Origin of the sequence: Pseudomonas idahonensis, assembly GCF_037903935.1 — a bacterium.
GTDB classification, from domain to species: domain Bacteria; phylum Pseudomonadota; class Gammaproteobacteria; order Pseudomonadales; family Pseudomonadaceae; genus Aquipseudomonas; species Aquipseudomonas danubii.
The window spans coordinates 4,744,847-5,197,093 of sequence record NZ_CP149586.1 but is presented as its reverse complement, the minus strand read 5'-3'; the positions used below and the strand labels follow the sequence as shown (position 1 = coordinate 5,197,093).

419 protein-coding genes, 8 tRNA genes, 6 pseudogenes and 2 riboswitches (1 of these 435 running past the window's edge) are annotated in these 452,247 nt (G+C 61.1%); of the genes and pseudogenes, 246 read left to right on the top strand and 187 right to left on the bottom strand.

The window, feature by feature from the left end; translation table 11 throughout:
- The 5 genes from WIN67_RS23400 to WIN67_RS23380 form a co-directional block, all read left to right on the top strand.
- A protein-coding gene (locus WIN67_RS23400) for a carbohydrate ABC transporter permease (protein WP_102860601.1) crosses the window boundary here: on the top strand, positions 1 to 702 show its 3' portion. 207 nt of this gene lie to the left of the window's left edge; the window shows 702 of its 909 coding nt (coding positions 208-909); its start codon lies off the left edge, out of view; its stop codon occupies positions 700 to 702.
- Positions 695 to 1,540 (top strand): carbohydrate ABC transporter permease, encoded by an 846-nt coding sequence (locus WIN67_RS23395; protein ID WP_102880657.1) that lies wholly within the window; start codon positions 695 to 697, stop codon positions 1,538 to 1,540. The genes WIN67_RS23400 and WIN67_RS23395 overlap by 8 nt, the downstream gene beginning before the upstream one ends.
- Positions 1,541 to 1,543: 3 nt before the next feature.
- On the top strand, positions 1,544 to 2,704 hold the full coding sequence (locus tag WIN67_RS23390) for an ABC transporter ATP-binding protein (protein WP_339070096.1): 1,161 nt from the start codon (positions 1,544 to 1,546) through the stop codon (positions 2,702 to 2,704).
- An 88-nt stretch (positions 2,705 to 2,792) separates the two neighbouring features.
- Positions 2,793 to 4,142: a carbohydrate porin gene (locus WIN67_RS23385; protein WP_339070095.1), complete on the top strand. Its 1,350-nt coding sequence runs from the start codon at positions 2,793 to 2,795 to the stop codon at positions 4,140 to 4,142.
- Between the two features lie 130 nt (positions 4,143 to 4,272).
- Positions 4,273 to 5,127 (top strand): D-hexose-6-phosphate mutarotase, encoded by an 855-nt coding sequence (locus WIN67_RS23380; RefSeq protein ID WP_253128355.1) that lies wholly within the window; start codon positions 4,273 to 4,275, stop codon positions 5,125 to 5,127.
- A gap of 13 nt (positions 5,128 to 5,140) precedes the next feature.
- Here the strand turns inward: WIN67_RS23380 and WIN67_RS23375 are convergent, their stop codons facing one another.
- On the bottom strand, positions 5,141 to 6,001 hold the full coding sequence (locus WIN67_RS23375) for a MurR/RpiR family transcriptional regulator (RefSeq protein WP_170001736.1): 861 nt from the start codon (positions 5,999 to 6,001) through the stop codon (positions 5,141 to 5,143).
- A 226-nt stretch (positions 6,002 to 6,227) separates the two neighbouring features.
- On the opposite strand from WIN67_RS23375, the gene zwf reads away from it, so the two are divergent.
- From zwf to WIN67_RS23360, 3 genes are read left to right on the top strand one after another with little or no spacing between them, the layout of a single operon-like run.
- Positions 6,228 to 7,697, top strand: coding sequence for a glucose-6-phosphate dehydrogenase (gene zwf / locus WIN67_RS23370; protein ID WP_016963039.1), 1,470 nt, complete (start codon positions 6,228 to 6,230; stop codon positions 7,695 to 7,697).
- Positions 7,684 to 8,397 carry a 6-phosphogluconolactonase gene (pgl, locus tag WIN67_RS23365; RefSeq protein ID WP_267268781.1) on the top strand — a complete coding sequence of 238 codons (714 nt, stop codon included), beginning with the start codon at positions 7,684 to 7,686 and terminating at the stop codon, positions 8,395 to 8,397. The genes zwf and pgl overlap by 14 nt, the downstream gene beginning before the upstream one ends.
- A gap of 17 nt (positions 8,398 to 8,414) precedes the next feature.
- Entirely contained in the window at positions 8,415 to 9,080 is a 666-nt protein-coding gene (locus WIN67_RS23360; RefSeq protein WP_273906824.1) for a bifunctional 4-hydroxy-2-oxoglutarate aldolase/2-dehydro-3-deoxy-phosphogluconate aldolase, read from the top strand.
- 114 nt (positions 9,081 to 9,194) lie between these two features.
- Here the strand turns inward: WIN67_RS23360 and WIN67_RS23355 are convergent, their stop codons facing one another.
- The gene (locus tag WIN67_RS23355) at positions 9,195 to 10,385 is read right to left on the bottom strand and encodes an aminotransferase class V-fold PLP-dependent enzyme (protein ID WP_339070094.1); all 1,191 of its coding nucleotides are present in this window, start codon (positions 10,383 to 10,385) and stop codon (positions 9,195 to 9,197) included.
- Between the two features lie 13 nt (positions 10,386 to 10,398).
- A complete protein-coding gene (locus tag WIN67_RS23350) occupies positions 10,399 to 10,635 on the bottom strand; it encodes a DUF3820 family protein (protein ID WP_025126856.1) in 237 nt (78 codons plus the stop codon).
- Between the two features lie 229 nt (positions 10,636 to 10,864).
- Between WIN67_RS23350 and WIN67_RS23345 the strand changes: the two genes are divergently transcribed.
- The 4 genes from WIN67_RS23345 to WIN67_RS23330 all read left to right on the top strand — a co-directional run bounded on the left by WIN67_RS23345 (position 10,865) and on the right by WIN67_RS23330 (position 14,547).
- Entirely contained in the window at positions 10,865 to 11,332 is a 468-nt protein-coding gene (locus WIN67_RS23345) for a ferritin-like domain-containing protein (RefSeq protein ID WP_102860610.1), read from the top strand.
- 156 nt (positions 11,333 to 11,488) lie between these two features.
- Positions 11,489 to 13,477: an FUSC family protein gene (locus WIN67_RS23340; RefSeq protein ID WP_339070093.1), complete on the top strand. Its 1,989-nt coding sequence runs from the start codon at positions 11,489 to 11,491 to the stop codon at positions 13,475 to 13,477.
- Positions 13,464 to 13,670, top strand: a complete 207-nt coding sequence (locus tag WIN67_RS23335; protein WP_102860611.1) for a DUF1656 domain-containing protein — start codon at positions 13,464 to 13,466, stop codon at positions 13,668 to 13,670. The genes WIN67_RS23340 and WIN67_RS23335 overlap by 14 nt, the downstream gene beginning before the upstream one ends.
- Before the next feature lie 10 nt (positions 13,671 to 13,680).
- Positions 13,681 to 14,547: an HlyD family secretion protein gene (locus WIN67_RS23330; RefSeq protein ID WP_102880649.1), complete on the top strand. Its 867-nt coding sequence runs from the start codon at positions 13,681 to 13,683 to the stop codon at positions 14,545 to 14,547.
- A gap of 81 nt (positions 14,548 to 14,628) precedes the next feature.
- Here the strand turns inward: WIN67_RS23330 and WIN67_RS23325 are convergent, their stop codons facing one another.
- A complete protein-coding gene (locus WIN67_RS23325) occupies positions 14,629 to 15,099 on the bottom strand; it encodes a MaoC family dehydratase (protein WP_011062855.1) in 471 nt (156 codons plus the stop codon).
- A 50-nt stretch (positions 15,100 to 15,149) separates the two neighbouring features.
- Entirely contained in the window at positions 15,150 to 16,094 is a 945-nt protein-coding gene (locus WIN67_RS23320) for an alpha/beta hydrolase (RefSeq protein WP_110594823.1), read from the bottom strand.
- A 213-nt stretch (positions 16,095 to 16,307) separates the two neighbouring features.
- Between WIN67_RS23320 and fadD2 the strand changes: the two genes are divergently transcribed.
- Positions 16,308 to 17,996 (top strand): long-chain-fatty-acid--CoA ligase FadD2, encoded by a 1,689-nt coding sequence (gene fadD2, locus WIN67_RS23315; protein ID WP_339070092.1) that lies wholly within the window; start codon positions 16,308 to 16,310, stop codon positions 17,994 to 17,996.
- A 339-nt stretch (positions 17,997 to 18,335) separates the two neighbouring features.
- Entirely contained in the window at positions 18,336 to 20,024 is a 1,689-nt protein-coding gene (gene fadD1, locus WIN67_RS23310) for a long-chain-fatty-acid--CoA ligase FadD1 (RefSeq protein ID WP_253084650.1), read from the top strand.
- A 67-nt stretch (positions 20,025 to 20,091) separates the two neighbouring features.
- Here fadD1 and WIN67_RS23305 read toward each other — a convergent pair whose 3' ends face one another.
- Entirely contained in the window at positions 20,092 to 20,469 is a 378-nt protein-coding gene (locus tag WIN67_RS23305) for a hypothetical protein (RefSeq protein WP_110594821.1), read from the bottom strand.
- A gap of 213 nt (positions 20,470 to 20,682) precedes the next feature.
- On the opposite strand from WIN67_RS23305, the gene WIN67_RS23300 reads away from it, so the two are divergent.
- The 3 genes from WIN67_RS23300 to def all read left to right on the top strand — a co-directional run bounded on the left by WIN67_RS23300 (position 20,683) and on the right by def (position 22,549).
- The gene (locus tag WIN67_RS23300) at positions 20,683 to 20,874 is read left to right on the top strand and encodes a CsbD family protein (RefSeq protein WP_110594819.1); all 192 of its coding nucleotides are present in this window, start codon (positions 20,683 to 20,685) and stop codon (positions 20,872 to 20,874) included.
- 188 nt (positions 20,875 to 21,062) lie between these two features.
- Positions 21,063 to 22,007, top strand: coding sequence for a YihY/virulence factor BrkB family protein (locus WIN67_RS23295; protein WP_102860618.1), 945 nt, complete (start codon positions 21,063 to 21,065; stop codon positions 22,005 to 22,007).
- 2 nt (positions 22,008 to 22,009) lie between these two features.
- Positions 22,010 to 22,549 carry a peptide deformylase gene (def, locus tag WIN67_RS23290; protein ID WP_102860619.1) on the top strand — a complete coding sequence of 180 codons (540 nt, stop codon included), beginning with the start codon at positions 22,010 to 22,012 and terminating at the stop codon, positions 22,547 to 22,549.
- Between the two features lie 152 nt (positions 22,550 to 22,701).
- Here the strand turns inward: def and WIN67_RS23285 are convergent, their stop codons facing one another.
- Together WIN67_RS23285 and gstA are read right to left on the bottom strand one after the other, a co-directional pair.
- Complete coding sequence (locus WIN67_RS23285; RefSeq protein ID WP_339070091.1) at positions 22,702 to 23,127, bottom strand: GNAT family N-acetyltransferase; 426 nt, start codon at positions 23,125 to 23,127, stop codon at positions 22,702 to 22,704.
- Between the two features lie 323 nt (positions 23,128 to 23,450).
- Entirely contained in the window at positions 23,451 to 24,053 is a 603-nt protein-coding gene (gene gstA / locus WIN67_RS23280) for a glutathione transferase GstA (protein WP_102880644.1), read from the bottom strand.
- Positions 24,054 to 24,150: 97 nt separating this feature from the next.
- On the opposite strand from gstA, the gene WIN67_RS23275 reads away from it, so the two are divergent.
- The 3 genes and pseudogenes from WIN67_RS23275 (at position 24,151) to WIN67_RS31195 (ending at position 26,855) form a co-directional block, all read left to right on the top strand.
- On the top strand, positions 24,151 to 25,011 hold the full coding sequence (locus WIN67_RS23275; RefSeq protein WP_339070090.1) for a LysR family transcriptional regulator: 861 nt from the start codon (positions 24,151 to 24,153) through the stop codon (positions 25,009 to 25,011).
- A gap of 527 nt (positions 25,012 to 25,538) precedes the next feature.
- A pseudogene (locus WIN67_RS31200) lies at positions 25,539 to 26,315 on the top strand (PAS domain-containing protein); the annotation flags it as partial.
- 3 nt (positions 26,316 to 26,318) lie between these two features.
- The gene (locus WIN67_RS31195) at positions 26,319 to 26,855 is read left to right on the top strand and encodes a methyl-accepting chemotaxis protein (RefSeq protein ID WP_258010334.1); all 537 of its coding nucleotides are present in this window, start codon (positions 26,319 to 26,321) and stop codon (positions 26,853 to 26,855) included.
- A 63-nt stretch (positions 26,856 to 26,918) separates the two neighbouring features.
- Here the strand turns inward: WIN67_RS31195 and WIN67_RS23265 are convergent, their stop codons facing one another.
- The 4 genes from WIN67_RS23265 to WIN67_RS23250 all read right to left on the bottom strand — a co-directional run bounded on the left by WIN67_RS23265 (position 26,919) and on the right by WIN67_RS23250 (position 29,549).
- The gene (locus WIN67_RS23265; RefSeq protein WP_339070089.1) at positions 26,919 to 27,425 is read right to left on the bottom strand and encodes a hypothetical protein; all 507 of its coding nucleotides are present in this window, start codon (positions 27,423 to 27,425) and stop codon (positions 26,919 to 26,921) included.
- A gap of 183 nt (positions 27,426 to 27,608) precedes the next feature.
- Positions 27,609 to 28,352, bottom strand: coding sequence for an NAD-dependent epimerase/dehydratase family protein (locus tag WIN67_RS23260; protein ID WP_102860625.1), 744 nt, complete (start codon positions 28,350 to 28,352; stop codon positions 27,609 to 27,611).
- A gap of 32 nt (positions 28,353 to 28,384) precedes the next feature.
- On the bottom strand, positions 28,385 to 29,017 hold the full coding sequence (locus WIN67_RS23255) for a glutathione S-transferase family protein (protein ID WP_110594812.1): 633 nt from the start codon (positions 29,015 to 29,017) through the stop codon (positions 28,385 to 28,387).
- A 100-nt stretch (positions 29,018 to 29,117) separates the two neighbouring features.
- Complete coding sequence (locus WIN67_RS23250; protein WP_102860627.1) at positions 29,118 to 29,549, bottom strand: PACE efflux transporter; 432 nt, start codon at positions 29,547 to 29,549, stop codon at positions 29,118 to 29,120.
- Positions 29,550 to 29,672: 123 nt separating this feature from the next.
- On the opposite strand from WIN67_RS23250, the gene WIN67_RS23245 reads away from it, so the two are divergent.
- Positions 29,673 to 30,590 carry a LysR family transcriptional regulator gene (locus WIN67_RS23245; protein ID WP_110594811.1) on the top strand — a complete coding sequence of 306 codons (918 nt, stop codon included), beginning with the start codon at positions 29,673 to 29,675 and terminating at the stop codon, positions 30,588 to 30,590.
- On the opposite strand, the gene WIN67_RS23240 is transcribed toward WIN67_RS23245, so the two are convergent.
- Positions 30,587 to 31,516, bottom strand: a complete 930-nt coding sequence (locus WIN67_RS23240; RefSeq protein ID WP_273906833.1) for a LysR family transcriptional regulator — start codon at positions 31,514 to 31,516, stop codon at positions 30,587 to 30,589. The two genes, WIN67_RS23245 and WIN67_RS23240, sit on opposite strands and share 4 nt — an antisense overlap.
- A 66-nt stretch (positions 31,517 to 31,582) precedes the next feature.
- On the opposite strand from WIN67_RS23240, the gene WIN67_RS23235 reads away from it, so the two are divergent.
- Complete coding sequence (locus WIN67_RS23235; protein ID WP_102880637.1) at positions 31,583 to 32,203, top strand: LysE family transporter; 621 nt, start codon at positions 31,583 to 31,585, stop codon at positions 32,201 to 32,203.
- Positions 32,204 to 32,209: 6 nt separating this feature from the next.
- Here WIN67_RS23235 and WIN67_RS23230 read toward each other — a convergent pair whose 3' ends face one another.
- Positions 32,210 to 33,241 (bottom strand): LacI family DNA-binding transcriptional regulator, encoded by a 1,032-nt coding sequence (locus tag WIN67_RS23230; protein ID WP_102880636.1) that lies wholly within the window; start codon positions 33,239 to 33,241, stop codon positions 32,210 to 32,212.
- Positions 33,242 to 33,456: 215 nt separating this feature from the next.
- Here WIN67_RS23230 and WIN67_RS23225 point away from each other — a divergent pair, with 215 nt between their 5' ends.
- Together WIN67_RS23225 and WIN67_RS23220 are read left to right on the top strand one after the other, a co-directional pair.
- Entirely contained in the window at positions 33,457 to 33,990 is a 534-nt protein-coding gene (locus WIN67_RS23225; RefSeq protein WP_102860632.1) for a gluconokinase, read from the top strand.
- 84 nt (positions 33,991 to 34,074) lie between these two features.
- Entirely contained in the window at positions 34,075 to 35,427 is a 1,353-nt protein-coding gene (locus tag WIN67_RS23220) for a GntP family permease (protein ID WP_047305702.1), read from the top strand.
- A gap of 176 nt (positions 35,428 to 35,603) precedes the next feature.
- On the opposite strand, the gene alaC is transcribed toward WIN67_RS23220, so the two are convergent.
- Positions 35,604 to 36,815 carry an alanine transaminase gene (gene alaC, locus WIN67_RS23215; RefSeq protein WP_102880635.1) on the bottom strand — a complete coding sequence of 404 codons (1,212 nt, stop codon included), beginning with the start codon at positions 36,813 to 36,815 and terminating at the stop codon, positions 35,604 to 35,606.
- A 279-nt stretch (positions 36,816 to 37,094) separates the two neighbouring features.
- On the opposite strand from alaC, the gene WIN67_RS23210 reads away from it, so the two are divergent.
- The 9 genes from WIN67_RS23210 (at position 37,095) to WIN67_RS23170 (ending at position 46,762) form a co-directional block, all read left to right on the top strand.
- Complete coding sequence (locus WIN67_RS23210; RefSeq protein ID WP_110594805.1) at positions 37,095 to 37,757, top strand: LysE family translocator; 663 nt, start codon at positions 37,095 to 37,097, stop codon at positions 37,755 to 37,757.
- A 69-nt stretch (positions 37,758 to 37,826) separates the two neighbouring features.
- Positions 37,827 to 38,315 (top strand): GyrI-like domain-containing protein, encoded by a 489-nt coding sequence (locus WIN67_RS23205; protein ID WP_102860634.1) that lies wholly within the window; start codon positions 37,827 to 37,829, stop codon positions 38,313 to 38,315.
- Positions 38,316 to 38,568: 253 nt separating this feature from the next.
- Positions 38,569 to 38,667 (top strand): K(+)-transporting ATPase subunit F, encoded by a 99-nt coding sequence (gene kdpF, locus WIN67_RS23200; RefSeq protein ID WP_016968152.1) that lies wholly within the window; start codon positions 38,569 to 38,571, stop codon positions 38,665 to 38,667.
- Complete coding sequence (locus WIN67_RS23195) at positions 38,651 to 38,821, top strand: hypothetical protein (protein ID WP_162884082.1); 171 nt, start codon at positions 38,651 to 38,653, stop codon at positions 38,819 to 38,821. Before kdpF (WIN67_RS23200) ends, WIN67_RS23195 begins: the two co-directional genes overlap by 17 nt.
- A 13-nt stretch (positions 38,822 to 38,834) precedes the next feature.
- Positions 38,835 to 40,541 (top strand): potassium-transporting ATPase subunit KdpA, encoded by a 1,707-nt coding sequence (gene kdpA, locus WIN67_RS23190; protein WP_110594803.1) that lies wholly within the window; start codon positions 38,835 to 38,837, stop codon positions 40,539 to 40,541.
- A 9-nt stretch (positions 40,542 to 40,550) separates the two neighbouring features.
- Complete coding sequence (kdpC, locus tag WIN67_RS23185) at positions 40,551 to 41,234, top strand: K(+)-transporting ATPase subunit C (RefSeq protein WP_110651434.1); 684 nt, start codon at positions 40,551 to 40,553, stop codon at positions 41,232 to 41,234.
- A gap of 12 nt (positions 41,235 to 41,246) precedes the next feature.
- Positions 41,247 to 43,319, top strand: coding sequence for a potassium-transporting ATPase subunit KdpB (kdpB, locus tag WIN67_RS23180; protein ID WP_102880630.1), 2,073 nt, complete (start codon positions 41,247 to 41,249; stop codon positions 43,317 to 43,319).
- 60 nt (positions 43,320 to 43,379) lie between these two features.
- Entirely contained in the window at positions 43,380 to 46,073 is a 2,694-nt protein-coding gene (locus WIN67_RS23175) for a sensor histidine kinase (protein WP_102880629.1), read from the top strand.
- Positions 46,070 to 46,762, top strand: coding sequence for a response regulator (locus WIN67_RS23170; protein WP_102860639.1), 693 nt, complete (start codon positions 46,070 to 46,072; stop codon positions 46,760 to 46,762). Before WIN67_RS23175 ends, WIN67_RS23170 begins: the two co-directional genes overlap by 4 nt.
- Here WIN67_RS23170 and WIN67_RS23165 read toward each other — a convergent pair.
- The gene (locus tag WIN67_RS23165) at positions 46,741 to 46,893 is read right to left on the bottom strand and encodes a hypothetical protein (protein ID WP_162884081.1); all 153 of its coding nucleotides are present in this window, start codon (positions 46,891 to 46,893) and stop codon (positions 46,741 to 46,743) included. The two genes, WIN67_RS23170 and WIN67_RS23165, sit on opposite strands and share 22 nt — an antisense overlap.
- Positions 46,894 to 47,114: 221 nt before the next feature.
- Here WIN67_RS23165 and WIN67_RS23160 point away from each other — a divergent pair, with 221 nt between their 5' ends.
- On the top strand, positions 47,115 to 47,612 hold the full coding sequence (locus WIN67_RS23160) for a GNAT family N-acetyltransferase (RefSeq protein ID WP_102860640.1): 498 nt from the start codon (positions 47,115 to 47,117) through the stop codon (positions 47,610 to 47,612).
- 94 nt (positions 47,613 to 47,706) lie between these two features.
- Here the strand turns inward: WIN67_RS23160 and WIN67_RS23155 are convergent, their stop codons facing one another.
- A complete protein-coding gene (locus WIN67_RS23155) occupies positions 47,707 to 48,192 on the bottom strand; it encodes a GNAT family N-acetyltransferase (protein ID WP_102880627.1) in 486 nt (161 codons plus the stop codon).
- Positions 48,193 to 48,375: 183 nt separating this feature from the next.
- Here WIN67_RS23155 and WIN67_RS23150 point away from each other — a divergent pair, with 183 nt between their 5' ends.
- The 4 genes from WIN67_RS23150 to WIN67_RS23135 all read left to right on the top strand — a co-directional run bounded on the left by WIN67_RS23150 (position 48,376) and on the right by WIN67_RS23135 (position 50,996).
- On the top strand, positions 48,376 to 48,810 hold the full coding sequence (locus tag WIN67_RS23150) for a YybH family protein (RefSeq protein WP_102880626.1): 435 nt from the start codon (positions 48,376 to 48,378) through the stop codon (positions 48,808 to 48,810).
- Positions 48,811 to 48,877: 67 nt separating this feature from the next.
- A complete protein-coding gene (locus tag WIN67_RS23145) occupies positions 48,878 to 49,222 on the top strand; it encodes a YciI family protein (protein ID WP_102860643.1) in 345 nt (114 codons plus the stop codon).
- A 26-nt stretch (positions 49,223 to 49,248) separates the two neighbouring features.
- A complete protein-coding gene (locus WIN67_RS23140) occupies positions 49,249 to 49,740 on the top strand; it encodes an SRPBCC family protein (RefSeq protein ID WP_102880625.1) in 492 nt (163 codons plus the stop codon).
- The gene (locus WIN67_RS23135) at positions 49,740 to 50,996 is read left to right on the top strand and encodes an RNA polymerase sigma factor (protein WP_102880624.1); all 1,257 of its coding nucleotides are present in this window, start codon (positions 49,740 to 49,742) and stop codon (positions 50,994 to 50,996) included. Before WIN67_RS23140 ends, WIN67_RS23135 begins: the two co-directional genes overlap by 1 nt.
- Before the next feature lie 42 nt (positions 50,997 to 51,038).
- Here the strand turns inward: WIN67_RS23135 and WIN67_RS23130 are convergent, their stop codons facing one another.
- The gene (locus tag WIN67_RS23130; protein WP_102880623.1) at positions 51,039 to 51,893 is read right to left on the bottom strand and encodes a LysR family transcriptional regulator; all 855 of its coding nucleotides are present in this window, start codon (positions 51,891 to 51,893) and stop codon (positions 51,039 to 51,041) included.
- A gap of 89 nt (positions 51,894 to 51,982) precedes the next feature.
- On the opposite strand from WIN67_RS23130, the gene WIN67_RS23125 reads away from it, so the two are divergent.
- The 5 genes from WIN67_RS23125 to WIN67_RS23105 all read left to right on the top strand — a co-directional run bounded on the left by WIN67_RS23125 (position 51,983) and on the right by WIN67_RS23105 (position 56,088).
- Positions 51,983 to 52,417: a multidrug/biocide efflux PACE transporter gene (locus tag WIN67_RS23125; protein WP_102880622.1), complete on the top strand. Its 435-nt coding sequence runs from the start codon at positions 51,983 to 51,985 to the stop codon at positions 52,415 to 52,417.
- Between the two features lie 183 nt (positions 52,418 to 52,600).
- Entirely contained in the window at positions 52,601 to 53,209 is a 609-nt protein-coding gene (locus WIN67_RS23120; RefSeq protein WP_102860648.1) for a paraquat-inducible protein A, read from the top strand.
- On the top strand, positions 53,209 to 53,823 hold the full coding sequence (locus WIN67_RS23115; protein ID WP_110651437.1) for a paraquat-inducible protein A: 615 nt from the start codon (positions 53,209 to 53,211) through the stop codon (positions 53,821 to 53,823). Before WIN67_RS23120 ends, WIN67_RS23115 begins: the two co-directional genes overlap by 1 nt.
- Positions 53,816 to 55,507, top strand: a complete 1,692-nt coding sequence (locus WIN67_RS23110) for an intermembrane transport protein PqiB (protein WP_102860650.1) — start codon at positions 53,816 to 53,818, stop codon at positions 55,505 to 55,507. The genes WIN67_RS23115 and WIN67_RS23110 overlap by 8 nt, the downstream gene beginning before the upstream one ends.
- Positions 55,504 to 56,088, top strand: a complete 585-nt coding sequence (locus WIN67_RS23105) for a PqiC family protein (protein WP_339070088.1) — start codon at positions 55,504 to 55,506, stop codon at positions 56,086 to 56,088. Before WIN67_RS23110 ends, WIN67_RS23105 begins: the two co-directional genes overlap by 4 nt.
- A gap of 247 nt (positions 56,089 to 56,335) precedes the next feature.
- Here WIN67_RS23105 and WIN67_RS23100 read toward each other — a convergent pair whose 3' ends face one another.
- Positions 56,336 to 57,253 (bottom strand): LysR family transcriptional regulator, encoded by a 918-nt coding sequence (locus WIN67_RS23100; protein ID WP_102860652.1) that lies wholly within the window; start codon positions 57,251 to 57,253, stop codon positions 56,336 to 56,338.
- A 211-nt stretch (positions 57,254 to 57,464) separates the two neighbouring features.
- Here WIN67_RS23100 and WIN67_RS23095 point away from each other — a divergent pair, with 211 nt between their 5' ends.
- From WIN67_RS23095 to WIN67_RS23070, 6 genes are all read left to right on the top strand, one after another.
- Entirely contained in the window at positions 57,465 to 58,223 is a 759-nt protein-coding gene (locus WIN67_RS23095) for a 5-oxoprolinase subunit PxpA (RefSeq protein WP_102860653.1), read from the top strand.
- Between the two features lie 94 nt (positions 58,224 to 58,317).
- Positions 58,318 to 58,560 (top strand): acetyl-CoA carboxylase, encoded by a 243-nt coding sequence (locus WIN67_RS23090; RefSeq protein ID WP_102880618.1) that lies wholly within the window; start codon positions 58,318 to 58,320, stop codon positions 58,558 to 58,560.
- Between the two features lie 10 nt (positions 58,561 to 58,570).
- Positions 58,571 to 59,944, top strand: a complete 1,374-nt coding sequence (locus WIN67_RS23085) for an acetyl-CoA carboxylase biotin carboxylase subunit (protein WP_272753663.1) — start codon at positions 58,571 to 58,573, stop codon at positions 59,942 to 59,944.
- Positions 59,941 to 60,813, top strand: a complete 873-nt coding sequence (locus tag WIN67_RS23080) for an allophanate hydrolase subunit 1 (protein WP_339070087.1) — start codon at positions 59,941 to 59,943, stop codon at positions 60,811 to 60,813. The genes WIN67_RS23085 and WIN67_RS23080 overlap by 4 nt, the downstream gene beginning before the upstream one ends.
- A complete protein-coding gene (locus WIN67_RS23075; protein WP_339070086.1) occupies positions 60,810 to 61,784 on the top strand; it encodes a biotin-dependent carboxyltransferase family protein in 975 nt (324 codons plus the stop codon). The genes WIN67_RS23080 and WIN67_RS23075 overlap by 4 nt, the downstream gene beginning before the upstream one ends.
- 111 nt (positions 61,785 to 61,895) lie before the next feature.
- Entirely contained in the window at positions 61,896 to 63,218 is a 1,323-nt protein-coding gene (locus WIN67_RS23070; protein ID WP_170001728.1) for a purine-cytosine permease family protein, read from the top strand.
- Between the two features lie 21 nt (positions 63,219 to 63,239).
- Here WIN67_RS23070 and WIN67_RS23065 read toward each other — a convergent pair whose 3' ends face one another.
- Together WIN67_RS23065 and WIN67_RS23060 are read right to left on the bottom strand one after the other, a co-directional pair.
- Complete coding sequence (locus tag WIN67_RS23065) at positions 63,240 to 64,850, bottom strand: inorganic phosphate transporter (protein WP_339071739.1); 1,611 nt, start codon at positions 64,848 to 64,850, stop codon at positions 63,240 to 63,242.
- Between the two features lie 137 nt (positions 64,851 to 64,987).
- Entirely contained in the window at positions 64,988 to 66,010 is a 1,023-nt protein-coding gene (locus WIN67_RS23060; protein WP_102880613.1) for a transporter, read from the bottom strand.
- A 170-nt stretch (positions 66,011 to 66,180) separates the two neighbouring features.
- Here WIN67_RS23060 and WIN67_RS31190 point away from each other — a divergent pair.
- Together WIN67_RS31190 and WIN67_RS31185 are read left to right on the top strand one after the other, a co-directional pair.
- Positions 66,181 to 66,975 (top strand): annotated as a pseudogene (locus WIN67_RS31190) (methyl-accepting chemotaxis protein); the annotation flags it as partial.
- 165 nt (positions 66,976 to 67,140) lie between these two features.
- Complete coding sequence (locus tag WIN67_RS31185) at positions 67,141 to 67,908, top strand: methyl-accepting chemotaxis protein (protein ID WP_372820561.1); 768 nt, start codon at positions 67,141 to 67,143, stop codon at positions 67,906 to 67,908.
- Between the two features lie 82 nt (positions 67,909 to 67,990).
- On the opposite strand, the gene WIN67_RS23050 is transcribed toward WIN67_RS31185, so the two are convergent.
- On the bottom strand, positions 67,991 to 68,308 hold the full coding sequence (locus WIN67_RS23050) for a PepSY domain-containing protein (RefSeq protein ID WP_025126917.1): 318 nt from the start codon (positions 68,306 to 68,308) through the stop codon (positions 67,991 to 67,993).
- A gap of 155 nt (positions 68,309 to 68,463) precedes the next feature.
- Between WIN67_RS23050 and WIN67_RS23045 the strand changes: the two genes are divergently transcribed.
- Positions 68,464 to 69,375, top strand: a complete 912-nt coding sequence (locus WIN67_RS23045; protein ID WP_110594784.1) for a sterol desaturase family protein — start codon at positions 68,464 to 68,466, stop codon at positions 69,373 to 69,375.
- Here WIN67_RS23045 and WIN67_RS23040 read toward each other — a convergent pair.
- Entirely contained in the window at positions 69,353 to 70,033 is a 681-nt protein-coding gene (locus WIN67_RS23040; RefSeq protein WP_306407826.1) for a helix-turn-helix domain-containing protein, read from the bottom strand. The two genes, WIN67_RS23045 and WIN67_RS23040, sit on opposite strands and share 23 nt — an antisense overlap.
- Positions 70,034 to 71,161 (bottom strand): glycerophosphodiester phosphodiesterase, encoded by a 1,128-nt coding sequence (locus WIN67_RS23035; RefSeq protein ID WP_102880609.1) that lies wholly within the window; start codon positions 71,159 to 71,161, stop codon positions 70,034 to 70,036.
- Positions 71,162 to 71,406: 245 nt separating this feature from the next.
- On the opposite strand from WIN67_RS23035, the gene WIN67_RS23030 reads away from it, so the two are divergent.
- Positions 71,407 to 71,742, top strand: coding sequence for a DUF2025 family protein (locus WIN67_RS23030; RefSeq protein WP_102880608.1), 336 nt, complete (start codon positions 71,407 to 71,409; stop codon positions 71,740 to 71,742).
- A 46-nt stretch (positions 71,743 to 71,788) separates the two neighbouring features.
- Here WIN67_RS23030 and WIN67_RS23025 read toward each other — a convergent pair whose 3' ends face one another.
- Positions 71,789 to 72,112 (bottom strand): antibiotic biosynthesis monooxygenase family protein, encoded by a 324-nt coding sequence (locus WIN67_RS23025; RefSeq protein ID WP_110594782.1) that lies wholly within the window; start codon positions 72,110 to 72,112, stop codon positions 71,789 to 71,791.
- Complete coding sequence (locus WIN67_RS23020) at positions 72,109 to 72,828, bottom strand: CTP synthase C-terminal region-related (seleno)protein (RefSeq protein ID WP_339070085.1); 720 nt, start codon at positions 72,826 to 72,828, stop codon at positions 72,109 to 72,111. The genes WIN67_RS23025 and WIN67_RS23020 overlap by 4 nt, the downstream gene beginning before the upstream one ends.
- A gap of 41 nt (positions 72,829 to 72,869) precedes the next feature.
- Between WIN67_RS23020 and WIN67_RS23015 the strand changes: the two genes are divergently transcribed.
- Positions 72,870 to 73,784, top strand: a complete 915-nt coding sequence (locus WIN67_RS23015) for a LysR family transcriptional regulator (RefSeq protein WP_170001956.1) — start codon at positions 72,870 to 72,872, stop codon at positions 73,782 to 73,784.
- A gap of 7 nt (positions 73,785 to 73,791) precedes the next feature.
- Here the strand turns inward: WIN67_RS23015 and WIN67_RS23010 are convergent, their stop codons facing one another.
- The 5 genes and pseudogenes from WIN67_RS23010 to WIN67_RS22995 form a co-directional block, all read right to left on the bottom strand.
- Positions 73,792 to 74,331: a DUF1003 domain-containing protein gene (locus WIN67_RS23010; protein ID WP_110594778.1), complete on the bottom strand. Its 540-nt coding sequence runs from the start codon at positions 74,329 to 74,331 to the stop codon at positions 73,792 to 73,794.
- A gap of 88 nt (positions 74,332 to 74,419) precedes the next feature.
- A pseudogene (locus tag WIN67_RS31180) lies at positions 74,420 to 74,860 on the bottom strand (methyl-accepting chemotaxis protein); the annotation flags it as partial.
- A 105-nt stretch (positions 74,861 to 74,965) separates the two neighbouring features.
- Positions 74,966 to 75,739, bottom strand: a pseudogene (locus WIN67_RS31175) (PAS domain-containing protein); the annotation flags it as partial.
- Positions 75,740 to 76,096: 357 nt separating this feature from the next.
- On the bottom strand, positions 76,097 to 77,167 hold the full coding sequence (locus WIN67_RS23000; RefSeq protein ID WP_339070084.1) for a diguanylate cyclase: 1,071 nt from the start codon (positions 77,165 to 77,167) through the stop codon (positions 76,097 to 76,099).
- 172 nt (positions 77,168 to 77,339) lie between these two features.
- Complete coding sequence (locus WIN67_RS22995) at positions 77,340 to 77,948, bottom strand: TetR/AcrR family transcriptional regulator (protein ID WP_102860671.1); 609 nt, start codon at positions 77,946 to 77,948, stop codon at positions 77,340 to 77,342.
- A 203-nt stretch (positions 77,949 to 78,151) separates the two neighbouring features.
- On the opposite strand from WIN67_RS22995, the gene WIN67_RS22990 reads away from it, so the two are divergent.
- Positions 78,152 to 79,210: an MBL fold metallo-hydrolase gene (locus WIN67_RS22990; RefSeq protein WP_267268765.1), complete on the top strand. Its 1,059-nt coding sequence runs from the start codon at positions 78,152 to 78,154 to the stop codon at positions 79,208 to 79,210.
- An 88-nt stretch (positions 79,211 to 79,298) separates the two neighbouring features.
- The gene (locus tag WIN67_RS22985) at positions 79,299 to 79,856 is read left to right on the top strand and encodes an AAA family ATPase (protein ID WP_339070083.1); all 558 of its coding nucleotides are present in this window, start codon (positions 79,299 to 79,301) and stop codon (positions 79,854 to 79,856) included.
- Here the strand turns inward: WIN67_RS22985 and WIN67_RS22980 are convergent.
- On the bottom strand, positions 79,838 to 80,155 hold the full coding sequence (locus WIN67_RS22980; RefSeq protein ID WP_102860674.1) for a transcriptional regulator: 318 nt from the start codon (positions 80,153 to 80,155) through the stop codon (positions 79,838 to 79,840). The genes WIN67_RS22985 and WIN67_RS22980 overlap by 19 nt on opposite strands.
- 106 nt (positions 80,156 to 80,261) lie before the next feature.
- On the bottom strand, positions 80,262 to 81,053 hold the full coding sequence (locus tag WIN67_RS22975; protein WP_110651450.1) for an AraC family transcriptional regulator: 792 nt from the start codon (positions 81,051 to 81,053) through the stop codon (positions 80,262 to 80,264).
- A gap of 113 nt (positions 81,054 to 81,166) precedes the next feature.
- On the opposite strand from WIN67_RS22975, the gene WIN67_RS22970 reads away from it, so the two are divergent.
- On the top strand, positions 81,167 to 81,985 hold the full coding sequence (locus WIN67_RS22970; RefSeq protein WP_339070082.1) for a sulfite exporter TauE/SafE family protein: 819 nt from the start codon (positions 81,167 to 81,169) through the stop codon (positions 81,983 to 81,985).
- 229 nt (positions 81,986 to 82,214) lie between these two features.
- Here WIN67_RS22970 and WIN67_RS22965 read toward each other — a convergent pair whose 3' ends face one another.
- From WIN67_RS22965 to WIN67_RS22955, 3 genes are all read right to left on the bottom strand, one after another.
- Entirely contained in the window at positions 82,215 to 83,195 is a 981-nt protein-coding gene (locus WIN67_RS22965) for a hypothetical protein (RefSeq protein ID WP_265073606.1), read from the bottom strand.
- Between the two features lie 169 nt (positions 83,196 to 83,364).
- Entirely contained in the window at positions 83,365 to 84,612 is a 1,248-nt protein-coding gene (locus tag WIN67_RS22960; protein WP_011062780.1) for a ribonucleotide-diphosphate reductase subunit beta, read from the bottom strand.
- Between the two features lie 751 nt (positions 84,613 to 85,363).
- Positions 85,364 to 85,627, bottom strand: a complete 264-nt coding sequence (locus WIN67_RS22955) for a DUF2790 domain-containing protein (protein WP_016968107.1) — start codon at positions 85,625 to 85,627, stop codon at positions 85,364 to 85,366.
- Positions 85,628 to 86,038: 411 nt separating this feature from the next.
- Between WIN67_RS22955 and acs the strand changes: the two genes are divergently transcribed.
- From acs to astE, 14 genes are all read left to right on the top strand, one after another.
- The gene (acs, locus tag WIN67_RS22950; protein WP_016968106.1) at positions 86,039 to 87,994 is read left to right on the top strand and encodes an acetate--CoA ligase; all 1,956 of its coding nucleotides are present in this window, start codon (positions 86,039 to 86,041) and stop codon (positions 87,992 to 87,994) included.
- A 613-nt stretch (positions 87,995 to 88,607) separates the two neighbouring features.
- Positions 88,608 to 89,384, top strand: a complete 777-nt coding sequence (locus WIN67_RS22945) for an ABC transporter substrate-binding protein (protein WP_102860678.1) — start codon at positions 88,608 to 88,610, stop codon at positions 89,382 to 89,384.
- A gap of 92 nt (positions 89,385 to 89,476) precedes the next feature.
- The gene (locus WIN67_RS22940) at positions 89,477 to 90,166 is read left to right on the top strand and encodes an ABC transporter permease (protein WP_016968104.1); all 690 of its coding nucleotides are present in this window, start codon (positions 89,477 to 89,479) and stop codon (positions 90,164 to 90,166) included.
- Entirely contained in the window at positions 90,163 to 90,861 is a 699-nt protein-coding gene (locus WIN67_RS22935; protein ID WP_102860679.1) for an ABC transporter permease, read from the top strand. The genes WIN67_RS22940 and WIN67_RS22935 overlap by 4 nt, the downstream gene beginning before the upstream one ends.
- 1 nt (position 90,862) lies before the next feature.
- A complete protein-coding gene (locus WIN67_RS22930) occupies positions 90,863 to 91,975 on the top strand; it encodes a succinylglutamate desuccinylase/aspartoacylase family protein (protein ID WP_110594762.1) in 1,113 nt (370 codons plus the stop codon).
- Between the two features lie 23 nt (positions 91,976 to 91,998).
- On the top strand, positions 91,999 to 92,763 hold the full coding sequence (locus WIN67_RS22925; protein ID WP_011062773.1) for an ABC transporter ATP-binding protein: 765 nt from the start codon (positions 91,999 to 92,001) through the stop codon (positions 92,761 to 92,763).
- Between the two features lie 112 nt (positions 92,764 to 92,875).
- Positions 92,876 to 93,856, top strand: coding sequence for a transcriptional regulator ArgR (argR, locus tag WIN67_RS22920; RefSeq protein WP_102860681.1), 981 nt, complete (start codon positions 92,876 to 92,878; stop codon positions 93,854 to 93,856).
- A gap of 387 nt (positions 93,857 to 94,243) precedes the next feature.
- Positions 94,244 to 95,464: an aspartate aminotransferase family protein gene (locus tag WIN67_RS22915; protein ID WP_102880594.1), complete on the top strand. Its 1,221-nt coding sequence runs from the start codon at positions 94,244 to 94,246 to the stop codon at positions 95,462 to 95,464.
- A 132-nt stretch (positions 95,465 to 95,596) separates the two neighbouring features.
- Complete coding sequence (gene aruF, locus WIN67_RS22910) at positions 95,597 to 96,616, top strand: arginine/ornithine succinyltransferase subunit alpha (RefSeq protein WP_102860683.1); 1,020 nt, start codon at positions 95,597 to 95,599, stop codon at positions 96,614 to 96,616.
- A gap of 85 nt (positions 96,617 to 96,701) precedes the next feature.
- A complete protein-coding gene (gene astA / locus WIN67_RS22905) occupies positions 96,702 to 97,727 on the top strand; it encodes an arginine N-succinyltransferase (RefSeq protein ID WP_016968175.1) in 1,026 nt (341 codons plus the stop codon).
- Positions 97,724 to 99,193 (top strand): succinylglutamate-semialdehyde dehydrogenase, encoded by a 1,470-nt coding sequence (gene astD / locus WIN67_RS22900; RefSeq protein ID WP_253084741.1) that lies wholly within the window; start codon positions 97,724 to 97,726, stop codon positions 99,191 to 99,193. Before astA ends, astD begins: the two co-directional genes overlap by 4 nt.
- A 142-nt stretch (positions 99,194 to 99,335) precedes the next feature.
- A complete protein-coding gene (gene astB / locus WIN67_RS22895) occupies positions 99,336 to 100,682 on the top strand; it encodes an N-succinylarginine dihydrolase (protein WP_339070081.1) in 1,347 nt (448 codons plus the stop codon).
- A 57-nt stretch (positions 100,683 to 100,739) separates the two neighbouring features.
- Entirely contained in the window at positions 100,740 to 101,027 is a 288-nt protein-coding gene (locus WIN67_RS22890; protein WP_102860686.1) for a topoisomerase II, read from the top strand.
- A gap of 12 nt (positions 101,028 to 101,039) precedes the next feature.
- Positions 101,040 to 102,050, top strand: coding sequence for a succinylglutamate desuccinylase (gene astE, locus WIN67_RS22885; protein ID WP_273924076.1), 1,011 nt, complete (start codon positions 101,040 to 101,042; stop codon positions 102,048 to 102,050).
- A 63-nt stretch (positions 102,051 to 102,113) separates the two neighbouring features.
- On the opposite strand, the gene WIN67_RS22880 is transcribed toward astE, so the two are convergent.
- Positions 102,114 to 102,623: a 6,7-dimethyl-8-ribityllumazine synthase gene (locus tag WIN67_RS22880; protein ID WP_102880592.1), complete on the bottom strand. Its 510-nt coding sequence runs from the start codon at positions 102,621 to 102,623 to the stop codon at positions 102,114 to 102,116.
- A gap of 121 nt (positions 102,624 to 102,744) precedes the next feature.
- A riboswitch (FMN riboswitch) is annotated at positions 102,745 to 102,915 on the bottom strand.
- Positions 102,916 to 103,136: 221 nt separating this feature from the next.
- Between WIN67_RS22880 and ltaE the strand changes: the two genes are divergently transcribed.
- The 8 genes from ltaE to mgtE all read left to right on the top strand — a co-directional run bounded on the left by ltaE (position 103,137) and on the right by mgtE (position 110,962).
- Entirely contained in the window at positions 103,137 to 104,141 is a 1,005-nt protein-coding gene (gene ltaE / locus WIN67_RS22875; protein ID WP_339070080.1) for a low-specificity L-threonine aldolase, read from the top strand.
- A 146-nt stretch (positions 104,142 to 104,287) separates the two neighbouring features.
- Positions 104,288 to 106,912: an alanine--tRNA ligase gene (gene alaS / locus WIN67_RS22870; RefSeq protein ID WP_339070079.1), complete on the top strand. Its 2,625-nt coding sequence runs from the start codon at positions 104,288 to 104,290 to the stop codon at positions 106,910 to 106,912.
- 97 nt (positions 106,913 to 107,009) lie between these two features.
- A complete protein-coding gene (locus WIN67_RS22865; protein ID WP_102860691.1) occupies positions 107,010 to 108,251 on the top strand; it encodes an aspartate kinase in 1,242 nt (413 codons plus the stop codon).
- A 188-nt stretch (positions 108,252 to 108,439) separates the two neighbouring features.
- On the top strand, positions 108,440 to 108,628 hold the full coding sequence (csrA, locus tag WIN67_RS22860) for a carbon storage regulator CsrA (RefSeq protein WP_002554426.1): 189 nt from the start codon (positions 108,440 to 108,442) through the stop codon (positions 108,626 to 108,628).
- 62 nt (positions 108,629 to 108,690) lie between these two features.
- A tRNA-Ser gene (locus WIN67_RS22855) sits at positions 108,691 to 108,781 on the top strand.
- 107 nt (positions 108,782 to 108,888) lie between these two features.
- Positions 108,889 to 108,965 (top strand) — tRNA-Arg (locus WIN67_RS22850).
- Positions 108,966 to 109,037: 72 nt separating this feature from the next.
- Positions 109,038 to 109,114 (top strand) — tRNA-Arg (locus WIN67_RS22845).
- 405 nt (positions 109,115 to 109,519) lie between these two features.
- Positions 109,520 to 110,962: a magnesium transporter gene (gene mgtE, locus WIN67_RS22840; protein WP_102860692.1), complete on the top strand. Its 1,443-nt coding sequence runs from the start codon at positions 109,520 to 109,522 to the stop codon at positions 110,960 to 110,962.
- Between the two features lie 111 nt (positions 110,963 to 111,073).
- Here the strand turns inward: mgtE and WIN67_RS22835 are convergent, their stop codons facing one another.
- On the bottom strand, positions 111,074 to 111,400 hold the full coding sequence (locus tag WIN67_RS22835; RefSeq protein ID WP_016968184.1) for an Arc family DNA-binding protein: 327 nt from the start codon (positions 111,398 to 111,400) through the stop codon (positions 111,074 to 111,076).
- A gap of 378 nt (positions 111,401 to 111,778) precedes the next feature.
- Here WIN67_RS22835 and phnN point away from each other — a divergent pair, with 378 nt between their 5' ends.
- Positions 111,779 to 112,360, top strand: coding sequence for a phosphonate metabolism protein/1,5-bisphosphokinase (PRPP-forming) PhnN (phnN, locus tag WIN67_RS22830; protein ID WP_306395920.1), 582 nt, complete (start codon positions 111,779 to 111,781; stop codon positions 112,358 to 112,360).
- Here phnN and WIN67_RS22825 read toward each other — a convergent pair.
- A complete protein-coding gene (locus WIN67_RS22825; protein ID WP_102860694.1) occupies positions 112,335 to 112,514 on the bottom strand; it encodes a PA3371 family protein in 180 nt (59 codons plus the stop codon). The two genes, phnN and WIN67_RS22825, sit on opposite strands and share 26 nt — an antisense overlap.
- Before the next feature lie 23 nt (positions 112,515 to 112,537).
- A complete protein-coding gene (locus WIN67_RS22820) occupies positions 112,538 to 112,777 on the bottom strand; it encodes a hypothetical protein (protein WP_306399698.1) in 240 nt (79 codons plus the stop codon).
- 295 nt (positions 112,778 to 113,072) lie between these two features.
- Between WIN67_RS22820 and WIN67_RS22815 the strand changes: the two genes are divergently transcribed.
- A tRNA-Arg gene (locus WIN67_RS22815) sits at positions 113,073 to 113,149 on the top strand.
- A gap of 13 nt (positions 113,150 to 113,162) precedes the next feature.
- On the opposite strand, the gene WIN67_RS22810 is transcribed toward WIN67_RS22815, so the two are convergent.
- From WIN67_RS22810 to WIN67_RS22800, 3 genes are read right to left on the bottom strand one after another with little or no spacing between them, the layout of a single operon-like run.
- On the bottom strand, positions 113,163 to 113,822 hold the full coding sequence (locus WIN67_RS22810) for a DUF1266 domain-containing protein (protein ID WP_110594752.1): 660 nt from the start codon (positions 113,820 to 113,822) through the stop codon (positions 113,163 to 113,165).
- A gap of 7 nt (positions 113,823 to 113,829) precedes the next feature.
- Positions 113,830 to 115,071 (bottom strand): hypothetical protein, encoded by a 1,242-nt coding sequence (locus WIN67_RS22805; protein WP_339070078.1) that lies wholly within the window; start codon positions 115,069 to 115,071, stop codon positions 113,830 to 113,832.
- The gene (locus WIN67_RS22800; RefSeq protein ID WP_339070077.1) at positions 115,062 to 117,389 is read right to left on the bottom strand and encodes a hypothetical protein; all 2,328 of its coding nucleotides are present in this window, start codon (positions 117,387 to 117,389) and stop codon (positions 115,062 to 115,064) included. The genes WIN67_RS22805 and WIN67_RS22800 overlap by 10 nt, the downstream gene beginning before the upstream one ends.
- 527 nt (positions 117,390 to 117,916) lie before the next feature.
- On the opposite strand from WIN67_RS22800, the gene WIN67_RS22795 reads away from it, so the two are divergent.
- The 4 genes from WIN67_RS22795 to WIN67_RS22780 all read left to right on the top strand — a co-directional run bounded on the left by WIN67_RS22795 (position 117,917) and on the right by WIN67_RS22780 (position 123,237).
- A complete protein-coding gene (locus WIN67_RS22795; RefSeq protein WP_102860699.1) occupies positions 117,917 to 119,521 on the top strand; it encodes a tetratricopeptide repeat-containing response regulator in 1,605 nt (534 codons plus the stop codon).
- On the top strand, positions 119,518 to 120,207 hold the full coding sequence (locus WIN67_RS22790; protein WP_306407835.1) for a sensor histidine kinase: 690 nt from the start codon (positions 119,518 to 119,520) through the stop codon (positions 120,205 to 120,207). The genes WIN67_RS22795 and WIN67_RS22790 overlap by 4 nt, the downstream gene beginning before the upstream one ends.
- 344 nt (positions 120,208 to 120,551) lie before the next feature.
- The gene (locus WIN67_RS22785; RefSeq protein ID WP_180988437.1) at positions 120,552 to 121,793 is read left to right on the top strand and encodes a glutamine synthetase family protein; all 1,242 of its coding nucleotides are present in this window, start codon (positions 120,552 to 120,554) and stop codon (positions 121,791 to 121,793) included.
- A 73-nt stretch (positions 121,794 to 121,866) separates the two neighbouring features.
- Positions 121,867 to 123,237 (top strand): MFS transporter, encoded by a 1,371-nt coding sequence (locus WIN67_RS22780; protein ID WP_102880584.1) that lies wholly within the window; start codon positions 121,867 to 121,869, stop codon positions 123,235 to 123,237.
- A gap of 57 nt (positions 123,238 to 123,294) precedes the next feature.
- Here the strand turns inward: WIN67_RS22780 and WIN67_RS22775 are convergent, their stop codons facing one another.
- The 4 genes from WIN67_RS22775 to flgA all read right to left on the bottom strand — a co-directional run bounded on the left by WIN67_RS22775 (position 123,295) and on the right by flgA (position 125,884).
- Complete coding sequence (locus WIN67_RS22775) at positions 123,295 to 124,041, bottom strand: flagellar brake protein (protein ID WP_102860703.1); 747 nt, start codon at positions 124,039 to 124,041, stop codon at positions 123,295 to 123,297.
- 96 nt (positions 124,042 to 124,137) lie between these two features.
- Positions 124,138 to 124,605 carry a flagella synthesis protein FlgN gene (locus WIN67_RS22770; RefSeq protein WP_102860704.1) on the bottom strand — a complete coding sequence of 156 codons (468 nt, stop codon included), beginning with the start codon at positions 124,603 to 124,605 and terminating at the stop codon, positions 124,138 to 124,140.
- Between the two features lie 48 nt (positions 124,606 to 124,653).
- Entirely contained in the window at positions 124,654 to 124,971 is a 318-nt protein-coding gene (flgM, locus tag WIN67_RS22765; protein WP_102880583.1) for a flagellar biosynthesis anti-sigma factor FlgM, read from the bottom strand.
- Positions 124,972 to 125,122: 151 nt separating this feature from the next.
- A complete protein-coding gene (flgA, locus tag WIN67_RS22760; protein ID WP_110651462.1) occupies positions 125,123 to 125,884 on the bottom strand; it encodes a flagellar basal body P-ring formation chaperone FlgA in 762 nt (253 codons plus the stop codon).
- A gap of 75 nt (positions 125,885 to 125,959) precedes the next feature.
- Here flgA and WIN67_RS22755 point away from each other — a divergent pair, with 75 nt between their 5' ends.
- The 6 genes from WIN67_RS22755 (at position 125,960) to flgE (ending at position 130,993) form a co-directional block, all read left to right on the top strand.
- A complete protein-coding gene (locus tag WIN67_RS22755) occupies positions 125,960 to 126,892 on the top strand; it encodes a chemotaxis protein CheV (protein WP_102860707.1) in 933 nt (310 codons plus the stop codon).
- Positions 126,893 to 126,936: 44 nt separating this feature from the next.
- Positions 126,937 to 127,764 carry a protein-glutamate O-methyltransferase CheR gene (cheR, locus tag WIN67_RS22750; RefSeq protein ID WP_011062744.1) on the top strand — a complete coding sequence of 276 codons (828 nt, stop codon included), beginning with the start codon at positions 126,937 to 126,939 and terminating at the stop codon, positions 127,762 to 127,764.
- A gap of 254 nt (positions 127,765 to 128,018) precedes the next feature.
- Positions 128,019 to 128,426 (top strand): flagellar basal body rod protein FlgB, encoded by a 408-nt coding sequence (gene flgB / locus WIN67_RS22745; protein ID WP_102860708.1) that lies wholly within the window; start codon positions 128,019 to 128,021, stop codon positions 128,424 to 128,426.
- Positions 128,427 to 128,429: 3 nt separating this feature from the next.
- The gene (gene flgC, locus WIN67_RS22740) at positions 128,430 to 128,873 is read left to right on the top strand and encodes a flagellar basal body rod protein FlgC (protein ID WP_102860709.1); all 444 of its coding nucleotides are present in this window, start codon (positions 128,430 to 128,432) and stop codon (positions 128,871 to 128,873) included.
- A gap of 15 nt (positions 128,874 to 128,888) precedes the next feature.
- A complete protein-coding gene (gene flgD, locus WIN67_RS22735) occupies positions 128,889 to 129,620 on the top strand; it encodes a flagellar hook assembly protein FlgD (RefSeq protein WP_102860710.1) in 732 nt (243 codons plus the stop codon).
- Positions 129,621 to 129,649: 29 nt separating this feature from the next.
- On the top strand, positions 129,650 to 130,993 hold the full coding sequence (gene flgE / locus WIN67_RS22730) for a flagellar hook protein FlgE (RefSeq protein ID WP_110594738.1): 1,344 nt from the start codon (positions 129,650 to 129,652) through the stop codon (positions 130,991 to 130,993).
- Positions 130,994 to 131,331: 338 nt separating this feature from the next.
- On the opposite strand, the gene WIN67_RS22725 is transcribed toward flgE, so the two are convergent.
- On the bottom strand, positions 131,332 to 134,226 hold the full coding sequence (locus WIN67_RS22725) for a ribonucleoside-diphosphate reductase subunit alpha (RefSeq protein ID WP_102860712.1): 2,895 nt from the start codon (positions 134,224 to 134,226) through the stop codon (positions 131,332 to 131,334).
- 757 nt (positions 134,227 to 134,983) lie between these two features.
- Here WIN67_RS22725 and WIN67_RS22720 point away from each other — a divergent pair.
- Both WIN67_RS22720 and WIN67_RS22715 read left to right on the top strand, forming a co-directional pair.
- Positions 134,984 to 135,706 carry a response regulator gene (locus tag WIN67_RS22720; RefSeq protein WP_102880580.1) on the top strand — a complete coding sequence of 241 codons (723 nt, stop codon included), beginning with the start codon at positions 134,984 to 134,986 and terminating at the stop codon, positions 135,704 to 135,706.
- Positions 135,703 to 137,313, top strand: a complete 1,611-nt coding sequence (locus WIN67_RS22715; RefSeq protein ID WP_110594736.1) for an ATP-binding protein — start codon at positions 135,703 to 135,705, stop codon at positions 137,311 to 137,313. The genes WIN67_RS22720 and WIN67_RS22715 overlap by 4 nt, the downstream gene beginning before the upstream one ends.
- On the opposite strand, the gene WIN67_RS22710 is transcribed toward WIN67_RS22715, so the two are convergent.
- Positions 137,282 to 138,052 (bottom strand): 4'-phosphopantetheinyl transferase family protein, encoded by a 771-nt coding sequence (locus WIN67_RS22710; protein WP_300242699.1) that lies wholly within the window; start codon positions 138,050 to 138,052, stop codon positions 137,282 to 137,284. The two genes, WIN67_RS22715 and WIN67_RS22710, sit on opposite strands and share 32 nt — an antisense overlap.
- A gap of 221 nt (positions 138,053 to 138,273) precedes the next feature.
- Here WIN67_RS22710 and WIN67_RS22705 point away from each other — a divergent pair, with 221 nt between their 5' ends.
- The 3 genes from WIN67_RS22705 (at position 138,274) to WIN67_RS22695 (ending at position 141,016) form a co-directional block, all read left to right on the top strand.
- A complete protein-coding gene (locus WIN67_RS22705; RefSeq protein ID WP_102860716.1) occupies positions 138,274 to 138,876 on the top strand; it encodes a hypothetical protein in 603 nt (200 codons plus the stop codon).
- Between the two features lie 119 nt (positions 138,877 to 138,995).
- Positions 138,996 to 139,673 carry a response regulator gene (locus tag WIN67_RS22700; RefSeq protein WP_102880577.1) on the top strand — a complete coding sequence of 226 codons (678 nt, stop codon included), beginning with the start codon at positions 138,996 to 138,998 and terminating at the stop codon, positions 139,671 to 139,673.
- On the top strand, positions 139,670 to 141,016 hold the full coding sequence (locus tag WIN67_RS22695) for an ATP-binding protein (protein WP_102880576.1): 1,347 nt from the start codon (positions 139,670 to 139,672) through the stop codon (positions 141,014 to 141,016). The genes WIN67_RS22700 and WIN67_RS22695 overlap by 4 nt, the downstream gene beginning before the upstream one ends.
- Positions 141,017 to 141,028: 12 nt before the next feature.
- Here the strand turns inward: WIN67_RS22695 and WIN67_RS22690 are convergent, their stop codons facing one another.
- Positions 141,029 to 142,027 (bottom strand): AraC family transcriptional regulator, encoded by a 999-nt coding sequence (locus tag WIN67_RS22690; RefSeq protein WP_339070076.1) that lies wholly within the window; start codon positions 142,025 to 142,027, stop codon positions 141,029 to 141,031.
- 333 nt (positions 142,028 to 142,360) lie between these two features.
- On the opposite strand from WIN67_RS22690, the gene WIN67_RS22685 reads away from it, so the two are divergent.
- Positions 142,361 to 143,692 carry a dicarboxylate/amino acid:cation symporter gene (locus WIN67_RS22685; RefSeq protein ID WP_102880574.1) on the top strand — a complete coding sequence of 444 codons (1,332 nt, stop codon included), beginning with the start codon at positions 142,361 to 142,363 and terminating at the stop codon, positions 143,690 to 143,692.
- 147 nt (positions 143,693 to 143,839) lie between these two features.
- Positions 143,840 to 145,021 (top strand): CaiB/BaiF CoA-transferase family protein, encoded by a 1,182-nt coding sequence (locus WIN67_RS22680; RefSeq protein WP_339070075.1) that lies wholly within the window; start codon positions 143,840 to 143,842, stop codon positions 145,019 to 145,021.
- A gap of 33 nt (positions 145,022 to 145,054) precedes the next feature.
- On the opposite strand, the gene WIN67_RS22675 is transcribed toward WIN67_RS22680, so the two are convergent.
- Both WIN67_RS22675 and WIN67_RS22670 read right to left on the bottom strand, forming a co-directional pair.
- Positions 145,055 to 145,549, bottom strand: coding sequence for a SprT family zinc-dependent metalloprotease (locus WIN67_RS22675; RefSeq protein ID WP_102880572.1), 495 nt, complete (start codon positions 145,547 to 145,549; stop codon positions 145,055 to 145,057).
- 149 nt (positions 145,550 to 145,698) lie between these two features.
- Positions 145,699 to 146,301 (bottom strand): Yip1 family protein, encoded by a 603-nt coding sequence (locus WIN67_RS22670; protein ID WP_102860723.1) that lies wholly within the window; start codon positions 146,299 to 146,301, stop codon positions 145,699 to 145,701.
- A gap of 293 nt (positions 146,302 to 146,594) precedes the next feature.
- Between WIN67_RS22670 and ttcA the strand changes: the two genes are divergently transcribed.
- Complete coding sequence (ttcA, locus tag WIN67_RS22665) at positions 146,595 to 147,419, top strand: tRNA 2-thiocytidine(32) synthetase TtcA (protein WP_110594728.1); 825 nt, start codon at positions 146,595 to 146,597, stop codon at positions 147,417 to 147,419.
- Positions 147,420 to 147,479: 60 nt separating this feature from the next.
- On the opposite strand, the gene WIN67_RS22660 is transcribed toward ttcA, so the two are convergent.
- The 7 genes from WIN67_RS22660 to arsC form a co-directional block, all read right to left on the bottom strand.
- Positions 147,480 to 149,015 (bottom strand): ArnT family glycosyltransferase, encoded by a 1,536-nt coding sequence (locus WIN67_RS22660; RefSeq protein ID WP_339070074.1) that lies wholly within the window; start codon positions 149,013 to 149,015, stop codon positions 147,480 to 147,482.
- A gap of 103 nt (positions 149,016 to 149,118) precedes the next feature.
- On the bottom strand, positions 149,119 to 150,870 hold the full coding sequence (arnT, locus tag WIN67_RS22655; protein ID WP_339070073.1) for a lipid IV(A) 4-amino-4-deoxy-L-arabinosyltransferase: 1,752 nt from the start codon (positions 150,868 to 150,870) through the stop codon (positions 149,119 to 149,121).
- A 243-nt stretch (positions 150,871 to 151,113) separates the two neighbouring features.
- The gene (locus WIN67_RS22650) at positions 151,114 to 151,779 is read right to left on the bottom strand and encodes a histidine phosphatase family protein (RefSeq protein WP_339070072.1); all 666 of its coding nucleotides are present in this window, start codon (positions 151,777 to 151,779) and stop codon (positions 151,114 to 151,116) included.
- A 433-nt stretch (positions 151,780 to 152,212) separates the two neighbouring features.
- Positions 152,213 to 152,884 carry a DNA-3-methyladenine glycosylase I gene (locus WIN67_RS22645; protein WP_102880567.1) on the bottom strand — a complete coding sequence of 224 codons (672 nt, stop codon included), beginning with the start codon at positions 152,882 to 152,884 and terminating at the stop codon, positions 152,213 to 152,215.
- A gap of 125 nt (positions 152,885 to 153,009) precedes the next feature.
- Positions 153,010 to 153,432, bottom strand: a complete 423-nt coding sequence (locus WIN67_RS22640) for a DUF2069 domain-containing protein (protein ID WP_110594719.1) — start codon at positions 153,430 to 153,432, stop codon at positions 153,010 to 153,012.
- Positions 153,425 to 154,030: an NAD(P)H:quinone oxidoreductase gene (wrbA, locus tag WIN67_RS22635; protein ID WP_102860730.1), complete on the bottom strand. Its 606-nt coding sequence runs from the start codon at positions 154,028 to 154,030 to the stop codon at positions 153,425 to 153,427. Before wrbA ends, WIN67_RS22640 begins: the two co-directional genes overlap by 8 nt.
- The gene (arsC, locus tag WIN67_RS22630) at positions 154,027 to 154,380 is read right to left on the bottom strand and encodes an arsenate reductase (glutaredoxin) (RefSeq protein ID WP_265073592.1); all 354 of its coding nucleotides are present in this window, start codon (positions 154,378 to 154,380) and stop codon (positions 154,027 to 154,029) included. The genes wrbA and arsC overlap by 4 nt, the downstream gene beginning before the upstream one ends.
- A 139-nt stretch (positions 154,381 to 154,519) precedes the next feature.
- Between arsC and WIN67_RS22625 the strand changes: the two genes are divergently transcribed.
- Positions 154,520 to 154,984 carry a TlpA disulfide reductase family protein gene (locus WIN67_RS22625; RefSeq protein ID WP_102880564.1) on the top strand — a complete coding sequence of 155 codons (465 nt, stop codon included), beginning with the start codon at positions 154,520 to 154,522 and terminating at the stop codon, positions 154,982 to 154,984.
- A 71-nt stretch (positions 154,985 to 155,055) separates the two neighbouring features.
- Here WIN67_RS22625 and WIN67_RS22620 read toward each other — a convergent pair whose 3' ends face one another.
- The 4 genes from WIN67_RS22620 to WIN67_RS22605 all read right to left on the bottom strand — a co-directional run bounded on the left by WIN67_RS22620 (position 155,056) and on the right by WIN67_RS22605 (position 159,791).
- On the bottom strand, positions 155,056 to 155,460 hold the full coding sequence (locus tag WIN67_RS22620) for an META domain-containing protein (protein ID WP_102860733.1): 405 nt from the start codon (positions 155,458 to 155,460) through the stop codon (positions 155,056 to 155,058).
- Positions 155,457 to 155,894: a hypothetical protein gene (locus WIN67_RS22615; protein ID WP_221811223.1), complete on the bottom strand. Its 438-nt coding sequence runs from the start codon at positions 155,892 to 155,894 to the stop codon at positions 155,457 to 155,459. The genes WIN67_RS22620 and WIN67_RS22615 overlap by 4 nt, the downstream gene beginning before the upstream one ends.
- A gap of 90 nt (positions 155,895 to 155,984) precedes the next feature.
- Positions 155,985 to 156,974 (bottom strand): 2-hydroxyacid dehydrogenase, encoded by a 990-nt coding sequence (locus WIN67_RS22610; RefSeq protein WP_339070071.1) that lies wholly within the window; start codon positions 156,972 to 156,974, stop codon positions 155,985 to 155,987.
- A gap of 63 nt (positions 156,975 to 157,037) precedes the next feature.
- Positions 157,038 to 159,791, bottom strand: coding sequence for a response regulator (locus WIN67_RS22605; protein WP_339070070.1), 2,754 nt, complete (start codon positions 159,789 to 159,791; stop codon positions 157,038 to 157,040).
- 218 nt (positions 159,792 to 160,009) lie between these two features.
- Here WIN67_RS22605 and WIN67_RS22600 point away from each other — a divergent pair, with 218 nt between their 5' ends.
- From WIN67_RS22600 to WIN67_RS22570, 7 genes are all read left to right on the top strand, one after another.
- Positions 160,010 to 160,732 (top strand): response regulator transcription factor, encoded by a 723-nt coding sequence (locus WIN67_RS22600; RefSeq protein WP_221811226.1) that lies wholly within the window; start codon positions 160,010 to 160,012, stop codon positions 160,730 to 160,732.
- Complete coding sequence (locus WIN67_RS22595; protein WP_272753627.1) at positions 160,719 to 162,074, top strand: sensor histidine kinase; 1,356 nt, start codon at positions 160,719 to 160,721, stop codon at positions 162,072 to 162,074. Before WIN67_RS22600 ends, WIN67_RS22595 begins: the two co-directional genes overlap by 14 nt.
- Positions 162,075 to 162,190: 116 nt before the next feature.
- Positions 162,191 to 163,093 (top strand): cysteine synthase CysM, encoded by a 903-nt coding sequence (cysM, locus tag WIN67_RS22590; protein ID WP_102880559.1) that lies wholly within the window; start codon positions 162,191 to 162,193, stop codon positions 163,091 to 163,093.
- A complete protein-coding gene (gene rlmD / locus WIN67_RS22585) occupies positions 163,093 to 164,445 on the top strand; it encodes a 23S rRNA (uracil(1939)-C(5))-methyltransferase RlmD (protein ID WP_213665813.1) in 1,353 nt (450 codons plus the stop codon). The genes cysM and rlmD overlap by 1 nt, the downstream gene beginning before the upstream one ends.
- A gap of 122 nt (positions 164,446 to 164,567) precedes the next feature.
- Complete coding sequence (gene relA / locus WIN67_RS22580) at positions 164,568 to 166,811, top strand: GTP diphosphokinase (RefSeq protein WP_102880557.1); 2,244 nt, start codon at positions 164,568 to 164,570, stop codon at positions 166,809 to 166,811.
- Positions 166,812 to 166,835: 24 nt separating this feature from the next.
- Entirely contained in the window at positions 166,836 to 167,669 is an 834-nt protein-coding gene (mazG, locus tag WIN67_RS22575; RefSeq protein WP_102880990.1) for a nucleoside triphosphate pyrophosphohydrolase, read from the top strand.
- A gap of 26 nt (positions 167,670 to 167,695) precedes the next feature.
- Complete coding sequence (locus tag WIN67_RS22570; protein ID WP_060840548.1) at positions 167,696 to 168,235, top strand: DUF2058 domain-containing protein; 540 nt, start codon at positions 167,696 to 167,698, stop codon at positions 168,233 to 168,235.
- A 102-nt stretch (positions 168,236 to 168,337) separates the two neighbouring features.
- Here WIN67_RS22570 and WIN67_RS22565 read toward each other — a convergent pair whose 3' ends face one another.
- The 4 genes from WIN67_RS22565 to purM form a co-directional block, all read right to left on the bottom strand.
- A complete protein-coding gene (locus tag WIN67_RS22565; protein WP_011062706.1) occupies positions 168,338 to 168,526 on the bottom strand; it encodes a hypothetical protein in 189 nt (62 codons plus the stop codon).
- Between the two features lie 284 nt (positions 168,527 to 168,810).
- Entirely contained in the window at positions 168,811 to 169,524 is a 714-nt protein-coding gene (locus WIN67_RS22560) for a DUF3108 domain-containing protein (RefSeq protein ID WP_102860742.1), read from the bottom strand.
- Positions 169,525 to 169,532: 8 nt separating this feature from the next.
- The gene (gene purN / locus WIN67_RS22555) at positions 169,533 to 170,183 is read right to left on the bottom strand and encodes a phosphoribosylglycinamide formyltransferase (protein ID WP_339071737.1); all 651 of its coding nucleotides are present in this window, start codon (positions 170,181 to 170,183) and stop codon (positions 169,533 to 169,535) included.
- An 11-nt stretch (positions 170,184 to 170,194) separates the two neighbouring features.
- On the bottom strand, positions 170,195 to 171,253 hold the full coding sequence (gene purM / locus WIN67_RS22550; RefSeq protein ID WP_102860743.1) for a phosphoribosylformylglycinamidine cyclo-ligase: 1,059 nt from the start codon (positions 171,251 to 171,253) through the stop codon (positions 170,195 to 170,197).
- Between the two features lie 369 nt (positions 171,254 to 171,622).
- Between purM and WIN67_RS22545 the strand changes: the two genes are divergently transcribed.
- From WIN67_RS22545 to WIN67_RS22520, 6 genes are all read left to right on the top strand, one after another.
- A complete protein-coding gene (locus tag WIN67_RS22545; RefSeq protein WP_339070069.1) occupies positions 171,623 to 172,672 on the top strand; it encodes a DUF2066 domain-containing protein in 1,050 nt (349 codons plus the stop codon).
- Positions 172,673 to 172,710: 38 nt separating this feature from the next.
- Positions 172,711 to 173,784 carry an AI-2E family transporter gene (locus WIN67_RS22540; protein ID WP_339070068.1) on the top strand — a complete coding sequence of 358 codons (1,074 nt, stop codon included), beginning with the start codon at positions 172,711 to 172,713 and terminating at the stop codon, positions 173,782 to 173,784.
- A 228-nt stretch (positions 173,785 to 174,012) separates the two neighbouring features.
- Positions 174,013 to 174,717, top strand: a complete 705-nt coding sequence (gene hda, locus WIN67_RS22535) for a DnaA regulatory inactivator Hda (RefSeq protein ID WP_007898944.1) — start codon at positions 174,013 to 174,015, stop codon at positions 174,715 to 174,717.
- 223 nt (positions 174,718 to 174,940) lie between these two features.
- Complete coding sequence (locus tag WIN67_RS22530) at positions 174,941 to 175,561, top strand: C40 family peptidase (protein WP_102860746.1); 621 nt, start codon at positions 174,941 to 174,943, stop codon at positions 175,559 to 175,561.
- Positions 175,562 to 175,725: 164 nt separating this feature from the next.
- Positions 175,726 to 176,259 (top strand): C40 family peptidase, encoded by a 534-nt coding sequence (locus tag WIN67_RS22525; protein WP_092311761.1) that lies wholly within the window; start codon positions 175,726 to 175,728, stop codon positions 176,257 to 176,259.
- Between the two features lie 22 nt (positions 176,260 to 176,281).
- Positions 176,282 to 176,944, top strand: a complete 663-nt coding sequence (locus WIN67_RS22520) for a class I SAM-dependent methyltransferase (RefSeq protein ID WP_267268729.1) — start codon at positions 176,282 to 176,284, stop codon at positions 176,942 to 176,944.
- Between the two features lie 2 nt (positions 176,945 to 176,946).
- On the opposite strand, the gene WIN67_RS22515 is transcribed toward WIN67_RS22520, so the two are convergent.
- Together WIN67_RS22515 and WIN67_RS22510 are read right to left on the bottom strand one after the other, a co-directional pair.
- Positions 176,947 to 178,266, bottom strand: coding sequence for a PQQ-dependent sugar dehydrogenase (locus tag WIN67_RS22515; protein ID WP_102880554.1), 1,320 nt, complete (start codon positions 178,264 to 178,266; stop codon positions 176,947 to 176,949).
- Positions 178,267 to 178,336: 70 nt separating this feature from the next.
- Positions 178,337 to 178,918 (bottom strand): hypothetical protein, encoded by a 582-nt coding sequence (locus WIN67_RS22510; RefSeq protein ID WP_102880553.1) that lies wholly within the window; start codon positions 178,916 to 178,918, stop codon positions 178,337 to 178,339.
- A gap of 170 nt (positions 178,919 to 179,088) precedes the next feature.
- Positions 179,089 to 179,321: riboswitch (cobalamin riboswitch) on the top strand.
- An 80-nt stretch (positions 179,322 to 179,401) separates the two neighbouring features.
- Between WIN67_RS22510 and cobO the strand changes: the two genes are divergently transcribed.
- The 14 genes from cobO to WIN67_RS22440 all read left to right on the top strand — a co-directional run bounded on the left by cobO (position 179,402) and on the right by WIN67_RS22440 (position 190,715).
- A complete protein-coding gene (gene cobO / locus WIN67_RS22505; RefSeq protein ID WP_339070067.1) occupies positions 179,402 to 180,013 on the top strand; it encodes a cob(I)yrinic acid a,c-diamide adenosyltransferase in 612 nt (203 codons plus the stop codon).
- Positions 180,014 to 180,023: 10 nt separating this feature from the next.
- Positions 180,024 to 181,364 carry a cobyrinate a,c-diamide synthase gene (locus WIN67_RS22500; protein ID WP_339070066.1) on the top strand — a complete coding sequence of 447 codons (1,341 nt, stop codon included), beginning with the start codon at positions 180,024 to 180,026 and terminating at the stop codon, positions 181,362 to 181,364.
- Positions 181,357 to 182,007, top strand: coding sequence for a 5,6-dimethylbenzimidazole synthase (bluB, locus tag WIN67_RS22495; RefSeq protein WP_102880550.1), 651 nt, complete (start codon positions 181,357 to 181,359; stop codon positions 182,005 to 182,007). The genes WIN67_RS22500 and bluB overlap by 8 nt, the downstream gene beginning before the upstream one ends.
- Positions 182,004 to 182,912, top strand: coding sequence for an adenosylcobinamide-phosphate synthase CbiB (gene cbiB / locus WIN67_RS22490; protein ID WP_110594693.1), 909 nt, complete (start codon positions 182,004 to 182,006; stop codon positions 182,910 to 182,912). Before bluB ends, cbiB begins: the two co-directional genes overlap by 4 nt.
- Entirely contained in the window at positions 182,905 to 183,897 is a 993-nt protein-coding gene (gene cobD, locus WIN67_RS22485; protein ID WP_306395874.1) for a threonine-phosphate decarboxylase CobD, read from the top strand. The genes cbiB and cobD overlap by 8 nt, the downstream gene beginning before the upstream one ends.
- The gene (locus tag WIN67_RS22480) at positions 183,894 to 185,345 is read left to right on the top strand and encodes a cobyric acid synthase (protein WP_110594690.1); all 1,452 of its coding nucleotides are present in this window, start codon (positions 183,894 to 183,896) and stop codon (positions 185,343 to 185,345) included. The genes cobD and WIN67_RS22480 overlap by 4 nt, the downstream gene beginning before the upstream one ends.
- A gap of 35 nt (positions 185,346 to 185,380) precedes the next feature.
- Positions 185,381 to 185,902 carry a bifunctional adenosylcobinamide kinase/adenosylcobinamide-phosphate guanylyltransferase gene (cobU, locus tag WIN67_RS22475; RefSeq protein WP_102880546.1) on the top strand — a complete coding sequence of 174 codons (522 nt, stop codon included), beginning with the start codon at positions 185,381 to 185,383 and terminating at the stop codon, positions 185,900 to 185,902.
- Positions 185,899 to 186,954 carry a nicotinate-nucleotide--dimethylbenzimidazole phosphoribosyltransferase gene (gene cobT / locus WIN67_RS22470; RefSeq protein WP_110594688.1) on the top strand — a complete coding sequence of 352 codons (1,056 nt, stop codon included), beginning with the start codon at positions 185,899 to 185,901 and terminating at the stop codon, positions 186,952 to 186,954. Before cobU ends, cobT begins: the two co-directional genes overlap by 4 nt.
- Positions 186,951 to 187,526 carry a histidine phosphatase family protein gene (locus WIN67_RS22465; protein WP_339070065.1) on the top strand — a complete coding sequence of 192 codons (576 nt, stop codon included), beginning with the start codon at positions 186,951 to 186,953 and terminating at the stop codon, positions 187,524 to 187,526. The genes cobT and WIN67_RS22465 overlap by 4 nt, the downstream gene beginning before the upstream one ends.
- A 1-nt stretch (position 187,527) precedes the next feature.
- Complete coding sequence (locus tag WIN67_RS22460; RefSeq protein ID WP_102880543.1) at positions 187,528 to 188,259, top strand: adenosylcobinamide-GDP ribazoletransferase; 732 nt, start codon at positions 187,528 to 187,530, stop codon at positions 188,257 to 188,259.
- 70 nt (positions 188,260 to 188,329) lie between these two features.
- Positions 188,330 to 188,734, top strand: a complete 405-nt coding sequence (locus WIN67_RS22455; RefSeq protein ID WP_102880542.1) for a MarR family winged helix-turn-helix transcriptional regulator — start codon at positions 188,330 to 188,332, stop codon at positions 188,732 to 188,734.
- Between the two features lie 52 nt (positions 188,735 to 188,786).
- Positions 188,787 to 189,989: an MFS transporter gene (locus WIN67_RS22450; RefSeq protein WP_110594684.1), complete on the top strand. Its 1,203-nt coding sequence runs from the start codon at positions 188,787 to 188,789 to the stop codon at positions 189,987 to 189,989.
- Positions 189,986 to 190,108 carry a hypothetical protein gene (locus WIN67_RS22445; protein ID WP_258010341.1) on the top strand — a complete coding sequence of 41 codons (123 nt, stop codon included), beginning with the start codon at positions 189,986 to 189,988 and terminating at the stop codon, positions 190,106 to 190,108. The genes WIN67_RS22450 and WIN67_RS22445 overlap by 4 nt, the downstream gene beginning before the upstream one ends.
- 55 nt (positions 190,109 to 190,163) lie before the next feature.
- The gene (locus WIN67_RS22440) at positions 190,164 to 190,715 is read left to right on the top strand and encodes a glutathione peroxidase (protein ID WP_339070064.1); all 552 of its coding nucleotides are present in this window, start codon (positions 190,164 to 190,166) and stop codon (positions 190,713 to 190,715) included.
- Positions 190,716 to 190,803: 88 nt separating this feature from the next.
- Here WIN67_RS22440 and WIN67_RS22435 read toward each other — a convergent pair whose 3' ends face one another.
- The 3 genes from WIN67_RS22435 to WIN67_RS22425 form a co-directional block, all read right to left on the bottom strand.
- Positions 190,804 to 192,090, bottom strand: coding sequence for an OmpP1/FadL family transporter (locus tag WIN67_RS22435; RefSeq protein WP_102880539.1), 1,287 nt, complete (start codon positions 192,088 to 192,090; stop codon positions 190,804 to 190,806).
- 144 nt (positions 192,091 to 192,234) lie between these two features.
- Positions 192,235 to 192,717 carry a hypothetical protein gene (locus WIN67_RS22430; RefSeq protein WP_110651482.1) on the bottom strand — a complete coding sequence of 161 codons (483 nt, stop codon included), beginning with the start codon at positions 192,715 to 192,717 and terminating at the stop codon, positions 192,235 to 192,237.
- A 271-nt stretch (positions 192,718 to 192,988) separates the two neighbouring features.
- Positions 192,989 to 193,213, bottom strand: a complete 225-nt coding sequence (locus WIN67_RS22425; RefSeq protein WP_025127035.1) for a hypothetical protein — start codon at positions 193,211 to 193,213, stop codon at positions 192,989 to 192,991.
- Positions 193,214 to 194,093: 880 nt separating this feature from the next.
- Here WIN67_RS22425 and WIN67_RS22420 point away from each other — a divergent pair.
- Complete coding sequence (locus tag WIN67_RS22420; protein WP_102880537.1) at positions 194,094 to 194,417, top strand: sel1 repeat family protein; 324 nt, start codon at positions 194,094 to 194,096, stop codon at positions 194,415 to 194,417.
- A gap of 176 nt (positions 194,418 to 194,593) precedes the next feature.
- Positions 194,594 to 195,961: a DNA recombination protein RmuC gene (gene rmuC / locus WIN67_RS22415; RefSeq protein WP_339071736.1), complete on the top strand. Its 1,368-nt coding sequence runs from the start codon at positions 194,594 to 194,596 to the stop codon at positions 195,959 to 195,961.
- 12 nt (positions 195,962 to 195,973) lie between these two features.
- Here the strand turns inward: rmuC and WIN67_RS22410 are convergent, their stop codons facing one another.
- On the bottom strand, positions 195,974 to 199,447 hold the full coding sequence (locus tag WIN67_RS22410) for a hybrid sensor histidine kinase/response regulator (RefSeq protein WP_102860768.1): 3,474 nt from the start codon (positions 199,445 to 199,447) through the stop codon (positions 195,974 to 195,976).
- 133 nt (positions 199,448 to 199,580) lie between these two features.
- Positions 199,581 to 199,730, bottom strand: coding sequence for a hypothetical protein (locus tag WIN67_RS22405; protein WP_306399735.1), 150 nt, complete (start codon positions 199,728 to 199,730; stop codon positions 199,581 to 199,583).
- Positions 199,731 to 200,002: 272 nt separating this feature from the next.
- Between WIN67_RS22405 and WIN67_RS22400 the strand changes: the two genes are divergently transcribed.
- From WIN67_RS22400 to WIN67_RS22390, 3 genes are all read left to right on the top strand, one after another.
- Positions 200,003 to 200,314, top strand: a complete 312-nt coding sequence (locus WIN67_RS22400) for a cupin (protein ID WP_339070063.1) — start codon at positions 200,003 to 200,005, stop codon at positions 200,312 to 200,314.
- Positions 200,315 to 200,420: 106 nt separating this feature from the next.
- Entirely contained in the window at positions 200,421 to 201,572 is a 1,152-nt protein-coding gene (locus WIN67_RS22395) for a TDT family transporter (RefSeq protein ID WP_339070062.1), read from the top strand.
- Positions 201,573 to 201,655: 83 nt separating this feature from the next.
- Positions 201,656 to 203,530 (top strand): MFS transporter, encoded by a 1,875-nt coding sequence (locus tag WIN67_RS22390; RefSeq protein WP_110594679.1) that lies wholly within the window; start codon positions 201,656 to 201,658, stop codon positions 203,528 to 203,530.
- Between the two features lie 63 nt (positions 203,531 to 203,593).
- Here WIN67_RS22390 and sugE read toward each other — a convergent pair whose 3' ends face one another.
- The 3 genes from sugE to rdgC all read right to left on the bottom strand — a co-directional run bounded on the left by sugE (position 203,594) and on the right by rdgC (position 205,990).
- On the bottom strand, positions 203,594 to 203,911 hold the full coding sequence (gene sugE, locus WIN67_RS22385; protein WP_016967450.1) for a quaternary ammonium compound efflux SMR transporter SugE: 318 nt from the start codon (positions 203,909 to 203,911) through the stop codon (positions 203,594 to 203,596).
- A gap of 106 nt (positions 203,912 to 204,017) precedes the next feature.
- Positions 204,018 to 204,995: a bile acid:sodium symporter family protein gene (locus WIN67_RS22380; protein ID WP_110651486.1), complete on the bottom strand. Its 978-nt coding sequence runs from the start codon at positions 204,993 to 204,995 to the stop codon at positions 204,018 to 204,020.
- A 74-nt stretch (positions 204,996 to 205,069) separates the two neighbouring features.
- Complete coding sequence (gene rdgC, locus WIN67_RS22375) at positions 205,070 to 205,990, bottom strand: recombination-associated protein RdgC (protein WP_339070061.1); 921 nt, start codon at positions 205,988 to 205,990, stop codon at positions 205,070 to 205,072.
- 160 nt (positions 205,991 to 206,150) lie between these two features.
- On the opposite strand from rdgC, the gene WIN67_RS22370 reads away from it, so the two are divergent.
- From WIN67_RS22370 to WIN67_RS22355, 4 genes are all read left to right on the top strand, one after another.
- Positions 206,151 to 206,226 (top strand) — tRNA-Val (locus WIN67_RS22370).
- 19 nt (positions 206,227 to 206,245) lie between these two features.
- Positions 206,246 to 206,322, top strand: a tRNA-Asp gene (locus WIN67_RS22365).
- A 187-nt stretch (positions 206,323 to 206,509) separates the two neighbouring features.
- A tRNA-Val gene (locus WIN67_RS22360) sits at positions 206,510 to 206,585 on the top strand.
- 19 nt (positions 206,586 to 206,604) lie between these two features.
- A tRNA-Asp gene (locus WIN67_RS22355) sits at positions 206,605 to 206,681 on the top strand.
- A gap of 140 nt (positions 206,682 to 206,821) precedes the next feature.
- Here WIN67_RS22355 and WIN67_RS22350 read toward each other — a convergent pair.
- Complete coding sequence (locus WIN67_RS22350; RefSeq protein ID WP_123394154.1) at positions 206,822 to 207,991, bottom strand: catalase family protein; 1,170 nt, start codon at positions 207,989 to 207,991, stop codon at positions 206,822 to 206,824.
- Positions 207,988 to 209,796, bottom strand: coding sequence for a di-heme-cytochrome C peroxidase (locus WIN67_RS22345; RefSeq protein ID WP_339070060.1), 1,809 nt, complete (start codon positions 209,794 to 209,796; stop codon positions 207,988 to 207,990). The genes WIN67_RS22350 and WIN67_RS22345 overlap by 4 nt, the downstream gene beginning before the upstream one ends.
- Positions 209,797 to 210,063: 267 nt before the next feature.
- On the opposite strand from WIN67_RS22345, the gene WIN67_RS22340 reads away from it, so the two are divergent.
- The 5 genes from WIN67_RS22340 to WIN67_RS22320 all read left to right on the top strand — a co-directional run bounded on the left by WIN67_RS22340 (position 210,064) and on the right by WIN67_RS22320 (position 212,771).
- Positions 210,064 to 210,777: an FKBP-type peptidyl-prolyl cis-trans isomerase gene (locus WIN67_RS22340; protein ID WP_102860775.1), complete on the top strand. Its 714-nt coding sequence runs from the start codon at positions 210,064 to 210,066 to the stop codon at positions 210,775 to 210,777.
- A 291-nt stretch (positions 210,778 to 211,068) separates the two neighbouring features.
- Entirely contained in the window at positions 211,069 to 211,524 is a 456-nt protein-coding gene (locus WIN67_RS22335) for a YkvA family protein (RefSeq protein WP_102880528.1), read from the top strand.
- A 114-nt stretch (positions 211,525 to 211,638) separates the two neighbouring features.
- Positions 211,639 to 211,980: a helix-turn-helix domain-containing protein gene (locus WIN67_RS22330; RefSeq protein WP_102860777.1), complete on the top strand. Its 342-nt coding sequence runs from the start codon at positions 211,639 to 211,641 to the stop codon at positions 211,978 to 211,980.
- On the top strand, positions 211,977 to 212,348 hold the full coding sequence (locus WIN67_RS22325) for a hypothetical protein (RefSeq protein WP_003179080.1): 372 nt from the start codon (positions 211,977 to 211,979) through the stop codon (positions 212,346 to 212,348). The genes WIN67_RS22330 and WIN67_RS22325 overlap by 4 nt, the downstream gene beginning before the upstream one ends.
- Positions 212,349 to 212,771: a sel1 repeat family protein gene (locus WIN67_RS22320; RefSeq protein ID WP_110594670.1), complete on the top strand. Its 423-nt coding sequence runs from the start codon at positions 212,349 to 212,351 to the stop codon at positions 212,769 to 212,771. It abuts the gene before it with no gap.
- On the opposite strand, the gene WIN67_RS22315 is transcribed toward WIN67_RS22320, so the two are convergent.
- A complete protein-coding gene (locus WIN67_RS22315) occupies positions 212,716 to 214,548 on the bottom strand; it encodes a bifunctional diguanylate cyclase/phosphodiesterase (protein WP_110594668.1) in 1,833 nt (610 codons plus the stop codon). The two genes, WIN67_RS22320 and WIN67_RS22315, sit on opposite strands and share 56 nt — an antisense overlap.
- Positions 214,549 to 214,683: 135 nt before the next feature.
- Entirely contained in the window at positions 214,684 to 216,768 is a 2,085-nt protein-coding gene (locus WIN67_RS22310) for a carboxy terminal-processing peptidase (protein ID WP_170001897.1), read from the bottom strand.
- A 138-nt stretch (positions 216,769 to 216,906) separates the two neighbouring features.
- Here WIN67_RS22310 and WIN67_RS22305 point away from each other — a divergent pair, with 138 nt between their 5' ends.
- On the top strand, positions 216,907 to 217,869 hold the full coding sequence (locus WIN67_RS22305) for a zinc-binding dehydrogenase (protein WP_300242816.1): 963 nt from the start codon (positions 216,907 to 216,909) through the stop codon (positions 217,867 to 217,869).
- Positions 217,870 to 217,991: 122 nt separating this feature from the next.
- Here the strand turns inward: WIN67_RS22305 and WIN67_RS22300 are convergent, their stop codons facing one another.
- The 6 genes from WIN67_RS22300 to WIN67_RS22275 form a co-directional block, all read right to left on the bottom strand.
- Positions 217,992 to 218,645 (bottom strand): HAD family hydrolase, encoded by a 654-nt coding sequence (locus WIN67_RS22300; RefSeq protein WP_123394158.1) that lies wholly within the window; start codon positions 218,643 to 218,645, stop codon positions 217,992 to 217,994.
- Between the two features lie 40 nt (positions 218,646 to 218,685).
- Complete coding sequence (locus WIN67_RS22295) at positions 218,686 to 219,675, bottom strand: ABC transporter ATP-binding protein (RefSeq protein WP_110651490.1); 990 nt, start codon at positions 219,673 to 219,675, stop codon at positions 218,686 to 218,688.
- Positions 219,672 to 220,472 carry an ABC transporter permease gene (locus WIN67_RS22290; protein ID WP_102860784.1) on the bottom strand — a complete coding sequence of 267 codons (801 nt, stop codon included), beginning with the start codon at positions 220,470 to 220,472 and terminating at the stop codon, positions 219,672 to 219,674. Before WIN67_RS22290 ends, WIN67_RS22295 begins: the two co-directional genes overlap by 4 nt.
- Positions 220,459 to 221,304: an ABC transporter permease gene (locus tag WIN67_RS22285; RefSeq protein WP_102880521.1), complete on the bottom strand. Its 846-nt coding sequence runs from the start codon at positions 221,302 to 221,304 to the stop codon at positions 220,459 to 220,461. Before WIN67_RS22285 ends, WIN67_RS22290 begins: the two co-directional genes overlap by 14 nt.
- Positions 221,301 to 222,107: an alkaline phosphatase family protein gene (locus tag WIN67_RS22280; protein ID WP_253084719.1), complete on the bottom strand. Its 807-nt coding sequence runs from the start codon at positions 222,105 to 222,107 to the stop codon at positions 221,301 to 221,303. Before WIN67_RS22280 ends, WIN67_RS22285 begins: the two co-directional genes overlap by 4 nt.
- A gap of 136 nt (positions 222,108 to 222,243) precedes the next feature.
- Positions 222,244 to 223,311, bottom strand: coding sequence for an ABC transporter substrate-binding protein (locus WIN67_RS22275; RefSeq protein ID WP_102860787.1), 1,068 nt, complete (start codon positions 223,309 to 223,311; stop codon positions 222,244 to 222,246).
- 363 nt (positions 223,312 to 223,674) lie between these two features.
- Between WIN67_RS22275 and WIN67_RS22270 the strand changes: the two genes are divergently transcribed.
- Positions 223,675 to 224,388, top strand: a complete 714-nt coding sequence (locus tag WIN67_RS22270) for a UTRA domain-containing protein (RefSeq protein ID WP_102860788.1) — start codon at positions 223,675 to 223,677, stop codon at positions 224,386 to 224,388.
- 39 nt (positions 224,389 to 224,427) lie between these two features.
- On the opposite strand, the gene WIN67_RS22265 is transcribed toward WIN67_RS22270, so the two are convergent.
- From WIN67_RS22265 to minC, 7 genes are all read right to left on the bottom strand, one after another.
- A complete protein-coding gene (locus WIN67_RS22265; protein WP_110594660.1) occupies positions 224,428 to 226,584 on the bottom strand; it encodes a mechanosensitive ion channel family protein in 2,157 nt (718 codons plus the stop codon).
- Positions 226,585 to 226,663: 79 nt separating this feature from the next.
- Positions 226,664 to 226,870, bottom strand: a complete 207-nt coding sequence (locus WIN67_RS22260; RefSeq protein ID WP_102880518.1) for a hypothetical protein — start codon at positions 226,868 to 226,870, stop codon at positions 226,664 to 226,666.
- Positions 226,871 to 226,953: 83 nt separating this feature from the next.
- On the bottom strand, positions 226,954 to 228,243 hold the full coding sequence (locus tag WIN67_RS22255; protein WP_077934615.1) for a M18 family aminopeptidase: 1,290 nt from the start codon (positions 228,241 to 228,243) through the stop codon (positions 226,954 to 226,956).
- Positions 228,244 to 228,383: 140 nt separating this feature from the next.
- Positions 228,384 to 229,019, bottom strand: coding sequence for an RluA family pseudouridine synthase (locus WIN67_RS22250; RefSeq protein ID WP_102860792.1), 636 nt, complete (start codon positions 229,017 to 229,019; stop codon positions 228,384 to 228,386).
- 92 nt (positions 229,020 to 229,111) lie between these two features.
- On the bottom strand, positions 229,112 to 229,366 hold the full coding sequence (gene minE / locus WIN67_RS22245; protein ID WP_007898843.1) for a cell division topological specificity factor MinE: 255 nt from the start codon (positions 229,364 to 229,366) through the stop codon (positions 229,112 to 229,114).
- A complete protein-coding gene (gene minD, locus WIN67_RS22240) occupies positions 229,366 to 230,178 on the bottom strand; it encodes a septum site-determining protein MinD (RefSeq protein WP_011062650.1) in 813 nt (270 codons plus the stop codon). Before minD ends, minE begins: the two co-directional genes overlap by 1 nt.
- A gap of 200 nt (positions 230,179 to 230,378) precedes the next feature.
- Positions 230,379 to 231,116, bottom strand: a complete 738-nt coding sequence (gene minC / locus WIN67_RS22235) for a septum site-determining protein MinC (RefSeq protein ID WP_102860793.1) — start codon at positions 231,114 to 231,116, stop codon at positions 230,379 to 230,381.
- A gap of 122 nt (positions 231,117 to 231,238) precedes the next feature.
- On the opposite strand from minC, the gene WIN67_RS22230 reads away from it, so the two are divergent.
- Both WIN67_RS22230 and WIN67_RS22225 read left to right on the top strand, forming a co-directional pair.
- Positions 231,239 to 232,171 (top strand): lipid A biosynthesis lauroyl acyltransferase, encoded by a 933-nt coding sequence (locus WIN67_RS22230; RefSeq protein WP_102880516.1) that lies wholly within the window; start codon positions 231,239 to 231,241, stop codon positions 232,169 to 232,171.
- 50 nt (positions 232,172 to 232,221) lie between these two features.
- Positions 232,222 to 233,379 (top strand): patatin-like phospholipase family protein, encoded by a 1,158-nt coding sequence (locus WIN67_RS22225; protein WP_102880515.1) that lies wholly within the window; start codon positions 232,222 to 232,224, stop codon positions 233,377 to 233,379.
- A 44-nt stretch (positions 233,380 to 233,423) separates the two neighbouring features.
- On the opposite strand, the gene denD is transcribed toward WIN67_RS22225, so the two are convergent.
- Together denD and WIN67_RS22215 are read right to left on the bottom strand one after the other, a co-directional pair.
- The gene (gene denD, locus WIN67_RS22220; RefSeq protein ID WP_339070059.1) at positions 233,424 to 234,398 is read right to left on the bottom strand and encodes a D-erythronate dehydrogenase; all 975 of its coding nucleotides are present in this window, start codon (positions 234,396 to 234,398) and stop codon (positions 233,424 to 233,426) included.
- A gap of 16 nt (positions 234,399 to 234,414) precedes the next feature.
- A complete protein-coding gene (locus WIN67_RS22215; RefSeq protein ID WP_102860797.1) occupies positions 234,415 to 235,725 on the bottom strand; it encodes an MFS transporter in 1,311 nt (436 codons plus the stop codon).
- 167 nt (positions 235,726 to 235,892) lie between these two features.
- On the opposite strand from WIN67_RS22215, the gene WIN67_RS22210 reads away from it, so the two are divergent.
- Positions 235,893 to 236,672, top strand: coding sequence for a FadR/GntR family transcriptional regulator (locus WIN67_RS22210; RefSeq protein WP_253084724.1), 780 nt, complete (start codon positions 235,893 to 235,895; stop codon positions 236,670 to 236,672).
- A gap of 78 nt (positions 236,673 to 236,750) precedes the next feature.
- On the opposite strand, the gene WIN67_RS22205 is transcribed toward WIN67_RS22210, so the two are convergent.
- The 7 genes from WIN67_RS22205 to puuE all read right to left on the bottom strand — a co-directional run bounded on the left by WIN67_RS22205 (position 236,751) and on the right by puuE (position 244,203).
- A complete protein-coding gene (locus tag WIN67_RS22205) occupies positions 236,751 to 237,536 on the bottom strand; it encodes an outer membrane protein OmpK (protein ID WP_102880513.1) in 786 nt (261 codons plus the stop codon).
- Between the two features lie 635 nt (positions 237,537 to 238,171).
- A complete protein-coding gene (locus tag WIN67_RS22200) occupies positions 238,172 to 239,530 on the bottom strand; it encodes a nucleobase:cation symporter-2 family protein (protein WP_102860799.1) in 1,359 nt (452 codons plus the stop codon).
- A gap of 172 nt (positions 239,531 to 239,702) precedes the next feature.
- Positions 239,703 to 241,016, bottom strand: a complete 1,314-nt coding sequence (locus WIN67_RS22195; protein ID WP_110594654.1) for a urate hydroxylase PuuD — start codon at positions 241,014 to 241,016, stop codon at positions 239,703 to 239,705.
- Positions 241,017 to 241,067: 51 nt separating this feature from the next.
- Positions 241,068 to 241,571, bottom strand: coding sequence for an ureidoglycolate lyase (locus WIN67_RS22190; protein ID WP_102880511.1), 504 nt, complete (start codon positions 241,569 to 241,571; stop codon positions 241,068 to 241,070).
- A gap of 97 nt (positions 241,572 to 241,668) precedes the next feature.
- Complete coding sequence (gene alc, locus WIN67_RS22185; RefSeq protein WP_102880510.1) at positions 241,669 to 242,664, bottom strand: allantoicase; 996 nt, start codon at positions 242,662 to 242,664, stop codon at positions 241,669 to 241,671.
- A gap of 100 nt (positions 242,665 to 242,764) precedes the next feature.
- Positions 242,765 to 243,280: a 2-oxo-4-hydroxy-4-carboxy-5-ureidoimidazoline decarboxylase gene (gene uraD, locus WIN67_RS22180; protein ID WP_102860803.1), complete on the bottom strand. Its 516-nt coding sequence runs from the start codon at positions 243,278 to 243,280 to the stop codon at positions 242,765 to 242,767.
- A complete protein-coding gene (gene puuE / locus WIN67_RS22175) occupies positions 243,277 to 244,203 on the bottom strand; it encodes an allantoinase PuuE (protein ID WP_339070058.1) in 927 nt (308 codons plus the stop codon). The genes uraD and puuE overlap by 4 nt, the downstream gene beginning before the upstream one ends.
- Before the next feature lie 425 nt (positions 244,204 to 244,628).
- Between puuE and uraH the strand changes: the two genes are divergently transcribed.
- Entirely contained in the window at positions 244,629 to 244,982 is a 354-nt protein-coding gene (gene uraH, locus WIN67_RS22170; RefSeq protein WP_110594648.1) for a hydroxyisourate hydrolase, read from the top strand.
- A 146-nt stretch (positions 244,983 to 245,128) separates the two neighbouring features.
- Here the strand turns inward: uraH and WIN67_RS22165 are convergent, their stop codons facing one another.
- From WIN67_RS22165 to WIN67_RS22155, 3 genes are all read right to left on the bottom strand, one after another.
- Positions 245,129 to 245,755, bottom strand: coding sequence for a LysE family translocator (locus WIN67_RS22165; protein ID WP_123394162.1), 627 nt, complete (start codon positions 245,753 to 245,755; stop codon positions 245,129 to 245,131).
- 63 nt (positions 245,756 to 245,818) lie between these two features.
- On the bottom strand, positions 245,819 to 247,168 hold the full coding sequence (locus tag WIN67_RS22160) for an NCS2 family permease (protein WP_339070057.1): 1,350 nt from the start codon (positions 247,166 to 247,168) through the stop codon (positions 245,819 to 245,821).
- A 292-nt stretch (positions 247,169 to 247,460) separates the two neighbouring features.
- Complete coding sequence (locus tag WIN67_RS22155; protein ID WP_296412769.1) at positions 247,461 to 247,904, bottom strand: MarR family transcriptional regulator; 444 nt, start codon at positions 247,902 to 247,904, stop codon at positions 247,461 to 247,463.
- 82 nt (positions 247,905 to 247,986) lie between these two features.
- On the opposite strand from WIN67_RS22155, the gene WIN67_RS22150 reads away from it, so the two are divergent.
- Both WIN67_RS22150 and WIN67_RS22145 read left to right on the top strand, forming a co-directional pair.
- Positions 247,987 to 249,153, top strand: coding sequence for a PLP-dependent aminotransferase family protein (locus WIN67_RS22150; protein WP_339070056.1), 1,167 nt, complete (start codon positions 247,987 to 247,989; stop codon positions 249,151 to 249,153).
- Positions 249,154 to 249,163: 10 nt separating this feature from the next.
- The gene (locus WIN67_RS22145; RefSeq protein WP_102860810.1) at positions 249,164 to 249,766 is read left to right on the top strand and encodes a glutathione S-transferase family protein; all 603 of its coding nucleotides are present in this window, start codon (positions 249,164 to 249,166) and stop codon (positions 249,764 to 249,766) included.
- 55 nt (positions 249,767 to 249,821) lie between these two features.
- Here the strand turns inward: WIN67_RS22145 and WIN67_RS22140 are convergent, their stop codons facing one another.
- The 5 genes from WIN67_RS22140 to WIN67_RS22120 all read right to left on the bottom strand — a co-directional run bounded on the left by WIN67_RS22140 (position 249,822) and on the right by WIN67_RS22120 (position 252,590).
- The gene (locus WIN67_RS22140; RefSeq protein ID WP_102860811.1) at positions 249,822 to 250,193 is read right to left on the bottom strand and encodes a glutathione S-transferase N-terminal domain-containing protein; all 372 of its coding nucleotides are present in this window, start codon (positions 250,191 to 250,193) and stop codon (positions 249,822 to 249,824) included.
- Positions 250,194 to 250,294: 101 nt separating this feature from the next.
- A complete protein-coding gene (gene folE / locus WIN67_RS22135; protein WP_011062625.1) occupies positions 250,295 to 250,840 on the bottom strand; it encodes a GTP cyclohydrolase I FolE in 546 nt (181 codons plus the stop codon).
- 77 nt (positions 250,841 to 250,917) lie between these two features.
- Entirely contained in the window at positions 250,918 to 251,475 is a 558-nt protein-coding gene (locus WIN67_RS22130) for a Smr/MutS family protein (RefSeq protein WP_102880503.1), read from the bottom strand.
- A 74-nt stretch (positions 251,476 to 251,549) separates the two neighbouring features.
- Positions 251,550 to 251,870 carry a hypothetical protein gene (locus WIN67_RS22125; RefSeq protein ID WP_102880502.1) on the bottom strand — a complete coding sequence of 107 codons (321 nt, stop codon included), beginning with the start codon at positions 251,868 to 251,870 and terminating at the stop codon, positions 251,550 to 251,552.
- A gap of 129 nt (positions 251,871 to 251,999) precedes the next feature.
- Positions 252,000 to 252,590 (bottom strand): cysteine hydrolase family protein, encoded by a 591-nt coding sequence (locus WIN67_RS22120; RefSeq protein WP_265073572.1) that lies wholly within the window; start codon positions 252,588 to 252,590, stop codon positions 252,000 to 252,002.
- Positions 252,591 to 252,830: 240 nt separating this feature from the next.
- On the opposite strand from WIN67_RS22120, the gene prmB reads away from it, so the two are divergent.
- A complete protein-coding gene (gene prmB / locus WIN67_RS22115) occupies positions 252,831 to 253,739 on the top strand; it encodes a 50S ribosomal protein L3 N(5)-glutamine methyltransferase (protein WP_102860813.1) in 909 nt (302 codons plus the stop codon).
- A 52-nt stretch (positions 253,740 to 253,791) separates the two neighbouring features.
- Here the strand turns inward: prmB and WIN67_RS22110 are convergent, their stop codons facing one another.
- Together WIN67_RS22110 and WIN67_RS22105 are read right to left on the bottom strand one after the other, a co-directional pair.
- The gene (locus WIN67_RS22110) at positions 253,792 to 254,583 is read right to left on the bottom strand and encodes a hypothetical protein (RefSeq protein WP_102880501.1); all 792 of its coding nucleotides are present in this window, start codon (positions 254,581 to 254,583) and stop codon (positions 253,792 to 253,794) included.
- 98 nt (positions 254,584 to 254,681) lie between these two features.
- Positions 254,682 to 255,635 (bottom strand): alpha/beta hydrolase, encoded by a 954-nt coding sequence (locus tag WIN67_RS22105; protein ID WP_339070055.1) that lies wholly within the window; start codon positions 255,633 to 255,635, stop codon positions 254,682 to 254,684.
- A gap of 142 nt (positions 255,636 to 255,777) precedes the next feature.
- On the opposite strand from WIN67_RS22105, the gene aroC reads away from it, so the two are divergent.
- From aroC to WIN67_RS22090, 3 genes are read left to right on the top strand one after another with little or no spacing between them, the layout of a single operon-like run.
- On the top strand, positions 255,778 to 256,869 hold the full coding sequence (gene aroC / locus WIN67_RS22100) for a chorismate synthase (protein WP_110594636.1): 1,092 nt from the start codon (positions 255,778 to 255,780) through the stop codon (positions 256,867 to 256,869).
- A 28-nt stretch (positions 256,870 to 256,897) separates the two neighbouring features.
- The gene (locus WIN67_RS22095; RefSeq protein ID WP_339070054.1) at positions 256,898 to 258,055 is read left to right on the top strand and encodes an MFS transporter; all 1,158 of its coding nucleotides are present in this window, start codon (positions 256,898 to 256,900) and stop codon (positions 258,053 to 258,055) included.
- Entirely contained in the window at positions 258,052 to 258,597 is a 546-nt protein-coding gene (locus tag WIN67_RS22090; RefSeq protein WP_339070053.1) for an acireductone dioxygenase, read from the top strand. The genes WIN67_RS22095 and WIN67_RS22090 overlap by 4 nt, the downstream gene beginning before the upstream one ends.
- A gap of 71 nt (positions 258,598 to 258,668) precedes the next feature.
- On the opposite strand, the gene WIN67_RS22085 is transcribed toward WIN67_RS22090, so the two are convergent.
- Positions 258,669 to 258,947: a DUF3509 domain-containing protein gene (locus WIN67_RS22085; RefSeq protein WP_019093389.1), complete on the bottom strand. Its 279-nt coding sequence runs from the start codon at positions 258,945 to 258,947 to the stop codon at positions 258,669 to 258,671.
- Positions 258,948 to 259,625: 678 nt separating this feature from the next.
- Here WIN67_RS22085 and WIN67_RS22080 point away from each other — a divergent pair.
- The 9 genes from WIN67_RS22080 (at position 259,626) to WIN67_RS22040 (ending at position 270,850) form a co-directional block, all read left to right on the top strand.
- Positions 259,626 to 261,464 carry a long-chain-acyl-CoA synthetase gene (locus tag WIN67_RS22080; protein ID WP_102880497.1) on the top strand — a complete coding sequence of 613 codons (1,839 nt, stop codon included), beginning with the start codon at positions 259,626 to 259,628 and terminating at the stop codon, positions 261,462 to 261,464.
- A 97-nt stretch (positions 261,465 to 261,561) separates the two neighbouring features.
- Positions 261,562 to 262,080 carry an ankyrin repeat domain-containing protein gene (locus WIN67_RS22075; RefSeq protein WP_102880496.1) on the top strand — a complete coding sequence of 173 codons (519 nt, stop codon included), beginning with the start codon at positions 261,562 to 261,564 and terminating at the stop codon, positions 262,078 to 262,080.
- A 115-nt stretch (positions 262,081 to 262,195) separates the two neighbouring features.
- Positions 262,196 to 262,726, top strand: a complete 531-nt coding sequence (locus WIN67_RS22070; protein WP_339070052.1) for a hypothetical protein — start codon at positions 262,196 to 262,198, stop codon at positions 262,724 to 262,726.
- 84 nt (positions 262,727 to 262,810) lie between these two features.
- A complete protein-coding gene (locus WIN67_RS22065; RefSeq protein ID WP_102860821.1) occupies positions 262,811 to 263,002 on the top strand; it encodes a PLDc N-terminal domain-containing protein in 192 nt (63 codons plus the stop codon).
- Positions 263,003 to 263,341: 339 nt separating this feature from the next.
- Positions 263,342 to 265,429 (top strand): LTA synthase family protein, encoded by a 2,088-nt coding sequence (locus WIN67_RS22060; protein ID WP_102880495.1) that lies wholly within the window; start codon positions 263,342 to 263,344, stop codon positions 265,427 to 265,429.
- 356 nt (positions 265,430 to 265,785) lie between these two features.
- Positions 265,786 to 266,328 (top strand): fimbrial protein, encoded by a 543-nt coding sequence (locus WIN67_RS22055; RefSeq protein WP_339070051.1) that lies wholly within the window; start codon positions 265,786 to 265,788, stop codon positions 266,326 to 266,328.
- A gap of 55 nt (positions 266,329 to 266,383) precedes the next feature.
- The gene (locus WIN67_RS22050; protein WP_218567115.1) at positions 266,384 to 267,124 is read left to right on the top strand and encodes a fimbria/pilus periplasmic chaperone; all 741 of its coding nucleotides are present in this window, start codon (positions 266,384 to 266,386) and stop codon (positions 267,122 to 267,124) included.
- A gap of 113 nt (positions 267,125 to 267,237) precedes the next feature.
- Positions 267,238 to 269,874 carry a fimbria/pilus outer membrane usher protein gene (locus tag WIN67_RS22045; protein ID WP_339070050.1) on the top strand — a complete coding sequence of 879 codons (2,637 nt, stop codon included), beginning with the start codon at positions 267,238 to 267,240 and terminating at the stop codon, positions 269,872 to 269,874.
- Positions 269,875 to 269,977: 103 nt separating this feature from the next.
- Positions 269,978 to 270,850, top strand: a complete 873-nt coding sequence (locus WIN67_RS22040) for a fimbrial protein (RefSeq protein ID WP_339070049.1) — start codon at positions 269,978 to 269,980, stop codon at positions 270,848 to 270,850.
- A gap of 135 nt (positions 270,851 to 270,985) precedes the next feature.
- Here WIN67_RS22040 and WIN67_RS22035 read toward each other — a convergent pair whose 3' ends face one another.
- A complete protein-coding gene (locus WIN67_RS22035) occupies positions 270,986 to 271,138 on the bottom strand; it encodes a DUF3309 family protein (RefSeq protein WP_007945780.1) in 153 nt (50 codons plus the stop codon).
- 304 nt (positions 271,139 to 271,442) lie between these two features.
- On the opposite strand from WIN67_RS22035, the gene WIN67_RS22030 reads away from it, so the two are divergent.
- Entirely contained in the window at positions 271,443 to 272,258 is an 816-nt protein-coding gene (locus WIN67_RS22030; protein ID WP_102880491.1) for an SDR family oxidoreductase, read from the top strand.
- A 64-nt stretch (positions 272,259 to 272,322) separates the two neighbouring features.
- On the top strand, positions 272,323 to 272,655 hold the full coding sequence (locus WIN67_RS22025; protein ID WP_016964115.1) for a YnfA family protein: 333 nt from the start codon (positions 272,323 to 272,325) through the stop codon (positions 272,653 to 272,655).
- A gap of 35 nt (positions 272,656 to 272,690) precedes the next feature.
- Here the strand turns inward: WIN67_RS22025 and WIN67_RS22020 are convergent, their stop codons facing one another.
- From WIN67_RS22020 to mnmC, 5 genes are all read right to left on the bottom strand, one after another.
- Positions 272,691 to 272,918, bottom strand: a complete 228-nt coding sequence (locus tag WIN67_RS22020) for a YheU family protein (protein WP_025127101.1) — start codon at positions 272,916 to 272,918, stop codon at positions 272,691 to 272,693.
- Between the two features lie 86 nt (positions 272,919 to 273,004).
- Complete coding sequence (locus tag WIN67_RS22015) at positions 273,005 to 274,189, bottom strand: osmoprotectant NAGGN system M42 family peptidase (RefSeq protein WP_102880490.1); 1,185 nt, start codon at positions 274,187 to 274,189, stop codon at positions 273,005 to 273,007.
- Between the two features lie 124 nt (positions 274,190 to 274,313).
- Entirely contained in the window at positions 274,314 to 276,059 is a 1,746-nt protein-coding gene (ngg, locus tag WIN67_RS22010; RefSeq protein ID WP_339070048.1) for an N-acetylglutaminylglutamine synthetase, read from the bottom strand.
- 3 nt (positions 276,060 to 276,062) lie between these two features.
- Positions 276,063 to 277,835, bottom strand: a complete 1,773-nt coding sequence (locus WIN67_RS22005; RefSeq protein WP_339070047.1) for an N-acetylglutaminylglutamine amidotransferase — start codon at positions 277,833 to 277,835, stop codon at positions 276,063 to 276,065.
- 203 nt (positions 277,836 to 278,038) lie between these two features.
- A complete protein-coding gene (mnmC, locus tag WIN67_RS22000) occupies positions 278,039 to 280,015 on the bottom strand; it encodes a bifunctional tRNA (5-methylaminomethyl-2-thiouridine)(34)-methyltransferase MnmD/FAD-dependent 5-carboxymethylaminomethyl-2-thiouridine(34) oxidoreductase MnmC (protein WP_339070046.1) in 1,977 nt (658 codons plus the stop codon).
- Positions 280,016 to 280,163: 148 nt separating this feature from the next.
- On the opposite strand from mnmC, the gene pap reads away from it, so the two are divergent.
- The 3 genes from pap to WIN67_RS21985 all read left to right on the top strand — a co-directional run bounded on the left by pap (position 280,164) and on the right by WIN67_RS21985 (position 284,097).
- Positions 280,164 to 281,687: a polyphosphate:AMP phosphotransferase gene (pap, locus tag WIN67_RS21995; RefSeq protein WP_110594618.1), complete on the top strand. Its 1,524-nt coding sequence runs from the start codon at positions 280,164 to 280,166 to the stop codon at positions 281,685 to 281,687.
- Positions 281,688 to 281,790: 103 nt separating this feature from the next.
- Positions 281,791 to 282,975 (top strand): thiolase family protein, encoded by a 1,185-nt coding sequence (locus WIN67_RS21990; RefSeq protein ID WP_339070045.1) that lies wholly within the window; start codon positions 281,791 to 281,793, stop codon positions 282,973 to 282,975.
- A gap of 162 nt (positions 282,976 to 283,137) precedes the next feature.
- On the top strand, positions 283,138 to 284,097 hold the full coding sequence (locus WIN67_RS21985; protein WP_339070044.1) for a DMT family transporter: 960 nt from the start codon (positions 283,138 to 283,140) through the stop codon (positions 284,095 to 284,097).
- Between the two features lie 72 nt (positions 284,098 to 284,169).
- Here the strand turns inward: WIN67_RS21985 and WIN67_RS21980 are convergent, their stop codons facing one another.
- Positions 284,170 to 285,564, bottom strand: a complete 1,395-nt coding sequence (locus tag WIN67_RS21980; protein ID WP_102860835.1) for a class II fumarate hydratase — start codon at positions 285,562 to 285,564, stop codon at positions 284,170 to 284,172.
- 193 nt (positions 285,565 to 285,757) lie between these two features.
- Here WIN67_RS21980 and WIN67_RS21975 point away from each other — a divergent pair, with 193 nt between their 5' ends.
- The 7 genes from WIN67_RS21975 (at position 285,758) to WIN67_RS21945 (ending at position 293,580) form a co-directional block, all read left to right on the top strand.
- Positions 285,758 to 286,273, top strand: coding sequence for a DUF2059 domain-containing protein (locus tag WIN67_RS21975; RefSeq protein WP_102860836.1), 516 nt, complete (start codon positions 285,758 to 285,760; stop codon positions 286,271 to 286,273).
- A gap of 12 nt (positions 286,274 to 286,285) precedes the next feature.
- Positions 286,286 to 286,585, top strand: a complete 300-nt coding sequence (locus WIN67_RS21970) for a BolA family protein (protein ID WP_102860837.1) — start codon at positions 286,286 to 286,288, stop codon at positions 286,583 to 286,585.
- A gap of 104 nt (positions 286,586 to 286,689) precedes the next feature.
- Positions 286,690 to 287,631, top strand: a complete 942-nt coding sequence (locus tag WIN67_RS21965) for a rhodanese-related sulfurtransferase (protein WP_102880484.1) — start codon at positions 286,690 to 286,692, stop codon at positions 287,629 to 287,631.
- 36 nt (positions 287,632 to 287,667) lie between these two features.
- Entirely contained in the window at positions 287,668 to 288,270 is a 603-nt protein-coding gene (locus WIN67_RS21960) for a DsbA family protein (protein ID WP_170003873.1), read from the top strand.
- Complete coding sequence (locus tag WIN67_RS21955; RefSeq protein ID WP_110594611.1) at positions 288,263 to 290,083, top strand: ABC transporter ATP-binding protein; 1,821 nt, start codon at positions 288,263 to 288,265, stop codon at positions 290,081 to 290,083. Before WIN67_RS21960 ends, WIN67_RS21955 begins: the two co-directional genes overlap by 8 nt.
- Positions 290,084 to 290,290: 207 nt before the next feature.
- Complete coding sequence (locus WIN67_RS21950) at positions 290,291 to 292,750, top strand: EAL domain-containing protein (protein ID WP_102880482.1); 2,460 nt, start codon at positions 290,291 to 290,293, stop codon at positions 292,748 to 292,750.
- Between the two features lie 77 nt (positions 292,751 to 292,827).
- Entirely contained in the window at positions 292,828 to 293,580 is a 753-nt protein-coding gene (locus tag WIN67_RS21945; RefSeq protein WP_222933806.1) for a TenA family transcriptional regulator, read from the top strand.
- A 100-nt stretch (positions 293,581 to 293,680) separates the two neighbouring features.
- Here the strand turns inward: WIN67_RS21945 and WIN67_RS21940 are convergent, their stop codons facing one another.
- The 5 genes from WIN67_RS21940 to WIN67_RS21920 all read right to left on the bottom strand — a co-directional run bounded on the left by WIN67_RS21940 (position 293,681) and on the right by WIN67_RS21920 (position 298,541).
- Entirely contained in the window at positions 293,681 to 294,607 is a 927-nt protein-coding gene (locus WIN67_RS21940) for a GGDEF domain-containing protein (RefSeq protein WP_265073566.1), read from the bottom strand.
- Between the two features lie 368 nt (positions 294,608 to 294,975).
- Positions 294,976 to 295,716, bottom strand: a complete 741-nt coding sequence (locus WIN67_RS21935; protein ID WP_102880480.1) for a YciK family oxidoreductase — start codon at positions 295,714 to 295,716, stop codon at positions 294,976 to 294,978.
- Positions 295,717 to 295,773: 57 nt separating this feature from the next.
- Positions 295,774 to 296,445, bottom strand: a complete 672-nt coding sequence (gene mupP / locus WIN67_RS21930) for an N-acetylmuramic acid 6-phosphate phosphatase MupP (RefSeq protein WP_102880479.1) — start codon at positions 296,443 to 296,445, stop codon at positions 295,774 to 295,776.
- 3 nt (positions 296,446 to 296,448) lie between these two features.
- Positions 296,449 to 297,147: a bifunctional 2-polyprenyl-6-hydroxyphenol methylase/3-demethylubiquinol 3-O-methyltransferase UbiG gene (gene ubiG / locus WIN67_RS21925; RefSeq protein ID WP_016964097.1), complete on the bottom strand. Its 699-nt coding sequence runs from the start codon at positions 297,145 to 297,147 to the stop codon at positions 296,449 to 296,451.
- 62 nt (positions 297,148 to 297,209) lie between these two features.
- Positions 297,210 to 298,541, bottom strand: a complete 1,332-nt coding sequence (locus WIN67_RS21920; protein WP_110594609.1) for a TRZ/ATZ family hydrolase — start codon at positions 298,539 to 298,541, stop codon at positions 297,210 to 297,212.
- Positions 298,542 to 298,649: 108 nt separating this feature from the next.
- Between WIN67_RS21920 and mtnA the strand changes: the two genes are divergently transcribed.
- From mtnA to WIN67_RS21845, 15 genes and pseudogenes are all read left to right on the top strand, one after another.
- Complete coding sequence (mtnA, locus tag WIN67_RS21915) at positions 298,650 to 299,726, top strand: S-methyl-5-thioribose-1-phosphate isomerase (protein WP_170003863.1); 1,077 nt, start codon at positions 298,650 to 298,652, stop codon at positions 299,724 to 299,726.
- 353 nt (positions 299,727 to 300,079) lie between these two features.
- Positions 300,080 to 302,749 (top strand): DNA gyrase subunit A, encoded by a 2,670-nt coding sequence (gyrA, locus tag WIN67_RS21910; RefSeq protein WP_102860848.1) that lies wholly within the window; start codon positions 300,080 to 300,082, stop codon positions 302,747 to 302,749.
- Between the two features lie 64 nt (positions 302,750 to 302,813).
- Positions 302,814 to 303,899, top strand: a complete 1,086-nt coding sequence (serC, locus tag WIN67_RS21905; RefSeq protein WP_102880987.1) for a 3-phosphoserine/phosphohydroxythreonine transaminase — start codon at positions 302,814 to 302,816, stop codon at positions 303,897 to 303,899.
- Positions 303,899 to 304,993: a prephenate dehydratase gene (gene pheA, locus WIN67_RS21900; protein ID WP_016964092.1), complete on the top strand. Its 1,095-nt coding sequence runs from the start codon at positions 303,899 to 303,901 to the stop codon at positions 304,991 to 304,993. Before serC ends, pheA begins: the two co-directional genes overlap by 1 nt.
- Positions 304,994 to 305,003: 10 nt before the next feature.
- Positions 305,004 to 306,116, top strand: a complete 1,113-nt coding sequence (gene hisC, locus WIN67_RS21895) for a histidinol-phosphate transaminase (RefSeq protein ID WP_110653110.1) — start codon at positions 305,004 to 305,006, stop codon at positions 306,114 to 306,116.
- 28 nt (positions 306,117 to 306,144) lie between these two features.
- Positions 306,145 to 308,352, top strand: a complete 2,208-nt coding sequence (locus tag WIN67_RS21890) for a bifunctional prephenate dehydrogenase/3-phosphoshikimate 1-carboxyvinyltransferase (protein ID WP_102880475.1) — start codon at positions 306,145 to 306,147, stop codon at positions 308,350 to 308,352.
- Positions 308,349 to 309,038, top strand: a complete 690-nt coding sequence (gene cmk / locus WIN67_RS21885) for a (d)CMP kinase (protein ID WP_011062580.1) — start codon at positions 308,349 to 308,351, stop codon at positions 309,036 to 309,038. The genes WIN67_RS21890 and cmk overlap by 4 nt, the downstream gene beginning before the upstream one ends.
- A gap of 122 nt (positions 309,039 to 309,160) precedes the next feature.
- The gene (gene rpsA, locus WIN67_RS21880) at positions 309,161 to 310,855 is read left to right on the top strand and encodes a 30S ribosomal protein S1 (RefSeq protein WP_007931318.1); all 1,695 of its coding nucleotides are present in this window, start codon (positions 309,161 to 309,163) and stop codon (positions 310,853 to 310,855) included.
- Positions 310,856 to 311,053: 198 nt separating this feature from the next.
- Positions 311,054 to 311,335 (top strand): hypothetical protein, encoded by a 282-nt coding sequence (locus WIN67_RS21875; RefSeq protein ID WP_339070043.1) that lies wholly within the window; start codon positions 311,054 to 311,056, stop codon positions 311,333 to 311,335.
- A 146-nt stretch (positions 311,336 to 311,481) separates the two neighbouring features.
- Entirely contained in the window at positions 311,482 to 311,778 is a 297-nt protein-coding gene (gene ihfB, locus WIN67_RS21870; protein ID WP_072442827.1) for an integration host factor subunit beta, read from the top strand.
- A gap of 327 nt (positions 311,779 to 312,105) precedes the next feature.
- Positions 312,106 to 313,068 carry a UDP-glucose 4-epimerase family protein gene (locus tag WIN67_RS21865; RefSeq protein ID WP_273924033.1) on the top strand — a complete coding sequence of 321 codons (963 nt, stop codon included), beginning with the start codon at positions 312,106 to 312,108 and terminating at the stop codon, positions 313,066 to 313,068.
- A gap of 104 nt (positions 313,069 to 313,172) precedes the next feature.
- A complete protein-coding gene (locus WIN67_RS21860; RefSeq protein WP_273924032.1) occupies positions 313,173 to 314,192 on the top strand; it encodes an MraY family glycosyltransferase in 1,020 nt (339 codons plus the stop codon).
- Between the two features lie 91 nt (positions 314,193 to 314,283).
- Positions 314,284 to 316,278 carry a polysaccharide biosynthesis protein gene (locus tag WIN67_RS21855; protein WP_422394635.1) on the top strand — a complete coding sequence of 665 codons (1,995 nt, stop codon included), beginning with the start codon at positions 314,284 to 314,286 and terminating at the stop codon, positions 316,276 to 316,278.
- Between the two features lie 111 nt (positions 316,279 to 316,389).
- Positions 316,390 to 316,719, top strand: a complete 330-nt coding sequence (locus tag WIN67_RS21850; protein WP_110653117.1) for a ComEA family DNA-binding protein — start codon at positions 316,390 to 316,392, stop codon at positions 316,717 to 316,719.
- A 172-nt stretch (positions 316,720 to 316,891) separates the two neighbouring features.
- Positions 316,892 to 317,332, top strand: a pseudogene (locus WIN67_RS21845) (SDR family NAD(P)-dependent oxidoreductase); the annotation flags it as partial.
- A 23-nt stretch (positions 317,333 to 317,355) separates the two neighbouring features.
- On the opposite strand, the gene WIN67_RS21840 reads toward WIN67_RS21845, so the two are convergent.
- The gene (locus WIN67_RS21840; protein ID WP_102880462.1) at positions 317,356 to 317,916 is read right to left on the bottom strand and encodes a TetR/AcrR family transcriptional regulator; all 561 of its coding nucleotides are present in this window, start codon (positions 317,914 to 317,916) and stop codon (positions 317,356 to 317,358) included.
- A 192-nt stretch (positions 317,917 to 318,108) separates the two neighbouring features.
- Here WIN67_RS21840 and WIN67_RS21835 point away from each other — a divergent pair, with 192 nt between their 5' ends.
- Complete coding sequence (locus WIN67_RS21835) at positions 318,109 to 318,762, top strand: GntR family transcriptional regulator (RefSeq protein WP_265073560.1); 654 nt, start codon at positions 318,109 to 318,111, stop codon at positions 318,760 to 318,762.
- Between the two features lie 16 nt (positions 318,763 to 318,778).
- Positions 318,779 to 319,630: an urea carboxylase-associated family protein gene (locus WIN67_RS21830; RefSeq protein WP_102880460.1), complete on the top strand. Its 852-nt coding sequence runs from the start codon at positions 318,779 to 318,781 to the stop codon at positions 319,628 to 319,630.
- 45 nt (positions 319,631 to 319,675) lie between these two features.
- Here the strand turns inward: WIN67_RS21830 and WIN67_RS21825 are convergent, their stop codons facing one another.
- Together WIN67_RS21825 and eat are read right to left on the bottom strand one after the other, a co-directional pair.
- Positions 319,676 to 319,843 carry a DUF2897 family protein gene (locus WIN67_RS21825; RefSeq protein WP_020796133.1) on the bottom strand — a complete coding sequence of 56 codons (168 nt, stop codon included), beginning with the start codon at positions 319,841 to 319,843 and terminating at the stop codon, positions 319,676 to 319,678.
- 132 nt (positions 319,844 to 319,975) lie between these two features.
- A complete protein-coding gene (gene eat / locus WIN67_RS21820; protein WP_102880459.1) occupies positions 319,976 to 321,340 on the bottom strand; it encodes an ethanolamine permease in 1,365 nt (454 codons plus the stop codon).
- A gap of 343 nt (positions 321,341 to 321,683) precedes the next feature.
- Here eat and kdpF (WIN67_RS21815) point away from each other — a divergent pair, with 343 nt between their 5' ends.
- The 6 genes from kdpF (WIN67_RS21815) to WIN67_RS21790 all read left to right on the top strand — a co-directional run bounded on the left by kdpF (WIN67_RS21815) (position 321,684) and on the right by WIN67_RS21790 (position 329,681).
- Complete coding sequence (gene kdpF / locus WIN67_RS21815) at positions 321,684 to 321,773, top strand: K(+)-transporting ATPase subunit F (protein ID WP_016964080.1); 90 nt, start codon at positions 321,684 to 321,686, stop codon at positions 321,771 to 321,773.
- Positions 321,774 to 321,784: 11 nt separating this feature from the next.
- Entirely contained in the window at positions 321,785 to 323,479 is a 1,695-nt protein-coding gene (kdpA, locus tag WIN67_RS21810; protein ID WP_102880458.1) for a potassium-transporting ATPase subunit KdpA, read from the top strand.
- 10 nt (positions 323,480 to 323,489) lie between these two features.
- On the top strand, positions 323,490 to 325,574 hold the full coding sequence (gene kdpB / locus WIN67_RS21805) for a potassium-transporting ATPase subunit KdpB (protein WP_102880457.1): 2,085 nt from the start codon (positions 323,490 to 323,492) through the stop codon (positions 325,572 to 325,574).
- A gap of 36 nt (positions 325,575 to 325,610) precedes the next feature.
- Positions 325,611 to 326,156, top strand: a complete 546-nt coding sequence (gene kdpC, locus WIN67_RS21800; protein WP_296414703.1) for a potassium-transporting ATPase subunit KdpC — start codon at positions 325,611 to 325,613, stop codon at positions 326,154 to 326,156.
- 74 nt (positions 326,157 to 326,230) lie between these two features.
- The gene (locus WIN67_RS21795) at positions 326,231 to 328,882 is read left to right on the top strand and encodes a sensor histidine kinase KdpD (protein WP_339070042.1); all 2,652 of its coding nucleotides are present in this window, start codon (positions 326,231 to 326,233) and stop codon (positions 328,880 to 328,882) included.
- A 103-nt stretch (positions 328,883 to 328,985) separates the two neighbouring features.
- Positions 328,986 to 329,681 (top strand): response regulator, encoded by a 696-nt coding sequence (locus WIN67_RS21790; protein WP_102860873.1) that lies wholly within the window; start codon positions 328,986 to 328,988, stop codon positions 329,679 to 329,681.
- Between the two features lie 29 nt (positions 329,682 to 329,710).
- Here WIN67_RS21790 and WIN67_RS21785 read toward each other — a convergent pair whose 3' ends face one another.
- Complete coding sequence (locus tag WIN67_RS21785; RefSeq protein ID WP_102880454.1) at positions 329,711 to 330,745, bottom strand: patatin-like phospholipase family protein; 1,035 nt, start codon at positions 330,743 to 330,745, stop codon at positions 329,711 to 329,713.
- A 221-nt stretch (positions 330,746 to 330,966) separates the two neighbouring features.
- Between WIN67_RS21785 and WIN67_RS21780 the strand changes: the two genes are divergently transcribed.
- From WIN67_RS21780 to WIN67_RS21770, 3 genes are all read left to right on the top strand, one after another.
- Positions 330,967 to 331,245, top strand: coding sequence for a hypothetical protein (locus WIN67_RS21780; protein ID WP_102860875.1), 279 nt, complete (start codon positions 330,967 to 330,969; stop codon positions 331,243 to 331,245).
- A 143-nt stretch (positions 331,246 to 331,388) separates the two neighbouring features.
- Positions 331,389 to 332,156, top strand: a complete 768-nt coding sequence (locus WIN67_RS21775) for a CHAD domain-containing protein (protein WP_110594589.1) — start codon at positions 331,389 to 331,391, stop codon at positions 332,154 to 332,156.
- Between the two features lie 109 nt (positions 332,157 to 332,265).
- Positions 332,266 to 333,063 (top strand): acyl-CoA thioesterase, encoded by a 798-nt coding sequence (locus WIN67_RS21770; protein WP_170003839.1) that lies wholly within the window; start codon positions 332,266 to 332,268, stop codon positions 333,061 to 333,063.
- 4 nt (positions 333,064 to 333,067) lie between these two features.
- On the opposite strand, the gene WIN67_RS21765 is transcribed toward WIN67_RS21770, so the two are convergent.
- From WIN67_RS21765 to WIN67_RS21755, 3 genes are all read right to left on the bottom strand, one after another.
- Positions 333,068 to 333,430: a terminase gene (locus WIN67_RS21765; protein WP_339070041.1), complete on the bottom strand. Its 363-nt coding sequence runs from the start codon at positions 333,428 to 333,430 to the stop codon at positions 333,068 to 333,070.
- A gap of 144 nt (positions 333,431 to 333,574) precedes the next feature.
- Positions 333,575 to 335,056 (bottom strand): methyl-accepting chemotaxis protein, encoded by a 1,482-nt coding sequence (locus tag WIN67_RS21760; RefSeq protein ID WP_102880451.1) that lies wholly within the window; start codon positions 335,054 to 335,056, stop codon positions 333,575 to 333,577.
- An 85-nt stretch (positions 335,057 to 335,141) separates the two neighbouring features.
- Entirely contained in the window at positions 335,142 to 335,948 is an 807-nt protein-coding gene (locus WIN67_RS21755; RefSeq protein ID WP_339070040.1) for a TatD family hydrolase, read from the bottom strand.
- Positions 335,949 to 336,183: 235 nt separating this feature from the next.
- On the opposite strand from WIN67_RS21755, the gene WIN67_RS21750 reads away from it, so the two are divergent.
- The 3 genes from WIN67_RS21750 (at position 336,184) to WIN67_RS21740 (ending at position 338,749) form a co-directional block, all read left to right on the top strand.
- Positions 336,184 to 337,605, top strand: coding sequence for a transglycosylase SLT domain-containing protein (locus WIN67_RS21750; RefSeq protein ID WP_250329431.1), 1,422 nt, complete (start codon positions 336,184 to 336,186; stop codon positions 337,603 to 337,605).
- A 102-nt stretch (positions 337,606 to 337,707) separates the two neighbouring features.
- Positions 337,708 to 338,142, top strand: coding sequence for a DoxX family protein (locus WIN67_RS21745; protein ID WP_102860881.1), 435 nt, complete (start codon positions 337,708 to 337,710; stop codon positions 338,140 to 338,142).
- A gap of 298 nt (positions 338,143 to 338,440) precedes the next feature.
- Entirely contained in the window at positions 338,441 to 338,749 is a 309-nt protein-coding gene (locus WIN67_RS21740; RefSeq protein WP_102860882.1) for a hypothetical protein, read from the top strand.
- Positions 338,750 to 338,893: 144 nt separating this feature from the next.
- Here WIN67_RS21740 and WIN67_RS21735 read toward each other — a convergent pair whose 3' ends face one another.
- Positions 338,894 to 339,523 carry a response regulator transcription factor gene (locus tag WIN67_RS21735; protein ID WP_102860883.1) on the bottom strand — a complete coding sequence of 210 codons (630 nt, stop codon included), beginning with the start codon at positions 339,521 to 339,523 and terminating at the stop codon, positions 338,894 to 338,896.
- 301 nt (positions 339,524 to 339,824) lie between these two features.
- Here WIN67_RS21735 and greB point away from each other — a divergent pair, with 301 nt between their 5' ends.
- Positions 339,825 to 340,298, top strand: a complete 474-nt coding sequence (greB, locus tag WIN67_RS21730; RefSeq protein WP_102860884.1) for a transcription elongation factor GreB — start codon at positions 339,825 to 339,827, stop codon at positions 340,296 to 340,298.
- Between the two features lie 33 nt (positions 340,299 to 340,331).
- Here the strand turns inward: greB and WIN67_RS21725 are convergent, their stop codons facing one another.
- Positions 340,332 to 342,836, bottom strand: coding sequence for an ABC transporter permease (locus WIN67_RS21725; protein ID WP_339070038.1), 2,505 nt, complete (start codon positions 342,834 to 342,836; stop codon positions 340,332 to 340,334).
- Positions 342,836 to 343,519, bottom strand: a complete 684-nt coding sequence (locus WIN67_RS21720; protein WP_102860886.1) for an ABC transporter ATP-binding protein — start codon at positions 343,517 to 343,519, stop codon at positions 342,836 to 342,838. The genes WIN67_RS21725 and WIN67_RS21720 overlap by 1 nt, the downstream gene beginning before the upstream one ends.
- Before the next feature lie 10 nt (positions 343,520 to 343,529).
- On the opposite strand from WIN67_RS21720, the gene WIN67_RS21715 reads away from it, so the two are divergent.
- The 3 genes from WIN67_RS21715 (at position 343,530) to WIN67_RS21705 (ending at position 345,594) form a co-directional block, all read left to right on the top strand.
- Entirely contained in the window at positions 343,530 to 344,135 is a 606-nt protein-coding gene (locus tag WIN67_RS21715) for an arylesterase (protein ID WP_339070037.1), read from the top strand.
- Between the two features lie 56 nt (positions 344,136 to 344,191).
- Positions 344,192 to 344,485 carry a hypothetical protein gene (locus WIN67_RS21710; RefSeq protein WP_007931378.1) on the top strand — a complete coding sequence of 98 codons (294 nt, stop codon included), beginning with the start codon at positions 344,192 to 344,194 and terminating at the stop codon, positions 344,483 to 344,485.
- Positions 344,486 to 344,619: 134 nt separating this feature from the next.
- Entirely contained in the window at positions 344,620 to 345,594 is a 975-nt protein-coding gene (locus WIN67_RS21705) for a L,D-transpeptidase family protein (RefSeq protein WP_268562170.1), read from the top strand.
- A 127-nt stretch (positions 345,595 to 345,721) separates the two neighbouring features.
- Here WIN67_RS21705 and oprI read toward each other — a convergent pair whose 3' ends face one another.
- Positions 345,722 to 345,973 (bottom strand): outer membrane lipoprotei OprI, encoded by a 252-nt coding sequence (oprI, locus tag WIN67_RS21700; RefSeq protein ID WP_003448337.1) that lies wholly within the window; start codon positions 345,971 to 345,973, stop codon positions 345,722 to 345,724.
- Positions 345,974 to 346,607: 634 nt separating this feature from the next.
- On the opposite strand from oprI, the gene WIN67_RS21695 reads away from it, so the two are divergent.
- Positions 346,608 to 346,889 carry a GNAT family N-acetyltransferase gene (locus tag WIN67_RS21695; protein ID WP_011062548.1) on the top strand — a complete coding sequence of 94 codons (282 nt, stop codon included), beginning with the start codon at positions 346,608 to 346,610 and terminating at the stop codon, positions 346,887 to 346,889.
- Positions 346,890 to 346,949: 60 nt separating this feature from the next.
- Here WIN67_RS21695 and WIN67_RS21690 read toward each other — a convergent pair whose 3' ends face one another.
- Both WIN67_RS21690 and WIN67_RS21685 read right to left on the bottom strand, forming a co-directional pair.
- Entirely contained in the window at positions 346,950 to 348,026 is a 1,077-nt protein-coding gene (locus WIN67_RS21690) for a 3-deoxy-7-phosphoheptulonate synthase (protein WP_016967428.1), read from the bottom strand.
- Positions 348,027 to 348,166: 140 nt separating this feature from the next.
- A complete protein-coding gene (locus WIN67_RS21685; RefSeq protein WP_102860889.1) occupies positions 348,167 to 348,601 on the bottom strand; it encodes a PilZ domain-containing protein in 435 nt (144 codons plus the stop codon).
- On the opposite strand from WIN67_RS21685, the gene WIN67_RS21680 reads away from it, so the two are divergent.
- The 5 genes from WIN67_RS21680 to cysB all read left to right on the top strand — a co-directional run bounded on the left by WIN67_RS21680 (position 348,600) and on the right by cysB (position 352,555).
- Positions 348,600 to 348,986, top strand: a complete 387-nt coding sequence (locus WIN67_RS21680; protein ID WP_102880446.1) for a thioredoxin — start codon at positions 348,600 to 348,602, stop codon at positions 348,984 to 348,986. The two genes, WIN67_RS21685 and WIN67_RS21680, sit on opposite strands and share 2 nt — an antisense overlap.
- The gene (locus tag WIN67_RS21675; protein ID WP_102880445.1) at positions 348,986 to 349,942 is read left to right on the top strand and encodes a putative 2-dehydropantoate 2-reductase; all 957 of its coding nucleotides are present in this window, start codon (positions 348,986 to 348,988) and stop codon (positions 349,940 to 349,942) included. The genes WIN67_RS21680 and WIN67_RS21675 overlap by 1 nt, the downstream gene beginning before the upstream one ends.
- 25 nt (positions 349,943 to 349,967) lie before the next feature.
- A complete protein-coding gene (locus WIN67_RS21670; protein ID WP_102860892.1) occupies positions 349,968 to 350,873 on the top strand; it encodes a 5'-nucleotidase in 906 nt (301 codons plus the stop codon).
- Positions 350,874 to 350,968: 95 nt separating this feature from the next.
- On the top strand, positions 350,969 to 351,469 hold the full coding sequence (locus WIN67_RS21665; RefSeq protein ID WP_102860893.1) for a universal stress protein: 501 nt from the start codon (positions 350,969 to 350,971) through the stop codon (positions 351,467 to 351,469).
- 111 nt (positions 351,470 to 351,580) lie between these two features.
- On the top strand, positions 351,581 to 352,555 hold the full coding sequence (cysB, locus tag WIN67_RS21660; protein ID WP_102860894.1) for an HTH-type transcriptional regulator CysB: 975 nt from the start codon (positions 351,581 to 351,583) through the stop codon (positions 352,553 to 352,555).
- A 6-nt stretch (positions 352,556 to 352,561) separates the two neighbouring features.
- Here cysB and WIN67_RS21655 read toward each other — a convergent pair whose 3' ends face one another.
- Together WIN67_RS21655 and WIN67_RS21650 are read right to left on the bottom strand one after the other, a co-directional pair.
- Entirely contained in the window at positions 352,562 to 353,044 is a 483-nt protein-coding gene (locus WIN67_RS21655; protein ID WP_306407881.1) for a GreA/GreB family elongation factor, read from the bottom strand.
- Positions 353,045 to 353,046: 2 nt separating this feature from the next.
- Positions 353,047 to 353,442 carry a hypothetical protein gene (locus WIN67_RS21650; RefSeq protein ID WP_265073555.1) on the bottom strand — a complete coding sequence of 132 codons (396 nt, stop codon included), beginning with the start codon at positions 353,440 to 353,442 and terminating at the stop codon, positions 353,047 to 353,049.
- 124 nt (positions 353,443 to 353,566) lie between these two features.
- Here WIN67_RS21650 and earP point away from each other — a divergent pair, with 124 nt between their 5' ends.
- A complete protein-coding gene (gene earP / locus WIN67_RS21645) occupies positions 353,567 to 354,700 on the top strand; it encodes an elongation factor P maturation arginine rhamnosyltransferase EarP (protein WP_306407882.1) in 1,134 nt (377 codons plus the stop codon).
- A 48-nt stretch (positions 354,701 to 354,748) separates the two neighbouring features.
- A complete protein-coding gene (locus WIN67_RS21640; RefSeq protein ID WP_007931398.1) occupies positions 354,749 to 355,321 on the top strand; it encodes an elongation factor P in 573 nt (190 codons plus the stop codon).
- 71 nt (positions 355,322 to 355,392) lie between these two features.
- Here the strand turns inward: WIN67_RS21640 and WIN67_RS21635 are convergent, their stop codons facing one another.
- The 3 genes from WIN67_RS21635 to WIN67_RS21625 all read right to left on the bottom strand — a co-directional run bounded on the left by WIN67_RS21635 (position 355,393) and on the right by WIN67_RS21625 (position 357,514).
- Complete coding sequence (locus tag WIN67_RS21635) at positions 355,393 to 355,812, bottom strand: organic hydroperoxide resistance protein (protein WP_102880441.1); 420 nt, start codon at positions 355,810 to 355,812, stop codon at positions 355,393 to 355,395.
- A 214-nt stretch (positions 355,813 to 356,026) separates the two neighbouring features.
- Positions 356,027 to 356,488, bottom strand: coding sequence for a MarR family winged helix-turn-helix transcriptional regulator (locus WIN67_RS21630; RefSeq protein WP_110594570.1), 462 nt, complete (start codon positions 356,486 to 356,488; stop codon positions 356,027 to 356,029).
- A gap of 75 nt (positions 356,489 to 356,563) precedes the next feature.
- Positions 356,564 to 357,514 (bottom strand): LysR family transcriptional regulator, encoded by a 951-nt coding sequence (locus WIN67_RS21625; RefSeq protein ID WP_213665767.1) that lies wholly within the window; start codon positions 357,512 to 357,514, stop codon positions 356,564 to 356,566.
- Between the two features lie 105 nt (positions 357,515 to 357,619).
- On the opposite strand from WIN67_RS21625, the gene WIN67_RS21620 reads away from it, so the two are divergent.
- Positions 357,620 to 358,369 (top strand): sulfite exporter TauE/SafE family protein, encoded by a 750-nt coding sequence (locus WIN67_RS21620; RefSeq protein WP_339070036.1) that lies wholly within the window; start codon positions 357,620 to 357,622, stop codon positions 358,367 to 358,369.
- Here the strand turns inward: WIN67_RS21620 and WIN67_RS21615 are convergent.
- Positions 358,359 to 359,213: a LysR substrate-binding domain-containing protein gene (locus tag WIN67_RS21615; protein WP_102880437.1), complete on the bottom strand. Its 855-nt coding sequence runs from the start codon at positions 359,211 to 359,213 to the stop codon at positions 358,359 to 358,361. The two genes, WIN67_RS21620 and WIN67_RS21615, sit on opposite strands and share 11 nt — an antisense overlap.
- A gap of 97 nt (positions 359,214 to 359,310) precedes the next feature.
- Here WIN67_RS21615 and WIN67_RS21610 point away from each other — a divergent pair, with 97 nt between their 5' ends.
- Together WIN67_RS21610 and WIN67_RS21605 are read left to right on the top strand one after the other, a co-directional pair.
- Positions 359,311 to 359,532: a DUF1127 domain-containing protein gene (locus WIN67_RS21610; protein WP_102861006.1), complete on the top strand. Its 222-nt coding sequence runs from the start codon at positions 359,311 to 359,313 to the stop codon at positions 359,530 to 359,532.
- Between the two features lie 65 nt (positions 359,533 to 359,597).
- Complete coding sequence (locus tag WIN67_RS21605; RefSeq protein WP_110653131.1) at positions 359,598 to 360,812, top strand: winged helix-turn-helix domain-containing protein; 1,215 nt, start codon at positions 359,598 to 359,600, stop codon at positions 360,810 to 360,812.
- A gap of 67 nt (positions 360,813 to 360,879) precedes the next feature.
- On the opposite strand, the gene WIN67_RS21600 is transcribed toward WIN67_RS21605, so the two are convergent.
- Positions 360,880 to 362,226, bottom strand: a complete 1,347-nt coding sequence (locus WIN67_RS21600; protein WP_102860904.1) for a class II 3-deoxy-7-phosphoheptulonate synthase — start codon at positions 362,224 to 362,226, stop codon at positions 360,880 to 360,882.
- A 160-nt stretch (positions 362,227 to 362,386) separates the two neighbouring features.
- Between WIN67_RS21600 and WIN67_RS21595 the strand changes: the two genes are divergently transcribed.
- The gene (locus WIN67_RS21595; RefSeq protein ID WP_102860905.1) at positions 362,387 to 363,142 is read left to right on the top strand and encodes a spermidine synthase; all 756 of its coding nucleotides are present in this window, start codon (positions 362,387 to 362,389) and stop codon (positions 363,140 to 363,142) included.
- Positions 363,143 to 363,194: 52 nt separating this feature from the next.
- Here the strand turns inward: WIN67_RS21595 and WIN67_RS21590 are convergent, their stop codons facing one another.
- Both WIN67_RS21590 and WIN67_RS21585 read right to left on the bottom strand, forming a co-directional pair.
- Entirely contained in the window at positions 363,195 to 363,986 is a 792-nt protein-coding gene (locus WIN67_RS21590) for a crotonase/enoyl-CoA hydratase family protein (RefSeq protein WP_102880435.1), read from the bottom strand.
- A 96-nt stretch (positions 363,987 to 364,082) separates the two neighbouring features.
- Positions 364,083 to 364,298, bottom strand: a complete 216-nt coding sequence (locus WIN67_RS21585) for a hypothetical protein (protein WP_162884077.1) — start codon at positions 364,296 to 364,298, stop codon at positions 364,083 to 364,085.
- Positions 364,299 to 364,374: 76 nt separating this feature from the next.
- Between WIN67_RS21585 and WIN67_RS21580 the strand changes: the two are divergent.
- Positions 364,375 to 366,082, top strand: a pseudogene (locus WIN67_RS21580) (DEAD/DEAH box helicase).
- Between the two features lie 138 nt (positions 366,083 to 366,220).
- Here the strand turns inward: WIN67_RS21580 and WIN67_RS21575 are convergent.
- Positions 366,221 to 366,988, bottom strand: a complete 768-nt coding sequence (locus WIN67_RS21575; RefSeq protein WP_102880434.1) for a DODA-type extradiol aromatic ring-opening family dioxygenase — start codon at positions 366,986 to 366,988, stop codon at positions 366,221 to 366,223.
- Between the two features lie 101 nt (positions 366,989 to 367,089).
- Here WIN67_RS21575 and WIN67_RS21570 point away from each other — a divergent pair, with 101 nt between their 5' ends.
- Positions 367,090 to 367,755, top strand: coding sequence for a thiopurine S-methyltransferase (locus WIN67_RS21570; protein ID WP_265073550.1), 666 nt, complete (start codon positions 367,090 to 367,092; stop codon positions 367,753 to 367,755).
- Between the two features lie 68 nt (positions 367,756 to 367,823).
- Here the strand turns inward: WIN67_RS21570 and htpX are convergent, their stop codons facing one another.
- Both htpX and WIN67_RS21560 read right to left on the bottom strand, forming a co-directional pair.
- On the bottom strand, positions 367,824 to 368,711 hold the full coding sequence (gene htpX / locus WIN67_RS21565; protein WP_102880432.1) for a protease HtpX: 888 nt from the start codon (positions 368,709 to 368,711) through the stop codon (positions 367,824 to 367,826).
- A gap of 304 nt (positions 368,712 to 369,015) precedes the next feature.
- Complete coding sequence (locus WIN67_RS21560; RefSeq protein WP_016965070.1) at positions 369,016 to 370,227, bottom strand: pyridoxal phosphate-dependent aminotransferase; 1,212 nt, start codon at positions 370,225 to 370,227, stop codon at positions 369,016 to 369,018.
- A 223-nt stretch (positions 370,228 to 370,450) separates the two neighbouring features.
- Between WIN67_RS21560 and msrB the strand changes: the two genes are divergently transcribed.
- The 3 genes from msrB (at position 370,451) to WIN67_RS21545 (ending at position 371,890) form a co-directional block, all read left to right on the top strand.
- A complete protein-coding gene (msrB, locus tag WIN67_RS21555; protein WP_102880431.1) occupies positions 370,451 to 370,843 on the top strand; it encodes a peptide-methionine (R)-S-oxide reductase MsrB in 393 nt (130 codons plus the stop codon).
- A 103-nt stretch (positions 370,844 to 370,946) separates the two neighbouring features.
- Complete coding sequence (locus WIN67_RS21550; RefSeq protein WP_102880430.1) at positions 370,947 to 371,432, top strand: glutathione peroxidase; 486 nt, start codon at positions 370,947 to 370,949, stop codon at positions 371,430 to 371,432.
- Positions 371,429 to 371,890 (top strand): MarR family winged helix-turn-helix transcriptional regulator, encoded by a 462-nt coding sequence (locus WIN67_RS21545; protein WP_102860911.1) that lies wholly within the window; start codon positions 371,429 to 371,431, stop codon positions 371,888 to 371,890. Before WIN67_RS21550 ends, WIN67_RS21545 begins: the two co-directional genes overlap by 4 nt.
- On the opposite strand, the gene WIN67_RS21540 is transcribed toward WIN67_RS21545, so the two are convergent.
- The gene (locus WIN67_RS21540; protein ID WP_102860912.1) at positions 371,874 to 374,195 is read right to left on the bottom strand and encodes a hybrid sensor histidine kinase/response regulator; all 2,322 of its coding nucleotides are present in this window, start codon (positions 374,193 to 374,195) and stop codon (positions 371,874 to 371,876) included. The genes WIN67_RS21545 and WIN67_RS21540 overlap by 17 nt on opposite strands.
- 165 nt (positions 374,196 to 374,360) lie before the next feature.
- Here WIN67_RS21540 and WIN67_RS21535 point away from each other — a divergent pair, with 165 nt between their 5' ends.
- Positions 374,361 to 375,251, top strand: coding sequence for an ATP-binding protein (locus WIN67_RS21535; protein ID WP_213665763.1), 891 nt, complete (start codon positions 374,361 to 374,363; stop codon positions 375,249 to 375,251).
- The gene (locus WIN67_RS21530; protein ID WP_016965076.1) at positions 375,248 to 375,730 is read left to right on the top strand and encodes a GAF domain-containing protein; all 483 of its coding nucleotides are present in this window, start codon (positions 375,248 to 375,250) and stop codon (positions 375,728 to 375,730) included. The genes WIN67_RS21535 and WIN67_RS21530 overlap by 4 nt, the downstream gene beginning before the upstream one ends.
- Positions 375,731 to 375,736: 6 nt before the next feature.
- Here WIN67_RS21530 and WIN67_RS21525 read toward each other — a convergent pair whose 3' ends face one another.
- From WIN67_RS21525 to WIN67_RS21480, 10 genes are all read right to left on the bottom strand, one after another.
- Positions 375,737 to 378,685: an HD domain-containing phosphohydrolase gene (locus tag WIN67_RS21525; RefSeq protein ID WP_339070035.1), complete on the bottom strand. Its 2,949-nt coding sequence runs from the start codon at positions 378,683 to 378,685 to the stop codon at positions 375,737 to 375,739.
- Positions 378,686 to 378,870: 185 nt separating this feature from the next.
- The gene (locus tag WIN67_RS21520; protein ID WP_339070034.1) at positions 378,871 to 380,595 is read right to left on the bottom strand and encodes a response regulator; all 1,725 of its coding nucleotides are present in this window, start codon (positions 380,593 to 380,595) and stop codon (positions 378,871 to 378,873) included.
- A gap of 43 nt (positions 380,596 to 380,638) precedes the next feature.
- Positions 380,639 to 381,265, bottom strand: a complete 627-nt coding sequence (locus tag WIN67_RS21515; RefSeq protein ID WP_102860916.1) for a response regulator transcription factor — start codon at positions 381,263 to 381,265, stop codon at positions 380,639 to 380,641.
- A gap of 250 nt (positions 381,266 to 381,515) precedes the next feature.
- Positions 381,516 to 386,474, bottom strand: coding sequence for a hemagglutinin repeat-containing protein (locus tag WIN67_RS21510; protein ID WP_339070033.1), 4,959 nt, complete (start codon positions 386,472 to 386,474; stop codon positions 381,516 to 381,518).
- Between the two features lie 101 nt (positions 386,475 to 386,575).
- Positions 386,576 to 388,300, bottom strand: coding sequence for a ShlB/FhaC/HecB family hemolysin secretion/activation protein (locus tag WIN67_RS21505; protein ID WP_422394634.1), 1,725 nt, complete (start codon positions 388,298 to 388,300; stop codon positions 386,576 to 386,578).
- A gap of 765 nt (positions 388,301 to 389,065) precedes the next feature.
- Entirely contained in the window at positions 389,066 to 390,397 is a 1,332-nt protein-coding gene (locus WIN67_RS21500) for a deoxyguanosinetriphosphate triphosphohydrolase (protein WP_102860919.1), read from the bottom strand.
- Between the two features lie 247 nt (positions 390,398 to 390,644).
- A complete protein-coding gene (locus tag WIN67_RS21495; protein ID WP_102880423.1) occupies positions 390,645 to 391,808 on the bottom strand; it encodes an EAL domain-containing protein in 1,164 nt (387 codons plus the stop codon).
- Positions 391,809 to 392,018: 210 nt separating this feature from the next.
- Positions 392,019 to 392,360: a hypothetical protein gene (locus WIN67_RS21490; protein WP_102860921.1), complete on the bottom strand. Its 342-nt coding sequence runs from the start codon at positions 392,358 to 392,360 to the stop codon at positions 392,019 to 392,021.
- Positions 392,357 to 392,746 (bottom strand): phage holin family protein, encoded by a 390-nt coding sequence (locus WIN67_RS21485; protein ID WP_102860922.1) that lies wholly within the window; start codon positions 392,744 to 392,746, stop codon positions 392,357 to 392,359. Before WIN67_RS21485 ends, WIN67_RS21490 begins: the two co-directional genes overlap by 4 nt.
- A gap of 1 nt (position 392,747) precedes the next feature.
- Positions 392,748 to 393,062 carry a DUF883 family protein gene (locus tag WIN67_RS21480; protein ID WP_011062506.1) on the bottom strand — a complete coding sequence of 105 codons (315 nt, stop codon included), beginning with the start codon at positions 393,060 to 393,062 and terminating at the stop codon, positions 392,748 to 392,750.
- Between the two features lie 333 nt (positions 393,063 to 393,395).
- Here WIN67_RS21480 and WIN67_RS21475 point away from each other — a divergent pair, with 333 nt between their 5' ends.
- Positions 393,396 to 394,604: an ammonium transporter gene (locus tag WIN67_RS21475; RefSeq protein WP_102880985.1), complete on the top strand. Its 1,209-nt coding sequence runs from the start codon at positions 393,396 to 393,398 to the stop codon at positions 394,602 to 394,604.
- Positions 394,605 to 394,654: 50 nt separating this feature from the next.
- On the opposite strand, the gene WIN67_RS21470 is transcribed toward WIN67_RS21475, so the two are convergent.
- A complete protein-coding gene (locus WIN67_RS21470; RefSeq protein ID WP_339070032.1) occupies positions 394,655 to 396,610 on the bottom strand; it encodes a monovalent cation:proton antiporter-2 (CPA2) family protein in 1,956 nt (651 codons plus the stop codon).
- Between the two features lie 300 nt (positions 396,611 to 396,910).
- Between WIN67_RS21470 and WIN67_RS21465 the strand changes: the two genes are divergently transcribed.
- From WIN67_RS21465 to WIN67_RS21450, 4 genes are all read left to right on the top strand, one after another.
- Positions 396,911 to 397,147, top strand: a complete 237-nt coding sequence (locus WIN67_RS21465; protein ID WP_102860924.1) for a glutaredoxin family protein — start codon at positions 396,911 to 396,913, stop codon at positions 397,145 to 397,147.
- A 111-nt stretch (positions 397,148 to 397,258) separates the two neighbouring features.
- Positions 397,259 to 397,705 carry a S24 family peptidase gene (locus tag WIN67_RS21460; protein WP_102860925.1) on the top strand — a complete coding sequence of 149 codons (447 nt, stop codon included), beginning with the start codon at positions 397,259 to 397,261 and terminating at the stop codon, positions 397,703 to 397,705.
- Positions 397,706 to 397,745: 40 nt separating this feature from the next.
- A complete protein-coding gene (locus tag WIN67_RS21455) occupies positions 397,746 to 398,066 on the top strand; it encodes a transcriptional regulator (protein ID WP_102860926.1) in 321 nt (106 codons plus the stop codon).
- 78 nt (positions 398,067 to 398,144) lie between these two features.
- Positions 398,145 to 399,035: a pseudouridine synthase gene (locus WIN67_RS21450; protein ID WP_339070031.1), complete on the top strand. Its 891-nt coding sequence runs from the start codon at positions 398,145 to 398,147 to the stop codon at positions 399,033 to 399,035.
- 72 nt (positions 399,036 to 399,107) lie between these two features.
- Here the strand turns inward: WIN67_RS21450 and WIN67_RS21445 are convergent, their stop codons facing one another.
- Positions 399,108 to 399,329: a YgdI/YgdR family lipoprotein gene (locus tag WIN67_RS21445; protein WP_102880419.1), complete on the bottom strand. Its 222-nt coding sequence runs from the start codon at positions 399,327 to 399,329 to the stop codon at positions 399,108 to 399,110.
- Between the two features lie 284 nt (positions 399,330 to 399,613).
- On the opposite strand from WIN67_RS21445, the gene moaB reads away from it, so the two are divergent.
- Together moaB and glp are read left to right on the top strand one after the other, a co-directional pair.
- A complete protein-coding gene (gene moaB, locus WIN67_RS21440; protein WP_102860929.1) occupies positions 399,614 to 400,153 on the top strand; it encodes a molybdenum cofactor biosynthesis protein B in 540 nt (179 codons plus the stop codon).
- On the top strand, positions 400,137 to 401,363 hold the full coding sequence (glp, locus tag WIN67_RS21435; RefSeq protein WP_339070030.1) for a gephyrin-like molybdotransferase Glp: 1,227 nt from the start codon (positions 400,137 to 400,139) through the stop codon (positions 401,361 to 401,363). The genes moaB and glp overlap by 17 nt, the downstream gene beginning before the upstream one ends.
- A 41-nt stretch (positions 401,364 to 401,404) precedes the next feature.
- On the opposite strand, the gene WIN67_RS21430 is transcribed toward glp, so the two are convergent.
- The 3 genes from WIN67_RS21430 to WIN67_RS21420 all read right to left on the bottom strand — a co-directional run bounded on the left by WIN67_RS21430 (position 401,405) and on the right by WIN67_RS21420 (position 403,548).
- Positions 401,405 to 401,659 (bottom strand): hypothetical protein, encoded by a 255-nt coding sequence (locus tag WIN67_RS21430; RefSeq protein ID WP_110653142.1) that lies wholly within the window; start codon positions 401,657 to 401,659, stop codon positions 401,405 to 401,407.
- Between the two features lie 245 nt (positions 401,660 to 401,904).
- Positions 401,905 to 403,362 carry a mannose-1-phosphate guanylyltransferase/mannose-6-phosphate isomerase gene (locus WIN67_RS21425; RefSeq protein ID WP_339070029.1) on the bottom strand — a complete coding sequence of 486 codons (1,458 nt, stop codon included), beginning with the start codon at positions 403,360 to 403,362 and terminating at the stop codon, positions 401,905 to 401,907.
- Complete coding sequence (locus WIN67_RS21420; protein WP_339070028.1) at positions 403,363 to 403,548, bottom strand: sugar transferase; 186 nt, start codon at positions 403,546 to 403,548, stop codon at positions 403,363 to 403,365.
- Positions 403,549 to 403,757: 209 nt separating this feature from the next.
- On the opposite strand from WIN67_RS21420, the gene yegS reads away from it, so the two are divergent.
- A complete protein-coding gene (gene yegS, locus WIN67_RS21415) occupies positions 403,758 to 404,657 on the top strand; it encodes a lipid kinase YegS (protein WP_102860933.1) in 900 nt (299 codons plus the stop codon).
- Between the two features lies 1 nt (position 404,658).
- Here yegS and WIN67_RS21410 read toward each other — a convergent pair whose 3' ends face one another.
- From WIN67_RS21410 to WIN67_RS21400, 3 genes are all read right to left on the bottom strand, one after another.
- Positions 404,659 to 405,318, bottom strand: a complete 660-nt coding sequence (locus WIN67_RS21410) for a response regulator transcription factor (RefSeq protein ID WP_339070027.1) — start codon at positions 405,316 to 405,318, stop codon at positions 404,659 to 404,661.
- Complete coding sequence (locus WIN67_RS21405) at positions 405,315 to 406,208, bottom strand: sensor histidine kinase (RefSeq protein ID WP_102880414.1); 894 nt, start codon at positions 406,206 to 406,208, stop codon at positions 405,315 to 405,317. Before WIN67_RS21405 ends, WIN67_RS21410 begins: the two co-directional genes overlap by 4 nt.
- 534 nt (positions 406,209 to 406,742) lie before the next feature.
- Positions 406,743 to 407,180: a hypothetical protein gene (locus WIN67_RS21400; RefSeq protein WP_102860936.1), complete on the bottom strand. Its 438-nt coding sequence runs from the start codon at positions 407,178 to 407,180 to the stop codon at positions 406,743 to 406,745.
- Positions 407,181 to 407,743: 563 nt separating this feature from the next.
- Here WIN67_RS21400 and WIN67_RS21395 point away from each other — a divergent pair.
- On the top strand, positions 407,744 to 408,679 hold the full coding sequence (locus tag WIN67_RS21395; protein WP_102860937.1) for a chemotaxis protein CheV: 936 nt from the start codon (positions 407,744 to 407,746) through the stop codon (positions 408,677 to 408,679).
- Between the two features lie 94 nt (positions 408,680 to 408,773).
- Positions 408,774 to 409,577, top strand: a complete 804-nt coding sequence (locus WIN67_RS21390) for an MOSC domain-containing protein (RefSeq protein ID WP_102880413.1) — start codon at positions 408,774 to 408,776, stop codon at positions 409,575 to 409,577.
- A gap of 81 nt (positions 409,578 to 409,658) precedes the next feature.
- Here WIN67_RS21390 and WIN67_RS21385 read toward each other — a convergent pair whose 3' ends face one another.
- From WIN67_RS21385 to WIN67_RS21350, 8 genes are all read right to left on the bottom strand, one after another.
- Positions 409,659 to 409,943 (bottom strand): pyrimidine/purine nucleoside phosphorylase, encoded by a 285-nt coding sequence (locus WIN67_RS21385; RefSeq protein ID WP_102860939.1) that lies wholly within the window; start codon positions 409,941 to 409,943, stop codon positions 409,659 to 409,661.
- Positions 409,944 to 410,017: 74 nt separating this feature from the next.
- Positions 410,018 to 410,557 (bottom strand): exonuclease domain-containing protein, encoded by a 540-nt coding sequence (locus WIN67_RS21380; protein ID WP_306399780.1) that lies wholly within the window; start codon positions 410,555 to 410,557, stop codon positions 410,018 to 410,020.
- 62 nt (positions 410,558 to 410,619) lie between these two features.
- A complete protein-coding gene (locus WIN67_RS21375) occupies positions 410,620 to 412,605 on the bottom strand; it encodes an acetyl/propionyl/methylcrotonyl-CoA carboxylase subunit alpha (RefSeq protein ID WP_339070026.1) in 1,986 nt (661 codons plus the stop codon).
- Between the two features lie 57 nt (positions 412,606 to 412,662).
- Positions 412,663 to 413,460 carry an enoyl-CoA hydratase/isomerase family protein gene (locus tag WIN67_RS21370; RefSeq protein WP_102880410.1) on the bottom strand — a complete coding sequence of 266 codons (798 nt, stop codon included), beginning with the start codon at positions 413,458 to 413,460 and terminating at the stop codon, positions 412,663 to 412,665.
- Positions 413,457 to 414,614: a citronellyl-CoA dehydrogenase gene (gene atuD / locus WIN67_RS21365; protein WP_110594536.1), complete on the bottom strand. Its 1,158-nt coding sequence runs from the start codon at positions 414,612 to 414,614 to the stop codon at positions 413,457 to 413,459. The genes WIN67_RS21370 and atuD overlap by 4 nt, the downstream gene beginning before the upstream one ends.
- Positions 414,615 to 414,655: 41 nt before the next feature.
- Entirely contained in the window at positions 414,656 to 416,272 is a 1,617-nt protein-coding gene (atuC, locus tag WIN67_RS21360; protein WP_102880408.1) for a geranyl-CoA carboxylase subunit beta, read from the bottom strand.
- Positions 416,273 to 416,275: 3 nt separating this feature from the next.
- Positions 416,276 to 417,145, bottom strand: a complete 870-nt coding sequence (locus tag WIN67_RS21355; RefSeq protein WP_102880407.1) for an SDR family oxidoreductase — start codon at positions 417,143 to 417,145, stop codon at positions 416,276 to 416,278.
- 10 nt (positions 417,146 to 417,155) lie between these two features.
- Complete coding sequence (locus WIN67_RS21350) at positions 417,156 to 418,946, bottom strand: acyclic terpene utilization AtuA family protein (protein WP_339070025.1); 1,791 nt, start codon at positions 418,944 to 418,946, stop codon at positions 417,156 to 417,158.
- 178 nt (positions 418,947 to 419,124) lie between these two features.
- Here WIN67_RS21350 and WIN67_RS21345 point away from each other — a divergent pair, with 178 nt between their 5' ends.
- The 3 genes from WIN67_RS21345 to WIN67_RS21335 all read left to right on the top strand — a co-directional run bounded on the left by WIN67_RS21345 (position 419,125) and on the right by WIN67_RS21335 (position 421,088).
- The gene (locus WIN67_RS21345) at positions 419,125 to 419,748 is read left to right on the top strand and encodes a TetR/AcrR family transcriptional regulator (protein WP_102880406.1); all 624 of its coding nucleotides are present in this window, start codon (positions 419,125 to 419,127) and stop codon (positions 419,746 to 419,748) included.
- Between the two features lie 96 nt (positions 419,749 to 419,844).
- On the top strand, positions 419,845 to 420,639 hold the full coding sequence (locus WIN67_RS21340) for a substrate-binding periplasmic protein (RefSeq protein ID WP_102880405.1): 795 nt from the start codon (positions 419,845 to 419,847) through the stop codon (positions 420,637 to 420,639).
- A gap of 95 nt (positions 420,640 to 420,734) precedes the next feature.
- Positions 420,735 to 421,088 carry a pyoverdine biosynthesis protein gene (locus tag WIN67_RS21335; RefSeq protein WP_110594528.1) on the top strand — a complete coding sequence of 118 codons (354 nt, stop codon included), beginning with the start codon at positions 420,735 to 420,737 and terminating at the stop codon, positions 421,086 to 421,088.
- A gap of 40 nt (positions 421,089 to 421,128) precedes the next feature.
- Here WIN67_RS21335 and WIN67_RS21330 read toward each other — a convergent pair whose 3' ends face one another.
- Entirely contained in the window at positions 421,129 to 421,677 is a 549-nt protein-coding gene (locus tag WIN67_RS21330; RefSeq protein WP_011062465.1) for an RNA polymerase factor sigma-70, read from the bottom strand.
- Positions 421,678 to 422,051: 374 nt separating this feature from the next.
- Here WIN67_RS21330 and WIN67_RS21325 point away from each other — a divergent pair, with 374 nt between their 5' ends.
- The 4 genes from WIN67_RS21325 (at position 422,052) to WIN67_RS21310 (ending at position 438,815) form a co-directional block, all read left to right on the top strand.
- Positions 422,052 to 435,068: a non-ribosomal peptide synthetase gene (locus WIN67_RS21325; RefSeq protein ID WP_339070024.1), complete on the top strand. Its 13,017-nt coding sequence runs from the start codon at positions 422,052 to 422,054 to the stop codon at positions 435,066 to 435,068.
- A 141-nt stretch (positions 435,069 to 435,209) separates the two neighbouring features.
- Positions 435,210 to 436,247: a hypothetical protein gene (locus WIN67_RS21320; protein WP_339070023.1), complete on the top strand. Its 1,038-nt coding sequence runs from the start codon at positions 435,210 to 435,212 to the stop codon at positions 436,245 to 436,247.
- Positions 436,248 to 436,366: 119 nt separating this feature from the next.
- On the top strand, positions 436,367 to 437,416 hold the full coding sequence (locus WIN67_RS21315; protein ID WP_339070022.1) for a hypothetical protein: 1,050 nt from the start codon (positions 436,367 to 436,369) through the stop codon (positions 437,414 to 437,416).
- Between the two features lie 1,042 nt (positions 437,417 to 438,458).
- Positions 438,459 to 438,815 (top strand): DUF6124 family protein, encoded by a 357-nt coding sequence (locus WIN67_RS21310; RefSeq protein ID WP_339070021.1) that lies wholly within the window; start codon positions 438,459 to 438,461, stop codon positions 438,813 to 438,815.
- 46 nt (positions 438,816 to 438,861) lie between these two features.
- Here WIN67_RS21310 and WIN67_RS21305 read toward each other — a convergent pair whose 3' ends face one another.
- The 5 genes from WIN67_RS21305 to WIN67_RS21285 form a co-directional block, all read right to left on the bottom strand.
- Positions 438,862 to 439,611: a molecular chaperone gene (locus WIN67_RS21305; RefSeq protein WP_339070020.1), complete on the bottom strand. Its 750-nt coding sequence runs from the start codon at positions 439,609 to 439,611 to the stop codon at positions 438,862 to 438,864.
- Entirely contained in the window at positions 439,601 to 440,950 is a 1,350-nt protein-coding gene (locus WIN67_RS21300) for a fimbrial protein (protein ID WP_339070019.1), read from the bottom strand. The genes WIN67_RS21305 and WIN67_RS21300 overlap by 11 nt, the downstream gene beginning before the upstream one ends.
- Before the next feature lie 11 nt (positions 440,951 to 440,961).
- Positions 440,962 to 443,553, bottom strand: coding sequence for a fimbria/pilus outer membrane usher protein (locus WIN67_RS21295; protein WP_339070018.1), 2,592 nt, complete (start codon positions 443,551 to 443,553; stop codon positions 440,962 to 440,964).
- A gap of 34 nt (positions 443,554 to 443,587) precedes the next feature.
- Entirely contained in the window at positions 443,588 to 444,349 is a 762-nt protein-coding gene (locus tag WIN67_RS21290) for a molecular chaperone (protein ID WP_339070017.1), read from the bottom strand.
- Positions 444,350 to 444,582: 233 nt separating this feature from the next.
- Positions 444,583 to 445,113, bottom strand: a complete 531-nt coding sequence (locus WIN67_RS21285) for a fimbrial protein (protein ID WP_339070016.1) — start codon at positions 445,111 to 445,113, stop codon at positions 444,583 to 444,585.
- Between the two features lie 466 nt (positions 445,114 to 445,579).
- On the opposite strand from WIN67_RS21285, the gene WIN67_RS21280 reads away from it, so the two are divergent.
- Positions 445,580 to 446,392 carry an alpha/beta fold hydrolase gene (locus WIN67_RS21280; RefSeq protein ID WP_339070015.1) on the top strand — a complete coding sequence of 271 codons (813 nt, stop codon included), beginning with the start codon at positions 445,580 to 445,582 and terminating at the stop codon, positions 446,390 to 446,392.
- A gap of 208 nt (positions 446,393 to 446,600) precedes the next feature.
- Here the strand turns inward: WIN67_RS21280 and dsbG are convergent, their stop codons facing one another.
- From dsbG to dsbD, 3 genes are read right to left on the bottom strand one after another with little or no spacing between them, the layout of a single operon-like run.
- Positions 446,601 to 447,368 carry a thiol:disulfide interchange protein DsbG gene (gene dsbG / locus WIN67_RS21275; protein ID WP_339070014.1) on the bottom strand — a complete coding sequence of 256 codons (768 nt, stop codon included), beginning with the start codon at positions 447,366 to 447,368 and terminating at the stop codon, positions 446,601 to 446,603.
- The gene (locus WIN67_RS21270; RefSeq protein ID WP_102880395.1) at positions 447,344 to 448,207 is read right to left on the bottom strand and encodes a TlpA disulfide reductase family protein; all 864 of its coding nucleotides are present in this window, start codon (positions 448,205 to 448,207) and stop codon (positions 447,344 to 447,346) included. Before WIN67_RS21270 ends, dsbG begins: the two co-directional genes overlap by 25 nt.
- Positions 448,207 to 449,952, bottom strand: coding sequence for a protein-disulfide reductase DsbD (dsbD, locus tag WIN67_RS21265; protein WP_306407900.1), 1,746 nt, complete (start codon positions 449,950 to 449,952; stop codon positions 448,207 to 448,209). The genes WIN67_RS21270 and dsbD overlap by 1 nt, the downstream gene beginning before the upstream one ends.
- A gap of 154 nt (positions 449,953 to 450,106) precedes the next feature.
- Between dsbD and WIN67_RS21260 the strand changes: the two genes are divergently transcribed.
- Together WIN67_RS21260 and WIN67_RS21255 are read left to right on the top strand one after the other, a co-directional pair.
- A complete protein-coding gene (locus WIN67_RS21260; protein ID WP_102880393.1) occupies positions 450,107 to 450,784 on the top strand; it encodes a response regulator in 678 nt (225 codons plus the stop codon).
- Positions 450,785 to 452,110, top strand: coding sequence for an ATP-binding protein (locus tag WIN67_RS21255; RefSeq protein ID WP_102880392.1), 1,326 nt, complete (start codon positions 450,785 to 450,787; stop codon positions 452,108 to 452,110).
- Positions 452,111 to 452,247: the final 137 nt, after the last annotated feature.

Sequence of the window (452,247 nt, the reverse complement as noted above, 5' to 3'; positions counted from 1 at the left end):
GACAACGACCGCTGGTGGGTGGCGAGCAAGAACCTCGCGCTCTTCGGCGGCATGTTCATTGCCATCAGCCTGGTGCTGGGGGTGTTCCTGGCGGTGCTGCTGGACCAGCGCATCCGCAAGGAAGGCTTCATCCGTACCGTGTACCTGTACCCCATGGCACTGTCGATGATCGTCACCGGTACTGCCTGGAAGTGGCTGCTCAACCCTGGCCTGGGCCTGGACAAGATGCTCCGCGACTGGGGCTGGGAAGGCTTTCGCCTGGACTGGCTGGTGGATCAGGACCGGGTGGTCTACTGCCTGGTGATCGCCGCCGTATGGCAGGCCTCGGGCTTTGTCATGGCGATGTTCCTCGCCGGTCTGCGCGGTGTTGACCAGTCGATCATCCGCGCCGCCCAGGTGGACGGCGCGAGCCTGCCGACCATCTACCTGCGGATCGTGCTGCCGAGCCTGCGGCCGGTGTTCTTCAGTGCCTTCATGATCCTCGCCCACATCGCCATCAAGAGCTTCGACCTGGTGGCGGCGATGACCGCGGGCGGCCCGGGCTACTCCTCCGACCTGCCGGCGATGTTCATGTACTCCTTCACCTTCAGCCGGGGCCAGATGGGCATCGGCTCGGCCAGCGCCATGCTGATGCTCGGTGCCGTGCTGACCATCCTGGTGCCGTACCTGTACTCCGAACTGCGAGGCAAGCGCCATGACTAACTCCCTCGCCAAGCCGACCCTGAACTTCAGTCGGATCGCCATCTACGCCACCTTGCTGCTGGCGGCGGCGGTGTATCTGATTCCCTTGGTGGTGATGCTGCTGACCAGCTTCAAGACCCCGGAAGACATCCGCACCGGCAACCTGCTGAGCTGGCCCCAGGTGGTGGACGGCATCGGCTGGATCAAAGCCTGGGACGCTGTGGGTGGCTACTTCTGGAACTCGGTGAAGATCACCGTGCCGGCGGTACTGATCTCCACCTTCATCGGTGCAATGAACGGCTACGTGCTGTCGATGTGGCGCTTTCGCGGCTCCCAGCTGTTCTTCGGCCTGCTGCTGTTCGGCTGCTTCCTGCCATTCCAGACCGTGCTGCTGCCGGCCTCGTTCACCCTTGGCAAGTTCGGCCTGGCCAACACCACCACCGGCCTGGTGCTGGTGCACGTGGTCTACGGCCTGGCCTTCACCACGCTGTTTTTCCGCAACTACTACGTGAGCATCCCCGATGCCCTGGTCAAGGCCGCGCGCCTGGATGGCGCCGGGTTCTTCACCATCTTCGGCAAGATCCTGCTGCCGATGTCGGTGCCGATCATCATGGTCTGCCTGATCTGGCAGTTCACCCAGATCTGGAATGATTTCCTGTTCGGCGTGGTGTTTGCCAGCGGCGATGCGCAACCGATCACCGTGGCCCTGAACAATCTGGTCAACACCAGCACCGGGGCCAAGGAATACAACGTTGATATGGCGGCGGCGATGATCGCCGGGCTGCCGACACTGCTGGTCTACATCTTCGCCGGCAAGTATTTCCTGCGCGGGCTGACGTCCGGCGCAGTCAAGGGGTAAAGCATGGCCACTCTCGAATTACGCAACGTCAACAAGACCTACGGTGCCGGCCTGCCGGACACCCTGAAGAACATCGAACTGAAGATCGACGACGGTGAGTTCCTGATCCTCGTCGGCCCGTCCGGCTGCGGCAAATCCACCCTGATGAACTGCATTGCAGGCCTTGAGAACATCAGCGGCGGGGCGATCCTGGTGGACGACGCCGACATCAGCGGCATGAGCCCCAAGGATCGTGACATCGCCATGGTGTTCCAGTCCTACGCGCTGTACCCGACCATGAGCGTGCGCGACAACATCGCCTTCGGCCTGAAGATCCGCAAGATGCCCACTGCCGAGATCGACGCGGAAGTGGCACGGGTGGCCAAGCTGCTGCAGATCGAGCACCTGCTGACCCGCAAGCCGGGCCAGCTCTCCGGCGGTCAGCAGCAGCGGGTGGCCATGGGCCGGGCGCTGGCGCGGCGGCCGAAGATCTACCTGTTCGACGAACCGCTGTCCAACCTCGACGCCAAGCTGCGGGTCGAGATGCGCACCGAAATGAAACTGATGCACCAGCGCCTCAAGACCACCACGGTCTACGTCACCCACGACCAGATCGAAGCCATGACCCTGGGCGACAAGGTCGCGGTGATGAAGGACGGGATCATCCAGCAGTTCGGCACCCCGAAGCAGATCTACAACGACCCGGCCAACCTGTTCGTGGCGAGTTTTATCGGATCGCCGCCGATGAACTTCATCCCCCTGCGCCTGCAACGCAAGGACGGCCGCCTGCTGGCGCTACTGGACAGTGGCCAGGCCCGTTGCGAGCTGCCTCTGGGCATGCAGGACGCGGGGCTCGAAGACCGCGAGGTGATCCTCGGCATTCGTCCGGAGCAGATTGCCCTGGCCGCCACCGAAGCCAATGGCTTGCCGACCTTGCGCGCCGAGGTCCAGGTGGTCGAGCCCACCGGGCCCGACACCCTGGTGTTCGTCACGCTCAATGGCACCAAGGTCTGCTGCCGTCTGGCTCCGGATCAGGCGCCCGATGCCGGGGAAACCCTGACCTTGCAGTTCGATCCGGCCCGGGTGCTGTTGTTCGATGCCCAGAGCGGCGAGCGCCTGGGAGCGGCCGGCGCGCCTGTGTCCGAGCCCCGTAGCGGCAACGTGGCGCAGTTCAAGGGGCGATGAATCCGTGGCGGATGGCCTGTCATCCGTCGCACCCGCTGTAAACCGCGTTGGATAAATCGTTAATAACAATAAAGACGAGGATGTAGGGATGAAAAAGCAACACAGCAATACCCGGCTGCTTTGCCAGTTGTCAGCGGCTGCGGCATTGGTCCTGTCCGCCAATGCCATGGCGGACGAGGCGTTCAGCGCCGACTCCAAGTGGATGACTGGCGACTGGGGTGGTGAGCGTACCAAGCTGATCGAGCAGGGGATCGACATCAAGGCCGACTACGTCGGGGAAATGGGCGCCAACCTGCATGGCGGCTACAACGACGACAAGACCGGGCGCTACAGCGATCAGTTCGGTCTCGGCGTGGCCTTCGATCTGCAGAAGCTGCTGGGCTGGGACAATACCCAGGCCAAGATTCAGCTGACCAACCGTAACGGCCAGAACATTTCCAACGATCGCATCGGCGACCCGCGTGCCGGCACCCTGAGTTCTTCCCAGGAGGTGTACGGTCGTGGCCATATGGTGCGTCTGACCCAGCTGTGGATTCAGCACCAGTTCCTCGACGGCAAGCTGGACGTCAAGGCCGGTTACTTCGGCGAAGGCGAAGACTTCAACACCTTCCCCTGCGAGTTCCAGAACCTGGCCTTCTGCGGCTCCCAGGTGGGCAACTGGGCCACCGGCATCTGGTACAACTGGCCGGTCAGCCAGGCGGCGCTGCGGGTCAAATACCACATCACCCCCGAGCTGTATGCGCAGATCGGCGCCTACAACCAGAACCCGTCGCAGCTGGAACACGGCAACGGCTTCAAGCTCAGCGGCAGCGGCACCAAGGGCACGGTATTGCCGGTGGAACTGGTCTGGTCGCCCAAGCTCAATAGCCTGCCGGGCGAGTACCGCGTGGGTTACTACAAGAGCACGGCCGATGCCAATGATGTGCGCAAGGACGTCAACGGTCTGGACGCCGCGGACACGGGCGATGCCTATCGCGTGCACAACAGCAAGCACGGCTACTGGTTCGTCGCTCAACAGCAGCTCACCACCCACAACGGTGATGCTTCCCGTGGTCTGAACATCGCCGCCAACGCCACCTTCCATGACAAGGACACCAACGTCGTCGACAACTACCAGTCGTTGATGTTCGTCTACAAGGGCCCGTTCGATGCGCGTCCGAAAGATGACGTGGGCATCGGTTTTGCGCGGATCCACGTCAACGACGATGTGCGCAAGAACGCCCAGCTGATCAACGAGGACAACGGCATCAGCAACTACGACAATGCGCTGTACATGCCGCTGCGCGACACCGAATACAACTACGAGATCAACTACGGTTTCCACGTGACCAACTGGCTGACCGTGCGCCCCAACCTGCAATACATCACCCATCCGGGCGGAGTGGATGAGGTGGATAACGCGTTGGTGGCCGGGCTGAAAATTCAGTCGGTGTTCTAGAGCTGTTGCGATAAGCTCCTCCTCCATGTGCGCATTTTGCGGATGGCCTGTGCCGTCCGCTTTTTTTTGTGGGGTAGGCGCAGCCCCCTTATGAATATCGAGACAGCAGTGATTTTCAGGACCGCGGCCCATGCATGAGCATCCGCTACAACGCTTTTTCAAATCCCTGCGCGAACGCCCGGTGTTCGCCTGGGAGCGCTATCAGATGCGCGATGTGCTGGTGATCGATCACCCGCTGTGCCAGGCAGTGTTCAGTCGCCAGGGCGCCCAGTTGCTGCACTTCCAGCCGGCCGGGCAGAAACCCTGGCTGTGGTGCGCCTCGAAGTGGCCGCAAGTGGGGGCGATCCGTGGCGGGGTGCCGGTGTGCTGGCCCTGGTACGGTCGCCATCCCAGCGAAAATGCCTGGCCGTCCCACGGTTGGGCGCGGCTGCTGGACTGGAAACTGCTGGACAGCAGTAGCGACGAGGACGGCGTGCGCCTGCACTGGCAATTGCAGTTGTGCGACTGGAAGGTCGACCTGCACGCGCACCTGGGCCAGAGCATGGACCTGCGCCTGAGCACCGAGCACCAAGACAGTGAACCCTGCCAGTTGAGCCAGGCTTTGCACGCCTACTGGCGTATTGGCGACGTCGGCGAGGTAGCGCTGTCTGGGCTTGATGGCGCCCAGGGTTACGACCAGTTGAATCGCCAGGTTTGTCAGCAGCAGGGCGAGTTGCGGGTCGAAGGCGGTTGCCAGCGGGTGTTCCAGCATGAAGGCGAATTGCAGCTCAAGGATCACGCCTGGCAGCGCGAACTGTGCATCGATACCGGTGACGACGCCGACACCGTGGTCTGGCATCCGGGCACCCGGCCGCTGCTGGGGGTGAGCTGGAATGAGGTGTCGCGGTTTGTCTGCGTCGAAGCGGCTGTCGGGGGCACCGACAGCCTGTGCCTGGCGCCGGGGGAGCAGGCGCACCTGAGCTTGCAGGCGCGGGCTGCGGGGTAGGTGCCGGCTGGCCTCAGTTGAACTCGTCGCCCACCGGGTAGCGGCTGGCGTTGAGGCTTTCCTTGATCTTGCGCAGGTGCGGCTGGAAGTCCACGCCACGGCGCAGGGTCATGCCGGTGGCCAGCACGTCGAGCACGGTGAGCTGGATGATCCGCGAGGTCATCGGCATGTAGATGTCGGTGTCTTCCGGCAGCGGGATGTTCAGGCTCAGGGTACTGGCCTTGGCCAGGGGCGAGTTTTCCGCGGTCAGCCCCAGCACCGAGGCACCGTTTTCCCGGGCAATGCGTGCCACTTCCACCAGTTCGCGGGTGCGGCCGGTGTAGGAAATGATCACGAACAACTCGCCGGTGTGGGCCACCGAGGCGATCATGCGCTGCATCAGCACGTCGGCGTGGGCGGTGACGGCCAGGTTGAAGCGGAAAAACTTGTGCAGCGCATCCATGGCCACCGGGGCCGAGGCACCGAGGCCGAAGAAGTGGATCTGCCGCGCCTGGATCAACAGGTCGACGGCCTTGCTGATCAGGTTCGGGTCCAGGGCCTGGCAGGCGCTGTCCAGGGAAGCGATGGCGCTGCCGAAGATCTTTTGCGTGTAGGCTTCGGGGTTGTCGTCGGCCTCCACCGCGCGGCTGACGTAGGCCGCGCCGCTGGCCAGGCTCTGGGCCAGTTGCAGCTTGAGTTCCGGGTAGCCGCTGACGCCGAAGGAGCGGCAGAAGCGATTGACCGTCGGCTCGCTGACCGAGGCGGCCTGGGCCAGGGCGGCGATGCTGAAGCGAGTCGCCTGCTGCGGGTTGAGCAGGATGACTTCGGCGACTTTACGTTCCGCTTTGTTCAGTTCTTCAAGGCGGTTCTGGATCTGCTCCAGAAGATTTCGCACTCGGTCCATTAAAGTTTCCTAGATCGGCTAGACAGGCGCCGCGGCAGAGCCGCGACAAGCGCCCGCAATGCGAAGTTGAGAGGAGGCCTATCCTACTGATGGCTCGGAACGACCACCACCTGGAATCTGTATTTTGTAAAAATGTTGTGTTTATTACTACATTTTTCCTTGAGTGATGCCTTGAAAAAAGGTATTTGTAGCTTAACTTGATAAAAGAACAAACATCATGCCTTCGATTACGGTTGAACCCTGCACCTTTGCCTTGTTCGGCGCGCTGGGCGATCTGGCGCTGCGTAAGCTGTTTCCTGCCTTGTACCAACTCGATGCCGCCGGTCTGTTGCACGACGATACGCGGATCCTGGCCCTGGCCCGTGAGCCGGGCAGCGAGCAGGAGCACCTGGCGAACATCGAAACCGAGCTGCGCAAGTACGTCGGCGACAAGGACATCGATGCCGAAGTTCTCAAGACCTTCCTGGCCCGCCTGAGCTACCTGCATGTGGATTTCCTGAAGGCCGAGGACTACGTGGCCCTGGCCGAGCGCGCCGGCAGCGAACAGCGGCTGATCGCCTATTTCGCCACTCCGGCCGCGGTGTATGGCGCGATCTGCGAGAACCTGTCGAAGGTCGGGCTCAACCAGCACACCCGCGTGGTCCTGGAAAAACCCATCGGTTCGGACCTGGATTCCTCGCGCAAGGTCAACGACGCGGTGGCCCAGTTCTTCCCGGAAAACCGCATCTACCGGATCGACCATTACCTGGGCAAGGAGACGGTGCAGAACCTGATCGCCCTGCGTTTCGCCAACAGCCTGTTCGAAACCCAGTGGAACCAGAACTATATCTCCCACGTGGAAATCACCGTGGCCGAGAAGGTCGGCATCGAAGGCCGCTGGGGTTACTTCGACAAGGCCGGCCAGCTGCGGGACATGATCCAGAACCACTTGCTGCAACTGCTGTGCCTAATCGCCATGGACCCGCCGGCCGACCTGTCCGCCGACAGCATCCGTGACGAGAAGGTCAAGGTGCTCAAGGCCCTGGCGCCCATCAGCCCGGAAGGCCTGACCACCCAGGTGGTGCGCGGCCAGTACATTGCCGGTCACAGCGAGGGCCAATCGGTTCCGGGTTACCTGGAAGAAGAAAACTCCAACACCCAGAGCGACACCGAAACCTTCGTCGCCCTGCGTGCCGATATCCGCAACTGGCGTTGGGCCGGGGTGCCGTTCTACCTGCGTACCGGCAAGCGCATGCCGCAGAAACTGTCGCAGATCGTCATCCACTTCAAAGAGCCGTCGCACTATATCTTCGCCCCCGAGCAGCGCCTGCAGATCAGCAACAAGCTGATCATTCGCCTGCAGCCGGATGAAGGCATCTCGTTGCGGGTGATGACCAAGGAACAAGGCCTGGACAAGGGCATGCAGCTACGCAGCGGTCCGTTGCAGCTGAATTTTTCCGATACCTATCGCAGTGCACGGATTCCCGATGCCTACGAGCGGTTGTTGCTGGAAGTGATGCGCGGCAATCAGAACCTGTTTGTCCGCAAAGATGAAATCGAAGCCGCGTGGAAGTGGTGTGACCAGTTGATCGCCGGCTGGAAAAAGTCCGGTGATGCGCCCAAGCCGTATGCGGCCGGGTCCTGGGGGCCGATGAGCTCTATTGCACTGATCACGCGGGACGGGAGGTCTTGGTATGGCGATATCTGATTTGCAACTGCCGGCGGGTGTAGCGGCCCACGAATTTCGCAGCCCGACCCTGTTGGCTGAGGGGCAGGCGCTGAGAGTGGCCGAGTTGCTGCGCGAGGCCATTGCCGCCCGCGGCAACGCGACCCTGGTGGTGTCCGGTGGCCGTAGCCCGGTGGCGTTTTTCCAGGCCCTGGTGAAGCAGGAACTGGATTGGTCCAAGGTGCTGATTACCCTGGCGGACGAGCGTTGGGTGCCGGTGGAACATGCCGACAGCAATGCCGGTCTGCTCAAGCGCTATCTGCTCCAGGGGCCGGTGGCCAAGGCCAGCTTTCTCAGCCTCTACAGCGCGGCGGCCAACCTGGAAGAAGCGGCCCAGCAGGCCGATCGTCTGTTGTCCGAGTTGCCGGGAATTGATGTGCTGGTGCTGGGCATGGGCGATGACGGTCATACCGCCTCGCTGTTCCCCAACAGCCCGAACCTGGCCGAGGCGCTTCGAGTCGATGGCAGCCGTCGCTGCTGGCCAATGCTGGCGCCGACTGTGCCCCATCAGCGCCTGAGCATGAGCCGGGCCTTACTGGCCTCGGCCCGCCATCAGCTGTTGTCGATTTCCGGTCAGTCCAAGCTGACCACCCTGAGTGCCGCACTGGCCGGTGACGCTGTTGCCGAAATGCCGATTCGCGCCTTCCTGCAAACCCCGTTAGAGATTTACTGGTGCCCATGAGCCAAGGATCAGCCGCTATGACAAACCTACCCCCGACCGTTTCCATGGCGGACAAAGTTGCCCTGATCGACAGCCTCTGTGCCAAGGCGCGGATTCTGCCGGTGATCACCATCGCCCGTGAGCAGGATGTGCTGCCACTGGCAGACGCCCTGGCGGCAGGTGGCCTGACGGCCCTGGAAGTGACCCTGCGTTCGCAGTTCGGCCTCAAGGCCATCCAGATCCTGCGCGAGCAGCGCCCGGAACTGGTGACCGGTGCCGGCACCGTGCTTGATCCGCACATGCTCACCGCGGCGGAAGCGGCAGGCTCGCAGTTCATCGTCACCCCGGGTATCACCCGTGACTTGTTGCAGGCCAGTGTCGCCAGTCCGATCCCGCTGTTGCCGGGGATCAGCAATGCTTCCGGGATCATGGAGGGTTATGCCCTGGGTTATCGTCGCTTCAAGCTGTTCCCGGCTGAAGTCAGCGGTGGCGTGGCGGCGATCAAGGCCCTGGGCGGTCCGTTCGGTGAGGTGAAATTCTGCCCGACTGGCGGCGTTGGCCCGGCCAATATCAAGAGCTACATGGCGTTGAAGAATGTGATGTGCGTGGGCGGTAGCTGGATGCTCGATCCCGAGTGGATCAAGAACGGCGACTGGGCGCGGATTCAAGAGTGCACGGCCGAGGCCCTGTCTCTGCTGGACTGAAATTTTTACCTGATTCGTTGGTGTGTTCTACGGCTTTACGGTGCGCTTGGTCGGTGCACCGTTTTTTTTTGCCTGGAGAAAAAGCCTCGCCCCTCGCTTGAAGAGAGGGAGGCGTCACTGGTTGGCCAATTCGCCAAGGGCCCCGATCAAGCACTGGATGTGCTCCAGAGGCGTCACCAGCCCCGGGGTGATGCGGATGCAGGGGCCAAAACCGGCGCCGGTGCGGGTTACGGCGAACAGGTTGTAGTCGCGCAGCAGACGCTCCACCAGGGCTTGCTGATCGGCGTGGCGGGTAAAGCGCAGGGCGCTGATGGCGCAGCACAGGCGCGGGTCTTTCGGGGTCAGGATTTCGATCCCTGGCGTCTCGCGCACGGCTTCGGTCCAGGTCGCGCGCAGGTAGTTCAGGCGTGCGCCCTTGGCCGCCGAACCGCCCATGGCTCGATGCTCCTCGAACACCAGGGGCAAGGTCATCAGTGCCGGGATGTTCGGTGTGCTGTAGGGCGTTCGGGCCCTGATGTCGTCGGTGGGGAAGTGGAACTCGCCCATGTCCGGGTCGATATCTTCCAGGCGTTCCGGGTGGATATAGATAAAGCCCAGGCTCAGCGGCGCGCCGATCCATTTGTGCAGGTTGAAACCAGCGAAGTCGATCCCCAGCTGGGGCAGGTCGAACTCGATCTGGCCCAGGGCGTGGGCGCCGTCGAGAATGATGTCGACTTGGTGTTCCCGGGCGGCGGCGGCAATGGCCTGGACTGGCATGACCAGTCCGCTGCGATGGGTGACATAGGTCAGCGGCATCAGCTTGAGTCGCGGGTAACGCTCGAACGCGCTTGTATAGGTGTCGACCAGGCTGTCAAAACTGGCAGGGTGCTGGTGTTCGATTTCTATCACCTCCACACCCCGGTGACGGGCCAGCCAGCGCATCGCGCTTTTCACCGTGTCGTACTCCAGGTCGCTGAGCAGCACCTGGTCGCCAGGTTGCAGGCGGTTGTAGTTGCGGATCAAGGATTGCAGGGCGTCGGAAGCACAGCGAGTCAGGGCCACGGCATTCTCCGGGGCCTCCAGCAGTGCTGCCAACTGGCCACGGATCTGCAGGGCCTCGATCTGTTCGAAGCGCTGGCGCACATGCACCGAGTTACTGCGGTTCACCCACTGGATATTGTGTTGGTACTCCTCGGCCACCTTGCGCGTCATGCGCCCGAAATAGCCGTTCTCCAGATTGATCGGCCCAGGATCGATGTCGAACTGCCGGGCGATTGCACGCCAATGGTCTTCGTCATGGGCAAGGGGTGCTGCAGTCCTTGGCATGGTGGGCTCTTTTTCAGTGACGGGGCTTGGGTTTGCCGTGTTTGGCGCGCAGCGGGTCGAGCAGATCGGACAGGCCGTTGTGATCGATCTCCTGCATCAGGGCCAGCAGGCCGCCGAGCTCGCCCTTGGGAAAGCCCTCGCGGGCGAACCAATTCAGGTAGGGGCCGGGCAGGTCGGCCAGGATGCGGCCCTTGTACTTGCCGAAGGGCATTTCCCGGGTGATCAGCAGTTCAAGTGTCTCGGGGGTCATGGCGCAACTTTCGTGTGATTCGAACGCCATGGAAAATACAGGCATTCTGCATGCAGGCCAAATGACAGATCATGCAAATAACGCGGATACAGATTTTCAGTTAAAAGATAACTTATTGAAAATTAAGCAAAAAATATAAATTCAAAGTCTGGCATGGCGGGTGCAACGGTTAATTCAGCAGTTAACTCAGCAGTTGACTCAACTCTCCCAACCCGCAAGGAACCAGAAAATGACTGACTTGAATAAAGAAGCAATTTCGGTGCTCAACAGCCTGATCGAGACCAGCAAGGATGGTCAGGAAGGGTTCAAGACCTGTGCAGAAGACATCAAGCACCCAGAACTCAAGGCGCTGTTCATCAAGCGCTCCACCGATTGCGCTACCGCCGCCGCCGAACTGCAGTCCGTGGTGCGCTCCATGGGTGGCGAACCGGAAACCTCCACCAGCGTCAGTGGCGATCTGCACCGTCGTTGGGTCGACCTCAAGTCACTGGTGACCGGCAAGGATGAGGAATCGGTGCTCAACGAGGCCGAGCGTGGCGAAGACCATGCCTTGAAGTCCTACAAGGAGGCGCTGGATAAAATCAGCAAGCACAACCTGGTGGGTATTCGTGATGTGGTAGAGCGCCAGTACCACGGCGTGCAACGCAATCACGATCAGGTCAAAGCCTTGCGCAACCAGGCCCGTGCCCGTTCGTAACGGTTAAAATCTGTCAAAAACGCCAGCCAGTCTGGCGTTTTTTTATGCCTGTGATTTAGTGCTGGACGGGAATTAGTTAGCTAGCTAATAATTAGCTCGCGCCCACTCGTGGCGATCCCGACTATGGTTATTCAGTCCTTCCGAGAGTCCTTGTTCGTGCCCATTACCTTGCAGGCCTTGCTTGCTCCCAGCCTTTCTGCCGTGCAGTTCGCGATCAAGACGCTGCTGGGTGGCGGCCTGGCGCTGTGGCTGGCGTTGCGTTGGGGCCTGGAGCAGCCGGCCTGGGCCCTGATGACCGCGTTCATCGTCGCTCAGCCGTTGTCCGGAATGGTTCTGCAAAAGGGGCTGGCCCGGCTGCTGGGGACCTTGGTTGGCACCCTTATGTCGGTGCTGTTCATGGGCCTGTTCGCCCAGACGCCCTGGTTGTTCCTGCTGGCCCTGGCCCTGTGGCTGGGGTTGTGCACCGCCAGTTCCACGCTGCTGCGCAGTGCCTGGTCCTATTCCTTCGTGCTGGCGGGCTACACCGTGGCGATCATCGCCTTGCCCGCCATCAGTCACCCGTTGACCGTGTTCGATCAGGCCGTGGCCCGTTGCACGGAAATCTCCCTGGGGATCATCTGCGCCACTGCCAGCAGTGCCCTGATCTGGCCGATGCGGGTAGAGCGGCAATTGGCGGATCAGGCCCGCAGCGCCTGGCACAGTGGCATGCAGGCGGCCCGCGCCACCCTGGCCGGCGATGCCCTGGCGCGCAAGGGCCTGCTGGAAATTCTCGGGCGCATCGTCGCCGTGGACTCTCAGCGCGAACACGCCTGGTTCGAGGGTCCATCGGGGCGCCAGCGGGCCCGGGCCATCAGTGGCCTGAGCCAGAAGCTGCTGATGCTGTTGCGGATCTCCCGTTCGGTACGGCGCCAGTGGAAACAGCTGGACGCCGACGAAGCCCGGCAACTGCAGCCCTGGATGGATCGGGTTCAGGAAGCCCTGGCGGTGGCCGACAAGGCTGGTCTGCAAGCGCTGCGTCCGCGCCTGCAGGAAGCGTCCCATGAGCTTCAGATCAGTCCGGCGCAGAGCTTTTGCCTGGCGCGTTTTGCGTTGTTGCTGGATACCGCCCTGGCGGCAACCCAGGCCCTGGACGCGGTGCAGGAGGGGCGGGCGCCGGTGGAGCAACCGGCAAACCTGACTCCCCATCGTGATCTGTCGCTGGCCCTGGTATTCGGTGCCCGCAGTGCCTTGGCGTTCCTCACGGTAGCCAGCTTCTGGCTGGCCACTGCCTGGCCTGCTGCCTCCGGGGCCATGCTCCTGACGTGTGTGGTCTGCAGCCTGTTCGCCAGCCGTGAGAACGGCGCGCAGATTGGCATGAGCTTCATGCGCGGAATCTTCCTGGCGATTCCGGCGGCGTTCCTGGTGGGGCAGATCCTCCTGCCTCAATGGAGCGGTTTTGCGATGTTGGCCATGGCCATGGGCGTGCCGCTGTTCTTCGGCGCCCTGGGCATGGCCAAGCCACAGATAGGCGCCACTGCCACTTCGTTCTGCCTGCATTTCATCGTGTTGATTTCGCCGATGAACCGCATGAGTTTCGATGTCGCCAGCTTCTTCAACAACGCCCAGGCCATGGTGCTGGGGGTGGGCGCCGCGGTACTGGCCTTCCATCTGCTGATTCTGCGTAACCCGGCCTGGCATGGCCGGCGCCTGCTGGCGGCGACCCTGAGTGATCTGGTGCGTTTGACCCGACGCAACCTGCGGGGCGCGGAAAGCTGGTTCGGCGGGCGCATGGCCGATCGCCTGCTGCAACTGGCCCGGCATTATCCGGAGCTGCCGGAGCAGGCCCGCAGTCGCTGGGACGATGGCCTGTTGGGCCTGGACGTCGGCGATGAACTGATGCACCTGCGCCTGAGCCTGGCGGTGGCCCAGGTGCCGGTGAGTGCGGCGCAGCGCGAGTATTTCGAGCAGTTGCAACGCATCCTTGAACAGGGCCCGGCCAGTCATCGCCAGGAAGCCCTGGTGGCGCCCAGTGCGGCCTTGCTTGACGCTTTGGACCAGCAGCCACCCAGTGACGCGTTGAAACTGGCCAAGGGGGCGGTGCTGCAATTGCAAAACAGCTGGCGCAGTTGGTGCCGGCAGCAGGAGGACAGTCATGGGGCTGCGTGAGTGGTCGTTGGGCGGGGTGCTGCTCAGCCCGTTTCTGATTTACGTGGTGCTGGCGCTGGTGGTCACCGGCGTGCTGCGAGTGCTGGTACGGGTCACCGGATTGGGGCGCTGGATCTGGCATGAAGCCCTGTTCGATTGTGCCCTGTACGTCTGTGTATTGACGGTGATCACTGTGGTCCTGGGACCTTTATAAGGAGTTGATTATGCGTACACCCGTACGTGTCGTATTTACCCTGTGCCTGGTGGCGGTGGCGATCTTCGCCGGTTATCACCTGTGGCAGTACTACATGCTGACGCCCTGGACCCGGGACGCGCGGATTCGCGCCGACGTGGTGATCGTGGCCCCGGACGTATCCGGCTGGGTACGCGAGCTCAAGGTGGCGGACAACCAGCCCGTGAAGGCCGGAGACTTGTTGCTGAGCATCGACCGCGACCGGTTCGAGGCGGCCCTGGAAAAGGCCCAGGCCGTGGTTCAGACCCGTCAGCAGCAATTGAGTCTGCGCGAGCACGAGGCCAGTCGCCGTGCGGCCCTGGGTCCCCAGGCCATCAGTGCCGAGCTGCGCGAGAACGCCCAGATCAATGCCGGCATAGCCCGGGGCGAACTGCGTCAGGCCCAGGCCGAGGCCAAGGTCGCGGAGCTCAACCTGGCCCGCAGTCAGGTGCGCGCGCCCCGTAACGGGCATATCACCAACCTGCGCCTGGCCGAGGGCAACTACGTCAATGCCGGGCAGCCAGTGATGGCGCTGATCGATGATTCGACGTTCTACGTCCAGGCTTATTTCGAGGAAACCAAGCTGCCGCGAATTCAGGTCGGCGACCGGGTTAAGGTCTGGCTGATGAGTGCCGGCGATGCCCTGCCGGGCCATGTGCAAAGCGTCAGCCGGGGGATCACCGACCGCAATGCCACCCCTGACGGGCAATTGCTGGCGGAGGTGGAGCCGACCTTCAACTGGGTTCGTCTGGCCCAGCGGATTCCGGTGCGGATCAAGCTGGACAAGGTGCCTGAAGGCATCAACCTGAGCGCCGGCATGACCGCCAGCGTGCAGGTCGAGGAGGGCAGTGGACGGTAGGAGACGGCTTGCTGGCGCAAGCCATGACGAGCAAAGCCTTCGCCGACAAGCCGGCTCCTGGAGGACTACGTGGGGCGCGGTTTAGCCAATGGTGATGGCCGGCAGGGTCGGCAGGGTCACGGTCTGTTGCTTGCGTGGGGCGAGAATCTCGGCTTCGCCGTCCACCACCAGCTCGTCGCGCTGGTTGAATACGCGAGTGGCGATGCGGACGCGGAATTTCGGCAGTTTTTCGAGGATTTCCAGGCGTACGGTCAGGGTGTCGCCAATCTTCACCGGCTTCTGGAAGCTCATCTGCTGGCCGATGTAGATGGTGCCCGGCCCAGGCAATTCGCAGGCCACGGCGGCGCTGATCAGGGCGCCGCTGAACATGCCGTGGGCAATGCGCTCCTTGAACATGGTGGCGGCGGCGAACTCGGGATCCAGGTGCACCGGGTTGTGATCGCCGGACATGGCGGCGAACAGCTGGATGTCACGCTCCTCGACGGTCTTGCTGTACTGGGCGGTCTGACCGACTTCCAGGGCTTCGTAAGGGGTGTTGGTAACCTGGGTCATGTTGCTGAAATCCTCTGACAGGTAAATGAGCGCACTGACCGCGCCGTCGCTTACTCCGACCGTGGAGGCCGGCGGTGTTGCAGCGCTTGGTCCAGCCAGGCCAGTACGTCGTGGGTCACTTGATCACGGTTGCTTTCGTTGAACAGCTCATGACGTGCCTGCGGGTAGATATTGAGTTGCAGGCACTGGCTGCCGGCCTCGCGCAATGCGTTGGCCAGATCCTTGAGACGCTTGCCATCGCTCACCGGATCACATTCTCCGCCCATGACCAACAACGGCAGGCCGGGATCGATCTGCGCCAGGTTGGAAATCTTGCTGATTTGCTGCAGGCCACCGAGCAGGTCGATCCACAGCTGGTTGGTGCAGCGATAGCCACACAGCGGGTCATTCACGTACTTGTCGACTTCGGCCGGGTCGCGGCTGAGCCAGTCGAAGGCAGTGCGATTGGGCTTGAAGGCCTTGTTGAAGGAGCCGAACGACAGCCACTCGATCAGTGCGCTGCGTCCCTGGCCGCCCTGGCGCCAGCGTTCGAACCGCGCGATCAGGCTGGCGGCGCGGTACAGGGCCACTGGCTGGAAGTTCGAGCCGCTGAGAATCGCCCCGTGGAGGCTGGCGCTGTGATGTTGCAGGTAGGCCTGGGCGATGTAGCTGCCCATGCTGTGGCCCAACAGCACGATGGGCGTGCCTGGGTGTTGCTGGCCGATGTGCTGGTTGAGGCTGGCCAGGTCGCCGACGACCTTGTTCCAGCCACCCTGGTCTGCATAGTGACCGAGGACCCCGTGTTCCGCGCTTTTACCGTGGCCGCGTTGATCCGGGGCATAGATTCCATAACCCTCGGCGCACAGGGCCTCGGCCAGGCGAGCATAACGCCCGCTGTGCTCGGCCATGCCGTGGGACAGCAGGATGAGTGCCTTGAGCGGGCGCTCGGGCAGCCACAGGTTGACGAAGAGGCGTTGGTGATCACTCGTGGTCAACCAGAACGTGTCGTGGGTCATGGCGATTCCTTTGCACGAAGACGCTGCACTTTATAGCGTATCGCCGCGTGTGCGTCTGATGCGCACGCCTGTTGGAAGCAAGATTCATAAAATTAATGACACACTTGCGCATATTTGCCTGATTCACCATAGCTGCTAACGTCCGAGGAGCCCCGCCGCTGACAGCGTTACAGAGGCGGTCCGGACCGTTCAGGTAATGAGAGGACAAGAATAATGCAACCTGATTTCTGGAATGATAAGCGCCCCGCCGGCGTCCCTAACGAGATTGACCTGGGGGCCTTCAAGTCGGTGATCGAGGTGTTTGAGCGTTCCTGCAAGAAATTTGCTGATCGCCCGGCCTTCAGCAATATGGGGGTGACCCTCACCTACGCCGAGCTGGAACGCTACAGCGCGGCCTTTGCCGGTTATCTGCAAAGCCATACCGATCTGGTTCCGGGGGATCGTATTGCGGTGCAGATGCCCAACGTTTTGCAGTACCCGATCGCGGTCTTCGGTGCGCTGCGGGCCGGTCTGGTGGTGGTCAACACCAATCCGCTGTACACCGCCAGGGAGATGCGTCATCAGTTCAAGGACTCAGGAGCCCGGGCCCTGGTCTACCTGAATGTCTTCGGGCAGAAGGTCCAGGAAGTTTTAGGGGATACCGATATCCAGTTCCTGATCGAGGCCAAGATGGGCGACCTGATGCCCACCGCCAAGGGCTGGTTGGTCAACCTGGTGGTGGACAAGGTCAAGAAGATGGTCCCGGCCTATCACCTGCCCCAGGCCATTTCCTTCAAGAGTGCCCTGCGCCTGGGGCGTGGCCAGGGGATCAAGCCGCTGCAGGTGGGGCTCGATGATGTTGCCGTGTTGCAGTACACCGGCGGTACCACCGGCCTGGCCAAGGGCGCGATGCTGACCCACGGCAACCTGGTGGCCAACATGCAGCAAGCCCGGGCCTGCCTCGGCCAGCACGGGCCCGACGGTCATAGCCAGTGGCGTGAAGGGCAGGAAGTGATGATCGCGCCGCTGCCGCTGTACCACATCTATGCCTTCACCGCGAACTGCATGTGCATGATGGTCACGGGCAACCACAACGTGCTGATCAGCAATCCGCGGGATATCGGCGCCTTTATCAAGGAACTGAAGAACTGGCGTTTTTCCGCCTTGCTGGGGCTCAACACGCTGTTCGTGGCCCTGATGGATCACCCGGAATTCAAGAACCTGGATTTTTCCAACCTCAAGCTGACCAACTCCGGGGGCACGGCCTTGGTCAAGGCCACGGCTGAGCGCTGGCAGAAACTCACCGGCTGCCGGATCACCGAAGGTTATGGCCTGACCGAAACCTCGCCGGTGGCCTGCACCAACCCTTATGGCGACCGCTCGCGGTTGGGTACGGTTGGTCTGCCAGTGCCGGGCACCACCTTGAAGGTCATCGATGACCAGGGCACCGAGCTGCCGCTGGGCGAGCGTGGCGAGCTGTGCATCAAGGGACCACAGATCATGAAGGGCTACTGGAACAAGCCGGAAGCCACGGCCGAAGTGCTGGATGCCGAGGGTTGGTTCAAGTCCGGCGATATTGCAGTGATCGATCCCGATGGTTTCGTGCGCATCGTTGATCGTAAGAAGGACATGATCATCGTCTCGGGTTTCAACGTTTACCCCAACGAGATCGAAGATGTGGTCATGGCTCACCCCAAGGTCGCCAACTGCGCGGTGATCGGGGTGCCGGACGAGCGTTCCGGCGAGGCGGTGAAGCTGTTTGTGGTGGCTCGTGAGGCGGGGGTCAGCCTTGAAGAGCTCAAGGCCTACTGCAAGGAGAATTTCACGGGGTACAAAGTGCCCAAGCACATCGTGCTGCGTGAGTCTCTGCCGATGACGCCTGTGGGCAAGATCCTGCGTCGCGAGCTGCGCGACATCGCCTGATCCCTGGCTTTTTCCATCGCGGGCAAGCCTGTTGGCTCAACGGGCTTGCCCGCGATGCATTCTGGGGGCGCAAAGCCCCGTGCCAGAGCGGAATTCAAGGTTGTAGAATTTTTACTCTAAAAATGACTATTAGAATGTCTTGAGTCATAAATGTGACTATTGAGGCCTTTTTTGGCTCTAGGCGGCCTTTTCCAAAGCTGCTACTCTCGGCGCGCTTTGTGACTTCTCGGCCTAAGTAAGAGCCAGACTCACCAACAATAGACACCAATAAAAAACACAGACAAATAATAATCGCATCAAATGCGGTGATGAATTCGCGTTGCTGAGGAGTGGGCTTCCATGATCGAAGACTTTTGGAAGGATAAGTACCCAGCTGGGATTGCTGCCGATATCAATCCTGACGAGTATCCGAATATTCAGGCGGTGTTGAAGCAGTCCTGCCAACGTTTTGCTAACAAACCGGCCTTTAGCAACCTCGGCAAGACAATCACTTACGGTGAACTGTACGAACTGTCTGGGGCCTTCGCCGCGTACCTGCAGCAGCATACCGATTTGCAGCCTGGCGATCGAATCGCCCTGCAGTTGCCCAACCTGTTGCAATACCCGATTGCGGTGTTCGGTGCTATTCGTGCCGGCCTGATCGTGGTCAACACCAACCCGCTGTACACCGCGCGGGAGATGGAGCACCAGTTCAACGACTCTGGAGCCAAGGCTCTGGTTTGCCTGGCCAACATGGCCCACCTGGCAGAGACCGTGGTCCCCAAAACCTCGGTCAAGCACGTGATCATCACCGAAGTGGCGGACCTTTTGCCCACCTTCAAGCGTGTGCTGATCAACAGTGTGGTCAAGTACGTGAAGAAGATGGTGCCGGCTTATCACTTGCCCCAGGCCGTCAAGTTCAATGAGGTGTTGAGCAAGGGCCACGGCCAGCCAGTACAGGAAGCCAACCCTGCCAGCGGCGACGTGGCGGTACTGCAATACACCGGCGGTACCACCGGCGTGGCCAAGGGGGCGATGCTGACCCATCGCAATCTGGTGGCCAACATGCTGCAGTGCAAGGCGCTGATGGGCTCCAACCTCAATGAAGGTTGCGAGATCCTCATCACTCCGCTGCCGCTGTACCACATCTATGCGTTCACCTTCCATTGCATGGCCATCATGCTCATGGGCAACCACAACATCCTGATCAGTAACCCGCGGGATCTGCCGGCGATGGTCAAGGAACTGTCGAAGTGGAAGTTCAGCGGTTTTGTCGGTCTCAACACCCTGTTCGTTGCCCTGTGCAACAACGAAGCGTTCCGCAAACTGGATTTTTCCGCGCTCAAAGTCACGCTGTCCGGGGGCATGGCCCTGCAACTGGCGGCCGCCGAGCGTTGGAAGTCGGTCACCAATTGCTCGATCTGTGAAGGCTACGGCATGACCGAGACCAGTCCGGTGGCCACGGTCAACCCGATCCAGAACATCCAGATCGGCACCATCGGCATTCCAGTGCCTTCGACCTTGTGTCGGGTGATCAACGACGCGGGCGACGAACTGCCCCTCGGGGAAGTGGGTGAACTGTGCGTGAAGGGCCCGCAGGTGATGAAGGGCTACTGGCAGCGTCAGGACGCTACTGACGAAGTCCTCAGCGACGGCTGGTTGAAGACCGGTGACATCGCCGTGATTCAGCCGGACGGCTATATCCGCATCGTCGACCGCAAGAAGGACATGATCCTGGTCTCGGGTTTCAACGTGTACCCCAACGAACTGGAAGACGTCCTGGCTTCCCTGCCGGGGGTCCTGCAGTGCGCAGCGATCGGCGTACCGGACGAGAAGTCTGGCGAGATCATCAAGATCTTCATCGTCGCCAAGCCAGGCGTGACCCTGACCAAGGAGCAGGTGATGGAACACATGCGCGCCAATGTCACCGGCTACAAGGTGCCCAAGGCCGTGGAGTTCCGCGATGCGCTGCCGACCACCAACGTTGGCAAGATCCTGCGCCGTGAACTGCGTGACGAAGAGTTGAAGAAGCTCGGCGTGAAGAAGTAAGCCGCAGCGTCCACAAAAAAGCCCCGCCAGTGCGGGGCTTTTTCATGGGTTCGTAACTTGTGCCGGCTTACTGCTGGAACTGGGCAAAGTTCACGCCGGTGCCGGCCGGGCGCACGTCCTTGAGGAAGGAGTCCTTGTCGGCACTCAACTCCAGGCTCAGGGCGGCCTTGCGCTTGCCTTCATTGCGGATCACCAGGCCTTCCATCTTTTCCCGCAGGAACACGGTCGGCACTTTCAGGTGCAGCAACTGGTTGGTGTCCGGGGTGTGCAGCAGCAGGTGCACCCATTCGTACTGACCAATGGCCAGACGGGTCACCAGGATATCGAACCACCAGATATTGCGATTGCGGTTCAGTTCCGCGAAATGGCAGTTGTTGACGCCCAGCACCGCACCGCCCAGTTCCTGGTTTCTACGGGCAATGGCCTGCTTTTTATCGAGTTTCATAACATTCCTACGGGGATTGGATCTTCAGTGCTTGGCCTGAACAGGTCGAGCATTCTCCCGGGTTGCCCGACAAACATAAAGGGCAACCTCGGGCCTGCGATGAAATGCCTGACGAAAAAATAATTGAAACTCTGCGCAACGGCCACGAGTCAACCTTGGGTAACGACGCAAATCCTCTTTGTTTGATCAATGAATGTTCTACGGAGAAATACCATGGGCAGCACAGCAGATAAGGCAAAAGGTCTGGCCAACGAAGCCATCGGCAACGTCAAGCAGGGTGTCGGCAAGGCCACCGACAACCCCAAACTGCAGGCAGAGGGCAAGTTGCAGGAGAAGAAAGGCGAAGCCCAGCAAGCCCTTGGCAAGACCAAGGATGCAGTGAAAAAGACCATCGACAAGGCCTGAGTACGAGGCCTTCGATGATGCACCGCAGCGGCCATCCTCGGATGGCCGTTTTCATGTGTGCGTTACCGTCGAGAACCCGTAATCAGCCCGTGCGAATGGTTGCGGTTCGCCAACTAGGCTAATTTGTTGTAGAAAACGCCCCCTGAGTCGCCATCGACTTCAACCTTTTTGCGGCGAAAGGAGACGCTATGATTTTTCCGGACCTCAAAGGTTTGCCCCTGCACCGTGTGCTGATCCGCACGGTCAATGAATTCATCGCGGACGAGATGTCCACCTATGCCTCGGCGCTGGCCTACCAGATGCTGTTCTCGCTGTTCCCCTTCATCCTGTTTCTCATTGCCCTGATCGGTTTCCTGCATCTGCCGGACTTCTTTACCTGGCTGCGCCTGCAATCGGAACTGGTGCTGCCGCCCCAGGCCCTGGAGCAGGTGAATCCGGTGATCGATCAATTGCAACAGTCCAAGGGCGGATTGCTCTCCGTGGGTATCGTCATCGCCCTGTGGACCGCCTCGGCGGGCGTGCGCCTGATGATGAGCGCAATGAACGCTGCCTACGATGTGGTCGAGGGCCGGCCGATCTGGAAGCGCTTTCCGCTGTCGGTGTTCTATACCGTGGGCATTGCCGGCATGCTCCTGGCCGCGGCAGCCCTGATGGTACTGGGGCCCCAGGTGATGACCTGGCTGGCTGGGCAGGTGGGCCTGGAAGAGTTCATCGTCACCCTGTGGACCATCCTGCGCTGGCCGGTGATCGTGCTGCTGATGATGGTGGCCGTGGCCCTGATGTACTACGTGATGCCCGATGTGAAGCAGAAGTTTCGCTTCATCACGCCGGGCTCGGTGCTGGCGGTGGTGGTCTGGATTGTCGCGTCCCTGGGTTTTGCCTACTACGTGAAAACCTTCGCTAACTACAACGCCATGTATGGCAGTATCGGCGCGATCATCGTGTTGCTGCTTTACTTCTACATCTCTGCTGCAGTGCTGTTGCTGGGGGCGGAGATGAACGCGGTGATCGAACACATGTCGGCCGAAGGCAAGGAACCTGGCGAAAAGGACTTTGACGGGCCCGGCGATAAACAACACGTATCGGGACTGGGCCGGGATCACTCGCGCCATCCGACCACTGACGAAGCCTGAACATGATCCGTGAAATCCTCAAAATGGGCGATGAACGCCTGCTGCGTATTGCGCCCCCGGTGGCGCCCGAGATGTTCGACAGCCCCGAGCTGTGGCAACTGATCGACGATATGTTCCAGACCATGGAAAGTGTCGGTGGCGTTGGCCTGGCAGCACCGCAGATCGGTGTCGATCTGCAACTGGTGATCTTCGGCTTCGAGCACAGCGAACGTTATCCGGAGGCGGAGGCAGTGCCTCAGACCATCCTCATCAACCCCTTGATCACGCCCTTGAGTCCGCAGCTGGAAGAGGGCTGGGAAGGTTGTCTCTCGGTGCCGGGGCTGCGGGGCGCGGTGCAGCGCTACCAGCATATTCGCTATGAAGGTTTCAGCCCCAAGGGCGAGCCTATCGTGCGTGTGGCCTCGGGCTTTCATGCCCGGGTGGTGCAGCATGAGTGCGATCACTTGATCGGGCGGCTGTACCCATCGCGGATCAGTGATTTCAGCAAGTTCGGTTTCACCGAGGTGCTGTTTCCCGACCTCGATCCCAACGCTGACGCGTAACGCCCAAGCCTAGGCTCTGTACGAAAAGATTTGAGACGAAGGTCAGGCAAGGCGAAAACGGTCGAGGAAGCGGAGTTTACGGGTTGTAAATGAGCATTCCGAGACCGTTTTCAACGCAGCATCACCGAGTATCAAGGCTTTTCGTACAGAGCCTAGGGACCCAGGCAAACGCTGTCGGTCCCCATGGCCAGCAGCGGCTTGCTGCGTTGATAGCGAGTCAGCCGTTCGGCCAGCGGCTGGGGTAATCGGGGCGCGGTGGAAAAACTCATGCGCTGATACAAAGTTTCCAGGTCCGGGTGACAGAACAGCCAGACTGGCCCTTCGACCTGCATCAGCGCCCGCTCCACCAACTGTCCGGCCAGCCCCTGGCCGCGGTGGTCGGGGGCAACGAACAAACCCGTTAGCCAATGCCCCTGGGCCACCGGGGTCAGGCTCATTCCGGCGACGATCCCCTCGTTCCTGGCCACCCAGAGCTGGCCTGCGGACGAGGCCCGCATGGGCGATTGGTGCTGGCGATAGAACTTGTTCAGCAAGGGGCGTGCGGCCTCGGCAAGGAGGCAGATCTGGAGGCTGGACATGGCTTTCCGGGATTGCAACAGGGAGCGGCGTATTATAAAGGAACCCCCGGCCGCTATAGGTGCTATACCTGAGTCCTATCCCGCAGCAGTGGAGTAAAGATCATGTCCAAAGGTATGAACGCCAAGAAAAATGCCAAGAAGAAACCGGCAAAGAGCGCAGACGAGAAGCGCGCCGAGAAAAAAGCCAAGAAAACCGAAGTGAACATCTTCGGCCATTGATCAATTTGACGAAGCCCGCAACGCGGGCTTCGTTTTATCCCTCCTAGAATGGCAGGCGCGGGTTCTGCCTGTTCAGCGCGATTTCTCCATTTACTGTTTCGAACCTACGCCAGCTCCACCGCCAATGCCTCCCGCACCGCCGGCCGCTGCTCGACCCGGGCCTGGAACTTCGCCAGTGCCGGCCAGGCTCCCAGATCGATGGCAAACAGCGCAGTCCAGCGCAGCACGGTGAACAGATAGGCATCGGCGATGCCGAACTGCCCGCCTTGCAGATAATCCTGGCGCTCCAGGGTCTGCTCCAACAGGGCAAAGCGTTTGAACAGCTTCTGCCGGAACACCTCCTTCACACTGTCATCGAGCCCTGGGTTGAACAGCCAACCCATGATCCCGTGAACTTCGCTGGTGATGAAGTTCAGGGTTTCCTGCAGCCTTACCCGTTGCCAGCTGCCATTGGCCGCCGCCAATCCGGCCTCGGGCTTGAGGTCTGCCAGGTATTGCAGGATCGCCGGGCCTTCGGTGAGCACTTCGCCGTTGTCCAGCTGCAGGGCGGCCACGTAGCCCTTGGGGTTGAGGGTGAGGAAATCCTGGCCGTCGGCGGTGCGCTTGCTGCGATTGTCGACGCGGATGGCGTCGAACGGCAGTTGCAGTTCCCGCAGCACGATATGGGAGGCCAGGGAGCAGGCTTGAGGGGCGTAGTAGAGTTTCATCGGCAGGTCTCTGGTTGATGTTCGAGCCAGTGTCGGGGCAGCACTGGCATGGGTAAAATTAATCTTTCAGAAAATGGCCATAAGGAAAGCTACTGCCATGATGAACCTGATGCATTGGCGCTTGCTGGTGGCAATCGCCGAGTGCGGCACCATCACCCGGGCCGCCGAACAGGTGGGCATGACCCAGTCCGGGGCCAGTCAGGCCTTGGCCCAGATGGAAGACATGCTGGGCGTGCAACTGTTCATCCGGGAAAGCCGCCAGGCTTTGCCCACGGCAATCGGTCTACAGGTGCTGGAGCAGGCGCGGGTGATGCTCGGAGCCCTGGCCCAGGTTCGCCGACAAGTGGACACGGCCCGGGGCATCCTCCAGGGCAGTTTGCGCCTGGCGGGCTTTCCCATGGTCCTGGCGAGCTTCCTGCCACCGGTGCTGCGACGTTTCAAGCAACTGCACCCGGGGATCGAGGTGGTGCAGCTGGAGGTCAGCGACGATGAGGTCGAAGCCCTGCTGGAGGCGCAACTGGTGGATCTGGGAGTGGTACTGAATCCGCCTCCCGAGCGTCGTTCGTGGTTGCTGGGTGTCGATTCGTGGGTGGCCGTGCTGCCCCAGGATCACCCCTGGCAGGCCCCGACCATCGAACTTGAAGCCTTGCTGGCGCAGCCTTTTATCCTGGCCACTGGCGGCTGCTCGGTGAATGCCCGCAGCCTGGCGCTTGAAGCTGGAGTGTCGTTGGCGGATGTGCGGATCGAAGTGCGCGAGTGGAAGAGCGCATTCAGCCTGGTGCGTGAACGTTTGGGGGTGACCCTGGTGCCCGAGAGCACCTTGCCTGAACAGCGCCAGGGATTGCGGGTGCTGCCTTTGAGTTGCGCGATCGAGCGCCAGTTCGCCCTGGTGGCGGCGCCGGGGCGGGAGTCGAACGGACTGGTTCAGGCCTTTGTGCAGATGCTCGCTCGGGCCTAGTCGGCGGGCGGTTCCTGGCGAGTCATGTTTATGCCTTGATTGAGACTTTTCGCGAAGGCTTGAGAGGCATTTACAAGTTGTGAAAACAGAATGACTGGTGACCTTGCATAGAGTCGGCGTCTGTCTATGCTTAATTGTGAAAAAGCGTATCGGTCGCTTTTTCAACCACTGTCTCGTGATGTTTCAGCCTTATAACGGCTGTTTGTGGAATGTTCATCCGGGCACGAAATTGACTTCATGAATAAAGACGAGAGTGCGCATTTAGAGGCACCGCAGGATCAGGAGTAATTAATTAGATGGAATTTCTTTTCTTTGTTAGGTCCGACCCGACAGCGGGTCATCAAGAAAAGGATGGCTTGATAAGAGCGTTGCAACATGGACTCTCCGATTAAACATCATTTGTCACCTGACACTTCCTTTCTCATATGGAGAGAGGCGCTTGCCCTGTTAATGGAACGTTGTGGTGGATCAGTTGAAAGACTAGAAACTTCCGTCAATCAAAAGACAGCGTTGAAGGTGATACAACCATGTTTAACCTACATCACAAGGCAGACCTTCTAGAGATCGAGCGCTTTAATTGTGCGTTGACCGAGGCCAATGCCAAGTTGGCGGCGATCAGCCATTCCATGGCGATGATCGAGTTCTCTCCCGATGGCATCGTGCTCGACGCCAACGAAAACTTTTGCAAGGCCATGGGCTATTCCGCGGAAGAAATACGCGGCAAGCATCACCGGATCTTCTGCGAGGAAGCGTTCTACCGCAGTGAGGAGTACGCCAAGTTGTGGCGTGATCTGGGCCGCGGTGAACCTGTCAGCGGCACCTTCCTGCGGCTGAACAAGCGCGGCCAGGAGATCTGGCTCGAAGCCAGCTACATGCCGGTGTTCGATGCCGAGCGTCAGGTCAAGAGTGTGATCAAGGTGGCTTCGGACATCTCCGAGCGCATCCATCTGGAACATGAAAACCAGAGTCTGTTGAACGCCATTGGCCGCTCCATGGCAATTATCGAATTCACCCCGGATGGCAAGGTAGTTGCCGCCAACGACAACTTCCTCAAGACCATGCAGTACTCCCTGAATGAAATACTCGGTCAGCACCACAGCATGTTCTGTCATCGCTCTGAAGCCGAGTCTGCCGAGTACAAGCAGTTCTGGGCCTCGTTGAACCGTGGTGAATACCATTCCCACCGTTTCGAGCGGGAAAACAAGTACGGCCAGACCGTGTTCCTCGAGGCTTCCTACAACCCGCTGTTCGACACCAAGGGGCGCTTGTACAAGGTGGTCAAGTTCGCCAGCGATATCACCCAGCAAGTGACCACTCTGCAATCTGCCGCCGAATCGGCCCACAGTACCTCGGTGCAGAATGATGCCTGCGCCCAGAAGGGCTCGGAGGTGGTGCAACAGACGGTGGGGATCATTCAGCAGATTTCCCACGACCTGAACGAAGCCGCCCGCAGCATTGATGCGGTCAGCAAACAATCGGAGATCATCGGCAGCATAGTCCAGACCATTCGCGGGATTGCCGACCAGACCAACCTGCTGGCGCTCAATGCAGCCATCGAGGCGGCCCGGGCCGGCGAGCATGGACGGGGGTTCGCGGTGGTGGCGGACGAGGTACGCAGCCTGGCGGCACGCACCAGCCAGGCGACGGTGGAGATCGTCGAGGTGGTGCGCAAGAACCACGACCTGTCCATGAGCGCGGTCACCAGCATGCAGTCGAGCCTGAGTCGTACTGGACTTGGGGTCGAGCTGGCCAATGAGGCGGGGGAGGTGATCCTGGAGATTCAGCAGGGCTCAAGGCATGTGGTGGATGCCATCAGCCAGTTCAATTCGACCTTGCAGCTGTAGCCGCGCTTTTGCTTCGGATACAAAAAAGGGTTCCCATGCAGGGAACCCTTTTTGTTGGCGCTGTTACAACGCAGCGAGGAACTTCTCGTCGATCGGCGTGGCGCTGTCCTTGGCCTCTTTCTCTTCCTTGGCCAACTGCATCTTGTCTTGCAGGCGCTGGGCGATTTCCTGGTTGATCGTCAGTTGCCGTTCAGGTGGCAGGTTCCTCAGGTCTTCTTCGGTCAGCCCCATATCCTTGAGGATGCTGTCGCGCAGACGCTGTTCGGGCGTCTTGCTCATGTAGTCCTTGAACTCGCTCAGGGCACCGGTTTCCGTGGCGCTGGTGGCCTGTGGAGTGCTGGTGGCAGGCGGCGTGGCCTGGAGCAGGACACGGGTCTTGGCGAACGCTGCATTGACGTTGTCGTCCACGGTATTGCCTTGCAGGCTGGACTGGGACGTCGGCACGGTCACGGAGTTCTGGGCCTGCTGCAGCATGCCGCTGTACAGCGCGCTGGCGGCAGCGGTGGTCGGGTCCATATCGGTGCGCGAGGTGGGCTGCACCGAAACGGATTTCTGGGCGTTGACCAACATGATCGGGAACCTGTGTGAGAGAACTAGGCTGAAGTTTTAGCAAGTTCCATGCCGATACTTTAGTCATTGAATATCAGGGGGTTAGGGCAATTGTTCTCGGCGGGTGGCCAGTAAGCGGACAAGTCTTGCCGCTTCCTGGCAATTGCCGCCCGCCTGTTTGCCGAGGGGGCGGCGATCAGCGTCTCAGTAAGTGATGGGAATGCCGAAATGCTCCTGGAAGGCATCGTCCACAGGCTCGTACCCCAGGACCTTGGTGGTTTCGCTGAGGTCCAGGCGCTTGAAGCGGTTGTTGGATATGCCATGGCCGATCAGGAACTGCACCCCGGGGGTTTCTACCGCTCGCTGCAGCAGTTGCACAGCGTCCCGAGGGCTGAGCCAGGCGCTCAGGTCGCGGGTGGTGGTCAGTTCGTGGTGTTGCGGGTCCTCGAACGCCCCGATGCGCAGGGCGATGCAGGACAGCCCGCGCCGGGCTGCATAAAAGGCACACAGGGCTTCGCCATAACATTTGCTCACACCGTAGAGGTTGGCCGGCATCACCGGCATGCCCGGGGTGATCTGCCGGTCCACCGGGTAGCCTTCGATGGTCTGGGCGCTGCTGGCGAACACCAGGCGCCGGCAACCGGCGTTCACTGCGGCCTCGAACAGGTAGGTGGTGGCGAGGATGTTGTTGGGCAGCAGTTCGTCGAAGCCGGCAGTGGCGTGGGGGATGCCGGCCAGGTGCACGATGACGTCGATCCCCGGCAGTAGGCGGCTGATGGCTTGCGGGTCATCAAGGTCCAGGCGCACGAAACGGTGGGGCGCCGGGATGTCGAAGTCCGGCTCGACGCGGTCGGTGAGGGTGAAGCGATGGCGCTCCTGGGAGCCCTGGAAAAACACTTTGCCGATCCTGCCGCAGGCGCCGGTCAGTAGTACGTTGAGTCCATCCATGTCGAATCTCCGGTGGGCTGAGAAGGGGCAGGCTAGGGCGTGCCGTTACGTCCATGCAGGACAAAGCCCGGACGTCGGCTGAGGCGTTCGTAGTAGGCGGCCACGGCGGGGAAGTCCGGGTGTTCCATCGGGGTCATCTTCCAGCGATTGACCGAGAGGCCAAGGACGATATCCGCCAGGCTGAAGTCTTCACCGAGAACATAGTTCCCGGTGCTCTCAAGCTGCCGTTCAAGGATCGCCATCTTGCCGTTCCAGGCCAACAGGCTGGCGCCGATGCGCCGGCTGTCCTGGCAATCCGGATGCTGGCGCACCAGGCCCATGAAGGCGTAGCTCCAGGCCGGATTGAGTTCGGTGGCCTGCCAGTCCATCCACTGTTCCACCAGGGCCCGGGCTCGCGGGGCGATGGGCAGCAGGCCGCTGCCGGGGTGCAGGTTGGCCAGGTAGCGGCAGATGCTGTTGGACTCCCACAGGGCCCCGGCATCATCGATCAGCACCGGGACCTGGGCGTTGGGGTTGAGGGCGAGGAATTCGGGACTGTGGGTCGACTGGAAGCCGCTGCCCCAATCTTCCTGCTGGTAGGAAAGGTCCAGCTCTTCACAGGTCCACAAGACTTTCCTGACGTTGATGGACGAGGCTTTACCGAGAATTCTGCAGGAGGTTCCCATGACGCTTCCTTGTTCGTGGCACAGGTTGGCCATGGGAATCTATCAGCGAGCCAGGTTCTCGGCGACGGCCAAATTGCCTCCAGGGGTGTTTTGCCCAGCTTCAGGCCGGATCGGGCAGGGCCGAAGCCGGCAGACCGAAGACCCGGTCGAACAGCCAGTTGAAGGCGAAGGTGTAGCAGGGGATGAACAGGATCAGCGCCAGGTCCAGGAGGAAGGCCTGCACCAGGCTGATGTTCATCCACCAGGCGATGAGCGGGATCAGGAACACGATCAGGGTCAACTGGAAGCCCACGGCATGGGCGATGCGCCGCTTGACGGTGCGGGTGCGCGACGGCTGGCGGCTTTCCCAGCGCTCGAACAGCGTGGTGTAGATGAAGTTCCAGGTCACCGCGATGCTGGTGATGACCACGGCCAGCGGCCCGGTGCTGCTGGGGGACGTGCCGGACAGCAGGGCCAGGCCGAGGGCCGAGAACGTCATGCCGAACACCTCGAACAGGGATACGTAGACCAGTTTGCGTTTCACGCCTTGCATGGAAATTCCTCGGTATTGAATGGCAATGGCCAGGGCTGGACTGGCGCAGGGCGCGAAAGGTAGCTTCAATAGCGATGACAGAAAAAGTCGGAAGCTTTCAGTTTTATTGATAGGTTGCCCCCCATGAATTTCTCCAGTGACAGCATCCAGTTGTTTCTCGCCGTGCTCGAGCGCGGTTCCTTTTCTGCGGCGGCCCGCTCCCTGGGCAAGGTGCCCTCGGCGGTCAGCATGGGTATTGCCAACCTTGAGGCTGAACTGGGTTACGCCCTGTTCGATCGCCGCCATCGCGAGCCGGTGCCGACGCCCCTGGCCCTGTCCCTGGCACCCCATGCGCGGTTGATCGCCGACCAGCTCAAGCAGTTGCAGGTGCACGCCATCGAGCTGTCCCTGGGCCTGGAGAGCAAGCTGTCGATCGCCGTGGTGGATGACATCGACAAGCAGCGAGTACTGGCTGCCATCAAGCTGATTGCCGAGCGCTATCCGCTGCTGGAGGTGGAGGTGCTCAGTGCCCCCCAGGATGATGTGCTGCAACTGCTGCACAGTGGGCGGGTGAGTGTGGGCGTGGCCTTTGCCGGCTTGAGCGTGAATGCCCTGGAGTATTTCCAGTACATCGGCAGCGAGCGGGTGATTGCCTGCATCTCGCCGCGACATCCGGTGTTTGTGGCCAGCGATGGCTCGTTGTACCTGGAGGAGCTGATCCGGTTTCGCCAGGTTGTGGTGGCCAGCCGCGACTTGCCCATCAGCGATACGCGGCCCTTGGTGGGCGAGTCGCTGTGGCGCACCGACAGCCTGGCCATGGCCCTGCACATGGTGGAAGCCGGCATCGGCTGGGGCAATTTCCCCTTGTCGGTGATCCAGCCGCTGCTGGCGGCAGGGCGCCTGCAGAGGCTGAAGTTCAAGAACCTCGACAACGGCTTGTCTTTGCCGGTGCATGCGGTGTGGCTGAAGAACCGGCCGCTGCAGAAGGGCGCCCTGGCCCTGGTGCAGTTGCTCAGTGGCGAAGATCCAGCGCTGGGGCCGCTGCCCGCCCCCGGGGTTTAGCCCAGGGCCTGTTCACGCAACCAGCGCAGCAAATGACCGGCCGCCGAAGCGTCGCTGATCGCCTGGGCGGATAACAGGTAATAGGCGCTGCCGTCGGCGACGAAGTCGAAAGGGGCGCAAAGCAATCCTCCAGCCAGATCATCGCGCACCAGTTGCCAGGGGGCGATGGCCAGCCCGAGTCCCGCCACCGCCGCTTGCAGGCTGAAGTAGAAATGCTCGAAGACTTGCTCCTGGAGAGGCGGGGGAGCAGGCAGCTGCCGCTGTTGCAGCCACTGCTCCCAGGCTTGCGGCCTGGTGGCGCTGTGCAGGCGCGGGGCGTGTTCCGCCAGGGTCGGCTGGCCGTTTGGCGAAGGGGTCCAGTCAGCCAGTTTGTCCGGCCGGCACACGGGGCCAATGGCTTCGTCGAACAGCCAGTGGGCCTGAGTTTCATCGCTCCAGGCGAAATCGTTGCGGCGGATCGCCAGGTCGATGCCGGCGTTGAACGAGAAAGGCCCGCCGCCGGCCAGCAACTGGATTGATATTTCCGGGTGAGCGGCCTGGAACGCCGGCAGGCGTGGAATCAGCCAGCGCATCAGCAGGGTCGGTTCGCAGGACAGCACCAGTGGCGCCTCGGGGTCCGGTGCCCGCAGGCGGCTGGCGGTGTTCTCGATCAGGTCCAGGGCCTGGGTCACGCTGTGCAGCAGTTCGGCTCCGGCCGGCGTCAGAAATACCCGGTGGCTGCGGCGTTCGAACAGCGCCGTGCCCAGGTCTTCTTCCAGGGCGCGCACGGCGCGGCTGATGGCGCCGTGGGTCAGGTGCAGGGCGGCGCCGGCCTGGGTGAAGCTTTCCAGGCGTGCCGCTGCTTCGAAGCAGCGCAAGGCGCCGAGGGGCGGCAGGCGTCGGCGCAATGTCTGTGAGTTTTTATCACTGAGAGTGTCAGTTTTCATCGTTGGCTGTCCCCGTGCCGATCCCCATACAGTAGCGCCTGATTCTATAACCAAGGCGTATGTAACGTGACTGAACTGTTAGTCGTAATCACCATTACCATTCTTGCTGTACTCAGCCCCGGAGCCGATTTTGCCTTGGTAACGCGCAATAGCCTGATGCTCTCGCGCCGCCACGGTGTGTTCACTGCCCTGGGTATCGGGCTCGGGGTTATGCTGCATATCGGCTACAGCCTGCTGGGGGTGGGGGTGCTGTTGCAGCAGTCGCTGCTGTGGTTCACCGCGCTGAAGATTGCCGGGGCGCTTTATCTGATCTATCTGGGGATCAAGCTGTTGCGCGGCTCGGACCAGGGGCCGCACGAGGAGGGGGCGGCGAATGTCGAGACTTCGTCATGGGCGGCTCTGCGCAGCGGCTTTCTGACCAATGCGCTGAACCCCAAGACGATGATTTTCGTTCTCAGCCTGTTTATGCAGGTGATCCAGCCGGGCACGGCATTGCCGGTGCAGATCGGCTACGGGGGGATCATTGTCCTGGCTCACGTGTTGTGGTTCGTGGCGGTGGCGCTGTTTTTCTCGGCACCGGCCATTGCCAGTCGATTGCTGGGGTACAAGCGCCGTATCGATCAGGTATTTGGTGTGGTGCTGGTGGGGTTCGGGCTGCTGCTCAGCGTGCTGAGCCTGCAGCCCTGAAACACCTCAGGTGCTTTCCCGCACCCGCAGCTCGAAGCCCATGTCCACCACGGGCTCGGCCACGCTATTGCCGGCCAGCAGGGTCAGCATCTGCTCGGCTGCACGGCGGCCGATGGCTTCCCTTGGGGTGCTGATACTGCTCAGGCGCGGCACCATGTGTTCCGAGGAGGGCAGGTCGTTGAAACCCAGCACCGCCACTTGCTCCGGAACCTTGATCCCGCAGCGCATGGCTTCCAGCAGTGCGCCCTGGGCCAGGTCGTCGTTGCCGAAGAAGATGGCGTCGACTTGTGGCTGGCTCTGCATCAGTTGCAGGAACAGTTCGCCGCCCAGGCCCACGGAGGATGGGCGTGGGGTCAGCAGTTCCAGATCGGGGTTGTATAGCCCGGCCTCTTGCAGGGCGCGACGGAAACCTTCGCCCCGCAGCAGAGTGCGTTGATCCAGTTGTGCGCCGACGTAGGCCAGGTGCTTGCGACCACGGGAAATCAGGTGCTGGGCGGCAGTCTCGCCCGCGTTCAACTGGGAGAAGCCCACGCAGTTGAGCCCGGCGCCGGGGTCCAGGTCCATCATGTAGACGCAGGGGATGTTGTTGGCCTCGATCATCCGCCGGGCGCTTTCGGTACGGTCAAAACCGGTCAGCAACAGACCCCGGGGCTGGTAGGTCATGTAGTTGCGCAGCAGGTTTTCTTCTTCGTCCCGGGAGTAGTGGTAGTTGCCGATCAGCACTTCGAAGCCCTTGGGCCGCAGGACCTGATGAATGGCTTCCAGGGTTTCGATGAACAGCAGGTTGGACAGCGACGGCACCAGCACCACCACCGACTGGCTCTGGGCCGAGGCCAGGGCACGGGCGGCGGAGTTGACCACGTAGTTCAGCTCCTGCGCGGCCTTCTGCACCTTTTCCACCAGCTCGGTGGCCACGCTGCTGACGCCGCGTAGGGCCCGGGAGGCGGTGATCGGACTGACGCCGGCCAGTCGCGCCACTTCGTTGAGGGTAGGGCGCCCCGTGGTACGGGAGCTTTTATCGTTTTTATGAGGGGTCATCAGACGGCTTGCCAAACAAAATTCAAGTCACTAAGGTAGCGCTGTCCTGAAACAGCTGCAATGCGTGAGCGAGGTGTGCCTGACCCTCACTCTTTGGTTTGGCGGACTATATACGCGGCAACCCACAAAAATGACAAGAAGGCGTCGGCAGACACTGTTTTTGTACTAGAACTAGAACTAGCGAAGGTAGCGCTGTCTGCGCGCTGAGGTGTTACATGAGTCAATCTATTACCGCCCTGGTCATCATGGGTGTTGCCGGCTGTGGCAAATCCAGCGTCAGCCAGGCGCTGTGCCAACGCAGCGGCGCCACGGCCATTGAAGGCGATACGTTCCACCCTGCCGCCAATATCGCCAAGATGAGCGCCGGCATTCCCCTCGACGACGACGACCGTGCCGGCTGGCTCGACAGCCTCTGCGATGAATTGCGTCGGACCCTGGCCGCCGGTCAGCGTCCGGTACTGACCTGCTCGGCCTTGAAGCGCAAATACCGTGAACGCCTGCGCGCAGCGACCCCCGGTCTGGGCTTTATCTTCCTCGAACTGACACCGGCAGTGGCCGCCGATCGCGTGGCACACCGGCCAGGGCATTTCATGCCTTCGACCCTGATCGACAGTCAGTTCGCCACCCTCGAATCCCCCGTGGGGGAGCCGCTCACCCTGGCCCTGGATGCCAGCACCCTGAGCGTCCAGCGCCTGGCCGAACTGGCCAACCAATGGTGGCTGGAGCATGGCCTTGAACCTTCACATTAAGTGCTGGCTCGAAATAGGTAGCGCTATCCCACTCGGCCCTTGTTTTTAACGCTTAAATAAAAACAACAAACCGGAGGCAATCCCATGTTTGGCATGTCCCAAGAGACCTATCTGCTGGTTGATGCAGTGGTCACTATCATCGGCCTGATCGTCTTGATCACCCGATTCAAGCTGCATCCCTTTATTGCTCTGACCATTGCCGCGGGGTTCCTCGGCCTGACCTCGGGCATGCCGGTAGACAAGATCATCAAGGCGTTCCAGGACGGTTTTGGTGGCGTGCTCGGTTTTGTCGGCATCATCCTGGCCCTGGGCACCATGCTCGGAAAAATGATGGCCGAGTCCGGCGGCGCCGATCAGATTGCCCAGACCCTGATCCGTTCGTTCGGCAAGGAGCGGGTGCAGTGGGCGATGATGTTCGCCGCGTTCCTGGTGGGCATCCCGCTGTTCTTCGAGATCGGCTTCGTGCTGCTGATCCCGCTGGTGTTCATCGTCGCCCGGCGCACCGGGGTGTCGCTGATCAAGATCGGCATTCCACTGCTGGCTGGCCTGTCGGCGGTGCACGGCCTGGTGCCGCCGCATCCGGGGCCGCTGCTGGCCATCGGCGTGTTTGGTGCCGACATTGGCAAGACCATTCTCTACGGCCTGATCGTTGCTCTGCCGACGGCCATCATTGCCGGTCCGATCTACGGCACCTTCATCGCCAAATACATCCCGGGTCACCCGTCCCAGGAACTGGTGGACCAGTTGGCCCGTGAAAACACCTCGCAGAACCTGCCCAGCTTCAGCGTGACCTTGCTGACCGTGCTGCTGCCGGTGTTCCTGATGCTGCTCAAGACCTTCGCCGACGTGGCGCTGCCGGACGGGCATTTCTTCCGCATCTGGATGGACATGATCGGCCACCCGATCAGTGCCTTGCTGCTGGCCCTGCTGCTGTCGCTCTACACCTTCGGCTACAAGCAGGGCATCGGCTCCAAGCAGATCCTCGGTCTGCTCGACGCCAGCCTGGCGCCTACCGCGGCGATCATCCTGATCATTGGTGCCGGCGGTGGTTTCAAGCAGATGCTGGTGACCAGCGGCGTGGGTGATGTGATCGGCCACATGGCGGTCAATGCGCAGATCTCGCCGATCCTCCTGGCCTGGCTGGTGGCGGCGGTGATTCGTATCGCCACCGGTTCGGCCACCGTGGCCACCATCACGGGCGCGGGCATCGTGGTGCCGGTGGTGGGGATGATCCCCGGGGTCAACCGCGAACTGCTGGTGCTGGCCACCGGTGCCGGCTCCTTGATCCTGTCTCACGTCAACGACGCGGGCTTCTGGCTGGTCAAGCAGTACTTCAACATGACCGTGGCCGAGACCTTCAAGACCTGGACGGCGATGGAAACCATCCTCTCGGTGGTGGGCCTGATCTTTATCCTGTTGTTGTCGTTGGTGGTTTAAACGGCGGGGTTGTGGGCAAAGGCCCGAAGGGCCTTTGCCCGGTGATCTACCGTCAGCCCTTGATAGGCTTCTGAATCGCCGCGAGTGCTACGCACTCGTTCGCAGCCTGCGGCAGCGGCTACAGTGCAGGCACAAAAAAACCGCATCGCTGCGGTTTTTTTGTGGCTGAAGGAGTCTCAGCTTTTCTGCACCAGGGCGTCGGCGCGGAACATCCCGCGAATGCCGCGCACCGCCTGGCGAATCCGGTCCTGGTTTTCGATCAGGGCGAAGCGCACATGATCGTCGCCGTATTCACCGAAACCCACCCCCGGCGACACGCAGACCTTGGCCTCGGCCAGCAGCTTCTTGGCGAATTCCAGGGAGCCCAGGTGCGCATAGGCTTCGGGAATCTTGGCCCAGACGTACATCGAGGCCTTGGGGTTCTCCACCATCCAGCCCAGCTCATGCAGGCCCTTGACCAGCACATTGCGCCGTTGCCGGTATTGCTCGGCAATGTCTTTCACGCACTGCTGGTCGCCTTCCAGGGCGGCAATCGCCGCCACTTGCAGCGGGGTGAAGGTGCCGTAGTCGTGGTAGCTCTTGATCCGCGCCAGGGCGTTGACCAGCTCCGGGTTGCCGACCATGAAGCCGATGCGCCAGCCGGCCATGTTGTAGCTCTTGGACAGGGTGAAGAACTCCACCGCGATGTCCTTGGCCCCGGGCACCTGCATGATCGACGGGGCTTTCCAGCCGTCGTAGACGATGTCGGCGTAGGCCAGGTCGTGGATCACCAGCACGTCGTACTGCTTGGCCAGGGCGATCACCCGCTCGAAGAAATCCAGCTCCACGCACTGCGCGGTGGGGTTGGAGGGGAAGCCCAGGATCATCATTTTCGGCTTGGGGATCGAACCGCGAATGGCCCGCTCCAGCTCGGCGAAGAAGTCCACTCCGGGCACCAGTGGCACCGAGCGCACCTGGGCGCCGGCGATCACCGCGCCGTAGATGTGGATCGGGTAGCTGGGGTTGGGCACCAGCACCGTATCGCCCTGGTCCAGGGTGGCCAGCATCAGGTGCGCCAGGCCTTCCTTGGAACCGATGGTGACGATGGCTTCGCTTTCCGGGTCGATATCGACCTCGTAGCGATCCTTGTACCAGCGGGAAATCGCCCGGCGCAGCCGTGGAATGCCTTTGGAGGTGGAGTAGCCGTGGGTGTCCTCACGCTGGGCAACGGTCACCAGCTTTTCGACGATGTGCGGCGGAGTCGCGCCGTCGGGGTTGCCCATGCTCAAGTCGATGATGTCTTCGCCGCGCCGACGCGCAGCCATCTTCAGCTCGGCAGTGATGTTGAAAACGTAAGGGGGGAGACGATCGATGCGCGCAAAGCGGCGCGGCGAACCTTGTTCGGCCATTGTTGCCTCGAAAAGACGTAAGCGCCCGGAACCGTCCGAGCGACGTTGGCCACTGCGGTGGCCTGCGGGGGCAGACGATAAAGGCGCTGGCGCGGGCTTGTCCAGAGCAGCGGAAAAATATTTTTGCGCTGCCGGCGGTTTGCTCGGCTGGCGGGTTTGCCGCTATAACGTGCACGCTTTTTGCCTGCAAGGACGGCGCCCGGCCTGTGCCTGATTCGTTCGGGCAGATCTGATGCCGCTCGGCAGCTCTTCGAACAACAGCGTCAAACAGGATGAATGATGGAGTTTACCAGCGGCTTTTTGCTGAGCCTTTCGCTGTGCCTGGACATCGGCGTGGCCAATATCGCGATGATCACCCTGGCCATGCAGCGCGGCTATTTCCAGGGCTTCTGCCTGGGCCTGGGGACTTGCGTGGGTGACCTGATCTACGCGCTATTGGCCCTGGCCGGGATGACCGTACTGTTGCAGTACGAAACTGTGCGTTGGGTGCTGTGGATCGGCGGTTCGGCGCTGCTGGTGTATTTCGCGGCAAAGATGATCTACGCCGCCATTCATCACAGTGCGCTGCTGGCCACGGCGGGGGAGGCGGACCGCGGTTCGCCGCGCAAGGAGTTCCTGCGCGGGATCTTCCTGGCCATGTCTTCCCCCAGCGCGATCCTCTGGTTTGCCGCCGTGGGGGGCACCCTGATTGCCCGATCCGGTGGCGGCACGATTGCCGATTCCGGGTTGTTCCTGGCCGGCTTCTTTTGCGCCGGGCTGGTCTGGACCATGGGCCTGTGCCTGGCCGCGACCCAGGGCGGCAAGTTGCTGGGCGACAAGCTGTTGCGCTACTCCTACCTGGCATCTGCGGCGATCTTCTGCTATTTCGCGGTGTACGTGATCCTATCCGGTTATCAGGAGTTCATCGTCGGCGCCGGGGTGGTCGACCTTCCGGCGCTCTGATCCTGGCCCTGGCGATTGGCTTCTATACTTGCTGCCGTACCCATCTTTTCTGCGGCAGGAGTGGCATTCATGGATGAGCAAAAACAGGGCGCAGGTCCAGAACCGCGCTTCGAAAGAGAGCGTTTTCTGCTGATCGCCGGCTTCAGCGAGCGGTTTACCCCTGGCGCCAGCCAGGACATCGGTCAGCTCTGGCAGCGCTTCATCCCCCACATCGGCAAGGTGCCGGGGCAAGTGGATGAGGTGACCTACGGCATCTGTTGCAACCCCGATGGCCAGGGTGGCTTCGAATACCTGGCCGGAGTCGAGATCAGCAAGCTCGACGATTTGCCCGAGCGCTATCGCTGGATCGAGGTGCAGCCGCAGAACTATGCGGTGTTCGAGCACGGTGGCTCCTTGCAGGAACTGCCACAGACCTTCAACTACATCTGGAAGACCTGGCTGCCCCAGTCCGGTCGCGAGGCGGCCGATGCCCCGGAATTCGAGCGCTACAGCGCCGATTTCAACCCCGATACCGGCAGCGGCGTGGTGGAGGTCTGGCTACCGCTGAAAAGTGAATGATCCCCTCGGGGGCGCTGGCCGGCCCCCGATTCCCCCGGCCTTGGCCGCAATCTATACGCCGTCTTAATACCGCCCCCCGCAATCAGTGTCCGACCTTGATACGCCCTCACCTAACCTGCGTGGCGCAGAGGAGAGCGGCGGACGGCTCGTTCCCGACTCCCTGCCGGTGCCCGTTGCCGGGTGCCTGACCGGTTGCGCCCCGGGCCGCTGTCTGCGGTTGCGGCGCCGCCTCAATGGATTAAGGGGAAAAGCCTTGCTGACACTGGAATTCATCTACGGCGCCAGCGGTTTTTGCGCCGTGCTGCTGTTTGTCTACCTGGGTTACGCGCTGATCCGTGCCGAGAAATTCTGATGACCGCACCCAACGCTATCCCGGCATTTTCATTCGCCCGTCCGGGCATTCTCGAGAAAGGAAACCAGCCATGTACGACCTGATCTTCGTGGGCCTGTCCCTGGGGTTCTTTGTACTGACGGCCCTGGTCATCGTCGCCATGGGCAAGATTTGAACGGAGCATCGACATGTTGAGTACTGTGCTGGAATACGCGGTGATCCTCGGGGTAATGACCGGGCTCGCCGTACTCATGGGCAAATGGCTGGCCCGGGTCTTCAGCGGCCGCGGCCACGCCTTGCCCGAGCGGGCCACCTACCGCCTGCTGGGGATCGACCCCGGCGAAACCATGGGCTGGGCCCGCTATGGCTCGGCGCTATTGCTGTCCAACGCGGCGATGATGCTCCTGGGCTACCTGGTGCTGCGCCTGCAAGCCGTCATGCCCCTCAACCCCCTGGGGTTGGCGGCGCAGACCCCGGACCTGGCGTTCAACACCACCGCGTCCTTTATCACCAACACCAACTGGCAGGCGTACTCAGGTGAAAGCAGCCTGTCGAACTTCAGCCAGATGGCGGTGATCACCTTCCTGATGTTCGTCGGCGCTACCGCCGGTGTTGTCGCCGCGGCCGGCTTCATTCGCGGCCTGAGCCGTTCCAGCTCGGCGGACATCGGCAACTACTGGGTCGACTTCACCCGCACCCTGTACCGGGTGATGCTGCCTTTGTGCCTGGTCATGGCCCTGGTCTATGTCTGGCAGGGCATGCCCCAGACCCTCAACTCCCAGGCCCTGGCCACCACCCTGGAAGGCGCCCAGCAGCAGTTGATCGTCGGCGCCGTGGCCAGCTTCGAGTCGATCAAGCACATCGGCACCAACGGTGGTGGCTTCTTCAGCATGAACGCCGCCCACCCGTTCGAGAACCCGACCCCGCTGACCAACGTCCTGCACATCCTCAGCATGTTGCTGATCCCTTCGGCGCTGACCTACGCCTTCGGCAGCATGCTGCTGCGTCGGCGTCAGGGCTGGGTGTTCTTCGGCACTTTCCTGGTGATGTTCGTCGGCTTCCTGGCCATTGTCTTCACTGCGGAGCAGGGCGGTAATCCGCTGCTGACCCAGGTCGGTGCCGACCAGCAACTGTCGGCAACCCAGAGTGGCGGCAACATGGAAGGCAAGGAACTGCGCTTCGGCATCGCCGACACCGCGCTGTTCGTCACCACCACCACGGGCGCCACCACCGGTTCGGTGAACGCCATGCATGACTCGCTGACTCCCATGGGCGGTTTCGTGCCCCTGGCGCAAATGATGCTCAACTGCGTGTTTGGCGGTGACGGCGTGGGCTTTATCAACCTGATCCAGTACGCCCTGCTGACGGTGTTCCTGGTGGGCATGATGATCGGCCGCAGCCCGGAATTCCTCGGCAAGAAGATCGAGGCCCGGGAGATCAAGCTGGTGATGCTCTCGGTGCTCGCGCACCCGATCTGCATCCTCGGTTTCACCGCCCTGGCAGCGTTGTGGCCGGACACCATGAACAGCCTCAACAACCTTGGCCCCCATGGTTTCAGCGAGGTGCTCTACGCCTACGCCTCGGGTACCGCCAACAACGGTTCGGCGTTTGCCGGGCTCAATGCCAACACGCCGTTCTTCAACACCACCATCGGTCTGGCGATGCTCATGGGGCGTTTCTTCACCATGCTGCCGATGCTGGCCGTGGCCGGTTCGCTGGCGGCGAAAAAGAACATCCCGGCCGGTGCCGGCACCATTCCCACTGCCACGCCGCTGTTCATGTTCCTGGTGGTGTTCGTGGTGCTGGTGGTGGGTGGCCTGACTTTCCTGCCGGCCCTCGCGCTCGGCCCGCTGGTGGAGCAACTGCAGTTGCTGGCCGGCCAGACTTACAAGTAAGGGGTTGTGATGACGACGCAAATGCAAACCCAAGGCACCACTGCGGTGCTGTTCAAGGGCCTGTTGCGCCCGGTGCTGGTGGCGGCGGTGTTCTTCATGCTGCTGACCGGGCTGGCCTATCCGCTGGCGACCACCGTGCTGGCCAACCTGCTGTTCCCGTTTCAGGCCCAGGGCAGCCTGGTGCAGCGTGACGGGGTGGTGGTGGGCTCGGCACTGATCGGTCAGTCCTTCAGTCGCCCGGAGTATTTCCAGGGCCGCCCGAGCATGACCCTGGGCAGCGATCCGCTGGACCCGAGCAAGAGCGTGCCCCAGCCCTACAACGCCGGGGCCAGTGGTGCCAGCAACCTGGGCCCCACCAACCAGAAACTGGTGGACAGCGTAGCCGCGCGGGTCAGCGCCTATCGCCAGCTCAACGGCCTGGCGGCGGACATGCAGGTACCGGTGGACGCGGTGACCGCTTCGGCTTCCGGCCTGGACCCGCACATCTCCCTGGCCAACGCCCAGCTGCAATTGAACCGGGTGGCCCGCCTGCGCAACCTGCCGCTGGCCGATCTGCAGGCGCTGCTGCAGGACCACAGCGAAAGCCGCACCTTCGGCCTGCTGGGCGAGCCCCGGGTCAATGTGCTGCAACTCAATCTCGCGCTGGATGCCCTGGCACCCGTGCATGCCTCGCCCCTTGCGGTCAGTGAGTAAGAGATACCGATCATGAGTAATAACCCTCGTATAGCGTTGTTCGACCGTGGGCTGCTGTTCACGGCGTGCCTGGATGCGGTGAAGAAGCTGCTGCCTCAGGCGCAGTGGAAGAACCCGGTGATGTTCGTGGTCTATCTGGGCAGCATTCTCACCACCCTGCTGTGGTTCCAGTCCCTGGGCGGTGAAGGCGAGGCCTCCAGCGGCTTCATCCTCAGCATCACCCTGTGGCTGTGGTTCACCGTGCTGTTTGCCAACTTCGCCGAAGCCCTGGCCGAGGGCCGCAGCCGGGCCCAGGCCGCGAGCCTCAAGGGCATGAAGCGCCAGACCCTGGCCAAGCTGTTGCAGCAGCCCAAGCATGGCGCTGCCTGGTTGCCCATGGCTGCCAGCGAGCTGCGCAAGGACATGGTGGTGCTGATCGAAGCCGGGGACCTGGTGCCTTTGGATGGCGAGGTCATCGAAGGCGTGGCCACGGTGGACGAGAGCGCCATTACCGGTGAATCGGCGCCGGTGATCCGCGAGGCCGGGGGCGACTTCTCCTCGGTCACCGGCGGCACCAAGGTGCTGTCCGACTGGCTGGTGGTGCGCATCAGCGTCAACCCCGGTGAGTCGTTCCTGGATCGCATGATCTCCATGGTGGAATCGGCCAAGCGCCAGAAGACCCCCAACGAGGTGGCCCTGACCATTCTCCTGGTGGGGCTGACCCTGCTGTTCCTGCTGGTGATCGTGACCCTGAGCCCGTACTCGATCTTCGCCGTGGCCATGAGCGGCACCGGCAGCGTGATCAGCGCCACGGTGATGGTGGCGTTGCTGGTGTGCCTGATTCCCACCACCATCGGCGGCCTGCTCTCGGCCATCGGCGTGGCAGGCATGAGCCGGATGATGTCGGCCAATGTTATCGCCACGTCCGGGCGCGCTGTGGAAGCCGCTGGTGACGTCGACGTGCTGCTGCTGGACAAGACCGGCACCATCACCCTGGGCAACCGTCAGGCCAGCGCCTTCCTGCCGGCCCCGGGAATCAAGGACAGCGAACTGGCGGACGCCGCGCAACTGGCCTCCCTGGCGGACGAAACCCCGGAAGGCCGGAGCATCGTGGTGCTGGCCAAGCAGAAGTTCGACATCCGTGGCCGCGACATCGAGGCCCTGGGCGCCAGCTTCGTGCAGTTCAGCGCGCAGACCCGCATGAGCGGCGTCGACCTGCCGGAGGGGCGCAGCATCCGCAAGGGTGCGGCCGATGCCATTCGCCGGCACATCGAAGCCCTGGGTGGCAGCTTCCCGCCGGCCTTGCAGGCCAAGGTCGACGAAGTCTCCCGGCGCGGCAGCACGCCGCTGGTGGTCAGCGACGGCGCCCAGGCCCTGGGCGTGGTGGAACTCAAGGACGTGGTCAAGGGCGGGATGAAGGAGCGTTTTGCCGAACTGCGGCGCATGGGCATCAAGACCGTGATGATCACTGGCGACAATCGCCTGACTGCGGCGGCGATTGCCGTGGAGGCCGGGGTCGATGATTTCCTCGCCGAGGCCCGTCCCGAGGACAAGCTGCAACTGATCCGCGACTACCAGGCCAAGGGCAAGCTGGTGGCCATGACCGGCGACGGCACCAACGACGCCCCGGCCCTGGCCCAGGCCGACGTCGCGGTGGCGATGAACAGCGGCACCCAGGCGGCAAAGGAAGCCGGCAACATGGTCGACCTGGACAGCAACCCGACCAAGCTGATCGAGGTGGTGGAAGTCGGCAAGCAGATGCTCATGACCCGCGGCGCCCTGACCACCTTCAGCGTGGCCAACGACGTGGCCAAGTATTTTGCTATCGTACCGGCCGCGTTCGTCGCCACTTACCCGCAATTGGGCGCGTTGAACGTGATGCAACTGACCAGCCCGAACTCGGCGATTCTCAGTGCGGTGATCTTCAACGCGCTGATCATCGTGTTCCTCATCCCCCTGGCGCTCAAGGGGGTGAAGTATCGGTCCATCGGCGCGGCGGCCTTGCTTAACCGCAACCTGCTGATCTACGGACTGGGCGGGGTGCTGGTACCCTTTGCCGGGATCAAGCTGATTGACATGCTGCTGGCCGGGCTTGGCCTGGTTTGACGCAAGGACAGGCAATGCGGCGCTCCCTGGGGGCGCCGCATTGTTCATTTAAGGAAGCTCATGACTGTGCTTGATGCAAGTCCTGCGCCCCGCGACGGGCGCCCCGATCCCGATGCGCTGCTGGAAAAGCTGCAACAGGACGAACAAGCCGCCCAGCGCGGCAAGCTGCGGATCTATTTCGGTTCCAACGCCGGGGTCGGCAAGACCTGCGCCATGCTCACCGCCGCCCGCAATGAAGTGGCCCTGGGCCGCGACGTGGTGGCCGGGGTGGTGGAAACCCACGGCCGGCGGGAAACCGCCGAGCTGCTGCAAGGCCTGGAGGTGCTGGAGCGTCACAGCCTGATGCACCGCGACTATGCCTTGCCCGAATTCGACCTGGACGCGGCCCTGGCGCGACGTCCTTCGGTGTTGCTGGTGGACGAGTTGGCCCACAGCAACGTCCCCGGTTCCCGGCATCCCAAACGCTGGCAGGATGTGGAAGAACTGCTGCGGGCCGGGATCGATGTCTGGACCACCCTCAACGTCCAGCACCTGGAAAGCCTCAACGACATCGTCAGCGGCATCATCGGCATCCGCGTGCGCGAGACAGTGCCTGATCACCTGTTCGATGAGGCCCACGAAGTGCTGGTGATCGACCTGCCACCGGACGACCTGTTGCGTCGCCTCAAGGATGGCAAGGTCTACATGGGGCCCCAGGCCGAGCGCGCTTCACGCAATTTTTTCCGCAAGGGCAACCTGTTGGCCCTGCGCGAGCTGACCCTGCGCCGCACCGCCGACCGGGTCGATGCGCAAATGCGCGACTATCGCCGCGAGCGTTCGATCAATGCCCTGTGGCCGGCCCGGGAGCGCTTGCTGGTGGGGATCGCCGGCGACCCGGCGGACGAACGCCTGGTGCGCGAGGCCGCGCGCCTGGCGCAGAAACTCGAAGCCGACTGGATCGTCGTGCACGTGGCCTCGGCGCAACGTCGTGGCCACGGCGCTAGCCGTTATGCGGCGGCGATGAAGACCCTGGCCCTGGCCGCCGAGTTCGGCGCCGAGACCGCGACCCTGCCCGGCCTGGACGTGGCCGAGGCGCTGGTGGCCTGTGCCCGCGAGCACAATGCCAATCGCCTGGTGCTGGGCCATTACCCGCGCAAGGTCTGGCAGTTCTGGCATCAGTCGGTGAGTGATCGCATCAGCCGCCAGCATCCGGAAATCGATCAGATCGTGATCGCCAACGGGCCCTTGAGCCGGCGCCCGGCCGCTGCGGACAAGCCAGAGGCCGGTTTGACCCCGAGCCGAGCGCCGGCCTATCTGTGGGCCAGCCTGGCCTGTTTTGCCGCCACTGCAGTGGCGGCGCTGCTGCTGAAGGTGTTCGACCCGGCCAACGTGGTGATGTTGTTCCTGCTCACTGTGGTTCTGGTGGCCTTGCGTTTCGGGCGGGGGCCGGGTGTCTGGGCGGCCATGCTGGCGGTGCTGTGTTTCGACTTCTTCTTCGTCCAGCCGGTGTTGTCGTTCACCGTCAACGACACCCAGTATTTCTTCACCTTCGCCTTGATGCTTGGCATTGCCCTGATCACCGGCCAGCTCACCGCGCGGCTGCGCCACCAGGCCCGCACCGCCGCCGAAGGCGAGCGCCGCGCCACCTCCCTGGCCGGGCTGGCTCGGGAGTTGTCGGCGGCACTGACCGAGGAGCAGATCTGCGCCGTGGCCCTGCGCACCTTCAGCGGGGTGTTCGAGGCCCGGGTCGGATTGGCGCTGCCGGATGCGGACAATCGCGTGCGAGCCTTGAATGCCAATGCCCTGGCGATCGATGAAAGCATTGCCCAGTGGGCCTATGACCACGACCAGCCGGCAGGCAGCGGCACCGACACCCTGGCGGCGGCCAAGGGCTGCTACCTGCCGCTCAAGGCGCCGATGCGCGTGCGCGGGGTGCTGGTGCTGGAGCTGGCGGACGCCGAACGCCTCAACGAACCCGAGGAGCAGCGCCTGCTGGAGGCCTGCATGAGCCAACTGGCAATCGCCCTGGAGCGGGTGCATTACGTCGAAGTGGCGCAGAGCACCGTGGTGCAGATGGAAGGCGAACGCATGCGCAACACTTTGCTCGCCGCTATTTCCCATGACTTGCGCACTCCGCTGACCACCATCATCGGGGCCGCCGATGCCGCGTTGCCCCATGCCCCCAGTGGCCCGCTGCCCGAGCTGTTGCATGGCATCCATGATCAAGCCACGTCGATGCAGCGCCTGATCGAAAACCTGTTGGACATGGCGCGCATGCAGGAGCGCGGGGTGCGCCTCAAGCGTCAGTGGAATTCCCTGGAGGAGATTGTCGGCAGCGCCCTGCGCCAGTTGCGCGAGCCCCTGGCCAGACATGAACTGCGGGTGACCATGGCGCCCCATCTGCCTCTGGTGGAGGTGGATGCGCTGCTGCTGGAACGGGTGCTGGTGAACCTGCTGGACAACGCCGCCAAGTACACCCCTGCCGGCACCCTGGTGCAGATCACGGCCCGCCAGGTGGACCAGCAGATCATCCTGCAGGTCAGCGACTCCGGCCCCGGCTGTCCCAAGGGCAGTTCCCCGGACAGCCTGTTCGAGGCCTTCAGTCGTGGCCAGCAGGAGTCCGCGGTGGCCGGGATCGGCCTGGGGCTGGCCCTGGCCAAACGGATTGTCGAGGCCCATGGCGGGCGTATCGAGGCCCAGCCTCACGCCGACGCCGGGCTGAGTTTTGTCATCACCTTGCCGGCGGGACAACCGCCATCCATGGAAGCCCTATGAGCAACCCACGCATCCTGATTGTCGAGGACGAAGCCAACATCCGCCGTTTTGTCGGCATTGCCCTGGAGGACGAAGGTTTCCAGGTGTTCGAGGCCGACAGCGTCAAGCGCGCCCTGATCCATGCCGCCAGCCGCCAGCCGGATCTGGTGATCGTCGACCTGGGCCTGCCGGATGGCGACGGCAAGCAATTGATCAGCGAGCTGCGCGGCTGGCTGGCGGTGCCGATCCTGGTGCTGTCGGCCAGGGACCGCGAAGACGAGAAAGTCGCCGCCCTGGATGCCGGCGCTGATGACTATCTGGTCAAACCCTTCGGTGTGCCGGAGTTGCTGGCGCGCATTCGCGCACAACTGCGGCGCCACGGCCAGAGCGGCGCGGTGGCGGCCACCAGCAAGGTGGCCTTCGGTGCCATCGAGGTCGACCTGGCCACCCATGAGGTGCGCCGCGAAGGGCAATTGGTGCACCTGACACCCATCGAATACCGTCTGCTCTGCGCCCTGATCCGCGGCCAGAGCCGGGTCCTGACCCATCGCCAACTGCTGCTGGAGGTCTGGGGCCTGGACTATGTCGACCGCGCCCATTACTTGCGGGTGCACATGGCCCATCTGCGGCAGAAGCTGGAGGCTGATCCGGCTCAGCCCCAGCACCTGATCACCGAGTTGCAGGTGGGTTATCGCCTGGTGGGGCTCTGATCCTGCCTGGTGGCGCCGCTCAGGGCTTTTTTGCCGCGACGCCGCTCATGTACAAAATCGATGTACAAGGTGATGCAGCCGAAGGCGGTGATGCTGAACAGCACAAGAAGACCGATCTGGATGTTGCTCATGGGGAAAGTCCTGTGGGCAAGACGCGGCAGGACCGGCTTGATGGGGCCGGCCAGGAGGCGTCGGGGATCAGATAGATAATCCCTGGACGCCGCCCTTGCCAGGGTTTATATGAAAGCTTTACGGCGGCCTCGACTATCCCTATGCCCTGCATACGCAAGGCTCCCGATAACGCCACTCTTGCTAGAATCGGCCATCCTTCACCGTCTTCAGGTTGCCGCCCATGACTGCTTCGACCCCGCTGATCCGTACCGTCCTGCCCACCGACCTGGATGCTTGCTTTGCCATCGAGACCCTGGCCTACGAAGGCGACGAAGCCGCGACCCGAGAAAAGATCGCTACCCGCATCGCCACCTGGCCCGAGGGCTTTATCGTCGCCGAAGTGGAGGGCGCAGTGGCCGGCTTCATCAACTCCGGTGCCACCTTCGAGGTGCAGATGGCCGACGAAGCCTTCAAGGAACTGATCGGCCACGACCCGGCCGGTTCCGAAGTGGTGATCATGTCGGTGGTGGTGCATCCGGATTTCCAGGGCCAGGGTCTGTCCCGGCAACTGTTGCAAGCCTTCATTGCACGCATGACCGAGCTGGGCAAGGCGCGCATCCACCTGATGTGCAAGGAACGCCATGTGCCGCTCTACGAGCGCTTTGGCTTCGTCTATGTCAAGGCGTCGGCGTCGGACCACGGCGGCATGGCCTGGCATGAGATGGTCCGGGGGTTGTAAGTCCCAGGCATGCCCCTGATGCACAAGGGGCGCCGGCGTAGGGGCTTTTCAGGGGGCTGCTAAGCAGGAGTGCCCTTGAGTTGAAGTGCTGAACTCAAAACGCCAGGACCATCCTGCGTTCATAACCCATCCGGCCTTTGCAGGCTTCGCCGTTTTCGACCCAGCCCAGCTTGAGATAGAGCTGGAGTGCGGCCTGGTTGTCGGCATCCACCGCCAGCATCAAGCCCTTGAGCTGCGGCCATTCCTGGAGCGCGGCGCCGGGCAGGGCTTGCAGGCAGGCGGTGCCCAGTCCCTGGCCCTGGAACGGCAGGTCCACTTGCAGGGCGTGCAGGGTGGCGTGGTCGGCCTCGGCCCAGGCCGGCAGGCAAGGCGCGTGCTTGAGCAGCAGGAACGCCACCGGCCGTTCGTCGCTGAGCAGGGCAAAGCCCTTGATGGCGCCGGCCGGTGCATTGCCCAAGGTGTACAGCGCGCCATGGATATCCCCGGAAAACGCTCTCTGTTCAGGCCGTACTTCAAGGCTCAGCAGTTGGGCACGCTGATGGCTGTCGAGCTGTTCATAAGGCACGAGACGAGTGGTCACTGGCGGGACTGTCCAGGGGAGGGAAGGGGGCGGATTCTAGCGATTTTGCCCGAGCGGTAAAATTTTTTATTGAGGTTGTCGATTGTCTGGCTGGCCAGACGACTAAGGGTGTACCGAGCATTCAAGTGCGCTCTTGCAGGGGCTGCCTGGTGCCGGTTGATTCCACTCTTGAGGAGTTTTGCCATGCACAACCCATCCAGCGAAGCACAGATCCGCAGCCTGATCGGCCATTGGCAGCAGGCGGTGGTCGCCAGGGACATCGAGCGTATCGTCAGTTTTTACGCCGATGACATCGTCTCTTTCGACGCCGTCGGCGCCCTGCAGTATTCGGGCAAGGCGGCCTACCGTGAACATTGGCAAGCCTGCATGCAGGAGTGCCCGGGGCCGGGCATCTTCGAGTTCCACCAGCTGCAGGTGCGGGCCGCCGAGGAACTGGCGTTCGCCCATTGGCTGGCCCATTGCGGGGGCACCGATGCCCAAGGGCAGACCAAGGCCTGCTGGATGCGGGTGAGCGCCGCCTATGAGCTGCGCGACGGGCAGTGGCAAGTGGTGCATGAACACTGGTCGGCGCCGTTCGACATGCAGACCGGGACCACTCAGTTCGATCTGCAACCTTGATGAGCGGGCGGTTCGCCAAAGGACAAAACAGCAACCATAGTTGATCAGCCCGAACCCGGAGACACCCATGAAATACCTCTGTCTGGTCTACAGCGATGAACAGTTGTTGCACAGCCTGCCCGAGAGCCCCAAGGACGCCGAGTGCCAGGCCTATGCCGAGTCGGTCCAGGGCAGCGGACGGATGCTTGCCGCCGAGGCGTTGCAATCGATACAGACCGCCACCACGGTGCGCATGCGTGGCGGCAAGCTCTCCATCACCGATGGTCCGTTCGCCGAAACCAAGGAGCAACTGGCCGGTTTCTACCTGATTGAGGCCAGGGATTTGAATGAAGCGATCCAGGTAGCGGGGAACATTCCGGCGGCCCGGGTCGGTAGTGTCGAAGTGCGTCCTGTGCGTGAACTCAATCCCTGATAACAAGCATAAGCAGGAGTTTGCCAATGACCTTTTCAACAGTCGGCCGCCAGGCCGCCGAGCATGAACTGTCCATCAGCCGCTTGATCGATGCGCCGCGGGCCAGGGTGTTTCGCGCCTGGACCGAGCCGGCGTTGCTGGCGCAATGGTGGGGGCCGCACGGCATGACCACCCCGGAGTGTGAAATGGATCTGTGGGTCGGTGGCCAGTTTCGCACGTTGATGCGGGCTGCGGACGGTGCCGAATACCCGACCATGGGGGTGTTCCTGGAGATCCACGCGCCGTCGCGCCTGGTGTTCACCGATGCCTATGTGCCGGGCTGGATTCCTTCGGGCAAGCCGTTCATGACCGCTGAAGTGACCTTCGAGGAGCAGGACGGCAAGACGCTCTACACCGCCCGCGCCATGCATTGGAGCGAAGCCGATCGGCAAGCCCACGAAGCCATGGGATTTCACCAGGGTTGGGGAGAGAGCCTGGAGCGTCTCGTGACCCTTGTCACCCAAGGCATGGCGGACTGATGCCGGGTCAATCCGGTGAGGCCGTGCAGGTCCTGGTGGCGCGGGTCTACCGCGAGCAATCGCGGCGCATTCTCGCCACCCTGATCCGCCTGCTGGGGGATTTCGACCTGGCTGAAGAGGCCTTGCACGAGGCCTTCTTTGTCGCCGTGGAGCGTTGGCAAAAGGACGGCGTCCCGGACAATCCTCGGGCCTGGCTGGTGTCCGTTGGACGCTTCAAGGCCATCGATGCCTTGCGCCGGCGGGCGCGCTTCGCCGCTTCCCAGGCGGCGCTGGTCAGCCAGCTGGAGCACCTGGAACAGCACGACTGGGACGGTGAGGACGTGCAAGACGATCGCCTGCGGTTGATCTTCACCTGCTGCCACCCGGCGCTGGCGGCAGACGCCCAGGTGCCACTGACCCTGCGGGAAATCTGCGACCTGAGCACCGAGGAAATCGCCCGGGCCTTTCTTGTCTCTCCGGCCACCATCGCCCAGCGTATCGTGCGGGCCAAGGCGAAGATCCGCGACGCCGGAATTCCCTATCAGGTGCCGACGCTGGACGAGTTGCCCGAGCGCCTGGACAGTGTCTTGCGAGTGATCTACCTGGTGTTCAACGAAGGCTATTCGGCGTCCATGGGGGCCGAGTTGACCCGTGAGGACCTGACCCGTGAAGCGATACGCCTGGGGCGCCTGCTGCTGGAGCTGTTACCGGAAGCGGAGGTATTGGGCCTGCTGGCCCTGATGCTGTTGCACGAGTCGCGACGTGGGGCGCGACTCTCCAGCACGGGCGAGTTGATCCTGCTGGATGAGCAGGACCGCTCCCTGTGGCAGCGGGCCTTGATGGACGAAGGCTGTGCCCTGGTGGAGCGCGGGTTGCGCAGCGGACGCGGCGGAGCCTATTGCCTGCAGGCGGCGATTGCCGCGGTGCATGCCGAGGCTCCCAGCGCCGAACAGACCGATTGGCCGCAGATCGTCGGCCTGTATGAGGTGTTGCTGCGGCTGCAGCCTTCGCCGGTGATCGAGCTCAACCGTGCCGTGGCCCTGGCCAAGCGTGACGGCCCCGCGGCCGGCCTGGAGCAGGTGGAGGCCATCCTGCAGCGCGGCGATTTGCAGGATTACCACCTGATCCACGCTGCCCGTGCCGACTTCTGCCGGCAGTTGGGGCGAGTCGAGGCGGCGCGGGAGTCCTATCAAAGAGCCTTGGCCCTGACCCGGCAAGCTCCGGAACGGCGTTTTCTCGAAGCGCGCCTGGCCCAACTGGTCTCCAGCTCTGCGTAGCTTTACAGGGCGCGCTCTACAGGGGCGGATACCCGAGCTGCCTCACTCCAGCATCCGCCCCAATAGCCAGCTCCCGGCCGGCCCGGGCGGGTGCAGGCGCGACCAGAGGGCATCCACCACCACCTTGCGCGGCCAGCCGCGTACGTTCAGTTCCTGCAATTTGCCGGCGCCGAAGCCTTCTACCAGCCAGCTCGGCAACGGTGCCCAGCCAAAACCGCCCTGGGCCATTTCCAGCAGCATCAGGTAGCTGGGCGCCGACCAGACCCGTCCCTGGGGACGGCTGTCGTAGGGGTTGAGCACCGTCGCCAGGCGCAGCTCGCGGTGCTGGCGCAGGGCTTCCTGATCGACGTGCTCGAGCCGGGCCAGCGGATGCTTGCGGGAGACGTACAGGGACATTTCGCCCTGTTCATCCAGGGTCTGGTGATCCAGGTCCGCCGGGTAATCGGCCTGCATCTCGGCAAAGGCGATGTGCGCCCGGCCACTTTGCACCAGGGCAATCAGGTCTTCGCATTCGGCAATCAGGCATTCCAGTTCCAGGTCCGGGTAACGCTGCTCGAAGGCGCTCAGGCAGCTTTCAAAGCGATCCGACTGATAGGTGTCGGACAGGGCAACGGTAAGTTTCGCCTCGACTCCCTGGGACAGTTGGCTGGCGGCCATTTCCAGGCGGCTGGTGGCCGCGAGGATTTCCTCCGCGTGCTGCAGCATCACCTGCCCGGCGGGGGTCAGGCCGGGCTTGCGGCTGGCTCGATCGAACAACTGCACATTGAGGTCGATTTCCAGGCTGGCCACCGCGGCGCTGATGGTGGACTGGCTCTTGCCCAGCTTGCGGGCGGCGGCGGAAAAGGAACCCTGGGTCGCTGCCTGGACGAACGCCAGCAGCACTTCGTGTGAGGCCATGAACTATCGCCTTGGTCGATGGTTATTGATTATGAAGTATCGACCTGATCCTGGAAGATCGCCAACACATTCACTCAAGGAGCACGGCAATGAGCCTGCACAAATCCCTTACCGAACGTATTTTCCAGGCTGTAGGTTTTGAGCTGCTGGCCGTGCTGATCTGCACACCGCTGCTGTCCTGGATCATGGATAAACCCATGGCTGACATGGGCCTGGTGACCATCGGCATCGGCCTCTTGGCGCTGATCTGGAACGTGGTGTTCAACGGTCTGTTCGATCGTCTGCTCAAGCGCCTGCAACTTGCACGCAATGGTTGGACCCGGGTCCTGCATGCCCTGCTGTTCGAAGGCGGTCTGGTGGCGATGGGGGTACCGCTGATTGCCTGGTGGTTGAATGTCAGCCTGTTGCAGGCGTTCATCCTCGATATCGGCGTGCTGTTGTTCTTTCTGCCCTACACCTACCTCTACCACTGGGCCTACGACGTACTGCGGGACAAGTGGTTGCAACAGCGTCTGGCTCATTGAGCCGCAGGCCTTTGTGATAGTCGCCGGTTTCGGCCGGCGAAAACCCACGGGGGGCCTATTATGGCGTAGAGGTCTGCGAGCTGATTTCAGACAGAACTGGACACCGTCCTCGGGTTTTTCTGAAAATGTGCGTCCGCTGGAGGCCGTCACTGAACCAGCAGCCCTCCCGACTATCTGAAGACCATGACTATTTCCCGCAACTGGATCATCTGCGAGCACTGCGATTCGCTGTACGAATCCGTGCCGCTCGGCAAAGGCCAGGCCGCTCAGTGCTCGCGCTGTGGCGCGTTGCTGGCCCGTGCCCGCTACATGAACGTGCAGCAGCTGTTCGCCTTGTCGATTACCGCCGGGTTGTTGTTCGTCTTCGCCAATCTGTTTCCGGTGATCAAAATCAGCCTCGAAGGCCTGAGCAACGAAGCCACGCTCTGGCAATCGGTAGAAGCCTTGGCTCAGGGCCGCATCAGCCTGATTGCGGCGATCACCGGCCTGACCATCATTCTGGCACCGTGCCTGCAGATCATTCTGCTGTGCTGGGTGCTGGGGTTCGCCAATTTCGATCGTGCCGCGCCAGGCTTCAAGGCCTGCATGCGGGCTCTGGAGCACCTGCGGCCGTGGAGCATGCTGGAGGTGTGCCTGCTGGGCATTCTGGTGGCCATCGTCAAGCTCGCTGGCATGCTCGATGTGCACCCCGGCCTCGGGCTCTGGGCCCTGGCCATGCTGACGGTGCTGATCATCCTGATTTCCGGCAAGGACATCCGCTATCTGTGGGATGACCTGGAGGGTCGCTACTGATGAATACGCCCCCTTACGCCCGGGACTATCAACTGATGCTCTGCCACACCTGCGGCCAGGTCTGCGAGCAATCCGAGCACCAGTGCCCCCGATGCGACTCCGTGGTCCATGCGCGCAAGCCCAACAGCCTGGCGCGGACCTGGGCCTTTCTCGTGGCCAGCCTGATCTTCTATATTCCGGCCAACCTGCTGCCGGTGATGCACACCAGTATTTTTGGCAGCGCCAGTGAAAACACCATCATGAGCGGCGTGGTGGAGTTCTGGAGACACGGCTCCTGGGACATCGCCCTGTTGATCTTCATCGCCAGCGTGGTGGTGCCCTGCATCAAGTTCTTTGTCCTCGGCACCTTGCTGGTTACCTGCCAGCGCCGCAGCCTCTGGGCCCAGCGCGAGCGTGCCAGGCTGTACCGTTTTATCGAGGTGATCGGCTATTGGTCGATGCTCGATGTGCTGGTGGTGGCCCTGGTGGCGGCCCTGGTGCAGTTTCGGGCCCTGAGTTCCATCGATCCGCGGATGGGCATTCTGTTTTTTGGTTTGGTGGTGGTGCTGACGATGTTGGCGGCCATGAGTTTCGATCCCCGGCTTATCTGGGATGTAGAGGTTGAAGATGTCTGATCATCCAGGTTCCAAGGCGGCAGGTTCCCAGCCGGCTCCCGGCGCTCCGGCGCTGCGTACGCGGCGTTTTAATGTCTCGCTGGTGTGGTTGGTGCCCATTGTCGCGGCCTTGGTGGGGCTGTCGATGGTGGTCCACAACTCGCTGTCGGCCGGGCCGGAAATCACCATCAGTTTCCAGACTGCCGAGGGCCTGGAAGCCAACAAGACCCAGGTCAAGTACAAGAACGTGGTGATCGGCAAGGTGACCTCCATCGCCTTGAGCGACGATCGCCGCAAGGTGCTGGCCAAGGTCGAGCTGGATCAGTCCGCCGAACCGTTCACCGCCGACGACTCGATGTTCTGGGTGGTGCGCCCGCGCATTGGCGCCAACGGCGTTTCCGGGGTCGATACCTTGCTCTCCGGGGCCTTTATCGGCGCCGATGCCGGCAAGTCGGAGAAGCGCAAGAACAGCTTCAAGGGCCTGGAAACCCCGCCGCTCATTACCTACGGGCAGAAGGGCAAGCGCTTCACCCTGCACACCGACGACCTGGGCTCCCTGGACATCGGTTCGCCGGTCTACTACCGGCGCATCGAAGTGGGGCAGGTGGTGTCCTATCAGTTGGCCAACAGCGGCAAGGGGGTGGACGTGAAGATCTTCGTCAACGCGCCCAATGATAAGTACGTCACCACCGACAGCCGATTCTGGAACGCCAGCGGTGTGGATGTGACCCTGGGCGCCAACGGCTTGAAGGTCAACACCGAGTCGGTGTCCTCGATCCTTGCTGGCGGCATCGCCTTCGTCGAACCCAAGTACAGCCCCAACGCCAAGCCGGCCGAGGAGAATGCCGAATACACCCTGTTCGGCGATCAGGATACGGCGCTGGCTCCGCCGGACGGCGCGCCGTATTACATCCGCATGCGCTTTGACCAGGCCCTGCGCGGCCTGTCGCTGAATGCCCCGGTGGAGTTCCTCGGGGTGAACATCGGCAAGGTGGTGTCCATGGACCTGGACTACGACGAACAGCGCAAGTATTTCCCGACCCTGGTAGGGGCGGTGATCTATCCCGAGCGCCTGGGCAAGGCCCATGAAAAACTGGTGAAGCAGACCGGCGGCGAAGACGACGCCCGCTCCGCGCAACTGATCGGCGCCTTCGTCAAGAACGGCCTGCGGGCCCAACCCCGCAGCGGCAACCTGCTGACCGGCCAGCTGTACATCTCCCTGGATTTTGTCGCCAATGCCAAGCCGGTGGCCTACAACCCCGCCGCACGGCCGCTGGAGATCCCCACCATCCCGGGCAGCATGGACAAGTTGCAGGAACAACTGCAGGCCGTGGTGGACAAGATCAGCAAGCTGCCGATCGACTCCATCGCCGCCAACCTCGATGGCAGCCTGGCGGAGATGCAGAAGACCCTGAAACAGGTCAACGGCCAAGTGCTGCCGCAGATGCGCGACACCCTGGAGCAGTCGAAGAAGACCCTGGCCAGCGCCAACGAGAGCTTCTCCGAGGATTCGCCGCAGCGACAGAAACTCAGCCAGGCCATGGAGGAAGTGCAGCGCACCGCCCGTTCGGTACGGGTGCTCAGCGACTTCCTCGGTCGTCATCCTGAAGCGTTGATTCGCGGTCGTCTCAAAGACAACCAACCGGATGCCTACCAGTCGCCATCCTCCTCTGTCCGCGAATCCGCACCGGAAGCCCAGCCATGAAAAAAATCGCCTTGTTGTTGAGCCTGACCCTGGGACTTGCCGCTTGCAGCTCTGCGCCGACCCGTTACTACACCCTGATGCCGCCGGTGACTGAAGGCAGCGCTGCGGCCCGCAAGGCGAATCTGCAGTTCGAGATGTCCACGGTGCGCATCCCGGTCCAGGTGGATCAGCCGCAACTGGTGGTGCGCCAGGACAGCGGCACCCTGGCGATCCTGGAAACCCAGCGCTGGAGCGCGCCTTTGGTGGATGAGTTCCACGACGCCCTGGCCAGCCAGATGGAGCACAAGCTCGGCACCCGCAACCTTGAAGGCTTGCCCAAGCAGCCCGGGCTCCCGGTGCTGTCGTTGCAGACCGATGTACGGCGTTTCGAATCCCTGCCCGGGCGTTACGCGCTGATCGATGTGGTCTGGAGCCTGCGCCTGCGGGGCGAGGGCGGCCCGGCCCGCAGCCTGACCTGCAGCAGCCAGATCCGCCAGCCGGCGGGTGTTGAACTGAGCAGTCTGGTGCAGGCTCATCAACAGGCCATTGCCCAGTTGGCCGCACAGATCGCCAGCACCGCACAGCGCTGGACCTGCCCCTGAATCAGCCCTGTAGCCGCTGCCGCAGGCTGCGAACGGCTGCGCAGGAGACGCAGGTTTTTCCGGCCGCCACAGGTTTTGCTCAGGATCGCCAGGCAAGGCCCTGCGGGCCTTTTCGCAGCCTCGCGGGCTCGGCAGCGGCTACAGGTGTCGGGTTGTAGCCGCTGCCGCAGGCTGCGAACGGTTCCGTAGGAGACGCCTGGATCTTGAGGCCGCTGGAGGTTCGGCAAGAGATCGCCAAGCAAGGTGTTCAGCGCCGGGCGCTAAGTTGCTGGGGCGCGAGGAAGGCGTCGTGGAAGTAGTCGCGCAAGGCCTGCATCGCCGGGGTGAAGGTCCGTTCGCGGTGCCAGGCCAGGCCTACGCTCATCGGGGTCACTGCGTCGCTCAGGCTCAGGGTCTCGATGCGCTTGCCCTCCAGGGACCAGGGTCGATGCACCAGGTCCGAAAGAATCGCCACGCCGCTACCGTTGGCCACCATGCTGCGCACCGCCTCCACCGAACTGGTGCGCACCCGTACATTGGGCTGCTGGCCGGCCTGTTCCCAGTAGCGCATGGCACTCTGCTCGGCTTCGTCGACGGTGAGCAGGATGAACGGCTCCTGGGCCACGTCCGCCAGGCTGACGCTGGCTCGTTCGCAGAGCCGATGGTGGGCCGGCAGCCATAGCCGGCGCTCGGAGTTGAACAGGGTTTCCGAAACGATGTCCGGGTGGGTCAGGTTGGCGGTGAGCACCACCGCCATGTCGAAACGGCCCTCCAGCAACCCTTGCTCGATGGCCTGGCGCTCCTGCTCGTGGAGTTCGATGGTGACGTCCGGGTGCCAGTGCTCCAGGCGTTGCAGGTGGTGCGGCAGGAAGTAGCCGATCACCGTGTAGCTGGCCGCCAGGTGCAGCACACCACTGGCCCGATAGTCCGGTAGCGGACTGTTCAGCGCATCCTCGACACTGCGCAAGATCACATAGGCGCGGTTGAGAAAATGCCGCCCGGCGTCGGTCAGGTTCATGCCCTGGGCCGAGCGCACGAACAACTGCACGGCGAGCATGGCTTCAAGCTCCTTGATCGCCGTGGTCACCGCCGATTGGGAGATATTCAAGTGGATCGCCGCCTGGGAGATCTGCCCGATCTCTGCGGTCGCCACGAAGTAGCGCACCTGGCGCAAGGTCAACGACATGTTCCATTCCCCATCACTTCTGTAGGAGCCGACTTGCCGGCCAAAGCCATCTCGCGCCGGTCTTCGCCGATACGTAGATCACCGCCTGCCAACTCCTAGCAGAGCTTTATCTGTTTTTCAGAAGATGCTCTATCTGATAATAGATCTTCCCAAGGGGTCAAGGCCGCTCTAATTTTCACTGCACGAAGTCACAAGAGTTGGAGCAACAGTGATGCAGGCAGTGGATTTCAATTCGGACATGGGCGAAAGCTTCGGCCCCTGGACCATTGGCGACGGCGTCGACAACGAGCTCATGGGCTTTATCAGCTCGGCCAATATCGCCACCGGCTTTCACGCCGGCGACCCCGGCACCATGCGCCGCACCATCGAACAGGCCAAGCGCCTGGGGGTGGCTATCGGTGCGCATCCGGGGTTCCGCGACCTGGTGGGCTTCGGCCGCCGGCACATCAACGCACCGGCCCAGGAGCTGGTGGACGACATGCTTTATCAGCTCGGCGCCCTGCGGGAAATGGCCCGGGTGCAAGGCGTGAAGTTGCAACACATCAAGCCCCACGGCGCGCTCTACATGCACTTGGCCCGGGATGAAGAGGCCGCGCGGCTGCTGGTGCAAAACCTGCGCAAGCTGGAGCCCGAGCTGCTGCTGTATTGCATGCCCAATTCGGTGATCTGGCACGTGGCCCAGGAGCTGGGGCAGCCGGTGATCCGCGAGTTCTACGCCGACCGCGATTACGACCTCAGTGGCTCCATCGTCTTCACCCGCCAGGTGCGCGCCCTGGACCCGGCCGCCGTCGCCGCCAAGGTGCTGCGCGCCTGCCAGACCGGCCTGGTACGTACGGTTGAAGGCGAGGACCTGGCCATCGAGTTCGATTCCATCTGCCTGCACAGCGACACCCCCGGCGCCCTGGATCTGGTGGAGGCCACCCGCACGGCGCTGGATCAGGCCGGCATCGAGGTGCGCGCACCGCGCTGAGGCGCATCGACACGAAGCACCGCGCACAGACGCGGGTTTCATCTGGTTTTGATTTTTTGCCTGCCTTTCTACAACTATTCCAAAAGGAACAGACATGGCCGAATACAGTGTTATTACCCCCTTGCCGGGCACCTTCTATCGCAAGGCCACCCCGGAGTCGGCGCCTTTCGTCGAGGTCGGCGACAGTGTCAGCGCCGATACCGTGATCGGCCTGATCGAAGTCATGAAGCAGTTTTCCGAACTGACCGCTGGGAGCGCGGGTCAAGTCAGCGCCTTTGTGGTGGAAGACGGTGATCCGGTGGAGCCGGGTCAGGTCGTCGCGACGCTCGAACAGTGAGGGCCAGGGCATGACTCAAGCAATCAAGAAGTTGCTGGTGGCCAACCGCGGCGAGATCGCCGTGCGCATCATCCGTGCGGCCAAGGCCTTGGGGATTCCCACCGTTGCCGCCTGCAGTGAGGCGGATGCCGACTCCATGGCTGCACGTATGGCCGATGAAGTGCAGATCATCGGCCCGGCGCGGGCCGACAAGAGCTACCTGAATGTCCAGGCCCTGCTCGGTGCCTTGCAGGCCAGCGGTGCCAATGCGGTACATCCGGGCTATGGCTTTCTTTCCGAGAATGCCGATTTTGCCGAGGCGGTGGTCCAGGCTGGGGCGATCTTCGTCGGTCCCAGCGCCGAAACCATCCGCCGCATGGGTGACAAGGCCGAAGCCCGGCGCACGGCGCAGGCGGCAGGTGTGCCCGTGGTGCCCGGCTCTCCAGGTGAGCTCTTCGACCTGGATGCCGCGCGCAAGGCCGCTGAAAGCGTGGGCTTTCCGCTGCTGATCAAGGCCAGTGCCGGCGGTGGCGGGCGCGGGATTCGCCTGGCTCAGGATGCGGCGCAATTGGCCGAGGAGTTCCCTCGGGCGCAACGCGAAGCCCAGACGGCTTTTGGCAATGGTGCGCTGTACCTGGAGCGTTTCATTGGCCGCGCGCGGCACATCGAAGTCCAGGTGCTGGGCGATGGCCAACACGCGGTGCACCTGTTCGAACGCGAGTGCTCGCTGCAACGGCGGCGGCAGAAGATCTTCGAAGAAGCGCCATCGCCGGTGCTCAGCGCCGAGCAGCGTGAGCAGTTGTGCAGCAGCGCCGTGCGCCTCACCGAAGCCTTGGGTTACCAAGGTGCTGGCACTCTGGAATACCTCTATGACGACAGCACCGGCGAGTTCTTCTTTATCGAGATGAACACGCGGATTCAGGTGGAGCACCCCATCAGCGAGCTGATCACCGGCATCGATCTGGTCCAGGCCATGTTGCGCATCGCCGGGGGCGAGCCCCTGGGGTTGCGCCAGAGCGATATCCAGCTCAATGGCGCGGCCTTGCAGATGCGCCTGAATGCCGAAGACCCGGCGCGGGATTTCTTTCCCAGTCCGGGCAAGGTCGAGCAACTGATCTGGCCGCAAGGGGCGGGGGTGCGGGTCGATAGTCACTTGTACCCGGGCTATGCTGTGCCGCCTTATTACGACTCGCTGCTGGCCAAGCTGATCGTCCACGGGCGTGACCGTGGCGAGGCCCTGGCCCGGGCGCGGCTGGCCGTGGAACACACCACCTTGACCGGCATGGCCAGCACCTTGGCGCTGCACCGTGAACTGCTGGCCGAACCCTGGTTGCAGCAGGCCGATTTTCACACCGGAACCCTGGAAACCTGGCTGGCCGAGCGCCGCGCCGGAGGTGTCGCATGAACCAGCCGATCCGCTACAGCTTTGGTGCCGACGAGCACCTGTTCGCCGAAGTCAGCGACAGCATGTCCCTGGAAGCCTTCTTCAAGGGCATGGCGGTGACCCGTGCCGTGGAGCGCCTGGAGTTGGATGGGGTGCTGGATGTGTGCCTGGCCAATGCCTCGTTCCAGATTCGTTTCGACCCGGATCGCATCGCCCCACACACCCTGCTGGAGGCGGTACAGCAGGCCGAGGCCGGGGCGGTGGCCGAGCGCAGCCTGCACACCCGGATCATCGAGATCCCGGTGCTCTACAACGACCCCTGGACCCACGAAACCCTGATGCGCTTTCGTGACCGGCACCAGGACCCCAGCGCCACGGACCTGGAGTACGCGGCGCGGATCAATGGCCTGGCGGACGTCGAGGCGTTCATCGCCGCCCACAGCGGTGCGCCCTGGTTTGTCTCCATGGTGGGCTTCGTCGCCGGGTTGCCGTTCATGTTCCAGATGGTCGAACGTGAACGGCAGTTGCAGGTGCCCAAGTACCTGCGACCACGCACCGATACGCCAAAACTGACCCTGGGCCACGGCGGCTGTTTCGGCTGCATCTACTCGGTGCGCGGCGCCGGCGGCTACCAGATGTTCGGCGTCACCCCGGCCCCCATCTACGACCCGCAGCAGCAACTGGCTTACCTCAAGGCGCACATGGTGTTCTTCCGTCCGGGGGACATCGTGCAGTTCAAGCCCATCGACCGTGAGGCTTACGACCAGGCGGTGGCCGAAGTCGAGGCCGGGCGCTTCGACCTGCGTATCCGCGAGGTGGAGTTTTCCCTGGATGCCTTTCTCGCCGACCCGGTCGGCTATCCCAAGTCGCTTCAGGAGGTGCTGGCATGATCAAGGTCATCAAACCGGGCCTGGCCACATCGGTGCAGGACCTGGGTCGCGAAGGTTTCTATCACCTGGGGATTCCGCCATCTGGCGCCTTGGACCAGTACGCCCTGAGCGCGGCCAACCAGTTGGTGGGCAACCCGGCAGGCGCGGCCGGGCTGGAGTGCACGCTGCTCGGGCCGGAGCTTGAGTTCAGCGCCGATGCCCTGGTGGCGGTTTGCGGCGCGCACATGACGCCCAAACTCGATGGTGTGGACATGCACCTGGACACCGCTTTTGCGGTCAAGGCCGGGCAAGTGCTGCGCTTCGACTTTCCCAAGGCCGGGGCCCGGGCCTATCTGGCGGTGGCCGGTGGCATCGATGTGCCGCTGGTGCTGGGCAGTCGTTCGACCTACGCCCTGGGCGCCCTGGGTGGTTTCCAGGGCCGGCGCCTGGCGGCCGGGGATGAGCTGCCGGTGGGCGTCGCCAGTGGCAAGAGCCGTCCCGGTGCCAGCTTGCCCATGGCGTTGCGCCAGTCCCTGGGGGGCGAAATCATCCTGCGGGTGGTGCCGGGCCTGTACTACGAACGCTTGAGCGACGCGGCCAAGGCCAGCTTCTTCGCCGAACCCTGGACCGTGGGTTCGGAGGCGGACCGCATCGGCTATCGCTTCAAGGGCGGCAGCGCCTTGAGCTTCCAGCCCCGGGAGCAGCCGTTCGGCGCCGGTTCCGATCCGTCGAACATCGTCGACAGTTGCTACCCGATTGGCTCGATCCAGGTGCCGGCGGGGCTGGAACCCATCGTCCTGCACCGGGACGCGGTGTCCGGTGGCGGCTACGCCATGATCGGCACGGTGATCAGCGCCGACCTTGACCTGATCGGTCAGATGCAGCCCAACCAGAAGGCCCGCTTTGTCGCGGTGACCCTCGAAGAAGCGCTGGAGGCCCGGCGTTCCTACAAGAAAAAGCTCAGCTGTCTGAGCAAACTGTTTCCTTCCTGATTCTGCCCGCCGCATCGCGCGGGCCATGCCAAAAGGTAGGCCAACGCCGCACTTCGGTGCGGTGACGGCTGCCCGCGCTTCAACCCTTGATCGGTTCTGGAGTTCACGCACATGGCAGCTTTATCGCAAGCGAATCAAACCGGGCAGACCCCGGCCAATGTGGCCCTTCCCAGCGATGCACGCATGGGCCGACTGTCCCTGACCATGGCCTGGTGGGCGGTGTGTAGCGCGATGTTCTACATCGTCGTCGGCGCCTCCCTGGCACTGTCCTACGGCACCCGCAATGCACTGATCGGCATGCTGCTGTCGGTGCTCAGTTATGGCCTGGTGAACAGCGTGCTCAGCCGCTTCGCCATGCGCAGCGGGCTCTCGGTGGCGCTGTTTTCACGGTTGTTGTTCGGCAGCACCGGGGCCTGCCTGGCGACCTTGATTTTCTTCTCTACGGCGATCTACTACGCGGTGTTCGAAGGGTCGGTGATCGCCGTGGCCCTCAACCACCTGTACCCGCAACTGCTGTACCCGCTGGCGGCGCTGGTGGTGGTGCTGTACAGCGTGCCGTTGATCCTGGGCAGCGTGCAGCACTGGCTGGACAAGCTCAACGGCGTGCTGTTGCCGGTGTACCTGGGGGGCTTGCTGTTCGCCGTGGGCCTGTCCATCAGCCGTTATGGGTACCAGCCGCAATGGCTGGATTTCGGCCCGGCCAATCCCAGTAGCACAGGCTGGTGGGATTGCTTCGTGGCCTACATGGGGGTGTGGATCCTGATGCTGTTCACCTTCGACTACGCGCGCTTCGGCAAGCCCGAAGACGCCGGCTATCACGGTCGCTGGAACTTCGGCATGCCGTTCTACGCGGTGACGTTCTTGCTCAACGGTGCGGCAGGGATCTATCTGGTGAGCAGCATTCCCCATGACGGTGCACTCAACGAAGTCTCGGTGGTGATGGCGATCCTGCAATTGATGGGGCTGTGGGGGCTGTTGTTCGTCTGGGCCACGCAAACCCGGATCAACACCGCCAACTACTACCTGGCGACCTTGAACATGCAGGCGTTCTTCGGCCGCTTCGGCCTGCGCGGTTCCTACCTGATGTGGGCGGTGGCCGTGGGGATCATCGTCTACGGCCTGATGCTGGCGGATGTGTTCGCCTACCTGCTCAAGGCCCTGGCCTATCAGGGGATCTTCGTGGTGGCCTGGGTCGGCGTGGCCCTGGCGCAGATTCTGCTGGGGCGTACCGACGTGGCGGCGATTGAGCGCGTGGCGGCCTTCAACCCGGTGGGGCTGACGGCCTGGTTCGGCGGCACGGCCCTGGGCCTGATGCTGATGTGGGCGGGGGGTGGCTTGGCCAGTTTTTCGGCACCACTGACCGGGGTCCTGGCGTTTGCCTTGCAGGCCGGGCTGGCCAGTCGTTTGCACAGCCGCTTGCCCGCCGCCGGCTGACGGGGCGGGGCCAGCGGCGGCTCAGAACAGTTGGGTGAACAGCCAGTACAGGCTGCCCGACAGCAGGATCGCCGCCGGCAAGGTCAGGACCCAGGCCATGGCCAGGTTGCGGATGGTGCGCATCTGCAACCCGCCGCCATTGGCCACCATGGTCCCGGCCACCCCCGACGACAAGACGTGGGTGGTCGATACCGGCAGGCCGAACATATCCGCCGCGCCGATGGTCAGCATGGCCACGGTTTCCGCCGAGGCGCCCTGTGCGTAGGTCAGGTGGGTCTTGCCGATCTTCTCGCCGACGGTCACCACGATGCGCTTCCAGCCCACCATGGTGCCCAGGCCCAGGGCGATGGCCACGGCGATCTTCACCCACAACGGGATAAAGCGCGTGGCGTTGTCGATCTGTTGCTTGAACAGTTGCAGCTTGTCCCGGGTGTCCTGATCGAAGTGGCCCACCTGGTTCTTGTCCATCAGGCGGATGGCTTCGCTGGTCAGGTACATGTCGTTGCGCACGTTGCCCATGGCTTCGGCGGGCACCTTGGCCAGTGAGCCGTAGCCCTTGACCTCGGCACCGATGGCGCCGGTCAGGGCGGCCAGGGCGGGGATCAGCTCCGGCGTCGCTTGCTTGCTGCGCATGTACTCCGAGAGCACCGCGCGAGGATCGGCTGGCGCCGGTTGCGGGGCGCTCTTGATCAGGGCTTGCTGGGTGACTTCGGCCACCGCGGCGAACTGCAGCGACTGGTCGGCGGGCATGGTGCGGTTCAGCGCATAGGCCATGGGCAGGGTGCCCACCAGGATCAGCATGATCAGGCCCATGCCTTTCTGGCCATCGTTGGAGCCGTGGGCGAAGGACACTCCGGTGCAGGTCAGGATCAGCAAGCCGCGAATCCACCACGGCGGCGGGGCGTCGCCCTTGGGCGCCTTGTACAGCGCGCGATTCTTGACGAACAGGCGCAGGGCCAACAGCAGCAGGGCGGCAAACACGAAACCGATCAATGGCGAGAGCAGCAGGGCGTAGCCGACCTTGGTGGCCTGGCTCCAGTCCACGCCGCTGGTGCCGTCACGGCCGTGCATCAGCGCGTTGGCCACACCGACGCCGATGATCGAGCCGATCAGGGTGTGGGAGGACGAGGCCGGCAACCCCAGCCACCAAGTCCCGAGGTTCCACAGGATGGCGGCAATCAACAGGGCAAAGATCATCGCAAAGCCGGCTGAGGAGCCCACCTGCAGGATCAACTCCACCGGCAACAGGGCGATGATGCCGAACGCCACCGCGCCGCTGGACAGCAGCACCCCGAGGAAGTTGAACAGACCGGACCAGACCACCGCGAACTGTGGCGGCAGCGAGTGGGTGTAGATCACGGTGGCCACGGCGTTGGCGGTGTCGTGGAAGCCGTTGACGAACTCGAAGCCCAGGGCGATCAGCAGGGCCACGCCCAGCAGCAGGAAGGGCGTCCAGGTGGTGACCGTGGTGCCCAGTTCGTGCATGTCGTGCACCAGGCTGTAGGCGGTGAACAGCAAGCCCATGGCCAGCACCGCGAAAAACACCACCAGGGTGAAGGGGCCGGGTTTTTTATCCAGTTGCGGTTGGCGATCGAGGCTGGAGGAGGCGGCAGTCAGGGACGGGGTGGCCATTGCTGGACAATCCTGTTGCTGGAAAGGAATGGTGTCCATGATCGTTGCCAAATGTTACAGGGAGACTGCCTCAGGTCATGGTTTAGGTGATTGAGCTGTTCCGTTGATCAAATCAAGCCGGCCCCTACAAGGTGGGGTCAGTAGTCCTGGCGCTTGCGGAAGGCCCAGCGCCCGGCGATCACGGTGAAGGTGGCCACCAGCGCCACCAGGATCCAGAAGCCCTCCGGGTCGCCGGAAAAGGGAATACCGCCGACATTCATGCCGAAGAAGCCGGCGATGATGTTGATCGGCAGCGCCAGCACCGTGACCACGGTCAGGGTGAACAGGGTGCGGTTGGTCTGTTCATTGAGGTTGGCGGCGATCTCTTCCTGCAGCAGTTTGATCCGTTCGCCGAGGGCGGTGAGGTCGTTGATGATCAGGGCGAACTCTTCGGTGGACTTGCGCAGTTCCTTGACGTCTTCCTTCTGCAGCCATTGCGGTGGCCGATTGAGCAGGCGCAGCAGGGAACCCGGCTCCAGGGCCAGCAGGCGCTGCAGGCGCACCAGTACCCGGCGCATGGCCCCCAGTTCGGCACGGTTGCTGGAGACTCGGGACGCCAGCAACTGGTCTTCGATCTGGTCGACGCTGAGGCTGGTCTTGCGCACGATCTGGGTCAGCACTTCGCCCTGGTCGCGCAGCAGGTGCACCAGCAGTTCCAGGGGCGAGCGAAAGCGTTCGCCGGCCTTGACCGAGGAGCGCAGCTTGTCCACCGAATGCAGGGGCTGCAGGCGGGCGCTGATGATCAGGTTGCTGCGCACGCAGACCCACAGGGTGGAAATGTCCGAGGACACCATGCTGCTGAAGTTGAATACCACATCGTTGACCACCGCCAGCAGCGCCGAGTCCACGTGTTCGATGCGAGTCGAGCGCGAGCCTTCGTGCAGGGCTTCGAAGAACTCCTCGGGCAATTGCAGGTGGGCTTTCATCCAGCGCTCGCAGGCGGCGTGGGCCAGGTTCAGGTGCAACCAGAGGAATTGGTCGTCGTTGTGCGGCTGTTGCAGGGCTTGCAGGGCCTTGGCTGAGTCCAGTTCATGACCCCGTTCGCCGGGCCGAAAGTTGAAACCGTAGAGCAGGCCAAACAGATCGGAATCGCGGTGACTCTGGTCGATGCTGTGGTTCATGGGGTCTCGCAGGAGGGACAGTGCCTGGCGCGGGCTTTACAGGTTCACTTGGGCCTCATCATGGCAAGGCTTTTTGACAGTTTTGTGACGTTTCAAAGTGCACAGTCCGCGTTGCCATACCAGTGGTCGGCAGCGCTCAAGAATGGATCGCGGATGCCGATCACGCTCACATGCAATGCGCATTCGATTTTCCTCGAATGCTCCTGACAGGGAAGTTCGGACCTACGCATGCCTTTAGTGGCTTGCTCCATCCCTGCCATGAGATCTTCTCGATGTTTTTGCAAAAATCCCTGAGAGCGCAAATTCTTGCCCTGCTGAGCGGTAGCCTGTTTGCGGTGTTGTTGATCGCCCTGGCGTGTTTTCACTTGCTGTCCGGTGGCGTGCAGAGCTACCGCGAGCTGATCGAAGGTCCGCTGCGCAGTTCGCAGCTGATCGACGAGGCCAACCTGCAGTTCAAGAGCCAGGTGCAGGAGTGGAAGAACGTGTTGCTGCGGGGCAAGCAGCCCCAGGAGCTGAACAAGTACTGGCAGCAGTTCGAAGATCGTCAGCGAGATGTGCAGAACATCCTCGGCCAGTTGGCCCAGAAGCCGGGCCTGGACTCGGGCTTCAAGAGCCGGGTGCAGCGCTTGGCCGAGGAGCACCGTGCGCTGGGGGCGGCCTATCAGAGGGGCCGTGACGCCTATGTGGCCGCAGGCGCCGATCCGAGTGCCGGTGACGCTGCGGTCAAGGGCGTGGACCGTGCCACCAGCGAACAGATGAGCGAGTTGGTGACCGAGCTGCGCAAGCACAGTGACCAGCAGTCCCGGGACATCAGCTCGGCGGCTGATCGTACGGTGTGGCTGGGCATCCTGGTGATGCTGGTTTCCGGTTTGCTGATCGGCCTGCTCAGCCTGTGGCTGGTGAACCGCAGCCTGGTACAGCCGATCCGCCAGTTGATCGACTACGTCGCCCAGCTCAGCCGTGGCCAGTTCGCCGACCGGGTGGCCAGCGATCGTCAGGACGAACTGGGCAGGCTGGCCGCCGCCGCCAACACCCTGCGTGACTTCCTGGCCCAGACCTTCAGCAGCCTGCAGCGCAGTGCCGCGGACCTGGACAGCTCCAGCGGCGAGCTCAATTCCATTGCTACCCTCATGTCCCAGGGCACCAACGAGCAGTTCAACCGCACCGATCAGGTGGCGACGGCGATGAACGAGATGTCCGCCACTGCCCAGGAAGTGGCGCGCCACGCTGCCGATGCTGCCCGCGCCGCAGATGATGCCGACCAGTCGGCGCAGCAGGGCGAGCAAGTGATGCAGAGCACGATCCACAGCATCACCCAGATGCGTGGCGAGATCGCCAACACCGCCACGGTGATCCGCCGCCTGGAGGCTGACAGCGGGCGTATCGGCAAGGTCCTGGAAGTGATCCAGGGGATCGCCGAGCAGACCAACCTGCTGGCGCTCAACGCCGCCATCGAAGCGGCCCGGGCCGGTGAGGCGGGGCGTGGGTTTGCCGTGGTCGCCGATGAGGTGCGCAGCCTGGCCCAGCGTACTGCGGCGTCCATCATCGAGATCAATCAGATCATCCAGAGCGTGCAGATCGGTGCGGTGGATGCGGCCCAGGCTATCGAGAGCGGTCAGTCGCGCAGCGAGCAGAGTGTGCAGCAGGTGACCGAGGCCGGTGCAATGCTGGAGCGCATCACCGAAGCGGTGGAAGCGATCCGCGACATGAATCGGCAGATCGCCACCGCCGCCGAGGAGCAGACATCGGTGGCCGAAGACATCTCGCGCAACCTGACCGAGATCACTTCGATTGCCAGTACCAACCTCGATAACGTCCAGCGCACCGAAGCGGCGAGCCGCAACCTGCATGGTCTGTCGGGACAGTTGAACGAAGTCACGGCGCGTCTCGGCGCCTGATACCGCTCACCCTGTACGCGGGCCCAAAAGCACAAGGCCGCGCTCCGGTAACGGGGCGCGGCCTTGTGCTGTGTGCGGGGGCTTACTTGTCTTGCTTGTTGCTCAGGACCTTGCCGGTCTTGGCGTCCAGGTCCACGTCCCACTCGATGCCTTTGCTGTCACGCAGTTCTACCTGGTAGACGTAGGCGCCTGTAGCGGTCTGCTCCAGCTCGGTGTCGGTGATGTTGGCGGCGGTGGTGCCCGGGTGCTGGGCCAAGGCTGCCTGGTTGAGTTTTTCCAGGTCCATGATGGCGCCGGATTTGAGCAGGCCCGGGATCAGGTCCGGACGGACATCGGCCTGGGCCAGGCCGGCGGTCAGGGTCAGGGCGGCAGCGGCGAACAGAGCGGAGAACTTGGTCATGGGTTGATTCCTTGGGGTGATGGGTTTCGATGGACACAGGTTAGCCAGTGCAACTTAACTCACCCTTAATTCAGGTCAGTGGTTGCGCCGTTTGTTCAAGCCAGGGGGCTGGGGCGGGGCCCAAGCTGGTGTCTCCCTTCTAGGAGACTCAGTGAATGAAACGATGGCTTGCGTGGTTGTATGCCCCCTTGTTCTTTGGTGGATTCATCGGTGGCGCATTGTGCTGGATGAGTGCGGCACAGGCGTCTGCGAGCGGGTTGCTGGTGTTGTTTGCGGCCGCGCTCCTGGTGTCTTTCCTGGTGGAGTGGGTCCTGCCTTATGAGCCGGCATGGAATCGCTCCCAGGGTGATCGCCTGCGGGACAGTCTGCATGCTCTGGTCAATGAGGGCCTGAATGCCCTGGGCCTGCTCGCATTGCCGGGACTGGTGGCGCTGCTGGCCCATGACGGCCTGTGGCCTCGGGACTGGCCGCTCTGGGGCCAATTGCTGCTGGCGATCGTGATCGCCGATTGCGGGATCACCCTGGCTCATTACGCCAGCCATCGCTGGGCCTGGCTCTGGCGCCTGCATGCGGTGCACCACAGTGTGCTGCGCATGTACGGTTTCAACGGTTTGCTCAAGCATCCCCTGCACCAACTGCTGGAAGCGACGGCGGGGTTGCTGCCGTTGTTGGTGCTGGGCATTCCGCTGCCGGTGGCACAGTTGCTGGCCCTGGCCATTGCCATTCAATTGCTGTTGCAGCATTCCAATGTCGATATGCGTCTGGGATTGCTGCGCCTTGTGTTTGCCTGGGCGCCGGTGCATCGCTTTCACCATATGAAGTACGGCCGTGCCGGTGATGTGAATTTCGGTCTGTTCTTCAATGTATGGGACTGGCTGTTGGGAACCGAGTTCTATCGACATGACTACGCGATGCGCCAGGGCGACCTGGGCATCGGAAGCCGTCCGGACTATCCGGTGGATTACTGGCCGCAGTTGCTGGAGCCATTCAAGGCCCAACACTATGCCGCCGAGCCTAAGGTGCCCGAGGCGTTGCGGCGCCCGGTCAATCCAGCAGACGGGGCCTGAGGGTTTTCAGGGCCTGGCCGGCGGTGACGCCAAACAGCGCCTTCAAGGTGCGGGAGAAGTGCGCGGTGTCGGCGAACCCGGCGCCATGGGCCGCCAGGGCCATGGCCTGCCCCTCCAGCAACAGGGCCATGGCCAGGCGCAGCCGTCGCCACAGCACCAGGCGCCGTACGGGCAGGCCGACATCACGGGCGAACAGCCGTTCCAGCTGGCTCAGGGACAGATGGGCCTGGGCTGCCAGTTGCGTCGCTGCCACCTTGCCCTCCAGGGCAGCGTCCAGGGCCAGCAGCGCCCGTGCCACGCGACGGTCGGCAATGGGCTGGCGCGGACAACTGCGCAGCGCCGCTTCCAGGCCGGGCAGTGATGGCTCGACACGGCTGACGCTGAGCTGCAGGTCCTGGGCCGTGATTCGCAGTGGCTCGGCGAAGACCGTGAAGGCCCGGTCGGGGGCCTGGATAATGGCGTGGCGACGCAGCGCCTGGATCAGCAGGAGGTGGCCACTGAGTCGGACTCCGTCCAGTTCCACGGTGACCGGCTGTTCGGGGGCAATGATCAGTTGATGGGCGTAGTGGGCGTGGGGCGTGGTGCGCCCCATCGCCCCATGGATCAGACCAAAGTCATGGCCCAGCCAGAGTTCGCCGCTCCAGTGTGAGGCGGACATTCAGTAACCGCTGGCCTCCAGCAGTTGGGCCACGCTGGCGCTGGCCGGTCGCTTGAAATACTTGAGCAGCTCGGCGCTGCGGTTGGTGAAGATACCATCGACCCCGGCCGCCATGACCTTCTTGAAGTCCACCGGTTCGTCGACGGTGTAGACGTGCACCAGCAGGCCCTGGTCGTGGGTGTACTGATTCATCCAGGGTTGCACCAGATCCGCATAGCTCTGATCGCCGCCAGCCGTCAGTGCTGCCGAGGGACCGGTGCCGATGGCTCCCTGGGTCTTGGCGAAGTCGACCCAGCGCTTGAACTCGGCCTGGTCCTTGGGTTGCTGCTTGGCATAAAAGGCGGCTTTGTCGGTCTCGCCGCTGCTGGCGAACGTCTGCCCGGAGGCTGGCTCGATGCTGCCGGGAGCCACCCACAGCAACAGGACTTTCGGCACCTTGGGCATTGCCTTGTGCAGCAGCTCCAGGCTGTGTTTGTCGAAGGTCTGCAGCACGACCTTGCCTTTGCCCTGGCCCACGGCCAGTTCGCTTTTCGCCAGCTTGGAGCCCGCCGGGCTCAGCCAGCCGCGGTCCTGGAGTTTTTCCTTGAGATCGTGCTCGATGCCGGGAAACAGCTGGGGCTCCTTGGTCTCGATGTAGAGCCCGGGTTTGTGCTGTGGATTGCCCAGGGCGATGTCGATGATCTCGTCCAGGGTGAGGATCTTCAGGCCGACGAAACCCGGACGGGCGCGGTCTGGATGGGCCTGGTTGAACCAGCTGCCGGCGTCGAGGGTTTTCAGTTCGGCCATGGTGAAGGCGTTGGCCGGGCTGTCCTTGCGTTCGGGGAATTTCTGCGCCACGTCGGTGGTACGTTGCAGGTTGTTGTCGTGCAGGGCGAAGAGCACACCATCCTTGCTGCGCTGCAGGTCCATCTCCAGGTAGTCGGCACCCAGGTCCCGGGCCAACCTGTAGGACGCTGCGGTGGACTCGGGGGCATCGAAAGAGGCTCCACGGTGGGCGATCACTGCCGGGTGCGGAATGCCCTGGCGAGCGGCAAGTGCATTCGGATCAGGCTGTTCAGTGGCCTGGGCCAGGCCGCAACCGAGCATCAGGGCCAACATCAGGGCACAAGGGGGGAAGGTCGCTGGCATGCTCGAAATCCTTTCGTGGAGGCAAGTACAAGGAAATATCTTTTAGCAACTCAATGACGCTTGTGCTATCTCCAGAGCGACATAAATCCTTCTCATACGCATCTTTCGCGGTTTTTTCCGGTGCTTTGCAGTACTCTTGGGCGCTGCAGTTTCCCCATCAGAGGGAAGCCTGAAAACAGCTCCTTCCTTGCCTCGCGTGTAGACCATCGATCACCCGTCCCATGGGACTTACAGTGAGGTTTACCATGAGCATCACCTCCGAACTCATCTGCCAGGCTGCCGATCAGCTCAAGGGCTTTGTCGGCTTCAATCGCAAGACCGGTCGCTACATCGTGCGTTTCAGCGAAGACTCCTTCGGCATGGATGTGGCGGATGACGCCATAGTGCCGGCCCATGAATTTGTCTGGGCGCCGGTGTCCGATCAGGCCATGAGCCTCAAGCGCGAGCAGATCCAGTTGCTGCTGGATCAGAACATCGACGACCGGATCAACATCAGCGAACCGCTGCGGGTCTACATGCGTCGCAGCGATCTACCGGAAATCCAGGCGGTGCGCAGCCTGCTGTCGACCGCCCAGGGATGACCCGCGCTTGCCCTGAACCGCATCCGGAGCGGTTCAGGGCCTTGCTTCAAATGCCGAAGCTGTAGGCCCGCTCCACCTTGCTCACCCGGGTATGAAAGTAGCGGTACCAGTCGTTGCGACCACGCTCGCGGATGGCGCGGTGTTCGGCCTGTTGTTTCCAGGCCAGGATCGCCGCCTCGCAGCTCCAGTAGGACACGGTAATGCCGAAGCCATCCTCGCCCCGGGCCGATTCGACCCCAAGGAATCCCGGTTGTTGGCGAGCCAGCTCGACCATGTGTTCGGCCGCCTGGTCATAGGCGGGATCGGTTTGGCGGCGCTGGGAACTGAAGATCACTGCGTAATAGGGCGGGGCGGGCGTCTGGCCGATCATCCTTGTGCCTCCAGGCAGGCATTGAGCAGGGCTGTGATCAGGGGCGGTGTGCGGCCTTGGAGTGCCGCGCGCTCGGGCTGGAACAGTGTGGCGACGAAGAACGGATGGCCGTCCAGTTCCACGGCGCGCAAGTCGCCGTCACTGTCGTGGCCAGCAGGGCGCAGGGCGCCGCTGAGCAAGGGGCCGGCAAAGTCCGGATTGACCCCATAGCGGCAGCGATAACCTTCCTCGATGCTCTGGGTGCCGTAGGCCTGGGCGATCCGGCTGCCGCTGTGCAGCTGGATTCGGTCGCGGGCTTCCACCAGGGCGCAGCTCAAGGGAGTGAGCACCGCGCGCTGGGCATGGGGGTTGATCTCGCCGTGCTCGGCGTCGTTCCAGCCCAGTACGTTGCGGGCATATTCCAGCACCGCGTGCTGAAAGCCGCCGCAGGTGCCGAGGAAGGGCCGTTGCTGTTCCCGGGCGACGCGGATCGCCAAGAGGGCACCGTCGATGTGGCGGTAGGGACTGCCAGGCACGCACCAGATTCCGTCGAAGCCTTTGAGCTGTTGCTCGTGGATCAGCTCCGGCGTGGCCAGCCACTGGTAGTCCACCCTGACCCCGCTATCGGTCGCGGCGCGTTCCAGGGCCAGGGGAATGGCCTGGTGTGCAGTGATCTGTGGGTCGTAATCCCCCACCAGGGCGATGCGGATGGTGGCGCTAGATCGGGCTGTGTGCATGTGGCCTCTCTGACTTGTCGACTGCCTGGAGCCACTATAGATTGGCGATCACGCAATCAATATTGGCGTTTGCCCAAGTGATCAATGCAGCCGTGCACTATCAGCTGGACTATCCCGACCTGTCACTGATTCTCGCCCTGGTCCGTGGTGGCTCCCTGGCTCGCGCCGCGGCCCTGCTCAAGGTGGATGTTTCCACGGTGTTTCGTGCCGTGCGCCGGCTGGAGGCCGGGCTCGGGCAGCAACTGTTCGACAAGAGCCGCGCCGGCTATCTGCCCACCAGCCTGGCCCAGGCTCTGGCACAGCAGGCCGAACAGGCGGAGCAGGCCCTGGAGGCCGCGCGGATCGGCGTGGCCCAGGGAGGAGAGGTGATCAGCGGCACGGTACGCCTGACCTGCACCGACTCGGTGTTGCAAGGTCTGCTGCTGCCGGCCCTGGCGCAATTCATGCCGAACTACCCGGCGCTGGTGATCGAACTCTGTACGTCCAATGATTTCGCCAACCTCAACCGGCGTGATGCGGACATTGCCCTGCGTCTGACCGCGACACCGCCGGAACATCTGGTGGGGCGCTGCCTGGGGGCGGTGTCGTATCGGCTGTGCGCGAGCCCGGAGTACAAGCTACGGGTGGATTGCAGCGACCTGTCGAAGGTGGCCTGGATCGCCCCGGATGATTTTCTCCCCGACCATCCCACCGTGGCCTGGCGCCGTCAGCGCTGGCCTGGCGTGCAGCCCAGCTACCGCTGCAACAGCATGCTCGCGGTGAGCGAACTGGTAAGGGCCGGCCTCGGCGTTGCAGCCTTGCCGGATTTTCTCATGGGCGCTGGTGGTCTGGAGGCGTTGAGTGAACCTCTGGGGCATGACACAGCGCTGTGGCTGCTGACCCGTCCGGATTGCCGGGCCCTGCGTTCGGTGGTGACCCTGTTCGATGAACTGGCGCGCCATCTGCGCTGGCCATGAGCAAGGCTCAAGGGTGGGGCTGATCCTTGCGCACAAAGTGTGCGTGCATCTCGCTGGTGAGGTTCTCGATGCGTTCGGTCAGTTGCTTGGTCATCTCCGTGAGCCGGGTGTTCTGCTCCAGCAACTCCAGCAGCTGGCGGGTGGTCTGTGCGGCCTGGGCCTGGCGTTCACTGTTGGCGATGGCCAGGGCTTCGCGGTGTTGGGCGTCGGCGTCCGATTGGGCCTTGTCCCGCGCGGCCTGGCGGGTTTGGGCCAGGAGGATCAGCGGTGCGGCGTAGGCTGCCTGCAGGCTGAAAGCCAGGTTCAGAAGGATGAAGGGGTAGACGTCGAACTGGGTCACGCCAGTGAGGTTGAGGGCAATCCAGATCACTACGATCAGGGTCTGTGCACCGAGAAAGGTCGGGGTACCAAAGAACCGGGCAAAGGCTTCGGCCTTCAGGGCAAAGGCGTCGTTGCCAAAGGTCGGTGCCAGGTGGGCGTGGGCGCGGTGAAAGCGCAGGTGGTCGACGATTGGGGTGGTTTTTTCCGGGGTGTCGCTGGAACTCATGATGGCCTCCGCCAAGCGTTGGGACGTCAGGCCACTATAGTCCCCAAGGCCAGGCCCGACGTCGTTATCGACGCCGGGAAAACCACCCTCAGAGCACGTTGCGTTCGTTGGCGAACATGCTGACAGCTTGCACCGCGTCGCTGGCGCCATCGCGAATCTGCAGGATCACCGTCCCGGCCTGATCCGCCAGTTGCACGCCCTTGGCGGCTCGTTCACGAGTGCCGTCCATGCTCTTGATCGCTTGCTGCGTTTCGTTCTGGATCATGTCGATCATGCTGGAGATTTCCGCCGTCGAGCCGCTGGTGCGCGCCGCCAGTTGCCGGACTTCGTCGGCCACCACGGCAAAACCTCGTCCCTGCTCCCCGGCACGGGCGGCTTCGATGGCCGCGTTGAGGGCGAGCAGGTTGGTCTGATCGGCAATCGCGCGAATGGTGTTGACGATGGCGGTGATCTGCTCGGAACGTTCGCCGAGGTGGGCAATCAGCGAGGAAGAGTCCTCGATGTTATGGGCGATCTGGCGCATTTCGCTGGCCGCCTGCTGGATCACTTCTGTTCCTTGTTCGGCGACTTTCCGGGTCTGCACCGAGATGTGATAAGCCTGGCTCGCACTCTGGGCATCCTGCTCGTGCTTCTCCACCTGCTGAGTCACGTCGGCGGCGTACTTCACCACCTTGCACAGGCGTCCGCTGGCGTCATAGACCGGGTTGTAGTTGGCTTCCAGCCACAGCGTGCGCCCGTGCTTGTCGATCCGCTCGAAGCGGCCGTTGAAGAACTCCCCCCTGTTCAGGCGATTCCAGAAATCCTGGTAGGCGCTGCTGTTGACCAGCTCGGGTTTGCAGAACATCCGGTGATGCTTGCCCTGGATCTGGGCCAGGCTGTAGCCCATGCGGCTGAGGAAGTTGGCATTGGCACCGATGATGCTGCCGTCCAGGTTGAACTCGATGACCGCCATGGCCCGGTCGATGGCCTCCAGTTTGTTCCGGGCCTCGACTTCCTCTTGCACCCTGGCGGTGACGTCAAGGGCGTATTTGACCACTTTGTACACCGTACCGGAGGCATCGCGGATCGGGTTGTAGCTGGCCTCCAGCCACAGGCTCTGGCCGGTGGCGCCGACCCGCTCAAAGGTGCCGGACTCGAACTGGCCGTTTTTCAGGCGGGTCCACAATTGCTGGTAATCGGCGCTGCGAGCGTATTCCGGGAGGCAGAACAGTCGGTGAGACTGGCCGATCACCTGGTCTTGCCGATAGCCCAGGGTCTTCAGGAAATTGTCGTTGGCTCGGAGCACCGTGCCCTGGAGGTCAAACTCGATCACCGCCATGGAGCGGTCGATGGCCTCCAGCAGACGGGATTGTTCGACGATGGTCTGGTTCAGGGAATCGATGGTCTTGTTGTGACGGTTGAATAGCATGTTGGCAGGTGCTCTGTGGGAGAAACGTCGCGTCGATCCCTATGGAGTGCGCCGGTATGCCGAAAGCTCCCCGGCGATCGGCATTATCTGCTCAATGTCAGCGTTCCATGACTGACAGATAATTTCGCAGCGGTGAAGCGGGCGACATTTCGGGCGAACGTCGCTGGCCGCATCAAGAGGAGACGTAACGGCTGCGAATCGATTTAGTTGGGTTGGATGACTTTGCTGGCAGCGGTGCCGAAGGCGTTATCCGCTGCTGCAAAGTGGCGGCATTATGATGTCAACCACGAAGAAAAATCCAAATAAACTTATACAAAGGTATTTTTTACTTCATTTTTGTATAAGTTTTAACGGTTTTTATGCCATTTGCGCGTGCGAGAAATGGGCTTCGCTGTCATTGCTGGCGGTGCGGTTGCGCCCGTTGTTCTTGGCCAGATACAGGGCCTTGTCCGCCGCATCGAGCCAGCTGGCAGGGTCGGGGAAACTTGAGTCGAAAGCCGCCAGACCGATACTCAGGCTGACTTTCAGCTCCTGTACCTCTGGATGCTGGTACTGGTTGAACACCTGGCGCAGGCGCTCCATTACATCCAGGGCCTGTTGCCGGCTCATGCGTGGCAGGATCACGCAGAACTCGTCGCCACCGTAGCGGCCGGCGAGATCGTCATGGCGCAGGTTGCGCCGCAGTTCATTGCTCAAATGGCGCAGCACCGTATCGCCGACAATATGCCCGTAGGTGTCGTTGATCGCTTTGAAGTGGTCGATGTCGATCAGGGCGATGCTGGCTTCCATCTGCTGTTGCTGACACTTGTGGAACTTGATGTGCAACAGGTCTTTCCACGAGCCGTGGTTGAGCAGGCCAGTGAGGCTGTCGGTGCGGCTCAGGGCGCTGAGGGCACGCTTGTGTTCGGACAGTTTGATCGCCAGTCGATAGCAGACCATGCCCACTGCGAGGGGGTAGAGGGTCAGCATGGGCAGGCAGGCATAGATTTGCAGCGGGCTGATCTGGGTACTGAAGGCGGCCCCGAACAGCGCCCAGTACAGCAGTATCCCTGCACATTGGGCCAGGCCGCCACGAATGAACAGGCGCAAGCCACCTGCGGCGACATTGTTCATGCACATCATTGAGAGGATGGTGACTGCCGGCAGGGGATTGAATTGCATGGTTGCCGCCCAGAATCCCCCCAGCAGCGAGTCATACAACAGGTTGCGGCGTTCTGCCCGGTAGGGAAAACCAGAACGGGTCGAGAGCTGATACGCCAGATGGGGCCAGATCAGGCCATTGAACAGCAGCAGGGCCCATACCCAGTCAGGCGGGGCCAGGGGGTAAATTGCAGCCAGGACACTGATGCCGCCGATACTCAGGCCGATGATCCTTGGCCAATAGATGCGCCGGGCAAATGACAGCCCCTTGCCGCGTTGGTTTTCCATAAATTCGTGCACCGGATTCTGTACTGAAACACTTTGTGGTGTTTTTTTCGGCTTGGCCGTTTATCGGATCAGTCTGGTGAATATTGTCATTTATTCCAGTGGGAATAATCAGTGTCCTTCGAAGCCATTTAACAGTGGCAGGGAACGTTGCACGACGGGAGCACAAGCTGGCTCATGCTTGGTAGTGGGCCAGGAACATGTCCAGTGCCGATTCGATGACCCGGGTCTGCATGTCTGCTGTCAGGGGCGGCTGGCCCATGGTGATCTGCGGCCAGAAGGCAAAGCTCTTGATCAGCCCGTGCATCTGTTGCGCGGCGAACTCCGGGTCCAGGGGCTTGAGGCGGCCATCAGCCAGGGCCCCGCGGATCCACAGGGTCAGGCCTTCTTCCCGTTCGCCGAGTCGTTCCACCATGTTCTGTGCCCGCTCGGGGGAGTGAATGGTTGCGGCGATGGCGACTCGGGCCAGGTCGAGGAAGTTGTTGTCGGCCAGCAGTTGCAGCTTGGCGCGCAGAACGTTTTGCAACTGCTCGCGCAATGGCTGGTCGCTGCGGTAGCTGACTTCCGATTGGGCGCTGGTGCTGTTCCAGAGCTTATGCAGAATTTCGGCGAACAACTCTTCCTTGCTGGGGAAGTGGTTGTACACCGTGCGCTTGGAAACCCCGGCCGTGGCGGCAATCTTGTCCATGCTGGTGATCTCGAAACCGCTGGCGCGGAATTCGCTGATCGCCGCCTGGATGATGGCGTCGCGTTTAAGGTCGGTGAGGCGCTTCGGAGCTGTCATAAGTCGGGTTCGGTCAGGGTCGGTGTAGAAATCAGTCGGCAGTCTACTTCGTCTTAATTCTGTTGCAATGCAGAAACTACACTGTGTAGTGTAGATTTTCTTGAAAACGATGATTGGCGGCTGATGCTTGCGTGCCTTGGCCAGTAGATCGTCCCGCAGAACAACGTCGGAACCTGCCGCGTTCCAATGGAGTCATTTCAATCATGGCCACTGTTTCGTCCAGCGTCACTCGCACACCCCGCCAGGAAACTTCCCGCCAGGAGCAGGGCGCCTTTCGTAACCATGCTCCGGTACGTCGCGCCGGTTTCGGTAAAACCCTGCAGATTTTCTGGAACATGCTGTTCCACAAACCGCGCAATACCCGTCCGGCCGGTGCCATACCCGTCCAGCCGCTGACCCGTGAGCAACTGCAGGCGGCTCCCAATCACAGTGTGTTTCGTCTTGGGCACTCCACGGTGCTGTTGAAGATGCGCGACAAGTTCTGGATCACTGACCCGGTGTTTGCCGAACGTGCATCCCCGGTGCAATGGGCTGGTCCGAAGCGTTTTCACCAGCCCCCCATCAGTCTGGAGGCGCTGCCCGAGATCGAGGCGGTGATCCTCTCCCATGACCATTACGATCACCTGGACCACCAGACAGTACTGGCCCTGGCAGGCAAGACCCGGCACTTTCTCACCCCGCTGGGAGTGGGAGACACCCTGATCAAATGGGGGGTACCAGCGGCCAAGGTCCGGCAGCTGGATTGGTGGCAGGGCTGCGAAGTCGAGGGCATCCGCTTTATCGCTACGCCGTCGCAGCACTTTTCCGGTCGCGGGTTGTTCGATGGCAATCACACCTTGTGGGCGTCCTGGGTGATGATCGACGCAGCGACGCGGATCTTCTTCAGCGGCGATACCGGTTACTTCGACGGCTTCAAGCGCATTGGCCAGCAATACGGGCCCTTTGACCTGACGCTGATGGAAACCGGTGCCTACAACGTCGAATGGCCCCATGTACACATGCAGCCGGAGCAAACCCTGCAAGCTCACATCGACCTGCAAGGTCGCTGGTTGCTGCCGATCCATAACGGCACCTTTGACCTGGCCATGCATGCCTGGCATGAGCCCTTCGACCGTATCCTGGCCCTGGCTTGGGAGCGCAACATCACTATCACTACGCCGCAGATGGGTGAAGCCTTCAACCTCGCACAACCTCAGCGGGGCGGAGCCTGGTGGCTGGAGGTGGAAGGCGCCTCGGAACAGGCGGCTGTCGAGTCTGCGTAATCCTGTCCTGATCCATGTGTGGCAGGTCGGGCAAAGACAGGCCGAGGCTGTGAAACTTGTTGGATGTCCGCTCTGAGGGAGCAGTGTCATGGCCTACAGAATTCATATCTTCGGCGCATCCGGTTCCGGGACTACAACTTTGGGTCGGGCCCTGGCCGAGCGCTTGTGCTGCAAACACTTCGATTCCGATGATTTTTTCTGGCAACCCGGCGCCAAGCCTTTTAGTTACCGGCGTCCCCGTGACGCACGTATCCATATGTTGCAAACCCAGGTGTTGACGGAGCCGGACTGGGTCCTGTCCGGCTCCCTTTGTGGTTGGGGAGATGTGCTGATCCCCAGTTTCACTCTGGCGGTCTTCGTGCAATTGGACCCTGAGGTTCGCTTGCAGCGCTTGCGTGCCCGGGAATTCCAGCGCTACGGCGAGCAGATTTTCGAGGGTGGCGAACGCTACGTCGCGACCCAGACTTTTCTCGCCTGGGCCGCCGGCTACGACGAGGGTGGCCACGGAACCCGCAGTCTGCGGCGCCATGAAAGCTGGATCAAAAACCTCGACTGTCCGCTCGTTCGCCTGGATTCGACCCGGCTTTCAGTAGCGGACTTGTGCGGGCAACTGCTCAAGGCACTGGATCACTCGATCATTGCGTAGTCAGGGCGTTCCATGGGGTTGGGAGTCGCGCCCTTGATATTCATGCCGCGGCCCGGAGCGAAGCCGGGAAAGAACACCAACCCTTGAGCTTCAAGGCAGAACGCCAGTGCCAGGCGGGTCACGTCACGCACCTCGTAGCCGGCTTCGAAGCGCTGGATAGCTTGCACCGAGACTGCGGATTCACGGGACAGTTGATCCATGTCCCAATCCAGCATGTCCCGGGCCTGGGCACAGTGCTGCGGAGTGAATTGATAAAGGGCGATACGTTCCAGGGTGATTTTCATCGCTAGAGAGGCCATGGTTTTCTCCGGGAGGTTAGGCTGGAAGTTGGCTTGGTACTGGTTATTTGTACAGTTGTTTAATTCCCGGATCAAACTGATTTTTGCTCTCTGCCCGCGCCTTTGGTCACAAGGTTTTTCCCGGGCTCGGGTCCGTCCTGTTCAGGTAGGTACTGGGGGACCGCCCCAGCACCCGGCGGAACATGGTGGAGAATGCCCCGGGGCTGTCATAGCCGAAATCCAGGGCGATGCGTGTCACGGACTCCGCGGCTGCCAACCGCGCCAGGGCCAGGATCACGCAGGCTCGTTGTCGCCATTGAATGAAGCTCATACCCGTTTGCTGGCGGAAGACGCGATTAAACGTGCGCAGGCTGACGTGCAATCGATCCGCCCAGTGCTCCGGGGATTGGTGAATATCGGGATGCCCGAGAAAGGCCTGGCACAACTCCAGTAGCGGGCCATCAGCCGGCAGAGGGATATGCAGCGGTAGCGCCGTGCTGCGTCGCAGTTCATGCAGCAGCAGGTCGACCAGCAATCCGTCACGCCCGCCCTGATCGTATTGCAGGGGAATCTCTACGGCCTCCAGGAGCAGTTGGCGCAACAGCGGTGAGACGCTGACGACTCGACAGCCGCTGTTATCCAGGGGCGCCGCGGCAGGTTCGATATACAGGCTGCGGGTACTGACCCCGAGCATCAGCACCTCATGTTCTACCCCGGGCGGAATCCACACCGCATGTTGCGGTGGCACTACCCAGTTGCCCTGATCGGTGCCCACCTGCATGACTCCGGTAGCGCCATACAGCAGTTGTGCCCGCCGATGACGGTGACGAGGCAGGCGTTGGCCGTCGGCGTAGTCGGTGCCGATGGCCAGTACCGCACGCGGTGTCTGATCCAGTTGATCGATGGAGATATTGCGCATGCCGAGTCGTTCCGTGTTTGGCGTAAACGCAAATATTATTGGCTGACTTGCTGAAGTCGGCCAAGCGCTGAAGCTCTATCGTCCAGCTCTTGTGCAAAGACGAGCGTGGTCCGATGTTCTATCTACTGCTGGCACTTTTTGGTTGCATGACGGGTATCAGCGCCGTGCTGTTCGGCTTTGGCGGCGGATTTGTAGTGGTGCCGCTGCTGTACTGGATGCTGCTGGGCAGCCAGGGGGCGGACTCGGCGGCAGGGCAGTCGGCGATGCATGTCGCGGTGGCTACCTCGACTTGCGTGATGATCGTCAATGCCCTGGTCGCTAGCCGTCGACACCATCAGGCGGGCAATCTTGTTCGCCACTACCTGTGGCCGCTGGGGGGCTATATAGGGCTGGGGGCTATCTTGGGTGCGGCAGCGGCCATGTGGGTCAGTGGCGAAGTGCTTCGCTATGCCTTTATCGCCTACCTGGGAATCACCGTTGCTGACTGCCTGCTGCGACGTGGTTTTCTTGAACCGTCCCAAGGGCAGGAGGCGCGTCTTCTTGGAGCCCGCGAAACGCTCTTTGGCGGTGTAGGAATAGGTGTTGTCGCCACCTTTCTCGGCGTAGGCGGCAGTGTCATGACGGTGCCCCTATTGCGCCGTTGCGGTCTGTCCATGACCCAGGCCACCGCAATGGCCAATCCTCTGAGCGTGCCTGTGGCGTTGGCGGGAACGGTCACCTACATGGCCCTGGCCCATTTCAGCTCGTTCGATCTCGGCCCCTGGTTTGTCGGTTATGTCGACCTGCTGGCGTTCTCGGTACTGACCCTCGGCTCGTTGCTGGGCATCCGCCTGGCCACTGCCTGGATTGGCAGAATTCCCGACCGCGTACATGCAAGGGTGTACATCGGTCTGTTGTTGCTGGTGCTGTTCAGCATGTGTGTGAAGGGCTAGGAGCGTCACGCTTGGTGGCTCGATTGTCCTTGTCCGCAGATCCATAATTGCCCGCTGCTGAATGCTGGCTCTGGCTTGGCTGACCGTGTTTTCGGCTTTTTCATACAAGGGAGCTTCCATGTTCAACGGATTGATCCAATGCACAGCCGACGGCTGGCAGGGGCGGTGGTCAGGAAGCATCCGGGGGGCCGTGGCCCTGGAGTTGCCCAAGCGGTGAAACCGTAGGGGGCTATTTTGCTTCCAGGCCCGGTGCCTCGCGAATCACGAAATGGTCCAGGTTCTCGATATTGGCGCTGAACACCCCGAAGGTCGCTTCGGGGTTTTTCTTGCTCGGCACCTGCTTGAGTGTCGGGGTGACGCCATAGAAGAAGCAGTACAACTCACGCTGGCTGTCGATGGCGTTCTTTATCTCTTCAAGGAAGGCTTTGCGCTTGCGGTAGTTGTCGACCAGTTTCTTGCTCAGGTAGACGTTGACTGAATAGGGCTTCTTCTTGGCTTCTCCCTCTTCCTTGAACCAGACCTTGTGCTCGAAGTCGATGCGAAAGCTCTGGGTGTAGTCCTTGATTTCCTTGATCTTGCCCCAGTAGATCAGCCCCTTGTTATCCAGCAGGTACTCGATCTTCTTGAAGAACGAGGCGTAGGACGCAGTGTGTTCGCCAATCTTCAACGGCATGCGCTTGAGCAGTTCCTTGTCGTCGATATTCGACACGAAGCATTCCACCGGGTGAGCGAAGACGCTGGTCTTGTCCGGGGTTGTATCGCGCCCGGCGTGGGGCGCTTGCAAGCTTGCAGGCGTCACTGGCGGGTTATTTCCAGGTGTCTGCGGCGCTGCTGTCGGGTTGGCCGGTCGCCGCAGGTATTCGCGGCGGGTCAGCAGCAGCTCCGAAGGGAAGTGCTCCTCGCGATCATCCTCGACTGCAGCCCCTTCGATGCTGCCGGGGCTTTTGCTGATCCCGTAAGGGCAGCCTTCTATATGAAGAGTGCTGGGCAGGTTCTTGAAATGCGGAGTGCGGATGTAATTGACGTTCTTGGCATTGAAGGTGCCCAGTTGATTGGCGGCATCGAACGCTGCGCGACAGTCATCGTTGGGGCACTGGAAGCTTTCCTTGGTCGAGTCGAAGACCAGGGTTTCATCGAAGTTCAGATCCCGCACGTCATAGATCGACAACTTTTCGTCGAGGCTGATGCAGTAGGCGGTATCGAATTTCATGAGCGCTTTGATCCTTAAGCGGGGGAGGGAACTTTATAACGGCAGGTCTTGAAGCCTGCACGCACTTTAATGAGCCGGGCCTTGTAGATGAAGCAGGTGCGGATTTGCGCGGCCAATAAAAAAGCCCTGACCAAGTCAGGGCTTCTTGTTTGTTTCATCGATCCGGGAATCAATCCCAGCTCAATGCACCGCCAGTCTGATACTCGATCACGCGGGTCTCGAAGAAGTTCTTCTCTTTCTTCAAGTCCATGATCTCGCTCATCCATGGGAACGGGTTGGTGGTACCTGGGTACTCTTCCTTCAAACCGATCTGCGACAGGCGACGGTTGGCGATGAACTTGAGGTAGTCCTCCATCATCGCCGCGTTCATGCCCAGTACGCCGCGCGGCATGGTATCGCGAGCGTATTCGATTTCCAGTTGAGTGCCCTGGAGAATCATCTGGGTGGCTTCTTCCTTCATCTCGGCATCCCACAGGTGCGGGTTTTCGATCTTGATCTGGTTGATCACGTCGATGCCGAAGTTCAGGTGCATGGATTCGTCGCGCAGGATGTATTGGAACTGCTCGGCGACACCGGTCATCTTGTTGCGACGGCCCATGGACAGGATCTGGGTGAAGCCGCAATAGAAGAAGATGCCTTCCAGAACGCAGTAGTAGGCGATCAGGTTGCGCAGCAATTCCTTGTCGGTGTCGACGGTGCCGGTTTCGAATTTCGGATCGGAGATCGAACGGGTGTACTTCAGTCCCCAGGCAGCTTTCTTCGCGACCGATGGAATCTCGTGGTACATGTTGAAGATCTCGCCTTCATCCATGGCCAACGATTCGATGCAGTACTGATAGGCGTGGGTGTGGATCGCCTCTTCGAACGCCTGGCGCAGGATGTACTGGCGGCATTCCGGGTTGGTGATCAGGCGGTACACGGCCAATACCAGGTTGTTGGCAACCAGGGAGTCGGCGGTGGAGAAGAAGCCCAGGTTGCGCATGACGATGCGACGTTCGTCGTCGGTCAGGCCTTCCGGGTTTTTCCACAGGGCGATGTCGGCGGTCATGTTGACCTCTTGCGGCATCCAGTGGTTGGCGCAGCCGTCGAGGTACTTCTGCCAGGCCCAGTCGTACTTGAACGGTACCAACTGGTTGAGGTCGGCGCGGCAGTTGATCATGCGCTTTTCGTCAACGGCGACACGAGCGGAAGAGCCTTCCAGTTCAGCCAGGCCTTCGGCGATATCGAGCTGGTCCAGGGACGCCTTGGCGCGGGCCACGGCAGCGGAGTCGCTGGCAGTCACGGCGCGTGCTTCAAGAGCGGCGGCACCACCGGCGCTGTCGAGGCGGTCCATGTTGGCTTCAGTAGCGTGGCCGGCGTTGGCGCCTTTGACTGCAACTTCGCCTTCTTCTTTGTCGAATTCGTCCCAGCTCAGCATGACGTGTCGTCTCCTGCTTGAGGGCCAGATGCCCGTGTGAAAACAAAAGGGTTGGCTTTTCACACGGCGCTACTGGCCGCGTTAAATCATTGGAAATCGTTTGTTGCAGCAGTGAACGCAGGCAATAAACAGAAATACGTGTTCGGGTGCCTTGAAGCTGCTGTCGGGCGGAACTGAGGGTGTCGGTTCCGGCGCGGGATTCAGCAGGTCGTTTTCATCCGGTAAGGGAATGTTGCGGGCCCGTTTTGAGGACGCATTATAAGGATATTTTCAGCGCCGTGGGGCGACCGATGGGCGCAGGCGGGCCCAAGAAGGAGGGGGACTGAGAGCAAAGCGCGGGTTTACAAGGCTTTGGCCGTTGAAGATTTTTTTTCAGGCTCGAAAAAAATATCCTCGAGTGGCCAAAAAATAGCCAATTTTACTAGATGTTGTGTTTTTGCAAGCCTTTTTCAGGTTTTGAACACAACTCGAATCGTCCGGTTCTGTCGCTGAAAATCTCCTGGCAGAGGTCTTCAAGGTCGGCGGGATTGCCCTCGTCGAAGTCGTCAGCCGAGAGGCTCAAAAGGTCGTTGGCAGTGCCATGAGCAGGCCATCAACCACAGCAGCAAAAAGTGCGTGCGATTGCCGTACTCGCACGTCGTCAAGGTGAAGCCTTTCACTACCCTTGGGCGGGTCGTTGTCGGGCATCTTTGCCGCAAGAGGGATTTCTTGCGGCCGGCAGTCATCAAGGTCTATGCAATGAACTTGGCTATTAGCCGTTAGAACAACCGTTGCCCATTACGCGGTATTGAAGAATATGCCGCTGACCGTGGGAGTCTTCATATTCCATGCGCGCTGGTACAACTTCGCATACTTCTGGAACTTCGCTCATGGAGATAACTTTGGCGATATCCAGGTCAGTGGAGTAAGTGTATTCCTCTACCGGTACTTGCTGCTGGGCGACATCAGTCGGGATCTCATCAGCCATCGCGGTAACGCACAGACTGCTGAGGGCCAGAACTAATAAAGCTTTCATTTGCGTTTTACCTTTCTAAGGTCGTGTGGGGTCACGCAGCCTTTGTGGGGCTGCGTGTGGAACTTGAGTAGAAGTTTGATTAACTGCCTTCGTGGGGGCTGCAACTTGGTTAATCAGATTGCCTGTTTGGCGAGACGGATTTTAGGCCCGGGGCCGGCGGCCATATAGGCGTACTTTTGATAAACACCTTTGACAGTTTTTGTAACAATCCCCGAAAAAGGCCTGTCTGCAGGTCTGTTTGAACATTTTTATCCGCGGTGAATATCGCTGTAAGCAGCGTTCTTGAAGGGTTGCGGCAAATATCAGGGTATTTCGCAGGGGGTTGTTACTACCATCGTCGAATGGTTCTATAGGCGCCCCCCGGCTACAACGGGGTCATACAAAAACAACTATGTCACCGAGGTAAGAAAGATGAGTGCGGCTTCTCTGTATCCCGTTCGTCCCGAGGTTTTGGCCAATACGCTGACTGACGAGGCGACCTACAAGGCCATGTACCAGCAGTCGGTCGTGAACCCGGACGGTTTCTGGCGCGAACAGGCCAAGCGTCTCGACTGGATCAAGCCTTTTACCACGGTGAAGCAGACCTCCTTCGACGACCACCACGTGGATATCAAGTGGTTCGCCGATGGCACCTTGAACGTCTCCTACAACTGTCTGGATCGCCATCTCGCCGAACGTGGCGATCAGATCGCGATCATCTGGGAAGGCGACGATCCTTCCGAAAGCCGCAACATCACCTACCGCGAACTGCATGAAGAAGTCTGCAAGTTCGCCAACGCCCTGCGCGGCCAGGACGTGCACCGCGGTGACGTGGTGACTATCTATATGCCGATGATCCCCGAAGCGGTGGTGGCCATGCTGGCCTGTACCCGTATCGGCGCGATCCATTCGGTGGTGTTCGGTGGCTTCTCGCCTGAGGCGCTGGCCGGTCGCATTATCGACTGCCGTTCGAAAGTGGTGATCACTGCCGACGAAGGCATCCGGGCGGGCAAGAAGGTGCCGCTCAAGGCCAATGTCGACGACGCCCTGACCAATCCGGAAACCAGCAGCATCCAGAAAGTCATCGTGTGCAAGCGCACCGGTGGCGACATCAAGTGGAACCAGCACCGCGACATCTGGTACGAAGACCTGATGAAGGTGGCCGGCAGCGTCTGTGCACCGAAAGAGATGGGGGCCGAAGAAGCGCTGTTCATCCTTTACACCTCCGGCTCCACCGGCAAACCCAAGGGCGTGCAGCACACCACTGGCGGTTACTTGCTCTATGCGTCGCTGACCCATGAGCGGGTGTTCGACTACCGTCCGGGCGAAGTCTACTGGTGCACCGCCGACGTCGGCTGGGTCACCGGCCATACCTATATTGTCTATGGCCCCTTGGCCAACGGCGCCACCACTGTGCTGTTCGAAGGTGTGCCCAACTACCCGGACGTGACCCGGGTGGCGAAGATCGTCGACAAGCACAAGGTCAACATCCTCTACACCGCTCCGACCGCGATCCGCGCCATGATGGCTTCGGGTACCGCCGCCTGTGAAGGCGCCGACGGCAGCAGCCTGCGCCTGCTGGGTTCGGTGGGCGAGCCGATCAACCCGGAAGCCTGGGATTGGTACTACAAGAACGTCGGCCAATCCCGTTGCCCGATCGTCGACACCTGGTGGCAGACCGAAACCGGCGCCACCCTGATGAGTCCGCTGCCGGGGGCGCATGCCCTGAAGCCGGGTTCTGCAGCACGTCCGTTCTTCGGCGTGGTCCCGGCCCTGGTAGACAACTTGGGCAACATCATCGAAGGCGCGGCCGAGGGCAATCTGGTGATCCTCGACTCCTGGCCGGGTCAGGCGCGGACCCTGTACCGCGATCATGATCGTTTCGTCGATACCTACTTCAAGACCTTCCGTGGCATGTACTTCACTGGTGACGGCGCTCGTCGCGATGAAGACGGCTACTACTGGATCACCGGTCGCGTGGACGATGTACTCAACGTGTCCGGGCACCGCATGGGGACCGCCGAGATCGAAAGTGCCATGGTCGCTCACCCTAAAGTTGCCGAAGCGGCGGTGGTGGGCGTGCCTCACGACATCAAGGGCCAGGGCATCTATGTCTATGTGACCCTCAATGGCGGCGAAGAACCGAGCGAAGCCCTGCGTCTGGAGCTGAAGAATTGGGTGCGCAAGGAGATCGGTCCGATCGCCTCGCCGGATGTCATCCAATGGGCGCCGGGCCTGCCGAAAACGCGTTCCGGGAAGATCATGCGGCGAATCCTGCGCAAGATTGCCACGGCCGAGTACGACGGTCTGGGCGATATCTCCACCTTGGCCGACCCAAGTGTGGTGCAGCATCTGATTGATACCCACAAGACCATGAACGTCGCCTGAGGCGGGTTCCGAGTCATCCAGCCCCGCCCGGCCTTGTGCCGGGCGGGGCTTTTTTATGGCCGTGTGATGCGCCGGCAAGCTGATTGCTGCGGGGCTGCGTGGTTGTTGCAGGGGGTTGGCTTGTCAGCGAAGAGGGGCGAATAAATATCGGATATTTCCGGCGAGCGCATACGAATGTTACCGACGTTGCCGAAGATGTAACCCCGCGCTCACTTTCGGGGCAATGGGAAACGCCCGGCCCTATTTCGGGGCCTTTTATACCCTTATAAAAAATAAGTCATCACGCTGCGCTTGCCGGAATAGAAGGCTTTGCGAATAATAGGCCCGCAATTTGCAACATAGATCGGTTTACTGTCTTTTGCTCTTGCATAGATTTGAAGAGCTGTCAATGTGCTGCCCCGGCATTCTCAATGCTTCTGTAATTTGTTGTCGCATTGAGGAAATATCGGCTTCCAGCCTGTCGTTAGAATGCCGGTCACTCGCTCGTCGCTGCCTGTGTGTGAGTCCTCTGCGGAGTTCCCAGGACGCAGCGCGGCAATTCAGGTTTCACCCATTCGCATATTGGGCTGTCGCTCACTCTGCCGTTTTCGCCCTTTACCGATGGAGTTCTAAGATGAAGAAACTCGTGCTTCTTGGCGCCCTGGCACTGTCCGTGCTGTCCTTGCCGACTTTCGCCGATGAAAAGCCGCTGAAAATTGGTATCGAAGCGGCTTACCCTCCGTTTGCCTCCAAGGCGCCGGATGGCAGCATCGTCGGTTTCGACTACGACATCGGCAATGCCCTGTGCGAAGAGATGAAGGTCAAGTGCGTATGGGTCGAGCAAGAGTTCGATGGCCTGATCCCGGCGCTGAAAGTGCGCAAGATCGACGCCATCCTCTCGTCCATGTCGATCACTGACGATCGCAAGAAGTCCGTGGACTTCACTAACAAGTACTACAACACTCCGGCCCGTCTGGTGATGAAGGCCGGTACCCAGGTCAGCGATGGCCTGGCTGAGCTCAAAGGCAAGAATATCGGCGTACAGCGTGGCTCGATCCACGAGCGTTTCGCTCGTGAAGTCCTGGCGCCGCTGGGTGCACAGATCAAGCCTTACGGCTCGCAGAACGAAATCTACCTGGATGTGGCGGCCGGTCGCCTCGACGGCACCGTGGCGGACGCTACGCTGTTGAATGACGGTTTCCTGAAAACCGACGCCGGCAAAGGCTTCGCCTTCGTCGGTCCGGCTTTCACTGACGTCAAATACTTCGGCGATGGCGTAGGGATCGCTGTGCGCAAGGGTGACAAGGCCGATCTGGACAAGATCAACGCCGCCATCGCTGCCATTCGTGAGAATGGCAAGTACAAGCAAATCCAGGACAAGTACTTCGACTTCGACATTTACGGCAAGTAAGACCGTCGAAACAGTCAGTCCGAGATGGCGCAAGCAGCAGAGTCTCTGAAGTTTGCGCCATTTTTTCATCCCAATTTTCGAGGACCTGAATCATGTTGAAAGGCTACGGGGCTGTCATCCTCGATGGCGCTTGGCTGACGCTTCAGCTCGCCTTGTCGTCCATGGCCCTGGCCATTGTTCTGGGTCTGATCGGGGTCGCGTTGCGCCTCTCGCCGGTGCGCTGGCTGGCCTGGCTCGGCGATCTGTATTCCACGGTGATCCGTGGCATTCCCGATCTGGTGCTGATCCTGCTGATCTTCTACGGCGGCCAGGACCTGCTGAACCGTGTGGCGCCGCTGCTGGGCTACGACGATTACATCGACCTCAATCCGCTGGCCGCCGGTATCGGCACCCTGGGCTTCATCTTCGGTGCCTACCTGTCGGAAACCTTCCGTGGCGCCTTCATGGCGATTCCCAAGGGGCAGGCCGAAGCGGGCATGGCTTACGGCATGAGCAGCTTCCAGGTGTTCTTCCGGGTGATGGTGCCGCAGATGATTCGCCTGGCGATTCCCGGCTTCACCAACAACTGGCTGGTGCTGACCAAGGCCACCGCGCTGATTTCGGTGGTGGGCCTGCAAGACATGATGTTCAAGGCCAAGCAGGCGGCAGACGCCACTCGCGAGCCTTTCACCTTCTTCCTCGCAGTGGCGGCCATGTACCTGGTGATCACCAGTGTCTCGTTGCTGGCATTGCGTCACCTTGAGAAGCGCTACTCGGTAGGCGTAAGGGCGGCTGATCTATGATCTTCGACTACAACGTCATCTATGACGCCTTGCCGCTGTACTTCAGCGGCTTGCTGACCACTCTGAAGCTGTTGGCACTGTCGCTGTTCTTCGGTTTGCTGGTGGCCTTGCCCCTGGGTTTGATGCGGGTGTCCAAGCAGCCATTGGTGAACATGAGCGCCTGGCTCTACACCTATGTAATCCGTGGCACGCCGATGCTGGTGCAGTTGTTCCTGATCTACTACGGCCTGGCCCAGTTTGAAGCGGTGCGTGAGAGTTTCCTCTGGCCTTGGCTGTCCAGCGCGACCTTCTGTGCCTGCCTGGCCTTTGCCGTCAACACCAGCGCCTACACCGCAGAAATCATCGCCGGCAGCCTCAAGGCCACGCCTAACGGTGAGATCGAGGCGGCCAAGGCCATGGGCATGTCGCGCTACAAGATGTATCGCCGCATTCTCCTGCCATCGGCCCTGCGCCGGGCTCTGCCGCAGTACAGCAACGAAGTGATCATGATGCTGCAGACCACCAGTCTGGCGTCCATCGTGACCCTGATCGACATTACCGGCGCGGCGCGCACGGTCAACGCGCAGTACTACCTGCCGTTCGAGGCCTATATCACTGCGGGTGTGTTCTATCTGTGCCTGACGTTCATCCTGGTGCGCCTGTTCAAGCTGGCCGAAGGCCGCTGGCTGCGCTACCTGGCACCGCGGAAGCACTGATATGCAGCGTATCGATCATCCATTGCCCTGGAGCCACCTGGGCAGCGAACGCAGCATCTCGGTGTTCCGTTTCGGCAGTGGCGAGCGCAAGGCCTATATCCAGGCCAGTCTGCATGCCGACGAGTTGCCCGGCATGCGCACCGCCTGGGAGCTGAAAAAGCGCCTGGCCGAACTGGAAGCCGAGGGTGCCCTCAACGGTGTTATCGAACTGGTGCCCGTGGCCAATCCGCTGGGGTTGGGGCAGTTGCTGCAAGGCAATCACCAGGGGCGTTTCGAGGCCGGCAGCGGCAAGAACTTCAACCGCGACTTCGTCGAGTTGAGCGGGCCTGTGGCCCAGCGCCTGGAAGGGCGCCTGGGGGATGATCCTCACGCCAATGTGCGCTTGATCCGTCAGGCCATGAGCGAGGTGCTGTCCGAGTTGCCACCGGCTGCAAGTCAGCTGCAGGGCATGCAGCGGGTGCTCCTGAGTCATGCCTGCACGGCGGATGTGGTGCTGGACCTGCATTGCGATACCGAGGCGGCGCTGCATATGTACGCCTTGCCGCAGCATTGGCCGCAGTGGCGCTCCCTGGCGGCGCACCTGGATGTGAAGGTCGGGTTGCTGGCGGAAGATTCCGGTGGCAGTTCGTTCGATGAAGCCTGCTCGCTGCCCTGGTTGCGTCTGTCGCAACAGTTTCCCGAGGCGCAGATCCCCTTGGCCTGCCTGGCCACCACTCTGGAACTGGGCGGTCAGGCCGACACCGGGCGTCCTCAGGCCGAGGCGCATGCCGCTGGCATCCTGGCGTTTCTCGCCGAGCAGGGGCTGATCGCCGGTGAGTGGCCGGCGCCCGGGCGTGAAGCCTGTGAAGCCATGCCGTTTGAAGGCACCGAATTGCTGTATGCGCCGCACCCCGGCGTGGTGAGCTTTCTGCGTCCGGCCGGTAGCTGGGTAGAAGTGGGCGAACCGATTTTTGAAGTGATTGATCCCCTATCCGATCGGGTCAGTACGGTGTGTGCTGGCACCAGCGGCGTGTTGTTCGCCGTTGAGCGGCTGCGTTATGCCCAACCCGGTTTCTGGCTGGCCAAGGTGGCGGGGCGCGAAGCGCTGCGTCACGGGCGCTTGCTCAACGACTGACTGTTTTTGTGAGAACCGACCGCATGTACAAACTTGAAGTCCAAGACCTGCATAAGCGCTATGGCAGTCACGAAGTGCTCAAGGGTGTGTCCCTGAAGGCCGCAGCTGGCGATGTGATCAGCATCATCGGCTCCAGTGGCTCGGGCAAAAGTACCTTTTTGCGCTGCATCAACCTGCTGGAGCAGCCCCATGCCGGCAAGATCCTGCTGAACAACGAAGAGTTGAAGCTGGTGGCCAACAAGGACGGCGCGCTGAAGGCCGCCGATCCCAAGCAGTTGCAGCGCATGCGTTCGCGCCTGTCGATGGTGTTCCAGCACTTCAACCTGTGGTCGCACATGACCGCCATTGAAAACATCATGGAAGCACCGGTGCATGTGCTGGGTGTGTCCAAGGCCGAGGCTCGCGAGAAGGCCGAGCATTACCTGGCCAAGGTGGGTGTGGCGCACCGCAAGGATGCTTACCCGGGGCACATGTCCGGTGGTGAGCAGCAGCGCGTGGCTATCGCCCGGGCTCTGGCCATGGAGCCGGAAGTCATGCTGTTCGACGAGCCGACCTCGGCCCTGGACCCTGAGCTGGTGGGTGACGTGTTGAAGGTCATGCAGGCCCTGGCCCAGGAAGGTCGGACCATGGTGGTGGTGACTCACGAGATGGGCTTTGCCCGTGAGGTCTCCAACCAGTTGGTGTTCCTGCACAAAGGCGTGGTGGAAGAAAGCGGCAACCCGCGGGAAGTGCTGGTGAACCCGCAATCAGAACGTTTGCAACAATTCCTCTCCGGCAGCCTCAAGTAATAGCTGCCGTTATGCACCAAATTAGGTCATGCTGCGCACCGCGCGCCAGATGGTCTAACTTGGTGCTGCCGCCCTTGGCTTCTAACACTGTTTTCGTTTCGGATTGCCCGCCATGACTGCCCATCGAATTGGTTTCCTGATTTGGCCCAGCACTAAAGCCTTGACGCTGGCGCTGGCCGAGGAGGCCTTGCGTGTTGCCCAGCGGGTGCACCCGGACGTGGTCTATGAGCTGGCATTCCTGCAGGCCGAAGCGCCAGTCGAAGGCGCCTGGCAACTGCCGGGGGAGCCTTGGGCGGGCAAGCTTGAAGGTTGTCAGAAGTTGTTCCTGCTGGCCGATGAGCCGCCGGCACCGATGAGTTCGACCCTCAGTAGCGCCCTCAAGCAGCTGGTGCGTGCCGGCTGTGTGATCGGGGGGTTGTCCGCCGGGGTTTACCCGCTGGCCCAACTGGGTCTGCTCGATGGTTATCGTGCGGCGGTGCACTGGCGCTGGCAGGACGATTTTGCCGAACGCTTCCCCAAGGTTATTGCCACCAGTCATCTGTTCGATTGGGATCGTGATCGCCTGACGGCCTGTGGCGGCATGTCGGTGCTGGATCTGTTGCTGGCGGTGCTGGCGCGTGATCACGGTGCCGAGCTGGCCGGTGCGGTGTCGGAAGAACTGGTGGTGGAGCGCATCCGCGAGGGCGGCGAGCGTCAGCGGATTCCGCTGCAGAACCGTCTGGGCTCCAGCCATCCGAAGCTGACTCAGGCCGTGCTGCTGATGGAGGCCAATATCGAAGAACCGCTGACCACCGACGAAATTGCCCAGCATGTCTGTGTGTCCCGACGTCAGTTGGAGCGGATCTTCAAGCAATACCTGAATCGGGTGCCCAGCCAGTATTACCTGGAGCTGCGCCTGAACAAGGCCCGACAGATGCTGATGCAGACCAGCAAGTCGATCATTCAGATCGGCCTGTCCTGCGGCTTCTCCTCCGGTCCGCACTTCTCCAGTGCCTACCGCAATTTCTTTGGCGCCACTCCCCGTGAAGATCGCAATCAACGGCGCAGCAGCAGCCCGTTCGAACTCTCCTCCGTACCCGCCGAGCGCGGCTGACCTCGTCCGTTAGGCGTCGGCTTGCCGGCCAATCCCACGGGCAACCCGCTCACCGCGCAACATCCCGATCGACGCCTTGTTGTCGCAATGCCGATAACCTTTTCGAGATTTGGGTCCGCTCGCCACGTAACTATCTGAATAGCAACCTGGATAACTACCTGGGTAATTACCTTGGGCAAATTGCCCGGCGAATCTGCCGCTAGAGCCTTGCGCAGTTTAAACTGCGCCTTTGCGACGCTATTTGTCGCATTGCCATAAACCCGCGTAAAACCTGGGTTGGCGCTATAAGAAGTTGTCGCTTGGCGACAAGGCCGGGCACAAAACTGTCCTTACAATCCCTCCATCGCTCGCCAGTTTCAGGCGGGTGTTCCTCTTCAGGAGACTCCGATGTCCGTTGAGCAAGCTCCGGTGCAACGCGCCGATTTCGACCAGGTGATGGTTCCCAACTACGCACCTGCGGCTTTCATTCCTGTGCGCGGCGCGGGGTCTCGAGTCTGGGATCAGTCGGGACGGGAGCTGATCGACTTCGCCGGCGGCATCGCGGTCAACGTACTGGGCCACGCCCATCCGGCGCTGGTGGGAGCTCTGACCGAGCAAGCCAATAAACTGTGGCATGTGTCCAACGTGTTCACCAACGAGCCGGCCCTACGTCTGGCCCATAAGCTGATCGACGCCACCTTCGCTGAGCGCGCGTTCTTCTGTAACTCCGGTGCAGAAGCCAACGAGGCCGCCTTCAAGCTGGCCCGTCGCGTGGCTCACGATCGTTTCGGTGCCGAGAAGTACGAAATCATCGCCGCGCTGAACAGCTTCCACGGGCGCACCCTGTTCACTGTGAACGTCGGTGGCCAGTCGAAGTATTCCGATGGCTTCGGTCCGAAAATCACCGGCATCACCCATGTGCCGTACAACGACCTGGCTGCTCTGAAGGCTGCGGTTTCCGACAAGACCTGCGCCGTGGTGCTGGAGCCGATCCAGGGCGAAGGCGGCGTGCTGCCGGCCGAACTGGCCTATCTGCAGGGCGCTCGCGAGCTGTGCGATCAGCACAACGCGCTGTTGGTGTTCGACGAAGTACAAACCGGCATGGGCCGCAGCGGTGAGCTGTTTGCCTACCAGTATTACGGCGTGACTCCGGACATCCTCACCAGCGCCAAGAGCCTGGGCGGCGGCTTCCCGATCGCGGCGATGCTGACCACCGAAGCGCTGGCCAAGCACCTGGTGGTTGGCACCCACGGCACCACCTACGGCGGCAACCCGCTGGCGTGTGCCGTGGCCGAGGCGGTGATCGATGTGATCAACACCCCCGAGGTGCTCAATGGTGTGAAGGCCAAGCACGATCGCTTCAAGACCCGTCTGCTGCAGATCGGCGAGAAGTACGGTCTGTTCACTGAAGTCCGCGGCCTGGGCCTGTTGCTCGGTTGCGTGCTCAGCGAAGCCTGGAAAGGCAAGGCCAAGGACGTGTTCAACGCCGCCGAGAAAGAAGGCCTGATGATTCTGCAAGCAGGTCCCGACGTGGTGCGCTTTGCCCCGAGCCTGGTGATCGAGGATGCCGATATCGACGCCGGCCTGGACCGCTTCGAGCGCGCCGTGGCGAAACTGACTCAAGCCTGATCCAGGTAGCAGTACTTCTCGGCGTCGGCTTTAGTGGCCGGCGTCGAGCCTAATTTCTGTGCCGGGCTGTCCCGGCATTTTTTTCCCTGAGTCGGACGGTTTCCGACCTGTTTTAGAGTAAGGAGTGACACCATGCTGGTGATGCGCCCCGCGCAAATGGCTGATCTGGGCGAGGTACAGCGTCTGGCTGCAGACAGCCCGATTGGTGTCACCTCCTTGCCGGATGATGTGGACCGCCTGAGCGACAAGATCGCTGCAAGCGAGGCTTCGTTCGCTGCTGAAGTGAGCTTCAACGGTGAGGAAAGCTACTTTTTCGTCCTGGAAGACACCGACAGCGGCAAGCTGGTGGGGTGTTCGGCCATCGTCGCGTCCGCCGGTTATTCCGAGCCGTTCTACAGCTTCCGTAATGAAACCTTCGTCCATGCGTCCCGCGAGCTGAAGATCCATAACAAGATTCACGTCCTGTCCCAGTGCCACGACCTGACCGGCAACAGTCTGTTGACCAGTTTCTATGTGGTGCCGGAGCTGGTGGGATCGCCCTGGTCGGAGCTCAACTCCCGGGGCCGCCTGCTGTTCGTTGCCAGCCACCCGGAGCGTTTCGCCGATTCGGTGGTGACCGAGATCGTCGGCTACAGCGATGAGCACGGTGATTCGCCGTTCTGGGACGCCATCGGGCGTAATTTCTTCGACCTCAACTACGCTGAGGCCGAGCGCCTGTGCGGCCTGAAGAGCCGGACCTTCCTTGCCGAGCTGATGCCCCATTATCCGATCTACGTGCCGCTGCTGCCGGACGCTGCCCAGGAAGCCATGGGCCAGGTGCATCCGCGGGCGCAGATCACCTTTGACATCCTGATGCGCGAAGGTTTTGAAACCGATCACTACATCGACATTTTCGACGGCGGCCCGACCTTGCATGCACGGGTTTCGGGTATCCGCTCCATTGCCCAGAGCCGCGTGGTGCCAGTGAAGATTGGCGAGGCGCTCAAGGGCGGTGGTCGTCAGTACCTGGTGTCCAACGGTCAGTTGCAGGATTACCGCGCGGTGTTGCTGGAGCTGGATTACGCCCCGGGCAAGCCGGTCACCCTGGATCTGCAAGCCGCCGAAGCCCTGGGCGTCGGCGAAGGTGCCAGCGTGCGTCTGGTGGCGGTTTAAAGCCTGCTTCCATTACCTGGAAAGCATGCCTGGAAAGCAGCGAGTTTCGCGCAGGCCATCAGCGGCCTGCGTCTGAGGAGATAGCATGATCGTTCGTCCCGTACGCAGCAGCGATTTACCCGCGCTGATCGACCTGGCCCGCAGCACCGGCACCGGCCTCACCACCTTGCCGGCCAACGAAGAGCGCCTGACCCACAGGGTTGGCTGGGCGGAAAAGACCTTTCGCGGCGAAGCCGAGCGTGGCGATGCGGACTACCTGTTCGTACTGGAAGACGACAACGGCCGGGTGGTGGGGATTTCCGCCATCGCTGGCGCCGTCGGCTTGCGCGAGCCCTGGTACAACTTCCGGGTCGGCCTGACGGTCAGCGCCTCCCAAGAGTTGAACATCTACCGCGAGATCCCCACGCTGTTCCTGGCCAATGACCTGACCGGCAACTCCGAGCTGTGCTCGCTGTTCCTGCATGCCGATTACCGCACCGGCCTCAATGGCCGCATGCTGGCCAAGGCGCGGATGCTGTTCATCGCCGAATTCCCGCAACTGTTCGGCAACAAGATCATTGCCGAGATGCGCGGCATGTCCGATGAGAATGGTCGTTCGCCATTCTGGGAGAGCCTGGGCCGGCACTTCTTCAAGATGGAGTTCAGCCAGGCGGATTACCTGACCGGGGTTGGCAACAAGGCGTTCATCGCCGAGCTGATGCCCAAGTTTCCGCTGTACACCTGCTTCCTGTCCGAGGATGCACGCAACGTGATCGGCAAGGTCCACACCGACACCGAGCCGGCCCTGGCCATGCTCAAGAGTGAAGGTTTCAGCTACCAGGGCTATGTCGACATCTTCGACGCCGGCCCGGCGGTGGAGTGCGAGACCAGCAAGATCCGCGCGGTACGTGACAGCCAGGCATTGGTGCTGGCCATCGGCACCCCGGGCGACGACGCCACGCCGTTCCTGATCCACAACCGCAAGCGCGAGGACTGCCGCATCACCGCGGCGCCTGCACGCTTCGCCGCGGGCACCCTGGTGGTTGATCCTCTGACCGCCAAGCGCCTGCAACTCAACGCCGGCGACCAGGTCCGCGCGGTTCCGCTGTCTGCTTCTCGGGAGTCGAAATAATGAGCACGCTGTACATCGCAGGCCAATGGCTGGCCGGCCAGGGCGAAGCCTTCACCTCGGTCAATCCGGTGACCCAGGCGGTTATCTGGTCCGGTAACGGCGCCACGGCCGCGCAAGTGGAAAGCGCTGTGCAGGCCGCCCGCCAGGCGTTTCCAGCCTGGGCCAAGCGTTCCCTGGAAGAGCGCATCGGCGTGCTCGAGGCCTTTGCCGCCAGCCTGAAGGCGCGGGCCGACGAACTGGCCCGCTGCATCGGTGAGGAAACCGGCAAACCGCTGTGGGAAGCCACCACCGAAGTCACCAGCATGGTCAACAAGATCGCCATTTCGGTGCAGAGCTACCGCGAGCGCACCGGCGAGAAGAGCGGCCCCTTGGGCGACGCCACCGCTGTGCTGCGACACAAGCCCCACGGCGTGGTGGCGGTGTTCGGCCCTTACAACTTCCCGGGGCACTTGCCTAACGGGCACATCGTTCCCGCGCTGCTGGCGGGCAACAGCGTGCTGTTCAAACCCAGCGAGCTGACGCCGAAAGTCGCCGAGCTGACGGTGCAGTGCTGGATCGAAGCCGGTTTGCCAGCAGGCGTCCTCAACCTGCTGCAAGGCGCCCGGGAAACCGGTATCGCCCTGGCTGCCAATCCGGGTATCGATGGCTTGTTCTTCACCGGTTCCAGCCGCACCGGCAATCATCTGCACCAGCAATTTGCCGGGCGTCCGGACAAGATCCTGGCGCTGGAAATGGGCGGCAACAACCCGCTGGTGGTGGATCAGGTCGCTGATCTGGATGCGGCGGTGTACACCATCATCCAATCGGCCTTCATTTCAGCCGGCCAGCGCTGCACTTGCGCCCGCCGCCTGCTGGTGCCACAAGGCGCCTGGGGTGATGCGTTGCTGGCGCGCCTGGTGGCGGTCAGCGCAAGCATTGATGTCGGTGCGTATGACCAGCAGCCGGCGCCGTTCATGGGTTCGGTGATTTCCCTGGGCGCGGCTCGCGCGCTGATGGATGCGCAGCAGCAACTGTTGGCCAATGGCGCCGTGGCCTTGCTGGAAATGACCCAGCCCCAGGCTCAGGCCGCTTTGCTGACCCCAGGCATTCTGGATGTGACGGCAGTGGCTGAGCGTCCCGATGAAGAGCTGTTCGGGCCTTTGCTGCAAGTGATCCGCTACGCTGATTTCGATGGGGCCATTGCCGAGGCCAACAACACTCAGTACGGCCTGGCTGCCGGTCTGTTGTCGGATTCTGCCGAGCGTTACCAGCAGTTCTGGCTGCAGAGCCGTGCCGGGATCGTCAACTGGAACAAACAGTTGACCGGTGCCGCCAGCAGCGCGCCGTTTGGTGGTGTTGGGGCTTCGGGCAACCATCGGGCCAGTGCCTATTACGCGGCGGATTACTGCGCGTATCCGGTGGCTTCCCTGGAAACCCCGAGCCTGGTGCTGCCGAGCGCGTTGACGCCGGGTGTGCGCTTGTCCTGATTCGAGAGGCCTTTATGGTCTCTTCGCCGGCCAGCCGGCTCTTGCAGATCTGTAGGAGCCGGCCGGCTGGCGAACGAGCGCGAAACGCGCGCCCTGTGTAGATACCGATGCCTATAACAAACAGATTCGTGGAGCCTCGCTGATGAAATCCTATGAAGTCAATTTTGACGGTCTAGTGGGGCCGACCCATAACTACGGCGGTTTGTCCTACGGCAACGTCGCCTCCCAGAGCAACAGCCAGCAGGGCTCCAATCCCAAGGAAGCGGCGCTGCAGGGCCTGGCGAAAATGAAAGCGCTGATGGAAATGGGCTTCCAGCAAGGCGTGCTCGCCCCGCAGGAGCGGCCTGATGTTGCGGCCTTGCGCAAACTGGGTTTTGCCGGGACTGATGCGCAAGTCATCCAGCAAGCGGCCCAGCAGGCGATGCCCTTGCTGGTCGCCAGTTGCTCGGCATCGAGCATGTGGGTGGCCAACGCCGCCACCGTCAGCCCGAGTGCCGACACCGCCGATGGCCGCGTGCATTTCACCGCCGCCAACTTGAACTGCAAATACCACCGCAGCATCGAGCACCCGACCACCGGCCGCGTGCTGGGGGCGATGTTCGCCGACCAGAAACACTTTGCCCATCACGCCGCGTTGCCGGCGGTGGCGCAGTTCGGTGATGAAGGCGCGGCCAACCACACCCGCTTCTGCCGTGATTACGGCCAGGCCGGTGTCGAGTTCTTCGTTTTCGGTCGCAGCGCGTTCGACAACCGCTACCCGGCGCCGCAGAAGTACCCGGCGCGTCAGACCCTGGAAGCCTCGCAAGCCGTGGCGCGTCTGCATGGCCTGAGCGAGGAGGGTGTGGTCTATGCCCAACAGAATCCCTCGGTGATCGACCAGGGCGTGTTCCACAACGACGTGATCGCCGTGGGCAATGGCGAGGTGCTGTTCTATCACGAGGACGCCTTCCTCGAGACCGAGAAGATGCTCGCCGAACTGCAGGGCAAACTGGGCAAGCGCGGCGGCAACTTCCAGTCGATTTGTGTGCCGCGCTCGCAGGTGACAGTGGAAGATGCCGTGCGCTCCTACCTGTTCAACAGCCAACTGCTGTCCCGTGCCGATGGTTCGATGCTGCTGATCGTGCCGGAAGAATGCCGCAGCAACGAGCGGGTCTGGCAGTACCTGCAAAGCCTTACCAGCTCGGGTGGCCTGATCCGCGAAGTGAAGGTTTTCGATCTCAAGCAGAGCATGCAGAACGGCGGTGGCCCGGCTTGTCTGCGTCTGCGAGTGGCTCTGAATGAAACCGAGCTGGCGGCAGTCAATCCTGGGGTTATCATGACCGCGCCGTTGTACGACACCCTGACTCAATGGGTCGGCAAGCACTACCGCGACCGCCTCAGTGAAAGTGATCTGGCGGACCCGCAGCTGTTGCTTGAATGCCGGACGGCACTGGATGAACTGACGCAAATCCTTAAACTGGGCGCGGTTTATCCCTTCCAGATCAATTGAAAGCCCGCGCCCGGCGATCCCGGGCGCGCCGCTTCACCCCAGATGAGAACGACCCCCATGAGCGATACCCTGCAACTGATCCTTGAAGACACCGACGGCACCCAACTGCAAACCTCCTGCACCCGCTTCGCGGTGCTGTGGCAGGGCAAGGAAGTGTGGATCCAGCAGGACGGCCGTGGCCAATTGCTGATCGGCGTGGACGTGGAAGAGGGCGATGCCGAATACGCCAGCCTGTTGCTGCGTCCGCTGGCAACCAACCTGGTCAGCCTGCAACTGGAAATGGAACCGGCCGACGCTGGTGAAGATGATCACGTGCATGGCCCTGACTGCGGTCACGCTCACTAAGGAAGCCGCTTTATGCTCGCCCTCGGCAAACTGCTTGAACTGACCCTCGCCGGCCGTGAACCGGCAGAGAAGACTCAACTGACTGTCGACGGCGTGCGCATGCGCTGGCTGAGCGAGGGCGCGCTGGAAGTACGGCCGCCCGAAGCTCGGGATAACGGTCTGGATCTGTTGCTGTCCGCCGGTATCCACGGCAACGAGACAGCCCCCATCGAGCTGCTCGACCGTTTGTTGCATGACATTGCTCGGGGCGATTTGAAGCCCAGGGCACGCATTCTGTTCCTGTTCGGCAACCCCGAGGCCATGCGCCGTGGCGAGCGATTCGTCGAGCAGGACGTCAATCGGCTGTTCAACGGCCGGCATGAATTGAGCAGCGGTTTCGAAGCCTTGCGGGCTTGCGAGCTGGAACGTCTGGCGGCGAGCTTCTTCAACCTGCCGGGGCGCGAACGCCTGCACTACGATCTGCACACGGCGATCCGTGGCTCGAAGATCGAACAGTTTGCCCTCTATCCGTGGAAGGATGGGCGCCAGCATTCGCGCCGTGAACTGGCGCGCCTGCGGGCGGCGGGTATGGAGGCGGTGCTGCTGCAGAACAAGCCTTCCATTGTCTTCAGCGCCTACACCTACGATCAGCTGGGGGCCGAGTCCTTCACCCTGGAGTTGGGCAAGGCACGGCCGTTCGGGCAGAACCAGGGGGTCAATGTCGAGCGCCTGGAAACCCGCCTCAAGCACATCATCGAAGGCACCGAGCCAGCGCCCGAACAGGACACCCTCGATGGCTTGAAACTGTTCAGCGTGGCGCGGGAAATCATCAAGCACAGCGACAGCTTCCACCTGCATTTGCCGGCGGACGTCGAGAACTTTTCCGAGTTGGAAGTGGGTTACCTGCTGGCCGAGGATATCGCCCAGACCCGTTGGGTCATCGAGGAAGAGGGCGCGCGGATCATTTTTCCCAATCCCAAGGTCAAGAACGGCCTGCGTGCGGGGATTCTGATTGTGCCGGCATCGGCTGACGGCCTGGCCTGAAGGATCGTTCGCCGGCAAGCCGAGCCCCCGCAGGAGCCAGCTTGCCGGCGATACCGCTAACGCTTAAACCGCTACCGCACGCTGCTCATTGCGGCGCAGGGCGCGAACTTTCTGCAGGGTATCGGCGCAGGTCTTCGCCGCTTCCTGGCCCTTGTGCACGAAGTGCTCGAAGAAGAACTTCTGATGCTCTTCGCCTGCGTGGAAGTGATGCGGGGTCAGCACCACGGAGAATACCGGCACTTCGGTTTCCAACTGCACCTGCATCAGGCCGCTGATCACCGATTGGGCGACGAACTCATGGCGGTAGATGCCGCCGTCCACCACCAGTCCCGCAGCGACGATCCCGGTGTAGCGGCCGGACTTGGCCAGCAGTTTGGCGTGCAGAGGAATCTCGAAGGCGCCGCCGACTTCGAAGAAGTCGATATCGCTTTCCTGATAACCCTGGGCGAGCATTTCCGCGACGAACCCCTGGCGGCTCTGATCGACGATTTCCTTGTGCCAGCAGGCCTGGATAAAGGCGACGCGCTCGTTGGGGTGGTGTTTGCTTTTGCTATCGATTGCGGTGGGTTGCATCTGTTCTGACTCCTGTTTGTATGAAAAACAGGGCGTATATGAATCGAATGGGATTTAAGGGTGCGCGCAGAACGGCCGTGGATTTCCCACGAGCTACCCGGCAGCGGCCCTTTGGCGCCAATCCCGTTCTCTCTTCATCCGGACTATGACCGTCGGCCCCGGAATCACACCGGGTCTGCTGACCTTGTCGTCACCTGTGGACTTGCCACGGGCATCGCCAAGCGCTCGCGGGCTATGCACATTGCGCGCAATTACCGCCGGTGGGGAATTACACCCCGCCCTGAGAACGATTGCCCGTGAGTTTTTCGCGGGCGGTGAGTTTTTAACACAGATTTGGCGGGGAAGCATTGTGCCTTTTGGATAATGTTCATCAGATTTTTCACCCTGTAGCACAAGGTTTTCTACAGTTGCTGCTTGATTAATCGGCCGTGGGGCCGCAGTAATTCGTTTCGAAAGGGAATTCCCCCTGTTCAGCGCGGACCTTGCGGTCCCTCGTAGTTGGAGCCAGATGTGATGAGCGTGATCGATCTTCGTAGTGACACCGTGACCCAGCCGACTCCCGGCATGCTCGAGGCCATGGCTTGCGCCCGTACCGGAGACGATGTCTACGGCGAAGACCCGACGGTCAATCAGTTGGAGGCGGAACTGGCGCAACGCCTGGGATTTGCCGCGGCCCTGTTTGTACCTTCCGGCACCATGAGCAATCTGCTGGCCTTGATGGCCCACTGCGAGCGAGGCGATGAGTACATCGTTGGCCAGCAGGCCCACACCTATAAATATGAAGGAGGTGGTGCTGCGGTGCTGGGATCGATCCAGCCTCAGCCGCTGGAGCTCCGGGCCGACGGTTCCCTGGACCTGGATCAGGTGGCGGCCGCGATCAAGCCCGATGACTTTCATTTTGCCCGCACACGCTTGCTGGCCCTGGAAAACACCATGCAGGGCAAGGTGCTGCCCTTGGCTTACCTGGCCCAGGCCCGGGCCTTTACCCGTGAGCGGGGGCTGGCCCTGCATTTGGATGGTGCGCGCTTGTATAACGCGGCGGTGAAGCTAGGGGTGGATGCCCGGGTGATCACCGAACACTTCGATTCGGTATCGGTGTGCCTGTCCAAGGGACTCGGTGCGCCAGTGGGCTCGGTGTTGTGCGGCTCCCGTGAACTGATCGGCAAGGCGCGGCGCCTGCGCAAGATGGTCGGTGGTGGCATGCGCCAGGCCGGTGGGCTGGCGGCAGCGGGGCTGTATGCCCTGGAGCATCAGGTGCAACGTCTGGCGGATGACCATGCCAATGCGCAGTTGCTGGCCCAGGGGCTGAGCCAGGCGGGCTTCAGTGTCGAGCCGGTGCAGACCAATATGGTGTATGTGCAGATGGGGGATAGGGCCGAAGCCCTCAAGGCGTTCGCCGCCGAGCGAGGGATCAGCCTCAGCGCCGCGTCACGGCTGCGCCTGGTGACTCATTTGGATGTCAGTTCCGGGCAAATCGAACAAGTGGTGCGCACTTTTGCCGAGTTTTCCCGTAACTGACAGTGTTCTCCGTCCAATTGACTGTTTGTATCGTACAAACACGCTGTACCAAGTGATTAACGCCGATATAATGCGGCCCTTTGCCGTCGTTTCGTCTGTTGACGTTGCGCACAGGCCTTTGGCCGCAGTCTCCGTGGAAGAACCTAATGAAAAGCGCAGAAATCCGTGAAGCCTTCCTCCGCTTCTTCGAAGAGCAAGGCCACACCCGTGTAGCCTCCAGCTCCTTGATCCCAGGCAACGACCCCACCCTGCTGTTCACCAACGCGGGGATGAACCAATTCAAGGATTGCTTCCTGGGCCAGGAAAAGCGCGCTTATACCCGCGCTGTGAGCAGCCAGAAGTGCGTCCGCGCCGGCGGCAAGCACAACGACCTGGAAAACGTCGGTTATACCGCTCGTCACCACACCTTCTTCGAAATGCTGGGCAACTTCAGCTTCGGCGACTACTTCAAGCGTGACGCCATCACGTTCGCCTGGACCTTCCTGACCTCCGACAAGTGGCTGAACCTGCCGAAGGAAAAGCTCTGGGTCACGGTTTACGCCAGCGACGATGAGGCCTACGACATCTGGACCAAAGAGGTCGGGGTGCCGGCCGAGCGCATGGTGCGCATCGGTGACAACAAGGGCGCGCCTTACGCTTCCGACAACTTCTGGACCATGGGCGATACTGGCCCGTGTGGTCCTTGCACCGAGATTTTCTACGATCACGGCGCCGATATCTGGGGCGGCCCACCCGGTTCGCCTGAAGAGGACGGTGACCGTTACATCGAAATCTGGAACAACGTGTTCATGCAGTTCAACCGCACCGCCGATGGCGTGCTGCACCCGCTGCCAGCGCCGTCGGTGGATACCGGCATGGGCCTGGAGCGGATCAGCGCGGTGCTGCAGCATGTGCATTCGAACTATGAAATCGACCTGTTCCAGAGCCTGCTGGACGCAGCGGCCAAGGCCATCGGTTGCACCAACGATGCCCAGGCCTCGCTGAAAGTGGTGGCTGACCACATCCGTTCCTGCGGCTTCCTGATTGCTGATGGCGTACTGCCATCCAACGAAGGCCGTGGCTACGTACTGCGCCGGATCATTCGTCGCGCTTGCCGTCACGGCAACAAGCTGGGGGCCAAGGGCAGCTTCTTCTACCAGATCGTCGCGGCCCTGGTGGCCGAAATGGGCGAAGCCTTCCCAGAGCTGAAATCCCAGCAGGCGCATATCGAACGCGTGCTGAAAGCTGAAGAAGAGCAGTTCGCCAAGACCCTGGAGCAGGGCCTGAAGATCCTCGAGCAGGATCTGGCGGCACTCGAAGGCTCGGTAGTGCCGGGCGACGTGGTGTTCAAGCTCTACGACACCTACGGTTTCCCCATGGACCTGACCGGTGACATCGCCCGTGAGCGCAGCCTGACCCTCGATGAGGAAGGTTTCGAGCGCGAGATGGAAGCCCAGCGGGTACGTGCCCGTTCGGCCAGCTCTTTCGGCATGGACTACAACAGCCTGGTCAAGGTCGATGTGGCCACCGAGTTCACCGGCTATCACGCCACCAGCGGTTCGGCCAAAGTGGTCGCTCTCTATAAAGAAGGGCAATCGGTCGACGTACTGAATGAAGGCGAAGAGGGGGTTGTGGTTCTCGACCAGACTCCGTTCTACGCCGAGTCCGGCGGACAGATCGGTGACTGCGGTTACCTGCAGGCCGGCAATGCGCGCTTTGATGTGCGCGACACCACCAAGACCGGCGGCGCGTTCCTGCATCACGGCGTACTGGCGTCGGGCAGTCTGATCGTGGGGGCTGCGGTTGATGCTCAGGTCGATGCTGACGTGCGTCACGCCACTTCGCTGAACCATTCGGCCACCCACTTGCTGCACGCTGCACTGCGCCAGGTACTGGGCGAGCACGTACAGCAGAAAGGCTCGCTGGTGGACAGTCAGCGTCTGCGTTTCGACTTCAGCCACTTTGAAGCGATCAAGCCTGAGCAGATCAAGGCGCTGGAAGACATCGTAAACGCCGAGATTCGCAAGAACTCTGCGGTGGAAACCGAAGAAACCGACATCGACACCGCCAAGAAGAAGGGCGCCATGGCGCTGTTCGGCGAGAAGTACGGCGACAGCGTGCGCGTACTGAGCATGGGCGGTGATTTCTCGGTGGAGCTGTGCGGTGGCATTCACGCCAACCGTACCGGCGACATCGGCCTGCTGAAGATCACCAGCGAAGGCGGTGTGGCTTCCGGTGTGCGGCGTATTGAAGCGGTCACCGGTGCTGCGGCCCTGGCGTACCTGAACGCTGCGGAAGAACAACTCAAGGAAGCGGCGACCCTGGTCAAGGGCAGCCGCGACAACCTGATCGACAAGCTGTCGGCGGTGCTGGAGCGCAATCGTCTGCTGGAGAAGCAGCTCGAGCAGTTGCAGGCCAAGGCTGCCAGCGCTGCGGGTGACGATCTGTCCGCCCAGGCGGCAGACGTCAAGGGCGTGAAAGTGCTGGCTGCGCGTCTTGATGGCCAGGACGGCAAGGCGCTGTTGGCGCTGGTGGATCAGTTGAAAAACAAACTCGGCCGCGCAGTGATCCTGCTCGGCAGTGTCCATGAGGAAAAGGTCGTACTGGTTGCAGGTGTAACCAAGGACCTGACTGGCCAACTCAAAGCCGGTGATTTGATGAAACAAGCCGCTGCGGCAGTGGGCGGGAAGGGTGGTGGTCGTCCAGACATGGCTCAAGGCGGTGGTGTTGATGCTGCTGCGCTGGATGCGGCACTGGCCCTGACCGTGCCATTTGTCGAGCAGGGTATTTAAGGCGCCGAGCCGGGCCCGTCGTCTAGTGGCGGGTCCATGCGCTGTGCAGTTTGATTGATTAACGGGCGCCCCTTTACGGGCTGAGGCGGCTTAGAAAATGGCTTTGATCGTACAGAAATTTGGAGGCACTTCGGTCGGCTCTGTCGAGCGGATCGAGCAGGTCGCCGACAAGGTGAAGAAGTTCCGCGAAGCCGGCGATGACCTGGTGATTGTGCTGTCGGCGATGAGTGGCGAAACCAACCGCCTGATCGATCTGGCCAAGCAGATCAGTGGCGAAGCTAAACCGGTTCCCCGTGAGCTGGATGTGATCGTCTCCACCGGCGAGCAAGTGACCATTGCGTTGCTGGCCATGGCGTTGATCAAGCGTGGTATTCCTGCGGTGTCTTACACCGGCAACCAGGTACGTATTCTTACCGATAGTGCTCACAACAAAGCGCGAATCCTGCAGATCGATGATCAGAAGATTCGTGGTGATCTGAAGGCCGGCCGTGTGGTTGTGGTTGCCGGTTTCCAGGGCGTTGACGAGCACGGCAACATCACCACGTTGGGCCGTGGCGGCTCCGACACTACTGGTGTGGCGCTGGCAGCGGCCCTGAAGGCTGATGAGTGTCAGATCTATACCGACGTAGATGGCGTCTATACCACTGATCCACGTGTGGTACCCAAGGCTCAGCGTCTGGACAAAATCACCTTCGAAGAAATGCTGGAAATGGCCAGCCTCGGTTCCAAGGTGCTGCAGATCCGCGCGGTCGAGTTTGCTGGCAAGTACAACGTTCCGCTGCGCGTGTTGCACAGCTTTCAGGAGGGTCCGGGCACCCTCATTACTATTGATGAAGAGGAATCCATGGAACAGCCGATCATTTCCGGCATCGCCTTTAACCGCGATGAAGCCAAGCTGACTATCCGTGGCGTGCCAGACAATCCTGGCGTGGCCTTCAAGATTCTCGGCCCAATCAGCGCGGCGAACATTGAAGTCGACATGATCGTGCAGAACGTCTCGCACGATAACACCACCGACTTCACCTTCACCGTGCACCGCAATGACTACCTGGCGGCTCAGACTGTGCTGGAAAACACCGCTCGTGAGATCGGTGCCCGTGAAGTGGTCGGTGATACCAATATTGCCAAGGTCTCGATCGTGGGTGTCGGTATGCGCTCCCACGCGGGTGTGGCCAGTCGCATGTTTGAAGCCCTGGCCAAGGAAAGCATCAACATCCAGATGATCTCCACGTCCGAAATCAAGGTTTCGGTAGTGATCGAAGAGAAATACCTGGAACTGGCAGTGCGTGCGCTGCACACCGCGTTCGAGCTTGACGCTCCAGCCCGCCAGGGCGAGTGATAAGTGTTTGAAAGGGGCGCGGTCTGACCGCGCCCTTTGTGTTTTTGATCGGCACGGGAGAAAACTGTTCTTTTGCCCGTGCTAGTCAATACTTAGGCGTGTAGGACTGCAGCCGACCAGGTTGTAGGCCGACACCCTTTTTTTTGCAGACTGTAGTCCCTGAAAATGTAATGCGTGAGGAGATAGGTATGCTGATTCTGACTCGTCGGTGCGCAGAAAGCCTGATCATTGGTGATGGCGAGATCACTGTGACCGTGCTCGGCGTCAAAGGTAATCAAGTGCGTATTGGTGTCAACGCCCCCAAAGAAGTGGCGGTTCACCGTGAGGAAATTTACCTGCGGATAAAGAAAGAGAAGGACGAAGAACCAAGCCATTAATTTTTATCGTTTTTTTTGTTTGCAAACGGGGAGAAAGCTGGTTAATATACGCCCCGTGTTGCGGAGAGCTGGCCGAGTGGCCGAAGGCGCTCCCCTGCTAAGGGAGTACACCTCAAAAGGGTGTCGGGGGTTCGAATCCCCCGTTCTCCGCCATTATTTGCTTAGTACGTTGTAATCTGGCTTTTTCTGTAAGTTGTTGAAATTACTAGAAAAAGTGCTTTACAAAAAGATTTAACGGCCTATAATGCGCGGCAACAAATGCACTCGTAGCTCAGCTGGATAGAGTACTCGGCTACGAACCGAGCGGTCACAGGTTCGAATCCTGTCGAGTGCACCATTTAAGAGTTAGTTGCAGTAATGTAGTTAACTTGGCGTCAACCAGTTGTGGTCTGGTCTAAAAACACAAAATGCACTCGTAGCTCAGCTGGATAGAGTACTCGGCTACGAACCGAGCGGTCACAGGTTCGAATCCTGTCGAGTGCACCATACATCAGAAAGCCCGCATCGAAAGATGCGGGCTTTTTGCTTTCTGCGTTTTATTTGTCGCTCTTTTGCTCGTCCGGCTGGAACAGCTTTGATCTTCGGAAGTCGAATGCCCTGTCTGTCGCCGAACTTTTTTCTCTGCGTGTGTGTTTTCTTTTTCTGCCGGGGCGTCGCAATCTCATAGATTCGGACGCTACTCAGGTTTATGCCGCAAGCGCTTGTTCTTGCCGCGATTTTTTAACATTTAAAACTGCCAAGCGGTGTATCATTGCGCCCGTCAGCCCCGCCGGGGCTTGTGGAATACCTCCATGGACTTACCCAGTAGTTACTCAGTATCCCGTTTTCACAATCATGAACTGACTGATTGATCCTTCCGGCGTGCTCCTCTGCTGGGAGTGGAGTTCGCCTATGACCGAAGTAGAAGTAAAGAAAACGCAGGAAAGCCTGCAAGACCGCCTCGCTCAAGTCGTTGAGCTGCTGCAGCGCCAGCGGGTGGTTGAAGACCTGACACACCGTCAGGAAGGTCACCATCACGATCGGGTCGAGAACCTGGTCCATCGGCAAAATCTCGTCGAATTGCAGCGCAAGCTCGATGATCTGCACTCTGCCGACGTTGCCTATATCCTTGAAGCCTTGCCTCTGGAAGAGCGCCTGACCGTCTGGCAGTTGGTCAAGGCCGAGCGTGACGGCGACATTCTTCTCGAAGTATCCGACTCCGTGCGTGAAACCCTGATCGCCGACATGGACGATCACGAGCTCCTGGCTGCTGCCAAGGAGATGGACGCCGACGAACTTGCTGACTTGGCTCCCGAGCTGCCGCGAGACGTAGTCCATGAGTTGATGGAGGCCCTTGACGGCCAGCAGCGTGAACGCGTTCGCTCCGCGTTGTCCTATGACGAGGAGCAGGTCGGTGCGCTGATGGACTTCGAGATGGTGACGATTCGAGAGGACGTCAGTCTTGAAGTGGTTCTGCGCTACCTGCGTCGTCTCAAGGAACTGCCGGGCCATACCGACAAGCTGTTTGTGGTGGATTACGACGGCGTGCTCAAGGGGGTGCTGCCGATCAAGCGCCTGCTGGTCAATGATCCGGACAAGCAGGTCGCGGAAGTCATGGCCAGCGACCCGGTGAGCTTTCATCCGGATGAAGATGCCTACGATGCGGCTCAGGCATTTGAGCGTTATGACTTGATCTCGGCTCCGGTGGTCGACAAGAACGACAAGCTGATTGGTCGTTTGACCATTGACGAAATGGTCGACCTGATTCGTGAGGAAAGCGAGACCGAAGTCCTCAATATGGCCGGTCTGCGGGAAGAGGAGGATATCTTCGCCTCGGTCTGGAAGTCACTGCGCAACCGTTGGGCCTGGCTGGCAATCAATCTGATCACGGCGTTTGTCGCATCCCGAGTGATTGGTCTGTTCGAAGGTTCTATCGAAAAGTTGGTAGCCCTGGCGGCCTTGATGCCGATTGTTGCCGGTATCGGCGGCAATTCGGGTAATCAGACCATCACCATGATTGTCCGGGCCATGGCCCTGGACCAGGTGAGTACCGGCAATACTTCACGCCTGATGCGCAAGGAGCTGGCTGTAGCCCTGATCAATGGTCTGGTCTGGGGGGGAGTGATCGGTGTTGTCGCTTACATGCTTTACGGAAGTTGGTCGTTGGGAGTGGTGATGACCGCCGCGATGACCTTGAACCTGCTGTTGGCAGCCCTGATGGGGGTCCTGATCCCCATGACACTGGCGCGCTTGGGGCGTGACCCGGCAATGGGCGCCAGCGTAATGATTACTGCCATGACCGACAGCGGCGGCTTCTTCATCTTCCTTGGTTTGGCGACGATCTTCCTGCTCTGAGCCAGCCTTGCACATCGGTTTATTCGCGAAGCGCCTTTATGGCGCTTCGTTGCTTTTATCGCAGGCAAAAAAAAGCCAGCAACTAGGCTGGCTTGAGCTTTCAGGGTGAAATCAGTTGGCGTCTGCGGCCATTTCGGCGTCATGGGCGATCAGCGAAACCAAAGCGTTCTGCTGGCGATGTGAAAGTTGGCGGAAGCGTTGAAGCAGTTCGCGTTCATGCAAGGACAGCTCAGGGCTGTCCAGACGCATGCTCAACTCTTCACCCAAGGCACCTTCCTGAATAAGACTCTGCTCCAGGCGCGCGATGATTTCGGAGTTCATGCTGCGGTGATGATTGCGAGCCACCTCGGCAATGCGTTCACGCATCCCGTCGGGTAGACGTACGACGAACTTGTCAGCCGTACGGCTGGAATAAATTGCCTGTTTCAATGGGCGCATATATTTAACCGGTTAGTTCAGGGGAGCGGTTCTCGGAATTGGCCGCGAGCTGTCTTTTAGGACAAGCCTGATTGCCAAATGTTCAACCTGAATTGTTAAGAGGCCCGCATCATGCCTCAAAATTGCCAGATCCTTGGCGTCAATTCTGTGACAAATATTGAACTGGATAAAGGCGTTATGCCAGCACCAATTATCAGAAATGCGGACTGGTTTGAAAAGATCACCGGGCCCGCGTTGTTGGCCGCATTCTCCCATCCGACGGGAGTGTCAGTGCACTTGTGAAGGTGCATGCTATGCGGATGAAAGCGTAATCCCTACCTGTTAGAGGATAGTGGCAAATGGCCGATTTACTAGTTGTGCTGTCCGGAGCGGCAGCCCATGCCGGGTAGACTGATTTATTTGATGGGGCCTTCAGGGGCCGGCAAGGATAGCCTGATTGATGCGGCCAGGCAGCCTTTAAGTGCATTGGGATGTGAGGTTGTAAGAAGGGTGATCACGCGCTCGGCCGAGTCGGTGGGTGAGGAGGCGCAAGAGGTCACTGTCGAGGAGTTCGAGCGGCGGGTGGCCGGGGGCGATTTTGCCTTGTTTTGGCGAGCTAATGGTCTGGGTTATGGCATTCCCGTGCAAATCGATACTTGGTTGGCGCAGGGGCGGAATGTATTGATCAACGGCTCTAGAGGCCATTTGCCACAGGCACGGGAACGTTATCCTGATTTAGTTCCGATAGTTCTGATGGTCGATACCGAGGTATTGCGCCGTCGCCTGCTGCGTAGAGGCAGGGAAAGCCTGCCGGAGATAGAGCGTCGCCTACAGCGCAACGAACAGTTTGCCTCCTCTGCCTGGCTGGATGACGAGCAGGTTGTGCGCCTAGACAATTCCTGTGAGTTGACGACAACCCTGGAGCATCTGCTGGCCATACTGAGCGAGCACGGGATCAGCGCAATATCGGGTCGAACTTGATCTTGCGTCCGGCCAACAGCGCCAAAAGGAATAGGCTGAACATTGAGCCGCAGATGATCAGAGCAGCTTTGCCCAATGGGGCTTCAGGCAGCAGCAAGGCGGCGATAGCGCTGATTAACGTCAGAATAAGCAGGCTTTTGGCTGCGGTGGACATCGGAGACTCCTGAAGTCTTGGTCTTAAAAAATCCAGCCTTCGGTTGGCGTGGCGGCGAGTTGCTGCGGGCTCTTTTCCTGGGTGACCCGAGCCATTCTGCGAGGCTCGACCTGGGTGTTCATGACTGCCAGCTGCGGTACCGGGTGCTGGTTGTAACGAGCGGTAGACAGTCCGGTAGGGTCAGCGTTGTCTACAGGTTGAAAGTAAAAGGCCACTAGTACGGCAATGGCGATCGCATTCAAGAGAAACAGGGCACTGTTCATGGGCGTCATCTCCGCAGTGTTTTACCCACTGATAAAGCAGCCTGCGTGCCAAGAGTTTAACTGCAGATAAACTCTTTAAAAACAATAACTTGAGATGGAATCTAGGGATTGTTGAATTGCATTTTGCAATGATGGCTTTTTGCAGTGATGCAATGTGCACGACGAGGCCATGAGCGAGCGGAGCGCTCCTGACGGCTCGTGCAAAAAGCCCTATGGATAACATGACAAATGCGGCCTTGGCCGTTAACATGCACGCCGTCCCACGCGCCATGAAATATCAGGCGCTTGCCGTTTTGTCTCAGTAGCTCAATTGGATAGAGCATCCCCCTCCTAAGGGGAAGGTTGGCAGTTCGAACCTGCCCTGGGACACCATCCCTTCGCGGTCTCAATCCGCTACAGGCAACAACGCCGGCAGCCCCTGCCAGGCAACCCCAGCCCAGATGCCGCTACCGGGCATCAGCAGTCGGTTCAGGCTTGTTTCATTGAACACCTCACCCAGAGAGTCGGCCCTGAACGCTGCGATCCATTGGCTGCGCCCGAGCATGAAGGCCCTGCCGAAGTCCTCCCAGTCGCTGAAGCAATCCTGGGCGCGTTGGGCATTGAGGAGCATGATCCGCCATCCGCTCTCGGTGTCGATCCAGCCCATCAACATTGCGCAGCGGACAAAGAAGGCGCTGCGCACGCAGGCGAAGGCCATTGCTGCTCGCGGGTCGTCGCTGGCGTTCAGGCTGTGCAGGTCAACCCGGAACCACTGGCGTTCCAGGGTGCTGTTCAAGTGTTCGCGGACTTCGTCGTCCGTGGCGTTGCTGCGAAAGCCGATCTGGTGCAGCAGCGGGGCCCTGAGGGAGGCTTTCGCCTGATCCATGAAATGAGTTGTCTCGGGATCGAAGAAACCGGTCATCCCTGTGGCATCCACCATGGGTTGCGCCAGGCTCAGTGCCCAGCGTTTGCGCGGCGTGAACACCACCAGAGAGGTGGGCGACTGGCGGCGAAAGTAGCGCCATACCAGCCAGGCGCCGAAGGCTACGGCAATTATCGTCATCATGTGCGTTTCACCGGTTCCTGGCCTGCCAGGCCACGATTTCCTCGGCCTGGGGCGCAGACATGTCCGTCCAGGGCACGCCTTCGGTCCGATACAGCGGGTCGTCGGGGTGGCATTGTGGCCGGGGGCTTTTCTTGAAGATATGGCGGGTGGCGTACTTGACCGATGGCGCCTGGGGGGCAACCTCTAGCAGCAAGTCGGACTGACGGGCCGCCACCAGCCATTCGACCATGGCCGATGGTGCGTCCAGTCGGTAGAACAGTTGCGGGTAGCGAGCCACCAGGCGGGTCTGGGCTTGCGCGTCGCTGACTTCCTCGATACGCAACCAGCCGGCATCGGTGCGGACGATGCCGATGGCAATGCAGTCGGCTGGCGTCTGCAGGTCGGTGCCCAGGGTGTTGAGGAGGCGCAGCAGGTCCTGGAAGTAGCGCTCGATGGGCGGGCGGTTCTGCTTGCCTTTGACTTGCTCCACGGTCAGTGCGCCGTCGTCCTGGATGATCAGGCTGACGGTGATGTGGGGCTGGCCCTGGGCATCACGCAGACTGAACACGCGCATGCCCTGTTGCTCCACGGCTTCGGCATAGCGTTCACCGTAGCCGCCGGTCAAGGCCCGGCGGTTGGCGAATTGCCCCAGACAGTGACGCATCACATAGCTTTCGAAGGCCATTTCAGCCCGTAGCATCGGGCTTTCCGGGCGCAGTTCGACCCAGGTGTGTTCGGCGCAGGAGACCGTCACATTGAAGGCGTCGGGAGAGCTCTGGCGCCAGCCCTGATCGACCCGTGCGGCCATCTGCGCGTGCTCTTTTTCCCATAGCGCCAGGGCCTGCGGGCAAGTGATGCGCTCCAGCTTGCCCTCCAGTGCCGTGCCTTTGCGGGAGGTCAGGAACTCCACCAGTTGCAGTTCCTGCTGCAACAGCAATGGCTCCTGCGGGTCGACCCATACCAGCGTCGCCACGGCCTTTGCGGCGTCTTCGGGCTGTGCCTTGGCAGCGCTGTCGAAGTACCCGCTCACCCAGGCCGGCGGCGTATCGGTACCCAGCGCTGCACAGGCGTCCTCCAGGGTCTGGATGCGCCGTGCGGGTTCGAAGTTGCCCACCAGGTGCCGATAGAAGTGATTCAGCAACCAACCCTGTACCGCGTCTTCGTCTCCGCGCCCCTGGCTGCGCTGAGTGATGCCGCGTTTGAGTTCATCGGCATTCAGCAGGTTGCGCGGGGCGTAGCTGGGGCTGCGCTTGTCGGCGCTTACTTCCATATCTGCCACCAGTTTTTCTTGGCGGTCGGTTGAGTCGGGGCTTGCAGCTCGCTCAGGATTTCTTCGATCCGGGCGCGGCACCTGATGTCGTAGTCATCGTCCGGGGCGCACAGGGCCAGGGTTCGTGCACAGTAGTCAATGGCTTCGGCGGTGCGGCCGCGGGCCTTGAGGAAGTCCACCGAGCTGGACATGACCGAGACTTCGTTCAAGGACAGCACTGCTGGCTCGTAACGTTGCCAGAGGCTGTCGGCGTTGTTGGGATGGGCATGGGCCAGGTAGCGCGCGACCTGAATCCGGGCGAACAGTGCGGAGCTGTCCAATTGCTGATCGCTGACGCCTTGCTCTTCCTGCCACTTGAGCAAGCGTTCAAGCCAGATGAGGATTTCATTGTCGCGATCGAGCTTGTACAGGGCGTACGCCACCGAGGCGACGTACTCATTCGGGTCGTGGCGGCTATAGCCGAACTCCGCCGAGTAATGCCAAAGCTGTTCTGCGGCATCGATGATGCCAGGCAGATCTTCCAGGCAGATACGCGCACTGAGCAGGCCGTTGTAGTGCTCGGCGAACGGGCTGGCGGCGATGCCGCGCGCGTGCAACTCGATGGCGTCTTCGTAGCGGATCTGGTTGTAGTAGCGATAGTTGATCGCCAGGTTGTTGCAGAGCATGGAGTACAGGTGCGCGCAGGCATCGTAGGGATGTCCGCTGCCGCTGGCGAAGTAGCGCTCCATGTGGGCCTGGCCCTGCTCGTAGGCGTCTTTCTGCGCTTCGCGCAGCAACGAATAGGCTTGGTCTCGGGCGTCTCTGGGCAACTTGTCGGCTTCGGTCTCTGCCAGATCTTCGATGCTCAGTGCGTAGTTGTAGGCGTATTTGCCGCAGGACAGCACCGGCTTCGGTGCTTTCAGTGCTTCGATCACTCCCAGACTGTTGACCCGAGCGGCAAACAGCGAGAACGCACTGCGATTGTCCTGCATGCGACCTGCCTGGATGGCGTTCTGCAGCAGGCTGGCTTCGGTGGCCGCGTCGATCAGGCCGCGCTCTGCGTCATGCACCGCGGTCAGGCGGGTGATCCAGGGCTGCTCTGGGGCACGCCGCAGGGCTTCGGCGCGGGCTTGGGCAAACAGGGAGTCGCGTGTCTCCAGATCTTCCATGGCCTGGTACAGGGCGGCCAGGAGTGGGGTGGTATCGGGCTCGCTGGTTTCGATGTTCGGCAGCGCTTCGAGAAAACTCTGCAGTGCTTCTTCGGTGATACAGGCGCGCATCACGCAGATCGGCCACCAGGCACTGTGCTCTTGGGGATCTTGCAGGCGGTCGAGAACCAGGCGGGCGGTGGCCGGCCAGAGCTCGGTTTGCCTGTCATAAACGTCGATGAAGGCTCGAAACCCCGCTTCGTCGATACGCCCGGCTTCCATCAGCCAAGGCAGTTCGTACTCGATGAAATTGTTGCCGCCGTCAGAATCCAGGCTCAGGGCTGCGGCATTGCAGACTTTCAACGCTCCGGCCAGATCACCCTGGGCGTGCAGGGCGCGGGCGGCCAGGCGTGCGGTGCGCACTTCCCATTCGCGGCGCTGGGGCAGCGAGCGGCCAGCAGTCAGCTGGGCGATGGGTTGTTCGAACAGCGCCAGGCGTAACGGGATGATCTCGATCAGGGAGTTGCCCAGCCACAGCCAGTCGCCTTCATCGATGTCCTGATCGGGGCCGGCAGTGCGTAAGGCGTTGACGGCTTCTAGCGCGGCGCTCCGGGCTTCTTCGTCGCGGTCGTGGAAGGCCAGGACGCGGGCGCGGCGTTGATACTGGTCGGCGGCGTCCCAGGCACGCAGCGCCGCACGGGCAGGATTGCTCAAGGTCAGGGCGTAGCGCACTTCGATGGTTTTCAGCGCGACTTCGAGGCGACCCTGTTCCAGCTCGTCGAAGATTCGGTAGCGACGATAGTGCTCGACATTGAAGTCCAGGGTTTGCGTGGCCATCTGGTTGAGCTGTTCGAGCACCTCAAGCAAGGTTGCGTCGTCGTCCAGATAACTGGCGATGCGCAAGCGCAGGATGGCCAGGTTCATCATCAACTCAGCGCGGGCAGGCTCATGCACGGCTTGCAGCAGGGCATGGCCATCCTCTGCGATAACGGCGCGGGCCGCGGCTGAATCACCGGCCTGCATCCATAGCGTGTGCAGGCGGTCGATCGAGGCCAGGGAGTCGGCCCGCAGCGGCTGTGCTTGCAACTGGGCCAGCAGGGTCTCGGTTTCCTGGTCCTGCTGTTGCGCCTCAAGGCGGTCCATGAACTGTTCCAGTTCAATCCCGGTTATCGCACTGCTGTCATGCGCCATCGTTAACTCCATTTGATAATGACCTGCGCATCCCTTGATGCACTGCCTGGCAGACCGGCATTTGCTCGTCGATGATACCGCCGTCGGGCGTCATGCCGATCCTTCGACACCCGGATTGCAAGCCTGTGGGGCTTGCGACTGATGGAACCTTTGCCGGCTGGCCGATCCTGCATGCAGGACCAGCATTGCGGAGCAAAAACGATCGAGGCTTTGAGGCGCTGCACGCTATCAGGTGATGTTTCAGAATCCAAGGTTTGAGCACGCCGCCTAAGTGTTTTTCAGCGAAGGGCCAGGACTTTTTTCATCAGGCGGCAAATGCTGTCTGGCCTCTATAAGGGAATGGCGAATCCGGCCGATACCTTCAGTGGACAATTGTGTTCCCAAGTGGCGATCTGCATCACAGGTCGACTTGAAAGTGCTTGATAGCCCGTGGCCAGCAGCTATTATCTGCGCGCCAAAAACAGGCTGCGAAGCCGGGCGGGTCCTGCTGTCCCTGGATTGATCTTCTTACTTGCCTGGAATCTTCGATGCTGGCGTACCACCAAAAGAGCTTTTTGATCGTCGATGATTTCTCGGACTTCCGCAGTTCGGTGCGTTCGATGTTGCGTGAGCTGGGCGTCAAGGACGTGGACACCGCCGACACTGGCGAACAGGCCCTGCGCATGTGCGCACAGAAGCGCTATGACTTCATCCTCCAGGACTATCATCTGGGCGACGGCAAGAAAAACGGCCAGCAGGTGCTGGAAGACCTGATGCTGGAAAAGCTCATCAGTCATGAGAGCGTGTTCCTCATGGTCACTGCCGAGAGCAGTCAGGCCATGGTACTCAGTGCCCTGGAGCACGAGCCCGATGCCTATCTGACCAAGCCCTTCAACCGCTCCGGTCTGGCCCAGCGCCTGGAGCGGCTGCAGCAGCGCAAGACCCTGCTCAAGCCGATTCTTCAAGCCCTTGATCGGGGCAAGCCGGTGGAAGTGCTCAACGCCTGCATCGCCCTGTGCAAGCAGGACCCGCGTTACGCGCCGTTGTGCCTGCGCTATCGGGCGGATGCCCTGCGCGACATGCATCAGAACGAGCCTTTGGAGCGCCTGTATAACAGTATTCTCGCGGATCGGCCTTTGCCCTGGGCCTACGTCGGCCTGGGGCGCCTGCTGTTCAAGCGCGGGCAGGTCGGCGAAGCCAAGGCCGTCTATGAAAAGGCCCTCAAGGCTTTCCCGATGATGCCCGGGCTCTACGACGGACTGGCGGATGTGCTGGTGGCTGAAGGCGACACCAAGCGTGCCCAGCATGTGCTGGAGGAGGCAGTGCGCCTGTCACCGCTGGCGGTGCGTCGTCAGGCGCTGCTGGGCAAGCTGGCCATGGCCAACGAAGACTTCGACAGCGCTTCCAGGGCTTATCGGCAGGCTGTATCTCAGGGCGCGCAGTCGCGCTTCAAGGACCCGGAAAGCAATCTTGGCCTGGCCCATGCCTTGATCAGCAAGGGCAGTGAAAAGGGCCTGGACACCCGCACCCGCCTGGAGATCAACCAGACCCTGAGTGCCGTGGCCAAGGAAAACCCCACCGACCCCGGACTGCAGATTCGTGCGCGCTTGATGAAGGCCACCAGCCTGCTGCTCAATGATGCGGAAACCGCAGAGAAGCTCACCGAGCAGGCGTTGATGCGCCTGGACGGCATGGAGCAGTTCATGAGTCCCGAAGCGGCATTGCTGGTGGCCAAGCAGCTGCAGATGTTGGGGCAGGCCAGTGCCGGTGCGTCGATGTTGAAAAACTGTGCGGAAATCTACGGCGACGATCCGAAGGTCATGCAGAACATCGCCAAGCTCACCGATGATCCGACTATTCTCAGTTCGTCCAATGCGGCGGCCGACATCAACCGCCAGGGGGTACGCAGCTACAAGGCGGGCAATCTGAGCGAGGCCCGGGAGCTGTTCCGCAAGGCTTTGGCCATGCAGCCGAAGAACATCAGTATTGCCCTGAACATGGCGCAGTCGCTGTTGCACGGCACAGACCCCAAGACAGACGCGGCGCTCCTGGAAGAATGCCAGGCGTGCCTGAAAATGGTGGGCATGATGCCCGATACCGATGCGCGTTATGCGCGCTACCAGAAGCTGCGAAGCAAGGCGTTTGGCGAATGAACGAAGAGCAACAGGCGCTCGATTTCTCCACGGTGATTGCCTCCACCGTCCATGACATGAAAAATTCCCTGGCCATGCTGATGCAGGCCCATGCCCAGTGGCAGGCCCGTCAGCCCGAGACGCAACTGGCGCCGGAACAGGGGGTGATCGATTACCACTTCGCTCACCTCAACGGCATGCTGGTGCAGCTCTTGGGGCTGTACAAGCTGGGGGTCAACCAGTTGCCGCTGCAACCGGCTTACCACGAGCTGGATGATTTCATCGAAGCGCAACTGGTGAGCCATCAGGATGTGTTCAAGAGTCGTGGAATCTCTGCCACCTATGAGGTCGATCCCTTGAGTCCCCTGGGCTTCTTCGATCGAGAGCTGATTGCCTCGGTGTTGGCCAATTGCATCAACAATGCGCTGCGTTATGCCCGCCATGCGCTGTTGATCACGGTTAGTGATGAAGAGGGGCAGGTGGTGCTGTCCATCAACGATGACGGCGACGGCTACCCGCAAGCGATGATCGAGCGTCAGGCCGATTATTTGCAGGGCATCAATCAGAGCAGCGGCAGCACCGGGCTGGGGCTGTATTTCGCCGGGCGCATTGCCGAGTTGCATCAGCGCAATGGCGTATGCGGACACACCCGCATCAGCAACGGCGGTCCATTAGGCGGCGGGCTGTTCAAGCTGTACTTGCCTTGAGTGTCTGATCGGCGTGCTCGCAGAAGGCTGCGGCGGCCAGGTGTTATCAGGCTGGCCAGGCCCTGTCAGGGGCTGTTCCCTTCTTCTTTTTCAGAGTCGGTGCTGGCCGTGACGTGTGGGTTGCTCACCGGGAGTTCGCGCCTTCCCGGGATTTTATTCTTGCCTGCTTGAAATCCTGAACGGGTGATGCGTATTTTGTACGGGTCGCCGTTCGCGGCTCGTATAACAACAAGGATTGAGTCATGACAACCGATGGCCACAGTTCACTCGCCGAGCGATTGACGGGCATTGATGAGATTGAATGCGTCACTGCGGATCTCAATGGCGTGCCGCGGGGCAAGGTGATGACAGCCGAGGGCTTCCTCGAAGGGCGGCGTTTGCAGATGGCTCGCGGGGTGCTGCTGCAATGCATCATGGGCGGGTATCCGCCGGCACGGTTTTACGGCAGCGACGACGGCGACCTGGCGCTCAATGCCGACCCTCGGCAGATTCATCGTCTGCCCTGGAGCCAGACGCCTCGGGCGCTGGCCATTTGTGACGCGGATGAGCTCAGTGGCGAAAGTTCGCGACTCTCCACCCGCGGCCAACTCAAGCAGGTGATCGCACGCTATGCGGCCCTGGGGCTGGCGCCGGTGGTGGCTACGGAGCTGGAGTTTTTCGTGTTCGCCGCCAATGACGATCCGGCACAGGCTTTTCGGCCACCGGTAGGCCTGGACGGTCGACGAGAGGAGGGCTACTCGGCATTCAGTGTCAGCTCCAACAACGGCCTGCGGCCGTTCTTCAAGGAAGTCTACGAGTGCATGGCGGCACTGGGCCTGCCTCGCGATACCTTCATGCATGAAATGGGTGTCAGCCAGTTCGAGATCAATCTGCTGCACGGCGATCCGCTGTTGCTGGCAGACCAGACCTTCCTGTTCAAGCACCTGCTCAAGGAAGTGGCCCTCAAGCACGGACTGATCGTGGTTTGCATGGCCAAACCTCTGGCGCATACACCGGGCAGTTCGATGCATATTCACCAGAGCCTGGTGGAGATCGGCAGCGGGCGTAATGTCTTCAGCGACGATGCCGGGCAGCCGACGGCGATGTTCCGCCATTTCATCGGCGGGCTGCAGGCTGGGCTGGCGGATTTCACCGCATTGTTCGCGCCCAACGTGAACTCCTATCAGCGCTTGTGCCATCCTTACGCTTCGCCGAACAATGCCTGCTGGTCCCATGACAATCGGGCTGCGGGGCTGCGTATTCCGGCCAGTTCGCCGGTGGCGCGACGGGTAGAGAATCGCCTGCCGGGCGCGGACGCCAATCCGTACCTGGCGATTGCCGCGAGCCTGGCAGCGGGTTTGCACGGGATCGAGAATGAGCTTGAACCCACGGCGGCGATCCAGGGCGAGTTCGAGGTTCCGGACAATCTGTCGCTGCCTTGTACCTTGCATGCGGCGCTGGAGCGTCTGAAGCGTAGTCAGTTGGCAAGGGAACTGTTCGGCACTGAGTTCATCGAAGGCTACATCGCTTCGAAGACCATGGAGTTGACCAGCTTCTTTGATGAAATCACTCCCTGGGAGCGGCGTGTGCTAGCGGCCCAGGCATAACCGAACCGTCGCTGGTCGGGCCCTGATTTACCAAGGGTCCGACACCTCATTCAAGGAGCCGCTCGGAACGCCGATGCGCCAAATCTGGAAATCCTTTCGAGCGCTTTATTTCGCCTCGCTGATGATGTTGATCGGCTCGGGTCTGCTCAGCACTTATCTGGCTCTTCGCCTGGCCGCCGACCATGTCGATGGCCTGTGGGTGGGTGCCTTGATGGCGGCCAACTATTTCGGCCTGGTATTGGGGGGCAAGCTGGGGCACCGGTTGATTGCCCGGGTCGGGCATATCCGCGCCTACGCTACTTGTGCCGGGATCGTCGGGGCGGCGGTGCTCGGGCACGGATTGGTGGACTGGCTGCCGGCCTGGCTGGTGCTGCGGATGATCGTCGGCCTGGGGATGATGTGCCAGTACATGGTCATCGAAAGCTGGCTCAACGAGCAGGCCGACGCCAATCAGCGCGGGCTGGTGTTCAGCGGCTACATGATTGCCTCTTACCTGGGGCTGGTTCTGGGTCAGTTGATTCTGGTCATGCATCCCGCTTTGGGGCTGGAACTGTTGATGCTGGTGGCCCTGTGCTTTGCCCTGTGCCTGGTGCCGGTGGCCATGACCCGGCGTATTCACCCGGCGCCTCTGCATCCGGCGCCGATGGAGCCGCGCTTCTTTATCAAGCGAGTTCCCCAGTCCCTGAGTACCGTGCTGGGGTCGGGGTTGATCGTGGGTTCCTTCTATGGCCTTGCGCCGCTCTATGCGTCGCAGCAGGGCTTGAGTACCGAGCAGGTCGGCCTGTTCATGGGGAGCTGCATTTTTGCCGGTCTGGTGGTGCAGTGGCCATTGGGCTGGTTGTCCGATCGCTATGATCGGGCGTTGCTGATTCGCTGTTTCGCGCTGTTCCTGGCGGTGGTGGCCCTGCCTCTGGCGATCCTGCCGTCGGTCCCCCTGGAGATGCTCTTTGTCCTCGGGTTCCTTTGTTCCCTGGTGCAGTTCTGTCTCTATCCGTTGGCGGTGGCTTTCTCCAATGACCACGTGGAAAGTGATCGTCGGGTGTCGCTGACGGCGATGCTGCTGGTGACCTATGGCGTGGGGGCGAGCATCGGTCCGTTGGCGGCTGGGGTGCTGATGAAGTTGTTCGGCAGTCAGATGCTGTATGCCTTCTTCAGTTTCTTTGCCCTGGTCCTGGTCTGGAGGATCCGGCCGAAGGCGGTGACCAATCTGCATCAGGTGGATGATGCGCCGTTGCATCACGTCGCCATGCCGGACAGCATGTCCAGCTCACCTCTGGTGGCGGCCCTCGATCCACGGGTGGATGAGCAGGTGGTGCAGGATCAGATGCAGACCGCGCCCGCGCCGGACGCCGCGCCTGCCGCGGAGCCTGAGACGCCGCAAGCGCCGGATGAGGCGCCGCCCGATGAATGCGCTCGGGATCATTTAAGCGGGGCTCGGCCCTAGAAACGAGAAACGGGCAGTTGCCGCAAGGCACTGCCCGTTTTCATTGGAGCGTGGGGCTCAGAGATCGTCTTTGTCGAAGCGCCGCGCTTCACGCTGTAACTGATAGACGAAGCGCTCTACCTGACGCTGCACCAGGCCGCTCATGTTGTGAAAGCGTACGCCGGCAAAGGTGGTGTCGATACGTTCCTCGTGATGCAGGTAACGCAGTTCGACCGGGGCGGTCATGCTGCCGAAGGGCAGGGCGGCAATAAAGCGCTCGTACACCTGGCCCAGTTGCAGGCGCGAAGAGATATCGCCGTCGAAGCGCAACTTGCAGCCGGTAGCGGAAATATCCAGCAGCTTGCCGGTCAGAGGGGACTTGAGTTTTTCGCCGCTGAGTTCGATGTCGACCAGTTGCGCCAGCTTGAGTGCAGCGCGGAAGGCGTTGCGGCGCTGGTGGTAAACCACTTCGTCCGGCAGGGTGGCCCGGTAGCAGCGACCGCCATTGGACTCGTCGAGGGTCGGCAGGCCGTTGCTTTCCCAGGCGATGCGCACGCCTTCATGAAATCCTTCAACACGAAATGGCTCGCCCGCCAGCATGAATCGCTCACCGTCGCGGGGGATCATTTCATCGAGGGCAATCATGTTGCTATCGCGGTCCACTTCCACCAGATAGCTCTGGAAGCGCTGGCTGCGCTCATGGAAAGTGATGATCAGCGGGTCGTGGCTCTCTTGCAGCAGCCGCAGGTTGGAGGAAATTTCCAACGCAGTGGTGAACACCTTAGGTGGCTGCGGAGCATCTTCCGCGTTTGAGGCGTTGAACACGGTTCATCAATCTCCAGACAAAATACAACTACACGCAGGGTCTGGCATTTTGCCAGCATGTTTCACGGCTTGATAGCGCGCGCTCATTTTTGGGGCTTAAGCCTGACTGAGTGGGCGGGGCTTCGCAAGCATAGAGGTAGAGCCGCGGGCGTCATAAAGAGCTGGGGGTTCGCCGCCGTTGAGGATTTTCAGCTGGTTGGCGGTGGTGGCCTGTTGAATCTGGATCGAGCGGCCGTTGAGTTCGTTGGTGGCCTGGCAGTCGGCGAGCAACTGGGTCAGCAGGTTGCCCTGCTCGAGCAGTTGATCGCCCAGGCTGGAGTGACTGGCCAGTTGTTCGAGGCCTGCACGATTGCTCGGCAGGTTCAGGCTGGCAAGGATCTCTGTGCGCTTACGGCCATGCTGTTCCAGCAATATGACCAGGGCCTGCTTCTGCGCCAGGATATCCTCCAGCAGCGGCATGTCGCGGCCGTGCAGGGCAATGGATTCGGCTCTGAGCAGCTCCAGCAGTTGTTGAGCTGGAGCAAGGTCGTCATTGATCAGTTGCAGTAGATTGATGTCGTGCATGGCTGGCCTTGGGGATTAAGCGTCCAAAAGCCTGGCGCAAGCCTGTGGCTAGCGCTGGGCTTCGAAGTTGAGCAGTTTGCTGGCTACACGGTTGCTGTCGACCTTATAGCTGCCATCGGCAATGGCTTGCTTCAACTCGGCCACCCGGGCCTTGTCGACAGCAGGCTGATCGCGCAGCTTGTCGGTGATTTTCTGCAACTGTTGAGCCTCATTGCTGAGGTGTACCGATTCCCCGCTTTTGCTGGTCTCGGCTGCAGTCGTCAGCGCAGCGGATTTGCCGGCATCACCGGTTTCCTTGCTGGCGCTGGTACGCGTACTGCCTGTCAGTGAGGGGGAGCTGTTTAAACGGCTGAAGTCGATGACCATGATGAAGAAAACCTCTGGGTATTTGGACGCTTGCCATGTTTTCGGCCATACCCTGAAAAACTTTAGGCTCGATTGTCGACGAGCCAGCGCAGGTATCTGCGACCCTTTATCGGCCACAGTTTAGGGAACGAGCGAGTCGAGCGCCAGTTATCTACATGGCCACTTCCACCTGCCCCGGCGCGGTGACGCGAGCCTTGATCACTCGTTGCGAGTTCAGGTTCTTGACCCTGATCTGCTCGCTCAGGCCGCCGTTGGACAGTGCCTCCCCCGGCATCCGCACGTTCAGGGTGCCGCTACGTGCCGAAATCACTACCTGATCGCCCTTGCGTACTACTTCAGCCTGTTCCAGGTGACCCAGAGTAACAAGCTGGTCGGCGACCATTGGTCGGACAAGTTTCTGACCAATGGCCTGGTCCACGGAAGTCAGGTAGCCCTGATTGTTCAGGCTGATATCTCTCTCGCGCAATACCACGTCTTCTGGCTCGATGATCCCGGTGCGTTTGAGTGGGCGCGAAGTGGTGACCACTTCGCGAAACAGTTTGACCTGGGCTGGCACGAACACCGTCCAGGGTGAGCCTCCCTCGCAGCGGACCTTGACCGTTACCCGCCCCAGTGGCTGTGCTGGACTTTCCAGGCTCGCTGTCAATTCCTTGTCGCAAGCAGGCATGCGCATACGCGGATCCAGCTGGTTGACTTGGATTTCGTAGCGTCCTTCCGTTTGACTGGTAGCCAGGTAGTCTTCTACCGTGAATTCAAGAAACCCTTGAGTGACGCCGATAAGTAGATCAGGCAGGGTGACCGAATCAGCAACGGCAGGGCCGCCAGGGTTTAGGATACATAGCGCCGACATCCCGCAGAGCAATGCGCGGTAGGGGGATGTCAGGCGTCGGAAAAATGTCGTTTTGGCGTTCATAACAGTTAAAAAGCAAGCGCCGTGCCGTTTAGTGATGAGCGTGCGTCGGATCTTAAAGCTTTGGGGAGTCTGGGCATGGCTGGTGTAATGGATTCGGTAAACCAGCGCACGCAATTGGTTGGGCAGAATCGCCTGGAGTTGCTGCTGTTCCGTCTGGACGGTGAGCAACTCTACGGGATCAACGTATTCAAGGTTCGCGAGGTGCTGCAATGCCCCAAGTTGACCCTGATGCCCAAATCCAACCCTGTGGTGTGCGGTGTCGCGAATATTCGAGGGGCGACCATTCCGATCCTGGATCTGGCAATGGCCACAGGTTCGGGGGGGTTGCAGGATCAGAGCAATCCGTTCGTCATTATCACTGAGTACAACACCAAGACTCAGGGGTTTTTGGTGCGCTCGGTGGAGCGTATCGTCAATATGAACTGGGAAGAGATCCATCCGCCGCCCAAGGGCACGGGGCGTGATCACTACCTGACGGCGGTGACTCGGGTGGACAACCAGTTGGTCGAGATCATCGACGTTGAAAAGGTTCTGGCGGAAGTCGCCCCCACCTCCGAGTCTATTTCGGTGGGCGTGGTTGACGTCGAGACTCAGCACAAGGCTGTTTCCTTGCGGGTGTTGACCGTTGACGACTCGTCAGTGGCGCGCAAGCAGGTTACTCGCTGCCTGCAGACTGTGGGTGTCGAGGTGGTGGCGCTGAACGATGGCCGGCAGGCGCTGGATTACCTGCGCAAGCTGGTGGATGAGGGCAAGAAGCCGGAAGAGGAATTCCTCATGATGATTTCCGACATCGAGATGCCCGAAATGGACGGTTACACCCTCACGGCCGAGATACGTAGCGATCCACGCATGCAAAAGCTGCATATCATCCTGCATACTTCGTTGTCAGGGGTGTTCAATCAGGCGATGGTGAAGAAGGTCGGTGCCGATGACTTCCTTGCCAAGTTCCGTCCTGACGACCTGGCATCCCGGGTAGTAGACCGGATCAAAGCAGCAGACCACAGCTGAGGGCATCAGCCCCCGGCGAACATAAGATTTAAGAGGCGGCAGCATTGTCTACGGGTAATTTGGATTTTGAACAGTTCCGGGTCTTCCTGGAAAAAGCCTGTGGTATTTTGCTCGGGGAAAACAAGCAATATCTTGTCTCGAGCCGTCTCAACAAACTGATGGAACAGCAAGGCATCAAAACCTTGGGTGAGCTGGTTCAGCGGATTCAGACCCAGCCGCGCAGCGGATTGCGCGAGATGGTGGTGGATGCGATGACGACCAACGAAACCTTGTGGTTTCGTGACACCTATCCCTTCGAAGTATTGAAGAACAAGGTGCTTCCCGAAGCCATCAAGGCCAGCCCCAATCAGCGCTTGCGGATCTGGTCGGCGGCATGCTCGTCGGGGCAGGAGCCCTATTCCTTGTCGATGTCCATCGATGAGTTCGAGCGCAGCAACATGGGCCAGTTGAAGATGGGGGTGCAGATTGTTGCTACCGATCTGTCCGGGACCATGCTCAATAACTGCAAGACCGGCGAATACGACAGCTTGGCCATCGGCCGTGGTTTGTCGGCCGAGCGCCTGCAGCGCTACTTCGACCCTAAAGGGCCGGGGCGCTGGGTGGTCAAGGCACCGATCAAGAGCCGGGTGGAGTTTCGCTCGTTCAACCTGCTGGACAGTTACGCCAGCCTTGGCAAGTTCGACATCGTGTTCTGTCGCAATGTGCTGATCTACTTCTCGGCTGAGGTCAAGAAGGACATCCTGATGCGCATTCACAGCACGCTGAAGCCTGGTGGTTACCTGTTCCTGGGCGCTTCCGAAGCGCTCAATGGTCTGCCGGATCATTATCAGATGGTGCAATGCAGCCCTGGAATCATCTACCAGGCGAAATGATGGGCGGTTGCAGCAATAGAAAAGGAGGCCTCAGGGCCTCCTTTTTTTGTGGGTGCCATTTTATCGGGTGGCCGGGCGAAAAGCGGCAGGTCGATTGCCGCTTTGCCGGCGTTTCGCGGAAATCCATTGCCGCTTTTCTGGCATTGCCGCCTTGCCGCTGCCGTAGAACCCTTGATTTATGGGGGGTCTTTGACTTGGCACGTAGCTTGCTAAGTCAAGGTTACGAAAAATCAGGTCACCCAAAGGTTTCCGACATGAGCATCAGCTTCGATAAAGCGCTCGGTATTCACGAACAAGCTCTTGGCTTTCGCGCCAAGCGTGCCGAAGTGCTGGCCAACAACATCGCCAACGCCGACACCCCGAACTACAAGGCTCGGGATCTGGATTTCTCCGCTGTGCTCGCCGAGCAGAACGAAAAGGTCAAGAGCGGCACCTTCGCGTTGAACATGACCAACACCCGGCATATCGAAGCCCAGGGCCTGAGCAGTGGCGCCGAATCGCTGCTGTATCGCACGCCGATGCAACCCTCGATCGACCAGAACACCGTGGATGCCCAGTTGGAGCAGTCGAGCTACGCACAGAACTCGGTGGACTTCCAAGCCAGCTTCACGCTGCTCAACAGCAAATTCAAAGGGCTGGTTGCAGCCCTGCGCGGAGAGTAATCCATGTCCCTTGCCAGTGTTTTCAATATTGCCGGTAGTGGCATGAGCGCTCAGACCACTCGTCTGAACACCGTCGCCAGTAACATCGCCAACGCCGAGAGCGTGTCGTCGAGCATCGACCAGACTTACCGCGCTCGTCATCCGGTGTTTGCCACCATGTTCCAGGGCGCCCAGAGCGGTGGCAGCGATTCGCTGTTCCAGAACCAGGATGCTGCAGGCCAAGGTGTTCAGGTGCTGGGCGTGGTGGAAGACCAGAGCAATCTGGAAGCTCGCTACGAACCGAATCATCCGGCTGCAGATGCCAAGGGCTACGTCTTCTACCCCAATGTCAACGTGGTGGAAGAAATGGCCGACATGATTTCCGCCAGTCGCTCGTTCCAGACCAACGCTGAAATGATGAATACCGCCAAAACCATGATGCAGAAGGTCCTGACCCTGGGTCAGTGATAAGGGGCGAAGCCAATGAGCGTTACTGATACCACCAGCGGTCCGTCCCTCAAGGATGTGCTGGCCAACTCGTCGAAGAAGACCGCGAACACCACCAGCGCCGACGGCCTGGCGGCAGCGACGAACAGCGCCACCGGCAAGCAGGCCCTGGGCAAGGACGCGTTCCTCAAGTTGCTGGTGACCCAGCTGAACAACCAGAACCCGCTGGATCCACAGGACAACAGTGCGTTCGTTGCCCAGTTGGCGCAGTTCTCCACCCTGGAAGGGATTACGACCCTCAATACCTCGGTGAACTCCATCACTGGCAATTACAAGTCGTCTCAGGCTCTGCAGGCTTCGTCCCTGGTAGGTCGCTCGGTGATCGTCCAGTCCGGCACCACACAGGTTGACACCAGCAAGAGCATGACCGGTTCGGTGACCGTTCCGTCCAGCGTCAGCTCGGTCAAGGTGACCATCACCGACAAGGATGGCAACACCGTCAAGACCATCGACATGGGCAGCCAGAAGGCCGGCAACGCCAGTTTTGTCTGGGATGGCACCATGACCGATGGCACCAAGGCGGCCCCGGGTAACTACACCTTCAAGGCCAGCACCACCATTGATGGCAAGGGCACTGACCTGATCACCTACCTGCCGGCGACGGTCAACAGCGTCACTATCAGCCAGACCGGCGGAGAGTTGATGCTGAACCTGGCAGGAATGAGCAGCCCGATTGCCCTGTCCAAAGTACAAACCATTGGTATCTAGAGCCGACTAACCGGCACAAGGAGTGGAATATGTCTTTCAATATCGGCCTTAGCGGTCTCTACGCTGCCAACAAACAGCTGGACGTCACCGGTAACAACATCGCCAACGTCGCAACCACCGGTTTCAAGTCTTCCCGCGCCGAATTCTCCGACGTTTACTCGGCCACCAAGCTGGGCAGCGGTACTCAGGTGATTGGTAACGGCGTACGCCTGTCCAACGTTTCTCAGCAGTTCACTAACGGTGACATCAACAACACCGGCAACGTGCTGGACATGGGCATTCAGGGGCAGGGCTTCTTCGTGCTCAGCACCAATGGCTCGCTGACCTACACCCGTGCCGGTACCTTCAAGACCGACAAGGAAGGCTTCATCACCAACAGTGATGGCACTGCGCGCCTGCAAGGTTATGCCGTAGATGCCAACGGCAAGATCATCAACGGTGTACTGACCGACCTGCGGATCGATACCTCGAACCTGGCGCCCAAGCCAACCGACTCGATCTCCTCGACGATCAACCTGAACTCCGATTCGACTCCGATCAATGTGGCCTCGACCGCTCCGGCCTATGTGTTCAATCCGACCGACAACACCACCTACACCAAGTCGTTCAGTACCCCGGTGTATGACTCTCAGGGCAACAAGCACGTCATGGATCAGTACATGATCAAGACGCCGAACCCCAATGAGTGGCAAACCTACACGCTGATTGATGGTCGCAACCCGGACGGTACTGCATTCACCATGGCCAACCAGTCGCCGATCACCATGACGTTCGACTCGTCGGGCAAGCTCAGCACCATTACCCCGCCAGCTGCGCCAGGGACTACGCCGTACACCATAGCCGGCAACAAAATTGTCATGTCGGCTGCCGCCTGGACTCCGGGTACCGTCACCAATGGCGTATTCGCCCCTAACGGCGCCAAGCCTGCGGCGAACGGTGTCAGCATCGACATGACCAAAACCGGTTCGGTGTTCGGCGAAAGCACTCGCTCGATCATCGCGCAGAACGGCTATTCCACTGGCCAGATCAGCAGCCTGACCATCGATGGCACCGGTGTGATGCTGGCCAACTTCAGCAACGAGCAGACCAAGGCGATCGGTCAGATCTCCCTGGCCAGCTTCACCAACGAGCAAGGTCTGCAGCCGGTAGGCGGCACTCAGTGGAAAGAGACCTACTCGTCCGGTATTCCAGGTTATGACGCACCGAAGACCGGCACCCTGGGAGCGATCCAATCCAACTCCCTGGAAGAGTCCAACGTCAACCTGACCAACGAGCTGGTGAACCTGATCAAGGCGCAGAGCAACTATCAGGCGAACGCCAAGACCATCTCCACTCAGAGCACCATCATGCAGACCATCATCCAGATGACCTGATACCGGTTCGCTTGAGCGCTACACAAAAAGCCCCTCGATGAGGGGCTTTTTCATGCCTGTTTGCTGCCATCCAGTTCCTTTATTGGTGGTGGGTTCGTAGGCGTGCGCTGGTGGGGGTGGCATTGCAGGCGTGCAAGCTTGTATCGCAGGTGGCTGGCTTGTTGTCGGGGCTGGCTTGCCAGTGAATGCGTCCTTGAGGCTTGCGCATGCTTGGATGGGGAGGCTTGTTCATTGCTAAGCCGGCTTCTACAGCTTTGTTGCGGGCAAAAGAAAACCCCCGATAAGCCGCAGGCCTATCGGGGGTTGGCACAGGCGCCATGGGCGCCTGTCAGCTCAGCTTATTGGCAAGCTTCGCAATCCGGCTCGTCGATGGCGCAAGCCTTCGGCACTGGAGCAGGGCCGGCAGGCGCTGCGAGGACCGAGTCGTCACCGTGGTTGCCGCCGCTGGAGACAGCGTTCAGCTTGCCGGTGTTGATGGTCGACTTCTCGGTGCTGGTAGCGGCCAGGGCACGGAGGTAGTAAGTGGTTTTCAGGCCACGGTACCAAGCCATGCGGTAGGTCACGTCCAGCTTCTTGCCCGAGGCGCCGGCGATGTACAGGTTCAGCGACTGAGCCTGGTCGATCCACTTCTGGCGACGGCTGGCAGCGTCGACGATCCACTTGGTTTCCACTTCGAAGGCGGTCGCGTAGAGCTCTTTGAGTTCTTGCGGGATGCGCTCGATCTGTTGCACCGAACCGTCGTAGTACTTCAGGTCGTTGATCATCACCGAGTCCCACAGACCGCGAGCCTTGAGGTCGCGAACCAGGTACGGGTTGATCACGGTGAATTCGCCCGACAGGTTCGATTTCACGTAGAGGTTCTGGTAGGTCGGTTCGATCGACTGCGATACGCCGGTGATGTTGGCGATGGTCGCGGTCGGTGCGATGGCCATGATGTTGGAGTTACGAATGCCTTTCTGCACGCGGGCACGAACCGGTGCCCAGTCCAGGGTTTCGTTGAGGTCCACATCGATGTACTTCTGGCCGCGAGCCTCGATCAGGATCTGTTGCGAGTCCAGCGGCAGGATGCCTTTGGACCACAGCGAGCCCTGGAACGTCTCGTAGGCGCCGCGCTCGTCGGCCAGGTCGCAGGAAGCCTGGATCGCGTAGTAGCTGACCGCTTCCATGGACTTGTCGGCGAACTCGACCGCAGCGTCGGAACCGTAGGCGATGTGCTGCAGGTACAAAGCGTCCTGGAAGCCCATGATGCCCAGTCCCACTGGACGGTGCTTGAAGTTGGAGTTCTTCGCTTGCGGCACCGAGTAGTAGTTGATGTCGATCACGTTATCGAGCATGCGCACGGCGGTGTTCACGGTGCGTTCCAGCTTGGCGGTGTCCAGCTTGCCGTTGACGATGTGGTTCGGCAGGTTGATCGAGCCCAGGTTGCAGACGGCGATCTCGTCCTTGTTGGTGTTCAGGGTGATCTCGGTGCACAGGTTCGAGCTGTGGACCACGCCCACGTGCTGCTGCGGGCTGCGCAGGTTGCACGGGTCTTTGAAAGTCAGCCATGGGTGGCCGGTTTCAAACAGCATGGAGAGCATCTTGCGCCACAGGTCTTTGGCCTGGATGGTCTTGAACAGCTTGATCTTGCCAGGGTACTCGGTCAGGGCTTCGTAGTACTCGTAGCGCTCTTCGAAGGCCTTGCCGGTCAGGTCGTGCAGGTCCGGTACTTCGGACGGCGAGAACAGGGTCCACTTGCCGTCATCGAAGACGCGCTTCATGAACAGGTCCGGGATCCAGTTGGCGGTGTTCATGTCGTGGGTACGACGACGATCATCACCGGTGTTCTTACGCAGCTCGATGAACTCTTCGATGTCCATGTGCCAGGTTTCCAGGTAGGCACAGACAGCGCCCTTGCGCTTGCCACCCTGGTTCACGGCTACTGCGGTGTCGTTGACCACTTTCAGGAAGGGGACGACGCCCTGGGACTTGCCGTTGGTGCCCTTGATGTAGGAGCCCAGTGCACGTACCGGAGTCCAGTCGTTGCCCAGGCCGCCGGCGAATTTCGACAGCATGGCGTTGTCGTGGATGGCGCCGTAGATGCCCGACAGGTCGTCCGGGACGGTGGTCAGGTAGCAGCTCGACAGCTGTGGACGCAGGGTACCGGCGTTGAACAGGGTCGGGGTCGAGGCCATGTAGTCGAAGGACGACAGCAGGTTGTAGAACTCGATGGCACGGTCTTCGCGTTGCTTCTCTTCGATTGCCAGGCCCATGGCCACGCGCATGAAGAAGATCTGCGGCAGTTCGAAACGCACGCCATCCTTGTGGATGAAGTAACGGTCGTACAGGGTTTGCAGGCCCAGGTAGGTGAACTGCTGGTCGCGTTCGTGGTTGATCGCCTTGCCGAGTTTCTCCAGGTCGAACTCAGCCAGCACCGGGTTCAGCAATTCGAACTCGATACCCTTGGCGACATAGGCTGGCAGTGCCTTGGCGTACAGGTCGGCCATTTCGTGATGGGTGGCGCTCTCGGCGACCTCGAGGAAACCCAGGCCTTCGGCGCGCAGGGTGTCCATCAGCAGGCGGGCGGTGACGAACGAGTAGTTCGGCTCGCGCTCTACCAGGGTGCGGGCGGTCATCACCAGGGCGGTGTTGACGTCTTTCAGGGCCACGCCGTCGTAGAGGTTCTTCAGGGTTTCGCGCTGGATCAGGTCGCCATCGACTTCTTCCAGGCCTTCGCAGGCTTCGCTGACGATGGTGTTCAGGCGGCCCATGTCCAGAGGAGCGAAGCTGCCATCGGCGCGGGTGATGCGGATCGAAGGGTGGGCTTGTACCGTCTCTTCGCCGCTGGAGCGAGTGGCACGCTCCTTGGCGCGGGAGTCACGGTAGATCACGTAGTCGCGGGCAACTTTCTGCTCGCCGGCGCGCATCAGGGCCAGTTCGACCTGGTCCTGGATCTCTTCGATGTGGATGGTGCCGCCCGAAGGCATGCGACGCTTGAAGGTCGCGGTGACCTGTTCGGTCAGGCGCGCCACGGTGTCGTGGATTCGCGACGAGGCAGCGGCAGTGCCGCCTTCAACTGCGAGGAACGCTTTGGTGATAGCGACGGTGATCTTGTCATCGGTGTAAGCAACGACAGTGCCGTTTCGCTTGATCACGCGCAATTGGCCAGGGGCGGTAGCAGACAGATCCAGGTTGGAATCGGCGGCCTGCGGCGCATTGGCCTGCGGGTTCTCGCGAGTTGTGTCGGTTTGCATGGGTGTCTCCACGTTCTCTATGTTTGTTTGGGCACCAATGAGGTGCCCACCGTTCCGTCCTGAAGCACTACAGCCGGCAGAGGCCGGGCATAACGACTTCGGGACAGTTCAGGAAGGGGGCTATTGGCGCCGCTTCCATGCCGAAGTCATGGTGTCGAGCCTGGGCTCGGCACCTTATTCCTGGTGGGTGACAGTCTTGTTGCTGCAACACCCGTACCGCTTTCTCCTGGACAGGGTGGAAAACGATGCCATCCGCACGCGCGGTCTTGGTCTTCTGAAACAGCGATTGGTTCCACCAAACGGGGCAAGAAAAGGGCTTGAGTTTCTTGTCTGAAGTGTGTTTGGTTTTTTGGGTAAAACCCTAGATATAGGTGTTTTTGGCCGGCGGGCTACAAGATAATGCGTTTTGGGGGCTGATTGCAACGTGCTGCCTGTGGATAAGGTTGTGCGTAAATTGTGTATGGGCTGGGTAAAACTCGCGCAGGCCGCAGTCCTAGTGCATGGAACCATTTGTCACTGTTTTTTACCGCCTGAAATTGCCTTGGGCGGATTTTTGCGGGCGCGAACCCTATCACAAAAAATCCCCCTGACCGAGTCGTTTTAGTCGCTTGTATGTGGGCCGATCCCGGTTGCTACAATCCGTCGCGGTCCATGAGTTGCTGGCGACGTTTTCCATGGCCGGTTATCCGTCTTTTTCATGACAAAAAGACGGGTGCTTTCTTTCCAGTGAATGCTGGCAATAAAAAAGAGGTCGAGCGTGGAGCAAGAAGCCTGGCAGGTACTGATTGTCGAGGATGACCAGCGTCTGGCTGAGTTGACCCGTGAATATCTCGAGAGTAACGGCCTGCAGGTGGCCATCGAGGGCAACGGCGCCCGGGCTGCCGCCAGGATCATTGCCGAGCAGCCGGACCTGGTGATACTCGACCTGATGCTGCCCGGCGAAGACGGCCTGAGTATCTGTCGCAAGGTTCGGGCTCGCTATGACGGGCCAATCCTCATGCTCACCGCCCGTACCGATGACATGGATCAGGTCATGGGCCTGGACCTGGGGGCCGATGACTACGTCTGCAAGCCGGTACGCCCACGGTTGTTGCTGGCGCGGATCCAGGCCTTGCTGCGGCGCAGCGAAGCAGCGGAGCCTGCCCAGGAGAAAACCCGGCGCCTGCAATTTGGTCCTCTGGTGGTGGACAACGCCCTGCGTGAAGCCTGGCTGAGCGATGTCGGCATCGAGCTGACCAGCGCCGAGTTCGATCTGTTGTGGCTGCTGGTGGTGAATGCGGGGCGGATACTGTCCCGTGAGGAGATCTTCACCGCTCTGCGCGGCATAGGTTATGACGGCCAGGACCGTTCCATCGATGTGCGCATCTCGCGCATCCGGCCCAAGATCGGCGACGACCCGGAGCACCCGCGACTGATCAAGACCATTCGCAGCAAGGGCTATCTGTTCGTTCCTGAAGCCGCTGCCGACTTGCCCTCGTGAACTCCATCTTCCTGCGGATCTATGGCGGCATGTGCGCCGCGCTGATCCTGGTGGCGCTGCTGGGGGTGCTGGCTCTGCACCTGCTCAACGAGGTGCGCAGCGAGCAGTACCGCGAACGACTGGCCCACGGCACCTTCTCGCTGATGGCGGATAACCTCAAGCCCATGAGCGAGATCGAGCGTCGCCGTGCCCTGGCCGTGTGGGAGCGGCTGTTGGGGATTCCCCTGAGCCTGAAGACCTTCAACCAGACCGACCTGGACAGCAGCCAGCGTGGCCGGGTGCTGCGCGGGCAGGCGCTGGTGGAGCAGATCGGGCCCTTTGCCGCCCGGGTCTATCGCCTGGTCAGCGAGAAGGAGCAGTTGCTGCTCAGTGCCGAAGTGCAACAGATCAGCGAGCAACTGGCCCGGGCAACCATCTATCTGCTGGCGGACGAGTTGGTACGGTATCCGGTGGCGGAGCAGCCTGAGCGCCTGGCGGCATTGAAGAAGGCCAAGGGGTTTGGTTTCGATATGCACCTGTCCACCCTGGATGCCGCCGATATGGATGAGGACCAGCGCCGACGGGTGGCCGAGGGCGATACGGTGATGGCCCTGGGCAAGGGCGGTGATTCGATCCGGGTATTTGCGGGGTTGGTGGGGACGCCCTGGGTGCTGGAAATCGGCCCTCTGTATCAGATGAACCCTTATCCGCCGCAATGGCTGGTGCTGATTGCCGTGCTCGGCCTGAGCTTGATCGGCCTGATCGTCTATTTATTGGTACGCCAACTGGAGCGACGTCTCAGCGGCCTGGAATCGGCAGCCACGAAAATTGCCAAGGGCAGCCTGGAAACTCGCGTGCCGGCTCGTGGTGTGGATTCGGTGGGGCGCCTGGCGGCTGCATTCAACGGCATGGCCGAGCATTTGCAACGCTTGTTGGCGATCCAGCGCGAACTGGTGCGGGCGGTCTCTCATGAGTTGCGTACACCAGTGGCTCGGTTGCGTTTTGGTCTGGAGATGATTGCTTCGGCAAGTACCGATCAGGCGCGACAGAAGTACCTGGATGGTATGGATCACGATATTCAGGACCTGGATCGTCTGGTGGACGAGATGCTCACCTATGCCCGCCTGGAACAGGGCTCGCCGGCCTTGAACTTCCAGCGTATCGACCTGGATGCCCTGATTAACCAAGTGATCAGCGAACTGGCACCCTTGCGGGCCAACCTCAAGGTCCAGCGTGGGCTGTGCCTGTCCGACGCCGAGTGCGACGGGGCCTGGGTCGAGGCCGAGCCGCGCTATCTGCACCGGGCGCTGCAGAATCTGGTGAGCAATGCCATGCGCCATGCGGAATCCCAGGTCACTGTCAGTTATCAGGTGGGCCAGTTGCGCTGTCGGGTGGATGTGGAGGATGACGGTCCCGGCGTGCCGGAAAGTGCCTGGGAAAAGATCTTCACGCCTTTTCTGCGGCTGGATGACAGTCGCACCCGGGCTTCTGGCGGTCATGGGTTGGGGCTGTCGATCGTGCGGCGAATCATCCACTGGCACGACGGCCGTGCCCTGATCAGCCAGAGCAAGAGCCTCGGGGGGGCCTGCTTCAGCCTCAGCTGGCCCCGGCAGCAGGAGCCCCGCTGAGGATTGTCGGCGGGGCGGCCTTGATGGCGATCAGACTGAGCAACTGGTTGTCCTCGACCACGAACTGCCCCTGTAGCTCACTGCCGTGGTGCCATTCATCGCTCAGGTCCGTCAGTAGGCGCACTCGGACCTGGCCCTCTATAGACCACTCCAGTACTTCGGCGTGTTCGAAGTAGAAGTTTTTGTGCACCAATGGATACAGGGTCTTGTACAGGCTTTCCTTGATCGAGAAGGTCAGGGTCACCGCCAGGGCGTGCAACGCAGGGGGCAACAGGTCCCGACGTTGCAGTTCCGCCGGCGTGAGGATCTGCTCAGCCAGATTGGCCGCGCGCTCATTGCTCAGCAGCTTTTCCAGGTCTATTCCCAAGGCTCGCCAGTGCTGTTTGTCGGCGACGATGGCGGCGGCGCGGCCGGTGCCGTGGGTAATGGAACCGCAGATATGCTCGGGCCAGATCGGCGCCCGGTCGGCGCCGATCGGAGGAACCCAATCCACATTCTGCAGTTGCCACAGGGCGGCCCGGGCACACAGGCGTCCGGCCAGGAACTCGGCCTGGCGCTTGGCCACCGAGCGCTGGATGCTGGGCGGTGCTTCAATGCCGCTGCGCTGGAAATCATCCGCAGCCAATTGCCCGGGATCGAACCGAGTGCTCAGCCAAAGGGTATGGGGCAAGGCCTCCGGCAGGGGCCAGGAGGCATCCAGAGAGGTACAGCAAGCGGGGAGAGGGGGGAGTGCATTCATGGCCGCTAGTTTGCCGGGTTGAAGAGTTCGAGGGTAGCGGTGTGTGGTGCAGAGAGGGGACTCAGAAAGCTGGGCGAGAGCGTTGTGCAGGTTGAAATGCCTCAAGACAGCTAGATGGATCTGGTTCAGGCGAGGTTAAGAGTGTGTTCAGGGGGAGTTCAGGGCGGGCTGTTTACTCTAGCCCCGTACCCAAAAAGCCAATAGCGCAAAGGAAACTTCCTATGACTTCATTGAAAAAACTGATCCTGGCCTTTACCGTTCTCGGCGCCAGCGCCGCCGTCCAAGCCGCTGACAGTAACTTCGCCAGCCTGACCTATGGCCAGACCAGCGACAAGGTTAAAAAATCCAGCCAGCTCAACAGCAATCTCGGGCATCCGAACGCCGATGGTGTGATCGGCAAGGACAACACCTGGGGTGTGCGTTTCGGTCAACAGAATGACCAGGGCCGTTACTACGCCACTTACGATTACGTTTCCGGCTCTCACAATGGCATTAAACTGCGTCAGCAAAATCTGCTGGGCAGTTACGATATGTTCCTGCCGGTGACCAGTAGCACCAAGCTGTTTGGCGGTGCTACCGCCGGCTTGACCAAGCTGACCCAGGAATCCCCGGGCTTCAGCCGCGATAGCGACATCGGTTACGCGGTGGGAGTGCAGGCGGGTGTCCTGCAGCAGGTTTCACAAAATACCTCGGTGGAGCTCGGCTACCGTTACCTGCGCAGCAATGCCGGGACCGAGATGAGCGAGCGGGGCGGCAGCAAGCAAGGTTCCTTGAGCCTTACCAGCAGTGCCCAGACTTATCTGTCGGCCAACTACGCTTTCTGATAAGCGGCCTGGCCTGAACCGCGCCGGACTGTGCCTTGGGCACGGTCCGGCGCTGGCGCATTGATCGTCAGGGCGCAGGGGCGCCCTTGGAGATGTCGAATTTTGCCTGGGAGAGCGTTATGAAGTTGCTGGTCGTCGAAGATGAGGCGCTGTTGCGCCATCACCTGCAAACCCGCCTCACCGACAGTGGCCATGTGGTCGAGTCTGTGGCGAACGCCGAGGAGGCGTTGTACCAGACCGAGCAGTTCAATCACGACCTGGCGGTGATCGACCTGGGGTTGCCTGGCATGGGCGGACTGGATCTGATCCGTCAGTTACGTGCCCGTGGCAAGACGTTTCCGATCCTCATCCTCACCGCCCGCGGCAATTGGCAGGACAAGGTCGAAGGCCTGGCCGCCGGTGCCGACGACTATGTGGTCAAGCCGTTTCAGTTCGAAGAGCTGGATGCACGGCTCAATGCGTTGCTGCGGCGTTCCAGCGGTTTTACCCAGTCCACCATCATTGCCGGCCCTTTGCTGCTGGACCTGAATCGCAAGCAGGCGTCCATGGATGATCAACCCCTGGCCCTGACCGCCTACGAATACCGGATCCTCGAGTACCTGATGCGCCATCACCAGCAGGTGGTGGCCAAGGACCGGCTGATGGAGCAGTTGTACCCGGACGATGACGAGCGTGATCCGAACGTCATCGAGGTGCTGGTGGGGCGGCTGCGGCGCAAGCTGGAGGGGCCGTCGGGCTTCAAGCCGATTGATACGGTGCGCGGCCTGGGCTATCTGTTCAACGAGCGCTGCCGATGATTCGATCGCTGCGGCTGCGGCTGATGCTGGCGGCGACCACCCTGGCGGTGCTGTTCATGCTGGCGTTGCTGCCGGCCATGCAGGGGGCCTTCAGCCTGGCGCTGCAGGACTCCATCGAGCAGCGCCTGGCTTCCGACGTCACCACCCTGATTTCGGCGGCGCGGATTGAAAACAACCGCCTGCAGATGCCTGCACAACTGCCGGACGAGCGCTTCAATCTCGCCGACAGTCGCTTGCTGGGCTACATCTATGACCGAGAGGGGCATCTGGTCTGGCGCTCCCGGGCCACCCAGGAAGAGAACATCAATTACCGGCCGCGGTACGACGGACGCGGTAACGAGTTCGCCAGAATCCGTGAAGCCAATGGCCAGGAGTTCTTCGTCTACGACGTCGAGATCAAGTTGTTGGGGGGCAAGAACGCGGCTTTCAGTATCGTTGCACTGCAACCGGTGCGTGAGTACCAGCAGACTCTGGAAGGGGTCAGGGAAAACCTCTATCTGGGCTTTGGTGCGGCGTTGCTGGTGCTGCTGGCATTGCTCTGGCTGGGGTTGACCTGGGGTTTGCAGGCCCTGCGACGCTTGAGCCAGGAATTGGACCAGATCGAGAGCGGTACCCGCCAAAGCCTCAGTGAGGAGCATCCGCGGGAGCTGTTGCGCCTGACCGGCTCCTTGAACCGCCTGCTGCAAAGCGAGCGCGAGCAGCGTAGCCGCTACCGGGACTCCCTGGATGACCTGGCCCACAGCCTGAAAACCCCGTTGACGGTGTTGCAAGGGGTCAGCGAGGACATGGCGCAACGGCCTCAGGATCGGGAGCAGGCCTGGGTCCTGCAGACGCAGATCGAGCGCATGAGCCAGCAGATCAGCTACCAGTTGCAGCGTGCCAGCCTGCGCAAGAGTGGCCTGGTGCGCCATCAGGTACGTCTGCGGCCGGTGCTGCAAAGCCTGTGCGACACCCTGGACAAGGTCTATCGCGACAAGCAGGTGCGCGTGTCCTTCGATTTGCCCGAGCGCTGCTATGTGCCGATCGAGCACGGGGCCTTGCTGGAGTTGCTTGGCAATCTGCTGGAGAACGCCTACCGCCTGTGCCTGAGCTCGGTACGCATCAGTGTGCGCGAGACTCTGGATGGCTCAGAGCTGTGTGTGGAGGACGATGGCCCTGGTGTGCCACCCGATCAGCGAGCACGGATTCTCCAGCGTGGCGAGCGTCTTGATCGCCAGCACCCAGGGCAGGGCATAGGCCTGGCGGTGGTCAAGGACATCATCGAGAGTTATGGCGCGCAGTTGACCCTGGGGGATTCAGCCTTGGGCGGTGCGGCCTTCAGGATTCACTTCCCGGCCCTGTAAAGGGCGCTTTGGCTACTGCTCCCGGGCGCGATAGGCGCCAGGGGTCAGGCCAGTCCATTTCTTGAATGCCCGATGAAAGGCCGAGGGTTCGGAAAAGCCCAATTGCTCGGCGATCTGTTGCAATGACAGGTCAGCCCGCCCCAGGTGGTAGATGGCGATGTCACGGCGCAGTTCATCCTTGAGTGCCTGAAAGCTCGAACCTTCTTCGCGCAAATGGCGACGCAATGTCTGCGGGCTGACGTGCAGGTGCTGGGCAACGCTTTCCAGGTCGGGCCAGCGCTCCTGGTCTCGGCTGAGCAGACGCCGCAACTGGCTGCTGAGGCTGTCGCCCTGGTCCGGGCGTGACAGCAGGTCGGCGGGGGAGCGCTCAAGAAAGTGCTTGAGGGTACGTTCATCCTGTAGCAGCGGCATGCCCAGGTAGCGACTGTGGAACAACAGGCTGCTGTGCTCCTGGCTGAACAGCAGTGGGCAGGGGAACAGCAAATCGTATTCTGCGCCGTGTTCGGGTTTCGGGTAGCTGAAGCAGGCTTGTTCAAGGCGTATGCGCTGGCCGATCAGCCAACTGCCCAGGCGATGCCAGATCACCAGCAGGCTTTCGCTAAGAAAGTGCTCCGGGTCCCATAACTCAGAATCATCCAGGCTCAGGCGGGCCATTTCTCCTTCGTGCGTCAGACGAAGGCGCGGTGCTTGCGCAAACAGGCTGTAAAACAACAAGCCGCGATTGAGCGCTTTTTCCAAGGTGCGGCAGTGGATCAGCGCGTGGCACATCATGGCGAAGGTTCCGCGTTTGCTGGGGCCATTGCCGAAACCCAGGTACTCGTCGTCCAACGCCAGCCACAGTTGCTGCAGCAGACTGGTGAATTGTTCGGGGGCGATGCGTGCCTTGGGCTGGCTCAGCAGCTCTGGACTGATGCCCAGCTGCTGCAGAAGCGGCCCGTAATCGTAGCCGCGACGACGTGCACCGCCTAAGGCGGCACGGGCAAAGTGGCTGGCGATGGTGCGTTCGCGCATGAAGGCTGGTCCGTCCATTGAGTGGCGGATGTTAGCCAGCCCCCTATGAGGGAGCAAGGCGGATATCCGCCAAATTGTAGGACGAGACTCGGCGAATGGGCGGAAATCCGCCAGCGGCGCCGGGTGCAGTGGAAGCCAAGATCGGCCTGTCCCCCTGATGTCTAAAGGCCTGTAGGGCTTTTTTACAAGGTGGCACGGGCTTTGCGATAGAGCCGGAAGATCTGCCAGCACGCAGTTCGACACAACAAATCCCTCCAGCGCAGGAGGGTTCGCACTTTAGGCACCGCATGCATCGACGGAAGCTGTATGCCGGGGCTCTTGAGGAACTTTGCAATGACGACTCGTCAGCCACTGTACAAATCCCTGTATTTCCAGGTGATCGTTGCCATCGCCATCGGCATCCTGCTCGGTCACTTCTATCCTCAGACCGGCGTGGCCCTCAAGCCTCTGGGTGATGGGTTCATCAAACTGATCAAGATGGTCATTGCGCCGATCATTTTCTGCACCGTGGTGAGTGGTATCGCCGGCATGCAGAACATGAAATCGGTGGGCAAGACTGGCGGCTACGCGCTGCTGTACTTCGAAATCGTCTCCACCATTGCCCTGCTGATCGGCCTGATCGTGGTCAATGTGGTGCAGCCGGGTGCTGGCATGCACATCGACGCCTCGACCCTGGATGCTTCAAAAGTCGCAGCCTATGTGACTGCGGGCAATGACCAGAGCATTGTCGGCTTTATCCTCAACGTGATCCCGTCGACCATCGTGGGTGCCTTCGCCAACGGCGACATCCTGCAAGTGCTGATGTTCTCGGTGATCTTCGGTTTCGCCCTGCATCGCCTGGGTGCCTACGGCAAGCCGGTGCTGGACTTCATCGACCGCTTCGCCCACGTGATGTTCAACATCATCAACATGATCATGAAGCTGGCGCCCCTGGGTGCGCTGGGTGCCATGGCCTTCACCATCGGTGCCTACGGCGTCGGCTCCCTGGTGCAACTGGGCCAGTTGATGATCTGCTTCTACATCACTTGCGTGGTATTCGTGCTGGTGATCCTGGGGGGCATCTGCCGCGCCCACGGCTTCAGCGTGATCAAGCTGATCCGCTACATCCGCGAAGAGCTGCTGATCGTGCTGGGTACCTCGTCCTCGGAATCGGCCCTGCCACGCATGCTGATCAAGATGGAGCGCCTGGGTGCCAAGAAGTCGGTGGTCGGCCTGGTGATTCCTACCGGTTACTCCTTCAACCTGGACGGCACCTCGATCTACCTGACCATGGCGGCGGTGTTCATTGCCCAGGCAACTGACACCCACATGGACATCACTCACCAGATCACCCTGCTGCTGGTGCTGCTGCTGTCCTCCAAAGGTGCTGCTGGTGTGACTGGCAGTGGCTTCATCGTTCTGGCCGCCACCCTGTCGGCTGTGGGTCACCTGCCGGTGGCCGGTCTGGCGCTGATTCTGGGTATCGACCGCTTCATGTCCGAAGCCCGTGCCCTGACCAACCTGGTGGGCAACGCCGTGGCTACCCTGGTCGTTGCCAAGTGGGTCAAGGAACTGGACGAAGACAAACTGCAGGTCGAGCTGGCGTCTGGTGGTCGTGCGATCATCGACACCCGTGAAACCGACGATCTGGGTGTGGCTGAAGGCCCGGCACCGAGCATCAAGTAAGTCTTGCTGAATATAAGAAACCCGCTACGGCGGGTTTTTTATTGCCTGGAGATTGAGCACAACGGTCAGTCCGGCTGACCGTTGTGGTAATTGTTGCGCTGCTCGCGGCTGCCTACTCTGAAGCAATCGATCAAGAGGAGAGTGCACATGCAAGGGCCGTTGGCGTCACTCAAGGTACTGGATTTCTCCACCCTGTTGCCGGGGCCGTTCGCCTCGCTGCTGCTGGCGGACATGGGGGCCGAGGTACTGCGCATCGAGTCGCCAACCCGCATGGACCTGCTACGGGTGCTGCCACCCCACGACCACGGTGTATCCGCCAGTCACGCCTATCTCAACCGCAACAAGCGCAGCCTGGCCCTGGACCTCAAGCGGCCCGAGGCGCTGGAGGTGATCCGGCAACTGCTGCAGGACCACGACATCGTTCTCGAACAGTTTCGACCGGGCGTGATGGAGCGCCTGGGGTTGGGGTACGAGGCCTTGAAGGCGATCAACCCGCGGCTGATCTACGTCTCCATTACCGGTTATGGCCAGACCGGACCCTACAAGGACCGCGCCGGGCACGATATCAACTACCTGGCCCTGGCCGGGCTCGCCAGCCAGACCGGACGCCGCGACCAGGGGCCGTTGCCTCTGGGCATCCAGGCGGCGGATATTGCCGGGGGCTCGCTGCACGGTGTGATCGGCCTGCTGGCGGCAGTGATCGCCCGGCAGCATAGCGGCCAGGGCCAGCACCTGGATATCAGCATGACCGATTGCGTGTTCAGCCTGAACGCCATGGCCGGAGCCGGTTACCTGGCCTGCGGGGTAGAGCCGGGAATGGAGCAGCAGGTGCTCAATGGTGGCAGCTTCTACGACTACTACCGCAGCCGGGATGGTCGTTGGCTATCGGTGGGCAGCCTGGAGCCGGTGTTCATGCAGCAGCTGTGTCAGGCCCTGGGGCGGCCAGAACTGGCGGCCCAGGGTTTGTCCCCGTTGCCCGAGCAGCAAAGGGCCCTCAAGCAGGCCTTGCAGATCGAGTTCGAGAAACATGACTTTGCCCAGCTGTGCCAGTTGTTCGCCGGGCTCGACGCTTGTGTCGAACCAGTGCTCAGCCTGGCCGAGGCGGTGGAGCACCCCCAATTGCAGGCTCGGCAACTGCTGAGCCAGGTCCCCCGGGAAGACGGTAGCCTCCAGACCCAGATGGCATGTCCGCTGAAATTCTCCGACGGTTTGCCCGAACCGCGGCATATCGGCGCCAGGCTGGGCGCCCATTCCGATCAGGTGCTGGCGGAGCTTGGCTACAGCGCTGAACGTATCGAGGAACTGCGACGCAGCCAGGTCATTGCCTAGGCGTCGGCTTGCCGGCGAAGCGCCTTGATGCCATCACTCGACCCGGGTTTCGCCGCTGTACACCAGGGTGTGCCGACAGCGTCGGCACAGGTAGCGACGTCCCTGGGCCACCAGCTTGTGGCGTTGCGCCGAAAACGGAAAATCGCTTTCGGCGCAGGGGCAGCGGTAGATGTAGCGGGTCACGCTGCGGCGTTTGACTTCATAAGTGTGGCAACGATTGGGCGGCAGTTCATACACCCCGCGCATGATCAGTTGCCACTCCTCGCCGTGGGGCTGAATGCGCTCGCCAAACAACTGATGAGCGATCAGGTGCGCGACTTCGTGGGCCACGGTCTGCTTGAGAAAGTCTTCGCTGTTTTCCCGGTACAGCTGGGGATTGAAGCGCAGCAGGTTTTCGTGCAAGTGGGCAACGCCGGCTTTCTGGCCTCGTAATTTGAGGCTGACCACCGGGCGTTTGAAAGGACGTTTGAAAAAGGATTCAGCGAGTAGGAAACAGTCTTCGACGCGGGTATTGAGTTGCTCGGGCATGCTTAACGGCTCTCCAGAGCGGCTGAGTATGCCGCAAAGAGCGGCTAATCCGAATCGCCCAGGCGCCGAATGGTCGCAGGAGCGCCCATTAAGAAGGCCGCCTTGCGGCGGCCTGTGTTGGCAGATGGAGGATTATTATTGGTGCGGCGTCAGTTGGTGTACACGGGGCCGACGCCCAGGCCCCAGACAATCACGGTGAAGGCCATGATCGCTACCAGCACCACCAGTCCTACCGCCAGGACCGAGCTGGAAAACAGGAATCCTTCGTCCGATGGGATGTTCATGAAGGTCGGTAGCCCGACGTAGAGCAGGTACACCGTGTAGCAGATCGCCGCCGTGCCGACGATCATCCCCAGCCACATATGCGGATACAGCGCCGCCAGGCCGCCGACGAACAGCGGTGTCGCGGTGTAGGTGGCAAAGGCGACGCAGCGGGCCAGGCTCGGGTTGGCGTCATAGGTCCGGGCCATCCAGTGGATGAAAGCACCCATCACCGCCACGCCGCCAAGCATGGCCAGGTACGACATGATGGTCATCCACAGGGCGCTTTCCATGGTCAGCATCACCGGCGCGCGGTTGCCAATGACCCAGCCGACCTGGGTGGTGCCGATAAAGGCCGAGATAGCGGGGATCGCCGCCAGAATCAGCGTGTGGGTCAGGTACATGTGGCTGATGCTTTCTTCTGCATCGCCACGGATTTCTCGCCATTCCTGATCGGGGTGGGTGAAGAGTCCTACGACATGATGAATCATGGTCAGTCACTCCTTTCATTGTTGCCATCGCCCCCCAACGGAGCGCTTACAGCCAAGTGGCACAGTCAGTATAGGTCTATATATGCATGCGACCTTATGTCGCAGTATAGGGAGGAGTTTTCGTCAGATGTGCGCACCTTTAGAGCAAATCGCGCTGTAAAACCCCAGGGTAATCGCTGTCCTGTCTGTCAGCGCGGCCCCGGGGGGCGCTACGTTTCGACGCTTTCAAGGGGACGGGGTTTTTGCGTAAAATATTCGGCTTTTCGTCACATACCTCGCGGATTCCAAGCGCCATGGGCACTCTTACGGTCAACCAGAACAAACTGCAGAAACGCCTTCGCCGACTGGCGGGCGAAGCGGTCGCCGATTTCAACATGATCGAAGAGGGCGACAAGGTCATGGTCTGCCTGTCCGGCGGCAAGGACAGCTACACCATGCTTGACGTGCTGTTGCACCTGCAGAAGGTGGCGCCGATCAAGTTCGAGATCGTCGCGGTGAACATGGACCAGAAGCAACCCGGTTTTCCCGAGCATGTACTGCCGGCCTACCTCAAGGAATTGGGGATCGAGTACCACATCGTCGAGAAAGACACTTACTCGGTGGTCAAGGAGCTGATCCCGGAAGGCAAGACCACCTGCTCGCTGTGCTCGCGCCTGCGTCGTGGCACCCTGTACACCTTCGCCGACGAGATCGGCGCCACCAAGATGGCCCTCGGTCACCATCGTGACGACATCGTCGAGACCTTCTTCCTCAACATGTTCTACAACGGTTCGCTCAAGGCCATGCCGCCCAAGCTGCTGGCCGATGACGGGCGCAATGTGGTGATCCGCCCGCTGGCCTACTGCAGCGAGAAGGACATTCAGGCCTACTCCGATCTCAAGCAATTCCCGATCATTCCTTGCAACCTCTGTGGTTCCCAGGAGAACCTGCAGCGTCAAGTGGTCAAGGAGATGCTCCAGGAGTGGGAACGCAAGAGCCCGGGGCGTACTGAGAGCATTTTCCGCGGCCTGCAGAACGTGATCCCTTCGCAACTGGCGGATCGCAATCTGTTCGACTTCGCCAGCCTGCGCATCGACGACAGCGCCACGCCGCGTTTCGTCAACGTGGTCAATCTCTGATCCGCACTCGCTGAGTCTTTATCGTCATGCCGGTTGCTATCCGGCGTGGCGAGGGGGGCTTCAGTCCTCGAGAGCCTGAGGAATGAAAGCAACACTGCCCTCGGCTTTTCTTTTCGCCAGCCGTTCACCGTTGGTCGGCAGCGTGCGCACCAGTTGATGATCCTTGCCCAGGTAGCCGAGCATCAACGGTTCATTCTCACGCTGTTGCACCAGGATCAGCGTGCGCTGGGGGTCCCAATGCTGGCCGCTGGTCCTGTCCAGCCAGGCCATGAAGTCTGCGCTGGTGCCAGAGCGCGGGAAGTCCTGGGTTTCGGCGACGTAGTAGAAGGGCACTCCCTGATTCTGCAGGTACAGCGGCACTTTGTTATCCACCTCGACCATCACCATCCGCCATTGATGCCAGGGGGCAATCCGGCTTGCCTCGGCCCTGACCTGCGTGCCGAACTGGATGACACCGCCTCCGCCGTTGCTCCAGGGGTAGGCCACCCCCAGCACCAGCAGCAGAACCACCGCTGCGCTGGCAAAGCCTATGGCCCAGCCGCGTTCGCTGGGCTTGCCGCTGGCGCGTCGTTGGAGCAGGTGGCGGTTCAGCCACCAGGCCCCTAACAGCTGGGCGAAGGGCACCAGAGGCAGGACGTAATAGCTGCGCCGACTGCCACTGGCAGTGAAGAACAGGAACAACAAACCCAGGGCCCAGACCAGCCAGCGCTCATTGGGTTGTAGCTGGCGCCAGTGACGCGCCGCTACCCAGAGGCCGAGTACCCAGCAGGGTGCCCAGGGCAAGGTGTAGGCCGGCAGGTAGATCAGGTAGGTATAGATCGGTCCGATATGGTCGAAAGGATCGAAGAAGCGTTGCACATTCTCCCGGAATACCAGGCTCAGCCCGCTTTCACTGTAGGTCGGGGCGCCATACAGGTGCGAGAGTACGAACGGCACCATGTACAGCAGGGCAGCCATCAGCAACGCCAGGCACAGGCGCGGATTGAGGTGACGCTTCCAGCGTCCCTGGCTCAGCAGGTGTGGCAGCAGGATCAGCCCCGGCAGGACGAAACCGATCAGTCCCTTGAGCAGCGAAGTCGCCGCCAACAGCAGGAAGAACAGGCAATAGCGACTCAAGCGAGTGTCTTCTGGCCCTCGCCAGTACCACCACACTGCTGCCAAGACCCCGCACACGGTGAGAATGTCCGCGGTGGCCACCCGGGCCCAGAATGCAAAGTAGAAGGTGGTGGCCAGCATCCAGCCGGCGATCAGCCCGGTGCCCTTGTGAAACAGCTGCTCGCCAAGCAGGTATACCAGCCAGATGCTCAGCCACCCGGCGAGCACCGAGGACAGCCGCAGCGACCAGTGCCCCAGGCCCCCGGTCAGCCAGGCGCTGGCGGTGATCAGCCAATAGGACGGCAGGGGTTTGTCATAATAGGGAGCGCCCTTGAGGTAGGGGTCGAAGTAGTCGCCACTCTGCAGCATCTGCAAGGCAATGTTGGCCCAGCGGGTTTCCGGCCCCCACAGCTCACGGGAGCCCAGGCCGAGGAGCAGGATCAGGGCGCTGACGCCCAGAAGCAGGATCAGATCCTTGCGTTCGCTATTGCAGATTTTCATGGGTGGGTTTGCGCAGGCCGGGTTGTGGAAGGAAAGGGCCAGGAATGCCAGCGCCGATGGTGGTCGACGCTGACGCTCTCAGGCAGGCGTTTGGGCAGCTTGGTCAGGGTTGAGTAGCCGGCAGGATCAGGATCAGCATGTTGCCTTGCTCGTAGCGCTTGCCGCCCGGCGGCAGCAGGGCGACTTCTTCGTTCTCCAGTACGTCCTTGACCCGCATCACCACACCCACCGATCCCTGTTTGCGTGCGTCGCTGATCCATTGGCCAACGTCGGCCATGCTGACCTTGCGCTGGGTCGATTCAGGGTAGGCCAGGCCGTATTTCAGTTCGCCCTCGGTGTTGTACAGCGCCACGTCCGGGCGTTGCAGGCGCCAGGCCAGTGCTGAGGCCGCCCCCAGGTCGTTGCTCAGCAGGCTGCCGGTCTGCTGGAGTTGCGCAAGGTGTTCCTTGATGAACTGGTCCGGCATCTTGTTGTGCACGATCAAGCCGGGCATTCCCGCAGGCAGCAGCGCTACCAGCAGCCAGATGCCCAGGGCCGGTGCTGCCCAGTAGTTGAGCGGCCTGGAGGCCGGCAGCAGGTTGGCGATGATCCAGCCCATGAGCATGATGAACACCAGGGACAGGCTGAGCATTTCGTCGTGGTCGTACACCGGGCGGGTGATCTGGATCACCACCAGTGCCACTAATGCAGCGACGCCGATCAGTAGGTTGAGCAGACTGTTGAGGCGAACAGTTCGGGCCTTGCCTGCGCTGATCCACTGGATCAGTGCATGGCCCATGAGCACGGCCAAGGGCAGCAGGCAGGGCATGATGTAGGTCGGCAGCTTGCCGCGGCTCAGGCTGAAGAACGCCAGCGGCAGCAGCAACCACAACAGCAGGTAACCGGTGGCCGCCTGGTGCTTGTCCTTCCAGGCCTGAATCAGGGTGCCTGGCAGCAAGGCCGCCCAGGGCAGGCTCGAAACCACCAGCAGCGGCAGGTAGAACCACCAGGGGCGCGTGTGCTGCGCATTGTCGGCGGCAAAGCGGCGGATATGCTCATGCCAGAAGAAAAACCGCCAGAAATCGGATTCATGGGCATGAATGCTCAAGACCCAGGGCAGGCTGATGGCAATCGCCACCAGCACGGCCACCAGGCCAAAGCGCAGCAACTCGCCGAAACGTCGTTGCCAGAGCATGTAGGGCAGGGCGATCAGTACCGGCAGCAGCCAGGCCAGGAACCCCTTGGTCATGAAACCCATGCCGCAGGCGGCGCCCAAGGTGCCCCAGGCCAGCAAGCGGCCGCCTGGTGTCTGGCTGTCCAGGGCGAACCAGAGCGCCACCAGACTGAGGTTGACCCATAAGGTGAATTGGGGATCGAGATTGGAGTACCCGGCTTGCCCGGCGATCAGACCGAAGCTCATGTAAAGCAGGGCGGCGGCAAAACTCTTGCGCGGGTCGTTCCAGATCCGGCGAGTGATCAGGTAAGCCAGCAGTACGCTCAGGCCGGTGCTCAGGGCCGAGGCAACACGCACGCCGAACAGGTTGTCACCGAACAGTGCCTGGCCCATGGCGATCATCCAGTAGCCGGCAATGGGTTTTTCGAAGTAACGGATGCCCATGAAGTGCGGGGACACCCAATCCCCGCGAAGCAGCATCTCCTGGCTGATCTGTGCATAGCGGGTTTCATCCGGAATCCACAGGCCGTGGCTGGTCAGCGGCAGCAGGTAGAACAGGGCGAAGGCCAGCAGCAAGGAGGCTAGTGCCCAGCGCTGGATGCCGCTGGTTGTACTCCCGCCCACGGTATAGCCGGAAGGCGTGATGCTTGTTCCATTAGCCTGCGGCGGTAAAGTGCGCTGCATTTGTGTCCTCTGAGTCATGTGTTGAAAACGGTGCTTCGCTACATTCATCAGGTATGAGTGATGAACATGTAAAATGTTGTCGAGTGCCCGGGGTTCTCAAGGTTTAAAAAATATACTTGGCTTCGCCTGTTTGATAGACCTTGTTGTAAGTGAGAGGGGCGCTCTCTTGGTTCAAGGGTTTATAAGCTCAATTAGTTGGCGAGTGAGTGTGTCTGCTTTTCGAGTGAAGTCTGTTGGGAAGTTGTTAAAAATAGTTGAAAGTTACTCGAGAGGGCCCTCAAGAGTTTGTCGCCAGCTTTCAGCATTGATAATGCCCAGTACTTCCATGGTTCCGTTTACGTTCAGGGTGACAAATAGCGAACTGGCGTAATGACTGGCCAGTGCATGTTCAAAGCCCAGCTGGCTTTCCAGGTCACTGATGCAATCGCTGTGGGTAACCAGGATCAGGTTGCGCTTGAACAACTTGTGCGTCTTGATCTGGTCTTCGAAGTGTTTGCCGCAGTTGCTCAGCCAGTCCTGGGTCTGCACCGGCCGCTTGAACATGAATTCCGAGGTTTGCCGGGTACGGGTTGCCGGGCTGCTGATGACGTCGGTGGAGGCCATGCCCAGAGTGCGGAATGCCTGGCCCACGTCGCTTGCTATGCGGCTTCCAGGCAGGGTGATGCCATCGGCAGGCCCCAGGCAGGGATTGGCGGAGCGGTCGCAGCGCTCGGCATGTCGCACCAGGGCAATCACCTCGCCGTCTTGCCAGTGGCGATAGAAGCCGGCTTGCTGCATCTGGTTGTCGACGCCCAGGTCCAGTGGTGTGGCTGGCCACAGGACAAAGCCGCAGACGAGGATCGCCAGGGCTGCCCCACAGATGCCAGCCAGGATGCGCACGCTGCGGATTGTCTTGCCGCCAGTACCGGATTCAGCAGTATTGACCACGTCGTTTACCTGATTAGGTTTTTGCCAGGAGTTCTGAAAAGAACGGCATGCGCTCACCGCTGCCCTCGCCGCAACTGGGGCCAATTTAGGTCGGGCCAGGTGGGCGGAGAGTGAAAGCAATGTGAAAAAAACGAATGAATGGCGACAGTTCTTTTAAACCTGACAGCCTGGGTTCAGGTTGTTGGCCTGATCAGTGCTTTGTTGTCAGGCCTTATTCATCTATTGGCCCGCAGAATGTGGCTGCAGTTAACTGTCTATCTATCGCTCTTATCGTTGCGGCAAGTGCGAAGTGAACTTTATCCGATAATAAACAGCGGAAGAAAAAACTCACGTTTAGTTCAGCTTATTGTCAGCTTGAGCTGGAGGAGGAGTTTGAGAACGGATGTTTCCCTGCCCGTTGTGCCGGGCAGAGAGCCATGTTGGTGACGGGGGATCAGTGATTGACGGTGTAGGCCAGCATCGCCGACAGCTGGCACAGTGGTCGACCACTTTCTTGCTGCCACTGGTTGAACACTTCCTGGACCAGGGCCTGGTCACGCTTGCTGCTGGGCACCTTGTCGATGATGTTCTGGGCATTGAGGGCCGCCACGACGTCCCACGTGGGGATAAACGTGTCCTTGCCCACCATGCGCAGGAAACGTGGGGCGGAAAGCCCCCCCATCTGGTTGCCGTGCTTGGCCAGGTATTGCCAGAGCCCAGTGATGTCCTGGACCGGCCAGTCGGCAATGAAGGCGCCGAAACTGCCGTGCTGCTTTTCGACATCAAGGATCATCTGGGCATTGCGCGGCACACTCTTGAGCTTGCCCAGATGGCGAATGATCCGTGTGTCCTGCATCAGTCGCTCCAGATGCTCGGCGCCCATGAGCACCACTTTGTCTGGATCGAAGCCAAAGAACACTTGTTCGAACGCCGGCCATTTGGCGTCCACCAAGCTGTGTTTCAACCCGGCGCGAAAAACCCGCAACGCCAGGGTCGACAAGTAGCGATCAGCGCTCAATGAACGCAGGTAGTCGTTGTTCGCTGGCGTCGGCAACTGGGCTTCCAGGGCTGCGGCGGAACCGAAGCGATTAAGACAGTATTCGTTCAACCATTTGTAATCGTGCATGCCTGCTCCGGGTTGGTTCGGGAGTATGGGTCAAGAAGTCTGCTGACCAAGGTGGGGGCGCCGAAACGGCGATGCAAGGTTCCCGGGCGATGTCATGCCCGGGGGAACCAGAGGGTTGCGGGGCGTCAGGCCGGGTTGGCACCTTCGCCGGCGAGCCGGCGATTGAGCTGGAAGCGCCAGCGTACGTAGAGCAGTGCCGAGGTGAATACCGCCAGGCTGGCGAACATTTCCAGCAGGCCGAACAGCTGGCGATTCGGGTCGTAGGCCGCCAGAGCCCCCTTGATGAAGTACAGGTTGACCACAAAGCACATCCACGCGTGTCCGCGAGCACTGCCGCTGAGCATGCCCGGTGCCATCAACAGCAGGGGCACCAGTTCGATCAGCAGGATCACCCAGGGCCGGGCGCCGTGGAGGTCGGCTAGCAGCAGGTAGTAAACGCAGAGCAGGCCTATCAGGCCGAAAAAACAGATCAGGCTGAGGATTCGGGCTATCCGGACCCGAGGTTCCAGCCATTCCACCGCGGGCAGGATCTTCGGCTTTTTAGCCACGGCCGTTCTCCAATTGCTGAGCGGTTTTCGCCAGGCGCAGGCCCAAGGCCCGGCACAGGGCGATTTCATGTTCGTCCAGCGGGCTCTTGCCGTCCGCCCCGGCATGATGGCTTGCGCCATAAGGCGTACCTCCGCCACGGGTTTCCAGCAACGCCGACTCACTGTAGGGCAGGCCGGTGATCAGCATGCCGTGATGCAACAGCGGCAGCATCATCGACAGCAGGGTGGCTTCTTGGCCGCCATGCAGGCTGGCGGTGGAGGTGAAAACGCCGGCGGGCTTGCCCACCAGGGCGCCGGTCAGCCAGAGGTTGCTGGTGCCGTCGAGAAAGTACTTCAGCGGGGCTGCCATGTTGCCGAAGCGAGTCGGGCTGCCCAGGGCCAGGCCCGAGCAGTGCTTCAGGTCGTCGAGGCTGGCGTACAGCGCGCCGCTTTCGGGAATGCTCGGTGCCACGGCTTCGCACTCGGTGGAAACTCCCGGCACGGTGCGCAGGCGCGCTTCCAGGCCGGCCTGTTCGACGCCTCGGGCGATCTGCCGGGCCATCTCGTTGGTCGAACCGTTGCGGCTGTAGTAGAGGATCAGGATGTACGGCGCGCTCACGGCAGGATCTCCAGCACATTTTCCGGTGGGCGCCCGATGATGGCCTTGTCGGCGGTTTCGAGAATCGGCCGCTCCATGAGTTTCGGGTGTTGGGCGATAGCAGCGATCAGTTGTTCTTCGCTGAGGTGGGTGTCCGCCAGGTTGAGCTCTTTGTACTCATCCTCGCCGGTGCGCAACAGTTGGCGCGCACTGAGGCCGAGCTTGCCCAGCAGGCGGTGCAACTGGGGGGCGTCCAGTGGGGTTTCCAGGTAGCGGACCACGGTCGGCGCCAGGCCACGTTGTTCCAGGAGTTCCAGCGCACCGCGGGATTTCGAGCAGCGCGGGTTGTGATAAAGCGTCAGATCGGTCATGTGCGGGTCGCATCTTGCGTAAGGTGGCGGCTATTCTACCCGCGCGACCGACTCTCCTGAACCTTGGGAGTCGATAGGTCGCAGCGATTATCGGTCATCGATCATTTTTCAAGGCACCCTTCAACACAGGAAGCACGGCATGGCAAGGCAATTGGCAGCAGCATTGGCGATATTCACCACCCTATTGCTGGGCGGCTGCGGGAATGACTACGGGGTCGACCAATACGGCCAGAAAGTCGCCGCCGAGCGCCTCGACAAGCAATGGCTGGTGCTCAACTACTGGGCGGAGTGGTGCGGGCCTTGCCGCACAGAAGTGCCGGAATTGAATGCCCTGAACGAGCAGCTCAAAGGGCAGTCGGCCACCGTGCTGGGGGTCAATTTTGACAATGTGCAGGGCGAGGAGCTCAAGAGCGCCAGTGAGAAGCTGGGGATCAAGTTCACGGTGCTGGCGCAGAATCCCGAGCAACTCTTCGATTTGCCACGCAGCGAGGCGCTGCCGGTGACCTACATCATTGACGACAAGGGCAAGGTGCGTGAGCAACTGCTGGGCGAGCAGACCGCCGCAGGTGTACTGGCAAAATTGCAGGCCCTGCGCGGTCATTGATGGGTGACTGCCTGCAGCCGCTGATAGCGTCGGCGGCCGTAGGCGTTGGGGTCAACCTGCCCCGGTTCGGATCAGCCTTCTTCCAGCCACCAGCGCAGCGGCTTGCCTTCGGCAGGCCAGAAGCGCACTTGCTCGATCGGCGAAACATCCCAGCGCTCCACGCTTTCCAGGGCCTGGAGAAAGCGCCGTTCCTGCTCCATCAAGGCTGGAGCACAGAGTTTGCGGGTGCTGCCTACCTTGCCGAAACGGAGCTTTTCGCCGTCCAGAGTGTAAGGCGCGAACCAGTGGTTGCAGCCGCCATTGCCATAGGCGCGACCGTCTTCACCCAAGGTAATGGTCAGGTGGCTGTAATCGATCAGTGGCCGTTCGCCGATCCATTCCAGGACGTAACTGCGATCCTGCTGCAGCTTCAGCGGCTCGGCGGCGCAGCCCATCAGGCCGGCCCCCAGTGCCGCAGTCAGCGCCAGGCGTTTCATTGGCCGGCCTGCTGGCATTTCGGGCAGAGGTGGCGTTCACCCTCACTGACCCAGCCCAGCTCGGCAATTCGTGCGCTGGCGGCAGGTTTCTGGGCCTTGGTGCCGAGCTTGGCGTCCACTGCGAACTCGAAGTTCAGCTCTGCTGTGCAGCTGTCGCAGTTGACTTGCCATTGATGAATCGCCAGTTCGCCGAATACCGGGCCACGGGCCACGGCGACCCATTGGCCGACCGGATTGATCAGGTGGCGGACGGTGTCGACTGTCAGGCGCATGGACAGGTCCTTGCTGCCCTTGAGGGTGACCAGCAGCACGTCGTCGGTACGGATCGAACCACCGTTGCCGGTGACTTGATAACGACCCGGTACCAGGGCGCGGCATTCGATCAGGGTGTGTTGCGGGTTCATCAGGTTGTAGCGGAAATCGTGTTCGACCATGGGTCCTCCAAATCTGCCGCGTATGCTAGCACGGGCCCCTGCGCCGCAGGTTGCGGGCAGGCGACCTTCGATCAGGCCGTGACCGGGATTTCAGCCACGGACCTGATTTTGCGGCTGGCCCGCAGCCCAGCTGGCGATGTTGTGCAACGTGGTGTCGGCGATGGCCGCCAGGGCCTCATGGGTCAGGAAGGCCTGGTGCGCGGTGACTATCACATTGGGGAAGGTCAGCAGCCGGGCCAGCACGTCATCCTGCAGGGGCAGGTCGGAACGGTCCTCGAAGAACAGCTGGGCTTCCTCTTCATAGACGTCCAGCCCCAGGTAACCCAGTTGGCCGCTCTTGAGCGCGTCGATCAGTGCCGGTGTATCCACAAGACCGCCACGCCCGGTATTGATCAGCATGGCCCCGGGCTGCATGTGCGCCAGGCTGTCCTGGTTGATCAGGTAGCGACTGTCGTTGGTGAGTGGGCAGTGCAGGCTGATGATCTGCGCCTGGGCCAGTAGCTCCGGCAGGCTCAGGTAGCGGGCCCCCAGGGCCTCGACGGCAGGGTTGGGGAAGGGGTCGTAAGCCAGCAATTGGCAGCCGAAGCCGGCTATGATACGAGCGAAGGTGGCGCCGATCTGCCCGGTGCCGACTATGCCCACGGTCTTGCCCACCAGGTCGAAGCCGGTCAGGCCGTGAAGGGTGAAGTCGCCTTCACGGGTGCGATTGTAGGCTCGATGCAGGCGTCGGTTCAGCGCCAGGATCAGGGCTACCGCATGTTCCGCCACGGCATGGGGCGAGTAGGCCGGGACCCGGACCACATCCAGGCCCAGGCGCTTGGCGGCGGGCAGGTCGACATGGTTGTAGCCGGCTGAACGCAGGGCGATCAGCCGGGTACCGCCGGCGGCCAGTTGCTCCAGCACCGGAGCGCTCAGGTCGTCGTTGATAAAGGCGCAGACCACTTCATGGCGCTCGGCCAGGGCCGCGGTGTCCAGGCTCAGGCGGGCGGCCTGGAATTGCAGTTCGATACCCGTGGGCAGGCTGGCGCCGAGAAAACTTTCACGGTCGTAGGTCTGGCTGCTGAAAAGAATCGTACGCATGCTTGCATCCTTGGTCGGTGCACCCAGCATGCAGGCCGGGCGCCGGGCAGGTCTTGTCCTGGATCAGGCGTTGATCCGCGCTTCGGCGGCGAGACGGCTGATGGCGTGGTCCAGCTCATCCAGAGCGGCAAAGGCTTTGACGTCTTCCTGCTTGAGCAGGGTTTCGCTGCGCTGGCAGGCGGCGCGCAACTGCGGCACTCCGCAATATCGGGTGGCTCCGTGCAGGCGGTGGACCCGTTCGATCAGGGCGCTGTGGTCGTTGGCTGCACGAGCGGAGTTGATCGCCTCGCGATCGGCCTCCAGTGAGGCCAACAACATGGCCAGCATGTCCGCCGCCAGATCAGCCTTGCCGGCCGCTAGGCGCAGGCCTTCGTCCTGATCCAGCACTTGCAGCTCCAGGTTCAGTTCCGAGCGTTCATTGGCTCGCTCCGGGCCCTGATTGCGCAAGGCCAGCCCGGTCCATTTCAGTACCACCTGGGCCAGCTGCCGTTCACTGATGGGCTTGGTCAGGTAATCGTCCATGCCGCTTTGCAGCAGGGCGCGTTTTTCGTTGGCCATGGCATGGGCGGTCAGGGCCACGATGGGCAGTGGCGTGCCATGGCGCTCGCTTTCCCATTGGCGGATCGCCTCGGTACTTTGTCGGCCGTCCATGCCCGGCATTTGCACGTCCATCATCACCAGGTCGAAAGGTTCGTTCTGGATCGCGTTCAGCGCTGCGTAACCGTTGTCCACCGCCAGCACCTTGGCGCCCATGTCCTCCAGCAAGGTCTGGATCAGCAGGAGGTTGGCCGGGTTGTCGTCGACACACAGGACCCGTGGCGCACGGCTGGAGAGGCTTTCCTCCGGCTCGCTGCGGGCCCGGCGCGGGGTGACCAGGTCAGACAGGGCGCGACGCAGTTTGCGGGTGCAGGCCGGCTTGGCCTGCAACTGGCTGTGGGGGTTGGGGACCGACAGGTGGAACAGTGTCTGTTCGGTGGTCGGGCACAGCACCAGGACTTTGCAGCCCAGGTGTTCCAGGTCCCAGATGTGCTGGCTCAGGCGTTCGGGAGACATGTCGTTGGTGGTGATGCCGAGCACCGCCAGGTCTATGGCCTGGTCGCTTTGGTGTACGCCAGTAATGCCATTGGTCAGGGCGTCCAGGGTGTTGAACGGGGTCACTTCCAGGCCGCAGTCTTCCAGTTGATGCTGCAGGGCCTGACGGGCCAGTTCGTGATTTTCCAGCACCGCTACGCGTCGCCCCAGCAATGGCGGACCCGGCAGGTCCTCGGCGTCATCGCGGGTTTTCGGCAGGTTCAGGCTGATCCAGAATTCCGAGCCTTCGCCCGGGGTGCTGTCGACTCCGATTTCACCGCCCATCTGTTCGATCAGGCGCTTGGAGATCACCAGCCCCAGCCCGGTGCCGCCGGGTTGCCGCGACAGCGAGTTGTCGGCCTGGCTGAAGGCCTGGAACAGAGCGCGAACATCCTGGTTGGACAGGCCGATGCCGGTGTCTTGAATGCTGATGCGCAGTTGCACGCTGTCTTCGTGTTCTTCTTCCAGCATCGCCCGGGCGACGATGGTGCCTTCGCGGGTGAACTTGATGGCGTTGCTCACCAGATTGGTGAGGATCTGCTTGAGCCGCAGTGGATCGCCCACCAGGGACAAAGGCGTATCCCGATAGACCAGGCTCACCAGTTCCAGCTGCTTGGCGTGGGCTGCCGGGGCGAGGATAGTCAGGGTGTCCTGCAGCAAGTCCCGCAGGTTGAAGGGAATGCTGTCGAGCACCAGCTTGCCGGCTTCGATTTTCGAGAAGTCGAGGATCTCGTTGATGATCCCCAACAGGCTGTCGGCGGACTTTTCGATGGTGCCCAGGTAGTCCAGCTGGCGCGGCGTCAGCTCGCTTTTCTGCAGCAGGTGGGTGAAGCCGAGAATGCCATTGAGGGGGGTACGGATTTCATGGCTCATGTTGGCCAGGAATTCCGACTTGATCCGGCTGGCCTCCAGGGCCTCCTTGCGTGCCAGATCCAGCTCGATGTTCTGGATCTCGATGGTTTCCAGGTTCTGGCGCACGTCTTCGGTGGCCTGATCGATGCTGTGTTGCAATTCTTCCTGGGCATTTTGCAGGGTGCTGGCCATGCGATTGATGCCCGAGGCCAGTTCATCCAGTTCGTGGCTGCCCAGGGGTGGCAAGCGGGTTTCCAGGTTGCCGTCCTTGAGTTGCGCCACGGCCTGCTTGATCTGAGTCAGCGGGTTGTTGATGGTCCGCCCCATGCGCACTGCCAGCAGGGCTGCACCGGCCAGGCCGGCGGCAATCAACAGCAGACTGGCGAACAGGCTGCGGTAACCGCGCAACAGCATGCCGCTGTGGGACAGCTCCAGTTCCACCCAGCCCAGCAAACGGTCTGATTCATCGGGGATCAGATCACCGGCCAGATTGCGGTGGCGGCCGAAGACCGGCAGTTGGTAGCGGGTCGCGTCATTACCACTGCGTTGCATGATGTGGGTGCTGTTATCGCTGGGCGGTGGATTGAGCATGCTGGGGCCGGCGTGGGCCATGAGCGTGCGATCGGGGGCAAGGAATGACACCGCGCGTACGTCCTGCTGTTCCAGGGCTTGGGTGGCGATGCGTTCGAGCATCGGCGAGTTGCGGTTGCCCATCGCCGGCGCCACCAGGGAGGCCAGTTGTTCGGCGATCATTTCGCCGCGCTGCAGCAGTTGGGTCTGCAGGTCGGAGAGCTGCATCCAGGTGAAGTAGCCGCCCAGTACCAAAGCCATCAGGCTGGTGGGCAGTAAGGTCAGCAACAGTACGCGGCCTTTGATTCCCAGTTTCTTGAGCACGCAACTCTCCTGCTTCCACGCTGTTTTGAAAGGTCGACGGGCACGTCCGTGATGCGCCACCTGCGCAGTGTAACGATTTGCCAGGGGCTGATCTTGGCAAATTGCAGACCGTTAGCCGACAGCCGGAGGGCGGATAGGGGGCTACGACCAAGGCGCTGGTTGCCGCCATCCGGGCAATCTTGAATAATCGCCCAACTGAGAATGACTTGCAGAAGCTAATGACTCCCGTAGCTGTTGAGCCTCCCCGTATCCTGGCAATTGAAGACGACCCGGTGCTCGGTGCCTATGTGCATGAGCAACTGGGGCGCTGCGGCTTTGCCGTGACCTGGTGCCAGAATGGCCAGGAAGGTCTGGGTATCGCGCGTCGGCAAGCCTTCGATGTGGTGTTGATGGACATCCTGTTACCGGGCATGGGCGGCCTGGAGGTGCTGACCCACTTTCGCCAGAGTCACTCCACGCCGGTGCTGCTGATGTCGGCCCTGGGAGCAGAGGCCGATCGCATCAGTGGATTCCGCCTGGGCGCCGACGACTACTTGCCCAAGCCCTTCAGCATGGCCGAGCTGCGGGTACGCATCGAAGCCATCCTGCGGCGAGTGGCCCTGGACCGGCGGCCGACACCACCGAAACTCAGCAGCAGCGTGCAGAGCCTGCGTTTTGATGACGAGCTGTGTGACGTGTTCTTTGCCGAGCGCCCGGCCGGCCTTACCCGTAGCGAATACCGCCTGCTGGAAACCCTGCACCGCAACGTCGATGAGGTGCTGAGCAAGGCCTTCCTTTATCAGCATGTCCTGCAGCGAGGGTATGCGGCCCACGATCGCAGTCTGGACATGCATGTCAGTCAGATACGTCGCAAGCTCAAGGCGCTGGGCTACAGCGAACGTGAAGTGCGTACGGTTTGGGGCAAGGGCTATGTGCTGAGTGCCTTCGATGAACTGGTCTGATCTGCCGGGCCGGCACTCGCTGTTCTGGAAGCTGGCATGCCTGCTGGTGGCGTTCTGTCTGTTGATGATCTGGTTGAGCTGGTCCTGGGGGCGCTATGTTGAGCAGAAGAACCTGTACCTCGCCGATGAAGCCCGGGCTACCTTGCGCAGTTACGCGCAGGAAGCGGAACAAGCCTGGAAGACCGGCCAGCATGCCGGCGTGGATGTCTGGATCCAGGAGATGGCCGGTCGTGAGAGCACCTGGGTCGGCGTCATCGGCAGTGATCTGCAAGCCCTGAGCAGCTACCCGCTGACAGCGGCCGAGGCTCAGCGCCTGACGTTCCTGCGGGGGGCGGATTGGCCGGTGAGTCGGCACAGCCGTGGGTTGCCCTGGCTGAAAATTCCGTTCCCCGATGATCCGTCTCTCGGCAGTCTGGTCATCGAGCTGCCGCAGCGTTTCATGCCCGGGCGATACCGGGTGTTCTGGCGCGTGATCACCAACGGCGTGATCCCCGGACTCTTCACGCTGCTGCTGTGCGTGGGCTTGTACCGCTTGTTGGTGGTGCCGCTCAATCAGTTGCGGGAGCAGGCCAATGCCTGGCGTGCGGAGCAGTTGAATGTGCGGCTGTGCACCGAGACCACTCAGCGCAAGGACGAGTTGGGGGAGTTGGGGCGAGCGTTCGATCAGATGTCCGAGCGGCTGCAAAGCACCGTGGCTGTGCAGCAGCAGTTGCTGCGGGACCTGTCCCACGAGTTACGCACTCCCTTGAGTCGTCTGCGGGTGGCTTGCGACAGCGAGCAGAGCCTGGGGGCATTGCGTGAGCGCTTGTCCCGAGAAGTCGACGCTATGCAGCGCCTGGTGGAGGACAGCCTGCAACTGGCCTGGCTGGACACCGAGAGGGCACCGCTGCCAGAGGAGCAGATTCAGGTCCAGGCCTTGTGGGAAATGCTCAGCGAGAACGCCTGCTTCGAGAGCGGCTGGTCCCCAGCGCAGTTGCGCTGTGATCTGCCGGCGGATTGTTGGGTGCGCGGGCATCTCAATACCCTGGCCCAGGCTCTGGAAAACATCCTGCGTAATGCCATCCGGCATTCGCCACCCGGGGCTCTGGTCATCCTCGATGGTCGACGTGACGCTGAATATTGGCATCTGTGGCTGGACGACCAAGGGCCGGGGGTAGCGGAAGAGGCGTTGGAACGGATGTTCGATCCGTTCATCCGTCTGGACGGTTCACGGCCGGGAGATGGAGGTTTCGGCCTCGGCCTGAGCATTGCGCGCAATGCGGTGGAGCGCCAGGGAGGTCGTTTGTGGGCGCAGAACACGGCCCATGGCTTGCGTGTTCACATGCGCTTGCTGGCGGCTTGAGACGGCCCTGTGCCGCCTTATATCAATAAGCCATAAGCCCCGCACTTTGCGTGATATGGCGCTTGGGCGTTTGCCGGTATGATAGGCGCCCCCGCAGTCTGGATTGCGAATACGCCATGACCTTGCAGTACCCAACCATCGCCGATTGCGTCGGCAACACCCCGCTGGTTCGTTTGCAGCGCCTGCCTGGCGCCACCAGCAATACCCTGCTGCTCAAGCTCGAGGGCAATAACCCGGCGGGTTCGGTCAAGGACCGCCCGGCACTGTCGATGATCACCCGCGCCGAGTTGCGTGGGCAGATCCAGGCCGGGGATACCCTGATCGAAGCGACGTCGGGCAACACCGGGATCGCCCTGGCCATGGCTGCCGCGATCAAGGGTTACAAGATGATCCTGATCATGCCCGACAACTCCAGCGCCGAGCGCAAGGCGGCAATGACCGCCTATGGTGCCGAGCTGATCCTGGTGAGCCAGGAAGAGGGCATGGAAGGCGCCCGTGACCTGGCCGAGCGGATGCAGGCCGAAGGCCGTGGCAAGGTGCTCGATCAGTTCGCCAACGGCGACAACCCGGAGGCCCACTACACTGGCACCGGTCCCGAAATCTGGCGCCAGACCCAGGGCAGCATCACCCACTTCATCAGCTCGATGGGCACCACCGGCACCATCATGGGCACTTCGCGCTATCTCAAAGAACAGAATCCCCAGGTGCAGATCGTGGGTCTGCAGCCGATGGAAGGCTCGGCGATTCCCGGCATTCGCCGCTGGCCCGAGGAGTACCTGCCGAAGATCTATCAGGCCAGCCGGGTCGATCGCATCGTCGATATGGCCCAGAGCGAAGCTGAAGACGTGACCCGGCGCCTGGCTCGGGAAGAGGGCATCTTCTGCGGCGTGTCTTCCGGTGGTGCGGTGGCGGCGATGCTGCGCCTGTCCCGGGAAGTGGAAAACGCGGTCATGGTCGCGATCATCTGTGACCGTGGCGATCGTTACCTGTCGACCGGCATTTTCGATGCGCCCAACTGATGGCTAAGCACGAGAGAGGCCTGCGCTTCCAGCCTGCGGGCGGTAGCCGGGCCCCACAGATTCCGGTGGGCAAGAAGCAGCGGTTGACTATCCAGCGTCTGGCCAATGACGGCCGTGGCATTGCCTTTGTCGAAGGGCGTACCTGGTTCGTCAGCGGTGCCCTGGCCGGTGAAGAAGTCGAAGCTCGGGTGTTGGGCAGCCACGGCAAAGTGGTGGAGGCCCGTGCCGAGCGCATCTTCAACGCGAGTGATCTGCGTCGCCCGGCGGCCTGCGCCCACGCCGGGCGTTGCGGCGGTTGCAGTGTCCAGCACCTGCCCCATGCCGAACAGCTTGCCCTGAAACAGCGCATGCTCGCCGAGCAGTTGTCCAAGGTCGCGGGTGTCGAGCCCGAGGCCTGGGCCGCTCCCTTGAGCGGTCCCGAGTTCGGCTATCGGCGTCGCGCCCGGGTGGCGGTGCGCTGGGACGCCAAGGGCAAGCAACTTGAGGTGGGTTTCCGTGCTGCCGGTAGCCAGGACATTGTCGCCATCGACGATTGCCCGGTGCTGGTACAGGCTTTGCAACCTGTCATGAACCGTTTGCCCGCTATGCTGCGACGCTTGAGCAAGCCTCAGGCACTGGGGCATGTGGAGTTGTTCAGTGGTTCGGCGCTAGCGGTGCTGTTGCGCCATATGGCGCCGTTGTCCGAGAGCGACCTGACGATCCTCAAGGACTTCTGCGATTTCCATCAGGCGCAATTGTGGCTGCACGGTGAAGGCGAGCCGCACCCCTTTGATCCATCGCAGGCACTGGGTTATCGCCTGGAGACCTGGGATCTGCACCTGGCGTATCGGCCGGGTGACTTCGTCCAGGTCAATGCGGGGGTCAATGAAGCGATGGTGGCCCAGGCTCTGGAGTGGCTCGCGCCGCAAGCTCAGGAGCGGGTGCTGGATCTGTTCTGTGGCCTGGGCAACTTCGCCTTGCCGCTGGCTCGGCAAGTGCGGGAAGTGGTGGCAGTGGAAGGCGTGGCGACCATGGTGGCGCGGGCCGCTGAAAATGCTGCCAGCAACAATTTGCATAACACGCGCTTTTTTCAAGCCGATTTATCCCAACCTCTGAGTGCTGCCGAGTGGGCTGATGAAGGCTTTTCTGCGGTACTCTTGGACCCACCCCGCGACGGTGCTTTCGAGGTGGTCCGCCACTTGGCGAGCCTGGGTGCCAAGCGGTTGGTGTACGTGTCATGCAATCCGGCAACTTTGGCTCGTGACACGGTCGAACTGATCAAGCAGGGCTATAGGTTAAAACGTGCCGGGATCCTCGATATGTTTCCTCAGACGGCGCATGTCGAGGCCATGGCGTTATTCGAAGCGAGCTAGGATGGCTTGTCTAATCCGACTGATCTTTCTGGTGTGGTTCGCTGGCCCTGCGAGCTGTGCCCGAGCGTTGAAGATCAGCGATTTGACGCATTGAATGTGCGTCGTAGGGAAGGTAAAGCAAGATGGTACAGGTGAGAGCGCACCAGCCGATCAACACCGACGGCAGTATCAATCTCGAGGCATGGCTTGATCATACGGTCAGCGTCGACATGGTACTGGACCGTGAAGCCTTGAAAGAGGCCTGCGAGTTCGCTCGTGAGGCCGAGCTACAACACATTGCCGCCAAAGGCCTGAGCTCCGAGGACGTGTCGAGTTTCAGCACGGGCCTGGAGATCGCCGAGATCCTTGCTGATCTCAAGCTGGATCAGGATTCCCTGGTCGCCGCGGTACTGTACCGCGGCGTCCGCGAGGGCCAGATCCAGTTGCCAGCGGTCAGCCAGCGTTTTGGTCCGGTGGTGGCCAAGCTGATCGATGGTGTGCTGCGCATGGCCGCCATCACCGCCAGTCTCAGTCCTCGCCAGTCCCTGGTACTCGGCACTCAGGCCCAGGTTGAGAACCTGCGCAAGATGCTGGTGGCCATGGTCGATGACGTGCGGGTGGCGCTGATCAAGCTGGCGGAGCGGACCTGTGCCATTCGTGCGGTGAAAAGCGCCGACGAAGAGAAGCGCAATCGAGTGGCCCGGGAAGTCTTCGACATCTACGCGCCCCTGGCTCATCGCCTGGGCATCGGCCATATCAAGTGGGAGCTGGAGGACCTGTCCTTCCGGTACCTGGAGCCCGAGCAATACAAGCAGATCGCCAAGCTCCTGCATGAGCGGCGCCTGGATCGCGAGCGCTTCATCAGCGACGTGATGAACCAGCTGCAGAACGAACTGAAGGCCACTGGGGTCAACGCCGACATCAGTGGGCGGGCCAAACACATCTACTCCATCTGGCGCAAAATGCAGCGCAAGGGTCTGGAGTTCAGTCAGATCTACGATGTGCGCGCCGTGCGGGTGCTGGTGCCGGAAATGCGCGACTGCTACACCGCACTGGGCATCGTGCATACCTTGTGGCGGCATATCCCCAAGGAATTCGACGACTACATCGCCAACCCCAAGGAAAACGGCTATCGCTCGCTGCACACCGCGGTGATCGGCCCTGAGGGCAAGGTGCTGGAAGTGCAGATCCGCACCCACGCGATGCACGAGGAAGCGGAGCTGGGGGTGTGCGCCCACTGGAAGTACAAGGGCACCGACGTCAAGTCCGGCTCCAACCATTACGAAGAGAAGATCTCCTGGCTGCGTCAGGTGCTGGAATGGCACGAGGAGCTGGGGGACATCGGTGGCCTGGCCGAACAGCTGCGGGTGGATATCGAGCCGGACCGGGTGTACATCTTCACCCCCGACGGCCACGCCATCGACCTGCCCAAGGGCGCCACGCCGCTGGACTTCGCTTATCGGGTGCACACCGAGATCGGCCACAACTGCCGTGGCGCCAAGATCAACGGGCGCATCGTGCCGCTCAACTACAGCCTGCAGACTGGCGAGCAGGTGGAGATCATCACCAGCAAGCACGGCACCCCGAGTCGCGATTGGCTGAACCCGAACCTGGGTTACGTCACCACTTCCCGGGCGCGGGCGAAGATCGTCCACTGGTTCAAGCTGCAGGCTCGCGATCAGAACGTCGCCGCCGGCAAGACCCTGCTGGAACGCGAGCTGAATCGTCTCGACCTGCCTCAGGTGGACTTCGACAAGTTGGCCGACAAGGCCAACATGAAGACTGCCGAGGACATGTTCGCGGCTCTGGGTGCGGGCGATTTGCGCCTGGCGCAACTGGTCAACCTGGCCCAGCAACTGGTGGAGCCCGAGCGCGGCAATGAACAGCTGGAACTGATCCCGCGCAAGGCCGCCGGCTACAAGCCGGGCAAGCGTGGCGACATCCAGATCCAGGGCGTGGGCAACCTGATGACCCAGATGGCGGGTTGCTGCCAGCCGCTGCCGGGGGATGCGATCGTCGGTTACATCACCCAGGGTCGTGGCGTGAGCATTCACCGCCAGGACTGTGCCTCGGTGCTGCAACTGGCCGGTCGCGAGCCGGAGCGGATCATCCAGGTCAGCTGGGGGCCGGTGCCGGTGCTCACCTATCCGGTGGACATCATCATTCGCGCCTACGACCGTTCCGGCCTGCTGCGTGACGTGTCCCAGGTGCTGCTCAACGAGCGGATCAACGTACTGGCAGTCAATACGCGCTCGAACAAGGAGGACAACACGGCGTTGATGTCCTTGACCATCGAAATTCCGGGCCTGGATGCATTGGGACGTTTGCTGGGGCGCATCTCCCAGTTGCCGAACATCATCGAGACCCGGCGCAATCGAACCCCGTGATGCCTGCATGAAATGGATGAACTGATGTACAGCCTTGAAGACCTGCTCCACCTGATGGCGCGCCTGCGGGACCCGCAATACGGTTGCCCGTGGGACATCAAGCAGAACTACGCCAGCATCGTTCCCCATACCTTGGAGGAGGCCTATGAGGTCGCCGACGCCATCGAGCGCGGCGACTTCGACCACTTGCAGGGTGAGCTGGGCGATCTGCTATTCCAGGTGGTGTATTACAGCCAGCTGGCCCGGGAGGAGGGGCGCTTCGAATTCGATGGGGTGGTGGACAGCATCACCCGCAAGCTGATTCGCCGGCATCCCCATGTATTCCCTACTGGCGACTTGTACGCGCCGCTGGATATCCCGCGGCTCGATGAGGAGCAGGTCAAGGAGCGCTGGGAGCAGATCAAGGCCGAGGAGCGGGCAGAGAAGTCCGACGCTCCGCAGCAGCTGTCCCTGCTCGATGATGTGCCGGTGGCCCTGCCGGCCCTGTCCCGCGCGGCCAAGTTGCAAAAGCGCGCGGCGCAGGTCGGCTTCGACTGGCCGGACGCCCTGCCGGTGGTGGACAAGGTTCGTGAAGAACTGGACGAGGTGCTGGAGGCCATGGCCGACAACGACCCGGCGGCCATCACTGATGAAATCGGTGACTTGCTGTTTGTCGTGGTCAACCTGGCCAGGCACCTGAAGGTCGACCCGGAAACCGCCTTGCGCGGTGCCAATGCCAAGTTCGATCGGCGCTTCCGATTTATCGAGCAGGCATTGCGCGACACCGGTCGTCCCGTGGAAGATTGCACCCTCGAAGACTTGGATGCCCTGTGGGGTGAAGCCAAGCGTCAGGAAAAGAATTTGCCCAGCTGTGGCTGAGGCCGTTGCCTAAGTGAGTAAGCACCATGAGCCTTTCCCTTCGCGACCAGTTGCTCAAAGCAGGGCTGGTCAACCAAAAGCAGGCCAAGCAGGTCAGCAAAGACAAGCAGAAGCAGCAGCGCCTGGCCCATAAAGGCCAGATCGAACTCGATGACTCCCAGCAGCGCGCAGCCCAGGAAGCCATGGCCGAGAAGGTCAAGCGTGACCAGGAGCTCAATCGTCAGCAGCAGGAGAAGGCCGAGCAGAAGGCCCGTGCAGCGCAGATCAAGCAACTGATCGAAGTCTCGCGTCTGCCCAAGCTGAACACCGAGGATTACTACAACTTCGTCGACGACAAGAAGGTCAAGCGTCTGTCGGTGAACACCCTGATGCGCAACAAGCTCAGCAGTGGCTCCCTGGCCATCGTTCACCACGGTGGTGGTTACGAGGTGATTCCGCGGGAGGCGGCGCTGAAGATTCAGGAGCGCGATCCGCGGCGTATCGTACAGCTCAATACTCCCACCGAGGCGCCGGATGAGGATGATCCATACGCGGCCTATCAGATCCCTGATGATCTGATGTGGTAAGCATCTTGTAACGACCAACCCCGCTCATGGCGGGGTTGGTCGTTTATGGGGGGCGGGTGGGAATCCGCGTGGAGATCCCGGCGCTCCTGCGCTGACGTTGAGTCAGGAACTCTGAGGCGCGCGGTTCTGCTCGAGTTTTTCCAGTTCAGCCTTGTAGCTGTGGGCGTCGCTCTCGGAATGGAACATGCCCACCAGCATGTCTTGTTGATGTACATCCCAGATCCGTACACCCGCGGCTACGCCTTCATGGGACATATGTGAATCGTCGCGTTCAGTTACTTTTACAGTCATCTGCTAGCTCCAATCTCGGTTGATCTGCAGCAAGGCGTGTGCAGGGCTCTTTTATATATTTTGTTAGCTTGCTAAGTAAATTGTCTGGATCTGCAACAGACCTTTGCAGGATCGGCGACAATCCCGCAGCCCGCGAAAACCGTGACATTTCGCCGCAGTCGGCGAAGTTTCATGACAAAAGTTTCATCTTGGAGGGCTTGCCCCGGCGTCTGGCAGGCGGACATGGAGTGACATTTCACGCAAAAAAAAGCCCCGCTTTCGCGAGGCTTTGATCGTGCTGCGGCTTAACTGCCTTTGACTGTCTTGCCGTTGACGGTGCCGTTGAGGAGCATGATGTTGTACTCCTTGCCGTCGGTTTCCACCTGTTGCAGGCGTACCAGCAGGTAATCCCAGTCCTTGGCGAACCACATCACGGTGATGCGTTTGCTCTGTGTCGGGTCGCGCACGCGCTCGACCTTGATCGCATCGATCTGGCCGGCCTTGGTGTCGACCTTCTCCGAGCCCAGGACGCGGAAGTCATAGGTGTCGACTTCACCGCCATCGACCACTTGATAGCTCATGGTCTTCTTGCCGGCGGCTACGTCATGCTGCAGGGCCAGCTGGTAGGTGGATTTGTCCACCATGCCGGTATTCAGAGGCAGCTTGACCGCATCGCCGCGGTCGGTGCCGGTGACCATCTTCGCGCTCCAGTCGAAGTCCAGGTCGGCTTTCTTGGCCTTGCCCAGACCACCGCGTTCGAAGTGATAGGACTGGGGCACCAGGGTGTCCTTGTCCAGGGTCAGGGTGCTTTCTTCACTCAGGCTGGCGATCATCATCGATGCCTTGAAGCTGAGTTTCCACGTGCCGTTGGCGGTTTTTTCCAGGCTGCGTTCAGCTGTGCCGCTCATGGGCAACTGCTTCCAGTCGGCGGTATAGCTGGCGGAGAACGGTTGAAGGTCTGCCGCCTGCACAACCGGCAGGGCGAACAGAGCACAAGCGAAGAGCAGGGCGCGACGCATAAAATCTCCTAGGTTCGAATCAAATAGCCGCTGGCGGCCAGTAATTGACCATCCAGTAAAGCACTCTGATCGCCGAGCGTCAGCCGACCTTCGGCAAACCAGCGTACGGCCATGGGGTAAATCCGGTGTTCCTGGACGTGCACTCGCTGCGCCAGGCTTTGCGGCGAGTCGTGCAACTCTACCGGGATCACAGCCTGTACGACCAGAGGCCCGCCATCGAGTTCCTCGGTGACGAAGTGCACACTGCAACCGTGCTCGGTATCTCCGGCCTCCAGCGCCCGCTGATGAGTGTGTAACCCTTTATATTTGGGTAGCAGCGAGGGATGGATATTCAACAGGCGGCCCTGGTAGTGGCGGACGAATCCAGCGCTGAGAATGCGCATGAACCCGGCCAGTACCACCAGTTTTGGTTGGAAGGTATCGATCAGCTCGATCAACCCCTGGTCGAAGGCCTCGCGGCCTTCGAAGGTGGTGTGATCAAGGAAGCGGGTAGCGATACCCGCTTCCTTGGCACGCTGCAGGCCATAGGCGTCAGCGCGGTTGGAGATCACGGCAGCGATGCGAAACGGACTGTCGTCGGTCCGCGCGTTGTCGATCAGGGCTTGCAGGTTACTGCCGGTGCCGGACAGCAGCACCACAACATCACAGGTCGGCGACATCCGCTCTTGCATCAGTGGGCCTTGAGGTTCTTCAGCTCAACCTGGGCCGCGCCTTCGGCTGCGGTGGCGATTTGGCCAATGACCCAAGGCTGCTCGCCAGCTTCACGCAGAACGTTCAGGGCGTTTTCGACCTGGTCCTGGGCGACGCAGATGACCATGCCCACGCCACAGTTCAGTACGCGGTGCATTTCGTGTTCGTCGACGTTGCCTTGCTCTTGCAGCCAGTCGAAGACCGCCGGACGTTTCCAGCTCGCCACATCGACCACCGCCTGGGCGCCTTTTGGCAGTACGCGCGGGATGTTGTCCAGCAGGCCGCCGCCGGTAATGTGGGCCATGGCCTTGACCGCGCCGGTGTCCTTGATCAGCTTGAGCAGCGGCTTGACGTAGATGCGGGTCGGGGCCATCAGCAGGTCGGTCAGTGGCTTGCCGTCCAGCTGGATGCTTTCGATGTCGGCACCGGATACTTCGATGATCTTGCGGATCAGCGAATAGCCGTTGGAGTGCGGGCCGGAAGAAGGCAGGGCCAGCAGGGCGTCACCGGCGGCGACTTTCGAGCCGTCGATGATTTCGGCTTTTTCCACCACGCCGACGCAGAAGCCGGCCAGGTCGTAGTCTTCGCCCTCGTACATGCCTGGCATTTCAGCGGTTTCGCCGCCTACCAGGGAGCAGCCGGACAGTTCGCAGCCGGCGCCGATGCCGGTCACTACCTGGGCTGCGGTGTCGACGTTGAGCTTGCCGGTGGCGTAGTAGTCGAGGAAGAACAGCGGTTCGGCGCCGCAGACCACCAGATCGTTGACACACATGGCCACCAGGTCGATGCCGATGCTGTCGTGCTTGTTCAGGTTCAGGGCCAGGCGCAGCTTGGTGCCGACGCCGTCAGTACCGGAAACCAGTACTGGTTGTTTGTAGCCGGCCGGGATTTCGCAGAGGGCGCCGAAACCGCCCAGGCCGCCCATGACTTCCGGGCGCGCAGTGCGCTTGGCGACGCTCTTGATGCGTTCGACCAATGCTTCACCGGCGTCGATGTCTACACCGGCGTCTTTGTAGCTCAGGGAGGGTTGCTTGCTCATGATCCAGGCCTTTAGGGGGGATTCAGGGGTATCGACCGAACCAGAGAGCCTGCTGAAACACTGCAAAAGGGTTTCAGGGTGCCCAGCTGATGCCGGTCTGCGAAGGCGCGCGATTTTATCAGGCTTGAGGGGCAGCGGCCATCCTCGGGCCGACGGGTAGAGGCATATCCGGTTAAAAAAACTGCGATTGGCCGTGTTGGTGCCCCTGCCCATGCCTGTATAAGGTATAGCGCTCAAGTGGCTATCGTTATGACAGTGCGAAAACAATCGGGCGACGGGTGAATGTTTTGCCGGGGCTTGTGGTCACAGCCTTGCTCGCAGCGGTTCATGGGTACTGTTTCAATCGTTTTTTGTCGTCGGGAATCTTCCATGCGTCTGGGTAAATTTCTATTTGTGGGCTGTTTGTCATTGGTCAGCCTGGCGAGTCATGCCGAAACCCTCAATGGCTTGTATCAGGTGCGTGAGCCGGTGAGCAGCCAGTCGCCCGAAGAGCGCAACCAGGCCACCCAGCGAGCACTGGAAACCCTGGTGCTGCGTCTCACTGGTGACGCCAAGGCTGCGCAGGGGCCCGGTCTGGCAGCGATCCGCAAGGACCCGCAGCAGATCATCAGCCAGTACGGTTATGACGCCGGGCCTCCGGAAAGCTTGCAGGTGGACTTCGATCCGGTCAGTACCGATCGTGCCCTGCGTCAGGCGGGGTTGCCGTTGTGGGGAAGCAACCGGCCGTCGATCCTCGGTTGGTGGCTGAGTGACTCGACCGAAGGCTCGAGCCTGGTCGGGGATGGCCAGGCCAGTGCCGCGCCCCTGCGGCGAGCCGCTCAGCATCGTGGCTTGCCTTTGCGTTTGCCTCTTGGCGACCTGGATGAGCAGATCGTCGCGACGGCACCGAATCTCGAAGGCGCCGATCCGACTCCGCTGCGTGAAGCTTCTGAGCGCTATGGCGCAGATGCGCTGTTGGCGGTACATGCTCGTGAAGAGGGTGGCCAATGGCAGGCCAAGTGGCGGTTGTGGCTTGGCGATCAGAAAGAGCAAGGCACTGTTCAGGGGGCTGATACCGCCGCCTTGGCAGATGGCGTATTGCTTGCGGTGAGTCAGCGCCTGGCGCCGCGTTTCGTTACCCGTCCCGGTGTTTCCAGCGAGCAGTTGCTGGAAGTGCAGGGCATGACCCTGGAGCACTATGCCGCCTTGGGGCACCTTTTGGAGCCTTTCGGTGCGCAGTTGCAGAGTATCGACGGTGACCGGGTCGTCTATCGGGTCAATGGCAGCGCGGAGCAACTGCGGGCGCAGTTGTCCCTGGCCAAGCTGCAAGAGATCCCGGCTGATGAGATGCCGGCTCCCCAGGTGTCTGTGCAAGGCGGGCAAGGCACCGCGCCGGTCGCAGCGCCTGCGACACCGGCACAGTTGCGTTTTCGTTGGTAGCAGGTTGATTTCCTTCTATATAGAAGCAGGAGTGGTTTATGGCTGATACGCGTCGTTGGGTCTGGTTGGGTGGAGTGCTTCTGGTTTGTGGGTTGGTTTACCTGCTGCACCCGATCCTGAGTCCGTTCCTGGTGGCGCTGTTGCTGGCCTATCTGTTCGACCCCTTGGTGGATCGCCTGGAAAAATGGGGGCTGTCCCGTACCTGGGGTGTGGTGGCTGTGTTTGCGCTGTTCACCCTGATCGTGATGACGCTGCTGCTGGTATTGGTGCCGATGCTGGCCAAGCAGTTGCTGCGATTGTATGAATTGGCGCCGCAAATGCTCGACTGGATGCAGCACTCGGCAATGCCCTGGGTGCAGTCCCGGCTGGGGCTGGCGGATGGCTTCTGGAAGTTCGACAAGGTCAAGGCTGCCATCAGCGAGCATATGGGGCAGACCACGGACATCGTGGGTGTGGTGCTGAGCCAGGCGACTGCTTCGGGGTTGGCGCTGATCGGCTGGTTGGCCAACCTGGTGCTGATCCCGGTGGTCAGCTTCTACCTGCTGCGGGACTGGGATCTGATGATGGCCAAGATCCGTAGCCTGTTGCCGCGCAATCGCGAGGAGCGGGTGATGTCCCTGGCGGGTGAGTGTCATGAGGTGCTGGGGGCGTTTGTCCGCGGGCAATTGCTGGTGATGCTGGCTCTCGGGGTCATCTATGCGGCAGGGCTGATGTTGGTAGGGCTCGAGCTGGGCCTGTTGATCGGCCTGATTGCCGGTTTGGCAGCGATCGTGCCGTACATGGGCTTTGTCATAGGCATTGGAGCTGCGCTGATTGCCGGTCTTTTCCAGTTTGGTGGTGACCTGTACCCGATGCTCGGCATCGTTACGGTATTCATGGTCGGGCAGGCGCTGGAGGGGATGGTGCTGACGCCATTGCTGGTAGGTGATCGCATTGGTCTGCATCCGGTGGCGGTAATCTTTGCCATTCTCGCGGGTGGTGAGCTGTTCGGGTTTACCGGGGTGCTGCTGGCTCTGCCGGTGGCGGCGGTGATCATGGTGCTCGTACGCCATGTGCATGACCTGTACAAGGACTCGGACATCTACAGTGGTGCTGAAGACCCCGAACTGTAGGCGGGCAAAAGGCTCGACGAGCAGGGGCGCCCCGGGCGGGCGCCCATTCATGACTGTCCATCTGCTGCTGTCCGGGCTGTCAAAGAATCCCCTTTGCCTCGTTTCGGCTGACGCAAACCTTTGATTTTGCTTGTGGTCTGCTGCATTGTGCGCTCGGCGTCACGGGTATAAACTTTGCAAACTTTACACAGAGGCCACTAACGGTTCCTTTGGAACTGTTCAGTCAGCATGAAACCGATTCAGCTGCCCCTAGGTGTGCGTCTGCGTGATGACGCCACCTTCATCAACTACTACCCAGGCGCCAATGCCGCTGCACTCGGCTACGTCGAGCGCCTATGCGAAGCCGACGCCGGTTGGACGGAAAGCCTGATCTACCTCTGGGGCAAGGACGGCGTAGGCCGTACGCACTTGCTGCAGGCGGCGTGTTTGCGTTTCGAGCAGTTGGGGGAGCCTGCGGTTTACCTGCCGCTGGCAGAGTTGCTGGATCGTGGTATCGAGATTCTCGACAATCTTGAGCAGTACGAATTGGTTTGCCTGGATGATCTGCAGGCGGTGGCCGGCAAGGCCGATTGGGAAGAAGCACTGTTCCATCTGTTCAATCGCTTGCGTGACAGTGGTCGACGCTTGCTGATCGCGGCCTCGACCTCGCCCCGGGAGTTGCCGGTGAAACTGGCGGACTTGAAGTCCCGTCTGACCCTGGCGCTGATATTCCAGATGCGTCCGCTCTCTGATGAAGATAAATTGCGTGCCCTGCAACTGCGTGCGTCCCGTCGTGGGCTGCATCTGACCGATGAAGTCGGGCATTTTATTCTGACTCGCGGGACTCGCAGCATGAGTGCGCTTTTCGAGTTGCTCGAGCGTCTTGATCAGGCCTCATTGCAAGCTCAGCGCAAGCTGACCATTCCTTTCCTGAAAGAGACTCTGGGCTGGTAAAACCAAGGCCTGCAGCGCTTCGCTGGAAGGCGTTCGGCATATTTCAGGCGTCAGAAAACGCACCTTTGGAAGGGTTTCCAGAGGCGGGCGGACTTAAAATGGGCTTAAAGCCTTAGATGTACGGAAGAAACTCATAAGTCACATTCTGATCGATTGAATTTGCAAATGAGGGCGATAGAAGGCATAGTCGCGTCTTCTTTTATTTCAAGCCACGGTCGTGCCCATGCTAAATCGCTTCGCACCCCTCGTGCCTCTCGCACTCGTTACCCTGTTGTTTGGTTGCGCTTCTCACACCCCTGTGTCTCAGCAGCAACCCGTGCAACAGGCTCAAGTCTCCGCAAAAAACCAGTCTTCCGCTGTTTACCAGGAAGAGCTGGCAACTGAAAAGGAACTGGCAGAGTTCTCTGACAGCAAGCCTTACCAGTTGCCAGTTCTGGCTGACAGCATCCTTGAGCGCGGCATGTCCCTGATCGGTACCCGTTACCGTTTCGGCGGTACCTCGGAAGCCGGCTTCGATTGCAGCGGTTTCATTGGTTATCTGTTTCGCGAAGAGGCGGGCATGAACCTGCCGCGCTCCACTCGCGAAATGATCAACGTCAAGGCTCCTCTGGTAGCGCGTAACAACCTCAAGCCGGGCGATCTGCTGTTCTTCAGCACCAACGGTCGCGGGCGCGTCAGTCACGCCGGTATCTATCTGGGGGATGATCAGTTCATCCACTCCAGCAGCCGTCGCAGTGGCGGCGTGCGAGTAGACAGCCTGGGTGACAGCTATTGGAGCAAGACCTTCATCGAAGCCAAGCGAGCCCTCGCCATGGCACCGACCGTGGTCACTGCACGTAAATAAGCAGACTGTTTGTAGGGCGAAGTTAAAGTCTTACTTGAAGTTTGGCGTGTAGGCGCTAGAATCCTGATCTATTGTTGAAACTAACCGCGTAAGCCCTGCTTACGCGGTTTTGTTTTCAGTACCACGGCAGAGAAAGCCGCATCCCGATCAGGATTGTTCAGCTTATGTCGACCTCGGCCCGTTTCGCGCTTATTGCCCTCGCTGCACTGCTCAGTGCTTGCGCCAGTCGTACACCGCCTCCGGCGCCTGTGGTACGTGCTCCGGTATTCAATTCCTCCCAGGCCTTTTCTCCGGTTGCCGAAGACGTGCTGTTTCGCGCCTTGGGTCTGGTAGGCACGCCCTATCGCTGGGGTGGCAATACACCGGACTCCGGATTCGATTGCAGCGGTTTGATTGGTTATGTCTACCGTGATGCGGCGGGTATTTCCTTGCCGCGCTCGACTCGGGAAATGATCGGCATGCAGGCGCCGGATGTGGGCAAGAATGCCTTGCAGACCGGTGACCTGATCTTCTTCGCCACCAATGGCGGTTCTCAGGTCAGCCATGCCGGGATCTATGTTGGCGAAGGGCGTTTCGTGCACGCCCCGGCCACAGGTGGCACCGTGAAGCTCGACAGTCTGTCCAAAGCCTATTGGCAGAAGGCCTACCTGAGTGCCAAGCGTGTACTGCAGCCGGAACATCTGGCGCACAACCCATAACCTTTCTCCGGTCGAGGTGCTCGTGACTGCTCGTACCCTCAACCTCGACGATGCCCTTTATCAGTACCTGCTGGACGTTTCACTGCGTGAGACGCCCTTATTGCGTCGTTTGCGTGACGAAACCCAGGCGCTGCCCAATGCGCGCTGGCAGGTGGCGCCGGAGCAGGGGCAGTTCCTTGCGCTGCTGATCAAGCTGATCGGTGCTCGCCGCATCCTCGAGGTCGGGACCTTCACCGGCTATAGCGCCTTGTGCATGGCCCAGGCGCTGCCCGACGATGGTTTGTTGATCTGTTGTGATATTCCCGGCGATTACAATGCCACCGCCTGTCGTTACTGGAAGGACGCGGGAGTCGACCAGCGTATTGACCTGCGCCTGGCGCCCGCGCTGCAGACCCTGGCTGGCCTGGAGCAGGCGGGCCAGCTTGAGTCTTTCGATCTGATCTTTATCGATGCGGACAAGGCCAATTATCCGGCCTATCTGGAGTTTTCCCTGCGTTTGCTGCGAGTTGGGGGCCTGGCGGTATTCGACAACACGCTATGGAGCGGGCGAGTGCTGGAGGCGAATGCCGCCAGTGAGGATACCCGAGCCATCCAGGCGCTCAATCGCGCCTTGAAGGATGACTCGCGCATCGATTTGTCACTGCTGCCCCTGGGGGATGGCCTGACCCTGTGCCGCAAGCGCTGAACTCAGGGTGCTTTGGCGGCGGATACCCGCCAGATCTTGTTGCCGACGTCATCGGCGACCAATAGCCCCCCTTGCTGATCAATGACTACCCCGACCGGGCGTCCTAGGGCTTTTTCATCGGCATTGAGAAAGCCGCTGAGTACGTCGATCGGTTGTCCCTGGGGTTTGCCTGCACGGAAAGGCACGAATATCACCTTGTAGCCGCTGTGGGGCTTGCGGTTCCAGGAGCCGTGCTGACCGATGAAGGCACCTTCGGTAAAGGGCGCGGGAAGTTTGCTGCCTTCGGCGAAGGTCAGGCCCAGTGAAGCCGTATGTGGGCCCACGGCATAATCCGGGGCGATTGCCTTGCTCACCTGTTCGAGGTTTTGTGGCTTGACCCGAACGTCCACGTGTTGCCCGTAGTAACTGAAGGGCCAGCCATAAAAAGCCCCGTCCTTGACCGAGGTGATGTAGTCCGGAACCAGATCGCTGCCAATCTCGTCGCGCTCATTGACGGCGGTCCATAGTGCTCCACTGACCGGCTCCCAGGCCAGGCCGTTGGGGTTGCGCAGGCCGGTGGCGAACAGGCGATGCTTGCCGCTGGCTCGATCCACTTCCCAGATGGCTGCACGGCCTTCTTCTTTATCCAGGCCATTTTCCCCAACGTTACTGTTCGAGCCGACGGTGACATACAGCTTGCTTGCGTCCTTGCTGGCGATGACGTTCTTCGTCCAGTGGTGGTTGAGGGTGCCGCCGGGGAGGTCAAGCACCTTGGTGGGGGCTGCGCTGATGTGGGTGTCACCGGCCTGATAGGGGAAGCGCAGCAGCTTGTCGGTGTCCGCTACATACAGATCATTGCCCACCAGAGTCATGCCGAAGGGGGAGTTGAGGTTCTCCAGGAACAGGCTGCGGGTTTCCGCCACGCCGTCGTGATCCTGGTCCCGCAACAGGGTAATGCGGTTGGCGCTGGGGACGGTTGCTCCGGCACGGCCCATCACTTTTCCGGCGATCCAGCCGCGAATGCCCTGGCTGTCATCCGGCTTGGGCGGTGCATTGGTTTCAGCTACCAATACATCGCCATTGGGCAATACATACAGCCAGCGTGGGTGGTCGAGGTTTTCGGCGAAGGCGGCAACCTGTGTGCCGGCTGCTGCCGTGGGTTTTGCGCCCTGTGGCCAGCCGATGGCGGGGGCAATATTGACCGTTGGGATCAGCGTGGGATTGGGCTGCGGCAGTTTGGGGTTCGGTCCGGTGCCGTCCGAGACTTGCAGGCTTGAGGTTTCGCCGCAGGCGGTGAGGCCGGCGGCGATAGCGATAAGCAAGGTGTGTTGAAGCTTGAGCATGCTGATTTCCCTATGAGTGCACGAACGTCGTAGTCATAGAGGAGCATAGCCAGTCGATGGTTCCGCCTGATCAGCGGGCCTCCTTGAACAGTACGGCAATCCCCGGATGGTAGTGGCCGCTTTCGTTATGCAGCTTGCGGTAGGCGTAGGGGAAGTACCAGGCTACGGCGCAGCAGTGCTCCTTTTGCAGTTCGTCCAGCATGTCCTGAAGTTCTTCGGGAGAGGCGCTGTGCTGGGCTTTTTGCGGGGCGACAAACAGGCAGCCAAGCCTCAGGTCGCTGGGGTAGCTGATCTTTCTGGCGTCACTGGCAATGTCCAGCAATGGCTGGGTCAGGTGCAGGCTGTTGACTCGCGGCCAGCGCTGGGTGGTCTGGATATAGGCGCGTTCGTCCTTGGTGGCCAGGTACAGGTCGGTACGAGCGTTGCGGGCGCCGTCTTCCTGTTGCTTCTTGCTGGGGCTGTGTTCCAGGCTGATCATCTCCGCCATCCAGGCAGCCGCGGAAAGTAATCCCAGGTTGGCCTTTTCATCGAACCAGTACGGGGTTTCGCTATCGCCGCGGACTGCGTTGTAGCGGTCAATGCAATCGAACCAGCGTTCCAGCATCGGGCGCAGGAATTCCAGCTTTGGATTGCTGATGATCATGCCTTGCATCGAGCTCACTCCTTATTGTTGTGCGGCAGGACCTTGGGTCCTGAATTATGGCTTTTTGATATCACCGCTCTGAGTGTGGCACAAGATTGGCGTCAGTTTGTTGATGCAGTGCAGTTTTGTGTGGTGTGCGACGGCTGGCTTTAATTGACGCTCCACCCCCAACCCTCTAACCTTCGCGACTTGTTTCAGGTGCTCTGTGGCCCACGGTCGACAGAGTGAAACAGGGAAGCCGGTCAGGGCCTGTTCCAGCGATGGACACGGCAACGATTCCGGCGCTGCCCCCGCAACGGTAGATGAGTCAAGGCTGTGCCACATGCCACTGTGTCGATGACATGGGAAGGCGCGCAGCCCGGCAGCGATGCCCCTCATGAGCCCGGAGACCGGCCTGATCCATCCAACGGCATCACGGTGGGCGATGCCAGGCTAGCGCCGTCTCTTTCTTTTCCTGCCCGCCGTTCCCCAGCCCCAACGGAGAGCTGCCCCATGAGTGAATCCCCCGATCGTGACGAGCGCCATCTGGCGCGCATGTTGCGCAAGAAAGCCGTGATCGACGAGCGCATCGCCAACTCGCCCAACGAATGTGGCCTGTTGCTGGTGCTGACTGGCAATGGCAAGGGCAAGAGCAGTTCGGCCTTCGGCATGCTGGCGCGGTCCATGGGCCACGGTATGCAGTGTGGTGTGGTGCAGTTCATCAAGGGCCGTAACAGCACCGGGGAAGAGTTGTTCTTCCGGCGTTTTCCAGAGCAGGTGCGGTTTCACGTGATGGGTGAGGGCTTCACCTGGGAGACCCAGGATCGCCAGCGCGACATTGCTGCGACCGAAGCGGCCTGGGCGGTATCCAGGGAGCTGTTGAGCGACCCGGAGATTGGTCTTGTAGTACTCGACGAGTTGAACATCGCGCTCAAGCACGGCTACCTGGATCTGGACCAGGTGCTCAGTGATCTGCAGGCTCGGCCACCCATGCAGCATGTGGTGGTGACCGGCCGCGGCGCCAAGCCGGAGATGATCGAGCTGGCAGATACCGTCACTGAAATGGGCATGGTCAAGCATGCGTTCCAGGCCGGTATCAAGGCGCAGAAAGGTGTTGAGCTGTGAGTGTGAATTCATGACCGATGTTCGTCATTGCCCGGCGGTATTGATCGCCGCACCGGCTTCTGGCCAGGGCAAGACCACCGTGACCGCGGCACTGGCCCGCCTGCACCGCAACCAGGGGCGCAAGGTGCGGGTATTCAAGTGCGGTCCGGATTTTCTCGACCCAATGATTCTTGAGCGTGCCAGCGGTGCTCCGGTGTACCAGCTGGACATGTGGATGGTCGGGGAGCAGGAAAGCCGTCGCTTGTTGTGGGAGGCTGCGGGCGAAGCAGACCTGATCCTGATCGAAGGGGTCATGGGGCTGTTCGATGGCACGCCCTCCAGTGCCGATCTGGCGCGGCATTTCGGCGTCCCGGTGCTGGGGGTGATCGATGGCACCGCCATGGCCCAGACCTTTGGTGCATTGGCTCTGGGACTGGCCCGCTATCAGCCGGACCTGCCGTTCGCCGGGGTGCTGGCCAATCGGGTAGGCACCTTGCGTCACGCGCAGTTGCTCGAAGGAAGCCTCACCGAGGGGTTGCGCTGGTACGGTGCCTTGTCCCGGGAGACTGACATCGAGTTGCCCAGCCGCCACTTGGGGCTGGTACAGGCCAGCGAGCTGAATGATCTGGACCTGCGTCTTGATGCTGCCGCTGAAGCCCTGGCCAGCAGTTGCCAAGTGGCACTGCCGCCGGCAGTGAGCTTTGCCGCACCAACGCCGGTACCCTGCGAGCCTTTGCTTGCCGGTGTGCGAATCGCTGTGGCGCGGGATGAGGCGTTTGCCTTTACCTACGGTGCCAGCCTGGATCTGTTGCGGGCCATGGGCGCGCAGTTGAGCTTCTTCTCGCCGATTCATGACACTGAGCTGCCGGAGGCGGACAGTCTGTATCTGCCCGGTGGATACCCTGAATTGCACCACCAGGCACTGGCGCAAAACACCGCGATGCTGGGTGCCATTCGTGCCCATCATGGTGCGGGCAAGCCGTTGCTCGCGGAGTGTGGTGGCATGTTGTACTTGCTGGACTCCCTGACCGACGTCGAAGGGCAGCGTGCCAATCTCTTGGGGCTGCTACCCGGTGATGCCGTGATGCAAAAGCGCCTCGCGGCCCTGGCCTTGCAAGCGGTGGAGTTACCGGAAGGCAGCTTGCGTGGTCACACCTATCATCATTCCCTGACCAGCACGCAACTCGAGCCGATTGCCCGCGGCATCAGCCCCAATGGTGGCCGTGGTGCGGAAGCGGTGTATCGCGATGGGCGGATGACTGCCTCCTATGTGCACTTTTATTTTCCGTCCAACCCGGCGGCGGTGGCGGCTTTGTTCGTGCCAGCTCGCGCTGGCAAGCCAACGCCTGTAGAGGAGGCGGTAGGTGAGTGAGCAGGATTTTTCTACGGCGGAGCGTGAGGCGGTTTATCGCGCCATTGCCGAGCGCCGGGATATGCGTCACTTCGCCGGTGGCAGTGTCGCGCCCGAGCTGCTGCGGCGTTTGCTGGAGGCGGCGCATCAGGCACCCAGCGTGGGGTTGATGCAACCCTGGCGTTTTATCCGTATCAGCGATCGCCCGTTACGTGGACGAATCCAGCAGTTGGTGGAGGAGGAGCGGGTGCGCACTGCCGAGGCCTTGGGAGAGCGTTCCGACGAGTTCATGAAACTCAAGGTTGAAGGCATCAATGACTGTGCCGAGGTGCTGGTGGCGGCGTTGATGGATGGGCGTGAGCGGCATGTCTTTGGTCGGCGCACTCTGCCGGAAATGGACCTGGCTTCGCTGTCCTGTGCCATTCAGAACCTCTGGCTGGCGGCGCGCAGCGAAGGCCTGGGCATGGGCTGGGTTTCGCTGTTCGAGCCCCAGGCCCTGGCCGACCTGCTGGGATTGCCCGCCGGTGCCAAACCCTTGGCCGTGTTGTGTCTGGGGCCGGTTACCGAGTTCTATCCGGCGCCTATGCTGGCGCTGCAGGGGTGGGCGCAACCCCGGCCATTGAGTGAGTTGCTGTATGAGAATTACTGGGGAGTGAGTCAATGAGTGTGGCGTTGCTGAGTGTCGCCGGGGTGGCGCTGGATGCGCTGCTGGGCGAACCCAAGCGCAGGCATCCGCTGGTGGCCTTTGGCCGTATGGCGGATCGTATCGAGCAACGTTTCAACGCCGCCGGCCGAGGCTGGCGCAGTCATGGGGTCACCGCCTGGGTACTGGCGGTGCTGCCCTTGACCCTGTTGGCCACGGCCCTGTCCTGGCTGCCCTACATTGGCTGGGTGGTGGAGATCATTGCACTGTATTGCGCCCTGGGCCTGCGCAGCCTCGGCGAGCACGTTGCGCCGGTGGCTCAGGCTTTGCGCAGTGAAGACCTGGATGAAGCCCGGCGTCGGGTCGGTTTTCTGGTGAGCCGTCAGACCAGTGAACTGGACGCCACCGAAGTGGCGCGGGCAGCCACTGAATCGGTGCTGGAAAACGGCAGCGATGCCGTGTTCGCCGCCTTGTTCTGGTTTGCCGTGGCCGGTGCGCCGGGGGTGGTGCTCTATCGCCTGAGCAACACCCTGGATGCAATGTGGGGCTATCGCAACGAGCGTTTTGAGCGTTTCGGCTGGGCGGCGGCGCGAATCGACGACCTGCTCAACTATATTCCTGCGCGTCTGGTGGCCCTGACCTATGCCTTGCTGGGCAAGACCCGCCTGGCGCTCAAATGCTGGTGGCGCCAGGGGCCGACCTGGGACAGCCCCAATGCCGGTCCGGTGATGGCGGCTGGAGCGGGCGCCCTGGGGGTCGAGTTGGGCGGCGCAGCGATTTATCACGGTGAGTTGCACCAGCGTCCGCAACTGGGCGAAGGCGAGCCGGCGAGTGCCGACTCCATTGATCGCGGTTGGCAGTTGGTGCAGCGGGGTGTCTGGCTGTGGTTGTTGATTTTGTGCCTGGGGGCTGAATTCTATGCTTGAGCACGGCGGAAGGTTGCGCAAGGCGGCCCAGGAACACGGGATCGCCGAAGAGGCCTGGCTGGATCTGTCCAGCGGATTGGCGCCCTGGCCATTTCCCTTGCCGACCATTCCCCTGCGTGCCTGGGCACGTCTGCCGGAAACCGATGATGGCCTGGAACAGGCGGCCTGCGCCTACTACGGCGCGACTGAGGTGCTGCCGGTGGCCGGTTCCCAGGCGGCGATCCAATTGCTGCCGCGGCTGCGGCGGGCGGGCAAGGTCGGGGTCTTGTCACCCTGTTATGCCGAACACGCCGAGGCTTGGCGGCGCAGTGGCTACCGGGTGCGTGAGGTGCTGGAGCAGGAAGTGGATTTCTTTCTCGACAGCCTCGATGTGCTGGTGGTGGTCAACCCCAACAACCCCACCGGTTTGAGCCTCACGCCCGAGCGCCTGCTGGATTGGCATGCCCGCTTGGCCCAGCGCGGTGGTTGGTTGGTGGTGGATGAAGCCTTCATGGATAACACCCCGCAACTGAGTCTGGCCCGGCATGCCCATCAGGTGGGGCTGATTGTCCTGCGTTCATTCGGCAAGTTCTTCGGGCTGGCAGGCGTACGCCTGGGCTTTGTCCTGGCCGAGCGCCGGTTGCTCAGGCTGTTGGCGGAGCAGGTTGGCCCTTGGGCGGTCAGCGGGCCGACCCGGGTGCTGGGGCAGGCTTGCCTGCGGGATGTCGAGGGGCATGCCCGGCAACGTCTGCGCAGTGAAGTGGCCAGCGAGCGCTTGAGTGAAGTTCTTGCGCGCTACGGCTTCAAGCCTCAGGGCGGCTGTGCGCTGTTCCAGTGGCTGATCACCGCCGAGGCCGAGCGGCTTTATCAATTCATGGCGCGGCGCGGCATTCTCCTGCGGCTGTTCGCCCACAACAGCAGTCTGCGCTTCGGCCTGCCCGCCGACGAGGCCGATTGGGCGCGCCTGGAACAGGCGCTGCAGGCTTATCGCAAGGACTATCCATGAGCACGCTGATGGTACAGGGCACCACCTCGGATGCCGGCAAGAGCACGCTGGTGACCGCGCTGTGTCGCTGGTTGCTGCGCCGGGGCGTCAGCGTGGTGCCGTTCAAGCCGCAGAACATGGCGCTCAACAGTGCGGTGACCGCCGACGGTGGTGAGATCGGACGGGCCCAGGCGGTCCAGGCCCAGGCGGCCAACCTGGCACCCCACACCGATATGAACCCGGTGCTGCTCAAGCCCAACAGCGACACCGGCTCCCAGGTGATCATTCACGGCCGGGCCGTCACCACCATGAATGCCGTGGCCTATCACGACTACAAGGCCATCGCCATGCAGGCGGTTCTGGCTTCTCATGAGCGTCTGCGAGGCGCTTATGACGTGGTGATGGTGGAAGGGGCCGGCTCTCCGGCCGAGATCAATCTGCGGGCTGGCGACATCGCCAACATGGGGTTTGCCGAGGCGGTGGACTGTCCGGTGCTGCTGATTGCCGATATCAATCGTGGCGGGGTGTTCGCCCATCTGGTGGGGACTCTGGAGCTGCTTTCGCCCAGCGAGCAGGCGCGGGTCAAGGGCTTCATCATCAATCGTTTTCGTGGTGACCTGGCGCTTTTGCAGCCGGGCCTGGACTGGCTGGAGGCCCGTACCGGCAAGCCGGTGATTGGTGTGCTGCCCTATGTCATGGACCTGCATCTGGAGGCGGAGGACGGCATCGACCAGCGCCAGGCCGGCAAGGTCGAGCAAGTGCTGAAGGTGGTGGTGCCGGTGCTGCCGCGCATCAGCAATCACACGGATTTCGATCCGTTGCGCCTGCATCCTCAGGTGGACTTGCAGTTCATCGGCCCCGGGCAGGTGATTCCCGCCGCCGACCTGATCATTCTTCCCGGCTCGAAAAGCGTACGCGGCGATCTGGCCTATCTGCGAGCCAACGGCTGGGATCGGGCCATCGACCGGCACCTGCGTTATGGCGGCAAGCTGCTGGGTATCTGTGGTGGTCTGCAGATGCTCGGCAAGCAGTTGCACGACCCACTGGGTCTGGAGGGCGCGGCGGGCTCCAGCCCGGGCCTGGGCTTGCTGGATTTTGAGACCGTGCTCGAAGCAGAGAAGCAGCTGCGTAACGTCAGCGGCAACCTGACCCTGGAGAATGCGCCGGTCAGTGGTTATGAAATTCACGCCGGTGTCACTCGCGGCCCGGCCCTGGAGCAGCCTGCGGTGCAGTTGGAGGACGGTCGCAGCGATGGTGCTTGCAGCGTCGATGGGCAGATCCTCGGCACCTATCTGCATGGTCTGTTCGAGACTCCGGCAGCCTGTGGTGCGCTGTTGCGCTGGGCGGGGCTGCAGGATGTGCAGGAGGTGGATTATCACGCCTTGCGCGAACGCGATATCGAGCGTCTGGCGGATCTGGTGGAGCGTCATCTGGATACCGCCGCGCTGCTCAAGCTCTGTGGCCTGTAAGCCGCGGTGGACTCACTTTTCAAAGGTGCTCAAGCATGCTGCAACTGATTCTCGGCGGTGCCCGTTCCGGCAAGAGTCGCCTGGCGGAAAAGCTGGCCACCGACAGCGCCCTTGAGGTGACCTACATCGCCACCAGCCAGCCACTGGATGGCGAGATGAATCAACGTATTGCCCATCATCGTCAGCGCCGCCCGTCCCATTGGGGGTTGATCGAAGAACCGCTGGAGCTGGCCCGGGTGCTGCAGCAGGCCGCTGGCACCGGGCGTTGTCTGCTGGTGGATTGCCTGACCCTGTGGTTGACCAATCTGCTGATGCTCGAGGACGAGCAGCGCCTGGTGCTCGAGCGTGAGGCCTTGTTGCAGTGTGTGGCGACGCTGCCGGGGGAGATCATCTTTGTCAGCAACGAAACTGGAATGGGTGTCGTGCCCCTGGGCGAATTGACTCGCCGCTACGTGGATGAAGCCGGTTGGCTGCATCAAGCCCTGGCCGAACGTTGTCAGCGTGTGGTGCTGACGGTGGCCGGCCTGCCCCTGACTTTGAAAGGAACTGCGTTATGAGTAACTCCTGGTGGCTGAACCCGTGCAAGGCGGTCGATGCGCGGATGGTCGAGCAAGCCCTGGCGCGTCAACAGCAATTGACCAAGCCGGCCGGGTCCCTTGGCCAACTGGAGCCCTTGGCGGTACGTCTGGCCGGTTTGCAAGGTCAGCTCAAGCCAGGCCTTGAGCGGTTATGGATTTCGATTTTCGCCGGGGATCACGGGGTGGTTGCCGAGGGCGTATCCGCCTACCCACAGGAAGTGACTGGGCAGATGCTGCTGAACTTTGTCAGCGGCGGCGCGGCTATCAGCGTGCTGGCACGGCAACTGGGTGCGCAACTGGAGGTGGTGGACCTGGGCACAGTGGCCCCAGGATTGAGCCTGCCGGGTGTGCGCCACCTTAACCTGGGGGCCGGTACGCAGAACTTTGTCCAGGGGCCGGCCATGACCCCGGCTCAGGGTGAGCTGGCCCTGCAAGCAGGCCGCGACAGTGCGTTGCGCGCCCGAGCCGAGGGTGCCCAACTGTTTATCGGCGGTGAGATGGGCATTGGCAACACCACTGCCGCCAGTGCCATTGCCTGTGCCTTGCTGGACATTCCGGTGGCGCAGTTGGCCGGACCGGGCACCGGCTTGAATGCCGAAGGGGTCAATCACAAGGCCCAGGTCATCGAGCGGGCCTTGGCCCTGCATGCGCGGTCCCGCGACGATGCCTTGCAGACGCTGTTCAATCTCGGTGGTTTTGAAGTGGCTGCGTTGGTGGGGGCCTATCTGGCCTGCGCTCAGGAAGGAATCGCAGTGCTGGTTGATGGGTTTATCTGCAGTGTCGCGGCCCTGGTGGCGGTGCGCCTGAATCCGGCGTGCCGTCCATGGCTGCTGTTTGCGCATCAAGGGGCCGAGCCGGGGCACCGGCATGTGCTGGGCGCTCTGCAAGCCGACCCGTTGCTGGATCTGGGCTTGCGTCTGGGGGAGGGCAGCGGTGCCGCGCTGGCGGTGCCATTGCTGCGCCTGGCCTGTGATCTGCACGGGCAGATGGCGACCTTCGCCGAGGCGGCCGTGGCGGACCGCCCGGCATGACCCTGTATCTGGACCTGTTGCGCCACGGTGAAACCGAACTGGGCGGTGGTTTGCGTGGCAGTCTGGACGACGCCCTGACAGAGCGGGGCTGGCAACAGATGCGTGACGGGGTTCAGGGGCGCGGGCGTTGGGATCTGATTGTCAGTTCACCCTTGCAGCGGTGCTCGCGTTTTGCCGAGCAACTGGCTGCGCAATTGCAGTTGCCCCTGCTGCTGCAGCCTGATGTACAAGAGCTGCATTTTGGCGCCTGGGAGGGGCAGAGCGCAGCGGCGCTGATGGAAACCAATGCCGATGACCTGGGCCGATTCTGGGCCGATCCCTATAGCTTTACTCCGCCCCAGGGAGAGCCCGTGGCGGACTTTTCCCAGCGGGTGATGGGGGCGATCGAGGGCTTGTACCGGGACTGTGCCGGGCAGCGGGTGCTGTTGATCAGTCATGGTGGGGTGATGCGCCTGTTGCTGGCCCGGGCGCGGGGGCTGCCTCGGGAGCAGTTGCTGAATGTGGAAGTCAGCCACGGTGCGTTGTTCAGCTTGAAAGTCGCCTCTACGGGGCAATTGAGCGAGGAGGGCTGAGATGCTGCCATTCTGGATTGCCCTGCAGTTTCTCAGCAGCCTGCCCATTCGCCTGCCGGGCATGCCTCAGCCTGAAGAGCTGGGGCGCTCATTGCTGTTCTATCCGCTGGTGGGGCTGTTGTTCGGTGTGCTGTTGTGGTTGCTGGACGCCGTGCTCGCGGGCACCCCCTTGCTGCTACACGCGGCGTTGCTGCTGAGCGCCTGGGTCTTGCTCAGCGGGGGATTGCACCTGGATGGTTTGGCAGACAGTGCCGATGCCTGGCTGGGGGGCTTCGGTGATCGAGAGCGCACCTTGAGCATCATGAAAGACCCCCGGAGCGGGCCCATCGCTGTGGTGACGTTGGTGCTGGTGCTGTTGCTCAAGTTCGCTGCACTGGTAGCGCTGATCGAACAGCAGCAGGGCGTTGCCTTGTTGCTGGCACCTCTGATTGGGCGTGCCTCATTGCTGGGGTTGTTCCTTTGCACGCCATATGTGCGTGCGGGTGGCCTGGGTCAGGCGCTGGCCGATCATCTGCCACCACTGGCAGGGCGACAGGTGCTGGGCTTGAGTGTCCTGGTCTGTTTGCTGCTGGGAGGCTACAGCGGACTCTGGGTGGTGCTGCTGGCGGTGTTGCTGTTCTTCTGGTTGCGCCAGTTGATGATTCGGCGCCTGGGTGGCACTACCGGCGATACGGCGGGGGCTCTGCTGGAGTTGCTGGAGACGGCGGTATTGCTGGTGATGGTGCTTATTTGAGCAAGGTCTGCAGTAGCTGCTTTTTCTGAAATTTCTTGCCTTGGATTAATAGCGGGTATATACACGCATCATGCTTCCCTCTCAATGTTTGTGCACCAACCTGCGTCGTGCCGCTCGTGGCGTCAGCAGGTATTACGACGGCGCCCTCGACGGCTTCGGGATTAACGTTGCCCAGTATTCTTTGCTGAACAATCTGCTGCGTCTCGATCAGCCGAGCATTTCCAGCCTGGCGGACGCCATGGGCCTGGACCGCAGTACGCTGGGGCGTAATGTGCGGGTCCTGGAGGCTGCGGGCCTGGTCCGGTTGATGGAAGGTGACGACCAGCGCAACCGCCTGGTGCAACTGACCGAGGCGGGGCATGAGCGCTTGGTGGCAGCCTTGCCGGCCTGGGAAGCAGCCCAGCAGCGGCTGATCGATCGGCTTGGGGTGGAAAAGCGTGAAACCTTGTTGGCCTTGCTGAACGAACTCGCCTGAAGGCGCTTCGTTCGACTACAAGCGGGTATATACCCGTAACTGGAGAATAAAAATGTCATCGATGTGGCGCACCTGCGGCTGGGTACTTCTCGGCAGCGCATTGATCCTGGCGCTGTCGCTGGGAGTTAGGCATGGTTTCGGCCTGTTTCTGCCACCCATGAGCGCGCAGTTCGGCTGGGGCCGTGAAGTCTTCGCCTTTGCCATTGCCTTGCAGAACCTGATCTGGGGCCTGGCACAGCCGTTTACCGGGGCCCTGGCCGACCGTTTTGGTGCGGCCAAGGTGGTGCTGGTCGGTGGCGTGTTGTATGCCGTGGGACTGGTGTGCATGGGGCTGTCGGATTCGGCGCTAAGCCTGTCCCTGAGTGCCGGGTTGCTGATTGGCATCGGTTTGTCCGGAACTTCCTTCTCGGTGATTCTCGGGGTGGTCGGTCGTGCCTTGCCGCCGGAAAAGCGCAGCATGGGCATGGGGATCGCCAGTGCCGCAGGCTCCTTCGGCCAATTCGCCATGCTCCCGGGAACCTTGGGGCTGATCGGCTGGCTGGGCTGGTCGACGGCATTGCTGGTGCTGGGCCTGCTGGTGGCGCTGATCGTGCCGCTGGTCAGCATGCTCAAGGACAAGCCGCTGCCGGTGCTGGGGCATGAACAGAGCCTGGGCGAGGCCCTGCGTGAAGCCTGTTCTCACTCGGGGTTCTGGTTGCTGGCGTTCGGCTTTTTTGTCTGTGGTTTCCAGGTGGTGTTCATCGGCGTGCATCTGCCGGCCTATCTGGTGGATCAGCATCTACCGGCGACAGTTGGAACCACGGTGCTGGCGCTGATCGGCTTATTCAACATCTTTGGCACTTACACAGCGGGCTGGTTGGGCGGGCGGATGTCCAAGCCACGGCTGTTGACCGGTCTGTACCTGTTGCGTGCGGTGGTGATCGGCCTGTTCCTGTGGCTGCCGGTGACCCAGACCAGTGCCTACCTGTTCGGCATGGCCATGGGCTTTCTCTGGCTGTCCACCGTGCCCTTGACCAACGGCACGGTCGCGACCTTGTTCGGGGTCAGGAACCTGTCCATGCTTGGCGGCATTGTGTTTCTGTTCCATCAGTTGGGCTCGTTCCTAGGCGGTTGGCTGGGGGGCGTGGTGTATGACCGTACCGGGAGTTATGACTTGATCTGGCAGGTGGCGATTCTTCTCAGTCTGTTGGCCGCGGCTCTCAATTGGCCGGTGCGCGAGCGGCCGGTGGCGCGCTTGCAGGCGAGTGCAGCGTGAAGTCATGGCTGGGTTGGAGTGCCGGCCTGGGCGTCGGCATTGTGCTGTTGTGGCTGGCCTGGTGGGGATGGCATCGCGGCGGGCTGGCGCTGATGCAGTTGGGCATGGGTGCTTGCTAGGTGGGCAGAGGGGCGAGTAACGTCGATATCCGATGACTATTGAAGGACGCTGAACATGGCTAAGCGCTGGTTTGTGGTTCCGGCATTACTCACATTGTTTGCAGGTTCGGTCTGGGCGGCGGATTGTCCGGCGTTACTGCAGGGGGCTGTACCCAAGTTGCACGCCAAGGAATCCATCGATCTGTGCCAGCGCTTTGCCGGCAAGCCGCTGGTGGTGGTCAATACCGCGAGCTTCTGTGGGTTTGCTCCGCAATTCAAAGGCCTTGAGGCGCTGTATCAGCGTTACAAGGAACAGGGGTTGGAAGTGGTGGGTGTTCCGTCCAATGACTTCAAGCAGGAGTCCAAGGATGGCGCTGAGACTGCCAAGGTTTGTTACGTCAACTACGGCGTGACGTTCACCATGACCGAGCCGCAAAAGGTTCGAGGGGCAGATGCGGTGCATCTGTTCAAGGTCCTGGCGCAGCAGAGCAATGCGCCGAAGTGGAATTTCTACAAGTACGTGGTGGATCGCCAGGGCAATGTGATTGCCAGCTTTTCCAGCCTGACCAAGCCGGATAACCCGGAGTTCATTGAGGCGGTGGAGAAGGCATTGGCATCCAAATCCTGAGTTTTGCAGATCAGCACATGAAAAAGCCCCGCCTCTTGAGAAGCGGGGCTTTTTCTTTCGGCTCTAGAGGCACAGGCCTCTTAACGATTTAGAAGCGGTAGGTTGCACCTACGCCGAAACCGTTCGCGCTGTTGTCGTACTGGGCGTTGTAAGTCTGGCCAAGGGCATTGCTGCGGTTGACGTTGACTTTCTCTTCCTTGAGGTAGGAGTAGGCAACGTCGATGGTCAGGTCTTCGGTTGGGCTCCAGCCGGCACCCAGGCTGAAGATGGTCCGGTCGCCGGTAGGAATGCGTGGTGAACGGTCAGTGTTGTTGGTTGGCGCCTGGTCAAAGGTCAGGCCAGTACGCAAGACCCACTGTTTGTTCAACTGGTAGGACGTACCGATGGCGTAAGCCCAGGTGTCATGCCAGTTCTGCTCTTCCTGGATGCTGCCCAGTTTCAGCGTCGGGGCCAGTGCGCCACCTGTTGCAGCGGTGACACCCTCGTTGTTGACGGTGATGTCTTTCAGGCGGCTCCAGCGGGTCCAGGTGGCACCGGCATAGAGTTTCCAGGCATCGTTCAGTTCCTGGGTGACCGAGAGGTCGTAGGACTCTGGAGTGTCGATTTTCAGGGAGGCGTCGTAGCGGTTGCTTTTCAGGATGCCTGGGTTGGTGCCGGCACCGGCGGTGACATCAGTGTGGCCTTCCAGTTTGTATTTCACTTTCGAGTGGTAGGTCAGGCCCACGCGGGTGGTGTCGGTAGCCTGGACCAGCACGCCGATGTTGTAGCCATAACCAACGTCGTCACCCTTGATTTTGACTTTGCCGTCATTGGGCGAAAAAGGGGTAGTCAAGGCTGATTCCAATACACCGGAAATACGGTTGATGGTCGGGCCAAAACCGATCGAAACCTTATCGTTGAAGGCGTAGCTTACGGTTGGCTGGAACGTTACGACCTTGACTTCGCTTTTGCTGCCGAAGTTACGTCCCTGGAAGCTGCTTTCATAGTCGGTGACCAAACCAAATGGAGCATAGACCCCCAGGCCGAACGCCCATTGGTCATCGATTGGTTTGACGTAGAAGCCCATAGGCACGGCAGTTAAGGGCACCATATCGCCCTTGTTGGTGCCCTGGCGGCTGCCACTGGTGTTCCTGAGGTCGGTGGACGCATCGATAGCCGCCATACCGCCAGTGACTTGCTGGCGTTTCAGGCGCGACATACCGGCAGGGTTACCAAATACAGTACTTGCATCATCGGCAGCGGAAGAGCGGCCAGCAAAGCCAGTACCCATGCCGCTGATGCTTTGTTCGTTAAGAGCAAAACCGCTGGCGAAGAGTTGGGTAGAGGCAAGTGCAACCGCGAGACTGATGGTGGATTTGAGCATGAATTTTTTCATTATTAGAACTCCTGGTGATCACCGAGGCGAAAACTACCAACATTTCGGCTACGGCGCTATAGGCTGTAACAGTTGATTTAGAGCGGTTTTGTAGGACAATCCGACCAGAATCGGGGTTTTTCTCCGATTTTGTGAAGGTCGGTGTCAGCAGGCGAGCAGGCTCAACGGTGAAACGCAGGTTTGCCAGGCGCAGGCGAAATCTCTCAAACGTCCTTGTGGTTGAAAGGTCTTCCTCCAGATACGGGCCATGCCGAGCAGATCGTCGGCTGCGGGGAGTGGAGTGTGCTGTTGTTCCACCAGCAACCAGGCGATGGCGGTGGCATAACGCAGATTGACGGTCAGTTCCAGGTGCGGTCCGGCGAGGAACGCATGTTGGCTGGCCAGTCCTCTCACCAGGCTGGCCCGTTCCGGGTCCAGCGCCAGGTAGTGATCCCAGAGGTCTTGGTGGCGCACTTCAGTGATGCGGTACAGGCCGTGGCCGCGGCGATCGTGCAGTGCCGAGCCCAGCGCCGACTGACTGGCGGCAATGCCCAGCAACAAGGCTTCAGCGGTTTTGCTATGACTGCCCAGGTACATCAGCGTCGGGCGAATGACATAGCGGCACAACTCGCTGGCGGCGATACCCATAATGCCCTCGAGGGGGGGAGGTGGCCGGCGAAACCCGAAGGTGCTTGGCAGCAATGAAAGGATCAGGTTTGCCGGAAGCGGCGCGGGCCGCCTGACTTGAAGTGTAGTGTCATATCTATGTTGTAAAGGCCTGTTTTTAAAACATTTCCGAGCTCTTGTTATAAGCCTTATACCTATTGGTACTTTGGTTGGAGGAGTGGATTGGTAAATCACAGGCAATAAAAAGCCCCGCGATCAGGCGAGGCTCTTGGGTTTTCAGCACTCTGGCGTATCAGGCCACCAAGGCCTGGCGTGTACGCTCGATCACTGCCTGCAGCGGTTCGGCGCTGGAGTATTGATCGGGATACAGGCGTTCGCTGTGACGGGCGATGCCGTGTTCATTGACCAGGGTGAAGCTGAAGCAGCCTTTGCGAGTGGCCATGATCAGGCAGTTCAACGGCGCAAAAGCGTGGGTTAGGGTGCGAATGGCATCCTGAGTCTGGATTTGAGTAGACATAATTATTAGGTGTTCCTACAAATGACACGGTTAAGAACCGTGCAACGTTAAAACGTTCCAGTAACGTCGACCACTATTGGTCAGACGAAGAACCCGACTGGAACAAAGCAGCCAGTTGCAGCGCTTTAATAAGGTTGCGCTAGGGGCTGGCAGGTAGGTACTTAGGAGGGCAGGCAACACAGCAAGGGCAAAGGTTCTGGGCCCAGGGTGGAGATCCTGATCAATTTGCAGGTTGGTTCGGTCAGAGTAAGTAACTTGGGCACGGCCTTTGATTTCGTTTCAAGGGCTGTGTCAGTTTGAGAATTACCTGGAAACCAGCGAGGTGGTCGGTCCTTGATGTTCGACGTTGTTCTCGTTAGGAGAGGTGTCGGCGGGACTTGTTCGACCAGAATTGACTTTCAGCTTGGTACTAACGGGGCGGAGTCTATCGGGTTGAAGGTGGGAATGCAAGTGTGCTAGGAAAAATGTTCCTTGGGCAACGACGTCACGGGGTGACGATTGTGTCACCTCCGACACGGCGGGGTGTACGAAAGTGGTGCATTGCCGACGTCAATTTCCGTCCAGTTGTGCACACTTGTTGTGCCACATGTCACCGGGTTGTCACCTTCCCCAAGGCTTGCTCCATAGCCTGTCTCGAGAATTTAAGTCAATGATAAACATCGTCTTTTTTTACTGGTGAAAAAATCGTCAGTTTGACTGCAGAGCCCGTCTCATGGGGCTTTGAGAGGGTTGTAGAGGGGTTGTCCACTGACTTATCCACAGCTTCTGTGGATTGTCCCAAGCGCTTGCTCTAGGACGGGCGTGCTGGCTCTTTTTTGACTTTACCCGAGCGAAAAAAGGAGTAGAGTGGCGCGCCTTCCGATCTGCCCCACAGTGCTTTATGAAGTTTCGCTCAGTATCACCTTCTGTTACCGCCCTCCCTGACAGTGTTACCGAACCCAAGCGTTTCTCCTTGCGTGTGGCTCTGTGGTTGCTGGACAGCCCGCGCCTGGGACACAACCCTAACGTCAAGCACTTTGCCGGACGTTTACTCAAGCAGCCGGCCCGGGAAGGCGTGGTCGCGGCGCAAAGTCGCCTGGGTCAGTTGATGTGCCGCGAGTGTGGCAACGCCCGGGACCGCCGTATCGGTCACGACCTGTTGCGCCAGGCAGCCCGCGCCGGTGACCGTCGTGCTCAACTGGAGCTGGGCCGTATCGAAGACTGAGGCTGTCCAACGCCCGGTGGCTTGGTTAACCTTCGTTCCTTATTTCGCTGACAGGAATTGCTATGGCTATGGACTTGACCAGCCTGCTGCTCGGCCTGGCGGGAGCGGCGCTGCCGTTACTGGTGCTGGCCTGGCAACTGCAGCGTCGCGCCAGTTCCAGCCAGTCCGAGCTATCACTGCTGGAAGAGCGTCTGGCTACGGCCCTATTGGCCCAGGAAGGACTCATGGCACAGCTGGATGCCAGTCGCGATGAAGTCAGCGACCTGAGTCAGGCCAATGCTCTGAAGCAGGCGGACCTGGCGGCTATGCGTCGAGAGGTCGAGTTGCTGCAGATTGAACGGGACAACGCCCGTGATGCGGCCCACGCCTGGAACCTGGAGCGTGCCGCCAAAGAGAACGAGTTGCGACGTCTGGATGCCCAGGCTGCCTCGTTACAGGCTGGGCTACGAGAGCAGCAGGAAAGCCACCAGCAGCGCCTTACCGATCTGCAAGGGTCCAGGGACGAGCTTCGGGCCCAGTTCGCCGAGCTGGCGGGCAAGATCTTCGATGAGCGCGAACAGCGTTTCGCCGAGACCAGCCAGCAGCGACTTGGGCAGTTGCTGGACCCGCTCAAGGAACGCATCCAGTCGTTCGAAAAAAGGGTCGAAGAGAGTTATCAGGCCGAGGCCCGCGAGCGTTTTTCCCTGGCCAAGGAGCTGGAGCGTTTGCAGCAACTGAATCTGCGCTTGAGTGATGAAGCCACTAACCTGACCCGCGCCCTCAAGGGGCAGAAGACCCAGGGCAATTGGGGGGAGCTGATTCTTGAGCGGGTGCTGGAGCACGCAGGCCTGGAGAAGGGACGCGAATACCAGACCCAGGTCAGCCTCAAAGGGCCGGACGGTGAGCGCTTCCAGCCCGATGTTCTGATCATGCTGCCGGGTGATAAGCAGGTGGTGGTGGACTCCAAGGTCAGCCTCACGGCCTACCAGCAGTATGTCGGCAGCGACGATCCACAGATTGCCCAGGCGGCCCTGAAGCAACATGTGCTGTCCCTGCGCAATCACGTCAAAGGCTTGGCCGGCAAGGATTACAAACGTCTGGAAGGTTTGCACAGCCTCGACTTCGTACTGCTGTTCGTGCCCATCGAAGCCGCATTCTCGGCAGCCCTGCAAGCCGAGCCCAACCTGTTTCAGGAAGCGTTCGACCGGCATATCGTCATTGTCAGCCCAACCACCTTGCTCGCTACTTTGCGGGTAATCGACAGCCTGTGGAAGCAGGAGCGCCAGAGTCAGAATGCCCGTGAAATCGCCGAACGGGCGGGCTGGCTCTATGACAAGTTCGTGCTGTTTATCCAGGATCTGGATGAAGTCGGCAACCGCCTGCAGCAACTGGACAAGGCATATGCCGCCGCGCGCAACAAGCTCACCGAAGGTCGGGGCAATCTGGTCAGCCGCAGTGAGCAGCTCAAGTTGCTGGGGGCCCGGGCCAGCAAGAGTTTGCCGGCAGATTTGCTGGAGCGGGCCATGACCGATGCCGACGGGCGAGAGTTGGAGTTGCCGGAGTAGCCCGGCACTGGCTCAGCCCAGAGGCAGATGACGACTCAATAGGGCGCGCAAGGCTGCCGGTTTTACAGGCTTGGCCAGATAGTCCAACCCTGCCGCGTGCACCTGGGCGATCATCTCCGGACGCCCATCAGCACTGATCACCACGCCAGGCACCGGCTCCCCCAACTGAGTGCGTAGCCAGGCCATGACGTCGGTGCCGGTTTCGCCATCGTCCAGGTGGTAGTCCACCAGCGCCAATTGCGGGCGGATGCCTTCCTTGAGCAGCGCCGCGCACTCTTCGCGGTTCCGGGCAGTCCAGACTTGGCAACCCCAGCGTGTCAGCAGGCTGTTCATGCCGATCAGGATGCTGTCTTCATTGTCTACACAGAGCACCTGCCCGCCGTTGAGGGACTGCCCGTTGAGTTCCACCGCTTTGCCCGGCGCGACCACGCTACTGCGGGCCAAGGGGACGTTGACACTGAAAACGCTGCCCTTGCCGGGCCAGGAGCGTACCTGCAACGGATGGCCGAGGACCCGGCACAGGCCGTCGGCGATGGCCAGGCCCAGTCCCAGGCCTTTTTCGGCGCGGGTCTGGTGGCTGTCCAGGCGCTTGAACTCTTCGAAGATCACCTGCTGCTTGTCCCGGGGGATACCCGGTCCCCGATCCCAGACTTCAAGGCTCAATGAGTCGCCCCGACGACGCACTCCCAGCAAGACCGGGCCCTTGGCATAGCGGAAGGCGTTAGTCAGGAAATTCTGCAGCACCCGCCGCAGTAACTTGCTGTCACTGTCGACCCGCAGACGGCTACCGCGTACCCGGAATTGCAGGCCCTGCTCATGGGCCAGGGCCTTGAATTCCGCCCCCAGGGTGTCGAATAGCTCGTTGAGGGCAAAGGGTTTGCGATCGGGGGTGATCTTGCCGTTTTCCAGGCGCGAGATATCCAGCAGGTCGCTGATCAGGTCTTCGGCAGAGCGCAGTGAGCTGTCCAAGTGCTGCACCAGCTGCTGGGCTTCGACAGAGAGTCCGTCATTCTGGTGTGAAAGGGCGGCGGAGAACAGCCGTGCAGCGTTCAGGGGTTGCATCAGGTCGTGACTGACGGCCGCTAGAAAGCGCGTCTTGGATTGGTTGGCCGCTTCCGCCGTGCCCTTGGCTTCGGTCAGCGCAGCATTGAGTTGCGACAGTTCATGGGTGCGTTCCGCCACCCGTTGTTCCAGGCCCTCGTTGGCCTCGGTCAGGGCCTGCTCGGCCTCGCGGAACGGGGTGATGTCGGTGAAGCTCATGACGAAGCCGCCACCGGGCATCGGGTTGCCGATCAGTTCGATGACCCGGCCGTTGGGGAACAGCCGCTCGGAAGTATGGGCTCGTCCCTGGCGCATCCAGTGCAGGCGTCGGGCGACGTGGACCTCCGCTTCGCCGGGGCCGCACAGGCCGCGCTCGGCGTTGTGGCGAATGATGTCGGCAATCGGCCGGCCAACGCTGATCAGGCCTTCGGGGTAATTGAACAGCTCCAGATAACGACGGTTCCAGGCCACCAGTTTCAACGACTGGTCCACCACACTGATGCCCTGGGTGATGTTTTCGATTGCGCCTTGCAGCAGTGCGCGGTTGAACTGCAGCACTTCAGAGGCTTCGTCAGCGATGCGCACCACGTCTTCGAGTTGCATCTCCCGGCCTTCGATAGCGGCCTTGACCACGGCGCGGGTCGAGGAGGCGCCAAGGACACCGGCGAGCAGGCGTTCGGTATGGGCGATCCATTCGCCGTCGGCGTTCTGATTCGGGTTGAAGCCTTTGCCCTGACGATAGGCGAAGCGGATGAAACTCTGGCGGGCGCGCTCTTCACCGACAAAGCGCGCGGCCAGTTTCAGCAGGTCGTCGATCTGCACTGCCAGCATCGAACGTGAGCTGAGGCGACCGCTGATTTCCTGGCCGATGAAGCGTCCGGCCTGCCAGTGCTCGGAAACCCGGGTGCGCGACAGCACCGAGACCCAGGCGAACAGGGTGAAGTTGCCGGCCAGTGACAGCACCACGCCTTGGGTCAGTGGTGTGATGGGCAGGTCCAGCGGATTGCCGTGCAGCCAGGCCAGGCCGGGGAAGCTGCTCAGGGACCAGCCCAGGCTGTGGGCAGCGATGGGCAGGACCAGGGTGTAAAACCAGATGAAGGTGCCGGCGGCGAGTCCGGCAAACACCCCTCGACGGTTGGCCTGTTTCCAGTACAGCGCGCCAAGCATGGCCGGCGCCAGTTGAGTCACGGCGGCGAATGCAATCTGGCCGATGGTGGCCAGGCTGGCGGTGGAGCCCAGCAGGCGATAGCTGACATAGGCCAGCAACAGGATGACCACGATGCTGACGCGGCGCACCGAAAGCATCCAGTGACGGAACACTTCGAAGGGGCGTTCGGCGTTTTTATGTCGCAGCAACCAGGGCAGCAACATGTCGTTGGAGACCATGGTCGACAGTGCCACGCTGGCCACGATCACCATGCCGGTGGCGGCCGAAGCGCCGCCGATGAATGCCAGCAGGGCCAGGGCGGGATGGGCCTGGGCCAGGGGCAGGCTGATGACGAAGGAGTCCGGCAGCACGCTGCTGGGCAGGAGCATCTGCCCGGCCAGCGCGATGGGCACCACGAATAGCGCAGCCAGGGCCAGGTAGGCGGGGAACACCCATTTGGCCAGGCGCAGGTCCTGGGGCTCGATGTTCTCGACCACGGTGACGTGGAATTGCCGCGGCAGGCAGATGATCGCCATCATCGCCACCCCGGTCTGCACCACCATCGACGGCCAGTTGATGGTTTCCTTCCAGTACTGCTCCAGACGGGGCGCGAGCATGGCCTGGTTGAACAGATCGTCGAAACCGTCATAGAGGCCGAACGTGACGAAGGCGCCGACGGCCAGGAAGGCAAACAGCTTGACCAGGGATTCGAAGGCAATCGCCAGCACCATGCCCCGGTGGTGCTCGGTGGCGTCGAGGTTGCGGGTGCCGAAGACAATGGTGAATAGCGCCAGGATCAGCGACACGATCAGTGCCGTGTCCTGAGCGCGGGTACCCATGGCGTCGGCTCCGGCGCCGATCAGCAGGTTTACTCCGAGCACGATGCCCTTGAGTTGCAGGGCGATGTAGGGCAGCACTCCCACCAGACAGATCAGGGCTACGACCACCGCCAGGGATTGGGACTTGCCGTAGCGGGCGGCAATGAAGTCGGCAATGGAGGTGATGTTCTCCTGCTTGCTGATCATCACCATCTTCTGCAGCACCCAGGGGGCGAACACCAGCAGCAGGATGGGACCCAGATAGATTGGCAGGAAAGCCCAGAGTTGTTCGGCCGCCTGGCCCACGGCGCCAAAGAAGGTCCAGCTGGTGCAATAGACGGCCAGCGACAGGCTGTACACCCAGGCCCGCACCCGCGGCGGAAGGGGCGCGCTGCGACGGTCGCCGTAGAAGGCGATGGCAAACATGATGGCCATATAGGCCAGGGCAACGGCGGCAATCAGCCCGCTGGACAACGACATGGAAACTCCGAAGCAAAGACACCGGGCACGTCAGCCCGGCCAGACAGTCTGGCACGATGTTGAGTTGGCGTCAGTGTCGACCAAGGTATCAGCGTGGCCTGATGTCGCAGGGCCGGACGGTCGTTCGGGCGGGCTAGGGTTGCAGGGCAAGCTCGATCATTTCATGGAGTTCCTGCATCACCACCGGCTCCACTTCGAACCTGATTGGCGGTGCCATGGTGGCAGTGCTGACCCTTAGTGGCGCGTTGATGATCTTTTCCTTGCGCCAGCGTTTGGCCGACAAGGTCCTGCGCTCGGGAGGCTGAGCAGTTGCTTGATTGCGAGGCGCAGCGGTCGACGCTCACGGAAACCGAGTGCAATTCTGTCGGTTGGCGAGAGGGCCGCTCAAGTTCACTATGGGCGCCTGTTCCCTGCTGCCATGGAGTGCCTTATGTTTCCTGGGTCTGGTCATCGGTTGCTCGACAAGCAGCCGCGTCAGTCGTGTTTCAGCGACTATTTACTGCTAACGAGCGGCCAGTCGGGTCGCTCAAAACCTTTTGTGTCAGGGAGGGCGGCATGAAGGTCATTCGCAGTGCTGACTTTACCGGCGAGCGGGCCTGGGCAGCCCTGGATATCGCCAACATGAACGGCATCACCACGCGCCTGCACTGGACTGACCGGCCTTACCGATGGCACGTCAATGACGGTCAGGAGGTGTTCGTGGTGCTGGGCGGCCAAGTGCAGATGCGCTATCGCGTTGAGGGGTTGGAGCAGTCGGTGATGCTGGAAGTGGGCGACATTTTTTATGCCGATCTGGGAACCGAGCACGTGGCTCATCCCCAGGGTGTTGCCAGGGTGTTGGTGATCGAATCCGAAGGCAGTGTCTAGGTCTATATCTGTAAAATAGATAACAGATAGAGAAATTACCCGTTATATAGATATTCGATTAGGTTCTACCATGGGCTCCACCTCATCAGAGGACAGGAGACACGTCATGCCATGCACCCACAGCGTCAAAGCCGGCCGCCGGCCCTTGAGTCATCTGCAACACCCTCGTGAAGCCATTCGCCAATTCACTCCCAACTGGTTCGCCGCCACCATGGGCACTGGGGTTCTGGCCCTGGCGCTGGCCCAGTGGCCGGCCCAGGTTCCAGGCCTGCATCAGGTAGCCGAAGGATTCTGGTGGCTGACCATTGCCCTGTTCGTGCTCTTCACGGTGATGTATGCCGCCCGTTGGGTGCTGTTCTTCGATGAGGCGCGGCGAATCTTCGGTCATTCAACTGTCTCGATGTTCTTCGGCACCATTCCCATGGGGCTGGCGACCATCATCAACGGCTTGCTGCTGTTCGGCATTCCGCGCTGGGGCGAGGCGGTGGTGCATCTGGCACAAGTGTTGTGGTGGCTGGACGTGGCCATGTCCCTGGCTTGCGGGGTGTTGATCCCCTACATGATGTTCACTCGTCAGGAGCACAGCATCGATCAGATGACCGCCGTCTGGCTGTTGCCTGTAGTGGCGGCCGAAGTGGCGGCGGCCAGCGGTGGCCTGCTGGCGCCGCATCTGCAGGATGCTCACGCCCAACTGGTGATGCTCAGTACCAGCTATGTGTTGTGGGCTTTTTCGCTGCCGGTGGCTTTCAGCATCCTGACTATCCTGCTGCTGCGCATGGCCTTGCACAAATTGCCCCACGAAAGCATGGCGGCCTCGAGCTGGCTGGCCCTGGGGCCGATCGGTACCGGCGCCCTGGGCATGCTGGTGCTGGGGGGCGATGCACCGGCGATCTTTGCCGCCAATGGCCTGTCCGGCGTCGGCGAGATTGCCGCCGGCCTGGGGCTGGTGGCGGGCCTGATCCTATGGGGCTTCGGCCTGTGGTGGATGTTGATGGCGGTGCTGATCACCCGGCGTTACTTGCGCGAGGGCATTCCCTTCAACCTCGGCTGGTGGGGCTTTACCTTCCCGCTGGGTGTGTATTCGCTGGCCACCTTGAAGCTGGGTAGCACTTTGCACCTGGGATTCTTCAGCGTATTTGGTGCGGTGTTGGTAGCGGCCCTGGCGTTGATGTGGCTGATCGTGGCCAGGCGTACAGTCCAGGGGGCCTATAAAGGAGAGCTGTTTGTTTCGCCGTGCATTGCGGGCTTACGGAAATAATCGCCAAAGATAGGTAAGGTTGTGGCCTGGATCGATATTCGACATTCCAATAACAGTATCCACGCCACTCAGGGACATGGAAGATGAGTCACCCTTCGCAGTTCACTTTGCTCCGCAAGCGGCGGTTCCTGCCGTTCTTCATCACGCAATCCCTCGGCGCCTTCAACGACAACATCTTCAAGCAGTCGTTGATCCTGGCCATTCTCTACAAGCTGAGCATCGAGGGTGATCGCTCGATCTGGGTCAACCTCTGTGCCTTGCTGTTCATCCTGCCGTTCTTTCTGTTCTCGGCCCTGGCCGGGCAGTTCGGTGAGAAGTTCGCCAAGGATGCGCTGATTCGCCTGATCAAGCTGGGGGAGATCGCGATCATGGCCGTGGGAGCGGTGGGCTTCGTCTTCGACCATCTCTGGCTGATGCTGGTGGCGCTATTTGCCATGGGTACCCATTCGGCGCTGTTCGGCCCGGTGAAATATTCGATCCTGCCCCAGGCCCTGCGTGAAGAGGAGCTGGTGGGCGGCAATGGCCTGGTGGAAATGGGGACTTTCCTGGCGATTCTGGCCGGGACCATCGGCGCGGGGATCATGATGTCCTCGGCTCATTACGCCTCTATTGTCTCGGTTGCCATCCTGGGCGTCGCGGTGTCGGGGTACCTGGCAAGTCGGGCCATTCCACGGGCGGCTGCTGCAACCCCGGACATGCGCCTGAACTGGAACATCTTCAGTCAGTCCTGGGCCACCTTGCGTCTGGGCTTGGGGCAGACACCGGCGGTGTCGCGGTCGATTGTCGGCAACTCCTGGTTCTGGTTTGTCGGGGCAATCTACCTGACTCAAATTCCCGCCTATGCCAAGGAGTGGATGCACGGCGACGAGACGGTGGTGACCCTGATCCTCACTGTGTTCTCGGTGGGTATCGCGGTGGGCTCGATGCTGTGCGAGAAGCTTTCGGGGCGCAAGGTAGAGATCGGCCTGGTACCGTTTGGCTCCTTTGGCCTGACGGTATTCGGCCTGCTGCTGTGGTGGCATTCCGGTGGTATCCCGGAGAGTGTCAATGGTCATGGCTGGCTTGAAGTGCTGGGCTTCGGGCATGCCTGGTGGGTGTTGTTCGACGTGCTGGGGCTGGGGGTATTCGGTGGCTTTTATATAGTGCCGCTGTATGCGCTGATCCAGTCGCGTACTCCGGAGAATGAACGGGCCCGGGTAATTGCTGCCAACAATATTCTCAATGCGCTGTTCATGGTGGTGTCGGCGATTGTTTCCATCGTCATGCTGAGCATGGTCAAGCTGACCATTCCCCACCTGTTCCTGGTGGTGTCGCTGCTCAACATCGCGGTCAACGTCTATATCTTCAAAGTGGTGCCCGAGTTCAGCATGCGGTTCATGATCTGGCTGCTCAGCCATTCCATGTACCGCGTCGAGCATCGCAATCTGGAGCAGATCCCCGATGAAGGGGCGGCGTTGCTGGTGTGCAACCACGTGTCGTTCGTCGATGCCTTGTTGATTGGCGGCGCGGTGCGCCGGCCGATTCGCTTCGTGATGTACTACAAGATCTACAACCTGCCAGTGCTGAACTTTATTTTCCGCACCGCCGGTACCATTCCTATCGCTGCACGGCATGAAGATCTGGAAATCTACGAAAAGGCCTTTAAACGTATTGCCCAGTATCTGCGTGACGGTGAGTTGGTGTGCATTTTTCCCGAGGGCAAGCTGACTGCCGATGGTGAGATTAACGAGTTCAAGGGCGGCCTGACACGGATTCTCGAAGAGACCCCGGTGCCGGTGATTCCCCTGGCACTGCAGGGCTTGTGGGGCAGCTTCTTCAGTCGCGACCCGAACAAAGGGTTCTTCCATCGCTTCTGGTCACGAGTGACTTTGGTGGCCGGGCCAGTCGTAAGCGTGGAGGCCACCGAACCCGCGCAGTTGCAGGCGCTGGTGGGGCAGTTGCGCGGCAGTCGTCGCTAGGATTGCAGTGAATACAAAAACGCCCGCAGCATTGCGGGCGTTTTCATTACTGTGCGGCGGCGCTCAGCTGGCGCTGACTTTCAAGCCCACCAGGCCGGCGATGATCAGCGCCACGCTGGCCAGGCGCACCAGGGCCATGGATTCGCCGAACAGGATGATCCCTGCGATCACCGTGCCAATGGCACCGACCCCGGTCCAGATGGCGTAGGCCGTGCCCAGGGGCAGCTCCTTCATGGCCAGACCGAGCAGGCCCAGGCTGATGGCCATGGCGAGGATGGTCAGGGCGGTGGGCAGCGGACGGCTGAAACCGTCGGTGTACTTCAGGCCGACAGCCCAGCCCACTTCAAACAAACCGGCAAACAACAAAATGATCCAGGACATGCTGACCTCATCGGTTGATGGGGTCGTCCCCACAAATAAGTCACTCGATTGAGTCGCGAGGTCGTCCTCGCGCTGCGCAGTATACTGCTCGATGCGGCTCGGTCGATCAGTTTTCAGCTCGGTTGCCGACTCGTTGTGTTTCCAGTTTTTGCTCGCTTTTGTCCCTCATGCCGCGGAAGTAGGTCGAGAGCAAGGCCCCGGAGATGTTATGCCAAACGCTGAACAGGGCGCTGGGTACTGCCGCCAGTGGAGAGAAGTGGGCGCTGGCCAGGGCGGCCCCCAGGCCGGAGTTCTGCATGCCGACTTCCAGGGCCAGGGATTTGCGTTGTGCCAGTGGCAGCTTGAAGAGTCGGCCGGTGAAATAGCCCAACAGGTAGCCGAAGCTGTTGTGCAGCATCACCACCGCCATGATCAGCAGTCCGGACTCGGCGATTTTTGCCTGGCTGGCCGCCACCACGGCGGTGACGATGATGACGATGCTCACCACCGAAACCAGCGGCAGTACCTCCACTGCATGTTGTACTCGATGGCCCAGCACGCGCTGGGCCAGCACGCCCAGCACGATCGGCAGCAGCACTACTTGCAGGATCGACCAGAACAGTTCCATGAAAGACACCGGCAGCCAGGCCGAAGCCAGCAGCCAGATCAACGCAGGGGTCAAGAGTGGCGCGAGCAGGGTGGTGACTGCAGCAATGGCCACCGACAGGGCGAGGTCGCCCCGGGCCAGCCAGGTCATGACGTTGGACGAGGTGCCGCTGGGGCAGCAACCCACGAGAATCACGCCGACGGCAATTTCCGGCGGCAGATGGAAGGCCTGGCAGAGTAGCCAGGCCACCCCGGGCATGATCACGAAGTGCGCGACCACTCCCAGTGCGACGCGCCAAGGATGACGGGCCACTTCGGCGAAGTCTTCGAGTTTCAGGGTCAGGCCCATGCCGAACATCACCAGGCCCAGCAGCGGCACGATGGCGCCCTTGAGGCCGATGAACCAACCGGGTTGGAAGAATGCCAGGACGGCGAAGATCAGTACCCAGTAGGCGAAGGTGTTGCCGACAAAGCGGCTCAGTGCAGCCAGTGCTCGCATGACCTGTTCCTTATTATGTGAAAACGCCACCGAAGGCGGTGGCGTCTATAGCGGGGCGGCTATTGGAGAAGGCGTCAGATGCCTTGCGGAATCTCCTCGCCACCCAGGGCCTCGAACAGCGCCGGCAGGAAGTCGCCGAAAGTCAGCATCATCAGGGTGAAGCTGGCGTCCTGCTGGCCGAGGGCTTCATCGCCGCCGTCCTGTTCCGCCTGATCCTGCAGCAGGTCTTCGAACTTCAGGCGCTTGACCACCATCTTGTCGTCGAGCATGAAAGACAGTTTGTCCTGCCAGGCCAGAGACAGTTGGGTGACCACCTTGCCGGTGCTCAGGTGCAGCTGGATTTCCTCGCCGGTCAGGTCCTGGCGCTTGCAGCGCACGATGCCGCCGTCTTCATGGGTATCGCGCAGTTCGCACTCATCAAGGACGAAGAAATCGTTGGCGGCTTTCTGGGTCTTGACCCAGTCGGTCATGATCGCGCTCGGAGCAATCTTCACGGTCAGTGGACGTACTGGCAGGGTGCCGAGGACTTCACGCAGAGTGGAGAGCAGGTCTTCGGCGCGCTTGGGGCTAGCGGAGTTGACCAGAATCAGCCCTTGTTTTGGGGCGATGGCGGCGAAGGTCGAGGAGCGGCGGATAAAGGCCCGGGGCAGGAACGCCTGGATGATTTCATCCTTGATCTGGTCGCGCTCCTTCTTATAGACCTTGCGCATCTGCTCGGCTTCGATCTCTTCGACCTTTTCCTTCACCGCGTCGCGCACCACGCTGCCAGGCAGGATGCGTTCTTCTTTGCGCGCTGCCACCAGCATGAAGTCCTGGCTGACGTGCACCAGCGGGGCGTCTTCACCTTTGCCGAAAGGGGCGACGAAACCGTAAGTGGTCAACTCCTGGCTTGCACAGGGGCGCGCCAGTTTGGTCGCCAGTGCAGTTTCCAGCGCCTCAGCATCAAAAGGCAGATCTTGGGTCAGGCGATAGATCAGCAGGTTTTTGAACCACATGGGGTGAATCTCTCCTTTATACAAAGGAGGGCATTATTCTCTTCGCTGCTGCTCAGGCCAACCCTTCGCTAAGCCTTTGGAAGGCCTGAAAAAATTATTATAAAAAGTGCTTGCCAGAGTGGGGGCTGCTCCGTAGAATGCGCGCCACACCGAACGTGAAGGGTGATTAGCTCAGCTGGGAGAGCGTCTGCCTTACAAGCAGAATGTCGGCGGTTCGATCCCGTCATCACCCACCATTCGCATTCAGTGTTACGCGCAGCGGTAGTTCAGTCGGTTAGAATACCGGCCTGTCACGCCGGGGGTCGCGGGTTCGAGTCCCGTCCGCTGCGCCATATTCGGTAACCTGGAACACTGAACGCCAGGTCACCACAGAAAGCCCGCTAGCGCGGGCTTTTTGCTGTAAAGAGTTTGTGGGTAGTGCGGCATTTCATGGGAATTCAGATTTTTTTGATAAAATTATCAATTAAATCAACACTTTAAGAATTTCTGTGGCATAATGCGCCCCGCAACGAAGGTAAAGGGTGATTAGCTCAGCTGGGAGAGCGTCTGCCTTACAAGCAGAATGTCGGCGGTTCGATCCCGTCATCACCCACCACTTACTTTCAACGCTACGCGCAGCGGTAGTTCAGTCGGTTAGAATACCGGCCTGTCACGCCGGGGGTCGCGGGTTCGAGTCCCGTCCGCTGCGCCATATTCGATAACCTGGAACACTGAACGCCAGGTCATCACGGAAAGCCCGCTAACGCGGGCTTTTTGCTGTCTGGGGTTTGGCTTTAGGCAAATCCGGCACCCCCAAAAGCGGCCCGCAGGCCGCTTTTCTTGTTTCAGGGCTTACTGCTCGGCGTTACGGCTGTGCCGGTAGTCACTGACAGCTTCGTAGACCGCTTTGCGCAAGCGGTTGATACCACCGATAGGGCGATGGGCCTCAATGCCGAACCAGGGATTGAAGGATTGATTGTCGCAGGCGAGGTTTTGCGCAGGAGTGTCGAAGTCCTGGGCGGGGATCGTCAATCGGGCCACGGTTTCAAACGGTGCGTCGCTTTCTTTCCACTCGATGCTGGTGTCTTCGATCGGCATGAACCGGCTCGGATCCTGGCGCTGGATCTGCAGCACGAAGCAGGCTGGCATCCGATCGGTGGAGAGCTGCTGGGTCAGTGCGCTGCGCAAGAAGTTGGGCAGGTCCTGGTTCTGCGCTGGCAAGTTGTAGGCCGGGCAGCTGTCCGGGTCCGGCATGACCCGGAACTTGGCGTTGGCGTTACCGAACTTGTAGGGCGAGACCGAAAAGTAGGTCGTCTGGGTCGGGCTGGCTGGTGCTGGTGACAACGTGGCCAAGGCGATGAACAGATGGCGGATCTGCCAGCTGCGAGGGTCCCAGCCAGGGAAGAAGGCGCCGACTTTCTTGCCATCCGCCTGGGCGGCAATGTTTTGTTGATACTCCGCCACATCGCTGACGAAGAAGTTCGGATGATTGAACATCACGAAGTCCTGCTCGCGTCGCGCCGATTCCGCGGGGATCAGCTGTTGCCCAGGAACATCCAGCAGTTTGATCGCCATGCCGCGGGCATCGCGAATGCTGTCGAACTGCGGATAGGCATTGCCGTTGGACAAACGCACGGTCGCTTGCCAGATCTGGCCGGGGTTGGCGAATACACCCTGGCGCAGTTCCGAATTCAGGTCCTTGAGCACCTGGACCTCGGCTTTCACGCAGCCATGAGCCTTGGCGTGGGCATCGCGCAGGTAGCGCGTGCCTTCGCGGTGTTGATCGACGATGCGTACGGCGGTCTGGATGATGTCCTGGGTGCGTGCGGCTTCATCGGCGGGAATCTGCTCCTGCACTGCCACCGGACCACGGTGCTGCCAGGCGAACCAGGCGCTGCCCAGGGCCCAACCCAGCAGGCCGATGCCGGCCAGCAGTAACAGAGTCTTGCCCAGCAATGCACCGAGGCTTAGCCAGAGCCTGGCCAGCAGTGACGGTCGTTTTCTTGCGAGATCGAGTTTCATGGCAGTTGTGACTCCAGCGGTCCGCCTAGCACTTTCAAGTATTCCAGCAGCGCCCAGCGCTCTTCGGGTTGCAGCAGAGGGCCGATGACGCCGTTGCCACGCTGGCCGGCACGGAATTCGTGGCCGCTGTTGTGGTTGCCGCTGATGCGGGTATCGAATTCAAAGCCATTCTTGAAGGCTTCCGGGCGATAGCCCAGGTGCTTGGGATCGTATTCGAAGGTGCCTCGATAGAAGGTGGTGGAGCGTTCGGATTGCGGCGAAAGCAGTTGATACAGGTTGGGCACCGAGCCGTTGTGCAGGTAAGGCGGTGTCGCCCAGACTCCAGCCAGTGGCCGGGCCTTGTAGGCACGCAGCTCCCGTACGCCGATCGGCAGGCCATAGCCATCCAGCCGTGGCCGTTCCTCGGGAGTGACCTTGGCATCGCGGTAGGCACGTTCCTCGACGAAGGCGGTGATATAGGCCAGGCCCTTCGCGGCCGAGAGTTGGCTCAGGTCAAGTGGTTCAGTGGGCGTCGGGTGCAGTTCGACGTTGGACTTGGCCAGTTCGGCGGTGTCCCATTGCAGGGCACTCAGGTCATAGCGCAAATCGGCGATGTTGCTGGCGGAGTTCGGGTCGGTACCAATCACCGAAACCGGGAGCATCTTCAGTTGCTGCACTGGGCGGCCGTTGCTCTCGCTCACTGTCGGTAGGTGACAGCCGGCGCAGTGGCTGGCGAACAGGTCGCGGCCCTTGGCAGCCAGAGGTTTATCGACAGTGCCCAGCAGTGCCTCAGGCCATGTGGGAGGCTTCAGGCGCTGCAAGGTTTCTTCTATATGGTTGAGGTCGCGAACCCGCACACTGGACGGGTAGCGGGCATCGCCGGTGAGGGGTTGGCCGTTGCTGTCGAACAGATTGAGGGTGGCACCGACCCCCAGGGCCTCGCCTATGTTGCGGGCCATGGGTTGCTGTGCTGAACCATTCCACTGCACCCAATCGAAGGTCCAGATGTCCCACAGTTGTGGGTAATCCACCGGGGCGTTGGCGATGCGGTAGTTCTCTGGGGAAATCGCGTCGCCGAAACTGGCGTTGGCTATGCGGCCGAAGGCATCGGTACGGCCCGGGCCTTCCTCGGTGGGATAGAGGCCACGATGGGTGTCGTTCCAGGCGACTCGGAGGAAGGTGTCCAGCGAGGCCTTGAAGTCCTTGCGCAGTTGTTCATGTTGCGCGTCATAGTCTGCGCCCAGCACTTTGCGGGCGAAACGCTCGAATTTCCATGGGTTGTAGTAGGTGGTGGCCAGACTGGCTACCAGCGCCTGGCCGAAGCTGCCGCCGCGCAGGGTTGGCACGCTGGAGGGCAACACGTGTTGCGCCGATCCGCCATCGATTCGCAATGCCTGATGGTTGAAGCGCAGTTCCCCGGTGTGGCAGGCGGCGCAGGTGATGTCCAGGTACTGTTCCGGGCTGCCTGGGTTCTGGTGTCGGGCGAACCCTACTGGCAGGTTGCCGGGATTCTGCGCGGTGGCTTTCTGTCCGGGCTGAACCAGGAATCCGAAGCGTGCCAGGTACTCCGGCGCTGCAAAGGACTGCTTGGAGAAGGGCAGCTCCAGGGCGGTGAACCATTCATAGCGCAGGCCTTTGACCTGAGTGCCTTGGGGGGTGAAATAGTACGTCTGGCGGTCGGCGGCGTCCCACTGGTCCAGATAGTGCACCTGCTCGACGGGCACATAGTCGGGAAGCTTGGGGTTGGCGATGTAGTACACAACCACGGCCAGGGCTATGCCGATCAACACGGCAATCAACAGCAATACACGGTAGATGAGGTGCAAGATGTACGTCCTTGTCGAATTTGCTTTCCTTATGCCTGAGCGTCTCTGACGCGGCAAGTAGCCATTACTTGCGCTATGGTTATTCGCGCTCGTTCCAGCGCCTCACCGAGCCGCCTGAGCGGGCGTTCCCCAAAGCATAAAACGTGTTTAAAGACGTGAACTTATCGGACATTTACTACTCTTACGCCGGTAGCCATTGGTCGTGGTCGCCTGATAAGCTCGCGGCTTTATTCGATTGCCCTTTAGGCGCATGAACAAGGAAATAGCATGAAACAGCATCGGTTGGCGGCGGCGGTGGCCCTGGTTAGCCTGGTACTTGCGGGGTGTGACTCGCAGACCAGCGTAGAGCTGAAAACCCCGGCGCAAAAAGCTTCCTACGGTATCGGCCTGAACATGGGCAAGAGCCTCGCCCAAGAAGGCATGGATGACCTGGATTCCAAAGCGGTAGCCCAGGGCATCGAAGATGCCGTTGGCAAGAAAGAACAGAAGCTGAAGGATGAGGAACTGGTTGAAGCCTTTGCCGCGCTGCAAAAGCGTGCCGAAGAGCGCATGGCCAAGATGAGTGAAGAGTCGGCTGCTGCCGGCAAGAAATTCCTCGAGGAAAACGGTAAGAAAACCGGCGTGACTACCACTGCTTCCGGCCTGCAGTACGAAGTGCTGAAGAAGGCTGATGGTCCTCAGCCCAAGTCGACTGACGTGGTCACGGTTCACTACACCGGTACTTTGACTAACGGCACTGTATTCGACAGCTCGGTAGAGCGTGGCAGCCCGATCGATCTGCCTGTCAGCGGCGTCATCCCGGGTTGGGTTGAAGGTCTGCAACTGATGCACGTGGGTGAGAAGTACAAGTTGTACATCCCTAGCGATCTGGCCTACGGCGCACAAAGCCCAAGCCCGTCGATCCCGGCCAACTCGGTTCTGGTGTTCGAACTGGAGCTGCTGGGTATCAAGGATCCAGCCAAGCAGGACGCCGCCAAGTAACCTGTCTCTGCGCCTGAAGCAACGCCCCGTTTTTACGGGGCGTTGTCGTTTCTGCGGGCCACTGCTGGTAAATATTCCGAACCGGCGCCATCGTAGGTGGTCAGAACTGGGTATCGGCGGTGGGTAGTCTGTGAAGGCCGCCAAGTCAATGAAATTATGGGTTTTTTTATGTGAGTAAAAAACGCCCGATCTGAGCTAAGCCCTTATGAAACGGGGCTTTCAGCTGTGAAAAATAGCTCTGTTCACAAGGTTATCCACAATTTGTGTGGATAACATTTCAGTGGAGTGATGATGAAAGCACCCTGGAGTTTTGCTCGCTTCCTGCCCCTGGCTGGTCGGTTGCTGAGCCGCGGTCGTTTACCGACGCTGCTGTTTGCCGTGGCCAGCAAGGGGGCCAGCCAGGGTGGCCGTCTGGGCAAGGTCAAGGAGGATCTGCGCCTGCTCCAGGCACTGTGTCTGGCTTACTGGCGAGGTGAGTATCGCGCTGTCAGCCCCAAGGCTTTGCTATCGGTAGTGGCAGGATTGATGTACTTCCTCAGCCCGGTGGACGCGATCCCCGATTTTCTCCCGGTATTCGGCATGCTCGACGACATCGCCGTGCTGGCGTGGTTGATGAAGACCCTGGATGACGAACTTGGTGCCTTCCGCGCCTGGCGCAACCGCCAGATGCCGGAAAAACTGGCGGTGGTTGAACGCCTGCCGGATACACCGGAACAACTGCAGCTGGAGGGGCCGCGGAAAAACTGAAGCGATTGACTCGCTCTCTCAACAATCATGCTCCCCGCGACCGCCGCCGCTGTTAGGATTACACTTCAAGGGAAAAGTCCGACTCGGTAAGAGTCGTTGTCCTACGGGGTAGTAATGGATATTCAGATTATTGAACGCGATGGCGAGCCCGAATATGCGGTTCTGCCGTGGGCTCAGTATCAAGCTTTATTGACAGCCGCAGGCCTCACCAAACAACAACCACACGCCGCTGCAACCTCTCAGGCGGCACCACCAGCCCAGAGTCTTCCGGGCCTGGATCAACTACGCAATTTGCGCGAAGGGAAGGGCATCGCCATCGAGGCGCTGGCCCGCAAAGTAGGTATCAGTCCGTCTTACCTGGCCCTGATTGAAAGTGGCGAGCGTCAACCCGACGCTGCGATTCGCCGCAGCCTGGCCTGGGAGTTGACGGTGCCGGGGTGGAGGGAGCAATCGTGAGTGTAAGGATCAGTCGTCAGCACTGGGATGGGCTGTTGGGCGAATTGGATCAAGCCCGTCGCCAACGCCATCTTTTAACCTACCGGGCATTGCTGGAGCGATTGCAGCTGCCTAGCCCAGCCATGCAAACCCTGACGGCCGCGCTGGAGCATCTGGCGGCCCTGGATGCTCGGGCCGAACAGCCATTGCGCAGTTCATTGGTGATCAGCCAAGGCGCTAGCCGTTTGCCTCGTACCGGATTCTTTGAGTGTGTGGAGCGCTTGGGGCGTTTTTCCGGGCCATCCGATGGCGTGGCCGCTGCTTCATGGCACGCATCGGAAGTGGTTCGCGTGTTTGAGTACGAATACCCCGAATCAGCGGAGGCTTGAATGTTCTGGCGACTCAAGGCACGACTCAGCTATTGGCTGGCGCGCCGGTTGTTTCATTGGCCGTGGTTTATCCGCGAACCTCGCAGTTGGCGCTGGATGGAGGGGCAATTCGCACGCATGGCCAATCTGGGGGATGTCGACGCGCAAAGTTTTTACGGACACATCCTGACTTTTCGTGGGCAGGGGCTTGGGGCGCGGGAGGAGGGCATTCGCCTGCTGCGCCTGGCGGCTTTGGCTGGTGACGGCAAAGCCGCCTATCAATTGGGTGTGATCAGCCTCGCCGGCTCCGCCAGCAAGGCTCCTGATGCTGACGAGGCAAGCCGTTGGTGGACGCTCTCGGCCAAGGCCGGGCATCCCCTGGCGGAGCTCAAGCTGATGCAGCTGAATCAGGCGGCGGATTCCGATCCCGCATCGGTTCGTTGAGCGCCTCGCTTCCCATGCGGGCTGCAGCGTCCAAACTGTCGATTACGTGGATGCTGTAGCCCTGAACATTCTTGGCATGATGCTTGGCCTGGGATGCCAGCTCTGCCAATTGGCTGGAATCCAGTAGTCCACAAGCCTGTGGATACAAGTGCACGACGCCGATGGACAGTGACAGCAAGGGGAACTCCTGGCGCACTCCTTGACGGTTGGGGGCGACAAAGCAACCGGCTTCCAGGTGTTCGCTGCGGTAGAAGCGTCGGCACTGACTGTGAAAGTCGTCCAGCAACTGGTTCAGGCGCCTTTGCCAGTCTTCAGGTCCGAGCACCAGCAAGAAATCATCCCCGCCAATATGCCCGACGAAGTCACGACTCGGGTCGACCCGATCATTCAGGCATTGGGCCAGGCACAGCAGCACTTCATCGCCACGGCCATAGCCGTAGATATCGTTGAAGGGCTTGAAGCTGTCGATGTCCACGTAACAGATCACTGACTCTCGCCCTTGTTGCAGCAGGCGGGTCAGGCATTGCTGGATGGGTACGTTGCCCGGTAACAGGGTCAGGGGATTGGCATAGCGCGCCTGCTGGATTTTCAGTTCGGTGATCAACTTGAGCACATCTATTACCCGTCCCAGTCCCAGGTAGTGACCGTTGAGGGTGATGATGAAGTCTTCCTCGATGCGTTGCCGGGCGCGACTGGTGATCAGGCGGCTCACCTGTTGCAGGGACTGGCTGAGTTCGACGGCAAGGAAGTCGTCATTCATCAGGCGGCTGATGGGTTTGCGGGCAAAAAGATCGGTAGCAAAGGGCTTGAGCAGGGCATCTGAAAGCGAATGCCGGTGGACGATCCCGCAGGGGTGGCCCTGTTCGTCGAGGACCGCCAGAGAGTTGAGGTTGGCTTGCCGCCGAAAGGCTTCCAGCACGTTGGCTGTCGGGGTATTACGGGCCACGGCGGGCTGTTCGTTGAGCAGCGCGCTGAGGTCACTGCCTTCATCGTTGAGTGCCACGCTGGTTTGGTCATGCTTGGGCATCATTGCCCGGGCATCCCGAGGCGGCTGTTCCTGCGGCCGGCACAGCAAGTAGCCCTGGACCAGATCCACCCCCATTTCGCTGAGCACCACCAGTTCCTCGAGCATCTCGATCCCTTCGGCTATCACCTGGGCGCGGGATGCCTTGGCAATCTGCAGAATCGAGCCGACGAATTCGCGCTTTAGGGCATCCTGATGGATGCCATCGATAAAGTGCCGGTCGATCTTTACATAGTCCGGCCGCAGCTCGGACCACAGGCGCAGGCTGGAGTAACCGGCGCCGAGGTCATCCAGGGCGATGGAAAATCCCATGTCCCGGTAGTGATGCAGGGCGTTGTGCAACAGCTGAAAGTCGTCGATGGGGGTCTGTTCGGTGAGTTCGATCACCACCTGGCTTGGAGGAATGCCAACGTCCTGTAGCAGTTGCAGGGTCCGGCCTGGTTGATGGGTCGCTTCCAGCAGGGATTCCGGCGATACGTTGAGGAACAGTTTGCCGGGTAATTGCTGCTCGCTGAAGCGTTTGCAGGCGCTGTGGCGGCAAGCGAACTCCAGTTCGCTCAGGCGCCCGGCCTGGCGGGCCACCGCGAACAGGGCGACCGGGGAGTGCAGGGGGCTGTTGGAAGGGCCGCGGCTCAAGGCTTCGTATCCGAGAATACGTCGCTGCGAGAGAGAAATGATCGGCTGGAACAGGCTGTGCAAACCGCTTTGAGCCAGGATTGAACTCAATGCACTCAGCTGTTCGGTCGTGGTCATGGCGATCTCTATCGATAAAAAAAGGACCGGGCGCCGCTCCTGATTCAAGAGCGGCGCCCGGTCCTTTATTTCACGACAGAATGATGACTGTTTAATGACGATCCGAGGAGCGATCGAATTAAATTGCCATCATGTTCAGTGCTTGGCTACCGAGGTGTTGAGCTTCAGATAGTCCAGCAGAATGCGCCCTGTTTCGCTCAGGTAGGCGTCGTCTTCCGGCTTGGTCTTGTCTGGCTCGGCAGCTGCCAGTGCATCTTCGTCTTCTTTCTTCAGCTCTTTGAGCGGCTCTTCACCCTTGGCCTTGCGACGAGCATTTTCCAGAGCCAGTTGCTTGGCTTCGATGTCGGCATGCTGTGCCCGACGATCCGCTTCGTTGAGGCTGACGGTTTTTTCCGCCATCAGTTTCTGTGCCAGGGCCAACTTGTCGCGGATGAACACGAACTCCGCATCTTTCGCTGAACGGCTTTCATGTTCGGCCTTGAGCTGGGCCAGGAATGGCTTGAACGGATCCACCGCCGGTTTGATGGCCGGGCGAATGGTGTCCCATGGCATGGCTTCAGGCAGAGCGCTTTCACCGATTTCCTTGGTGTCGATGATCGACGGGTAACCGATGTCCGGAAGAACGCCCTGATGCTGGGTGCTCTGGCCGGAAACCCGATAGAACTTGGCCAGGGTCAGTTTCAGCTCGCCATGGTTCAGTGGCTGAATGGTTTGCACCGTACCTTTGCCGAAGGTCTGTCCACCGATGATTAGCGCTCGGTGGTAGTCCTGCATGGCACCAGCGAAAATTTCTGAAGCCGAGGCGGAGAGACGGTTTACCAGCAGTGCCATCGGGCCTTTATAGAAGGCGCCGGGGTTTTCATCCTCCAGCACATCCACACGACCGTCGGCGTTGCGTACCAGTACTGTCGGCCCTTTGTCGATGAACAGGCTGGTCAGTTCGGTGGCTTCCTGGAGGGAGCCACCGCCGTTGTTGCGCAGGTCGATGACCACGCCATCGACCTTGTCTTTCTGCAACTCGGTCAGCAGTTTTTTCACATCGCGGGTGGTGCTCTTGTAGTCCGGATCACCAGCGCGGAACGCCTTGAAGTCGAGGTAGAAGGCCGGGATCTCGATCACTCCGAGCTTGTAGTCCTTACCATCCTGCTTGAGGTTGAGGATCGACTTCTTCACTGCCTGGTCTTCGAGCTTCACCGCTTCGCGGGTGATAGGCACGATCTTGCTGGTCTGGTCGTTTGGCGCATTGCTGGCCGGGATCACTTCCAGGCGTACCAGGGTGCCTTTCGGACCACGGATCAGCTTGACCACTTCGTCCAGGCGCCAGCCCACTACGTCAACCATTTCCTTGTTGCCTTGGGCGACACCGATGATCTTGTCTGCGGGAGCTATCTGCTTGGTCTTGTCTGCCGGGCCTGCCGGCACCAGGCGCACGACCTTGACCTGGTCGTTGTCGCTCTGCAACACGGCGCCGATGCCTTCCAGCGACAGGCTCATGTTGATGTCGAAGTTTTCCGCGTTATCCGGCGACAGATAATTGGTGTGCGGATCGTAGGACATGGCGAAGGTGTTGATGTAGGCCTGGAAGATGTCTTCGGCCCGGGTCTGGTCCAGGCGCGCCAGCTGATTCTTGTAGCGCTTGGTCAGCGTCTCCTGAATCTGCTTGGGCTCCTTGCCAGCGATCTTCATGCGCAGCACTTCGTCCTTGACGCGTTTGCGCCACAGGTCGTCAAGCTCTGCGGTGGTCTTGAGCCAAGGGGCGTCCTTGCGGTCGATCAGCAAGGTCTCCTTGGCGTTGAAGTCGATCTTGTCGACGCCTTTGTTGAGCTCCGCCAGGGCGAAGTCCAGACGCGCTTTGACCCGGTCCAGATAACGCTTGTAGATGGTGAAGCCGGCATTCAGGTCGCCGCTCTTGAGGAAGTCGTCAAACTGGGTTTTCCATTTGTCGAATTCCGCGATGTCGCTGGCCATGAAGTAGCTGCGCGATGGGTCCAACAGCTTCAGGTAGCTGTCATAGATGATCACCGAGCGCGCATCATCCAGCGGCGGTTTGCTGTAGTGGTGGCGTTTGAGCAGTTCTACAACATTGAGGCTGGCAATTACCTCATCGCGATCGGGCTGAAGTTGATCCCAGCTATTGGCTGCGAACGTATTGGTCGACATCGGCAGAAGGCCGAAACCAATGAAAAGGGCGAGGGCGGTGCTGGGGAACAAATGCTTCATGCTGATTCGACGCGGGGGCAATTGATAACGCATATTAGGCCGTCTTTGAAGTCGCCGGTTCCATAAGGACCGGTCGCATAATGCAAAAAGCCCGGTGCTACCGCTCCGGGCTCAGTCCGGACTCACTATGGAGGCACTGTGAAAGCATTGCAAGGCGTTGAAGGTCATGTGGAGTGGGTTGAAGAGCCAAGTCCTGCCTGTGATGTAGGGCAGGTTCGCATTCGGGTGGCGGCTGCGGGTCTCAATCGGGCCGACCTGTTGCAGCGTGCAGGGCTCTATCCGCCACCTCCGGGAGCCAGCCCGATCCTGGGCCTGGAGTGTTCCGGGATTATCAGCGAAGTGGGGCCGGGTTCTTCCTGGCAGATCGGTGACCGGGTGTGCGCGCTGCTGGCCGGTGGCGGCATGGCCGAGGAAGTGGTGGTTGATGCTCGTCATGTGCTGCCGGTGCCCGAGGGGTTGTCCCTGGCCGAAGCCGCGGCGTTGCCCGAGGTCTACAGCACGGCCTGGCTCAATTTGTTCCAACTGGCGGCGCTCAAGCCTGGCGAGAAGGTGCTGTTGCACGCGGGGGCCAGTGGTGTCGGTTCGGCCGCGATCCAGCTGTGCAAGGCGTTTGGCAATCCATGCTGGGTGAGTGTCGGCTCCGCCGATCGCCTGGCCTATTGCGAACGTCTTGGCGCCCAAGGCGGTGTGGTGCGGACTGAGGGGCTGGAAGCGCTACGGGACTTCGGTCCATTTGACGTGATCCTCGATCCTGTAGGGGCCAATTACGCGGTCAGCAACCTCAAGCTGCTGGCCCTTGATGGGCGCTGGGTGCTGATTGGTCTGATGGGCGGGCGTGAAGCGCAACTGGACCTGGCTCAGGTGCTGGCCAAGCGTATCCAGCTGTTGGGCTCGACCCTGCGTAGCCGCGACGAACAGTTCAAGGCTGACCTTTTCCGTGACCTCGGGCAGAACGTCTGGCCGCTGTTCGCTGAAGGGCGCCTGAGCCCACAGTTGGCCAAAACCTTTGCGATCAGGGACGCCGAAGCGGCATTTGCCGAGCTGGCGACCAATCAGGTCTCGGGCAAGCTGGTGCTGGTGATCGACTCCAGCCTGACGTGATTGCTGGCGTAGGAGCCGGCTGGCCGGCGAAAGGGTGTTGCAACCCGCTTGGCTAGCAAGTCGCCTCCTACACCAGCCAGCTTCTATAGAAGCTGGCTGTCCGGGCATTTCAGGGCCAAGGGTTACTTCCAGTGGTGGATCGGCCAACCGGACTTCTCTGCATGTTCGCGCAGTACCGGGTCCGGGTTCACCACTTGGGGATGGTCTACCCGCAGTAGCAGCGGCAGGTCATTGCGCGAGTCTGAGTAGAACGTCGCGCCTTCCAGGTTTTCTTCCTCGGCGTCCAGCCATTCCAGCAGGCGGGTGATCTTGCCTTCGCGGTAGGTCAGAGTGCCAAGGGTATTGCCGCTATATACGCCGTGCAGTACTTCCAGCTCAATGCCCAGCACTTCGTCGATGCCCAGGCGGGCGGCAATCGGCTTCACCAGATGGGTGCCCGAGGCGGAAATCACCAGGATCCGGTCGCCGGCCTGGCGGTGAGCGGCGATAGTCTTGCAGGCGTCGCTGAAAATGATCGGCTCGATCACCTCTTCCACCCAAGGCTCCACCAGGTGCGCCACCTCCTCCGGAGTACGTCCCGCCATGGGTTCCAGGCTGAAGCTCATGAACTCTTCCATGGCCAGCTTGCCGTGACTGTAAGCGTCCATCAGTTCGTTGTTGCGACGCATGAACGACTCGCTGTCGACCCAGCCAAGGCGGCCCATCTGTGCGCTCCAGAGGGTGGCGCAGTCGCCGTGGATCAGGGTTTCGTCCAGATCAAAAATTGCCAAGGCCATCAGTACAGCTCTCTCTTCAGGATCAATTGCGTGAAAGCCATCAGGCTACCTCACACAGGGCGGCAGGATCGATGGTCAGCGCCAGACGTTGGCCGTCAGCGTGCAGGTCATCGGCCGAACGGTTGAGAACATCCACCACCAGCTCCACGCCGCGAGCCTCGACCCGGTAGCGAATCACGTTGCCCAGCAGGCTGTGGCTGCGGACCAGCGCATCAAGCTGGCCCTCCTTGCCGAGTTCGATGGCTTCCGGGCGAATGGCGATACGCCCGCTGACCGGGCGTTGCAGCAGCTTGCTGGCGCTTTCGGCGTCCAGCAGGTTGTAGTTGCCGATAAAACCCGCCGCGAATACATCCACCGGTGCGGTGTAGAGCGTTTCGGCATCGCCGCTCTGGACGATCCTGCCCTGGTTCATCAGGAAGATCCGGTCGGACATGGTCAGCGCTTCTTCCTGGTCGTGGGTGACGAAGATGGTGGTCAGGCCCAGTTCCCGCTGGATGTTGCGGATCTGTTCACGCAGGTGCTTGCGGATACGTGCATCCAGGGCCGACAACGGCTCGTCCAGCAACAGCAAGCGCGGCCGGGTCACCAGGGAGCGGGCCAGAGCCACCCGCTGGCACTGGCCGCCGGACAGTTGGTGTGGATAACGACTGGCAAAGTCGTTGAGCTCCACCAATTGCAAGGCTTCAAGGACCCGCTTGCGGCTGTCGTCGGCGTTGACCTTCTGCATACGCAGGCCGAAGGCGACGTTCTGTTCCACGGTCATGTTGGGGAACAACGCATAGCTCTGGAACACCATGCCGATCCCGCGTTTCTGCGGGCTCAAGGGCACGATGTCCTGGCCATCGAGAAGGATCTTGCCACCGTCCACCGGGGTCAGCCCGGCGATGCAGCGCAGCAGGGTGGACTTGCCACAGCCGGACGGGCCCAGCAGGGTGACGAACTCGCCTTTCTGGATTTCGCAATTGATATCGCTGAACACCGTGGTGCCTGCGTAGTTCTTTTGCAGGTGTTGGACGCTGACGAAGCTCATTGGCTTTTGTCCTTGTTCAAGATGTTGGCGGCCCAGGTCAGAACCAGCACAAAGAAGAAGTAGGAGATCACCAGGGCGCTGGTGAAGTGGCCGCTGCTGTTGCGCATGTTGTTCAGGTAGACCTGCAGGGTTTCATAGCGGGTGCCCACCAGGATGTTGGCGAACACGAACTCGCCGAACAGGAACGAGAAGGACAGCAGCAGCGCCACCATCAGGCCCTTGCGCAGGTTGGGCAGGACCACCAGGAAGGCTGCCTGCCAGGTGCTGGCGCCGAGCAGTTGGGCGGCGTCCATCAGGTCGCGCAGGTTGATCGCTTGCAGGTTGTTGGTGATGGCCCGGTACATGAACGGCAGCGCCACGGTGAAGTAGCAGCCGATGAGGATCCAGGGCGTGCCAACCATGGCGAAGGGCCCTGAGCCATAGAGTTGCAGCAGGCCCACCGATGACACCACTGGCGGCACCGCGAAGGGCAGCAGGATCAGGATGTTCATCAAAGCGTCGAGCTTGGGAAAGTGGTAGTGCACCACAAACAGCAGCGGCAGGATCAGCACCACCGACAGCACCAGCGCGCCGACGCAGACCAGCAGCGACTGGCCGAAGGCATTGAGGAAGCGCGGGTCGCTCCACAGCTGCAGGTACCACTTGAAGGTGAAACCGCTGGGCAGGATGGTGGCCGACCAACTGCTGGCGATGGAGTAGACAAGGGTCCCCAGCAACGGCAGCAACAGGATGGCGAACAGCAGATAGACCACCACCCGGTGGTACAGGGCGGCGGAGCCGGGTTCAGCGCGAGACATGGTAGCTCCTCTTCAACAGCAACTGATGGACGATGGTGACCAGGGTCATCAGGGCCACCAGCACCACCGCCAGGGCGCTGGCCATGTTCGGGTCCAGGGAGATGTCCCCGGAAACCATGGCGGCAATGCGGATCGGCAGCACGTTGAAGTTGCCGGTGGTCAGGGCGTAGACCGTGGCATAGGCGCCCAGGGCATTGGCCAGCAGGATGACGAAGGTGCCCAGCAATGCCGGGGTCAGCACGGGCAGCCCGATGTGGCGCCAGAACTGCCAGCCGTTGGCCCCCAGCAGCGCGGCGGATTCACGCCAGTCTTCGCGCAGGGCGTCGAAGGCCGGGTACAGCAACAGCACCCCCAGGGGAATCTGGAAGTAGGTGTAGAGAATGATCAGCCCGGTCTTGGAATACAGGTTGAAGTCCTGAATGATCCCCGACTGCTTGAGCATGATGGTGATGGTGCCGTTGAAGCCCAGGAGAATGATGAAGGCAAAGGCCAGGGGCACGCCGGAGAAATTGCTGGTCATGTTGGCGAAGGCGTTGACGAAGTTGCGCAGTTTGGAGTCCACCCTGCGCAGGGAGTAACTGCCCAGCACCGCAATGATGATGCCGAACACGCTGGACCAGAAACTGATCTCCAGGCTGTGCCGGATCGCCTGCAGGTAGAACTTCGAGCTGAAGATCTTGCTGAAGTTGGCCAGGCCCCAGCCGAACTCTTCCGACTGCAGGCTGTTGATCAGCACCCACACCAGCGGGGCGATCTGGAACACGATGAAGAACAGGGCAAAAGGCACCAGACAGAGTGCCGCCAGCCATTTGCCGCGGGTGACTGAATTCACTGCAACAGCTCCCGGCAGAAGGGTTTGTCATGGGGCACGCCCAGTAGTTGGCAGATGGTGCCGCACAGTTCGGTCTGCTTTGGCGTGGCACCTGGGTCGAGACTGAAGGCATTGCCGAGAACGAACAACGGAACTTCCCGCTCCTCGGCCAAGAGACCGTTGTGGGAGCGGTCGTTGTTCATGCCGTGGTCGGCGGTCACCAACACCTGGTAGCCAGCATCGAGCCAGCCTTGCAGATAGTCGGCGAGGATGATGTCTGCCGAACGCGCGCTGTTGCGGTACTGGGTGCTGTCGAGGCCGTGCTTGTGACCGGCGTCATCGATGTTCATCGGGTGCACCAGGAGAAAATCCGGTTGGTGCCGCAGGCGCAGGCTCTCCGCATCGGCGAAGAGATGGGAGTCGGGGTAGTGATCGTTCCAATAGAAATGGCCGTACTGGATCGGCAGCTCGGGATTGGCGGTGTGCCGGTCCCGTGGTGCATTGAAGGGACTGCGGTTGTACAGCTCGCTGACCCAATGATAGGCCGCGGCGGCAGTGGAGCGGCCGGCCTCGCGGGCGTAGTGGAAAATACTGCGCTGGTTGGACAGGCGCGAGACCTGGTTGTGGACGATACCGCTGTCGATCGGTGCGACACCGGTGAGGATGCACTCGTACAGCGGCCGGGACAGGGCCGGCAATTCGCATTGCAGCTTGTACAGGGCGGCGCGGCCTGCGCCGACGTAGGCTTGCAGGTGGCCCATGGCGTGTCGGGCAACTTCGTGGTTGAGGCCGTCGAGCACCACAAGGATGACGTTGTGCTTCATGAACGGGGGAACTCCGGGATCAGGCAACGCATGGAACCTGTAGGAGCGGCCGGACGGCAATGCCCTTGCCGGCGAAGCTGCCTGCACGCTCGTACAGGCCTTCGCCGGCAAGCCGGCTCCTACGACTGATGCAGTATTACGGCATGTTGATGATCACTTCTTCCTGCCACTTCTGCGGCAGGGACTTGGAGGTTTTCTCCCAGGCGTCGGCGTCCTTGATCGGGGTTACGTGCTTGTATTGCTCGTTGGGCAGCAGGTTGGCCTGGACGTCCGCCGGCAGAGTCAGATGCTCGGCACGGATCGGGCGCGCATTGCCGCGAGCCAGGTTGGTCTGGCCGGCATCGCTGAAGATGTACTCGCGGGTCAGCTTGGCGGCGTTGGGATGCTTGGCGTATTTGTTGATGATGGTGGTGTAGCCGGAGATGACCGAGCCGTCGGATGGGATCAGCACTTCGTAGTCATCCTTGTTGACCATCTTGTTGCGGTAGCTCAGGCCGTTGAAATCCCAGACCACGCCCACTTCCACTTCACCTTTCTCCATGGTGGCGATGGTCGGGTTGGCCAGGGACAGGCGACCCTGCTTGGCGATCTCGGCGAACATCAGCAGCGCCGGCTGGATGTTCTTTTCGTCGCCGCCTTTGGCGATGGCCGCGGCCAGCACGCCGTTGGCGGCTTGGGCTGCGGTGCTCACGTCACCGATGGAGACTTTGTACTTGCCTTTCTCCAGATCTGCCCAGCTCTTCGGCGCCTCAGACCCGTGCAGCAGCTTTTTATTGATGATGAAGGCGATGGTGCCGGTATAGGCCAGCGCCCAGTTGCCGTCTTTGTCCTTGGCCCAGTCCGGGACCTGGGCCCAGGTGCTGGGTTTGTAGGGTTGGGCCACACCCTGCTTGACTGCGATGGGGCCGAAGGCGGCGCCGACGTCGCCGATGTCGGCGCTGGCGTTGTCTTTTTCCGCGGCGAACTTGGCGATCTCCTGGGCCGAACTCATGTCGGTGTCGATGTGCTTGAGGCCGTAGATTTTCGCCAGGTCCTCCCAGGTGCCTTTCCAGTTGGCCCAGTCGTCGGGCATGCCGACGCTGTTCACCGCGCCTTCTGCTTTCGCAGCGGCTTCCAGGGTTTTCAAATCGTTGTCAGCAGCCATGGCGGCGGTGCACAGGGCAATGGTCGAACCTAACAGTGATGCCAGGAAAAGCTGTTTCATCCGAAGCTCCTTTGGGCGTGTTCAACGCTGCGTTGTTATCGACGGTCTTGCGGTGGGTTGGTCTAGGTCAGCAATACCTGAGCCAATTTAGGCGTGTTGGATGACACTTTGATGTCGGTGCCAATGGTCGGCGCATGGATTCGGGCGCAGGTTCGGCGCTGCGAAATAAGCGTAGACCATGCCCAAACACCCGTTCTGCAAGGTTCTGGCGGGCAATTTGCAGGTTCACCAGAGGCTCGCTCAGCGGCGTTGTCATCTATCAGTCATATGCATTGCCTAGGCTTTCGACACAGATGCAGAGCACTGCCCCGGCCCTTGCGCTGCCCTGAAACAGTGCTGGTCTAGTCCAGATAGGTAACGTTGATGCGTATTGATGCAACCAAAGCGGTGACAGCCATCGGCCAGGTGCTGCAGGAGCAGATCGCTCATGGTCTGTTGGCGCCCGGCAGCAAGCTGCCGGCCGAGCGCAAGCTCAGCGAGTTGTTCGCCACCACCCGCATCACCGTGCGCGAGGCCCTGCTGCAATTGGAGGCCCAGGGGCAGATCTACCGCGAGGAGCGCCGGGGCTGGTTCGTTTCGCCGCCGCGGCTGGCCTACAACCTGATGCAGCGCAGCCACTTCCACGCCATGGTCAGCGCCCAGGGGCGAGTGCCTTCCACTGAGGTGATCTCGGCGCGCCTGCAACCGGCGTCGGCGGCGGTCTGCGCCTGGCTGCAATTACCGGCACTGTCCAGCGTGATCCAGATCTGTCGAGCGCGGCGCATCGATGACCGGCTGGTGCTGTATGTGGAGCACTACCTGAACCCCAAGTACTTTCCACACATTCTCGACCTGGATTTGAACCAGTCGATCACCGAGCTCTATGCCCGGCATTACGATCTGCATTACGGGCGGGTGCGCTTCGAGATCGTGCCCACTTCATTGCAGCCGGAGGCGGCGGCGGCCTTGAAGGTGTCGGTGGGCAGCCCCGGGCTGCGTATCGCCCGGGTCAACTACGACCAGCATGAGCGGCTGATCGACTGTGATCTGGAATTCTGGCGGCATGACGCAATTCACGTTGGCGTTGACGTTCTTTAGACGCCCGTGCCGTTGGCCGGCAAGACGGCGCCTAAGGGGTCATTGCTTTTCCGGGGCGCTGCCGGGGGTGATCACCTGGATGCTCATGCGCGGGGTGGCCAGGTCCAGTCCGGCTTCGTCCAGGTGACGCTTGAGGGACAGGTTGAACGCCCGGGACACTTCCCATTGCTTGATCGGCGCGGTCTTGAAGCGGGCCCGTAGGATGGCGCTGCCGGACTCGAAACTCTCCACTCCCTGGATCTCCAGAGGCGACCAGATGTTGCGTCGCTGCAAGGGGTCGGTACGCATCTTCTGGCCCACATCGCGCATCAGCTTGATCGCGTCGTCGATCTCCATGTTGTAGGGAATCGCCACGCGAAAGATCGCGTAGCCGAACTCCCGGGAGTAGTTCTTGATGCTCTTGATTTCACTGAACGGGATGGTGTGCACGATGCCGTCGATGTCCCGCAGGCGCACGGTGCGGATGGTCAGGCCCTCGACGGTGCCCAGGTGACCGCCGACATCCACGTAATCGTCGATGGCCAGGGAGTCCTCGATGATGATGAACAGACCGGTGATCAAGTCTGCTACCAGCGACTGGGCGCCGAAACCGATGGCCAGACCGATGACACCGGCACCGGCCAGCAGCGGCGTGACGTTCATGCCCATGTTGGCCAGGGCGACGATGGTGGCGATGATGAAAATCGCCACGAACAGCACGTTACGGATCAACGGCATCATGGTCTGTGCGCGGGCGTTGGCCAGGCCCTTGCGCGAGCGGGTCAGGGCGTGATGCACCGCGGTGTCGCTCAAGATCCAGATCAGCCAGGCGAAGATCAGGGTGCCTGCGAGGCTGAACAGCTTGACGCTGACTTCATGGCCGTCGCCTTCGGTGAAGCGGATCAGCGACATGCCCCAGACCCGCAGGCCCAGTTCGATGAACGCCAGCCACACCGCCAGATGGGCCAGGGTATAGAAGAAGCTTTTCAGTCGTTCGGAATACAGCGCATGGCGCTTGTGCCCACGCTGGGGCTTGAGGGCGTGGCGCCGCACCAGGCCGTTGATCACCATGCACAGCACCAGCAGCACCGTGCACAACAGTGACTGGCGCAGGGCCGTGCTGGTGTCACCGGCGGAAACGAAGGTGGCGAACAGCGAAATGCCCACCAGCACCAGGGCGGGGAGGTACCAGAAGGTGCCGATGATTTCGATGGTGTCGCTCAAGGCGCGGCGGGTCAGGCGTCGCGCCAGCGGCTGGTTGCGGATCAGGTGCGCGATCGGCCGGCGAAAGCGCAGGATGAATACCCCGGTGGACAGCGCCGCCATGACATTGGCGAAAGTCGCTGCGGTATGGGCCAGGTGCTGGCCGAGGCTGGCCACCATCCGAGGGTCGCTCAGGGCCTCGCCGAACGCGGCGAAGCTGCCGATCCACCACAGCGGTCGGAACGCCTGGCGGCGCAGGATATACAGGGCACGATGACGATGCGGACCATCGAGGACGGAAAACGCCACCACACAGATCGCCGAAAAACAGGTGCCCACCACCAGGGCGTAGGCCAGGACCATGGCCAGGTCCTTGCCCAATGACGAGGGCAGGGAGTAGGTCATGTAGACGGTGATCAGCAGAGCGATCAGCCAGGGACCGAGCTTGCGCAGGGCGAAGCGCAGCAAGTCCCAGGTCTTGGGGTGCTGGGGCAGTTCTTCGGTGAGACCGAAACGCAGGCGCACCCGGTGGCTGAGCCAGATCAGTGCCGCCGCCAGCAGACTCCAGACCATGAGAATCAGGGCAAAGGCAAAAATGATCGGTAGCCATTGGCTGGCTGGCAGCATCAACGCCGACAGTTCTTCCTGGGCTTGATCGAACTCGTCGGTCCAGCGGTTCAAGGGGCTATCAGCGCCGGAGAACTGTTTCTCCAGGCTCGACAGAGTGCCGCCGATCAGGCCGAGCACGCCTTCTTCAGTGGCGGGCTGGGCTTTTTTCGTGGCGTCCCGGAGCTTTTTCAGATCAGCCAGCAGCTTGGCGCGTTGCTGGTCGTTTTCCAGGGATTTGATCACCTCGTCCAAAGACTGCCCCAGGGGCTCTTCGGCCTGTGGTTGCGGTTTGCTCTGGTTGCCCAGCAGGCCCGGCAGGCCAACCGCCTGCGCACTGCTCAGTGGCAGGAAGGTCAGCAGGCAGACAAGCGCAAAGCAGGGCAGGGCGAAAAGACGAGCGAACACTGGGCGGTCAACCTCGGAGAAAATCGGATCGACCGAGTGTACGAGGCCGCCAAATTCAATGCGAGGGCGAGCGCGGCATTTATTCCGCCAGTTTGGCGAGGATTTTGTAAACCACAGTGCCGAGAATCAGCAGCATGCCGATCCACATGCTGAACACACCGAGGTTCTTGTCCCGGAAGTTGAAGCCGATGGCCAGGAGAATCATGCCCGTGAGGATCGGGATGAGCATGGAGTGGAACGCAGACATCGAGATCATGGCGACGGCCTTGTCAGAAAGAGTACTCATAAGTCTAGGTCGCTTTGCCGCGCCCCGGGTTGATGTGTATCAGAAACCGGCGGGGGCCCCTGAGGGGCGCCCGCGGTGACAACTCAGGGCAGTTCGTGGCTGGCGTAGAACGCGCTCAGCACCTTTACCAGGTGGGCCAGGTCATGGCTGCCACAGAGTTCACGGATCGAGTGCATGGCGAAGGTCGGCAAGCCGATGTCGACAGTGCGCACGCCCAGGTGGCTGGCGGTGATCGGGCCGATGGTCGAGCCGCAACCCATGTCGCTGCGCACCACGAAGCTCTGCACCGGGACTTCCTCGGCCATGCACAGATGGCGGAAGAAACCGGCGGTTTCGCTGTTGGTGGCGTAGCGCTGGTTGCTGTTGACCTTGATCACCGGGCCGGCATTGAGTTTCGGACCGTGATTGGCGTCGTGCTTGTCAGCGTAGTTGGGGTGCACGCCGTGGGCGTTGTCTGCGGAAATCAGCAGCGATTTCTGGATGGTGCGGACGAACTCGTCGCCTTCGGGCAGCAGGCGGCGCAGTGTCTGTTCGAGCATCGGGCCATCGGCGCCGCAAGCCGAGCAGGAGCCAACTTCTTCATGGTCGTTGCACACCAGTACGCAGGTTTCCTCGCTGTCGGCTGTCAACAGTGCCTGCAGCCCGGCGTAGCAGGACAGCAGGTTGTCCAGGCGCGCGCCGGCAATGAAGTCACCGTGCAGGCCGATCACCGCGGCGCTCTGGGTGTCGTAGAAACTCAACTCGTAGTCCAGCACCACATCGGCGTTCAGACCGTGCTCGCGGGCCAGTTGGTCGGTCAGGACCGCGCGGAAATCTACCCGCTCATCGCCGGCGAACTGGGCAAGGATCGGCGGCAATTCGTTCTGCGCGTTGATCGCCCAGCCCTGATTGGCTTCACGGTTTAGGTGGATGGCCAGGTTGGGAATGATCGCGATGGGGGCCTTGAAGTCGATCAGTTGGCTTTCCACCTTGCCATCGCGGCGGAAGGTTACGCGGCCGGCCAGTGACAAGTCACGGTCGAACCAGGGAGCCAGCAGTGCGCCGCCATAGACTTCCACACCCAGTTGCCAGAAACCCTGGCGCTGCAGTTCAGGCTGAGGCTTGACCCGCAGGCAGGGGCTATCGGTGTGGGCGCCCACCAGGCGGATGCCGCCTTGCAGGGGCGAATGCCGGCCCAGCTTGAAGGCGACGATGGAGGAGTCGTTGCGGGTGACGTAGTAGCGGCCGTTGGCTTCGGTGGTCCACGGCTCGCGCTCGTCGAGGCGCTGGTAACCTGCCGCTTCCAGACGTTGAACAAGGCTGGCAGTGGCATGGAAAGGGGTAGGGGAGGCCTTGAGGAAGTCGATCAGGCCTTGGTTCAACTCTTCGCGCATAAGTAGCTCCAGACAGCAGTGGCGCGAGTTTAACGTATAGCAGGGCACTGTAGGAGCCGGCTTGCCGGCGAAGCGGTTGTCGACCTGGGGGATGGTCGTCAGGGGGCCTTCGCCGGAAAACCCGCTCCTGCAGAGCGCTGTCAGAAGGGCGCGGGGCAATCGAAGCGCAGGCGCTCACCGGTCTGGGGATGAGTGAAGCTGAGCATGCTGGCATGCAGGCACAGCCTTGGCCAGGCGGCCAGGGCCTGCGGGTGGGCGTAGAGGCCATCGCCCAGTAGCGGGTGCCCGATGGACAGCATGTGTACCCGCAACTGATGAGAGCGGCCGGTGATGGGGGTCAGCTCGACCCGACACCAGTCGCCGCAGCGCTCCAATACGCGCCAGAAGGTCAGGGCGTGCTTGCCGAATTCGTGGTCCACCACATGCCGGGGTTTGGTTGGCGGGTCATAGCGCAAGGGCAGATCGATGCTGCCGCTGTCCAGTTCCGGCTGGCCCCAACACAGGGCGGTGTAGGCTTTTTCGGTTTCGCGGTCATGAAATTGTCGCGACAGTTCGCGATGGGTATCGGCGTCCCGGGCCAGGAGAATGATGCCCGAGGTTTCCCAATCCAGCCGGTGGACGATTCGGGCTTCGGGGTAGCCGTTTTCCTGCAGGCGAGTGATCAGGCAGTCCTTGTTGTCGTCGGCGCGACCGGGGACTGAAAGCAGCAGGGTGGGTTTGTTCACCACCAGGACGGCGGGGTCCTGATGCAGGATGTGGATATTCGACAACGGCATTAAAACAGCCTCGTAACAAACGCCAACGGCGGCTCGCCGACCTCAATGCTGTGCATGAGGTCAGCGAGCCGCCGTGGCTCCCGTCGGATCAATCAGCGATCAGGCAGGGTGATATTGAGTTCCAGGATCGAGCAACTGCCCTGGTTTTCCAGAGCGACGTGCACGTCGTCGGACCCGATATTGACGTACTTGCGGATCACTTCCACCAGTTCCTTCTGCAAGGCGGGCAAGTAATCAGGGGTGCTGCGCTGGCCGCGTTCATGCGCCACGATGATCTGTAGACGCTCTTTCGCTACCGACGCGGTGCTGACCTTTTTGCTGGCACGAAAGAAGTCAAAAAGATTCATTATCTACCTCCAAACAGGCGCTCGAAGAATCCCTTCTTCTCGACATCAAGGAACCGGTGTTCCACGGTTTTGCCCAGCAAACGATCGACTGCGTCGCTGTAGGCCTGGCCCGCATCGCTCTGGTCGTCGAGAATCACCGGCACGCCCTGGTTGGAAGCCTTGAGCACGGCCTGGGATTCCGGAATCACGCCCAGCAGGGTCACTGCGAGAATTTCTTTGACGTCTTCAACGCCAAGCATTTCGCCATTGCTGACGCGCTCCGGGTTGTAACGGGTCAACAGCAGGTGCTCCTTGATCGCGTCTTCGCCTTTTTCGGCGCGGCGGGATTTGCTGGCCAGCAGGCCGAGCATACGGTCGGAGTCGCGGACCGAAGAGACTTCAGGGTTGGTCACGACAATCGCTTCGTCGGCGAAGTACATGGCCAAGTGGGCGCCTTTCTCGATACCGGCTGGGGAGTCGCAGACCACGAACTCGAAAGTTTCCTTGAGTTCCATCAGGACTTTTTCCACGCCTTCCAGGGTCAGCGCGTCTTTGTCGCGGGTCTGGCTGGCGGCCAGTACGTAGAGGTTTTCCAGGCGCTTGTCTTTGATCAGGGCTTGCTGCAGGTTGGCTTCGCCATTGACCACGTTGACGAAGTCATACACCACGCGACGCTCGCAACCCATGATCAGGTCGAGGTTACGCAGGCCGACGTCGAAGTCGACGATGACTGTTTTGTGACCGCGCAGAGCGAGGCCGGTACCGATAGCGGCGCTGGTGGTGGTTTTACCCACACCACCCTTGCCGGATGTAACCACGAGAATCTTGGCCAAGGTGTTTCACCCCTAAGGAAAAAGGACTTTTAGCCCCTGAAAAACATCTCTTGAAAACTACTGCAGTCGGACAGCCTTGGCTGGAGCTCGGTCAGCGGCAGGGTTTATCGTCGATAAACTCTGCTGATTGCCAATTTCCTACTTCGTTTGAGCCGTAATCGCTACGTTTTAGAGATGCTTGGAAAATGCGGCAGTATCCGTTAAAGACGTGTGATGTTCAACACGTCACCCGACAGGCTGACCTGGACTCCAGAGCCCCACAAAGGGTCGCGCCGCAGGTCTTCGGAAACCTTGTACTGACCGGCGATGGAGATCAGTTCAGCGCTCAATTGCTGACAGAAAATCCGTGCCTTGGTGTCACCTTTGACGCCAGCCAGCGCCCGACCACGCATTGGGCCGTATACATGGATATTGCCATCGGCGAGAAGTTCCGCGCCGGGGCTGACCGAGGACACCACGACCAGATCGCCACCTTGGGCGTAGATCTGCTGTCCGCCGCGTACTGGCGAAGTGATGATGCGGGTCGGTTTCACGGTTGGTTCAGGCGGCTTTTCCGGTACTTTCTTGACCTCGCTTTCCGGCGGATCGAGGGGGCGCTCCCGGGCACCGGAAGGTGGCAGCACTGGCAGATCGACGGCAATGGCCGCTGCAATATCTTCAATCCGGCTGGCGCGGATCGCCAGGGTGCGCAGACCGTGCTGGCGGCAGACACGCATCAGCCCGGGCAGATCCACCGAGCCCTCGGCAGCAGGCAGCTTGTCCAGCGCCAGTACCAGTGGCGCGTTGCTGAAGAAGTTTGGCGCCTGGGCGACCTTCGCGGCCAGTTGGCGATCGAGGCCTTCAAGGTCGTTGCGGGCCAGTTCCAGCACCGTGATGGCGAGCATGCTGCCCTTTAACTGGAACACAGGATCTTGGTCTAGCGATTCGGTTTGGCTCATGGTCTGCAGAAGGCGGCTTGTCACTAAAAGTGCCGAGACTTATAACGAGATCGCCCGCGCCCCGCAAGCCAGGTCGAACCGATGTAGAATGCGCGACCTTGTTGTCTGTCCCGGAATCTGTAATGGATCGCCCGCGTTTTCGAGCTGCATTCTTGTCTCCACGTTTCTGGCCGCTGTGGCTGGGACTTGGCGTGTTATGGCTGATCGTCCAGCTGCCTTATCCCGTGCTCCTGCAAATCGGTCGCGCCCTGGGGGCGTTGATGTACCGAGTAGCCGGCGATCGACGGTCTATCGCCCGACGCAATCTGGAGCTGTGTTTCCCGGAAAAATCCGCCGCAGAGCGCAAGCGCCTGCTCAAGGAAAACTTCGCCTCCACCGGGATCGCCTTCTTCGAAATGGCCATGAGCTGGTGGTGGTCCAAGCAGCGTCTGGCGCGCCTAGCCCATGTCGAAGGCCTGGAACACCTCAAGCAGGCCCAGCGCGAAGGTCATGGGGTGATTCTCATGGCCCTGCACTTCACTACCCTGGAAATTGGCGCGGCGCTGCTGGGGCAGCAGCACACCATCGATGGCATGTACCGCGAGCACAAGAACCCGCTGTTCGATTTCATTCAGCGTCGTGGCCGCGAGCGACACAACCTGGATTCCCTGGCCGTGGAGCGAGAGGACGTGCGCGGCATGCTCAAGCTGCTGCGTTCCGGTCGGGCCATCTGGTATGCACCGGACCAGGACTATGGCGCCAAGCAGAGCCTGTTCGTGCCGTTGTTCGGCATCCAGGCGGCTACCGTGACCGCCACCAGCAAGTTCGCCCGCCTGGGCAAGGCGCTGGTCGTGCCTTTCACCCAGGAGCGCCTGGCCGATGGCAGTGGCTATCGCCTGGTGATTCATGCACCCCTGACGGATTTTCCCGGTGCCACTGAAGAAGAGGATTGCCTGCGGATCAATCAGTGGGTGGAAAGTGCGTTGCGCGCCTGTCCCGAGCAGTACCTCTGGGCCCATCGACGCTTCAAGAGCCGGCCGCCGGGCGAGCCCAAGCTTTACAAGAAGCGCGGTTGACCGCCTGGCATTGATTGCCGGATCTTGTGCGCCACGGATGGAGTGAGTAGATGAGTGTTGCGCAACCGATCACAGGTTTGATTCTTTCCGGCGGCGGTGCCCGTGCCGCCTATCAGGTGGGCGTGCTGGCGGCGATTGCCGAACTGTTGGGGCCTGGGGCGCGAAATCCGTTTCCGGTGATCGTTGGTACCTCTGCCGGGGCCATCAACGCGGTCAGCCTGGCCAGTGGGGCCACGGATTTTCCCGCGGCAATCGAACGCCTCACGGCATTCTGGCGCAGCTTTCGTAGCGATCAGGTGATGCGCAGCGATTGGCCGGGAGTGATTCGCCAGGCCAGTCGTTTTGTCGGCCACAGCCTGTTGGGGCTCGGTGCTCAGGTGCCGGTGGCGCTGATTAACAACTCGCCGCTACGCGACCTGCTCAATCAGCACATGCATCTTTCGGGCATCAACCAGGCCATTTCCCAAGGCCAGCTGCATGCGGTAGCGGTGACGGCCTTTGGCTACGAATCCGGACAGGCGGTGACTTTTTATCAAGGTGGCGGGGTCATCGATCCCTGGTTGCGTCATCGGCGCATCGGCGTTCCCATTCAGCTGACGGTGGACCACCTGCTGGCCAGCGCGGCGATTCCCTTGCTGTTCGCGCCAGTGAAGCTTGACCAGGAGTATTTCGGTGACGGTGCCGTGCGCCAGTCGGCGCCCATCAGCCCGGCGTTGCACCTGGGGGCCAGCCGCGTGCTGGTGGTGGGGGTCAGTGGCAACCCGCGGGGCAATGATCCAGACGCCACCCGGCAGCGTTCTTACACCGGGCAGCAGCCGACTCTGGCGCAGATTGGTGGCCATATGCTCAACAGCACCTTCATTGACAGCCTGGAAAGCGATATCGAACTGTTGGAGCGGCTCAATCATTTCAGTCGGCTGTTACCTGGCAGTGCGGCGGATCGCGGCTTGGGTATCGCGCCGGTGGAAGTGCTGGTGATTGCCCCGAGTCAGCCGATCGACGAGATAGCGGCGCGGCACCGGCAGGAGTTGCCAGCGGCACTGCGCTTGTTCCTGCGCGGACCGGGGGCAACCCGGACCAGTGGTGCCGGGGTCCTGAGCTATTTGCTGTTCGAGGCGTCGTATTGCAGCGAGTTGATCGAACTGGGGCGCAGTGACGCCCTGGCCAAGGGCGAGGAGTTGGCGCGGTTTCTGGGCCTTAAGGGTTGATGCCCGGGCTCAGCCGATGAGCCCGGGATTTTCGCAGCCTGAGGTCAGTGAGGCAGGTAATCCTGGATGAACTGGCGGATCACACCGATAAAATCCTCGTCCGCGGTAAAACCCAGCTCGCTGGCATACCTGGCACTGAAGGCTCCCGGCCAGGAGCCGACGATGCGTTCGATCCTGGCGTCCGGGCGTAGCTGAATACGCTGGGCAACTTCGTCTCCGGCCACTTCCCTCAGCGCGTCGATCATCTGCGCCACGGTCAGCGACAGACCGGGCATGTTGATCACTCGGCCCTGACTCAAGCGCTCTGCAGCCAACTCATGACCATGGATCAGGTTGGCAATGGCCTGGGCCGGAGACATCAACCAGAGTCGGGTATCCAGGGCCACCGGGCAGACGCTGGCCTGGCCGCTGAGGGGTTCGCGGATGATACCGCTGGCGAAGCTGGACGCCGCCAGGTTCGGTTTGCCTGGCCGCACCACGATGGTGGGCATGCGCAGGCTGCGACCATCGACGAAGCCGCGTCGGCTGTAATCGGCGAGCAGCAAGTCATTCATGGCTTTCTGGGTCCCGTAGGAGCTTTGCGGAGCCCAGACCTGATCATCGTCGACGTTCTCCGGCAGTTGCCCACCGAAAACGGCCACAGAACTGGTCATCACCCACTTTGGGCTGGAGCCCAGCTGGCGCGCCCGTTCCAGCAGACCTTGGGTCGCACTGAAGTTGACCCGCATGCCCAGTTCGAAATCGCCTTCCGCCTGGCTGGAGACCACGGCGGCCAGGTGAAAGATGCTATCGGTGTCGGCGTCGATCAGTTTGGCCAGCACCTGTTCATCGCTAATGTCTCCTTCCTTGACCTGCACCCGTGGGTCATCAAGGCCCTGCACGGGCTCCCGGTCAAATGCGGTAATGCGCTTGATGGGCTGCAATTGGCCGTGACGGTCGGTGAGTGTGCCCCGTTGCAGCAAGGCTTCGATCAGCCGCCGTCCGAGAAAGCCGGCCGCGCCGGTGACAAGAATATTCATGAGTGGCTCCAAGTGTTCAGCGATTGACGAGTTTTCCGGGAATCTTGAAGACCAGCAGGGCGCCGATGAACAACGCGCTGGCCATGACGTACATGCCGATGGTGGTGCTTTGGGTCAGGTCTTTGAGAAAGCCCATCAGGTAGGGCGAGACAAAGCCGGCGAGGTTGCCCCAGGAGTTGATCAAGGCAATGCCGGCGGCGGCCGCGGTGCCGCCGAGAAAGGCCGTGGGCAGGCTCCAGAACAGCGGCAGGGTGCTGAAGGCGCCCATGGCCCCCAGGGTCAGGCCGATCATCGATACCGTGAAGTTGTCGCTCCAGGTGGCGGAAATCATCAGGCCGATTCCGCCAAGCACGGCGGTCAGCGCCAAATGCCAGCGGCGTTCGCGCAACCGGTCGGCGCTGCGGGAGATCAGCACCATGGTCAGCGCTGCCGCGGCATAGGGAATCGCCGTGAGCATGCCGACCTCAAACACGTCGCTGACGCCGGCCTGGCGAATCAGCGAGGGCAGCCAGAAGCCAACGGTGTAGAAGCCGGCGATCATGCAGAAATAGATGGCGGTCAGCAGCCAGATCCGGGGTTGTCCGAACACTTGCCTGACGCTGTGAACCTGATGGCCGTCGGCCTCGGCCTCGATTCGGGCCTGCAGCAGGTTTTTTTCTTGGCGGGTCAGCCAGCCCGCGTCGGCGATACGGTCGCTGAGGCAGTAGATCACCAGGCCGCCCACCAGGATCGAGGGCAAGCCTTCGAGGAAGAACATCCATTGCCAGCCTGCAAAGCCCTGGTGGCCATTGAGGGCACTCATGATCCAACCGGACAGCGGTGCGCCAATCAACCCCGAAAGCGGTACCGCGGTAGCGAACAGGGCGTACATCTTGCCGCGGCGGTTCGAAGGGAACCAATACGACAGATAGAGGATGACCCCCGGATAGAACCCGGCCTCGGCGATGCCCAACAGAAAGCGCATCACATAGAAGGAGGTAGGGGTGCTGACGAAAGCCATGCACGAGGAAATGATGCCCCAACTGATCATGATGCGAGCGATCCACAGGCGCGCACCGACCCGATGCAGGATCAGGTTGCTGGGAATTTCCACCAGAAAGTAGGCGATGAAGAAAATCCCCGCGCCCAGTCCGTAGACCGCTTCGGAAAATTGCAGGTCTTCGGACATCTGCAACTTGGCGAAGCCGACGTTGACTCGATCCAGGTAGGCCACCAGGTAGCACAACAGCAGCAACGGCAGGATGCGCCAGGCGACTTTGCGATAAGCCAGGTCTTCAAAGGAGGCAGTGGGGGAGCGGGCGGCAGTTTGCGACAGTGATTCAGTCATGTCTTTACCCATCCTTTTTTCTTGTATTTGGATGATTTTGTTTTTATCGGACTTGCTGAGGTGTCTTAGATATCATAATACATCATACGAATTCAACGGCCGGATACCGAGCGGGACGGCGTGCACGAAATGCAGTACCGTTAGCCACTTTGAATACAGAGATACCCATGTCCAAGCCTGACAACTCTTCCCTCGCCGCCGATTCCCTGGCGACGCTCAAGGATGCGGCCAAGGGCACCCTGGCGGATCAAGTGACTGCGGCACTCAAGGCGCATATCGCCAGTGGCGAGGCCCTGCCTGGTTCGCGGCTGCCCACCGAGCCGGTTATGTGCGAGCGTTTCGGGGTCAGCCGTACGGTCATCCGCGAGGCGATTTCGCGCTTGAAGTCGGCCGGGCTGGTGGAGGTGCGCCAAGGTAGCGGCACCGTGGTCAGCGAGGGCGCGCATATCAAGGCCTTCACTATCGATCTGGATGTTCGCGGGTCGATCGAGGCGGTTCTGCGGGTGACTGAACTGCGACGTGGTATCGAGGGTGAGGCGGCGGCGCTGGCGGCGCAGCGGCACACTCCCGAGCAACTGCAGGCGATCCATCAGGCATTGCTGGCCATCGATGTGGCCGAGCAGGCCGGCCAGGACGGCGTGGAGCAGGACCTGGCGTTTCACTTGTCGATTTCCCAGGCCACCGGCAATCCGCTGTATCCCTCATTGCATGAGTTCATTGCCCAATTCATCAAAGAGGCGATCCGCATTACCCGTTCCAATGAGGAGCGGCGCCGGGATCTGGCGCACTCGGTGCGCGATGAGCATTTCGCGGTCTATGGGGCCATCGCCGCGCGTGATGTCGAAGGGGCGCGGCAAGCAGCGCTGAGCCACATCCACAATGCGGTGGAACGGCTCAAGAGTGCCGATCCGGCATTCTGGCGGGACTCCGGATCACGTCTTGCCTGATAGGCAGCGTCGCGCTGGCCCATCAGTCTGAGTGGCCGGCCCTCATCGGAACATGAGGGCCGGCCGTCTCAGGGGGTATCAGAAGTGGTATTTGACCAACAGGCTGGCGGTGTCCTGGTTGGTCTCGAAGTTACGCGAATCCTTGATCCCGTATTTGTTCTTCCAGTAGTCGTACTCGAAACCGACGTACAGCTGCTTGGCGCCCCAGTTCAGTGCCTTGCCCAAGTCATATTTGATCTGTGGGTTGAAGTGCAGGTTGGCGTGGTAGGTGCCCTTGGCGTTCTGGTCGTTGTCCACCACCCAGTCCATGAAACCGTCGATCAGGATGTCCGAACGGCCCACGGGAATGGTGTAGGACCACACCGGAGTGATCTGCCAGACGTTGTCACCCGCGCGGCTGCCTTCGGTGTGGCGCTGGTAGAAGTTCAGCTGGAAGTAGTCGAAGCCCGGTACTGCCAGGTCGAAGCCCGGGCCGATCAGGTAGGACTCATTGTCGCCTTCGCCGAATTCGTAAGTGAACGCCAGGAGCACGTCCTTGATCGGGCCGAATTCCAGTTTCTGGTCGAAGATCTTGCCGAACGACAAGCGTGGCGAGAACTCGCCGTAGTAGGTGTCCGGGCCGACATTGCCGTCTTCCTTGCCGTTGTAGAAGATGCGGTCGAGGAAGAAGAAGTTGTCCCCGTACTTCCAGGCGTCGGCGTGTTCGAAGGTGACCGTCTGTTGAATCTGCGGGTTGACTTCGAAGTTCTTGCCATACAAGTAAGTCAGGCTGTTGTTCTGCCATTGCAACAGGTCGCCAGCCACGGCCTGCCCCCCGGCCAGCAGGCTGGTGGCCAACATCAGGCTCTTGCACATCGATTTCATTCGGTTGCTCCCAAGTAGGTAGTTCCACGTTTTTTTTGGCTTGACGCTCTGGTGTGGCGCCTTTTTTCTTTGCTGTAAAAAACCATCCGATCGGTCAGCTTTGTTGCTTTTAGCAAGAGCTGAGCCAAGGCCGAAAAAAAGCAAAAAACTCCCGTCCAGCTGTAGCGATACAGCCGGGCGAGAGTGTTTTCGCGATATTTTCGGGCGCCTTGTTACCTGTCCAGGCCGGGATAAGTTGGCTCTTGGGTCAGGTTTTTCATCCGGGCTTTTTTTTAGACCAGATTTGCGCGGCCGCGGAGAATACTGGCTCTCACGGCAGGGCTCAAGTGCGCCGCAACGGCGCACTTGCAACCACTTTGGGGCAGGCCGGCCGACCATATCAGGCAGGTATCCGCAATGAAGGGCAATAGCCGGGCAATGATCGCTGGCCATCGGGGCGCTGGGCCGGCGCCAATGGCCGTGGAGCGGCCACCGCCAGAGGGGCCTGGGCAGGCTGCATAGGAGTGCTCCCTGTTTGTTTTTATTGTCAAGGCGCGGCGTCTGTGGGCGGCGCTCGGTCCTGGGGGCCGAGCGCCGCATTCAAGCGTGAACGGTGCAGCAGCCCCCGGGCGCCGAACCGGCGCCCGGGGGGCGACTCAATGCTGATGAGCGTGGTGGGCGCTGTTGGCCGCGCGCTCGCTGCCGCCGAGGATGTTGAACAGCAGGTTCAGCACCAGGGCGCTCAAGGTCGCCATGGCAATGCCGCTGTGGGTGATGGGGCTCATCCACAGCGGCAGGTGGGCAAAGAACTCTGGGCGGACCACGGGAATTAGGCCCATTCCGATGCTCACAGCCACCAGCAACTGATTGCGGCGGTCAGCGATGTCGGCTTCCTGGAGGATCTTGATTCCGGTGGCGGCCACCATGCCGAACATGGCGATGGCTGCGCCGCCCAGTACCGCTGGAGGAATCGAGGCCACCAGGAACGCCGCCTTGGGCAGCAGGCTGAGGATGATCAGCAGGCCGCCGGCGACGATGGTCACGGAACGGCAGCGCACCCCGGTCATCTGCACCAGGCCGATGTTCTGGGCGAAGGAAGAGTGGGTGAAGGTGTTGAGGAACCCGGCGAAGAACGACGCCCCGGCATCACACAGCAGGCCGCGGCGCAGCATGCGCGGGGTGACCTCCTGGCCGGTGATCTTGCCCAGGGCCAGGAACATCCCGGTGGACTCGACGAAGATGATCACCACCACCAGGCACATGGACAGGATGGGGGCAAGATGGAACTGCGGCATGCCGAAGTGCAGCGGCGTGACCACCTGCAGCCAGGGCGCCTGGGCCATGCCACTGAGGTCAACCATGCCGATCAGGCCGCAGAGGATGTAGCCCAGGCCCATGCCGATCAGCACGGAAATATTGACCCAGAAGCCACGCATGAAGCGATGGATCAACAGGATAGTGCCCAGCACCAGCGCGGCGATAGCCAGGTAGATGGGGGACCCGAATTGCGCGGCAGCGCTGCCGCCGCCGGCCCAGTTCACCGCCACTGGAAACAGTGACAAACCGATCGAGGTGATGACCGTCCCAGTGACCAGGGGCGGGAAGAAACGCACCACCTTGGACATGAACGGCGCAATCAGCATGCCGAAGAACCCTGCGGCGATGGTCGCACCGAAAATCCCCTGCATGCCGATCCCGGGCATGCCGGCCATGGCCACCATGCTGCCGACGGCGGCGAAGCTGGCCCCCATCATCACCGGCATGCGAATGCCCATGGGGCCGATGCCCAGCGACTGGACGATGGTGGCGATCCCCGCTACCAGCAGGTCGGCATTGATCAGGAAGGCGATTTCTTCACGACTCAGGCCCGCGGCCTGTCCGATGATCAGCGGCACCGCAATTGCACCGCCGTACATCAGCAGAACGTGTTGCAGACCGACCAGGATCAGTTGCAAGAAGGGCAGACGCTGAATGGCGGGCGCATCGGGGACGCACTGTTCGGATGAATCGGACATGCAACACCTCGGATCTTTTTATTCTTGTGATTTAACCGCTGCGTCTTTACGCGCAGCGTGTCTGCAACGGGCGAAGCTTGAGCGGCTGATGGCAATCAAGCCCGCCCCTACAGATGAGTCCGGTTCTGTAGGGGCGAGCTTGCTCGCGAATCGGCCCGGCGACAGGCGCTGATCAGTTGGTCTGGGCGCCCTGGGCAATCCAGGCACCGATCAGTTCACGTTCCTGTTGGGTCATCTGCGTGATGTTGCCCAATGGCATGATCTGACTGGCGACGGACTGGGCCTGGATACGTGCGGCCTGCAGGCGGATCTGTTCCGGGGTATCGAACATCACCCCGGCCGGTGCCGTGCTGAACAGGGGGCTGGTGGGCTTGGCCGAATGGCAAACCGTGCAGCGCTCCTGGATCACGTTATGCACCTTGTCGAAGGATGGCCCGGCACTGGATGCCTGTGCCGGACTTGCCGCTGGAGCCGCCGGGGCTTCTGCGCTGGCTGGCGCCGCGGGTTTGGCGCCACCGCCCAGCGCGGTTTCCGGCAGGGGCTGGTACTCGATCTGGCCGGCGGCCTTGGCTACTTCGGGGGCGCTGGGAGCTGGCGTCGGACCCGTCACGTAAGCCAGGCAGATCATGCCCAGTGCAGCAACGGGCAGGGTCCAGGCGAACTTGTGGCTGTCATGCCGGGTGTTGAAGTAGTGACGTACCAGCACCGCCAGGACCGCGATCCCGGCCAGGATCAACCAGTTGTACTGGCTACCGTAGGTGCTCGGGAAGTGGTTGCTGATCATGATGAACAGCACAGGCAGGGTGAAGTAGTTGTTGTGACGCGAACGCAGCAGGCCCTTGGCCGGCAGGGTCGGGTCCGGTGTGCGGTTTTCCGCGATCGCCGCCACCAGTGCGCGCTGGGCCGGCATGATGATGCGGAACACGTTGCCCACCATGATGGTGCCGATGATGGCGCCCACATGCAGGTATGCGCCACGGCCGCTGAACACTTTGCTGAAGCCGTAAGCGGCGGCAATCAGCAGAACGAACAGGATGAAGCCGAGCAGGGCAGGTTTCTTGCCCAATGGCGAATCGCAGAGGAAGTCATAGACGAACCAGCCGGCAATCAACGCGCCGATACCGATGGCCACGCCTTCGGGACCGGTCAGGCCGCTGCCGGGGGCAACCAGGTAGAGCATCGGGTTGTAGTAGAACACCAGGCACAGCAGGGCAATCCCCGACAGCCAGGTGAAGTAGGCTTCCCACTTGAACCAGTGCAGGTTCTCCGGCATCGAGGGCGGGGCCAGTTTGTATTTTTCCAGGTGATAGATACCGCCACCGTGAATCGCCCAGAGGTCGCCGGACAGGCCGTCCTTGGGGTTGACGCGATTGAGGTTGTTCTCCAGCCAGACGAAATAGAACGATGCGCCGATCCAGGCCACACCAGTGATCATATGTACCCAACGCACGCTCAGGTTGAGCCATTCCAACAGATGTGCTTCCACAGTCTTTACCTCTTGCCTGTCACCCTTGTTGTCGGGTGATCAGACCTTCTCTTATTGGTGGGGGGCGAGGATCAAACACTCATCCTCTTTGAAGAAATGCTCATCGCAGTTATTGCCTTTGCCACTGCGATCAACCACCAGGAAGTCATCCCGCTTTTCGATCGTCAGCACCGGGTGGTGCCAGACGCCGCGATGGTAATTGATGCCCTGCCTGCCATTACTGACGAAGGCGCGGACCAAGCCTGATACAGGTTCATCGCCAAGTGGCGCGACCACGATCAGAAAGGGGTTGCCGAGCAGCGGAATGAAGGCCTGGCTGCCCAGCGGATGGCGTTCCAGCATGCGGATGGTCAACGGCATTTCCAGCGCGTCGGCGCGGAAGATGCTGATGATCGCCTGGTCCTCCGGCTGGGCGGTTTCAACCGTTGCCAGGCGGTGGAAGCGCATGGTCGAACCATTGTTGATCATGAAGTGATCACTGCCGTCGGTTTCGATCACGTCACCGAAAGGGGCGAAGGCTTCTTTGCTCAGGGGTTCAATCATCAATGTGCGCATGCTGTTCTTCTTATCTTGAGTGTGTTTTGTCTGTTTTGCGGTCATCGCGAGCCAGCTTGCTCCAACAGGTGCGGGCTGGCCTGCGATGGGGGACGTCCTATTTCGCGACCTTGCCCAGGAGGCGCAAGCGGCTGACGCCACCGTCCGGAAACACGTTCAGGCGGATATGGGTGATCGGCCCCAGGGCTTTGATCTGCTCGACAAAGCTGTGCTCGGCATGCATTTCCAGCTTCTGGCTGGGTAGCAGTTCACGCCAGAACAGGCTCTGGGTTTCGATCTGGCTGTCGGTGCCGCCCTTGACGAATGCGCCCTGGATCGAGCAGCTGTCCGGGTAGTTGCCCTTGAAGTGCAGGGTGTCGACGATGATCTTCTCGATTTCGCCGGCGTGGCCCAGGGCGACGATCACCCAGTCATTGCCGGGAGTGCGACGGCGGGCCGTTTCCCAGCCGTCGCCCATGTTGATGCCGCGGCCCGGGTTGAGGAGGTTGCCCATGCGTCCGAAGTGTTCGTCGGAACAGGCCAGGGCACGACCGCCGTTAAGGGCCGCAGCCAGGTCGACTTGTTCGTTGTCACCGATGGCCGACCAGTCGCGGTACGGCGTACCGTAGACCCGCAGGCGCGCTACACCGCCATCCGGATAGATATTGAAGCGCAGGTGACTGAAGGGCTGGTCGTTGTTGATCTCGTGGTAGTGATGGCTGTTGCCTTGCAGCTCGACAGCAGACAGCACTTCGACCCACTGGGTGTCTTCGCCAGGTTCACCTTCGCTGAGGAAGCAGGCTTCCAGGGACGCCGATGGCGGGAAGTTGCCGGTGAAGAACGAGGTGTCGATGTCCACGCCCTTGATCGAGCCCGGCACGCCCAGGCGGATCACTGCGCTGTCGTAGCCTTCGAAGCGCTTGCGACGGGATTCCCAGCCATCCATCCACTTGCCGTTGTCATCGAACACGCCTTCCTTCCAGACAGCCGGGGTTGGCTGGAACAGCCGGTTTGCGTCAGCGAACCAGTCATCGGTGACCGAGATGATCTTGGTGCCCAGGCGCGCGTCGGCCAGGTTGACGAACTTCTCGAAAGGGGCGGCGTAAGCTTTCATTCTTCTTGTCTGCCTTGAAATAGGTGGCTTGGGATGCACGTAGAACCGGGAGTGGCGCGAGGGAATCCAGGTTCTCGGGGCTATCCTCAGGAGCGGGTCGCTACAGGGTCAGCAATCTGAACAATGCAATCTTGTTGATCTCTGCCAGCGCGCACTTGAACTCAGTGTCCACCGAGTTATGGATGCGGGTTTCGAACGCGGCGAGAATCTGGTGCCGGTTGCTGCCTTTCACCGCCATGATGAAGGGAAACTTGAACTTGGCCTTGTAGGCATCGTTCAGCTCGGTGAACCGTTGGAACTCTTCGGCTGTGCATTGGTGAATACCGGCGCCAGCCTGTTCGTTGGTGCTGGCTTCGGTCAACTGGCCCTGGACCGCGGCTTTGCCAGCCAGATCCGGGTGAGCGTTGATCAGTGCCAACTGGCTGGCGTGATCGGCGCTCAGCAGGATATCGCTCATGCGCTGGTGCAGGCCTTCAATCTGGTCGACGGAGGCGTCAACACCCAGGTCGTAGGCTCTTTCAGCCACCCATGGCGAATGTTCATAGATGTCGGCGAAAGCCTCGACGAAGGCTTCACGGCTCAGGGTCGATGGCTTGAGGCTCTGGAAAGCAGTCATTTCGCCGCTCCCTGGTAAGGATGGGTCTGGTGCCAGTGGCGGGCGATATCGACACGACGGGTGAACCACACCTGTTCATGGCCTTTGACGTATTCGATGAAGCGCTTGAGGGATGCCAGGCGGGCCGGGCGACCGATCAGTCGACAGTGCAGGCCGATGGAAAGCATCTTCGGGGCTTCGGCACCTTCGGCGTAGAGCACATCGAAGGCATCTTTGAGGTAATGGAAGAAGTCGTCGCCCTTGTTGAAGCCCTGGACCTGAGTGAAACGCATGTCGTTGGTATCCAGGGTGTAGGGGATGACCAGATGCGCCTTGCCGGTGGGGTTGTTGGGTTCCCAGTAGGGCAGGTCGTCGTCGTAGGTATCGCAGTCATAGAGGAAGCCGCCTTCCTCCATTACCAGACGTCGGGTGTTCGGGCCGGTACGGCCGGTGTACCAGCCCAGTGGGCGTTCACCGGTGATTTCGGTAAGGATGCGGATCGCCTCGAGCATGTGCTCGCGTTCCTGGGCTTCGTCCATGTACTGGTAGTCGATCCAGCGGTAGCCGTGGCTGCAGATCTCATGGCCGGCCTCGACCATGGCGCGGATCACGTCCGGATGACGCTGAGCAGCCATGGCTACGGCAAAGATGGTCAGCGGAATGTCGAATTCCTTGAACAGCTTGAGGATCCGCCAGACGCCGGTGCGGCTGCCATACTCGTACAGCGATTCCATGCTCATGTTGCGCTCGCCCTGCAGCGGCTGCGCCGAAACCATTTCCGACAGGAAAGCTTCCGATTCCTTATCGCCATGAAGGATGTTGCGTTCGCCGCCTTCTTCGTAATTGAGCACGAAGGACAGGGCGACACGAGCATTGCCTGGCCAGTGAGGATGAGGGGGGGTAGAGCCATAACCGATCAGGTCGCGAGGGTAGTCAGCGCTCACTGCAGTCTTCCTTCTTGTTCGTGATAACGGTGGCGTGGCGGAACCTGAAGCCGGAAACCCAGGTGAGCGTCACTGCGATGGGCTGATTGTATACAAGTTTATATTCACTTTGTAAGCCTGATTTTTTGCATTTTTCTGCTTTTGTCGCTATGGCCTACACCTGCAAGAAACTTGCCTATATGGTCAGCTAATGGATCGCAAGTCGTCTGCTGCTGTGGTGTTGAGGTCAATCCACAGGCTTCCGGGTATAGCGCTACCGGAGTGAATATTTGTGATTATTATTGTGTACAATTTTTTTGAAAAGTGTCTTAATCATGGCCTCGCCGCAGCTTTTCACCCGCTGAAACGCTGTGGCCCTCTTTCAATCACTGACTCCGGGAGGCGCGAGGCCTGGGCGCACCAGTTGTGACAGGCACGCAGAATCAATGGGACGTTTGACTACACACGTTTTGGACGCCGCACATGGCTGCCCTGGCAGCGCTATCAAGGTCGAGCTGTATCGGGTTGAAGGGGCGCAGATGGAGTTGGTCGCCAGCACCCTGACCAACAGCGATGGCCGTTGCGATGCGCCGCTGCTGCAGGGCGATGACTACCGTTCCGGGGTTTACCAACTGCATTTCCACGCTGGCGATTACTACCGCGCCCGGGGTGTACAACTGCCACAGCCGGCGTTCCTTGATGTAGTCGTGCTGCGGTTCGGTATCAGTGCCGAGCAGGAGCATTACCACGTGCCGCTGCTGATCTCGCCGTACAGCTATTCGACCTACAGAGGAAGCTAGGACTTTCCCCCCAAGAATCCTGCGCAAATAGCTTCTTTGGTCCTTGCCCGCTCACACTGCGGGCTTTTTTTCGCCGGTTGTAAAGTCGTCGCCGGCAAGCCAGCTCCTGGCTGAGCGGTGCAGGAAACGGCTTGCCGGCGGAGCGCTCAACGGCTCAACAGGGATGCGGCTCCAGCTCCCGTGAACAGCCCGGCACTGATGCGATTGAACCAGCTTTGGCCCTTGCCGCTGCGCAAGTAATGCGCGGCGCCATGGGCACCGAGGCCGTAGGCCAGCTTGCAGGTCAGGTCCAGCAGGGTCCAGGTGGCGACCATGATCAGCAGTTGCGGTAGGAAGGGCTGCTGGGCATTGAGAAACTGCGGCAGGAACGCGGCGAAGAACAGAATGTCCTTCGGGTTGCTGGCCCCCAGGACAAAAGCGCGTCCGAACAGTGCACGAAAGCGCGGTTTCAGTGCGACTTCTGGTACCACCGCGCCGTGGGAAAGCTGCCGCGATTGCTGCCAGCTCTGCCAGGCGAGGTAGAACAGATAGAGGGCGCCGACGATCTTCAGGGCGCTGAACAGTTGCTCCGAAGCCAGCAGCAGTGCGCCCAGGCCCAGCGCGGATGCGCTCAACAGGCAGATCGAGGCCAGGACCCCGCCGAGAAAGGCCGGGTATGAGCGGCGCAGGCCATAGTTCAGGCTGTTGCTGATCATTAGCAACGACAAGGGACCCGGAATCAGGATCACTACCAAGGTAGCGCCACTGAACAGCAGCCAGGTTTCCAGACTCATTACATTCTCCAAATACACAAAAACCCCATCCGAAGGGATGGGGCGGGTGAGAGCAGGTGCGGCTTACAAGAAAATGAACTTGGCGATGAAGATCGCACACAGCACATACAGGCTGATGGAAATTTCCTTGTGCTTGCCCGTTCCTGCCTTTAGTACCACATAGGTGATGAAACCCAGGGCAATGCCATCGGCGACGGAAAAGGTCAGGGGCATCATGATTGCCGTGACAATCGCCGGAATGCTGTCGGTGGCTTCGTCCCAGTTGATATGGGCCATGCCGCCCATCATCAGCATCGCAACGTAGATCAAGGCACCTGCTGTGGCGTAAGCAGGGATCATGCCTGCCAGCGGCGCAAAGAACATGGCGGCAACAAATAGCACACCTACGGTGACGGCGGTAAGGCCAGTCCGCCCGCCCGCGGCCACACCGGCGGCACTTTCCACGTAGCTGGTCACCGGCGGCACCCCGACTACTGCGCCGAAGACGCTTGAAGCACTGTCGGCCTTGAGGGCGCGCGAGAGATTCTCGATCTTGCCGTCGGCCTTCACCAGGCCGGCACGCTGGGCGACGCCCATCAGGGTGCCGGCAGTGTCGAACATGTGCACGAAGAGGAAGGCCAGTACCACGCTGATCATGCTGACGTTGAACACACCGGCAACATCCATGACCATCCAGGTGGGCGCCAGGCTCGGCGGGGTGGACAGGATGCCGTTGTAGTGCACCAGCCCCAGGCCCCAGCCGGCCAGGGTCACGGTGATGATGCTGATGAGAATTGCGCCGAACACTCGGTGGTAGCTGAGCACCGCGATCATCAGAAAGCAGATGGCCGCCAGCAGCGGACCCGGTTCACGCAGGGAGCCGAGCTTGAGCAGGGTGGCCGGGCTGTCGACGATGATGCCCGCTGTTTTCAACCCGATCAGTCCGAGAAACAGCCCGACACCCGCTCCCATGGCGAAGCGCAAGCTCACCGGAATGCTGTTGAGCAGCCATTCACGAATCCGCGACAAGGTCAGGATCATGAACAGCACACCGGAGATGAATACCGCGCCGAGGGCGGTTTCCCAGTTGTAGCCCATGGTGCCGACCACGGTGTAAGTGAAGAAGGCGTTGAGACCCATGCCCGGGGCCAGGCCCACTGGCCAGTTGGCATACAGGCCCATTAGCAGGCAGCCCAGGGCGGCAGCGATGCAGGTGGCAACGAAGGCGGCGCCGTGGTCGATGCCGGCGTCGGCCATGATGTTGGGATTGACGAAGATGATGTAAGCCATGGTGATGAAGGTTGTCACACCGGCAATCAGCTCGGTCTTCACCGTGGTGCCATGCAACCTGAGTTTGAAGATGCGCTCCAGCCAGCCGCTGTTCAGCGAGGGCGAGAGGTCCAGCGGAGAGGCTTCGGATTTGCGGCTTTCCACAGCGAGTACTCCTCAAGAGTTTTATTGTTTTTTCCAGAACCGGGCACGGGAGGGTGGGCAGCGGCTCTTTGAGGCAGGCAGGGCTTGTGGGGTTTGTTGACCTTTGGGTCAAGAACTCACACGTGGCGAATTATGCTTTTGTATACAAAGAAAGCAAATAATGTTTTTGGTTTTGTGTGCGAAAAATCTGAGGACTTGGCTATATCACCATCGCCCTTTATGCCGGGCAGTGCGGAGGGTAGGTCAGAGTCTGTTCGGCGGCTTGGGAGGGCGCGCCGAGAGGAAGGGGCTATCAGTCGTCTGCAGGTTTTCCCGCCAGGGCCTGGTTTACTGCCAGCCAGCCATTGACCGCACTTTCTCCGGCTTCGGCGAAGGCCCGTTGCAGCAGTTTTACCTGTTCGCGACGCAGGGAGTGTTCAAGGCGCGCGCCATCGTCGGTCAGTTGCAACAGGCGTTTTCGTTTGTCGCTGGCTGGGGCGATGCTGTCTACCAGGTGCATTTCCATGAGTTGTCGCAAAGGCGTATTCAGCGCCTGCTTACTCACCCCCAGCAGCGTGAGCAGTTCTTTCACACTCAGGCCGGGGTAGCGGGCAATGAAAAACACGATGCGCTGGTGCACGCGACTCAAGCCTCGGCGTTCGAGCATTTCGTCGGCCTTGGCGGTAAAGGCCTGATAGCCAAAGAAGAAGGCTTCCATGGCGGCTTGTTGCGAGGTCTGGTTTTTAAGGTCAAGCATATTGACGTATCTGCGAGAGTCGGCGTAATTTCGGTCAAGCAGTTTGACGTATTTCCTCCGACCTTTGCTAGCGGTGACCTCCATGGCCTTCTCCGAACGTGTATCGCGCCTCAAAAGCTCCTTGATCCGTGAAATCCTTGCTGCGGCCCAGCGCCCGGAAGTGATGTCGTTCGCTGGAGGGCTGCCGGCCGAGGTGATGCTGCCCAAGGTGCAGTGGCAAGACATGCCCTTGTCCATGGGGCAATACGGCATGAGTGAAGGCGAGCCGTCGTTGCGTGAAGCCCTGGCTGCCGAGGCGCGCAAGCTCGGCGTGCCTTGCGAGGCGAGCCAGGTCCTGGTGGTCAGCGGCTCCCAGCAGACCCTTGATCTGGCGGCCAAGCTGTACATCGACAAGGGCACCCAGATCCTGTTGGAGGCTCCGACCTATCTGGCTGCCCTGCAGATCTTCCAGTTGTTCGGTGCCGACTGCCTGACGGTGCCATTGGAGTCGGACGGTCCGGATCTAGCGCAGATGCGCGCTCGCCTGGAACAGCATCGTCCAGCCTTCGTCTACCTGATTCCGACCTTCCAGAATCCTTCGGCGGTGCGCTACAGCGAAGCCAAGCGCGAGGCGGTGGCGGCCCTGCTGGACGAGTTCGGCGTGACCCTGATCGAGGACGAGCCCTATCGCGAGCTGACCTTCGACGGTGGCAGCGCGACCCCCATTGTCAGCCGCCTGAAAAAGGCCAGTTGGATCTACACCGGCACCGTGTCGAAGACCCTGCTCCCGGGATTGCGGGTTGGCTACCTGATCGCCAGCCCGGACCTGTTCCCTCATCTGCTGCGCCTGAAACAGTCCGCGGACCTGCACACCAATCGCGTCGGCCAGTGGCAGGCCATGCAGTGGATCGGCAGCGATCAGTTCCAGCAGCACCTGGGTGAACTGCGAAGTTTCTACCGCCTGCGCCGTGATGCCTTTCAGGTCGCGCTGCAGACTCATTTCGCCGATCTGGCGGACTGGAGGGTGCCCCAGGGCGGTCTGTTTTTCTGGTTGAGCTTGAAACAGCCCCTGGATACCCGCACTTTGCTCAAGTCCGCGTTGGAACAAGACGTGACTTTCATGCCCGGCGAACCGTTCTTTTCTGAACCGGAGCGCAATCATGGGCATCTGCGGTTGAATTTCAGCCATATCGATCCGGCACGGCTGGACGAAGGCCTCAAGCGGCTGGCCACCGTGATACGTCAAGCACAGGCTGCACAGGCAGCCTAAGGGGAGGGCCATGTACAAGGTTTATGGCGATTACCGTTCGGGCAACTGCTACAAGATCAAGCTGATGCTCAGTCTTCTGGGGCTGCCTTATGAGTGGCAGGCGGTGGACATTCTCGGAGGCGATACCCAGACCGAAGCCTTCCTGGCGAAGAATCCCAACGGCAAGATACCGGTACTGGAGCTGGAAGACGGCACCTGCCTGTGGGAGTCCAACGCGATTCTCAACTTTCTGGCCGACGGTAGCGAATTCCTGCCCAGCGAACCGCGCCTGCGCACCCAGGTCCTGCAATGGCAGTTCTTCGAGCAGTACAGCCACGAGCCTTACATCGCGGTGGCGCGCTTCATTGAACAGTACGAGGGCTTGCCCGAAGAGCGCCGGGACGAATACCTGAAGCTGCACAAGCGTGGCTACAAGGCGCTGGATGTGATGGAAAAACAATTGAGCCGCACGCCGTATCTGGTGGGCGAGCACTATTCCATTGCCGATATCGCGCTGTATGCCTACACCCATGTGGCCCATGAAGGCGGTTTCGATCTGACCCGCTATCCGGGTATCCAGGCCTGGGTCCAGCGCGTACAGAGCCATCCGCGGCATGTCGGGATGTTCGATTGAGCGGATTTTCCGAGGGGGCAACTGACCCGGGACAGCATCGTCCCGGGGAGAGGCTTCAGGCCGCCGAGAAGCGCTGGTTCAGGTAATCGATGATCACCTTGGATTCATACATCCAGGTGGTCTGGCCGTTCTCTTCGATACGCAGGCATGGCACCTTGATTTTGCCGCCCTGCTCCAGCAGGGTCTGGCGATCCTGCTCGTTGTTCTTGGCGTCGCGCAGGGCCACCGGTACGTTCAGGCGGTGCAGGGTACGGCGGGTCTTCACGCAGAACGGGCAGGCGTGGAACTGATACAGGGTCAGGCCCTTGGCGGCCTGCTCGACTTGCGCTTGAGCGGCGGCAGCGCGCTTCTGCTTGCGCGGGCGGGTGATGAAGTCGATGAAAATGATGAGTTGGCCCAGGCCGACTCGCAGCGCTTTGACGATCACGGTATTGCCTCTTGCCCATGAATGAAGGGGCGGCAGCTTACCTGATTTTTGCCGGACGAAAAAAACCGGCGATCAACGCCGGTTTTTTCACTCAGGGCCTGTTACTTGATCAGGCTGAGGAACTCGCTGCGAGTCGCGGCATTTTCGCGGAACTCGCCCAGCATCACCGAAGTGATCATCGACGAATTCTGCTTTTCCACACCGCGCATCATCATGCACATGTGCTTGGCCTCGATCACCACTGCAACCCCCAGAGCGCCGGTCACTTGCTGGACGGCGTCGGCGATTTGCCGGCTGAGGTTTTCCTGGATCTGCAGGCGACGGGCATACATGTCGACGATGCGCGCGACTTTCGACAGCCCCAGGACCTTGCCGCTGGGAATGTAGGCAACGTGAGCCTTGCCGATGAATGGCAGCAGATGGTGTTCGCACAGCGAGTAGAGCTCGATGTCCTTGACCAGCACCATTTCGCTGTTGTCAGAGCTGAACAAGGCACCGTTGGTGACTTCTTCCAGGGTTTGGGCATAACCGCGGCAAAGGTACTGCATGGCTTTGGCGGCACGCTTGGGCGTATCGAGCAGGCCCTCGCGGGAGACGTCCTCGCCCAGTTGGCCGAGGATCGCGGTGTAATTCTGTTCCAGGGACATGAAACTACCTGTGGGATTTTACGCAAAGGGCAAGGGTACGGTGGCAGACACGGCGCTGCAAGCTTAGTGCAGCGGCTTTATTCGTCGCGGCCTTCCATCATGGTGCGTTTGAGCATGACGTACAGCGCGCCAGTGCCGCCATGTTTAGCCTGGCAGGAGGTGAAGCCCAGCACTTGTGGATGCTGGCGCAGCCAGGTGTTGACGTGGCTTTTGATCATGGGGCGCTTGCCGTCCAGGCGCACGGCCTTGCCGTGTGTGACGCGTACACAGCGGATCTCGAATCGGGTGGCTTCGGCGAGAAACGCCCAGAGGGTTTCGCGGGCCTTTTCCACGGTCATGCCATGCAGGTCGAGGCTGCCTTCAAAGGGAATCTGGCCGACTTTCAGCTTGCGCATCTGGCTTTCCTGAACCCCGTCGCGGGCCCACATCAGCTCATCTTCAGGTCCCACATCGATGACGAACTGATCGGACAGCCCGTCTACCGTCGTTGTCTCGCTACGCACTGTGGCAGCCTGGCGCAGCTTGGCGATCTGTGCGCGGTCGGCCTTGGGTTTGCCTGTGTCGGCCCGATCGTGCTTGATCGGCTTGACGCCGCGGATCTCGTTTTTGAACAGGGAAAAATCGTCGTCTTGCATGTCAGCCTCCGCGAAGGGCGGCTAGTTTACCCAACTCGGAACACCTTAAGGCGCGCAAATCGCGCCCAGGGTCGTCAGTCGTGTTTTTTCATCAGGTGTGGCGCCATGTTCAGTGCCAGGGGCTGGCGCATTCGGCGCCGGCAACGCCGCCACAGGCGCACACCGATGTACAGCAGTAGCACGCCAATCAGCAGGATCAGCGCCGAGCCCAGTGGGCTGGCGTTGAGTTCTCCTAGCGCCGGAGCGCGTCCCAGCAGGCTTGCGGTCCCGGCCAGGGCCAGCAGCACGCCGAAGGTCGCCAGCAATGCAGAGAATCCAGCCCCCAGGCGCAGGCGCCAGTTTCGCGGGCTTTTGGGCCGCAATCGGCGTGCGTCAAAACCATCGGATATCTTCATTCCGACCTTCCTCAATGGGTATCGGCCCTTCGACCGGGAGTTGACCGGGTGGTTCCTGAGGCTAAGGCAATTGCTGCAAATGCGAGGCGTTTATGGATGAGCGGCCCGCCAGCCGCTCACCAAGGCTGGTCAGATCAGGCTTGCGGTCTGGGCGAGAGTGGCAAAGTTGTCGGCCATGATCGCCATTTCAGTCTGCTGAACATGCTCGGCGCTGAGAATGCCGCCCTTGTAGGGCAGGTCACGGGTGGCACAGGCGTCCTCCACCAGGGTGCAACGGAATCCCAGGTTCTTCGCTGCTCGCACGGTGGTGCTGACGCTGGAGTGGCTCATGAAACCGGCGACGATCAGGTCCAGGGAGCCCAGATCCTGCAGGCGCTTTTCCAGTTCGGTGCCGTGGAAGGCACTGGGCAGCAGCTTGCCGATGATGGTCTCGTCGCCTTGGGGCTCAAGGCCGGGGATGAATTCGCCGCGCTCGCCCTGAGGGTCGAACAGGCCGCCGACGGTGCCAAGATGGCGCACATGCACGATGGGCCGGCTGGCAGCCCGGGCTGCGGCCAGCAGTTGGCCGATGTTGGCCACTGCCTTGTCCATGCCGGACAGGGCCAGGGGGCCGCTGAGGTACTCTTTCTGGGCGTCGATGATCACAAGGGTCGCGTGGCTCAAATTGGCCGCTGCATAACCACGACCGCTGAGTTGAAACATCGTCTTTGGAACGGACATTCTGGGGCTCCTGTGAGTGGGGCTTTTGCGACATTGTCCTCTGGCGGAGCGCTTCTGTGAATCGCTACTAACGTAAGGTGCGCCGTTGTTGGCCTGCAGCCTTGTCAAGAGGGGCAAGGTATTTGGCTTGCCGGGCAAAAAGCGGTCGGTCGGGCGATTGTACGGCGGTGGTTTTTCATTCGTCGTCGGCAGGCGCTTTGGCTGTTAGAATTGCCGGTCGTTTTTTCAGGAGTCTGTCCCGTGATCACTTCCCGCCTTCGCACCTTGCGTGACCATATCCGCTGGGCTGTCAGCCGCTTTCATGGGGAGGATCTGTTCTTCGGCCATGGTACCGACAACGCCTGGGACGAGGCCCGCCAATTGGTGCTCGGAGCCTTGCACCTGCCCTGGGAAATCGCCGACAGCTACCTGGACTGCGCGTTGGAAGACGACGAGTTGGTCCACCTTCAGCACCTGCTCAAGCGCCGAATCGAAGAACGCGTGCCCACAGCCTATCTGTTGGGCGAGGCCTGGTTCTGCGGCATGTCGTTCATCGTTGACGAGCGTGTGCTGATTCCCCGCTCGCCCATCGGCGAGTTGATCGAGAAACGCTTCGAACCCTGGCTGGGCACTGAGCCTGCGCGGATTCTCGATCTGTGCACCGGCTCCGGTTGCATCGGCATCGCCTGTGCCTATGAGTTCCGCGAGGCCGAAGTGGTGCTGGCCGACCTGTCCTTCGAAGCCCTGGAAGTGGCCAACCAGAACATTGAGCGCCACGGTGTCGATGAGCGGGTGTTCACCGTGCAGGGCGATGGTTTCGATGGCTTGCCGGGGCAGCGCTTCGACCTGATCGTTTCCAACCCGCCTTATGTCGATGCCGAAGATTTTGCCGACATGCCGGACGAGTACCAGCATGAGCCCGAGCTGGGCCTGGCCTGTGGCGATGATGGTCTGAATCTGGTGCGGCGCATGCTGGCCCAGGCCGCTGATCACCTGACCGAGAAAGGCTTGCTGATTGTCGAAGTGGGCAATAGCCAGGTGCACGTCGAGGCGCTGTACCCCGAAGTCGACTTCGCCTGGCTGGACTTCGAACGCGGCGGTCACGGGGTGTTCATGCTCACTGCGGAGCAGTGCCGCGAGCATCAGGCGCTGTTCGCCGCCCGCGCCTGAGCCATGTGCCGGCCCGCGCAAGGCGGGCCTTGATCCCTGAAGAGGTCGCGACTCAGCGGTGAGTCGCAATCCAGATCAGCAGCCCCGCCTGGAAGACCGCGAAGGCCACCAGGCAGGTGATGGTGAAGCGCAGACCGGTGTCTTCACGTTTGTACTTGGTGACTTTCTCTTCCTGCTTGCGCAGTTTGACTTCCAGCTCCTCCAGGTTCTGCTCGGCCTGCTGGAGCATCTGTGCGGCTTCCAGTATCTCCACGAACTGCAGTTTCTCGGTGTTCCACTGGCTCAGCAGCTCGCCCACTTGAACATCCTTGACGCTGCCCTTGAGATGCTGGGCATCGGCATACACCACGTCGAAGCCCTGGGTACGCAGCACATGATCGCGGCGCAGGCGAGTGTCCTCATTGAGGGCGTCCTTGTTAGCGAGCTCGAAGCCGTCGACCCGGTAGTGCGGCCACTTCTTCTGCGCCCACTGCGCGGCCTGGGCCAGCAGGAAGCGTCCGATGCCACGGTTCAGTGGTTCGATCTGCAGCCCGCCTTCGGGCTCGAAGTGCACCCGGTGGGTGTCGTGCTCGACCCAGACATCCAGGTGATTCTGTTCCTTGCGCACCCGCTGGCCGGGCAGGCTGATGGTCATGCGCAGCAGGCTGTGCTCTTTGTTGTTGCGTTCGGCATAACCGAACTCGACAAAACGCAAAGGGCGCCCACCGGTGGCGCGATCGGTCTGCAGGGGCGCCAGGCGCAGCATCTTGTGATGTTCAGCCTGGACGTCCGCCCACGGCAACGGCGCCGCTTCCGGTACGGCGGCTTCCTGCTCGGTGGCGGGTGAATTCGAGGTATCAGTCATAACGGCAAGTCCTGTCCAATCGCTGCGCGCCGACAGCAATCGAACGGCCGGCAAAGGCTTATCGGCCGTTTTTTTCAGGACTGGAGGGTAAAAACAGCCTAACGGGTGTGAAGTCCGTCAATAAAACTGATGATGGATCGGCCCAGTTCCGCCGCCAGGGGCAATTGCGGGTCCTTGTAGGACGCCAATTGGCGCTTGAGATCGTTGGGTACGATACGCAGCACATGGTTCATGCCGTCGATCAAGGTCAGTTGAGCATCCGGTTTTGCCGCCTTGAGCACCCGGGCGTCGTCGACGCTGACCTGGATATCGTTGCTGCCCTGAATGATCAGCGCCGGCATTTTCAGGCGGGCGAAAGCGGCGGCCGGGTCCTCGCGGAACAGGGTGATCAGATAGGGTTGCACGCTGGGGCGGAAGATCACTTGCAGGGCTGGTGGCACATCGTTGTCAATCTGACCGGCCCTGAGGCTGTCCAGCAGTTCATTGCTGCGCACCATCAGCGCCGGCGGCAGGCGATAACTCAGTTGCTGGCGCAGCACCTGATCCACGGGGCGGGCGGTGCCGGAGATGGAAATCACGCCGGCGGCGTCCAGTTGGGCGGCGGCGAGGCTGGCGATCAGCGCGCCCTCGCTATGGCCCAGCACGATCAGTTGGCCCAGGCGCGTGTCGGCCTTGAGCTGCTTGCCCCAGGCCACGGCGTCGGCCACATAGGCGTCGAGGGTCAGGTTGCGTTCATCCGGGGTCGCCGCGAGGCTGGCCGCTACACCGCGCTTGTCGTAGCGCACGCTGGCGATGTTGTGCTTGGCCAGCACCCAGGCCAGGCGCTTGAGGCTGTCGTTGCGCCCGCCGTCGGGGTTGTTGCCGTCGCGGTCGGTGGGGCCGGAGCCTGAGATGATCAGCACCACCGGCACCGGCTGCGCAGATTTGGGCAGCAGCATCGAGCCATACAGCTCGCCGTGGCCGGTGTCCAGGCTTACGGGGCGTTGCAGGACGGCCGCGTTGACCAGGCCGGTGAACAGGGAAAGGCTCAAGAGAAGGACTCGCAGCATCATCACGCCATCATGGATAAGGTGCCGGTTGGACTCGGGCAGGGGCAGAAGGTTCGAGGATGAACTAGTTGGGTAGCCTGCGTATACTTGCGCCCTTCAGTAATCCTGATTGAGTTATTTCGGCTGATTTCACGGAGCTCCCCGCATGTCCGGCAATACCTACGGCAAGCTGTTCACTGTCACCACCGCGGGCGAAAGCCATGGTCCGGCGTTGGTCGCCATTGTCGACGGCTGCCCGCCGGGCCTCGAGCTGTCCCTGGAAGACCTGCAGCGTGACCTGGACCGGCGCAAGCCCGGCACCAGCCGTCACACCACCCAGCGCCAGGAACCCGATGAAGTCGAGATCCTTTCCGGGGTGTTCGAGGGCAAGACCACGGGCTGTTCCATTGGCCTGTTGATCCGCAATACCGACCAGAAGTCCAAGGACTACTCGGCGATCAAGGATCTGTTCCGTCCGGCTCACGCCGATTACACCTACCACCACAAGTACGGCATTCGTGATTACCGTGGCGGCGGTCGCAGCTCGGCGCGGGAAACTGCCATGCGCGTGGCGGCCGGGGCCATCGCCAAGAAATACCTGGCCAGCCAGGGCATCGTGGTGCGCGGTTACATGAGTCAGCTGGGCCCGATCGAGATTCCTTTCAAGACCTGGGATTCGGTGGAGGACAACGCATTCTTCAGCCCCGATCCGGATAAGGTTCCGGAGCTTGAAGCCTACATGGACCAATTGCGCCGGGATCAGGATTCCGTGGGAGCGAAGATCACCGTGGTCGCCGAAGGCGTGATGCCGGGCCTGGGCGAGCCGATCTTCGACCGGCTGGATGCCGAACTGGCTCATGCGTTGATGAGCATCAATGCGGTCAAGGGCGTGGAAATCGGCGCCGGTTTTGCCAGCGTCGCCCAGCGCGGCACCGAACACCGTGACGAACTGACCCCGCAAGGTTTCCTCAGCAATAACGCCGGCGGCATTCTTGGCGGGATCTCCTCGGGGCAGCCGATCGTTGCCCACCTGGCCCTCAAGCCGACGTCCAGCATCACCACGCCAGGTCGCTCCATCGACGTTGATGGCAATCCGCTGGACGTGATCACCAAGGGCCGTCACGACCCTTGCGTGGGCATTCGTGCTACTCCCATTGCCGAAGCCATGATGGCCATCGTGCTGCTGGATCACCTGCTGCGTCACCGCGGCCAGAATGCCGACGTGCGCGTCAGCACGCCGGTACTGGGCCAGCTGTAATGGCGGTTCTGCCAGTCGCTACGGTCTGATGACCGTGGCGGCGCTGCCGTACTGGCGGCTTTCCAGTTTCTACCTGTTCTATTTCGCCCTGCTGGGGTCGACGGCACCGTTTCTGGCGCTGTATTTCGATCACCTGGGGTTTTCCAGCGCGCGGATCGGCGAGCTGGTGGCCATTCCCATGCTCATGCGCTGCGTGGCGCCCAATCTTTGGGGCTGGCTGGGGGACTACACTGGTCGGCGCCTGGCGATCGTGCGTTGTGGCGCCATCTGCACCCTGATCTGTTTCTCGCTGATCTTCGTCAGCAAGAGCTACGCCTGGCTGGCCATGGTCATGGCCCTGCACGCGTTTTTCTGGCACGCAGTCCTGCCGCAGTTTGAGGTGATCACCCTGGCGCACTTGCAGGGGCAGACCTCACGCTACAGCCAGATCCGTCTTTGGGGTTCCATCGGTTTTATTCTTACCGTGGTGGCTTTGGGGCGCCTGTTCGAGTGGCTGAGCCTGGATATCTATCCGGCGGCACTGGTGGCGATCATGGGCGGCATTATGCTCAGCAGCCTATGGGTGCCCAACGCCCAGCCTGTGGTGCAGGGGCCGCGGTTGGCCGGGGAGGGCTTTATCAAGCAACTGCGCGGCCCCGGGGTGCTGGCCTTCTACCTGTGTGTGGCCCTGATGCAGATGAGCCACGGTCCTTACTACACCTTCCTGACCCTGCACCTGGAGCACCTGGGCTATACCCGTGGCCTGATCGGCATGCTCTGGGCTCTGGGTGTGGTGGCTGAGGTGCTGATGTTCCTGGCCATGAGTCGGATTCTGGCGCGATTTTCCGTGCGCCGGGTGTTGCTGGCGAGTTTTCTCTTGGCGGCTTTGCGCTGGGTGCTGCTGGGCAGCCTGGCGGAGCATCTCGGGGCACTGTTGTTGGCGCAGGTGCTGCATGCGGCAACCTTCGGCAGCTTTCACGCCGCGGCCATCCATTTTGTCCAACGCAGTTTCGGTGCTCGCCAGCAGGGCCAGGGCCAGGCGTTGTACGCCGCCCTGGCTGGAACCGGAGGTGCCTTGGGCGCCCTGTATTCCGGATACAGCTGGAACGCCCTGGGCGCCACATTGACCTTTAGTATTGCTAGCGTCGCCGCCCTGGCCGCAGCCGTTATCATTGCCACCCGCATGCAAGAGGAGTTGCCGTCATGAGCAGCCTGTCCGTCTACCACGTATCCAGCCCGGACCTGCCGAACAAGGTTCTGACCCACTTTGACGATATCGCTGCGACCTTGGCCGAACAGGGGATTGGCTTTGATCGTTGGCCAGCCTCGACGCGGATCGAGCCGGGGGCCAGCCAGGAAGAGGTGATTGCGGCCTATCAGGAGCAGATCGATCGGCTGACGACCGAGCAGGGTGATGTCAGCGTGGATGTGATCAGCCTCAACCGTGAGCATCCACAAAGAGCCGAGCTGCGTGCCAGCTTTCTCGACGAGCATCGCCATGACGAGGATGAAGTGCGGTTATTCGTCGCCGGACGTGGACTGCTATCTCTGCACATCGACGACTACGTCTATGCCGTTCTTTGCGAAAGAAACGACCTGATTTCGCTGCCGGCGGGCACTGCCCATTGGTTCGATATGGGGGAGCAGCCGCACCTGGTAGCCATCCGCCTGTTCAGCAATCCCCAAGGCTGGTCGGCCAGCCTGACCGGCGACGCTATCGCCAGCCAGTTCCCACGCCTGGACGATTGAGCGGCAAGCTCTACGTCAACGGGCCGGTCCCACGCAAGGTGGGCCGGCCCGAGCAGGAAACCGAAGGTGGCTTACGCGGAGTGGTAAGTCGGCAAGGCAAAGCGGTTCTGGCTTTGCAGCATGGAAATCTGCGGCAGCTCACTGGCCTGTTCGGCCAAATCACGACGAATTGCACTGATGACCCAGGACAGCTGGTCGGCGGCATGCAGCTGCGCGTAGGAAATCGAACGCTTGAACTGTTTGCCTTCGCTGTTACGCAGGGTGAGCAGGATGCCACCGTCAGGACGGGGTTGAGTGGTCACTTCGAAGTTGGAGAACAGGGAAGAAAACTTTTCTTGGATCAGGCTCATGTCTATCAGCTCCGTTAGCTCTTGAAGGGCAAGCGTGGAGTGATAGGTGCAGCGATTGTGCCAGTATTGTTTTTTTATAAAATCCTTATAAATCAATAGCTTATAATTTCTAGGAAATTTCAATCTCGTGCAAATTGCATGAATGGCCATCGTGCATCCTGCATTTTGCAGGTTGGCGGCGATTAGCCGTGGACGTGGCTACAGCGTTATGACCGCTGGCCCCGAGAGAAAATTCAATCGTTTATGGACGGGGCTGGAGGGCCCTGGAGATAACCGGCGGGGAGATACAAAAGTTTGCAAAAACTCCGTGTACAGGCCCGCGACGGCTGACGTATTTTCCAGCCTGTCACGCCGTTTCAATGCTGCCTCGGCGACCCGGCCGAACAGGTTTGAAAGGTGTTTCTGCGACATGGAATGTGTTGCGGCGCGATCCAGCGATCCTGCCCGACGAATAATAAGAAACAGGACGCCCTCCATGAACGGTCCCACTGCATTATTGCCGGTGCTGTCAGCAGCGCTGCACTTGCCCTGCCTTTATCCCTTTGCGGGTGATCCCCGCAGTCTTCGCTTGCCGGTTGCCGAACCCTGGGTCGCCAACCCCGGTTGAGCCTTGCGCTGGCTGTTGCCAACGCCCGGCCTGGCCCGGGCACAGACCTTTGCTGTCGAACCGGAGCAACCATGAACAAGTACAAGAGCGACATGATCACCTGGGGCATGATGCTGCGAAAGGTGCCGTCCATTGCCAAGGCGCTACCTCGGGTGGTGCGAGGCATGAGGGCAGGGAACATCGACAACCCTGACCAACCCTGTGGGCTGGGCTGGAGTTTTGAGCAGGCCACCCTGCGCAATCCCCAGGGGCCGGCCCTGTTGTATGGCGATCGGGTACTCAGTTACTCCCAGGTCAACCAATGGGCCAACCGCATCGCTGCTTACCTGCGGGAGCAGGGCATCGGCAAGGGCGATGTACTGGCGATTTTCATCGAGAATCGCCCTGAGCTGCTGGTCACGGTGCTGGCGGTGGCCAAGCTTGGCGGGATCTGCGCGATGCTCAATACCGCGCAGACCCAAAGCGTGCTGGCACACAGTCTGGAACTGGTGAAGCCGGTGGGCATCATGGTCGGTGGTGAGTTGCTGGCGGCTTTTTCCGCAGTGCGCGATCAAGTGGGTATCGATCCGGCTCGCACCTGGTTCGTGGCCGATCAGGACACCTTCGTCGACCCTGGACCGACTCCGGACGGCCTGGTCAACCTGATGGCCGAGAGCGCCGGTTATCCAGCGGACAATCTGCTGCAGACCCAGCGCATCTTCTTCAACGACCCTTGCTTCTACATCTATACGTCCGGCACCACGGGCCTGCCCAAGGCGGGGATTTTCAAGCATGGACGCTGGATGCGCACCTCTGCCGGCTTCGGCACCATCGCCCTGGATATGCAGCCCGGCGACGTGGTGTATTGCACCTTGCCGCTGTACCACGCCACCGGGCTGTGCGTCTGCTGGGGCTCGGCCATCACCGGCGCCTCGGGGTTCGCCATTCGCCGCAAGTTCAGCGCCAGTCAGTTCTGGGACGATGCGCGTCGGTTCAAGGCGACGACCGTGGGCTATGTCGGTGAATTGTGTCGCTACCTGATCGATCAGCCCAGCACTGCCCGGGATACCGAGCATGGCGTGTTGAAGATGATCGGCAATGGCCTGCGTCCGGGAGTCTGGAGCGAGTTCAAGCAGCGTTTCGGCGTCGGTCATGTCTGTGAGCTGTACGCGGCCAGCGACGGCAATATCGGCTTCAGCAATATCCTCAACTTCGACAACACCGTGGGTTTTTCCCTGATCCCCTGGGCATTGGTGGAGTACGCCCACGACACCGGGGCGCCATTGCGCAACAGCCAGGGTTTCATGCAGAAGGTCGCCAAGGGCGGTCAGGGCCTGCTGTTGGCGAAGATCGACGACAAGGCGCCGCTGGATGGCTACACCGATCCGGAAAAGAACCTCAAGGTGATCCTCAAGGATGTGTTCGAGAAGGGCGATTGCTACTTCAACACCGGTGACTTGCTGCGCGACATCGGTTTTGGCCATGTGCAGTTCGTTGATCGGCTGGGGGACACCTATCGTTGGAAGGGCGAGAACGTCTCCACCACCGAGGTGGAGAACATTCTCCTGGGGCACCCGCAAGTGGCCGAGGTGGTGGCCTATGGCGTCGAAATCCACAACACCAACGGCCGTGCCGGGATGGTGGCCATTACCCCGGCGGAGTCGCTGGCGACCCTGGATTTCAGTGAGTTGCTGCAATATGCCAGACAGCAGCTTCCGGCTTACGCGGTGCCGCTGTTTCTGCGGATCAAGGTGAAAATGGACACCACTGGCACCTTCAAATATCAGAAGAGCCGACTCAAGGAGCAGGCGTTCGACCTCGAACGGGTCGGCGACGATCCGGTCTATGCCTGGCTTCCCGGGTCGGATACCTATGTGCAACTGACCCCGCAGATTTTTGCCGATATCCAGGGCGGGCGTCTGCGTTATTGATTCTGCCTATGGCAGCTCTTGGGAAAAAAGGGATGACAGGCTGCGGCCGGCTTGGGGAAACTAGTGCCTTTCCGATTTGCCGAACCTGGAGTTTCCGATGACCGACAAAAGCCGCCAGATGACTGAAGAAGAGGCCGCCCAGTTTGTCGAACAGGTATTCAACGTGGCCCGTCAGGGTGACGCACAGATGCTCGACAAGCTGGCGGCCAGTGGCCTGCCGGTCAACCTGCGCAACCACAAGGGTGACACCTTGCTGATGCTGGCCGCCTATCACGGGCATGTGGACGCCGTGCAAGTGCTGCTCAAGCACCAGGCCGATCCCGAGATCCGCAACGACAATGGCCAGAGCCCGATCGCCGGCGCCGCCTTCAAGGGCGACCTGGCGGTGGTCAAGGCGCTGGTGGAAGGCGGAGCTCAAGTGGAAGGTTCGTCCTTTGACGGGCGTACCGCGCTGATGATGGCAGCGATGTTCAACCGCACGGAAATCGTCACCTACCTGATCAGCCAGGGCGCCGATCCCAAGGCTCGCGACAGCAATGGTGTCAGTGCCCTGGAAGCCGCCAAGACCATGGGCGCGCAGGACACTGCCGCACAGCTGGAAAAACTCCTGGCCTGAGCCGTCAAGGTCCGAGGGAGCGAGGGCGCCAGGCCCGCGTCGCAGGCGTAGGTCTGGGGGCGCACTTTAGGCTATCCTTCGCGCCCTCGAATTTCCTTGTCTTCAGGATGTCCCCATGAAAACCGCCCTTATCGAACTCATCAGCAAAATCAGCTCCGGGTGCATGGGCGATGCCGAGATCCAGCAGATCGCCGACGAAGCGGCCCAGGCCTACGCCGATCCCCAGGCGTTCCTGGCGGCCAATCCGGACATCAACTACGACGACAGCTTCCCCATTCCCCTGGGCGAGTGGGTGGTGGTCGGCAGCCTGCCGGAGACTGTGCTGTTTCAGGCCGACACTTATGTCGATCTGTTCGCACAGATCGTCGCGTCTTTCGGCAAGGACGTGCCTTTCAACATCAAGCCCAAGCAGTTGGCGAAGATCGAAGCCTTGACGGCCTTGAACCGCATCCAGATCCAGATGAGCAGCATGAACCCGGAAAACGGCGGCTATGTGCTGATGAATTTCAGCCGGTTGCTGGATGACGAACTGCAGATGGTGCTGGTCTACGGCAATGACCTGCCGCGAGTGCTGGAGCTGTGTGCCGAAGTCGGTATCGCCGCAGCGCCGGCCCTGGAAGCGCTGAAGATTGCCGTGCACGTCTGAATCCGCCATAGCGGTGGAATAAAACGGAACCCTGATTCAGCGCGACTATCTTAAAGAGGCACACCTTCATTTGGGAGCGACACCATGGGTTCCACCTTCAATGGCCTGGTTGGCCTGATCATTCTGGCCCTGGATATCTGGGCCATCATCAACGTGCTGAAAAGCAGCGCTGAAACCGGGATGAAGATTGTCTGGGTGTTGTTGATCATCTTCCTTCCCGTACTTGGGTTGATCATCTGGGCCATTGCCGGTCCCCGAGGTAATGTCAGGCTCTGAACCAGGACACGTGACGAACAGCCCCGGCATCATGGCCGGCGATGGAAAAAAAGGGCCGCCAGGCCCTTTTTTGTGTGACTAAACATACGTTGAACGAAATTTTCACAAGGCCTCAAAGACAATTCGCCGGCGTTTTTCCCCTGGTGCGAAGCCCGGCAATCTGTTGTTCCAGAGCCGTAGGAGCTGGGCTTGTGGGGAGTGCCCACTAATCAATGGCAATGCCTTCAGTGATCGTGCAACATCTGCGCACCGCGTAATCCCCGTCGCCCTGGCGACAAAAAGAGGGCAGAACGCCACTTTTTCTCTGCAACTTAAACTTCCAATGGGTCCTAAAACCACATGGCAAACTCGGATGCCCTGAGTCAGCAGCGATCCTCGAATCGCCTGCTGCAACCGACCGTCAAATCCCATCTGGCCTACACGCTGCTGTGCGCGCTGGTCATGATGGTGATGTTTTCTTTGTTGCGCGTCGCGCTGTTGATCTACAACCGCGAGATGATTCTCGACACCCCGGCTTCGACCTTCCTCGAAGCGTTTGCCAATGGGCTGCGTTTTGACCTGCGGCTGGTGGTCTACCTCAGCGTACCGCTGGTGCTGGCCATGCTCAGTGCCCGGGCCATGGCGGCTCGCGGGCTGCTGCGCTTGTGGCTGACGGTGACCTCCAGCATTGCCTTGTTCCTTGGCCTGATGGAGATGGATTTCTACCGTGAGTTCCACCAGCGTCTCAACGGTCTGGTCTTCCAGTATGTGAAGGAGGACCCGAAAACCGTGATGAGCATGCTCTGGTACGGTTTCCCTGTGGTTCGCTACCTGCTGGCCTGGGTCGTGGGAGCCTGGATCCTCAGCCTGGCGTTCAAGTGGGCCGACCGTGCCACTCGGCCTCGCGGTCCGTTCAGCGGTGGCAATGTCGGCGCACGCCAGGTTGCGCCCTGGTATGCACGTATTGCGGTATTCGTGGTCTGCCTGCTGATCTGTGTGGTGGCGGCTCGTGGCACCCTGCGCCAGGGTCCGCCGATGCGTTGGGGGGATGTCTACACCACCGAATCGAACTTCGCCAACCAGCTGGGCCTCAACGGCACCCTGCAGTTGATGGCGGCAGCCAAGGATCGCTTCTCCGAAGACCGCACCAATATCTGGAAGGCGAGCTTGCCTCAGCCGTTGGCTCAACAGACCGTACGCGACATGCTGCTGGTGCCGAACGACAAACTGGTGGATGCGGACATCGCCGCCGTGCGCCGTAATTACACGCCGGATGCGGACAAGACCCTGCCGATCAAGAACGTCGTGGTGATCCTGATGGAAAGCTTCGCCGGGCATTCGGTGGGCGCGCTGGGACGTCCTGGGGAGATCACTCCCTACTTCGACAAACTGTCGAAACAAGGCCTGCTGTTCGACCGCTTCTTCTCCAATGGCACCCATACCCACCAGGGCATGTTCGCCACCATGGCCTGCTTCCCCAACCTGCCAGGCTTTGAATACCTGATGCAGACCCCGGAAGGCAGCCACAAACTGTCTGGCCTGCCGCAGCTGCTGAGCGCCCGCCAGTATGACGATGTGTATGTCTACAACGGTGATTTTGCCTGGGACAACCAGTCGGGGTTCTTCAGCAACCAGGGCATGACCAACTTCATTGGTCGCAATGACTTCGTCAATCCGGTGTTCTCCGACCCGACCTGGGGCGTGTCCGACCAGGACATGTTCAACCGTGGCCTGGAAGAGTTGAAGGCCCGTGAAGGCAAGGGGCCGTTCTACGCCCTGCTGCAGACCCTGTCCAACCACACCCCGTACGCATTGCCGACGCCATTGCCAGTGGAGAAGGTCACCGACCGCGGTAGCCTCAATGAGCACTTGACCGCCATGCGCTACTCCGACTGGGCGTTGGGCCAGTTCTTCGAGAAGGCGAGCAAGGAGCCGTACTTCAAGGAGACGTTGTTCGTTGTGGTCGGCGATCACGGTTTCGGCAACGAGCAACAGATCACCGAAATGGACCTGGGTCGTTTCAACGTGCCGATGCTGATGATTGCACCCGGTATCCAGGAGAAGTTCGGCCAGCGCGACCACACCGTGGGCACGCAGATCGATATCGTGCCCACCATCATGGGCCGCCTCGGTGGCGATGTGTTGCACCAGTGCTGGGGGCGTGACCTGCTCAACCTGCCCGAAGGCGACAAGGGTTTTGGCGTGGTCAAACCGTCGGGCAGCGATCAGACCGTGGCGCTGCTGACGGCGGATCGGGTGCTGGTATTGCCCAAGGAAATGCCGCCCAGACTGTACAAGTACGAACTGGGTGCAACCCCTGGCGGCGAGCTGATTTCCGGAGCCGCCGATGAGGCGCAACTCAAACAGAAGCTGGAGTCGTTCCTGCAGACTGCGACCAAGAGTCTGATCGACAACACGGCCGGCGTGGTCAACGGCAAGCCGGATTGACAGTTGCACTTGCCGGCCCCTTGCAGAGGGCTGGCAGGATCTGAGTCACAAGGAAAACACCCCTGATGGGGTGTTTTTTTTTCGCCTGTCGATAGGTCCATCCATTGCGCCTTCTTGAGGTATTTCCTGGTTTTCTTGGGAAAAGTTGCTTGGCGAATAGTCTGTTTCTTGCCTGGTAATGGGAGCTTTCTCGGATTTTAGGATTCATCTGATGTTAGCCAATACAACAGACTGTAATGATCGCATCCGCTTCGGCCCGGACGGATACGTACAGCACTCCAGATGTGGCACGCAGCATTGATTCTTGAATGGTGTGGTCGGCATTGCGCCACGATGATAGTTAGATGGAGAGTTAGATGAAAAAGTTTTCTTTGGCCGCCGCTGTATCTAGCCTTTTCCTGGCTGTTAACGGCGCCTTTGCACATGACGTTGTTCTCGACTTCACCGGGAAAGTGACGCAGGCAACCTGCAAAATCGAAGGCGCCGCTGAAGGTGGCCAGCTGACAAAGTTGGTGGCTCTGAGCGATGTAAGTACGAACGCATTAAGTAACGCAGGCGATGTGGCAGGCGTGCAGGCCGTATCGCTTAACTTGAACGGATGCACTGGCACCAAGGTAGAGGCTAAGTTCAACCATCTCGCTGGAGCTATTGATATTGGTACTGGCGCTCTTAGAAATACCGTGACTGCTGCAGAAAACGGTGCGGACGTTCAAGTACAGCTGCTCGATAAGCAATATCAACCAATAACGCTAGGAATAGAAAATACTCCAATTGACGTTGTGATGATGGGAGGAGATACGGCTGTTGTCGGATTCTATGCGCAGTATTTGGCAGGATATGGTCCCGCTACTGCGGGTGATTTCAAAGCTCAAATCATGTTGGACTTTTCATACGAATAAGTTTCGAGCCCAGGAGTGTGAGCTTCTGGGCCTTACCTGATGAGTGATTGAGTTCATGCCCAGTAGTACCCGTTATCAACTTTTGTGTGTTTGTGCGTGCCTTCTGTTGTCAATGTCTGTTTCAGCCAGTGTGGTGGTTGACACCACACGGCTCATCTACCCGGCCCTTGAACGTGAGATATCCCTTCGATTGAGTAATTCGGGGGGGCAGCCAGCACTGGTCCAGACATGGATCGATGATGGCAATGTCGATGCCAAACCTGATGATGTGGATGTGCCCTTTGTAGTGATGCCCCCTATCGCACGGATTAATCAAGGCAAGGGGCAGTCCTTGCGAATTGCCTACACGCCTCGCGCGGGGATTCCCAAGGATCGCGAATCGGTATTCTGGCTCAATGTGCTGGATGTACCACCACTGCCATCGGGGCAGGTGAGTAACCATATGCAGATGGCTTTCCGAACTCGCCTGAAATTGTTCTTCCGTCCTGCGGATCTTCCTGGAAGTGCGATCGACAGTGCACAGAAACTGCGCTGGGGCTTGGCTAAATCATCGAATGGCACGGTTTTGCAGGTTCGCAATGACGGGGCTTTTCATGTGTCTTTCAGCTCGGTGGAAGTGAAACTCGATGATGGTCGTAGTTTCAATGTCCAGAGTCACATGCTCGCACCGAGATCGTCCGCTGATTTTGCTTTTGAACAGGCGCTGACTTCTTCAACGGCAGCGGGACGTGTGATTTACCAATGGATCAACGACTACGGATCCACGGTGCGCGCTGAATCAAAGCTGCAGTTCTAGAAGCGGTTCGGATCGATTGTTGTCGGCTTCACCCTCCACTCCCTCTTGTGCAATAGCGATTGTATTGGTGCTTTCGTAGTTGACCCACCGTGCTGACTGTCCGGGAAGGTTAAATGAACTGTTTGTCAAACTCCCTGTTTTTAACTTTCTCTCGCGGATATGCCAACTTCAGTGGCTGCCTCGCCGTGCGTAGCGGTTTTATCCTGGGTGGCATGATATTGCTGTGGTCGTGGATGTTCAGTGCTACCACTGAGGCTGAAGAGTTGATCCGCTTCAACCCCGCTTTTTTGGGCAACGGTCGTGGGCAGTCGATGGACCTGTCCACGTTTGAGCGTGGCAACCCCCTGACGCCCGGTACCTACCGTCTTGATTTGTACCTCAACAATAGTCGGGTGGGGTCCAGGGAGATCCTGCTCAGAGCAGTAGCGGACGGTTCGACGGTGCAGCCTTGTCTGGCGCCCGCTGTGTTCGAGCAACTAGGCGTGAATTTGACCCGCCTGCCTATGGGGCAGGCTGCTCAAGCCCTGTCTAGCGAGTGCCTGTCGCCCGCAGAGCTGATACCGCAAAGTCGCTTCGACGTGGACCTGGCCGAGTTGCGTGCCGACCTGTCAATTCCCCAGCTGTACCTTAGCCAGGTCAAGCGTGGCTACGTATCCCCTACGGAGTGGGATACGGGGGTCAATGCAGGGTTTCTTGGATACAACAACAACCTGTCCGACAACCGTTCCAGTGGGCAAGGCAGCCGCCAGTTCTACAGTGGCTTAAATGCTGGGCTTAACCTTGGGGACTGGCGCTTGCGGCACAACGGTTCCTATAGCTACAACGATCAATCGGACTCCCGTCAGCGCAGTCAATACAATGCGCTGAGCAGTTACATACAGCGTGATGTGACGTCTCTTCAGGCGCAATTGACCCTGGGCCAGTTCTACACCCCCGGCAATCTGTTCGACAGTATTCCTTACAACGGTGTGCAGTTGAGCAGTGACGAACGCATGCTGCCCGACGCCATGCGCGGGTTTGCCCCGGTGGTCCGCGGCGTCGCTGATACCACCGCCAAAGTCAGTATTCGCCAGAGGCAGAACTTGTTGTACGAAACCACTGTGCCGCCCGGCCCATTTGCGATCGACGACTTGAACAACGCAGGGTACGCCGGCGACCTCGACGTCACCATTACCGAAGCCGATGGGCGCACCAAGAGCTTCGTGGTGCCCTATGCCTCGATGGCGCAGTTGCTGCGCCCTGGTAACTCGCGCTTCAGTTTTAGTGCCGGACGCTATCGGGATGACAGCCTTGATGCGCCCCCCGGATTTGTCCAGGGGACTTATCAGCATGGCTTGTCCAACCTGTTGACCGGCTATGGCGGCAGCATTCTGGCTCAGGATTATCATGCTCTGCAGGGAGGGCTGGCATTGAGTACGTCGCTGGGAGCCGTGGCTTTCGATATCACCCATTCTCAGGCATCAGGGTTGAACGATTCGATTTCGGGAAATACGGCGCAGCTAAGCGGCCGCAGTGTTCGATTGACTTACAACAAGTTGATCGAGACCACGTCCACCAACTTCAGTGTGGCGGCCTATCGGTTCTCCAGTGAGGGCTACCTGGATTTTGACGAGTACGCCCGCTTGCATGACCGCGAGTCGCAAGGCTCATCGTTCAAGCAGCGCAGCCGCTTGCAACTGAGTCTTAGCCAGCCGGTGGGCGAGCGCCTTGGGCACCTGAGCTTCTCCGGTATTGCTCGAGATTATTGGCGTAGCGATCAAGGCCGAGACTTGAATTATCAAGTGGGCTATTCCAACGGTTTTAGCTGGGGCAGTTTCAACCTCAGTGCCAGCCGCACCCGCAGCGGTCGTGGGCGCATGGATAATCAGTATCTGTTGAGTGTCAGCCTGCCTCTGGGGCGTAGCCGGAACTCAGCCTACGTGACGTCATCGGTCAATTATGGCGGCAACCGCAACCACAGCTTGAACACCACCCTTACTGGCAGCGTCGGTGAACAAGGTCAGGTCGGCTATAGCGTGTATGGCTCCCGCGACAGCTACGAAGGACAGAACAGCAGCAACTACGGGGGCAGCCTGCGTTATGACAGCGCTCATGCCAACTACAACTTCGGCGCCAGTCGCGGAGAAAACTACCAGCAAGCCAACGTATCTATGCAGGGCATGCTGGTGGCCCACCCCGGCGGGATCAACGCAACGGCTGGTCAGGGTGAAACCATCGCAGTACTTGAGGCCAATGGAGCCAGGGGCGCGCAGGTACTTAGCAGCCGCAATGCGCAAATCGCCAGCAACGGCTATGCAGTGGTCGCAGGCCTGACGCCGTATCGTCGCAATGACCTGGTCATTGACCCTAAAGGCACCTCTCGGGATGTAGAGCTGGAGACGACATCACAACAGGTGGCTCCACGTGCGGGGGCCGTGGTCATGCTGCGCTATCCGACTGTGGTGGGGCGGCCAGTCTTGTTGAAGCTGGTGCGTGATGATGGCAAAAGCATCCCCTTGGGCGCGCAAGTACTCACTGCCGGCGGTGACGCTTTGACTCAGGTAGGGCAAGGCGGCAGTACCTTTTTGAGGGGGCTGGAGGGGCAAGGCCGGTTGCTGGTCAAGTGGGGCGAGGGGGCCGATCAGCATTGTTCTGTGCCTTACAGTATCAGTCGCGGTGAGAGCGCCAACGATGATGAGTATTACGAAGTGCTGAAACTGCCTTGCCACCTGTCGTTTAAAACCCAAGAGGGACGCGATCATGATGTTTAACAGTTTGCTGAGCCCTTGGAGAGTATCGTCTCAGGCCTTGCTGGGTGGGTGTTTGTTGTTGCAGTGCATAGTGGCCAGCGGGGCTGAATGTTCTGGGGGCACCATGACGAACGATATTACCAGCCAAGATATCGCGGCGATGAGACCACCCCGTGACGCGCCGTTAGGTAGCACGATATATATCCAGGAAATCGACAGAGGAAAAATCAATGTTTCCTGCAGTGCTTCCCCTACCACCGGTAACACGGTTTGGTTCGATCACGGTTATAGGGGGAATCCTGCAAAGACGGATTACCCGAATGTGTATGAGACCGGAATACCAGGAATCGGAATGCGCATATATTGGCACGAGGGTGGGGGTACGTTCATGCAGGCCGTTCGCCATGAACGTACAATCGGTCCGTGGAAATATACGCCTCTGCACAAGTTCACCTTCGAGTTGGTAAAGATCGGCGAGATCAAGTCGGGGGTTTCCGGCAATCAGATGGCTGATGTCTACTATCACAACCACTTAACCCACAAGGTAACGTTCCGGAACGTGTCTTACACAGCCATCAATAGAGGCTGCACAGTTGCCAGGCCCACCGATACCATCAGACTGCCCGATGTCCACCAGTCAATGTTTACGCCAACTTCCGGAATGGTTGGCCCGAAAAGTTTCAGCATCGATCTGACGTGTGACAAAGGCGTCAAGGTCGCCTATCGGATTGATGGCATAAATACCATCGATAATTTTCTGGTAAATGACATCGGGGATGATATGGCCACAGGGGTAGTGCTGATTCTGGCGCAGGGCGATGCCGGTAGCCAAACGGTGCAGAAACTCGGTGTTCGCACAGAGTTCAAAACTTCGCAAACCACGGTGGATCGTGAAGCACTGAGTATTCCACTCACCGTGGGATACGTAGGGTTCAACCCCACGGTGAAGGCTGGGAAAGTCTCGGCAAGTGCGACCGTTACATTTTTCTATGAATAAGGAACTGAGGTTTGCATAGTTGTTTTCTCTGCGCCAGAAAGGTAATGAGCGTTGCTCGTTAGCTGTTAGTGCTAGAGCATGAACGAGAGGTGACACCAACAGTGCCACCTCTTATGCGCTTATTTAGCGGTCATTTCATATCCTCCCCAGTAGCAGTAGCACCAGCAGCACCACCAAGACTACCCCAATAATTCCGGAAGGGCCGTACCCCCAACTTCTAGAGTGCGGAAATACTGGTAGGCCGCCAATCAGCAGCAGAATCAGAATGACGATCAGAATGGTGCCCATGACGACTTCCTTATTTGAGTGGTGTTGAACAACGCAGTTGTTCAAGGACAACTTGGCTTTATGGATAGAGCCAAGCGCTTAATAAATCCGACTCTGCGCTTCTCGAGAAAATTCCAATTTTATTAAAGCTTTCCGCTTCCTGGGTTATTTCCTTTGGGTCTGGCCAGGTTTGCACTCTGTTGTCGGCAGCGTTCACCCGGCCAGCGGTTTGCCCGGGGCATTCAGCACCCTGATGGTGCGTGGGTGGCGCAGGGGCCTTCGCTACACTGCGGCCCATCTTCCCCGGAACAACAAGGCAACTCTTATGCAAAATCGCATGATGATCACTGGCGCCGGCTCCGGCCTGGGTCGCGAAATCGCTTTGCGCTGGGCCCGCGATGGCTGGCGGCTGGCCTTGTCCGATGTCAGCGAGGCGGGCCTGCAGGAAACCCTGAAGCAGGTACGCGCCGCCGGTGGCGACGGCTTCGTGCAGCGTTGCGATGTGCGTGACTACAGCCAGTTGACCGCCTTCGCCCAGGCTTGCGAAGTGAAGTTCGGCGGCATCGACATCATCGTCAACAACGCTGGCGTGGCGTCCGGCGGGTTCTTCAGCGAGCTGTCCCTGGAGGATTGGGACTGGCAGATCGCGATCAACCTGATGGGCGTGGTCAAGGGCTGCAAGGCCTTTCTGCCGCTGCTGGAACAGAGCAAGGGCAAGATCATCAACATCGCCTCCATGGCCGCCTTGATGCAGGGCCCGGCCATGAGCAACTACAACGTGGCCAAGGCCGGAGTGGTGGCGCTGTCCGAGAGCCTGCTGGTCGAGTTGGCGCAGCAGGAAATCGGCGTGCACGTGGTCTGCCCGTCATTCTTTCAGACCAACCTGCTGGACTCCTTCCGTGGTCCGACCCCGGCGATGAAGGCCCAGGTGGGCAAATTGCTGGAAAGTTCGCCGATTACCGCCGCCCAGATTGCCGATTACATCCACACCCAGGTCAACGCCGGCCAGTTCATGATCCTGCCCCACGAGCAGGGGCGCATGGCCTGGGCCCTGAAGCAGAAAAACCCTCAGGCGCTGTACGACGAAATGACCCTGATGGCCGACAAGATGCGCGCCAAGGCCAAACAAGGGGCCCACTGAGCTTGCTCCACCGCCATGGCCTCGTTAGGGTTGCCGGCACCTGGCAATCCTGACGAGACCTTGCATGCTCAATTACCTGTGGTTCTTCCTCGCCGCGCTGTTTGAAATCGCCGGCTGCTATGCCTTCTGGATGTGGCTGCGCCAGGGCAAGAGCGCCTTGTGGGTGATTCCCGCCCTGATCAGCCTGACCCTGTTCGCCCTGTTGCTGACCAAAGTCGAAGCCACTTATGCCGGGCGCGCCTACGCCGCCTACGGTGGCATCTACATTGTTGCGTCCATTGGCTGGCTGGCGGTGGTGGAGCGGGTGCGGCCCTTGGGCTCGGACTGGCTGGGGCTGGCACTGTGTGTGATCGGGGCCAGTGTGATTCTGTTCGGCCCGCGCTTTTCCAACGGTTAAGCATCCCGGCCCAAAGGTTTGGGCCGGTCCAGGCATCAGTCGAACAGCTCCTTGGGCACGTCGTGCTTGAGCATCAACTGGCACTGTTCGCTGTCCGGATCGAAAACGATCACCGCCTGGCCCTTGCTCAGGGCCTGACGAACCCGCAGCACGCGGGTTTCCAGAGGCGTCTCATCGCCGTTGTCGGTGCCCTCGCGGGTGACGAAGTCTTCGATCAGACGGGTCAGGGTGTCGACTTCAAGTTGGTCGTGGGGAATCAGCATGAGGGGCCTCCGAAAAACAATCCCGGATGCTACTGCGCCCGGGGGCGTGCCGCCAGTTGTAGCGCGCACAAACCCCGGGTCGCGGTTCAGGACTTGTTGCCCACCAGGCTGTCCACCGAGGGCACCCGAGTGTCGCTTTCCATCTGTGTGTCGTGTTCCAGCTGATGACTGAAGCGGTCCAGGGAGCCCTGGGCTGGCTGTGCATCGCTGGCGAACACCGGCGGGCTGAGGATATAGGCGCTGAGCAAGCGGCTGAGCGCCGCCAGGCTGTCGATATGGGTGCGCTCGTAGCCGTGGGTGGCGTCGCAACCAAAGGCCAGCAAGGCGGTGCGGATGTCATGGCCGGCGGTGACCGCCGAATGGGCGTCGCTGAAGTAGTAGCGGAACAGGTCGCGGCGCACCGGCAGTTCGTGCTCGGCGGCCAGACGCAGCAGGTGCCGGGACAAGTGATAGTCGTACGGGCCGCCGGAGTCCTGCATGGCCACGCTCACCGCATGTTCGCTGGAGTGCTGGCCCGGTGCGACCGGAGCAATGTCGATGCCGACGAATTCACTGACATCCCAGGGCAGGGCCGCCGCCGCACCGCTGCCGGTTTCCTCGGTGATGGTGAACAGCGGGTGGCAGTCGATCATCAAGCTTTCACCGCTGTCGACAATGGCCTTGAGCGCCGCCAGCAAGGCGGCGACGCCGGCCTTGTCATCCAGGTGCCGGGCGCTGATGTGGCCGCTTTCGGTGAACTCCGGCAACGGGTCGAAGGCGACAAAGTCGCCCACGCCTATGCCTAAGGATTCGCAGTCGGCGCGGGTGGTGCAGTAGGCGTCCAGGCGCAGTTCGATGTGGTCCCAACTGATGGGCAACTCGTCCACCGCGGTGTTGAAGGCGTGGCCGGAGGCCATCAGCGGCAGCACGCTGCCGCGCAGCACGCCGTTGTCGGTGAACAGGCTGACCCGGCTGCCTTCGGCAAAGCGGCTGGACCAGCAGCCCACCGGGGCCAGGGTCAGGCGGCCGTTGTCCTTCACTGCACGGACGCTGGCGCCGATGGTGTCCAGGTGCGCCGAGACGGCCCGGTCGGGGCTGTTCTTCTGGCCCTTGAGGGTGGCGCGGATGGTGCCGCGTCGGGTCAGCTCGAAGGGGATGCCCAGTTCTTCCAGGCGTTCAGCGACGTAGCGCACGATGGTGTCGGTAAAGCCGGTGGGGCTGGGAATAGCGAGCATTTCCAGGAGGACTTTCTGCAGGTAGGCGAGGTCCGGTTGGGGAATCGGGCGGGTCATGGAAACTCCTGATGAAAAAAGGCCATCGATGGTTTCGATGAGGGTATGGATGGAGGGCCTGGGGCGCCTTCGCTGGCGAGCCAGCTCCTACCAATGGGGCAGGAGCCGGCTGGCCGGCGAAGGATCAAGGCGCCGGTTGGCTGTGGGGAAACAGCAGATCGATAAAACGCTCGGCGGTGGGCTGCGGTTCGTGGTTGGCCAACCCGGCGCGTTCGTTGGCTTCGATGAACACGTAGTCCGGCTGGTCTGCTGCCGGCACCAGCAGGTCCAGGCCGACCACCGGAATGTCCAGGGCCCGGGCCGCGCGGATGGCGGCGTCGGCCAGGGTCGGATGGAGAAGGCCGGTGACGTCTTCCAGGGTGCCGCCGGTGTGCAGGTTGGCGGTGCGCCGGACGAACAGCCGCTCGCCGGCCGGCAGCACGCTGTTGTAGTCGTAACCGGCGGCATGCAGGGTGCGCTGGGTTTCCGCGTCCAGGGGGATCTTGCTTTCGCCGCCGGTGGCCGCCCGGCGTCGGCGGCTGCGGGCCTCGATCAAGGCGCCAATGGAATGCCGACCGTCGCCGATGATCTCGGCGGGACGGCGGATGGCCGCGGCCACCACTTCAAAGCCGATCACCAGGATGCGCAGGTCCAGCCCTTCGTGGAAGCTTTCCAGCAACACTCGGCTGTCAAAGCGGCGGGCCTGGTCGATGGCGCACTGCACCTCTTCAATCGTGCTCAGGTCCACGGCCACGCCTTGTCCCTGTTCTCCGTCCAACGGCTTGACCACCACCCGCTGGTGCTCGTCGAGAAACTCCAGGTTGTCGTCGGCGTTGCCTGCCAATTGCTGGGCGGGCAGGTTCAGACCGGCACCCTTGAGCACCTTGTGAGTCAGGCTCTTGTCCTGGCACAGGCTCATGCTGATGGCGCTGGTCAGGTCGCTCAGGGATTCCCGGCAACGCACCCGGCGGCCGCCGTGGCTGAGGGTGAACAGCCCGGCGTCGGCGTCGTCCACTTGTACATCGATGCCGCGGCGATGGGCCTCCTCGACGATGATCCGCGCATAAGGATTGAAGTCCGCCTGGGGGCCGGGGCCGAGGAACAGCGGCTGGTTGATGCCGTTCTTGCGCTTGATGGCGAAGGTCGACAGGGTGCGAAAGCCCAGCTTGGCGTAGAGGTTCTTGGCCTGGCGGTTGTCGTGCAGCACCGACAGGTCGAGGTAGCTCAGGCCGCGGCTCATGAAGTGTTCGATCAGGTGCCGCACCAGCACTTCGCCCACACCCGGACGGCTGCAATCGGGGTCCACCGCCAGGCACCAGAGGCTGCTGCCGTGTTCCGGGTCCTGGTAGGCCTTGTGGTGGTTCAGGCCCATGACGCTACCGATCACCGCGCCGCTGTCTTCGTCCTCGGCCAGCCAGTACACCGGACCGCCCTGATGGCGCGGAGTCAGCAGCTTCGGATCAATGGGCAGCATCGCCCGGGCCTGATACAACTGATTGATGGCCTGCCAGTCGGATTCGCTCTGGGCCCGACGGATACGGAAGCCGCGAAACACCCGGGTGGCCTGGCGATAGTCGCTGAACCACAGACGCAGGGTGTCGGAAGGGTCAAGGAACAGTTGCGCCGGTTCCAGCCCGAGCACCTGTTGCGGCGCCGCCACATACAGAGCGATGTCGCGTTCGCCGGGACGCTCGTTGAGCAACTCCTCGGCGAGGCGGGTGGGGTTGGGAAAGGTATGGCCGATCAGCAGTCGGCCCCAGCCGCAATGCACGGCGATGGGTTCATTGCCGGGTTCGCTGCCGTCTTCGGCAAAGCGCGCTTGCAGACGTTCATAGGACGGCGCCTGGCCGCGCAGCAGGCGTTGGCTGTATGCCGTGGCGTGAGCTTTCATCGATCAGATTCCTTGTTCGCTGAGCCACAGGTTCAAGGCCGCCAGTTGCCACAGCTTGGAGCCGCGCAGGGGCGTCAGTTGGCCCTGGGGATCGGTCAGCAGGCGATCAAGCATGGCCGGGTTGAACAGGCCGCGATCCTGGCTCGGGTCCAGCAGCAGTTCACGCACCCAGTTCAGGGTGTCGCCCTGCAGATGCTTGAGGCCCGGCACCGGGAAGTAGCCTTTCTTGCGGTCGATCACCTCGCTGGGGATCACCCGCCGCGCCGCTTCCTTGAGTACCTGCTTGCCGCCGTCCGGCAGCTTGAAACGCGCCGGCACCCGGGCCGACAGCTCCACCAGGCGGTAGTCGAGGAACGGCGTGCGTGCCTCCAGGCCCCAGGCCATGGTCATGTTGTCCACCCGTTTGACCGGGTCATCCACCAGCATCACTGTGCTGTCCAGGCGCAGGGCCTTATCCACAGGCGCATCGGCGCCAGGCTGGGCGAAATGCTCGCGGACGAATTCACCGGCGGCGTCGTGCTCGATCAGCCACTGGGGTTGCACGGTGGCGGCATAGTCGTCGTAGCTGCGGTCGAAGAAGGCATCGCGATACGCCCTATAGGGATCGCTGGCGCCGTCCACTTGCGGGTACCAGTGATAGCCGGCGAACAGTTCGTCGGCACCCTGGCCGCTTTGCACCACCTTGCAGTGTTTGGCCACTTCCCGGGACAGCAGATAGAAAGCGATGCAGTCGTGGCTGACCATCGGCTCGCTCATAGCACGGAAAGCCGCGGGCAGTTGCTCGATGATTTCGTGCTCGTCGATGCGCAATTGGTGATGTCGGGTGCCGTAGTGTTTGGCAATCAGGTCCGAGTACTGGAACTCGTCGCCCCGTTCGCCGCCGGCATCCTGGAAACCGATGGAGAAGGTCGAGAGATCGTCCACCCCCACCTCCCGCAGCAGGCCTACCAGCAGGCTGGAATCGACACCGCCAGAGAGCAGCACACCGACGTCCACCGCCGCCCGTTGCCGAATGGCCACGGCATCACGGGTGCTGTCCAGTACCCGGTCGCGCCAGTCTTCCAGAGTCAGGTTGCACTCGTCGGCGTGGGGGCCGTAAGGCAGTGTCCACCAGGTCTGCTGTTCGGTACGGCCGTCTGCCTCGATGCGCATCCAGGTGGCCGGTGGCAGTTTCTCAATGCCCGCCAGCAAGGTGCGCGGCGCCGGGACCACAGCGTGGAAGTTCAGGTAGTGATTGAGCGCCACCGGATCGAGGATCGGCTTGATATCGCCGCCCTTGAGCAAGGCCGGCAGGGCCGAGGCGAAGCGCAGCCGCTGGCCTGTGCGCGACAGGTACAAAGGCTTGACCCCGAGGCGGTCGCGGGCGATGAACAGGCGCTGGGCATCACGCTCCCAGATAGCGAAGGCGAACATGCCGTTGAGCTTGGGCAGCAGCTCGGCGCCCCAGGCGTGATAGCCCTTGAGCAGCACTTCGGTGTCGCCACCGGAATGAAAGGCGTAACCCTGGGCTTCCAGTTCGGCGCGCAATTCGGGGAAGTTGTAGATCGCGCCGTTGAAGGCCAGGGACAGCCCCAGCTGGTTGTCGATCATGGGCTGCGCCGAGCCGTCCGACAGGTCCATGATTTTCAGCCGCCGATGGCCGAGGGCGATCGGGCCCTGGCTGTGAAAGCCCCAGGCGTCGGGGCCACGGGGGGCCAGGTGGTGAGTGATTCGTTCAACCGCTGCCAGGTCGGCAGGTTGATGATCAAAGCGTAATTCGCCAGCTAATCCGCACATAAGTCCTTACCGGTTTTTCCGTTGGGGAGAGTCAATCCGCAGTCGCCAAAAGGGCGGCTACCTGGAAACTGACCTGTGCATAACTCGGGAGTTTTAGATCGATCGGTTATAAGCAGTTGAGCGGGGGCGGGCTGTTGGATGGAGTCGGTCGTGCTGGCTAGCGGTCATGGGCGGCGCTGAAAAATCAGCGCCGCCGCTCTGCTTCAGGCCTGGCCGCGAATCAGGCGACGCAGGGCGAAGCGATTGGGATGGCAGGCCTCGGCCACGCTCCTGGGCAGTGGCAGCGGCTCGTTTTCCAGCCAGGCGGCCAGCAGTTCGCCGGACAGCGGCGCGGTGATCAGCCCGCGAGAACCATGACCGCTGTTGATGTACAGGCCGTCGAGCCAGGGGCAGGGCAGGTCCGGCACCTGGCGCGCATCTTTGCCCAGGGCGGCGTAGGTGTCGGCGAACGCTTCCGGGTCTGCCAGAGGACCGACGATGGGCAGGTAGTCCGGGCTGGTACAGCGGAAGGCTGCGCGGCCTTGCAGGCGGTCCAGGGGCAACTGTTCGGCGTTCAGGCGTTGCAGCAGGTCGCTGGAAATTTCCCGCAGCATCGCAAGGTTACCGGCATGTTCGGCAGTGGTCGGCGTCAGGTCCTGGCTCTTGAAGTCGAAGCTGGCGCCCAGGGTGTGCTCGCCCAGTCGCGGCGGAGCGACGTAACCCTCGGCGCAGACCACGGTGGCCAGGCTCTGGCTTTGCGCGGTCTGTGGCAGGCGGGTGATCTGCCCGCGAATACGTTTGAGGGGCAATTCGGCGCTGGCCGGGAAGCGTTTGATTTCGGCGGCACCGGCAAGGATCACCACCGCCGCACTGGCCAGCATCCGTTCGCCGTCCCAGGCTTGCCATTGCTGGTCGACCCGGCGTAACTCCAGCACGTCCTGATGAGTCAGGACCCGGATCTGCGGATGCTTGGCCTGCCACTGGCACAGGGCCGGCGGGTGCACCCAGCCACCTTCGGGATAGAACAGGCCGCCGTGGTCCAGGCCGATGCCGGCCAGGGCCTGGGCCTCTGGCTGATCCAGCAGCCGCAGCAGGTCGGTGGGGAAGGCCGCGGCCAACTGCGCCTGGCGTTCGGCCTCCTTGGGATTGAACGCCAGTTGCAGCACCCCGCAGGCGTCCCAGTCCTGGCCGCGTTGCAGGTGTTCCAGCTGGCGTCGGGTGTAGCCGAAACCGCTGAGGATCATCTGCGACAGTGCCGTGCCGTGGGCTGAAAGCTTGAGGTAAAGCACCCCTTGCGGATTGCCCGAGGCTTCCTGGGCCAGTTGCTCATGGCGCTCCAGTAGTTGCACCTGCCAGCCGCGGGCAGCGAGGCTGGCGGCGCTGGAGCAACCGGCCAGCCCGCCGCCGATCACCAGCGCGGTTTTGGCCTGGACCGGCGGGCGGGCGAACCAAGGCTTGGCTCGGGCTGGCGGCGGCGTGTCTTCCGGCCAGCCGAGGAAGTCGCCGCGCAGCACTTCCCATTTGCGACCGATGCCCGGAGTGCGCTTCATCTTGAAGCCCGCCGCGTTCAATAGGCGACGTACCCAGCCGGTGCTGGTGAAGGTGCTGAGGGTGGAGCCCGGCGCCGCCAGGCGCGCCAGTTCGGCGAACAGTTCCGGGGTCCACATGTCGGGGTTCTTTGCCGGGGCGAAGCCGTCGAGAAACCAGGCGTCGATCTGCGCGTCCAGTTGCGGCAACTGCTCCAGGGCGTCGCCGATCAGCAGGGTCAGGGTGACCCGGCCATCGTCCAGCACGATGCGCTGGAAGCCAGCGTGCACGGCGACGTAGTGCTTGAGCAGCTGCTGGCTCAGGTCCGCCAGTTCCGGCCACAGGGCCAGGGCCCGTTGCAGGTCGGCCGGACTCAGGGGGTACTTTTCCACGCTGACGAAATGCAGCCGGGCAGTGGCCGGCGCCTGCTCCTGGAACAACTGCCAGGCGCAGAGAAAATTCAGCCCGGTGCCGAAGCCGGTTTCACCGATGACAAGTTTTTCGCCTGCCTCGAGCGCGGCAAAGCGCTCCCGCAGGCGGTTCTGTTCGATGAACACATGGCGGGTTTCATCCAGGCCCGAGTCGCTGGAGAAGTACACATCATCGAAGACCCGCGAGCGCGGGCGTCCTTGGTCGTCCCAGTCGAGCTGGGCATGGGGCAGTTCAGGTGTCATGTTCGGCTCGTTTGGCGCAAGGCGGCCATTCTAGCCGATCACCGCCCCGGTGCCTGATCCACGGCAAGCCGCGGCGGGTTCAGGGATTTGTTTTCCTTGGCCGAGGTCCATCCGCTAGTCTTGGACAATTCTTGGAAGGGAGCCACCCATGTTCGAATCCGCTGAAATCGGTCACGCCATCGACAAAGAAACCTACGATGCCGAGGTGCCGGCCCTGCGCGAGGCCTTGCTCGAAGCCCAGTTCGAGCTACGCCAGAAGGCCAAGTTTCCAGTGATAGTGCTGATCAATGGTGTCGAGGGCGCGGGCAAGGGCGAGACGGTCAAGCTGCTCAACGAATGGATGGACCCGCGGCTGATCGAGGTGCGCACCTTCGACCAGCAGACCGACGAGGAACTGTCCCGGCCACCGGCCTGGCGCTACTGGCGGATGCTTCCGGCCAAGGGGCGCATGGGGGTGTTTTTCGGCAACTGGTACAGCCAGATGCTCCAGGGCCGGGTGCATGGCGAGATCAAGGACCCGCGCCTGGACCAGGCAATCAATGGCGCCGAACGCCTGGAAAAGATGCTCTGCGATGAAGGCGCGCTGATCTTCAAGTTCTGGTTTCACCTGTCCAAGAAACAGATGAAGGACCGCCTCAAGTCCTTGCAGGATGACCCGCTGCACAGCTGGCGCATCAGCCCGCTGGACTGGCAGCAGTCGCAAACCTACGACAAGTTCGTCAAGTACGGCGAGCGGGTGTTGCGCCGCACCAGTCGTGACTACGCGCCCTGGCATGTGATCGAGGGCGTCGATCCGCATTACCGCAGCCTCACTGTGGGCCGGATTCTGTTGGAAGGATTGCAGAATGCCTTGAGCCGTCAGCCATTGAAGCCGACCCAGGTCAACGCCGCGCCGTTGCCGACAGCGGTGGATCAACTGAGTCTGCTGGACAGCCTGGACATGACCCAGCACCTGGACAAGGACGACTACGAGGAACAGTTGATTACCGAGCAGGCGCGTCTGGCCGGTTTGCTGCGGGACAAGCGCATGCGCAAGCACGCCCTGGTGGCAGTGTTCGAAGGCAACGACGCGGCCGGCAAGGGCGGCGCCATTCGCCGCGTCGCGGCGGCGCTCGACCCGCGCCAGTACAGCATCGTGCCGATTGCCGCGCCCACTGAAGATGAACGGGCGCAGCCTTACCTCTGGCGTTTCTGGCGGCATATTCCGGCGCGCGGCAAGTTCACCATCTTCGACCGTTCCTGGTACGGCCGGGTGCTGGTGGAGCGGGTCGAGGGCTTCTGTCAGCCCACTGACTGGCTGCGGGCCTACAGCGAGATCAACGACTTCGAAGAGCAGTTGGCCGATGCCCGGGTGATCGTGGTGAAGTTCTGGCTGGCCATCGACAAGGACACCCAACTGGAGCGCTTCCAGGCACGGGAGGCGATTCCCTTCAAGCGCTTCAAGATCACCGAGGACGATTGGCGCAACCGCGACAAGTGGGGTGACTATCGCGCCGCTGTCGGCGACATGGTGGACCGGACCAGCACCGAAGTGGCGCCCTGGACGCTGGTGGAAGCCAACGACAAGCGCTGGGCACGGGTCAAGGTCCTGCGCACCATCAATCGGGCCCTGGAGACCGCGTTCGAGCGTTCCGACAAGCACGACAAGAAACAGAAGAAGGACAAGAAGTAGACCGATGGTCGCGCATACGCCCAGTGAATGATTGTCGCGGTGGGCGAGGAGGGGGATCTATGCTCGATGCTCTTTCCTGCCGCCAACAACAGTGAGGTGCGTCATGCGTGAAGTGGTGATCGTCGACAGCGTACGGACTGGCCTGGCCAAGTCCTTTCGCGGCAAGTTCAACCAGACCCGTCCGGATGACATGGCCGCTCACTGCGTCAATGCGCTGCTCGCCCGCAACGGCATCGCCCCGGCCAGTGTCGAGGACTGCATCGTCGGCGCCGGCTCCAATGAAGGCGCCCAGGGTTTCAATATCGGTCGCAACGTTGCCGTGCTCTCGGCTCTGGGCACTGGCACCGCGGGCATGACCCTCAACCGGTTCTGCTCTTCAGGCCTGCAGGCGATCGCCATCGCCGCCAACCAGATCGCCTCCGGCTGCAGCGACATCATCGTTGCCGGTGGCGTCGAGTCCATCAGCCTGACCATGAAGAGCGTCAATACCGACAACCTGATCAACCCGCTGCTCAAGGAGCAGGTGCCGGGCATCTACTTCCCCATGGGCCAGACCGCCGAAGTGGTCGCCCGGCGCTACAACGTCAGCCGCGAGGCCCAGGACCTCTACTCCCTACAAAGCCAGCAACGTACCGCCCAGGCCCAGGCTGATGGCCTGTTCAGCGACGAGATCGTGCCGATGACGGTCAAGTACAAGGTCGAGGACAAGAACACCGGACAGGTGCAGATGGTTGACGGCGTGGTGGATCGTGACGACTGCAACCGCCCCGACACCACTCTGGAGAATCTCGCGGCGCTCAAGCCGGTGTTTGCCGAGGATGGTTCGGTCACCGCGGGCAACTCTTCGCAGCTGTCCGATGGTGCCTCGATGACCCTGGTGATGAGCCTGGAGCGGGCCCTGGCCCTGGGTCTCAAGCCCAAGGCGTTCTTCCGCGGCTTTACCGTGGCCGGCTGCGAGCCTGATGAAATGGGTATCGGCCCGGTGTTCTCGGTGCCCAAGCTGCTCAAGGCCAAGGGCCTGACGGTGGATGACATCGACCTGTGGGAACTCAATGAAGCCTTTGCGTCCCAGTGCCTGTATGCCCGCGACCGGCTGGAGATCGATAACGCCAAGTACAACGTCAATGGTGGCTCGATTGCCATCGGCCATCCGTTTGGCATGACCGGTTCCCGTCAGGTGGGGCATCTGGTGCGTGAGTTGCAGCGGCGCAACCTGCGGTATGGCATCGTCACCATGTGCGTGGGGGGCGGCATGGGCGCCACCGGGTTGTTTGAGGCAGTCCGTTAGGTTTGTAGTGCATCACCGACCAAGCCGGCCCCTATGGGGGACGGCTTGTGCTGTTTGCGACCGGCACAATCGTGTTTGCGCTTTGCTGCCAACTGTCTCTGTGTCGGCCCCTGGCCCGGGCCTAGAATGTGGACCTTGCTCGTCAGGCTTTGTGGGGTTCGCATGCATGTCTCGTCCGGTCGTTGGGTTTATGGCTTGTTCCTCGCCTTATTGACCGCGTTGTTGTGGGGCATCCTGCCCATCAAGCTCAAGCAAGTGCTGCTGGTGATGGACCCGGTGACCGTGACCTGGTTTCGCCTGCTGGTGTCCGGCGGCTGTCTGTTTTTCTATCTGGCGGCGGTGCGGCGTTTGCCGCGCTGGCGCGCGCTTGGTCCCAAGGGTGTGTGGCTGGTGCCGATTTCGGTCTTGGGGCTGGTGGGCAACTATGTGTTGTACCTGATGGGCCTGAACCTGCTGAGCCCGGGCACGGCGCAACTGGTGGTGCAGATGGGCCCGATCCTGTTGCTGATCGCCAGTGTCTTTGTGTTCAAGGAGCGCTTCAGTCTGGGGCAGGGCCTGGGACTGCTGGTGCTGTTGCTCGGTTTCGGGCTGTTCTTCAATCAGCGCCTGACCGAGCTGCTGACCTCCCTGAGTGACTACACCGCTGGAGTTCTGACCATTCTCGCGGCTTCGGCGGTCTGGACTTTTTATGCCCTGGGCCAGAAGCAATTGTTGAGCGTGTGGAATTCCTTGCAGGTGATGATGGTGATCTACCTGTTCTGTGCCTTGCTTCTGACGCCTTGGGCGCATCCGCTGGAAGCCTTGGAACTGAGCCCGTTGCAGGGCTGGCTGTTGTTGGCCTGTTGCCTGAATACCCTGATCGCCTATGGCGCCTTTGCCGAAGCCCTGGCTCATTGGGAGGCGTCGCGGGTCAGTGCGACCCTGGCGATCACGCCCCTGGTGACCTTTGCTGCGGTGGCCTGGGCGGCCTGGCTCTGGCCAGAGTATGTACACGCCGAACAGATCAATGGCCTGGGTTATGGCGGGGCGCTGCTGGTGGTACTGGGGTCGGCCTTGACGGCGTTGGGGCCGTCGCTGATGGCGGGGTTGCGCGCCCGACGGCAGCGGATCGCTGCGGGGTGAGTTTCGCTGGCAAGCCAGCTCCTACAGAAGTGTGGCGGTAGGAGCTGGCTTGCCAGCGAAAAAGACGCTGCGCTAACCCTGTTTTCCAGCCTCCAGCATGTTTTCCGGTCGCACCCAGGCATCAAACTGCTCATCCGTCAGGTACCCCAAGGCCAACGCCGCTTCCCTGAGGGTCAGGTTCTCGGCATAGGCCTTCTTGGCGATTTCGGCGGACTTGTCGTAGCCGATGTGGGGATTGAGCGCGGTCACCAGCATCAGGCCTCGTTCCAGGTGCTCGGCCATCTGCTGGGGATCGGGCTCCAGCCCGGCGATGCAGTGCTGCTGGAAGTTGCTGCAGCCATCGGCCAGCAGGCGGATCGATTGCAGCAGGTTGTGAATGATCACCGGCTTGAATACGTTCAGTTGCAGATGGCCCTGGCTGGCGGCAAAGCCGATTGCCACGTCGTTGCCCATCACCTGGCAAGCCAGCATCGATAGGGCTTCGCATTGGGTTGGGTTGACCTTGCCGGGCATGATCGAGCTGCCCGGTTCGTTGGCCGGCAGCTTGACCTCCGCCAGTCCCGCCCGCGGGCCAGATCCCAGCAGGCGCAGGTCGTTGGCGATTTTCATCAGGCACACGGCGAGGGTTTTCAGCGCGCCGGACAGCGTGGTCAGCGGCTCGTGGCCGGCCAGGGCGGCGAATTTGTTGGGGGCGGTGACGAAGGGCAGGCCGGAAAGGGCGGCCAGTTCGGCGGCGATGGCTTCACCAAAACCGTGGGGTGAGTTCAGTCCGGTGCCCACGGCGGTACCGCCCTGGGCCAGCTCGCACACCGCAGGCAAGGCGCTGCGGATGGCTCGTTCGGCGTATCCGAGTTGGGCGATAAAGGCAGAGATTTCCTGGCCAAAGGTGATCGGGGTGGCATCCATCATGTGGGTGCGGCCGGTTTTCACCAGCTTCATGTGCCGGGCCGACAGCTCGGCCAGGCCACCGGACAGTTCGCTGATCGCTGGCAGCAACTGGAACTGCACGGCCTGGGCTGCTGCGATGTGCATGGCGGTCGGGAAGCAGTCGTTGGAGCTTTGCGAGCGGTTGACGTGATCGTTGGGGTGTACCGGGGACTTGCCGCCGCGTGGGTTGCCTGCCAGTTCGTTGGCCCGGCCGGCCAGCACCTCATTGACGTTCATGTTGCTCTGGGTGCCGCTGCCGGTCTGCCACACCACCAGGGGAAACTGGTCGTCATGCTCGCCGGCCAGTACTTCGTCGGCGGCCTGTTCGATCAGCCGGGCAATGTCGGCGGGCAGGTCGCCATTGCGATTGTTGACTCGGGCGGCGGCTTTCTTGATCAGGGCCAGGGCATGCAGCACGGATAGAGGCATGCGCTCGTTGCCGATGGCGAAATTGACCAGCGAACGTTGGGTCTGTGCGCCCCAATAGGCTTGTTCCGGGACTTCAACCTGGCCCAGGCTGTCGGTTTCGATTCGATTCATCGTGGCATTCCTCCAAGTCTGACTGGCCAGTTTAGGCCCTGATCTGCGGCTCGGGTTCCGTGGAAGGGGTTTTCCGCCCGCCGCTCGGGCAAAACCAGGGGGCGCCAGGGGGTGGGGTTGAGGGACGCGGATTAATAGGCGCAGAATGGGCGCCCTTGGGGTTCTACCTCGCCTGCTAGATAAAGGAAACTCGATGACCCGTTTTCGTGCCATCTGTACCGCGGTTGTTCTGGTGTGTGCCAGCGGCCAGGTTCTTGCCGATACCGCCAGCCACAACGCCAGTGCCGAGGCCTTCCTGACCCTGGCCCATGCGGACAAGCTCGGTACGCCGGTGTACATGCAAGTCCAGCAAATGTTTGCCCAGCGTTTTGAGCAGACCAAAGCCCCGGAATCCAAACGCGCCCTGCTGGAAACCTACCAGGCCAAGGCCAACGCGGCCCTGGACCAGGCCATTGGCTGGAACAAGCTGAAGCCGGACATGGTCAAGCTCTACACCAGCAATTTCAGCGAATCCGAGCTCAAGGAGCTGGTAGCGTTCTACCGGTCGCCACTGGGCAAGAAAGTCCTGGAAAAAATGCCTCAGCTGACTCAGCAATCGGCGCAGATGACCCAGGCCAAGCTGGAAAGCGCGGTACCGGTGGTGAACAAGCTGCTGGCCGACATGACCGCCGAGCTCGAGCCTAAGGCTGCTCCGGCGAAGAAGAAGTAAGCGGAGCCTGCAATGACCATGCAACAACGTATCGAAACGGCGCTCGGGGCCTTGCAGCCCGAGCACCTGCAAGTGCTGGATGAAAGCCACATGCACAGCCGTGGCCTGGAAACTCACTTCAAGGCGGTACTGGTCAGCGAGCAGTTCGCCGGCCTCAACAGCGTCAAGCGTCATCAGAAGGTCTACGCCACCCTGGGTGAGCTGATGGGCCAGTTCCATGCGTTGGCGCTGCACACTTACACACCCGAGGAATGGTCGAAGATCGGTGTGGCTCCGGCTTCGCCGACCTGCGCCGGAGGCAGTAAGCATTAATCGCGGTTTTTTTGATAGAATCCGCAACGCGCCGCTTATGCCGGCGCGTTTTTTTTTGCATCCGGTTCACCCTTTACGAGGGTAGCCACCTGGAGAGATTTCCCATGACACAACCCATTGTCGTGGCGGCACTGTACAAGTTCGTCACCCTCGAAGATTACGTCAGCCTGCGCGAGCCCCTGCTGCAGGCCATGCTCGACAACGGCATCAAGGGCACCCTGCTGATCGCCGAAGAAGGCATCAATGGCACGGTATCTGGCAGTCGTGAAGGCATCGACGGGCTGCTGGCCTGGCTGAAGAACGATCCACGCATGGTGGATATCGATCACAAAGAGTCGTATTGCGACGAGCAGCCGTTCTATCGCACCAAGGTCAAGCTCAAGAAAGAGATCGTCACCCTGGGTGTGCCCGGCGTGGACCCCAACAAGAAGGTCGGGACTTACGTCGAGCCTCAGGACTGGAACGCCCTGATCAGCGATCCCGAAGTGCTGCTGATCGACACCCGTAACGACTACGAAGTGTCCATCGGCACCTTCGAAGGCGCCATCGACCCCAAGACCACCAGCTTCCGCGAGTTTCCGGACTACATCAAAGCCCACTTCGACCCGAGCAAGCACAAGAAAGTGGCGATGTTCTGCACCGGTGGCATCCGTTGCGAGAAGGCGTCGAGCTACATGCTCAGTGAAGGCTTCGACGAGGTGTTCCACCTCAAGGGCGGGATCCTCAAGTACCTCGAAGAGGTACCGCAGCAAGAGAGCAAATGGCAGGGCGACTGCTTTGTATTCGATAACCGGGTCACTGTGCGCCACGACCTGAGCGAAGGCGACTACGATCAATGTCATGCCTGCCGTACTCCGGTGAGCGTCGAGGATCGGGCTTCCGAGCACTATGTGCCGGGCATCAGTTGCCCTCATTGCTGGGACAAGCTGAGCGAGAAGACTCGCCGCAGCGCCATCGATCGGCAGAAACAGATTGAGTTGGCCAAGGCCCGCAACCTGCCGCACCCGATTGGTTACAACTACAAGCAATCACCTTCCGAGGCTTGAGCCATGTCTGCCCGCCTGCTCTATGTGATGGACCCGATGTGTTCATGGTGCTGGGGCTTTGCGCCCGTGGCCCAGGCCCTGGCGGAGCAGGCCCAGGCCGCCGGAGTCGAGTTGCATCTGGTGGTGGGCGGCTTGCGCACCGGCAGCGGGGCGGCACTGGAGCCCAATACCCGGCGCTACATCCTTGAACACTGGCAGGCGGTGCATCAGGCCACCGGCCAGCCGTTCACCTTCGAGGGTGCCTTGCCCGATGGCTTTGTCTATGACACCGAGCCGGCTTGTCGCGCCATCGTCACTGCTCGCAGCCTGGCTCCGGACTGTGCCTGGAAACTGTTGGGGTTGATCCAGCGGGCGTTCTATGTCGAAGGCCGCGATGTCACCCTGGCCAGTGTGCTGGTGGAGTTGGCGGAGCAGGCCGGGGTTCCGCGGATCGAGTTCGCCGAAGCCTTCGATCGCGCCGAGCAGCATGCCGCCACGGCGGCGGATTTCACTTGGGTCCAGGACCTGGGGATTGCCGGATTTCCCACCTTGCTGGCGGAACGCAACGGCCAGTTGGCCTTGCTGACCAACGGCTATCAGCCGCTGAGCGAGTTGTCGCCGTTGCTGGGACGCTGGTTGGAGCGCGCCGCCTGTGCCTGATTCAGTCGATTCAAGCACCACCGGTAAAACCGTAGATCGTTTGAGCTGGGGGGAAATCCGTCGCCTGGCCCTGCAACATAGAAAGTCGCTGTGGATTGCCAATGGGGTGGCCGTGCTGGCGACCCTGTGCAGTGTGCCGATTCCGCTGTTGCTGCCGTTGCTGGTGGACGAGGTGCTGCTGGGCCATGGCGATGGCGCATTGCAAGTGATGAACCGCCTATTGCCCGATGGTTGGCAAACTGCGGCGGGCTATATCGGGTTGATGCTGTTGATCACCCTGATCCTGCGTTGCTCCGCCCTGGTGTTCAACGTGGTCCAGGCGCGGCTGTTTGCCGGTTTGGCCAAGGACATTGTCTATCGGATCCGTGTGCGCCTGATCGAACGGCTCAAGCGCATTTCCCTGGGGGAGTACGAAAGCCTGGGGGGAGGCACGGTCACTACGCATCTGGTCACCGACCTGGACACGGTGGACAAGTTTGTCGGTGAAACCCTGAGCCGATTCCTGGTGGCCATGCTGACCCTGGTGGGCACGGCCGGCATTCTGATGTGGATGCACTGGAAGCTGGCGCTGCTGATTCTGCTGTTCAACCCGTTGGTGATTTTTGCCACGGTGCAACTGGGCAAGCGGGTCAAGCACCTGAAGAAGCTGGAAAATGACAGCACTTCGCGTTTCACCCAGGCCCTGACCGAGACCCTGGAGGCGATCCAGGAGATCCGCGCCAGCAACCGCCAGGGCTACTTTCTTGGACGCTTGGGCCAGCGTGCCGAGGAGGTTCGGGACTACGCCGTGGCCTCGCAGTGGAAAAGCGACGCCTCGGGCCGGGCCAGTGGTTTGCTGTTCCAGTTCGGTATCGACATTTTTCGTGCGGCGGCGATGCTCACAGTGCTGTTCTCCGACCTGTCCATCGGCCAGATGCTGGCGGTGTTCAGCTACCTGTGGTTCATGATCGGCCCGGTGGAGCAGTTGCTGAACCTGCAATACGCCTATTACGCCGCCGGCGGGGCCCTGACTCGGATCAACGAGTTGCTGGCGCGGGCCGATGAGCCGCAGTACAGCGGTGGCGTGGATCCGTTCCAGGGGCGCGAAACCGTCGGTATCGAGGTCCGCGGCCTGAGCTTCGGCTACGGCGATGAGCGGGTGCTGGACAACATGAATCTGTCGATCGCGCCTGGTGAGAAGGTGGCCATTGTCGGTGCCAGTGGTGGGGGCAAGAGCACCCTGGTGCAGCTGTTGCTGGGGCTGTATACGCCGCAGACCGGGGTGATCCGCTTTGGCGGTGCTACTCAGCAGGAAATCGGCCTGGAAACGGTACGGGATCACGTCGCCGTGGTGCTGCAGCATCCTGCCTTGTTCAACGATACGATTCGCGCCAACCTGACCATGGGCCGTGAGCGCAGTGATAGCGCTTGCTGGCAGGCCCTGGAAATTGCACAGCTCGAACCCACCGTCAGGGCGCTGCCCCAGGGCCTGGACAGTGTGGTCGGGCGCTCAGGTGTGCGTCTTTCCGGTGGGCAACGCCAGCGCCTGGCTATTGCGCGGATGGTACTGGCCGAACCCAAGGTGGTGATTCTTGATGAAGCCACGTCCGCTCTGGACGCAGCCACCGAGTACAACCTGCATCAAGCCTTGACGCGTTTTCTGCGTGGGCGGACTACGCTGATCATTGCTCATCGCCTGTCGGCGGTTAAGCAGGCTGACCGGGTTTTGGTGTTCGATGGCGGGCAGATCGCCGAAGATGGCGACCATCAGCAGCTGATTGCTGATGGCGGCCTTTATGCCAAGCTATACGGGCATTTGCAGCAGGTTCGATAGTCTTGAGTTTTGTCCGGGTTTCTGTGTTTAGTGCTTGAATTTCCTGGTGGAATAACCGCTTCGGCTTGAGAGAGCGGCCGTTTCCCCGTGAAGGTTCGCCCCGGACGCTGCCCAGCCTGCGTCGGAGCTATGGAAATTCGCCTAATCTGTGCTGTCTGAGTCGGGACTACTGGGTGTTCATTTGGCAGTGCGCAAGCAAGGACCCTCATGAAGCAAAAGCGGACTTTCGCAACCCCGCGGTTGTTGGGCATCGTCTGGCCCTTTATCGCCGTGGTGTTATTTCAAGCGCTGTTGGGCGGCCTCAGCCTGTATGTCCTGTCGGCAGTGCGTGGCTATGTTGCCGGTGAGAGCTTGTGGTCCAAAGGCCAGAAAGACGCCATCTACTACCTCAATCTGTACGCCGACAGCCGCGACGAAGGCACCTTCCTCAAGTACCAGAACGCCATAGCCGTACCCCAGGGCGGGCATGAGCTGCGGGTGGCCCTGGATAGCCAGCCGCCGGATCTTGAGGCGGCGCGCCTGGGGATTCTCAAGGGCGGCAATCACCCGGATGACGTTCCTAGCCTGATCTGGCTGTACCTCAACTTCCGCCATTTCAGCTATCTGGAAAAGGCCATCGATTTGTGGACCGTGGGCGACGGCTACCTGCTGCAGCTCGATACGGTAGCCCGAGAGATGCACAAGGGGATCGGCAGCAACAGTGCCAGCGAAGCCGACGTGAAACGTTGGAAGAGCCAGATCTTTGCCATCAACGATGGGGTCACGCCGGCGGCCAAGGCCTTCAGCGATGCCTTGGGGGAAGGCTCGCGGGTGATCCTGCGCCTCTTGCTGGTGACCAACCTGGCCACAGCGCTGATCCTGATTGCCCTGGCCTTGCTGCGTACCCACAAGCTGCTGGCCCAGCGGCATGCCTTTGCCGACGCGTTGCAACTGGAGAAGGAGCGCGCGCAGATCACCTTGCAGTCCATTGGTGACGGGGTGATCACCACGGATGTCGAGGGCGCTATTGCCTACATGAACCCGGCGGCGGAAGAACTGACTCGCTGGAAGGCCGAGCAAGCGGTGGGGTTGCCCCTGGCGGCCTTGTTCAATCTCTTGGACGAAAACGCCCAGGCCGACGGCTTCACTCTGATCGAACACATCCTCAGTGGCCAGCTCAGTGGCGGCAGCGAGCATTCCAAGCTGATCCAGCGCCTGGATGGCAGTACGGTGTCGGTGACCCTGGTGGGCGCGCCGATCCGCAATGCCGGGAAGGTCAGTGGCACGGTACTGGTGTTGCACGATATGACCCAGGAGCGGCAGTACATCGCCAATCTGTCCTGGCAGGCGACCCACGATGCCTTGACCGGCCTGGCCAATCGCCGGGAGTTCGAATTCCGCCTGGAGCAGGCGTTGCACGGCTTGATCCGCCAGCCCGCCAGGCATGCGCTGATGTTTCTGGACCTGGACCAGTTCAAGCTGGTCAACGACACCTGTGGCCATGCGGCTGGGGATGAGTTGCTGCGGCACATCTGCGCGTTGCTGCAGTCGGGGCTGCGCGAAGGTGACACCCTGGCGCGATTGGGCGGGGACGAGTTCGGGATTCTTCTGGAGAACTGCTCGCCGGAGGCGGCGGAGAAGATTGCCGAAGGGCTGCGTCAGACTGTGCAGAACTTGCATTTTGTCTGGAAGGGCCGGCCATTCGTGACCACCGTGAGCATTGGGCTGGTGCATATCGCCCAGACTCCCACCACGCTTGAGGCGTCGTTGCGGGCAGCGGATATGGCCTGTTACATGGCAAAGGAGAAAGGTCGCAATCGGGTGCAGGTCTATCATGCCGACGATTCAGAACTGTCCCTGCGATTTGGCGAGATGGCCTGGGTTCAGCGGCTGCACATGGCCCTTGAGGAAAACCGCTTCTGCCTCTATTCCCAGGAAATCACCGCCCTAGGTCGTACCGAGCATGATGGTGGGCACATCGAGATTCTTCTGCGCCTGCACGACGAGGCTGGCCGGATGATCCTGCCGGACAGCTTCATTCCGGCGGCGGAGCGTTACGGCCTGATGACCTCCCTGGACCGCTGGGTGGTACAGAACGTATTCAAGATCATCGCCCAGTGCATTGCCGAGGGCCGGGAAGGACCAATGGCGATGTGTGCGATCAATCTGTCGGGCACCACCATTGGCGACGACGAGTTTCTCGACTTCCTGCGAGAGCAGTTCGTTGTCTATGGCGTACCGCCGAAGATGATCTGTTTTGAAATTACTGAAACCAGTGCAATTGCCAATTTGGGCAGTGCGATCCGTTTTATAAATGAACTCAAGGGTTTGGGTTGCCATTTTTCCCTGGATGACTTTTGTGCGGGAATGTCGTCGTTCGCTTATCTCAAACATTTGCCTGTAGACTTCCTCAAGATCGATGGAAGTTTCGTAAAGGATATGCTGGACGACCCGATTAACCGCGCCATGGTCGAGGTGATCAACCACATCGGGCATGTCATGGGTAAGCGCACGATTGCCGAGTTTGTTGAAACACCGCAGATCGAGCAGGCCCTGCTTGAGATCGGCGTGGATTATGCTCAAGGCTACATTGTTGAACGTCCGCAATTGTTCACCTGTGACAGCTTGCAGTGTCGCCCCGTGCGGCCACAGCCGCTGTTGTTCAAGGCGCCCGGCACGTTCCGTTGAAACCTCTTTTGGATCCGCATATCACAATCAAAAGGAGCCCGACAGTGATCGACACATTCAACCGAACCGGCCCGCTCATGGAAGCTGCCAGCTACCCCGCCTGGACTCAGCAATTGATCCGGGACTGCAGCGAGAGCAAGCGCCGTGTGGTGGAGCATGAGCTGTATCAGCGCATGCGTGACAACAAACTCAGTGCCAAAGTCATGCGTCAGTACCTGATCGGCGGCTGGCCTGTGGTTGAACAGTTCGCCCTGTATATGGCGCAGAACCTGACCAAGACCCGTTTTGCCCGTCACCCTGGCGAAGACATGGCGCGTCGTTGGCTGATGCGCAACATTCGGGTCGAACTCAATCATGCCGATTACTGGGTGCATTGGAGCCGGGCCCATGGTGTGACCCTGGAGGATTTGCAAGCCCAGCAAGTGCCACCGGAGCTGCATGCCTTGAGTCACTGGTGCTGGCACACCAGTTCGGCGGATTCGCTGATCGTGGCGATCGCTGCAACCAACTACGCCATTGAAGGGGCGACGGGCGAATGGTCGGCCCTGGTCTGTTCCAGCGGCGTCTATGCCGCTGCGTTCCCGGAAGAAGATCGCAAGCGCGCCATGAAGTGGCTGAAGATGCATGCCCAGTACGATGATGCTCATCCCTGGGAAGCCCTGGAAATTATCGTCACGCTGGCGGGTTTGAATCCGAGCAAGGCCCTGCAAGTTGAGCTGCGCCAGGCCATCTGCAAGAGCTATGACTATATGTACCTGTTCCTGGAGCGCTGCATGCAGCAGGAAAAAACCACAGTAACTCGCGAGCGCCTAGCGCTGGCTGAAGGGTAAGTCGGGCGGGGGCTTTACGGGCAGGTCGATTGTCATGGGCAAGGGGTGCCTGAGGCAGTGGAGTTGCCCGTGATTGATATACAAGTGCGAGGCCTGCTACCTAGCCCGCCATTGCCAGCCGATTGCGTCCTTCCCGCTTGGCCACGTACAGCGCGCTATCGGCGCGGCGCAACAGGCTCTCTGCGGACTCACCCGGCAACAGGGTCGAGCAGCCCAGGCTGACGGTGAGTTCGATCAGTTTGCCGTCAGCCTGGTATTCCTGGGCTTGGGCGGCATTTCTCAGCCGTTCGCCCACCATCGCCGCTGCGTCGCGCCCGGTGTTGGAGAGCAGGATCAGGAATTCTTCCCCGCCAAAGCGAAAGACCATGTCCACATTGCGCAGTTGCCCCTTGATCGAGGCGGCAACGGCCTTGAGCACTTCGTCGCCAGTGCTGTGGCCGTAGCTGTCGTTGATGCGCTTGAAGTGGTCGATGTCCAGCATCAGCAGTGACAGTGGGAGTGAGTGGCGGCGAGCCATCTCGATTTCCCGTTGCAGGGTTTGGTCCATGGCAATCCGGTTGCCGGTATCGGTCAACGGATCGCGCAGGGCGCTGCGGGTTGCGGCGCGATACAGCAAAGCGTTGCGCATCGGGTACAGCAGGGTTGAGAGCAACGACTCCAGGTGACCCTGTTCGGTCTCGCTGAAGCGTTGGCTGCGGCGGAACACCAGCTCGCCCATGGACTCGCCTTCGTGGCTCAGGTTGTAGCTGATGGAGTGGTGACCGCGCTGGCCGAACTCCAGGCGCAGATCGCTGAGGGGGTGCTGGTAATGGAGGGCGTCGAGGGGGACCAGGCGTTGCACTTCGCGAAAGAACAGGCCGAGGATGCGTTGCGGCTCAAGGCTGGTTTGCAGTTGCAGTCCCAGTTGTTGGCGCAATTGTCCGAGGCTGACGGGCTGTTTGATCAGCGGTGTCTGTTGGCCAAAGCCCAGGCGTTGCAATTTGGCGCTATCGAAGTCAATTGCGTTGGTCTGGGTCGGTGTTTTCATTTGAGCTTGAGCCCCCTGAGCACTATTTACGGTGTTTCTGCCTAGGTGAGAGCGGCTCTGAGCTGCGCGTCATACTGTTCCTTCAGTCCCGTAGGACAATCGCGCATATTTTAGGCCGCTTCGCCTTTGGCTATAAAGCCCTCGGCACAAGCCGTTTCCCGCAGCGTCAATGCACCGTGGGTTGAGTGTTGTTAGAGCGAAACTCGTGCCATTCGGTTCATACGAATAAAACTTGTTTGAATTCAAATGGTTGGTGAGTGTGCGGGAGCACGACTTATCTTGGCCGACATTTGTTTGGCTGGAAACCCGTGGGGGATTGGGCTTGCCAAGGCGTCGCGACAGTATTCTGTCGCGACGAACGGAGAGGGTTACTGTGCGTTGAAAGCCTGGCCGTTGATTCCGGTGCTGTCCGGGCCCATCAGATACAGGTAGACCGGCATGATCTCTTCCGGTGTCGGGTTGTTGCTGGGGTTCTCGCCCGGATAAGCCTGGGCACGCATGCTGGTACGGGTGGCGCCCGGGTTGATGCTGTTGGCACGGACCGGCGCCACAGTGTCCAGCTCATCGGCCAGGGTTTGCATCAGACCCTCAGTGGCGAACTTGGACACGCCGTAGGCGCCCCAATAGGCCCGACCCTTGCGGCCGACGCTGCTGGAGGTGAACACCACCGAAGCATCCTGGGACAGTTTGAGCAGGGGCAGCAGGGTGCTGGTCAGCATGAACATGGCGTTGACGTTGACTTGCATCACTCGCATGAAGTTTTCCCCCGACAGCTGCTCCAGCGGCGTGCGAGGGCCAATGATCGAGGCATTGTGCAGCAGGCCGTCGAGGTGGCCGAACTCGGTCTCGATCATCGCTGCCAGTTCGTCGTACTGGTGCGGCAGGGCGGTTTCCAGGTTGAACGGAATCACTACTGGCTGGGGATGGCCAGCCGCTTCGATGGCGTCGTAGACCTCGGTCAGGTTGGCTTCGGTCTTGCCCAGCAAGAGTACAGTGGCGCCGTGGGCGGCAAAGGTCTTGGCGGCGGCGGCGCCGATGCCACGCCCGGCGCCGGTGACCAGAATGACCCGGTCCTTGAGCAGTTCAGGGCGAGCGGAATAATCAAACATAAAAGGCCTCAACAGAAATTCGATCGTCTCCGGCGCTTAGCCGGGAATTGCTGCCGCTTAGCAGCTGCACAATGCGTTATCCAGAACCTGGCGCAGCTCCAGCGGATGGTTGACCACCACGTCGGCGCCCCAGTGCCGGGGATTATCGTCCGGATGGATGTAGCCATAGGTCACGGCGGCGGTCTTGGTGCCGGCGTCGCGGCCGGATTCGATATCCCGCAGATCGTCGCCGACGAACAGTACGGTGGACGGGTCCAGCTCGAGCATCTTGCATGCCAGAATCAGCGGCTCGGGGTCGGGCTTGCTGTTCTTCACATGGTCGGGACAGATCAGCAGTGCCGAGCGTTCGGCCAGCCCCAGCTGCTGCATGATCGGCTCGGCGAAGCGCAGTGGCTTGTTGGTTACCACCCCCCAGATCAGATTGGCTTTTTCGATATCGGCCAGTAGCTCCGCCATGCCGTCGAAGAGCTTGCTGTGCACGGCGCAATGCTTGAGGTAGCGCTCGAGGAATTCCAGGCGTAACGCCTCGAATCCCGGGGATTCCGGGTCCATGGAAAAGGTCACGGCTACCATGGCCTTGGCGCCGCCCGAAACTTCGTCGCGGATATGTTGGTCGGCAATCGGCGGCAGGCCGCGATCACGGCGCATGCCCTGGCAGACTGCGATGAAGTCGGGCGCGGTGTCGAGCAGGGTGCCATCCATATCGAAAAGAACGGCTCTGATGGCCATGTCTCACTCCTCTCGCAGGGTCTGGATCATGTAGTTGACGTCAACGTCCGCTGCCAGTTTGTAGTGCTTGGTCAGGGGGTTGTAGGTCAGGCCAATGATGTCCTTGACGGTCAGGCCGGCAGAGCGGCTCCAGGCGCCGAGCTCCGAAGGACGGATGAACTTCTTGAAATCGTGGGTGCCGCGAGGCAGCAGTTTCATGATGTATTCCGCACCGATGATGGCGAACAGGTAAGCCTTGGGGTTGCGGTTGATGGTGGAGAAGAACACTTGGCCGCCGGGCTTGACCATGCGGAAGCAGGCGCGAATCACCGATGAAGGGTCAGGGACGTGCTCAAGCATCTCCAGGCAGGTAACCACGTCGAACTGCTCAGGCATCTCCTCGGCCAGGGCTTCGGCGGTGATCTGCCGGTACTCGACATTTACGCCGGATTCCAGCTGGTGCAACTGGGCGACCGCCAGAGGTGCCTCACCCATGTCGATCCCGGTTACGGTGGCGCCGCGCTGAGCCATGGCCTCGCTGAGGATGCCGCCGCCACAGCCGACGTCCAGTACCTTCTTGCCGGCCAGTCCGACCCGTTCGTCGATCCAGTTGACCCGAAGCGGGTTGATGTCGTGCAGGGGCTTGAATTCGCTTTCGCGGTCCCACCAGCGATGGGCCAGGGCTTCGAATTTGGCGATTTCAGCGTGGTCGACGTTGCTCATGGGTGATACTCCAAAGCTAAGAAATTCTCTGTTGGGCCTCGAGCGTCCGCTCAAGGTCCGGGTTATTGGGCGTGGCCGCTGATGCGCTGGCCCCAGCTGCGGGCGGTGGCGCTCAGCTGTTGTTCGTCCTGGCGAGTCAGGCGCCGGTCATCCAGCAGTTGTTTGCCGGCGACCCACAGGTGTTTCACGCAGTCCCGGCCAGTGGCGTAGATCAGTTGCGACACAGGGTCGTAAATCGGTTGCTGGGCCAGGCCGGACAGGTCGAAGGCCACCATGTCTGCGGCCTTGCCGATTTCCAGAGAGCCCACTTCGCTTTCCAGTCCCATGGCTCTGGCGCCATTAAGGGTGGCCATGCGCAGGGCGCGATGGGCATCCAGGGCGGTTGCCGAACCAGCCACGGCCTTGGCCAGTAGTGCGGCGGTACGAGTTTCCCCCAGCAGGTCCAGATCGTTGTTGCTGGCCGCACCGTCGGTGCCTACCGCGACGTTGACCCCGGCCTGCCACAGGCGCTCTACCGGGCAGAAGCCGCTGGCCAGTTTCAAGTTGGATTCCGGGCAATGAATGACACTGGTGTTGGTTTCTACCAGTAAAGCCAGGTCGTCATCGCTGATTTGGGTCATATGAACCGCCTGGAAGCGCGGCCCCAGTAGGCCCAGTCGAGCCAGGCGCGCCAGTGGGCGCTCGCCACGCTGCTCCAGGGATTGCTGCACTTCGAACGCGGTTTCATGCACATGCATGTGGATCGAGGCGTCGAGTTCTTCGGCGATCACCCGGATCTTTTCCAGATTCTCATCGCCTACGGTGTAGGGCGCATGGGGGCCGAAGGTGATCTTGATCCTTGGGTGGTGCTTGAGATCACCAAACAGTTCGACGCCCTGACGAATGGCTTCGTCGGCGTCGTGGGCTCCAGGAATGGGGAAGTCGAGGATTGGTATGGCGAGTTGGGCGCGTATGCCGCTGTTGTGAACGCGCTCGCTGGCAACCTTCGGAAAGAAGTACATGTCAGAGAAACAGGTGATACCGCCTTTGATCTGCTCGGCGATGGCCAGGTCGGTACCGTCACGGACGAAGGCTTCATCCACCCACTTGGCTTCGGCGGGCCAGATGTGCTTTTCCAGCCAAGTCATCAGTGGCAAGTCGTCGGCCAGGCCGCGAAACAGCGTCATGGCTGCGTGCCCGTGGGCATTGACCAGTCCCGGGCTGAGCAGCATGCCGGGCAGTTCGCGAACTTCGGTGGCGCGAAACTTCAACGCCTCGGCTCGCGGGCCGATGAACAGAATGCGTCCGTCGCGGATGCCCAGGCCGTGTTCCTTGAGGACGACGCCGGCTGGCTCCACTGGCACCAACCAGGTCGGTAACAGCAGCAGGTCGAGCGCAGTCTCACGGTTCGGCATCGAATATCGGTCCAGGGCTTCATATAAAGGATGGCGAAGTATACCCGAGCGTCTTGGCGGGGGGATCGCTATAATCCGCGGCTTTTGTTCATGAGTACGGGGTGAGGGATGCGCGATCGTCTGTTGGCTGCGGAGAAGGTCAAGGCCATTGATTGGCGGGATAACACTCTGTACCTGCTCGATCAGCGGAACCTGCCCTTCGAGGAGACCTGGGTTGCCTGCGACAGCGCGGCCAGGGTCGCCGAAGCGATTCGTTCAATGGTGGTGCGCGGCGCTCCAGCCATTGGCATCAGCGCAGCTTATGGTCTGGTCCTGGCGGCTCGTGCGCGCTTTGCCGCAGGCGGCGATTGGTTGGCCGCTCTGGAGGCGGATTTTGCCCTGCTGGCGGAGTCCCGCCCGACCGGTGGCAATCTGTTCTGGGCCTTGAATCGCATGCGCGAGCGCCTGGATCGGGTCAAGGACCTGGCTGAGCCGTTGACGGCACTGGAAGCGGAGGCCATGTCGATCCATGAGAGTGATCGTGAGGCCAACCTGACCATGGCTCAACTGGGCGTGGATTTGATTCGTCGGCACCAAGGCAATCCCCAGGCCTTGTTGACTCATTGCAATACAGGCGCTCTTGCGACCGGCGGCTTCGGCACGGCTCTGGGGGTGATTCGTGCGGCTTGGCTGGAAGGCATGGTGGAGCGAGTTCATGTCGATGAAACCCGGCCCTGGCTCCAAGGGTCGCGCCTGACAGCCTGGGAGTTGGCCAGTGATGGCATTCCTGTGACCTTGAACGCCGACGCTGCCGCCGCCCACATCATGAAGACCAAAGGTGTGACCTGGGTCGTTGTCGGTGCTGACCGAATCGCCGCCAATGGCGATGTGGCGAACAAGATCGGCACCTATCAGCTGGCGGTCAATGCCATGCATCACGGAGTGCGCTTCATGGTGGTGGCCTCCAGTTCGACCATCGACATGAATCTGGCCAGTGGGGACGACATTCCCATCGAGGAGCGCGACGCCGCAGAGTTGCTGGAGCTCGCTGGCAAGCGTGTGGGGGCGGATGTGGAGGTCTTCAATCCGGTGTTCGATGTGACGCCCGCGGACCTGATCGACGCCATCGTCACCGAAAAGGGTGTCGTCGAACGTCCGGATGCCGCAAAGATGGCGCAATTGATGTGCCGTAAGCGCTTGCATTGATGTTCGGCCTCGAAGGTCGCTGTCCATGACTTCCGAGGCGGGCCGCCGAGTCGGAAAAAACACATAAATGTGTGCGAATTTGGCCTCTGAGCCTCTCTCGTCTCTTATCAGGCTGTCACCGGTCAACTAACTATGCTCCATGCGCGTCAGGGGGATAGGTGCGTGGCGGCGATTGTGATAACATCCGGCGGTTTCCAAGGCGGTCCGATGCGACTGCCTTCACTGCGCAAATCCATGGCATAACTTGTTGATTTGTCGTAAGTCGGTGCATGGCACTAGGCCTGCAGCGGCGAGCTTCGTTCGTCCCATATGGATGTGACGAAGTTTCACCAGAAAAAGGAATCAGGCTTCTCATGGGCGAACTGGCCAAAGAAATCCTCCCGGTCAATATCGAAGACGAGCTGAAACAGTCCTACCTCGACTACGCGATGAGCGTAATCGTCGGGCGGGCACTGCCTGATGCGCGCGATGGCTTGAAGCCCGTGCACCGGCGTGTGCTGTACGCGATGAGCGAGCTCGGTAACGACTGGAACAAGCCGTACAAGAAATCTGCCCGTGTTGTCGGTGACGTGATCGGTAAGTATCACCCGCACGGTGATACCGCGGTGTACGACACCATCGTTCGTATGGCCCAGCCATTCTCCCTGCGCTACCTGCTGGTAGACGGCCAGGGTAACTTCGGTTCGGTCGACGGCGACAACGCGGCGGCCATGCGATACACCGAAGTGCGCATGACCAAGCTGGCGCACGAGCTGCTGGCCGACCTGCACAAGGAAACCGTGGACTGGGTGCCGAACTACGACGGCACCGAGATGATCCCGGCGGTCATGCCGACCAAGATCCCCAACCTGCTGGTCAACGGTTCCAGCGGTATTGCCGTGGGCATGGCGACCAACATTCCGCCGCACAACCTCGGTGAAGTCATCGACGGTTGCCTGGCGCTGATCGACAATCCCGAGCTGACTGTCGACGAGCTGATGCAGTACATCCCCGGCCCGGACTTTCCGACCGCAGCGATCATCAACGGTCGCGAAGGCATCATTGAGGCCTATCGCACCGGCCGTGGCCGCATCTACATGCGTGCCCGCTCGATCATCGAAGATATCGACAAGGTGGGTGGCCGCCAGCAGATCGTCATCACCGAGCTGCCTTACCAGCTGAACAAGGCCCGCCTGATCGAGAAGATCGCCGAGCTGGTGAAAGAGAAGAAACTCGAAGGCATCACCGAACTGCGCGATGAGTCCGACAAGGACGGTATGCGCGTGGTCATCGAGCTGCGTCGCGGCGAAGTGCCCGAGGTGATCCTCAACAACCTCTACGCCCAGACCCAGTTGCAGGCCGTGTTCGGCATCAACATCGTGGCGCTGATCGACGGCCGTCCGCGGATCCTCAACCTCAAGGATCTGCTGGAAGCCTTCGTTCGTCACCGTCGCGAAGTGGTGACCCGTCGTACCGTGTTCGAGCTGCGCAAGGCGCGTGAGCGCGGTCACATCCTTGAAGGCCAGGCTGTTGCCCTGTCCAACATCGACCCGGTCATTGCCCTGATCAAGGCCTCGCCAACACCGTCGGAAGCCAAGGAAGCGCTGATCAGCACTCCATGGGAATCCAGCGCGGTGATGACCATGGTCGAGCGTGCCGGCGCGGACTCCTGCCGTCCGGAAAACCTCGATCCGCAATACGGTCTGCGTGATGGCAAGTACTTCCTGTCCCCGGAGCAGGCGCAAGCCATTCTGGAGCTGCGTCTGCACCGCCTGACCGGTCTTGAGCACGAAAAACTGCTGGCCGAGTACCAGGAGATCCTCAACCAGATCGGCGAGCTGATCCGCATCCTCAACAGCGCCACGCGCCTGATGGAAGTGATCCGCGAAGAGCTGGAAGTGATTCGTGCCGAATACGGAGATGTGCGTCGCACCGAGATCCTCGATGCACGTCTCGATCTGACCCTGGGCGACATGATTCCGGAAGAAGAGCGCGTGGTGACCATTTCCCACGGCGGCTATGCCAAGACCCAGCCACTGGCTGCGTACCAGGCTCAGCGTCGTGGCGGTAAAGGTAAATCCGCTACTGGCGTCAAGGATGAGGACTACATTGCTCACCTGCTGGTAGCCAACAGTCACACCACGCTGCTGCTGTTCTCCAGCAAGGGCAAGGTGTACTGGCTCAAGACTTACGAAATTCCTGAAGCATCCCGCGCTGCTCGTGGCCGTCCGCTGGTGAACCTGCTGCCGCTGGACGATGGCGAGTACATCACCACCATGCTGCCGGTAGAGGAATACACCGAAGGTCACTACATCTTCATGGCCACCGCCAACGGCACCGTGAAGAAGACCCCGCTGGAATCCTTCAGCCGTCAGCGTAGCGTCGGTTTGATCGCCCTGGAGCTGGACGAAGGCGATGTGCTGATCAGCGCTGCGATTACCGATGGCGAGCGTGAAGTCATGCTGTTCTCCGATGGTGGCAAGGTAACTCGCTTCAAGGAGTCCGACGTGCGTGCCATGGGCCGTACCGCCCGTGGTGTACGCGGTATGCGTCTGGCCGAAGGCCAGAAGCTGATCTCCATGCTGATTCCGGAAGAGGGCAGCCAGATTCTCACCGCCTCCGAGCGTGGTTTCGGAAAGCGCACGGCCATCAGCGAGTTCCCAGAGTACAAGCGTGGCGGTCAGGGCGTTATCGCCATGGTCAGCAACGAGCGTAACGGTCGCCTGGTAGGCGCGGTCCAGGTGCTGGACGGAGAGGAGATCATGCTGATTTCCGATCAGGGCACCCTGGTTCGTACCCGTGTCGACGAAGTGTCGAGCCTGGGCCGTAACACTCAGGGCGTGACCCTGATCAAGCTGGCCAGCGATGAAACCCTGGTAGGCCTGGAGCGGGTGCAGGAGCCATCGGAGATCGAAGGCGAAGAGTACGAAGGTGAAGAGGGCGCTGAATTCGAGGGTACCGTGCTGGATACGGTAGCCGAGCCGGATGATGCAACCGATGGCCAACAGGCAGACGCCGCAGGCGAAGAAGAGTCGAAAGACTAAATAAATCGTAGCAGGGCAGAGTGTTTGCTCTGTCCGCTACCGTGAATGCATAGCGAGAGTGGATGTGAGCAAACGAGCCTATAACTTCTGCGCAGGTCCCGCTGCGCTACCTGAAGCTGTCCTGTTGCGTGCCCAGGCCGAATTGTTGGATTGGCATGGCAAGGGCCTGTCGGTCATGGAGATGAGTCATCGCAGCGATGAGTTCGTCTCCATCGCCACCAAGGCCGAGCAGGATCTGCGTGATCTGCTGAATATCCCCTCGAACTATAAAGTGCTGTTCCTGCAAGGCGGCGCCAGCCAGCAATTTGCCCAGATTCCACTGAATCTGCTGCCTGAAGGCGGTAAGGCCGACTATATCGACACTGGTATCTGGTCGCAGAAAGCCATTGAAGAGGCCTCTCGTTATGGTCAGGTCAATGTCGCGGCCACTGCCAAGCCTTATGACTACTTTGCAATTCCCGGCCAGAACGAATGGCAGCTGTCGAAGGACGCGGCCTACGTGCATTACGCGCCGAACGAAACCATTGGTGGCCTGGAGTTCAGCTGGATTCCAGAAACCGGCGACGTTCCCCTGGTGGCCGACATGTCTTCTGACATCCTCTCGCGCCCCGTGGATATTTCCCGTTTCGGCATGATCTACGCCGGTGCGCAGAAGAACATTGGCCCCAGCGGCATCCTGGTGAACATCATTCGCGAGGATCTGCTGGGTCGTGCCCGTTCCCTGTGCCCGACCATGCTCGACTACAAGGTCGCGGCGGATAACGGCTCGATGTACAACACCCCGCCGACCCTGGCCTGGTACCTGTCCGGCTTGGTGTTCGAATGGCTCAAGGAACAGGGCGGGGTGGAAGCCATCGCCAAGCTCAACGAAGTCAAGCAGCGCACCCTGTATGGCTTCATCGATGCCAGCGGCCTGTATAGCAACCCGATCAACAAGTCCGACCGCTCTTGGATGAACGTGCCGTTCCGTCTGGCCGACGATCGCCTGGACAAGCCGTTCCTGGCTGGCGCCGAGGCTCGTGGCCTGCTCAACCTCAAGGGACACCGCTCGGTGGGCGGCATGCGCGCCTCCATCTATAACGCCGTGGACATCAACGCCGTCAATGCGCTGGTGGCTTACATGGCAGAGTTCGAGAAGGAACACGGCTGATGTCTGAGCAAGAACTCAAGGCCCTGCGCCTGCGCATTGATGCTCTGGACGAGAAGGTCCTGGAGTTGATCAGTGAGCGTGCGCGCTGTGCTCAGGAAGTTGCCCGGGTCAAGATGGCTTCCCTGGCAGAAGGCGAAGTGCCGGTGTTCTATCGTCCCGAGCGCGAGGCTCAGGTGCTCAAGCGGGTGATGGAGCGCAATCAGGGGCCGCTGGGCAATGAAGAGATGGCGCGTTTGTTCCGCGAAATCATGTCTTCGTGCCTGGCGCTGGAGCAGCCGCTGAAGGTGGCTTATCTCGGTCCCGAAGGCACTTTCACCCAGGCTGCGGCCATGAAGCATTTCGGTCATGCGGTGATCAGCAAGCCGATGGCGGCGATCGACGAAGTGTTCCGCGAAGTAGCGGCCGGTGCGGTTAATTTCGGCGTGGTGCCGGTGGAAAACTCCACCGAGGGCGCGGTCAACCATACCCTCGACAGCTTCCTCGAACACGATATGGTTATCTGCGGCGAAGTCGAGCTGCGTATCCACCACCATCTGCTGGTGGGCGAGAACACCAAGACCGACAGCATCAGCCGTATCTATTCCCATGCCCAGTCCCTGGCCCAGTGCCGCAAGTGGCTGGACGCCCATTATCCGAATGTCGAGCGCGTGGCGGTGTCCAGCAACGCTGAGGCGGCCAAACGGGTCAAGGGTGAATGGAATTCGGCGGCCATCGCTGGGGATATGGCAGCGGGTCTGTATGGCCTGACGCGACTGGCAGAGAAAATCGAGGATCGTCCGGACAACTCCACGCGCTTCTTGATGATCGGTAATCAGGAAGTGCCGCCGACTGGCGACGACAAGACCTCGATCATTGTCTCCATGAGCAACAAGCCCGGTGCGTTGCACGAGCTGCTGGTGCCGTTCCACGACAACGGCATCGACCTGACGCGCATCGAGACCCGACCCTCGCGCAGCGGCAAATGGACCTATGTGTTCTTCATCGACTTCGTTGGCCACCACCGTGATCCGTTGATCAAGGATGTGCTGGAGAAGATCAGTCAGGAAGCAGTGGCACTCAAGGTGCTGGGTTCCTACCCGAAAGCGGTTCTCTGAGGCTTTAACAATGAGTGGCGACTTCCTCGCACTGGCACAACCAGGCGTGCAACAACTTTCGCCTTACGTTCCGGGCAAGCCCGTGGACGAATTGGCTCGTGAGCTGGACATCGATCCGGCCACTATCGTCAAGCTGGCAAGCAATGAAAATCCGTTGGGCGCCAGCCCCAAGGCGCTGGCAGCGATTCGCGACGAGCTGGCGGAGCTGACCCGTTACCCTGATGGCAACGGCTTTGCTCTCAAGTCCCTGTTGGCCGAGCGCTGTGGTGTGGAGATCCAGCAGGTAACCCTGGGTAACGGCTCCAACGACATTCTGGAGTTGGTGGCTCGCGCCTATCTGGCGCCAGGCCTGAATGCCGTGTTCAGCGAACACGCGTTTGCCGTCTACCCCATCGTGACCCAGGCGGTCGGTGCCCAGGCAAAAGTAATTCCCGCCAACAACTGGGGGCACGATTTGCCGGCCATGCTCCAGGCGATCGATGAGCAGACCCGTGTGGTGTTCATCGCTAATCCGAACAACCCGACAGGGACCTGGTTCAGTGCCGAGGCGCTGGATGAGTTTCTTCAGGACGTGCCTGCCCATGTGCTGGTAGTGCTGGATGAGGCCTATATCGAGTACGCCGAAGGCAGCGACCTGCCGGACGGTTTGGACTTTCTGGCGGCTTACCCGAACCTGCTGGTGTCACGGACCTTTTCCAAGGCCTATGGTCTGGCGGCCTTGCGGGTTGGTTATGGTCTCTCGACCCCGGTGGTGGCGGATGTGCTGAATCGGGTGCGTCAGCCATTCAATGTCAACAGCCTGGCTTTGGCGGCGTCCTGTGCCGCCTTGCAGGACGAGGATTACCTGGCTGAGAGCCGTCGATTGAATGAGTCGGGCATGCAGCAGCTGGAGGCGGGTTTCCGCGATCTGGGGTTGAGCTGGATCCCTTCCAAGGGCAATTTCATCGCCGTGGATCTGGGGCGTGAAGCTGCGCCAGTGTTCCAGGGGTTGTTGCGTGAAGGTGTGATTGTGCGTCCGGTGGCTAACTACGGCATGCCGAACCATTTGCGGGTCACCATTGGCTTGCCTGCGGAAAACACTCGTTTCCTTGAGGCTTTGGCCAAGGTTCTGGCCCGTGGTTGATGTCATTCCAATGCAATCTGCTGTGCCTATGATCGGTCGCCTGGTGGTGATCGGCCTGGGGTTGATTGGTGGCTCCTTTGCCAAGGGGTTGCGCGAAAGTGGTGTATGTCGCGAAGTGGTCGGTGTCGATCTGGACCCGCAGTCCCGCCAGTTGGCGGTTGAGCTGGGGGTGGTGGATCGCTGTGAGGAGGACTTGGCTCTGGCTTGCCAGGGGGCCGATGTGATTCAGCTCGCGGTACCGATTCTGGCCATGGAAAAACTGCTGGCACTGTTGGCCGGCATGGATCTGGGGTCGGCGGTGCTGACCGATGTTGGCAGTGCCAAGGGTAATGTGGTGCGTGCGGCGCAGGCGGCCTTTGCGGGTATGCCAGCTCGGTTCGTCCCGGGGCATCCTATTGCCGGCTCCGAGCAGAGCGGCGTCGAAGCCTCTAATGCGCAGTTGTTCCGTCGTCACAAGGTGATCCTGACGCCTCTGGAGCAAACCGATCCTGCCGCGCTGGATCTGGTCGACAAGCTTTGGCGTGAGTTGGGGGCTGATGTCGAGCACATGCAGGTCGAGCGCCACGACGAAGTTCTGGCAGCGACCAGTCACCTGCCGCACTTACTGGCATTTGGTCTGGTCGACTCCCTGGCCAAGCGCAGTGAAAATCTCGACATCTTCCGTTACGCTGCGGGCGGGTTCCGCGATTTCACGAGAATCGCCGGCAGCGACCCGGTCATGTGGCACGACATCTTCCTCGCCAACCGCGAAGCAGTTCTGCGCACACTCGATACATTTCGCAACGATCTCGACGCCTTGCGCGACGCGGTCAATGCAGGGGACGGGCATCAGTTGTTGGGCGTATTCACTCGCGCCCGGGTTGCCCGCGAGCATTTCGGTAAAATCCTGGCCCGCCGGGCCTATGTGGACGCTATGAACTCCAACGATCTGATTTTCCTGGCAAATCCTGGTGGCCGCCTGTCTGGGCGGATTCGTGTACCGGGCGACAAATCGATTTCCCACCGTTCGATCATGCTTGGCTCCTTGGCTGAAGGCACCACCGAAGTTGAGGGGTTCCTCGAGGGTGAGGATGCTCTGGCCACGCTGCAGGCCTTCCGCGATATGGGGGTGGTCATCGAAGGTCCACACCATGGGCGTGTGACTATTCATGGTGTTGGTCTGCATGGCTTGAAGCCAGCGCCGGGCCCGATCTATCTGGGTAACTCCGGCACTTCGATGCGCCTGCTCTCCGGTCTGCTGGCTGCGCAGAGCTTCGACAGCACCCTCACGGGGGACCCCTCGCTGTCCAAGCGTCCGATGAATCGCGTGGCCAACCCGCTGCGGGAAATGGGTGCGGTGATCGAGACAGCGGCCGAAGGTCGCCCGCCAATGGTGATTCGTGGTGGTCACAAGCTCAAAGGGCTGACCTACACCTTGCCAATGGCCAGTGCCCAGGTTAAGTCCTGTCTGCTGTTGGCTGGCTTGTATGCTGAGGGGAAGACCACAGTCACAGAGCCGGCACCGACCCGCGACCATACTGAACGTATGCTGCGTGGTTTTGGCTACCCGGTGAGTGTTGACGGTGCAACTGCATCGGTTGAGTCGGGCGGTAAGCTCAAGGCAACTCATATCGAAGTCCCTGCAGACATTTCTTCTGCGGCGTTCTTCCTGGTAGCTGCTTCCATCGCCGAAGGCTCTGAGTTGGTGCTGGAGCATGTGGGAATCAACCCGACCCGTACTGGCGTGATAGATATCCTGCGCCTCATGGGCGCTGATATTCGTTTGGAAAACCAGCGCGAAGTCGGCGGTGAGCCGGTTGCCGATTTGCATGTGCGTGCCGCCAAGCTCAAGGGGATCGAGATTCCTGAAGAGTTGGTTCCATTGGCGATCGACGAATTCCCTGTGCTATTCGTGGCTGCCGCCTGCGCCGAAGGGCGTACTGTGCTGCGTGGCGCGGAAGAGCTGCGGGTCAAGGAGTCCGATCGTATCCAGGTAATGGCTGATGGCTTGCTGACCTTGGGAGTCAAGTGTGAGCCGACTCCTGACGGCATCATTATTGAGGGTGGCCAGATTGGGGGCGGTGAAGTGCATGGTCATGGTGATCACCGTATCGCCATGGCATTTAGCGTTGCTTCGTTGCGTGCCAATGCGCCGATTCGTATCCACGACTGTGCGAACGTTGCTACCTCGTTCCCGAACTTTCTTGCGTTGTGCGCGCAGGTGGGGATTCGTGTCGCGCAAGAGGCTCAGTCGTGAATATCAAGGCGCCCGTGATCACCATTGATGGGCCAAGTGGTTCAGGTAAAGGCACCATTGCTGGCAAGCTGGCCAAGCATCTGGGGTGGTGCCTGCTGGACTCCGGGGCTCTTTACCGGCTGCTGGCTTTCGCCGCACGCAATCATGGCGTTGACCTGACTAACGAAGAGTCGCTGAAGTTGTTGGCGGCTCATCTGGATGTGCAGTTTCTCGGTGCCACTGAAAATCATCCACAGCGGATCATCCTCGAGGGCGATGATGTGACCGACGACCTGCGCAATGAGCAGGTTGGAGCCTGGGCGTCTCAAGTGGCAGCGCTGCCGGCTGTGCGTGATGCCTTGTTACAGCGTCAGCGTGCATTCCAAGAGCCGCCGGGCCTGGTTGCGGATGGTCGCGACATGGGCACCGTGGTGTTTCCTGATGCGCCATTGAAGATTTTCCTGACTGCCAGTGCCGAGGAGCGTGCTCGTCGGCGCTACTTGCAGTTGAAGGGAAAAGTCGATGGTGTTAGTCTGTCGAGTCTGCTAGATGAGATACGTGCGCGCGACGAGCGCGACACCCAGCGAGCGGTAGCCCCGCTCAAGCCGGCGGCCGACGCCATACAGCTGGATTCCACGGAGTTGTCCATCGATCAGGTGTTGCAACGCATCTTGAGTGAGATCGCCATCCGCGATATCGCCGGGTGAACAAGGAGGGTCGCGGGGGGACCAGTCATAGTCCTGCGATCTTTCTTTTATATGAACGTAACCCACATTGTCTGGGATGTGGCAGATGGGCGTATTCTTCGCCCTTATCAACAGGAATTAAAATGAGCGAAAGCTTTGCGGAACTCTTTGAAGAAAGCCTAAAAACCCTGAACCTTCAGGCAGGCTCCATCATCACCGGTGTTATCGTCGACATCGACTACCAAGCGCGTTGGGTAACCGTTCACGCTGGTCTGAAGTCTGAGGCACTGATCCCGCTTGAGCAGTTCTACAACGATGCTGGCGAACTGTCCATCAATGTTGGTGATGAAGTTCACGTTGCTCTGGATTCGGTTGAAGACGGTTTCGGTGAAACCAAGCTCTCCCGTGAAAAAGCCAAGCGCGCTGAATGCTGGATCGTTCTGGAAGCAGCCTTCGCAGCTGAAGAAGTGGTCAAGGGCGTTATCAACGGTAAGGTTAAAGGCGGCTTCACAGTCGACGTTAACGGCATCCGTGCGTTCCTGCCAGGTTCTCTGGTTGACGTCCGTCCAGTGCGCGACACCACGCACCTGGAAGGCAAAGAGCTCGAATTTAAAGTCATCAAACTCGACCAGAAACGCAACAACGTTGTCGTTTCCCGTCGTAGCGTCCTCGAAGCCGAGAACTCCGCTGAGCGTGAAGCTCTGTTGGAATCCCTGCAGGAAGGTCAGCAAGTCAAAGGTATCGTCAAGAACCTCACCGACTACGGCGCATTCGTTGATCTGGGTGGCGTCGATGGCCTGCTGCACATCACTGACATGGCTTGGAAGCGTATCAAGCATCCTTCCGAAATCGTCAACGTTGGCGACGAGATCGATGTCAAGGTTCTGAAGTACGATCGCGAGCGCAATCGTGTTTCCCTGGGCCTGAAGCAACTGGGCGAAGATCCATGGGTTGCTATCAAGGCTCGTTACCCAGAAAGCACCCGCGTTACCGCTCGTGTAACCAACCTGACCGACTACGGCTGCTTCGCTGAGCTGGAAGAAGGCGTGGAAGGCCTGGTGCACGTTTCGGAAATGGACTGGACCAACAAGAACATCCACCCTTCGAAAGTCGTACAAGTCGGCGACGAAGTGGAAGTTATGGTTCTGGACATCGACGAAGAGCGTCGTCGTATCTCCCTCGGCATCAAGCAGTGCAAGTCCAACCCATGGGAAGACTTCTCTGGCCAGTTCAACAAGGGCGATAAGATCTCCGGCACCATCAAGTCGATCACCGATTTCGGTATCTTCATTGGTCTGGACGGCGGCATCGACGGTCTGGTTCACCTGTCCGACATCTCCTGGAACGAAGTGGGCGAAGAAGCCGTACGTCGCTTCAAGAAGGGCGACGAGCTGGACACCGTTATCCTGTCGGTTGACCCAGAGCGCGAGCGTATTTCCCTGGGTATCAAGCAACTGGAAAGCGATCCGTTCTCCGAGTACGTTCAAGAGAACGACAAAGGCGCAATCGTTAAGGGTGTTGTAAAAGAAGTTGACGCCAAAGGCGCCATCATCACCCTGGCTAACGATATCGAAGCTACTCTGAAAGCCTCCGAAATCAGCCGCGACCGCATCGAAGATGCGCGTAACGTCCTGAAAGAAGGCGAAGAAGTTGAAGCCAAGATCATCAGCGTTGACCGTAAGAGCCGTGTAATCCAGCTCTCGATCAAGTCGAAAGACGTTGAAGACGAGAAAGAAGCTATCCAGAGCCTGCGCGACAAGCCAGCTGCTTCGGATATCGCTGCTGGTCCTACCACTCTGGGTGACCTGCTGCGTGCACAGATGGAAAAGCAGAACTAAGTTCTGTCAGACCATAAAAAGGGCGACTTCGGTCGCTCTTTTTTTTGCTCCAAAATCGTTAGTTTGAGAGTTCTCCGCAAGGGAAACCAACACGTACCGTGAGCTGTCTCTTTCTTAGGTGGCCGGCTGCATATTCGGAGCTAGGCTTTGCCTTGGATGTGCATCATTCGAGCAGCAGGGGCTGCTATAAGGAAGAGCATGAGCAGGCTGGTTATGACTGTTTTGGTTATTTTGTTGGTTGGTTGTGCGACCAATATAAAGACTCATGCTGTTCGTGGGGTCAGTGGTATTGAAATCGATTGTTCAGGTTTGGGGGCGGATTGGGGGCAGCGCTACAGGCGCGCTGCGAGCGAATGTAAGGCTAGTGGTTACAAAATCATCACTAAGTCGAGCGACGCCAAAGACGAGGAGGGAGATTATCCCTTCGGCTGGAATCCGGCGGGGTACCTCACGCGTACGATGCTCGTGATGTGTCGATAGGAAGGCTTGGGTTTACATTTCTGCGTCCCTATCACTGGCAACAGAAGTTTGTGTTAGCAACGCAGTTCTTGGGCTGTTCAAAACCTTCAGAGCATGCTAAAACCTTTTGAGCACTGACCTAGCTGCTTGAAAAAGAAGGGAAAAATATGACGAAGTCGGAGTTAATCGAACGAATTGTCACCCATCAAGGGCTGCTGTCATCCAAGGATGTCGAGTTGGCTATCAAGACTATGCTTGAGCAAATGTCTCAGTGTCTGGCTACTGGGGATCGGATTGAAATTCGAGGATTTGGCAGCTTCTCGCTTCACTATCGTGCTCCTCGGGTAGGTCGGAACCCAAAAACTGGTCAGTCAGTTAGCTTGGATGGGAAGTTTGTGCCCCATTTTAAACCGGGTAAGGAGCTTCGCGATCGGGTAAATGAAGAGGAAGGAGATGGGCTCTAAGCATGTAAACTAAGGATTTACCGCTATTCTGATTTTACTAAAGAAGAGTTTTTAGTTTATTTTTCTGATCGCTTGTTAGCGAAGAAGGTTTATATAGTTTTTAGTTTTTATAAGTTGTTTTTTTTTGCTAGATTGTTTTTTATGAGCTTTATATTTGGTGTTTTTTTTAGGCTTGTATTTTGTGAGATTGTGGCATTAGCAATTATAAATCGCGGGCTTTTTTGATATTGGATTATGGTTCATTAGGGCTCTATAAGTGCATAATGTCGTTTTTAGAGCGCTTCAGATACTACCCTGTAGCGCCAGTTCAAGAAGGTACAGTAGGAAATGAACAGGATCCTTTTGACAGGAGCATCCGGTTTTGTGGGAGGGGCTGTTCATGAATGCTTGTCTAAAATCTCAACTCAGAAGCTAACCTTGGCAATACGTAAGCCAATGCAAGGGTTGATATCCTCTACGATCACTGCTCAGATTGATCAGATTGATGGATTTACTGACTGGACTCAGGCCCTGTTGGATTGTGATGTCGTAATACACGCGGCTGCTCGTGTCCATGTAATGCATGATTCCTCCCTTGATCCACTCGCTGAGTTTCGAAAAGTTAATGTTGACGGAACGCTGAATCTTGCGCAACAAGCTGCGCAAAAAGGGGTGCGTCGGTTCATATTCATTAGTTCCATAAAGGTCAACGGTGAGGAAACGTCACTTGATGAGCCCTACACTGCAGATGTTGAGCCAGCTCCGGTGGATCCCTACGGAATTTCCAAGATGGAAGCGGAAAAGGGGCTTGTGACCATAGCATCACAAACTGGAATGGAGGTTGTGATCATTCGGCCTACGCTTGTTTATGGCCCCGGAGTTAAGGCGAATTTCTTGAGTATGATGCAATGGTTGTATAAAGGCATTCCTTTGCCTTTTGGTGCTATATACAATCGCCGCAGTTTAGTTGCGTTGGGCAACTTGGTAGATTTGATTGTTACTTGTATTGATCATCCCAAAGCCGCAAATCAAACATTTCTGGTTAGCGATGGTGATGATCTATCAACAACTGTATTGCTCGAGAAAATGGGCGCAGCATTGGGGAGAACTGCTCGCTTGTTACCTGTGCCGAGTGGCGTTTTGAAGTTTGGTGCTGCTATGTTGGGGAAAAAATCGTTGTCTCAACGATTGTGCGGCTCGCTTCAAGTTGATATAGAGAAGAATCGCGAGTTACTGGGGTGGAGTCCGCCTATAACTGTAGATGTCGCGATTGGTCTTACTGCCAAGCATTTTATTGATAGTCATTCCTGAATCCTCATGTTTGTCAGGAGTGTTTTTTCAAGAGGCTTTCATTTTTTAGGTTGAGCAGTTCTAGTTGTGCTTGCTCTCTAGTTTGGAATTAGGGAAAAATATACATGGCAATCTGGTGGTTAATGTTGGCGGTGCTCGGCATTTCGCTTTTGTTGACTTGGGTGCTACGTCGTTATGCGCTTGCCCGCAGCCTGATGGATATTCCCAATAACCGTAGTTCTCACTCGGTACCTACCCCAAGAGGGGGGGGCGTTGCAATTGTTTTGAGCTTTCTTGTGGCCAGCCCTCTTCTGACTTTTCTTGTTGATGTGCCTTGGTCGTATATTTGGGCTCTATGGGGAGCTGGTGCGCTTATTGCGGTGATTGGCTTTCTGGATGATCATGGACATATAGCTGCACGTTGGAGGCTACTTGCTCATTTTTCTGCCTCGATTTGGGCGTTAGCGTGGCTCGGTGGCTTGCCCCCTGTAAAATTGCTAGGAGTGGACTTCAACCTTTCATGGGTTGGTCATTTTTTCGCTGTTTTCTATTTGGTCTGGATGCTTAATCTATATAACTTCATGGATGGTATTGATGGAATAGCCAGTGTGCAGGCAGTGAGCGCATGTCTTGGGGCATGCGTTATCTATTGGTTGTCTGGAGACGTATCTTTGATCTGGATGCCGCTACTATTAGCTGTGGCAGTACTTGGGTTTCTTTATTGGAATTTCCCCCCAGCACGAATTTTTATGGGTGATGCGGGCAGTGGTTTTCTCGGGCTTATTTTGGGTTTGTTTTCATTACAGGCTGCTTGGACCTCTTCACGTTTTCTTTGGGTTTGGTTGATTCTTCTTGGAGTATTCATTGTTGATTCAACTTTTACTCTGGCTCGTAGATTGTTACGTGGAGATAAAGTTTATGAAGCTCATCGCAGCCATGCTTATCAATTTGCCTCCCGCCAATTTGGTCGACATCTGCCGGTGACTCTGGCGGTTATGGCGATTAACGTATTTTGGCTGCTGCCAATTGCTATGTGCGTGGGGTTATTCGACTTGGATGGTAGTATGGGCATGGTATTGGCTTATGTGCCTTTGGTGCTCCTTGCTATAAGGTTTCATGCGGGAGAGCTGGAGAAAGCCGGCTGACAGGGCTTGATGTTAGGAGTAGGCAAATGAATGCTCCACATTAGTGTGTAAGATAGATCGAGGCTAGGGGCCGGGATTCGAAAAAGCGATTATGGATACAATACGAACATGTCTGTTAAAGCTTCCACGCCGACAGAAGCGAGTCCTGCAAGTCATCACCGATATTTTGTTAGTGTGGGCTGCGCTGTGGATGGCGTTTGTCGTCAGGCTGGGTTTTGATGACCTAAACAATCCCTTTGTCGTGCATTTCTGGCTTTTTGCTAGCGCACCCATCGTTGCCATACCTTTGTTTGTACGGTTCGGGATGTATCGTGCAGTCATGCGCTATTTTGGTAACGATGCCCTCATAGCAATAGTTAAGGCTGTGACGTTGTCTGCCTTGGTTCTTGCCTTGGTCGTTTATCTGTATAGCAATCATCAAACAGTGGTGCCACGCTCAATTGTGTTCAACTATTGGTGGTTGAGTATGGTGATGATCGGTGGGCTCAGGCTCGCTATGCGCCAGTACTTTCTGGGGGATTGGTTCACTGCAGCCCAGCATGTGCCCTTCACCAATCGGGATGATGGTTTACCCAAGGTAGCCATTTATGGCGCGGGGGCGGCAGGTAATCAACTGGTTGCAGCGTTGCGATTGGGACGACTGATGCGGCCGGTGGCATTTATTGATGATGACAGCAGTATCGCTGACCGGATGATCGCCGGACTACAAGTATACAAACCCAAGCATTTACAACAGATGATTGACGAAACAGATGCAGAAGAGATACTTCTTGCTATCCCTTCGTCCACTCGTAGTCGCCGAAGAGAGATTCTGGGTTATCTGGAAGGTTTTCCCCTTCATGTTCGAAGTGTTCCTGGCTTTATGGATTTGGCCAGTGGGCGAGTGAAGGTTGATGACATTCAAGAAGTAGACATTGCGGACTTGCTTGGGCGTGACTCTGTGCCTGCTCAAGGCGATTTGTTGGCGCACTGTATAAAAGGGAAAACTATTCTGGTGACAGGTGCCGGCGGATCTATTGGATCTGAGCTGTGTCGACAGATTTTGTCCTTGGGCCCCACCGCTCTGATTCTGCTCGATCATAGCGAGTTCAATCTCTACAGTATTTTGTCTGAGCTTGAACAGCGTGTGGCGCGAGAGGCTCGTATTGTAAAATTGCTCCCTATACTAGGCTCTGTGCGTAACTACGAAAAGCTGTTGTCTGTCATGAAAACCTGGAGTGTCGAGACGGTTTATCATGCTGCTGCTTATAAGCATGTACCGATGGTAGAGCATAATATTGCTGAAGGTGTACTTAATAATGTGATGGGTACGCTCAACACGGCGCAGGCCGCTTTGCAATCCGGTGTGGCTAATTTTGTACTGATTTCTACTGATAAGGCTGTTCGCCCAACTAACGTAATGGGCAGCACGAAGCGTTTAGCGGAACTTACTCTGCAGGCGTTGAGCAAAGAAGTGGCGCCAGTGTTGTTTAATGACTCTTCAAATATTTCGAGGGTAAATAAAACCCGTTTCACCATGGTGCGTTTCGGTAATGTATTGGGCTCTTCAGGCTCGGTCATTCCACTGTTTCACAAACAGATCAAATCAGGTGGTCCGCTGACGGTCACTCATCCGAAGATTACGCGCTATTTCATGACTATTCCGGAAGCTGCTCAGCTGGTTATCCAGGCTGGATCGATGGGACAGGGCGGTGATGTTTTTGTGCTGGATATGGGTGAGCCGGTGAAAATCGTCGAGTTGGCGGAAAAGATGATTCATCTCTCTGGGCTGAGCATCCGCTCGGAAAAAAATCCTCATGGCGATATCGCTATCGAGTTTACCGGCCTTCGTCCTGGTGAAAAGCTTTACGAAGAGTTGCTGATTGGCGACAACGTAGTGGCGACTCAACACCCAATGATCATGAGCGCCAATGAGGATCATCTGTCTTGGGATTTGCTTAAGGCCAAGCTCAGCGAACTCCTTGAAGCGCTTGAGTTAGATGATTATGCAAGAGTTCGACAACTGCTTCGTGAGACGGTGAGTGGTTATACCCCGGACGGTGAAATCGTCGACTGGGTTTATCAACAGCGGCGTCTCAAGCCTTGAATCTACACAACCGGTAACCCTCCTGCTTTTGACTTGCCTGCAGCATCACCTAGGTTTGGAAGGCAGCTTCGGAAAAGCTGCTTTCCTTACTCGATGTCATGGAGCGTCACTATGCGTAACTCTTATCTCTCCTCGCTGATCTTTGCCGTTCTAGCCAGCCTTTCGCTTGCAGCTCAAGCAGCGCCTGCTGTCAAGGCGCAGACTGTTGCTCCTGAGGCAGTGGAGCAGGCAATGCCTCAAGTCAGCAAAATCAACCTCAATACCGCCGATATGGCTGTCCTGCAGCGCGAGCTATTTGGAATTGGCGAGGCCAAGGCCAAGGCGATTGTCGCTTATCGTGAAGAGAATGGTCCCTTTGCTTCGGTGGATGAACTGCTTGAGGTCAAGGGTATCGGCAAGACTATCCTGGAGCGCAATCGAGACAAGCTCGTCGTCAACTGATTTGATCGAGTAGCAATCGAAGGTCGGTCAGTGACCGGCCTTCTGTATTTCGGGCGGATTTGGTGCCTAGCCATGAATCTCTATCAACGGGCAATTTTTTCATGGTGCTGCAAGAGTATTGTGTATGTAATATTTTTCGCTCTCCGGATGTTCCAATCGGAGGCGTCCATTACTTTCAAGATTGTCAGGAGCAGCCGCGACGAGTTTTTTCGCGGCCGGGCGCAGGGCGATCATCAAAATTGTCTCGGTGGTCGCGTTAATCCCGGAGCGTTTCAATGCGACTTACAGTGCCGCCAAGGCTTACGTGCTCAGCCTGACTCAGTCACAGCAGGCTGAGTTGAAAGGCAATGACGTTCAGGCTCAGGGGAGCTTGCCTAGCGTTACTTGTACCGAGATCTGGGGGCGTTCAGGCTTGGAGGCTAAGGCCATCCCCCTAGAGATGGTGACGGAGGCGACTGAGATTGTGGACGCGGCATTGAATGGTTTCGACCAGAGAGAGTTGATCACGCTGCCTTCGTTTCCCGCTCCGGCGGACTTGCAGGCACTGGTCGCCGCACGCCTGGCCTTGGGGGCCAATCTTTCCAGGAACAGTGCCGCCGCGCGTTCCAAGTAAGGCGGCCCATGGAGCGGGTTGTATTATTCCTGCTCCTGTTTCTTCAGGCCCTCACTGACGACTTCCAGTATCTGTACCGCCAGTTCAGGACTTTCCACGCTGCGCGAGAGCATCAACGCTCCCACCAGGGTCGACATGATCATCAGGCTGCGTTGCGCCTTATTTTCACCTTCCAGAGTCGCTTCCACTTGGGCAAGTCTGGCATTGAGCACTGCATCGGTGGTGGGGCTGGGTTGGCCGCGCTGGCCGAGTTCCGAACTCATTGTTGGTAGTGGGCAACCTTGATGGGGTGAGCTGCGATGCCACTCGGAAAGGTAGTTGTCGATAAATGCCTGCAAGGGCTGTTCTTGTGTGAACAGGGTTGCGCAGTGGGCATCCAGGTCTTGCGCAGCTGCGCAAAGGGCTTCTTCTACCAGCTCATCCTTGGACTTGAAGTGGGAGTAGAAACCGCCATGGGTCAGGCCCAGTGCCTTCATCAGTGGTTGTAATCCCGTTCCCCCTATTCCATCACGACGAAAACGTTCCGAAGCTTCTTTGATAATGCGTTGATGTGTCTGGGCTTTATGGTCTGCTGAATAACGCATTTGAGAAACCTCCACAACTAGAGCGTTATTTTAACCAAGGATCATCAGATCACGCCCCTACTTATCAGTGGGTGTTTTGCGTATTTACAGCGTTCCGACAGGTAGGGCGAGTGTTTGCTGGGCGCTCAGGAATTGGCACGATAAGTGATTAAAGTTTGATCATGAATTGTTGAACAATCTCGAGGTGTTGCCATGAGCAACGGTTTATCCCTTGCGGACCAGATTAGGGTGGAACTGCGTGCCGACATTATCGGTGGTCGCCTTTTGCCTGGCATGCCGTTGGTAGAGAGCGATCTGGTCAACACCTACAACGCTTCGCGCAACACCATACGTGAAGCGTTGCACGGCTTGGGCCAGGAGGGGTTGACCCACTATGTCCGTTATAAAGGCGTGGTGGTCAGACGCCTGAGCAGCGATGAGGTAAAGGATCTGTTCCGAGTACGTCGGACTCTGGAGTTGCAGGCGATCGCCAGTGCAAGGCCGCTGAGCGAGTGCCAGGCTGATCGTATGCTCGACGCCATAGAGGCGGCCCAATTGGCCCGAGATCGCGAGGACTGGCGTGCTGTCGGGACCCATGGTTTGCGCTTTCATCAGCAGGTGGTAAGGCTACTGGATTCCCCCTTGTTCGATGAATTTTTCACCAATGTAGTCGCGCAATTGCGTCTGGTGTTTTGCGCCGCGCCGGATGAAGCGTTGTTCCAGGCGCCCTGGCTGGTTCGTGACCGGCAGATTCACCAATGGCTGGTGGAGGGTGACAAAGCCCGCGCCGGCGAGGCAATGGAGGCATACTTGGACGACTCCGAGCGCCTGCTGCTGAACATGTTCAGCCAATCCTTGCGTCACTGAGTGAGGGCGATACCCCATGTACAAAGACTATCCAGCGGCTTATCAGGTCAGTAAAGGCTCGGCGCTGCAGGTGGATACAACCTTTTATGAACGTATCCGTGATAACCGGGCACAACGTACGCTGATCGAGCAGTTCGAGGTGCCGATTCGTACGGGCCGGGCCTGGAAGGTGCCTGCCGGTCATGTGTTTCGAGTGACCACGCCGGTAGGCCCGCAAGTGGGGGACTTCAACGTCTGGAATGCCAATGACCCGCGAGAACGCCTATGGGCCGCACGTACCCGGCAGTTGCAGGGAGCCCATGTCAGCACCCATGACCGGCTCTGGTCGAACCTGCCTTTTTTGCGGCCGCTGGTCACGATCACCGATGACAGCCTGGCGAATTATGGTATCGATGAGCATGGCGGGCGCCTGCACGATTTATTGGGTACCCGTTGCGATCCCTATGTGAACCGAATGCTCACAGGCGAGGATTTTCATCATCACTGTCACTCCAATCTGACACGGGCGGTTCTGCCCCATGGCCTCACCGAATTCGACGTGCATGACGTATTGAATATCTTTCAGTGCACCGGCCTTAATCATGACGACATGTATTTCATGAAGGCCTGTCCGGCGCAAAAGGGCGACTATCTGGAGTTTTTTGCCGAAATCGACCTGCTGTGTGCATTGTCGACCTGCCCGGGGGGCGATCTGTCCTTGCCGATGTGGGGCCCCGAGGCTCAGGACCCCTTGAGTGTTTGCCGGCCACTGGGAGTGGAGATCTATCGTCTCGAAGAGTCACTGCTTGAAGGCTGGAGCCAGCCGGAGCGGGCGGCCTACAAAGGTCTGCACGGTTTGCACATCGCCAAGGCCGAATGGGAAAAGTAGGGCCTTGAGCAGTCCCTTCAATGCAGGACGAAGGGGCTGACGGGATTAACGATCCTGCGCTTCTTTGGCATCCATTTCCGCGTTGCGTTCGGCTACGCGTTTACGTTGCTCATCAGTCAGTTCCACCTTGTGGGCGGTGTCGCGCAGCATCATTAAGCCGCCGACGATCGAACCGATAGCAACCACCAGAATCAACCAGGCATACCAGGGCATAGGGCTCTCCTTGAACGGCAGTTTCCCGAGGACGAAGGTTCGCCCTCGGGACTGCCTGTAATGCTTTGAGTTAAAGCGTTTCGCACTGGTTCCATTGTATGCCTGATTGTTCTGGCCAGTAGTGCCCGATGCTTACAAACCGGTGAGCATGGCATCCGCCGGGGCATCGGCCCGCAGTTGTGCGGTGAGCTGAAAGTAAATGAAACCCAGCACCATGAAGCCGAGGAAGATCAGGCCAATCAGCGCGTTGAACCAGGCCATGGCCACCAGGCACACCAGCGCCAGTACCAGTGCGATGGCGGGTACCAGCGGGTAGCCCGGGGCGCGGAAGCTGCGTGGCAGGTCCGGTTCGGTCCGGCGCAGTTTGAACAGGCTGAGCATGCTCATGATGTACATCACGATGGCGCCGAATACCGCCATGGTGATCATTGCGGCGGTCAGGGTCATGCCGCCCAGGTTGATCAGGCCATCGCTGTAGATCGCGGCGATACCGATCAGGCCGCCGGCGATGATCGCCCGGTGTGGCGTCTGGAAACGTGACAGCCTGGCCAGGGATGCTGGCAGATAGCCGGCACGGGCGAGGGCAAAGAACTGCCGCGAATAGCCGAGGATGATCCCGTGGAAGCTGGCCACGAGGCCAAACAGGCCGATCCACACCAGCATGTGCAGCCAGCCGGAACTGTCGCCCACCACGGCTTTCATCGCCTGGGGCAACGGGTCGTTGATATTGGCCAGGGTGCGCCAGTCACCCACTCCGCCAGCGAAGAACATCACCCCCATGGCCAGCAGTACCAGGGTCAGAATGCCGCTGATGTAGGCCTTGGGAATGGTGCGTTTGGGGTCCTTGGCTTCTTCGGCGGCCATGGCCGCACCCTCGATGGCCAGGAAGAACCAGATGGCGAAGGGGATGGCGGCGAACATTCCGGCAATTGCCGGGGCACCGAAGGTGTCGGCTCCGGCCCAGCCATTGAGGGCGAAATTGCTGAAGCTGAAGGCCGGTGCTACCACGCCCATGAATACCAGTAGCTCTGCCACCGCCAGTACGCACACCACCAGTTCGAAGGTAGCCGCCAGTTTTACCCCGAGGATGTTCAGGCCCATGAAGACGAGGTAGGCCCCCACGGCAGCATGCTTGGGGTCCAACGCCGGAAACTGCACATTCAGGTAGGCGCCAATGGCCAGGGCAATCGCCGGTGGCGCAAAGACGAATTCGATCAAAGTGGCCAACCCTGCAATCAAGCCGCCTTTCTCACCAAAGGCGCGCCGGCTGTAGGCAAAGGGGCCTCCTGCATGGGGAATAGCCGTGGTCAGCTCGGTGAAACTGAATATAAAGCAGGTATACATGGTGGCGACCAGTAAAGAGGTCACGAGGAAACCAAGGGTTCCGGCCACGCCCCAGCCATAGCTCCAGCCGAAGTATTCCCCGGAAATCACCAGACCGACCGCGATACCCCATAAATGCAGCGTGCCCAGAGTGGGCTTGAGTTGTGTGTTCATCGGTTGCTCCCTGAACGGTTGGAAGTGCTCGGGACTGGCCTGTGCAGCGCCCATGCCAGTCTCGTGGCGACCGTCGTAAAGCCAGGAAAGCGGTCGTATCGAGGATGTTTTCCAGGTTTTTGTCGTCGATCGATATCAGTGTGGTGCATCCCGGTGCCTTCGATTGGGGCAGGGGAGCATAGGGGCAGCCGCTGTCGTCTTTCAACTGCCCAGGTAAACGCCGCATAAAGCCAGTCTTTACGCTTTCTTTATGGGCCTCCCACCCCGTCGATCTCGTTCCTTTACAGGCACCCTGCGGACAATGGCTGCATTCGCGGCAATCGCCGTACCTCGGAGACATTCCATGAACATTCTGGACGCGGTGTCATTGCTGCTGGCAGTGGGCCTGTTCGTTTATCTACTGGTTGCGCTGCTGCGCGCGGATCGGAACTAGGAGCTGCGGTTATGCACAGTTATGACTATTGGCTGCTCCTCGCCTTCTTTGCCCTGGTGCTGTTGCCCGCGCCCTGGCTGGGACGTTTCTACTACAAGGTCATGGAAGGCCAGCGCACCTGGCTGACCCCGGTGCTGGGGCCGGTGGAGCGTGCGTGCTACCGGATTTCCGGGGTCGATCCACAAGACGAGCAGAGTTGGCAGAAATACACCCTGGCCTTGCTGGCCTTCAACCTGGCGGGTTTTGTCCTGCTGTTTGCCATCCTGCTGTTTCAGGGGTATCTGCCACTCAACCCGCAGAATCTTCCGGGACAGGAATGGACCCAGGCGTTCAACACCGCCGTCAGTTTCATGACCAATACCAACTGGCAGTCCTACAGTGGTGAGGCCTCCCTGAGCTACCTCAGCCAGATGGTCGGCCTGACCGTGCAGAACTTTGTCAGCGCTGCTACCGGGCTGACGGTGCTGGTTGCCTTGTGCCGCGGCATTGGCCGGCGTTCGGTGCGCACCCTGGGCAACTTCTGGGTCGACATGACCCGCGCGACTCTCTATGGCTTGCTGCCGCTGAGTCTGTTGCTGGCGTTGTTCCTGGTCTGGCAGGGCGTGCCCCAGACCTTTGCCCACTACGTGGATGCCCTTACCTTGCAAGGTAACGACCAGGTGATTCCCCTGGGCCCGGCGGCGAGCCAGATCGCCATCAAACAGTTGGGCACCAATGGTGGTGGCTTCTTCGGTGTCAACTCGGCTCACCCGTTCGAGAATCCCAGTGCCTGGAGCAACCTGTTCGAGTTGGTGTCGATCATCCTGATTCCCGTGGCCCTGGTATTCACTTTCGGCCACTACGTCAAGGATCTGCGCCAGAGCCGCGCGATCATTGCCTGCATGTTTGCCCTGTTCCTGATTGGCGGCGCCACCTCGTTGTGGGCGGAGTACCAGCCCAATCCGGCGTTGCAGAATGCTGCGGTGGAGCAGGCGGCACCTCTGGAAGGCAAGGAAGCGCGCTTCGGCACCACTGCCACGGTGCTCTGGTCGGTGACCACCACGGCCGCGTCCAATGGCTCGGTGAACGGCATGCATGACAGCCTGAATCCTCTGAGCGGCATGGTGGCGCTGATCAACATGATGGTGGGGGAAGTGATCTTCGGCGGTGTCGGCGCGGGTCTCTACGGCATGCTGTTGAACGTACTGATCGCGGTATTTCTTGCCGGGTTGATGATCGGTCGCACCCCGGAATACCTGGGCAAGAAGCTTCAGGCCAAGGAAGTGCAATTGCTGGTAGTGACCCTGATGGTCATGCCCATTGGCGTCCTCGTCCTCGGTGCCCTGGCCGCCAGCCTGCCTGGCCCGGCCGGAGCCATCAGCAATCCAGGGCCTCACGGTTTCAGCCAGTTGCTGTATGCCTACACCTCAGCCAGCGCCAACAACGGCTCGGCCTTTGGTGGCTTCAGTGCCAACACCCCCTTCCATAACCTGATGCTGGGCCTGGGCATGCTGATTGGACGTTTCGGCTACATCCTGCCGGTGCTGGCCCTGGCTGGCAGCCTGGGGCTGAAGAAGCCCGCCCCCATCGGCCAGAACAGCTTTCCCACTCACGGCCCGTTGTTCGTGGCCTTGTTGACCGTGACCATTTTGCTGGTGGGCGGCCTGACTTTCCTGCCGACCCTGGCGTTGGGCCCAATCGCTGAACACTTGAGCATGGGCTTCTGAGGACCTGATGATGAATATGCATGTTCCTGCCTCGAACAAGGCTGTTGACTCGGCCGCCAAGGCCAAGCGTACCCAGGCCGAATCTTCGAGCACCGCGATCTCTGCTCTGTGGCGCCCGGCGCTGATTCAGGCCTTCGTCAAGCTCGACCCTCGCCAGTTGCAACGTTCGCCGGTGATGTTGGTGGTGGAGTTGACGGCAATCCTGACCACTGTGCTGTGTTTCGTGCCGGATACCTCGGTATCGACGTTCGTCGCGGCACAGATAGCCCTCTGGCTGTGGTTCACCGTGCTTTTCGCCAACTTTGCCGAAGCCCTGGCAGAGGGCCGTGGCAAGGCCCGGGCCGACAGCCTCAAGGCCGGCAGCGAAGGCTTGAGTGCTCGCCGTCGCACCAGCGAGGGCACCTATCAGGTGGTGCCGGCGATCAACCTGCGCAAAGGCGATGTGGTGCGGGTTGAAGCCGGGGAAATGATCCCGGGGGACGGCGAGGTGATCGAGGGCATTGCCGCGGTCAACGAGGCGGCGATTACCGGTGAGTCGGCACCAGTGATCCGCGAGTCCGGTGGCGATCGCTCAGCGGTGACCGGCAACACCCGGCTGGTTTCCGATTGGCTGCTGGTGCGCATCACCAGCAATCCCGGCGAGTCGACCCTGGATCGCATGATCGCCCTGGTGGAAGGTGCCAAGCGGCAGAAGACGCCCAACGAAGTGGCCCTGGATATCCTGTTGATCGGCCTGACCCTGATCTTCCTGCTGGTGGTGGTGACCCTGCAGCCCTTCGCCCACTTTGCCAATGGCAGCCTGCCGCTGGTGTTCCTGGTGGCGTTGTTGGTGACCCTGATTCCCACCACCATCGGTGGCCTGCTGTCGGCCATCGGCATTGCCGGGATGGATCGTCTGGTACGCCTCAATGTGATCGCCAAATCCGGGCGTGCGGTGGAGGCTGCGGGGGATGTGCATGTGTTGTTGCTGGACAAGACCGGCACCATCACCTTCGGCAACCGTCGTTGCAGCGCCATTCATCCGGCTCCCGGTGTGAACGCTCGTGAGCTGGCCGAAGCAGCATTGCTGGCTTCGCTGGCGGATGACACTGCCGAAGGCAAATCCATCGTCGAGTACTTGCGCGAGCTTTATCCACAACCTGAACCGGCTCCTGAAGTCTTGACCGCCGTGCCATTCAGTGCGGAAACCCGCCTGTCCGGCGTCGATTACCAGGGCCGGATCTATCGCAAGGGGGCGGTGGATTCGGTGCTGAACTTTGTCGGCCTCAAGCGCAGCGACCTGGCGCCGGCTCTGTCCCGGGAAATCGACAAGATCGCCCAGAGCGGTGGTACTCCACTGCTGGTGTGCGGCGAAGGCCGGATGCTTGGGGCCATTCACCTCAAGGATGTGGTCAAGCCGGGTATCCGCGAGCGTTTCGCCGAGTTGCGCAAGCTGGGGATTCGCACTGTCATGGTGACCGGCGACAACCCGCTGACCGCTGCCGCCATCGCCGCTGAAGCCGGGGTCGACGACGTACTGGCCGAAGCCACGCCGGAGAAGAAACTGGCGCGCATCCGTCACGAGCAGAACGACGGACGCCTGGTGGCGATGTGCGGCGACGGTGCCAACGACGCCCCGGCACTGGCCCAGGCCGATGTCGGCATGGCGATGAACGACGGCACTCAGGCGGCCCGCGAGGCGGCCAACATGGTCGACCTGGACAGTGATCCGACCAAGCTGCTGGACGTGGTGCAGATCGGCAAGGAGCTGTTGGTGACCCGTGGCGCCCTGACCACCTTTTCCATCGCCAACGATGTCGCCAAGTACTTCGCCATTCTGCCGGCGCTGTTCGCAGCGATTTATCCACAGCTGGGCGTGCTCAACATCATGCACCTGACCAGCCCGCAGAGCGCGATTCTCTCGGCGATCGTATTCAACGCCCTGATCATCGTGGTGCTGATCCCTCTGGCGTTGCGCGGGGTCAGGGTCCAGGCCGCCAGTGCCGCCCACCTGCTGCGGCGCAACCTGCTGATCTACGGTGTGGGTGGGATCGTGGTGCCCTTTGTCGGGATCAAGCTGATCGACATGCTGCTGACTGCCTTGCACCTGGTGTAACTCGCCTGCGGCATTGAATGAATCGAGGATTGAGAAATGACTAGCGTATTGCGTCCGGCCTTGAGCCTGATTGTGTTGATGAGTCTGATTACTGGCGTGGCCTATCCATTGGTGGTGACCGGTGTGGCTCAGGTGGCGTTCCCGGATCAGGCCAATGGCAGCCTGGTGCGTGATGCCCAGGGCAAGGTGCGTGGTTCGGCCCTGATTGCCCAGGATTTTGTCGGTGATGCCTGGTTTCATCCTCGCCCATCGGCAGCAGCCTTTGCCACGGTGTCCAGTGGTGCCAGCAACTTGGCGCCGAGCAACCCGGCCCTGGCCACGCGGGTGATCGACGATGCCCAAAAGCTCCAGGTGCCAGGTCAAGGGCCGGTGCCGCTGGCCTTGCTGACCACCTCCGGCAGCGGCCTTGATCCGCACTTGCCACCCGAGGCGATTGACTATCAACTAGCGCGGGTCGCGGCGGCGCGCAATCTGCCGGCGGCTAAGCTACAGGCGCTGGTGCAGGCACATATCGAGCGGCCGCTGGTGGGGCCGCCGGTGGTCAATGTACTGGCCCTGAACCAGGCCCTGGAGAATCTGTAACCGCTGCCGTTCGTGCGGGTGGCAGCGTCTAGAGTGCGGATTGAACCGATTGTTTTGTTGCAGAGAGATAACCCATGAGTGATTCCGGCCGCGCCGACGCGCTGCTAGCTGATCTGCCCCGGGATGGCCGCGGCCGGCTCAAGGTCTTTCTTGGCGCCGCTCCCGGCGTCGGCAAGACCTACGCCATGCTTCAGGCTGCCCACACGCAAATGCGCCAAGGGGTCAAGGTGCTCGCCGGGGTAGTGGAAACCCACGGTCGTGCCGAGACCGAAGCGCTGCTGAGCGGCTTGCCGCAGCAGCCCCTGGTGCGCTCGGAATACCGTGGGGTGGTGCTCGAAGAGATGGACCTGGATGGCCTGTTGAAGGCCCGGCCCAAGCTGGTGCTGGTGGACGAACTGGCCCACAGCAATGCGCCGGGCAGCCGGCATGCCAAGCGTTGGCAGGATATCCAGGAGCTGCTGGCGGCGGGTATCGACGTGTTCACCACGGTCAACGTCCAGCACCTGGAGAGCCTCAACGATCAGGTGCGCGGCATCACTGGGGTCCAGGTCCGCGAGACGCTGCCCGACTGGGTACTGCAGGAGGCCTATGAATTGCTGCTGGTCGACCTGCCGCCGCGGGAGCTCCTGGAGCGCCTGCGGGATGGCAAGGTCTATGTACCGGAGCAGGCGCGGGCGGCCATTGATGCCTTTTTCACCCAGACCAACCTCACCGCGCTGCGGGAGTTGGCGATGCAGACTGCTGCGGCCCAGGTGGATAACGACCTGGCCCTGGGCTATCGCCAGTTGGGGCAGGCGGCTCCGGCGGTGCGTGGGCGTTTGCTGGTGGGCATTGATGGCGATGCCCAGGCCGAGCGCCTGGTACGCCATGCCAGTCGTGTGGCCCAGCGTCGGCATTTGCCCTGGAGCCTGGTGCATGTGGACAACGGCCGGCTGCGGGACGAGCAGTCGCGCCTGCGCTTGCAGGCGGCGCAGCAATTGGCTGAGCGCCTGGGCGGGGAGGTGGTCCTGCTGCGGGCTGGCGAGGTGGCCAAGACCCTGATCCAGCACGCCAGCGAACGCCGCGCCAGTCTGTTGCTGGTGGGGCAATCCAGCCGCCGCTGGCGTCGGCGCTGGTTTGGTGGTGGCCTGGCGGCACGCCTCCTGCGTAATGCCGACGGCCTGGAAATCAACGTCCTGGACAGCGAGCCACAACCCCATCAGCCGGGTTTGCGAGCCAAGCATTCGCTGTTGTGGTTCGACTATGCCCTGGCGCTGTTGGCGACCGTGTTGGCCAGTGCCCTGGCCTGGGGGGTGGCCAGTGTGCTGCCGTTGCCGAACATTTCCCTGGTGTTTCTTGCCGCAGTGTTGCTGGTGGCCGTGCGCAGCAGCCTGGGGCCGGCCCTGGCTTGCGCGGCGCTGTCGTTCTTGTGCTATGACTTTCTGTTTATCCCGCCGAGTTTCTCTTTTGCCATCCAGCGTGAAGAGGATGTGCTGACTCTGCTGTTTTTCCTGCTCATGGCTGCGCTCACCGGTAACCTGGCGGCGCGCCAGCGGCGGCAGTTGCAGGCCCTGCGCGAGACCCAGGAGGAAACCGGTGAACTGTTGGACCTGTCACGCAAGCTCACCGCTGCCACTGACCGGCAAGCGGTGATCAGTGCCGCAGCCCAGCACCTGCATGGGCGTGATGAGTTGCGTATCTGCCTGCTCAATCGCGACGGGCAGGGGGGCTGGAAAGTTGAAACCGGTGGCTCGCCGCAGTTCTCCGAGGCTGAGCGTGCGGCGGCCGATTGGGCCTGGCAGCACGATCAGCCTGCGGGGCTGGGGACCGGGACCTTGCCCTTCGGGCGCTGGTGGTGGTGGCCATTGTCGGTGGATGACGGCCCCTTGGGTTTGTTGGGTGTCTGTCCCAGGGAAGGCGAAGAGTTCAGTGGCCAGCGTCGCCGCCTGCTCACCGCCCTCAGCCAGCCCCTGGCCCAGGCGCTGGCTCGGGCGCGTCTGGCGGAGGATTTGGAGGCGGCGCGACTGCGCGGTGAAACCGAACAGTTACGCAGTGCCTTGCTGGCCTCGGTGTCCCACGATCTGCGCACACCGCTGACTTCGATGCGCGGCAGCATCGACAGCCTGTTGGCGCTGGGGGAGGCGATTCCCCTGGAAGACCGGCGTGAACTCCTGGAAGGCACGCGGGATGAGGCCGAGCGCCTGGATCGCTACATCCAGAACCTCTTGGACATGACCCGGCTCGGCCATGGTGCGTTGAAACTGGCTCGCGACTGGGTCGCGCCTGGGGACATAGTTGGCAGCGCTCTGAACCGCCTGCGTGCGGTGCTGGCGCCGCTGCAGGTGAGCACCGAATTGCCAGCGGACCTGCCGTTGCTCCATGTGCATGCCGCCCTGATCGAGCAGGCACTGGTCAATGTCCTGGAGAACGCCGCACGCTTTTCGCCAAACCAGGGTCGCCTGCAACTCAAGGTCAGTGCCGATGAGCATGAATTGAGCTTTGCCGTCAGCGATGAGGGCCCGGGGATTCCCGAAGAGGAGCGGGCGAAGATCTTCGACATGTTCTATACCGCTGCCCGTGGCGATCGGGGAGGGCAGGGAACGGGGCTGGGCCTGGCGATTTGCCAGGGCATGGTTGGTGCCCACGGCGGGCATATCAGTGTCGCCGATGGCATTGACGGCCATGGCACCTGCATCACCTTGCACTTGCCATTGCAAACCCAGCCGGAGCTTGAGCAGGATCTGTGAATACCTGTAGAACGCACTCATACCTCGCAACGCAAGCGCTACCGGGATTACCGGAGCAGCCTTGCGCTACTCTTTTGCCTCTTATTTGTCTTGAATTGAACCCATGAGCCAGACCGCGACCATCCTGGTCATCGACGACGAGCCGCAGATCCGCAAGTTCCTGCGCATCAGCTTGGCGTCCCAAGGATACAAAGTGATTGAAGCCGGTACCGGTACCGAGGGCCTGGCCCAGGCGGCACTGAACAAGCCGGATCTGCTGGTGCTCGACCTGGGGCTGCCGGACATGGATGGCCAGCAGGTACTGCGCGAGTTTCGCGAGTGGTCGACGGTGCCCGTGCTGGTGCTTTCGGTGCGTGCCAGCGAGGTGCAGAAGGTCGAAGCCCTGGACGGTGGCGCCAACGATTACGTGACCAAGCCTTTCGGCATCCAGGAGTTCCTGGCACGCATCCGCGCCCTGTTGCGCCAGGCGCCGGTGGGGGAGGTGCAGGAAGCGGCGTTGCAAGTTGGGCCGCTGACGGTGGACCTGGCCTACCGTCGGGTACTGCTCGATGGTCAGGAAGTGGCCCTGACGCGCAAGGAGTACGCTGTGCTGGCGCAACTGGCACGACACCCCGGTCGGGTGATCACCCAGCAGCAGCTGCTCAAGGACATCTGGGGGCCGACCCACACCGAGGACAGTCATTACCTGCGGATCGTGGTCGGGCATTTACGCCAGAAACTGGCGGATGATCCGACCCAACCACGGTTCATCGTCACCGAGGCGGGGGTTGGCTACCGTCTCTTGGGGAGCGAGCCCTGAGCCTTAGAGGGCTGGAATGTCGGGGCTTGCTATTGTTCCTGTTCGTAGCGGTCCAGGGTATCGCTGGCGATTTCACGACCCAGGGCGATCAGTTCCGGGGCCTTGTAGAACTCGAAGAACCGGCACACGCGCTTGGGCACGTTGATCAATATGTCCGGTGGATAGCCGGCGATCTTGTATTGGGCCAGGGACGTCTGCATGACCTCGAAGCTCTGGTTCACCAGGTCCAGTAGCGAGGCCGGACCGACGTTGTCGATGATGAACGAACCGCTGGCGGACTTGGGCGCGCCGTCGGTTTCTGGCGCAGCGGCCGGTTGCTGGGATTCCGGTTCGGCACCTTCGACCCAGGGATTGATCTCGGCGGCTTGGCTCTTGAAGGCCTCTTGTTCCAGCAGCAATAGTTGTTCGGCCTGTTTACGCCGGAACGGCAGGTGCGAGCCCAGGGAGTTGATCAGGCTGTCAAAGCGGCTTTTGAACGCCGGGGGGCGCTGGATCACTGGTAACTGATAATGGCGCTGGTTGGTGGAGTTGAGGTTGACCGCGATGATCAGGTCGCAATGGCTGGAGACCACTGGCACGATCGGCAGTGGGTTGAGCAGACCGCCGTCCACCAGCATGCGGTTACCCTGCATCACCGGGGTGAACAGGCTGGGGATGGCTGCGGACGCGCGCATGGCTTGATGCAGACAGCCTTCCTGGAACCAGATTTCCTGTTGATTGGTCAGGTCAGTGGCTACCGCAGTGTAGGGAATGCGCAGCTCTTCGATATTCACTTCACCGACGATCTTGCGGATCTGGCCGAAGACTTTCTCGCCGCGAATCGCCCCTAGGCGGAAACTCACGTCCACCAGGCGCAGTACATCAAGGTAATCCAGGCTTTCGATCCACTCCCGATACTCGGCGAGCTTGCCTGCGGCATAGATGCCGCCCACCACGGCGCCCATGGAGCAACCGGCGATGCAGGCGATGTCATACCCGCGTCTTTCGATCTCCTCGATGACCCCGATATGGGCGTACCCGCGAGCGCCTCCCGAGCCGAGTACCAATGCGACACGTTTGTTCATGATTCGTCCCTTCGCCAAACAGGTTGCAACAATGCACCCATAGCGGCCTGGGGTTCAATTGCTGATGTAAGGCCGGACCTGTCCGGTGTTTTTTCCTTGGGGGGCTCGGGCCGCGCGGCTATGCTCCTGCGGCTATATTTTCCAAGGGTTGCGTCAGGCACTTTTTTACGCTGCCATCGTCTTAACCTGTACGACTGTTTTCTTTTCTTGAGGTGTCATTGATGAAAGCCTGGATCTGCTTGCCCCTGATGGCATTGGTACTGACCGGTTGCGCAGGCAAGACCGCCTACCGCGACAGCTGTGGCACTCAGCTGGACGCCGCCTGGCGCGAGCTGGACCTGGCCAAGGCTGAAGGTTTCGCCGGCACTGTGAGTTATTCCAAGGCCTTGTCGTTGCTAACCGGGGCCAAGACTCAGCAGCAATTCGAGGCCTTTGAAGGGTGCACCAAGAAAGCCGAGAAGGCGCGCTTCTATATTCGTGAGTCCCGCGCCGGGCGCTGAGCCGCGCCAGCCGCTACGCTGAAGCGGTGAATCTCCACCCTGGACCCCAATGATATGGCGCAACGCCGTTCTTGGGCCTGGGGTGTCATTCTTGAGTCGGATAAGCCCATGTAGGGCTTGTGAGCCGTATTGGGGAAAGCCTGATGTCTGCCTTGGTTGATCGATTGGTGGTTCAGATCCTGAGCCTGGAAGTGAGCTTGCTGGCTTGTCAGGCGCGACTGGCTGCCGCCACTGATGCCGAGGCACTGCATGACTTGCGTATCACTGTGCGCCGCTTGCGCAGCTTGTTGCGTCCATTGCGCGGTTTGCCTGGTGTCGAGCAGTTGGAGGCTGCAGCCAGTGAGGTCGGACAGCTGACGACGCCGATTCGTGACCGCGAAGTGTTGGCCGCTTATCTGTATCAGCATGGCCTGCACGCTGCCGCCGAGTGCCGTACCGCTCAGTTGCAAGGGGAGTATTCGGCGATCGCCGGCGGGCCGCCGTTGGCGCAGTTGTTTCTGGTACTGGATGCGTTTCCGCGGTTTCTACGGGCCTCCGAGCGTCAGGGGCTGCTGCGTGGTTTACGAGGAAAGATTGAAAAACGCTTGTCCAAGCAGTGGAAAGCCCTGGGTGAGGCGTTGCGTGATCCGGCCCACGACCGGCATCGCCTGCGACTGTTGATCAAGCGTGTGCGCTACGCCGCCGATGCATACCCCGAACTGGATCGTTTGCCACCCCAAGCCATGAAACGCCTCAAGGCAGCCCAAGGGGCATTGGGGGATTGGCATGATTGCTGGCAATGGCTGGCCCAGGCCGAACAGCAGAAGGACTTGCTGCCCTGTGTCGCCACCTGGCGTAAAACCATGCACAAGTCCCAGGCCCGCGCCGACCAGGTACTGGACAAGCTTCATGGCGATTGCTTCAGGAACTGACTACCGTTGTGCGGCTTATCTGTCCGCTGCTTTGGCCAGAATAGTGGCTGTGCGGCTCCGCGACGCTGGTTAAGATCCTTGAGTCTATTTTTTGCCCCTTGAGGTTTTCATGCGTTTTTACGATTTGCTTGAGGCCGTACGCGGCCAGCCCCAGGCGTTGACCATTCCGGCCGAGTGGGCTCAGGGGCGTGCCAGTTTTGGTGGCCTGGTGGTTGCCTTGCAGTACGAAGCGATGCGGGCCAAGGTCCCGCTGGACCGACCGGTACGTTCCTTGGCGGTCACCTTTGTCGGCCCAGTGTCACCGGATGTGCCTGTCAGCTTTGAAGTGGATGTGCTGCGCGAAGGCAAGGCTGTCAGCCAGGTGCTGGGGCGCGTCATGCAGGACGGCCAAGTGGTGACCCTGGTGCAGGGCAGCTTTGGCGCTTCCCGCGAGTCTGTGGTCAGTGTCGGCGCCCTTCCGGCCCCTGAGATGAAGCATTGGGAGGAGTGCCAGGAACTGCCCTACATCAAGGGCGTGACGCCGGAATTCATGCGTCATTTGGCAATGCGTTGGAGCGTCGGCGGCATGCCCTTCACTGGCAACCGTTCCCGGGACATGGGGGGCTGGGTGCGCCTGCGGGGGGATGTCAAAGAGGAGCCTGTGACCGAGGCGCATATCCTGGCGCTGGTGGATGCCTGGCCACCGGCCCTGTTACCGCATTTGAACAAGCCTGCGGCGGGCAGCACCCTGACCTGGACCATTGAATTCGTCCAGCCGTTGTTGTCAATCAGCACCCTGGACTGGTGCAAGTACCGGGTGGAAATCGAGCATGCCCGCGATGGCTACGGGCACGCTGCCGCCGCGTTGTGGAGTCCTGAGGGGCAACTGATTGCCCTGAGTCGGCAGACGGTAACCATCTTCGCCTGATCCGTCAGTGACGGTGGCGTTGCCGCCAGGCACGCCACCAGGCACCGCTGAGGACAAAGCGTGGAAAGGTCACGAACTGCTCCATTAGCAGGCGATGCACTGCATCTTTGCGATCGCTGAATGGTTCGCCGGCTTGTGCCTCCAGGCTATGGCCGTGACGCTGCAAACCGAGGGCAGCCAGCACTCCGAGCACGCCAATGGCCAGGCTCAGGAAACTCAGGGAGAACACTCCCGAAGCAATCAGCAGAAAACCGACAATGAACAGCGGGACGGCGATCAGGTGCAAAACCAGGTTGGTCGGATGCTGGTGGCTGTGCGGGTAGACGCGCCATTGCCAGGCGGGGAGGTTGGGGTGACGTTTGCCCATGATGATCATCCTTAGTGCTTGAAAACTCATGGACCAAGAATAGGGCTCAGTCGGTTTGGCGGCGAATCAAGGCTGGCTATCGGTTCGATAGCCAGTGGGGTGAGGGCAGGTGGTTGCTATGGGGCAGCGGCTCATGCTGGCGGATCAGAGCTTCAACTGGCCGATGGCCTTGCTCAATTCGCCGGCCAGGGTCGCCAGTTCACTGCTGGTCGTGGCGGAAGCAACGGTCTGCTGCACGGTGTTTTCGGTAACATCGCGAATGCTGACCACCGCTCTATTCATTTCTTCGGCCACCTGGCTCTGCTGTTCCGCGGCGACGGCGATCTGAGTGTTGCTTTCGCGCATCTGTGCCACTGCGCCGGTGATTTCCGCCAGTGCCGCCCCGGCTTCCTGTGCCTGCTGCACGCAGTCGTCGGCTTTGAACGAGCTTTCCTGCATGAAGTCCACCGCATCGCGGGTACCGGCTTGCAGGGCGGACACCATGCCGGTGATTTCGTCGGTCGAGGCCTGTACGCGTTTGGCCAGGTTGCGTACTTCATCTGCCACCACGGCAAAGCCGCGACCCATTTCGCCGGCCCGTGCGGCCTCAATGGCGGCGTTGAGCGCCAGCAGGTTAGTTTGCTCGGCGATGCTGTGGATGACGTTGACCACGCCGTTGATTTTCTGGCTGTCCTCGGCGAGTTTCTGAATCATCTCGGCAGTTTGTTGCACGCCACTGGACAGCCCAGCGATGGATTTCTGCACTCGGCCGACCACTTCATGGCCAGTGCCGGCCAGGGTGTCGGCAGTTTGCGACAGGTCACGAGTGGCACCTGCATGCTGGGCAATGTGGTAGACGGTAGCGGACATTTCGTTGATGGCGGTGGCGGCCTGATCGGTTTCGCTCTGCTGGCCGAGCATGCCGTGGCGTACATCATTCATGCTTGAGGCTAGGCGCGCGGCGCCCTGATCCAATTGGCGAGCGGTATTGGCCACGGTATTCACCACCCGTTGGTAGCCGGCCTGCATGGCGTTGAACGCGCTGGCCATCTGGCCCACCTCGTCCTTACAGGAGAGCGGTACGCGGGCAGACAGATCGCCGGTCTTCTCAACATGCAGCATGACGTCCTTGAGGGTATTGAGTTGGCTGAGGAGAAAGCGAATCAGCAACTGCGAGGCGCAGAGCATGGCGAACATCAGGATGAATACGGCCGCCGCATAGTTGGTGAAGCGGTCACTGAAGACCTGGGCCAGGCTTGGAGCGTGGGCCAGGACTGCGACCTGCTGGCCGTCGGCGCGATGGACGACTTCGGCGCCCAGCAACGGGTTGGTACCGAACAGCGGCATGTGGTTGATCTCGATCCAGCCGTTGGCGCCGTTCAGCTCGGGCAACGCCTGGTCGTTGAAACTGGGCGTCTGTCCCTGGGAGAAAGTCAGTAGGTGTTCATCGGTGGGCAGGGGCTGTCCTGCAGGCCAGGCATTGAGCAGCAGGGCCTGGCTATGGGCGGCGGCCTGGGCGGTCTGGCTACGTGCCTGCTGCTCCAGTTGCACGGCGTACAGCACCAATAGCAAGGTGGTGACAAAGGCGACCGCATTGACCGCCCAGAATTTGTATTTCAACGAGATATTGCTAAGCCAGGCACCCATAGAAGGTTTTCTCTGATTGAGCGGAACAGTATTGGCAAGGTGCCATTATTGTGCCGTCATGATCTCGGAAAAATCTTGATATGAGTCAAGCAATCTCTGGCAAGCGGAAGAAAGCTCTGGAGCAGGCGGTGCTGTGGTTGGCCAGGTCTTTCGGGGTCTCTTCCCGGTGCAGTGCCACTTCCCTCAAGACCTCGGTCAGATAGGCCGGTTCGTTACGGCCGTTCTTCGGTTTTGGTCGCAGGCTGCGCGGCAGCAGATAGGGGGCATCGCTTTCCAGCATCAAACGCCCGCAGGGAATGTTGCGTACCAGTGGGTGCAGGTGGGTGCCCCGGCGTTCGTCGCAGATCCAGCCGGTAATGCCGATGTGCAGGTCAAGATCAAGGTAACTGAACAGCGCCCGTTGTTCACCGGTGAAGCAATGCACCACGGCTGCTGGCAAACGGTCACGAAAGTCCCGCAGGATATCCAGCAGACGCTGATTGGCGTCGCGCTCGTGGAGGAACACCGGCAGTTGCAGCTCGACCGCCAGCGCCAAGTGTTCTTCCAGGACTTTTTCCTGTTGTGGGCGGGGGGAGAAGTCGCGATTGAAGTCCAGTCCGCATTCGCCCACTGCACGTACCCGTGGTTCGCTGAGCAATGCGCGCAAACGCCGCGAGCTGTCGGCATTCCAGTCGCTGGCAGCGTGAGGGTGCAGGCCCGCGGTGGCGAACAGTCGCTGCCCGTTGCTGTCCAGTTGCTGGCACAGTTCCAGGGCCTGTTCGCTACCTTCGACGCTGGTTCCGGTCAGGACCAATTGGCAGATCCCAGCCTCATAAGCACGATCGAGAACGGCTTGGTGTTTTTCGGCAAAACAGGGATTGGTCAGGTTGACGCCGATATCGATGAGTTGCATGGTGCTATCTCCGCCTGCGGCCGGAAAGCATATCAGAGCTGTAGATTTATAAGAAAAACCAAGAACTACAAAGAGTTAACGCTGTCTTTTGCTGCCGGAAGAACGTAATGCTCAGGCTTTTTACTGTCATTGCGTTTGTCTTTCGCACCTTGCCAGTGCTCATGGCGCTCTGTTTCTGTCGATCAATTCTTCAAAAAACGACGAAGGGTTGAACAGTATTCTTTGCGGAGAACGGATGACCCGACCCTCGATATTGCTCGCGCTGTGCCTGACGTTGCTACTGCCATTGCCGGCCATGGCGCGCTTGGCGGGGCCGTCGGAAACCCAGGCTGCGGGAAAGGTCCGCGACCTGGCGGAGATCCGCAGCAGTCGGGTTCTGCGGGTACTGGTCAACCAGAGCCGCAATAGTTCCGGTGAAGTCCAGGGCCAGGCCATTGGCGTCGAGTACCATCGTTTGCGCTCGTTCGAGCAGTATCTCAACGGCCATGCCCGTGACGGTCAGGAAATCAGCCTCAAGATCATTCCCAAAGCCAAGGATCAACTGCTTGGCGCCTTGCAGCGAGGAGAAGGGGATCTGGTGGCTCCCGGTGAGTTGTTGGAGGCTCAGCCAGGGCATGCGGTCAGTTCCAGCGATCCGATCGTCAGCAATGTTCCCTTACTGCTGGTGGGGATCAAGGGCGAGCGTCGTTACACGCGTATCGAACAGCTGTCCGGCAAGACCCTGACCCTGACCACCGGTAGCGCCGCAGGGGATGCGGTGAGTCAGATCAATCAGAAACTTGCGTTGCACAAGCTGGCGCCGATCAAGGTCGAGTGGGTGGACCCCAGTCTGGCGGTGGAAGATGTGCTGGAAATGGTCCAGGGCGGGATCTTCCACCTGACCATTGTCGAGCAGCCGATTGCCGAGCGTTGGAGCAAGATCCTGCCCAAGTTGCGTTTTGACAGGCAATTGAAGATCAGTGAGCCGGGAGAGGAGCACTGGTTTGTCCGGCGCGATGCCTCGATGTTGCGGGCAAGTATCGATCGTTTCCTCAAGACCTATAAGACTCCGGCGGACCAGGATGTAGCCTTCTTGCGCATCTATCGTCGCCAGTACCAGGTGCATTACCCCCTGGCTAGGGCCGATCGTCAGCGCCTGGAAAAACTGCGGCCGGTGTTGCAGAAGCATGCGGGGGAGCAGGGTATGGACTGGCTGAATCTGGCGGCCCTGGCTTTCAAGGAGTCGGCCTTGCAGCCCAGCGCCAGGAGCGGCAGCGGTCCAACCGGGCTGATGCAGATCACGCCTTCGGCGGCGCAAAGGGTCGGGGTCAACAATATCCAGTCTCTGGACAACAATGTTCAGGCCGGTGCCAAGTACCTGGCGATGATCCGCCGCAAGTTCTTCTCCAGCCCCAAGCTTAACGAACGCGAGCGCATGGCGTTCGTCCTGGCGGCCTACAACATGGGCCCGGAACGGGTACAAGGAATGCGCAGCGAGGCCCGGCGCCGTGGACTGAATCCCAATCAATGGTTTTTCCAGGTTGAGCGTATTGCCATGGAGCAGGTGGGCATGGGCGCGGTCAGCTATGTTAATAGCGTCAATAAATACTATCTGGCCTTTGACCGCGAGCGAGGCTCTCTGGAGCCTCAGGAGCGAAAAGTTGCGTCTCGCAAATAATCGAAAAAACTGATTTTTATCTTGGGTTTTTTGCGCTTTTAGCATGATAAAAATTGATTAATATGGCGACCAACTTCCCCACCATACACAGGACTACAGAGCATGAGCACATTGATCAAAAACCTACTGAGTACTCGCGCCGGTTACGGCTTGAGCGTTTTGCGGATCTTCGTCGGCATCATCTTTGCGGCCCACGGTTCGCAGAAACTCTTCGGCTGGTTCGGGGGAGGCGGTCTGGCGGGAACGGCTCAGTGGATGGAGAGCATTGGTCTGGCTCCTGGGTATCTGATGGCATTGTTGGCAGGTGGTACCGAGTTCTTCGCTGGTTTGGCGCTGGTCATTGGCTTGCTGGCGCGTCCGGCAGCTCTGGGCTTGTCCTTTACCTTGTTGGTGGCGATCTTCTCGGTGCATATCGGCAATGGTTTGTTCATGGCCAATAACGGCTATGAGTTCGCCCTGGCTCTGCTGGGCGGTACTGTCGCGGTCCTGTTCGAAGGTGCTGGCAAGTTGTCTGTGGATGCAGCAATAACCAAGTGATTTGACGAGCTCGATTCATCCGTCAAGTTGGTCTTCGGCGGCTCTGGATCAACTGCCAGGAAAATTTCCAAGGCCTGCCAATGCAGGCCTTTTTCGTTGTTGGGAAATCTTGACACTGACCTGCTGGCTTCTCTAGGATGCTGCTCATGCGCCGATTTAAACAGCTACTTGCGGGGCGCCAAGTGAGTCGAAAGATCACTGTTAGAAGCTATATTCTGGCTTCGAAATACCGCTAAAGCGCTGGTTCGGTGTTGCCTCTCACCTGCCCGGCAGAAACTTGAGGCAGAGACACAATACGATGAATGCACCACGCCCCCTTGTACGTCTTGCGCCGATTACGGCGAGCCTTTCCCAGCGCAACCCGAAAATCCTTCTTGGCGGCAAACATCAACCCACCTTGTTGCGTTACCTCGACGGCTGGCCACGGCGTTCCCCGGGCCCGGCGGCCTTTTTGATTCAGTTTGTTGAAGAGGGCGAGTCTCTGGCACGTTTTGCCAGCGATAGCTTTGATCTGGCGGTCATTCCGGCCCCCAGTGCAGCGGATGCTGCTGAAGTCATCAAGCAACTGACCCGCGTCGCTCGCCAAGGCCTGATCATTCGCCGCTAGTTGCATAGAGGTTTCGGCGGCGCTGTACAGTTTGTTGCTGAACTGCGCCGTATTCAGATTGTGACCCCACCTAACAAGCACTGATTGGGATAGTCCCGGTTGCAGTTACTGCTGGTCATGAGTCAAGCGACAACGGGTTAATGTTCAAACTACGGCGTTACGTTTTGCCAGATCGGCCAGCGCCACGAGGTTGGAAATGTTGAAGCGCTTGAGTAAGCGAACCTTGTAGGTACTGACGGTCTTGTGGCTGATCAACAGAGCGTCGGCAATCTGCTGGTTGTTGAGGCCGCTTGCCAGGAGCTTCAGCACCGTGATCTCGCGATCGGTCAGGCGCGAGATCAACACGCTCTCCTGACTGGCGGCATTGGTGTTTTGCTGCAGGATATTGATGGTGTCTTCCGGGAAGTAGCTGTACCCGGACAGAATGGCTTTAACCGCATTGGCCAGTTCGTGAAGGTTTTCAGTCTTGCACAGAAAACCCGCGGCTCCCGCTTGCAGGCATCGCAGGGCGAAGTTCTTCGAGTCACTGGAAGTCAGGACTAGGGTTTTTACAAGCAGGTCCGCAGACTTGATATGGGCGATGACCGAAAAACCGTCCAGGTTGGGAATACCCAGGTCGAGGATCAACAGGTCCGGCATGTGCTTTCGCACCAGTTGCACCGCGTCCGCACCGTTGTCGGCTTCGGCAACGATGGTGTGATGGTGGGGTTCCAGCACCGACCTGATGGCCAGTCGAATCAGAGGATGGTCATCGACGATAATGATGTTGCCCATTTAGTGCGTTCCCTTTGTTTTTAGAGGTGTTGGTCAGTATTGGCGGGTGCTTTGGATAAGTAGGTTTCAAGTTGTGCCTCAGGCTGGGTGCAAACACTGTTACTTAAGGTGTGTCTTGTGCCGTAAGCCTCAGCTATTTGGCTCTATGATTGGCTGACCTCTCTGAAATCTAAATCGGACAAATCTGATAGTGCTGCCTGGCTGGGTGAGGGGGGGCAACAACCCTCCCATGACGGGCCGAGTGCATCAGCTCATTCAAATAACAGAACAGCATGTACAAGGCTGGAAGGTGACAAGCCAATTGAGTACTAAGCTCATCACACAGGATGGTTACGACGCTCTGAAGCAGGAGTTGGATTATCTGTGGCGGGAGAAGCGCCCGGATATTACCCAGAAGGTCACTTGGGCCGCGTCATTGGGTGACCGCAGTGAGAACGCGGACTATCAGTACAACAAAAAACTCTTGCGGGAAATTGATCGCCGGGTGCGTTACATACGCAAGCGTCTGGAAGACATGAAGGTGGTTTCCTACGCGCCAGAGCAGGAAGGGCGAGTGTTCTTTGGCGCCTGGGTAGAAGTGGAAAACGAGGCTGCCGAGATCAAGCGCTTTCGTATCGTTGGATACGACGAGATCTATCTGCGCAAGGACTACATTTCCATCGACTCGCCCATGGCCAGGGCGCTGCTGAAGAAGGAAGTGGGCGACGAGGCCATTGTTCATACGCCGGCTGGCGAAACCTGCTGGTGGATCAATCAGATCGACTATGAGAAGTAGGCTCGCCAGCCTGTGCTGGTGAGCTGTTGCTCTTCACCCTTCGCGCAGGACGCTCAACGGGCTGGCGTTCAATGCCCGGCGGGTGCCGAAAACCCCGGCCCCACCCACCAACAGCGCGCCTATCAGCGGCAGCAGCAACAGCCAGGGATGTGGGTGCCAGGGCAGGTCGAAGGCGAACCGGTAAAGCACCAGGCTGACCAGTTCGCTACCCAGGGCCGCCAGCAGGCCGCTGACTGCGCCGAGAAGACCGAACTCGATCCGCCGAGCCTTGACCAGCAACCGCCTCTCGGCACCGAGCGCGCGTAATAGGGCGCCTTGGCGAATGCGCTCGTCCAACGTGGCCTGCAGGCCGGAAAACAGCACTGCCATTCCGGCCGCCAGGACAAACAGCAATACATACTCCACTGCCAGAGTGACCTGGGCCAGGATGCTGCGCAGTTGCTCCAGCAAGGCCTCCACTTGAAGAATAGTCACCGCTGGAAAGGCCCTGGATAGCTCGATGACCTGCTGGTCGTGTCCCGGGCTCAGGTAAAAGCTGGTCAGGTAGGTGGCAGGCAGGTCTTTCAGGGTGCCTGGCTGGAAGATCATGAAGAAGTTCGGTTGGAAGTTGTCCCAGTTGATGCTGCGCAGGCTGGTAACCCGGGCTTCCCGATTAACGCCCGCGACCGTGAAGGTCAGTTGGTCGCCCAGTTTCAGTTTCAAGCTTTGTGCAACCTTGGCCTCCACCGATACGCCGGGCACAGCGTCGGCGGGCTGTGCTGACCACCAGTTGCCTTCGGTGATGCGGTTGCCGGCCGGCAGGTCGGCGGCCCAGGTCAGGCTCAGGTCGCGCTGTACCGCGCGGTCGCCACTGGAGTCCTTGCTGACTATCTCCCTTACAGGCTCGCCGTTGATGCTCACCAGGCGTCCTGGAACCACTGGATACAGCGGCGCCGAAGGGGCCGAAAGTTGTACCAGGCGTTCGCTAAAAGCCTGTTTTTCGGCGGGTAGGATATTCAGTGCAAAGTAATTGGGGGCATTTTTCGGCAACTGGTTCTGCCAGGTATCGAGCAGTTCGCCCCGCAGCAGGGCAATCAGTGCCATGGACAGCAGAATCAGACCAAAGGCCAGGGACTGTCCGGCTGCCGCCAGGGGATGCCGCAGCAACTGGCCCAGTCCCAGGCGCCAGGGCAGGGAGGAGCGGGCCAGCAGACGACGCAGGCTTTGCAGCACCAGAAGCAGTAACCCACCCAGTACCAGTGCCGCTATCAGTCCACCGCCGAGCAGTGCAAAGGTCAGGATCAGATCCAGACTCAGGCGCCACATGATCAGGCCCAGGGCAAACAGGGCGGCGCCGTAGATCATCCAGGTACTGGAAGGAATTGGCAGCAGGTCACGACGTAACACGCGAAGTGGCGGGACCCGCCCCAAGGCAGCCAGGGGCGGTAGGGCAAACCCTGCCAGGGCCACCAACCCGGTGCCAATACCGGCAATGGCCGGGAGCAGGCCACCTGGAGGCACATCGCTGGGCAGCAGGTCATGCAGCAGATAGAACAGGCCAAGTTGGGCCAACCACCCCAGCAGTGCGCCGCTGACGCTGGCCAGGAGCCCCAGAAGTCCCAATTGCACGCTGAACAGCAACATGGTTTCCCGTCGCGACAGACCGAGGCAGCGTAGCAAGGCGCTGGCATCGAAGCGCCGGGTTGCGAAACGATTGGCCGATAAGGCGACGGCGACCCCGGATAGCAACACGGCTACCAGACTGGCCATGTTCAGGTAACGCTCGGCCTTGCCCAGGGCGCCGCCAATCTGCTGGTTGCCATCGCGGGCATCCTGCAGTCGCTGGTTGGGCGCCAGCCCCGGCTTGATCAGTTGGCGATAGCTCTCTAGGGCCGGTGCCGGGCCGCGCCAGAGCTCCTTGTAGCTGACCCGGCTGCCCGGCTGGACGACGCCGGTGGCTTGCAGATCGTCCAGGCTGATCAGCACTCGAGGCGTCAGGCTATAGAAGTTGCCGGCTCGGTCGGGCTCATAGGTCAGGACCCGAGCCAGCCGCAGGGGTTGCGTGCCGACATCGATGCTGTCGCCGATCTTCAGATTCAGCGCGGTCAGCAGGCGCGATTCGACCCAGGCTTCACCGGCCTTTGGACCGCCACCGGGCTCTTCAACGCCGTAGGGCGCTGCCGCACTCTTGAGTTGGCCGCGTAGTGGGTAGGCATTGTCCACTGCCTTGATACTCGACAGCTGGATGCCAGTGTCGGTGGCGATAACGCTGGAGAATTCGACGATGCGCGCATGATCGAGTCCCAGTGCCTGCCCGCTGTCGATCTGTTCCGGGCGTGCCGGTGAGCTGCCCTCCAGAAGCAGATCAGCCCCGAGAAACTCGGTGGCCCGCAGCAGCATGGCTCCGTTGAGTCGGGCGCCGAAATAACCAATGGCGGTGCTCGCCGCCACAGCCACCAGCAAGGCAAAGAACAGCACCCGTAACTCCCCGGCGCGGGCATCGCGCAACAGCTGGCGCAGGGCGAGGCTGAACAGACGCAACAGCGGCAGACGTGCCATCAAGGCTCCAGAGGGGCGACCAGCAAGCCCGCTTCAAGACGGATCAGGCGCCGGCAACGATGGGCCAGGCGTTCATCATGGGTCACCAGCACCAGAGTCGTGCCGCTCTCCTTGTTGAGTTCGAACAGCAGGTCGCTGATGCGTTCACCGGTGTGGCTGTCGAGGTTGCCGGTAGGTTCGTCGGCAAACAGCACGTCGGGTTCGGCGGCAAAGGCCCGGGCGATGGCGACTCGTTGTTGCTCACCGCCGGAAAGCTGGCGAGGCGAGTGGCTCAGGCGCTGGCCGAGGCCGACCCGTCGCAGCAACTCGGTGGCGCGCTCACGGGCGTCGCGGCGGCCATCCAGTTCCAGGGGCAGCATGACGTTTTCCAGGGCGTTGAGGCTGTCGAGCAACTGGAAGGATTGAAACACGAACCCAACGTGCTCGGCCCTGACCCGTGCTCGCTGATCTTCATCCAGGCGACTCAAGGCCTGGCCGGCGAGGGTGACCTCACCACTGCTGGGCAGGTCGAGTCCTGCCAGCAAACCGAGCAGTGTGGATTTTCCGGAACCCGAGGCACCGACTATGGCCAGACTGTCGCCCTGGTTCAGCTCCAGGCTGAGTTCATGAAGGATGGTCAGTTCACCTTCCGCGCTAGGAACCACTTTGCTAAGGTTCCGCGCAGTGAGAATGCTTGCGCCCATGGAGAATCCGATGCGTGTATGGTTTTTGAGTGCCGGCCTGGCCTTGATGTGCATGGCCCAGAACGCAGCGGCGGGTACGGTCCTGATCGTGGGCGATAGTATCAGTGCGGCTTTCGGCCTGGATACCCGCGAGGGGTGGGTGGCTCTGTTGGAGAAGCGGCTCAAGGACCAGGGTTTCACCGACAAAGTGATCAACGCCTCGGTCAGTGGCGACACCAGTGCCGGTGGCCTGGCGCGGCTGCCGCCGCTGCTTGCAGAGCATAAGCCTGAGGTGGTGATCCTCGAGTTGGGCGGCAACGATGGCCTGCGCGGCCAGCCGCCTCAGCAATTGCAACAAAATCTTGCGTCGATGATCGACAGTGCCCAGGCCAGTGGTGCCAAGGTGCTGCTGTTGGGCATGCAGTTGCCGCCCAACTATGGTGTGCGCTACACCCAGGCGTTCGCTCAGGTTTATGGCCAGTTGGCCAGTGACAAAAAGGTGGCGCTGGTACCGTTTTTTCTTGATGGGGTCGGTGGTCATCCCGAACTGATGCAGGCAGACGGTCTGCACCCTACAGCCGCGGCTCAGGACAAGTTGCTGGAAAATGTCTGGCCGACGCTAAAACCGCTGCTTTGACGCTTTTCTAGTGGCAGTGTTTCGGCTAATGTGGCGCCCCCGATTTGGAGCCCCCGATGCCGCGTCCCGCCTGGTCCCTGTTTGCCTATCAACTGATCGAGCCTGATGAACAGCTTGACCTGTTCGCCTGCCAGGAAGTTCGAGTGCATCTGGTGACGCGTCAGCTGGAGTTGGGTGGTTCTGCCGATCGGACCTTGTGTGGCACTTTGTTGCCCGCGCAGCCGCGCTGGTCGAGTGTGGATCGGACGATTTTCCAGGATCAACGACTCTGCCCTTTGTGCCGGGCAATCCTGGAGTCGCAAAAGCGCGGCACCCCGCCGATCTGGCCGGAGTTGCGCTTCGAGCTGTAGGCGGTCGATAGCGAACCGTTTCGACAGGGATTTCATGTGCCTGCGCTTGTGTCTCCCGCTTGGCTCCCGCAGCCAGGGGGCGGGGTGTACAATCGCGTTTCTATCACTCGTTTTTCATGCGAAGGATTATCCGGATGTTGCCGCGTCTCCCCGTCGTCACCCGCTGCCTGACACTTGCCGCATTGTGTGTGGCCGGCCCCGTTGCAGCATTGGAATTGCCTCTACCGCCGCCCGGTGAAGATATTGTCGGTCAGGTGCAGGTGATCAAGGCCAAGTACGAAGACACCTTCGCCGACCTGGGCACTGCTCATGACCTGGGGTATCTGGAGATGGTGGCGGCCAATCCGGGAGTCGACCCCTGGTTGCCGGGGGCGGGGACCGAGGTCATCTTGCCCACCCGTTTCATCCTGCCTCCCGGGTCCCGTGAGGGCATCGTGATTAACCTGGCGGAGTATCGTCTTTACTACTTCCCCAAGGGGCGGAATGTGGTTTACACCTTCCCGTTGGGCATTGGACGCGAGGGTTGGGGGTCGCCGATCGCTCATACCAGTATTACTGCGAAAACCCCGAATCCAACCTGGACTCCACCGGCGTCGATCCGGGCCGAACATGCTGCCGATGGTGATCCGCTGCCGAGCGTGGTGCCGGCAGGACCGAATAACCCGCTGGGGCCGTTCAAGTTCACCTTGGGCACGCCTGGTTACCTGATTCACGGTTCGAACAAAAAGTTCGGCATCGGCATGCGTACCAGTCATGGCTGTTTCCGTATGCTCAACAACAACGTGCTGGAAATGGCCGGGATGGTTCCGGTAGGAACTTCCGTGCGTATCATCAACGAGCCGTACAAGTTCGGTATCAGCGGTGGCAAAGTCTATCTGGAGGCGCATACCCCTTTGGATGACAAGGGTAATCCTTCAGTGGTCGACAAGCACACTGCGGTGATCAATGCTTTGCTCAAGCGCGAAGATCTGGCCAACAACCTGCGCATGAACTGGGATGTGGTCAGGGATGTAGTGGCGGCCGAAGATGGCTTGCCAGTGGAGATCGCAATACCGACCACGGCGCCTGCAACATCATTGTCCAGTGCTCCGTTCGATCTGCAGCAGTAAGGGTTAGAACAACAACCCGTCGAGACCTGCCGGTGTCGACGGGTTTTTTATTGTCAGTGGAAAATCCCAGGCAATAAAAAAGCCGATCCAAAAAATGGATCGGCTTGATAACAATCCCGAGGGACTATTACTTGCGGCTAGCTTTTTCCAGCATACGCAGAGCGCGCTCGTTAGCTTCGTCAGCAGTCTGTTGTGCTTTTTGAGCAGCAGCCAGAGCTTCATCAGCTTTACGATAGGCTTCGTCTGCACGAGCCTGAGCACGAGCTGCTGCATCTTCAGTAGCAGTCAGACGAGCTTCGGTTTCTTTGGATACGCTGCTGCAACCGGTAGCCAGAACTGCGGCCAGAGCCAGAGCAGAGAATTTCAGAACGTTGTTCATCGTGTTCCCCTTCAAGGACTTTCTATTAGTAGCTATCACCTCAGAGTGAGGAAATAGCCGGCGTACATACTACCCATTACTTGTAGTAAGTAAACTGACGTAGCGCAAGAAGCAAAAAAAATTCTAGGCGGTGATTCTTTTTCGAGCAACTTTTTAAGCGATTGTATAAAAAACATTCAGCGGCAAGGCTCTGTCAGAGGGTGCTGGTTGTTTGCCAGCATTCTCCAGGCGCTGTTTCAGAGTCTAGGCTAAAGTGGGCCTATATTCTGTCGATGGCACTTTTCTTCAGAATCTGCCCAGCCTTGGCCTATCTTTATCCATCTTGCCGGTGACTTTAAGAAACGGTGCTCGTCTTAAGTTTCAGCATCCGGCGATGTATAGCCTCAACGCATTTTTACACTGGGCCTGACGGTGCTTTCTGCAAGGCTTGCTGAGGGCGTTTTACGTTGATCTGTGACGAGTGTGGCTTGAGCATTTATGCCCAAGGCGCCTACTATTTTGTAACGTGCTCGCGATGTAAGGGGGATGCCTTCTACGGTGGTGTCCGACAGGCACGAGGTGGCGTAAGTTGTTCCTTCGCCGGAAAAACATCGGTAAGGTATGGGTCAGCATTCCAGACCCGCAAGGAGTAGTGATGAGCGAGGCGTTGTCCATCCACCATGACCAGGCTGGTCATCAGTTCGAGACCAATGTGGACGGTCATCGTGCCTACCTGACCTATATGGACCTGGGTAAGCAGACTCTGGATATCTACCGCACCTTCGTGCCCAACGCATTACGTGGGCGCGGCATTGCCGCGGCGTTGACCGAGCAGGCGCTGGAGTACGCCGAGCGTATGGGTTACACAGTGATTCCATCCTGTTCTTATGTAGAACGCTACATGGAACGCCATCAGCGTCACGCAGCAAAGCTCTGATCGGGGCGACCCAAAAAAACGCCGGGCTTGGCCCGGCGTTTTTGTGTCTGGCGAAAAGGATCAGCTGCGATCGCGTTTCGGCAATACGTCCTTGAGCTTGGCGTGCATGCTGCGCAGGGTTTTCTCGGTACTTTCCCAGTCGATGCAGGCGTCGGTAATCGATACGCCGTACTGCAGGTCCGACAAGTCTTTCGGAATCGCCTGGCAACCCCAGTTCAGATGACTTTCCACCATCAGACCGATGATCGACTGGTTGCCTTCCAGGATTTGGTTGGCAACGTTTTCCATGACGAGAGGTTGCAGCGCCGGGTCCTTGTTGGAGTTGGCATGGCTGCAGTCGATCATGATGTTCGGCTTGATCTTGGCCTTGCTCAGGGCTTGTTCGCAGACAGCGACGCTCACCGAGTCGTAGTTCGGCTTACCGTTGCCGCCACGCAGCACCACGTGGCCGTAGGCGTTGCCTTTGGTGGTTACGATCGATACGCCACCTTGTGGGTTGATCCCCAGGAAGCGATGCGGGCTGGATACCGATTGCAGCGCATTGATCGCCACGGTTAGGCCACCGTCGGTGCCATTCTTGAAGCCCACGGCCGACGACAGGCCGGAAGCCATTTCCCGATGGGTCTGGGATTCAGTGGTGCGTGCACCGATGGCCGACCAACTGATCAGGTCCTGCAGATATTGCGGGGAGATCGGGTCAAGGGCTTCAGTGGCGGTAGGCAGGCCCATTTCAGCCAGGTCCAGCAACAACTGCCGCCCGATATGCAAACCGTCCTGAATCTTGAACGAGTCATCCAGGTAAGGGTCGTTGATCAGGCCTTTCCAGCCAACGGTAGTACGGGGTTTCTCGAAGTACACCCGCATTACCAGATAGAGAGTGTCAGAGACTTCCGCCGCCAGTGCCTTGAGACGTTCAGCGTACTCGTGCGCTGCCTTGATGTCGTGGATCGAGCAGGGCCCAATGACGATAAACAGACGGTGATCAGTGCCGTCGAGGATGTTGCGGATCACTTCGCGACCCTTGGTCACGGTGCGCAAGGCGGTGTCGCTAAGGGGGATGTCTCGCTTGAGTTGATCAGGGGTGATCAGGGTCTCGTTGGAGGCGACGTTAAGGTCGTTGATCGGTAAATCAGCCATCGTGTTACTCGTCAGGTCACGGGTGCCGGCCGCCAGCGATCCCCGCGCGGCGGAGCACAGCGGATTTGAGCGCGTCGGGGAGCGGAACCTTAGCGCGTTACCCGGTGACTCTACAATGGGCAGGCGGCGGTTTTATTGGGCTAAGGCTGCACAAAAGCCTGGTGTACGCGGTCCTCGGAATAGTCCTCTGCGTGCTGCTCGACCCAATTCAGGGCCAGGGCCTCGATGCATTGTTGTTCGCTCTGAGGTTCATGCAGGCGGCAGTATCGGGCGATCTGGCACACCTGTTCGCCCATGCGGGCGCCGAACAGCGTTTGCTCATCGACGAAAGCGATCCCCACCAGGTAGCCGCGCTTGCGCTTCAGGCACCAGGCGACATAGCCGTTGTAGCGCGCATTTTCCCCCAGCGTCGGCATATACACCTCTAGTGCGGTGCCGTGGCGCCAGGCGCGGTGGTAATTGCACGCCATGCCACCGAGGCTGATAGTGTGCAACCGCTGACGCGAAATGCAGGCGTATTTACGCAGGGTCAGTTCAACCGGAACATCATCAGGATGAGGCAAAAAACGTCCCATGACCGCAGACTCCGAGTGTCGTCCATTTGACATTGTTTCCCCCAGTATAGTGGTCGAATTGGAACTGACAGACTTCGATATTGACCAGCAATTGCTGGGCCTGGATGGTGTTTCCCTGGTGGTTTTCACCAGCGTTGGCTGTTCCAGTTGCCGTTGGGCGCGGGCGCAACTGCCGGGGCTGGGCTTGCCGGTCGAGCGGTTGTGCTGGGTCGATGCCGCTGACAACGGAGGCGCCGTGGAGCGCTATCAGGTGTTTCACCTGCCGGCCCTGTTTGTGGTGAGCGACGGTGAGTTTTATGGGGCGTTGCAGTCGCGGCTGACGTACAAGGAGCTCACTGAGGGCTTGCGTCAGGCGCTCAATCGAATTCCAGAGGAGTTGCCTTGATGGATGCAGGTCGTAAACCGCGTGTGGGCATTATCGGGACCGGAGCGATCGGAGGTTTTTACGGGGTGATGCTGGCGCGCGCCGGTTTCGACGTGCACTTTCTATTACGTAGCGAGTTCTCGACGGTGGTGGAGCAGGGGCTGCAGGTCAACAGCGCTCAGTACGGGGCGTTGAGCCTGAAACCGGTGCAGGCATACGCCAGCGCTGAGGAGATGCCGCTTTGTGACTGGCTGCTGGTGGGAGCCAAGACCACCAGCAACCTCCAGTTGGCGCCGGCGATCATTCAGGCGGCGGCGCCTGATGCCAAGGTTCTGTTGCTGCAGAACGGCCTGGACGTTGAAGATGGCCTGCGCGCCGTGCTTCCTGAGTCGCTGCACCTATTGGGTGGCTTGTGCTTTATCTGTGTCCATCGTGCGGGTCCCGGCCAGATCGAGCACCAGGCTCTTGGTGCAGTCAATCTGGGTTACCACAGCGGTCCGGCAAGCGCTGATCCGGTGTTGAGCCAGGCTATTGTCGAAGAAGGGGCGGCGTTGTTTCGTGAGGCCGGGCTTGATTCCAAGGTCATGGGCAACCTGCAGCAGGCGCGTTGGCAGAAGCTGGTGTGGAATGTGCCTTACAACGGTCTGTCGGTGCTGCTCAAGGCCAGCACCACGCCGTTGATGGCCGATCCGGACAGCCGCGAGTTGATTCAGAACCTCATGCAGGAGGTGCTTCTGGGGGCCGCGGCTTGTGGTCATGTCATTCCAGATGCCTACGCACAGCAACTGTTCAAGTCCACCGAGCACATGCCCGACTATTGGCCGAGCATGTACCATGATTTCCTGCATCAGCGTCCTCTGGAGTTGGCAGCCATCTATGCCGCACCTTTGGCGGCAGCCAGGGCCGCTGGCTGTGAGCTGCCGAAAATCCAGGCGCTTTACCAAGCCTTGAGTTTCATCGACCGGCATCACGCTTGAGCTGATTACCTGAAGGGGACGGAATATGGCAAATGGCCTGGATGGCAAGCTGGTGGTGGCGATTTCGTCGCGGGCGTTGTTCGATCTGAGCGACAGCCATAAGGTCTATCTGGCCCAGGGTGTCGAGGCTTATAGGCAGTATCAGATCGAACACGAAGAGGAGATCCTCGAACCGGGCGATGCCTTCCCATTGGTGAAGAAACTGCTCAGTCTCAATGCCAGCCTGGGACGTGCGCGGGTCGAGGTGGTGCTGGTTTCACGCAACAGTGCTGACACCGGCCTGCGGGTGTTCAACTCGATTCAGCATTACGGCCTGGGTATTTCCCGTGCGGCCTTCGTCGGCGGTCGCAGTCCCTATCCCTATCTGGCGGCCTTTGGCAGCGATCTGTTTCTCTCTACCCATGCCGACGATGTGCGCAGTGCTCTGGAGGCCGGGTTTGCTGCTGCGACCATCCTCTCCGGCGGCGCCCGGCGTGCCGCCAATGGCGAGTTGCGCATCGCCTTCGACGGGGACGCCGTGCTGTTTTCCGATGACTCGGAACGGGTCTATCAAACCGGTGGCCTGGAGGCCTTTCAGGCCAGTGAGCAGCAGTCGGCCCGGGAGCCATTGCCGGGCGGACCGTTCAAGGGCTTTCTGGCGGCACTCAATCTGCTTCAGGGCGAGTTTCCCAACGATGCCTGCCCGATTCGCACGGCCTTGGTCACGGCCCGTTCGGCGCCGGCCCATGAACGGGTGATCCGCACCTTGCGCGAGTGGGACATTCGTCTGGACGAGTCCTTGTTTCTGGGCGGCCTGGAGAAAGCCGCCTTTCTTGAAGCCTTCGCCGCCGATGTTTTTTTTGATGATCAGGCCGGTCACTGCGAGTTGGCCCGCGAGGTGGTCGCCACCGGCCACGTGCCCCACGGCATCAGCAACGAAGCCAGGGATTGAGCCCTAAAATCCCTGGCTTGGCGTCGAACCTCCCACAGTTCCAGGCACTGCTAAGCTGAATCAATCTCCGCCATCTTGGCAGTTGAGGAGGTCATATGATTCGTTCGATGCTGTATGCCACCGACCTCGGTCTGTATGCGCCCTTTGTCATGCAGCATGCCTTGGAGCTGGCTCGAACGTTCAATGCCGACTTACATGTAGTGCACGCAGTGGAACCCATGGGGCTATTTGCCGAATCGGTGTTGCAGAGCTATCTGGATGAGCAATCCTTGAACGAGTTTCACCGCCAGGGCTTGAGCACGGTAATGGCCAATATCGAGCAGCGGGTGCTGGACAGTTTTCGCGAGGAGTTGGGGGAGGGCATGCAGGACCTGACCTTGATCCAGTCGGTGCGGGTGCTTCAAGGGGACCCATCCCAGGTGATTCTGGATCAGGCGGCGAAACTCTCGGTGGATTTGCTGATCGTAGGAAGTCACAGCCACGGGGGCGGTGCGCAAACCCCTTTGGGGCGTACGGCCGCACGGGTTTTACAGCTGGCCAAAGTGCCGGTTTATCTGGTGCCGCTGGTGCAGCGTCGGCGTCAGGGGGATGTCTGAGGGCGGAATGGAAAATTCTGAATAAAAGTTCTAGATTTATTCTCCTGACCATTAATATAGTTATATACCGTCGCTGATACCCGTGGCGTCTACCTGCTTTGAGGGATTCATATGAAGCTTCAACAATTGCGCTACATCTGGGAAGTGGCGCACCACGACCTCAACGTCTCCGCTACCGCTCAAAGCCTTTACACCTCACAACCGGGTATCAGCAAGCAGATCCGTCTGCTCGAAGACGAGCTTGGGGTCGAGGTCTTCGCTCGCAGCGGCAAGCATCTGACCCGTGTGACCCCGGCCGGTGAGCGAATCATCACTACCGCTGGCGAGATCCTGCGCAAAGTCGAGAGCATCAAGCAGATCGCCCAGGAGTTCTCCAACGAGAAGAAGGGCACCCTGTCCATCGCCACCACCCATACCCAGGCACGTTACGCCCTGCCACCGGTGATCAGTAGCTTCATCAAGCAGTACCCCGATGTGGCCCTGCACATGCACCAGGGCTCGCCGATGCAGATCGCTGAGATGGCCGCTGACGGCACTGTGGATTTCGCCATCGCCACCGAGGCGCTGGAGCTGTTCGGTGATCTGGTGATGATGCCGTGCTATCGCTGGAACCGTTGCGTGGTTGTGCCTCAGGGCCACCCGCTGACCAAGCTGCCGAAGCTGACCCTGGAAACCCTGGCCGAATACCCCATCGTTACCTACGTGTTTGGTTTCACTGGCCGTTCCAAACTTGATGAAGCCTTCAGCCATCGTGGCCTGACGCCAAAGGTGGTGTTCACTGCGGCTGACGCCGACGTGATCAAGACCTATGTGCGCCTGGGGTTGGGAGTGGGTATCGTCGCCAAGATGGCGGTCGACACCAAGCTCGACAATGACCTGGTGGTACTGGACGCCAGCGAGCTGTTCGAGTCGAGCATCACCAAGATCGGTTTCCGTCGCGGTACATTCCTGCGCGGCTTCATGTGCGACTTCATCGAGAAGTTCGCCCCGCACCTGACGCGCGAAGTCATGGCCAAGGCGATTCAATGCCATAACAAGCAGGAACTGGAAGAACTGTTCGACGGCGTCGAACTGCCGGTTCACTGATTTCAGCTAGCGGACCTCGGTGACAGTGAACTGTTGCCGGGTCCCCGCCACCACGATCTCCACCTCGTCGTCCTCGAACTTGCCCATCAGGCTCTTGCCCAGCGGTGACCGCGGGGTGATGACGGTCACCAGTTGTCCCACCACATAAACCTTCAAGCCTGCCCCGTCTGGGCCAAGAAACAGCCACTGTTCGTGGCCGTTTTCATCCTCCAGCCCCAGCAACGCACCGACCTGGATTCCGGCCTGTGGGTCGTAGGATCGCAAACTCAGGTTCTGCCAGAGATTCAATGCCTGACGGATTTCCTCGACCCGCCGAGCCTGGCCGGCCGCCAGGTAGGAGGCTTCCAGCCCCAGGGTGTCGTACTTGTTCTCGGCGATATTCTCTTCGTGAGTGGCGGTTTCGTAGGCGGTTTGCGCTGCGCGCACCGCGATCTCCAGATCCTCTTGGAGCTGTTGCAGAATCAGTTGGCAGACAGACTGTTTATTCATGATCAATTACAGAACTGCAGGACGTTGGCGCGACTCTTTTCGCTGGGCGCTGTCTGGTCCTGTTGCAACCAGAACTGGCATTTGGGATTGGACAGGTTGCGCGAGTCGCTGCGAGCGTTATCCAGGGATTGCAACTCTTCGTTCTTGCGCAGGTTTTCCTGATACTGCTCGAACAGCCGATTGGGCGGCTCAGGCGCAACCACCGGCGGCTTCGCCAATTGCTGCACGGCTTGCGCTACAGGAGCCAGTTGCTGGCTGAAGAGAAAGTGCGAGGCTAGCCAGCAGGTCAGGGCAATCGCCAGAAAACCCAGCCACAGGCCCAGGGCAATGCTGCCGCTGAGCGCCAGGGCATTGAAGCTGATGCGCAAGGAGCGACGAGCGGGCGGGCGATAAGACATGGTTGCCTCCTGGCGGGCGATAGTGGGCGAGGGCTGATTGTCGCATGAAGATTAATCGAGGTTGGCTCTTCTGCGCAGGAGCATTTATGCGGACAATCGGCGCCTTTGCCAATCGGGGACTGGAATGAAAGCCTCCTGGGATATTTTTTGCAGCGTGGTCGACAACTACGGCGACATCGGCGTGACCTGGCGCCTGGCCCGACAGTTGGTGGCCGAGCATCAATGCACGGTGCGTTTGTGGGTCGATGATCTGCGGGCCTTTGAAAAGATCTGTCCAGAGATCGACTTCCAGCGACTCAGCCAGTATCAGGATGGGGTCGAGGTGCGCCACTGGCCGGCCCACTGGCAACCTGAAGCTGCAGCCGATGTGGTGATCGCTGCGTTTGCCTGTCAGTTGCCCCATGCCTATATGGAGGCCATGGCCGAGCGCCAGCGTGCACCCTTGTGGCTGAATCTGGATTACCTGAGTGCCGAGGACTGGGTCAGTGGCTGCCACGGCCTGCCGTCAGTGAAGTTTCGTGGCGTACAGAAGTACTTTTTCTTCCCCGGATTCCAGGCTGGCACGGGCGGCTTGCTGCGCGAAGCCGGATTGCTCGAGCGCCGCCGGCAATTTCAGGCCGATCGCCAGGTCCAGCTGGAGTTTCTTCAAGGACTGGGAGTCACTCCCGCCGCCGGTAGCCGCTTGATGTCACTGTTTGCCTATGAGAACGCCAGTCTTGGTGGTTGGCTGGATGCCTTGGCCCTCGATACGCAACAGACCCATTTGCTGGTGCCCGAAGGGCGCATCCTGGGAGATGTGCAGCGCTGGCTGGGAGACGCGTCGTTGAGTGTGGGCAGCCTGCAGATCCGGCAGTCCCTGACGGTCCAGGTCCTGCCTTTTGTTCGCCAGGAAGATTACGACCGTCTGTTGTGGTGCTGCGATTTCAACGCGGTGCGTGGAGAGGACTCCTTTGTTCGGGCGCAATGGGCCGGGCGGCCGATGCTCTGGCATATCTACCGTCAGGACGAAGACATTCACCTGGACAAGCTCGAGGCCTTTCTCGCCTTGTACACCCGGACTCTTTCACCTGACGCCCAAGCGGCGGTGCGGGCCCTGTGGCAGGCCTGGAATACCGAGGCGGCGATGACCGAAGCCTGGAAAAACCTGCTGCAACACTGGCCCGAAGTCGCCGCGCACGCCGAACAATGGTGTCTGGAACAAGGCTTGCAAGCCGATCTTGCTGCGGCGCTGGTGCAGTTTTACCTAAATTGGATATGATACGCGGCCTAGATTTTTGTAAATCCCATCCAAATTCGGATATTCGCAATGAAAACTGGTAAAGAACTCAAACCCGGTACCGTGATCCGTATCGACAACGATCCTTGGCTGGTTCAGAAAGCTGAATTCACCAAGTCCGGTCGTAACAGCGCGATCATGAAGACCAAGCTGAAGAACCTGCTGACCGGTTACAAGACCGAAACCGTTTACGGTGCGGACGACAAACTGGACGACGTGATCCTGGATCGCAAAGAAGCGACTCTGTCGTTCATCAGCGGTGACACCTACACCTTCATGGACACAACCGACTACACCATGTACGAGCTGAACGCCGAAGACATCGAGGCCGTTCTGCCGTTCATCGAAGAAGGCATGACCGACGTTTGCGAAGCCGTGTTCTTCGAAGACCGTCTGGTTTCCGTTGACCTGCCGACCACCATCGTGCGTCAGGTTGACTACACCGAAGGTTCCGCTCGCGGCGACACTTCGGGCAAGGTGATGAAGCCTGCCAAACTGAAAAACGGTACCGAGCTGAGCGTTGCGGACTTCATCGAAATCGGCGACATGATCGAGATCGATACCCGCGAAGGCGGTTCCTACAAGGGTCGCGCCAAGGTTTAATCCTGGTTCGATCTTGTCGATGAAAAAGCCCGACCTTGAGTCGGGCTTTTTTATGCCTGGCGTTTACTGTTTCAGACGTTCACGTGCAGGCGTACATCAACATTGCCACGGGTGGCGTTGGAGTAGGGGCAGACCTGATGTGCGGCATCCACCAGGCTTTGCGCCTCTTCCTGAGCCAGGCCGGGCAGGCTCACATGCAGATCGATATCCAAGCCAAAGCCGCCAGGGATCTGACCGATACCGACATGGGCGGTGATCGAGGCGTTGTCCGGGATCTTGCGCTTGCTCTGGCTGGCAACGAACTTCAGGGCACCGATAAAGCAGGCCGAATAGCCGGCGGCGAACAGCTGTTCCGGGTTGGTCGCCTGCCCACCGGCCCCGCCGAGTTCCTTGGGGGTGGCCAGTTTGACGTCGAGGATGTTGTCACTGGAAACAGCGCGGCCATCACGGCCACCGGTGGCGGTTGCAACTGCGGTGTAGAGAGTTTGCATGGTGAAAGCCTCGTGCTGGGTTGTTTTTGCGCTAATTGTTTGCGCGCTAAGTAAGTGCGAAATAAATGTATCGCTCAAATATTTAGTGCGCAAGATAAATTTTATGCAAACTATTGCCCGAAGCCCTGTTTCTGGCTCAACTCATTGTTTTTTAAACATATATTTTTTTCTCAAAACCAGCCCCAGCCATAGGCGCTGGCTTGTCGGCGAAGCCTTAGAGACTGTCCTGCAAATGCCCCCGCAGCACCTGCAGATCTTCCTGCAGCTGCCGCAACTGCTCCACTGTCCGACCGCTGGCGCCGAGGATGCACTGTGGGATGTTCCGGGCTTGTTCGCGCATCGCTCGGCCCTGTTCCGTCAGCTCGACAATGACCACTCGCTCATCTTCCCGGCTGCGAGTGCGGCTCAGCAGACCCTCGGCTTCCAGGCGCTTGAGCAAGGGAGTCAGCGAGCCGGGGTCGGTCAGCAGGCGCTGGCTGATTTCGCCGACGGTCAGGCCATCCCGCTCCCAGAGCACCAGCATTGCCAGGTACTGCGGATAGGTCAGCCCCAGTTGCTGCAGCAATGGTTTATAGACCTTGGTCAGTAGCAGCGATGTGGAGTGCAGGGCGAAACACACTTGGTTGTCCAACAGCAGCTGTTCGCAGGTATCCGGGGTAGAGCGGTCGGTGGTCATGTCGGGGGCCTTGGTCGTTAATGGTCCTGAATCTAGCGGGCGAGTCTTTAATGCACCAGATAATTTTCTTCGACGTCAGTTCATTGCACTCTGCAGTGCCAGGTCCCATGGCGGAACCGGACTGAAGCGACTTTTCAGGTACTCCAGCAGCAGGCGGCTACGGGCATTGGGATGCTGCTCCATGCGCAAGGCATAGATACCGGCGGTTTCCGGCTTGGGCAGACCGTTATCACAGAACAACGGCACCAGTTCTCCGCGCAACAGGTACTCACTCACCAGCCAGGTGGGCAAGTGAGCAATTCCCAGCCCAGCCAAGGCTCCCGAAAGCAGGGCTTCGGCATTGTTGGCGCTGAGGCGGATGCGTTGTGGGCGATGACTGTGCAGCTGTCCGTCCCGTTCAAAGCGCCAGGCGAACAAGGGTGCCAGGCCATCCCAGTCGAGGCCGTCGTGCTGGCTGAGCTCAGCGGGTTGAGTCGGGGTGCCACGGCTCTTCAGGTAGGACGGACTGGCGCAGGCAATGCGTACGATGCTGGCCAGGGAGGTGGCCACCATCCGGGTATCCACCTGTTGCCCGGCCCGCAGTACCAGGTCCACTTTGCCCAGGTGCGAGCCCTGCATGTCGACGAAGCTGTCGATCAGGTGCAGTTGTACATCCAGGCCGGGATAGAGCACCAGGAAGTCGGCGATCGCCGGTGCCAGATGACGGCGGCCGAAGGCGGCCGGGGCATCGATGCGGATCAGGCCTTCCGGCGCATGGCTCAGAGACACCGCCTCGGCCCGGGCCAGTTGCAGTTCAGCGACAATGCGCCGGGCCCGTTCGGCGAAGGCCAGGCCAGCGGCTGTGGCGACCACGGCATGGGTGGTGCGCATGAACAACGTGGTGCCCACGGCACTTTCCAGGCTGTCGATACGCCGGGCCACGGCGGAGGGCGTCAGTGGATAGCGGCGAGCCGCGGCGGAAAAACTGCCGGCTTCCAGCACATCGAGAAACAGCCCCAGTTGTTCGGTGAGAGTGTTGGGATTCATGGTCAGAGCGCTTATGCGAAAACGGCACAGCCATTGTGCGTTGCTGTGCGTTTCCGTGCCAGGGCCGACTGCGTAGCATGCAGCTCTCAGGTGAGGAGAGCGGCTGTGATCGAGTTAGTGATGTATCTGCTGTTGGGCGCGGCCCTGGGCACTGTGGGTGGTTTGTTCGGTATCGGCGGCGGCTTGATCGCGATTCCCGTGCTGGGGGTGTTGTTCGGCCTGGATCAGCAGATTGCCCAGGGCACTGCACTGGTGATGGTGGTGCCCAATGTGATGCTGGCGCTGTGGCGCTATCACCAGCGCAACCGGATTGAATTGCGCCATGCCTTGCCCCTGGCAGTGATGGGCTTTTGTTTCGCCTGGCTCGGCTCGATCTGGGCGGTGGGCATCGACGCGCAGAAGATGCGTATCTGCTTTGTCGTCTTTCTCCTGGTGCTGTCGGCCTATAACCTGCTGCGCATGTTCATGAGCAGCGCGCCGGCCAGCACGCGGATGCGTTATTCCTGGCCTTGGCTGGGGGTTCTGGGCGCCGCTTCCGGGGCCATGGGCGGGTTGTTCGGCGTAGGCGGAGCGGTAGTGGCCACGCCAGTATTGACCAGCGTCTTTGGTACCACCCAGGTGGTGGCACAAGGGCTGTCCCTGGCCCTGGCGTTGCCGAGCACCGGCGTGACCCTGGTGACCTACGGTGTCCATCATCAAGTGGACTGGATGATCGGTCTGCCGTTGGCGGTCGGCGGCCTGTTGAGCATCAGCTGGGGAGTGAAGGTGGCTCATGCTTTGCCCGAGCGCCTGCTGCGGGCGCTGTTCTGCGGTTTCCTGGTGGTGTGCGCGGTGATGCTGGCCTTTAAAGTTTGAAGCCTTCGACAATGTGCTCCGCTAGGCACTCGGTGATGGGGGAGGGCGTATTGAGGTTGCGCAGCAGCATGATGCTCGCCTCCGGCAATTGGGGCAGGCCCTCAGCCTCGCCGAGAATGCGCATGTCCGGTGTGATCAGGCTTTCCAGTTGCGCGGTGATTGCCAGTCCGGCACTGACCACGGCCATCAACGCCGCCAGGCTCGAGCTGTTGTAGGCAATCCGGTAGTCGAGTCCGGCTGCGTCCAGGGCGTTGCAGGCCCAGAGTCTGCAAAAGCAGTCGCTGTTGAACATCGCCAGGGGCAATGGCGATTGCTCGTGGGGATTGAAGCCCTGGGCCACGGCCCAGACGAAGCGCTCCTTGCGCAGCAGTTGGCCGATTTCGCTGCCCGGCTCGCGGGTGACGATGGACAGATCCAGATCCTGGCGTTGCAGCAACTGTTTGCTGGATTCGCAATGCACCTCGATCTGGATCAGCGGGTAGCTTTGGGCAAAGCGCGACAGGATTCCCGGTAGAAAGCGCATCACATAATCATCCGGAGTGCCGATGCGAACCAGGCCCACCATGTGCGGTTCGCGCAAGGTATTGAACACTTCACTGTGCAGTTTCAGGATGCGTCGGGCGTAGCCCAGCAGCACCTGGCCTTCGGCGGTGAGCTTGACCTGGCGCCCGTCGCGCTGGAACAACTGGCGTTGCAGCACATCTTCTTCCAGGCGTTTCATCTGCATGCTCACCGCCGACTGGGTGCGATTGACCCGTTCGCCGGCCCGGGTAAAACCGCCTTCATCGGCGATGGCGACAAAGGTGCGCAGGACTTCGGTGTCGATGCTGGGGAACTGGGACATTCCATCAAATCCTGAGATGAATTACATAAGAAACATTCGTTGGATTGATCTTAATCCTAGGCAGAGACTGGCGTCATCCCCACTGGAGGGCAAGATGATGAAAGGTCAAAAGGGTTATGTGCTGGTCCACAAGCTGTCGTTTCAGGCGCTGTCATTGAGCGGCTTATGGCGCAGGGTCATGCGCTGGTATGAGCTTGGGCGTGAGCGCCGGATGCTCGCCGGGCTGAGCGATGAGGCGTTGAAGGACCTGGGTCTGACGCGGGCCGATGTCGAGCATGAGCGGGTCCGCCCGTTCTGGGACGACCCGATGCATAAATAGCGGCAAGAGTGCTACACAAGCCACTTCCCGGTGCGCTAGCGTGCGGGCAGACAAGGAGAACTCCCATGCCCGCACAATGCTCTTTCTCTCTCAAACAGGCTCGACGTCTGGCGCTGGCCGCCCAGGGTTTCGGCGGGCGCCAGCCGTCGGCAACGATCAAGGCCGCACGCCTCAATCAGCAGATAGAACGCCTGGGCCTGTTGCAGATCGATTCGGTCAACGCCTTGGTGCGGGCCCATTACCTGCCGCTGTTTTCCCGCCTGGGCAGTTATCCACAGGCGTTGCTCGATCAGGCCGCCTGGAGTCAGGGCCGGCAACGCACGTTGTTTGAATACTGGGGGCATGAGGCGTCGTTGCTACCCATGTCCATGTACCCGCTGATGCGCTGGCGGATGCAGCGGGCAAAACAAGGGCAGGGTATCTACTCCCAGTTGACGCGCTTTGGTCAGGAGCGCCAGGCCACTGTCCGTCGGGTAATGGCCGCAGTTGAAGAGCAGGGCGCGCTAGGCGCCGGCAGCCTGTCCAGCCGTGAGGAGCGTGCCGGGCCCTGGTGGGATTGGAGTGAAGAAAAGCATGCGTTGGAATGGCTGTTCGCGGCCGGTGAGGTAACGGTGGCGGGGCGCCGCGGCTTCGAGCGCCTGTACGATTTGCCGGAGCGGGTGATCGCGCCGCAGATCCTTCGGCAACCGCTGCTGGATGAGGCTCAGGCCCAGCGTCGCCTGATGCTGCATGGCGCAACCGCTCTGGGTGTGGCCACGGAAAAGGACCTTCGGGATTATTTTCGTCTCGATCCAGGCGACAGCCGTGCACGACTCGCCGAGCTGGTGGAGTCCGGTGAGTTGCTGGCCTGCGAGGTTCAGGGTTGGCGTCAGCCGGCCTATTGCCTGCCGCAGGTCAAGGTGCCGCGCAAGGTCGAGGCCAGTGCGCTGTTGTCACCGTTCGACTCACTGATCTGGGAGCGCAGCCGCACTGAGCGACTGTTCGATTTCCGCTATCGGCTGGAGATCTATACGCCCCGGCACAAGCGGGTCTATGGCTATTACGTGCTGCCGTTCTTGCACAACGAGCGGATCGTCGCTCGGGTCGATTTGCGGGCGGAGCGAGCTCAGGGGCGTTTGGCGGTGCATGGGGTGCATGAAGAGCAGCCCGGTCTGGACGAAGAGGGCATCCGGGCATTGGCCGTGCAATTGCGCAAGATGGCCGATTGGCTGGGGTTGGAGCAGATTCAGCTCAATTGCCAGCGTGATGCTGCGCGACATCTGCGTGAGGTGCTGGAGTGAAGCGCTTCGCGGGCAAGCCCGTTCCTACAGTGGCCTTGCAGGAGCGGGTTTGTCCGCGACAGCGCTTTTAGCGTTTGACCTGCTTCAAAGTCTCGGCAATCAGGAAGGCCAGTTCCAGGGACTGGTCGGCGTTCATCCGCGGATCGCAATGGGTGTGATATCGATCCGATAAGCCGTCTTCGGTAATGGGTCGTGCGCCGCCGATACACTCGGTGACGTTCTGACCGGTCATCTCGATATGGATGCCACCGGCATAGCTGCCTTCGGCCTGGTGCACCTGGAAGAACTCCTTGACCTCGGTGAGGATCTGCGCGAAATCCCGGGTCTTGTAGCCGCTGCTGGCCTTGATGGTGTTGCCGTGCATCGGGTCCGAACTCCAGAGCACCTGCTTGCCTTCGCTTTCTACCGCACGGATCAGTTGCGGCAGATGGTCGCCGACCTTGTGGGCGCCCATGCGCACGATCAGGTTGAGGCGCCCGGGATCGTTGTCCGGGTTGAGGATGTCGATCAAGCGGATCAGCTCCTCGGTGTTCATGCTCGGGCCGACCTTGACCCCGATCGGGTTGTTCACGCCCCGCAGGAACTCGACGTGGGCACCGTCGAGTTGGCGAGTGCGGTCGCCGATCCACAGCATGTGCGCCGAGCAATCGTAATAGTCGTTGGTCAGGCTGTCGCGGCGGACAAAGGCCTCTTCGTAATTGAGCAGCAGCGCTTCGTGGGCGGTGAAGAAGCTGGTCTCGCGCAGTTGCGGCGAGCTGTCCATGCCGCAGGCACGCATGAAGGCCAGGGTTTCATCGATGCGGTCCGCGAGCTGGCTGTATTTCTCGGCCAGAGCCGAGTTGGCGATGAAGTCCAGGTTCCACTTGTGCACCTGGTGCAGGTCGGCAAAGCCGCCCTGGGCGAAGGCCCGCAACAGGTTCAGGGTGGCCGTGGCCTGGTGGTAGGACTGAAGCAGGCGGTCCGGGTCCGGTATCCGGCTTTTTGCATCAAAGCCGATGCCGTTGACGATGTCACCGCGATAGGCCGGCAAGGTCACGCCATTGATGGTTTCGTCGTTGGCCGAGCGCGGCTTGGCGAACTGGCCGGCCATGCGTCCGACCTTGACCACCGGGCAGCCGGCGGCAAAAGTCATGACAATGGCCATCTGCAGCAGCACCTTGAAGGTGTCGCGGATCTTCGCGGCGGAGAACTCAGCGAAGCTTTCGGCACAGTCGCCGCCCTGCAGCAGGAAGGCGCGGCCCTGGGTCACTTCGGCAAACTGGCGGCGCAACTCCCGGGCTTCACCGGCAAACACCAGCGGTGGATAACTGGCCAGGGTTTGCTCGACCTGCAGCAGATGCGCAGCGTCGGGGTACTGGGGTTGTTGCTGGATCGGCAAAGCGCGCCAGCTGTCGGGGCTCCAGGGTTGGCTCATCGCGGACTCGAGTGCGTTACGGTGGGAGGGGCATGTTAGCAGCAAATTAGTGCGTGACCTGCTCCTCTCGCTTGGCCGACAATCGCGCCTTTCCCGCTCGCTGCCGAGCGGTTGGTTTATCGCGCCGGCCCGATTGCGAGCCCCGCGACTAGGAGATGAAATGACTGAGGAGCGCGTCGAGCGTGTGCTCGCCGAGGTTCATGACCAGTTCGGCATGATTCGGGTATTGGAAGTGGCGGACTACCGCTTCCTCGAATTTGGCGACGCCATCGAGCAAAGCTGCGTGTTCACCGCCGACCCCAGCTGGCTGGAGTACGACTACACCCGGGCCATGCTGATCGGTGCCCTGTGTCATGAGGCGCCGGAGAGCGCACTGTTTCTCGGCCTGGGCGCCGGGACCCTGACCCAGGCCTGCCTGAAGTTCCTGCCCCTGGAAGACGTCGAAGCCATCGAACTGCGCCCGGATGTTCCACGCCTGGCCATCGAGTACCTGGGCCTGGACGATGATCCACGTCTTTATATAAGAGTCGGTGACGCCCTGGAGTTGCTGGACAGTGCCGAATCCGCTGACCTGATCTTCGTCGACCTGTACACCGATGTCGGCCCGGGCGTCGGTCATCTGGCCTGGGGCTTCCTGGAAAACTGCCAGAAGCGCCTCAATCCCGGAGGTTGGCTGGTGATCAACCAGTGGGCTACCGATGACGGCAAGCCTCTGGGCGCAGCCTTGTTGCGTGGCCTTTATCACCGCCACTACTGGGAGCTGCCGGTGAAGGAGGGCAATGTGATTCTGATCGTGCCATCCGACCTGGAGCAGGACCTGGATCTGCCGAGCCTGACCGCCCGGGCTGAAGCCCTGGCCCCGCGCCTGGGCTATTCCCTGCAGTCGCTGATCAAGGCCATTCGTCCCGCCACCTGATACTTGCGCAGGAGCCGGTTTATCGGCGAGGACGATCTGCCGGCCTCCTGGATCAGCAACCCTTGAACACCCCCGGTCGCCTCTCGATCATCGCCCGCACGCCTTCCTTGGCGTCCTCACTGTTCATCAGTTTGTGTATCAGCGGTGGCAAGCCCTGAGCGGCCAGCGTCTCGCCTTCTAGCCTGGCCTGGCGCGCCGACATCAGCGTCGCCTGCACCCCCAGCGGCGCCTGTCGGGCAATCCGCTCGGCCAGTTCAATGGCCCGTGGCAGCAGGTCCTCACTGGCCATCACTTCCTGGACCAGCCCCAGGCGCAGGGCTTCATGGGCATCGAACTCGTCACCGGTCAGTAACCAGCGCATGGCATTGCCCCAGCCGGCCAGTTGATGCAGGCGCAGGGTTGCGCCGCCGAAGGGAAAGATGCCGCGCTGCACTTCCATCTGGGCAAAGCGCGTATTGCTGGCGCAGAGGTTGATGTCCGCCGCCAGCATCAGCTCGATGCCGATGGTCAGGCAGTAACCCTGTACGGCGACTATCACGGGCTTGCTTACCCGTGGTCCGGCGAACACGCCCCAGGGGTCGCAGCCGCCGGGCGGTGCCTGCCAGCCCTGAGCCAGGGCAGCGCCGACATTGGCCAGGTCCAGCCCTGCGGTAAAGTGTTCGCCGTGGCCGAACACCACGGCGATCCGCGCTTGGCTGCTGGCTTCGAACTCGCCATAGGCCAGGCTCAGCTGGTTGAGCAGCTCCAGATCGAAGGCATTGCGCTTGGCGACCCGGTCCAGGCCGATCAGGAATAGATGACCGCGCAGTTCGCGGCTGACACGGCTGGCACTGGGCTGATTCATGAGCGCGATCCTCAAGGGGGGGAGGAGGGAATGGGCAAGACGGTTTTCAAGCACCAGGGTGAATCGTTTTAGCGGTGGCGACCAACAACGGCGGGCTCAAGCAAAATAGCGCGCCCTTCGAGTCTGCGCAAAGCCCGTGACCATCGGGCGTTCAGCGGATTTTTCCGATAAAAAAAACTCCCTTTTTTGAGTAATTCCGGTATAGTGCGCGCCGGCCTTTAGCCGGGCCACGTTTAGGTAATGCAATTCCCCGAAGTCAGCTTCGGCTGCTTGTCCGCTGCGCGGACTATCCTTGACGATCCATTCATCCAATCGTTTTCGCAAATCCCCGCCGACAAAGCTGCCAGGGTGACTCTTGAGTCTTACACGGCATGCGCAGCTTTGGAGCATGGGTCTTTGCGGATGCACTTAGAGGCAGACCCATGACCCAGGAAATCGGCGGCTTCGCCGCTCTTGAACTTCATCCCAATATTGTCGCTGCAGTAGTCGCTACCGGCTATGAAGAGCCTTCGGCTATTCAGCAGCAGTCGATCCCGATCATCCTTGCCGGTCACGATATGATTGGCCAGGCGCAAACCGGTACCGGTAAAACCGCTGCCTTTGCCCTGCCTATTCTGCACCGCATTGATCCGTCCAAGCGCGAGCCGCAAGCTCTGATCCTGGCCCCAACCCGTGAGTTGGCGCTGCAAGTTGCAACCGCTTTCGAAACCTACGCCAAGCAAATGCCGGGCGTGACTGTTGTGGCCGTCTACGGCGGTGCGCCGATGGGCCCACAACTGAAAGCAATCCGTAATGGCGCACAGATCGTTGTCGCCACTCCGGGCCGTCTGTGCGACCACCTGCGTCGCGACGAAAAAGTGTTGGCCACCGTGAACCACCTGGTTCTCGACGAAGCCGACGAAATGCTCAAGCTGGGCTTCATGGATGACCTGGAAGTCATCTTCAAGGCCATGCCTGAGTCCCGCCAGACCGTACTGTTCTCGGCCACTCTGCCGCAGTCGATCCGGGCCATTGCCGAGCGTCACCTGAAGGACCCGAAGCACGTCAAGATCCAGAGCAAGACCCAGACCGTCACCGCGATCGAGCAGGCTCACCTGCTGGTTCACGCTGACCAGAAGACCTCTGCTGTTCTGAGCCTGCTGGAAGTTGAAGATTTCGACGCCCTGATCATGTTCGTGCGCACCAAGCAAGCGACCCTGGACCTGGCCAGTGCCCTGGAAGCCAAAGGCTACAAAGCCGCTGCGCTGAACGGTGACATCGCCCAGAACCAGCGTGAGCGCGTGATCGACTCCCTCAAGGATGGCCGTCTGGACATCGTTGTGGCCACCGACGTCGCCGCTCGTGGTCTGGACGTACCGCGTATCACCCACGTATTCAACGTGGATATGCCGTACGACCCGGAATCCTACGTGCACCGTATCGGCCGTACCGGCCGTGCCGGTCGCGAAGGCCGCGCGCTGCTGCTGGTGACTCCGCGTGAGCGCCGCATGCTGCAAGTGATCGAGCGTGTGACCGGGCAGAAGGTTGCCGAAGTTCGCCTGCCGGACGCCCAAGCTGTTCTTGATGCGCGCATCAAGAAGCTGACCAACAGCCTGTCGCCGCTGGTAGCTGATGCTGAAGCCACCCACGGTGAGCTGCTGGATCGCCTGACTGCCGATATCGGTTGCAGCCCGCGCGCCCTGGCCGCGGCCCTGCTGCGCAAGGCCACCAACGGTCAAGCGCTGAACCTGGCAGCCATCGAGAAAGAGCGTCCACTGGTGCCCAACAGCGCGCCACGTGGCGATCGTCCTGAGCGTTCCGGCGATCGTCCTGATCGTGGTGACCGTGAGCGTCGCGCGCCAATGCCTCTGGGCGAAGGCCGTGCTCGCTGCCGTACCGCGCTGGGTGCCCGTGACGGTATCGCTGCCAAGAACCTCTTGGGCGCGATCCTCAACGAAGGCGGCCTGGCCCGTGAAGCCATCGGTCGCATCCAGGTGCGTGACAGCTTCAGTCTGGTCGAGCTGCCGGAAGACGGTCTCGACCGTCTGCTGACCAAGCTCAAGGACACTCGCGTTGCCGGCAAGCAGCTGAAGCTGCGTCGCTACCGCGAAGATTGATCCGCCCTCGGGCTGATTGATCAGGCATAAAAAATCCCCGACTGGTTCGGGGATTTTTTTTGCCTGGAGTTTGGGTCGGGACTGTTCGCCGGCAAGCCGGTTCCTGCGGGGTTGTGTAGCAGTCTTGCCGTTGAGGCGTCAGCCAAAGCGGTAGATGTCCATGCCCAGGGCGCCCAGGGTGAAGCCCTGGTGGGCCACGCTGAATTCGCCACCGGCGCCTCGGGCGAAGTACAGCGGTAGCAGGTGTTCATCGCTGGGATGGCTGCGCACGGCATTCGGTGCTTGCTGCCGATAGTCATGCAGGGCTGCTTCGTCGTCGGCCGCCAGTTTTTCGATCATCCAGTCACGAAAGGCCTTGGCCCAGGGCTCGACGCTTTCCGGCCCGGCGTGCCAGTCCAGTTCCCGCAGGTTGTGGGTAATGCTGCCGGAACCGATCAGCAGCACGCCTTGTTTCCTCAGGTTCGCCAAGGCATGACCGATGCGGGTCTGCAGGGCGGGGCCCTGGTGACTGGGCAGTGACAACTGGATCACCGGGATGTCTGCTTGTGGATACATCAGCGACAGTGGCACCCAGGCGCCGTGGTCGAAAGGCCGCTGGTTGTCCAACTGCGCCGGCAGGCCGTCGGCCTTGAGCAACTCCACCACTTGCGCTGCCAGTTCAGGATCGCCGGGAGCCGGGTATTGCACGGCAAACAGTGCGGCAGGAAAGCCGCCGAAGTCATGCCAGGTTTCCGGATGAGGGTGGGAGCTGACCCGCAGATCCTGGCTTTCCCAATGGGCTGAAACCACCAGGATCGCCTTGGGGCGTGGCAGCTGTGCCGCCAGGTTGGCCAGGGCAGGACCGCTGGCACCGGGCTCCAGGGCCAGCATGGGAGAACCGTGGGAGATAAACAGGCTGGGGAGCATGAGAAGGTCCTGAAGGTTAAGATGCGCCATCTTCAATCAGATCATTGATCTAAATCTAATATAAGTTTTAGGGCTATTTGATCGAATTTTAAGGGCTTCTCATGCACGCGGACTTTTGGCAAAAACGCTGGGAGCAGGATCAGATCGGTTTTCACCTGGCAGAGGTCAACCCCTACCTGCAACGGTACTGGCCGGGTTTGGGCTTACCCACGGACGCGCGGGTGCTAGTGCCTCTGTGCGGCAAGAGCCTGGACCTGATCTGGCTTGCCAACCAGGGTTTTCAGGTTCTGGGCATCGAGTTGGCGGAGAAGGCCGTTGAAGGCTTCTTTCGCGAGCACAATCTAGAACCGCAGCTCAGCCAGCGAGGTGGCTTCAAGGTCTATGCCCATGGTCCGATCCAGCTCTGGTGCGGTGACTTCTTTGCCCTGACTGTCGAGGACGTTGCGGGTTGTACTGCACTGTACGACCGTGCCGCGATGATCGCCTTGCCCCCCGAAATGCGTCAGCGCTACGCCGCGCACCTCAATAGTCTGTTGCCCGCGGGCAGTAAGGGACTGTTGATTGCCATGGATTACGATCAGTCTCAGCTGGACGGTCCGCCATTTGCGGTGCTCGACGATGAAGTCCGTGAGCGACTGGGGAGTGCCTGGCAGCTGGAGGTAGAGGTTGAGCGTGACATTCTGGGGGAGAGCTGGAAGTTTCTCCAGAATGGAGTCACGCGGCTGGTGGAGCGAGTCTATCGTCTGGAAAAGCAGGGCGGACGCTGACAGGTGTTTTCCCGCAGCATGCAAAAGGGCGACTTGCGTCGCCCTTTTGGGTGTTTCCGGTTGGCTGATCAGCCGCGACGACGCAGGGCGTCGATACGCTCTTCCAGCGGCGGGTGGCTCATGAACATGCGAGCCAGACCCTGTTTGATGCCGCCATTGATGCCGAAGGCGTTCAGGGTGTCGGGCATATGCACCGGCAGGCCCTGTTCCGAACGCAGGCGCTGCAGGGCACCGATCATGGCGTTGGTGCCGGCCAGGCGGGCACCGGCTTCGTCGGCACGGTATTCACGCTTGCGCGAGAACCACATGACGATGGCGCTGGCGAGAAAGCCCAGGACCAGCTCGGCGAAGATGGTCGCCACGTAGTAGGCAACGCCCTGGCCTTCTTCGTTCTTGAAGATCACCTTGTCGACGAAGTTGCCGATGATCCGCGCGAAGAACATCACGAAGGTGTTCACCACGCCCTGGATCAGCGCCAGGGTCACCATGTCGCCGTTGGCAACGTGACCGATCTCGTGGGCCAGTACGGCTTTCACTTCATCGGGCGAGAAGCGCTCCAGCAGGCCCTGGCTGACCGCCACCAGAGCGTCGTTCTTGTTCCAGCCGGTGGCGAAGGCGTTGGCCTCGTAGGCCGGGAAAATACCCACTTCGGGCATCTTGATCCCGGCTTCGCGGGACAGTTGCTCAACGGTTTGCAACAACCATTGCTCATGGCGGGTGCGCGGTTGAGTGATGATCTGCGTGCTGGTGCTCATCTTCGCCATCCACTTGGAGATGAACAGCGAGAACAGCGAACCGGCAAAACCAAAGACGGCACAGAAAATCAGCAGCTGATTGAGGTTGAGATCAACCCCATTGGCCGCCATGAACCCGTTGAAGCCGAAAAGGCTCAGGGTGATGCTGGCAATCAGCACGACCGCAAGGTTAGTGGCCAAAAACAGCAGGATTCGCATCATGGTTGTAGAAATCTCCTCAAGCTAAAGATGTAGCGTACTGCGGGGTATATAAGGTGCGGCAACGGCCTATTCAATACGGCTTCTATTTCAAACTGTGTCGTCTAGCCCCGGGGTTAGACGCTTGCATGGACGCGGCGCGGGCGATTGTCGGATGGGGCAATCAACCGGCTGCGGTGCAGGATTTGTGACAATGGGCCGGACGGAAAGTGCAAGCTTATAGAAGGGGCGTGGTGCAGGGCAGCGAAGATGTGTTGCTGAATTAATCGCAGTGCGACCGGGTAAGGATCGCACTGCGTGATTCGGATTACTGGCGGTAGGACTTGAGGAAACTTCCGATCCGCCCAATGGCCTGTTCCAGGTCATCGACCCGCGGCAGGGTGACCACGCGGAAGTGATCCGGCCAAGGCCAGTTGAAGGCGGTGCCCTGGACCACTAGGAGTTTTTCCGAAAGCAGCAGGTCGAGAACGAACTTCTCATCGTTATGGATCGGGCAGACTTTCGGGTCGATCCGGGGGAAGGCATACAGCGCGCCCATGGGTTTCACGCAGCTGACCCCGGGAATGTCGTTGAGCAGCTCCCAGGTACGGTTGCGCTGTTCCAGCAGGCGGCCGGGCGGCAGTACCAGGTCATTGATGCTCTGGTAGCCGCCCAGGGCGGTCTGGATCGCGTGCTGGCTGGGCACGTTGGCGCACAGGCGCATGTTGGCCAGCATGTCGATGCCTTCGATATAGCTCAGGGCATGCTGCTTGGGACCGGAAATGGCTACCCAGCCGGAACGGAAGCCCGCCACCCGATAGGACTTGGACAGGCCGTTGAAGGTCAGGCACAGCAGGTCTGGCGCCAGGGAAGCGGTGCAGATGTGCACGGCGTCATCGTAGAGGATCTTGTCGTAGATCTCGTCCGAGAACACCACCAGGTTGTGCTGGCGAGCCAGCTCCAGCATGCCCAGCAGCACCTCCTTGGGGTACACGGCGCCGGTGGGGTTGTTCGGGTTGATGATCACCAGTGCCTTGGTGTTCGGGGTGATCTTGGCCTTGATGTCGGCCAGGTCCGGCCACCAGTTGGCCTGCTCGTCGCACAGGTAGTGCACCGGGTTACCGCCGGCCAGGCTCACCGCGGCGGTCCACAGCGGGTAGTCCGGCGCCGGTACCAGCACTTCGTCGCCATTGTTGAGCAGGGCCTGCATGGCCATCACGATCAGTTCGGAAACACCGTTGCCCAGGTAGATGTCTTCAATGCCGATGCCTTCCACCTGCTTCTGCTGGTAGTACTGCATCACCGCCTTGCGCGCACTGAACAGGCCCTTGGAATCGCTGTAGCCCTGGGCGGTGGGCAGGTTGCGGATCACGTCCTGGAGAATCTCGTCCGGCGCCTCGAAACCAAAGGGCGCCGGGTTGCCGATGTTCAGCTTGAGGATGCGATGGCCTTCCTCTTCCAGACGCTTGGCGTGCTTGAGCACTGGGCCGCGAATGTCATAACAGACGTTGGCGAGCTTGTTCGATTTGCTGACCTGCATGGCGATGTGTTCCCGAAAATGAACGATCCAGGCGGAGGATGAACTACCGTACTGGGAATCCTGCCGTGTCACACCGGCCTGTAGCCCGCACCGGCGTGGCAAAATCCGTTTGAATGGGTGTAACGCGGCTGCCAGACTGGCGTCTGACGAGGCGCAATCATACGTGCCGCCCGATCCGTGGAAAAGACACAGATCGGGCTTTTTCCGTTGCAGAGGAAGGACCATGGAAAAGCTGGAAAAAACCCTGGAAGAGTGGCGGGCGATGCTCGATCCGGAGCAGTACAACGTCTGCCGGCTCAAAGGCACCGAACGGCCCTTCTCGGGCAAGTACAACGGCACCAAGACCGATGGGGTCTATCATTGCATCTGCTGCAATGAACCGTTGTTCGACTCCAAGGCCAAATTCGACTCGGGGTGCGGCTGGCCGAGTTTCTTTGAACCCATCGCCGACAGTGCCATGGTCGAGATTCGTGACGTGAGCCACGGCATGATCCGGACCGAAGTGGTCTGTGCCAAATGCGATGCCCACTTGGGCCATGTTTTCCCGGACGGTCCGCCGCCCACCGGCTTGCGTTATTGCATCAATTCGGTTTGCCTGGATCTGGTTCCGCGCTAAGCACCAGGGCGATTCTTTGGAGTCGCCCTTTGTTCAATTAAATTGCGTGCAATTTAATTGATCGCTATTTTTACTGCCTCTTATCTTGAATGGAATTGCTGCCATGACCGATTCGCTGCTGACTATTCCCTGCACCACCATCAAGGGTGAACAGAAGACCCTGGCGGACTTCTCCGGCAAGGCCGTGCTGGTGGTCAACACCGCCAGCAAATGTGGCTTCACGCCCCAGTACAAGGGACTGGAGGAGTTGTGGCAGACCTACAAGGACCAGGGCCTGGTGGTACTGGGGTTTCCGTGCAACCAGTTCGGCAAGCAGGAGCCGGGTGACGAAGGGGCGATTTCCGAGTTCTGCGAGCTGAACTACGGCGTCAGCTTCCCACTGTTCAAGAAGATCGAAGTCAATGGCGCCGCCGCTCACCCGCTGTTCGTCCAGTTGAAGAAGCGTGCGCCTGGGGTCCTGGGTTCCCAGGGCATCAAATGGAATTTCACCAAGTTCCTGATTGGCCAGGACGGCAAGCTGGTCAAGCGTTTCGCACCGACGACCAAGCCCCAGGACCTCGGCCGCGAGATTGAAGCCCTGCTCAAATGAACGACCTGTCGGCGGATTCACTGAAACTCGATTCCCAGCTGTGTTTCAAGCTATACGCTGCCTCGCGGGCGGTGGTTCGTGGCTACAAGCCGATGCTCGACCGCCTGGGCCTGACCTATCCGCAGTACCTGGTGATGCTGGTGCTGTGGGAGTGGCAGGCGGTGCCTGTGCCGCAGCCGACGGTGAAGGCGCTGGGGGAGCGTCTGTCCCTGGATTCCGGCACCCTGACCCCATTGCTCAAGCGTCTTGAACAGCTGCAACTGGTGCAGCGCCAACGCTCAGGACGTGATGAGCGGGAAGTGCACCTGAGCTTGAGTGAAACGGGTCTGGCGCTGCGCGATCAGGTGCCGCCACTCAAGGCGGCGCTATTGTGCGAGAGCGGCGTTGACCTCAACAGCCTGGACCAGTTGCGCGACGGCCTCGATCACCTGCTGCAGCAGATCAGAGCCTTGTCGTAGTGGGCACCCACAGATCCAGCAGGGCGATCAGTTCCTCGCGGCGAAATGGCTTGGCTAGGTAGTCGCTCATGCCCGCCGCTCGGCAGCGTTCGCGCTCCTCGGGCATGGCGTTGGCGGTCAGGGCAATGATCGGCAAGTCCGGCCAGCGCCCACTGCGGCGGATCTGTCGGCTGGCTTCATAACCGTCCATGACCGGCATGTTGCAGTCCATCAGCACCAGGTCGAAGCGGTTGTGCTCCAGCTGGTTGAGGGCCTCGGCGCCATGGACGGCCACGGTCACGGCACACCCGAGCTTGCTGAGCATGCCTTTGGCCACCAGTTGATTCACCGGGTTGTCTTCCACCAGCAGAATGTCTGCCCGGCGGATCTGCGCCGGCATTTCCAGCTGGGCGTCATTGAGGGTAATGGTTTCCGCCAGCAACGAGCGGCGCAGGGTCTGATACAAGGCATTGCGCGCCAGGGGGCGAGCCTGTTGCTGCAGCGGCGCCAGGGCGCTGGCCTCTTCGCTGGGCAGGAAGCTGCCATAGGCGGTCACCAGCAGGATCGGCGCGGTAATGGCCGGGCGCAGGCCGAACAGGCATTCCGGGCAATCCGTGATCAGCAGGTCGGGGTCACGCCCGGCCAGCGAGTCCTCGATGTCGTAACGCTGGTAGTCGAGCCCCCAGGTCGGCAGCAGGGAACCCAGCAGTTCAGCCAGGCCGCTGCCGGCGTCGGTGATGGCGATGATCTTGCCGGACAGCGCCGGCGGCGCAATGGCCGGGGTGTGGCAGGGCAGCGGCAGATCGGCGCAGAACTGACTGCCGAAGCCCACTTCCGAGCTGATGCTCAAGCGCCCGTTCATGGCCTCGCAGAGGTTGTAGGTCAGGGCCAGTCCCAACCCCGTGCCGCCGTATTGGCGGGTTATACCGGCGCCCGCCTGGGTGTAGGGCTGGAAGATCCGCACCTGGGCTTCCTGGGCGATGCCGATCCCGGTGTCGCAGATTTCGATACGCACCCCGTCGCCCTGGGTGCTCAGGCGCACATCGACGCGGCCGAAGCGGGTGAACTTGAGGGCATTGGACAGCAGGTTGCTGACGATCTGTCGTACCCGCATCGGGTCCCCCAGCACCAGGGCCGGAAAGTCCGGGGCGATCAGGCAGGCCAGTTCCACGCTGGCTGCCGCGTTCTGCGATAACAGGTTGGCGGTGTCTTCCACCAGCACCCCGAGGTCGAAGGGGATGCGCTCCAGCTCCAACTGCCCGGCGTCGAACTTGGACATGTCGAGAATATCGTTGAGCAGCTCCACCAGGACTTTGCCGGAGTCGTGGGCGATAGACAGTTGCTGGCGCTGTTCGGGGGTCAGCGGGCTGTCCAGGGACAGGGCGATCATCCCCAGCAGGCCGTTGAGCGGGGTGCGGATCTCGTGGCTCATGTTGGCCAGGAATGCGGCGCGGGCCTGGGCCATGTCCAGGGCAGTGCGCCGGGCGATCTCCAGCTCCTCGTTGGACTGGCTGAGCCGGGCGTTGCTGGCCTTGAGCTCGGTGGTGCGTGCCGAGACCATGTTTTCCAGCTGCCCGAGGTATTCGGTCAGGCGGTTCTCGGCATTGCGTCGTTGCTGGATCTCGGTGGCCATGATCTCGAATTGCTGGTTGGCCACCTTGACCAATACCCCGACTTCATCGTTCTCGTGGCCATGGGGAAACTCCAGTTTGGTCTGTTGCGGGCTGCGCGGGTCACGGCTGCTGAGCTCGCGGATCACCCCCACCAGAGGCTTGGTCAGCATCACGTAGAACAGTGCCAGGAGAATCCCGGTGAGGATCAGGCTACGGGCGAAGCCGTTGATCAGGGTGACCTCGGCGCGGCGCAGGAAGCGGCTGCCGAAGGCATAGGTGTCGACGTCCAGATGCAGGGTGCCGAGGGACTCCTCGGGCAGGTGGCTGAGGTACAGGCGATTTTCGAACTGCCGGTCGGCACCGAACAGGAAGTCGCTGAGGGCCCGGTAGGGGCTCTGTTGCGCGGGCCGTTCGACGTTGGCCAGCAGGGTATTGTTGTTGTCGATGAGCTGCGCACGAATGATCGCCGGGGAACGCAGCAGACCCAGGGTCAGTTCCTGGGCCAGTTCGGAGTCGATGTTGTAGGCAATGCGTGAGGCCGGGTTGTGACTGATTTCCAGCAGTGACTGAATTTCACGATTGATGGAGGCATCTTCGCTGGCATAATCGATGCCGATTTGCAGCAGACTGAGCGCGGTCCCCAGAATGAAACCCACCAGCACGGTGAGCCGGGCCTGTTTATAGGACAGGCGATTGGTGAACTTGATATCCATGGGGGGCTGAACCACTTTCGTTTCCCTTCGCTGCGCAAGCATAGCTGATCATCTTTGGTTGCCGGCCTGGCCTGGCAGCAGCTGATAAGGCAATAGACCCTTTGATCAGGACGGCGTTTGGTCTGTGTGACGCATCATTACCTTGAACGTGCCTGAGGAAAAGTCGTGGATGCCCGATTGAATGCATTTCTTGAACGTGCCGATGCCGTCCTGGCCCGAATCGAACCGCTGTTACCTGCCTTGCGTCAGAGCATCGACTGGAATCACTGCCTGGCAGCCCGCTGGCAGCGTGAAGGCCGCAGTGGCTTCCTGCTGCCCCTGGAAGTCAGCCTGGATATGCGCCTGAGCGATCTGATCGGGGTCGACAAGCAGCGCGAGCAGTTGGCGCGCAATACCCAGCAGTTTCTTGACGGCCTGCCGGCCAACCATGCCTTGCTCTGGGGCTCGCGTGGCACCGGTAAATCCTCCCTGGTGCGAGCCTTGTTGGCCGAGCACGCCAAGGGCGGCCTGCGGTTGATCGAGATCGAGCGTGATCACCTGGCGGACTTGCCACGGGTGGTGGAGCAACTGGTCAAGCTGCCCCAGCGTTTCGTGCTGTTCTGCGACGACCTGTCGTTCGAGGCCGGCGAGGGCGACTACCGGGTGCTCAAGAGCGTACTCGACGGTTCCCTGGAGCAGGCTCCGGAAAACGTGCTGTTGTACGCCACTTCGAACCGCCGGCACCTGGTGCCGGAAAAGGAAAGTGACAACGAGAACTGGAAGCGGGTTGACGGCGAACTGCACCCCAGCGAAGCGGTGGAAGACAAGATCGCCCTGTCGGACCGCTTTGGCCTGTGGCTCTCGTTCTATCCCTTCACTCAGGAACACTTTCTCAATGTGGTGGAACACTGGATCGGCGAACTGGCGCGCAAGGCCGGCTTGAGCTGGCAGCGCACTGAAGAGCTGGACATTCTGGCGGTACGCTGGGCCACGGGCCGTGGCAACCGCAACGGCCGATGTGCCTATCAATTTGCCCGCTATTGGGTGGGCTTGCAGTTGTTGGAGCAAAAAGCATGATCGATTTACAAAGTGCCGGCCAAGGCCTGGATGGCTATGGGCTGCTGTGTGCCCAGCTGGAGTCGCTGCTGGCCGATGAGCGTGACTTCATCGCCAATGCCGCGCAGTTCTCGGCGTTCCTGTTCAGCCAGCTCGATGACCTGAACTGGGCCGGCTTCTACCTCAATCGCAACCAGGAATTGGTGCTCGGCCCGTTCCAGGGCCAGATCGCCTGCGTGCGGATACCCTTCGGTCGTGGCGTTTGCGGCACTGCCGCGGCCACCCTGCAGACTCAACGGGTAGAGGATGTGCATGCCTTTGCCGGACACATCGCCTGTGACAGCGCGTCCAACAGCGAGCTGGTGGTGCCTCTGGTCAAGGACGGCCGGTTGATCGGCGTGCTCGACCTGGACAGCCCGAAACTGGCCCGCTTCAGCCCGGCGGACCAGGCCGGGATCGAACAACTGGCGGCGATCTTCCTGCGCCTGAGTGACTGCTGACCGCCATCAGGCGGTCAACCCTGCCTTTTTCAACAGAGCGTCACGATCCACGGCATCGATCTGCTGTGGCACCAGGAAGCGCTCGGCGTAGCGCTGATAGATCTGCTCCTGAAGAAACAGCTCGAACAATTCGGGATCGATGTGGGCGTCGCGGCACATCATGGCCATGATGTTCAGCGCTTCGCTGAGGGTCTTGCCCTTCTTGTAGGGGCGGTCTGCCGCGGTCAGTGCCTCGAAGATATCGGCAATCGCCATCATCCGCGCCGGCAGGCTCATCTGTTCACGCTTGAGCTGTTTGGGGTAGCCGCTGCCGTCCATTTTCTCGTGATGGCCGCCGGCGATCTCCGCCACGTTCTGCAAGTGGCTGGGAAAGGGCAGGTGGTTGAGCATGATGATGGTCTGCACGATGTGGTGATTGATCACATAGCGCTCCTCGGCGGTCAGCGTGCCTCGGGGGATGCTCAGGTTGTACAGCTCGCCACGGTTGTACTTGTGGGCCGGTACCTGGAGCTTGAAGCCCCAGGGATTGTCCGCGGTCATGATCTCCACGGCGCTGCGTTCCAGCAGGTGTTCCGGCTTGTCCGCCAGCAGATGCTCCTGCACCGGCAGGCTGGGCGCCGGGGTGCGGTTCTGACGCTGCAGCTCTTCCCAGGAAACCCCCAGGCGATCGTCCAGGGTCCGGCTCCAGGTGCGCTGGGCGATGATCTGCAGGCGCTGCTGGTCGGCCTCGGCCATGAACTCGGCCCCCAGATTGCAATGCGCGACAAAAGCGAAATCCTCGTCCAGGGCCCGCAGGCGCTCGTCGCGCTCGGCGGCCTGGGCGGTGGCCTCGGCCCCTTCGGCCACGGCCCGCCAGTAGTCGATCCAGGCATCGCGCTTGAGCACTTCGAAGCGGGTGCGGATTTCATGAATCCGGTCATTCAGGGTTTCCAGCTTGGTGGCTTTGTCCACCACGTATTCCGGGGTCGTGACCTTACCGCAGTCATGCAGCCAGGCGGCAATATGCAAGGCTTCCCACTCGTCGTCGCTGGGTTGATAGGCGGCGAACCTCGGGTCCTGGCTGGCGGCAGCGGCTTCGGCCAGCATCAGGGTCAGGGCCGGCACGCGCTGGCAGTGGCCGCCGGTGTAGGGACTCTTGGCATCGATGGCCCCGGCCAGCAACTGGATAAAGGCGTCCAGCAGATGCTTTTGCTTGTTCTGCAGGCGCTGGCTCTCAATGCACAGCGCGGCGGTGGCGGACACCGCCTGGATAAAGGCGATACGGTCCGGGCTGAGTTTTTCCAGGTCTGCCTCGGTGCCGCTGTCCACCAGAAACAGTAGGAGCATGCCCACCGTTTCGTTGTGCCGATTGCGCAAGCGGATGCCCACCAGATGGGAGCTGGGACTGTCCAGGGCCAGCAGCACGCTTTGCAGGCTGCCGGCCTGTTCGAAGCCCAGGGTAGTGACCACGTTGTCGTTGTCGGTCAATTGATGCAGCCAGTCCGGGAGCCTCGGGTCCGTCAGGTCTTTGGTGGCGATATCGAAGCGCTGCAGGTCCTGGAGTTGTCCATCGATGATCAGGCCATAGGGTTGCAGGCGCGAACCCTTGCTTTCCGTGAGGTAGATCAGCCCGGCCTGGGCCTGGGCGATCTTCACGGTCTCGAACAGCACCCGTTGCAGCAGGGGATCGAAGCGGGTTTCGGCGGACAGGCTGGCGTTGATCTCGAAAAAACTGGCCAGGGTATCTTTCATCCGGGCCATGGACAGGCTCAGTTGGTCCACCTCCAGCACAGGTGAGCGCCGCGACACCGGGTAGTCGAAATTGAAGCTGCGGATGGCGTCCGCTTCCTGCACCAGAGCGTGTAGTGGCCGCACCAGAATGCGCGAGATCAGCCAGCCCAGGGGCAGGCACAGCAGCAGGGTGGTCAGCGTGATCAAGGCCCCTTGCCAGCGCAGGCGGTAGGCATCGACCAGCAGTTCGTCCTCGGGCACCAGCAATGCCAGTCGCAGTCCGCCGGGCCCGCCTTCGGCGATTTGGCTGCTGGCGACTATCCAGTCGCGTCCCAGGGCCTGCAAGTGACCGTCAACGGTCTGCCCCTGCAACAGGGCGTCGAGCATCGGGTTCAGGTCATTGCCCTTGATCAGGCGCGCGCTGCGCTGTTCCAGCAGCAGCTTGTGGCTGTCGGGGTAGGCCACGACGTTGCCCTGATCATCCAGCAGCGCCACCTCGGTGGCCGGTGTGACCCGGTTCTTGGCCAGGGTCGATGACAGTTGTTCGAGGGTCAGATCGGCACCGATCACTGCCATTCTGCCGCTGCGCCGGGCCAGGGTGGTGCCGACGTTGAGGGTGGAATAAAACACATAGGGCCGGGTGGTGATCTGGTCGGCATCGCCCCGGGCGCTGGAGAACCAGTCACGGGTTCTCGGGTCGTAGCGCTCGTCGGCGTGGTGCCGACGGTCGATCAGGGACAACCCGGCGTCATAGAACAGCGACTGTGAGTGAACCTGGCCGCTGCTGGCATTGCGCTCGATGCTCCAGATTTCGTAGGCGCTGTCCGGCGGGGCATGGCGCTTGTCCTTGATCTCGGCGTTGCGCAGCGGACGCACCATGAAGAAGTCGCCATTGGCATATCCCAGGTACAGTGAGGCCATGTTCGGGTTGTCCTGCAACGACTGGCTGAACGGCTTGAGCAGCGCCAGACGCTGTTCCAGGTTTGAAGCCTGGGCCGCCGGGTTGTCCGCCAGCAGGCTGAGCAGGTGGCGTATGGGGTCATAGGTGGATTTCAGGTCGCTGCGCACATCCTGTTCGATGCGCTGGAAGAGTTTTTCACTGCTGCCCAGGATGATGCGGGTGGTCTGTTGGTAGTTGTAGATGCCCAGCACCACGCCAGTCAGGAGCAGCAGCAGGGTGAACATCACGCTGATATGGATATGGAGAGGAAAGCGGCGTTGTGTAGGTTGTGGCGTGCTCGGCATTCCAATTCTCTCCAAGGGCACATCAGGCATAGCTCAGGAACCAAGCATAGTTAAGGTCGGTATTCTCTGCCTTGGCTTTGCCTGGGGATTGAGGATGTCGTGAAGTCCATGGGCACGGACCCCATAGAGGTGGACTACTGCGCTGAAATACTGGCCTTTTGATATATGCCTGGCAAGAGGCTTGATCATCGGTGATCAGCAAGGTTCCAAGAAGCCTCCGGGGCCACGGCGGGGCAGGTGGCAGCCGGCGTCCGTTGCCGGTGCTGGTCCAGATGCTGCAGCAGGGATTGAGTAAAGCGCAGCAGGGCCCGGTCCAGGGCGTTGCTTGCGGCGCTACAGGCCTCGATCCCGGCATTGTCCTGGCAGACCCGCTCCAGGGCTTCGCAACAGGCCAGCAAAGAGGTAGCGCCGAGCATTTTCGCCGAGCCCTTGATCTTGTGTGCCAAGGCTGCCAGCGCTTGGGAATCGCCGGTCGGAATCAGTCCCAGGGCGAGGCGGTCCTCGCGACAGCACTGCAGGAGCGTCTTGAGCATGCGCAGGGCAAGCAGTGGCTGGTTGCGGGTCAGGGTGCGCAGGGTCGATATGCTGAAACTGTCCGCCCTGGGCAGCGCCTTGAGTGTCTCCAGTGTCTGGCTCAGCAGGTTCAGATCCAGGGGTTTGAGCAGGCAGTCGTGCATGCCGGCATTCATGCAGCGCTGGATCGTCTGGGTATCGTCGCTGGCGCTGCAACCGAGGAGTGTCACCGGCGGCCGTTGCTGCAGCGCTTCATGTCGACGGATGGTCTCGGCCAGTTGATAGCCGTTCATCAAGGGCATGTTGCAATCGACGATCAGCAAGTCGAAATCGCCTTCTTGCCATTGCTCGTAAGCCTGCACTCCATCCACCACGCAGGTGACCCGGTGCCCGAGGTACTCCAGTTGTTCCTGCAGCAGTGTCAGGCTGGCGCGGTGGTCGTCCGCCAGCAGGATGTCCAGAGGCAGGCGGGTGGCCTGGGGTACAGGGGCCGGACTGGCCCGGGCTGCCCCCTCCCGCGCGGCCAGGGGCAACTCCACCCGGACTTCGCTGCCGGGGCCGCGGCGCCCGTGCAGGCTCAGCTTGCCCCCCATCTGCTGGCACAACTGATGGCTGATGGGCAGCCCGAGCCCGGTACTGTCCCGTGGCGACTGGCTGTGCGGGTCAACCTGGGCAAAAGGTTGCAGCAGCCGTTGCCGCTCCTCCCGGGGAATGCCTATGCCGGTGTCCAGCACCTGCAGTAGCAGCTTGTAGTGCCCCTTATGCATCGTAAGTTGCAGTTGCAATCTGACCAGGACCGCACCCTGGTGGGTGAACTTGATTGCATTGCTCAGCAGATTTGCCAGCACCTGCTTGAAACGCAGGGTGTCGATCAGCACCAGGGGTTCTGGCTCAGGGGCCTTGAACTCAAGGCTGAGGTCCAGGTTCTTCTGCCGGGCCAACGCCTGGAACACCCCCATCACCCCATCGACGCTGCCCCGCAGGCTGCTCCAAGTCGGGTTCAGTTGCAGGTGGCCGGATTCAAGCCGGCTGATGTCCAGCAGGTCTCCGAGCAACTCGCGCAAATCCCTGGCGGCGCCCAGGGCCAGTTCCAGGGAGGCGTGGTTTTGTGGATGGTCCCTGGTTCGTTGCAGGATCAGTTCCAGCAGGCCGATGAAGGCGTTCAGCGGAGTACGGATTTCATGGCTCATGCAGCCCAGGAACTGGATTTTGCACCGGTTGGCTTCTTCGGCTTGGCGCTTGCCGGTTTCCAGTGCCGCCACTGACTGTTCCAGCCTCCCGGATTGCTGCCGAAGACTGTGCCTTTGTCGGTAGAGTCGGGCCTGGTTCAGCCATGACGCCAGCAGCAGGACCAGCAGCGTGATAACGCCGGATGGCGAGAGCAGGACCTCGATCATCGCCGCGGCGCTCGACGGGGCCAGGGCAAGAGGAGCTGGCGGTTCATATCAGTTCATTGCGCTTGGCCATGTCCACCAGTTCATTCATGGAGGTGGTGGCGAGTTTTTGCATGATGCGCTTCTTGTAAGTACTGACCGTCTTGTTGCTGAGAAACATGCCCGTGGCAATTTCCTTATTGGTTTGGCCCATTGCAAAAAGCTTCAGAACCATTAACTCCCGATCATTCAGCGAGTTGAATTGTGCCAACTCCAAAGTTTCACCAAGAGCACTTCGATCAACTTGCAGCGCCTGGCTGGGAAAGTAGTTGTAGCCACTGCAGATGGCCTTGATGGCGCTGAGCAATTCACTCAGGTCTTCCTGTTTGCAGACATAGCCGCTGGCCCCGGCGCGCATGCAGCGATTGGCGAACAAGGCCGCCGACTGGGCGGTGAGGACCAGGATTCGCAAGGGCCTGGGCATGTTGCTCAAGCGCTCCAGCAGCTCCAGTCCGTCGAGTTTTGGGATGCAGATATCGAGTATGACCAGGTCCGGTTCGCCTTCACGAACCATTTGCAAGGCATCGACTCCATTATCGGTTTCCCCGAAGACTCTATAACCCTCGTGTTCCAGCAGAATACGAATGGCCATGCGTATGACAGGGTGATCATCAACGATAAGTACTGTGCCCATACTGGTCTCCTACCGATAAATGGAAGTTCGAACAGTAGCCCAGCTGATGGAATGGAAGTAGCTGTGAAAGTGTGGAAAAACCCAATCTAAGACGGGTCCTACAGCGAATAAGGGGAGGTATTACAGCCAGTTGGCATAGAAGGGAAGTTAAAGCGGGATTGACCTGCATCGGGCTGCCGGGTACAGCGGTAAAAAGTCGGCTGGCGAATGCCATCGCAGGCCGCCCCCCGGGAGGAGGGCGGCCTGAGCCTCATGGTGTTTTCTTATCGATACCGGCTTGCAGCAGCTGGCTGTCACTGTGGGCGCCGACACGCAGCGGGCCGAGGTTGAACAACTGGTCCTTCTGGGTGGCGTCATCCTGTTTGCGGGTCAATTCGGCCACGCTGCCGGTGGCAATGTTGACCGGTGACTTGGACAGGTTGGCGCCGACGTCCACGCGCAGTTCCGAGCCGGCCAGGTCGGTTCTGTTGACCTTGGATCCACCCAGCTCGACGCGGCCCTCGCTGGCCCCGATGCGTGCACCGGTAAGATTGGTTTCACCGCCGACCCGCAGGTTGACGCCCTGCTGGGTACTGATCCCCGAGGCCTGTTCCACGCGGTTCTTGCTCTCGTGGCTGACGTTCAGGTTCAAGGTCGGGGTATAGGAGGTCTTACCGCTCTTGTCGCCAAACAGCACGCCTTCAGCGGTATTGGCCACTTTGCTGCCGGCGGTGTTCTTCTCGCTGACCGAATAGCTGTCGCTGGTTTTTGGCCAGAAGCGCTCTTTCAGGCTGGAGAGACGATTGCCCACGGCGTCGGCCTTGTCGGCCAGGTAGTGCTTGGCCTTGTCCACGCCGTTGCCAATGGCGCCGCGTGGTTCAGGGTTGACATCGTAGCTGCCGCTGCGGCTGAGTTTCTCCCCCAGGCGTTCCTTGGCTTCGCTGGCTTTGGCGACCACGCTGTCCTTGGCCGAGCTGACCTTTTCCACCCCTTTGTCGACGGCGTTTTCCAGCTTCTCGCGGTGTTTGTCGAAACCTTTCTCGGCCTTGGCCTTCAGGTCGTCCTTGAGCGGACCGGCCGGCTTGGCCAGCTTGTCCACCAGCCCTGGCTGGTTCTTCGCCACTTCCAGCTTGGCGTCGATATTGACCTGGGTGTTACGCAGCCGGTCCTGACGGCTTTCGATGTTGAGGTCGCCACCTATGGCCCCGTCGAGCCGTTGCGCGTCGATGTTGGCGCCGGCCAGATGCACGTTACCGGCACTGTTGAGGGTCACCTGATCGGCCTTGATCAGGCTGTTGTGCTGAGTCGTGTTCTGGCGCTGATCGACGTCGATCTTGACCCGGGCATTGATCCCGCGATCGACTTTCGGCGTGTCGTGCTCACTGGCGTCGGCCAGGGTGGTCTTGCCCATGCTGCCACCGGCGCCCAGGGTCAGGCCCCAGTTGTTGTGGGCCTGGGTGGATTGCGCCGACTCCTGGTAGATGCCGCCCTGGGCCGCATCCAGCACCACCTTGGCGGCGTCGATGCGCGTGCCCTGCAGGTGAATGGCGCTGTCGCCCTCGGCTGCGCTGCCCAGTCGCACCTGGCCCTGGCTGTAGAGTTGGGCGCCGCGCTGGCTCTGGTCGTTTTCATTGACCCGGCCGATGTTGAAGTTGGCGCTGAGGTTGACGCTCTTGCCGCTGCTTTGCTCGCTGCTGGTCTTGCTGCCACCGGCCGTGAGGCCGCCACCGAGGTTGCTGCCCTGGCTGTGGTGGGTGTCCACCGCTGCTTGCAGGTCGAGCTTGCCGCCGGCGTCCAGGGTGATATCGCCGGCCGGCCGCGCGGCGTTGCCGATCTGTGTGCCTTGCAGCGTCAGGTCGCTTGCACTCTTGAGGTTGACCGGCCCCTGGCCCTGGATGCTGGCAACCCGCGCCTGGCTGTCCTGCTGCTCGAGGCTCTTGTGATCCAGTTGCAAGCCGGCGCCGACGTTGAGGTTGGTGCCGCTGCTACCCGGAGTGGTGCCCAGGGTCAGGGAGGCATCGCCACGCAGGCTGGAGTTGCTGCTGCTCTGGCGATCATTGGCCTGATTGAGTGCCAGCTTGCCGTCGGTCTTGATGTTGACGCCGCCCAGGCCGCCATTGAACTGGCTGCCTTCGAAGCTGGCATCGCCACCGACCTTGATGTCCACGCCCTGGCTGCCGGCGTAGCTGCCGACCTGGGCCTTCTCGGAGCTGCTGGTGACGTTGCTGCTGCCACCGGCACCGCTGCCACGGATGTTCAGGTCTTCACCGGTGTTGGTGTAGACCCGTACGCCGGCCTTGGCGTCCACGGCCTGTTCGCTGCTGCTGTGGGTATCGCTGGCGGCACTGGCCACCAGGCTGCCGGCGCTGATCTGCACGGCGCCGTCGGTGGCGCGGTACTGGGTGCCCTGGTCCTTGAGTTGCCCATCGGCCTTGACCGCGACCTGGGCGCCGCTCAGCTGGCTGACCACGGCGGTGCTGGCGTTTTCGCTGCGTTGGCGGTTCTGGTGGCTGACATCCACATCGAGCCCGACATTGGGCTGTTCCAGGGCATCGAGTACCCCAGGCTGGTGGAACTTGCGCTGGGCCACGCCCTGGATGGCTTTTTCGATGGGGCGGGTGACGCCCTTGTATTCGACGTTGGCGCCGACATCCACCGCCCAGTTGTTCTCCTTGTGGCTGCTGCTTTCGTGGTTGTGCGCGGCCTGGTTGTCGATCTCGGCTGCATTGACCTGCAATGCACCGCCGGCCTTGACCTGGGCGCCTTCGGTGGTGAGGCGGTTGCCGGCATTGATGGTCAGGTTGCCGCTGGCAGCGATGTTGCTGGTCTGGGCAGTGCTCTTGCTGCTGCTGTCCTGGCTGCTGGTGTGGGCCACTTCCAGGCCATTGCCGGCGCGGTCCAGGCCGCCGGTGTAGTAGAAGCCGCCACCGGTGGTGGTGCTGTCGCTGTGCTTCTGGGTTTGGTTGTCCGCAGCCAGCAACTGCACATTCTTGCCGCTCAGGCTGGCATCGCCGGCCGTGGCCGCAAGGTCGCTGCCTTGCACCTTGAGGTCCTCGCCGGCGGTGACCGCCAGGGTGCCGCCAGTGAGGCTGGAGGCCTGTTGCCGGGTGCTGTCGCTGCTGTCGTTGCGCTGCTCATCCTGGTAGCGCACTCCAGCCCGGTACTGGCCGGTGCCCGGGGCGTTTTCCTTGGCGTAGGCGTCGAAGCCGCGCTTCTGGGTGCTGCTGCTGTCGTGCTGGGTGTCTGCCGCGGCCGCGACCTTGATCGTGCCCTTGGCGCTGGCGTCCAGTGCTCCCGCAGCGGCCACCTGGGAACCGCTGATGGTCAGGTCCTCGGCACTTTGCAACTTGAGGTTGCTGTCCGAGCGCACCTGGCTGCTGACGGTGGTGCTGTCCTTGTGCTGCTGACGGCTCTCATCCTTGGTGATGCCGAAGAACTTGCTGTCCTTGCTGTGGCTGTTGCGGTGGGAGGTGTCCTGCACGCCGTCGATGGTCAATGAACCCTTGTCGCTGATAACGCTGGCCTGGGTGCCGCCCCGGGCCTGGCTGCCGCTGATGCGTACGCTGTCGGCGCGCACGATCAGCTTGCCGTCGGCGATGACCTTGCTGCCCTGGTTCTCGGTCTTGCCCTGGTCCCCGTCGGCGTTCTTGCCGAAGAAACCACCGCCCACCAGGTCACCGGAGTAATGCTGGTTGCTCTGGCTTTGCCGGCGGCTGGCGCTGTTGATGTCGACGTCCTTGGCGGCCAGTTGGATGTCGCCCTGGCTGTGCAGTTCGGCGCCCTCAAGGCGCAGATTCTGCTGGCTGTCGAGTTGCAGTTGCTTGCCGCTCTTGAGCTGGCTGGTGACGCTGCGCTGCTGGCTGCTGGCGTTGTCCCAGTTTTCCTTCCACAGGTGCTTGCGGTGCTTGCCCTGGTCGCGCTGGGTCTGGGTTTCGGTGGCGGCAGTCAGTTGCAGGTCGCCGCCGCTGCGGGCGCTGAGGTTATGACCGGCTTCGACGCTGCTGCCCTGGATCTGGGTATTGGCGCCGGATTTCAGCTCGGCGTCATGCTGGGCCAGCACCTTGTTACCGTGCTGGCGTGTTTCGCTATCGGTCTGGGTAGCGTCGTAGGTCTCCCAGGTGATGCCGATGGTGCTCTTGTCCCACTGCTGGCGTTTTTCCTGGAGCTTGCGGCTTTCGATACTGCTCAGGGTCAGGTTGCGCCCGGCATCGAGCTTGACGTTGCGGCCGCTGACGTCGGTGGCGGCCAGGGTCAGGTCCTTGGCACCGTGGAGTTCGATATCACCCTGGCTGCGAACACCGGCGCGCGTGGCGTCGAGGCTGTTGGCCACGGCCTCGCCGCGGATGTCCAGATCACCGGCGGAGCTCAGCTTGACTCCGTCGCGGCCATCCACCTGGACGGCGCCCACCCGGACTCCGGCACCTTCAGCGGTGCTGACGATGTTGATCCGCCCGGCCTGCATGGCGCCGAACAGGCTGGCATCGATGCGCTGGTCCTGGGTGTGGCTGGTCGGGGCGACCTTCAGCACCTTGCCGCTGGGGTAGTCGAGCTGATTGCGGCCCACGGTCACGTTCAACTGGTCCCGGGCGGCGAGGCTGCCTTTGCTGTCGATGCGTGGGGCGATCAGGTTGATCGAGCCTTCGGCATTGCGCAGACCGCCGCCGTGGATATCCAACTGGCCCCGAGCGTCCTGGGTGTTGAGCCCCTGCAGCTTGCCGTCCTGGAGTTCCGGGCGACCCACCACCAGGCTGGCATTGGGGGTGTTGATGAAGCTGCCGCCATTGACCGAGATGCCGTTGGGGTTGGCCAGCACGAAGTCGGCGGCGCGGCCGAAGATTTCCTGGGCGCCATTGAGTTGTGAGGCGTTGCGGCTGATCACCTCGTTGAGGATCACGCTGGCCGCCTGGCCCTGGAGTTGCGCGTTGGCCGCCAGTTGTCCGGCCAGTTGCGACTGCCCGGCCTGCAGGGCGTTGTTCAAGACCACGCCTTGTTGCCCGACGTTGTAGTCCAGGAACTGGTTATGGGACAGGCCACCGGCATTGGGCGCGACGATGTTGACGATGGGCACGCCGCCCTGGTTTTGCAGTTGCGGGGTGCCGCCGGGGCCTTCGACCACGGTGATTCCGCCGGCCAGGGCCAGGGGCAGATGGGACACCAGCAGCAGGCCGGCGATGGTCCAGCGCAATGTGCCCTGGGGTGAAAGGTTGAATCTATGAGTGTTGTCAGGCATGAGAACCTCGTGCTGAGTGGGTGAGCCGGGCGTTGCTTTCTTGGGTGCAACGGCGCGTTGTGCTCAGGTTCATCGGGTGTTTCAGGCTAATCGGCGGTTGATCAAATCTGCAGGCTGAACCTGGCCAGCCAGACTTCCGGTTCCGTGCGAAAGCCCTGCGGGTTGGTGAGGCTGTGTTGGTAATCCAGGTCGACCTGGAGGTTTTTCCAGGCCAGGTTGAGGCCCAGGCTGGCACCGCCGAGATGGCGGCTCTGGGCGCCGTGCTCGGCCTTGATCCAGCCGTTGTCCAGGCCCAGGCGTGGGGTGATCTTGACCGGCAGGTCGCTGTTGAGCGGCAGACGCAGCGTGTTGCGCCACACCGCGCCGATGGCGCCGGAGGCACTGTTGACGCGGTAGCCGCGCACGGCCGAGTCATCGGTGCCCAGCAGTTGTTCGATGGCCGGCAGCGGGTCCGGGCTGTATTGGGCCGAGAGTTGGCTCTGCCACTGCCAGCGCTGGTTGCCCCACTGGCCGTTGCGCCACTGGCTGAGGCCGGCGCGGTACTTGCGGAACTGCGCCTGGGGCAGGTTGCGTTGCACCTGCTGCGAGTCACGGTCGGCGCCGAACCAGGTCAGGCCCTGGGCGTAATTGACATCCAGGTTCCATACCGCGCTGTTGAGCCAGAACAGGTTGAGTCCTGCCTCGGCCACGGTCAGGGTCGGGCTCTGGATCTGCAGGTGGGCTTTTTGCAGATAGCTGTCCACGTCCTTGTAGGCCAGTTGCAGGTTGGCGCTGAGCTGGTGGCTCTGGTCGCGCCACAGCACCCGGTCGGCGCGGCCGCTGACCATGTCGGTGCGGCCGCTGTTGTACAGGGTGGTGCGGGCCAGCTTGAGCGGGGCGCGGTATTCGGCGTGGCTGGCGAACAGGCTGTAGGTCCAGTAACCGTAGGGCACCGAGTAGAACAGGCTGCTGCTGCGGCTGTAGCGCGGGCCGTGGTTGAGGGTGTCGCTGTAGTTCAGGTTCAGCGCGTCGTTGATCTGCAACGGGCTGTCGAGATTGAGGTTGATCGACTGCCGGTCGCGGCCGGTGCCGGCGCTGCCGAGGTTATCCACACCCAGGCCGAGGCCCCAGCGTGCGGCGCTGCTGCGCGAACGCAGGATGATCCGCGAGGCGCCGGGCTGGCTGCCCGGGGCGATATCGGCGGTCAGGTCCAGGGAGCGCAGGCGGTTCAGTTGATCCAGGCCCTGCTCCAGGTCTCGCAGGTTCAGGGGCTTGCCGAGCATGCCGGGGAAGGCCCCACCCAGGGACACCGGCAGGCTCTGGTCGGCCAGTTCGATGGCTTCGACGTAGCCTTCTTCCACCAGGATATCCAGGCTGTGGCCGGCGGCCGGAGTGCTGGCCAGGTAGGGGCGGCTGGCGATGTAGCCGGCCTCGACGTAGAGACGGGTGATGGCGGCCAGCAGTTGGTTGATCTGGTTGACCCCCATGCACGGCGCCACGTACGGCTTGATGGCGTCATTGAGCCGGGTTTTGCTGAACAGGCTGACGCCGCCGATGCGGGTGCCGCTTAAGGGCCAGCAGCGGCTGTCGCTGGCGGTCTGCTCCGGCAGGTTGGGCGTGGCCGGGGTGCTGCTGAAGCTGCCGCGCTGCATCTGCCGCTGGCGCTGCTCCAGTTGCAACTGTTGCAGGTCCCGTTGCTGTTGCTGCTGCAGGCGCAGGGCTTCCTGACCCGGTTGCAGATCGTCGGCCAAGGCCGGGGCCAGGCAACTCAGACCCAGTACCAGTCCCAGGCACCAGCTGCCGGAGTGGGCAAGAAGGGAGCGGTCGGTGCGTGATGAATAGGGCACTTGGCATCCTTACTGTAAAAAGACCAAGTGACGAACAACAGAAAAGCCGATCGTTGAGGCTCAACTAGTGACGTCGCTTTAAGTTCTGCACGATGAATATGAGGTGCCGTCGATTGCTATATCGGGGGCCTATGTTCAAGTGCTCGCGAGTGACAATTCCTGAGTGAGAGCCGGGTGCTTCAATCTAAAATCAGGTATGACAAAAGGGTTGAGTGAGTTGCAGTGCAAACGTTACAGCGCAGTGTGAAATTAATTTTTCCGAGGGCGGTCAGCGGGGAAATATCTTGTTGAAATCGAGACTATCCGAAACTAAAAACTCGATTTGTACGTAAATTGTAAATGCATAGAAGGCTAACAAAAATTCCTGGCGGCCTTGATTGGCAAGGGGTTCAGGGAAATCGTGAGAATCTGCAAAGGTAGGATGTTTGGTTGAATCAAGAACAGGTGTTCGAATTTGTGAAAGCAGCGCAATATCTGCGCCCCGCACACCAAGTGTTTACGGCTAGTTGCTCTTTCTACCTGAGTAGTTGCTCTAGTCGTGTTGTTCGTTAATTGAAGTCATGTTGGTCGGGGAATGCCTTAGAGTCGGACTCTTGAATGAAATGCCCGTAGCGCCGAGTGTTTTTCCCCTTGTACTGGCGTATATCCGGAGTTTGTCGGCTGCTGTTGCGGCGGCCTGGCTAGGGGAATCCCTTAGTTGTCGATTGGATGTTGCAGGTCATATCAAGTGCCTGGCGCAGCGGCCAGGCACTTGATGAGCGAGGGTCATTGCGGACTTGAGCGTCCGGTCATTTCCCGGGCCATTTCACTGGCGTAGCTGTCGGTCATGCCGGCGATGAAATCGATCATGCGCAGGAACGAGGTGTGCAGCGGCCAGTTCGGGTCCGGCGCGTTATTGCCCAGCAGATCGAGAATCCGCCGGTTCTTGAACGACGGGGTCTTGCCGCCGTGCTGCTCCAATGCCGCGCCGCAAAACGAGTTCAGGAGAATTTCCAGGGTGGTGTAGGCGCCGATCTCGTGCAGGGTCTTGCGCTTGTCCTGGAAGATCTTGCGCCGCGCCACGTCCTTGGCATTGAGCACGCAACGCTTGGCCGGGCCATGCATGTGCTCCACCAGATCGCCGTGCAGGGTGCCGGCCAGCAGTGCGTCCTGCTGTTCGACAAAGGCCCGGGCGGCGGCGTTGGTCAGGTGCTCAATGGCCTTGCCCCGCAGGATCGCCAGGCGGCGCCGGCGCGAATCTCCCGGGCCCAGCTGGCGATAGGTTTCCGGCAGGTCGTCGCCCACCAGCCCCAACAGCAGGGACTCGACTTCGGCGTACTCCAAAAGGTCCATCTCCAGGCCGTCTTCCAGGTCGATCAGGGCGTAGCAGATGTCGTCCGCCGCTTCCATCAGATACACCAGCGGATGCCGGGCCCAGCGCTGTTCCTCCAACTGCGGCAGGCCCAGCTTGTGGGCGATCTGTTCCAGCAGCGGCAATTCGCTCTGGTAGCAGCCGAACTTGTGCTTCTTGTAGCCCAGGGAATCGGCGTGGCGCGCGGTCCAGGGGTACTTGAGGTAGGTGCCGAGGGTGGCGTAGGTCAGCCGGGTGCCGCCATCGAACTGGTGATATTCAAGCTGGGTCAGGACCCGGAAACCCTGGGCATTGCCTTCGAAATTGAGGAAGTCCTGGCGTTCGGCCTCGCTCATCGCGTCCAGCCAGCCACGCCCGGCGGCCTGCTGGAACCAGTGGCGGATGGCGTCTTCGCCAGAATGGCCGAAGGGCGGGTTGCCGATGTCGTGAGCCAGGCAGGCCGACTGCACGATCATCCCCAGGTCGCTGGGGTCGCACCAGTCGGGCAGGGCGCCGCGCAGGGTCTCGCCGACGCGCATGCCCAGGGAGCGACCGACGCAACTGACTTCCAGGGAGTGGGTCAGGCGAGTGTGGATATGGTCGTTGCTGGACACCGGGTGCACCTGGGTCTTGCGCCCCAGGCGGCGGAAGGCGCCGGAGAAGATGATGCGGTCATGGTCTTTATGGAAAGGGCTACGGCCGAGTTCTTCCGGGCTGTGCACTGGCTTTCCGAGGCGTTCGCGGTTGAGCAGGGTCTGCCAATCCAAGGCGGGGTCTCTCCGAAAAAAAACTGAAGGGCAGAGCTTCCGGGTTCCTGGGCGTGGCCGCAAGAGGCGCATGGTCTGCGCTGGTGCATCTATAGGGCCGACGCCTTCGCTGGCAAGCCAGCTCCTACGCGGAAATGGCGTGGCCTGCGCCCCACCTGTAGGAGCCGGCTTGCCGGCGAAAGGGCCCGCAGCCCGTGCACCCATCGTGTCGCCGCGCTCGCTGCGCTCGCCGGCAAACGGGACGGGGCTACAGGCCGGCGGCGTCGATATCGATCAGCAGCAGGCGCTGGCCGTTGTCGAAGAACTGGCCGGCAGTCAGGCAGTACTGGTTGCTGGTGGCGTCGCGGTAGGTGTTGGACAGGGTCAGGCGGCGCTCCTCCCAGCCTTCGGCCAGCAGGTGATAGAAGTACGGGCGCCAGGACCAGTTGTGGCCCACATAGCTGCTGTCGGCCTGCCAGCGGTTATGGCGCCATTCCAGATTGGGCGTCAGTTGGGTGCCGTGGCGGTCGCACTGGTAGAAACGCAGCAGCCAGGGAAAGGCCTCCACGGCGGGCAGTTGGCTGATGGGAGCCTGAGCCTGGGCCCAGGCCTGCAACAGGTTCATCAGCTCTGCCAGTTGCAGGCGCATGCGCATCAGGCGGTTGCGTTCGGCCAGCTTGTGCCGCACATAGCGCTCGCGCAGGCGGGCGAAGGGCTGGACGAAGGCATCGCTGGCGAACAGCTGTTCCTCGGCCCTGGCAAACAGGAAGCCCTGTACGTAACGCGAGCCGCACTCCAGGGCGAAATCCAGTTCGGCCTCGGTTTCCACCCCTTCGGCGATGATCCAGCAGCCGGTTTTTTCCGCCATCTGTGCCAGTGCCTTGACCACATCGCTGCTGGGCCCGCCCCGGGCTGCGGCCTGGAACAGGCGCATGTCGAGCTTGAGGATGTCCGGTTGCAGCGCCAGCACCCGGTCCAGTTGCGAGTAGCCGGCGCCGAAATCGTCGATGGCGATTCGCGCTCCCGCCTGGCGATAGCGCGCCACCACCTCGGTCAGGCGCTGGCTGTTGCCCCCCAGCTCGGTGATCTCGAAGACGATGCGCCGCGGATCGACCTCGTTTTGCTGCAACTGCTTGAGGCTGGGCAACGGCTGTCCTGGCCGCAATCGACTGATCCAGCGTGGGGAAATGTTCAGGCTCAGGAACCAGTCCGCCGGGGCTTCGTGTAGGCGGCGCAAGGCATCGTCGCGGACCAGGCGATCAAGACGCCGCAAGGCGCTGGAAGGGGTGCGGGGATCGGCGAACAGCGGCCCCACCGACGCCAGTTGCCCATTGCCCTGGCGCAGGCGGCCCAGAGCTTCGACTCCGGCAATGCGCCCGGTAGCGGTATCGATGAATGGCTGGAAGCAGGCGAGCGGTTGCCCGTCGATCACAGGGCCTCCTTATAGAGTCTTGTTGGTAGGGGGCTGTGGCTGTCGGGTAGACAGACAGGCGTCCAGGCTGGGTGAACATTGCCGCGTTCAGCAATATGGCGTTTTCACCCACCCTGGGTCGACCCCTTGGTAAAGGGGCCGATCCGGGTTGCTTAGCAAGAATGCAGCCAGATCAGCCGTTGCCTGTTGCAGGCGCTTGACGATGCTCGCTCAGGGTTTGCGCGAGGCGCCTTGCAGCGCCAGTCTGATCAGTGGCAACAGGCTGGTGCCCAGGCGTATCAGGCGGGTGAGGCTGCTGGTGCCGCCGCTCTTGGCACCCTTGCCGGTGATGAACCCCAGCAGGGTCACCGCCGCCACGCCCCAGAGTGGGGCGTGCTTGATGCCAAAGCCTTCCTGCCAGCTTTGCCCAAGGCCGCGAACCCGTTGCAGGGGTTGCAGCAATTGCTGGGACTCGTGACGGATTTCCTGGCGGTGCATTTCCATGCGCAGGCGGATCAGTACCTTGCGCATTTCCCGGCGTGAGGTGTTCTGCGGAATGTCCGGCAACTTCATGGCAGCAGGCGCTCCCGATCATTGGCCAGCTCTTCGAGCGTGGCGTGGAAGGGCGAAGATTCATCAAAGATCGCCGACTTCAGGCGCAGGCCGCAGAACACTGCCGCCAGGGTATAGAACACGCACAGGCCGATGATCCCGGCCAGGCGATAGCTGTCCCACAGCAGGATCAGCACCAGCGCCGACAACCCCACCAGCAACAGCAGGGCAAACACCAGGGCCAGGCCGGCGAACAGCAGCAGGCTGACGGTGCGGGCTTTCTGTTCCTGTAACTCGATGCCGAACAATTCGACGTGGCTGTGCAACAGGCCCAGGACAGCGGCCCCCAGGCGCCGCGAGGACGCGCTTGGACCGCTGCCGGACGAAGTGGATTCGCCGATAGCCATATCAGCGCCGCGTCGCCAGCAGGCCGATGAGAAAGCCGACGCCGGCAGCAATCCCGACGGACTGCCAAGGGTTGCTCTGTACATAGTCTTCAGCAGCCGTGACTGCAGCCTGGCCACGCTGGCGCAGGGAGTCCTCGGTCAGTTGCAGGGTTTCCCGGGCCTTGAGCAGGCTGTCGTGGATCTGCTCGCGCAGTTCATCGGCCTGGTCGCCGGCCAGGGTCGCGGTGTGTTCCAGCAGACGCTCCGTGTCACTGACCAGTGCCTGAAAATCCGCCATCAGTACTTCTTGAGCCGTCTTCGCCGTTTTGCTGGCCATGGTTGTTTCTCCGTTGATTGCGTGTGTGAGCTATGAGTGTGAGCCCCGAGTGAAGGTTCACTGTAATTGTCTGGTACAGCTTTTGCTTTGTCCTGGTGCGCAAGGCGTGAGGCTTGCGCCGAAAACGAGCAAGGGTGGCGCTGCAGCCCGCGTAAACCCTGGCCAAAAAAATCACAACCTCAGGTCAATCTCCTTCCCGTGGTTTCGCGTGCGGCCCCTGGCGCGCCAAAACGGTTCACCGATTACGCGTGATGGCGTGTCCCGGAGCCAATTTGGTGCAAGGCCGGCCGTGAAGCCGGGGAGATGATGGCCGATTTCGGATCTGCCTACTCCATGGAAAATCTGCAAAGCGCTGTGGACACCCTGGTCCACGGTTCCAACACCCTGTTCATTCTGATCGGGGCGGTCATGGTCCTGGCCATGCACGCCGGTTTTGCCTTCCTCGAAGTGGGCACGGTCCGGCAGAAGAACCAGGTCAATGCCCTGTCGAAAATCCTCAGCGACTTCGCCGTCTCGACCCTGGCCTATTTCTTTATAGGCTATTGGATCTCCTACGGCGTGAGCTTCCTGCAACCGGCGGCGGTGATCAGTGCCGACCACGGCTACGGTCTGGTGAAGTTCTTTTTCCTGCTGACCTTCGCCGCAGCGATTCCGGCGATTATCTCCGGCGGCATTGCCGAGCGTGCGCGTTTTGTACCGCAATTGTGCGCCACGGTGCTGATTGTGGCGTTCGTCTATCCATTCTTCGAGGGGCTGGTGTGGAACGGCAACTTCGGGGTGCAAGCCTGGTTGCAGCAGCGTTTTGGCGCCGGCTTCCATGATTTTGCCGGGTCGGTGGTGGTGCATGCCATGGGCGGCTGGCTGGCGCTGGCGGCGGTGCTGTTGCTGGGGCCGCGCAATGGCCGTTACCGCGACGGCAAGCTGGTGGCGTTCGCGCCGTCGAGCATTCCCTTCCTGGCGTTGGGCTCGTGGATCCTGATTGTCGGCTGGTTCGGCTTCAACGTGATGAGCGCCCAGACCCTGCAAGGGGTGAGCGGGCTGGTGGCGGTGAACTCGCTGATGGCCATGGTCGGCGGCACCGTGGCGGCGTTGATCGTCGGACGCAACGACCCGGGCTTTTTGCACAATGGGCCGCTGGCCGGGTTGGTGGCGATCTGCGCCGGCTCCGACCTGATGCATCCGGTGGGCGCCTTGGTCACCGGGGCGATGGCCGGGGCCTTGTTCGTCTGGTGCTTCATGGCCGCCCAGAGCCGCTGGAAGATCGACGATGTGCTCGGAGTCTGGCCGCTGCATGGCCTGTGCGGTGTGTGGGGCGGGATTGCCTGCGGGATCTTCGGCCAGAGTGCATTGGGTGGGTTGGGCGGTGTCAGCCTGGCCAGCCAGTTGATTGGCACCGGCCTTGGGGTACTGGTGGCGCTGCTGGGCGGATTCGCCGTGTATGGCGTGATCAAGGCCGTCTGCGGGCTGCGCCTGACCCAGGAGCAGGAGTATTACGGCGCCGACCTGTCGCTGCACAAGATCGGTGCGGTGAGTCAGGACTGAGGGGCCACCGGCCCAGGCAGCGAACTGCTCAGGGCCGGGGCGGGACGGCCTCAACCGCCCTGCAGGCGTGCTTCGCAGGCCTCGATCGCGGCCTGGGAGCCGGACACCAGTATCCGGTCTCCGGCTCGCAGGCGCGGGGCCGGATTGAGCGGCAGTTCGCTGCCATTGCGTTGCACGCCTTGCACATCCACGCCCAGTGCTTCCAGTCCCAGCTCTTGCAGCAGTCGGTTGCAGGCGTGGGCGTCGGCGTCGAGGTTGACCGCGTGCATTTGCACCGCGGGTGGCTCGTGATTGTCCTGGGTGCTGCTTTGCGCCCCATGGTAGAAGCCGTGCAGCAGGCGATAGCGGCTGTGACGCACCTCGTCCACGGTGCGTTGTACCCGTTGCTCCGGCAGGCCGAGCATGATCAGGGCGTGGGAAGCCAGCATCAGGCTCGACTCTAAAAGCTCTGGCACCACTTCATTGGCGCCGGCGGCCTTGAGTTCCGCCAACTGGCTGTCATCCCGGGTCCGCACCAGGATCGGCACGTTGCGATCCAGGCGTCGCGCTGCCTTGAGCACCGTCAGGGCAATGTCGGTCTTGTCCACGGCAATCACCAGCAGGCGGGCCCGCTCCAGGCCCACGGCGGCCAGCAGGTCGCCACGGCGGCAATCGCCGTAATGCACGCAGCTCTCTGCCGCCGAGGCCTCCTGGACCCGCACCGGATCATCGTCCAGGGCGATGAATCGCAGTTGCTCGTGACGCAGGAAGCGGCCGATGGACTGGCCGACCCGGCCATAGCCGCAGATCACCACATGGCCCTGCAGTTCGGCGTTCTGCGCGCTGATTTCCTCCAATTGCGCGGTTTGGTTGGGCTTGCGGTGCAGACGCGCGGTGATCACCGGCGCGGCGCGCAGCAACAGTGGGGTCAGCAGCATGGAGCTGAAGGTGGCGGCCAGCAGCAGGCCACTCAAGTGCGACGGGATCATCTGGGTCAGTTGCATCTGCGCCATCAGGGCGAAGCAGAACTCGCCGCCCTGGGCCAGGGCCAGGCCGCTGCGCCATGCCGTCTCGCCGTCGCTGCCGCGCAGCTTGAGCAGGATCGCCACCACGCTGCCCTTGATCAGTAGCAGGGCCATGGTCAGGCCGAGGATCAACAGGCTGTGGTCGATGAACAGTTGCAGGTCGATGAGCATGCCGATGCTGACGAAGAACAGCCCCAGGAGAATGTCGCGGAACGGACGGATATCGGCTTCGATCTGGTGCCGGTAGTGGCTTTCTCCCAGCAGCATGCCGGCAAGGAAGGCCCCCAGGGCCGGCGACAGGCCCAGCAAGTGGGTGAGCCAGGCGGTCAGCAGCACAATCACCAGGGCCAGCAATACGAACAGCTCGGCAGAGTGGGAGGCGGCGACTTCGTGGAACAGCCGGGGTAGCAACCAGCGGCTGGCCAGCAGCAGGCCGAAGAACAGCACCAGGGTCTTGCCCAGGGTGACAGGCAGGGCCCAGTACCAGGCCTGGTCGCTGTGGCCGGCGAAGACCGGCACCAGGGTCAGCAACAGCACCGCCACCACGTCCTGGAACAGCAGCACGCCGATGGCATTCTGTCCGTGGCTGCTGAAGATCTCGCCGAGGCTGGTCAGCTCCTTGCTGACGATGGCGGTGGACGACAGGGCCAGGCCGGTGCCGAGCATCAGCGCCGAGGTCAGGGGCATGCCGAACAAGGCCAGGAGCACGCCGAGGATCAGGCCACTGCACAGCACTTGCAGGCTGCCCAGGCCAAACACCACGCGGCGCAGGGCGAGCATCTTCGACAGGGAGAATTCCAGGCCCAGGGAAAACAGCAGGAAGACCACCCCCAGTTCCGCCAGGTCCGGCAGGTCCTCGCTGTCATTGACCCAGTCCAGGGCGGTGGGCCCGACCATCAGCCCCACCGACAGATAGCCCAGGACCGGTGGCAGGCTCAGGCGCCGGAACAGCGCAATGACCACCAGTGATGAAGCGAGAATGATCAGCAGATTGGCAAACAACGGGCATCTCCGGACAAGGGGGCGGGCAGGGCAAAGCCTAGAGGCAAAAAGGCCGCGAGGATCGCCCGGTTGGCGGTAAATAATTCTGACTCATGTCATTTTTTGTTGAGAATTTCGCATATTCGCGAGCCTTGGCCAGGCTCAGAAGGTGCCTATCGAGGTGCTGTACGCCTGTCGGAGCATTCTCTGCGCAGGGCCGCAGAGGGGCATGGGGCCTCGGCATATCTGGACAGAGGCGGGTCGACGGCTTTCGCGCTCGGGCCTAAAATAAGCACCCGTTCTTCACACGGTTGCCCTGTCATGCCCCCTGAATGCCAATTGTTCGGCACCCTTGGTTGCCACCTGTGCGAACTGGCCGAGGCCGAGTTGATGCCGCTAGTGGAGCACGGCCTGATGGTCGAGCTGGTGGACATCGCCGAGAGTCAGGAACTGTTCGAAAGCTATGGCCTGCGTATCCCGGTGTTGCGCCGGGTGGACAATGGCGCCGAGCTCGGCTGGCCTTTCGACGCCGAGCAGGTGGTGGCGTTCCTGCGCTGACACTTGGCTTGCAACATCCGAGCTTCCGCCTGTCGCCCATGGTCGGAATTCATTGGCGAGATCTGTCGATTGGTTTACTGTATGCATATACAGCTATCCAGGAGTCTCGCCATGTCTCTCACTTTCCTGACCGGTACCGAACGCTCACAGCCGTTGCCAACCTGTTTTCTGGAACTGGGTGACAGCGGCTGCGCTGCCGTTGCCAATGAGCCCACCGGTAGCGGCTTTTCCCTAGATCGGACCCTGGGTCTGGGGTCTCCCCAGATCCACGGCCTGTTGGTGGACGACGACAACCTGCTGGGGTTCGGCATCTACCCCGGGGACCGGCTGATCGTCGATCGCTCAGCCAATCCGGTGGTGGATCAGTACCTGGTGGTACGTCCCCAAGGCGCCCATGAATACTCGCTGCGCCTGCTGGCTCCCGATCCTCGTGGCGGTCTTTTGCTCAAGGCGGCGCGCCCTTCCATCCCTTCCCTGGTGCTGGATGACCTGGGCTCGATCGAGATCTGGGGCGTGGTGTTGTGGGTGGTCAGTTATGTGGGACGCAAGCAGCCCTGATGGATATGGCGGACGCTTCAAACGGTTAAAGGAATAAATGATGGTCAATGTCGAACAACTGAAAAACAGCGTGAACAGCATGTCCACCGATGTGCTCCGTGAGGCGGTGCTTGAGTTACGCCTGGATGGGTTGGTCACCGAGGGCAAGACACCCTTCAACAAGCTGCACTTCAATACCTGCTTTGCCGAGATCGAAGCCCTGTTCCAGCGAGCGGGTTACCACCGGCAGCTGGATGTGGTGGGTTATCAGGGGCTGCTCTATGCCCTCTATGATCCGGGTCGCTGGGAGGCTGTGGATGTGCTGCGCTGGCTCAAGGAGTTCACCGAGGCAGCGGCCCAGGCCAAGCACTCGTGTGCCTGAGGTCGGGCAAACTGCTTCTAGGTTCCTAAGGGGCGCTGTTGGATAATGCCGCCTTGCATTGATCTTTCGAGCTTTTGTATGTCCACCGCGAGCTTTTCCGCTGCACAGCATCAGGCCAGTACCTTGTATCTGCCCCCTGGCTCCTGGCCGACGGTGCTGGATTGCCTGTGTGATCATTTCAAGGCCATCAGTCGTGAACAATGGCTGGATCGTATCGCCCGCGGCCGAGTGCTGGACGGGCAGGGCCAGCCCATTAGTTTGGACCTGGCCTATCGCGAAGGCTTGCGGATTCATTATTTTCGCGAGGTGCCGGATGAGAAGGTGATCCCGGTGCAGGAGACCATCCTCTATGCCGACGAGCATCTTGTGGTGGCGGACAAACCGCATTTTCTGCCGGTCACCCCTGCGGGCGAGTACGTCGAGCAGACTTTGCTGCGTCGCCTTATCCGCCGCCTGGACAACCCGAATCTGGTGCCCCTGCATCGCATTGACCGGCATACGGCAGGGCTGGTGCTGTTTTCTGCCCATCCCGGCAGCCGCTCGGCCTATCAAGCGTTGTTCCCTACCCGGCAGATCGAGAAACGCTATGAAGCCATTGCCGGCGCCTTGCCACACCTGAGTTTTCCCCTGGTGCACAAAAGCCGATTGGTGGACGGGGAGCCCTTCTTCCGCATGCAGGAAGGCGAGGGGGCGAGCAATACCGAAACCGCCATCGACGTCAGGGAAAGGCACGGCGATCTGTGGCGCTATGCCTTGTACCCGGTGACGGGCAAGAAGCATCAGTTGCGGGTACACATGAGTGCCCTTGGAGCGGCGATCTGCAATGACCCGTTCTACCCCGAGGTGCTCAAGGACGCCGAGGATGACTATGACAATCCATTGAAGCTGCTGGCTCAGGGCCTGCGCTTCATCGATCCGCTGACTGGGCAGGAGCGCGAGTTCGAAAGCCGTATCAGCCTGCAGTGGTGAAAAACCGTCTCGCAGAAACAATAAAACCCGCAACAGGCGGGTTTTATTACATCAGAGCAACCACCGTCGGACTTACAGCTCCTTGACGGTACGAACCTGATCCTTGTTGATGCGAGTCTGTTTGCCGTCCAGCTGTTCAAACTCGTAGAAGCCGGAATCCTTGTCGTATTCAGGGGTATCGACGGCCTGGATTTCGCGACCGTCATTCAGGGTGATCACTGTCGGCGAGGCGCAACCGGCGAGAGTGGCCAGGCCCAGTGCGAGCATGAGAGTGGCGAGGGTCCGTTGAGTCATTGTGTGTCTCCGAAATGAGTACTTTTGAGTGCTGGTCTTCAGACGTATACAACGTCTGCAAGTTCCTTGGCCAGGGACATTCTGTCACGTTGCCGGGCGGATCGCAGGCGTTGGCGGCTGCAGCTTAGCTCACAGCGCCTGTTTGTCCGCGGTCTGGCTTTCTCGACGGCTGGACTGCGTGTGCTGGCAGTCCGGGGCAAGGTGAAGGCCGGCCCCGCAGCGGCGCCGGATCAAAGCGCTGTGATATAACACCGGGCTGTGTCTCCTACCTCTGGATCGAGCCTATGAAAGCCAAGGCTGATGTACCTTTTGCTCCCCTGAATATTGCGGTGCTGACCGTCAGTGACACCCGCACCCTGGAAACCGATACCTCCGGCCAGGTCTTCGTCGAGCGCCTGGGCGCCGCGGGCCATCGTCTGGCTGCGCGGGTGTTGCTCAAAGACGATCTGTACAAGATCCGCGCCCAGGTCGCTACCTGGATCGCCGATGACGTGGTGCAGGTGGTGTTGATCACCGGCGGCACCGGTTTTACTGGTCGCGACAGTACTCCGGAAGCTGTGGCCTGCCTGCTGGACAAGCAGGTCGATGGTTTTGGCGAGCTGTTCCGGCAGATATCGGTGGCGGATATAGGTACTTCCACTGTGCAGTCCCGTGCCTTGGCCGGGCTGGCCAATGGCACCCTGGTGTGCTGCCTGCCGGGTTCCACCAATGCGGTACGTACCGGCTGGGACGCAATACTGGCCGAGCAGTTGGATTCGCGGCATCGGCCGTGCAACTTCGTCCCTCACCTGAAACAGGCGGCGCCTTGTGAATCCCGTGGGTAAGCCGGGCAAGCAGGGGGCCTTGATGCCGGTGGAGCAGGCATTGGCGCGCCTGTTGGCCATGGCCGAGGCAGCGCCCATTGTCGAGCGTGAACGACTGCCATTGGCAGCCACTGAGGGCCGGGTCCTGGCTGAGGCGCTGGTATCCAGCCTGGATCTGCCGCCTTGGCCCAACAGCGCCATGGATGGATACGCCTTGCGCGTGGAGGACTGGAAGGGCGAGCCCTTGCCGGTCAGCCAGCGGATTTTCGCCGGGCAGTCCCCCGAGCCCTTGCAGCCGGGAACCTGTGCGCGGATCTTCACTGGCGCTCCGGTGCCGGCGGGGGCGGATTGCGTCGAGATGCAGGAAAACACCCAGGTTCAGGATGATCAGCGCGTACGTTTTACCGAGCCATTGAAGGTCGGCCAGAACATCCGTCCCCAGGGCCAGGAAACCACCATAGGCGAGCAGGTCTTGGCTGCCGGTACGCGCTTGGGGCCCATCGAGCAGGGCCTGGCAGCGTCCTTGGGATGTGCCGAGCTTGAGGTGCTGCGTCGAGTCCGTGTGGCGTTGTTGTCCACCGGCGACGAACTGGTGGAGCCTGGTCGGCCTCTTGGTCCGGGGCAGATCTACAACAGCAATCGAGTGCTGCTGTGCAGTTGGTTGAAGCGCCTGGGTTGTGAGGTGCTGGATGCGGGAATCCTTCCCGACGATCTTCCCGCGACCCGTCAGCGCCTGGCGGAGCTGGGGGATGTGGACCTAATTCTTTCCACCGGTGGTGTCTCGGTGGGGGAGGCGGACTTTCTCGGCATCGCCCTGCGGGAGGCCGGTGAGCTGGCCCTGTGGAAACTGGCGATCAAGCCTGGCAAACCCCTGACCTTCGGACATTTTCGTGGGGTACCGGTGATTGGCCTGCCGGGCAATCCGGCATCGACCCTGGTGACTTTCGCCCTGCTGGCGCGGCCTTATCTACTGCGGCGCCAGGGCGTGCAGCAGGTGCAACCATTGAGCTTCCAGGTGCCGGCAGGCTTTGTCTGGCCCCGTCCCGGCAATCGTCGCGAATACTTGCGTGGCCGCCTGGAGAATGGGCGAGCGATCATCTATCGCAATCAGAGCTCTGGCGTACTGCGCAGCGCTGCCTGGGCGGAAGGTCTGGTAGAGGTGCTGGAAGGTCGGACCCTGGAGGAAGGTGACGTGGTCAATTTCATTCCTTTGAGTGAAGTGCTGGATTGATCGGCCACGGGCCCGGTTAGGCGCCGGGTCCGTGCCTTGCTTCAGCGCAGCAGCAATAACAGCAGCAGTCCGAAACGGCTGTGGAAACCCCAGGTCACCAGCCCTGCCATTACCGAGGCCGCAAATGTCAACCAGGCCAGGCGCTTGATTATCGATAGCGGCCTGGAATGAGGCGGATGTGCTTCGGACGAGAGTGGCAGATCGAACTCCCGAAGTGGAGGAGCCGCCAGCCAGGAGCTGTCGTTGATGCGATTGAGCGTTGAATGCCCTTGTGGATAAAACCCCTTGTCGTTCATGACGGTGCACTTCCTTGTATGAGGCGTCAGCGCCTGGCATGCACAGTCACTGATTGGCTCCGCAGGGTCAATTCAGGCAAATCTCATTCTTCGGTCAGAAAATTCACTTTGAGTCCTACGTCTCTTTTCAGGCGCCTGTACTGAGGCTGCCCGACCCGTGGGCTTGGGTTTATTTATCGGGCGAGTTGCCTGACGAGCAGCGTCGTCACTTGCCGTTGTGACAGATTCACGGGGCCAACGCTGTTTCAGGTGCTACCGGGGGCGGCAGGAGCTCGGCCATAAATGTCGTTGAAGCGCACGATGTCGTCTTCGCCCAGGTACTCCCCGCTTTGCACTTCGATTATTACCAGATCGATCACCCCGGGATTGCTCAGTCGATGAGGGCGACCGGGCTTGATAAAGGTCGACTCATTGGTGTCGAGCAGAAACTCGTCTTCTCCGTTGGTCACCCGGGCCATGCCGCTGACCACGATCCAGTGCTCACTGCGGTGGTGGTGCCTTTGCAGCGACAGCGAGGCGCCGGGTTTGACCTCGATACGCTTGATCTTGAAGCGCGGTCCTTCCTCAAGCACGGTATAGGTGCCCCAGGGGCGGTTCACGGTGCGGTGCAGGCGGTAGGCGTCGTGGCCCAGGCGCTTGAGCTCCTGGGCGATCAGTTTGACCTCCTGGCTGCGCTTGCCGTCGGCGATCAGCAGGGCGTCCGGGGTGTCGATGATGATCAGGTTGTCCAGGCCGATACCGCCCACCAGGCGCTGGCGTGAATCGATGTAGCAGTTGCGGACATCATGCAGCACGGTCTCGCCGTTGCATTGGTTGCCGTGTACGTCCGCCGGGCTCAGCTCGCGCACTGCTTGCCAGGAGCCGATATCACTCCAGCCGAGCTGGCAGGGCACCACGGCGACCTCCTTCGAGCGCTCCATCACCGCGTAGTCGATGGAGATGTCCGGCGCCAGGGCGAAGCTGTCGCGGTCCAGCTCCACTTGTACTTCGCGTTGGCCTTGCCTTTGGTGGCTCTGTTCCAGGCAGCGCTCGACGGCAGTGACCACCTGCGGCGCGAATTTGCGCAACTCACGGAGGATCACATCAGCGCGCATGCAGAACATGCCAGCGTTCCACAGGTGTTGGCCGTCGTCGACGTAACACTGGGCAGTGGCAGCATCGGGCTTTTCGACGAAACGGCCGACCTGGAAGCTTTCACCGTGCAAGCCCAGGCCTTTCTCGATATAGCCGAAACCGGTTTCGGCATGGCTCGGCTCGATACCGAAGGTCACCAGCCAGCCTTGCTCGGCCAACTGCCGGGCGCGCGCCACCGCGGCGGCGAATGCCTGGAGGTCATTGATCAGATGGTCGGCGGGCAGCACCAGCAGTTGTGCGTCAGCGCCGTAGTGCTGGTTGACGTGCAGCGCGGCGGCGGCAATGGCCGGCGCGGTATTGCGGCCGAAGGGTTCGAGGATGAAATCCAGCTCAAGCTGAGTCTTGTTCAGCGGGCGGTAGTCATCCAGGGTGCGAAAGAGCACTTCACGGTTGGTCACCGTCAGCAACCGGCCGACGTCTTTCAGGGCCGTGGCGCGCACGAAGGTCTTCTGCAGCAGGCTCTCGCCGTCCGGCAGGCGCATGAAGGGTTTGGGCATCGCCTCGCGGGACACCGGCCACAGGCGGGTGCCGGCGCCGCCAGCAATGATGCAGGGAATGAGCGGGCTCATTTAGAAGGCCTCGTGGATCATGATGACGGACGCAATGGTGCGGAGCAGGATGTGCAGTTCAAGCCAGGCTGACCAATTTTCGATGTATTCCAGGTCGAATTCGACACGTTTTTTGATTTTTTCCAGGGTATGAGGCTCGTCACGGTAGTTATTGACCGGCGCCAGCCCGGCAGCGGCAGATTGCACAGGATCAGTTGCAAGCGCAGCCGGTTGTCGAAGAGCGACTCGGCGTACTAGCTATGAAAGATTTTCCTCGTTGGCAGGCTAATCTGGGTCATGAGTGGTGAGGTACGAGCCAGGCTGGCTTGGGCAAAAAAATAATCGATGGGACAGACTTATTTCGCTGTGCCCGAGGTCAACATCCCTCAAGGAACCCATAACCGGAGTCATGGTTGATGAATGAGCGCAAGGCACTGTTGATACTGCACGGCAAGCAGGCCCTCAACGATGAGGTGCGCGCTGCGGTTGAGGCCAAGCGTGCTGCCGGCTGGGAGGTTTCGGTGCGTCTGACCTGGGAGGCGGGAGATGCCCAGCGTCTGGTGAGCGAGGCGCTGGACGCCGGGCATACCCGGCTGATCGCCGGAGGCGGCGACGGTACGCTGCGCGATATCGCCGAGGCCCTGGCCAACGCGTCGACCCAGGCCAGTCTGGCGCTGCTGCCATTGGGCACGGCCAATGACTTTGCCCGGGCTGCCGGTGTTCCCCTTGACCCGGCGGCGGCCCTGGAACTGCTGGACGTCCCGGCCCGGACGATCGACCTGGGGGAGGTTGGCGGGCAGATTTTCCTCAATATGGCCACCGGCGGCTTTGGTAGCCAGGTCACTGCCAATACCTCTGAAGACTTGAAGAAAGTCCTTGGCGGTGCCGCTTATCTGTTCACCGGGCTGTCGCGCTTTGCCGAGTTGAGTGCGGCTTATGGCGAGTTGCAGGGGCCGGATTTCCATTGGCGTGGTGAATTGCTGGCCCTGGGCATCGGCAATGGTCGGCAGGCGGGAGGCGGGCACGAGCTTTGCCCGGGAGCCATGGCCGACGACGGCTTGCTGGATATCAGCATTCTGCCGGCGCCTCAGGAGCTGGTGGGCACTCTGAAGAGTCTGCTGGCCGGTGGCCTGGGGATCGACAATATGTTTGTCCGCGCGCGTCTGCCCTGGGTCGAGATCAAGGCCTCAAGAGGCCTGGACATCAATCTTGATGGCGAACCGCTGCAGGGCGACACTTTGCGGTTTACCGCCCGTCCTGCGGCTTTACAGGTGCATTTGCCGGCGGATTCGCCGTTGCTCGGCGCCGCTCGCTGAGTCAGTCGTCGAGGCTGATGATGCGCTCGCGCACGGCGAACAGCACCAGCCCGGCGACGTCGAAGATCTGCAGGCGTTTCATGATCTGCGAGCGATGGGTTTCCACGGTCTTGATGCTCAAACCCAGGCCCAGAGCGATCTCCCGGGTGGACTTGCCCCGCACGATCAGCCGCAGTATTTCCAGCTGGCGAGCCGTCAGGTTGTGGTTTTCCGTAGGCTGGGGCTTGTGCTTCTGGGCTCGGGTCAGCGCCTGGTTGATCACGGTGTGAGCAATGGCCGGACTCAGGTAGCGTTCGTTGTTGCGCAAGGCTTCCAGGGCGTGTTCGAGTTCGGTGGCGGTGGTGTCCTTGAGCAAATAGCCGTGGGCGCCGGATTCCAGGGCCTGCATGATCAGGGAGGGATCGGTATGCATCGACAGAATCAGGACTTTGCTCTGGGGCCGCATTGCCTTGAGCCGGCGCAGGGCGTCCAGGCCGCCGATGCGTTTCATCGACAGGTCCAGCAGGACGATGTCCGGATGCAGTTTCTCGACCATTTCCAGCAGTTGCGCGCCATCATCGGCTTCACCGATCACCGCGTATCCGGGAATGTCCATGACCAGGGCACGCACGCCAGCCCTGATAAGCGAGTGGTCATCCACCAAGAGTAAATTACAGGTCAATGTGAAACCTTATTCGTGCTGGCCCGCTCAAGGGTGCGAGGGGCCCAGGGAAAGAGTGCTTCGATCTGGGTGCCTTGGTCGAGCTCGCTGGTGACCTGCAACAGGCCACCCAACTGGCTGATTCGTTCCTGCATCCCGGCCATGCCGCGCTGGCCCAGGGCGCCGGGATCGCTGGCCGGGGCGAACCCCTGGCCATCATCGCTGATGAACAGCGAAAGACCTTCCGGCAGTCGCTGTATTCGTACCAACAGGTTTTTCGCCTGGGCGTGGCGCAGCATGTTGGTGACCGCTTCCTGGGTGATGCGGAACGCTGCGACGGCCATCTCTTCCGGGATTCCCGACAGGCGCTGGCGGCATTCCAGGCTCCAGTGCACCGAGGTGTTTTCCAGGGTCTTGAGCAGGTGGGCGCGCAGGCTGGCCTCCAGTCCCAGGCTGGCCAACTGCCGGGGATTGAGGATTGCGGACACGTCACGCACTTTGGCCAGGGTCTCTTCCAGAGTGGTGCCGAGCACCGCGCAGGAGTCCTGCAGGTCGTCCGGCAGGCGACGCTTGAGCCAATCGGTCTGCAGTTTTGCCGCTGTCAGCAACTGGCCGATGTCATCGTGCAGTTCACGGCTGAGGCGGTGTCGCTCATTTTCCTTGACCTCTAGCAGGCGTTCGGCGAGCTCCTGGGGCTGGAAACGGATGGACTTTCGCGAATAGCCGTATTGCACCCAGATACAGGTCAGGGCCGCGATATTGAGCAGCAGCAAGATCAGCGGCAAGGGCCGGTCCAGGCAATAGATCAGTGCGTTGCCCAGGGTCGAGCAGGAACACAGCAACAGGCTGAGCCAGCGCAGATGATCTAGAGAGAGGGGCCAAGAGAAGAGTGACTTGAGGCTGGCGTACATAGCGGATGGAGCCAATGAATGTTCGCTGCGAGAGCCCTGTCAGAAGTGGATGACGAGGCTTGTTTGAGAAACGGTGTTATTTGAATACTGGGTTTCAATCAACGTTGTCTGTTTGTCTTGTACAAGCCGAGTAGTGACTGTCGACATTGGAATCAAAGTGCCATTACTGTGGCCGTTTATGGGCGACATAATACCACCGAAGATACCGTTGGTCGCGTTTATACGCACAGTTATATATGTCCTGAAAGTCAGGAACATGGATCTGCTGCACGTTTGTTCCATTTCCTCCATGGACTTCGGGAGGGGTAATGAAAGCGCGGGATGTGGGCGATGTTGCGGGCCCATACAGGGCTCTGAACAGTAAGTCCCGGGGCTGGCGCTAGTTGGAGTTGTTGAATCGATAATGTCGCTCTTGGGTATGAAATACTCAATAACGACCAGATAGTTGACCCTGAGCCTGAAGTTCTACTGATATTTCGGGTTGGCTATTGTAACTGCGGGTTTTATCTGCCAGCCAGCGGCACAAGTGCAACTTCAATGGGTGCAGGATGGATAAGCGCAGGTACAGTTTTGCGCCACTTGATCGGTCAGTTCGTTGATCAGCAGGGCCTGTTCGCTGTCATCCAGATTGAGTTGGCCGTTGTGCGGGTCGATCAATTCCAGTTGCCAGGCCATCAGGGTCAGGCAGCTTTTCAAGGCGTCGAGGATCGGATCGTTGAGGTCCACTGGATGTGCTGTACGTTTCAACACGCCATGAATGTGCAAGGCGAATTCGGCCAGCGGGCTGATGGAATGGCGTGCTGCCGTCTGGGCCAGGCACAGCAGGCTGGCGAGCAGGCAGTTGATCGCTTCTTCGTCATTCCTGATCAAGTGCAGATGGCTCAGGCAATCTTCCGATTTAGCCAGTAGAGCCTGAGCTTCAAGCAGGAACTCAGGCAGGGGGGGAGCGCACTCATGGCCGTCCTTTAGCATGCTTATCTCCATGACTTCGAGTCCGATGGCGGGATAGGGCCTTGGCTGAACGGTTTTAAGGTATGACGCGTTTTTTGCGTTTGTATATCAGATAAATCTGATTTTTTTTCAGGTGGCGCGAGCGGCTGTGAGAGTGGTTGTTCATCGCTTTTGCAAGCAACCCGAATGCCGGCCACAGCAATGCGGCGCACTTGCGCTGGGGCTTGATGGGCGTGGGTACTGAGGCTTGAAAGGGTGCTGGGCCACCTTTCTGCGATCACAAACAAAAGCCTGACTCCGTTCATGCAATGAGAATGGCGTCACATTAATGGCTATTGGATATTGCGAATATCAGGATGGTCCTGATTGTTGCTAGGGGAAACCCTTAGGCGCGGGAACTTCACGCCGCGAAGAAGGTCGCGCCGTCGGAGAGTCGTGCTGATGAATTGACCGGCTCAGTAAAGCATGATGTTAATGTGACATCAATGGCTTTCATGTGGCAATTTGCATGCGAGTCAAGATCCGGCGGATCCCGCCGATATCTGTCTTTAGTGAATTCATCAGAACAAGCCCAGGAGTCATTAATGGCCGGCATTCTCGACACGGTAGATCAACGCACGCAGCTGGTGGGTGAGAATCGCCTGGAAATCCTCATGTTCCGCCTGGCCGGTCGGCAGCTGTTCGCGATCAACGTCTTCAAGGTCCAGGAAGTCCTGCAACTGCCCAAGCTGACCCTGATGCCGCAGCGCCACCCGTTCGTTTGCGGTGTGGTCAACCTGCGTGGCCAGACCTTGCCGGTCATCGACCTGTCCCAGGCCATCGGCATGCGCCCGCTGGTTCCGGGGCCCAACAGCACCATCATCGTCACCGAGTACAACCGTTCGGTGCAGGCGTTCCTGGTGGGCGGCGTGGACCGCATCGTCAACATGAACTGGGAAGCCATCATGCCGCCGCCCACCAGCGCCGGGCGCCAGCATTACCTGACGGCCATCAGCAAGGTTGACGAGCAACTGGTGGAAATCATCGACGTCGAGAAGGTCCTGGCGGAAATCGTGCCCTACAACGCCAAGGTTTCCCGGGACAAGCTGGAAGATCCTGTGCTCGAACGTGCTCGCGGCCGTGAAGTGCTGCTGGTGGATGACTCCAACGTGGCGCTTTCACAACTGCGCGACACCCTCGGCCAGTTGGGGGTGAAGATGCACATCGCCAGCGATGGCCTCAAGGCTCTGAACATGCTCAAGGCCTGGGCCGACACCGGGGTCGACATGACCGACAAGTTGTTGATGGTATTCACCGATGCGGAAATGCCGGAGATGGACGGCTATCGCCTGACTACCGAGATCCGCAACGACCCGCGCCTGCGTGGGCTCTATGTGGTCCTGCACACATCCTTGTCCGGCAGTTTCAACGAATCGATGGTGAAGAAGGTCGGTTGCGACAACTTCCTCTCCAAGTTTCAGCCGGACAAACTGGTGGACGTGGTCCGTCAGCGTTTGATGCTGGATGAAGTCAGCGTCTGATTCATGAGGATGTCCGGCTGCTTTTCCCTTGCACCTTTGTTTCGTCGAAGCGCTGGTATAGGGTGAGGCTTTTTGCCCACACAGGGAGCTGGACATGCGTCTTAGCGCGCTTTATCGATACCCGTTGAAATCCGCAAAGGGCGAAACCCTGCAACAGATCGGCCTGGACAAGCTCGGCCTGGAGGGGGATCGCCGCTGGATGCTGGTGGACGAGGCCAGCGGGCGCTTCCTCACCCAGCGTGCCGTGGGCCGCATGAGTCAGCTCTCGGCGCTGTGCAATGACCAGGGTGGCCTGACCCTCAGCGCTCCCGGGTTTTCCACCCTTGATGTGCCCCTGCCAGCGGCCGATGCCGCACTGCGCGGCGTGACCATCTGGCATGACAGCCTGCGGGTGCCTGATGCCGGTGACGAAGCGGGCGCCTGGGTCAGTGAGTTCATCGGCAAGCCCACCCGCCTGGTGCAGGTACCTGCGGAACGGGCGCGGAGCACCGCAGCCGGTTACGGCAGGGACGATGATCAAGTGGCGTTCGCCGATGGTTTTCCACTCTTGTTGATTGGCCAGGCGTCCCTGGAGGACCTGGCCGGTCGCGTCGGGCGGCCTCTGGAGATGCTGCGTTTTCGACCCAACCTGGTGATCGAAGGCAGCGAGCCCTTTGCCGAGGACCAATGGCGGCGCATACGGATTGGCGATGTCGAGTTTCGTGTGGTCAAGCCGTGCTCGCGCTGCATCCTGACCACCATTGACCCACAGACTGGCGAACGCAGCGCCGACCGCGAACCCCTGGCCACTTTGCAGAAATATCGCGCCCAGGCTGACGGGGCGATGTTCGGGCAGAATCTGGTCAACGACGGCAATGGTCGCTTGCAGGTGGGGATGCCAGTGACTGTCCTCGAATAGCGTTTCTTGGCTCCATGAAAAATGCCCGTCTCTTTAGGAGACGGGCATTTTTTTGTCAGCGCGACAGCCGTGACAGGTGAATCAACCGCGGTATTCGCACAGGTAGGCGGTTTCCACAGCGACTTTCAGTTGGAACTTGCTGTTGGCCGGTACGTTGAACTGGCTGCCGGCAGGAAAGGTTTCCCAGTCGGCGCTGTCGGGCAGGCGCACGGTCAGGGCGCCGGACACCACGTGCATGATTTCCCGTTGCGCCGTACCGAACTCGTATTCGCCCGGGGCCATGACGCCAATGGTGGCTGGACCTTCGGCCGTGCCGAAGGCAATCGACTTGACGGTGCCGTCGAAGTACTCGTTGACTTTAAACATGGGCGATTCCTCAAGAAAGGGTCAAAAAGGTCGGCCAGTATGCACAAGGCCTCAAAGGCCGTCACCTGCCGCCATCATGGAAGAATCAGCGGCAATAAGCGCGCTGTATTGCGTGCATCTTCCAGGGCTCGATGCTGCTGGCCGTTGAACTGCATGCCGGCCAGCTGCAAGGCTGCATTCAGGCCCAGGGGGCGCTCCAGACGCCGGGCCTTGGCAAAGCGCTGCTTGAGGTTCATGTGGGGGACGTCATTCAACAGGCTGTGCAGTTGCTGGTTGTGCCACTCCAGTTGCAGTTGCTTGCGGTCATAGTCGCCCCAACTGGCCCAGCCCTCCAGGCGTGACTGATGCTGGCCCAGCCAGCGTTCGAACAGGGTCCAGACCTCGCTCAACGGTGCAGCGCTGTCGATATTGGCCTGGGTGATATGGGTCAGTTCGCGACAGAACGGCGTCAGCCGAGGGCGTCGCAAGGGGCGGACGAAACGCTGGAAATGGTCCTGTTCCCGACCCTGGCGATTGACCAGGGTGGCTCCGATTTCGATGATTTCCATCTCGCTTACCGGCCAGCCCCCTTCATCCGTCGTGGCTTCCAGATCTATTACCAGCCAGTGGGGCATCGCTAATTCCAGCCTTCAAACTCCTGATGAGGCTTGAGCGTAGCCAAAGCTGACGCATCCGCCTAGTGCTCCATTTCCGCGGCGGGGCCGGCTTGCTCCACCTCCAGCAGAATCTGCCGGTTCTTCACCTGATCCCCGAGGTTGACCTGGACCCGGGTGATCACTCCGTCGATCCCGGCCTTGAGCGGGTGCTCCATCTTCATTGCCTCCAGCACCAGCAGCAGTTGGCCCTTGCTGACACTCATGCCCTCGCTGACCAGCACGTCGACTATGGCCCCGTCCATGGGCGCCTTGAGGGTGCCGGAATCGGTGCTCAGTTGACTCTGTACCGGCGCATGGGTGCGGTCCTGCAGATGCAGGCTGCCCTGGCGGCTGCTCAGCCAGAGTTCGCCGTCTTGCAACTGATAGGCGTAGTGCCGGCGAATGCCCGCGACCTCCAGCGTGGCCCGACGGCCATCGGCGGCCATGACCTTGATTGCCCACACGTCATCCCCCTGCTGTACGTGCAACAGGCCTGATGTCGAAGGGCTCAGCTCCAGCGACCATTGACGGTCATCCAGACCGATGCGGTAGCCCAGGGGCACACTGGCGTTATTGCGCCAGGCACTCAGGTTTGAGCGGTGTGCGCTGGCGCTGTGGTGATAGAAGAGCGCAGCGGCGATGGCCAGTTCCTCAAGGCTGGGGCACTGCGGTTGCAGGCTTAGGTCCTCGGCAAAATGTTCGGCGATGAACGCGGTGCTGAACCGACCGCTGGCAAATACCGGGTGCCTGAGCAGACTGGCCAGCAGCCGGCGATTGCTCTCAAGCCCCAGCAGCACACAGTCCTCGACCCCGCGCAACAGCTTGCGCCGGGCTTCCTCGCGGGTGGCACCGTGGGCGATCAGCTTGCCCAGCATCGGATCATAGAAGGGGCTGACCCATTGGCCCTCCTGCAAGCCGTGGTCGGTGCGTATCCCCGGCGCCGGCTGCCAACGCAGGACCTGGCCGGTCTGGGGCAGAAAGTTCTGCGCCGGGTCCTCGGCGTACAGGCGAACTTCGATGGCATGGCCGTTGAGCTGCACCTGCTCCTGGGTCAGGGGCAGGGGCTCGCCGGCAGCGACTTGCAACTGCAGGGCCACCAGATCCAGGCCGGTGACCAATTCCGTGACGGGATGCTCCACCTGCAGACGGGTGTTCATTTCCAGGAAGTAGAACTGACCGCGGGCGTCCAGCAGGAACTCCACAGTGCCGGCACCGACATAGTTCACCGCGCGCCCGGCCTTGAGCGCCGCTTCGCCCATGGCCCGACGCAGTTCCTCGGTCATTACCGGGCAGGGCGCCTCCTCGATGACCTTCTGATGGCGGCGCTGAATCGAGCAGTCCCGTTCACCCAGATAGATCAAGTGACCGTGCTGGTCGCCGAAGACCTGCATTTCCACGTGCCGCGGCTCGATCAGCGCCTGTTCCAGAATCAGCTCGTCGCTGCCGAAGGCATGCAGGGCTTCCGAGCGCGCGGTACGGATCTGCTCCAGCAGATCTTCGTGCTGCTGCACCAGGCGCATGCCGCGTCCGCCACCGCCGGCGCTGGCCTTGATCATCAGCGGATAGCCGATGCGCTGGGCCTCGCGCTGCAAGGTGGCGTCGTCCTGCTCCTCGCCCTGGTAACCCTGGATGCAAGGCACGCCGGCTTCGAGCATGGCGATCTTCGAGCGGCGCTTGCTGCCCATCAGTTCGATGGCGGCGGCACTGGGGCCGATGAAGGTGATACCGGCGGCGGCACAGGCCGCGGCGAACTCGGGGTTTTCCGAGAGGAAGCCGTAGCCCGGATGAATGGCGTCGGCACCGCTGCGCCGGGCAGCGTCGAGGATCGCCTCGCTGTTGAGGTAGGACTGCTGCACCTGGGACGGGCCGATGTGGATGGCTTCGTCGGCCATGTGCACATGCAGGGCCTCGGCGTCGGCGTCGCTGAATACGGCCACGGTGCGATAGCCCAGGGCCTGGGCGGTGCGCTGGATGCGGCAGGCGATTTCGCCACGGTTGGCGATCAGGATCTTGTTGAAGGTGGGCATACAGGCTCCCGGGAATCGGTGGGGGGCGTTCGCCGGCAAGCCGGCTCCTACAAGGGCTCAGCTGGCCCAGGCCGGTTTGCGTTTCTGCACAAAGGCCAGGGTGCCTTCGAGGCCTTCCGCTCCGGTGACAGCCTGGGCGAAGTCTTCGGCGGCCTGATCCAGCAGGGGCCCCAGAGGCTGGTCGACGCTGGCCAGGAGCAGGGCCTTAGTCGCAGCGTTGGCCCCGGGCGCGCAGCGCAGGACCTGCGACAACTGCTGTTCAAGGCGTTCTTCCAGGGCCCGGGGATCAGCCTCGACAAAATGCACCAGGCCCAGGTGCAGGGCCTCGGCGCCGTCGAAGCGGGCGGCGGTCAGGGTCAAGCGTCGGGCCTGGGTCAGGCCGATGCGCTGCACCACGAAAGGGGCGATCTGCGCCGGCAGCAGGCCGAGGCCGGTTTCCGGCATGCCGAACTGCGCACTGTGTTCGGCGATGGCGATATCGCTGACACACGCCAGGCCGAAGCCGCCGCCCAGCACCGCTCCTTGCAGCACGCAGACCAGCACCTGGGGCGTCTGCTGGGCTTCTTCCAGCAGCGCACCGAAGGCCCGGTTCAGTTCACGGTAGGCAGCGCTGCCTCGGGTGCGGGCGCCGGCCATGTCCTTGAGGTCGCCACCGGCACAGAAATGGCCACCGGCGCCCCGCAGGACCAAGGCGCGGATACTCCGCCGATCTCGCACGGCAGCGAGCACGGTGCGCAGTTCCGCCACCATCTGCAGGCTCATGGCGTTGCGGCTCTCGGGGCGGTTGAGGGTGATGAACAGCACACCATTGCGCGGTTCCAGCAGCAGGGTCTGGCAGGTCGGGAGCGGGCTCATTTCTTTTTCCCCGGCAGGATGCCCATGAGTTTGCAGATGATCCCCAGCATGATTTCGTCGGCGCCACCGCCAATGGAAACCAGGCGCACATCGCGATAGGCGCGGGCCACCGGGTTGTCCCACATGAAGCCCATGCCGCCCCAGTACTGCAGGCAGCTGTCGCTGACTTCGCGACCCAGGCGCCCGGCCTTGAGCTTGGCCATGGAGGCCAGGCGAGTCACGTCCTGGCCGCGCACATATTGCTCGGTGGCCTGGTAGACCAGGGCCCGCAGGCACTCGATCTCGGTGGACAGTTCGGCCAGGCGGAAGTGGATCACCTGATTGTCGATCAGCGGGCTGCCGAAGGTGCGGCGCTCCTTGCAGTACTCGATGGTGCTGTCGACGCAGTACTCCAGGCCCTTGATCATGTTCGCCGCACCGAACAGCCGCTCTTCCTGGAACTGCAGCATCTGCATCATGAAACCGGCGCCTTCATGACCGATTCGATTGCGCTGGGGCACCCGCACATCGTCGAAGAACACCTGGGCGGTTTCCGAACTGCGCATGCCGAGCTTGTCCAGATGCGAACTGAGGCTGATGCCCGGGGTGTTCATCGGCACCATGATCAGCGACTTGTTGATGTGCGGCTTGTCGTCCGAGGTATTGGCCAGCAGACAGATGAAGTCGGCGCTGGGGGAGTTGGTGATCCACATCTTGCTGCCGTTGATCACGTAGTCGTCGCCGTCCTTGCGCGCATGGGTCTTGAGCCCCGCCACATCGGAACCGGCGCCGACTTCGGAGACGCCGATGCAGCCTACCTGCTCGCCCGTGATGGCCGGGCGCAGAAACTCGTCGCGCAGCTCATCGGAACCGAAGCGCGCCAGGGCCGGGGTGCACATGTCGGTCTGTACGCCGATGGACATGGGAATACCGCCGCAATGGATGGTGCCGAACTCTTCGGCGGCGACGATGGAATAGCTGTAGTCCAGGCCCATGCCGCCGAATTTTTCCGGTTTGGAGATGCCCAGCAGCCCCAGCTCGCCGGCCTTGCGGAAAATCTCGTGGATGGGAAAGCGCCCGGCTTTCTCCCATTCCTCCACATGGGGGTTGATTTCGCGGTCGACAAATTGGCGCACCGTGCGCCGCAGTTCTTCGTGTTCCTGGGTGAAGATCATTGTTGCTCTCCTCAAGTGGGGTCAGACCGCGAAATGCCCTATCAAAACCGCGCCACGCCGAAACTGTTGGGCTGCAAGACCCGGGCCTCGGCCTCATGGCAGATGTCCAGCAGGTAGCCCAGCAGCGTGCGGGTATCCCGGGGGTCGATCAGGCCGTCGTCCCACAGGTTGGCGCTGCCGTACAAGGCCGTGGACTGGCTGTCGAGCTTCTGCGCGGTGACCTGCTCCAGCATGTCGAGCATCTTCGGGTCGGCTTCCTGGCCGTTCTTCGCATGCTTGGCCTCGGTGACGATGCGCAGCACCTTGCCGGCCTGGGCGCCGCCCATCACCGCGGTACGGCTGTTGGGCCAGGCGAAGATGAAGCGCGGGTCCAGGCCACGGCCACACATCGCATAGTTGCCGGCGCCGTAGGAACCGCCGACGACGATGGTCAGCTTCGGCACCCGGGCATTGGCCACCGCCTGGATCATCTTCGCCCCATGCTTGATCACCCCTTGCTGCTCAGATTCGGTGCCCACCATGAAGCCGGTGGTGTTGTGGAAAAACAGCAGCGGGGTGCGGCTCTGATCGCAGAGCTGGATAAACTGCGCCGCCTTGCTCGCGCCCTGGGGCGTGATCGGGCCGTTGTTGCCGATAAAACCGCAGGGCCGGCCCTGGATCTGCAGGTGGCCGCACAGGGTCTGGGCATCGAACTCGCCCTTGAATTCCAGGAACTGCGAGCCGTCCGCCAGGCGGGCGATGATTTCCCGGGCGTCATAGGGCTTTTTCGGATCAGAGGGAATCAGTCCGAGCAGTTCGTCGATGGGATACAGCGGCTCGCTCCAGGTTCTGGCGGGCTGTACCGGCAGTTGAGCGTTCCATGGCAACAGGCTGACGATCTCGCGGACGATGCGGATGCCGTCGGCGTCGTTCTGCGCCAAGTACTCGGCGGTGCCGGCGACCTGGGCGTGCATCTCAGCGCCGCCCAGTTGTTCATCGGTGGCCACCTCGCCGGTGGCGGCCTTGAGCAGTGGTGGCCCGGCGAGAAACAGCTTGGCCTTGCCGCGTACCACCACCACGTAATCCGAGAGCCCGGGCTGGTAGGCGCCACCGGCGGTGGCCGAGCCGTGGACCACGGTGATCTGTGGCAGGCCCATGGCCGACATCCGCGCCTGATTGGCGAAACTGCGCGCGCCCTCGACGAAGATCTCCGCCGCGTAGTTGAGGTTGGCGCCCCCGCTTTCCGCCAGGGTTACCACCGGCAGCTTGTTCTCCATGGCGATCTGTTGCAGGCGCAGGGACTTCTTCAGGCCGCTGGGGGAAATGGTCCCGCCCTTGATCGCGCTGTTGTTGGCCACCACCAGCATGCGCACCCCGCACACGTAGCCGATGCCGGCGATCAGGCCGCCGCCGGCCTGGCTGCCGTCCTTGTCATCGTGCAGCTTGTAGCCGGCGAGGCTGGCCAGTTCAAGAAAGGGCGCGCCGGGGTCCAGCAGCAGGTTGAGGCGTTCCCGGGGCAGCAGCTGGCCGCGCTTGTCGAATTTGGCCTTGGCCTCGGCCGCCTTGTTCAGCAGGTTTTGCTGCAGGGCCTGCAACTGTTGCAAGCCCGCCAGCATCGCCTCGCGGTTCTGCGCGAACTGCGGGCTGTGGGGATCGAGCTGGGATTGGATCACCGGCATGGCTCAGTCCTCGCCTTTGAGCACATCGGGCAGGTAGGCCCGATGAAAACCGTTGTACGACTCACTGTTGCGCGCCTTGGCCAACGGCCAGGCGCGGCTGCCGAGGCTGGCGGCGCCGTCGATGCGCAAGGTGCTGCCACTGACAAAGGCCGCACCGGGGCTAAGCAGAAAGACGATGGCCGCGCTGACTTCCGATTCCGTACCGATGCGTTTGAGCGGCACGTGCTCGCGCAGGGTGGGAATGATTGCCTTGAACGCGCCTTCGTAGGTGTCCATGCCACTGGAGGCGATCCAGCCCGGTGCCACGGCGTTGACCCGGACCCCGGCGTGGCCCCATTCGTAGGCGGCGGTCTTGGTGAAGTTGTCCATCCCCGAGCGGGCCGCGCCGGAGTGGCCCATGCCGGGCATGCCGCCCCACATGTCGGCGAGCATGTTGACGATGCTGCCGCCGTGGCGGCTCATGGATTGGTTGAACACTTCCCGGGCCATCAGGAAGCCGCCTACCAGATTGGTGCGCAGCACGGTTTCGAAACCTTTCTGGTTGATCGAAGCCAGGGGAGCCGGATATTGGCCGCCGGCATTGTTGACCAGGCCGTGGATCGGACCAAAGCGCTCGACCAACTGCCCTACCAGGGCCTTGACCGCTTCCTCGTCGCGAATGTCGCAGGCCTGCCAGTGGGCCTGGCCACCGTCCTCGGCAATCTCCCCGGCAACCTTCTGCAGTTTCTCCGCCTTGCGCCCCACCAGCAGCACCTGGGCACCCAGGGCCGCCAGCTCATGGGCCGTGCAACGACCAATGCCGCTGCCACCGCCGGTGACGATGATGGTCTGGCCGGCAAACAGTTGCGCTTTGAAAATCGAGTCGTACACCACGGCAGCTCCTTTAATTGACGGCATCGGCAATGCTCTGCGGCACCGGGATCTGGATTTCCAGCAACTGCTGGGCGAAGGCCTTGCCTTGCGGGTCGATGCGCAGGCTGGCGACACCGCCGCCGCCCAGGGCGTTTTCCAGCAGGAAGTTGAGGCCATGAATGCCCGGCAGGTACCAGCGCTGGACTCGGCCGTGGACCGGGTCCAGCACATGCCCCATCCAGTCCACCAGCACTTCGGGGGTCAGGGCTTCGGCGATCCATGGCAGGTAGTCGGGATGGCGCGCCAGCACACCGATGTTGCTGTGGTTGCCCTTGTCGCCTGAGCGCGCCACCGCCAACTTGACCAGAGGCACGCTGGCATCGGGACGGCCTTGGGGCTTGGGCAGTGAATGCGGGGCGGGCAGGGCGCTGGCGTCCAGGCGGTCGACTTCGGGCAGGGCGCAAGGATGACGCTGGCCGGCGAGGTCGATTTCCAGGTGGCAGGCGTTCTTGTCCAGCAGGAAAGAAAACAGCCGGATCACCGGATACACCGTGGGTCGTCCACCGACGATGCCGGTCAGCCCTGGAGCCATGCCGGTGGCGGCCTGGGCAATCTCCCTGGAGAACAGCACCAGCGCCGCCTTGTGCGGATGGCGCACCGCCAGCTTGATCACCACTTCGCGGCTGTCCTGGCGACGGCCATGGGGGCCGTAGGTGGCTTCGCTGCCCAACAGTTCGATGTTGACTTCGCTGTAGTCCGGCCAGCCGCGCTGGCTGAACATTTCGCGGGTCTTGTCGATGATCGCCTGGCTGACCCGGCGTGCCTTGGCCACCGCGTCGATCCCGGCCATCAGGCAACTGGCGGTGCAACGGAAGCCGTCCGGGTAGGTGGCGCTGACCTTGTACTGGTGGCTCGGGGGCAGACCCCTGGCGCCCTGGACCCGGACTTCATTCGGTGCCGACTGCTGCACCTGCACCTGGGAGAAATCGCACACCACATCGGGAAGCAGATAAGCCCGTGGATTGCCGATTTCGTACAGCAACTGCTCACCGACCGTCAGCGGACTGATGAGCCCACCGGTCCCCGGAGCCTTGCTGACCACGAACCCGCCGTCGGCGTCGACCTCGACGATGGGAAAGCCGATGTGCTCGTAGTCCGGCACCTCGCGCCAATCGGTGAAGTTGCCGCCACTGCACTGGGCGCCACACTCGATGATGTGTCCGGCGAGGGCCGCCTGGGCCAGGCGGTCGTAGTCCCGCCAGGACCAGGCGAATTCGTGGACCAGGGCGCCGCTGACCACCGCGCTGTCGACGCCGCGACCGGTGATCACGATATCCGCTCCCAGGCGCAGGGCCTCGACGATGCCCGGGGCGCCGAGGTAGGCATTGGTGGAGACGCACATCGGTGGCAAGGGGGCGTCACTGAACATTTCCTTGATTCCGGCGCCGGCCAGTTGCTTGAACTGCGGTTGCAGGTCGTCCCCCAGCAGCACGGCGATCTTCAGTGGCACCCCGGCCTGCTCGCAGGCGCTGCGCAAGGCACTGGCGCAGGCGTGGGGATTGACCCCGCCGGCATTGCTGATCACGCGGATCTGCTGTTCGTGGATCGACGCCAGCAGCGGCTTGAGCACCTCGACAAAATCCGTGGCGTAACCCGTGTCCGGGTCTTTCATGCGGGCCCCGGCCATGATCGACAGGGTGATCTCCGCCAGGTAATCGAACACCAGGTAATCCAGGCGTCCACCTTCCACCAGTTGCGCGGCGGCGCTGCTGGTATCGCCCCAGAAGGCACTGGCGCAGCCGATTCGTACGGTCTTGGTCATGGCAGGGCTCTCGAGAAAAGAACTGCGAGGAGGCTACCAAGCAAGCGCTTGGTTTGTAAATGGGCGAGTGGATTCTTCGACCCAAGCGCTTGCTTGGTAGCAGTGAGGGGCTTAAATTGCGCGCGCTACAGCCGGTTTCCGGCTGAGCTTTTGACGAAGTGACGGTAGGAGAACACCGGTGGATGAGCAAAAAGCCTTGCAGGTAGTACGCGAGCTGATCGCCAGCGGACAAGTGACCGATCCCGAGAGCGCCCGGGGCAAGCTGTTGCAGACTGCCGCGCACCTGTTTCGCAACAAGGGTTACGAACGCACCACGGTGCGCGATCTGGCCGGCGCGGTGGGCATTCAATCCGGCAGCATCTTCCACCACTTCAAGAGCAAGGACGACATCCTGCGCGCGGTGATGCAGGAAACCATTCACTACAACACCGCCTTGATGCGCGCCGAACTGGCCGAGGCCGGCAGCGTGCGCGAGCGAGTGCTGGCGCTGATCCGCTGCGAACTGCAATCGATCATGGGCGGCAGCGGCGAAGCCATGGCGGTGCTGGTCTATGAGTGGCGTTCGCTGTCTCCGGAAGGCCAGGCTGCTGTCCTGGCATTGCGGGACATCTACGAACAGATCTGGCTGCAGGTGCTGGGCGAGGCCAAGGACGCCGGATTCATCAAGGGCGATGTGTTCATTACCCGGCGCTTCCTCACCGGCGCCTTGTCCTGGACCACTACCTGGTTCCGCGCCCAGGGCAGCATGACGCTGGAGCAATTGGCCCAGGAAGCCTTGCTGTTGGTGCTCAAGGATCATTGAGGCGCTGATTTATTCTCTGCCGCGAGATTGTCGAAGCGCCTGAAAACGCCTAGCTTTACGGCATTCCTTTTCTTTTCTCCGAGGTGTGTTGCCTTGATGTCCTTGCCGCTGCGGTCAGCCTTGCGAATGCTCTTGCTGGCGCTGGCAACACTTTGGGTCTGTCCGGCCTTCTCGGCGCAGCTGGTGCGGGTCGCGGCGGCGCATTTTCCGCCCTATACCGTCCGTCCTGAAACCGGTGCCGATACCGGTTTGCTGCCGCAGTTGGTGGAAGCGCTCAACCAGTCCCAGAACGACTACCAGTTCGTCCTGGTTCCCACGTCGATTCCCCGGCGCTTCCGAGACTTCGAACAAGGTCGGGTGGACCTGGCGATCTTCGAGAATCCGGCCTGGGGCTGGGAGAAGATTGCCCATACCAGTGTCGACATGGGCCTGGAAGATGCGGAGATTTTCGTTGCGCAGCGCGAGCCCGGTCGCGGCCAGGAGTATTTTGCCGAGCTCAAGGGCAAGCGCCTGGCACTGTTCAGCGGCTATCACTACGCCTTCGCCCAGTTCAATGCCGACCCCAAGTACCTGGCCGACAGCTACAACGCCACGCTCACCTATTCCCATGACAGCAACCTGCTGATGGTGCTGCGAGGCAGGGCGGACATGGCCCTGGTGACCCGTTCCTACCTCAGCGACTTCCTGGCCCGCAATGCCCAGAGCAGCGGCCAATTGCTGGTGTCCCAGCGCATCGATCAGGTCTACCACCACTACACCCTGATCCGGCCCAAGGCGCCCATCAGCGCCGAAGACTTTGCCGGGTTCCTGCAAAAACTGCGGGACAACGGCCAGATGCGCAAAATCTTCGATCCCTACCGCATCGTCGTGATGCCCGTGCCCCACGCCTGAGGCCCGGTTTTTCCCGCTTCTGCGGGGAGCGCGCCTAAATTTCTCCCGGCGGCCCACGTCACTTGGTTGAATGCCCATTGACGGTGAGCCTTGCCATGTCCCTTGTGAATCCGCTGAGTGTCGAGGCTGTGTCCGCAGGCAGGGCGCCGGTGATCGACGAGGTTGCCGGCCGGCAGCGGCTGTTCGAATGGATCTGTGCCCGAGGGGCGGCGCCCACCGATGCCCAGTCCGTCGAAGCGGCCCGGCAGGACCGGCTGGCATTCTGGTTGTCGGCGCAGGTGCACGCGCTGTACCTGGACCCGCCGGGCACGCAAGCGCCCCCGGCATTCGCCCACGCCCCCGCCTGTGCCGGGCATAACCGTTGTCGGTACTGCCAGCAGGAGTTCGATCTGTTGCACAAACGTGCGGCATTGCTGGTGCTTGGCCAGAGTGGCCTGCTTGAGGTGTGAACACGGTTCAAGCCAGGTGCTGCAGGGTGCCGGTCGCAGGTCAGCGGCGGGCGAAGGTGTCGGGTCGGTTGCCCGAGACTTTGCGGCAATGCACCAGGGCATCGCGAATCATGAAGTTCACCAGGGTCGGCGAGACCCCCAGTTCCTTGGCGATGTCCTTTTGCGGAACGCCATGCAGGCGGTACATCTCGAAGGCGTAGCGCGTGCGGCTGGGCAGTTCGGTCAGGGCTTCGGCGATGTTTTCCAGGGTGGAAAAGTTCATGTGGGAGGTTTCAGGTGAAGCGCCATGAATGACCACATTCAAGCCTTCCTCTTCAGTGCCTGAATACTTCTGCTCCAAGGCCTGCTTGCGGTAGTGATCGATGGCCAGGTTGCGCACGATCTGGAACAGGTAGCTGAGCTGGGCCTTGAACGAGGAGGTGATTTGCGGCGCCGACTGCAGGCGGAAAAAGGCATCCTGGACCACATCTTCAGCCCGGGATCGGCAGCCGGTAATACGGGCTGCGATCTTGACCAGGATCAGACGGTTGTCGACAAAAGCCTGGAGTAACGGTGAATCGCACCTGCTTGTGGATACTTGTTCCGTCATGGAAATCACCTTGTTGCAAAGAGGTAAGTGGGACGTCAGAAAAATCCGACCTGTCCTACACATCGAGCGACAAATTAGGCTGAATGATAATGATTGTCAATTGAGAAAAAGAACTAATGCTCTCTGCCGGTGAAGATTGAGAACGGCTGCTCGTTCATGGGGTGGATCAGGGCCTTGAAGGGCAGCATGCGGACTAATTATTTCAAGACGTCATCCGTTCTCATTGGAGAAAGATTCCGGGCAGCAAGCCCGGCCACGGCGCCTTCCGGATGCCCATGATTTACTTATAACTATTTGATTTATAGATAGTTTTTTAGGTTATGGCAGAGCAGGGCCCGATCTCCATTGCAAGCATAATCCTGGCAGGAAACCCCATGACGGACGCGTTCGAACTCCCCAGTACCCTGGCCCAAGCCCTTCAACGCCGGGCAGTCCTGGCACCTGATCAAGTGGCGTTGCGTTTCCTCGCTGAAGAGCAGGCGCAGAGCGTGGTCCTCAGTTATCGGGATCTGGACCTTCGCGCGCGGACCATTGCGGCCGCCCTGCAAGCCAATGCCCGGCAGGGGGATCGGGCGGTCCTGCTGTTCCCCAGTGGTCCGGACTACGTCGCGGCATTTTTCGGTTGCCTGTATGCCGGGGTGATCGCGGTGCCGGCCTACCCGCCGGAATCGACCCGTCGTCATCACCAGGAGCGCCTGATCTCGATCCTCGCCGACGCCGAGCCACGGCTGCTGCTGACCAGCGCCGGGCTGCGCGATGCGCTGTTGCAGATGGACGAACTCAAGGCCGCCGGCGCGCCGCAACTGCTGTGCGTGGACACCCTGGACGCCAGGTTGGCCGAAGACTGGCAGGCGGTTGAGCTTGAGGACCACGACATCGCCTTCCTGCAATACACCTCCGGTTCCACCGCGCTGCCCAAGGGCGTGCAGGTCAGCCACGGCAACCTGGTGGCCAACGAGCTGTTGATCCGCCGCGGTTTCGGCATTGATCTCAATCCGGACGACGTGATTGTCAGCTGGCTGCCGCTGTACCACGACATGGGCCTGATCGGTGGCCTGCTGCAACCGATCTTCAGCGGCGTGCCCTGTGTGCTGATGTCGCCGGCCTACTTCCTGGCCCGCCCCGTACGCTGGCTGGAAGCGATCAGCGAATACGGCGGCACCATCAGCGGCGGCCCGGATTTCGCCTACCGCCTGTGCAGCGAGCGAGTCAGTGAATCGGCCCTGGAGCGCCTCGACCTCAGCCGCTGGCGCGTGGCCTATTCCGGTTCCGAGCCGATCCGCCACGACACCCTGGAAGGCTTTGCCGAGAAGTTCGGCGCCAGCGGTTTTTGTCGCGACAACTTCCTGGCTTCCTACGGCCTGGCCGAAGCCACCCTGTTCGTCGCCGGCGGCGTGCGCGGCCGCGGCATCCCGGCGTTGCGTCTGGACGACCAGGCCCTGGCGCAGAACCGTGCCGAGCCGGGGCAGGGCAGCGCCATGATGAGTTGCGGCTTCAGCCAGCCGGAACACGCCGTGCTGGTGATGGACCCACAGCAGCTCAGCGAACTGCCTGACAACCGCATCGGCGAAGTCTGGGCCGCCGGGCCGAGCATTGCCCACGGCTACTGGCGCAATCCCGAAGCCAGCGCCAAGACCTTCGTCCAGCATGCCGGCCGCACCTGGCTGCGCACCGGCGACCTGGGTTTCATGCGTGATGGTGAGCTGTTCATCACCGGGCGCCTGAAAGACCTGCTGATCGTGCGCGGGCACAACCTGTACCCCCAGGACATCGAAAAGACCATCGAGCGCGAAGTGGAAGTGGTGCGCAAGGGCCGGGTGGCGGCGTTTGCGGTCAGCGACCAGGGCCAGGAAGGCATCGGCATCGCTGCGGAAATCAGCCGCAGCGTGCAGAAGATCCTGCCCCCCGAAGCGCTGATCAAGGCCATCCGCCAGGCCGTGGCCGAAGCCTGTCAGGAAGCGCCCAGCGTGGTGGTATTGCTCAACCCCGGGGCCCTGCCGAAAACCTCCAGCGGCAAGTTGCAGCGCTCCGCCTGTCGCACACGGTTGGCCGATGGCAGCCTGGATTACTACGCGCTGTTCCCGCAGGCCGGCAGCGAACCCGCCCGCGTCGGTGAAGGTTCTGACGATGAACTGCAAAACCTGATCGGGCGAATCTGGCAGGAGCAACTGCAATGCGCGGCAGTGGCCGCCGACGATCACTTCTTCCTCTTGGGGGGCAACTCCATCGCGGCCACCCAGGTCATGGCCCGCCTGGGGCAGGAACTGGGCCTGGAGTTGAGCCTGCGCCTGTTGTTCGAAGCGCCGACCCTGGGTGAATTCAGTGCCGCCGTGGCGCGCCTGCAACAGGACGGCGGCGTGGCCCAGGGCAGCATTCAGGCCCTGTCGCGCCAGCAGCCGCTGCCCCAATCCCTGGCGCAGAACCGCCTGTGGATCACCTGGCAACTGGACCCGCACAGCAGCGCCTACAACATTCCCGGCGGCCTGCGCCTGCGTGGCGAACTGGACGAAGACGCCCTGCGCACCAGCTTCCAGCACCTGCTCCAGCGCCACGAAGCGCTGCGCACGCGGTTCTTCGAGCGCGACGGCCAGGCCCTGCAACAGGTGGACGCCGCCGGTGAATTCAACCTGCAAGTGATCGACATCAGCGACCTGCCTGTGGCCGAACGCGAAGCCCGGGCGCAGCAGATTCGCGAAGACGAAGCCCGCACCCAGTTCGACCTGGAGCAAGGCCCGCTGTACTGGGCGACCCTGGTGCGCCTGGACGATGAAGAGCACCAGTTGCTGCTGACCCTGCACCACATCATCGCCGACGGCTGGTCGCTGAATGTGCTGATCGACGAGTTCTCCCGGCTCTACGCCGCCGCGGCCCAGGGCCAGAGCCTGGAGCTGGCGCCCCTGAGCTTGCAGTACGCCGACTACGGCAGCTGGCAGCGCCAATGGCTGGCCCAGGGCGAAGGCCAGCGCCAGCTGGACTACTGGAAGCAGCAACTGGCCGATGAGGCCCCGGTACTCAGCCTGGCCACCGACCACCCGCGTTCGGCCCAGGTCCGCCACAGCGCCGCGCGCCACAGCCAGCGTCTGAGCGTGACCCTCAGTGAGGCGATCCGCCAGACTGCCCAGGCCCAGCAAGTGACGCCGTTCATGCTGTTGCTGGCCACCTTCCAGACCCTGCTGCACCGCTACAGCGGGCAGACGGACATCCGCATCGGCGTGCCCAACGCCAACCGTCCACGCCTGGAAACCCAGGGCCTGCTGGGCTTCTTCATCAACACCCAGGTACTGCGCGGCCAGCTGGATGCGCGCCAGACCTTCGCCGAGTTGCTGCAGCAGACCCGCCGCATCGCCCTTGAAGCCCAGGCGCATCAGGACCTGCCCTTCGAACAGTTGCTCGAAGCCTTCCCCGACGCCCGCGAGCAAGGCCTGTTCCAGGTCATGTTCAACCACCAGCAGCGCGACCTCAGCGCCTTGCGCCGCTTGCCGGGGCTGCTGGCCGAAGAGCTGCCGTGGCACAGCCGCGAGGCCAAGTTCGACCTGCAACTGCACACCGAGGAAGACCGCAACGGCCGCCTGAGCCTGGCCTTCGACTACGCCGACGAGCTGTTCGACGCGACGACCATCGAGCGTCTGGCCGGGCACTTCATCAGCCTGCTGGAGCATGCGTGCCAGCAGCCGGACAGCGCCCTGGGCGACTTGCCGTTGCTCGGCAAGGTCGAAGCGGCGCAACTGCAACAATGGAGCGTGGCGCCTTGCGCGAACGCCGAACGCTGGCTGCCGGAACGCCTGCATGAACAACTGCAGCAGACCCCGGAGCGCACCGCGCTGATCTGGAGCGGCGGCCAACTGAGCTTTGCCGAACTCCATGCCCAGGCCAACCGCCTGGCCCATTACCTGCGGGACAAGGGCGTCGGCCCGGACGTGTGCGTGGCCATCGCCGCCGAGCGTTCGCCGCAACTGCTGATCGGCCTGTTGGCGATCATCAAGGCCGGTGGCGCCTACGTGCCCCTGGACCCGGACTACCCCGCCGAGCGCCTGGCCTACATGCTCGAAGACAGCGGCGTGCAACTGCTGCTGACCCAAACCCATTTGCTCGGCCAGATGCCCGAGGCCCCAGGCGTCAGCGCCATCGCCATGGACAGCCTCAAGCTCGACAGCTGGCCGAGCCAGGCTCCGGGCCTGCACTTGGACGGCGACCACCTGGCCTACGTGATCTACACCTCCGGTTCCACCGGCCAGCCCAAGGGCGTCGGCAACACCCATCGCGCGCTGATGGAGCGCCTGCAATGGATGCAGGACAGCTATCAATTGCAGGCCGACGATGTGCTGATGCAGAAGGCTCCCATCAGCTTCGACGTGTCGGTGTGGGAGTGCTTCTGGCCGCTGATCACTGGCTGCCGCCTGCTGCTCGCCGCCCCCGGCGAGCACCGCGACCCGCATCGTATCGCTCAGCTGGTGCAGGAGTACGGCGTCACCACGCTGCACTTCGTGCCGCCGCTGTTGCAGCTGTTCGTCGATGAGCCACTGAGCGCCGAATGCCACAGCCTGCGCCGGGTGTTCTCCGGTGGCGAAGCCTTGCCCGCCGAACTGCGCAACCGGCTGTTGGAGCAGTTGCCGAACGTGCAACTGCACAACCGCTACGGCCCTACCGAAACCGCGATCAACGTCACCCACTGGCAGTGCTCGGTGGAGGACGGCGAGCGCTCGCCCATCGGCCGCCCGCTGGGCAATGTGCTGTGTCGGGTGCTGGATGCCGAGCTCAACCTGCTGCCCGCGGGGGTGCCCGGCGAGCTGTGCATCAGCGGCCAGGGCCTGGCCCGGGGTTATCTGGGACGCCCGGCGCTGACCGCCGAACGCTTTGTGGTCGACCCGCTGAGTGAGGAGGGCGCGCGCCTGTACCGCACCGGTGACCGCGTGCGCTGGTGCGCTGACGGCGTGCTGGAATACCTCGGCCGCCTCGACCAGCAGGTCAAGCTGCGGGGTTTTCGGGTTGAGCCGCAGGAAATCGAAGCGCGGCTGCTGGCCCAGGATGGCGTGGCCCAGGCCGCGGTGCTGGTGCGCGACACCGTCGCCGGCCCGCAGTTGATCGGCTACTACACCGCCCAGGCCAGCGACGAAGATGAAACCGAGCAACGCGCTCGGCTGACAACCGCCCTGGCCGCCGAACTGCCGGAGTACATGGTGCCGGCGCAACTGCTGCGCCTGGACGCCATGCCCCTGAGCCCCAGCGGCAAGCTCGATCGCCGGGCCCTGCCGGAACCGCAATGGCAGGTACGCGAACACGTCGAACCGAGCACCGATCTGGAACGGCAGATCGCCGCCATCTGGCGCGAAGTGCTGGGCCAGCCACGGATCGGCCTCAAGGACGACTTCTTCGCCCTGGGCGGGCATTCGCTGCTGGCCACCCAGATCATTTCCCGTACCCGTCAGGCCTGCGATGTCGAGCTGCCGCTGCGGGCGCTGTTCGAAGCCAGCGAGCTGGGAGACTTTGCCGAGCAGGTGCTGCTGATCCAGCAGTCCGGCGCGCGCAACCAGCAGCCGCCGATTGCCCGGGTCGACCGCAGCCAGCCGGTGCCGCTGTCCTACTCCCAGCAGCGCATGTGGTTCCTCTGGCAGATGGAGCCCGACAGCCCGGCCTACAACGTCGGCGGCATGGCGCGGCTGTCCGGGGTGCTGGACGTGGGGCGCTTCGAGGCCGCGTTGCAGGCGTTGATCCTGCGCCACGAAACCCTGCGCACCACCTTCCCCAGCGTCAATGGCGTGGCCCATCAGCAGGTGCATGCCGACACCGGCCTGCGCATGGCCTGGAAGGACTTCTCGGCCCTGGCTCCGGATGCCCGGCAACAACGCCTGCAACAACTGGCGGACAGCGAAGCGCACCAGCCCTTCGACCTGGAGACCGGCCCCTTGCTGCGTGCCTGCCTGGTCAAGGCCGGCGAGCAGGAGCACTACTTCGTCCTGACCCTGCACCACATCGTCACCGAAGGCTGGGCCATGGACATTTTCGCCCGCGAGCTGGGCGCGCTGTACGAAGCCTTCCTCGACGACCGCGAATCGCCCCTGGAACCGCTGCCGGTGCAGTACCTGGACTACAGCGTGTGGCAGCGCCAGTGGCTGGAATCCGGCGAGCGCCAGCGCCAGCTGGACTACTGGACCGGGCAACTGGGCCGCGAACACCCATTGCTGGAACTGCCCAGCGACCGGCCACGCCCGGCGGTGCAAAGCCACCAGGGCGAGCTCTACCGCTTCGATTTGAGCGACGAGCTGGCGGCCCGGGTGCGGGCCTTCAATGCCGAGCACGGCCTGACCCTGTTCATGACCATGACCGCCGCGTTGTCGGTGCTGCTCTATCGCTACAGCGGCCAGAGCGACCTGCGCATCGGCGCGCCGGTGGCCAACCGCATCCGCCCGGAAAGCGAAGGGCTGATCGGCGCCTTCCTCAACACCCAGGTGCTGCGTTGCCAGCTCGACGGGCAGATGAGCGTCGGCCAGTTGCTGGAGCAGGTGCGCCACACCGTGATCGAGGGCCAGTCCCACCAGGACCTGCCCTTCGACCAGCTGGTGGAAGCCTTGCAACCGCCGCGCAGCACCGCCTACAACCCGCTGTTCCAGGTGATGTGCAACGTCCAGCGCTGGGAGTTCCAGCAAAGCCGGCAACTGGCGGGCATGACCGTGGACTACCTGGTCAACGATGCCCGGGCCACCAAGTTCGACCTCAACCTGGAAGTCACCGACCTGGATCAGCGTCTGGGTTGCTGCCTGACCTACAGCACCGACCTGTTCGATGAACCGCGCATTGCGCGCATGGCCACCCATTGGCGCAACCTGCTGCAGGCCCTGATTGACGATCCGCAACGACGCTTGTGCGAACTGCCGCTGCTGCACGCCGAGGAACAGCAGCAACTGCTGGACAGCCTGAGCGTCGAGCCCGGCGAGCACCGTCTGGACCAGTGCATCCACCACCTGTTCAGCGAACAGGCCCTGGCCCGTCGCGACGCCCCGGCCCTGACCTTCGCCGGGCAGACCCTGAGCTACAGCGAACTGGACAGCCGCGCCAACCGCCTGGCCTGGATGCTTCGTGAGCGTGGCGTGGGCCCGCAAGTGCGGGTTGGCCTGGCCCTGGAGCGTTCCCTGGACATGGTCGTCGGCCTGCTGGCGATCCTCAAGGCCGGTGGCGCCTACGTGCCCCTGGACCCGGAATACCCCCTGGATCGCCTGCACTACATGATCGAAGACAGCGGCATCGGCCTGCTCCTCAGCGATGCGCGGATGTTCGCCGCCCTGGGTGAGTTGCCAGCGAGTGTCGGTCGTTGGTGCCTGGAGGAAGACGGCGCGCGACTGGCCGACTACCCGGCCGGCGAACTGCCCTTTATCAGCCTGCCCCAGCATCAGGCGTACCTGATCTACACCTCCGGTTCCACCGGCCAACCCAAGGGCGTGGTGGTGTCCCACGGGGAAATCGCCATGCACTGCCAGGCGGTGATCCGCCGCTTCGGCATGCGAGCGGACGATTGCGAGCTGCACTTCTATTCCATCAACTTCGACGCCGCCACCGAGCGCCTGCTGGTGCCGCTGCTCAGCGGCGCCCAGTTGGTACTGCGGGCTCAAGGCCAGTGGGACGCCGAGGAAATCTGCCAACTGATCCGTCAGCATCGCATCAGCATCCTTGGTTTCACCCCGAGCTACGGCAGCCAGTTGGCCCAGCATCTGGCCACCCAGCAGCAGACCCTGCCGGTGCGCATGTGCATCACCGGCGGCGAGGCCCTGACCGGCGAACACTTGCAGCGCATTCGCGCGGCGTTCCAGCCGAGCCTGTTCTTCAACGCCTACGGCCCCACCGAAACCGTGGTCATGCCCCTGGCCAGCCTGGCGCCGGAGCACTTGGCCGAAGGCGTGGCCAGCGTGCCCATCGGCAGCATCGTCGGGGCGCGGGTGGCTTACATTCTCGATGCCGATCTGGCGCTGGTGCCCCAAGGGGCGACCGGTGAGCTGTATGTCGGCGGCGCCGGCCTGGCCCAGGGTTATCACCGTCGCCCGGGGATGAGCGCCGAGCGTTTCGTGGCCGATCCGTTTGCCAGCGATGGCGGGCGCCTGTACCGCACCGGGGACCTCGTGCGCCAGTGCGCCGATGGCCAGCTGGAGTACATCGGCCGGGTCGACCATCAGGTGAAGATTCGCGGTTTCCGCATCGAGCTGGGGGAGATCGAAACCCGTCTGCTGGATCATCCGGCGGTGCGCGAAGCGGTGGTGCTGGCCCTGGACACCCCGGCCGGCAAACAGCTGGCCGCTTATCTGGTGACCGAGGTGGCCGGGCACAATGAGGCGCAGCAGGCCAACCTGCGTGAAGCCCTCAAGCAGCAGCTGAAAACCCAGCTGCCGGACTACATGGTGCCGACCCACCTGATCCTGCTGGAGAGCATGCCGTTGACCGCCAACGGCAAGCTCGACCGCCGGGCCCTGCCGATGCCGGACCCAGAGCTCAACCGCCAGCAGTACGTGGCGCCGAGCAATGATCTGGAGCAGACCCTGGCCAAGGTCTGGGGCGAAGTGCTGAACGTGCAGCAAGTGGGCCTCAACGACAATTTCTTCGAACTGGGGGGCGACTCGATCCTGTCGATCCAGGTGGTCAGCCGTGCCCGCCAGTTGGGGATTCACTTCACCCCGCGGGATCTGTTCCAGCACCAGACCGTGCAGACCCTGGCCCGGGTCGCCAGCCACACTCAGCGCGTCAGTGCCGAGCAGGGCCAGCTCAGTGGCGAAGCGCCGCTGACGCCGATCCAGCACTGGTTCTTTGACAGCCGCATTCCCCAGCCGCAGCACTGGAACCAGGCGCTGCTGCTGGAGCCGCTGGGCGTGCTCGATGCTCAACGGCTGGAGCAAGCGCTGCTGGCGGTGCTGGAGCAGCACGACGCCCTGCGCCTGCGTTTCTCTCAAGCGGACGGTCAGTGGCGCGCCGAGTACCTGCCGCTGTCCGACGCGCCGGTGCTGTGGCAAGTGCGGGTGCCGTCCATGGCCACCTGCGAGGCGCTGTTCGCCGACGCTCAACGCAGCCTCGATCTGGAACACGGACCGCTGCTGCGAGCGGTGTTGGTGGACGGGCCGGAAGGCGAGCAACGCTTGTTGTTGGCCATCCACCACCTGGTGGTGGACGGTGTGTCCTGGCGCGTGCTGCTGGAGGATTTGCAGAACGCCTATCGTCAGCTGGAAGCCGGGCAGGCTCTGAACCTGCCGGCCAAGACCAGCGCCCTGCGGGACTGGTCGAGCCGCCTGCAGGCCTATGCCGGTAGCGAATCCCTGCGTGAAGAACTCGGCTGGTGGCAGCAGCAACTGGCCGGCCCCGCCGCGCAACTGCCGGGCTTGAATGCCGCCGGTAGCCAGCAGCATCAGCAGGCCCGCAGCCACAGTGTGACCCTGGATGCCGAGCGCACCCGCCAGCTGTTGCAACAGGCCCCGGCGGCCTACCGCACCCAGGTCAACGACCTGCTGCTGACCGCCCTGGCCCGGGTGCTGTGCCGCTGGAGCGGGCAGCCTTCGGCCCTGGTGCAACTGGAAGGCCACGGCCGCGAGGCGCTGTTCGACGAGATCGACCTGACTCGTAGCGTCGGCTGGTTCACCAGCGCCTATCCGCTGCGCCTGACCCCGTTGCAAGTGGAAGAAGCGGCCGGGCAGGGCGCCTCGATCAAGGCCATCAAGGAACAACTGCGGGCCGTGCCGCACAAGGGCCTGGGCTATGGCGTGCTGCGCTACCTGGCCGATGACGCCTGCCGCGAGGCTTTGGCGGCGCTGCCGCTGGCGCCGGTGACCTTCAACTACCTGGGCCAGTTCGACCAGAGCTTCGGCGCCGACGCATTGCTGCGTCCGCTGGATGAATCCGTCGGTCCGACCCATGCACCTGAAGCACCGTTGCCCAACGAGCTGAGCATCGACAGCCAGGTCTATGGCGGCGAGCTGGTGCTGCGCTGGACTTACAGCGGCGAACGTTTCGACGCCGAGTTGATCGGCGAACTGGCGGACGCCTACCTGGGCGAGCTGCAGAGTCTGATTGCCCATTGCCTGCGCGACGATGCCGGTGGCCTGACGCCGTCGGACTTCCCCCTGGCGCGCCTGACCCAGGCCCAGCTCGATGGCCTGCCGGTGCCGGCTGTGCAGATCGAAGACGTCTACCCGCTAACCCCGATGCAGGAAGGCATGCTGCTGCACACCCTGCTGGAGCCGGGCACCGGCTTGTATTACATGCAGGATCGCTACCGCATCAACAGCGAACTGGACCCCGAGCGTTTCGCTCAGGCCTGGCAGGCGGTGGTGGCGCGCCACGAAGCCTTGCGCGCGTCTTTTTGCTGGAATGTCGGCGAAGACATGCTGCAGGTTATCCACAAGCCGGGCCGCACCCCGATCGAGTTCCTCGACTGGAGCGCGGTGCCCGAAGCCGAGCAGGAACCCAAGCTGCAAGCCCTGCATAAACAGGAGCGCGAGGCCGGTTTCGATCTGCTCAATCAGGCGCCGTTCCATCTGCGGCTGATCCGCGTCGGCGCGGCCCGTTACTGGTTCATGATGAGCAACCACCACATCCTCATCGATGCCTGGTGCCGCTCGCTGCTGATGAACGACTTCTTCGAGATCTACACCGCCCTCGGTGAAGGCCGCGAGGCACAGCTGGCGGTGCCACCGCGTTACCGCGACTACATCGGCTGGTTGCAACACCAGAGCCTGTCCGAGGCGCGGCAGTGGTGGCGGCAGAACCTTGAAGGCTTTGAACGCACCACGCCGATCCCCAGCGACCGGCCATTCCTGCGGGAACACGCCGGTGACAGCGGCGGCATGATCGTCGGCGACTGCTACACCCGCCTGGATGCCCGGGACGGCGCGCAACTGCGCGAGCTGGCGCAGCAGCATCAGCTGACCGTCAACACCTTCGCCCAGGCGGCCTGGGCCCTGGTGCTGCGGCGCATGAGCGGCGATCGCGACGTATTGTTCGGCGTTACCGTGGCCGGGCGCCCGGTGGACATGCCGGAGATGCAACGCACCGTCGGCCTGTTCATCAACAGCATCGCCCTGCGGGTCAAGCTGCCCGAGGAGGGGGAGCGCTGCAGCGTGCGCCAGTGGCTCAGCGGCTTGCTCGACCGCAACATGCAGCTGCGTGAATACGAGTACCTGCCGCTGGTGGCGATCCAGGAAACCAGCGAACTGCCCAAGGGCCAGCCGCTGTTCGACAGCCTGTTCGTGTTCGAAAACGCCCCGGTGGAAGTCTCGGTGCTGGACCGCGCCCAGAGTTTGAACGCCAGTTCGGATTCCGGCCGTACCCACACCAACTTCCCGATCACCGCCGTGTGCTACCCGGGGGATGACCTGGGCCTGCACCTGTCCTACGACCAGCGCTACTTCGAACAGGCGACCATCGAGCGCCTGCTCGGCGAGTTCAAGCGCCTGCTGCTGGCCCTGATGCAGGGCTTCCATGGCGACATGGCCGAACTGCCGCTGCTGGGTGAAGAGGAGCAGGACTTCCTGCTGGCCGGCTGCAACCAGAGCCAGCATGAGTACCCGCTGGAACGCAGCTACGTGGAGCTGTTTGAAGCCCAGGTGGCGGCCCATCCACAACGCATTGCCGCCAGTTGCCTGGACCGGCGCTACAGCTACGCCGAGTTGAACCGCTACAGCAACCGCTTGGGTCATGCCTTGATCGCCAACGGCGTGGGCTTTGATCAGCCGGTGGCCTTGCTGGCCGAGCGCGGCCTGGAACTCTTGGGCATGATCATCGGCAGCTTCAAGGCCGGGGCCGGCTACCTGCCCCTGGACCCGGGCCTGCCAAGCCAGCGCCTGGGCCGCATCATCGAGCTCAGTCGCACGCCGATCCTGGTCTGCAGCGCGGCCTGCCGTGAACAGGCCCAGGCCCTGCTGGACGAGTTCGCCTGTGCCGGGCGTCCGCGGCTGCTGGTCTGGGAAGAGCTGCAAGCCGCCGGGCATGCCGAGAGCAACCCGGGCCGTTACAGCGCGCCGGACAACCTGGCCTACGTGATCTACACCTCCGGTTCCACCGGCCTGCCCAAGGGCGTGATGGTGGAGCAGCGCGGCATGCTCAACAACCAACTGAGCAAGGTGCCGTACCTGCACTTAAGCGAGGCTGACGTGATCGCCCAGACGGCGTCCCAGAGCTTCGATATTTCGGTCTGGCAGTTCCTTGCCGCGCCTCTGTTCGGTGCCCGGGTCGACATTGTGCCCAACACCATCGCTCACGATCCCCAGGGCCTCTTGGCCCATGTCGAGGAGCAGGGCATCACGGTGCTGGAGAGCGTGCCGTCGCTGATCCAGGGCATGCTGGCCCAGGACGCCATCGCCCTGGATGGCCTGCGCTGGATGCTGCCCACCGGCGAGGCCATGCCACCGGAGTTGGCGCACCAATGGCTGCTGCGTTATCCACAGATCGGTTTGGTGAACGCCTACGGTCCGGCGGAATGCTCCGATGACGTGGCCTTCTTCCGGGTGGACCTGGCTTCGACCCGGGGCGCCTACCTGCCCATCGGTACGCCCACCGACAACAACCAGCTGTACCTGATGGACGAAGCCCTGGAGCTGGTGCCCCTGGGCGCCGTCGGCGAGCTGTGCGTAGCGGGCACCGGGGTCGGCCGTGGCTACGTCAGCGACCCGTTGCGTACCGCGCTGGCCTTCGTGCCCCATCCGTTCGGTGGGGCGGGCGAACGCCTGTACCGCACTGGCGACCTGGCACGCCGGCGCAGCGACGGCGTACTGGAATACGTCGGCCGGATCGACCATCAGGTGAAGATCCGTGGCTACCGTATCGAACTGGGGGAAATCGAAGCGCGCCTGCACGAACAGCCGGAACTGCGCGATGCCGCCGTGGGGGTGCAGGAAGGGGTCAACGGCAAGCATCTGGTGGGCTACCTGGTGGCCAGTGACTCAAGCCTGAGCCCGAGCGAATGCCTGGAGCGGATCAAACCGCGCCTGCGCGCCGAGCTGCCGGAATACATGGTGCCGCTGCACTGGCTGTGGCTGCAGCGCTTGCCCCTCAATGCCAACGGCAAGCTCGATCGCAAGGCCCTGCCGGCCCTGGAGATCGGCCAGTTGCAGAGCCAGGACTATCAAGCCCCGAGCAGTGAGCTGGAGCAAACCCTGGCCGATATCTGGGCCGAGGTGCTCAAGGTCGAACGGGTGGGCGTGCGCGACAACTTCTTCGAATTGGGCGGGCATTCCTTGCTGGCCACGCAGATTGCCTCGCGGGTACAGAAGACCCTGCAACGCAACGTACCGCTGCGGGCCATGTTCGAATGCAGCACGGTGCAGGAGTTGGCCGCGTACATCGACGGCTTGGCCGGGAGCGAGATCAGCGAGGAGAAGGTCGACCGGCTGAGTGATCTGATGGCTGAGTTGGAGGGCTTGTAACCCAGGTGTCGGCTTCGCTGGCAAGCCAGCTCCTTCAGGAGTCGGGTTGACGGTACATAGGCCCTTGGACCCTCTGCTATGATCGCGCCCGGCCCAGGTCCAAGCACCTGCGCCGGGCGTTTTCATTCAAGGACCGGAACCATGGCAGAGCCGCTTTACTGGCACGACATCGAAGATACGTTGGGCAACTGGAGTGGCCTGGGTGTCGACGTGCAGCCGGGTGCCACGGACAAACCGCCGCTGTACCTGCGCACCGGCGCCAATGCCCGGATCAAGCTGATGCACCACGACATGCCGTTGTTCTGGGCCACCCTGGCCCGCGACCACGGCGGCGTCTGGCTGGTGCGCAACCCGTTGGCCGAGGGCGCCGAATGCCGGTTGCTGGCACCCATCGACTCACCCACGGTGGAGCAGCACGCGGCGCTGGCGCCCGAGCGGCGGATCAAGGCCTGGAGCCGCTATTTCGTCAGCCATCTCAGTGAAAGCGCCCGGCACTTCCTCACCCCCGGTTTCTGGCTGGCCCAGGGCCTGCTGCCGGAGCCTGAGAGCACCGCGCGCGGCCTGGACAACTGGCGCTTCAGCTCCCGCGAAGATGCCCTGACCCACGTGCCCAACTGGCGGCTGTACGGCGAGGATTTTCTCGACAACCTGCAACCCCAGACCCTGGAGTGGATCGACTGGTGGCACGGCGGCGGCAAGCTCATCGGCCTGCACCGTGTCGACCCCGAGGCTGGGCGCTTGAAGTGGTGGCGTAAAAAGGCTCGCGAAGGCAGCCTGCCGCCGGTGCTGCTGTGGTACGTCGGCGGGCTGGCGTCCTATGTGGTGATCGACGGCCATTACCGTCTGCAGGCGGCCCTGGCGGAAAATCTTGCGCCGGCGTTCATCGTCCTCAGCGCCACCCGCGTGCGCGACTTCGCGCCCAGCCCCGAGCACCAGCAACGGGTCATGGACTCGTTGCGCAAGCGCGGCGACGCGGTGCCGCGCAACCAGGCCCTGAGCACCGATAACCTCAACCGGGTGTTGATCCAGGCCTTCGATGACCGGCCGCAGTACCGCAGCGCCACCCAGGCCTGGGCCAGCCATGAGCCAGAGGCGCAGTGGTGCGACGAAGTGCGTCAGTGCTTGAGCGGGCAGGGGCTGGCGGATGAGGTGGACGCGGTCATTGCGCGCGATGGGTAAAGCGCTGGCCGCCTTCGCTGGCAAGCCAGCTCCTACAGGCGAAAGTGTCCTCCAGACATCTGCTATATTCGCGCCCGCCTGCCGCAGGGCCGGTCATTGATCAAGGATTAGGGACAATCGTGGAACAGATTTTCTGGCGTGACATCGAGGATTTGGCCGGCCAGTGGAACGGCCTCGGCGTAGACCTCAAACGCCCGGCCAGCGGCAAGCCCAACCTGTGCCTGCTCAGTGGCAACAACTGCCGTATGCAGTTGGTGCTCGGCGACCAGACCCTGCTCTGGGGCACCATGTCCCGCTGCCTGTATGGCGTGTGGCTGGTGCGCAATCATCTGCCGGAGCAACTGCCGCAAACCCTGGTCGGCCCCATCGACTCGCCTCAGGTCGAGCAACAGGCGCGCCTCGACCCGGCCCTGCGCCTCAAGGCCTGGAGCCGCTTCTTCGTCGAGCAACTGATGCAGCACCAGCCGGACTTCTTCTACCCCGGCTACTGGCTGGTGCGGGCCCTGCGCCCGGCATCGCAGAAGCCGCTGCGGCCGCTGCTGGAGGGCATTGATGTCTGGTACTTCAAGGGCGGCGAAGACGCCCAGAGCCATATGCCGCAGTGGGCGATCTACGGCCGCAACATCCTCGACAACCAAGAGCCCGGCGCGGCGCGCTGGGTCGAGTTGGGCGAGGGCGGCGGGGCGGTGGTCGGCCTGCATGCCGTGGACCCGTATTCCGGGCGCTTGAAGTGGTGGCGCAAGAAAGCCCGCGAAGGCAGCTTGCCGCCGATTCTGCTGTGGTACGTCAGCGGCCTGAACTGTCACCTGATTCTCGATGGTCATTACCGCCTGCAGGCGGCCATCGATGAAAACCTGCCACCAGAGTTCCTGGTGCTCGGCTCGCCGCGGCTCTACCGCTATCGCCCCAACCCGCAAGAACAGCAGAAAGTGCTAGGGGCGCTGCAAATGCAGGTCCAGCGCAACAAACTCGACACCGGACGCTTCAACCAGTTGCTGATCAGCACCTTCGACGACCGGCCGTATCACGGCTTCGGCAGCCAGTCCTGGGCGGGGATTGCTTCAGAGCAGGTGTGGATCGACCAGGTCAGCGGCATTCTCAAGGAGCGCGGTGACCTGAGCGACCTGGAGGAAATCCTCGAACGCGAGGCGCCGGAAGAATACCGCTGAGTCATGCTTGCGGCTGATGCCAATCGCTTTTTTGTAGCCGCTGCCGCAGGCTGCGAACGGCTGCGCAGCAGACGCGGCGATTTCAAGGCCGCCTCAGGTCTTTGACGGGAGATCGCCAAGCAAGGTCCTGCGGACCTTTTCGCAGCCTCGCCAAGGCTCGACAGCGGCTACAGTACCCCCTGGCGACCCTGTAGCCGCTGCCGCAGGCTGCGAACGGCTGCGCAGCAGACGCGGCGATTTCAAGGCCGCCTCAGGTCTTTGACGGGAGATCGCCAAGCAAGGTCCTGCGGACCTTTTCGCAGCCTCGCCAAGGCTCGACAGCGGCTACAGTACCCCCTGGCGACCCTGTAGCCGCTGCCGCAGGCTGCGTACGGCTGCGCAGCAGACGCGGCGATTTCACGGCCGCCTCAGGTCTTTGACGGGAGATCGCCAAGCAAGGTCCTGCGGACCTTTTCGCAGCCTCGCCAAGGCTCGACAGCGGCTACAGTACCCCCTGGCGACCCTGTAGCCGCTGCCGCAGGCTGCGTACGGCTGCGCAGCAGACGCGGCGATTTCAAGGCCGCCAGCGGTCTTTGACGGGAGATCGTCAAGCAAGGTCCTGCGGACCTTTTCGCAGCTTCGCCAAGGCTCAGCAGCGGCTACAGGTCCGCAGGGCCATAGGTCCACAGGCCAATGCCGATTGGGGCAAGGTGGTTTCGGAAACGGGCTGGAAGGTCGCTGGGATGGCGTTTAGTCGCTTTCTTTTGTAAGGCAAATCCGAGAAACTGCGGGCCGCTTGAATGCGCCTGGTGGGCGGGCTAGGGTTCCGGAGCCATCGCCCAATCGATGGCTCGGATGTGCAAGTCCGACTGTTACCAGACGCATAAGCGCTCAGTCATGCCTGAGCGATTTCATGTTCGCCGTGTTATGGCGGCCGTGCGCGGGAGATCTTCGGATCTGCCGGGGTTCTGGTAACTCGGTCTTGCACACCCGCGTACGGCTGCCACCTTATTCGTGTGCAAGCGAACGGTGTCAGCTCCTTGTCATTACCAGGAGTTTGACCATGAAAAAGCTCGTCCCCGATCCCCCCACGTCCTATCGCGATCCCGCCCTCAAGGAAGCCAACGCCACCCTACGCGTGGCCCTGGCCCGGCAACCGCTGGACCCCGCGCTGTTCCAGCTCACGACCCAAGCCAACCCCGTTTCCCCCGACTCGCTGTTCAGCGTGCGCGAAGGCGTTAGCGCCGAAGAAGCCCTGGTGCATGTGGCGCTGCTGCTCAAATGCGCCGAAGAGGTCTGCGATGAAATCACCCAGCAGGGCAGCGGCCTGGAGCGCGGGCTGATCTGGTCCATGGTGCATTCGGTGGAGATGGCCCGCGCGGTGGTGGAGGCCTTGCTCGACGGGCGCCGCAGCCCGTGATGCTCGGGCCGCTGTGGCGGCCCCAGCCACTCAGGGTGTCAGGCATTCACTGCATCAGTTTGGCGGTGCCGGGGATCAAGTTGCCCTCGTCGTCTACGCGGGTGAACTCGACCTGTGCGCCGGCCTCGCTGTGGATGCTGCCAGGCTGCTTGAACGGCAGTGTCTGTTGGGCGAAAGGCGCGATCATGCCGTCTTGTACGGCCAGATCGGTGGCGCCGATTTTCACCTTGATCGTACTCAGCGTGGCGAAGTAGGGCGTTGGGTTGTCGATGCGCAACGTGGGCGTACTTGCAGTGTTTTGCAGGGTGAACTGCAACTGTTGGTTGATGGTGTGCGGGGCGCTTTGCAGCTGCACTGGACGAAACAGCACTTTCATCTGCGTGCGCAGGGTTATGGTGAGGCGCGTGGCGTCAGGCGACTGGGGGGCGTTGGAGCGCGGGGGGATTTCATAGAGGTTGAGCCAGAACAACGATTCGCGGTCCTTGGGCAGTGCCTCGCCACTGTAGATCAACCGCAGATTGCGTTGTTCACCCGGCTCCATGCGGAAAATCGCCGGCAGCGGGATGATCGGCGCCTGGGTTGTATCCGGTGTCGAACTCATTTCGCCGTCATCGACCCAGGTTTGCACTACCACGGGGTAGCTGTTCTGGTTCAGCACTTGCAATGAGGCTTCGGAGTTTTTTGCGGAAAACACCACGCGGGTTTTTTCCGCCGTGACCCCGGCGCAGGCGACGCCGACGGGCCCTAGCAGGCAAAGGGCGAGGAGCAACGGGTGACGCATTGCCTTACTGGACACGAATAATCACCTGCGCGGTCGCTTCCACTCGTCCCGCCGTTACCGTCTCGGAACTCAGTTTGTGCAAGATCGCAGTAAAGACTTCCGAGTAATAATTGATACCCGATTGGCTGCCCAGCAACGTCGACCTAGGCCCCACGGCTGGATACCAGCCACCCGCGTTGCCGCTCATGGTCTGCTCGCTGCTCAGCAGGTTGATGATCTTGCCGTTGCGTATGATGCGGATGCCCACGCCCGAGGCAATGTCGCTATCAAAGTAGCGGTCGGACAGCAGGTAGTTAAGGCTGCCGTCAGGGTTGTGCAACCACAGGACTTCAGCGGCGGTCAGGCTCCAGGGAGAGGGTAAGAAGCCCATGGCCATGGTGCCGTTGCTGACTCCGGAAACGATCGCGGCTTCGCACTTGAACTGGAGAGTGAAGGGCAGCGACAGCACCTGGCCGGCATTGAGTTCGGTGATCGAGATACTCGGAAAGTTCACCACGGGGGTGACGTTTATCACACTGCAGGTTGAAGAACGGGTGATGCTGACTCTGCCGTACATACCAATGGTGCCTGGCCAGTAAGCGGCCCAGCCCGGATGCTCAGTGAGGTGGTTGGTACCCGCTACCGGCCCACTGATGCCGGGCCCCGAGAAGGCGATGTAGGCATTGGGTTGCTTGTAAGTATAGGTCCCCAGGGTCGTGGCCCCAATCCCATTGGGCACCGCGACACGAAACAGTTCGGTGCGTATCCGGCTCATATTCTTGGCCTTGACCAGCAGGAAACCACGGGAGTCTCTGTCCAGGCCTGTCAGGCGGCGAGCCTTCCAGATGTGGGTGAAATACTCGCCTGTTTCCAGGTTGGTGATGCGGCTGATCACGTCCTTCCAGTAGGTGGCATAGCCGGCGGTCACGCCGATAGTGGTGCCGTACTGATAATCCTGGTGGCCGCTGTAATTGTTGTCGCCGTTGGTCGAGTACATCTCGAAAAGACTGGCGGCATCTTGAATCTCGCAGCGAAAGAAAACCGTGTCCGGGCTATCCGCCACGTTGTTGCCATATTCCATGAAGGAGGCTGTGCCTGAGGCAAGCAGGGTGCCCGGCAGCTGGAAGTCCGCGCTGGTGACGTTAATCACGCTGGGCAGGCCCATGGACCCGTTACAGGTATCGCATGAGTTGATCGCGCGAGCTGTTCCCTCACCTGGACGGATTTCATTGTTCTGGACGGTGTTTGAGGTGCCCACCTTATCCACTCTGTAGCACTTCGCGTGAGAGGCTTGACTCAGCCCCAGAATCAAGAGTGCGCACAGCTTCCAGTGCAGGGCGCGGCGGTGGATCTTGCGGTTAGCGGGGAGGTGCATAAGCGTACCTTTCAATCAACTGGGAGGCCTGGCAGGCAGATGGCGTTAAGGCGGCTCAAGGCTTGGTCGGGGGTGCTCCCGTGGAGGTCGTAGGGGATGTGGCAATCTTCGCCCGTGTCTTCGTCCTTGACCTGCAGGTAGCCTTGGTCGCCTGCCACGCGGGCGTAGATCTGGCTGGCCTGGCCGACCATGCCGATGACATTGCCTTGCTCGTCCATGACGTTGGCGCCCAGCGGCAAGGGATCACCGTTGGGGTGGGCCACCTTGATCAGCAGAGCCTGGCCGACCAGGGTGCGAAACTGCACCTTGACTGCGGCGCCAGCATAAGGCGCCACGCGGCGCTGATTGTCTTGCAATTCGGCGTTGTGGTTGATGCCGTTGGAGTTGAGGCCGATGTCGTTGTAGCGGTAGGCGCTCAAAGAGGGAACCAGGGCATAGCCGTCCGTGTTGATGGTTGCTCCCTGGCCGTTGCGCACTTCGGCGCCATTGGCACCCTTGGCTTCGATCAGGCCGAAGGTGTCGCTGAGGTAAGGCCCTAGCGTCAGGCCTTCGCTGTGCAGGACCGCCGAGCCTCGGGCGTTGGCGCTGGCCTGCCAGTAGTTCTTACCCTTGGAGAAGTTGCCGCCGATGCTGGCCAGCGGGCGACGTTGTTGCAGACTGCCGCCCCAGTAGGTGACCTGTTCGCTGTCGTTGCGTGAAGCGTCCACGCCGTAGCTGAGGTTCTGCGCCTCGTCCAGGGTGCCACTGATACTGGACTGATAAGTGTTGCCGTTCGTCGAGTTGTTGCTGACCGAGCTGAACAGGCTGGGCGAGCGCGGGCTTGAACCCAGTGGCATCGACAGGCTGAGCATCATGGTGTTGGTCTTGCTACTGGTGTTGCGGGTGTAGGTGCTCTGGGATTGCTGGTCATCGTTGATCAGCATGATCTGCTTGGACTCCTGGCGACTGACCGAGAGGTTGTAGCTCAGTTTTCGCCAGCTGTTGGAGTAGCCCAGTTGCAGTTGGGTATCCCGACTGCTGTTGTTGTAATAGTCGCTGGTGGAGCCCGAGACGTAGAGTTGGCCGAATCGTCCCAGCGACTGGTTGATATTGGCTGTCAGTTGGGTGCGTTGCTGGTAGCTGCCGGAGGTCCAGGTTTCGTTGTTCCTGAGGCTTTGACGCACGCCGATCACATCGCTGAGGTCGCGATAGCCCTCGGTGGAATAGCGGTAACCGGCCAGCGATACGGTGGTTGAGGTGGGCTGGAAGGTTTTGCTGTAAGTGCTTTGCAGGCGCCATCCGGAGCTGCGCTGATCGTTCTCTACGCGTGCAGTGGAGAAAGTGCTGTTGAGGCCAAAGGCACCGTAGGCCGTGGCGATAACCCCACCTCCCAGCAGGGCCATGTAATCGTCCGCGATTCGCACGCCACTGTTGAGTGTCAAGATGTTGTTGAGACCGCGTTGATAGGTGAAATCCGCGAACAGATCGTTGTCGCCGATGTTGCGAGCCTGGCCCAGGGTTATGTCGTACCGCGAGACGCCAGGGCGCATGGAGTCCGGGACGGCGGTAAAAGGCACGGTAAAGGTCGAGACGCGCCCGTCGGCCTCGATCACCTCGATCTCCAGGTCGCCCTGGTAGCTGGTGCCATAGAGGTCGTCAATGATGAAGGCCCCCGGAGCGACGTTGGTTTCGTAGATGGTGCGGCCATTCTGCTTGACCAGCACCCGTGCGTTGGTGGCGGCGATGCCCCTTACCTGGGGGGCATAACCGCGCAGGGATTCGGCTTTCATGCGGTCGTCGGTGCCCAGCTGCATCCCGCGAAACGCCATGCTGGCGAACAGGTCACCGTTGGTGAAGCTTTCGCCCAGAGTCAGCTCGCTGTCGATGGGTGGAATGGCGCGTTGTACGTAGGTGCGTATGTTGTTCCATTGCGTCTGCGGGGCACCGCTGTTGCTGTACCGCACATTGGACTGTTGACGCAGGCGCCAGAGCCCCAGGTTGATCCCCGAATTGAGACCCAGGTAGGCGGTGTCGGCGCTGGCCATGCTGCTGGAATAGCTGGAGTGGTAGTAGTTGGTGTTGTAGTTGAAGAACGCCATGCTGTTGCCAGCGTCCCACTCACTGGGGGAGACGTGGTTGCGTGGGATTTGGGTCAGCAGGCTCTGGGCAATCGAGAGGTCCAGGCGCAAGCGTGAAAAGTCGAAACGGCTTTCGACGACGCCGTTCAGGCGTTGGGACAGCGGCGCGCAGTTGGGTTGCGTGGCCTGTGCCGTGGCTACTGTTGGCAGCACCTCAAGGGAGGTCTTTGCGTTGCTGTGGCCATTCAGGCTATCGGGCTTGATCCCGGCATCGAGGAGAAACTGATCGCTCAGGCACGGCGAGACGTCGGCATCGTTGAGCGATTGAAAGTCCACCACCGAACGCGCAACGAAGTTGTTGTTCAGGTAGATGTCGACCTGATAACGCCCAGGCTGAATGGCGTTGGCCCGGTTGAAGCGCGAGAGATTGGCTTTGGCCCGTCGGCCGAGGGTCAGGTCGTCATCGAAACTGTAGTTCGATGGCGCTTGCTGTTCATCGCACCACGCCGTGGTAGGCAGGCAGCAAGCCACCAGCAATGCCGCCACGTGCCTACCTCTGAAGCACAAAAAGCGGCTCATCTCAGCGAGTGACTCCATACTCGCGAAGGACTTGTCCGCCGAAATCGTTGACCAGGGCCGCCCTGATGCGCAACGGGCCACTTGGCAGGGTCCCGGCATTGACCAGGCGCCATTCGGCCTTGCTGAACGGGGCCAGCATTTCGATTGGGAGGGCTACTGCGTGTTTTTCAGTCAGTACCTGCCCTGCCATCAGCGTGGCGAAATAACCGGTAGGGTTGTACGCGGTTATCAACCAATCCCGACCTTGCTGGGTGATGTGAAAACTCAGCTGGGATTCGATGTCGCTGGGTTTTCCGGCGATCTGGTTGGGGCGATAAAACAGCTTCAGGCGGTTGCGCAGCGTCAGTTGAAGGCGGTTCTGAGCATCGTATTCGGCGGATTTTGGCGGTATTTGCAGGGTGTTCAGGTAAAATACCGACTCGCGATCCTGAGGCAAACGCTCAGCGGTGAGCATGATCCGCACGGTCTGACCGGATTTTGGCTCCATACGAAAAATAGGCGGCGTGATGATAAATGGCGCGTCGGCATTTTCTGGGTCCGATTGCGGGTTGTCGATGTCCGCCCAGACCTGGATGAGGTTGGGGTGCGCATCCGAATTGCTCAGTTGCAGGCTGACTTCTCTGGCATCGGCCGGATAGATAATTCGCGTTGCCTGCACGATCACGCTGGCTGATGCAGGAAGTATCAGGGCACAATAACTAAGAAGTATGCCCTGAATGAATAATCTCATGGTCCTGTTCAAAAGGCGGTGTTGTATCGTCATGACATTGACCTTATCTGGATGTTGCAAACAATGTCGTCAGGTTCGACACAGGCACATCAATTGAGAAAGTGCATGGCAAGGTATTCAGGGTCGTAGCAAGTACGCTGTACATTTGAAATGTAACTTTCATTTTGCGAGGGAATTAATGGCCATCAATAAGATAGCGATCCTATTGATGGCGATTGTTGCTTTTTTATCCAGGGACAGTGCTTGGCACAAGTTGCCAATGCGTGTTACGGATAACTGATGGAATATTGCATGGACCCTGCAACGGTACCCACTGTGGTAGCACCCGTGGCGTAGTAGCGCACGAAGTAGTCACGTTCGGCAGAGGTGCTGCCGGCCAGTAATGTGATGCCATCGGCCGCAGTCTGCGAGGTCCAGTTGCTGAGGTTGAGGATGGTGCCGTTGGACAGGCTCGATACCACCAGTTCGACGTTGGTAGCCGTGCCCGTGTTCATCATGTGGCCTGTGGCGTTGACGTTGTTACCGACAAAACCGACCTTCAGCACTTTGTCGGCGGGATCGGAAACGCAACCTGAAACACCGACGGTGAAGTTGGTCTCCCCAGCGGTAGCGCCGGTAGTGCCCAGAGCAGCGGCTGAAACTGTGGGCAGTACTACTATTGCGGTGGCAGTGTTGTTTACCGTAACCGAACAGGTCGAAGTGTTAACTAGTCCCTGGAACTTGATGGTGTTGGATGCCATGGCCAGCCCCGGCATGCCAATGATGCCGAGAGCGAGTAAAGCTGTCTTGAATTGCATGTGCTATTTAGTCCTTTATGTGGGGGGCATCAGTACTTTGGTGGATCAGCTGTAATGGTTAGATGCTAACAAGCATGTATTGATATAGGTTTGAGAATTTTCCTAAAGTCAAAATAAAACAATGACTAGAGAAAGCCGGATCAACTTTTTTCCTACTTCGCTGCAAGTTTTAACCTCGGCAGTGCTTGAGCCTGGTTTTCGCGGAACAGCCCCTGCACAACGTCTGGCCGGACTGTTCAGCCCATTTTCCGGGTCCGGGATAAGTCATTGAGGGCGGTCTGATCTGCTTTGTTGTTGCATCGCATGAACAGGTCGCGGCAGCGCTAGGTTTTCAGGGGACGGCGGTTGTGGATTCTGCTTCCCGGTACTTCCTGAAACGTTTTTTTGGTAGGGAGTGATTGACTGAGCCTGTTGCGCCTAACAGTCTGCCGGACCTTTTTTGTCATCCTCGTTCAGGAATTGCCCAATGCCCTTTGCCACCCTCGATGGTCAAACGCTGCACTATCTCGACCAGGGGTACGGCCCCGTGGTGCTTCTGGCCGGCAGTTATTTGTGGGACACCGGCATGTGGGCGCCGCAGATCGAGGCGTTGTCGGCGCAGTACCGGGTGATTGCCGTGGACCTGTGGGGCCATGGCCAGTCCGGGCCGTTGCCGCAAGGCACCGCGTCGCTGGACGATGTGGCGCGGCAGATGCTGGCCTTGCTCGACCATTTGCACATTGAGCGGGTGACGTTGGTGGGCTTGTCGGTGGGCGGCATGTGGGGCGCCCGTATGGCCCTGGCGGCGCCGCAGCGCATCGACGGTCTGGTGCTGATGGACACTTACCTGGGCGCCGAGCCTGAGCCGACCCGGCAGTACTACTTTTCCCTGTTCCAGCAGATTGAGGACAGCGGCCTGATCGCCGAGCCGCTGCTGGATATCGTGGTGCCGATCTTCTTCCGTCCGGGTATTGATCGGCAGTCGGCGCTGTTCCAGGATTTTCGCGCCAGCCTCGCGGCGCTGCCGACCGAGCGTTTGCGCGCGAGCGTGATCCCCATGGGGCGCATCACCTTCAGTCGGGCGAATGTTCTGGATCAGCTGGAACGCCTGGATGGGCGCAATACCTTGCTGCTGTGTGGTGATCAGGACCAGCCGCGGCCACCTGCGGAAACCATCGAGATGGCCGAGCGCATCGGCTGCCCGTATCAGTTGGTGCCTGAGGCGGGGCATATCTCCAGCCGTGAGAACCCGGAGTTCGTGACCCGGGCCTTGTTGGCGTTTTTACAGCGCCACGGTTGAAGCCCGATTCTTCCTTTGTAGGAGCTGGCTTGCCAGCGAAGAGACCCGCAAGCCGGACGCCAGCCTGACGGACGTTTTCACCGGCAAGCTGGCTCCTACGGGTGGGGATACGCGTTGTAGGAGCTGGCTTGCCAGCGAAGAGGCCCGCAAGCCGGGCGCCAGCCTGACAGACGCTTTCGCCGGCAAGCCGGCTCCTACGGGGGCGGGGTTATTTCGGGCCGAGAATCTGCGGCAGCTTGCCCGGGGCCGGGGCGCCTTGCTGTTGTTGCAACTCGCCCTTGTCGTCGAGGTAGAAGATCGCCGGGGTCGCCGACAGCTCCAGCTCTTCCATCAGTTTCATGTTGGCGTCGAGCTTGGCCTGCACCGCCGCTGGAATGCTCGCCAGGGGTTTCAGGGCGCTGGCCTTGCCGGCTTTCTCGTGGTCCTGCAGGGCCTGTTGCGGGTCCTTGGCGGCCAGCAGGGCGGCGGATTTGCCCGGGCTGTCTTCGCGGATGATGCCCACCATGATGTGCCGCAGTTGCACCTTGCCGGCGTTCACCCAGGGCCGCGCCTGTTGCCAGAACATGTTGCAGTAGGGGCAGTTGGGGTCGCTGAACAGGTAGACGATGCGCGGCGCATCGGCCTTGCCGTCAGCGATCCAGTTGCTCTTGTCCAGGTTGTTCCAGACTTCCTTGGCCATCGGTGCGTAGACCAGTTTCTGCAGCGGCTCGGCGCTGAGGTCCTTGCCGTCGGCGTCGTACAGGTTGCCCAGCAGCACGTGCTTGCCGTCCGGGGTCAGGTACAGGGCCATGCCTCGGTTCTGGTACTGCGCGGCGTAGCCCTTGAGGCCATCCGGGGCATCGAAGCTGCCGAGGATCTTGGCGCCTTTTTCTTCGATCTTGCGGATCGGCGCGGGCAGTTCTTCGGCGTGCAGCAGCGGCGCGCTGAGCAGGGCTGCGCCCAAGGACAGGCTCAGCAGGTGGCGGATGAAGGGCATGGCAGTTTCCTTGCAGGGGCGACCGGGGTCGGATGGGCGTCGTCGAAGTTTTCCAGGGCACGGGCCAGGCTGGCTTCCGAGAGTTCACCCAGGTGACTGCTCAGCAGACGGCCGTCGGCGCTGTAGAACAGTGTAGTGGGCAGGGCCATGGAGCCCACGGCCTGGCCCAGGCGGCCGCCGCTGTCGAACAGCACGTTGTTCAGGTTCAGTTCCTGGGTGGCGAGGAAGGTGGCCACGCTTTGCATGCTTTCACCCTGGTTGACGAACAGGAAGGTCAGGTCCGGACGTTGCTGCTGGGCGCGCTCCAGGACCGGCATTTCTCGCCGGCACGGCGGGCACCAGGTGGCCCAGAGGTTGATCACCAGTGGCCCACCCTGGTAGTCGGTGAGCTGCACGGTGTCGCCGGTGGCATTGCGCAGGGGCATTTCCGGCAGGCGGGTGCCCTGGTCGTAGAGCGTCAGGGACAGGCTGGCCAGCAGCCAGAAGGCCAGGCCGCTGGCGATACCGGCGCCCAGCGGGCGGCGCAGCGGTGGGCGTTTCCAGCCCCAGGCCAGGGCTGCCAGAAGCATGATGATGACCCCCGGCCAGGCCAGGAAGCCGCCGTCGCGCAGGTCGATGATCAGCCACAGGTTGTGCTGGTAGTGCTTCCAGTAAGCGATGACGAAGCAGATCCGCGCCGCGAGCATGCCCAGCAGGAACAGCATGAACAGCACCGATTCCGGGTTGTCGCCGCCGCGCTTGGCCACCCGCCAGCCCACCAGGGTGGCCAGGGCCAGGGCACTGATCAGCAGCAGGTGGTTGAGGGCGATGGCGAAGGTGCCGATGGTAAAGGTCAGCATCAACGGGCTTCCCGGGTCTGAGTCCAGCGTTGCAGGAAGGCCGTGGCATCGACTTCGCCGGTGATGCGCTGGCTGCGGCGCTCGCTGCCATCCGGGCCGATCCACAGGAAACTGGGTGGGCCGGGCACTTTGTAGCGGCTGAGCAGTTCGCGGCCGTCGGCGTTGTCATGGGTGACGTCCAGGCGCAGCAGGCGCACGTCCTTCAGGGCGTCGAGGACTTGGGGCTGGCCGAACACGGTTTTCTCCATGATCTTGCAGGACACGCACCAGTCGGCGTAGTAGTCCAGCAGCACCCATTGGCCCTGGGCCTGGGCGCTGTCCAGGGCACGTTGCAGTTCCGCAGGCGACTTGACAGTGGTGAAGGCATCGTGGGCCGTGGCGCTGCTGGCCACGCTGCCACCGCTGTAGACCTTCAGCGGTCGCCACAGGTCATCGCTGCCACCAGCGGCGCCCACCAGCAGCACGCTGCCCCACAGGCCAAACAGCACGGCGGCGGCGCCAAACAGGTGCAGTAGGCGCCCGGCGATGGCGCGTTGCTGCCAGGCGCAATAGGCCAGTACCAGGGCCAGGGCGCCCCACAGACCGATCCACAGGCTGGTGTCGAGCACCGGGCGCAACATATAGATGGCGGTGCCCAGGAACAGGAAGCCGAACACGCCCTTGAGCAGGTTCATCCACGGCCCCGGCTTGGGCAGGAAGCGGTTGCCCACGGTCACCAGCAACAGCAGCGGCAGGCCAATGCCCAGGCCCAGGGCGAACAGCGCCAGGCCGCCAAACAGGGCATTGCCGGTCTGGGCGATGTACAGCAGGCCACCGGCCAGGGGCGCGGTCATGCACGGACCTACCAACAGCGCCGACAGGGCGCCGAGAGCGCCACAGCCGATCAGGCTGCCGCCCTGGCGCTGGCGGCTGGCGCCTTCCAGGCGGTCGCGCAGAAACGCGGGCATTTGCAATTCAAAGAAGCCGAACATCGGCAGCGCCAGCAGCACGAACAGCGCGGCAAAGCTGCCCAGCACCCAGGGCTGTTGCAACCAGGCCTGCAGGTTGCTGCCCAGCAGGGCGGCGATCACCCCCATGCCGGCATACACCAGGGCCATGCACAGCACGTAGCTGGAGGCCAGGGCCAAGCCCCGGCGCGGGCTGGCGCCGCTGCCGACAACGATCCCCGCGAGGATCGGCAGCATCGGCAGTGAGCAAGGGGCGAAGGCCAGCAGCAGGCCGAAACCGAAGAAGGCCAGCAGGCCCAGGCCCCAGGATTTTTGTTGCAGGTCGTTGGCCAGCAGTTGGTCCTGGGCTGTGCCAGGGCCGGCGGCGGCCGGGCTGCTGGCGGCGGGCGCACCACCCAGGTCGAGTTCCAGGGTTTGCGGCGGGTAGCACAGGCCGGCGTCGGCGCAGCCCTGCCAGCCCAGCTTGACCTTGCCGCTGGCGGCAGGCGGCAGCTTCACTTCCAGGCCCTGGCGATACACGGTCTGCTCGCCGAAGAATTCGTCGCTGTGGTGTTCGCCGTCCGGCAGCGTCGGCTGATGCTCCTGGGCCAGGCCATCGAACTTCAGGCGTTTCTGGTACAGGTAGTAGCCGTCGGCAATCTGCCAGAACAGCTGGGTTTCTCCGGAAGGCAGGCGCTCGGAGGTGAAGGTGAAGGCCTTGTCCACCGGCAGGAAGTCGGGCTTGACCTCGAACGGATTGTTGCTGGCTTCTGCCAGGGTGGTGAACAGCATAAACAGCAAAATGAGCAATCGACGCATGGTCAAGCCTTAAACCGGTGCAAGTGGGATGCACAATGGCGGGTCCTGATTAACCGATGATTAACCATACTTGGGTTGTTGCACGGCGGTGGCGGGCATAATGTCCGCTTAATCCGCCGCCTGTCTAATCAACGCCTTTGTTACAGGACCGACCATGCACGTACTTGTCTGTGAAGATGATGAGCTGATTGCCAGCGGAATAGTCGCCGGCCTCACGGCCCAGGGCCTGACGGTCGAGCATGTGGCCTCCGCCTCGGCGGCGCGGGCCATGCTCGGCGTGGCCGATTTCGACGTGATGGTACTGGACTTGGGCCTGCCGGATGAAGATGGTTTGAAGTTGCTCAAGCAACAGCGCCAGCAGGGCCTGGAGATTCCGGTGCTGATCCTCACCGCCCGCGATTCGGTGACCGATCGGGTCGACGGCCTGCAGGCCGGGGCCGACGATTACTTGCTCAAGCCGTTCGACCTGCGGGAGTTGGCGGCGCGTCTGCATACCCTGTTGCGCCGGGTGGCGGGGCGCAGCGTCAACCTGATCGAGCACGGACGCCTGACCTACGACCCCAGCACCCGGGAAACCCGCCTGGGCGGCGAGCCGGTGGATCTGTCCCGGCGCGAGCAGGCGCTGCTTCAGGCCCTGCTGCACAACCGCGGCCGGGTGCTGTCCAGCGAACAGCTCAAGGACAGCGTCTACGGGTTCAACGACGAACTGGAAAGTAACGCCCTCAACGTGCACATCCACCACCTGCGGCGCAAACTGGGCAACGGCATCGTCGAGACGGTGCGCGGCCTGGGTTATCGCCTGGGGCCGGCCGATGGCCAGGAGCAGTCCTAAGTGAGGAGCCTGCGCCTGCGCCTGAGCGTGACCCTGGGCGCCGCCTTCATTCTGATCTGGACCCTGGCCGCGGCCTGGATGCTCAGCGATCTGCGCAATCAGATGATGTTTTCCCTGGATCAGCGGCTGGTGGCTTCGGCGCGCATGGTGGCGGGTCTACTGGAACAGATGCCGGCGCTGCCCTCCGACACCCATGCCCATCCGATTGCCAGCGCGGCTTTGACCATTCCCGGGGGCATGGCCTGTCAGGTCAGCTCCCTGCGCGGGCAGGTCCTGGCCCGCAGCCACAGCACTCCGGAGCACACCCTGGAAGCCGAGAAGCTGGGCTTTCACGACCAGATGATCGACGGCGCGCCCTGGCGCACCTTCACCCTGGTGCGCGGTGATCTGCGCATCACCACCGCCGACCGCCAGGTGGAACGCGAGGCGCTGAACATGTCGGTGCTGCTGGCCGCTTCGGTGCCGGTGGGCGTGGCCTTGCTGGGCTGTCTGTGGCTGTTGTGGCTGGGCATCGGCCAGAGCCTGGCGCCGCTGAACCGGATTCGCGACGCGCTGATGCGCCGCAGCGCTGACTCCCTGGAGCCGTTGCAGATCCGGCCCATGCCCAGCGAATTGCGGCCGCTGGTGGACACCCAGAACCAGCTGTTCCAGCGCATCGCCAAGACCATCGAGCGCGAACGCCGTCTGACTGGCGATGCCGCCCATGAACTGCGCAGCCCGCTGACCGCGATCAAGACCCACCTGCAGGTGGCGCGCATGACCGACGGCGCGGCCCGGGATCAATCCCTGGCCCGGGCCGAGGAGGGCGCCGACCGCCTGCACCGGACCCTGGAGCAACTGCTGTTGCTGGCTCGGGTCGAGGGCAGCCTGTCGTTTGATGACGGCGTGCACTGCAATGCCGAGCAAGTGGTTCGCCTGGCAATCCAGGATGCCGCCGTGGGCGCCCGGCAGCGGGTCAAGGTGCACCTGGGAGAGCACACCGCCGAGGCCCCGGTGGCCATGCCCTCGACCCTGGCGATTGCCGCCTTGCGCAACCTGTTGGACAACGCCCTGCGCCACACCCCGCAAGACTGCCCGGTGGAGTTGAACCTGGAGCTGGTGGCCGGTCGCCTGCGTTTCCAGGTGCGTGATCATGGCCCGGGGATTGCCCAGGAAGACCTGCAACACCTGACCCAGCGTTTCTGGCGCAACAGCCAGAGCACCGGGTGCGGTCTGGGCCTGGCGATTGTCCAGGCCATTGTCCAGCGTTGCGCTTGCGAGCTGCACTTCGACAGTCTTCCTGATGGCCTGCGGGTCGAGCTGACCCTGCCTGCCCACCGCGCCTGACCCATCACCGTCCCCTGTAGGCGCTGGCTTGCCAGCGAAGAGGCCCTTGAGGCCGCCTTCGCCAGCAAGCTGGCTCCTACAGTGCCTTGTACGTTCCCCCCTGCCCGCCGCAGAAGCTGGCTTGCCAGAGAAGAGGC

Coding starts and splice junctions, on each gene's coding strand:
- WIN67_RS23395 (WP_102880657.1), top strand. CDS start 695: ATGACTAACTCCCTCGCCAAGCCGACCCTGAACTTCAGTCGGATCGCC.
- WIN67_RS23390 (WP_339070096.1), top strand. CDS start 1,544: ATGGCCACTCTCGAATTACGCAACGTCAACAAGACCTACGGTGCCGGC.
- WIN67_RS23385 (WP_339070095.1), top strand. CDS start 2,793: ATGAAAAAGCAACACAGCAATACCCGGCTGCTTTGCCAGTTGTCAGCG.
- WIN67_RS23380 (WP_253128355.1), top strand. CDS start 4,273: ATGCATGAGCATCCGCTACAACGCTTTTTCAAATCCCTGCGCGAACGC.
- zwf (WP_016963039.1), top strand. CDS start 6,228: ATGCCTTCGATTACGGTTGAACCCTGCACCTTTGCCTTGTTCGGCGCG.
- pgl (WP_267268781.1), top strand. CDS start 7,684: ATGGCGATATCTGATTTGCAACTGCCGGCGGGTGTAGCGGCCCACGAA.
- WIN67_RS23360 (WP_273906824.1), top strand. CDS start 8,415: ATGACAAACCTACCCCCGACCGTTTCCATGGCGGACAAAGTTGCCCTG.
- WIN67_RS23355 (WP_339070094.1), bottom strand. CDS start 10,385: ATGCCAAGGACTGCAGCACCCCTTGCCCATGACGAAGACCATTGGCGT.
- WIN67_RS23350 (WP_025126856.1), bottom strand. CDS start 10,635: ATGACCCCCGAGACACTTGAACTGCTGATCACCCGGGAAATGCCCTTC.
- WIN67_RS23345 (WP_102860610.1), top strand. CDS start 10,865: ATGACTGACTTGAATAAAGAAGCAATTTCGGTGCTCAACAGCCTGATC.
- WIN67_RS23335 (WP_102860611.1), top strand. CDS start 13,464: ATGGGGCTGCGTGAGTGGTCGTTGGGCGGGGTGCTGCTCAGCCCGTTT.
- WIN67_RS23330 (WP_102880649.1), top strand. CDS start 13,681: ATGCGTACACCCGTACGTGTCGTATTTACCCTGTGCCTGGTGGCGGTG.
- WIN67_RS23325 (WP_011062855.1), bottom strand. CDS start 15,099: ATGACCCAGGTTACCAACACCCCTTACGAAGCCCTGGAAGTCGGTCAG.
- WIN67_RS23320 (WP_110594823.1), bottom strand. CDS start 16,094: ATGACCCACGACACGTTCTGGTTGACCACGAGTGATCACCAACGCCTC.
- fadD2 (WP_339070092.1), top strand. CDS start 16,308: ATGCAACCTGATTTCTGGAATGATAAGCGCCCCGCCGGCGTCCCTAAC.
- fadD1 (WP_253084650.1), top strand. CDS start 18,336: ATGATCGAAGACTTTTGGAAGGATAAGTACCCAGCTGGGATTGCTGCC.
- WIN67_RS23305 (WP_110594821.1), bottom strand. CDS start 20,469: ATGAAACTCGATAAAAAGCAGGCCATTGCCCGTAGAAACCAGGAACTG.
- WIN67_RS23300 (WP_110594819.1), top strand. CDS start 20,683: ATGGGCAGCACAGCAGATAAGGCAAAAGGTCTGGCCAACGAAGCCATC.
- WIN67_RS23295 (WP_102860618.1), top strand. CDS start 21,063: ATGATTTTTCCGGACCTCAAAGGTTTGCCCCTGCACCGTGTGCTGATC.
- def (WP_102860619.1), top strand. CDS start 22,010: ATGATCCGTGAAATCCTCAAAATGGGCGATGAACGCCTGCTGCGTATT.
- WIN67_RS23285 (WP_339070091.1), bottom strand. CDS start 23,127: ATGTCCAGCCTCCAGATCTGCCTCCTTGCCGAGGCCGCACGCCCCTTG.
- gstA (WP_102880644.1), bottom strand. CDS start 24,053: ATGAAACTCTACTACGCCCCTCAAGCCTGCTCCCTGGCCTCCCATATC.
- WIN67_RS23275 (WP_339070090.1), top strand. CDS start 24,151: ATGATGAACCTGATGCATTGGCGCTTGCTGGTGGCAATCGCCGAGTGC.
- WIN67_RS23265 (WP_339070089.1), bottom strand. CDS start 27,425: ATGTTGGTCAACGCCCAGAAATCCGTTTCGGTGCAGCCCACCTCGCGC.
- WIN67_RS23260 (WP_102860625.1), bottom strand. CDS start 28,352: ATGGATGGACTCAACGTACTACTGACCGGCGCCTGCGGCAGGATCGGC.
- WIN67_RS23255 (WP_110594812.1), bottom strand. CDS start 29,017: ATGGGAACCTCCTGCAGAATTCTCGGTAAAGCCTCGTCCATCAACGTC.
- WIN67_RS23250 (WP_102860627.1), bottom strand. CDS start 29,549: ATGCAAGGCGTGAAACGCAAACTGGTCTACGTATCCCTGTTCGAGGTG.
- WIN67_RS23245 (WP_110594811.1), top strand. CDS start 29,673: ATGAATTTCTCCAGTGACAGCATCCAGTTGTTTCTCGCCGTGCTCGAG.
- WIN67_RS23240 (WP_273906833.1), bottom strand. CDS start 31,516: ATGAAAACTGACACTCTCAGTGATAAAAACTCACAGACATTGCGCCGA.
- WIN67_RS23230 (WP_102880636.1), bottom strand. CDS start 33,241: ATGACCCCTCATAAAAACGATAAAAGCTCCCGTACCACGGGGCGCCCT.
- WIN67_RS23225 (WP_102860632.1), top strand. CDS start 33,457: ATGAGTCAATCTATTACCGCCCTGGTCATCATGGGTGTTGCCGGCTGT.
- WIN67_RS23220 (WP_047305702.1), top strand. CDS start 34,075: ATGTTTGGCATGTCCCAAGAGACCTATCTGCTGGTTGATGCAGTGGTC.
- alaC (WP_102880635.1), bottom strand. CDS start 36,815: ATGGCCGAACAAGGTTCGCCGCGCCGCTTTGCGCGCATCGATCGTCTC.
- WIN67_RS23210 (WP_110594805.1), top strand. CDS start 37,095: ATGGAGTTTACCAGCGGCTTTTTGCTGAGCCTTTCGCTGTGCCTGGAC.
- WIN67_RS23205 (WP_102860634.1), top strand. CDS start 37,827: ATGGATGAGCAAAAACAGGGCGCAGGTCCAGAACCGCGCTTCGAAAGA.
- kdpA (WP_110594803.1), top strand. CDS start 38,835: ATGTTGAGTACTGTGCTGGAATACGCGGTGATCCTCGGGGTAATGACC.
- kdpC (WP_110651434.1), top strand. CDS start 40,551: ATGACGACGCAAATGCAAACCCAAGGCACCACTGCGGTGCTGTTCAAG.
- kdpB (WP_102880630.1), top strand. CDS start 41,247: ATGAGTAATAACCCTCGTATAGCGTTGTTCGACCGTGGGCTGCTGTTC.
- WIN67_RS23175 (WP_102880629.1), top strand. CDS start 43,380: ATGACTGTGCTTGATGCAAGTCCTGCGCCCCGCGACGGGCGCCCCGAT.
- WIN67_RS23170 (WP_102860639.1), top strand. CDS start 46,070: ATGAGCAACCCACGCATCCTGATTGTCGAGGACGAAGCCAACATCCGC.
- WIN67_RS23165 (WP_162884081.1), bottom strand. CDS start 46,893: ATGAGCAACATCCAGATCGGTCTTCTTGTGCTGTTCAGCATCACCGCC.
- WIN67_RS23160 (WP_102860640.1), top strand. CDS start 47,115: ATGACTGCTTCGACCCCGCTGATCCGTACCGTCCTGCCCACCGACCTG.
- WIN67_RS23150 (WP_102880626.1), top strand. CDS start 48,376: ATGCACAACCCATCCAGCGAAGCACAGATCCGCAGCCTGATCGGCCAT.
- WIN67_RS23145 (WP_102860643.1), top strand. CDS start 48,878: ATGAAATACCTCTGTCTGGTCTACAGCGATGAACAGTTGTTGCACAGC.
- WIN67_RS23140 (WP_102880625.1), top strand. CDS start 49,249: ATGACCTTTTCAACAGTCGGCCGCCAGGCCGCCGAGCATGAACTGTCC.
- WIN67_RS23135 (WP_102880624.1), top strand. CDS start 49,740: ATGCCGGGTCAATCCGGTGAGGCCGTGCAGGTCCTGGTGGCGCGGGTC.
- WIN67_RS23130 (WP_102880623.1), bottom strand. CDS start 51,893: ATGGCCTCACACGAAGTGCTGCTGGCGTTCGTCCAGGCAGCGACCCAG.
- WIN67_RS23125 (WP_102880622.1), top strand. CDS start 51,983: ATGAGCCTGCACAAATCCCTTACCGAACGTATTTTCCAGGCTGTAGGT.
- WIN67_RS23120 (WP_102860648.1), top strand. CDS start 52,601: ATGACTATTTCCCGCAACTGGATCATCTGCGAGCACTGCGATTCGCTG.
- WIN67_RS23115 (WP_110651437.1), top strand. CDS start 53,209: ATGAATACGCCCCCTTACGCCCGGGACTATCAACTGATGCTCTGCCAC.
- WIN67_RS23110 (WP_102860650.1), top strand. CDS start 53,816: ATGTCTGATCATCCAGGTTCCAAGGCGGCAGGTTCCCAGCCGGCTCCC.
- WIN67_RS23105 (WP_339070088.1), top strand. CDS start 55,504: ATGAAAAAAATCGCCTTGTTGTTGAGCCTGACCCTGGGACTTGCCGCT.
- WIN67_RS23100 (WP_102860652.1), bottom strand. CDS start 57,253: ATGTCGTTGACCTTGCGCCAGGTGCGCTACTTCGTGGCGACCGCAGAG.
- WIN67_RS23095 (WP_102860653.1), top strand. CDS start 57,465: ATGCAGGCAGTGGATTTCAATTCGGACATGGGCGAAAGCTTCGGCCCC.
- WIN67_RS23090 (WP_102880618.1), top strand. CDS start 58,318: ATGGCCGAATACAGTGTTATTACCCCCTTGCCGGGCACCTTCTATCGC.
- WIN67_RS23085 (WP_272753663.1), top strand. CDS start 58,571: ATGACTCAAGCAATCAAGAAGTTGCTGGTGGCCAACCGCGGCGAGATC.
- WIN67_RS23080 (WP_339070087.1), top strand. CDS start 59,941: ATGAACCAGCCGATCCGCTACAGCTTTGGTGCCGACGAGCACCTGTTC.
- WIN67_RS23075 (WP_339070086.1), top strand. CDS start 60,810: ATGATCAAGGTCATCAAACCGGGCCTGGCCACATCGGTGCAGGACCTG.
- WIN67_RS23070 (WP_170001728.1), top strand. CDS start 61,896: ATGGCAGCTTTATCGCAAGCGAATCAAACCGGGCAGACCCCGGCCAAT.
- WIN67_RS23065 (WP_339071739.1), bottom strand. CDS start 64,850: ATGGCCACCCCGTCCCTGACTGCCGCCTCCTCCAGCCTCGATCGCCAA.
- WIN67_RS23060 (WP_102880613.1), bottom strand. CDS start 66,010: ATGAACCACAGCATCGACCAGAGTCACCGCGATTCCGATCTGTTTGGC.
- WIN67_RS31185 (WP_372820561.1), top strand. CDS start 67,141: ATGTCCCAGGGCACCAACGAGCAGTTCAACCGCACCGATCAGGTGGCG.
- WIN67_RS23050 (WP_025126917.1), bottom strand. CDS start 68,308: ATGACCAAGTTCTCCGCTCTGTTCGCCGCTGCCGCCCTGACCCTGACC.
- WIN67_RS23045 (WP_110594784.1), top strand. CDS start 68,464: ATGAAACGATGGCTTGCGTGGTTGTATGCCCCCTTGTTCTTTGGTGGA.
- WIN67_RS23040 (WP_306407826.1), bottom strand. CDS start 70,033: ATGTCCGCCTCACACTGGAGCGGCGAACTCTGGCTGGGCCATGACTTT.
- WIN67_RS23035 (WP_102880609.1), bottom strand. CDS start 71,161: ATGCCAGCGACCTTCCCCCCTTGTGCCCTGATGTTGGCCCTGATGCTC.
- WIN67_RS23030 (WP_102880608.1), top strand. CDS start 71,407: ATGAGCATCACCTCCGAACTCATCTGCCAGGCTGCCGATCAGCTCAAG.
- WIN67_RS23025 (WP_110594782.1), bottom strand. CDS start 72,112: ATGATCGGCCAGACGCCCGCCCCGCCCTATTACGCAGTGATCTTCAGT.
- WIN67_RS23020 (WP_339070085.1), bottom strand. CDS start 72,828: ATGCACACAGCCCGATCTAGCGCCACCATCCGCATCGCCCTGGTGGGG.
- WIN67_RS23010 (WP_110594778.1), bottom strand. CDS start 74,331: ATGAGTTCCAGCGACACCCCGGAAAAAACCACCCCAATCGTCGACCAC.
- WIN67_RS23000 (WP_339070084.1), bottom strand. CDS start 77,167: ATGGAAAACCAACGCGGCAAGGGGCTGTCATTTGCCCGGCGCATCTAT.
- WIN67_RS22995 (WP_102860671.1), bottom strand. CDS start 77,948: ATGACAGCTCCGAAGCGCCTCACCGACCTTAAACGCGACGCCATCATC.
- WIN67_RS22990 (WP_267268765.1), top strand. CDS start 78,152: ATGGCCACTGTTTCGTCCAGCGTCACTCGCACACCCCGCCAGGAAACT.
- WIN67_RS22985 (WP_339070083.1), top strand. CDS start 79,299: ATGGCCTACAGAATTCATATCTTCGGCGCATCCGGTTCCGGGACTACA.
- WIN67_RS22980 (WP_102860674.1), bottom strand. CDS start 80,155: ATGGCCTCTCTAGCGATGAAAATCACCCTGGAACGTATCGCCCTTTAT.
- WIN67_RS22975 (WP_110651450.1), bottom strand. CDS start 81,053: ATGCGCAATATCTCCATCGATCAACTGGATCAGACACCGCGTGCGGTA.
- WIN67_RS22970 (WP_339070082.1), top strand. CDS start 81,167: ATGTTCTATCTACTGCTGGCACTTTTTGGTTGCATGACGGGTATCAGC.
- WIN67_RS22965 (WP_265073606.1), bottom strand. CDS start 83,195: ATGAAATTCGATACCGCCTACTGCATCAGCCTCGACGAAAAGTTGTCG.
- WIN67_RS22960 (WP_011062780.1), bottom strand. CDS start 84,612: ATGCTGAGCTGGGACGAATTCGACAAAGAAGAAGGCGAAGTTGCAGTC.
- WIN67_RS22955 (WP_016968107.1), bottom strand. CDS start 85,627: ATGAAAGCTTTATTAGTTCTGGCCCTCAGCAGTCTGTGCGTTACCGCG.
- acs (WP_016968106.1), top strand. CDS start 86,039: ATGAGTGCGGCTTCTCTGTATCCCGTTCGTCCCGAGGTTTTGGCCAAT.
- WIN67_RS22945 (WP_102860678.1), top strand. CDS start 88,608: ATGAAGAAACTCGTGCTTCTTGGCGCCCTGGCACTGTCCGTGCTGTCC.
- WIN67_RS22940 (WP_016968104.1), top strand. CDS start 89,477: ATGTTGAAAGGCTACGGGGCTGTCATCCTCGATGGCGCTTGGCTGACG.
- WIN67_RS22935 (WP_102860679.1), top strand. CDS start 90,163: ATGATCTTCGACTACAACGTCATCTATGACGCCTTGCCGCTGTACTTC.
- WIN67_RS22930 (WP_110594762.1), top strand. CDS start 90,863: ATGCAGCGTATCGATCATCCATTGCCCTGGAGCCACCTGGGCAGCGAA.
- WIN67_RS22925 (WP_011062773.1), top strand. CDS start 91,999: ATGTACAAACTTGAAGTCCAAGACCTGCATAAGCGCTATGGCAGTCAC.
- argR (WP_102860681.1), top strand. CDS start 92,876: ATGACTGCCCATCGAATTGGTTTCCTGATTTGGCCCAGCACTAAAGCC.
- WIN67_RS22915 (WP_102880594.1), top strand. CDS start 94,244: ATGTCCGTTGAGCAAGCTCCGGTGCAACGCGCCGATTTCGACCAGGTG.
- aruF (WP_102860683.1), top strand. CDS start 95,597: ATGCTGGTGATGCGCCCCGCGCAAATGGCTGATCTGGGCGAGGTACAG.
- astA (WP_016968175.1), top strand. CDS start 96,702: ATGATCGTTCGTCCCGTACGCAGCAGCGATTTACCCGCGCTGATCGAC.
- astB (WP_339070081.1), top strand. CDS start 99,336: ATGAAATCCTATGAAGTCAATTTTGACGGTCTAGTGGGGCCGACCCAT.
- WIN67_RS22890 (WP_102860686.1), top strand. CDS start 100,740: ATGAGCGATACCCTGCAACTGATCCTTGAAGACACCGACGGCACCCAA.
- astE (WP_273924076.1), top strand. CDS start 101,040: ATGCTCGCCCTCGGCAAACTGCTTGAACTGACCCTCGCCGGCCGTGAA.
- WIN67_RS22880 (WP_102880592.1), bottom strand. CDS start 102,623: ATGCAACCCACCGCAATCGATAGCAAAAGCAAACACCACCCCAACGAG.
- ltaE (WP_339070080.1), top strand. CDS start 103,137: ATGAGCGTGATCGATCTTCGTAGTGACACCGTGACCCAGCCGACTCCC.
- alaS (WP_339070079.1), top strand. CDS start 104,288: ATGAAAAGCGCAGAAATCCGTGAAGCCTTCCTCCGCTTCTTCGAAGAG.
- WIN67_RS22865 (WP_102860691.1), top strand. CDS start 107,010: ATGGCTTTGATCGTACAGAAATTTGGAGGCACTTCGGTCGGCTCTGTC.
- csrA (WP_002554426.1), top strand. CDS start 108,440: ATGCTGATTCTGACTCGTCGGTGCGCAGAAAGCCTGATCATTGGTGAT.
- mgtE (WP_102860692.1), top strand. CDS start 109,520: ATGACCGAAGTAGAAGTAAAGAAAACGCAGGAAAGCCTGCAAGACCGC.
- WIN67_RS22835 (WP_016968184.1), bottom strand. CDS start 111,400: ATGCGCCCATTGAAACAGGCAATTTATTCCAGCCGTACGGCTGACAAG.
- phnN (WP_306395920.1), top strand. CDS start 111,779: ATGCCGGGTAGACTGATTTATTTGATGGGGCCTTCAGGGGCCGGCAAG.
- WIN67_RS22825 (WP_102860694.1), bottom strand. CDS start 112,514: ATGTCCACCGCAGCCAAAAGCCTGCTTATTCTGACGTTAATCAGCGCT.
- WIN67_RS22820 (WP_306399698.1), bottom strand. CDS start 112,777: ATGAACAGTGCCCTGTTTCTCTTGAATGCGATCGCCATTGCCGTACTA.
- WIN67_RS22810 (WP_110594752.1), bottom strand. CDS start 113,822: ATGATGACGATAATTGCCGTAGCCTTCGGCGCCTGGCTGGTATGGCGC.
- WIN67_RS22805 (WP_339070078.1), bottom strand. CDS start 115,071: ATGGAAGTAAGCGCCGACAAGCGCAGCCCCAGCTACGCCCCGCGCAAC.
- WIN67_RS22800 (WP_339070077.1), bottom strand. CDS start 117,389: ATGGCGCATGACAGCAGTGCGATAACCGGGATTGAACTGGAACAGTTC.
- WIN67_RS22795 (WP_102860699.1), top strand. CDS start 117,917: ATGCTGGCGTACCACCAAAAGAGCTTTTTGATCGTCGATGATTTCTCG.
- WIN67_RS22790 (WP_306407835.1), top strand. CDS start 119,518: ATGAACGAAGAGCAACAGGCGCTCGATTTCTCCACGGTGATTGCCTCC.
- WIN67_RS22785 (WP_180988437.1), top strand. CDS start 120,552: ATGACAGCCGAGGGCTTCCTCGAAGGGCGGCGTTTGCAGATGGCTCGC.
- WIN67_RS22780 (WP_102880584.1), top strand. CDS start 121,867: ATGCGCCAAATCTGGAAATCCTTTCGAGCGCTTTATTTCGCCTCGCTG.
- WIN67_RS22770 (WP_102860704.1), bottom strand. CDS start 124,605: ATGCACGACATCAATCTACTGCAACTGATCAATGACGACCTTGCTCCA.
- flgM (WP_102880583.1), bottom strand. CDS start 124,971: ATGGTCATCGACTTCAGCCGTTTAAACAGCTCCCCCTCACTGACAGGC.
- flgA (WP_110651462.1), bottom strand. CDS start 125,884: ATGAACGCCAAAACGACATTTTTCCGACGCCTGACATCCCCCTACCGC.
- WIN67_RS22755 (WP_102860707.1), top strand. CDS start 125,960: ATGGCTGGTGTAATGGATTCGGTAAACCAGCGCACGCAATTGGTTGGG.
- flgB (WP_102860708.1), top strand. CDS start 128,019: ATGAGCATCAGCTTCGATAAAGCGCTCGGTATTCACGAACAAGCTCTT.
- flgC (WP_102860709.1), top strand. CDS start 128,430: ATGTCCCTTGCCAGTGTTTTCAATATTGCCGGTAGTGGCATGAGCGCT.
- flgD (WP_102860710.1), top strand. CDS start 128,889: ATGAGCGTTACTGATACCACCAGCGGTCCGTCCCTCAAGGATGTGCTG.
- flgE (WP_110594738.1), top strand. CDS start 129,650: ATGTCTTTCAATATCGGCCTTAGCGGTCTCTACGCTGCCAACAAACAG.
- WIN67_RS22725 (WP_102860712.1), bottom strand. CDS start 134,226: ATGCAAACCGACACAACTCGCGAGAACCCGCAGGCCAATGCGCCGCAG.
- WIN67_RS22710 (WP_300242699.1), bottom strand. CDS start 138,052: ATGAATGCACTCCCCCCTCTCCCCGCTTGCTGTACCTCTCTGGATGCC.
- WIN67_RS22705 (WP_102860716.1), top strand. CDS start 138,274: ATGACTTCATTGAAAAAACTGATCCTGGCCTTTACCGTTCTCGGCGCC.
- WIN67_RS22700 (WP_102880577.1), top strand. CDS start 138,996: ATGAAGTTGCTGGTCGTCGAAGATGAGGCGCTGTTGCGCCATCACCTG.
- WIN67_RS22695 (WP_102880576.1), top strand. CDS start 139,670: ATGATTCGATCGCTGCGGCTGCGGCTGATGCTGGCGGCGACCACCCTG.
- WIN67_RS22690 (WP_339070076.1), bottom strand. CDS start 142,027: ATGCGCGAACGCACCATCGCCAGCCACTTTGCCCGTGCCGCCTTAGGC.
- WIN67_RS22685 (WP_102880574.1), top strand. CDS start 142,361: ATGACGACTCGTCAGCCACTGTACAAATCCCTGTATTTCCAGGTGATC.
- WIN67_RS22680 (WP_339070075.1), top strand. CDS start 143,840: ATGCAAGGGCCGTTGGCGTCACTCAAGGTACTGGATTTCTCCACCCTG.
- WIN67_RS22675 (WP_102880572.1), bottom strand. CDS start 145,549: ATGCCCGAGCAACTCAATACCCGCGTCGAAGACTGTTTCCTACTCGCT.
- WIN67_RS22670 (WP_102860723.1), bottom strand. CDS start 146,301: ATGATTCATCATGTCGTAGGACTCTTCACCCACCCCGATCAGGAATGG.
- ttcA (WP_110594728.1), top strand. CDS start 146,595: ATGGGCACTCTTACGGTCAACCAGAACAAACTGCAGAAACGCCTTCGC.
- WIN67_RS22660 (WP_339070074.1), bottom strand. CDS start 149,015: ATGAAAATCTGCAATAGCGAACGCAAGGATCTGATCCTGCTTCTGGGC.
- arnT (WP_339070073.1), bottom strand. CDS start 150,870: ATGACTCAGAGGACACAAATGCAGCGCACTTTACCGCCGCAGGCTAAT.
- WIN67_RS22645 (WP_102880567.1), bottom strand. CDS start 152,884: ATGCACGATTACAAATGGTTGAACGAATACTGTCTTAATCGCTTCGGT.
- arsC (WP_265073592.1), bottom strand. CDS start 154,380: ATGACCGATCTGACGCTTTATCACAACCCGCGCTGCTCGAAATCCCGC.
- WIN67_RS22625 (WP_102880564.1), top strand. CDS start 154,520: ATGGCAAGGCAATTGGCAGCAGCATTGGCGATATTCACCACCCTATTG.
- WIN67_RS22620 (WP_102860733.1), bottom strand. CDS start 155,460: ATGAAACGCCTGGCGCTGACTGCGGCACTGGGGGCCGGCCTGATGGGC.
- WIN67_RS22615 (WP_221811223.1), bottom strand. CDS start 155,894: ATGGTCGAACACGATTTCCGCTACAACCTGATGAACCCGCAACACACC.
- WIN67_RS22610 (WP_339070071.1), bottom strand. CDS start 156,974: ATGCGTACGATTCTTTTCAGCAGCCAGACCTACGACCGTGAAAGTTTT.
- WIN67_RS22600 (WP_221811226.1), top strand. CDS start 160,010: ATGACTCCCGTAGCTGTTGAGCCTCCCCGTATCCTGGCAATTGAAGAC.
- WIN67_RS22595 (WP_272753627.1), top strand. CDS start 160,719: ATGAACTGGTCTGATCTGCCGGGCCGGCACTCGCTGTTCTGGAAGCTG.
- cysM (WP_102880559.1), top strand. CDS start 162,191: ATGACCTTGCAGTACCCAACCATCGCCGATTGCGTCGGCAACACCCCG.
- rlmD (WP_213665813.1), top strand. CDS start 163,093: ATGGCTAAGCACGAGAGAGGCCTGCGCTTCCAGCCTGCGGGCGGTAGC.
- relA (WP_102880557.1), top strand. CDS start 164,568: ATGGTACAGGTGAGAGCGCACCAGCCGATCAACACCGACGGCAGTATC.
- mazG (WP_102880990.1), top strand. CDS start 166,836: ATGTACAGCCTTGAAGACCTGCTCCACCTGATGGCGCGCCTGCGGGAC.
- WIN67_RS22570 (WP_060840548.1), top strand. CDS start 167,696: ATGAGCCTTTCCCTTCGCGACCAGTTGCTCAAAGCAGGGCTGGTCAAC.
- WIN67_RS22565 (WP_011062706.1), bottom strand. CDS start 168,526: ATGACTGTAAAAGTAACTGAACGCGACGATTCACATATGTCCCATGAA.
- WIN67_RS22560 (WP_102860742.1), bottom strand. CDS start 169,524: ATGCGTCGCGCCCTGCTCTTCGCTTGTGCTCTGTTCGCCCTGCCGGTT.
- purN (WP_339071737.1), bottom strand. CDS start 170,183: ATGTCGCCGACCTGTGATGTTGTGGTGCTGCTGTCCGGCACCGGCAGT.
- purM (WP_102860743.1), bottom strand. CDS start 171,253: ATGAGCAAGCAACCCTCCCTGAGCTACAAAGACGCCGGTGTAGACATC.
- WIN67_RS22545 (WP_339070069.1), top strand. CDS start 171,623: ATGCGTCTGGGTAAATTTCTATTTGTGGGCTGTTTGTCATTGGTCAGC.
- WIN67_RS22540 (WP_339070068.1), top strand. CDS start 172,711: ATGGCTGATACGCGTCGTTGGGTCTGGTTGGGTGGAGTGCTTCTGGTT.
- hda (WP_007898944.1), top strand. CDS start 174,013: ATGAAACCGATTCAGCTGCCCCTAGGTGTGCGTCTGCGTGATGACGCC.
- WIN67_RS22530 (WP_102860746.1), top strand. CDS start 174,941: ATGCTAAATCGCTTCGCACCCCTCGTGCCTCTCGCACTCGTTACCCTG.
- WIN67_RS22525 (WP_092311761.1), top strand. CDS start 175,726: ATGTCGACCTCGGCCCGTTTCGCGCTTATTGCCCTCGCTGCACTGCTC.
- WIN67_RS22515 (WP_102880554.1), bottom strand. CDS start 178,266: ATGCTCAAGCTTCAACACACCTTGCTTATCGCTATCGCCGCCGGCCTC.
- WIN67_RS22510 (WP_102880553.1), bottom strand. CDS start 178,918: ATGCAAGGCATGATCATCAGCAATCCAAAGCTGGAATTCCTGCGCCCG.
- cobO (WP_339070067.1), top strand. CDS start 179,402: ATGAGTGAATCCCCCGATCGTGACGAGCGCCATCTGGCGCGCATGTTG.
- WIN67_RS22500 (WP_339070066.1), top strand. CDS start 180,024: ATGACCGATGTTCGTCATTGCCCGGCGGTATTGATCGCCGCACCGGCT.
- cbiB (WP_110594693.1), top strand. CDS start 182,004: ATGAGTGTGGCGTTGCTGAGTGTCGCCGGGGTGGCGCTGGATGCGCTG.
- cobD (WP_306395874.1), top strand. CDS start 182,905: ATGCTTGAGCACGGCGGAAGGTTGCGCAAGGCGGCCCAGGAACACGGG.
- WIN67_RS22480 (WP_110594690.1), top strand. CDS start 183,894: ATGAGCACGCTGATGGTACAGGGCACCACCTCGGATGCCGGCAAGAGC.
- cobU (WP_102880546.1), top strand. CDS start 185,381: ATGCTGCAACTGATTCTCGGCGGTGCCCGTTCCGGCAAGAGTCGCCTG.
- cobT (WP_110594688.1), top strand. CDS start 185,899: ATGAGTAACTCCTGGTGGCTGAACCCGTGCAAGGCGGTCGATGCGCGG.
- WIN67_RS22465 (WP_339070065.1), top strand. CDS start 186,951: ATGACCCTGTATCTGGACCTGTTGCGCCACGGTGAAACCGAACTGGGC.
- WIN67_RS22460 (WP_102880543.1), top strand. CDS start 187,528: ATGCTGCCATTCTGGATTGCCCTGCAGTTTCTCAGCAGCCTGCCCATT.
- WIN67_RS22455 (WP_102880542.1), top strand. CDS start 188,330: ATGCTTCCCTCTCAATGTTTGTGCACCAACCTGCGTCGTGCCGCTCGT.
- WIN67_RS22450 (WP_110594684.1), top strand. CDS start 188,787: ATGTCATCGATGTGGCGCACCTGCGGCTGGGTACTTCTCGGCAGCGCA.
- WIN67_RS22440 (WP_339070064.1), top strand. CDS start 190,164: ATGGCTAAGCGCTGGTTTGTGGTTCCGGCATTACTCACATTGTTTGCA.
- WIN67_RS22435 (WP_102880539.1), bottom strand. CDS start 192,090: ATGAAAAAATTCATGCTCAAATCCACCATCAGTCTCGCGGTTGCACTT.
- WIN67_RS22430 (WP_110651482.1), bottom strand. CDS start 192,717: ATGGGTATCGCCGCCAGCGAGTTGTGCCGCTATGTCATTCGCCCGACG.
- WIN67_RS22425 (WP_025127035.1), bottom strand. CDS start 193,213: ATGTCTACTCAAATCCAGACTCAGGATGCCATTCGCACCCTAACCCAC.
- WIN67_RS22420 (WP_102880537.1), top strand. CDS start 194,094: ATGAAGTTTCGCTCAGTATCACCTTCTGTTACCGCCCTCCCTGACAGT.
- WIN67_RS22410 (WP_102860768.1), bottom strand. CDS start 199,447: ATGTCGTTGTCCAGCGGGCTGATTGCCGCCGTTGCCCTGGCCTATATG.
- WIN67_RS22400 (WP_339070063.1), top strand. CDS start 200,003: ATGAAGGTCATTCGCAGTGCTGACTTTACCGGCGAGCGGGCCTGGGCA.
- WIN67_RS22395 (WP_339070062.1), top strand. CDS start 200,421: ATGCCATGCACCCACAGCGTCAAAGCCGGCCGCCGGCCCTTGAGTCAT.
- WIN67_RS22390 (WP_110594679.1), top strand. CDS start 201,656: ATGAGTCACCCTTCGCAGTTCACTTTGCTCCGCAAGCGGCGGTTCCTG.
- sugE (WP_016967450.1), bottom strand. CDS start 203,911: ATGTCCTGGATCATTTTGTTGTTTGCCGGTTTGTTTGAAGTGGGCTGG.
- WIN67_RS22380 (WP_110651486.1), bottom strand. CDS start 204,995: ATGCGAGCACTGGCTGCACTGAGCCGCTTTGTCGGCAACACCTTCGCC.
- rdgC (WP_339070061.1), bottom strand. CDS start 205,990: ATGTGGTTCAAAAACCTGCTGATCTATCGCCTGACCCAAGATCTGCCT.
- WIN67_RS22350 (WP_123394154.1), bottom strand. CDS start 207,991: ATGAAACTCGATCTCGCAAGAAAACGACCGTCACTGCTGGCCAGGCTC.
- WIN67_RS22340 (WP_102860775.1), top strand. CDS start 210,064: ATGAAACAGCATCGGTTGGCGGCGGCGGTGGCCCTGGTTAGCCTGGTA.
- WIN67_RS22335 (WP_102880528.1), top strand. CDS start 211,069: ATGAAAGCACCCTGGAGTTTTGCTCGCTTCCTGCCCCTGGCTGGTCGG.
- WIN67_RS22330 (WP_102860777.1), top strand. CDS start 211,639: ATGGATATTCAGATTATTGAACGCGATGGCGAGCCCGAATATGCGGTT.
- WIN67_RS22320 (WP_110594670.1), top strand. CDS start 212,349: ATGTTCTGGCGACTCAAGGCACGACTCAGCTATTGGCTGGCGCGCCGG.
- WIN67_RS22315 (WP_110594668.1), bottom strand. CDS start 214,548: ATGACCACGACCGAACAGCTGAGTGCATTGAGTTCAATCCTGGCTCAA.
- WIN67_RS22310 (WP_170001897.1), bottom strand. CDS start 216,768: ATGAAGCATTTGTTCCCCAGCACCGCCCTCGCCCTTTTCATTGGTTTC.
- WIN67_RS22300 (WP_123394158.1), bottom strand. CDS start 218,645: ATGGCCTTGGCAATTTTTGATCTGGACGAAACCCTGATCCACGGCGAC.
- WIN67_RS22295 (WP_110651490.1), bottom strand. CDS start 219,675: ATGAGCTTCGTCAGCGTCCAACACCTGCAAAAGAACTACGCAGGCACC.
- WIN67_RS22290 (WP_102860784.1), bottom strand. CDS start 220,472: ATGTCTCGCGCTGAACCCGGCTCCGCCGCCCTGTACCACCGGGTGGTG.
- WIN67_RS22280 (WP_253084719.1), bottom strand. CDS start 222,107: ATGAAGCACAACGTCATCCTTGTGGTGCTCGACGGCCTCAACCACGAA.
- WIN67_RS22275 (WP_102860787.1), bottom strand. CDS start 223,311: ATGAAACAGCTTTTCCTGGCATCACTGTTAGGTTCGACCATTGCCCTG.
- WIN67_RS22270 (WP_102860788.1), top strand. CDS start 223,675: ATGCGTATTGATGCAACCAAAGCGGTGACAGCCATCGGCCAGGTGCTG.
- WIN67_RS22260 (WP_102880518.1), bottom strand. CDS start 226,870: ATGAGTACTCTTTCTGACAAGGCCGTCGCCATGATCTCGATGTCTGCG.
- WIN67_RS22255 (WP_077934615.1), bottom strand. CDS start 228,243: ATGCGCGAAGAGTTGAACCAAGGCCTGATCGACTTCCTCAAGGCCTCC.
- WIN67_RS22250 (WP_102860792.1), bottom strand. CDS start 229,019: ATGCCGTTGTCGAATATCCACATCCTGCATCAGGACCCCGCCGTCCTG.
- minE (WP_007898843.1), bottom strand. CDS start 229,366: ATGAATCTTTTTGACTTCTTTCGTGCCAGCAAAAAGGTCAGCACCGCG.
- minC (WP_102860793.1), bottom strand. CDS start 231,116: ATGAGCCAAACCGAATCGCTAGACCAAGATCCTGTGTTCCAGTTAAAG.
- WIN67_RS22230 (WP_102880516.1), top strand. CDS start 231,239: ATGGATCGCCCGCGTTTTCGAGCTGCATTCTTGTCTCCACGTTTCTGG.
- WIN67_RS22225 (WP_102880515.1), top strand. CDS start 232,222: ATGAGTGTTGCGCAACCGATCACAGGTTTGATTCTTTCCGGCGGCGGT.
- denD (WP_339070059.1), bottom strand. CDS start 234,398: ATGAATATTCTTGTCACCGGCGCGGCCGGCTTTCTCGGACGGCGGCTG.
- WIN67_RS22215 (WP_102860797.1), bottom strand. CDS start 235,725: ATGACTGAATCACTGTCGCAAACTGCCGCCCGCTCCCCCACTGCCTCC.
- WIN67_RS22210 (WP_253084724.1), top strand. CDS start 235,893: ATGTCCAAGCCTGACAACTCTTCCCTCGCCGCCGATTCCCTGGCGACG.
- WIN67_RS22205 (WP_102880513.1), bottom strand. CDS start 237,536: ATGAAATCGATGTGCAAGAGCCTGATGTTGGCCACCAGCCTGCTGGCC.
- WIN67_RS22200 (WP_102860799.1), bottom strand. CDS start 239,530: ATGTCCGATTCATCCGAACAGTGCGTCCCCGATGCGCCCGCCATTCAG.
- WIN67_RS22190 (WP_102880511.1), bottom strand. CDS start 241,571: ATGCGCACATTGATGATTGAACCCCTGAGCAAAGAAGCCTTCGCCCCT.
- alc (WP_102880510.1), bottom strand. CDS start 242,664: ATGAAAGCTTACGCCGCCCCTTTCGAGAAGTTCGTCAACCTGGCCGAC.
- uraD (WP_102860803.1), bottom strand. CDS start 243,280: ATGACTGCTTTCCAGAGCCTCAAGCCATCGACCCTGAGCCGTGAAGCC.
- uraH (WP_110594648.1), top strand. CDS start 244,629: ATGGGACGTTTGACTACACACGTTTTGGACGCCGCACATGGCTGCCCT.
- WIN67_RS22165 (WP_123394162.1), bottom strand. CDS start 245,755: ATGAGTCTGGAAACCTGGCTGCTGTTCAGTGGCGCTACCTTGGTAGTG.
- WIN67_RS22155 (WP_296412769.1), bottom strand. CDS start 247,904: ATGCTTGACCTTAAAAACCAGACCTCGCAACAAGCCGCCATGGAAGCC.
- WIN67_RS22150 (WP_339070056.1), top strand. CDS start 247,987: ATGGCCTTCTCCGAACGTGTATCGCGCCTCAAAAGCTCCTTGATCCGT.
- WIN67_RS22145 (WP_102860810.1), top strand. CDS start 249,164: ATGTACAAGGTTTATGGCGATTACCGTTCGGGCAACTGCTACAAGATC.
- folE (WP_011062625.1), bottom strand. CDS start 250,840: ATGTCCCTGGAACAGAATTACACCGCGATCCTCGGCCAACTGGGCGAG.
- WIN67_RS22130 (WP_102880503.1), bottom strand. CDS start 251,475: ATGCAAGACGACGATTTTTCCCTGTTCAAAAACGAGATCCGCGGCGTC.
- WIN67_RS22125 (WP_102880502.1), bottom strand. CDS start 251,870: ATGAAGATATCCGATGGTTTTGACGCACGCCGATTGCGGCCCAAAAGC.
- WIN67_RS22120 (WP_265073572.1), bottom strand. CDS start 252,590: ATGTCCGTTCCAAAGACGATGTTTCAACTCAGCGGTCGTGGTTATGCA.
- WIN67_RS22110 (WP_102880501.1), bottom strand. CDS start 254,583: ATGACTGATACCTCGAATTCACCCGCCACCGAGCAGGAAGCCGCCGTA.
- WIN67_RS22105 (WP_339070055.1), bottom strand. CDS start 255,635: ATGATGCTGCGAGTCCTTCTCTTGAGCCTTTCCCTGTTCACCGGCCTG.
- aroC (WP_110594636.1), top strand. CDS start 255,778: ATGTCCGGCAATACCTACGGCAAGCTGTTCACTGTCACCACCGCGGGC.
- WIN67_RS22095 (WP_339070054.1), top strand. CDS start 256,898: ATGACCGTGGCGGCGCTGCCGTACTGGCGGCTTTCCAGTTTCTACCTG.
- WIN67_RS22090 (WP_339070053.1), top strand. CDS start 258,052: ATGAGCAGCCTGTCCGTCTACCACGTATCCAGCCCGGACCTGCCGAAC.
- WIN67_RS22085 (WP_019093389.1), bottom strand. CDS start 258,947: ATGAGCCTGATCCAAGAAAAGTTTTCTTCCCTGTTCTCCAACTTCGAA.
- WIN67_RS22080 (WP_102880497.1), top strand. CDS start 259,626: ATGAACAAGTACAAGAGCGACATGATCACCTGGGGCATGATGCTGCGA.
- WIN67_RS22075 (WP_102880496.1), top strand. CDS start 261,562: ATGACCGACAAAAGCCGCCAGATGACTGAAGAAGAGGCCGCCCAGTTT.
- WIN67_RS22070 (WP_339070052.1), top strand. CDS start 262,196: ATGAAAACCGCCCTTATCGAACTCATCAGCAAAATCAGCTCCGGGTGC.
- WIN67_RS22065 (WP_102860821.1), top strand. CDS start 262,811: ATGGGTTCCACCTTCAATGGCCTGGTTGGCCTGATCATTCTGGCCCTG.
- WIN67_RS22060 (WP_102880495.1), top strand. CDS start 263,342: ATGGCAAACTCGGATGCCCTGAGTCAGCAGCGATCCTCGAATCGCCTG.
- WIN67_RS22055 (WP_339070051.1), top strand. CDS start 265,786: ATGAAAAAGTTTTCTTTGGCCGCCGCTGTATCTAGCCTTTTCCTGGCT.
- WIN67_RS22050 (WP_218567115.1), top strand. CDS start 266,384: ATGCCCAGTAGTACCCGTTATCAACTTTTGTGTGTTTGTGCGTGCCTT.
- WIN67_RS22045 (WP_339070050.1), top strand. CDS start 267,238: ATGAACTGTTTGTCAAACTCCCTGTTTTTAACTTTCTCTCGCGGATAT.
- WIN67_RS22040 (WP_339070049.1), top strand. CDS start 269,978: ATGACGAACGATATTACCAGCCAAGATATCGCGGCGATGAGACCACCC.
- WIN67_RS22035 (WP_007945780.1), bottom strand. CDS start 271,138: ATGGGCACCATTCTGATCGTCATTCTGATTCTGCTGCTGATTGGCGGC.
- WIN67_RS22030 (WP_102880491.1), top strand. CDS start 271,443: ATGCAAAATCGCATGATGATCACTGGCGCCGGCTCCGGCCTGGGTCGC.
- WIN67_RS22025 (WP_016964115.1), top strand. CDS start 272,323: ATGCTCAATTACCTGTGGTTCTTCCTCGCCGCGCTGTTTGAAATCGCC.
- WIN67_RS22020 (WP_025127101.1), bottom strand. CDS start 272,918: ATGCTGATTCCCCACGACCAACTTGAAGTCGACACCCTGACCCGTCTG.
- WIN67_RS22015 (WP_102880490.1), bottom strand. CDS start 274,189: ATGACCCGCCCGATTCCCCAACCGGACCTCGCCTACCTGCAGAAAGTC.
- ngg (WP_339070048.1), bottom strand. CDS start 276,059: ATGAAAGCTCACGCCACGGCATACAGCCAACGCCTGCTGCGCGGCCAG.
- WIN67_RS22005 (WP_339070047.1), bottom strand. CDS start 277,835: ATGTGCGGATTAGCTGGCGAATTACGCTTTGATCATCAACCTGCCGAC.
- mnmC (WP_339070046.1), bottom strand. CDS start 280,015: ATGACACCTGAACTGCCCCATGCCCAGCTCGACTGGGACGACCAAGGA.
- pap (WP_110594618.1), top strand. CDS start 280,164: ATGTTCGAATCCGCTGAAATCGGTCACGCCATCGACAAAGAAACCTAC.
- WIN67_RS21990 (WP_339070045.1), top strand. CDS start 281,791: ATGCGTGAAGTGGTGATCGTCGACAGCGTACGGACTGGCCTGGCCAAG.
- WIN67_RS21985 (WP_339070044.1), top strand. CDS start 283,138: ATGCATGTCTCGTCCGGTCGTTGGGTTTATGGCTTGTTCCTCGCCTTA.
- WIN67_RS21980 (WP_102860835.1), bottom strand. CDS start 285,564: ATGAATCGAATCGAAACCGACAGCCTGGGCCAGGTTGAAGTCCCGGAA.
- WIN67_RS21975 (WP_102860836.1), top strand. CDS start 285,758: ATGACCCGTTTTCGTGCCATCTGTACCGCGGTTGTTCTGGTGTGTGCC.
- WIN67_RS21970 (WP_102860837.1), top strand. CDS start 286,286: ATGACCATGCAACAACGTATCGAAACGGCGCTCGGGGCCTTGCAGCCC.
- WIN67_RS21965 (WP_102880484.1), top strand. CDS start 286,690: ATGACACAACCCATTGTCGTGGCGGCACTGTACAAGTTCGTCACCCTC.
- WIN67_RS21960 (WP_170003873.1), top strand. CDS start 287,668: ATGTGTTCATGGTGCTGGGGCTTTGCGCCCGTGGCCCAGGCCCTGGCG.
- WIN67_RS21950 (WP_102880482.1), top strand. CDS start 290,291: ATGAAGCAAAAGCGGACTTTCGCAACCCCGCGGTTGTTGGGCATCGTC.
- WIN67_RS21945 (WP_222933806.1), top strand. CDS start 292,828: ATGGAAGCTGCCAGCTACCCCGCCTGGACTCAGCAATTGATCCGGGAC.
- WIN67_RS21940 (WP_265073566.1), bottom strand. CDS start 294,607: ATGAAAACACCGACCCAGACCAACGCAATTGACTTCGATAGCGCCAAA.
- WIN67_RS21935 (WP_102880480.1), bottom strand. CDS start 295,716: ATGTTTGATTATTCCGCTCGCCCTGAACTGCTCAAGGACCGGGTCATT.
- mupP (WP_102880479.1), bottom strand. CDS start 296,445: ATGGCCATCAGAGCCGTTCTTTTCGATATGGATGGCACCCTGCTCGAC.
- ubiG (WP_016964097.1), bottom strand. CDS start 297,147: ATGAGCAACGTCGACCACGCTGAAATCGCCAAATTCGAAGCCCTGGCC.
- WIN67_RS21920 (WP_110594609.1), bottom strand. CDS start 298,541: ATGCCGAACCGTGAGACTGCGCTCGACCTGCTGCTGTTACCGACCTGG.
- mtnA (WP_170003863.1), top strand. CDS start 298,650: ATGCGCGATCGTCTGTTGGCTGCGGAGAAGGTCAAGGCCATTGATTGG.
- gyrA (WP_102860848.1), top strand. CDS start 300,080: ATGGGCGAACTGGCCAAAGAAATCCTCCCGGTCAATATCGAAGACGAG.
- pheA (WP_016964092.1), top strand. CDS start 303,899: ATGTCTGAGCAAGAACTCAAGGCCCTGCGCCTGCGCATTGATGCTCTG.
- hisC (WP_110653110.1), top strand. CDS start 305,004: ATGAGTGGCGACTTCCTCGCACTGGCACAACCAGGCGTGCAACAACTT.
- WIN67_RS21890 (WP_102880475.1), top strand. CDS start 306,145: ATGATCGGTCGCCTGGTGGTGATCGGCCTGGGGTTGATTGGTGGCTCC.
- rpsA (WP_007931318.1), top strand. CDS start 309,161: ATGAGCGAAAGCTTTGCGGAACTCTTTGAAGAAAGCCTAAAAACCCTG.
- WIN67_RS21875 (WP_339070043.1), top strand. CDS start 311,054: ATGAGCAGGCTGGTTATGACTGTTTTGGTTATTTTGTTGGTTGGTTGT.
- ihfB (WP_072442827.1), top strand. CDS start 311,482: ATGACGAAGTCGGAGTTAATCGAACGAATTGTCACCCATCAAGGGCTG.
- WIN67_RS21865 (WP_273924033.1), top strand. CDS start 312,106: ATGAACAGGATCCTTTTGACAGGAGCATCCGGTTTTGTGGGAGGGGCT.
- WIN67_RS21860 (WP_273924032.1), top strand. CDS start 313,173: ATGGCAATCTGGTGGTTAATGTTGGCGGTGCTCGGCATTTCGCTTTTG.
- WIN67_RS21855 (WP_422394635.1), top strand. CDS start 314,284: ATGGATACAATACGAACATGTCTGTTAAAGCTTCCACGCCGACAGAAG.
- WIN67_RS21850 (WP_110653117.1), top strand. CDS start 316,390: ATGCGTAACTCTTATCTCTCCTCGCTGATCTTTGCCGTTCTAGCCAGC.
- WIN67_RS21840 (WP_102880462.1), bottom strand. CDS start 317,916: ATGCGTTATTCAGCAGACCATAAAGCCCAGACACATCAACGCATTATC.
- WIN67_RS21835 (WP_265073560.1), top strand. CDS start 318,109: ATGAGCAACGGTTTATCCCTTGCGGACCAGATTAGGGTGGAACTGCGT.
- WIN67_RS21830 (WP_102880460.1), top strand. CDS start 318,779: ATGTACAAAGACTATCCAGCGGCTTATCAGGTCAGTAAAGGCTCGGCG.
- WIN67_RS21825 (WP_020796133.1), bottom strand. CDS start 319,843: ATGCCCTGGTATGCCTGGTTGATTCTGGTGGTTGCTATCGGTTCGATC.
- eat (WP_102880459.1), bottom strand. CDS start 321,340: ATGAACACACAACTCAAGCCCACTCTGGGCACGCTGCATTTATGGGGT.
- kdpF (WP_016964080.1), top strand. CDS start 321,684: ATGAACATTCTGGACGCGGTGTCATTGCTGCTGGCAGTGGGCCTGTTC.
- kdpA (WP_102880458.1), top strand. CDS start 321,785: ATGCACAGTTATGACTATTGGCTGCTCCTCGCCTTCTTTGCCCTGGTG.
- kdpB (WP_102880457.1), top strand. CDS start 323,490: ATGAATATGCATGTTCCTGCCTCGAACAAGGCTGTTGACTCGGCCGCC.
- kdpC (WP_296414703.1), top strand. CDS start 325,611: ATGACTAGCGTATTGCGTCCGGCCTTGAGCCTGATTGTGTTGATGAGT.
- WIN67_RS21795 (WP_339070042.1), top strand. CDS start 326,231: ATGAGTGATTCCGGCCGCGCCGACGCGCTGCTAGCTGATCTGCCCCGG.
- WIN67_RS21790 (WP_102860873.1), top strand. CDS start 328,986: ATGAGCCAGACCGCGACCATCCTGGTCATCGACGACGAGCCGCAGATC.
- WIN67_RS21785 (WP_102880454.1), bottom strand. CDS start 330,745: ATGAACAAACGTGTCGCATTGGTACTCGGCTCGGGAGGCGCTCGCGGG.
- WIN67_RS21780 (WP_102860875.1), top strand. CDS start 330,967: ATGAAAGCCTGGATCTGCTTGCCCCTGATGGCATTGGTACTGACCGGT.
- WIN67_RS21775 (WP_110594589.1), top strand. CDS start 331,389: ATGTCTGCCTTGGTTGATCGATTGGTGGTTCAGATCCTGAGCCTGGAA.
- WIN67_RS21770 (WP_170003839.1), top strand. CDS start 332,266: ATGCGTTTTTACGATTTGCTTGAGGCCGTACGCGGCCAGCCCCAGGCG.
- WIN67_RS21765 (WP_339070041.1), bottom strand. CDS start 333,430: ATGGGCAAACGTCACCCCAACCTCCCCGCCTGGCAATGGCGCGTCTAC.
- WIN67_RS21760 (WP_102880451.1), bottom strand. CDS start 335,056: ATGGGTGCCTGGCTTAGCAATATCTCGTTGAAATACAAATTCTGGGCG.
- WIN67_RS21755 (WP_339070040.1), bottom strand. CDS start 335,948: ATGCAACTCATCGATATCGGCGTCAACCTGACCAATCCCTGTTTTGCC.
- WIN67_RS21750 (WP_250329431.1), top strand. CDS start 336,184: ATGACCCGACCCTCGATATTGCTCGCGCTGTGCCTGACGTTGCTACTG.
- WIN67_RS21745 (WP_102860881.1), top strand. CDS start 337,708: ATGAGCACATTGATCAAAAACCTACTGAGTACTCGCGCCGGTTACGGC.
- WIN67_RS21740 (WP_102860882.1), top strand. CDS start 338,441: ATGAATGCACCACGCCCCCTTGTACGTCTTGCGCCGATTACGGCGAGC.
- WIN67_RS21735 (WP_102860883.1), bottom strand. CDS start 339,523: ATGGGCAACATCATTATCGTCGATGACCATCCTCTGATTCGACTGGCC.
- WIN67_RS21725 (WP_339070038.1), bottom strand. CDS start 342,836: ATGGCACGTCTGCCGCTGTTGCGTCTGTTCAGCCTCGCCCTGCGCCAG.
- WIN67_RS21720 (WP_102860886.1), bottom strand. CDS start 343,519: ATGGGCGCAAGCATTCTCACTGCGCGGAACCTTAGCAAAGTGGTTCCT.
- WIN67_RS21715 (WP_339070037.1), top strand. CDS start 343,530: ATGCGTGTATGGTTTTTGAGTGCCGGCCTGGCCTTGATGTGCATGGCC.
- WIN67_RS21710 (WP_007931378.1), top strand. CDS start 344,192: ATGCCGCGTCCCGCCTGGTCCCTGTTTGCCTATCAACTGATCGAGCCT.
- WIN67_RS21705 (WP_268562170.1), top strand. CDS start 344,620: ATGTTGCCGCGTCTCCCCGTCGTCACCCGCTGCCTGACACTTGCCGCA.
- oprI (WP_003448337.1), bottom strand. CDS start 345,973: ATGAACAACGTTCTGAAATTCTCTGCTCTGGCTCTGGCCGCAGTTCTG.
- WIN67_RS21695 (WP_011062548.1), top strand. CDS start 346,608: ATGAGCGAGGCGTTGTCCATCCACCATGACCAGGCTGGTCATCAGTTC.
- WIN67_RS21690 (WP_016967428.1), bottom strand. CDS start 348,026: ATGGCTGATTTACCGATCAACGACCTTAACGTCGCCTCCAACGAGACC.
- WIN67_RS21680 (WP_102880446.1), top strand. CDS start 348,600: ATGACCGCAGACTCCGAGTGTCGTCCATTTGACATTGTTTCCCCCAGT.
- WIN67_RS21685 (WP_102860889.1), bottom strand. CDS start 348,601: ATGGGACGTTTTTTGCCTCATCCTGATGATGTTCCGGTTGAACTGACC.
- WIN67_RS21675 (WP_102880445.1), top strand. CDS start 348,986: ATGGATGCAGGTCGTAAACCGCGTGTGGGCATTATCGGGACCGGAGCG.
- WIN67_RS21670 (WP_102860892.1), top strand. CDS start 349,968: ATGGCAAATGGCCTGGATGGCAAGCTGGTGGTGGCGATTTCGTCGCGG.
- WIN67_RS21665 (WP_102860893.1), top strand. CDS start 350,969: ATGATTCGTTCGATGCTGTATGCCACCGACCTCGGTCTGTATGCGCCC.
- cysB (WP_102860894.1), top strand. CDS start 351,581: ATGAAGCTTCAACAATTGCGCTACATCTGGGAAGTGGCGCACCACGAC.
- WIN67_RS21655 (WP_306407881.1), bottom strand. CDS start 353,044: ATGAATAAACAGTCTGTCTGCCAACTGATTCTGCAACAGCTCCAAGAG.
- WIN67_RS21650 (WP_265073555.1), bottom strand. CDS start 353,442: ATGTCTTATCGCCCGCCCGCTCGTCGCTCCTTGCGCATCAGCTTCAAT.
- earP (WP_306407882.1), top strand. CDS start 353,567: ATGAAAGCCTCCTGGGATATTTTTTGCAGCGTGGTCGACAACTACGGC.
- WIN67_RS21640 (WP_007931398.1), top strand. CDS start 354,749: ATGAAAACTGGTAAAGAACTCAAACCCGGTACCGTGATCCGTATCGAC.
- WIN67_RS21635 (WP_102880441.1), bottom strand. CDS start 355,812: ATGCAAACTCTCTACACCGCAGTTGCAACCGCCACCGGTGGCCGTGAT.
- WIN67_RS21630 (WP_110594570.1), bottom strand. CDS start 356,488: ATGACCACCGACCGCTCTACCCCGGATACCTGCGAACAGCTGCTGTTG.
- WIN67_RS21625 (WP_213665767.1), bottom strand. CDS start 357,514: ATGAATCCCAACACTCTCACCGAACAACTGGGGCTGTTTCTCGATGTG.
- WIN67_RS21615 (WP_102880437.1), bottom strand. CDS start 359,213: ATGTCCCAGTTCCCCAGCATCGACACCGAAGTCCTGCGCACCTTTGTC.
- WIN67_RS21610 (WP_102861006.1), top strand. CDS start 359,311: ATGAAAGGTCAAAAGGGTTATGTGCTGGTCCACAAGCTGTCGTTTCAG.
- WIN67_RS21605 (WP_110653131.1), top strand. CDS start 359,598: ATGCCCGCACAATGCTCTTTCTCTCTCAAACAGGCTCGACGTCTGGCG.
- WIN67_RS21600 (WP_102860904.1), bottom strand. CDS start 362,226: ATGAGCCAACCCTGGAGCCCCGACAGCTGGCGCGCTTTGCCGATCCAG.
- WIN67_RS21595 (WP_102860905.1), top strand. CDS start 362,387: ATGACTGAGGAGCGCGTCGAGCGTGTGCTCGCCGAGGTTCATGACCAG.
- WIN67_RS21590 (WP_102880435.1), bottom strand. CDS start 363,986: ATGAATCAGCCCAGTGCCAGCCGTGTCAGCCGCGAACTGCGCGGTCAT.
- WIN67_RS21575 (WP_102880434.1), bottom strand. CDS start 366,988: ATGCTCCCCAGCCTGTTTATCTCCCACGGTTCTCCCATGCTGGCCCTG.
- WIN67_RS21570 (WP_265073550.1), top strand. CDS start 367,090: ATGCACGCGGACTTTTGGCAAAAACGCTGGGAGCAGGATCAGATCGGT.
- htpX (WP_102880432.1), bottom strand. CDS start 368,711: ATGATGCGAATCCTGCTGTTTTTGGCCACTAACCTTGCGGTCGTGCTG.
- WIN67_RS21560 (WP_016965070.1), bottom strand. CDS start 370,227: ATGCAGGTCAGCAAATCGAACAAGCTCGCCAACGTCTGTTATGACATT.
- msrB (WP_102880431.1), top strand. CDS start 370,451: ATGGAAAAGCTGGAAAAAACCCTGGAAGAGTGGCGGGCGATGCTCGAT.
- WIN67_RS21550 (WP_102880430.1), top strand. CDS start 370,947: ATGACCGATTCGCTGCTGACTATTCCCTGCACCACCATCAAGGGTGAA.
- WIN67_RS21545 (WP_102860911.1), top strand. CDS start 371,429: ATGAACGACCTGTCGGCGGATTCACTGAAACTCGATTCCCAGCTGTGT.
- WIN67_RS21540 (WP_102860912.1), bottom strand. CDS start 374,195: ATGGATATCAAGTTCACCAATCGCCTGTCCTATAAACAGGCCCGGCTC.
- WIN67_RS21530 (WP_016965076.1), top strand. CDS start 375,248: ATGATCGATTTACAAAGTGCCGGCCAAGGCCTGGATGGCTATGGGCTG.
- WIN67_RS21525 (WP_339070035.1), bottom strand. CDS start 378,685: ATGCCGAGCACGCCACAACCTACACAACGCCGCTTTCCTCTCCATATC.
- WIN67_RS21520 (WP_339070034.1), bottom strand. CDS start 380,595: ATGATCGAGGTCCTGCTCTCGCCATCCGGCGTTATCACGCTGCTGGTC.
- WIN67_RS21515 (WP_102860916.1), bottom strand. CDS start 381,265: ATGGGCACAGTACTTATCGTTGATGATCACCCTGTCATACGCATGGCC.
- WIN67_RS21510 (WP_339070033.1), bottom strand. CDS start 386,474: ATGCCTGACAACACTCATAGATTCAACCTTTCACCCCAGGGCACATTG.
- WIN67_RS21490 (WP_102860921.1), bottom strand. CDS start 392,360: ATGAAGTTGCCGGACATTCCGCAGAACACCTCACGCCGGGAAATGCGC.
- WIN67_RS21485 (WP_102860922.1), bottom strand. CDS start 392,746: ATGGCTATCGGCGAATCCACTTCGTCCGGCAGCGGTCCAAGCGCGTCC.
- WIN67_RS21480 (WP_011062506.1), bottom strand. CDS start 393,062: ATGGCCAGCAAAACGGCGAAGACGGCTCAAGAAGTACTGATGGCGGAT.
- WIN67_RS21475 (WP_102880985.1), top strand. CDS start 393,396: ATGGAAAATCTGCAAAGCGCTGTGGACACCCTGGTCCACGGTTCCAAC.
- WIN67_RS21465 (WP_102860924.1), top strand. CDS start 396,911: ATGCCCCCTGAATGCCAATTGTTCGGCACCCTTGGTTGCCACCTGTGC.
- WIN67_RS21460 (WP_102860925.1), top strand. CDS start 397,259: ATGTCTCTCACTTTCCTGACCGGTACCGAACGCTCACAGCCGTTGCCA.
- WIN67_RS21455 (WP_102860926.1), top strand. CDS start 397,746: ATGGTCAATGTCGAACAACTGAAAAACAGCGTGAACAGCATGTCCACC.
- WIN67_RS21450 (WP_339070031.1), top strand. CDS start 398,145: ATGTCCACCGCGAGCTTTTCCGCTGCACAGCATCAGGCCAGTACCTTG.
- WIN67_RS21445 (WP_102880419.1), bottom strand. CDS start 399,329: ATGACTCAACGGACCCTCGCCACTCTCATGCTCGCACTGGGCCTGGCC.
- moaB (WP_102860929.1), top strand. CDS start 399,614: ATGAAAGCCAAGGCTGATGTACCTTTTGCTCCCCTGAATATTGCGGTG.
- WIN67_RS21430 (WP_110653142.1), bottom strand. CDS start 401,659: ATGAACGACAAGGGGTTTTATCCACAAGGGCATTCAACGCTCAATCGC.
- WIN67_RS21425 (WP_339070029.1), bottom strand. CDS start 403,362: ATGAGCCCGCTCATTCCCTGCATCATTGCTGGCGGCGCCGGCACCCGC.
- yegS (WP_102860933.1), top strand. CDS start 403,758: ATGAATGAGCGCAAGGCACTGTTGATACTGCACGGCAAGCAGGCCCTC.
- WIN67_RS21405 (WP_102880414.1), bottom strand. CDS start 406,208: ATGTACGCCAGCCTCAAGTCACTCTTCTCTTGGCCCCTCTCTCTAGAT.
- WIN67_RS21400 (WP_102860936.1), bottom strand. CDS start 407,180: ATGCTAAAGGACGGCCATGAGTGCGCTCCCCCCCTGCCTGAGTTCCTG.
- WIN67_RS21395 (WP_102860937.1), top strand. CDS start 407,744: ATGGCCGGCATTCTCGACACGGTAGATCAACGCACGCAGCTGGTGGGT.
- WIN67_RS21390 (WP_102880413.1), top strand. CDS start 408,774: ATGCGTCTTAGCGCGCTTTATCGATACCCGTTGAAATCCGCAAAGGGC.
- WIN67_RS21385 (WP_102860939.1), bottom strand. CDS start 409,943: ATGTTTAAAGTCAACGAGTACTTCGACGGCACCGTCAAGTCGATTGCC.
- WIN67_RS21380 (WP_306399780.1), bottom strand. CDS start 410,557: ATGCCCCACTGGCTGGTAATAGATCTGGAAGCCACGACGGATGAAGGG.
- WIN67_RS21375 (WP_339070026.1), bottom strand. CDS start 412,605: ATGCCCACCTTCAACAAGATCCTGATCGCCAACCGTGGCGAAATCGCC.
- WIN67_RS21370 (WP_102880410.1), bottom strand. CDS start 413,460: ATGAGCCCGCTCCCGACCTGCCAGACCCTGCTGCTGGAACCGCGCAAT.
- atuD (WP_110594536.1), bottom strand. CDS start 414,614: ATGATCTTCACCCAGGAACACGAAGAACTGCGGCGCACGGTGCGCCAA.
- atuC (WP_102880408.1), bottom strand. CDS start 416,272: ATGCCGGTGATCCAATCCCAGCTCGATCCCCACAGCCCGCAGTTCGCG.
- WIN67_RS21350 (WP_339070025.1), bottom strand. CDS start 418,946: ATGACCAAGACCGTACGAATCGGCTGCGCCAGTGCCTTCTGGGGCGAT.
- WIN67_RS21340 (WP_102880405.1), top strand. CDS start 419,845: ATGTCCTTGCCGCTGCGGTCAGCCTTGCGAATGCTCTTGCTGGCGCTG.
- WIN67_RS21335 (WP_110594528.1), top strand. CDS start 420,735: ATGTCCCTTGTGAATCCGCTGAGTGTCGAGGCTGTGTCCGCAGGCAGG.
- WIN67_RS21330 (WP_011062465.1), bottom strand. CDS start 421,677: ATGACGGAACAAGTATCCACAAGCAGGTGCGATTCACCGTTACTCCAG.
- WIN67_RS21325 (WP_339070024.1), top strand. CDS start 422,052: ATGACGGACGCGTTCGAACTCCCCAGTACCCTGGCCCAAGCCCTTCAA.
- WIN67_RS21320 (WP_339070023.1), top strand. CDS start 435,210: ATGGCAGAGCCGCTTTACTGGCACGACATCGAAGATACGTTGGGCAAC.
- WIN67_RS21310 (WP_339070021.1), top strand. CDS start 438,459: ATGAAAAAGCTCGTCCCCGATCCCCCCACGTCCTATCGCGATCCCGCC.
- WIN67_RS21300 (WP_339070019.1), bottom strand. CDS start 440,950: ATGCACCTCCCCGCTAACCGCAAGATCCACCGCCGCGCCCTGCACTGG.
- WIN67_RS21290 (WP_339070017.1), bottom strand. CDS start 444,349: ATGACGATACAACACCGCCTTTTGAACAGGACCATGAGATTATTCATT.
- WIN67_RS21285 (WP_339070016.1), bottom strand. CDS start 445,113: ATGCAATTCAAGACAGCTTTACTCGCTCTCGGCATCATTGGCATGCCG.
- WIN67_RS21280 (WP_339070015.1), top strand. CDS start 445,580: ATGCCCTTTGCCACCCTCGATGGTCAAACGCTGCACTATCTCGACCAG.
- dsbG (WP_339070014.1), bottom strand. CDS start 447,368: ATGCCCTTCATCCGCCACCTGCTGAGCCTGTCCTTGGGCGCAGCCCTG.
- WIN67_RS21270 (WP_102880395.1), bottom strand. CDS start 448,207: ATGCTGACCTTTACCATCGGCACCTTCGCCATCGCCCTCAACCACCTG.
- dsbD (WP_306407900.1), bottom strand. CDS start 449,952: ATGCGTCGATTGCTCATTTTGCTGTTTATGCTGTTCACCACCCTGGCA.
- WIN67_RS21260 (WP_102880393.1), top strand. CDS start 450,107: ATGCACGTACTTGTCTGTGAAGATGATGAGCTGATTGCCAGCGGAATA.